At 37.3% G+C, this 461373-nt stretch carries 310 protein-coding genes, 16 tRNA genes, 1 other RNA gene, 1 CRISPR repeat array and 1 riboswitch (2 of these 329 running past the window's edge); of the genes, 133 read left to right on the top strand and 194 right to left on the bottom strand.

Features of this window, described 5'->3' with window-relative positions:
- The 4 genes from K5X82_17090 to K5X82_17075 all read right to left on the bottom strand — a co-directional run.
- A protein-coding gene (locus tag K5X82_17090) for a DUF4276 family protein (protein ID QZT36929.1) crosses the window boundary here: on the bottom strand, positions 1-76 show its 5' portion. The gene continues 581 nt to the left of window position 1, outside the view; the window shows 76 of its 657 coding nt (coding positions 1-76); it begins with the start codon at positions 74-76; its stop codon lies beyond the left edge, outside the window.
- Positions 73-1176, bottom strand: coding sequence for an AAA family ATPase (locus K5X82_17085; GenBank protein ID QZT36928.1), 1104 nt, complete (start codon positions 1174-1176; stop codon positions 73-75). The genes K5X82_17090 and K5X82_17085 overlap by 4 nt, the downstream gene beginning before the upstream one ends.
- Positions 1177-1289: 113 nt before the next feature.
- On the bottom strand, positions 1290-1493 hold the full coding sequence (locus tag K5X82_17080) for a helix-turn-helix domain-containing protein (protein ID QZT39149.1): 204 nt from the start codon (positions 1491-1493) through the stop codon (positions 1290-1292).
- Positions 1494-1963: 470 nt separating this feature from the next.
- Positions 1964-2140, bottom strand: coding sequence for a hypothetical protein (locus K5X82_17075; GenBank protein QZT36927.1), 177 nt, complete (start codon positions 2138-2140; stop codon positions 1964-1966).
- A 612-nt stretch (positions 2141-2752) separates the two neighbouring features.
- Here K5X82_17075 and tnpA point away from each other — a divergent pair.
- Positions 2753-3199 (top strand): IS200/IS605 family transposase, encoded by a 447-nt coding sequence (gene tnpA / locus K5X82_17070; protein ID QZT36926.1) that lies wholly within the window; start codon positions 2753-2755, stop codon positions 3197-3199.
- A gap of 413 nt (positions 3200-3612) precedes the next feature.
- Here the strand turns inward: tnpA and K5X82_17065 are convergent, their stop codons facing one another.
- From K5X82_17065 to K5X82_17030, 8 genes are all read right to left on the bottom strand, one after another.
- Positions 3613-4278, bottom strand: a complete 666-nt coding sequence (locus K5X82_17065; protein QZT36925.1) for a DUF6266 family protein — start codon at positions 4276-4278, stop codon at positions 3613-3615.
- A 655-nt stretch (positions 4279-4933) separates the two neighbouring features.
- Positions 4934-5815: a phosphatidylserine decarboxylase gene (locus K5X82_17060; protein ID QZT36924.1), complete on the bottom strand. Its 882-nt coding sequence runs from the start codon at positions 5813-5815 to the stop codon at positions 4934-4936.
- 963 nt (positions 5816-6778) lie between these two features.
- Positions 6779-8548 (bottom strand): RagB/SusD family nutrient uptake outer membrane protein, encoded by a 1770-nt coding sequence (locus K5X82_17055; GenBank protein QZT36923.1) that lies wholly within the window; start codon positions 8546-8548, stop codon positions 6779-6781.
- Between the two features lie 31 nt (positions 8549-8579).
- Positions 8580-11795 (bottom strand): TonB-dependent receptor, encoded by a 3216-nt coding sequence (locus K5X82_17050; protein QZT36922.1) that lies wholly within the window; start codon positions 11793-11795, stop codon positions 8580-8582.
- A 783-nt stretch (positions 11796-12578) separates the two neighbouring features.
- Positions 12579-14348, bottom strand: coding sequence for a RagB/SusD family nutrient uptake outer membrane protein (locus K5X82_17045; GenBank protein QZT36921.1), 1770 nt, complete (start codon positions 14346-14348; stop codon positions 12579-12581).
- 37 nt (positions 14349-14385) lie between these two features.
- Complete coding sequence (locus tag K5X82_17040; GenBank protein ID QZT36920.1) at positions 14386-17631, bottom strand: TonB-dependent receptor; 3246 nt, start codon at positions 17629-17631, stop codon at positions 14386-14388.
- Between the two features lie 256 nt (positions 17632-17887).
- Positions 17888-18865, bottom strand: a complete 978-nt coding sequence (locus K5X82_17035; GenBank protein ID QZT36919.1) for a GTP-binding protein — start codon at positions 18863-18865, stop codon at positions 17888-17890.
- A gap of 211 nt (positions 18866-19076) precedes the next feature.
- Positions 19077-22325, bottom strand: a complete 3249-nt coding sequence (locus tag K5X82_17030; GenBank protein QZT36918.1) for a PDZ domain-containing protein — start codon at positions 22323-22325, stop codon at positions 19077-19079.
- 117 nt (positions 22326-22442) lie between these two features.
- Between K5X82_17030 and K5X82_17025 the strand changes: the two genes are divergently transcribed.
- The 3 genes from K5X82_17025 to K5X82_17015 all read left to right on the top strand — a co-directional run bounded on the left by K5X82_17025 (position 22443) and on the right by K5X82_17015 (position 36804).
- Positions 22443-24149 (top strand): glycoside hydrolase family 18 protein, encoded by a 1707-nt coding sequence (locus K5X82_17025; GenBank protein ID QZT36917.1) that lies wholly within the window; start codon positions 22443-22445, stop codon positions 24147-24149.
- 60 nt (positions 24150-24209) lie between these two features.
- Positions 24210-35765, top strand: a complete 11556-nt coding sequence (locus K5X82_17020; GenBank protein ID QZT36916.1) for a hypothetical protein — start codon at positions 24210-24212, stop codon at positions 35763-35765.
- Positions 35766-35994: 229 nt separating this feature from the next.
- The gene (locus tag K5X82_17015) at positions 35995-36804 is read left to right on the top strand and encodes a hypothetical protein (protein QZT36915.1); all 810 of its coding nucleotides are present in this window, start codon (positions 35995-35997) and stop codon (positions 36802-36804) included.
- 105 nt (positions 36805-36909) lie between these two features.
- On the opposite strand, the gene K5X82_17010 is transcribed toward K5X82_17015, so the two are convergent.
- Positions 36910-37536, bottom strand: coding sequence for a DEAD/DEAH box helicase (locus K5X82_17010; GenBank protein ID QZT36914.1), 627 nt, complete (start codon positions 37534-37536; stop codon positions 36910-36912).
- Positions 37537-37778: 242 nt separating this feature from the next.
- Here K5X82_17010 and K5X82_17005 point away from each other — a divergent pair, with 242 nt between their 5' ends.
- The 3 genes from K5X82_17005 (at position 37779) to K5X82_16995 (ending at position 42285) form a co-directional block, all read left to right on the top strand.
- A complete protein-coding gene (locus K5X82_17005) occupies positions 37779-38324 on the top strand; it encodes a hypothetical protein (GenBank protein QZT36913.1) in 546 nt (181 codons plus the stop codon).
- Positions 38325-38538: 214 nt separating this feature from the next.
- Complete coding sequence (locus K5X82_17000) at positions 38539-41208, top strand: hypothetical protein (GenBank protein ID QZT36912.1); 2670 nt, start codon at positions 38539-38541, stop codon at positions 41206-41208.
- 867 nt (positions 41209-42075) lie between these two features.
- Positions 42076-42285 carry a hypothetical protein gene (locus K5X82_16995; protein ID QZT36911.1) on the top strand — a complete coding sequence of 70 codons (210 nt, stop codon included), beginning with the start codon at positions 42076-42078 and terminating at the stop codon, positions 42283-42285.
- Between the two features lie 66 nt (positions 42286-42351).
- Here K5X82_16995 and K5X82_16990 read toward each other — a convergent pair whose 3' ends face one another.
- A complete protein-coding gene (locus K5X82_16990) occupies positions 42352-43356 on the bottom strand; it encodes a bacteriophage abortive infection AbiH family protein (protein ID QZT36910.1) in 1005 nt (334 codons plus the stop codon).
- A gap of 284 nt (positions 43357-43640) precedes the next feature.
- Here K5X82_16990 and K5X82_16985 point away from each other — a divergent pair, with 284 nt between their 5' ends.
- The 9 genes from K5X82_16985 (at position 43641) to K5X82_16945 (ending at position 60952) form a co-directional block, all read left to right on the top strand.
- On the top strand, positions 43641-45536 hold the full coding sequence (locus tag K5X82_16985; protein ID QZT36909.1) for a hypothetical protein: 1896 nt from the start codon (positions 43641-43643) through the stop codon (positions 45534-45536).
- A gap of 182 nt (positions 45537-45718) precedes the next feature.
- The gene (locus K5X82_16980; protein ID QZT36908.1) at positions 45719-46090 is read left to right on the top strand and encodes a hypothetical protein; all 372 of its coding nucleotides are present in this window, start codon (positions 45719-45721) and stop codon (positions 46088-46090) included.
- A gap of 1535 nt (positions 46091-47625) precedes the next feature.
- Positions 47626-50697: a TonB-dependent receptor gene (locus tag K5X82_16975; protein ID QZT36907.1), complete on the top strand. Its 3072-nt coding sequence runs from the start codon at positions 47626-47628 to the stop codon at positions 50695-50697.
- Positions 50698-50809: 112 nt separating this feature from the next.
- Positions 50810-52339, top strand: a complete 1530-nt coding sequence (locus K5X82_16970; protein QZT36906.1) for a RagB/SusD family nutrient uptake outer membrane protein — start codon at positions 50810-50812, stop codon at positions 52337-52339.
- A gap of 22 nt (positions 52340-52361) precedes the next feature.
- Entirely contained in the window at positions 52362-53345 is a 984-nt protein-coding gene (locus tag K5X82_16965; GenBank protein QZT36905.1) for a hypothetical protein, read from the top strand.
- Between the two features lie 28 nt (positions 53346-53373).
- Positions 53374-54549, top strand: a complete 1176-nt coding sequence (locus K5X82_16960) for a hypothetical protein (protein ID QZT36904.1) — start codon at positions 53374-53376, stop codon at positions 54547-54549.
- Positions 54550-54662: 113 nt separating this feature from the next.
- Positions 54663-57875, top strand: coding sequence for a cellulase family glycosylhydrolase (locus K5X82_16955; protein QZT36903.1), 3213 nt, complete (start codon positions 54663-54665; stop codon positions 57873-57875).
- An 18-nt stretch (positions 57876-57893) separates the two neighbouring features.
- Entirely contained in the window at positions 57894-58553 is a 660-nt protein-coding gene (locus tag K5X82_16950; protein ID QZT36902.1) for a hypothetical protein, read from the top strand.
- A 71-nt stretch (positions 58554-58624) separates the two neighbouring features.
- A complete protein-coding gene (locus tag K5X82_16945; GenBank protein QZT36901.1) occupies positions 58625-60952 on the top strand; it encodes a glycoside hydrolase family 3 C-terminal domain-containing protein in 2328 nt (775 codons plus the stop codon).
- 98 nt (positions 60953-61050) lie between these two features.
- Here the strand turns inward: K5X82_16945 and K5X82_16940 are convergent, their stop codons facing one another.
- The 14 genes from K5X82_16940 to K5X82_16875 all read right to left on the bottom strand — a co-directional run bounded on the left by K5X82_16940 (position 61051) and on the right by K5X82_16875 (position 73465).
- Positions 61051-61467, bottom strand: a complete 417-nt coding sequence (locus K5X82_16940) for a hypothetical protein (GenBank protein ID QZT36900.1) — start codon at positions 61465-61467, stop codon at positions 61051-61053.
- Between the two features lies 1 nt (position 61468).
- Positions 61469-61834, bottom strand: coding sequence for a PadR family transcriptional regulator (locus K5X82_16935; protein QZT36899.1), 366 nt, complete (start codon positions 61832-61834; stop codon positions 61469-61471).
- Positions 61835-61939: 105 nt separating this feature from the next.
- On the bottom strand, positions 61940-62374 hold the full coding sequence (locus tag K5X82_16930) for a DoxX family protein (GenBank protein QZT39148.1): 435 nt from the start codon (positions 62372-62374) through the stop codon (positions 61940-61942).
- 80 nt (positions 62375-62454) lie between these two features.
- The gene (locus K5X82_16925; GenBank protein QZT36898.1) at positions 62455-64926 is read right to left on the bottom strand and encodes a DUF5686 and carboxypeptidase regulatory-like domain-containing protein; all 2472 of its coding nucleotides are present in this window, start codon (positions 64924-64926) and stop codon (positions 62455-62457) included.
- Between the two features lie 135 nt (positions 64927-65061).
- Positions 65062-65649 carry a TMEM175 family protein gene (locus K5X82_16920; GenBank protein ID QZT36897.1) on the bottom strand — a complete coding sequence of 196 codons (588 nt, stop codon included), beginning with the start codon at positions 65647-65649 and terminating at the stop codon, positions 65062-65064.
- A gap of 64 nt (positions 65650-65713) precedes the next feature.
- Positions 65714-67027 (bottom strand): hypothetical protein, encoded by a 1314-nt coding sequence (locus K5X82_16915; protein QZT36896.1) that lies wholly within the window; start codon positions 67025-67027, stop codon positions 65714-65716.
- 19 nt (positions 67028-67046) lie between these two features.
- Positions 67047-67349 (bottom strand): hypothetical protein, encoded by a 303-nt coding sequence (locus K5X82_16910; GenBank protein QZT36895.1) that lies wholly within the window; start codon positions 67347-67349, stop codon positions 67047-67049.
- Between the two features lie 89 nt (positions 67350-67438).
- Positions 67439-68362, bottom strand: a complete 924-nt coding sequence (locus tag K5X82_16905) for an aldo/keto reductase (GenBank protein ID QZT36894.1) — start codon at positions 68360-68362, stop codon at positions 67439-67441.
- A gap of 268 nt (positions 68363-68630) precedes the next feature.
- Positions 68631-69773: an MBL fold metallo-hydrolase gene (locus tag K5X82_16900; GenBank protein QZT36893.1), complete on the bottom strand. Its 1143-nt coding sequence runs from the start codon at positions 69771-69773 to the stop codon at positions 68631-68633.
- Positions 69774-69783: 10 nt separating this feature from the next.
- Positions 69784-70710, bottom strand: a complete 927-nt coding sequence (locus K5X82_16895) for an SDR family NAD(P)-dependent oxidoreductase (protein QZT36892.1) — start codon at positions 70708-70710, stop codon at positions 69784-69786.
- A gap of 489 nt (positions 70711-71199) precedes the next feature.
- Positions 71200-71877, bottom strand: coding sequence for a DUF799 domain-containing protein (locus tag K5X82_16890; protein QZT36891.1), 678 nt, complete (start codon positions 71875-71877; stop codon positions 71200-71202).
- On the bottom strand, positions 71874-72212 hold the full coding sequence (locus tag K5X82_16885) for a DUF4810 domain-containing protein (GenBank protein QZT36890.1): 339 nt from the start codon (positions 72210-72212) through the stop codon (positions 71874-71876). Before K5X82_16885 ends, K5X82_16890 begins: the two co-directional genes overlap by 4 nt.
- Positions 72209-72550: a hypothetical protein gene (locus K5X82_16880; GenBank protein QZT36889.1), complete on the bottom strand. Its 342-nt coding sequence runs from the start codon at positions 72548-72550 to the stop codon at positions 72209-72211. Before K5X82_16880 ends, K5X82_16885 begins: the two co-directional genes overlap by 4 nt.
- Before the next feature lie 12 nt (positions 72551-72562).
- Complete coding sequence (locus K5X82_16875; GenBank protein QZT36888.1) at positions 72563-73465, bottom strand: CsgG/HfaB family protein; 903 nt, start codon at positions 73463-73465, stop codon at positions 72563-72565.
- A 204-nt stretch (positions 73466-73669) separates the two neighbouring features.
- On the opposite strand from K5X82_16875, the gene K5X82_16870 reads away from it, so the two are divergent.
- The 3 genes from K5X82_16870 to K5X82_16860 all read left to right on the top strand — a co-directional run bounded on the left by K5X82_16870 (position 73670) and on the right by K5X82_16860 (position 80464).
- Positions 73670-76384, top strand: coding sequence for an insulinase family protein (locus tag K5X82_16870; protein ID QZT36887.1), 2715 nt, complete (start codon positions 73670-73672; stop codon positions 76382-76384).
- 219 nt (positions 76385-76603) lie between these two features.
- A complete protein-coding gene (locus K5X82_16865; GenBank protein ID QZT36886.1) occupies positions 76604-79279 on the top strand; it encodes an insulinase family protein in 2676 nt (891 codons plus the stop codon).
- 318 nt (positions 79280-79597) lie between these two features.
- Positions 79598-80464, top strand: coding sequence for a T9SS type A sorting domain-containing protein (locus K5X82_16860; GenBank protein ID QZT36885.1), 867 nt, complete (start codon positions 79598-79600; stop codon positions 80462-80464).
- A gap of 184 nt (positions 80465-80648) precedes the next feature.
- On the opposite strand, the gene K5X82_16855 is transcribed toward K5X82_16860, so the two are convergent.
- The 5 genes from K5X82_16855 to K5X82_16835 all read right to left on the bottom strand — a co-directional run bounded on the left by K5X82_16855 (position 80649) and on the right by K5X82_16835 (position 87388).
- A complete protein-coding gene (locus K5X82_16855) occupies positions 80649-81791 on the bottom strand; it encodes a putative phage abortive infection protein (GenBank protein ID QZT36884.1) in 1143 nt (380 codons plus the stop codon).
- 42 nt (positions 81792-81833) lie between these two features.
- Positions 81834-82751 (bottom strand): hypothetical protein, encoded by a 918-nt coding sequence (locus K5X82_16850; GenBank protein QZT36883.1) that lies wholly within the window; start codon positions 82749-82751, stop codon positions 81834-81836.
- 2 nt (positions 82752-82753) lie between these two features.
- Complete coding sequence (locus K5X82_16845; GenBank protein QZT36882.1) at positions 82754-84127, bottom strand: AAA family ATPase; 1374 nt, start codon at positions 84125-84127, stop codon at positions 82754-82756.
- Positions 84128-84230: 103 nt separating this feature from the next.
- Positions 84231-85547 (bottom strand): MFS transporter, encoded by a 1317-nt coding sequence (locus K5X82_16840; protein QZT36881.1) that lies wholly within the window; start codon positions 85545-85547, stop codon positions 84231-84233.
- Between the two features lie 266 nt (positions 85548-85813).
- Entirely contained in the window at positions 85814-87388 is a 1575-nt protein-coding gene (locus K5X82_16835) for a peptide chain release factor 3 (protein QZT36880.1), read from the bottom strand.
- A gap of 429 nt (positions 87389-87817) precedes the next feature.
- On the opposite strand from K5X82_16835, the gene K5X82_16830 reads away from it, so the two are divergent.
- The 13 genes from K5X82_16830 to K5X82_16770 all read left to right on the top strand — a co-directional run bounded on the left by K5X82_16830 (position 87818) and on the right by K5X82_16770 (position 100988).
- On the top strand, positions 87818-89380 hold the full coding sequence (locus K5X82_16830; GenBank protein ID QZT36879.1) for an arylsulfatase: 1563 nt from the start codon (positions 87818-87820) through the stop codon (positions 89378-89380).
- 667 nt (positions 89381-90047) lie between these two features.
- The gene (locus K5X82_16825) at positions 90048-91025 is read left to right on the top strand and encodes an IS30 family transposase (GenBank protein QZT36878.1); all 978 of its coding nucleotides are present in this window, start codon (positions 90048-90050) and stop codon (positions 91023-91025) included.
- Positions 91026-91152: 127 nt separating this feature from the next.
- Entirely contained in the window at positions 91153-92166 is a 1014-nt protein-coding gene (locus K5X82_16820) for a hypothetical protein (GenBank protein ID QZT36877.1), read from the top strand.
- A 428-nt stretch (positions 92167-92594) separates the two neighbouring features.
- Positions 92595-92990 (top strand): hypothetical protein, encoded by a 396-nt coding sequence (locus tag K5X82_16815; GenBank protein ID QZT36876.1) that lies wholly within the window; start codon positions 92595-92597, stop codon positions 92988-92990.
- A 12-nt stretch (positions 92991-93002) separates the two neighbouring features.
- Positions 93003-93422: an ATP-binding protein gene (locus tag K5X82_16810; protein QZT36875.1), complete on the top strand. Its 420-nt coding sequence runs from the start codon at positions 93003-93005 to the stop codon at positions 93420-93422.
- A gap of 190 nt (positions 93423-93612) precedes the next feature.
- Complete coding sequence (locus K5X82_16805; protein ID QZT36874.1) at positions 93613-94938, top strand: 4Fe-4S dicluster domain-containing protein; 1326 nt, start codon at positions 93613-93615, stop codon at positions 94936-94938.
- The gene (locus tag K5X82_16800) at positions 94907-95248 is read left to right on the top strand and encodes a hypothetical protein (protein QZT36873.1); all 342 of its coding nucleotides are present in this window, start codon (positions 94907-94909) and stop codon (positions 95246-95248) included. The genes K5X82_16805 and K5X82_16800 overlap by 32 nt, the downstream gene beginning before the upstream one ends.
- Positions 95249-95250: 2 nt before the next feature.
- The gene (locus K5X82_16795; GenBank protein QZT36872.1) at positions 95251-95958 is read left to right on the top strand and encodes a PHP domain-containing protein; all 708 of its coding nucleotides are present in this window, start codon (positions 95251-95253) and stop codon (positions 95956-95958) included.
- Entirely contained in the window at positions 95955-96482 is a 528-nt protein-coding gene (locus tag K5X82_16790) for an ATP-binding protein (protein QZT36871.1), read from the top strand. The genes K5X82_16795 and K5X82_16790 overlap by 4 nt, the downstream gene beginning before the upstream one ends.
- A 22-nt stretch (positions 96483-96504) precedes the next feature.
- Positions 96505-96894 carry a (2Fe-2S) ferredoxin domain-containing protein gene (locus tag K5X82_16785; protein ID QZT36870.1) on the top strand — a complete coding sequence of 130 codons (390 nt, stop codon included), beginning with the start codon at positions 96505-96507 and terminating at the stop codon, positions 96892-96894.
- Positions 96895-96905: 11 nt separating this feature from the next.
- Positions 96906-98696 (top strand): NADH-quinone oxidoreductase subunit NuoF, encoded by a 1791-nt coding sequence (locus tag K5X82_16780; GenBank protein QZT36869.1) that lies wholly within the window; start codon positions 96906-96908, stop codon positions 98694-98696.
- Positions 98693-100474 (top strand): [FeFe] hydrogenase, group A, encoded by a 1782-nt coding sequence (locus tag K5X82_16775; protein ID QZT36868.1) that lies wholly within the window; start codon positions 98693-98695, stop codon positions 100472-100474. Before K5X82_16780 ends, K5X82_16775 begins: the two co-directional genes overlap by 4 nt.
- Before the next feature lie 25 nt (positions 100475-100499).
- The gene (locus tag K5X82_16770; GenBank protein ID QZT36867.1) at positions 100500-100988 is read left to right on the top strand and encodes an NAD(P)H-dependent oxidoreductase subunit E; all 489 of its coding nucleotides are present in this window, start codon (positions 100500-100502) and stop codon (positions 100986-100988) included.
- Positions 100989-101090: 102 nt separating this feature from the next.
- Here the strand turns inward: K5X82_16770 and rplS are convergent, their stop codons facing one another.
- The 3 genes from rplS to K5X82_16755 form a co-directional block, all read right to left on the bottom strand.
- The gene (gene rplS, locus K5X82_16765) at positions 101091-101444 is read right to left on the bottom strand and encodes a 50S ribosomal protein L19 (GenBank protein QZT36866.1); all 354 of its coding nucleotides are present in this window, start codon (positions 101442-101444) and stop codon (positions 101091-101093) included.
- A gap of 128 nt (positions 101445-101572) precedes the next feature.
- Positions 101573-103243 carry a C69 family dipeptidase gene (locus K5X82_16760; GenBank protein ID QZT36865.1) on the bottom strand — a complete coding sequence of 557 codons (1671 nt, stop codon included), beginning with the start codon at positions 103241-103243 and terminating at the stop codon, positions 101573-101575.
- Between the two features lie 84 nt (positions 103244-103327).
- Positions 103328-105181 carry a M23 family metallopeptidase gene (locus K5X82_16755; protein ID QZT36864.1) on the bottom strand — a complete coding sequence of 618 codons (1854 nt, stop codon included), beginning with the start codon at positions 105179-105181 and terminating at the stop codon, positions 103328-103330.
- Positions 105182-105309: 128 nt separating this feature from the next.
- On the opposite strand from K5X82_16755, the gene K5X82_16750 reads away from it, so the two are divergent.
- From K5X82_16750 to K5X82_16730, 5 genes are all read left to right on the top strand, one after another.
- Positions 105310-105603, top strand: coding sequence for a hypothetical protein (locus K5X82_16750; protein QZT36863.1), 294 nt, complete (start codon positions 105310-105312; stop codon positions 105601-105603).
- A gap of 23 nt (positions 105604-105626) precedes the next feature.
- The gene (locus K5X82_16745) at positions 105627-105926 is read left to right on the top strand and encodes a cell division protein ZapA (GenBank protein ID QZT36862.1); all 300 of its coding nucleotides are present in this window, start codon (positions 105627-105629) and stop codon (positions 105924-105926) included.
- 174 nt (positions 105927-106100) lie between these two features.
- Positions 106101-107657 carry a ribonuclease Y gene (rny, locus tag K5X82_16740; protein ID QZT36861.1) on the top strand — a complete coding sequence of 519 codons (1557 nt, stop codon included), beginning with the start codon at positions 106101-106103 and terminating at the stop codon, positions 107655-107657.
- Between the two features lie 207 nt (positions 107658-107864).
- The gene (locus tag K5X82_16735) at positions 107865-108929 is read left to right on the top strand and encodes a mannose-1-phosphate guanylyltransferase (protein QZT36860.1); all 1065 of its coding nucleotides are present in this window, start codon (positions 107865-107867) and stop codon (positions 108927-108929) included.
- A gap of 179 nt (positions 108930-109108) precedes the next feature.
- Positions 109109-109966, top strand: a complete 858-nt coding sequence (locus tag K5X82_16730) for a glycosyltransferase family 2 protein (protein ID QZT36859.1) — start codon at positions 109109-109111, stop codon at positions 109964-109966.
- Between the two features lie 108 nt (positions 109967-110074).
- Here the strand turns inward: K5X82_16730 and K5X82_16725 are convergent, their stop codons facing one another.
- The 20 genes from K5X82_16725 to K5X82_16630 all read right to left on the bottom strand — a co-directional run bounded on the left by K5X82_16725 (position 110075) and on the right by K5X82_16630 (position 142784).
- A complete protein-coding gene (locus K5X82_16725; protein QZT36858.1) occupies positions 110075-112519 on the bottom strand; it encodes an SLBB domain-containing protein in 2445 nt (814 codons plus the stop codon).
- Between the two features lie 122 nt (positions 112520-112641).
- Complete coding sequence (gene cbiD / locus K5X82_16720; protein QZT36857.1) at positions 112642-113724, bottom strand: cobalt-precorrin-5B (C(1))-methyltransferase CbiD; 1083 nt, start codon at positions 113722-113724, stop codon at positions 112642-112644.
- 13 nt (positions 113725-113737) lie between these two features.
- On the bottom strand, positions 113738-114481 hold the full coding sequence (locus K5X82_16715; GenBank protein ID QZT36856.1) for a precorrin-6A/cobalt-precorrin-6A reductase: 744 nt from the start codon (positions 114479-114481) through the stop codon (positions 113738-113740).
- Between the two features lies 1 nt (position 114482).
- Positions 114483-116291 carry a precorrin-4 C(11)-methyltransferase gene (cobM, locus tag K5X82_16710; protein ID QZT36855.1) on the bottom strand — a complete coding sequence of 603 codons (1809 nt, stop codon included), beginning with the start codon at positions 116289-116291 and terminating at the stop codon, positions 114483-114485.
- Positions 116292-116302: 11 nt separating this feature from the next.
- Positions 116303-117490: a precorrin-6y C5,15-methyltransferase (decarboxylating) subunit CbiE gene (gene cbiE / locus K5X82_16705; GenBank protein ID QZT36854.1), complete on the bottom strand. Its 1188-nt coding sequence runs from the start codon at positions 117488-117490 to the stop codon at positions 116303-116305.
- 11 nt (positions 117491-117501) lie between these two features.
- Positions 117502-118911: a precorrin-3B C(17)-methyltransferase gene (gene cobJ, locus K5X82_16700; GenBank protein QZT36853.1), complete on the bottom strand. Its 1410-nt coding sequence runs from the start codon at positions 118909-118911 to the stop codon at positions 117502-117504.
- Positions 118912-119619, bottom strand: coding sequence for a precorrin-2 C(20)-methyltransferase (gene cobI / locus K5X82_16695; protein ID QZT36852.1), 708 nt, complete (start codon positions 119617-119619; stop codon positions 118912-118914). It abuts the gene before it with no gap.
- Between the two features lie 67 nt (positions 119620-119686).
- Positions 119687-119892, bottom strand: a riboswitch (cobalamin riboswitch).
- A gap of 197 nt (positions 119893-120089) precedes the next feature.
- On the bottom strand, positions 120090-122078 hold the full coding sequence (locus K5X82_16690; protein ID QZT36851.1) for a SusD/RagB family nutrient-binding outer membrane lipoprotein: 1989 nt from the start codon (positions 122076-122078) through the stop codon (positions 120090-120092).
- A 7-nt stretch (positions 122079-122085) separates the two neighbouring features.
- On the bottom strand, positions 122086-125199 hold the full coding sequence (locus K5X82_16685) for a SusC/RagA family TonB-linked outer membrane protein (GenBank protein ID QZT36850.1): 3114 nt from the start codon (positions 125197-125199) through the stop codon (positions 122086-122088).
- Positions 125200-125724: 525 nt separating this feature from the next.
- Positions 125725-126894: a BamA/TamA family outer membrane protein gene (locus K5X82_16680; GenBank protein ID QZT36849.1), complete on the bottom strand. Its 1170-nt coding sequence runs from the start codon at positions 126892-126894 to the stop codon at positions 125725-125727.
- 230 nt (positions 126895-127124) lie between these two features.
- A complete protein-coding gene (locus K5X82_16675) occupies positions 127125-128222 on the bottom strand; it encodes an alkaline phosphatase (GenBank protein QZT36848.1) in 1098 nt (365 codons plus the stop codon).
- Between the two features lie 29 nt (positions 128223-128251).
- A complete protein-coding gene (locus K5X82_16670) occupies positions 128252-129721 on the bottom strand; it encodes a metallophosphoesterase (GenBank protein ID QZT36847.1) in 1470 nt (489 codons plus the stop codon).
- A gap of 66 nt (positions 129722-129787) precedes the next feature.
- Positions 129788-131362: a RagB/SusD family nutrient uptake outer membrane protein gene (locus K5X82_16665; GenBank protein ID QZT36846.1), complete on the bottom strand. Its 1575-nt coding sequence runs from the start codon at positions 131360-131362 to the stop codon at positions 129788-129790.
- 40 nt (positions 131363-131402) lie between these two features.
- Positions 131403-134564: a TonB-dependent receptor gene (locus tag K5X82_16660; GenBank protein ID QZT36845.1), complete on the bottom strand. Its 3162-nt coding sequence runs from the start codon at positions 134562-134564 to the stop codon at positions 131403-131405.
- A 686-nt stretch (positions 134565-135250) separates the two neighbouring features.
- Positions 135251-136909, bottom strand: coding sequence for a SusD/RagB family nutrient-binding outer membrane lipoprotein (locus tag K5X82_16655; protein ID QZT36844.1), 1659 nt, complete (start codon positions 136907-136909; stop codon positions 135251-135253).
- Between the two features lie 21 nt (positions 136910-136930).
- Positions 136931-140155 carry a SusC/RagA family TonB-linked outer membrane protein gene (locus tag K5X82_16650; protein ID QZT36843.1) on the bottom strand — a complete coding sequence of 1075 codons (3225 nt, stop codon included), beginning with the start codon at positions 140153-140155 and terminating at the stop codon, positions 136931-136933.
- 904 nt (positions 140156-141059) lie between these two features.
- Positions 141060-141133 (bottom strand) — tRNA-Arg (locus K5X82_16645).
- A 23-nt stretch (positions 141134-141156) separates the two neighbouring features.
- Positions 141157-141230, bottom strand: a tRNA-Arg gene (locus tag K5X82_16640).
- 24 nt (positions 141231-141254) lie between these two features.
- A tRNA-Arg gene (locus tag K5X82_16635) sits at positions 141255-141328 on the bottom strand.
- A 169-nt stretch (positions 141329-141497) separates the two neighbouring features.
- Entirely contained in the window at positions 141498-142784 is a 1287-nt protein-coding gene (locus K5X82_16630) for a cysteate synthase (protein QZT36842.1), read from the bottom strand.
- Between the two features lie 105 nt (positions 142785-142889).
- Between K5X82_16630 and K5X82_16625 the strand changes: the two genes are divergently transcribed.
- Positions 142890-143621 (top strand): potassium channel family protein, encoded by a 732-nt coding sequence (locus K5X82_16625; protein ID QZT36841.1) that lies wholly within the window; start codon positions 142890-142892, stop codon positions 143619-143621.
- A 107-nt stretch (positions 143622-143728) separates the two neighbouring features.
- Here K5X82_16625 and K5X82_16620 read toward each other — a convergent pair whose 3' ends face one another.
- The 7 genes from K5X82_16620 to K5X82_16590 form a co-directional block, all read right to left on the bottom strand.
- Positions 143729-144958 carry a hypothetical protein gene (locus tag K5X82_16620; GenBank protein ID QZT36840.1) on the bottom strand — a complete coding sequence of 410 codons (1230 nt, stop codon included), beginning with the start codon at positions 144956-144958 and terminating at the stop codon, positions 143729-143731.
- Entirely contained in the window at positions 144958-147624 is a 2667-nt protein-coding gene (locus K5X82_16615; GenBank protein ID QZT36839.1) for a transglutaminase domain-containing protein, read from the bottom strand. The genes K5X82_16620 and K5X82_16615 overlap by 1 nt, the downstream gene beginning before the upstream one ends.
- Before the next feature lie 12 nt (positions 147625-147636).
- The gene (locus K5X82_16610; protein ID QZT36838.1) at positions 147637-148764 is read right to left on the bottom strand and encodes a carbohydrate-binding family 9-like protein; all 1128 of its coding nucleotides are present in this window, start codon (positions 148762-148764) and stop codon (positions 147637-147639) included.
- Positions 148765-148910: 146 nt separating this feature from the next.
- Positions 148911-151136 (bottom strand): GH92 family glycosyl hydrolase, encoded by a 2226-nt coding sequence (locus tag K5X82_16605; GenBank protein QZT36837.1) that lies wholly within the window; start codon positions 151134-151136, stop codon positions 148911-148913.
- A 1319-nt stretch (positions 151137-152455) separates the two neighbouring features.
- On the bottom strand, positions 152456-153058 hold the full coding sequence (locus K5X82_16600) for a hypothetical protein (GenBank protein ID QZT36836.1): 603 nt from the start codon (positions 153056-153058) through the stop codon (positions 152456-152458).
- 30 nt (positions 153059-153088) lie between these two features.
- Positions 153089-155674, bottom strand: coding sequence for a DUF5686 and carboxypeptidase regulatory-like domain-containing protein (locus tag K5X82_16595; GenBank protein QZT36835.1), 2586 nt, complete (start codon positions 155672-155674; stop codon positions 153089-153091).
- A gap of 52 nt (positions 155675-155726) precedes the next feature.
- Entirely contained in the window at positions 155727-156461 is a 735-nt protein-coding gene (locus tag K5X82_16590) for an energy transducer TonB (protein QZT36834.1), read from the bottom strand.
- A gap of 178 nt (positions 156462-156639) precedes the next feature.
- Here K5X82_16590 and K5X82_16585 point away from each other — a divergent pair, with 178 nt between their 5' ends.
- From K5X82_16585 to tpiA, 4 genes are all read left to right on the top strand, one after another.
- Complete coding sequence (locus K5X82_16585) at positions 156640-157170, top strand: tyrosine-type recombinase/integrase (GenBank protein QZT36833.1); 531 nt, start codon at positions 156640-156642, stop codon at positions 157168-157170.
- 81 nt (positions 157171-157251) lie between these two features.
- Positions 157252-157803: a DUF1599 domain-containing protein gene (locus K5X82_16580; protein QZT36832.1), complete on the top strand. Its 552-nt coding sequence runs from the start codon at positions 157252-157254 to the stop codon at positions 157801-157803.
- 51 nt (positions 157804-157854) lie between these two features.
- Entirely contained in the window at positions 157855-159003 is a 1149-nt protein-coding gene (locus tag K5X82_16575) for a DoxX family protein (protein ID QZT36831.1), read from the top strand.
- Positions 159004-159116: 113 nt separating this feature from the next.
- A complete protein-coding gene (tpiA, locus tag K5X82_16570) occupies positions 159117-159875 on the top strand; it encodes a triose-phosphate isomerase (GenBank protein QZT36830.1) in 759 nt (252 codons plus the stop codon).
- Positions 159876-159955: 80 nt separating this feature from the next.
- Here tpiA and K5X82_16565 read toward each other — a convergent pair whose 3' ends face one another.
- Complete coding sequence (locus tag K5X82_16565; GenBank protein ID QZT36829.1) at positions 159956-161167, bottom strand: aminopeptidase; 1212 nt, start codon at positions 161165-161167, stop codon at positions 159956-159958.
- 261 nt (positions 161168-161428) lie between these two features.
- Between K5X82_16565 and K5X82_16560 the strand changes: the two genes are divergently transcribed.
- Positions 161429-162697 carry a DEAD/DEAH box helicase gene (locus K5X82_16560; protein ID QZT36828.1) on the top strand — a complete coding sequence of 423 codons (1269 nt, stop codon included), beginning with the start codon at positions 161429-161431 and terminating at the stop codon, positions 162695-162697.
- Positions 162698-163048: 351 nt separating this feature from the next.
- Here the strand turns inward: K5X82_16560 and K5X82_16555 are convergent, their stop codons facing one another.
- The 3 genes from K5X82_16555 to K5X82_16545 form a co-directional block, all read right to left on the bottom strand.
- Positions 163049-165052, bottom strand: a complete 2004-nt coding sequence (locus K5X82_16555) for a thioredoxin family protein (protein QZT36827.1) — start codon at positions 165050-165052, stop codon at positions 163049-163051.
- Positions 165053-165169: 117 nt separating this feature from the next.
- The gene (locus K5X82_16550) at positions 165170-166717 is read right to left on the bottom strand and encodes an Rne/Rng family ribonuclease (protein QZT36826.1); all 1548 of its coding nucleotides are present in this window, start codon (positions 166715-166717) and stop codon (positions 165170-165172) included.
- Positions 166718-166939: 222 nt separating this feature from the next.
- Positions 166940-167224: an integration host factor subunit beta gene (locus K5X82_16545; protein ID QZT36825.1), complete on the bottom strand. Its 285-nt coding sequence runs from the start codon at positions 167222-167224 to the stop codon at positions 166940-166942.
- Between the two features lie 135 nt (positions 167225-167359).
- Between K5X82_16545 and mutY the strand changes: the two genes are divergently transcribed.
- The 7 genes from mutY to pgl all read left to right on the top strand — a co-directional run bounded on the left by mutY (position 167360) and on the right by pgl (position 173630).
- A complete protein-coding gene (gene mutY, locus K5X82_16540) occupies positions 167360-168391 on the top strand; it encodes an A/G-specific adenine glycosylase (GenBank protein QZT36824.1) in 1032 nt (343 codons plus the stop codon).
- Positions 168392-168448: 57 nt separating this feature from the next.
- Entirely contained in the window at positions 168449-168787 is a 339-nt protein-coding gene (gene ssb / locus K5X82_16535; GenBank protein QZT36823.1) for a single-stranded DNA-binding protein, read from the top strand.
- A gap of 34 nt (positions 168788-168821) precedes the next feature.
- On the top strand, positions 168822-170150 hold the full coding sequence (gene gldE, locus K5X82_16530) for a gliding motility-associated protein GldE (GenBank protein ID QZT36822.1): 1329 nt from the start codon (positions 168822-168824) through the stop codon (positions 170148-170150).
- Between the two features lie 10 nt (positions 170151-170160).
- Entirely contained in the window at positions 170161-170724 is a 564-nt protein-coding gene (gene gldD / locus K5X82_16525) for a gliding motility lipoprotein GldD (GenBank protein QZT36821.1), read from the top strand.
- Positions 170717-171313, top strand: a complete 597-nt coding sequence (locus tag K5X82_16520; protein ID QZT36820.1) for a hypothetical protein — start codon at positions 170717-170719, stop codon at positions 171311-171313. The genes gldD and K5X82_16520 overlap by 8 nt, the downstream gene beginning before the upstream one ends.
- An 82-nt stretch (positions 171314-171395) precedes the next feature.
- On the top strand, positions 171396-172907 hold the full coding sequence (zwf, locus tag K5X82_16515; GenBank protein QZT36819.1) for a glucose-6-phosphate dehydrogenase: 1512 nt from the start codon (positions 171396-171398) through the stop codon (positions 172905-172907).
- Between the two features lie 12 nt (positions 172908-172919).
- Positions 172920-173630 carry a 6-phosphogluconolactonase gene (gene pgl / locus K5X82_16510; protein QZT36818.1) on the top strand — a complete coding sequence of 237 codons (711 nt, stop codon included), beginning with the start codon at positions 172920-172922 and terminating at the stop codon, positions 173628-173630.
- Positions 173631-173723: 93 nt separating this feature from the next.
- Here pgl and ltrA read toward each other — a convergent pair whose 3' ends face one another.
- The 3 genes from ltrA to K5X82_16495 form a co-directional block, all read right to left on the bottom strand.
- Positions 173724-175106 (bottom strand): group II intron reverse transcriptase/maturase, encoded by a 1383-nt coding sequence (gene ltrA, locus K5X82_16505; protein ID QZT36817.1) that lies wholly within the window; start codon positions 175104-175106, stop codon positions 173724-173726.
- A gap of 510 nt (positions 175107-175616) precedes the next feature.
- Complete coding sequence (gene corA / locus K5X82_16500; protein ID QZT36816.1) at positions 175617-176567, bottom strand: magnesium/cobalt transporter CorA; 951 nt, start codon at positions 176565-176567, stop codon at positions 175617-175619.
- 63 nt (positions 176568-176630) lie between these two features.
- Positions 176631-177008 (bottom strand): SRPBCC domain-containing protein, encoded by a 378-nt coding sequence (locus K5X82_16495; GenBank protein QZT36815.1) that lies wholly within the window; start codon positions 177006-177008, stop codon positions 176631-176633.
- A 1232-nt stretch (positions 177009-178240) separates the two neighbouring features.
- Between K5X82_16495 and K5X82_16490 the strand changes: the two genes are divergently transcribed.
- A complete protein-coding gene (locus K5X82_16490; protein QZT36814.1) occupies positions 178241-178624 on the top strand; it encodes a transposase in 384 nt (127 codons plus the stop codon).
- A 351-nt stretch (positions 178625-178975) separates the two neighbouring features.
- Entirely contained in the window at positions 178976-179836 is an 861-nt protein-coding gene (ubiA, locus tag K5X82_16485) for a putative 4-hydroxybenzoate polyprenyltransferase (GenBank protein ID QZT36813.1), read from the top strand.
- A gap of 160 nt (positions 179837-179996) precedes the next feature.
- Here ubiA and K5X82_16480 read toward each other — a convergent pair whose 3' ends face one another.
- Together K5X82_16480 and K5X82_16475 are read right to left on the bottom strand one after the other, a co-directional pair.
- Positions 179997-181976, bottom strand: coding sequence for a DUF3078 domain-containing protein (locus tag K5X82_16480; GenBank protein ID QZT36812.1), 1980 nt, complete (start codon positions 181974-181976; stop codon positions 179997-179999).
- Positions 181977-182033: 57 nt separating this feature from the next.
- On the bottom strand, positions 182034-182954 hold the full coding sequence (locus K5X82_16475; protein ID QZT36811.1) for a DMT family transporter: 921 nt from the start codon (positions 182952-182954) through the stop codon (positions 182034-182036).
- A gap of 1096 nt (positions 182955-184050) precedes the next feature.
- On the opposite strand from K5X82_16475, the gene K5X82_16470 reads away from it, so the two are divergent.
- From K5X82_16470 to K5X82_16445, 6 genes are all read left to right on the top strand, one after another.
- Positions 184051-186555, top strand: a complete 2505-nt coding sequence (locus K5X82_16470) for a DUF5686 and carboxypeptidase regulatory-like domain-containing protein (protein ID QZT36810.1) — start codon at positions 184051-184053, stop codon at positions 186553-186555.
- A gap of 13 nt (positions 186556-186568) precedes the next feature.
- Positions 186569-188428, top strand: a complete 1860-nt coding sequence (locus K5X82_16465; protein QZT36809.1) for a sulfatase-like hydrolase/transferase — start codon at positions 186569-186571, stop codon at positions 188426-188428.
- Positions 188429-188507: 79 nt separating this feature from the next.
- On the top strand, positions 188508-189686 hold the full coding sequence (locus K5X82_16460) for a pyridoxal phosphate-dependent aminotransferase family protein (protein ID QZT39147.1): 1179 nt from the start codon (positions 188508-188510) through the stop codon (positions 189684-189686).
- Positions 189677-190798, top strand: a complete 1122-nt coding sequence (locus K5X82_16455; protein QZT36808.1) for a GNAT family N-acetyltransferase — start codon at positions 189677-189679, stop codon at positions 190796-190798. Before K5X82_16460 ends, K5X82_16455 begins: the two co-directional genes overlap by 10 nt.
- Before the next feature lie 64 nt (positions 190799-190862).
- Positions 190863-191867, top strand: coding sequence for an NAD(P)-dependent oxidoreductase (locus K5X82_16450; GenBank protein QZT36807.1), 1005 nt, complete (start codon positions 190863-190865; stop codon positions 191865-191867).
- Positions 191864-192373 (top strand): DUF4833 domain-containing protein, encoded by a 510-nt coding sequence (locus tag K5X82_16445; GenBank protein QZT36806.1) that lies wholly within the window; start codon positions 191864-191866, stop codon positions 192371-192373. The genes K5X82_16450 and K5X82_16445 overlap by 4 nt, the downstream gene beginning before the upstream one ends.
- 93 nt (positions 192374-192466) lie before the next feature.
- Here K5X82_16445 and K5X82_16440 read toward each other — a convergent pair.
- The 12 genes from K5X82_16440 to K5X82_16385 all read right to left on the bottom strand — a co-directional run bounded on the left by K5X82_16440 (position 192467) and on the right by K5X82_16385 (position 193870).
- Positions 192467-192539, bottom strand: a tRNA-Lys gene (locus K5X82_16440).
- Between the two features lie 48 nt (positions 192540-192587).
- A tRNA-Lys gene (locus K5X82_16435) sits at positions 192588-192660 on the bottom strand.
- A gap of 48 nt (positions 192661-192708) precedes the next feature.
- Positions 192709-192781 (bottom strand) — tRNA-Lys (locus K5X82_16430).
- Positions 192782-192829: 48 nt separating this feature from the next.
- Positions 192830-192902: transfer RNA gene (locus tag K5X82_16425), tRNA-Lys, on the bottom strand.
- Between the two features lie 48 nt (positions 192903-192950).
- Positions 192951-193023 (bottom strand) — tRNA-Lys (locus tag K5X82_16420).
- 48 nt (positions 193024-193071) lie between these two features.
- A tRNA-Lys gene (locus tag K5X82_16415) sits at positions 193072-193144 on the bottom strand.
- Positions 193145-193192: 48 nt separating this feature from the next.
- Positions 193193-193265 (bottom strand) — tRNA-Lys (locus K5X82_16410).
- Positions 193266-193313: 48 nt separating this feature from the next.
- Positions 193314-193386 (bottom strand) — tRNA-Lys (locus K5X82_16405).
- 48 nt (positions 193387-193434) lie between these two features.
- Positions 193435-193507 (bottom strand) — tRNA-Lys (locus tag K5X82_16400).
- 48 nt (positions 193508-193555) lie between these two features.
- Positions 193556-193628: transfer RNA gene (locus tag K5X82_16395), tRNA-Lys, on the bottom strand.
- Between the two features lie 48 nt (positions 193629-193676).
- Positions 193677-193749: transfer RNA gene (locus tag K5X82_16390), tRNA-Lys, on the bottom strand.
- Between the two features lie 48 nt (positions 193750-193797).
- Positions 193798-193870, bottom strand: a tRNA-Lys gene (locus K5X82_16385).
- Positions 193871-194084: 214 nt separating this feature from the next.
- Between K5X82_16385 and K5X82_16380 the strand changes: the two genes are divergently transcribed.
- From K5X82_16380 to K5X82_16370, 3 genes are all read left to right on the top strand, one after another.
- Positions 194085-194417, top strand: a complete 333-nt coding sequence (locus tag K5X82_16380; GenBank protein ID QZT36805.1) for a rhodanese-like domain-containing protein — start codon at positions 194085-194087, stop codon at positions 194415-194417.
- Between the two features lie 70 nt (positions 194418-194487).
- Complete coding sequence (locus K5X82_16375; protein ID QZT36804.1) at positions 194488-195402, top strand: hypothetical protein; 915 nt, start codon at positions 194488-194490, stop codon at positions 195400-195402.
- 8 nt (positions 195403-195410) lie between these two features.
- A complete protein-coding gene (locus K5X82_16370) occupies positions 195411-196562 on the top strand; it encodes a sigma-54 dependent transcriptional regulator (protein ID QZT36803.1) in 1152 nt (383 codons plus the stop codon).
- 131 nt (positions 196563-196693) lie between these two features.
- On the opposite strand, the gene K5X82_16365 is transcribed toward K5X82_16370, so the two are convergent.
- The 3 genes from K5X82_16365 to K5X82_16355 all read right to left on the bottom strand — a co-directional run bounded on the left by K5X82_16365 (position 196694) and on the right by K5X82_16355 (position 198185).
- Positions 196694-196915, bottom strand: coding sequence for a DUF2795 domain-containing protein (locus K5X82_16365; protein ID QZT36802.1), 222 nt, complete (start codon positions 196913-196915; stop codon positions 196694-196696).
- Positions 196916-197003: 88 nt separating this feature from the next.
- Entirely contained in the window at positions 197004-197552 is a 549-nt protein-coding gene (locus tag K5X82_16360) for a cob(I)yrinic acid a,c-diamide adenosyltransferase (protein ID QZT36801.1), read from the bottom strand.
- A gap of 3 nt (positions 197553-197555) precedes the next feature.
- Positions 197556-198185, bottom strand: a complete 630-nt coding sequence (locus K5X82_16355; GenBank protein QZT36800.1) for a hypothetical protein — start codon at positions 198183-198185, stop codon at positions 197556-197558.
- Positions 198186-198502: 317 nt separating this feature from the next.
- On the opposite strand from K5X82_16355, the gene recG reads away from it, so the two are divergent.
- The 9 genes from recG to rsxA all read left to right on the top strand — a co-directional run bounded on the left by recG (position 198503) and on the right by rsxA (position 208777).
- A complete protein-coding gene (gene recG, locus K5X82_16350; GenBank protein ID QZT36799.1) occupies positions 198503-200590 on the top strand; it encodes an ATP-dependent DNA helicase RecG in 2088 nt (695 codons plus the stop codon).
- A gap of 21 nt (positions 200591-200611) precedes the next feature.
- Positions 200612-202438: a HAMP domain-containing histidine kinase gene (locus tag K5X82_16345; protein QZT36798.1), complete on the top strand. Its 1827-nt coding sequence runs from the start codon at positions 200612-200614 to the stop codon at positions 202436-202438.
- A gap of 841 nt (positions 202439-203279) precedes the next feature.
- Positions 203280-203699 carry a SoxR reducing system RseC family protein gene (locus K5X82_16340; protein QZT36797.1) on the top strand — a complete coding sequence of 140 codons (420 nt, stop codon included), beginning with the start codon at positions 203280-203282 and terminating at the stop codon, positions 203697-203699.
- 15 nt (positions 203700-203714) lie between these two features.
- A complete protein-coding gene (locus tag K5X82_16335; GenBank protein ID QZT36796.1) occupies positions 203715-204572 on the top strand; it encodes a Fe-S cluster domain-containing protein in 858 nt (285 codons plus the stop codon).
- Between the two features lie 43 nt (positions 204573-204615).
- Positions 204616-205947 (top strand): electron transport complex subunit RsxC, encoded by a 1332-nt coding sequence (gene rsxC / locus K5X82_16330; GenBank protein ID QZT39146.1) that lies wholly within the window; start codon positions 204616-204618, stop codon positions 205945-205947.
- Between the two features lie 51 nt (positions 205948-205998).
- A complete protein-coding gene (locus K5X82_16325) occupies positions 205999-206973 on the top strand; it encodes an RnfABCDGE type electron transport complex subunit D (GenBank protein ID QZT36795.1) in 975 nt (324 codons plus the stop codon).
- On the top strand, positions 206973-207620 hold the full coding sequence (locus K5X82_16320; GenBank protein QZT36794.1) for an RnfABCDGE type electron transport complex subunit G: 648 nt from the start codon (positions 206973-206975) through the stop codon (positions 207618-207620). The genes K5X82_16325 and K5X82_16320 overlap by 1 nt, the downstream gene beginning before the upstream one ends.
- On the top strand, positions 207617-208201 hold the full coding sequence (locus K5X82_16315; GenBank protein ID QZT36793.1) for an electron transport complex subunit E: 585 nt from the start codon (positions 207617-207619) through the stop codon (positions 208199-208201). The genes K5X82_16320 and K5X82_16315 overlap by 4 nt, the downstream gene beginning before the upstream one ends.
- A 3-nt stretch (positions 208202-208204) precedes the next feature.
- Complete coding sequence (gene rsxA / locus K5X82_16310; protein ID QZT36792.1) at positions 208205-208777, top strand: electron transport complex subunit RsxA; 573 nt, start codon at positions 208205-208207, stop codon at positions 208775-208777.
- Positions 208778-208843: 66 nt separating this feature from the next.
- Here rsxA and K5X82_16305 read toward each other — a convergent pair whose 3' ends face one another.
- Positions 208844-210454, bottom strand: coding sequence for a DUF6377 domain-containing protein (locus K5X82_16305; protein QZT36791.1), 1611 nt, complete (start codon positions 210452-210454; stop codon positions 208844-208846).
- Between the two features lie 408 nt (positions 210455-210862).
- Between K5X82_16305 and K5X82_16300 the strand changes: the two genes are divergently transcribed.
- From K5X82_16300 to K5X82_16285, 4 genes are all read left to right on the top strand, one after another.
- Complete coding sequence (locus tag K5X82_16300) at positions 210863-212887, top strand: glycoside hydrolase family 97 protein (protein ID QZT36790.1); 2025 nt, start codon at positions 210863-210865, stop codon at positions 212885-212887.
- 151 nt (positions 212888-213038) lie between these two features.
- Positions 213039-214280, top strand: a complete 1242-nt coding sequence (locus K5X82_16295) for an ISL3 family transposase (GenBank protein QZT36789.1) — start codon at positions 213039-213041, stop codon at positions 214278-214280.
- A gap of 115 nt (positions 214281-214395) precedes the next feature.
- Positions 214396-214923 carry a nitroreductase family protein gene (locus K5X82_16290; protein QZT36788.1) on the top strand — a complete coding sequence of 176 codons (528 nt, stop codon included), beginning with the start codon at positions 214396-214398 and terminating at the stop codon, positions 214921-214923.
- A 149-nt stretch (positions 214924-215072) separates the two neighbouring features.
- Entirely contained in the window at positions 215073-216680 is a 1608-nt protein-coding gene (locus tag K5X82_16285) for an arylsulfatase (GenBank protein ID QZT36787.1), read from the top strand.
- Positions 216681-216747: 67 nt separating this feature from the next.
- On the opposite strand, the gene K5X82_16280 is transcribed toward K5X82_16285, so the two are convergent.
- The 5 genes from K5X82_16280 to K5X82_16260 form a co-directional block, all read right to left on the bottom strand.
- A complete protein-coding gene (locus K5X82_16280; GenBank protein QZT36786.1) occupies positions 216748-217242 on the bottom strand; it encodes a hypothetical protein in 495 nt (164 codons plus the stop codon).
- A 741-nt stretch (positions 217243-217983) separates the two neighbouring features.
- Positions 217984-221520 carry a pyruvate:ferredoxin (flavodoxin) oxidoreductase gene (nifJ, locus tag K5X82_16275; protein QZT36785.1) on the bottom strand — a complete coding sequence of 1179 codons (3537 nt, stop codon included), beginning with the start codon at positions 221518-221520 and terminating at the stop codon, positions 217984-217986.
- A 98-nt stretch (positions 221521-221618) separates the two neighbouring features.
- Positions 221619-222794 carry an AAA family ATPase gene (locus tag K5X82_16270; GenBank protein QZT36784.1) on the bottom strand — a complete coding sequence of 392 codons (1176 nt, stop codon included), beginning with the start codon at positions 222792-222794 and terminating at the stop codon, positions 221619-221621.
- A 223-nt stretch (positions 222795-223017) separates the two neighbouring features.
- Positions 223018-223962, bottom strand: coding sequence for a ketoacyl-ACP synthase III (locus tag K5X82_16265; GenBank protein ID QZT36783.1), 945 nt, complete (start codon positions 223960-223962; stop codon positions 223018-223020).
- Positions 223963-223976: 14 nt separating this feature from the next.
- Complete coding sequence (locus tag K5X82_16260; protein QZT36782.1) at positions 223977-224561, bottom strand: TetR/AcrR family transcriptional regulator; 585 nt, start codon at positions 224559-224561, stop codon at positions 223977-223979.
- Between the two features lie 316 nt (positions 224562-224877).
- Here K5X82_16260 and K5X82_16255 point away from each other — a divergent pair, with 316 nt between their 5' ends.
- The gene (locus K5X82_16255; GenBank protein ID QZT36781.1) at positions 224878-225828 is read left to right on the top strand and encodes a DNA/RNA non-specific endonuclease; all 951 of its coding nucleotides are present in this window, start codon (positions 224878-224880) and stop codon (positions 225826-225828) included.
- Between the two features lie 92 nt (positions 225829-225920).
- Here K5X82_16255 and K5X82_16250 read toward each other — a convergent pair whose 3' ends face one another.
- The 4 genes from K5X82_16250 to K5X82_16235 form a co-directional block, all read right to left on the bottom strand.
- On the bottom strand, positions 225921-226805 hold the full coding sequence (locus tag K5X82_16250) for an NADPH-dependent 7-cyano-7-deazaguanine reductase QueF (protein ID QZT36780.1): 885 nt from the start codon (positions 226803-226805) through the stop codon (positions 225921-225923).
- 6 nt (positions 226806-226811) lie between these two features.
- Positions 226812-227489 carry a 7-cyano-7-deazaguanine synthase QueC gene (gene queC, locus K5X82_16245; GenBank protein QZT36779.1) on the bottom strand — a complete coding sequence of 226 codons (678 nt, stop codon included), beginning with the start codon at positions 227487-227489 and terminating at the stop codon, positions 226812-226814.
- 555 nt (positions 227490-228044) lie between these two features.
- The gene (locus K5X82_16240) at positions 228045-228857 is read right to left on the bottom strand and encodes a DUF4382 domain-containing protein (GenBank protein QZT36778.1); all 813 of its coding nucleotides are present in this window, start codon (positions 228855-228857) and stop codon (positions 228045-228047) included.
- A 704-nt stretch (positions 228858-229561) separates the two neighbouring features.
- Complete coding sequence (locus K5X82_16235; GenBank protein QZT36777.1) at positions 229562-230116, bottom strand: NUDIX hydrolase; 555 nt, start codon at positions 230114-230116, stop codon at positions 229562-229564.
- A gap of 111 nt (positions 230117-230227) precedes the next feature.
- Between K5X82_16235 and K5X82_16230 the strand changes: the two genes are divergently transcribed.
- On the top strand, positions 230228-230800 hold the full coding sequence (locus tag K5X82_16230) for a hypothetical protein (protein ID QZT36776.1): 573 nt from the start codon (positions 230228-230230) through the stop codon (positions 230798-230800).
- Between the two features lie 58 nt (positions 230801-230858).
- Here K5X82_16230 and K5X82_16225 read toward each other — a convergent pair whose 3' ends face one another.
- Positions 230859-231359 (bottom strand): DUF4251 domain-containing protein, encoded by a 501-nt coding sequence (locus tag K5X82_16225; GenBank protein QZT36775.1) that lies wholly within the window; start codon positions 231357-231359, stop codon positions 230859-230861.
- A 446-nt stretch (positions 231360-231805) separates the two neighbouring features.
- On the opposite strand from K5X82_16225, the gene K5X82_16220 reads away from it, so the two are divergent.
- The gene (locus K5X82_16220; GenBank protein ID QZT36774.1) at positions 231806-232207 is read left to right on the top strand and encodes a DUF134 domain-containing protein; all 402 of its coding nucleotides are present in this window, start codon (positions 231806-231808) and stop codon (positions 232205-232207) included.
- A 25-nt stretch (positions 232208-232232) separates the two neighbouring features.
- Positions 232233-232592, top strand: coding sequence for a NifB/NifX family molybdenum-iron cluster-binding protein (locus tag K5X82_16215; protein QZT36773.1), 360 nt, complete (start codon positions 232233-232235; stop codon positions 232590-232592).
- A gap of 115 nt (positions 232593-232707) precedes the next feature.
- Here K5X82_16215 and K5X82_16210 read toward each other — a convergent pair whose 3' ends face one another.
- The 6 genes from K5X82_16210 to K5X82_16185 all read right to left on the bottom strand — a co-directional run bounded on the left by K5X82_16210 (position 232708) and on the right by K5X82_16185 (position 244126).
- On the bottom strand, positions 232708-233415 hold the full coding sequence (locus K5X82_16210) for an FCD domain-containing protein (protein QZT36772.1): 708 nt from the start codon (positions 233413-233415) through the stop codon (positions 232708-232710).
- Between the two features lie 280 nt (positions 233416-233695).
- Positions 233696-235387: an exo-alpha-sialidase gene (locus tag K5X82_16205; GenBank protein ID QZT36771.1), complete on the bottom strand. Its 1692-nt coding sequence runs from the start codon at positions 235385-235387 to the stop codon at positions 233696-233698.
- Positions 235388-235531: 144 nt separating this feature from the next.
- A complete protein-coding gene (locus K5X82_16200; protein ID QZT36770.1) occupies positions 235532-237154 on the bottom strand; it encodes a RagB/SusD family nutrient uptake outer membrane protein in 1623 nt (540 codons plus the stop codon).
- A gap of 11 nt (positions 237155-237165) precedes the next feature.
- Positions 237166-240471: a SusC/RagA family TonB-linked outer membrane protein gene (locus K5X82_16195; protein QZT36769.1), complete on the bottom strand. Its 3306-nt coding sequence runs from the start codon at positions 240469-240471 to the stop codon at positions 237166-237168.
- Positions 240472-240564: 93 nt separating this feature from the next.
- The gene (locus K5X82_16190) at positions 240565-241482 is read right to left on the bottom strand and encodes a dihydrodipicolinate synthase family protein (protein QZT36768.1); all 918 of its coding nucleotides are present in this window, start codon (positions 241480-241482) and stop codon (positions 240565-240567) included.
- Between the two features lie 25 nt (positions 241483-241507).
- Positions 241508-244126: a sodium/solute symporter gene (locus K5X82_16185; protein ID QZT36767.1), complete on the bottom strand. Its 2619-nt coding sequence runs from the start codon at positions 244124-244126 to the stop codon at positions 241508-241510.
- A 262-nt stretch (positions 244127-244388) separates the two neighbouring features.
- On the opposite strand from K5X82_16185, the gene K5X82_16180 reads away from it, so the two are divergent.
- A complete protein-coding gene (locus tag K5X82_16180; GenBank protein QZT36766.1) occupies positions 244389-245804 on the top strand; it encodes a sulfatase-like hydrolase/transferase in 1416 nt (471 codons plus the stop codon).
- 52 nt (positions 245805-245856) lie between these two features.
- Complete coding sequence (locus K5X82_16175) at positions 245857-246294, top strand: hypothetical protein (protein QZT36765.1); 438 nt, start codon at positions 245857-245859, stop codon at positions 246292-246294.
- A gap of 8 nt (positions 246295-246302) precedes the next feature.
- Here K5X82_16175 and K5X82_16170 read toward each other — a convergent pair whose 3' ends face one another.
- The 14 genes from K5X82_16170 to kduI form a co-directional block, all read right to left on the bottom strand.
- Positions 246303-249188, bottom strand: a complete 2886-nt coding sequence (locus K5X82_16170; GenBank protein QZT36764.1) for a helix-turn-helix domain-containing protein — start codon at positions 249186-249188, stop codon at positions 246303-246305.
- A 662-nt stretch (positions 249189-249850) separates the two neighbouring features.
- Positions 249851-251797, bottom strand: a complete 1947-nt coding sequence (locus K5X82_16165; protein QZT36763.1) for a RagB/SusD family nutrient uptake outer membrane protein — start codon at positions 251795-251797, stop codon at positions 249851-249853.
- A gap of 22 nt (positions 251798-251819) precedes the next feature.
- Positions 251820-254948 (bottom strand): TonB-dependent receptor, encoded by a 3129-nt coding sequence (locus K5X82_16160; protein ID QZT36762.1) that lies wholly within the window; start codon positions 254946-254948, stop codon positions 251820-251822.
- Positions 254949-254975: 27 nt separating this feature from the next.
- A complete protein-coding gene (locus K5X82_16155; protein ID QZT36761.1) occupies positions 254976-255602 on the bottom strand; it encodes a DUF5017 domain-containing protein in 627 nt (208 codons plus the stop codon).
- Positions 255603-255612: 10 nt separating this feature from the next.
- Positions 255613-256974 carry a cadherin repeat domain-containing protein gene (locus tag K5X82_16150; GenBank protein QZT36760.1) on the bottom strand — a complete coding sequence of 454 codons (1362 nt, stop codon included), beginning with the start codon at positions 256972-256974 and terminating at the stop codon, positions 255613-255615.
- 321 nt (positions 256975-257295) lie between these two features.
- Positions 257296-259269: a RagB/SusD family nutrient uptake outer membrane protein gene (locus K5X82_16145; protein QZT36759.1), complete on the bottom strand. Its 1974-nt coding sequence runs from the start codon at positions 259267-259269 to the stop codon at positions 257296-257298.
- A 28-nt stretch (positions 259270-259297) separates the two neighbouring features.
- Positions 259298-262417, bottom strand: coding sequence for a TonB-dependent receptor (locus K5X82_16140; GenBank protein QZT36758.1), 3120 nt, complete (start codon positions 262415-262417; stop codon positions 259298-259300).
- A 41-nt stretch (positions 262418-262458) separates the two neighbouring features.
- Entirely contained in the window at positions 262459-263082 is a 624-nt protein-coding gene (locus K5X82_16135; GenBank protein QZT36757.1) for a DUF5017 domain-containing protein, read from the bottom strand.
- Positions 263083-263092: 10 nt separating this feature from the next.
- Positions 263093-264427 (bottom strand): DUF4958 family protein, encoded by a 1335-nt coding sequence (locus tag K5X82_16130; GenBank protein QZT36756.1) that lies wholly within the window; start codon positions 264425-264427, stop codon positions 263093-263095.
- Between the two features lie 552 nt (positions 264428-264979).
- A complete protein-coding gene (locus K5X82_16125) occupies positions 264980-268990 on the bottom strand; it encodes a response regulator (protein QZT36755.1) in 4011 nt (1336 codons plus the stop codon).
- Between the two features lie 317 nt (positions 268991-269307).
- Entirely contained in the window at positions 269308-270621 is a 1314-nt protein-coding gene (locus K5X82_16120; GenBank protein ID QZT36754.1) for an MFS transporter, read from the bottom strand.
- 30 nt (positions 270622-270651) lie between these two features.
- Entirely contained in the window at positions 270652-271929 is a 1278-nt protein-coding gene (locus tag K5X82_16115) for a DUF4861 domain-containing protein (GenBank protein QZT36753.1), read from the bottom strand.
- A gap of 85 nt (positions 271930-272014) precedes the next feature.
- Positions 272015-272806, bottom strand: a complete 792-nt coding sequence (locus K5X82_16110) for a gluconate 5-dehydrogenase (protein QZT36752.1) — start codon at positions 272804-272806, stop codon at positions 272015-272017.
- Positions 272807-272847: 41 nt separating this feature from the next.
- Positions 272848-273690: a 5-dehydro-4-deoxy-D-glucuronate isomerase gene (gene kduI / locus K5X82_16105; protein ID QZT36751.1), complete on the bottom strand. Its 843-nt coding sequence runs from the start codon at positions 273688-273690 to the stop codon at positions 272848-272850.
- A 335-nt stretch (positions 273691-274025) separates the two neighbouring features.
- Between kduI and K5X82_16100 the strand changes: the two genes are divergently transcribed.
- Positions 274026-275045: a LacI family transcriptional regulator gene (locus K5X82_16100; GenBank protein QZT36750.1), complete on the top strand. Its 1020-nt coding sequence runs from the start codon at positions 274026-274028 to the stop codon at positions 275043-275045.
- A 1165-nt stretch (positions 275046-276210) separates the two neighbouring features.
- Here K5X82_16100 and K5X82_16095 read toward each other — a convergent pair.
- The 4 genes from K5X82_16095 to K5X82_16080 all read right to left on the bottom strand — a co-directional run bounded on the left by K5X82_16095 (position 276211) and on the right by K5X82_16080 (position 283714).
- Positions 276211-277617 (bottom strand): sulfatase-like hydrolase/transferase, encoded by a 1407-nt coding sequence (locus tag K5X82_16095; GenBank protein QZT36749.1) that lies wholly within the window; start codon positions 277615-277617, stop codon positions 276211-276213.
- 30 nt (positions 277618-277647) lie between these two features.
- Positions 277648-279153, bottom strand: coding sequence for a sulfatase (locus K5X82_16090; GenBank protein ID QZT36748.1), 1506 nt, complete (start codon positions 279151-279153; stop codon positions 277648-277650).
- Between the two features lie 4 nt (positions 279154-279157).
- Positions 279158-282259, bottom strand: a complete 3102-nt coding sequence (locus tag K5X82_16085) for a hypothetical protein (protein QZT36747.1) — start codon at positions 282257-282259, stop codon at positions 279158-279160.
- A 243-nt stretch (positions 282260-282502) separates the two neighbouring features.
- On the bottom strand, positions 282503-283714 hold the full coding sequence (locus K5X82_16080) for a glycoside hydrolase family 88 protein (protein QZT36746.1): 1212 nt from the start codon (positions 283712-283714) through the stop codon (positions 282503-282505).
- Positions 283715-284226: 512 nt separating this feature from the next.
- Here K5X82_16080 and K5X82_16075 point away from each other — a divergent pair.
- A complete protein-coding gene (locus K5X82_16075; GenBank protein ID QZT36745.1) occupies positions 284227-287139 on the top strand; it encodes a hypothetical protein in 2913 nt (970 codons plus the stop codon).
- Between the two features lie 18 nt (positions 287140-287157).
- A complete protein-coding gene (locus K5X82_16070; GenBank protein QZT36744.1) occupies positions 287158-291291 on the top strand; it encodes a hypothetical protein in 4134 nt (1377 codons plus the stop codon).
- A 713-nt stretch (positions 291292-292004) separates the two neighbouring features.
- Here K5X82_16070 and K5X82_16065 read toward each other — a convergent pair.
- Together K5X82_16065 and K5X82_16060 are read right to left on the bottom strand one after the other, a co-directional pair.
- The gene (locus K5X82_16065; protein ID QZT36743.1) at positions 292005-292280 is read right to left on the bottom strand and encodes a hypothetical protein; all 276 of its coding nucleotides are present in this window, start codon (positions 292278-292280) and stop codon (positions 292005-292007) included.
- A gap of 145 nt (positions 292281-292425) precedes the next feature.
- A complete protein-coding gene (locus K5X82_16060; protein ID QZT36742.1) occupies positions 292426-292611 on the bottom strand; it encodes a hypothetical protein in 186 nt (61 codons plus the stop codon).
- Positions 292612-293680: 1069 nt separating this feature from the next.
- On the opposite strand from K5X82_16060, the gene K5X82_16055 reads away from it, so the two are divergent.
- On the top strand, positions 293681-296464 hold the full coding sequence (locus tag K5X82_16055; GenBank protein QZT36741.1) for a glycoside hydrolase family 78 protein: 2784 nt from the start codon (positions 293681-293683) through the stop codon (positions 296462-296464).
- A 467-nt stretch (positions 296465-296931) separates the two neighbouring features.
- Here the strand turns inward: K5X82_16055 and K5X82_16050 are convergent, their stop codons facing one another.
- Positions 296932-297411: a hypothetical protein gene (locus K5X82_16050; GenBank protein QZT36740.1), complete on the bottom strand. Its 480-nt coding sequence runs from the start codon at positions 297409-297411 to the stop codon at positions 296932-296934.
- 370 nt (positions 297412-297781) lie between these two features.
- Here K5X82_16050 and ruvX point away from each other — a divergent pair, with 370 nt between their 5' ends.
- Both ruvX and def read left to right on the top strand, forming a co-directional pair.
- Positions 297782-298195, top strand: a complete 414-nt coding sequence (gene ruvX, locus K5X82_16045; protein QZT36739.1) for a Holliday junction resolvase RuvX — start codon at positions 297782-297784, stop codon at positions 298193-298195.
- Between the two features lie 18 nt (positions 298196-298213).
- The gene (gene def, locus K5X82_16040; GenBank protein ID QZT36738.1) at positions 298214-298771 is read left to right on the top strand and encodes a peptide deformylase; all 558 of its coding nucleotides are present in this window, start codon (positions 298214-298216) and stop codon (positions 298769-298771) included.
- Between the two features lie 801 nt (positions 298772-299572).
- Here the strand turns inward: def and K5X82_16035 are convergent.
- From K5X82_16035 to K5X82_16020, 4 genes are all read right to left on the bottom strand, one after another.
- A complete protein-coding gene (locus K5X82_16035; GenBank protein ID QZT36737.1) occupies positions 299573-300784 on the bottom strand; it encodes an IS256 family transposase in 1212 nt (403 codons plus the stop codon).
- Positions 300785-301669: 885 nt separating this feature from the next.
- Positions 301670-302300: a CRISPR direct-repeat array (repeat unit 25 nt; unit sequence GTTGTGAATACCTTTCAAAAACAGG).
- Between the two features lie 120 nt (positions 302301-302420).
- Positions 302421-305789 carry a type VI-B CRISPR-associated RNA-guided ribonuclease Cas13b gene (cas13b, locus tag K5X82_16030; GenBank protein QZT36736.1) on the bottom strand — a complete coding sequence of 1123 codons (3369 nt, stop codon included), beginning with the start codon at positions 305787-305789 and terminating at the stop codon, positions 302421-302423.
- A gap of 15 nt (positions 305790-305804) precedes the next feature.
- Positions 305805-306125 (bottom strand): hypothetical protein, encoded by a 321-nt coding sequence (locus K5X82_16025; GenBank protein ID QZT36735.1) that lies wholly within the window; start codon positions 306123-306125, stop codon positions 305805-305807.
- A complete protein-coding gene (locus K5X82_16020) occupies positions 306098-306526 on the bottom strand; it encodes a hypothetical protein (GenBank protein QZT36734.1) in 429 nt (142 codons plus the stop codon). The genes K5X82_16025 and K5X82_16020 overlap by 28 nt, the downstream gene beginning before the upstream one ends.
- 449 nt (positions 306527-306975) lie before the next feature.
- Here K5X82_16020 and K5X82_16015 point away from each other — a divergent pair, with 449 nt between their 5' ends.
- Together K5X82_16015 and K5X82_16010 are read left to right on the top strand one after the other, a co-directional pair.
- Complete coding sequence (locus K5X82_16015) at positions 306976-307452, top strand: hypothetical protein (protein ID QZT36733.1); 477 nt, start codon at positions 306976-306978, stop codon at positions 307450-307452.
- Between the two features lie 150 nt (positions 307453-307602).
- Entirely contained in the window at positions 307603-310206 is a 2604-nt protein-coding gene (locus K5X82_16010; protein QZT36732.1) for an alpha-L-fucosidase, read from the top strand.
- Between the two features lie 48 nt (positions 310207-310254).
- Here the strand turns inward: K5X82_16010 and K5X82_16005 are convergent, their stop codons facing one another.
- The 4 genes from K5X82_16005 to K5X82_15990 form a co-directional block, all read right to left on the bottom strand.
- Entirely contained in the window at positions 310255-310977 is a 723-nt protein-coding gene (locus tag K5X82_16005) for a LytTR family DNA-binding domain-containing protein (protein QZT36731.1), read from the bottom strand.
- Positions 310964-312040: a histidine kinase gene (locus K5X82_16000; GenBank protein ID QZT36730.1), complete on the bottom strand. Its 1077-nt coding sequence runs from the start codon at positions 312038-312040 to the stop codon at positions 310964-310966. The genes K5X82_16005 and K5X82_16000 overlap by 14 nt, the downstream gene beginning before the upstream one ends.
- A 16-nt stretch (positions 312041-312056) precedes the next feature.
- On the bottom strand, positions 312057-313388 hold the full coding sequence (locus K5X82_15995; protein ID QZT36729.1) for an outer membrane protein transport protein: 1332 nt from the start codon (positions 313386-313388) through the stop codon (positions 312057-312059).
- A 125-nt stretch (positions 313389-313513) separates the two neighbouring features.
- Positions 313514-314875, bottom strand: coding sequence for a DUF4270 domain-containing protein (locus K5X82_15990; protein ID QZT36728.1), 1362 nt, complete (start codon positions 314873-314875; stop codon positions 313514-313516).
- Positions 314876-315212: 337 nt separating this feature from the next.
- Here K5X82_15990 and K5X82_15985 point away from each other — a divergent pair, with 337 nt between their 5' ends.
- Positions 315213-316268 (top strand): galactose oxidase, encoded by a 1056-nt coding sequence (locus tag K5X82_15985; protein QZT36727.1) that lies wholly within the window; start codon positions 315213-315215, stop codon positions 316266-316268.
- Between the two features lie 14 nt (positions 316269-316282).
- Positions 316283-316615: a DUF4907 domain-containing protein gene (locus K5X82_15980; GenBank protein QZT36726.1), complete on the top strand. Its 333-nt coding sequence runs from the start codon at positions 316283-316285 to the stop codon at positions 316613-316615.
- A gap of 57 nt (positions 316616-316672) precedes the next feature.
- Here the strand turns inward: K5X82_15980 and K5X82_15975 are convergent, their stop codons facing one another.
- The 8 genes from K5X82_15975 to K5X82_15940 all read right to left on the bottom strand — a co-directional run bounded on the left by K5X82_15975 (position 316673) and on the right by K5X82_15940 (position 324547).
- A complete protein-coding gene (locus K5X82_15975) occupies positions 316673-317533 on the bottom strand; it encodes a hypothetical protein (GenBank protein QZT36725.1) in 861 nt (286 codons plus the stop codon).
- A gap of 126 nt (positions 317534-317659) precedes the next feature.
- Positions 317660-318247 carry a hypothetical protein gene (locus K5X82_15970; GenBank protein QZT36724.1) on the bottom strand — a complete coding sequence of 196 codons (588 nt, stop codon included), beginning with the start codon at positions 318245-318247 and terminating at the stop codon, positions 317660-317662.
- A 170-nt stretch (positions 318248-318417) separates the two neighbouring features.
- Complete coding sequence (gene xseB, locus K5X82_15965) at positions 318418-318618, bottom strand: exodeoxyribonuclease VII small subunit (protein ID QZT36723.1); 201 nt, start codon at positions 318616-318618, stop codon at positions 318418-318420.
- Positions 318619-318625: 7 nt separating this feature from the next.
- On the bottom strand, positions 318626-320065 hold the full coding sequence (xseA, locus tag K5X82_15960; GenBank protein ID QZT36722.1) for an exodeoxyribonuclease VII large subunit: 1440 nt from the start codon (positions 320063-320065) through the stop codon (positions 318626-318628).
- A 9-nt stretch (positions 320066-320074) separates the two neighbouring features.
- Positions 320075-321286 carry a DEAD/DEAH box helicase gene (locus tag K5X82_15955; GenBank protein QZT36721.1) on the bottom strand — a complete coding sequence of 404 codons (1212 nt, stop codon included), beginning with the start codon at positions 321284-321286 and terminating at the stop codon, positions 320075-320077.
- A gap of 89 nt (positions 321287-321375) precedes the next feature.
- A complete protein-coding gene (locus K5X82_15950) occupies positions 321376-321978 on the bottom strand; it encodes a 3'-5' exonuclease domain-containing protein 2 (protein QZT36720.1) in 603 nt (200 codons plus the stop codon).
- 61 nt (positions 321979-322039) lie between these two features.
- The gene (locus K5X82_15945) at positions 322040-322582 is read right to left on the bottom strand and encodes a DUF5063 domain-containing protein (GenBank protein ID QZT36719.1); all 543 of its coding nucleotides are present in this window, start codon (positions 322580-322582) and stop codon (positions 322040-322042) included.
- 78 nt (positions 322583-322660) lie between these two features.
- Positions 322661-324547: a RecQ family ATP-dependent DNA helicase gene (locus K5X82_15940; protein ID QZT36718.1), complete on the bottom strand. Its 1887-nt coding sequence runs from the start codon at positions 324545-324547 to the stop codon at positions 322661-322663.
- Between the two features lie 781 nt (positions 324548-325328).
- On the opposite strand from K5X82_15940, the gene guaB reads away from it, so the two are divergent.
- The 5 genes from guaB (at position 325329) to K5X82_15915 (ending at position 335148) form a co-directional block, all read left to right on the top strand.
- Positions 325329-326801, top strand: a complete 1473-nt coding sequence (guaB, locus tag K5X82_15935; GenBank protein QZT36717.1) for an IMP dehydrogenase — start codon at positions 325329-325331, stop codon at positions 326799-326801.
- 1163 nt (positions 326802-327964) lie between these two features.
- Positions 327965-331414 (top strand): SusC/RagA family TonB-linked outer membrane protein, encoded by a 3450-nt coding sequence (locus K5X82_15930; GenBank protein ID QZT36716.1) that lies wholly within the window; start codon positions 327965-327967, stop codon positions 331412-331414.
- A 21-nt stretch (positions 331415-331435) separates the two neighbouring features.
- Complete coding sequence (locus K5X82_15925; protein ID QZT36715.1) at positions 331436-332881, top strand: RagB/SusD family nutrient uptake outer membrane protein; 1446 nt, start codon at positions 331436-331438, stop codon at positions 332879-332881.
- Positions 332882-332887: 6 nt separating this feature from the next.
- On the top strand, positions 332888-333859 hold the full coding sequence (locus tag K5X82_15920) for a hypothetical protein (GenBank protein QZT36714.1): 972 nt from the start codon (positions 332888-332890) through the stop codon (positions 333857-333859).
- Between the two features lie 29 nt (positions 333860-333888).
- On the top strand, positions 333889-335148 hold the full coding sequence (locus tag K5X82_15915; GenBank protein ID QZT36713.1) for a DUF4302 domain-containing protein: 1260 nt from the start codon (positions 333889-333891) through the stop codon (positions 335146-335148).
- A gap of 549 nt (positions 335149-335697) precedes the next feature.
- On the opposite strand, the gene K5X82_15910 is transcribed toward K5X82_15915, so the two are convergent.
- On the bottom strand, positions 335698-338343 hold the full coding sequence (locus K5X82_15910) for a right-handed parallel beta-helix repeat-containing protein (GenBank protein QZT36712.1): 2646 nt from the start codon (positions 338341-338343) through the stop codon (positions 335698-335700).
- 532 nt (positions 338344-338875) lie between these two features.
- On the opposite strand from K5X82_15910, the gene K5X82_15905 reads away from it, so the two are divergent.
- Positions 338876-339712: a toxin-antitoxin system YwqK family antitoxin gene (locus tag K5X82_15905; GenBank protein ID QZT36711.1), complete on the top strand. Its 837-nt coding sequence runs from the start codon at positions 338876-338878 to the stop codon at positions 339710-339712.
- Between the two features lie 3 nt (positions 339713-339715).
- Here the strand turns inward: K5X82_15905 and K5X82_15900 are convergent, their stop codons facing one another.
- Positions 339716-341008, bottom strand: a complete 1293-nt coding sequence (locus K5X82_15900) for an IgA Peptidase M64 (GenBank protein ID QZT36710.1) — start codon at positions 341006-341008, stop codon at positions 339716-339718.
- Between the two features lie 78 nt (positions 341009-341086).
- Between K5X82_15900 and K5X82_15895 the strand changes: the two genes are divergently transcribed.
- Together K5X82_15895 and K5X82_15890 are read left to right on the top strand one after the other, a co-directional pair.
- Positions 341087-342274: a mechanosensitive ion channel family protein gene (locus K5X82_15895; GenBank protein ID QZT36709.1), complete on the top strand. Its 1188-nt coding sequence runs from the start codon at positions 341087-341089 to the stop codon at positions 342272-342274.
- 238 nt (positions 342275-342512) lie between these two features.
- Positions 342513-342986, top strand: a complete 474-nt coding sequence (locus K5X82_15890) for an Lrp/AsnC ligand binding domain-containing protein (GenBank protein ID QZT39145.1) — start codon at positions 342513-342515, stop codon at positions 342984-342986.
- Positions 342987-343068: 82 nt separating this feature from the next.
- Here K5X82_15890 and K5X82_15885 read toward each other — a convergent pair whose 3' ends face one another.
- The 5 genes from K5X82_15885 to K5X82_15865 form a co-directional block, all read right to left on the bottom strand.
- Complete coding sequence (locus K5X82_15885) at positions 343069-343479, bottom strand: DUF3127 domain-containing protein (protein ID QZT36708.1); 411 nt, start codon at positions 343477-343479, stop codon at positions 343069-343071.
- 166 nt (positions 343480-343645) lie between these two features.
- Positions 343646-344359 (bottom strand): FKBP-type peptidyl-prolyl cis-trans isomerase, encoded by a 714-nt coding sequence (locus tag K5X82_15880; GenBank protein ID QZT36707.1) that lies wholly within the window; start codon positions 344357-344359, stop codon positions 343646-343648.
- Positions 344360-344408: 49 nt separating this feature from the next.
- Positions 344409-345017, bottom strand: a complete 609-nt coding sequence (locus K5X82_15875; protein QZT36706.1) for an FKBP-type peptidyl-prolyl cis-trans isomerase — start codon at positions 345015-345017, stop codon at positions 344409-344411.
- Positions 345018-345113: 96 nt separating this feature from the next.
- A complete protein-coding gene (gene mnmD / locus K5X82_15870) occupies positions 345114-345797 on the bottom strand; it encodes a tRNA (5-methylaminomethyl-2-thiouridine)(34)-methyltransferase MnmD (protein QZT36705.1) in 684 nt (227 codons plus the stop codon).
- A gap of 2 nt (positions 345798-345799) precedes the next feature.
- Positions 345800-347236, bottom strand: a complete 1437-nt coding sequence (locus K5X82_15865; protein ID QZT36704.1) for an MATE family efflux transporter — start codon at positions 347234-347236, stop codon at positions 345800-345802.
- A 68-nt stretch (positions 347237-347304) separates the two neighbouring features.
- On the opposite strand from K5X82_15865, the gene K5X82_15860 reads away from it, so the two are divergent.
- Positions 347305-347916, top strand: coding sequence for a threonylcarbamoyl-AMP synthase (locus K5X82_15860; GenBank protein ID QZT36703.1), 612 nt, complete (start codon positions 347305-347307; stop codon positions 347914-347916).
- Here the strand turns inward: K5X82_15860 and K5X82_15855 are convergent.
- From K5X82_15855 to K5X82_15840, 4 genes are all read right to left on the bottom strand, one after another.
- Entirely contained in the window at positions 347913-348848 is a 936-nt protein-coding gene (locus K5X82_15855) for a metallophosphoesterase (GenBank protein ID QZT36702.1), read from the bottom strand. The two genes, K5X82_15860 and K5X82_15855, sit on opposite strands and share 4 nt — an antisense overlap.
- Positions 348849-349209: 361 nt before the next feature.
- Positions 349210-350220 carry a UDP-glucose--hexose-1-phosphate uridylyltransferase gene (locus K5X82_15850; GenBank protein QZT39144.1) on the bottom strand — a complete coding sequence of 337 codons (1011 nt, stop codon included), beginning with the start codon at positions 350218-350220 and terminating at the stop codon, positions 349210-349212.
- 57 nt (positions 350221-350277) lie between these two features.
- Positions 350278-351438, bottom strand: a complete 1161-nt coding sequence (locus K5X82_15845) for a galactokinase (GenBank protein ID QZT36701.1) — start codon at positions 351436-351438, stop codon at positions 350278-350280.
- A gap of 129 nt (positions 351439-351567) precedes the next feature.
- Positions 351568-352572, bottom strand: coding sequence for a GntR family transcriptional regulator (locus K5X82_15840; protein QZT36700.1), 1005 nt, complete (start codon positions 352570-352572; stop codon positions 351568-351570).
- A gap of 113 nt (positions 352573-352685) precedes the next feature.
- Between K5X82_15840 and K5X82_15835 the strand changes: the two genes are divergently transcribed.
- Positions 352686-353732, top strand: a complete 1047-nt coding sequence (locus tag K5X82_15835) for a galactose mutarotase (GenBank protein QZT36699.1) — start codon at positions 352686-352688, stop codon at positions 353730-353732.
- A gap of 83 nt (positions 353733-353815) precedes the next feature.
- On the top strand, positions 353816-355681 hold the full coding sequence (locus K5X82_15830; protein QZT36698.1) for an ABC-F family ATP-binding cassette domain-containing protein: 1866 nt from the start codon (positions 353816-353818) through the stop codon (positions 355679-355681).
- A 307-nt stretch (positions 355682-355988) separates the two neighbouring features.
- Here K5X82_15830 and K5X82_15825 read toward each other — a convergent pair whose 3' ends face one another.
- On the bottom strand, positions 355989-356585 hold the full coding sequence (locus K5X82_15825; protein QZT36697.1) for a hypothetical protein: 597 nt from the start codon (positions 356583-356585) through the stop codon (positions 355989-355991).
- Between the two features lie 328 nt (positions 356586-356913).
- Here K5X82_15825 and K5X82_15820 point away from each other — a divergent pair, with 328 nt between their 5' ends.
- Entirely contained in the window at positions 356914-357285 is a 372-nt protein-coding gene (locus K5X82_15820; protein QZT36696.1) for a transposase, read from the top strand.
- Positions 357286-357427: 142 nt separating this feature from the next.
- On the opposite strand, the gene K5X82_15815 is transcribed toward K5X82_15820, so the two are convergent.
- A complete protein-coding gene (locus K5X82_15815) occupies positions 357428-357613 on the bottom strand; it encodes a hypothetical protein (protein ID QZT36695.1) in 186 nt (61 codons plus the stop codon).
- Positions 357614-357841: 228 nt separating this feature from the next.
- A complete protein-coding gene (locus K5X82_15810; GenBank protein ID QZT36694.1) occupies positions 357842-358678 on the bottom strand; it encodes a hypothetical protein in 837 nt (278 codons plus the stop codon).
- A gap of 234 nt (positions 358679-358912) precedes the next feature.
- Between K5X82_15810 and K5X82_15805 the strand changes: the two genes are divergently transcribed.
- Positions 358913-359017, top strand: a complete 105-nt coding sequence (locus K5X82_15805) for an arylamine N-acetyltransferase (protein ID QZT36693.1) — start codon at positions 358913-358915, stop codon at positions 359015-359017.
- A 119-nt stretch (positions 359018-359136) separates the two neighbouring features.
- Positions 359137-359355: an arylamine N-acetyltransferase gene (locus K5X82_15800; protein ID QZT36692.1), complete on the top strand. Its 219-nt coding sequence runs from the start codon at positions 359137-359139 to the stop codon at positions 359353-359355.
- Between the two features lie 622 nt (positions 359356-359977).
- On the opposite strand, the gene K5X82_15795 is transcribed toward K5X82_15800, so the two are convergent.
- Together K5X82_15795 and K5X82_15790 are read right to left on the bottom strand one after the other, a co-directional pair.
- On the bottom strand, positions 359978-361240 hold the full coding sequence (locus K5X82_15795; GenBank protein QZT36691.1) for a hypothetical protein: 1263 nt from the start codon (positions 361238-361240) through the stop codon (positions 359978-359980).
- Between the two features lie 871 nt (positions 361241-362111).
- Positions 362112-362258 (bottom strand): hypothetical protein, encoded by a 147-nt coding sequence (locus K5X82_15790; GenBank protein QZT36690.1) that lies wholly within the window; start codon positions 362256-362258, stop codon positions 362112-362114.
- 850 nt (positions 362259-363108) lie between these two features.
- Here K5X82_15790 and K5X82_15785 point away from each other — a divergent pair.
- Both K5X82_15785 and K5X82_15780 read left to right on the top strand, forming a co-directional pair.
- Positions 363109-363414: a transposase gene (locus tag K5X82_15785; protein ID QZT36689.1), complete on the top strand. Its 306-nt coding sequence runs from the start codon at positions 363109-363111 to the stop codon at positions 363412-363414.
- A complete protein-coding gene (locus K5X82_15780; protein QZT39143.1) occupies positions 363372-364286 on the top strand; it encodes an IS3 family transposase in 915 nt (304 codons plus the stop codon). Before K5X82_15785 ends, K5X82_15780 begins: the two co-directional genes overlap by 43 nt.
- 553 nt (positions 364287-364839) lie before the next feature.
- Here the strand turns inward: K5X82_15780 and K5X82_15775 are convergent.
- Positions 364840-365031, bottom strand: a complete 192-nt coding sequence (locus tag K5X82_15775; GenBank protein QZT36688.1) for a hypothetical protein — start codon at positions 365029-365031, stop codon at positions 364840-364842.
- A gap of 246 nt (positions 365032-365277) precedes the next feature.
- On the opposite strand from K5X82_15775, the gene K5X82_15770 reads away from it, so the two are divergent.
- The 5 genes from K5X82_15770 to K5X82_15750 all read left to right on the top strand — a co-directional run bounded on the left by K5X82_15770 (position 365278) and on the right by K5X82_15750 (position 372905).
- Positions 365278-367224: an endonuclease gene (locus K5X82_15770; GenBank protein QZT36687.1), complete on the top strand. Its 1947-nt coding sequence runs from the start codon at positions 365278-365280 to the stop codon at positions 367222-367224.
- A 1341-nt stretch (positions 367225-368565) separates the two neighbouring features.
- Positions 368566-369528 carry a DUF4062 domain-containing protein gene (locus K5X82_15765; protein QZT36686.1) on the top strand — a complete coding sequence of 321 codons (963 nt, stop codon included), beginning with the start codon at positions 368566-368568 and terminating at the stop codon, positions 369526-369528.
- A gap of 34 nt (positions 369529-369562) precedes the next feature.
- Positions 369563-370657, top strand: coding sequence for a hypothetical protein (locus tag K5X82_15760; GenBank protein QZT36685.1), 1095 nt, complete (start codon positions 369563-369565; stop codon positions 370655-370657).
- Positions 370575-371960 carry an IS1380 family transposase gene (locus K5X82_15755; GenBank protein ID QZT36684.1) on the top strand — a complete coding sequence of 462 codons (1386 nt, stop codon included), beginning with the start codon at positions 370575-370577 and terminating at the stop codon, positions 371958-371960. The genes K5X82_15760 and K5X82_15755 overlap by 83 nt, the downstream gene beginning before the upstream one ends.
- A gap of 219 nt (positions 371961-372179) precedes the next feature.
- A complete protein-coding gene (locus K5X82_15750; GenBank protein ID QZT36683.1) occupies positions 372180-372905 on the top strand; it encodes a hypothetical protein in 726 nt (241 codons plus the stop codon).
- Positions 372906-372956: 51 nt separating this feature from the next.
- On the opposite strand, the gene K5X82_15745 is transcribed toward K5X82_15750, so the two are convergent.
- The 4 genes from K5X82_15745 to K5X82_15730 form a co-directional block, all read right to left on the bottom strand.
- Positions 372957-373190 carry a hypothetical protein gene (locus K5X82_15745; GenBank protein QZT36682.1) on the bottom strand — a complete coding sequence of 78 codons (234 nt, stop codon included), beginning with the start codon at positions 373188-373190 and terminating at the stop codon, positions 372957-372959.
- Between the two features lie 410 nt (positions 373191-373600).
- Complete coding sequence (locus K5X82_15740; GenBank protein QZT36681.1) at positions 373601-373759, bottom strand: DNA adenine methylase; 159 nt, start codon at positions 373757-373759, stop codon at positions 373601-373603.
- A gap of 26 nt (positions 373760-373785) precedes the next feature.
- Positions 373786-375066 carry a HipA domain-containing protein gene (locus K5X82_15735; protein QZT36680.1) on the bottom strand — a complete coding sequence of 427 codons (1281 nt, stop codon included), beginning with the start codon at positions 375064-375066 and terminating at the stop codon, positions 373786-373788.
- Positions 375067-375072: 6 nt separating this feature from the next.
- The gene (locus K5X82_15730; protein ID QZT36679.1) at positions 375073-375369 is read right to left on the bottom strand and encodes a helix-turn-helix domain-containing protein; all 297 of its coding nucleotides are present in this window, start codon (positions 375367-375369) and stop codon (positions 375073-375075) included.
- A gap of 937 nt (positions 375370-376306) precedes the next feature.
- Between K5X82_15730 and K5X82_15725 the strand changes: the two genes are divergently transcribed.
- Together K5X82_15725 and K5X82_15720 are read left to right on the top strand one after the other, a co-directional pair.
- Entirely contained in the window at positions 376307-377209 is a 903-nt protein-coding gene (locus tag K5X82_15725) for a DUF4238 domain-containing protein (protein QZT36678.1), read from the top strand.
- A 63-nt stretch (positions 377210-377272) separates the two neighbouring features.
- Positions 377273-377515 carry a hypothetical protein gene (locus tag K5X82_15720; GenBank protein QZT36677.1) on the top strand — a complete coding sequence of 81 codons (243 nt, stop codon included), beginning with the start codon at positions 377273-377275 and terminating at the stop codon, positions 377513-377515.
- 166 nt (positions 377516-377681) lie between these two features.
- Here the strand turns inward: K5X82_15720 and K5X82_15715 are convergent, their stop codons facing one another.
- Positions 377682-377873, bottom strand: a complete 192-nt coding sequence (locus tag K5X82_15715) for a DUF2158 domain-containing protein (protein ID QZT36676.1) — start codon at positions 377871-377873, stop codon at positions 377682-377684.
- 275 nt (positions 377874-378148) lie between these two features.
- Positions 378149-378958, bottom strand: coding sequence for a DNA adenine methylase (locus K5X82_15710; protein ID QZT39142.1), 810 nt, complete (start codon positions 378956-378958; stop codon positions 378149-378151).
- A gap of 55 nt (positions 378959-379013) precedes the next feature.
- Here K5X82_15710 and K5X82_15705 point away from each other — a divergent pair, with 55 nt between their 5' ends.
- Entirely contained in the window at positions 379014-379394 is a 381-nt protein-coding gene (locus K5X82_15705; GenBank protein QZT36675.1) for a hypothetical protein, read from the top strand.
- 379 nt (positions 379395-379773) lie between these two features.
- Here K5X82_15705 and ssrA read toward each other — a convergent pair.
- The 12 genes from ssrA to K5X82_15645 all read right to left on the bottom strand — a co-directional run bounded on the left by ssrA (position 379774) and on the right by K5X82_15645 (position 399113).
- Positions 379774-380184: a transfer-messenger RNA gene (gene ssrA, locus K5X82_15700) on the bottom strand.
- Between the two features lie 459 nt (positions 380185-380643).
- Complete coding sequence (locus tag K5X82_15695) at positions 380644-383232, bottom strand: hypothetical protein (GenBank protein ID QZT36674.1); 2589 nt, start codon at positions 383230-383232, stop codon at positions 380644-380646.
- A 252-nt stretch (positions 383233-383484) separates the two neighbouring features.
- Positions 383485-385830, bottom strand: a complete 2346-nt coding sequence (locus K5X82_15690; protein ID QZT36673.1) for a right-handed parallel beta-helix repeat-containing protein — start codon at positions 385828-385830, stop codon at positions 383485-383487.
- A gap of 1289 nt (positions 385831-387119) precedes the next feature.
- Complete coding sequence (locus K5X82_15685) at positions 387120-389672, bottom strand: PDZ domain-containing protein (GenBank protein ID QZT36672.1); 2553 nt, start codon at positions 389670-389672, stop codon at positions 387120-387122.
- 237 nt (positions 389673-389909) lie between these two features.
- Positions 389910-390926 (bottom strand): zinc-binding alcohol dehydrogenase family protein, encoded by a 1017-nt coding sequence (locus tag K5X82_15680; protein ID QZT36671.1) that lies wholly within the window; start codon positions 390924-390926, stop codon positions 389910-389912.
- A 13-nt stretch (positions 390927-390939) separates the two neighbouring features.
- Positions 390940-391299 carry an L-rhamnose mutarotase gene (locus K5X82_15675; protein QZT36670.1) on the bottom strand — a complete coding sequence of 120 codons (360 nt, stop codon included), beginning with the start codon at positions 391297-391299 and terminating at the stop codon, positions 390940-390942.
- 13 nt (positions 391300-391312) lie between these two features.
- Complete coding sequence (gene fucP, locus K5X82_15670; GenBank protein ID QZT36669.1) at positions 391313-392722, bottom strand: L-fucose:H+ symporter permease; 1410 nt, start codon at positions 392720-392722, stop codon at positions 391313-391315.
- 32 nt (positions 392723-392754) lie between these two features.
- Positions 392755-393711, bottom strand: coding sequence for an aldo/keto reductase (locus K5X82_15665; GenBank protein QZT36668.1), 957 nt, complete (start codon positions 393709-393711; stop codon positions 392755-392757).
- 14 nt (positions 393712-393725) lie between these two features.
- Positions 393726-394562, bottom strand: a complete 837-nt coding sequence (locus tag K5X82_15660; GenBank protein ID QZT36667.1) for an amidohydrolase family protein — start codon at positions 394560-394562, stop codon at positions 393726-393728.
- 144 nt (positions 394563-394706) lie between these two features.
- Complete coding sequence (locus K5X82_15655) at positions 394707-396155, bottom strand: tagaturonate reductase (protein ID QZT36666.1); 1449 nt, start codon at positions 396153-396155, stop codon at positions 394707-394709.
- A 32-nt stretch (positions 396156-396187) separates the two neighbouring features.
- Positions 396188-397840 (bottom strand): altronate dehydratase family protein, encoded by a 1653-nt coding sequence (locus K5X82_15650; protein ID QZT36665.1) that lies wholly within the window; start codon positions 397838-397840, stop codon positions 396188-396190.
- Positions 397841-398072: 232 nt separating this feature from the next.
- Positions 398073-399113, bottom strand: coding sequence for a LacI family transcriptional regulator (locus K5X82_15645; GenBank protein QZT36664.1), 1041 nt, complete (start codon positions 399111-399113; stop codon positions 398073-398075).
- 250 nt (positions 399114-399363) lie between these two features.
- On the opposite strand from K5X82_15645, the gene K5X82_15640 reads away from it, so the two are divergent.
- Positions 399364-403560 carry a response regulator gene (locus tag K5X82_15640; GenBank protein ID QZT36663.1) on the top strand — a complete coding sequence of 1399 codons (4197 nt, stop codon included), beginning with the start codon at positions 399364-399366 and terminating at the stop codon, positions 403558-403560.
- A 136-nt stretch (positions 403561-403696) separates the two neighbouring features.
- On the opposite strand, the gene K5X82_15635 is transcribed toward K5X82_15640, so the two are convergent.
- Positions 403697-405097: a hypothetical protein gene (locus K5X82_15635; GenBank protein ID QZT36662.1), complete on the bottom strand. Its 1401-nt coding sequence runs from the start codon at positions 405095-405097 to the stop codon at positions 403697-403699.
- Positions 405098-406262: 1165 nt separating this feature from the next.
- On the opposite strand from K5X82_15635, the gene K5X82_15630 reads away from it, so the two are divergent.
- Both K5X82_15630 and K5X82_15625 read left to right on the top strand, forming a co-directional pair.
- Positions 406263-407747, top strand: coding sequence for a sulfatase-like hydrolase/transferase (locus K5X82_15630; GenBank protein ID QZT36661.1), 1485 nt, complete (start codon positions 406263-406265; stop codon positions 407745-407747).
- A gap of 129 nt (positions 407748-407876) precedes the next feature.
- The gene (locus K5X82_15625) at positions 407877-409391 is read left to right on the top strand and encodes a sulfatase-like hydrolase/transferase (protein ID QZT36660.1); all 1515 of its coding nucleotides are present in this window, start codon (positions 407877-407879) and stop codon (positions 409389-409391) included.
- 246 nt (positions 409392-409637) lie between these two features.
- Here K5X82_15625 and rpe read toward each other — a convergent pair whose 3' ends face one another.
- Entirely contained in the window at positions 409638-410288 is a 651-nt protein-coding gene (gene rpe / locus K5X82_15620) for a ribulose-phosphate 3-epimerase (GenBank protein ID QZT39141.1), read from the bottom strand.
- Positions 410289-410544: 256 nt separating this feature from the next.
- Between rpe and rho the strand changes: the two genes are divergently transcribed.
- Positions 410545-412293, top strand: coding sequence for a transcription termination factor Rho (gene rho, locus K5X82_15615; protein QZT36659.1), 1749 nt, complete (start codon positions 410545-410547; stop codon positions 412291-412293).
- Positions 412294-412372: 79 nt separating this feature from the next.
- Here rho and K5X82_15610 read toward each other — a convergent pair whose 3' ends face one another.
- The 4 genes from K5X82_15610 to K5X82_15595 all read right to left on the bottom strand — a co-directional run bounded on the left by K5X82_15610 (position 412373) and on the right by K5X82_15595 (position 419031).
- Positions 412373-414124 (bottom strand): hypothetical protein, encoded by a 1752-nt coding sequence (locus K5X82_15610; protein QZT36658.1) that lies wholly within the window; start codon positions 414122-414124, stop codon positions 412373-412375.
- 71 nt (positions 414125-414195) lie between these two features.
- Positions 414196-414882 carry a response regulator transcription factor gene (locus K5X82_15605; GenBank protein QZT36657.1) on the bottom strand — a complete coding sequence of 229 codons (687 nt, stop codon included), beginning with the start codon at positions 414880-414882 and terminating at the stop codon, positions 414196-414198.
- A 183-nt stretch (positions 414883-415065) separates the two neighbouring features.
- The gene (locus tag K5X82_15600; GenBank protein QZT36656.1) at positions 415066-416268 is read right to left on the bottom strand and encodes a hypothetical protein; all 1203 of its coding nucleotides are present in this window, start codon (positions 416266-416268) and stop codon (positions 415066-415068) included.
- A 36-nt stretch (positions 416269-416304) separates the two neighbouring features.
- Positions 416305-419031, bottom strand: coding sequence for a carboxypeptidase-like regulatory domain-containing protein (locus tag K5X82_15595; protein QZT36655.1), 2727 nt, complete (start codon positions 419029-419031; stop codon positions 416305-416307).
- Positions 419032-419326: 295 nt separating this feature from the next.
- On the opposite strand from K5X82_15595, the gene K5X82_15590 reads away from it, so the two are divergent.
- The 4 genes from K5X82_15590 (at position 419327) to K5X82_15575 (ending at position 425288) form a co-directional block, all read left to right on the top strand.
- The gene (locus tag K5X82_15590) at positions 419327-420547 is read left to right on the top strand and encodes a dicarboxylate/amino acid:cation symporter (protein ID QZT36654.1); all 1221 of its coding nucleotides are present in this window, start codon (positions 419327-419329) and stop codon (positions 420545-420547) included.
- A 161-nt stretch (positions 420548-420708) separates the two neighbouring features.
- Positions 420709-421230 (top strand): MarR family transcriptional regulator, encoded by a 522-nt coding sequence (locus K5X82_15585; GenBank protein ID QZT36653.1) that lies wholly within the window; start codon positions 420709-420711, stop codon positions 421228-421230.
- A gap of 1184 nt (positions 421231-422414) precedes the next feature.
- Positions 422415-423581: a hypothetical protein gene (locus K5X82_15580; protein QZT36652.1), complete on the top strand. Its 1167-nt coding sequence runs from the start codon at positions 422415-422417 to the stop codon at positions 423579-423581.
- Positions 423582-423590: 9 nt separating this feature from the next.
- Positions 423591-425288, top strand: coding sequence for a BCCT family transporter (locus tag K5X82_15575; GenBank protein ID QZT36651.1), 1698 nt, complete (start codon positions 423591-423593; stop codon positions 425286-425288).
- Positions 425289-425881: 593 nt separating this feature from the next.
- On the opposite strand, the gene K5X82_15570 is transcribed toward K5X82_15575, so the two are convergent.
- The 3 genes from K5X82_15570 to K5X82_15560 all read right to left on the bottom strand — a co-directional run bounded on the left by K5X82_15570 (position 425882) and on the right by K5X82_15560 (position 427153).
- A tRNA-Leu gene (locus tag K5X82_15570) sits at positions 425882-425964 on the bottom strand.
- 161 nt (positions 425965-426125) lie between these two features.
- A complete protein-coding gene (bamE, locus tag K5X82_15565) occupies positions 426126-426401 on the bottom strand; it encodes an outer membrane protein assembly factor BamE (protein QZT36650.1) in 276 nt (91 codons plus the stop codon).
- 110 nt (positions 426402-426511) lie between these two features.
- A complete protein-coding gene (locus K5X82_15560; protein QZT36649.1) occupies positions 426512-427153 on the bottom strand; it encodes a hypothetical protein in 642 nt (213 codons plus the stop codon).
- 213 nt (positions 427154-427366) lie between these two features.
- On the opposite strand from K5X82_15560, the gene K5X82_15555 reads away from it, so the two are divergent.
- Together K5X82_15555 and K5X82_15550 are read left to right on the top strand one after the other, a co-directional pair.
- Positions 427367-428332 carry an AraC family transcriptional regulator gene (locus K5X82_15555; protein ID QZT36648.1) on the top strand — a complete coding sequence of 322 codons (966 nt, stop codon included), beginning with the start codon at positions 427367-427369 and terminating at the stop codon, positions 428330-428332.
- 12 nt (positions 428333-428344) lie between these two features.
- Entirely contained in the window at positions 428345-430306 is a 1962-nt protein-coding gene (locus tag K5X82_15550) for a hypothetical protein (protein ID QZT36647.1), read from the top strand.
- Between the two features lie 23 nt (positions 430307-430329).
- Here the strand turns inward: K5X82_15550 and K5X82_15545 are convergent, their stop codons facing one another.
- Positions 430330-432468 carry a S9 family peptidase gene (locus K5X82_15545; GenBank protein QZT36646.1) on the bottom strand — a complete coding sequence of 713 codons (2139 nt, stop codon included), beginning with the start codon at positions 432466-432468 and terminating at the stop codon, positions 430330-430332.
- 535 nt (positions 432469-433003) lie between these two features.
- On the opposite strand from K5X82_15545, the gene ccsA reads away from it, so the two are divergent.
- From ccsA to K5X82_15525, 4 genes are all read left to right on the top strand, one after another.
- Positions 433004-436003, top strand: coding sequence for a cytochrome c biogenesis protein CcsA (gene ccsA, locus K5X82_15540; GenBank protein QZT36645.1), 3000 nt, complete (start codon positions 433004-433006; stop codon positions 436001-436003).
- A 124-nt stretch (positions 436004-436127) separates the two neighbouring features.
- On the top strand, positions 436128-437900 hold the full coding sequence (locus K5X82_15535) for a long-chain fatty acid--CoA ligase (protein QZT36644.1): 1773 nt from the start codon (positions 436128-436130) through the stop codon (positions 437898-437900).
- 35 nt (positions 437901-437935) lie between these two features.
- Entirely contained in the window at positions 437936-439696 is a 1761-nt protein-coding gene (locus K5X82_15530; protein QZT36643.1) for a long-chain fatty acid--CoA ligase, read from the top strand.
- A 221-nt stretch (positions 439697-439917) separates the two neighbouring features.
- Complete coding sequence (locus tag K5X82_15525; protein ID QZT36642.1) at positions 439918-440775, top strand: NmrA family NAD(P)-binding protein; 858 nt, start codon at positions 439918-439920, stop codon at positions 440773-440775.
- A 380-nt stretch (positions 440776-441155) separates the two neighbouring features.
- Here K5X82_15525 and K5X82_15520 read toward each other — a convergent pair whose 3' ends face one another.
- The 3 genes from K5X82_15520 to alaS form a co-directional block, all read right to left on the bottom strand.
- Positions 441156-441449 (bottom strand): hypothetical protein, encoded by a 294-nt coding sequence (locus tag K5X82_15520; GenBank protein QZT36641.1) that lies wholly within the window; start codon positions 441447-441449, stop codon positions 441156-441158.
- Positions 441450-441976: 527 nt separating this feature from the next.
- Entirely contained in the window at positions 441977-442813 is an 837-nt protein-coding gene (locus tag K5X82_15515; protein QZT36640.1) for an SEC-C domain-containing protein, read from the bottom strand.
- Between the two features lie 14 nt (positions 442814-442827).
- Positions 442828-445449: an alanine--tRNA ligase gene (gene alaS / locus K5X82_15510; GenBank protein QZT36639.1), complete on the bottom strand. Its 2622-nt coding sequence runs from the start codon at positions 445447-445449 to the stop codon at positions 442828-442830.
- Between the two features lie 195 nt (positions 445450-445644).
- Between alaS and K5X82_15505 the strand changes: the two genes are divergently transcribed.
- From K5X82_15505 to K5X82_15490, 4 genes are all read left to right on the top strand, one after another.
- On the top strand, positions 445645-446616 hold the full coding sequence (locus K5X82_15505; protein QZT36638.1) for a M23 family metallopeptidase: 972 nt from the start codon (positions 445645-445647) through the stop codon (positions 446614-446616).
- 272 nt (positions 446617-446888) lie between these two features.
- On the top strand, positions 446889-447248 hold the full coding sequence (locus K5X82_15500) for a MerR family transcriptional regulator (protein QZT36637.1): 360 nt from the start codon (positions 446889-446891) through the stop codon (positions 447246-447248).
- Entirely contained in the window at positions 447223-448332 is a 1110-nt protein-coding gene (locus K5X82_15495) for a Nif3-like dinuclear metal center hexameric protein (protein QZT36636.1), read from the top strand. Before K5X82_15500 ends, K5X82_15495 begins: the two co-directional genes overlap by 26 nt.
- Positions 448333-448448: 116 nt before the next feature.
- Positions 448449-449237, top strand: a complete 789-nt coding sequence (locus K5X82_15490) for a hypothetical protein (protein QZT36635.1) — start codon at positions 448449-448451, stop codon at positions 449235-449237.
- A 298-nt stretch (positions 449238-449535) separates the two neighbouring features.
- On the opposite strand, the gene K5X82_15485 is transcribed toward K5X82_15490, so the two are convergent.
- From K5X82_15485 to K5X82_15465, 5 genes are all read right to left on the bottom strand, one after another.
- Positions 449536-450354 (bottom strand): esterase family protein, encoded by an 819-nt coding sequence (locus tag K5X82_15485; GenBank protein ID QZT36634.1) that lies wholly within the window; start codon positions 450352-450354, stop codon positions 449536-449538.
- Between the two features lie 73 nt (positions 450355-450427).
- A complete protein-coding gene (locus tag K5X82_15480; GenBank protein QZT36633.1) occupies positions 450428-450745 on the bottom strand; it encodes a cation transporter in 318 nt (105 codons plus the stop codon).
- An 18-nt stretch (positions 450746-450763) separates the two neighbouring features.
- Complete coding sequence (locus tag K5X82_15475) at positions 450764-452977, bottom strand: TonB-dependent receptor (GenBank protein QZT36632.1); 2214 nt, start codon at positions 452975-452977, stop codon at positions 450764-450766.
- Between the two features lie 282 nt (positions 452978-453259).
- The gene (locus K5X82_15470; protein ID QZT36631.1) at positions 453260-453754 is read right to left on the bottom strand and encodes a hypothetical protein; all 495 of its coding nucleotides are present in this window, start codon (positions 453752-453754) and stop codon (positions 453260-453262) included.
- 163 nt (positions 453755-453917) lie between these two features.
- Entirely contained in the window at positions 453918-454802 is an 885-nt protein-coding gene (locus K5X82_15465; GenBank protein ID QZT36630.1) for an alpha/beta hydrolase, read from the bottom strand.
- 682 nt (positions 454803-455484) lie between these two features.
- Here K5X82_15465 and K5X82_15460 point away from each other — a divergent pair.
- Positions 455485-461373, top strand: partial view of a carboxypeptidase-like regulatory domain-containing protein gene (locus tag K5X82_15460; GenBank protein QZT36629.1) — the 5' portion only. Its footprint extends 42 nt past the window's final position; only the first 5889 of its 5931 coding nucleotides appear in the window; its start codon is at positions 455485-455487; the stop codon falls past the right edge of the window.

The following is a 461373-nucleotide window of genomic DNA, read 5'->3' as shown; positions in this document are numbered from 1 at the left end:
TAAATAATGGTTGCAACAGATCCTTGCAAAACTCTTGCTCTGTAGGGCCTTCTCCTATGATTACGACTCTTTTCATTTTAAGAAAGGTTGAGCAGAGTTAATAATATTTCGTTCCCATAACTCACCCAAAGTATGCTCTTCAAGCCACTCTGACAGTTGCAATTGATCTAAACGATGAAATACCGATTGATTCTCCACTTCATTTCGATCCACTGTCACCACATCGTCGACATCAAAACAGTCCACAAGGTTAACCGACTGGGTAGAGAGTATTAATTGGGTTCTATTGGATGTCATTTTGATCAGACCAGCTAATTTCTGAATTGCTTGAGGATGTAATCCCAACTCAGGCTCATCAATCACAATAACATTGGGAGGTTCTGGTTGCATCAGAACAGTCGTCAAAGCAATAAACCTCAATGTACCATCCGAAAACTGATAGGCTGAGAAGTTTGAATCTGGGTCTCCTTTTTCTACCCAACGCAACTCTATCTCATTCGGGTTTAAACGTCTAGGCTCTAAGATTAGATTATTAATATAGGGAGCGATAGATTGAATGGTTTTCTCAATACGCAAGAAAAGTTTTGGATGAACCTGTTGAAGATAATAGAGGAAAGCAGGTAAATTACGACCATCCGTCTTCAGATGCCTATTATCGTTCACATCACACTCTCTTCGCAACATAGAGGTAGCTGACGTATCATGAAAATGATAGATCTGGATCTCTGATAGATCTTTTCTCAAATAGCGATCTCTTACAAATGAACTATTTGTGATGGAAGTTTCAAGTCTATTTGTTTTAATAAAATAATTTGTATCATTGTCCTCTCTATCTACATTATAACCAGAACCTTCTTCTTCAATAAACAATCCCCCTTGGTTTGTCTGTCCCATTCTAAACCAGTACGCATTATTATGGTCACTGGATTCATCAAAGATTATCTTACCAAACAGATGCTTCGAATATTTCCTTCCAAAATGAAGTATATTATCACTCTTCTCCTCCATCACATAACGCTGTAGCTGTTGGTTAAAGATAGCATGTATCATCTTAAAGAAAGAGACAAAATTACTCTTACCAGCTCCATTACTTCCAATAAAAACATTGATAGGCTTTAACTCTAATCCTAATTTATTTATGGATTTAAACCCCTCTATTTCAACATACTCTATCATAGTCATTCAGATTTAAAAGCGTATATAATGATGGATATTTCTATGTTTACGATCATAATGATGACATAATACCCATTAAATCATCACATCATTCAATAGGTATTATTCTGCCTCTATTGTTTATTCTGTTTGGTAGACACAATTAATTCTCTTGCATCCACATCTAATATCTCGGCGATCTCTACCACTGTCTCAATACTTGGCTGTGTTTCATTGGTACACCATCTCGAAACTGTCGTTAAGCTTTTGCCCAACTGCTCTGCTAACCATTTGTTCGTCTTGGCTTTCTCCGCAAGAACAATTTTAACCCTATTTATATGTTTTCGCTTAACCATAATACGCAAATTACGTGTATTTTTTTAACCTAAAGGCTAATTTATGAAACTTTGACGAGATTTCATAAATTATTTGATTTGATGAAATTTAATATTACACATCACGTACATCCATCTTCAATAACGACAAAAACCATTACCAAGTATCCATCATAATTCGCAAGGCGTGACAATCGCTGGGAACGCTGAGCTGCCCATCGGCATCGTGCCTCCACACCTCCATGAAACAATAATAAGTTGACACTCTCCTGACATATGATGCCGAGGGGCAGCTCAGCGTTCCCAGCGGTTGTACCTCTCTTGGTCATCAACCAAGATCCGTGGTAATCCGTCCGATCCGTTAAATCCGTGGCGATAATATTTATCGGTCAGGCCTTCAGCCCTTCGTGTTGGAGAAGGTATTATTACCCAAGGCTCCATCCGATCACGAGCGCTTTAGCGCATCATACGGATTACACCATTGGGCTACGTTTGGTTTCCCTTTCAGGGAAGGTAGAAGCATTAAAGGATAAACCACAATAAAGATCTGTGGTAATCCGTCTGATCTGTTTCATCTGTGTACCCATCCCTTGCGCTCCAACCCTTCTTACCCAAGGCTCCAACCTGTATGCTGCGCTATAGCGCAACATATGGATTACACCGTTGGGCTAGGTTCGGTTTCCCTTTCAGGGAACGTGGAAGCATTAATGGATAAACCACAATAAAGATCTGTGGAAATCAGTCTGATCTGTTTCATCTGTGTGCTACCCTTGCGCTCCAACCCTTCTTACCCAAGGTTCCAACCTGTATGCTGCGCTATAGCGCAACATATGGTTTTCACCATTGGGCTAGGTTCGGTTTCCCTTTCAGGGAACGTGGAAGCAGTAATGGATAGACCACAATCAAGATCTGTGGAAATCTGTTTCATCTGTGTGCCATCCTTGCGCTTCATACGGATTTCACCATTGGGCTAGGTTCGGTTTCCCTTTCAGGGAAAGTAGCAATCATATCACGTTAACAAGAAAATTCATGTTGATTTGTATTATTCACATTACATTTCGAACACACCTTTCGATACAATCAAAAGCCCCGAAGGGGTGATCGTACTTAGCCCAATGGTGAAAACCATATGGTGCGCTTTAGCGAATCATACAGGTTGGAGCCTTGGGTAAACATATTACGACATAATCCAAGGGCTGAAAGCCTGGCCCAAATTGAACAAAATCATTGGGCGACTGTTTAGTCTCGAAATAAGTAGCAGTATGACACAATCTTTATCTCAAGTACATGTACATATCGTATTTTCGACAAAAAATATTCAGAAACTCATACCTGAAAATCTAAGGGATGCATTACAACGTTATATTATTGGGTGCTTACATTCCATCGAATCTCATGTAGAAGCGATATATATCAATCCTGATCATCTCCATATTTTGTGTACTCTACCTCGCACAATCCCGATCATGACCTTGGTTACAAAAATAAAATCTCCGTCTAGTATATGGATGAAAAAACATGGGAGTCCATCCTTTTCATGGCAAGGTGGCTACGCAATATTCTCGGTCAGTAAAAGCAACCTTTCAATGGTAAAAAGATATATCCTTAATCAACCCAATCACCACAAACAGGTGGGATATAAGGAAGAATTGATGTTCTTTTTAAATAAATTGGGGATTGAATATCAAGAACAATACCTGTGGGATTAAATCGGTCAGGCCTTCAGCCCTTCGTGCAGGGGATATATTTTTACCCAAGGCTCCAACCGATAGCTTGACCTTGCGGTCAAGATACGGTTTGCACCATTGGGCTAGGTTCGGTTTCCCTTTCAGGGAAAGTAGAAGCATTAATGGATAAACCACAATCAAGATCTGTGTAAATCAGTCTGATCTGTTTCATCTGTGTGCTATCCTTGTGCTCCAACCATTCTTACCCAAGGTTCCAACCTGTATGCTGCGCTATAGCGCAACATATGGTTTTCACCTTTGGGCTATGTTCGGTTTCCCTTTCAGGGAAGGTAGAAGCATTAATGGATAGACCACAATAAAAATCTGTGGAAATCCATATTCCACCCCTTGCACATCAACCCTTCGTCTCTTTGTGGTTCCCTTCTCCGTGCACTTCAATCTAAATCGTCGTTATAGCTAAAAGTTCTGGGGACGGTGTCGTGGATGGATAGTTCCAGATAGCAACTGCCATAAATATATGCATGAAGGGGATCGTACAGCATCACCCAAAAACTTTGATTTTCTCGATGGTATGAGCGATGACAAAGCGTTAGATGGTAGTGGTCATTTATGCATGGAGAGAAAGGGCCATGCTTATATGTACTTTGGTCTTCCTCATCCGCCTGTTGTACTATCAGAAGGGAGTATTTGTTCTCTTTCCAACGCGGCTTAAATTGCAGTTTGAGATCAAGGGTCTCTCCGTTGTAACTTGCCGTGATGGATTGAATAATTCGTTCTGAAGATCCACTAAGAACAATCTCGGGGTAGTTTAGGGAGAGGTTGGGATATGTTCCAATGAAGGAGGTCTTCAGGATGGCTGAACGAGCCATAATATGTCCATTGACATAGGGTTTGTTACTCTGAAAACTAATTTTCACAATATCTCGTATACCATAAAGAAAGCACATAGTGAGCTTCATTTTCATCTGCTGTGCCAACTGTTTGAGGGATCTAGGTTTGACACATTCGGGACGCGAACGTACAATATCCACACCATATGCATGGTAAAACACAACTGGACCTACCGTGCCACTCACGTGACCTTTTTTAATTATAGCCATAACTTTAGATTTTTTATCTCCAACTTATAATATTCTCTCCATACCATCTATATTTTTTTGCAAGCCTGTATGATTATGTGCGTTTATGTGCGATTATGTATGATTTTGCGCCCGCTTCACATGAATATCACTCTGTTATTGTTATGAGATAAAGGGTAGTTGAAAGCCCCTTTCATATGCCTTTCCCCTGCCTTTAGTATGCATAGACTTGGAAAATGTCCAATTATTGTCCGAAAATGGTCCATCATTTTGCGCCAAACGATGGACGATTGTCGAACAATTATCGAATTGTTCTCGAACATTTGCAGGGGAAAGGCATATGAAAGGCAGGGGAAGGTAGCTCTATGGTAGGGTTATGGAGTTATTTAAAACAGATGAAATAGACCAGAATATCTACTTGTAGTGATAAAGAAAGATATTTTAACGAGTGGGATCGAGAAGATCAAGAGATGAGGTGTGAAGCGGTGGCTTCTTTACATTCTTTTGGACCAACAGTTTTATTGGCCCAAAAGAACAGAGGAGTATAATATGGATCTGCAATATACCTTTCATTAAAGTTAATATGCAGATTGGTTTTGGTTATTGAAATGTGGAGAGGAGATGAAAATGAGTGAACTACATCTCCTATACCATTCGGATACAAACATAGATAATGTTAGCTTGCAATCTTGCGCCCCATTGGAACGTATGTTTCTAATCCATTGGCTGTATTTTCAAGAAGGTCTTCATCGATCTGAATCTTGCCTTTTTCAAATAGCAGTACAAGAGTGGAACCTCCATATGCGAAATATCCTTTCTCAGCCCCTTTCTTCACGTGGCTGTCTGGTGCATATGTTTGAATAATTGACCCTACAAAGGTTGCTCCTACCTCTGAATAGAGCACATCACCATATTTTTGGGTTTCCAGAATACTATAACTACGACAGTTGGCACAAAATATTCTCAAACTTTTCTGTAGCGCCAAGGGAGATACGGAGTAGTAGTGTCCTTTGATATCATTCGCTTTGCGGATAATACCATCGGCTGGAAAATGGTAACGGTGGTAGTCTTTAGGTGCTAGACGCACAATAATCATACTTCCATCCTTATATTTGTCAGCTAACTCTTCTGATCCCAAGAACTCTTCTAGGTTAAACGAGGCCCCTTTCACGAAGAACTCTTTGACGTTGCGTATGTTCTTAAATGCAAGTATTTTTCCATCTGCTGGAGAGACAAAATCGTCGTCAATAGGACGCGCACTCGGTTTGATTTTACGACAGAAGAAGTCGTTAAAGGTTTTGTAGTCTTCTAGCTTCTCTTTCTTGTATTCAAGTAGATCGATACCATGGTTCCTTATAAAGTCGCTGATATAACATGTTGACTTGCGTGTATCCATATACTTTCCGACATAGGAAGAGATGAATTTACGCTTAATCAAATAGTGCAAACTTAAACGACCAAATGGTTTGTTATACAACCATTTAAGCCATTTTTCACCGGGAATTTTCTCGATGCATAATTGACCACTTTCTCTATCGATATATTGAATTTGTTTCATTTTTCAAAAATAAAAATATAATTTAAGTTAAACATAAATCTGGAATAAATTCATCTCCTCATCGATATTATTTTATTTTTTTTCGATGAGCAATAGATGTTGCACTACACTAATGTAGATATAACTAATATAACCCAGATTTTGTTTTAATTCCCTCCAAAAGGGACCATTGACTGAAATCTATTGATATTCAACCATTCTAATTAAGATACCTATGGATCAATAAAACCGATCGATCTGATCATTCTGATTTTATCGACTCTATTATCCATCTGTTGGAGCATTGAATTTTGTTGGGGAAGACTACAGTTGGTCTTATATCAATCAAATCATTCAATGAGCTATATCCTTGCATTCTATATTGTTTATACTTCGTTTTAAAGATATCGCGATAAGGAAAACCCTGCTTCCCTCTTTGTACTTTATTTAAACAAAATATATTCACCAGCTCTTATTGATCATTTCATCATTCAGTTGGTATTCGTTTTTTAGTCGCCTTCTTCACATTCTCATTGTAAATTGAATTCGATCTCGTTTATAGGAATTGAGTTGTTCTCTATTCTTTTCTGTTCAGTCTACATATACTATAATGAATTGAATTTTATTTTCATCCAAATGCTCCTTTAAAGCATCCGGCTTAAAACATGCAAAGTTCGGGTTTTTTATTGTAAAAATGAAAAAGCTACACTATTTATAGCATGTTTCAGAGGAATTGCGCACTTCTTCTGCATATTTACAACACCAAACCTCTTTACATCCGTGTAATTATATTCCATGGATAACGATTGCAAGCATAACATCCATGTATTATATTTACAATTACCTTGCCTATCTAATTGATAGATATACATTGGACAAAAGAAAAAGAGGCATATAACAAACTTACCCAGTAAGCTAATCATTTAAGTATAGGACATAAAAAAGGTCATCCTTGAGAAAGATGACCTTTTGAACACTTATTATTTAATCCCACCCAGGATTCTGCTTCAGTTTTTCGTTTATAGTTAATTGATCGGAAGGAAAAGGTTTCAGGTAGTCTCTATTTTCATCAAAACCATATCCATTAGGTAGAGATTTTTGATAAGGATCGATAAAACCATTCTTATCAATATAGAGGTTCCTTCCGATGACAATGATATCTTTTCCTTTGTCATCGAGATATTTCCCTTCTAAATCAGCACCTTTATATAACATACCTTTGGGACGTTTTCCTTTGAATATACTGGCAGCTCTCCATCTCATTAGATCATCAAAACGATATCCTGTAGCCACCATCTCGATGCGTCGTTCTCGACGCACTTCATTAATTATAGGTGTGAGCGTTGGGAACTTCCAGTTAGGGTCTGCAACAATGGCGCCTAGTTCTAGATGAACCATTCCAACTCTATCTCTTAGTTTATTGATCGAAATATCCAAATCATCTTGAGTGATAGAACCAAGTTCTGCTTTAGCTTCTGCATAGTTTAATAGAGCCTCAGCATAACGAAAGATAATCGCTCCTGTAGTACCAAGCCAATGGGCATAACTTTGGTTATAATCGGTATCTAAGCCTTTTTTATTTGCTAAACCGGTAGTGCATTTTTCATCACTAGTCAATTGAATTGGAGGCAACTCATAAATTACATTTGGAGCACCATTGGGTCTATTGCTTATTTTAATATCGCCAGGAACAAAGAGAGATTGTTTAAAACGTGGATCACGATTTTCTACCATTTCATTTAAAGTATGATAAGAATTTGTCATCGTACTTAATGCTAATGGTTTTCCATTCATATCTAGATATGAGTCACAAAAGTCTTTACTCATACCTGTTCCTCCAGTACCTTTTTGAAGATAACGCTGTAGGTTGTGACGTTGGGTTAGACTCACGTCGTATTTTCGCCATAGTAGAACTTCTGAAACAGAGCTGTAGTCTTTCTTGTTGAATAGAGAGAAGTAGCTTGACTTTGGATTGCCATCGTTATATACTTGGCAAGATCCCATATCAATAAGTGCTTTAGATGCAGAAGCAGCCAACTCTAGATATTTGGTTGGATTAGCATCTTTAACCCCAAACACAGTTCCATTATGGTATTTCTCCCAAGTTCCTTCGTAAAGACATACTCTAGATTTAAAAAGCAAAGCGACCTCTTTGGTAATACGCAATTTAGTTTGCGTTTTACTTGCTTTAAGATTCTCAATAGCGTAATCTAAATCTAATATAATATTATCTACCACAATATTACGAGGATCTCTTGGTTTGTATAGTTCTTCCGAGTTGGTATTAAGTACATGGTCATACCAAGGGACATCACCAAACTGTTTAACCAAAGAGTAATAGTAGTATGCACGAAAAAAACGTACTTCTGCAATAAAACTCTTTCTATTTATGTCGTCTCCTGTTACCTTATCACAGTTTTCTAGGAAATAGTTCACCTTACGAATATTTCCCCAGCCCCATCCTCCATTTTTAGAAGGGATGTCCACGGTACCATTTAAACGATTATTAAAGTTTGTAGGAACAAAATTGTCGGAACCATTATCTTTTGCGAAGATACCTCTTCCATACCCCGTACCATGAGATGGGAAAGACTTATAAAACTGATTTGCATAAAGTTCAAGATCATTCGAACTAGACCAATAGTCTGCGGTAGATATCTGATCTAGAGGTTGTCTGTCTAAAAAATCCTTAGAACAAGATGTTGCCACGACACTAAGGATAAATAGATATAATATTAGGTATGATTTTCTCATCTGATTTAATATTTAAAGAAACTACTATGGATTAAAAACTGATATTCACACCTGCTGAGAATACCATCTGAAGAGGATAGATCTTAGCAGCTCCTCTTTTGCCTTTGAAGGCTTCTGGATCGAAAATATCACTCATATTAGAGAAAGTCATCAGGTTCTCTCCTGAGACATAGAATCTAAGCCTTTGAATAGATACTTTCTCTAAGACATGTTTTGGGAATGTATATCCTATTTGCATATTTTTCAATCTTATATATGAAGCATCCTGAAGATATCTTGAAGAAACTTGTTGATTCTTCCCCCCATTTCTGAAGTATGGGCGAGCATAGTATGCATCGGTATTTTCAGGTGTCCAATAGTCCATATGTTCTGCATATGCAACAGATTGCCACATACCACCAGATGCACCGAAGAAACCAGGACCATTAAGCCATATGTCTCTCTTTCCTATTCCTTGCCAGAACATTGAGAAGTCAATCCCCTTCCATTTTGCCTCAAAAGTAACACCATATTGGTATCGAGGAGTTGCATTTCCAATAATGTGTTTATCACCTGAATCATCCACGGTATTTTTTCCCCAGTTTATAACACCATCTCCATTCAGATCATCATATCTCACATCACCAGGAAACCAACCCTTTTTGGATATTTTAGATTGATCTGGTGCATCTTTGATCTCCTGTTCTGATTGAAAAAGACCATTGGATTCATATCCCCATATTTCACCCAACTTCTTTCCTTCATAGCTACTATTCAATAGCTTCTTATCGTTTTTATACTTTATGATTTCACCAGTATAATCTGCAAGGGTTCCCGTGATGCTATATTTAAAGTTTCCAATTTGGTCTTTCCAAGTAAGTGCTAATTCCCAACCTCTAGTTCTTAATTCAGCATTGTTCTCTTTAGGAACACCTGTACCCAAAGTAGAAGGGAGTGTGTTTGCCGGTCCAAACATATCAGAAGTTAATCGTTCATAGGCCTCAACAGAACCTGACAAACGGTTGTTTAATAGAGCGAAATCTAGACCTATGGTTTTCATGGTAACGGTCTCCCAAGTTAGATCCGAACTAATGATATTAGGTGCCTCTGTGTATATTGGTCGCTCTCCATTGATAATCCATGGCAATTCCGTCTTCACCTTCATCAATTCAATATATTGGTAATTTGGGACACTCTGATTTCCTAAAGATCCATAAGAGGCTCTTAGCTTTAATTGATTAAAGTTTAATGATGAAAGGAACGACTCTTTTGCCATATCCCACCCCATAGATATTGAAGGGAATGATCCCCACCGTTTCTCTTCTCTAAATTTCGATGAACCATCGGCTCGCCAATTGATCTCCATTAAATATTTCTCTTTATAATTATAGTTAAAACGAGAGAATACACTTTGTGTAGACCAGTGACCTTTAGAGTCATCTCCAGTTAAATCGCCGACAGCTGTACTAACAGAAGGCACAACGGAGGTTACTAAATCTTTCTTGTTCAACCACTTGCTTTCATAAGTACTTAAAACCTGTTCTGCTCCGGCCATAATTTTAAAGTTATGATCCTTAAGAGAGAATTTGTAGGTTGAGAAAATTTGAGGAGTACTAATCACAGAGGTTCTAGAATCAGTTCGATATCCACTTTGAGGTATTACAGGTCTTTTTTCACCCTGCACACTATAAGTATAGACCTTTTGGGACTCTTTAGAGCCATGATCTGAATTTATTTTGGTATTATACTTTACAGAAGTAACCCAATTTTTAATAGGCTCAAGATCCACGCCTACACTTACTGCCAAACGATTATATTCTCTTTCAGCTCTTCCACCGTTCGTAAGATTTTCGATCCTAGAAGGGTTTGTATAAAATCCATTCTCATCTCTTAATGGATTGTTTGGCCAAATTCGTGATAAATTATGAAGGAAAAGAAACATGTCATAACTAGGGAAATCAGTACTGTTTTTAGTATAATTAATATTTGACTTCACCTTTAGCCAGTCATTTACTTTCGAGTCTAATTTTGTATTTAAGGTATACCTCTTATAGCTCTCATCCCCATAATTCAATATTCCAGATTGATCGTAATAACCAAGAGAAAGATAGTAGCTTGTTTTTTCAGTAGAACCACTCAAGTTAACATTATGTTTCTGACTTGGAGTCCACTCTTTAAAGTGAACATCATACCAATTGGTGTTCGCATTGGCATTTTGAAACGTTCCCCATTGAGTTGGATCATTAGGCCACGGTTTCATATTCGTAATGCTCGTTGGATCTTTATAATATTGGTCAATTCGTCCCAACATTTCAGGAGTAAATACATCGCCACTACCATCATTTCGAGAAGCATCATTAAAGTATCGAGCAAACACTGGAGAGTCGACAACTGCTGGAAGATGTACCGCTTTTGCAAAGGAGAAGTTGTTGCTATATCTAACCCGCACTTTTCCTTTTCCTTTTTTGGTGGTAATCAGAATTACCCCATAAGCAGCTCTAGCTCCATAGATAGCAGAAGAAGCAGCATCCTTAAGGACCGTGATATCTTCGATATCATCTGGGTCTACGTCATTCATAGACATATCGACTCCATCTACTAAAACATAAGGATTACCACTCCCCTTAGTTAATGATGAAAATCCTCGAATACGAATTGATTTTGCTTTTCCTGGCTGTCCTCCAAAGTTAGTGGAAGAGATAGTTAATCCAGCTACTTTTCCTTGAAGTGCATCTGTTGTGTTAGCCACAGGACGATCTTCTAAGGCTTCAGAACCAACTGATGCGACAGATCCAGTTAGATTAGCTTTCTTCTGGGTTCCATAACCAATGGCCACGACTTCTTGTAGGCCAATAGCATCAGATTGTAGTATTATTTTAAAGTCTTTCTTATCACCCAGAGTTACTATTTGGGATTTCATTCCAACAAATGAGATCTTTATTTGGGATGTTTCTGTATTCACTTTTAACATAAATGCACCATTTACATCTGTGATAGTTCCTGTATTTCCTCCCATCACAGCTATGGTTGCACCTGGTAGGGATTCGCCATTATGATCAAGGACAACCCCCTTTATCGTTCGCTGTTTATTCTGTGCTATATTTGTTTCAGCAAGACTCTTTTCTGAGGATGTACTTTGATATTCATCAGCAAAAGAGAGGCTACTTCCAACGATAAATAGAGCTGTAGTAAGAGTTATTCGTTTCGCTAACAAATTACTCCAACGATGCATTCTATCATAGATAGAACTTGATTTGGTTATATTCATTGCTTAATTGTTTAATGTTAATTTTCAGTTTATATAGTACGATGCCTTACATTCAACAATAGAGACTAATGTACATTAGAAGATCCAATAGCATTGGCTCAAATAATAGTTTATAGAGGGTATTTCTTAATAATGATTTATACATTTATATTACCACAATAATTATCAATATATCCCTTTATCAGTGATCAATGTCCCAGATTATAGTTTTTGTGATAAATGGAACAAAGTCATACCCCTATTACTTCCATTAATCTCCTTAATTATGTTATTGACAAGATTAACTAATAGAAGCTAATTAGTTTTAACTCAAATATTACAAGCAACTATATATCAATGATTTTAGGAAATTATAATTCAATATTAGACCTATTATTGGCAGATATTGAACTTTAGAGAAGTTTTTAAGGCACGATTCAACCATTCAACACTTATTTATTAGTCGGATATTATTATTGAACTGATCGTATATATTAATAACAGGTTATATTAAATAGTATGCAGTGTAAATTATTTGGTTGTGCATAAAAATATAACTCCGACTGTTTTATGATTAAATCGGTTGAATAAAGTATCATAGTAGGTGAAAATCATTAGCCAAATTAAAGGGGGATCAAAGAGAGAAATTTAGTTTTAATGAGGAAAAAATAGGGAGGAGTATAGATGAGATCTCATAAGAGAATAAAAGCTTTGAAAGTACAAATGTGATAAAACTTAAGAAGGCCATCTTTAGAGTAAAGATGGCCTTCTTGTTTTTATCACCAATAAAATATTGTATTGGTATTACTTATCCCAACCAGGGTTTTGTTGTAGGTTTTTATTGATCGTCAATTCATTGGTAGGTATTGGTTTTAGATAGTCTCTATCTTCTTTAAATCCATAACCTGCTGGTAGGGCTTTCTTATAAGGATCGATGAAACCGTTCTCATCAACATTGATATTCTTTCCTAATGTAATCAAATCAGTCCCTTTGTCATCTAGGTATTTCCCTTCGAATTCACCACCTACGTACATCATTCCTCTAGGACGTTTACCAACAAATAGGTTGGCTGCCTTCCACCTCATTAGATCATCAAAACGGAATCCTGTTGTTACAAATTCGATTCGACGCTCTCGTCTCACTTCGTTGATGATTGGAGACAGGGTTGGGAATTTCCAGTTAGGGTCTGCAACAATGGCGCCTAGTTCTAGATGAACCATTCCAACTCGATCTCTTAGTTTATTGATCGATATATCCAAATCAGCTTGGGTGATGGTACCTAGTTCAGCTTTCGCCTCGGCATAGTTTAGTAGTGCTTCCGCATATCGGAATACAATGGCTCCTGTGGTACTTTGAAATGAGGAGTAGCTTTGTAGATAGTCTGGGTCCATTCCTTTACAAGATACGAGTCCTGTCATGTTTCCATCTTCCCCTGCAACATCAATTGGAGGTCTTTCGTATAGCTCGTCAGCTGCTCCATTAGGTTTATTGTTGATTTTCACTCTTCCTGGAATATAAAGTGTTTGCCTCATTCTTGGGTCACGATCTTTTGACATTCCAGATAGAGATACATAGCTATTTTCGAAAGTACTTACTGCCAAAGGACGACCTTCTTTGTCCAAATAACTATCACAGAAATCTTTACTCAATGCAGTTCCAGCACCTGGCTGAAGATAGCGTTGTAGGTTATGACGAAGGGTTAAATCTTGATCATATTGTCTCCATAACATCACTTCAGTTACTCCTTTATAATCAGTTTTATTGAACAGTGTATAGTAGCTTGTCTCGGTGTTTCCATCAGAATAGATCTGACAAGTTCCTAGGTCAATAAGTGCTTTTGCAGCAGTAGCAGCTAAATCAAGGTATTTAGTTGGGTTGGCATCCTTAACCCCAAAATCGGTTCCTTCGTGATACTTCTCCCATGTACCTTCGAAAAGTGCTACACGCGACTTGAACAGTAGTGCCACCTCTTTTGTTACCCTCATTGACGTTTGTGCTCCACTACCTTTTAAGTTCTCGATAGCATAATCTAAATCTTCGAGGATTTTATCAATTACAAAGTTACGAGAATCTCTGGCTTTATATAGCTCCTCAGCACCTGGCTGAAGAACATGGTCGTACCATGGTACATCACCAAATTGTTTTACCAAAGAGAAGTAGAAATAGGCACGAAAGAATCGGGCTTCGCCCACATAGCTCTTTTTGTCTTTACTGTCGCCTGGTACATTATCATAGTTATCTAAAAAGTAGTTCACATTACGGATGTCGGTCCATCCCCATCCGCCACCAGAGGTAGGTTTGTTCCATGAGCCATTCATTCGAGCATTGAATGATCGAGGGACAAGGTTATCACTATTGTTATCACGCCAGAACATACCGCCACCGTAGCCAGTACCATGAGATGGAAATTTAGTATAAAACTGGTTTACATAGAGCTTTAAATCATTGGTATTGGTCCAATAATCTGCAGATGATATTTTATCCAAAGGTTTTCTATCTAGAAAATCCTTGCTACAAGAGGCAAGTATTACTCCGATGAATAGTATATATAGTTTAAAAGATGATCTTTTCATTTTTTGAGATCTTTAAATATTAACACAACAATTAAAATTAGAAGTTGATATTTACTCCAGCAGATAACACCATCTGCAATGGGTAAATTTTAGCAGCACCCCAACCTCCACTTATTGCTTCAGGATCGAAGACATCGCTAAGGGATGTAAATGTCAATAGGTTTTCACCAGAAACATAGAAACGTACTTTTTTAATGGAGATCTTCTCTAGCAGATGCTTTGGAATGGTGTAACCTACCTGAAGACTCTTCAGTCGTAGATAAGAAGCATCTTGTAAATACCTTGTTGAAGTTTGTTGGTTCTTACCACCTTTTGAAAAGTATGGACGAGGATAGTAAGCATCTGTATTTTCGGGAGTCCAATAGTCCATATGCTCTACAAAAGCAGCTGATTGCCACTTACCACCTGATGCTCCGAAGAATCCAGGACCACCAATCCATACATCTCTCTTGGCCACACCTTGCCAAAACATAGACATATCAAAACCTTTCCACTTGGCAGTTAAAGTAATACCATATTGATATTTAGGGGTAGAATTTCCGATGACTCTTTTATCGCCAGCATTATCTGCAGTATTGTCCCCCCAATCGATCTTTCCATCTCCGTTTAGATCTTTGTAGCGAACATCTCCTGGTTGCCAAACATTACCTGATATTGGTGTTTGATCCGCGGCATTGTCAATCTCTTCTTGAGATTGAAATAGACCATCTGATTCATATCCCCAAATCTCACCTAACTCTTGTCCTACATAGTACGTTTTAACATTCCTACCATTTTCTTTTTTAGTCAACAGTTTATTTTTATTGTTATACTTGGTTACTTCTCCCCAATAGTTCGCTAGTGTTCCAGTGATACTATATTTGAAATCAGCAATTTGATCTTTCCATGTGAAAGCAAGTTCCCAACCACGAGTACGAAGCGCTGCATTGTTTTCCCAAGGAGCACTAGTACCTAATGTTGCAGGATATGTATCGGCAGGCCCTAACATGTCAGATGTCGTTCTTTCGTATCCTTCAATAGATCCTGAAAGACGGTTGTTTAGAAGTGCAAAATCAAGGCCTAACGTTTTCATGGCAACCGTCTCCCAAGTTAGACTTGGACTGATTAAGCTAGGTGCATTGGTATAAACAGGACGCTCACCATTAATAATCCAAGGCAAGTTGGTTTTTACATTAATCGTTTCAATATACTGATAGTTCGGTACATTCTGATTTCCTAAAGAGCCGTAGGAAGCACGAAGTTTTAACTGGTTTAAATTTAATGGTTTAAGAAATTCTTCTTTTGCAACATCCCATCCCATAGAAACTGAAGGGAATTGGCCCCACCTTTTGTCCTCTTTAAAACGAGAAGATCCATCGGCACGCCAGTTGACTTCAATGAGATATTTCTCTTTGTAATTATAGTTAAAACGAGAGAAGACACTCTGTGTAGACCAATGTCCCTTTCCATCATCAGCAGTTACTTCACCAACAGCTGTACTGATAGATGGAACTTTGTCGGTTACTAAATCCGTCTTATTCGCCCATAAATTATCATAGGTGTATAGTTCTGTCTGTGCACCCGCCATTATCTTGAAATTATGACCATTATCTAATTTCAGTTCATAAGTAGAGAATATCTGAGGTGTTCCTAAAGTACTGCTATTCGAAGATTTATAATAAGAACTATTATTACGAATTGGAACTAATGTATTATCTACGCCATGCTCATAGATTTTCAATGATTCACTATTGGATACACTGCTATACATACGAGCATTGTATCTTACGGTAGTCACCCAGTCTTTTACAGGCTCAAGATCTACGCCTAAACTTAATGCTAAACGTCTATAAGTTGACAAATTTCTACCTCCATTCTGTTGGTACTCAATTTTAGAAGGATCAAGATAGTAGCCATTTGGATCTTTCACAGGATTGGTAGGCCAAGCCCGTGCTACTTCGTGGAAAAGTAGTGGAAGATTATAGTTTGGAAAATCTCTTTCGTTGTTGTTAAAGTTCACATTTGACTTGATCTTTAACCACTTGTTTACTTTGCTATCTATTTTAGCATTTAATGTATAGCGTTTATAATTGTCATGCCCATGTGCTAACAGGCCTGATTGATCGTAATAACCTGTAGAGAGATAGTAGCTTGTTTTTTCGGATGCACCATTTAAAGTGATATTGTGTGTTTGGCGAGGAGCCCACGCTTTAAACTGCTCTTTATACCAATCAGTATTTGCATTGGCTGTATGGTATCGCCCCCACTGGTTTGGATTACGTGTATGTAACATCACGCTTTCGATACTCGTCGGATCTTTATAGTATTGATCGATTCTTCCTAACATTTCGTCTGAAAAGACCACACCGCTACCATCATTTTCAGATGCTAAATTGAAATAGCGTGCAAAAGTGGGAGATTCTACCACGTCAGGAATATTGGTTGCTTTTGAAAAAGAGAAGTTGTTTGAATATGATACTCTAATTCCTTTTTTTCCTTTTTTGGTTGTAACAAGTATCACCCCATATGCTGCTCTAGACCCATAGATAGCAGAAGAAGCAGCATCTTTCAAAACAGTAATATCTTCAATATCATCTGGATTCACATCGTCAAGAGACATCTCTATACCATCCACTAGAATATATGGATTACCACTATCTTTAGTTAAAGAAGTATAACCTCGTATTCGGATATTCCGACTTGAACCAGGAGTGCCTCCAGCATTGGTTGTTGTAATGCTCAGTCCAGCAACTTTACCTTGCAGAGCTTCGGTGGCATTAGATACAGGACGATCATCAATAGCTTCAGCTCCTACAGAAGCAACTGATCCTGTAAGGTTAGATTTCTTTTGGGTACCAAAACCGATAGCCACCACTTCATCTAGTCCTATAGAAGCTCTTTTTAATGTTACATCTATTTTAGATAGATTTTTAATATCGACTACTTGTGATTTCATTCCGACAAAAGAGAACTTCAGTTGGTTCATCGAGCCGGTTACTTTTAATGAGAAATTACCATCAACATCGGTTACGGTACCAGATGTACCACCAACCACGGCAACAGACACGCCAGGTAATGTTTCCCCAGTATGATCAGTTACGGTTCCCTTGATCACTCTCTGTTTTTGTTGGGAAGTTTGGACTTGGTTTTGTAATTCGAGAGGAGACGTTTTTGAAATTGGTTCCGCATTGGATGAATTAATCCCAATAGCAAACGCAAAAGAAGCGTAGGTTACTCTTTTTACAATAGGATGTACAGACGCTACAAACCTATTATAAAAATAACCAGTTTTAGTTACTTTCATGTTTAGTTTTTTTAGTTATGTGTTAAATTCACGCTTATTTCTGCTCATTAATAGAGCAGTTGTCAGTTATTATGTTGATAAAACTACACATCATAATATTCACAACTAGTGATAATAATCATAAAAAACAAAACATAAAGCATAAAACATGTTTAACAAGCGATTATGTATCAATACAATGGATTGCATAAAACAGAACAGAGCACAACAATCAACAGCTTATTAAAAAAAATAATAAAAGGAGAGAAGTAACTCGTTAAACAAGTAGTGTTAATAGCTCATTTCGTATTGGTGTCTCATCCATGTTAGAACCAATAATTACAATCTTACTCTCTCTTTTATCTGAGTTATCCCATGTTTCGCCAAGAGAGGTGTGAAAATCATTACCAACAGATTGAAGAATAAGCTTATGGTTCATATCATGAATACTTAGGATGGCTTTTATACGAAGGACGTTATCTCCATTCATTTTAAGGAATTGGTCGAACCATAGAGAGATCTTTTCTACATCAAACTCTCCATTGAGGGTGTAGCTTAAAGTCTGTATTTGATGGATATTATTGGCAGGTATTTGAGTGAAAGTGAGCTTGGTAAAATCAACGATCTCTTTCTCCAGATTCACTGGATCAAAACATCTACTGTTCAGTATCTCAGTGTCCATGAATTTACCATGAGTGACTTTCTCTATTCTAGCCAGTGGGTTTATAGTTTGAAGTTGATGCTCAACAAGTTCTAATTCGCCCTGTTGGATTAGGTCACATTTATTAATCAGGATAATATTGGATTTGGATATCTGCCCACGCACCTCTTCGAAATTGGGTAGTCGTTTCATAAAGGTGGTAGCATCGACCAGACCGATCACGCTATCTAAATGAAAAAAACGTTGAATACGAGCTCCTGAGAACATGTTTATCACCTGTCCAGCATCTGCCATACCTGTAGCCTCAATAAGCACATGATCGTATATAACACTCGAAAGAATGATACTGTTCAGCACCGTGCCTAGTTCTGTACTTAAAGAACAACATATACAACCTCCAGTCAATTCAAAGAGTGTATTCTTCGTGCTGTTTTTAACAAGTTCTCTATCAATATTGATATTACCCGCCTCATTCTCGATGATCAAGAAGTTTTTATCTCTATTTCGATGAAGAATTTCGTTTAGTAATGTTGTTTTTCCTGCGCCTAAGAAACCGGTAATGATCGTCACAGGCATGGTGGTGGTATCTTTCATAAAGATCAGCTTAAGATTTTAGACCAATTAAATGATGTCTACTATTTCTTCTGCAAGATAATATTTATCACAATAATGCATCCCTAGCTCCTCTATTATTCTACGCTATTGGGTAAAATTAAAAAAGGGCTTTCCGTTGGAATAGAAAGCCCTTTGTGAAATACTTCGTAAACGAAATAACACCAATGATATTGGCATTTAGGTATTGTGTCTATTTGGTTTTATTAGGAAATTTAGGGATAGCAGGATGTTTTGGTGGATTGTTTTTGACCTGCTTCAATACCACCTCAATTGCTTTATTAAGCTGTGCATCCTCTCCATTAAACTCTTTGTGTGGATCGTTCTCTACAATAATGTCAGGAGTAACACCACGACCTTCAATGATAAATTCTGAACCATCAGTAGCAAAAGGAGCATATGAAGGGGTAACGATATGGCCACCATCAACACAACGAATAGAACCAGAGTATCCTACTACTCCACCCCATGTGCGTGTACCAATAATCGTTCCTAACTTATTTTTTCTAAAACGATATGGGAATAGATCTCCATCGGATGCAGAGTAACCGTTACAAAGTAGAACTTTAGGACCTACATGAGTTCCTACAGGACTTACATCCCCCTCTTTTTCATTGGTATGCATGGTATAGAAAGTCGGAGTACGCTTCAACCTTTCTGTGATCATTGGAGAGACATTACCTCCTCCATTAAAGCGATCGTCCACAATCAATCCTTTCTTCTGCAACTGTGGATAGTAAAGTCGCGCAAACATATTTAGTCCATTGACCCCCATATCTGGAATATGAATATACCCCACTTTACCATTGGTCGCCTTATTCACTTTGTCGATATTGTTTTGTACCCAATTGTAGTAGTACAGTTCATCTTCACTAGCCAAAGGCTTGATATAAATAGTTCGAGCACCTACAGACGTTGGCTTATTATTGATAGTCAAAGCAACTGTTTTGTTGGCTTGTCCTACCAACCCTTGATAGATAGAACCTAAATTAGATACACTCTTTTGGTTTACGGCAATAATATAATCTCCTTCGTGTACATCTAAACCTGGTGTTGTCAATGGAGAACGTAGTTTTTGGTTCCATTTAGGTGCTTTCATGATCTCTTTGATCTGGAAGTAACCTTGTGCAGCTTTTTCAACTTTTGCGCCCAAATATCCTCCATAAATACGCTTCGGCTCAGGATGTTTTCCATTGGCAGAGTAAGCATGACCAACGTTAAGCTCTCCGATCATCTCTCCGATAACAAAAGTCAGGTCGGATCTGTGATTTACATATGGTACAAGCTGTTCGTATTTATCATGTATCTTTTGCCAATCTACCCCATGCATATTCTTGGCATAGAAGAAGTCACGCATCTGTCTCCAACATTCGTTATATATCTGCATCCACTCTTGGTGTAGATTTAGAGTTCCTTGCATTTGTGATAGATCGACAGTCTTATCCATTTTAACTGGAGCCTTCAGTGATTTAACCACTTTTATACGTCCTTGGTTGAATAACACAAACTGTTTCATATCACTGGTTGGTCCCCAAGAGAACTTACCTATCTTGGTCTCTTTCTTCTCTGCGATATTGTAAGCATAAACACTCCACTGCTCACCACTTCTGTAACGATTATAATAGATAAATTTACCATCAGAATAGATACTCCAATAGCTTCCTGCTTTGGTTGGAAGCATCACCATACGATCGCTTGGATTATCAAAATCGATCGTTACCAGCTTATCATCTTTTTTCTTATCCGACTTTTTATCAGTCCCTACCTTTGCGTCTTTGTCTTTCTTTGCAGTAGTGATAGGATCGTTTTTAATTTCGAATGGCGAAACGGCATCTTTGTTCAAGAGGAAGATACAGATATTGTTCATATTTGTATATGCATGATTCCATTCTGTTTGGCTATAAGTAGGGCTGAAATTCTGACGTGTAGAGAACAGTAGAGATTTGCCATCTAAGCTAAATGATGGATCTCCTACATCACTCCATCCATCCGTGATATACTTTGTTTTTTTGTTATCTAAACTATATACCGCGATACGATCCATTGGTTTATTAGGCTCTACATAAGTGATCCAACGGCTGTCAGGAGACCATGAACAGCCTCTGTAAATACGTATATCAGAGTGTGCTACTTTAACGATCTTGCCTTTATCGACATCGATATAATAAAGGTCATTATTTTTGTCACTAAGCGCTATCTTCTTGCTATCTGGAGACCACTCCAAGCCGTATAAATAGCTCTTGATCTTTGGTGTCAGACAACGCTCTTGGTCTTGTTTTACATCATGATACCATACACGAAACTCCCCATCTTTATCTGAAACGTATGCATAACCATGGCCATCAGGTGACCATGCAGGGGAACGATCGTTCGCTTTAGAATTGTTGGTTAGATTGTATGTTACCCCTTCTTTTACTGGCACAGAGAAAAGTTCGCCACGGGCTTCGACCAAAAGACGTTGTCCTTGGTTGGCAAGGCTTACATTCTGGATCTCTTTTCCATAATTGTACCAACTGCTACGTGCATATATCTGGTCGTTTTGTATGTCGACATTAATTTTATTGGTTTTACCAGAAGCTACATCATAGCGCATGAGGTATCCCCCTTTGGTAAAAACGATATTCTTTTTATCAAAGCCAGGGAAACGAATATCGTAGTCTGTGAAGTTCGTAAGTTTCTTGTCCTGCTTGGTTTGGGTATCATACGCGAAGAGGTTGGTCGCACGATCTCTATCAGACAGATAGAAGATCTTATCACCAATCCACATTGGAATAATATCTTGATTGTTGTTCTTCACAATACGATCTACTTCCCCTTTTTTGGTATCATAGATCCAGATATCATCAGCCATTCCCCCTTCATAGTATTTCCATGTACGGAATTCGCGGAACACTTTGTTCATTGCAAGCTTATCTCCTGCCGCATTATATGAACAAAAGCCACCAGCTTCTAGAGGAAGTTGTTTAATCTCTTTGGTTTGAATATTTACACGATAGAGCTGCCCTGTGAAACTTCCACCTGTTTGCCAACGAGAACGGAAGATGACCTCTTTACCATTAGGAGTCCACCCCATCACGATATTATTGGGTCCCATACGGTCACCGATATCATCTCTCTTTAATGTTGGGGTGAATGTTAACCTTTGAGGAACACCGCCGTCCGCATTCATCAGGTATACTTCAGTATTCCCATCATATTGTGCTGTAAAAGCAATCTGTTTACCTGTAGGAGAGAAGTGAGCAAACATTTCATACCCAATATCAGAAGTCAGTTGTCGCGCTGTTCCTCCACTACTGTCAACGGTATATAAGTTTCCAGCATAACTAAATACAACTTGGTTTTGATGGATATCAGGAAAACGCATTAATCGGGCTTCTTTGGCTTGCCCTTGCATGATTATGGCTCCCACCATCATTGACAGTAATAATAATCTACGTATCATAAGACGTATTGTTTTGGTTTGAGAAAAATAAGAACTCAAAAGACGAATAATTGATCGTTGTATAATGAATTCTCATAGATAAATTATATTTGTCGACCAATTACAAAAAAAGTTATTTTGATTAGATCGCTACCATGCATATTCATTGGGATATTTATCTTATTATTTCTATCCTGTAATAGAGACGTTAAAACCATAGCAAAAGTTACAGCTGTTGATATATTAAGAAAAGACAATTCTCATCTAAAAAAAGATTATCATGCAAAGGTTGAAGGGAACCGGATCGTATGGAGCGTTGATAAAGCTCTCTTAGAGAGAGACGTGAAAATATCTTTTCGTTTTGAAGGGGATACAATGATTCCCAATCCATCCACACGATTTAATCTTCAAAAAAGCATTGATATAACTGTCGTTTCAGATACGAACCATATTGATAAAGCTGTTTTTCAACACTATAAATTTCAATACACCTCTTTCCCGAAGATACGAAAAAGGAGAGAGAAAAGAAGAAAAGCAGTAAAGATCATTCCACCTCAACCTCTTATCATTGGCTACTTCCCTTCGTGGAAGGAGTATACCCCTACCCCAAACTCGGCATTACGAGAAGTGCCTGCATGGGTAAATCATCTTTTTATTGCTTTTGCCAAACCAGAGATGAGGTATCGTAAAGGAAGCTACTCTATCGGACGAACAGGACTTCAATTTCATTACCCTTCGAGGATGAATGGAAAGCTATTGAAGAATACCATTAAGATTCTTCATGCCAAAGGGATCAAAGTGTTGTTGTCCATTGGAGGAGGAACCTACTGTAACCGACTCAACTATCACAATATCCACTGGAGCGAAATCAAAGCATTGGTCGATGATATGGGCTTTGATGGTATTGATTGGGATATCGAGCCGAACGGAAGCTTCTACAGTGCGGGGAACAGCAAGAATGTGAAGTTCTATAAAGATGTAATACGAAAAAGCAGAAAAGTTTTTCCACGAAGAAAATATATCTTAGCCTGCGCGCCATCGGGAGTTGGAGCATTAGGGGGACGCCTTCATAACGATATAAATAGTCCTTTTTCATATGAAAACAGAAACCATTTGACTCAAGAGTCCGATTTCTTTCTAAGAAAAAACACTTCAAAGCATGAAGCAAACAATCGTATCTCACTGTATGGATTTCGTTCGACTGGGCATATGATCCCAGTATTTAAGAGTGTAGGTAAACTACTTGATATTGTGGCATATCAAGGGTACAATATTGGTACAGCCAACGACCGTACGATCCTATATAACTCTTATGCCTATTATGGGCATAGGTATGGCTTTAAAGTAGCGGCAGGGGTACATGTTCCATTAGAAGGATGGGGTCCATTTTATCATTATGGCAGAGAAAATGTAGCACATTTGGCTTCCCATATGATGCGTTATAGATCTAAACGTCCCATGGATGGAGTGATGGTTTGGCACCTACTTCGTGAAGAGTCTTTTCGAAGTAACCTAAAGATGTCACAAATATGGAGAGACTTAAAATGGAAAATAACAGGTGGAGCAGCGACTAGCGGTTATGAGTTTCTACATATTGCAGATTTGATCTTTAAAGGGCAAACAGAGAGAGAGGTCGTCCTCAACGCAAGGTATTACCATAAAGATCCTTTTTTATCTATAAAGAAGTTAAAACAGAAAAAAGCTGTTCCCCACTGGGACGCCAATCGCTACTACGAAAAGGGTGAGATAGTAAGATTTCATGGCTGTAAATGGGAAGCTTTAAATTACACCTTAGGGCAATACCCTCAAGCAAATAAAAAAAGTGGTTGGAAATTGAAAAAATAACAAACAAATCATAAAGCTCATCTGTTTTTACATTAAGGTACTGCTAGAAAACGATGACTTATGATGAAAAAAACTTTACTTTTAATCGCACTATTTACTGTTTCTCTATTCTCTTTCGGACAAACAGAAGAGACATTTACTTTTGAAGATTCATATGATGGAAGCTCCTCCTATTACGAAAATGGAAGACGGATAAGCTTACAAAATCGCTTTAAGATATATGGTCAACTTACAGATCAGATAGGAGTTTCAAGCACCCATGCCTGTGGTAATGAAGAAATATCTTCTGTTTTCGATGAGATCGGTGGATTCTATATGTTCTATACCAGTTTCTATCTGAAACGATTTTACATGAAGGTAACCAATCAAGATCGAACCTCTATAGATAATACCAAAGATATCTACCTCAATGGTTATCATTTCTCCGATTTGGTATTTCATTATAAGATACCAAAATCTGTTTATAACACAAACCCCAATGTAAACAATGGATACACACTCATCGATCTATCGACCATACCTGGTCTAGATCTGGACGTCACCATTATCGACAAGATCATGTTTGAGAATCCTCCGAAGGAAGCTTATGTCTATATCGATGATGTGGTCTACACCGCGCAGAGCTATAGCAATGAAATATTTCCATTGATGCAGATGCCTGAAATCTCGAATATCCAACCTAATAGTGTGGATGTATCCAGTGAGTTTATCTTATCAGAGCCTTATAATGAACGTGGCTTTGCATACTCAACTACTGATGAAACACCGACAGAAGCAGAAGGAGCAACACTGATCCCTGTTGCAGGAGGAAGCTCCTTTGATATTTTCACCGGAACCATCAGTAATATGACAGTAGATGCAGAATATTATATTAGGGCATATGCAAAGACAGATGACGGTATAAGATACTCTTTTCCGATATCTACCATGTCAGGAGCATCTTCTGTTCTTCGAATGAGTTCAAACGGAGAAGAGATTGAAAACAATTCGACGACAACTTCACTAACCAATAATACTGATATGGGGTCGGCCTTAGTCGGCGAGAGTATTACACACACTTATACCATCTCCAATATCGGAAATGAAACATATAGCATAACAACGAATCCACTAATGAACTTAGAAACATTGGATGGTATTTTTGATGCAACAGAACCTCTATTATTTAATTCAATCGCACCGTTGGCAACAGAAGATTTCACTGTTACTGCGACGCATAGTACTATTGGTATTTATACCAATAATGTCAAAGCGATAAATGGAGCTGAAACAGATTTTACCTTTCCTGTGAAGGCCACTTTCTATAATAAAGCAGAATTTTCAGGATATACCTTCTATAGTTACAAAGAGGACAGTGTGGAGATTACTGCTACAGTAAAACCAAACTTCTCTCCTACCTCTATTAGGATGGATTATGGGCTATCATTTGATGTTCCTGATCATACTGATTATAATGGCACCCTATTCTCTGAAAGCAACTCAAATACATTTAAGATTCGGTTCCCTATCTTAAGACCTGGTACAAAACATTATTTTAGGTTGACTGCCACAAATGCAGCAGGATCCACAGAGTCTAGCTATTATATTCTGACCACAACACCTGAACTGCCGATACTAAATACGAATGAAGTTATCCCATTGAATGAAGGAGAGACAAAGATTATTAGTAATAGTTATCTCGATGTTGAAGATCCCAACCAGCATGTCATTAAGATGACGATTCAATCCTTACCAACTCATGGTAATATAACTAATGATGGGACAATAGTAGAAGAAGGACAATATTTTACACAAGCAGATGTAGATGCAGAATTAATATCCTATATTCATGATGGCACAGACACTTCAGAAGACAGCTTAATTGTGGTAATTAGTAATGATAACCTTTCTCTTGACCCTACCACGATTCAATTTGCTATTACCACCATAAATGATGCCCCAACCGTCATTCCGCAGACAAGGATTGGAGAAAAAGGTATTCCAATTACATTTACAGTAGAACATTTCACAGATAATACTTTTGACGAGGAGTCTGATGCCTTACAGAAGATAAAGATTACAGCACTACCAACTTCTGGAACACTGAAACTAGGAGATGATGACATTGTCCTTAATCAAGAGATTCCTATTGACCAGACAGCAAATATTACCTACGTAAATAGTGAAGAGGGAAACTTTGTCTTTGAGTGGAATGGCTTTACGAATGCTTATGCTGATATTAATGCCCCTGTAGGAATAACAATTGGTGCTGATGTAACCACTCCAATTATTAGTTCATGGGAGATGAATATCACAGAAGATCAAGCTGCGCCTATTCCAACAACCAAATGGACGGACAACTACTCGGATGCACAACCATTAACAAAGATTGCGATACTTCAGATCGGTACGGGGATAACTGTTAAGCTAAGTGGTCAGACCTTAACCGCACCTGTTGAAGTCTTGGCTTCCGATTTAGAGAACCTACAAGTGGTACCAGATGCCAACTTTAATGGGACAGTGATCAATCGATGGGATGCAACAGATGGAACATTATATACCGATGGTGACCAGCAATGGAAAGTAATTATACAACCGGTCGATGACCTTCCTACCGCAGGAGTTATTAACCTCTCTGGAGAAGAGGACACAGATATCACTTTTGACAGTACTGTTTTTGGAGCCATCTATAACGATGTTGATTCTGATGGATTAACTCATATTCGATTTGATTTAACCAATACCAATGGATCATTGACATTGAATGACATAGATGTTTCGAATAGCAATATCTCAATTGCTGATATTGATCAAGTCATCTATACTCCAGCACCTAATGAGTATGGAAATAAGATGGATTCCATCCATTACATTGTCAAGAACGTAAATGGGGAGAGTTTAGATAGTTATGCTATATATATTAGTTTGACCTCTGTGGACGACCCTCCTACCAATCAAGGTTTCACTGTTACACTACGCGAAGATGAGATATACAACTTTACATTTGCACAGTTTAATCAGAATTATCAAGATGTAGAATTGGCAATACAGAGTAAGCTTAAGATTTCCCAATTACCTACAAATGGTAAGCTTCTACTAAACCAGGTGCCTGTCACCCTTAACCAAGAGATCGACAGAGAGGACATTGCACTACTATCATATTCTCCTAAACCAAATCAATCAGGAGATAATTTTGATCTGTTCCGTTTCCAATCTAGTGATGGAGCTCTTTATAGTCAAGATTATGATGTAGTGATCAATGTAACCCCAGTAGTGGATGCAGTAGAAGTTGGTTTTATCCATGCACTACACTTTACAGGTAGTGGCTACGTCGAAGTTCCTTATATCCAAAATATACCTACCGAATGTACTTTTGAACTGATGGTTAAACCTGTTCTTCAAAACAGCACCCAAGTGATAACCACCTCTTTAATCAACCATAAAGGTTTTGAGTTTGGTATCAATCAGAGCAACGAATGGTATATTAAAACTGGTAATGGTACAAGTACTACTGAGACCGTTATACAAACGATTTCTAATTTCAATCAATGGTATAAGATCATGATTGTGACTGGTAATAATGCCAAAATTGCCATTATAGAGAACTCTGAGAACCATAATATAGAGGATATCGGTACGATTATAAAGAGTGATAGTCCTACGATGATTATAGGTCGAGATTATGGTAGTTCTAGTAACTTCTTCAACGGAGCAATAGATGAGATGACCATATGGGACGGAGCAAGAACAGTAGATCAAGCCAAAGATATCTATTCATTGATTCAACTGACCACACCGAATATCCTTGGTTATTGGGATTTCAATGCTATCGAAGCTACAATTATAAAAGATCAGATTGGGACGCACAATGGTTATATCCATGGCAACCCATATTTTGAGAGTACAGGACAGGTTATCTTTAACCAAACACAAGAAGAAACAGCCAAAACGGTATCTGTAAAAGTTATCGATTGGGAAGGACAGTCTACACCTATTGAACAGGTTTCAACAATAGGAGGTACAACAACAGTAAGTCCTCCTTATCAATTAATCTTTACCCCTGCGACCAACTTTACAGGAGTAGCAGAAATCACCTACCAACTCTCAGGAGCATCAAACAGCACTGCAACACATTACATTAAAGTTATCAATGAAGATGACGCCCCTATTGCGATTCCGCAGACAATACACATGGGAGAGTCAGGCATCGTGAATATTGCTGCAGAACGCTTCACAGACAACTATTCTGATGCCGATGGTGATCTACTAGAAAAGATTATCATCACATCTATTCCGATCGAATCACAAGGAGTATTAACCCACAATGGTGTGGCTGTGGTTGCGGATCAAGAGATCACTCTTGCCGATTTAACAACCTATGGTCTTGTATTTACCAAAGAGACAAGCTTTGAAGGCACTGCCTCATTTAATTGGAATGTAGAGGCCAATGGTAAAGTATCACAGACAGCGGCCTATGTTAATTTAATAGTTAATCCTATTATATCTCCACTAGTCATTGTCAATAATACTTTAGACGTGCGAGAGGATGAACCTTATCCGATTACACAGAGTGTATTTAATGATGCGATTACAGATGGGGATAATATCACCAATATAGCACTCCTATCGTCTCCAACAAATGGTTATTTCACTAAAGATGGAGAGACACTAAATACTCCTGTAGAGTTAGACTTTTTGACTTTAGACACACAAAATATATTCATCCATTTTAATGATAACTGGAATGGTAGTGATAGTTTTAAATGGGACGTAAAAGATCACGCAGGTTATACCGATGGGGATGCAACCACCACCGTTACTGTGATTCCTGTAAACGACGCTCCTGTTGTTACGGATTTTACTCTAGAGACCAAAGAAGATGAAAGTCTCATCTTCCATACCCATATCTTTAGAATCGAATATAACGATGCAGAAAATGATGATGCTAAATTTGTTAATATAGAAACCTTGCCTCTAAATGGAACTCTTTACTATAATAACGTTGCAATACAAGAAATAAATTTACCACTAAAACTTGAAGTACTTCAATCAGAAGAGTTGGTTTATCAACCTACAATTAACGTCACAACCAATGATACAATCAAGTTTACGGTAGAGGATATCCATCTGTCAAAAAGTAACAGAGCCAACCTTGTCATCAATATTGAAGAAGTAAACGATCCTCCACAAGGAGCGGACCTATCCATTACATTTGATGAAGATCAATCATTTGATTTTAATGCAACACTATTTCAAGATAACTATTCAGATGTGGAAGGAGATGCACTAAAGTCGATATCCATTGTTACACTACCTCTTTTAGGAACACTTACATATGATGACCAGACCGTCACATCCATGATACTTCCTTTTGAGATCATGTCCAGTGATATAGCAAAACTTAGATTCATCCCGACTCCTAATGGTTTTGGTACTCCTTATGCATCTTTCCAATATAAGTTGAAAGATGTGAATGAAGGAATCAATGGTGCATATACGATAGTGGTTAATGTCAATGAGATACAAGATCTTCCATCAGTAGATAGTAACATACAAATCACACTAAATGAAGATCAGTCGTATATATTCAACAGCTCACTATTTGAACAGGTCTTTACAGATAATGATAATCATCTACTACAAAAAGTAAAGATTCAGACACTACCAACTCAAGGTACATTAGTATATGATGGGACAGACATTACATCTGAAACAATAATCAATATTACAGATATAAATAAACTAAGCTTCCATCCTGAAACCAATGACAATGGACAAGGAAAAACGCTCTTTACCTTTAGTTTAATCAACGACCAAAGTCTTGAAAGTGATAATACCGGGCAATGTTTGGCAGACATATATGCTGTGAACGATGCTCCTGTATTGAATGATGATGGTGCATGGAGTGCTACAGAAGGAAGTACCTTTACTCATACAATAGATGTAGACGATTATGATCAAGATCCTTTGACCTACACTTTAGTATCGGGACCAACTGGAATGACTGTCAATAGTCAAGGTGTAGTATCATGGGATGTCAACATGGAAAACAATGAAGTTACAGGCATTAAAATTACCATTTCGGATGGAAGAGAGAGTGTGACGCTCAATGCATCCATCCAAATCCAAAATGTAAATAATAAGAAACCTGTGATTAACACGACTTCGTTTACATTACCTATTAAAGGACTGGGTACAAGTTATACCATAACCCTTACTGCAACAGATGCAGACTATGGAAGTACTACGTTTAGTGATTGGACCATTACAGGACTAGAGGATAAAGATAGCGATGGAACACTCGCATTTAATATCAACCCATCCACAGGGGTACTCTCTATTAATGATTATGATGAGCTATTTAAATATGGTAATTTCCAATATGCTTTCTTCGCCACGGTAAGTGATGGACTTAATACAAGCGAATCAACAGCAATGACCATCGATATTCAAGACAATAGAGACGAACAGAACGTGAGTGGTTTGATCAACAATACACCGTTTACGACAGATAAAATAAATCAACCACAATTAACAACCGAAGGAAAATATCTGATCTATAGCAGTGAAACACCTGATGTAGCAAGCATAATAAATAGCTACCAAGTGAAGATCCATAAAGCAGGTAGTACCAATATAACTGTCACCCAGGCGGGTGATAACAGTTATAAACCGTACAATGAAACATTCCAATTTGTTGTATCCAAAGCACCTCTTACCATTACAGCCAAAGATGTAAGTAGAGTATATGGTGTGGAAAATCCAGAATTCACATATGAACTGACTGGTGTAAAGAGTGGTGATACGGAGGTATTTATGTCAGAACCTACCTTCACAACGACAGCCACTAGTGAGAGTAATGCTGGACTTTATAACATAGATGTGATGAATGCCACCACACCAAATTATAATCCAACATATGTTTCGGGTACTTTAACCATTAACAAAGCGCCATGGAATGACTCATGGGCGAACAAGAAGAGTGAACTTACTATTGGTGAACAGATCGAAGTCCTTCTAACAAAGAATACAAACTTTAGCATGACATCATCTATGCCAGGAATAGTTTATGTTTCAACACATCAACTCATTGCCAAAGCAAATGGTACATCGGTGATTTCGATACATATTCCATCAGATTTGAACCATACGGCTCAAACAATCATGGAAACGGTTACTGTTCGAACGCCTGTTAACAATGGACCAACGGTATCCACAAGTTCCGAAACGATGAACTTAAAGAATCTTACTATCACTCAAACGATCACTTTAAGTGCTGTGGACCCTGACACCGATCCTAGTAACCTTCAAGGTTGGGAGTTAAGATACCTCAATGACAAAGATAATGATGGCACTTTAGCCTTTGCTATCAATAGCAATACAGGTAAGTTAAGTATCTCTGATTACGATGAGCTATTCGAATTTGAATCACACGATTACAACATGCAAGTCAGAGTAAGTGATGGAGATAGTTATAGTGATTGGAAAGATCTTGTGATTCACATCGATGACAATCGAGATACCCAAACCGTTACAGGAACATATATCACTGAGGCGACTTATGCAACGGCTACAATACAAGAGATAACAAAAACAGATCAAGATGGTGCCTTAGCATATGAAAGTAGCAATCCATCGGTCTCTATCGTCAACGGCGATAAACTGAATGTAGTAGGTGTTGGGACCTCTACCATTACTATACACAACAATGGTAGCAATCAATACAAGCCTTATAACCACACCTTTACTCTCACGGTAACCAAAGCACCGATTGCGGTTACTGCGGAAGATAAGAGCCGCGTTTATGGGCAAGAAAATCCAACATTTACATATACGGTGACAGGGCAGAGAACAGGAGATAACAATATATTCTCTACCGCCCCAACGATGAGTAGTATAGCAAATCAGACAAGTGATGTGGGGGCTTACGCTATTGGAATAAGCGGAGTAGAGAACGAACACTATGATGCAACATATATTCCTGGCACTTTGACAATAGAGAGAGCGATCTCTAATGTGGAGTGGTCTAATAAAACGGATGAGATGTTGGTCGGGGAAAACATTTATGTCAATCTCTCTGAAATAAAAACATTTACGGTTAGCAGTAATAATGAAGAGGTAATAAAGGTGGATAACACCAAGATTACTGCCATTAAAAAAGGTAATGCTATCGTTACAATTAATGTTACTGAAGATCAAAATCATAACAATAAAGCGATCTTACAATACATTACCGTAACAAACAATAAACCATCTGTAACATCCTCTTCCGAAACCATCAATCTGAAAGCATTGGTGGAGAATGAAGAGATACAACTAGAGGCTGATTCGGATATTCCAATCACAACTTGGGAGATGAGATATTTGAGTGATAAAGACAACAATGGAACCCCTCCATTTACGCTTAATAGCACCAATGGAATATTATCTATCTCTGACTATAATGAGTTGTTTAAATTCGGAACTCATGCCTACACATGCCAAGTTAGAGTCTATAACGGAGATATGTATAGCGAATGGAAAGATATCACATTAACGATAGATGACAATCGAGATATTCAAACCGTTACAGAAGCATATATCACAGGAGCTACTTATGCAACGGCGACAATACAAGAGATAACAAAAACAGATCAAGATGGTACCTTAGTATACGAAAGTAGCAATCCATCGGTCTCTATTGTCAACGGCAACAAACTGAATATAGTAGGTGTTGGGACCTCTACCATTACTATACACAACAATGGTAGCAATCAATACAAGCCTTATAACCACACCTTTACTCTCACGGTAACCAAAGCACCGATTGCGGTTACTGCGGAAGATAAGAGCCGCGTTTATGGGCAAGAAAATCCAACATTTACATATACGGTGACAGGGCAGAGAACAGGAGATAACAATATATTCTCTACCGCCCCAACAATGAGTAGTATAGCAAATCAGACAAGTGATGTGGGGGCTTACGCTATTGAAATCACGGGAATAGAAAACGAAAACTATAGTGCTGTATATACTGATGGAAGTTTGTCTATTGAAAAAGCAGTATCTGACATGACATGGACCAATCAAACGGATGAGATGTCAGTGGGTGAATTTATTGATATAGAGCTCTCCATTACGAGTACCTCTATTGATGACGCTCTTTCAACCACAGCCACCTTTACGGTAAGCAGTGACAATGAAGAGGTGGTTCAGGTAAACAACACAAGGATTACAGCCATTAAAGCAGGACATGCTATCATAACGGTGAATATCATTGAGGATCAAAACCATATGAACAAGACGATATTACAGAATATCGTAGTGGTGAATAACAAACCATCCGTGACATCCTCTTCCGAAACAATCAATCTAAAAGATTTGGTAGAGAGTGATAATGTCCAACTAGAGGCTGATTCAGATATCCCAATCACAACTTGGGAGATGAGATATTTGAGTGATAAAGACAACAATGGAACACCTCCATTTACGCTTAATAGCACCAATGGAATATTATCTATCTCTGACTATGTTGAACTATTCGAATTTGAATCGCACGATTATAAGTTTCAAGTCAGAGTAAGTGATGGAGAGAGTTATAGTGAGTGGAAAGATATTGTAATCCATATCGTAGATAATCGAGATACCCAAACCGTTACGGGAACATATATCACAGAAGCTACTTATGCAACAGCTACAATACAAGAGATAACAAGAACAGATCAAGATGGTGCCTTAGTATACGAAAGTAGCAATCCATCGGTCTCTATCGTCAATGGAGACAAACTGAATGTAGTAGGTGTTGGGACCTCTACCATTACTATACACAACAATGGTAGCAATCAATACAAGCATTATAACCATACCTTTACTCTCACGGTAACCAAAGCACCGATTGCGGTTACTGCGGAAGATAAGAGTCGTGTGTATGGAGAAGAGAATCCAACATTTACATATATGGTGACAGGGCAGAGAACAGGAGATAACAATATATTCTCTACCGCCCCAACAATGAGTAGTATAGCAAATGAGACAACTGATGTGGGGGACTATGATATAGTCATCTCAGGAGGAGTATCAGAACACTACTCCCCTACTTATGCATCGGGATTGTTGTCGATAACCAAAGCAGTAAGAGATGTTTCGTGGACCAACGCCCCATCTACAATGAATCTAGGAGATATAGTAACCGTGATCCTATCGGAAGATATCGCATTTACTCTTTCAAGTGATAATAGCTCTATACTGAAAGTCGTGGGCAAAACTGTCGAAGCACTCTTGCCAGGATCGGCAGAGATTACAGTGCTTATACCTGAGGATGTCAACCATACACCACAGACAATCAAGAGAACTATTGTGGTAGACGGTAGCAAACCAATTGTGTTGAAAAGAGAACAAGACATCTATCTGAAAGGTCTCCTTTCCTCGTTCACATTCCAGATGACCGCAACAGTACCAAATGTGGATAACGCTATTGTCGACGCTTGGGAACTACGAAATGTAGTCGATTATGACCAAAATGGAGAAAAGGCATTCGCTATTGGAAACACGGGGATAGTATCCATTACAGATATCGATGAGCTAATGAAAGGAAATTCTAGAGTATACAACACCGAAGTAAGAGCAGCTTATGATGGACAATACTGTGAATGGACTCCTCTTCAAATACGTATTATTGAGAATCGTCACATCCAGAACGTAACCGAAGAATATATTAACAGTGTTACATTTACGGAAACGGAAGTGGTACAAGCATCTATAACAAATATGGGCAAAACGCTTAGCTATAGAAGTTCAAACGAAGAGGTCGTAACGGTGTCACAAAACACACTCACCATACATCAGGTTGGAACATCCACCATATATGTAGATCAAGAAGGAGACAATCAAGTTCAACCTCTTCACGAGCAGTTTATATTCACCGTAGAAAAAGCACCAATTATTGTAGAAGCCTCAAGTTATTCTAGAGTTTATATGGAAGAGAACCCAGTATGGGACTATAACGTGACAGGTGCTAGAGAGGAGGATGAACTCGTATTTGAAGTCGAACCAATGATCACAAGCGCCACCACAACAGAAAGCGACTGTGGTGCCTATCCGATAGAGATTAGCGGCGGTATTTGTGCAAACTATACCCCTACCTATAAAAATGGGGTGTTAACAATTACCAAAGCACAATGGGGTATAACATGGATTAATGAGAAGCTTCAATTCAAGGTGGGTGAAACACTCGACATCTTGTTATCCAGTGAGGAAAACTTCAGAACATCCACAAGTCATCCTCAAATACTACTTGCTGATGGAAAACATCTCGAAGCGAAAGCGGCAGGAATGTCTATGCTAAACATTGTTATTGCAGAGGATACAAACCACGAAGCACAGTATATTCAGAATGAGATCACGGTATCAGAAAGCACAGGTATATGGGATACGACAGATAAAATTACAATCTATCCGAACCCAGCAAGTGAATTTGTTTATATCACAGGACTAGAAATAAAGGATAAGATTGTAGTGATTGCACCGAATGGAACAAAGATCAAGACAATAGTTGTCAAAGAGAAGCGTACCACTCTACCGGTACACGACTTAGAAGATGGTCTATATCTTATTCAGATCAATGATCAACATGTGTACAAAGTCATTGTGAAAAAATAGATCTTATTGTAAAAGAAAAAGAGGGTTCGCTACGGTGAATCCTTTTTTTTGATACATTAGCAATATAAGTATATAGCCCATTTCATGATTTAAGGACACATCTCATCTCACGATTTAATTGGTATTATATAGGCTATCGGAATAAGTATTTAAGATGATATTGATTGAATATGATGCCCATCTATAGCTGAAACATTAACCACAGAATACAATCAAAGAATATAAACACATGTCATATCAAGAACAGAGAATATGCGTATGGTTTGAAAACGAACAGGCCCCACTAACACAGATCACTCATGCTACATTATTGGCAGAAGTAATGCAGAAAGAGCTCTGTTTTTATCATATCTCACCCAACAACACCAACCACCCATCTATTGAGAAAGAGATGGAGAAGCAAAAAGCACTCATCTTAGATAAAGATCCAATACAACGGGTCACCATTGATGTATCTTGTGGTGAATACGATAAGATGTTGATCGAAAAGATCGAGGCGCTAGATCTCCTTCTATTTATCTTTGACAAACAGAGAGATCATAAAAAATTACAGTCACTCGGAGAGAGTGCCATACCATATCTTTTCACAGACGAACAGGTAGATATCCACACCATCTTTAAAGATATTATCTTCCCTATAGGCTACATGAAAAGAGCAAAAGATTCGGCTCTATGGGCCTCATATATCGCAAGATATAACCAAACGAACGTCACCATACTTAGAGCCAACGACAGTGACGAAAAAGACAAGAAATTAATTGATGCACACCTCTACTCCATTGAGAATCTATTTGATAAATTCAAATTCCCATACGAGATAGAACCTTTTCCTCACGCTTCATGGAGCCTTACAAGCGCAACTTATAAGAGAGCACAAAAGAGCGACCACGGACTCATCATTATGGCACTATCGCTAGACAATGATTTTATCACCAAACTTATTCCTGGGTATTATAAAAAGCACATTAAAAAATCGAAGAATCGCGCGCTACTACTCATCAACTCCAAAAGAGATCTATATACGATGTGTGGAGGATAAATAGTGCAAGGATAAAACCTATGGAATAGGATACAAATTAAAATGCGGATAAATTGAATTTATCCGCATTTCATATCTAAAGCTCATAAAATAGCCCCTTATGAGTTAATCAATAGGCTCCTCCACTTCAATCATTCGTGGTCCTTTCATCACCCTCTCCTCGAAAATATCTAAAGACTCATGCCAATTCGTATAGGTAACGATATGCTGTACTTTCTCCAACATATTCTCTAGATGATACAACACAGGAACCTCTGTCGCCTTATCCATCTTGTCAAAATCATCCACAAATATGGTCTGGATCTTTGTCATTGGAATACCTGTACAACTAATAAGCTCCATCAAACGCTTTGGTGTTACAATAAGCAAATCAAGCCCCTCATAGATCATATCCTTCTGATATTGAAGAATACCCTGATCAAAGGCAGGAAAAACTCTTAGATTCGTTCTAAATGAAAGTTTCTTGAATAGCTCTTCCATTTCGAATGCTTTCTCTCTTGAAGAAACCACGATAATAGCTCTCGGAGCCTCCTCTACTGGGTTTTTCAATCGTTGTATTGCACCCATCACAAGAGCCGTCGATTTTCCTGTTCCCTCTCCTGATCGTATAAGAGCATCTGCACCAGACTTGATGACTGACATCGCTAGTCCCTCTACCTCTCTAGGTTCTTTGTCATAACCTAAATCAATAATATTGTTTACAAGTTCTGGTATTAATTTCTTAAGCTTCATATATCGTATGTAATTTCTATTTTCCCAAATTCATTCAACGTCACAAATCTACGCATTCTATTTATCCCTCTCAAATATCTTGGAATAATTCATTTCAATAAGAACCATTTGAATCCATTACGTGAACAAAACATCAATCCAACCCCAGTTTAGATCCTTGCACTATTATGTTTTATATTATTTTACTTTATTTGTACATTATTTACATTAAAACACACACATACCAAACCGAACAAAATACAATGAAGTTACTCTACACTTTAATACTTATTTTCACGATATCTCTTATCCCATCCATATCTTTTGCGAAAAAAAACATCTTTATCACCAACCATATCCATCTACTTAAAGTAACCCACAAAAAAGTGAAAGTGCACTACAATGGCATTGTTTTGAGAATACCCAAAAGGGAAGTGAGCCAAGAGGGTAAAATCGATACGATTAAAGTACGTCGCTATTGCGAAGTATACTATAAGGGCTATAAAGATGCATCTACCTTTACGGATATGGGAAAACCAGGATTCGCAGGTTTTATCCTTCCTGGAGTATCCACACTTTGGACCACCATATTCAAACACGCCGATCCTCGTGATAACATCAACCTACAACGCTTTGGTAAGAATAACGAACTTCTCGATGACCCACTATATCGTATGGCATATAACAAACGTACACGCGATAAGATCAGGGGAGCACAAATCGAAGGAACAGGCTTTCTGGTCGGAGGAGCAGCACTGATTGTCGGATATTTAGCCTATAAATCATGGGAGATGAATAATGAAGATTAGAGTGTATATCAAGAGAGATTTCGATCACGACAGATGACATACCTACGACGATTAAAACCATTTATCAAGAAAGTAGATATTAAATAAAGATGGGTTTATTTTACATCTATTTCGTTAATAGTGTCGATAAGAAGAGAATATATTTTTATTTTTGAGAAGATCAAATGATCTTGACCAACTAAACGACATCTCAATAATCCAACGCACTATATTTATGAATCTCAGAAAATACGTCTCTCTTGTATTACTTCTATTTGTTGTTCATACGGTATATTCGAATAGCTACAACTATATCCCAAAAGTTACGTCATACGATAAAAATGATTATCAAGCAGGCAGACAGAATTGGGATATTAAAGTAGATAAAAACAACGTCATCTATTTTGCCAATAATAGTGGGCTTCTCCGTAACATCTACGGGCATTGGATATTGAATCAACTCCCATCCCAAAAACCACTAAAGGCAATCTGTCTTTATCAAGATAAAATATGGTGTGGTGGCAACGAGATAGGTTATTTCGAATCGGATAAAGATGGAGAGTTACACTACCATCATCTAGCAGATGTCAACGGCAATGTATGGAGCATCGAGGCCTTGGATGACCATATCTATTTTCAGTCCAACAACACCATCACCATATATAACACCCAAACCAAAAGCATATTAAACTACACCTTCAACCGCTCGGTTTCTGTATTAACCAAGTGGAGAGGGAAGATATGGACAATAAACACAGAAAAAGGTCTCGGCTCCGTGAACAGCGACGGCTTTAGTTTGGTTGCCCCCTTCCCCCTTGCAAAAGACAAAGAGGTACGTGTGATCTTTGAACATCAACAGAAACTCTATATCGTCACCCTCGAAGGAGAGATATTCACCTACGATCAAAAGGAGTTTCAAAAACTAGCGCTCCCACAGATGATCGACTGCTTCTCCGCAATAAGTCTCGATAACAAACATATCTATTTAGGCTCCATATTAGAAGGGGTTGTACCTGTCATTGAACAGAACAACCACCTGAAAATCCAAAGAAAGATACAACAACAAGACGGGCTGTTAGACAATACCGTATTGGCCATGGCGATCGATCAAAACGGAAACCTATGGGCTGGATTAGATTACGGTATCGCCAAAATTGACCATGGAAGTTTACTGAAAACCATCATTAATAAAGGGGCAACATATGACATTCTTATCCACAAAGATGCCACCTACATCGCAACCAACAAAGGTCTCTTCACCAACACCCAGTCAAATAATTTTAAGCCCATCAACAACACCGAAGGACAAGTGTGGGCACTAAAAAACACCAGCTCTGGCATCTATGCATGTCATAATAAAGGACTCATGAAAATTCATGGGAACAAGTCCGAACTCATCTACGATGAAGCGGGAATAATGGATGTGGAACAGCTCGGAAACACACCACACTACATCCTTTCGGCATACACAGGAACGCTATGGGTTGAAAAGAGAGGTGATAAATTCCACTTCCGTCAAAACCTAGGTCTTTGGGGTAACCCTAAGCTAGACTACGACAGCATCAACCACTGCATATGGATACATGATGGAAGCTCCGACAAACAGGTCTACCGTGTAGAGATCAACAATAACGAATGCAAGGTGATAAAAACCCCAATGCGCAGTGTTTTCCCCACCCAACGCGGAATACTCTTTTATGATGGCAAATCACTCTTTGAATACCATCAATCCTCATTCATTCCAACAGACAAAAGAATCATAAAGAACATCACAGGAAGCAACATAACCACGATAGCCTCCTCTCCGAACAATGATATTGCAGTCTATGTACAGAACAGAGAGTTAAAGATGGTAGAAGAGCTAGCCGATGGTTCAACAGTCGTCCATGACAAGCTACTGAGTGAAGTAAACAACGATATCTTAACCCAATTTGAATGTCTAAAGATAGACCATAACAAACTCTTTATTGCAACCCAAAGAGGCGTGAAAATTTTCCCTCTAGACAAAAAAAACCGTCACCAGCTGATAAAAAATCCTGTCATAGCAAAAATTGAAATTGACCATACCGATAGCAAAAAGAACAGAGCCTACTACTACCCCTACACCAACAAAACGCTGCAACTAAACTCAGGTAGTTTTAGAAACATCACCCTCACCTTCTCCAGTTCTAAAGACCATCACGTAGAGTATCGTTTTCGACTACTTCCATATACAGAAAAGTGGTCAGAATGGTCTACCACACAGAAACATGTGGCATACGGTAATCTAAAACCAAACAACTACAACTTTGAGCTTCAATGTAGATACAATGGAACAATTGAAAAAGAGACGACCCTTCCAATTGTTATCGACGGCTTCGACTTCTACTACGTCCGTATTGTCATGATATTGGTTCTACTAATATTTATCACCCTCATCTCATTACAGTACATCAAACACAAAAGATTAACACGACAACACCAAGAGTATAAAAAGAGAACAACAGAGGCTCAGGTTGTCACACAAAAAGAGCAGCTATTAGAGTTCACCGAAGTGATCAAAAATAAAAACACCTTCATGGTCGACCTACGAAATGCACTAATCAAGATGAAGAGCAGTAGTGCAACACAGTGGGCCAATAAAATTGATACAGAGATAAACAGAGAAAAAAAGGAGTTTGCATTTCATAAAATATTCGCCGACGGCCACCACGACTTCATTCAACGCATCTCTTCCGAATTTACCAACCTCACCCCCTACGACATCCGTTTGATCCTTTTTATTCGAATCAACGCCAACACCAATGAAATCGCACAATTCTTAAACATATCACCCAATAGCGTTGACACCGCTCGCTATCGTCTACGCAAAAAATTAAACCTAGAACATGCGCAGAATCTCTATAAATTTATTCGTGAATATTAAGCCTCCAACAGCACATTCACACCCCCAAAGCACATCAACCTAAACAAAAAAAAACATCAATCTGAACAAAAAAAACCATCAATCTAAACAAAGAACCCCATGGATTCTCCATATTCAAATAAAACAGCCATAGTGAACCTCTCATCTTCTCAAAAGACATCTCCATGGTATAACAGAGAACAACCCCGTACTAACCCCCAACTTAATCTATCCTTAAACCATCCCTAACCCATCCTTAATCCGTCCTTAATCCGTCCTTCGTCCATGATTTGTCCGACATTCGTCCATGGTTCAGCCATCGAAAACCCCGAAATCGATGGACAAACCATGGACGAACCATGGCTGAACCATGGACAAAGGACGGATTAAGGATATATTAAGGACAGATTAGAGACGGATTAAATCAGGGGAAGGTAGGGGATAAATACGAGTTTATTAAAGAGAAAATAGGGAGTTGTAAATAGCAATTTGGCAGTCATCAATTTTTCGTAAAAATATATCCCCATTATTTCAACCAAGCCCCGAACGGGGTGACCGAATCTAGCCCAATGGTGACATTCTTATGTTGCGCAGTAGCGCTACATAAGAATGAACCTTGGGTCCAATCCACCTCCAATCTATAAGGGCTGAAGGCCTGTCCCATCTCATGCGATTCAACCAAATCCGTTTTCATCCTTTCTACATCCAATACGACATAGTTTGTGCCAATAAATTGGCACAAACTATGTCGTATTGGAAGAGGTGGTGGTTCACAGGGATATACACTTTCAATTTATATTAGATTTTTCTTCAGAGTGTGATTTATATCATTGATAATAAATGCAATAATGGTTAATTTGACTTTTATTAACTAAATCATTTATACATATGGCTAAGTACTATGTGAATAAAAATGCACAGACTAATGGTGATCATGAGGTGCATAAAGAAGGATGCTCTTATATGCCTTTTACAACGAATCGTGTGAGTTTAGGAGACCATGCTACTTGTTCTAGTGCTGTGAGTGCGGCGAAGGCAAAAGGTTACCGTACAGCCGATGGTTGTTATCACTGTTGTAATGCGTGCCACCATCGCTAATTTAGCATTATCAGCGAGTACCTTGTGTATTCGCTGATAATTTTTTTAATCCCTTTTATGATATGATTATTTTATTTTGAAGGGATCTTTGCTAAAGCTGACTAATATTCTATCATTGATTTCTTGGTTATTGATCTTATTCATAAATTCCTTTATAAGTTCTGTTTTCTTTTTTCGATAATATGCAGATCTTCGATTTATCTTTTCTCTTTCAGTATCCTCTATATATGCGCATATAATAACAATACACTCTTTGTTATTGTGTAGGTGTTGCCCGATTAATTCCCACCATCTTTTATCTGTTTCTCCCATAGAGGTTCCGTAGATACAGATCATATTGGATCGAAGGAAACTTTCTTCTACCGCTTGATCAATGAGACTCTCCGTGTTTTCATTTTGTGTTTTCTTTACAATATAGTCTGATATCTCCTGATCATATGCAAAATCATTATTTGCAATTTGATTGACATTGTCGACTCCTAGAACCATATTTGAATCGATTGTCCCATGGACATGTAGCGTTTGGTTGTAGATGTAGTTTATATCTCTCTGTTTTATAAAATTAGACTTTGGGGTAATGGGCAAGAGTTTTTCAAAACTCTTGGTGTAATTAAATGTTATTACATCGATAATGTGTGATTTGTCTTTAGACCTTTTTTTAAAATCGATAATGATGTTTTTTGATTTCTCTCGACCTTCAAATAAGAACTCCTGATTATATAAAAATTTTCTCAGAGTGCTTTCTGCAAGAGGAGTCTTTTTTAATGATTCCTCTTGCCCACTTAGGTATTCTGCCAGATGGTTAAGGATATCCACTATAACCTCTATGTACTGTTCCTTATTGTATGGCTTAATCTTTTTTGCATATTCTCCAAGAGCTAGTTCCATATCGGACCAGTTGGAATAGATCCCTTTATTAGATATGTGATCTTCGATACTCTTTCGAACTTGTTTGACAGGTTCGGAGGGATCGTCGTTAAGGTTGGTGTAGTATTGATAGAAATCGTAATAAGAGGTTTTAAGTCCTAACTGAAGGTCAAAGCCGTTTCCTAAGATATAAAGGATATTCATAAGCGTACTGTTTTTTGGATTTTTGGTCTTGTAGATAGGTATAAAGGTAGTGATTTTAGATAACTCTATTATATTTTGATTATTTTTAGCCTTAGGATTATATGACCCCGATAAGATGCCTGACGATCTAAGGGCCGTACATGCTAAAAATGATGAGATGATCGATATGCTCTATCGTAAAACAGCCTTTGATCACGACGAAGAGCGACTGGCTTTTCTTTTTCGTATGTACGAAAAGATGACTTCATAGGTATGCGGTGTTTTTGGAAAAGAAAAGAACTAACATGAGTGAAACTAACGATATGCCTGAATTACAAGAGAAGATTATTTCTTTAGATGGAAAAGATTATCAGACTTTAGAGTGGAACGAGGGAAGATCTAAAACCATAAGTCTGAGTAAAGAACATTATGACTTGACTATTGAATTAAAGGTTAATTCTACGTTTGTTAAAAAAGGCGATAGCCTTGAGTGGAGCCGTGTTTTTCGATATAAGTGGTTTAATAAATTGGTCGGTTTGGATTCGAGGGCTCCTTTTCAGACGTTGCCTTTTGATAGTCCTAAAGCAGGTCTGTTTTATGCGGAACTTAGTCGACCCAAACCTGAGATGGATTGCCTTTATATTGAGTTGATAGAGGATGATAGGATATCGACGGAGGTTTTGTCTGCATGTTCCATGAAGGTTTCGGGAGAAGCAATGTTGGGAATGGAGAAGCATGATAAACGATTTTCTAGACATTTGGATGATGGAGGGAACCAGCAGGTATTTTTTTCGGCTCCTTTTGGCACAGGGAAGAGTACATTCTTAAACTACTTTTTTGATAGAAATAGTGAACGCTATGATGTGTTTCATCTGTATCCAGTGAACTATGCTGTGTCGTCGAATGACGATATTATGGAGTATATCAAAGCGCGACTATTAGGGGAATTCTTATCTCGTGACGTAGTGTTGGAAGATAATGATTTTAGCGATTGGATTTATATGCACCAATGGCTATTGGCTAGATTAAATAATCCTGAGAATATTCTAGAGGGATTGGGGGCTATGATAGGTTTATTTCCATCTATTGACCCTAGTGGAGGAATGGTTACTAAGGTGCTTTCGCAGTTATCGAAACTAAATAAGAGTTTTGAGACTTATAAGAAAAAACATAAAGATAATTCGGAGAAGACACAAGCAGGTGTTTTTTTATCGGGAGTAAATAATCAAAAAGGATCACTATATGATCAAGGTTTTATTCGACAGTTGCTGATCTCTTTGGTTCGTCGTAATAGAGCAGATAGTGGCAAACAACAGGTGTTGGTGATTGACGATCTAGATAGAATGGACCCTGAACATATATTTCGTATTATGAATGTTTTGGCTGCTCATTTTGATCATGAAGATTATGTCAATGGAAATAAGTTTGGATTTGATAAGGTGATTCTAGTAGGAGACTACCATAATATCCGACATATCTACCAACATAAATATGGGGAGAAGACCGATTTTGCAGGATATATTAATAAGTTCTTTAGTCGAGGGATATATTCGTATGGGTTAGAGATGGCTGTGATCGACTTTAGTGAGAGAATATACAATAGATTTAAGTGTCGTATTTTAGACCGTATAATTGCAGATATGCTAAAGAGTGGTGCGATGAATATTCGCGAGTATCGTAGGTTGTGGCGACTAAAGGATCGTTATACACAAGACCGAAAAGGTTTTACCGTACTACGATGTGAAAAAGCCTATGAGTTATTTATGCAAATTATGGATCATGATACATTGATGGTAAAGTTGAAAAGATGTCAGGAGTTGATTAAAGGATTTCCCGACAACTATCCTGCAAGTGGCGATAGCTATTATACTTCTTTTGTTACAGATATGGAGTATGTGTTATTAAATCTATTTCTATATTCTGGAAAGAAGATTCAGGCTGGAAGTGCAAGAAGAACGGAGTCTAATAAATTCACAATAACTCCCAATATTGGTGTAAGAAACATATCACTCAAAGCTGAAGTCGATCGTAATAGTGACGGTTTGTATTTTATTTCAAATAAGGAAGCTATCCTAAGACAGGTAAGAAAATATAGCCCTGATTCCAGTACGGACAATCATACAGATGATACGAGTCTTCCTCGAACATATGTTTATGAACATTTGATAGAAATTTTCGGGTCATTCCAAACAGATATATAAACCAACAAACAACAATATACCTATGCCAAACTTAGTTGAAGTAAGCTATCAACAGACAGGAAAGAGTAAAAGCAATAATGCTCTTGGGATGCGAGAGATGCAAGCGAGAGCTTATGCAAAAAGAGCAGCACAGTACCTAGTTAATTAAATCGCCTCCTGCATCGGGGAAGTCTAGGGCTTTGATGTTTTTGGGGCTAGATAAGTTGCGTCGCCAAGGGGTGAAGAAGGTGGTGGTTGCGGTTCCTGAAAAGTCTATTGGTGGCTCTTTTGCGCCTACTGCGTTGATGAAGTATGGTTTTTTTGCGGATTGGTGTCCCGAAGATCGTCATAACTTATGTACTCCAGGGGCAGAGAGTAGTAAGACCAATGCGATGGTTCGTTTTATGAGAGAAGAGACTTCGGAGATTTTGATCTGCACCCATGCAACCCTACGTTTTGCGTATGATAAGTTGACGCCCCAAGATGTCATTGAACAGACGATTGAGTTGATATTAAGTGAACAGGTGCTGTATTATCGCTATGATAAGGAGCAAGAACGTTTGGTGATCATGTAGGATATAGAATGGTACCAGCAGATCCCAGCATTGGCATCGACGTTGGTATGTGGAAGTTTGTGCCAATTCATTGGCACGCCGTTCGCATTGATGTCTTGTGGCACGATGCCGAGCTGAAGCACTGCGTTCCTAGCGGATGTGGTTTCCCTCTGATCCATTAGATCCGTGGCTAATGATACTTTTCTTTAACTTAGGTGGGGCCAGGCCTTCAGCCCTTGTTTGTAGTTTTATTTTATTACCCAAGGCTCCAACCTGTATGATGCGCTACTGCGCAACATATGGTCTCCACCATTGGGCTACGTTCGGTTTCCCTTTCAGGGAAAGTCGCAGCATATAAAAGAAATCCGTTTCATCGGTCAATTCATTGGCACGCCGTGCGCATTGATGTCTTGTGGCACGATGCCGAGCTGGTGATCAGCGCTCCCAGCGGTTGTGGTTTCCCTCTGATCCATTAGATCCGTGGCTAATGATACTTTTCTTTAACTTAGGTGGGGCCAGGCCTTCAGCCCTTGTTTGTAGTTTTATTTTATTACCCAAGGCTCCAACCTGTATGATGCGCTACTGCGCAACATATGGTCTCCACCATTGGGCTACGTTCGGTTTCCATTTCAGGGAAAGTCGCAGCATATAAAAGAAATCCGTTTCATCGGTCAATTCATTGGCACGCCGTGCGCATTGATGTATTGTGGCACGATGTCGAGCTGGAGCGATGCGTTCCTAGCGGCGGTGGTATCCCTCTCGTGCCAATAAATTGGCACAAACTTGGTCGTACTGGATGTGGAAAGGATATGTGGGGCCAGGCATTCAGCCCTTGTTTGTAGATTCTATTTTATTACCCAAGGCTCCAACCTGTATGATGCGCTACTGCGCAACATATGGTCTCCACCATTGGGCTACGTTCCGGTCAACCCCGTTAGGGGCTTGTTTGAAATCAGTGTCTCAGTGATCCCATCGTTGTTAATCGATGATGGGGTCGGACTTACAGCCCTCCTCTATCTCTTTTACTTATACCCAGCGCTTCGCACTGGGCTATTAACTGTAGCACTTTCAGTGCATGTTGCGAACATGAGTTCGAAGAGATAATTTATCTGTTCAGATCAATAAATTGGGTTTTTAATAGTAATAGATACAGACTAAAACTAGAAGGTTGTTCTACCGTAAATTTAGAACCAATGGCACGAGGGAAATCGGTTGGTATGGTAGGGGAACTAATCCATCGCACAAGTTGTTTCTAAGGGGGAATGCATTAGATAGGTCTAGACAGATGATATTTCAAGCAATAATAGTACGTACAAACATCCATTATTGTACAGAATCACAGCATCACTCTTATTTTAAACACCTCTTTATTAAGCTTAATATAAGCGTATTAACCACTCCTGTCTAGATAAAATAAATATTTTTCATTTTCTGTCTACCTTGAATCGATAGTTGTTATCCACACTTAAATGGATTAATGCATAGTTTTACTCATACAAACTCGAAATAAGACTAAATGTTATGTATGACACTAAACCAGTAAAAAGTGAAACACTATGAGAATCTTCAATCTAATTTGCGTGGTATTACTGTTGTTCAGTTCTACGGAATTGTTAGCTCAAAACCTATCCATTTCTGGAAGAGTAACAGACAAACAGAACAGTAGTATACCTGGAACAAACATTATTATCAAAGGAACGACCCAAGGGGTTATTTCTGATATTGACGGAAACTACACCTTAAATAATATTCCACCGAATGCTGTATTGGTCTTCTCATTTATCGGGATGCAGAAAGAGGAGGTCTCGATAAAAGGGAGACAGACAGGAGCAGTTGTAAATGTTACCTTACAGTCGAGCAGCATTGGACTTGATGAAGTGGTGGCAGTTGGTTATGGCACAAGAAAGAAGAGCTCTATTGTAGCAGCCATTTCATCTGTTGGAGAAGAGGATATTGATAAGACACAGAACTTAAGAGTAGAACAAGCCCTACAAGGAAGAACAGCAGGGGTTACGGTAACCAGCAGTTCAGCACAGCCAGGGGCTGGAATGTCAGTTCGTATTCGTGGTGCAGGAACCAATGGAAATGCAGACCCACTCTATATTGTTGATGGGTTACCAGTAGGTGGCATAGACTATCTGAACCCTGGGGATATTGAGAGTATGGAGATACTTAAAGATGCTGCATCGTCTTCTATTTATGGTGCCAGAGGAGCAAATGGTGTGGTTCTGATCACGACAAAGAAAGGAAAAGCACAGAAGTTCACGGTAAACTATGATGGATATTATAGTGTTCAGAACCCTGAGAGAAAGCTCTCTTTAATGAATGCAGATCAATATGTTCTGTACTATAATGAGGCGCAACTAAACGATGGTGTTCGTCCAACCTCTTTTAATCGTAGAGCAGATACGGACTGGCAAGAAGAGATATACAGTAAGAATGCTCCTATGATGAATCATAGTGTGACCTTAAATGGAGGAACAGAGCATGCGAAGATCTCTACTGGACTATCATATTTTGGGCAAGATGGATTGATTGCTCCCAATAATTCAAACTATAGTCGTATCACAGCGAGAGTGAATGCGGAGACCAAGAGTCATAACGATAAGCTAAGAACAGGTACTTCACTATACTACTCAAACATTGAGAGTAGTGGAATCTCTGTCAATAATATCTATGGAGGCCCTTTGGCTTCGGCATACAATCTTGATCCTTTAACTCCCGTAAGAGATGAGGATGGAGCGTATGGGGTGTCAGAGAATGTTACCCAAGGGATTACGAATCCTGTGGGCAAGATGGCCTATCTTCATTCGAATACTAGAACTGATAAGTTCGTAGGTAATATGTTCTTAGAGTATAGTTTTCTTAAGAATTTGAAGTTCAAGAGTTCCTATGGTATGGATCTGGCTTATGTGACTTGGGAGAACTATAATCCAGAGTATAAGTTAAGTCCATCAGACTACAATTTAGTGGATGATGTACAGAAGAGCATGACCCGATATTTCAACTACAATTGGGAAAATGTGATCACGTATGACCTGGAGATCTCAAAGCATAAAGTCAACTTTGTATTAGGAAATACCATCTTAGAAGAGACTTCGCATAACCTATGGGGAAGTGGTGTTGATATTACCCAAACACCTAAAGGTCCTGATTATGCTTATATCGACAATACATTAAGTGATAAAGCCACACGGAATGCTTCAGGTGGAAAAGGTATTCCAAATAGGATGCTCTCCTTCTTCTCTAGAGTGAATTATGATTTCAACGATAAATACTTCCTTTCGGCTACTTTTAGAGCAGATGGATCATCGAGATTTGGTAAAGACAATAAGTTTGGATACTTCCCTTCAGTTTCGGGAGGATGGGTACTTTCGAATGAGGACTTTATGGCTTCGTTGAAAGATATTACGAACTTTCTAAAAGTAAGAGCGAGTTGGGGTCAGAACGGTAGTAACCATATTGGTAACTTCGTTTACATATCCAATATCTCTAATGCAGGAAGTTATGTATTAGGAAACCCACTAACTAGTGGCACATCAAACCAAGGTTTGGCACCCAATACGATACCCACCCCAGATATCCGTTGGGAGACTTCAGAACAGACAGATATTGGGTTGGATGTACACTTCTTCGATAGTAAGTTAACCTTTACGTTTGATTACTATAATAAGTTGACCAAAGATCTTCTTCTTGAGGTGAAGATACCAGGGCACTACGGAAGTAATTCGCCTATAGACAATGCAGCAGAGGTTAGAAACAGAGGTTATGAGTTCGATCTAGGTTACAATGATAAGATTGGTAGTTTCTCATGGGGAGCAAAAGCAAATATCTCGTTCAACGAGAATAACGTAACCTATATTGGAAACGATGAGAAGGTGCTTGGAGGTGCTGTTGTTCAGACTTACGGTATGGTTACCAGAGCAGAAGAGGGACTACCCTTGGGCTATTTCTGGGGATATGAAACTGATGGACTGTTCCAAAACCAAGTAGATGTTGATAACCAGCCTGTATCGGTGAACAACAACGGCGATATTGTACAGATGTCACCCAATGCACAACCTGGGGATGTACGCTACGTAGATCAAAATGGGGATGGTATTCTTGATGATCAGGATAAGATTAATTTGGGGAACTCCACTCCTACCTATTTCTATGGATTGAGCTTGTTTGCAGATTGGAAAGGGTTTGATATCTCTATCTTTTTACAAGGCGCAGGAGGTCATCAGATCGCGAACTTATCACGTAGACTGGATGCGGGGATGACGAATTTACCTACCACGATGCTTAATCGTTGGACAGGAGAGAATAGCTCGAACAGCGAACCTAGAGCGACCATTGAGGACCCAAATAAGAACTTCAGTAGATTCTCGGATAGATATGTTGAAGATGGAGACTACCTACGTATTAAAAACGTGCAGCTTGGATATTCATTCAATAAGAGCTTCCTCTCTAAGTTGAACATCAACTATTTGAAAGTGTATGTTGCCGCACAAAACCTATACACATTTACCGACTATTCAGGCGTAGATGTTGAATTTGGATCGGGAAGTATAAACTCAGGTGTTGACACTGGAACGTATCCACAAGCAAGGACATATACTGTGGGACTAAACCTTAAGTTTTAATCTAGTTAAACGGACTAGTCATCATGGAAGAGACGATGGATTACAATCTCATATGATCAAGAGACACCCATCATAAATACATTAAATGACTAGTACTAAAGCGTCTATTATTATGAATAAATATATTTTATACTTCACTATAACCGTTCTATCCATGCTGGCAACAGGATGTGAGGACTTTTTAGAAGTGGACAATCATACCGCGACGACAGAAGACAACTTCTATCAGACGGAAGAAGATGCACATGCCGCATTGTATGCAGCATATAATGCGATTACCGAAGACAAGGGAGGAACCAATGAGTTTGAGTTTTTTCTAAATATGTGTTCCGACGATATGTTTACCGGAGGAGGTAACTCTTCGGATGGTGTGGATGTCAGAAGATTTGAGAAACATAAGATGTTGGCAACCGATTGGCAACACGATCAATTCTGGTGGAAAGGATATGTAGGAATCTATCGTACCAACATCGCACTACAGAAAGTTCCTGCTATTGCATTTAAAGACGAAGTGGAGAAGAGACGTGTGATTGCGGAGCTTAAATTCATTCGTGCCTACATCTATTCGAATTTGGTAAGAATGTATGAGAACATCCCATTGATTACCACTCCGATTACTCTCGCAGACAATCCTGTGGGACAAGCATCGCCAGACGATGTGTATCAACAAATTGCTCGTGACTATATGGATGCGATAGAGGATCTACCTGCTACGGTTGTTGAGAATGAACAAGGGAGGGTAACAAAATATGCAGCAGAAGCGATGTTGGCACGTATGTATCTGTTTTATACTGGATTCTATTCGAAAACAGAGATGCCAGGTGGTGTTACTTTGAACTCTATTAGTGCTGTGGTTGATGATATTATTGTGAATGGTGGTTATCATTTGGTGGATAACTTTGCAGATCTGTGGTTGGTGTCGGGTTCGGATAAAACCTATTATAGCTCAGAGCATGTGTTCCAAATTCCTTACTCTTTTAACGGAAAGGGTGCGAGTCGTAGCGATGTACAATTCTATGGTGTAAGAGACCTTTCGAACACAACGACCTATGCTTCAGGATGGGGTTTTGGTACGATTCGCCCAGAGGTATATAATATTTTTGATCCTGCGGATACACGTCGTGATGCTACCATCTTGAATGCAGACGATGAAATTGGGGCAGATAACTATAGCCACGGCTATCAGTATACGGGATACTATTTTAAGAAATTCACCCCTCTAAGTAGATATGTGGATGATCCTACATTTACAGGACACCCTGATGGCCGCCCTGTGGTTAGGTATTCCGATGTTTTATTGATGGCAGCAGAGTTGTCGTTAAAAGGAGGCAACTTCTCTCGTACGGCACAGAGCTATTATGAAGAGGTAAGAGCAAGAGCCGGTTTGACCACCCACCCTTCGGTGAGTCTAGATAAAGTGTTTGAAGAGAGAAGGAAAGAGTTCTTAGGTGAAGGATTAAGATATTGGGACTTATTACGTAGAGGTTTAGATGTGGCAGATGCAGCGATCACTAACCACTATGAAGCACCATTTGATGTGCAGTTCAACAAGGCCACAAGAGGTGTTTGGCCTATTGCTGATGTGCAGATTCAATTATCCAGTTCTAGTTCAGTACCACTAAAGCAAAACCAAGGCTATTAAACCACCACAAAACTAGCATATTATGAAATTAACATTCAAACTACTATTGATATTCATATGCTTTGGTGTATGGAGTTGTGAACCAACTGAAGTTGGAGTTGTAGAGGATTATAAAAAACCTGATCCAGCAGGACTAGAAGCGCTAAAGAATGACATTCAGGTCAATGTAAGAGAGCTAGCCAAACAGATTTATGAAGTGGAATATGTTCGTGGAGCAGGTGGTGAGGATAGCAAGGCGATACAGTTCATTACTTGGGATTTTGGAAATGGAGAGACCAGTAAGCAGGAGAAAGATACGATCTACTATATAGAACCAGGGAAGTATAACATTACGTTTAATGGATACACGTATGATGGAGAACTTTCAAAGAAAGTTGCAGATGTAGACGCTACAGAGACATTGTGGTGTGCTATTGGAAAGAGGGTATCGATGGACAACTTCGATGATGAAGCAACATATGCTGGAAGATGGGTGAATAAAAATAAGAATGACACGCCTCTTTTTGATGAGTATCATGTGGATGAAGCTACAGCTTATCAGTTTCCTAAAGACAACAATGTGTTGCTTATTGGTAAATCAGGGGGCTGGTGGACAGAAACTGCTTATGACTTCACAAATAATACATTCGATTTCTCAAAGGATGGTATGTGGAGAAAGGTAGCACTACGTTTCTATATTCCCAACACTTTTGAGGTACCTGAAGGTAATTTTGATTTCAATATTCCTGAGTCCTACCTAAATCTTAAGATCGGATTGAATGATGGTTCTGGGAGACAAGAGATAGAACGTAAGATTAAGGTAAGTGAATTAGGACAGTGGGTGGATGTGGAGTTTGATTTCTCAGATACGACTTTCGATCAAGTAGATCCTACAAAGATAGAGAGCATCTGGTTTATGTTCACTCATAATTGGGATAATGATAGGGGTGCTGGTAGAGATGGTACTGGTGTGATCATGATTGATGACATTGAGTTGATTCAGAAAGTTCCTGGATGTGGAATCTAATTGCTAAGGATACTAAAACAATAATACGATGAACAAAATTCTATATATAGCAGCAATATTACTCTTATCCATCACCTTTGGTTGTGAAGAGGATAGAGATCCAAAGAGTTGGGATGAAAATGTTGTGAATCTAGATGCATCATTTAAAGATGTTTCTAGTGTTACTGGCATCCCTAATAGTTATGAATTTTCGAATAATACAAAAGGACTAAGCTATATTGAGTGGAACTTAGGAGATGGCAAGACGGTACGTGAAGAGTCAGGTATCATCATCTATACGGTGGACGGAGAATATCAGCCAATTCTTACAGCTGTTAATGGAAATAGAGTGAGTAAGAAAACATTCGATAAGATCACGGTAAAGGCAGAACAGCTGATCTCGGTTAAGGATATTTCAGAATCAGGTGTAGCAGGAAAAGAGAATCTCAGACAGTTAATGATCAATAGCGATCCATCCACGGTATTTGAGAATAGCAAATGGGACTTTGGTAATGGAGAGTGGGTTGAAACTAGTACGACCGATACCATCATCAGATATCTAGAAGCAGGAGACTATAATGTGAAGTTTGAAGCGACAGTGCAAGGTGCGATGTTGAGTGCAGAAACGACAGTGTCCATTGAAAATGGAGAGATTAAAAAGCAGGATGTGAGCTTCCTTGACTTTGAGAACACCACTCCTTTCGCAGGAAGTTGGGGAGAGGCCAATGGAGACACAAAACTTCTTAATGAGTATAATCCTAATACCAATCCTTATGCTTTCGGCGGAAGTAATGTTCTTGTGATGGGTAAATCAGGAGGCTGGTGGACTGAGGCTCGCTATAGTCTTAATGGTGTTTCTATGGATTTTGCGGATGAGTACAGTGAGGTTGCTTTTCGTATCTACTTAGAAGATAAAACCATAAATATTGGCGGGGTTGACTATCCCTTTAATATGTCTGAGGAGGAGAGGCTGATTAAAATTGGACTCTCGACCAGTGATAGTTGGGATGGTAGAGTAGAGGTAGAAAAAACAGTTGATGCTACAGGTCAATGGGTAGATATCTCTTTTGACTTTTCAGATAAAGATTTCTCTGGCGATAAAATTACCGCTTCAGACATTAAACATCTATGGGTTATGTTTAGCCATGGAAAAGGAACTAGTGGTGTAATCTATATCGATGACATGGTTTTGAAGAGGTCCTATCCAGGGATTACGATCCATTAAATCATAAGAAAAGGTTTAATAGACGATAGTTTATAGCACGATACATATAGTATGTAGAGAGGGTAATTACACCTCTCTACTTACTCCCAAACGTATAAAATTACAGAAGCAACATGAAACACATTCTTCCGCTCATTATAATGTTCTTAAGCGTATACAATAGTACCGCCCAGACGCTTAGGACAGAAGGAAAGCTTATAAAAAATGACCAAGGAGAGAAGGTTATTTTACGAGGAATAGGTACTGGTAACTGGGTGTTGATGGAGGGGTATATGATGAAAACGGCGGGTGTTACAGGAACACAACATGAATTTCGTCAGAAACTTATAGACACTATTGGAGAGAGTGCTACGGATGACTTCTTCGAAAAGTGGTGGCATAACCATATGACCAAGGCAGATGTAGATTCGATGGCGCAATGGGGATTTAATAGTCTTCGATTGGCGATGCATTATAACCAGTTTACTCCTCCTATCGAGAGAGAGAGTGCTTCGAACTTATCCAAACATGAATATACTTGGTATGAGAGTGGTTTTGAACGAGTAGATCAAGTATTAAGTTGGTGTAAGGCTAATAATATGTATCTTATTTTAGATCTACATGCGGCACCAGGTGGTCAAGGACGTAATGCAGATATCAGTGATTATGATCCGAATAAACTATCTCTGTGGGAAGATGTCAACAATCGACATAAGATGGTGGCACTATGGAAGAAGTTGGCCGATCGTTATAAGAACGAAGCATGGATTGGTGGATATGACTTGTTAAACGAGACCAATTGGAGCGAACTGAAGAATGACAACAACCAAATGTTGTGGAGCCTTTTGGAGGAGTGTACGGATGCCATTAGGTCTACTGGAGATAATCATATTGTTTTCTTAGAAGGAAATGATTGGGCTAACAACTATGATGGTTTACCAGAAACTCTATGGGACGATAATATCGCGATCAGTTTCCATAAGTATTGGAACAATGTGGATGCAAACTCATTGGATTGGATCATTGAAAAGAGTGATAAATATGATGTTCCTCTTTGGTTAGGAGAGAGTGGAGAGAACTCGAATGTGTGGTATACCCATTTGATTAAACTCTGTGAGAGTAAAGATATTGGATGGTCATGGTGGCCTGTAAAGAAGAATGGAATCAATAACGTGATGTATGTGGAAGAGCCAGAGGCATACAAGCGACTCGTTGATGGATGGAGAACGGAGAGTACGACAGATGACCTGACAGGGTCAGAAGCAGTAGATGCCTTAAATCAATGGGCAGAGAACCATAAGATCGAAAATGTCCGCATCATGTATGATGTGATCGATGCGATGATCCGTCAACCACATACCGACGATGGTAAAGCCTATAAAAAGCACGCTGTGGGAGATAAGACATGGTTTGCTGATTTTGATATGGGTAAAAATGGGTATACCTATTGGGATAAAGATACAGCCAACTTAAGCCAAGTTACCGACTATACGGATTGGAATACAGGATGGACATACCGAAATGATGCGGTAGACATTCAACCATGTGCCGATAAGAACGACGATGGTTCATTGGTTGGCGCAGCGTATAATGTAGGATGGACTGCCGACAAAGAGTGGATACAATATACGGTGAATAATCCGTCGATAGAGGCATTTAATCTTCATATTCGTCATGCTGGGAATGCGTCATTGATCAAAATTATGGCCAATGGTGTAGATATTACCTCTACACTGACTTTACCATCTACAGCGAATTATGATACATGGACTACGACGACATTTAAAGATATTGTATTGCCAAAGGGAGAGGTAAAGGTGGTCTTCTACTTTATTCAAGGGGGAGCAAATCTTAACTACTTTGAATTTACCGATGGTAAACCTATTAATACAGTAGATTTCCATGTGTTGTCTGCCAAGACCAATAGTGTAGGCGGAAAGATTTTTGTGACAGTAAATAAGTCGATTAATAGTACAAGTGTTCTGAATCCAATAGACTTCACCTTATCTGATGATACTGGTAAGTTTATTGGTATTCAAGATGTTGAAATAAGTAAAGATAATGACCGTCTGCTTGAGATAAGTTGTTCTGATTTCACCTATTTCAATCAACTGACATTGAGCTATCGTGGAGATAATATTACTTCGCAAGCACAGCCATTGGCCTCTTTCACTAGTCTGGATATCGAGAATCTATTGCCACGACAGTTTCGTGTCCCAGGGAAGATTGAAGCAGAAGATTTTGTTTTTAATAATGGTTTTGCCTTTGAAAACACCTCCGATGTAGATGGATCAAAGAACTCATCATATGCTAAAGAGGGGTACTACTTAGACTATCTTATTGCGGTAGAAAATACGAGCTATTATGATCTAGATATGCGAATAGCATCGACACAAAGTGCACCTAAAATATCTATGTGGCTAAGCAAAGATAATGGGGTCACTTTTGACTTAATAAAGACATTCACTCTAAGATCAACAGGGAGTTGGACGACATGGCAGACACAGAAAGCGATCAAGTCAATACTTCTACATAAAGGGGATTACCGACTCCGCTTAAAGGTAGAGCAACAGGAGCATAACCTGAATTGGTTTGAACTAAAACAAGTTGGTGAAACGATCTCAGACAGTCCTGATGAGATCTTTTCATCAGCCAATTTTAACCTATCCTACCAATCCCCTACCTGTTATCAATTGAATAACGGCAGTATTACAATATTAAGTAAAGCCTCGCCTATGGAGGTAACGTTGAATAGTAGAGATACCTACCATGTAAGTCAGAATATCCCATATCAGATTGAGGGGCTGTCTGCAGGAGAGTATGATATTCTAACCTCTACGATACATCCATATAGTAGTCAGCATAAAGTCATTCTAGAGGAGCCTGCTTCTCTATACGCCACCGCAAGAGTGGATGGCAAGAGTGTCTCATTTAATATTGAAGGTGGAGAAGCACCTTATACTGTTATTTTAAACGGTCAAGAGCAGATAACGCAGAAGGGCACTCTAACAGTAAATAACTTGGTGTCGGGAAGCTACACAGCAAAGGTTTCTGACAGTAACCTCTGCTCTGAAGATAGTGATATCACCTTCTCTATTGCGTCTGTAAATATATATCCGAACCCAGTGACCAGTGGGACACTTTATATTAATATCCCTTATGAGAGTGACGCGAAGAGCTATCAAACAGAGGTCTATTCGACAGATGGGAAGTTGATAGATCAGCGTATTCATAACACATATAATAACCTGATTTCACTTGATCTTCAACCTCTAGCTAAGGGCCCATATATACTTAAGGTTAGTCATCAAGAAGAGGTGGAGACCTTTAATATTATCGTCCAATAGTACCTAATAACAACAAAGATGAAGAAGCAATTGATATTATGGAGTCTGTTCTCACTATTGGTTAGTTGTGAAAAGTCAGAAACTCCCAATTTGGCCCCCAATAAGCCTGATAATATTGTACCACTAAATAGTGCTACTTGTAATTCGTTAACGCCATCGATGTCCTGGGAAGCGAGTGACCCAGAGCGTGATAAAATGACATTCACTATTTGGTTTGGGACAGATAAAGAGAAGTTAAGCGTCATCAAAAGTAATATAGATGAGCCATATTATACCACTGAAGAGCCACTAGCACCTTCGACAAAGTACTATTGGCAGATTGAGGTGCATGATGCGACGTCGAGTACCAAAGGAGATATCATGTCGTTCGGAACAGAAGGGCTCGGAGTCATTGGAGATCTTCCATCTATACCTAAGGCGTTAACACCACTACAAGGGTTGTCGGCAGGAGATATCCATTTTACATGGGAGCCTTCGACCAAAGGAGAGGGAGAGATCGAATATAATCTTTATACAAAAAAGAGCAACGCATCAGATTTCACCCTACTAAAAGGAGATATTACGACTACAAGTTTCCATAGCGAAATGGAGGCAGGAGATTGGAGCTGGTATGTCGAAGCAAAAGATAGTAGAGGGCAAATATCAAGAGGGCAAATCAACCATATTACACTCTATTAATCCATTCACTGGGATTGATTTTATACCGATTAGTTTCTATTGAAATCAAAATATTTAAATTATATACTGAAATGAAAAACAGATTCATCATCTTAACATGTATAGCAGTTTTTGCTTCCATGTTTTCTTGTACGAAAGAGAATAAAACTTCGCCTTTTGAAGATCAAATCGAAGCGATCCTTAAAAGGATGACCATTGAAGAGAAGGTAGGTCAAACCGCTCAATTCACTCTTGACGTCATTGGTAAGGGGGAGAATGTATACACGAGTCATTTCCCATTCCAGTTGGATGAAGTGATGCTTAAAGATGTTTTAGTTAATCGAAAAACGGGGTCTATTCTTAACACGGCATCCAATACACCACTAACACTAAAGGAGTGGCATGATGTGGTAAGTAAGATACAAAAGGTGGCTATCGAAACGACAGGTATTCCTGTTATTTATGGTATTGATGCTATTCACGGGACGACCTACACACAAGATGCTACATTTCTTCCTCAACAGATTGGACAAGCAGCAACGTTTAATCGATCGTTGGTGTTCAAAGGAGCCGAAAATACGGCATACGAAACAAGAGCATCAAACCTTCCATGGGACTTCTCCCCTGTTCTTGACTTGGGAAGAAATGCAGCTTGGCCACGTATGTGGGAAACTTTTGGAGAAGATGCATATCTTGTCTCTGAGATGGGTAAAGAGGTGATCAAAGGGTATCAAGGAGGTGATAAGAATAGTATAGACAGACACCACGTAGCGGCCTGTTTAAAGCATTATATGGGATATGGTGCACCTTTTAATGGAAAAGATAGAACCCCTGCCAATATACCTGTTCAAGATCTTATTGAGAAGCACTATGAGCCATTTGTAAAAGCTGTAGAGGCTGGTGCATTAACAGTAATGGTCAATTCTGGTATTGTAAATGGAGAGAGTGTGCATGCAAGCCACCACCTTATCACTGAGATGCTAAAGCAAGACCTAAATTTTGATGGTGTGGTGGTTACGGATTGGCAAGATATTAATAACCTATATGTGCGTGATCGTATTGCAAAAGATGATAAGGAGGCGATTAAGATAGCTTTCAACGCAGGAATTGATATGGCCATGGTTCCTTATGATGTGAAGTATACAGAGGATTTTGTAGCATTGGTGAAAGAGGGGGAAGTTTCAATGGAACGTCTAGACGATGCGGTAAGACGTATCTTACGTTTGAAGTTCCGTTTGGGACTGTTTGAAAACCCAGTGTTCGACTATAATGAATATAAGAACTTCGCTAGTAAAGCCCATCAAGAGGACGCTAAAAGAGCTGCTGAGGAGTCGATTACATTACTAAAAAATGAGAAAGAGTTATTGCCACTCTCTTCTTCGACTAAAGTTCTTGTAACAGGTCCTAATGCAAATTCAATGCGTACCCTTCAAGGTGGATGGACCCTTTCGTGGCAAGGTGAAAAGGTGGAGAAGTATATCGATAATCACAATACGTTTCTTAAATCGATACAAGATATCGCATCTCATGTCACGTATGTTCCTGGTCTTAACTATAAGATGAATGGAGCCTATTGGGAAGAGGAGAACATTGATATACAAGCAGCTGTTAGAGCTGCAAAAAAGGTAGATGTGATTATTGCTTGCATTGGTGAAAACACCTATACAGAGAAGCCTGGAGATTTAAATAATCTATCTTTATCGGAGAACCAGCAGGAACTTGTAAAGGCGTTAGCTAAAACAGGAAAGCCAATTGTTTTGGTATTAAATGAGGGGCGTCCAAGAACGATCTCAGCCATCGAACCTTTAGCACAGGCAGTGGTACACACGTATCTTCCAGGTACTTATGGAGGAGAGGTGACAGCAGATATTCTTTTTGGTAAGACAAATCCTTCAGGACGTCTACCTTACACCTACCCTAAGCACCCTAATTCACTAATAAACTACGACTATAAGCCTGCGGAGAATAGAACGGAAATGCAAGGAGCATATAACTATAAGGCGGTACAAGATCTACAGTATGGGTTTGGTCACGGTTTAAGTTATACGACATTTAAATATAGTAACCTGAAGAGTGATAAGAAAGCTTTTGGACCTCATGATACGATTACATTCTCTGTGGATGTTACCAATATTGGATCTAGAGCTGGCAAAGAGGCTGTACTTCTATTCAGTTCGGATCTATATGCATCCATTACTCCAGACAATAGACGTCTGCGTGCGTTCGATAAGATTTCGTTGAATCCGAATGAGACAAAAACAGTAGAGTTTAAGGTAGCGGCATCGGAACTTGCCTTTGTGAATTTGAATAAGGAGTGGGTTATCGAAGAAGGTCAATATAAGATACAAGTAGGTAGCGAAGTGTTGATGATTGAAGCGAATAAGAGTGCAAAATGGCATAATGCTTTCAGAACAAGATAGGGAAGCCTTACAGACAATATTTTAGTTTAAGAAAGTGTCAGGTATATCGTTTTATACCTGACACTTTTTGTTTTTGATTTAAAAACTTCTGTTAGCTTCTAATCAAATATTTGGTCTTTCTTTAACCCTTTAATGGACCCTCGACGACAGCGCATAAAGTAATAGAAGTGAATTATTATAAAGAATGACCATATCAGCATTCCATTATGCAGTCCTCTAAGTAAGCTTCCTGAAGCGTCAAGAACATAACGATACCAGACCTCATGGATACTATTACAGACTAGAAAGGTTGTGAGGTTAAAACGGAATCCGATATCCCAAAGATTTAGTTCCATTCGATCGCGTCTTCCGAAGAACCATCCTGCACAAAAACAGATCATTCCATATGCTATTGGAAGAATATATGTTCCAGCACCGACTCCAAGGTTCATATTGAAGAATAGAAAGTCAAATGCGATGGATGTTATTGCAATGACTGTTGCGAAGTAAATTAGATTTTTTGTAAGGAATTTCATTTTAAGCCTCCTGTTCAATTAGATTACGTACATTCTCATTAAAAAATAGTGCTATATTTCTCGATAGAAACTGTGACAATAGCTTCTTGCCAAGTTCTGTTAAGAAATAGTATTTTCGGTCAGGACCTTTGAACCCTTTACGGGTTTCAAAATCGACCACATCGATGTGACGATATTTCCTTAGTGTGCGATATAAACTCTGCTCTTCACATCGCATGGTTCCATTAGAGGTGGTCTCTACAAATAGTTTTATCTCCTCCACATATTTTGGTTCTTCTTTTAGTGCCAAGAATATCCAAAGTGTCAACTGCCCCTTCTTATAAGTCTCTTCCCACGCCTCTAATAATGGATCTACTTCATTGTTCATACGGTTGGTTTCTATTAGTATTATACATCTTGAATAATACAAACGTACACATATATATTTAAACAGACAAATATGATTTGCTTATGAAGTAAATACGAACCTTTTTTACTTTGCTATATTCTGTTGAATTAACCGATCAAGAGAGATCGATCCACCTCCATTTATTATTAAGAATAGACTACCTAGAAGCATGGCCCAATCTGTTCTTGCCTGGTGGAGCATGTACCATATATCGTGGGATGCCAACATCGGTATTTTAGTGGTTATGATGGCGACACACATGATGGTGAAGGTCACCAAACTGGATAATCGTGTTAATAGTCCAATGAGTATCATTAAGCCAAAAATGATCTCACATGTGCCCACAAAGTTTCCTAAGAGATCAGGGTTGGGCAAGCCTATTTTAGCAAAACGTCCCGCACCTCTAATGGCTGGGAATAGAAATTTCTGAATACCTTCAGAAAGAAATACAGTGCCAACCATTAGGCGAATTATAGAGATAGAACGACTGGAACTAGTGTAAAATAGAAGTGATTTAATATCCATAATAATGCTCTTTATTTCAATTACTTCACATCATAACAAATAGCACTGTAGGTTGTTTTAGGAAGTAGGGTAATTTAGAATGACATCTCGGCTCTAAAGCGTACTCCAAAGTTGTTTTCCATCTTTTCATATTGATGGGTCGCTCTGTAGATCCCCTCGACTCTCAAGAACTGAAAAATATTACCGACACCTACTCCTAGCTCAACAAATGGCTCATTATTGAGTGATTTAAGCTCCATAGGCATCATAAGTCCAGCCAATTGAGTGTAGTCTAAGTTTCCGTGTAATATCTTCGCAGAGACGGTCTCTCGCCAATCTAGCTTTCCAATTAAGGGTAGATGTTTAAGCAGGATGCCATTGATATGATAATCGATAAACAGGTTGGCAAACTGTGTGCTTGCAAACTCCATACTATTCATGGAGTTGTAGTTATAATATGCATATAGGAAGGATGGATTTCCACGATGAACCTCTAAGAGTGTAAATGGAACATCTCCCCATAAATAACCTGCTTCAGCAGCATATTTCAAAGTAGTTAATCCAATATTAAACTGATGTTTATATGTAGCTCTTAGTTTCAAATAATTACCGCTTTGATTATCTGATAATTCATAGTTGCCAATGGTGCATTTAAAGTTAATTACAGGAAATACTGAGTTAAAGTAATAGCGTTGGAAATATAGTTGATCGACATCTTGATCCCAACTAAAACGTGTCGTTAAAGACATCTCGTTATTATAGTAATATGGGATAAATTGATTATTCCTCGAATAGAAGGGAACATATAGCCCAGAATACGTTTTGTGTCTAGCGATATCTAAGGTCGACGTAATCCCCTGTTTCCATTCATGTATAACCCCTAGTTTGACCTCTTGATCACGAACCAATTTATCGATCTCTTCACGAGCAACAAGAGAGTAGTCAATCTGATCTCTAGTATTCTCATTTAATAAACTGACGTCTCCATTGTCCCCAATATTCACAAAATCATCCTTTACATTTAATGATATGAATCGCCATTTATCGGGATTTGTCTTAAATGTTACTCCTGTTGCATATTTGATCTTGTTGTCGGTAAATCCATAACCTATTTGACCTGTGACCATTGTATTCTTGATGAAGCCCTCGCTTGTACGGAAGTTTGCATTCAATCGTAGCCCTTCAATTTTATTTTGACTTATCCACTTGTTGTAAGGGCCAAAGTCGATATACTTTCCTTCAATATAACCGGTTAAGTTCATCTTTGCAAAGAAGTTACCCGTCTTTACCAACCAATGGTTATTCAAAGAGTCTAGAGAGTTAGCCACTTGCCTATCTCTTATCTCATTGCTTTCAATATAGATAGAGTCTATCGCCACCAATGGTTGGTTTAAATGCTCATTTTTCAGATCGTCTATCGTTACCTTCCGATCGGTGATATGCACATTACCATAGGAATCTATTTGAGTAAAATGGATCTTCTCTTTGGGTGCCAAGAAACTCTTCTTTTTATCGAAGAGTTCAAAATTTATATCTAAACGTTTGGTTCGACAGAACATCGTCGAATCATTAATAGATGCGTATGATTGGTGAAATTTAAGGTTGTTAATTAAATTTATCTGTTTGGTTCCTAAGAGGATTAATTCAATATCTAAAAGGGCCCACGAATCTTCGATCACTCGTACTTGCCCCGAAAACAGAGAAGAGTTCTGCTGTTTTGGTACAAACGAAATGGTATATACCCAACCATTGTCGGTATATAAACTATCGGTAATGTGATAATGATAGTAGTTGAGACTGCCCTGATGAACAGGATTTAGTAGCTGTTTACTGAATAATGTGATCTGACGACGATACAGATCTATGCCAGAAGTTATCTGACTGGCAATAAGATTAATATCCATCTCATTCATAAAATCTAATGCGCGCTTCTCTTCTTTAATCTTCTTATGGTAGTCTATCTCCGGGTTCTCTTGACGAAAGAAGTAGTCGTCTCTTTCAATCAATAGAACTGGAAGTTCTCGACTCTGTAGACTATCATCATTTTTAATAAATATGCCTTGATGGTTACGAAACAATATATTATTTCTTATAAACTTTGAGAGGTTGGTAATGGTAGCCATCATTTTAGTGTGACTATTATAAGAGATGTTAGAAATCCTGTTTGGATCATTCTGTTTCCTATGTTTGCTTATATTTCTAATTATCTGAAGTGCAGGATTCTCTTTGGGAGTCACTTTTACCTCCGAAAGTCCGATAATATCTGAGGTAAGTTGAATTGTGATAGAGTTCAAAACTGCTACTTTATGATGAGCGGTATATGTTACAGTTTTATAGCCTATCGCTGAAACAATAATGGTGTCAACACTAGATGGAAGAGACAATTTAAACTCTCCTTCATTATTAGTAGTCGTTCCGAAATTACTCCCCTTTATCTGAAGGTTCACTAAAGGAAGTGGGTCCTTTGTATCTTTATCAATAACGATACCTGATATTCGGGTATACTGTTGCCCATTGATTTTTAAAATATAAAGAAACGTAGTCAAAAGAATTATATACTTCAACATAAGATAACATTACTTGGTTATACCGACACAATTAACTTGGAGCTTTTTACATTTTCAGTTAGTCTCTTATCTGTATGATTACCATCGGATGAGTTTCTAACAGAATTAAATAACTTGTACTATACACTCTCTTGATTAAACTCTTTTAGACGGAGATATCGAACGTAATGTCATGATGAATATTATTCCTAATGAGATCATGTAATTATACTGTATGAAGATCAAGGCAATCACCTCAATCAGGGGATCAATAACAGCATTGATGAATATATTTCGTCTAGAATTGCAGGAGTCACTATCTCTCCTATATAAATTACTCTTTAAAACAACATAGTACTTAACAAGCCTATATACAAAGCCCTTAAACAGGAAAGCTAGAATAAGTAAAGTTGTCGATGCTTCTTTATTTTGATGATACCCAAATAGCGCTGTTGGGAAGACAATCAGTGATAAGGAAAACAGGAATAATAAGTTTAACCATACAAAAGTATTGTCGACCTCATGCATTTTTCCAAGTAGTACATGATGATTGATCAGTTGTACTGAAATAACCAAAAAGCTTACTGCGTAAGGAATCAGCTGAGGGATATATAACCTCAACAGCTCTACAAATGAGTAATCGTTCGTATCATAATCGATGGGAGCCTTTAATGACATGACTAATACTGTCATTAAAATGGCTATCACTCCATCACTAAAATTTTCTAATCGTTTCTTATTCAAAACTCAACATAATAGCTTTATTATTTTATTACATACACCTTAACCTTCGACTAGATTAAGAGAACTACAAATCATTACCTCCCAAGTTGTGAATGTAAATCACCAAAGCAAGGACATTAATTCCACTGACAAGAAATAGAAGTATATCCACCACATCAAATATTAAATCGAAACCAAACACAGCCAATGTACCCGCTAGTGATATCATTATTAAATACAATACAATCAACAGATTGGTATTTAAACCACCAAACAGATGGGAAAAGAAAAAATATGAACCTAACAGTGTTGTAGCACCACTTAGCAATGCAAATATTGTCATTACAATAAGTCCTACATATCCAGTTATATGTTCAACGGTTCTAAAGAAACCATATAGTCGTTCCATTCCTTCACTTGGCAAAAACATCATCTTATTGGAAATTCCATAAGAGGTTATATATGATGTTACAACCAAGGACAACAACACTGTTATTGCAGTTGGTATCGCCTGTGCGACAGAACTCTCATGTGGTCCTAAAGCTTTTCCTTCTTCTGATGCTAGAGCAGATGTGCCCAGTCCAGCCTCTGATGTTTGAATCACTCTTTGTAAACTAAAAACCATGCCTGCGGGGACTCCAATTCCCATACTTACGGGCTGAAAGAAACCGTCTATAACACGATCTAAGTAAAGAGGAACGTACGTCAATGTGTTTATCACAAAAAATACAAAGAGCCCCAGGTAGGCGAATATTGCAAACCCTATTAGAGATGTAATTGTATCGATAAATAGATTCTGACTCTTACTAATAACCAACAGGCCAACCATTATTATTAATGGGATTACAATAAATATATAACGTTGAAGTTCATTCATGTTATAATTTGCGAGATGACCTGTCGAGATAGTTATTACCGCATCAATTCCATTAAACTGAAACCCTCCGAATCCAAATACATAGAGCACGACTAAGCTAACGCCATAACAGTATTGCATCTGTGATGACATCGTTGATTTAATATAGCCTACGGGCGAGATGTTCTTCAACCGAGCTATAAACGTCTCAGAATAAGTTAGAGGGATTAAAATTAAAGCACCAATAATTCCCCATAATACCATTCCTTCAACAACACCTTGACCTTTTACTGATAATTTATTTAACGAACCTAGAACACCTATTAAAGATCCTGTTCCTACTTTTGCACCTAAAGAGAGCGAAGCTGGTCCCACGATATCTTTGAATGAGACTCTAGTATCTTTCTTTGATTTTATATTAAACTTGGAGAACGTACAAAAACTAATATATAGACTTATTACAACAAAAAATGGTAAGAATATTGGCCATACTGAATCTGAAATATTTGTTGTAACTTGTCTCAGAAACTCTACATTATTCATCTAATTTAGGAACCACGAATTATTGGTTATCACTCTTCTCATTTAAAAACTTTAGTATCTCACTGGTCTTGCTTGCACAGAACTCAATAATCTCATAGTCTGCAAGTTTGTGATAACATAATGGATCTTTCTTGATTGTCTCCATCAGATCACTTTTATTCGTTTGAACCGAAATGATAATCCCTCCAACTCTTGGTATTTTCCTTCCAGAGAGGATAAAGTTGCCATTTTGAAACTGATTGTCTAGAAACTCTATGTGTCCATCCATGTACTGTTTAATTACATCAATTGACACCTTGTAAGTTAAATTCAATATAAACATTATATGTATTGGTTATTAGAGGGGTTAGCACTATAATGAGAACCAATATGGACAATAAGTCCATATCAGTATCCTTTAGTTAACAATGTCTATCTAACTAGTTTCCCATTTTTAATTATAAAGTTTGGCATGCCTGGTCCCGTTATGCTACTACCTTGAAACGCTCTATTAATACGATCATTTTCATCCTTAGAGAATGTGATGTTTTTACACTGAAATGTATCATCAAATTGATCTCTAGTTCTTGATCCAATTAACGGAATAATATCCTCTCCCCTATTATATAACCAGGCATGAACCAACTGTGAGAATGTGATATCTTTCTCTTTTGAAATATCGTTTATCGTTTTTATTAGAATATCCGATTCACTACCGTTTTGCGACAGTTTACCAAATCCCATTGCACCAAATGCAACAACACCAATGCCCAGCTCTCTTGCTGTTGGAAGAAGATCTGACTCAATACTCTTATTTACAATTGAATATTCTAATTCTACTAATTTGATAGGATGTATTGCATTTGCTTTTCTCAACGTCTCACTATCAACTTGAGAGAGTCCGATATGTCGAATATATCCAGCATCAACCAATTCGACCAAGGCTCCTATTGTATCTTCAATGGGTATCCCTATATCTACACGTGCAGGCTGATACAAGTCGATAGAATCAACCCCTAAGTTCTTTAATGATGATGTAACATACTTCTTTACATTTGTCGGTCCAACGTCGACAGAATCCAACCCTTTCATTAGGTTATTAAATGTTCCGTATTTCACCGATAAGAAAACATCATCACGTGGAATATCCTTCAATGCTTCTCCAATAAGTTTCTCATTATGTCCACCTTCACCATAGAAATCTCCGGTATCAATTAGGTTAACTCCTAAGTCAACAGCTTCTCTTATAGTTGCAAGGCTCTCTTTTCTACTCGAATCGAGGTTTGTAGACATTCTCATACAACCTAAACCAAGTCTAGATAGCTTCAAATCATCTTTTTGATAAAATTCACTCATGATTAGATACTTTTTTAGTTTATATTTTCAAATGAGACATTTTATTCGACATAACACTTTAACACATCATGAGGTTTGCTAGAACTGAAACCAACAGTTTTGATGATAAAAGAGATCTATTTAAATCGAATAAGAAAGATGAGTATGCACTGTCTCAAATATGGAGATATGAAGTTTTACTATTTAAACAAACAAAGATCATATCCACGATACTCTGACAGACTAGAACATAAATATTGAGACAAATGCATACTCGATTGTGTAGAGACTAGAGTTTTTTCCACCACTCAATGTTCTGTTTCGTCTCATTGGGTGGTTGTATATCAACAGATTCCCCTATAAATGGAATCACATAATTTGCTTTTAAACGATTCGCCTCTTCTACAAAACGCTTTACAGGTTCATTCCAATCATGTTGTGATAAACTGAAAGCGCCCCAGTGAATTGGCAATATCACTTTTGCTTGTACATCTATTCCTGCTTGTACACTCTGTTCTGGAAACATGTGTATGTAAGGCCACTTCTCATTGTACTGACCACACTCGACTAATGCGATATCAAACGGACCATACTTCTCCCCAATCTGCTTAAAATGGGTACTATATCCACCATCACCACTAAAATAGACATTCGCCTCTTCAGATTGAATAATCCACGAACACCATAAAGTACTATTATTGGTATTCACCTTACGTCCAGAGAAATGTTGAGAAGGCATACATCGGAAAGCAACTCCATCTTCGACAACGCTATCCCACCAATCAAGCTCAACAATTCGCTCTTTATTAACACCCCATCTCTCCAAATGAACACCTACCCCTAATGGCACATAGAACATCTTCACCTTATCCTTCAACTTCAATATCGAACCATAATCTAAGTGGTCATAGTGATCATGAGAAATTACTACGGCATCGATCTTCGGAAGTTTCTCAATCTCGATAGGCAATTCCGTATTAAAACGAGATGTTCCAACCCAACTAACAGGAGAAGGAACCTCTCCAAACATCGGGTCCATTAAGATATTCTTTGTTCCCGTTTGCAACAACAATGTAGAGTGTCCAAACCAAAACAGTCTCGAACCTTTACGATGGTTTGCTAATGACATTGAATCCATTGCATTTATTTGCAAATTAGACTTTGGCTTTGTCACATTACTCGGAGATATTAATTCACCAATACCCTCTCTAAAATCTTTGAAACTAAACTTTATATGTGACTCAATCTTCTTTGTGTTAACAAATTGATCACCCTTATAATGTGGTGTATTACGATATCTCTCTTTATACTTCTCTGTGATAGCTCCGCCAAACTGAGGAGCATAAGATAGCCAAAGGAATACTCCACCAAAAAAAACGAACACTACTATTATTATAATCATCACGATCTTCCCTCTCTTTATTCTTGCCATCCCACTCATATTAATAAGCTATAATATAGGAATCAAATATTTGTTCTAACTCGTTCCACATCTTTAACGCTCTTTTTTGATCTAATGCCACATCATCTTTGGGTAGAATCATCTTTCCCAATGTATTATGATAGTATGCTCCATTCTCAATATCTTCTTGCGTGGCACAGATTAAACTCATTTGTGCTCCTAATTTGGAAGTGACAAATAGCTTTCCCATTATTTTCACTAGCAATGAATTTTCATCATTTCCTAAACCAGATGGAACAATACCTGGATGCACTAGATTCACTTGATAGTTAGGGTGATGATCTAAACACTGATAAGCCCACCACATTAACCCAATTTTACTTCTACTATACGCAGCCATGCCACTAGTACCACGATATTTATAATCAACAGTACAATCATCTGCTTGAATATATATATCCCCTGTTACCGATATAATCTTAGCCGAATCAGCCAAAAGTCCTCTCTGATGACATAATCTAAATAGGATATGATGTCCTAATACATTAACTGCAAATGTCTTCTCAAACCCCTGTGGAGAAACTTGACAAGGACCTTTCACTGCTATGCCAGCATTATTGATAAGAATATCAATATAACGACCATTCAATATCTTATTAATCTCTCTTACAGCTGATGGAATCTGTAAGATATCTTCAAGATCTAGTTTCACAGAATGAACCGTTGATGGGAGCTCTCTTACTGTAGCCTCTGTCTTTTTTAGGTTTCTCGAAAGAACGATAACCTCTGCCCCTCTTTCGGACAAGCCTTTTACTGTCTCATACCCGATTCCTCTGTTACCTCCTGTTATTGCAACAATCTTTCCATCTAACCTAGGAGTATCAGGGCAAATTGGTGTATTGGCCCCTTGTCTCCAACCTCCTAGAAGCATTCGCTTAAATTTATTGGTAATTCGAGTTGTCTTCATATCTAGTATTACATTATTTATAACCGAATATTTATTCGATAAGAGATTAAAAAAAATGCACTTTGATCTCTACGAGATCTCATCGCATTCTCATGTATCAACAATTATCATTAACAACATTACGATACGCTGTCAGATCAACACAATTAACAAACTTTAGAATTAACAACAAACATCCATATTAATTCTCTAACAACGTGATGACACATACAATCTTTTACCGAATAAATATTCGACAATATTACAACAATTTTCTTTATTACAAAACACAGGATAGAATAAAAAGAAAAACAAAACACATAAACGCCTAAATAACAATACAATAAGACCATACATATTTTATCAACTATTTCATTCTACTTCATTAATCTCCCTCATATTTTGTATTAAAACAATCATATGGAGTCAAAATAAAACTATTTCGAAATGAAAAAGGATACCCTACATTAGGATATCCTTTTTCATAAATTCATAATAAGATCAATATCTCTATTGTGAAACGACTACAGAAAAATTCTTTTCACCAATAGATTTTGTCTTATCTTGCATATACAACTTATTGTGCGAACCGTACGGCATATCTTCTAGGCCGACTTTATTACAAGACTTAGCAACATTAATCTCTCTCGCAAATGCAGTTTTTAGTGCGATAGCAGCCAAATCTACAAAATAGTTACCCGAATTACTGGTCATATTGACCGTCACATCCCCTCGTTTATCATAGAGAATCTTATCTGATTCAGTAGATCTTAACTCATAGCCTATATCGACCACGACTTGACCTGTACCCACTTTTTTCCACTCATATATTGTGGTAAAAAGGACAGCATCAATACCCCATGTCTGCTTCACAACTTTCATTGACTTGTCATATAATAGTTCTGAATCATAAGCACTCTCATTCTTTAGAATATCTAAGCCCATATAGAATGGTACAATATAATATCCCTTTTCTACAATGGGTTGAACCAATGTATTGTAGAAAAACAATTTTGCCTCCACCTTCATGGATTTATTGATTGGCGGCATAATCATTATACTTGTAGGGTGTTCTGAATAAAAATCCTCATATGATTCTCGAGTTAAGCCTAACTGATTTGTTGGAGCACAACTATAGAACATGATTGTGGCGAGAACAACCAATATAAAACATCTTGTTTGCATCATTTTATTCTATCTAGCAGGTAAGTAACAATCTTTTTTGATTCTGGATACAACTCCATCTCTTTCTCCATATAACTTTTCCCTAAATCGACTTGACCATCTTGTATTAAAAGATATCCATAATCAGCGTAGATTCCAGGGGGCACCTCTTTAGATGTACTTTGCTTGCAATAATTAATCACAGATTGATAATTTTCCATCACATTAGCACGTGCTTCAGGAGTCATATTCTTATTGTACTTATAGGTCACTTTCTCATACGACCCCCAATAGTAAGGTGATACAGAACAACTTGCAAACAAAGATAAAAGAAGAATAGTGGTTAGGATCTTTTTCATCGTAGTATTATTTTTCTAGTCTCATTACGACCTATAAATACTTCTTTGTCATACACTTTATTTCCATTAAAGGATACAACCACATGGTGCTTTCCCTGTGTTATAGCAAACAATCTTGCCTTCATTGCATACTTTACCTCTGGAATCTTATCCACGGTATATATCTTATCGTCAATATGTAATAACACTTCGCCCTTCTTATACTTCTGTTTATTTGCTCTCTCTGTGATAAGAATAATAGAAGCTTTCTCATCTATTCCAGAGCTGGCTGCCATATAAGTATTTTTACAACCTACACACATCCATAATATTGCGACTATATAAATTAATTGTTTCATACGATTTGCTCATTATTTCTTTTCAATCACTACATATTTACTCAATTGGTCTTTTTGTATATCTCCTGAAACTAAAGTCGCCATAGAGACTTCTGTTGAAGGAGTATCCCCGAAAGTCATATCAATCTGGAGCTCACCAATAACTTTCCCTGGTAACTGAATCATCATTCCAGTTTGTGGATTCTTCACACTCTTTCCTGGTTTCAAGATATCATATTTATCTCCAACTTGGATTCCTTGTGATGCACCTCCCGAAAGTATATATGAACCATCCTCTTCAGAAAGAATATAGGCTTTCCATGGCATATCCATACACTTATTTATTATCTCTTCCACCAATTGATTTATCGCTGCTGAAATAGCCTTATCTGTAAGTGTTGCGTCAAAATCAGCTCTCTCTCCAAAACCCATTACTTTTTTATCTTGCACCGTAGAGTTACCTTTTCCTTCTCCACTAAACACAATCAAACCAGTTGATACATCCACAAGTCTAAGACTTACGCCAGCCTCCACTTCTTGCTTGATACTACTTGAAAACAACTTCTGATTACCTACAGTCTTACGACCTAAATGGGTTACGGAACCAATAATTAAGAAGTCAGCTCCTATTTGAGTAGAAGTAGTGTCTGATAGTCGATTTGTTTGGATCAATTCATTTGCGATCTTATCATAGTCCTGACGTTCAATCAGCAAAAACTTATCACTCGAAACCAATTTCATTGCAAGGATATCCGAAGCTTGTTTACCTAACTGATCACTTTCCTGATCATAAAAAATGCTTTGAGATTGTTTCGTTACATTTGAAAAGCGACCAATAGCCACTTTTCTCTTCAGTGCTTTGGTCTGTTCCACATCTTGAGCATAACTACTAAATGTAAACAAACACAATGCAATAAGGAATAATCTTTTTCTCATATCACTCAATATTTATTAAGAATACCTGCAATTTAGTAATTCAGACAACAAAAACTACATATTTTAACACTTAAAGTTATGTGAACACAACAGAATAATACATCGATATGCAAATAAGACAAGGAAAGCAATATATGTTTATGAAAGTTAATTTAGAATATTATTTTTACCATTCTATTTAATGAATTTATAATACCACCATCTATGACACATATTAGACGTTTTAAATATCTTATTCTATTTTCAATTACCCTACTATACTGTTCCGCTCATCATGTTTCGGCTGCAAAACAAAACTATTTAAAAGCAGACAACAAAGAGATTAGCTACGATGTAATCACAAACAAATCGGAGGACAACAAAGCCTCCCTAGCCATCTTCTTTGACAAAGGAGCCAATACAGAAATGGCAGATGAAAAAGGATTTACCCACTGCCTTGAGCATATGATGTTCCAAGGAACGACCAACTTCCCTAAAGATTCCATCATCCGATATAACGAATCGATGGGAGGAAAAGTCGGACTTACCTTCAATGCCTACACAGGAGCCAGTGGTGTCACATTAAAGATCGAAAACATCACCTTAAAGGACAACAAGATTCCAGATGCATATTTTATCTTCTTGAGTGATATTATCAATAACCTCACTCTTGACGAAACCACCCTCGAAGAACAAAAAAAGATCATTACCGAGGAGTTGCTCTTAAAAGACAACAAGGAAAACAAAACAATACAAGCCATTCAATTTTGGAAAACTCCGGATGCAAAAGAAATAAAAGAAAGCTTTGTCTTAGGAACACAGGAACAAATCAAAAATATCACAAAAGATAAACTTGAAACATTTTATACCAAATGGATCAAGAACTGCAACATCAACATTGTTGCCATTGGCGACATCGATGACGAAGAAACTTCCGACAAAATAGAGACCTATTTTGCCAATGTAAATTATGGCACCATCTTTACCCCAATCCCGGTTAGTAAATACAAAAGATACGACGACTACCCTATTCAGGTCAAAGAGTTTCCATATCATACTGAGTTGTATAAAATCACCTCGGATATACCTATCTTTATCGACAGAACGGGAACTGATATCGATATTGTGATTAAAGAAAGATTACTCAATGCTCTTTTAACGAGACGTTTTTTGACTTGGAGAAAAGATCTATCCAAGTATTATTACGCCTTCGAAATGCAACCCGAAACTTCACAAAATGGAATAGAAGTAAACATCAAATATATTCCTACGCTAGGCAAAGAAATAGAGATGCATAAACATCTATTGGCAAGGCTAAATGAATTATATCAAAAAGGATTTACTGCGAGCGAAATGCGAACTGCCAAACAATTTATCGACTATAGTCTTTCTCATAACTACATCGAAATAAGCAATAGTTCAATCTTATCTTACTACGAATACTACCTTCGCAATAGACTAGTCTATTATTCAGACAAGGAACTTCACACGTACTTCACCGTAAAAAGAGCCAGATATAATGTAAAGGATATAAACCCATTTTTCATATCTAAAGCAAACACCACGCCAACATATCTATATCATATTGGGAAAACACAAAACAAAGTGAATCTTGAAGAGGTTAAATACTTCTATTCTAGTCCCAAAGACAAATCTATTGAGAGTAAAAATCAACCAAAAGCATCTTTTGATCGTATAAAATTTGAAAAAGCCCAGATCATCCACACAGACACCATTGATGACCAAAATATCACAATATGGTCATTGAGTAACAACATGAAAGTGGTATATAAATACATAAAAAGTTATACCAACACACTATATCTCAACGCATATAAAAAACAGACAGAAACGGTTTTAGACAATCTTATATGCTATGCAATGAATCAGAACTATGGATTACAGAATAAAGATTTCTACGATGAACTTAAGGGCTATACCCTACAATTTATCTCATCACCAGAATATGCTTTCATATATGCAAGAATACATAAAACCAGCATCAACAAAGTCTTTCAGATGTTGACAGAAAGACAAAATCCTAAGAATTTCACAGTAGCTGATTTCGAAAAGATGAAGAAAGAATACATCCAACATATTGAAAACTTCACTTCCATAGAAACTCAAATAATAGAAACTGCAGATCAACTTACAAATACAAAACACATCGCCATAAATCACGAATTGAAAGAAATTCCAAAGGTAAGCTACCACGATTTCATGGACAGATACCAAAAACACTTCACCGACTTTAACAATTATGAGTTTCAGATGATTGGGGACATAAAGCCTAAGGCGATGCGTAGATTGATCAAACAGTATCTTGCCATGATCCCAAAGTCAGAAAAACAAGAAATATCAGCAAACCATATCAGTGAGAATATAACCCAACCACTATTACAAGATAGCATCAGTATCAAAAGTGACTTAACCAAACAATCACACATAAAGTACCGTATTGTTTCTCCTTTAAAATACTCTTTAACAAACAAAATGTGTGCCTACATATACTGCGAAATCATGGAACAACGTTTTTCTAAAAAATTAAGAGCAGAACATCAACTAGTTTACACTGCAAACACCGGTGAAACATTCTTAAACCCATTTAACCAAACCTGTGAAATCGACTTTGATATCACATTACAAAACAAAAACAAGTATAAAGCCAGTCAACTGATGGACTTAGAGCAAAAACGTTCTATCACCAAAGAAGAGTTTGATATAGTCATGAAACAGCTTGAAGAACCACTCAATGATTACCATAAGGATATATCCAATTTCTACAAAATATTCTTCAATCGATATTTTACCGACCATACAAGCTATAAAACACCTATAGACATTCAAAAAGAGATTGAACAAATAGACTATGATACCCTCCTCGGATGGATGGCCCTGTGGAAAGGCAAAGAGAGAATCATTAAAGTATATGTAAACTAGAATACCCATGCATAGAGAAGTCCCAAACAAACACTTCTCTATGCATTAAAGTTCCTTAACATAGTCTATTTTTATCACAAAAAAACACCTTCAATAGCAATAAGCATTACGTCTCTATAAACCAATAAAGATCAACCAAAAACAAAGCTCCTATCCTGACGAACCATTTAAAAATTGTATCTTACAATAAATTAACTCACACTAACTATCTTATATCCGATGAAAAAGAAGATTCTGTTTTTTTCCCTATTAATACTTATCTTAATCGCAGTTGTCGCTTACTTAAACGATCCTGCCAAACAGACATCCATTCGAACCGACAAAAAGATATCATACGAAATAATCCAACGAGGATATAGTTTTCATAACAACACCATCGCAGTAATATTTGATAAAGGTGCGAACTTCGAATCCAAAGATCAGATCGGACTGACACACTGCATGGAACACTTGATGTTTAAAGGGACAAAACATTTTCCCAACGACTCCATCTTGAAATACATCCGATCCCAAGGTGGTAAATTAGGAATAACATGCAATGCTTACACTTCTCGTGATTATGTGGTCGTATATTTTGAAAAAATAAAGAACAAGAATAAGGACATCCCAGATGCTTACTTCGAATACATAAAAGATATTCTAGATCATCAATTAACACTAAATTCAGAAGATCTAAAAACCGAAAAAAATGTAATTACCGAAGAATTTAATCGATACAATAACGAAGAAAGTAAAACAGCATCCATTATCAACAACTGGATATTTGGTAACAGCAAACATCACAACACCAGAGTCCTAGGAGATTACAATCAGATACAACAATTCAACACCTACAACATAACCAACTACTACCACCATTGGCTTGACCACTCCAATATTAAAATTGTAGCACTCGGAGATCTTAACATCGAAAAAACGCTTCAAAAGATGAAGAAATACTTCGGTAAAGACACCACTTCACTTATCAAAAATCACAAAGAGGAGATAAAGACAAACCGTTACACCTCACATCCTGTTCAAACAAACGAGATATATACAATACTGGATGATTATCAGATACAACTGATCCTTCCATCCTTAAACAATGAAACGGCTCCATCCTTCGAAAATATCTCACAGAACAAGATGATACAGATTCTCTTATCCAACAGATTCATTAAAATCAAAGAGATTCTATCAGACTACTGTTCCCATTTTGATATTCAGTCATATTCCACATTATTACAGTCCCAACAACTCATCATAACCTATCTTCCTCTAAAGAACCAGCCTATAAATATCCACAAGGAGATATTATTACATATCCGAAATCTATACCAAGATGGATTCACCAAAGACGAAATATCCAAAGCCAAAGAGGAGTTGACATCCCAATACAATACAAAAAGATATAAACAAGATATTGAATGGATCTTTGAGATCACAAGTTATTTCAAAACACAAATAGCTTATGATACATCGCCTTATATTCCATGGTGGTCAAACAAATACACCGATAAAAAAATTAATGAATTATTTAAGGCCCAGACCAAACAATCTCCAATATACCTTATACATCAAGGGTCAAAAGCGAGCAACCCGAACTTAAATTTTATTAGTAATTTCTACTTATCTAAAGACCAACCATCATCACAAATTAGCACCACTGTAAAGACATATAAGAATGTGGTCGACACATTAGCTAAGGGGGAAATTATCTCCAAACAAGAGAATAAAGAGGCGCATATGACAACTTGGCAACTAAGTAATCAAATGGAAATATCATATCAGAAAATCGATATGCCATTTGATGAGTTCCATTTTAATGCATACAAAAAATCATATAACACCTCGCTGGATCTATTTATTGCATATATGATAAACCACTACGTGGGGATGCCTAATGAAGAATATTATACCAACACATTAAATTCAATTCGTCCCAAAGTAATGTATAGTATCACCCCAAATTACATCACAATAGATGGAGAGAAGAAAGGCTCCTGCGACCTAATATTCAAACATCTTCTTGAAAGAAGCAGTTTGAGCACCATAGATAAAGAGACATTCCAACGTGAAAAACAGAAGTATATATATAAGAAAACAGACGCTTTAAAACGCTTCAACGCGTACACAAATTATCTAGTAGATAGCCTCACAGATACTCATCTTGTATTTAATGAACAAATATTACATGATTTTTCATATGAGGAGTTCCTTCACAGATACAAGAGTTATTATTCTAACCTTGCCTCTTTTAAACTAATGATATGTGGAACCCTAGATCCTGATCAGGTAGAAGAGAGCATCGAAGAAAACCTCTGTGCGATTCCTAAAGCATTAACGACAAATGATAATATAGTACATAGAACATTCGATATTTTCTCCCCAAGGAACAAAGTGGTAAGGCGAGTAAATGCACAAAACAAAGAGTTTAAATTACAATACTGTATTCGCATACCCTTCAAATATTCACGCCAAAATATTAAACTACTCAACTTCTATTATCGAACCATCCTTCACGACAGACTTAGTAATGAACTTAGAACCAAACGTCAAATAACTTATGCCGTGAACGTTTCCACACAAAGTTCCTACATCGAACAATCAGGAGATATCGATATTACGGTACGATCTCAATCAAAAAATAGAGACCAAATCATTCGAGTTGTAGAAGAGTGCATCAATAAACCTTTGACTAAAACCGAATTCAAGAAGGCCAAGAAGCTAGAAAATAATTACTCCTCTGACATTATCAGCAACTATTATTTTGATTTCTTCTCACAATACTTCTACAAAACGACACCTATTATAGTTGAGACCAACAGACATACGAATTGTAACTTTAAACAGTTGAACCGTTTTGTAACTTCATGGAAAGACAAAAAGAGAGTTATGAAAGTATTAACAAACTAAATTATTACAATATAAGAGGGGAGAAAGTCTCTCCTCTTATATTGTAATCACTTCTCTAAAACACTAGACAACAACCTTATCGATCTTATATATTATATTCTCCAAACACTTATTAAACATAAAGCATCACAACTACTAAAAACATTTAAAACTAATGCATATGAGTTACATGTATTATGTAAAACATAAAATTCCAACTATATTGCGCCTAGCAATTACAGCAATAAAACTATAACTACAAAGTAATAATTTGCGCCCTTTACATTGGTAATGCTCAATATGCTTAACGAGTATCTAATAACATATAATACTAATGCTATGACAAAATCTTTTACCATTATCTTAATTCTATTTGTCTCATTCATTGTGCATGGACAAGACACGACACCTACAGTCCATTCATTTGTATATAATGGAAGAACTTATGAAGTTATCGAAACAGCTATTCCTTGGGCAGAAGCAGCCGAACTTGCAGTATCTAGAGGAGGGAAGCTTGCGGAAATAAACTCACAAGAAGAACAAGAAGCGATCTATAATGCCATTTCTAATATGCCCCTTGACTTTAGTCAAGTAGAATGGGAATCAAGCTTATGGTTAGGTGCGAATGACATCAATGAAGAAGGTGTTTGGATATGGGACGGAGACAACGATGGAACAGGCACACAATTTTTCCAACAAGGAGAAATAATATCAACAACAAATCCACCTGCTCCGGGTAATGCTGTAGATGGTCTATATAATAACTGGGGGGCTTCATTAGATTTTCCCAGCTCCATAGAACCCGACAATTATGGCGATCAGGATGCACTTGCAATTACACTTATTCAATGGGGTAGCGGAGAACCAGGACAATGGAATGACATCTGGACATTTTTAAAACAATTTCCTATTATCGAATACCCAGCTTTAAAAGTACCAACAGATATAGAAAACAATTTAAAAGTTGAAAGTACTGTAACTGTTTACCCAAACCCAACAGAGGATTATATCCACATTGAAAATCATTATACTGAAATTCAAACATTAACAATATATTCCAATCTTGGTGAAATTGTAAGACAGGTACAGCCAAAACAATCAAAATCGATCCAAGTAGATATTTCGAACCTTATTACGGGGAATTATATATTGAAAATAACAACAATCGATCAAAAGAGTACCATTAAAAAAATCATCAAGAAATAACGACCTACACTTGTATTTCAACCGCTAGTATAACCTGTAAATACATCTGTTCTTATTATTTCATAACACAAGCGCAAATATCTGAAGCTAACTTAACTATGCTTACTTCCTAAAATCCATGTATAATACACAGTCACCCTTCGGGGTATCTGTGGATTATACATACTTCAAATGACCTGCCTTTTCATATCATATTTCCAAACATATCAAATTCAGGATCTTTTCCACGAAGGATTTTACTCAAAATATCATCTTCACCAATAACATTTTCACCTAGATCACTCTCAAGCTTATCATCTGAATGTCTACGACTATAATGCTTTACCATCTGCCACTTGGTAAGAAATTGATTCTCATTATTTTCCCAATCTAAGCCATATCCTTTTCTTTCTACATATCCCGTATACCAGTTGTAGAAGATTAGCAACTGCTCTTTAGGACTTAACTGTGCTCTTAAAATATGAAGATACTTCCACTTCTCTTTATCAGTTAAGTGTTTATCTTTATCAATCATAACAACTATTTGATATAGATGAACAAAATATTTTCGTAATTCATTATGAATGTCTACAAATAATTCTTCTTTAATCCGAAAAACCAAATTCTCGACATCTGATAAAGTATATGGATACTCGAGCTCTCGATCTATGTCAACATCGTATTCTTTAGCCCATAAATTAAATTGTTTATACACGAATAATTTATAAACAGTAACAATAGCATAATTTTCATCTTTAGTACTCACATTAGATTTAAGCTCATATATGTGTTTTATCGCATCTAATATTAGGTTTAAACATTTTGAAATAAATTCTTCGCCACTGTAGATTCCTTTTTCTTGTAAATTTAATTTCATATTTTGCACATTATCACGATGCAATTCTAGCATGCGAAAGAAAGTGCTTTCAATCTGATCTATAGTATATTGTCTTTGTTGAATCTTTAATCCTTGTTGCTGTATCTTATTGGCTTCCATCTGTGCCCAGAAAGCCCAAAAAGTCACGTAACCAACACATGCAGTTAAATGAGGGGTAATATAGGTCCACAGGCCTTTATTTACCATCAATGCATAAAATCGCACTTCATTACTTTCTGAATCAGGGATAACCTCTCCTAAACTACAATACCCCCAAATTCCCATTACAAGAGTAAATAATACGGGGAACATACATATCCAGATCTTTACTTCTTTTTCCTTTAAACCTTGACCTGATCCTTCTTTCTTATTTTTATTCTTCCTTTGTGTATAAAAGTAATAGATAGAATATCCTATAAGGAAAAGCACATTTCCTATAATACAAACCAAGCCTATTTTAAATTCAGTCATTGAAAAGCAGTTATAATCGTTATTTAGGTATCGTTAAATTCATTATTTCATAGAAGCAAAACATTCTCTAAACACCTTTCGGAAAGACATAGGTAATTCAGTCAAAAAGAACTCTTGATAATGTGAATTGAAGTAATGAGCATATAAAGAATAAGGTTTTTCTGCTATCATTGCATTATGGATTTCTTTACAAGTACCTGATAGCATATCTTTAAGAGTAGCAAGTGGGTATATGTTTGGTCTTTCGATATGTGATATCACAATCATTTTAACTTTCTCTTTTAATTCATCATATATTTTCTTCCTCGCGACAACCAAAGGCTTTCGATTCAAATTGCAAATCTTAATAGTCTCCTTCGCTCGATCATCATGACCATATATTTGTCCATCTTTACCAAATGAGAATCGACCAATAATACTATCTATCTCTGGATTCAATAGCAAAGGCTGCTCTGCAGATAACATCTGACTATTAATTAAACAATCCGATCTATCGTATTCAAATTTGCCAGATGATGTTGTACGGATAGGATCGTGATCCATCACTCTTGCTCCCAATATAGGAAACTTATTTCCTTTTGCAGAACGGTCATTACACTTCGAACAAGCCAACAATAAATTACTCCACTCGTTTCCGAGCCAATAATATCCATCCTCAGAGGGGCTATTATCATCAATCACCTTAGCTTTCGGTCTATAATGCTCCACTTGTAACGCAGCCCCCTGTTCACCAGTACTTTCACAATAGTAACACTTTGGTTGGTCTTTATTCGGATCAAAACTCCTCTTACAAATTGAATAGGCTCGTAAAGCATCCAACACCCCATCACATCGATAATAGGAATTTGTATATTTCCCTCCATCTTTTTGTTTTACTGCCTTTTCTATTTGCTTATAACACCCTTGCGTATCTAATTTCTTTGGGGGCTGCCTAAAATCTTTCCGCTTCCAATGAATCATAACTACGACTGCTGGTTATCGATATACTCTTGCATCTTACGCTCTAATACTTCATGATAAATCGCCTCCTTGAAGTCATCTTGTGTCATCACTTCATCAGAATTCACTGAAGAAGACAAAATATCGTCTAAGTCAAACATCGGAGAATTCAGAATCGCATTCGGAAGCATCTTCTGTATGTCAAATTTATCATCCCAACGATGAACAGTAATGCCCTCCTCTTCCGTTCTTTTAACACTCAAAAAAACACTATGTTCTGGAGCTCCTAACAATGCCACAGGGCTGTGGGTAGATGCTATAAACTGAATATTGGGAAATTGATCTGATAGTATTTGTGGTAACCTCTTTTGCCATTTAGGATGTAAATGCAAGTCAAACTCATCAATAACAACCACGCCATAAATATTCTCCATTTTATCCACAGAAAAGAAATCCAACCGAATCAACATATCCCCTATCCATGTGAGAATCATTCGATTACCCGATGCAAGCTGTTCAATAACTTTAGGATTATGAGGATCTTCTGTTTCTATATATTGAACTTTATTATCCTGAATAACAATATCTTCAATATTATCCATCACATTCAACAAAAAGGACTTTAATTCAGGGTACTTAGATCTGCCTATTTTTGCAATAGACTCCTGAACAACCTTTTCTAACGCCTTAAAACCCCGCTTATATTTTTCTAATAAAATAACATCCATATCAGATGAATCAAGAATTGCGTCAACCTTAGAGGTGATCGAGAGAAACTGTTCAAAAAAAGCGTCCCCTTCTAATTCATCCTTTATACCTTTGCAGGCATCTTTAATCTCTGGGTATTCATCAAGTCCGAATAATATTACCGTACTAAAAGTATTAAGGACTGTGGACTTACTCTTCTCATAACTCACCTCTTCATCACGAAATAGATTAACCAATTCACTCTCAACATTATGAAATAGATCTCCATCGCTAGAAAAAAGACTCTTTACATTAGAACCCGATACATTGGAAGATTTTCCTGAAGGAATTCTCACAGGACCATAAGCAACCACAGGTACTTCAAAAGAGATTCCATCCCCATCTTTCTCAGTAACAGTCCTTATTAATATCTCCTCTCCTTTTTGGTTGTTTAAGTTTACCTTCAGTTCGACTTTCATACTCTCTGGCCCCAATTCTCGAGAACCCTCCATCGGATCCAAGCGTCCATATAAAGCTATAGTAATAGCTCTTAATATAGAAGTCTTACCATACCCATTCTCTCCAGTTAACAAAATCCATCGAGCATCAGCAGGAAGATCACTTAACTCAGCATCTTTGATTCCCTGAAAGTTAGACACAGAAAACGAATGCACACTTGTCGGAAGATATTGTTCTACTTTTGATTCCATTATCAAGCTTCAATTAGATCAATGATTATTAAATAAAAATAGTGATTTTAGGACCTATTATCAAGTTAATAATCATCTATTTATTAGTACATATAACACTTCCCTACTGTGGATCTTTTACGGTCATGCCATAGAGAAATATACCCAAAGAGAGTGTTGCCAAAAGTAGAGCGATAGGTTGATAAGAGCCGAGGTAACTCTTTGAAAGGCTAAAAAGCAAGGGAGAGATGGCACTAAGAAAGATAATCAATGACATATTACGTCCTGTGATAGCCCCAAGATGACGTTTACCAAAATAACGAGGGTAAGCAACCACCAGCAAGACGCCAAACAGACCACCAATAGTTCCATAACCTATATTGAGTACAATAAAAGCCCAATGATATTTAAGGAAAGCAAAGCCAATACCAAACAGAATGCCTCCCAATGCTGCCAATAAGACTAGATACTTAATCTTTATATGATCACTAATGATACTTCCTCCGAGCGACAGGAAAGTGGATATGATAGCACAATAGATAAAAATATCTTGTCCTCTCTCCCATGGAATACCTGCATCTCGAAGTATCGAGAAGATATGAAAAGTAAACCCTGTCACAAAACAGGCAAAGAAAGAGGTGATCAAAGTAACCGACCAAAAGGCACGTGTCTTCACCGCTTCATCATAAGTAAAATCTCTAATCTCCAACACCTTTTTGTCTCCCTTCATCTCTTTCTCTTTAGAGATATCCCCATCAGGAGAAAGACCAAAATCTTCAGGCTTCTCTTCATAAGTTCCCAGAAACAGCAATGCACATAAGAGCAATATCACAGACAGAAGCCTATACGTATGGTCCCATCCTATTCGAGACACAAAGTAAGCGAGGCCGATAGTAGCCAAAGCAAAACTGGCATTGGCAACCATACTACTGATCCCGTTCGCCACTCCCCTTTTTCTCAAAAACCACTTCATCAACATCGTTCGAGCCACCATACTCATGATCCCTTGACCATTCAATCGCGCCAAGAAAAATAGAAATACAAGAAGTATCAAGCTCCACCCCTTGGCCGAGATAAGATGAAAAGAGAGGTCGTCAGCAAAATTCGACAGCGGGATAAGATAGGACATCCCTAACATCGTAAAAGACATCAGCAAAGTAGCACCGAACATCATCACTTTCGCACCATGTCGATCATACCACACCCCTGCCTTCTTCAGAAATATTGACGAAATCAAAGTTCCAATCATATAGACCACACTCAGCTCATTACGTGACAAATCGAGTGCCTCCATCAATGAATCCGTAAAAGCAGCCACAGCCATCGTCTGCCCTGGAATACTCACAAATAATCCAATGGTGGTCATCACCATAATAAACCAGCCGTAAAAGAAAGGCCAACGGCTTGGGTTGCTAAAATGTATATTCTTTATCGAAATCATACTATTGGGTGGGTTATGTATAGACAATATACAACACTACCCATAAGATTCAATCATCCTATGGGTAGTTTTATATTTTATTATGCCAATTGCATTTTGAAACGAACTATTAAAACTTGCCAAGATATTTTGTTTATACAGAGCAAGAAATAGTAGCAGAACCTTTCCCTACGGTGATATTTTTCAACTAAGTATAAAAAATATAGCACAAGAGGGTAAAGCCCATCTAAATATGTAATTGGAAAAAATCCTATGAGAGGATAAAACTAAAATTCCGATGTAAAGTGGAAACGAATATCTTTAAAGTCCGTTTGTGCCATCTGAAGAAGGAAACTAGAGTCCGCCATAAAGACATCACGCCCTTGCTTATCTACCGCCATCTTCTGATACTTACGTTTCTTAAAATCCACGATTACCGCAGGATCATCTGCTTCAATCCAACACGCTTTATACATTGGCAGTGACTCGAATCGACACTTTGCACCATACTCATGTTCCAAACGATACTCGATCACCTCAAACTGAAGTTGTCCTACACAACCGATAATCTTACGACCATTAAATTGATTCGTAAACAACTGTGCAACCCCCTCTTCCATCAATTGATCCACACCCTTAGCCAACTGCTTAGCCTTCATTGGATCGGCATTCTCAATATAACGGAACATCTCTGGAGAGAACGAGGGCATCCCTTTATAATGAAGGTTTTCGCCTTCCGTCAGCGTATCTCCAATAATAAAGTTACCAGTATCAGGTATACCAATAATATCCCCTGGATAAGCCTCTTCGATGGTCTCTTTCTTCGATGCCATAAATGCTGTTGGAGAAGAGAACTTAAAGTTCTTAGCCAATCGCATGTGGCGATAGTTCTTATTACGCTCAAACTTACCACTACAGATCTTCACAAAAGCAATACGGCTACGGTGATTTGGATCGATATTGGCATGGATCTTAAAGATAAAACCAGTAAACTTAGGTTCATTGGCCATCACCACACGCTCTTCTGCATCTTTCTCCTTAGGGAATGGTGCAATACGAACAAATGAATCCAACAGCTCCTGAACACCAAAATTATACAGTGCACTACCAAAGAACACAGGAGCTACATTACCAGCAAGATATGCATCGTGATCGAACTCAGGATAAACCCCTTCGATCAACTCAACCTCTTCACGTAAAGTATCCGCGTCATCACCGATCAATTCATCCAGCTTCTCAGTAGACAAATCATCAATCTCCACTGCACTCTCGATCTCTGTAATACTTGGATCAAAAAGGCGTAAGCTCGAATCAAAAATATTATATACCCCTTTAAAGTCTGCACCCGAATTAATCGGCCAACTTAAAGGACGTGTCTTAATCTTAAGTTGCTCTTCAATTTCGTCAAGAAGATCAAACATATCCCCCGTAGGACGGTCCATCTTATTGATATAAACCATCACAGGAGTCTTTCTCATACGACAAACTTTCATCAGTCTCTCCGTCTGAGGCTCCACCCCTTTGGCTGCATCAATAACAATAATAACACTATCCACAGCAGTCAAAGTACGGAACGTATCCTCTTGGAAATCCTGGTGACCAGGCGTATCCAAAATGTTCACCTTATAGCCTTCATACTCAAATCCCATCACAGATGTCGCCACAGAGATACCCCTCTGACGCTCAATCTCCATGAAATCGGAAGCTGCACCTTGCTTGATCTTATTATTTTTTACGGCACCTGCCACTCTAATAGCACCACCAAAAAGCAGTAACTTCTCCGTCAAAGTTGTCTTACCGGCATCCGGGTGACTGACAATGGCAAAAGTCCGTCTTCTATTTATCTCTTCTTGTAAACCCATTTAGTACGATACTTAATTTGACCACAAAAATACAAAATAGATCTAGCTATTAAAACATTATTCATGCTTGCTGACCAAAACCGAACGTTTTTTTATCCATTCCATTAGATTACCTCCATAACCAAACCATAAAAAGCCACGATCAATAAGCCTTTCAACCAATATTCAACCAGCCTTCAAGCCTCCACCAAACCCGTAGATAAGTTACCCTAAACTTACCCTTTGTTTACCTCCACACGACTAAAAGGTAAACAAAGGGTAAGGAAAGGGTAACTGAAAGGTAAGTTAAAGGGCAGTGAAACCCTTGTTTGATACATTAAAATATAGAAATTATATTATATTTATGTTTTGTAAATATTCTGTTGGGCTTTTTGATTAAAAAATTCAATCGATATAATCAACTATACATAACTAATTAAACAACCATTTATGAATACGAAAGATATGAGGGTAAAATCATCTCATGCCCTGAAACTCTTCAGTGCAACACTTCTAATACCTTTTCTACAAAGCTTCTCTTCAACAAGTAACAAACCACAAGATAGACCAAACATTGTTATCATCTACGCCGATGATATGGGGTATGGCGATCTGAACTGTCAAAATCCCAATTCTAAAATTCCTACCAAGAACCTAGATAGACTTGCATCAGAAGGAATTAGATTCACCGATGCCCATAGCTCCTCAGGAATCTGCTCTCCAAGCCGTTATGCACTGTTAACAGGTCAATACCATTGGAGACGTACGCATAGAATCTCAAACTCATTCGACAAACCGATGTTCCGAGATAGCGACATCACCTTACCACAAGTTCTAAAAGATGGAGGCTATGCCACAGCCTGTATTGGGAAATGGCACATGGGGTGGAACTGGAACTTAAATAACGAGCCTTCAGGAAGAGTAAAACACGGGCGTAAAGTACGAAAAGCATATATGCCCAAAGATGTAGATTGGAGCAAACCCGTTTCAGGAGGACCAACAAGTCGAGGTTTTGACTACTACTTCGGAGATGGCACCATCAATTTCCCTCCATACACATGGTTTGAAAACGACAAACCAGTAGAAGTTCCAACGGAGATGATGAATATTAAAGACACAGAATTTAAAACAAAAGAGGGAGGATGGGAATTTCGTCCTGGACCAAAAACAAAAGATTGGGATCCTTACAAAGTATTGCCAACCCTATGCACCAAGTCAACCGAGTGGATTGCTAAGCAGAGTAAAAAGAAACCATTCTTCCTCTATCTTGCACTTCCTTCACCTCATGCACCAATCATTCCAAACGACGAATTCGATGGCACATCTCAAGCTGGAGCCTATGGTGACTTTATGGTACAAACTGACTGGGTTGCAGGTCAAGTAATGAAAGCACTAAAAGACAATGGATTTGACCAAAACACCATCGTGATATTCAGTGCGGATAACGGCCCTGAGAGATATGCATTTAAGCGCGCTGAAAAATACGACCACTATAGTATGGGCGATTTCAGAGGTCTAAAAAGAGATGTTTGGGAAGGTGGACACCATATTCCATTTATCGTGAAATGGCCTAATAATGTGAAAGCAGGAGCAGTTTCAAATGAACTTATATCTCAAATAGATATTATGTCAACGGTAACTGCTGCGGCAAATATAGACATGCCAAAGAGTGCCGCTCCTGACAGTAAAAACATTCTACCGATCTTAAAAGGAGAACAGACAGATCAACCAGTTCATGAAGTCCTTGTCCACAACACTAAAAAAGGACATTGGGGACTTCGCAAAGGAAACTGGTTATACATCAACAGTTCTACAGGAAGTGTATCTAAAATGCCGAAATCGTATATGAAATTAAAAAACTATACGACTTTCGAAACTGAAGGTCTTCTTTTCGATATCGAAAAAGATCCAGAACAACGTACAAATCTATATGCAGAAAACCCTGAAGTAGTGAAAGAGATGTCCACTCTACTTCAAAAAGAGTTAGACGAAAAGTATGCAGTAGACTATTAAAAAACAACAAAGCAACAACAATCCTAGACAACTTTAACTAGGAAGCCAAGTAGGAAGGAGCATCAACGGTGTTGTTTAATCAAACAACATCGGCCTCCTTTCTGCTTTTTTTCTTTTCGTCACTCCCACCCTCCATCCAGAATCTCTCCACCAAGAGCCACGACAAAGCCCCTTTCTCCTGCCTTTAGTATGCTTTTCCCCTGCATTCACATGGAAAATGTCCATATATTATCCGAAAATTGTCCATCATTTTACCCAAATCGATGGACCATTCTCGAAGCATTCCCGAAGAGTTCTCGAATCATTGCAGGGGAAAGGCAGGGGAAAGGGGCTTCATATCCCCTCTCAAGTCTATCTTAGATAATTCTATTTCTAAATTTTATCGTTGAAATCAACAATAATCACACAAAACCACTGTGCCATACAATTCACTGTATCCCAAAACAATACAGGCAGACGCCAGTTAAACAAATTCAGTATTACAACACCTTCATAAACATCCCACAATTATATTTCTTGCATTCAAATCATAAATGCAACACAATATTATAACTATGAGTGTTATTTGTGTGTAAATATTGAAGAAACAAAAAGGAGGATTTCTCCTCCTTTATACTAAGTTTGTCCATCAAATATTTACAGATAAATCCTCCAAGAAATAATGCAAATGGGACAACTCGTAATAAAACAAAGATACTTAATTGAATTGATGCTTGCAACAGGAGCTAGTTTCGAATCGATAGGCTCTGCAATCAACAAAAACAAGTCAGTAATAAGTAGGGAAGTAAAAAGGAATAGTAATCCAGAAACTGGATGTTATTGTGCGATCTATGCAGAAGCTTTATGTAGAGAAAGACATCGTAACAAGCGAAAGCAGATTGTATTAGATGGAGCGATGAAAGACTATATTAAACATTACTTGGAGAAAGGCTTGAGTCCAGAACAGATTAATGGCAGAAGTAAATTAAAAGGGATTTCTTGTGTGTCACATGAAACGATATACACCTATATCTGGGAGGATAAGATTGCAGGTGGAGAGATTTATAAGTCATTGAGACGCAAACATAAGAAATACTCCAGAAGAGGTGCAAAGAACGAATTTCGGGGCAAAATGGAAGGTCGCGTAAGTATAGACCAGCGTCCTAAAATTGTGGAAGAGAAACAACGCTTTGGAGACTTAGAAATAGACACAATTATTGGAAAGAACCGGAAAGGGGCAATTCTCACTATTAACGACAGGTCTACAGGGCTGTGCTGGATAAGGTTATTAAATGGAAAGAATGCCAAAGCTCTTGCAAAGCAAACTATTGATGTATTAACCCCCTTTAAAGATCTAATACACACCATTACATCTGATAATGGAAGAGAGTTCTATGAGCATAAGCATATTGCAGAATCACTAAAGGTGGACTTCTACTTTGCTCATCCATATCATTCTTGGGAAAGAGGTGCAAATGAGAATCTAAATGGATTGATTAGACAGTATATACCTAAAGGAAGCTCTTTTGAGAACTTAACACAAAAGGAAATAGACTGGATACAAGCTAAGCTTAATAATAGACCTCGTAAGAGATATGGATATCATAAGCCTATTGAAATGTATAATAAGCTAAAACTTGATAGAAAAGTTGCATTTGTCGCTTGAATTCACGTTTTCTCACAATTGTTGTTTATATATAAAATTATTGCATTATTTTAACATAAAAATATCTAATCTAATAATTCGAGATGATGCTGGGAATATCATTTCATGAAAAGATAAAGTAAAGATCATGGCAAGAAAAGTAAGGACTCTACCTATAATGGAGTTAAAAGATCATTGGAATAGACCCATTACACATCATAAATATAGAAAAGAATATGAGTCTTCGAGCTTATCTAGGGAGATCTATACTGACCCTAAATTTCTGAGTATTGGTCATGTAAGTCCAAAATCAAAATCAGTTCTTTATGCCGATGATAAATACCTTTGCAGGCATATCTCAAAAGATCAGTCGTTACTTTATTTTAAGTCACCATTTAATGCAGCTTTATTCGTATTCATATTTGTATCCCTTATTTTAGCCCCGATTCTCACGAGGAAGGAGTTGATGGGAGTAGGTGTTTATATTTACTACTTCTACATTTTCGTAATTTGCTTGGGTTCTCTTGGTTACTACTTGAGAAAGAAAGAGTTTATTCTTAATCGTATAGATGGTACAATTACTTTTCCAGGGTGGTTATGGATGAAGAATCATACCATGCCATTTAGTGAAGTTACGTTCATCAGGGACGAAAAGTTTGCGCTACTTATTATTAGGCCTTTACATCCATTAATAATGGCCAATATAAATTTCTCTTTTGATTGTTTTAAAGACATCTCATCGATCGTATGGTATATGGATAAGAATAGGCCTCTACCTCCAGGATCAGCTTTCGATCCCTATCGACAAGAAGACTTCGATCGTAGAAGAATAGACGGATTCCCTCCTCCTTTATACGAAAGTTATGTCCCAACACCAGAACCATCAAGAGAGCACGAAAAAGAAAAGATGCATTACTTAAAGATGGATATTGGAAGGAAAAATGATGAGATTATTTCACGATGGTATGATTCTAATCTTGACACCGATTGGGTGTTGATCAGTATTGAGGATTTCTTCAAGGAAAATAAAGATTGGGGAGAATACGTTAATACACTTAAATTTATATTCGAAGATGGAACCAGAGTCTATTACAAAAACGATAGAGGGTCAATAATGATTCCTCCGGACACAATGAAATATGACTTCATTGGATACTTTTAGAGATCATATTATTACAATAAGAGCTTCGTTATAGTCTAATTTAATCCATATATCGATCATACCTCTACACCTCTCACACTATCGTTAAATAGGTTTAGCGCAGGGAAAAATCGCACTATCCTCAATTACGGGATTAATAAACCAACGGCGTATACATTAAAAAGACCAATACCTATATTAATTTCTTTTCGTCATCACCTTCCACATTTGACATCTTATTAAACAATGTCAAGATGTTTACCTCCTCATATTTATTCTAAATAAAAATTAAATAAGAGTCGTCCAAAGTGTGATTAATATCAGAACAAAAGCAATATTAAAACCTTATATTTAATACATTAGAGCATAGCACAACATTTTAATAAATCATATGTTTTGCAGCTACTATTTAGAATTAGTTGTTTTCTGAATGTTTAAATGGCTACGATATGCAGGAACATGAGACACAAAATATGAGTTTCGACATGACATCATCAATTCGATCATTTGATGTGGATTCTCTTGCAGTGGAGGTTGGTGAGATTCTCTATCACAGTCAGATCACAAACCGATTTTGTTACGGTTTTTGCAGTGATCTAATGAGCGATCTATTGACTATTGATGCTACTGAAACGGTACTGATCACTGGACTTATAACGAAGCAGACGATCAGGACAGCACATATTGCAGAGATACATTGTATCATTTTCGTTCGGAATAAGACGATTCCAAAAGAGTTAATTCAGATTGCACAGGAGTTAGATATTTCGATTATCCGCTCCCCTCATACCATGTTTCGCGTTTGTGGCATATTATATGGCAGAGGAGTGAAAGCAATCTATTAAAATGTAGTAGTGATGAAATATCAATTTGAGGTAGCAGGTGGAGACTTTTCTCATGCAGGATTTGTTTCGATCGAGATAAAGAAGATCATGAAGCGTTTGCACCTACCCCCAGCTTTTATTCGTAAGTTATCTATTGCGAACTATGAAGCGGAGGTCAATATCATTGCACATGCTTATGATGGAGTTGTCGATCTAGAGATTACCCAAGAGAAGATCACAACAACATTTACAGATCGAGGTCCAGGTATTGCTTCCATTCAGGATGCGATGCAAGAGGGTTTCTCCACAGCATCAGACAAAGTGAGAGAGATGGGGTTTGGAGCAGGGATGGGACTTCCCAATATGAAGCGAAACAGCGATAGTATGGAGATCCATACGAAGCAGAACGAAGGAACTATAGTTATACTATCTCATATGGTTCCGATAGCGTAATACCAATTAAATCATGATATGGGCTTTATCCTTACGTTCTATGACTGTTTATATTTCGTTAAGAGGTATCACTTTAGAGAAAGTATTGCTTCCATTTTTTTGCCTTGTCTAGACAAAATATACTCGTAGGCCTTATAGCTCATTTCATTATTCAATTGGTATCATTACTACTATAACTAGATATAATCCATTGAAAAGAGAGACGCTTCTGAAATATGTCACCGTTTCTATTCCCAAATGCCATGGGTGTACTCACTGTATGCGTCATTGCCCTGTCGAGGCCATACGTATCAGAAGAGGTGTGGCCAACATTGATCATCAAAAGTGTATTCTTTGTGGTCGATGCTTGGATGACTGTGCATACCATGCCATCTCCTTAGTATCTCCGAAATCCAATGATGAGAACAGAGGTAAAGTACGTCTCTTGGTGATTCAAGAAGGTTTCTTTGGCCATTTTCCTAATGACAAGCATGAAGAGGTTAGACAAGCTCTTCGCAAGTTAGACTATCACCATATTATTGATTGCCGTGATTATCAAAGACTTCAAACGTTATGGAGTAGGCTAAACGATATCGATGACGATCAGAAAGATATTTCGACACACTGTAATGTGATCAAAACGATGGTTCAAAATGGAGAGATGGAGACTGAACATGATATCCGTTTTGTACCAACGGTTTCGGAGCTCGTTATTGGTGCCATCCATCTTCTTTATGAAGACCATTTGAGAAGTCGTACATCGATCACCATGACGACACACTGTATGTCGGAGAACTACCATCATGGGAGTCATAATCTCGATATCTTTCTTGCTGATGAGACTGTCTCTACGGTATCTCTTGTTAATGAGATACAGAAAAAGGTGTGGAAACGAGAGGTGGGTATAGATAATCCCGATACATCCTCTTCGATGACTCCTTCATGTAGAGAGAAGGCTTCGGTATCTATTTCGGGGATTAAAGAGGTGTTAGAGTGGGTTCATAAGAATGATTTGAAGCCAGACGATTATAGACGCGACTATCATTTAGAGGGCTGTAAGTATGGCTGTTTTAATGGCTCTTATATGTCAGAATATCCATCTATTATTCGTCGAAGAGAGGCCAACCACTCCCCTAGACTGAAAGAGAGACATGACCATAAGGTTCAAAGGGTAATCACATCACTATCGGAGTTTTGGGAGTTTACCTCAACCCCAATAGTGCCCCCACAAGAGGGATTCCAAGAGGCATTAATTCGATCGGAAAGGGTTCGAAAGCTAATGTGTCTTCTTCCAGGCATTGATTGTGGAGTATGTGGTGCACCGAACTGTTTGGCACTTGCAAAAGATATTTCGAGAGGATCAGCAAGATTGGCTCATTGTGTGCTTTTGGATTTAAAATGGATGAAGAACCGCCATGTTGGTATTGACACCACTATGCTTCAGTTAGAGAAGATATGGGGAGATAAAGTTTTACAAATGGATTGTACTAAGAAAGGAGCAAAGAATGAAGTTATCCCAAATCGTAGAAAGAAATAATCTGATTCTGAAGAACGACCACGAACGTTTTCATGAAGATCCTGATGTGAATTCGTTGATGGTTACTGATCTGATGAGTCATGCAATGGCCAAAGGAGATTGTGGAATGTTGTTTGTTACAATTCAAGCACACCGCAATGTTTTGGCAGTGGCATTACTAAAGGAGTTTGCGGCCATCGTCATTCCTTATGATGTAGTGATTCCTGAGAATCTATTGTTAGAAGCCAATAAACGAGAGATGCCGATCTATTCGAGTTCTTTAAGTACATACGAGCTCGTTGGACAGATATATGAACAACTCAATTCGTAGAGATGATTTATCGTGGAGACCTACATATCCATACAACGCTTTCTCCTTGTGGTGACTTGGAGATGACTCCTGTGCAAATACTAGAAAGAGCCAAAGCATTGTCATGGGATTTTATTGGAATCACCGATCATAACGACACTAGGCAAGCCCCCATCATCGCGACACTAGGTAACCAGATGGGAATTACGGTATTTATTGGTGCAGAGATATGCAGTAGTGAAGAGGTACACCTCTTGGCTTATGTTCCCACAGAGATGGCTAGAGCGGCCTTACAAGAATATTTAAAGACCTATCGGTTAAAGGTGGCCAATCGGGCATGTTATTTTGGTGATCAGGTAGTCGTATCGACAGATGAGATGATTTTGATTAATGAAGAAGACCTCCTGTTAACGGCACTATCTCAAGATGTCTATCAAGTGACAGACTTTGTACATTCATTGGGAGGTGTGGTTGTGGCTGCCCATGTTGATCGTCCAAGTTATAGTTTGATTTCGACGCTCGGTTTTATTCCAGATGATTTGCCTTTGGATGGGGTTGAATATTATCGCAGTTCAGAAGAAATAGATTCTACCAAATGGTGTTGTATTCAAAATAGTGATGCCCATTACTTGAAAGATATGCAGCCTAATAGGTGTGAATATCATATGAGTCATTTAAGCTTTGATGGGCTTAAAACATGTTTTAGAAACCACCAAATTCACATCATATGAAAGAGATCGCAGACCATATTATCGACCTGATAGAGAATAGTATTAGAGCAGATGCAAAACATATCTCTGTGGTCTACAAAGATGATGGAGACAAAAAGTCTTTTTGTATAGAGGATAATGGTAAAGGGATGAGTTCAGAAGAGGTGTCGCGAGCCTTAGATCCATTCTATACGACCAAGACCTCTAAACGTATCGGTTTAGGACTATCATTAACACGACAAAGTGTGCTTCAAAGCCACGGTGTGTTTCACCTCTATTCGACACCTAAAAAAGGGACAAAGGTGATCTTCACATATCCAAAGAAGGATATTGATTGTCCACCAAATGGAGATATCATAAAGAGTATGGTTCAAAGTATCATGGCTCACCCTGATATCGATTTTAGTTTGTCTTACCAAGAGAAAGAGAATGTACTGGTCGACACGTCCTTCTTGAATTATGAGGAACGGTTGTCCATAAAATATAGCGATCTATATGCCTATGTGGAAGAGGCGTATGTGGAGATCGACTGGAATGGATTCTAATCACTAAATAAAATGTACGACTATGACCAAAGTGAAGAACTTAGAAGAACTCGTAAAGCTTCGCAACAAGTTAAAAGATAAGATTCAAGTGCGAACTATCACCGAAGGGAATGATCTTGTTGCAAGGATACGTGTGGCCATGGGAACATGTGGTATTGCCTCGGGAGCCAAAGAGACTTTCGAAGCTTTGATTTCTGAAGTAGAACGTTTAGACCTGAAGGTGTTAATAACCACAACAGGTTGTATGGGAGCTTGCTATGCTGAACCAACAGTAGAAGTAACGCTACCTAACCAAGAGCCTATTATTTTTGGTGAAGTAGATAGCAAAAGAGCAGTGGATATTATTAACGAGTATATCATTAAAGGTAAGCTTATTGACGGAGTAGTTCCTCAGAATTACCAATCTATTTAATCTACAAGTTTATGATTCATACACACATATTGGTTTGTGGAGGTACTGGATGTAGGGCTTCACAAGCAAAAGAGGTGCAGGAAGAGTTGGTAAGTCTAATAAAAGATAAATTTCTTACTGAATCAGTACAGGTGACCACAACGGGATGTTTTGGATTCTGTGAGAAAGGGCCTATCGTGAAGATCATTCCTGATCAAACTTTCTATACACAGGTTACTCCAGAAGATGCTCGTGATATTATTGAAGAGCATATCATCAAAGGACGCAAGGTAGAAAGACTTCTATATGAAGATCCGAAGACAAAAAAGAGGATCTCAGATAGTATTCATATGAACTTCTATAAGAAACAGTTGCGTATTGCTTTGCGTAATTGTGGTATTGTTGATCCGGAGAATATTGATGAATATATTGCAAGAGATGGATATCAGGCATTGGGCCGTGTTCTTTCGATCTATACCCCTGCGGAGGTAACTGACATCATCAAACAATCAGGATTGAGAGGACGCGGAGGCGCAGGTTTCCCGACAGGAATGAAATGGGAGATCACCAGTAAAGTGGAGGCGACACAGAAATATGTTGTCTGTAATGCTGATGAAGGAGACCCTGGTGCTTTTATGGATCGATCGATACTAGAAGGTGACCCACATTCAGTGATTGAAGCGATGGCTATTTGTGGTTACTGTATCGGGGCAAACAAAGGATTGATCTATATCCGTGCCGAATATCCTCTCGCCATTGGTAGGTTGTTGGTAGCGATAGAACAGGCAAGGAAATATGGTCTTTTAGGAAGAGGAATCTTAGGTAACGATTTCGAGTTTGACATCGAACTGAAATATGGTGCTGGAGCTTTTGTCTGTGGAGAGGAAACGGCTCTGATCCAATCGATGGAAGGACGAAGAGGAGAACCTGTAATCAAACCTCCCTTCCCTGCAGAGAAGGGTTATTTTGACTGTCCTACGAATGTGAATAATGTAGAGACTTTTGCAAACATCTGCCCTATTATTCTTAAGGGAGCTGAGTGGTTTAATAGTATTGGAACAGAGAAATCGAAAGGGACCAAGGTTTTTGCTCTGGCAGGTAAGATCAACAATGTAGGACTGATAGAGGTTCCTATGGGGACCACTTTGAGAGAGGTTATTTTTGATATTGGGGGTGGTATCAAAGGAGGTAAGAAGTTTAAGTCGGTACAGACTGGTGGTCCTTCGGGAGGTTGTTTAACAGAGAGCTCGTTGGATATGCCTATCGATTATGAGACCCTGCTAGATGAAGGTTCGATGATGGGATCGGGAGGTATGATTGTGATGGATGAGGATGACTGTATGGTGGCTATATCGAAGTTCTATTTAGAGTTCACCCTAGATGAATCGTGTGGTAAGTGTGCCCCTTGTCGTATAGGAAATAAACGTCTTTGGGAGATACTTAATAAGATGACCAAAGGAGAGGCTACAGAGAAAGATCTAGAGAAGTTAATTGATTTGTCACACACTATTAAAGACACTTCGTTGTGTGGTTTGGGACAGACATCTCCGAACCCTATCTTGTCTACTTTCAAGAACTTTAAACATGAATATTTAGGCCATGTAAGAGACAAACAGTGTGAAGCAGGACAGTGTAAGGATCTTTTACATTATACCATCGATGCTAAAATGTGTGTTGGGTGTACGGCATGTCTAAGAAATTGTCCTGTAGGAGCTATCTCGGGCGAGAAGAAGAAGCCTCACCTTATTCATCAGGATATATGTATTAAGTGTGGTATCTGTTACGAGAAATGTAAGTTTAACGCAATCCTTCATCAGTCATGAAAAATATACAGTTAATCATAGATAATAAAGCCGTAGAGGTGGCTGAAGGCACAACCATCTTGGAGGCAGCCCAGAAGGTGGGTATCCATATCCCTGCATTGTGCCACATGAAGATGGACGATATCAATATTGAGAACCGACCAGGGGGATGTCGTATATGCTCGGTAGAAGTAAAAGGTAAGCGTAATTTGTCGCCTGCCTGTGCCACCAAGTGTTTGGATGGTATGGAGGTAAAGACCAATACCATTCGTGTGATTCATGCGCGTAGAAATATTTTGGAGCTTATTATCTCGGATCACCCATATGAGTGTCTCACCTGTGCGAAATCGGGACAGTGTGAATTGCAGACGATGGCACAAGATCTTGGTATTCGTGAGATTCACTTTGAGGGAGAGAAATCGACCTATAGAGAAGATTTCTCGAAAGCGATTATCCGTGATATGGATAAATGTATTCTGTGTAGACGTTGTATTACCATGTGTAGTGATTTTCAGACGGTACATGCCCTATCGGCAGTAGAGAGAGGTTTTGAGGCGGTAGTAAGTCCTGCATTTCATATGGATTTGAATGAATCGTCATGTACTTTCTGTGGTCAATGTGTGGCTGTTTGTCCTACGGGAGCATTATCGGAAGCGGACTATTCTAAAGATGTTATACAGGCCTTGGCCAACCCGGAATATACTGTGATTGCACAGACAGCTCCAGCAGTTAGAGCAGCACTAGGAGAGTCTTTTGGTTATCCTGTGGGTACAAGTGTGACTGGACAGATGGTTACAGCGTTGAAGAACCTAGGATTTGATTATGTGTTTGATACTGATTTTGCTGCTGATATGACCATTATGGAGGAGTCGGCAGAGTTATTGGAACGATTAACACGACATCTTGAAGGTGATAAAACAGTTAAGCTTCCTATCTTGACATCATGTTGTCCTGCCTGGGTTCGATTTATTGAGCAGAATTTCCCTGATATGAAGGAGATTCCATCGACCACCCGTTCCCCTCAACAGATCTTCGGTGCGATTGCAAAGAGTTACTTTGCTGAGAAGATTGGTGTTCCAAGAGAAAAGTTGATTGTGGTCTCTATTATGCCTTGTGTGGCAAAGAAATATGAGTGTGAAAGAGATGAGTTTAAGGTGGATGGAGATCCAGATGTTAACTTCTCCATTACGACACGTGAGTTGGCTCGATTGATTAAGATCTCAAATATTGATTTTAAACAGTTAGAACCATCAGAGTTTGATCAACCTCTAGGAGAATCTACTGGTGCGGGATTGATATTTGGAACTACCGGTGGAGTGATTGAAGCTGCAACACGTACAGCCTATGAGTTGCAGACAGGTAAAAAGTTGGAGAATATTGACTTTGAATCATTACGAGGAATGGATGCGATACGTAGTGCAACAGTAGATTTTGATGGGTTGCCTATTAAGATTGGTATTGCCCACGGTTTAGGTCACGCTAGAAAGCTATTAGAAGAGATTCAAGAGGGTCGTTGTCATTATCACGCTATTGAGATTATGTCTTGTCCAGGAGGATGTATTGGAGGTGGAGGACAACCGTTCCATCATAATAAAACATCGATCTTGCTGGAGAGACAAAAGGCCATCTATAGTGAAGATAAGCAGATGAAGATTAGGAAGTCTCATGAGAATGCATCGGTGATGAAGGTGTATGAAGAGTTCTTGGGACATCCTCTGAGTGAAAAAGCGGAGCATTTACTTCATACGAGTTATTTTGATAGATCATCACAGATAACTATTGATGATAGCGAAATGTAATAGTAACGACCTAAAACAAGAGAATATGAAAACAATAAAATTATCCTCTTTTGCGATAGAGACGGTAGAAGAAGCTTGTTCAGATTTTCAATATAGAGAAGATGAGTTGATCAATATACTTCATCGCTGTCAACATAAATTGGGATATCTACCAGCAGAGGTTCAAGAGATAATTGCGCAGAAACTTCAAATGTCGGTGGCAAAGGTGTATGGTGTGGTGAGCTTCTACTCTTTCTTTTCGATGATCCCTCAAGGAAAACATCCGATCTCTATATGTATGGGAACGGCATGTTATGTGAGGGGCGCAGAGAAGTTGGTAGATGAGTTTAAACGACAATTACGTATTGATGTAGGTGAGACCACACAAGATGGCAATTTTTCTTTAAGTTGTCTACGCTGCGTGGGTGCATGCGGCTTAGCTCCGATAGTGATGGTTGGAGATAAAGTGTATGGAAGGGTTTCGGTCAAACAGGTTAAAGATATTATATGTGAATATCAGAAGAGCTTGATTTGATATTATCTTTAGATAATGTGCAGATGCTCTATCAGGGCAAAACATTACAAAAAAGGGGCAAACACAGTGTGTTGCCCCTTTTTATTTTGTATAGAGATAAAATTAAAATTTTCTCTCTTTGATTTTCGCTTTCTTACCAGTAAGATTACGGAAATAGTAGATACGAGCACGACGTACTTTACCACGACGGTTAACTTCGATCTCGTCAATGAAAGGTGAATTGATTGGGAAGATACGCTCAACACCAACATTACCAGACATTTTACGAACAGTAAACATCTCTTGTCCAGATTGTCCTTTAACTTGGATAACAACCCCACGGAACTTCTGGATACGCTCTTTACTACCCTCTACAATACGGTAGTTGATAGTTACAGTATCACCAGCACCAAAAGACAACTCTTGCTCTTTACCTTCAGCTTTAATCGCGTCTAACGCAACCTTCATTAAATCCATTACAGTATTTTTTAATGTGTTATAGTGCAATATTCACAAATTATCTTGTCAGAGATTACACCATTTGGGCGCAAATTTACAATGTTTTTGTAAATAGAGCAACCATTAAACGCTTTTTTTCGCTGGTACTACTTAATCACTTTAAAATGATCGCCTGTCTCTTTCACTACACGACGATAGTAAGAAGCAGGATAACCTGGATGGTTTGGCGAAGCTGGCATATTATCCTTGGTTCTCAAGAATTTACCATCTTTCTCTTTTTTCACATTACCATCAAGATATTTGATCATAAGGTAGTGTCCAAGTTCTCTCCATTCGTTTGTCATTTTCTCGGCTCTCATGATAGAGTAGTCAGAAAGATATTTCTTTGCAAGCTCTTTGTTTCCTGCATTCCATAGTGCTGTAGCAGCAGTTTCAACAGCAGGAGCTAAAGCAGTAGACTCAAGCTCAATGCGATCTTGTACTTTCTTAAGATCAACAATCATATCACTGTAGCGAGAGTAACAGAAATTTGTAACGCTATTAAATACCCAAAAAGCAGAAGTAGATGACCATGTAAGAAGGTCGCCGTTACCGATTTTGAAACATTCAGGAACTTCTTCGATGTTACAGTAGATAGGCGTGTAACAAGTAGAGTATGTGTCATCCATTCCAAACCATAGTACCCCACCAATTGCAGCTGGCATATCTGCACGAGATTGACCTACGAAAGAGAAGGCTGTTTGTTGTGTAGAAGTGGCACGTTCATTACAGTACTTCACTGAATCCACTTCCCATGTAAGACCTCTCCAACGATAAGGTAATTTATATGGGCCAGCTCCTACATCTTGTGTCATATCTAATGCTGTTCCTTCGTAGTGGTCTCTCATTAGATCCATTACGTCTTTAGCAGACAGTTTGTTGGTTGGTTTAACCCAAAGAGGAAAACGGTTGGTTGCATAACCTTTCTTGTCGTACTTCACTTTGCCAAGAGCATATTGCTCATATTGTTTCATATCAGGAGCGATACGATTGAATGCAGCCCACACACGTGCATCACAGAAACGAGCAGCACCAAAGTCTACTGGTGCATATACATCAGAAAAACTAAAGTCTTTGTTTTTCCCTTTAAAGAATCCTTTTTCTCTAGCAAAAGAGATTACATCGTCCGAATATAAACAGTTGTCAGGATCGTTAAGAGGGAAAGTAGTGATACGTGCTTGGTTTGCATGTCCCGAAACATATCCATCAGGAACACGACGAGCAACCCATACAGCTCCTTTTTCGCCTTCACCTTTACCGATAACTTCCATGATCCATACTTCATTACCATCAGAGATAGAGAATGACTCTCCAGAACTGTAATAACCGTATTTATTCATTAAATCAGACATCGTCTTGATCGCCTCACGAGCTGTTTTAGCTCTCTGAAGAGTAATGTAGATTAAACTACCATAGTCAATTACAGCACCTGCTTGACCATGTAATTCTGATCGTCCTCCGAAAGTTGTTTCCCCGATGACTAGTTGGTGCTCATTCATATTACCAACAACTTGGTAGGTATGCGATAACTCTGGAATTTGTCCAAGATATTTTCCTGAATCCCAATCGTAAACATCACGCATCGCACCTTGTGCATGATCGGCAGCAGGCCAAAAGTAAAGTTCTCCATATAGAGAGTGAGAGTCCGCAGCATATGTAACCATTGTGGACCCATCCTTTGAAGCCCCTTTGGTGATTAGGAAGTTGGTACATGCATCACTACTGTAAGTAGCTAACATGAAAAGCCCTAAGAATAAACTAGATAGTCTTTTCAACATTGTTTTTTATTTTTACGTGATTAATATTGTTTTATCCCGATGGTTATAAGTCAAAATAAAAGAAAAATAATGAACTTTTTACTGTCAAAAGACAAATGAGCCATTAAATTCTGTGATATTTCCACAATTATCCTTTACGGTGAATTGTAATTGATGTACAGCGGTTTTCGATAATCGCGTCGCATCAACTTTGTATTCAAACAGGCGATTCTTCGAATCATAGGTGAACAAGGCATATTTCCCATCAATCTCACCACGATAGTGTGAAATTCCGGTCTCTTTTTCTTTCACCACAAATCGAATCCCTTGTTTGTTCTTTAATCGCTGTTTCTTATGCACTAAAGTTAGTGAACGTAATTTTGGAGCTATAGTGTCCACTTCGATTGTAAATTTACCTAGATTTCGAGTCTTAAATTTGGCTAAGTCACCTTCTATTTTTCCTCCAGCATAATAACGATGTTTTCCATCTTTAGAGAGCTTAGCAACATATGATTTACTCAATAGGGAGTCTGGAATATTTCCTATTTTAAATGATATCGATGCACTTCGATGTAATGCAATATCATCTGGATAAAAAGCATATATAGGTGACCATTTTGCTATCGGGGAGTTGATTATTTCACCTTTAAATTTTGTGTCTTGGTACAGCGTTCGATTGTCTATTTTGAAAGAGAACCAACGGTCATGAAAATAGTGCGCAGAATTATATTTAAGCTCTTCAGTGAGTTGAACGTTATCACGATGACCTAAATGCTCATTGATCATGTCTTCAGATGAACCTTTATACTCGTTACCCGTTTTCATATCTCCCCAAGATAGAGGTTGTATCGGTTTTAAGAAAAGATCTTTTGACTGAAACTCTTTTATCTCTTTAGAGTAGTCACGGTAGGTTAACGAAAAAAGAAGATATGAACTGTTCTTCCAACTATCAGCAACACCTAATCTAAAACTATCTCTTTGGTGGTTCTTGTCTATTAAAATAGATGCATTAGAATACTTCTTTCGATATATTGATAAATAGTTGCCAGGTAGGCGATACATACGATGAACCTTATGTCCAGTATGCCATTTTCGAGAATAGTCGATGTGTGCATTAATATATCGTGATTCATAGAAATGGAATCGGTCGATATCAAAAGCAAACAACGTGTCTTCTTTCGTGGTATTCTCTCTTCTTAAAAAGGCATGGTTAATTCCACATTTAGACCAACTCCCTGAGACATAATCTACCACCTCTATTCCAACTCCTACATGTCCATCCACATAGATCTTGTTATGGTCCTTTATGCCATATCCTTTTGAAGATGGTACTAGAGGGAAACTAACGGGATGGTTCTGCCCGTTGACACAACTATTGGCATCTAATGGGTAAACATAAAGACGATGTAGCAAAGGTTTGCGGGTGTCTTTAATTTTCAACCCACGTGTGGCAGGGTTTAAAGGAACTTGTTTTGCCGTTTCTCGTATCTCATAATGAAGATGAGGCCCTCCAGAACTTCCACTGTTTCCAGAATAAGCAATCACTTCATCTCTTTTTAATTTAAAAAGCGTTTTCGGTGGTACAAGATCGACAGCAAATGCCTCTTTTTTGTACTGCTGCTTTTTAACCCATTGATCAATCTTAGGTGCAAAACGACTTAAATGTCCGTAAACTGTAGTATATCCGTTTGGGTGCTTAATATATAATGCATAACCAAATCCAGATGGAGAAACTTTTATTCGGGAAATGTAACCATTTTCAACAACATGAATTGGCAAACCAACTCGACCATTGGTTTTGATGTCAATGCCCGAATGAAAATGATTTGATCTCAGTTCACCAAATGAACCAGCCACCCTAATGGGGATCTTCACCGGTTGAACAAAATTATTAAACTGTGCTTTCAGACTAGTTATTGTAAAAAGAATGAAAATAAATATGGAGGTAAGTCGTTTCATTTAAAATTTTATTGTTTTGAATCATCGAAATTAATAACTTTAAAAAACGATTTGAAATCAAAATGAAGGATTTTTTAATTTTTTCTATTTAATGAAAATGTTAATTTTGTGAAACAAATTGAATAACAATGACAGAAAAGGAGTCTAAGCTTTTACAAGGTTTTGAACAAAAGGTAAATAGGTTAACCTCAATGTATAATCAATTGGAGGATAAATACAGAAAATTGGATGAGGTAAATCGTATGCTCCAAAATCAGATTGTTGATCTTAAAGATCAAAATGAGTCACTTGCTCAAGATTATCAAAATGCGACTATGGCTGTTGCATTTACAGGATCGGAAGAGAATAGTAAGATGACCAAGAAGAAGATCAACCAGTTGATCAAGGAGATTGATCAATGTATAGCAATGCTTAGTAAATAAACTCTGGAGTAACTATTCAAATTATGGAAGATAAATTATCGATAAGTGTAAATATAGCAGAGAGAAGATTCCCATTGAGAATCGAACGTTCTGAAGAAGAAAAGATTCGTATGGCAACGAAACTTATCAATGAAAAAGTACTTCAATATAAGCAGCGCTTTGGTAAAGACGACTTTGATTCACTTGCCATGACATCACTACAATATGTGGTTGAGATGCTCCTTCTGAAAGACCAACAAGATTTATCTCCATTTGTGGAAAAGATTGAAGATCTTAATGACCAATTAGAGTCTTTTTTTGACGAAAAAGAGAACAAAGAGTAGCTCTTTTTTGTCAATATTATTATATTTAATGTGTGTTCTAGTCGTTTTTATCGCAAGATATCATCTATAGAGCTGGAAAAGAGTAGTATCTTACACAACCAGTCTCATTCATTCAGATAAAAGCGTGATGCTAGAGACACAAGGTAAAACAAGTAAAACAGTAGAAAAGTAAATATGATTATTGAAATTATTATAGGTTTTGGAGGTGCTATCGTAGGTGCTGGAATTTCCTACTATTTATGGGACTCCGCACTTAAGAAGAAGCGGGACTCCATGATTAACGATGCGGAGAATCAATCAAAAGTTCTTAAGGACAAAAAGATTCTTCAAGCAAAAGAGCGTTTTATTCAACTGAAGTCGGAGCATGACAAGGTGGTCAACGAAAAGAACCAAAAGATTGCTGCTTCAGAAAACAGATTAAAACAGAAAGAGTCGACGTTGAATCAACGTAAAGATGAACTGAATCGCAAGGTACGTGACTTTGATACTGATAAGAAGAAGAACGATGCGATAAGAGAAAACCTTTCTCGTCAACTTGAGGTTGTTGAACAACAACAAGAAGAGTTGGAAAAGACACATCGTAAGCAGGTTGAGAAGTTAGAGATTATTTCGGCACTATCTGCAGAAGAGGCGAAAGCTCAATTGGTAGAATCAATGAAGAATGAAGCAAAGACTGAAGCGATGTCTTATATTCAGGAGATCATGGACGATGCTAAAATGAATGCAAATAAAGAAGCGAAAAAAGTTGTTATTAAGGCGATTCAACGTGTTGCAACAGAAACAGCTATTGAGAATTCTGTAACAATCTTCCATATCGAAAATGATGAGATCAAAGGACGTATCATTGGTCGAGAAGGGCGTAACATTAGAGCGCTGGAAGCATCAACAGGTGTTGAGATCATTGTAGATGATACTCCTGAAGCAATCGTACTTTCGGCATTCGATCCTGTGCGAAGAGAAGTGGCTCGTTTGGCTTTACACCAACTGGTTACCGATGGTCGTATCCACCCTGCTAGAATTGAAGAGGTGGTAAATAAAGTGAAGCAACAGATAGAGGAAGAGATTATAGAAACTGGTAAGAGAACTACAATTGATCTAGGAATTCATGGAATGCATCCAGAATTAATTCGATTGATTGGTAAGATGAAATATCGCTCTTCTTATGGTCAGAATCTTCTTCAACACTCTAGAGAGACGGCTAATTTATGTGCTATTATGGCTGCAGAACTAGGCCTGAATCCGAAGAAAGCTAAACGTGCAGGACTGTTGCATGATATTGGTAAAGTGCCTGATGAAGAACCAGAATTGCCACATGCAATCCTTGGTATGAAATTAGCAGAGAAGTTTAAAGAGAAGCCTGATGTGTGTAATGCAATTGGTGCTCACCATGATGAAGTAGAGATGCAAACTCTTATTGCACCAATAGTTCAAGCATGTGATGCAATCTCTGGAGCGAGACCTGGTGCACGTAGAGAAGCAGTAGAAGCATATATTAAGCGACTAAAGGATTTGGAGCAGATGGCTCTATCTTATCCAGGCGTTCTTAAGACATATGCTATTCAAGCTGGTCGCGAACTGAGGGTTATCGTAGGTAGTGAGAAGATTACTGATGAAGATTCAGAGAAACTATCATACGATATCGCGAAAAAGATTCAGGATGAAATGACTTATCCTGGACAAGTTAAGATTACTGTTATTAGAGAAACAAGAGCAATTAATTACGCAAAATAGTTCTTTAATAAATAACATATCTAAAGGAGAGTGGACATAGTCTATTCTCCTTTTTTTGTTATAAATATGAGATTAATCTATCCTAATTAAAGCAAAAAGATACAATCCTCATGCTATCTAACATCTAGAACAAAAGAACTTTATTTGCAACATTATTAAGTTACATTTTTCCTATATATTTGAACAAATAAATTAAGTAAGATTTATATGGAAAATAACTATCTCGTAATCATGGCTGGTGGCATTGGTAGCCGATTTTGGCCAATGAGCACTTCTGAAACACCTAAACAGTTTTTAGATATATTGGGAACTGGGAAGACTATGATACAACAAACCGTAGATCGAATTAAAGATATCATACCTCCTCAAAATATATTTATTGTAACTAGTAGCAGCTACAAAGAGATAATCAAACAGCAATTACCATTCTTAGATGACAATCAGGTTCTGCTAGAGCCATGTATGCGAAATACAGCTCCATGTATTGCATATGCTAGTTATAAAATTTATAGTCAAAATCCTGATGCTAATATTGTTGTTGCCCCTTCTGATCATTTAATAACTGATGAAACAGGTTTTAGAACAATCATTAAACAGGCACTTGAATATACAAGTAAACAAGATGTTCTTCTAACCCTTGGGATACATCCTCATCGCCCCGAAACTGGTTATGGGTATATTCAATCAGAACAAAAAGATATACAAATTGGTGAAATTAATAAAGTAGCTTCCTTTAAAGAGAAACCAAATATTGATACAGCAAAAGAGTATCTTCATTCAGGATCATATCTGTGGAATTCGGGAATTTTTATATGGAGTGCAAAGAGCATAATTAAAGCGTTTGAAGATGCTCTACCCAATATTGCAGAGACATTTGCAAAAGGTGATCATATCTATAATACAATTGATGAACAAGATTACATCAATAATGTATATCCTTCATGTCAGAATATTTCTATTGACTATGGTATTCTTGAAAAAGCAAATAACATATATGTATTAGCTTCGGAATTTGGATGGAGTGATTTAGGTACTTGGGGAAGTTTGTGGGAGAAAAGGCACAGAGATAATGACGGAAATAGTGTTGTTGGTAGTGGTGTTCATCTATTCGATTGCAACAATACGATTGTCACAGTACCAGAAAAAAGACAAGTAGTACTACAAGGGCTTGACAACTATATAGTTGTGGAGGCAAATGGCATCATTATGGTATGCCAAAAAGAAGAGGAACAGAGAATCAAAGAGTTTCGAGAAAAAGTTCTAAATAAATAATGTAGTGAATATGATTAACCTTCTTCTCATAGGTTAATCATATTTTGCACAAATCATTCTCAATGTACTTTTAATTAAATTACACTAATATTAAAAAATAACATAACTACAGACTATTTTCATAATCTTCTCGTTTTAATTAAGGAAAATATAGAACCAACGACAACATTAGAACTTGAATGAAAGACATTACGGCATCTATTGTCTTATATAATACTCCTATATCAGAAATAACTCTGACTTTAACAACACTTAAAGGAGCAAAAAGACTCAAACATATATATATAATCGACAACTCGACTAGTCCTATTTTAGACAAATCAGACTATGAAGATGATTTTACAACTTATATATTCAACAGTAAAAATATTGGATATGGAAGAGCACATAATATTGCAATACGTAAGGCATTAAAGGAAAAAAATAGTTATCATGTAGTACTAAATACAGATATTGAATTCTCTAGTCAAGTTATCAATGAACTTGGAGAATATATGGATCAAAATATTGAAGTCGGACAGATTATGCCCAAAATTGTGAATATAGACGGTAGCAATCAATACCTTTGTAAACTAATCCCAAGTCCTCTAGACTTATTTGCTAGACGATTCTTACCTAAATCTATTTTTAAACAAAAACGAAAACTATTTACCCTAGAGAATGCCAATTATAATTCAGTAATGAATATACCAAATCTCTCAGGATGTTTTATGTTCTTGAGGGCAAGCACACTCAATGATATTGGCATTTTCGACGAAAGATTTCTCTTGTACGCAGAAGATGTTGATCTGACTAGAAGAATCCATTCTAAATATAAAACGATCTATTATCCCAAAGCGACTGTAACTCATTATGCAAAACATGAGTCATATACAAACTACAAAGTCATGATTATTCATATAAGTAGCTTAGTTAAATACTTCAATAAATGGGGATGGTTTAACGACGAACAAAAGGATGATATTAATACTGTTACTTTAAATAATTATACCTCTATTAACAATAATAGTATTGTACCTACACCAACTGAACAATAGTTAATTCATCTAATAGTAAAGTATTTAATAATAACACTTTGGTTAAAAAAAGAAAGACTGCATTATATGATACAGTCTTTCTTTAATTACAATATCCTGAACTCCTCTCTATTTATTGGTCAAATTAACCACTGTTGCAATTGCAACAGCAAGGGATGCAACTGAACTACCTATAGAAATCCATTTTGTTGTTTGATCTTGTTTAATCGGCTTTCTAGGAACAATAATCTCAGCTCCAGGCTCTACCCTTGGATAGTTTTTGAACAATAGAAAGTTTTTTGTTACAGCTGTGGTTCCATTAGCATATATTACGTAAACTTTTGATCTTCGAGAACGTTCGCCAAATCCACCAGATTTATTAATATATTTCTTAACTGTTAAACCCTTCTTATAAACAGACGCAATAGGGTTCATCACATTACCCGAGATACGTACCGTTTCCATATTCTTTGGAATTTTGATCTCATCACCAGGTTGCACCAAAATATCTAATGGCCCGTGCGGAGTAGAAAGGATTTTATCAAGATTTATTCCAACAATCTCAGTTCTTTCTCTCTCGACTTTAACATCAATCTCTTCATCTTTTGCAAGATCCTGTAGCCTTTCTAATTCAATATCTGACAATTGGGTCTTTCTTATAAGCATTGCACCATTAACAAAAGCATCAGGTGTTACTCCTCCTGCTCTTTTAATAATATCAGAAATATGATCTTTCTTCGAGATAATACTATAATCTCCAGCATACATCACTTCACCTCTTAACTTAATAGAGCCAAACTTACGACGTCCTGGAGCTCTCCTAATATAAACAACATCAAATGGTTCTAATACGAATCCTTTCCCTTCACTTGACAATCTTAGATCTCGATCGACACTAAAACTATAATAGTGAGATATTGTATCTGAAAGAACTGCAGCCTCCTTATTTGTTAAGCTACGAGCAACTTCAATAAAAGAGACATCAGCATCCCTTGTAAAGCCTCCTGCTCTTACAATAAGGTCTTGTAAAGTCATATTGTCTACATAAGGATATTCTCCAGGATTGTTTAACTCTCCAAAAACACTAACATTCTTAATCTCTTGCATTTCAAAACGAGAACGAATAGTAATAACATCATCAGATCTTAAGGTAACATCAGAATCTCCATTTAAGACACTGAACAGACCAAATGAAATATTTTCCATTTCCATATTGTCACGTTTACGAGTTAAGAAACCTCTATCTAAATAAGCATCATCTCGTAAACCAGAGGCTTCTTTGATTAATGAAGATAACTGCATTTCATCTTTCAACTGATAAGCACCAGGTCTAAAAACAGCTCCCTTTATAACAACCTTATTCTTATACTTGTTTAAAACTTTACCAGAATTAATTACATCACCATTAGTTAATGCAAAGCTATTATATGCGATAGAATCAATAACTTGAATTTCTTTTTCACCATCAACAATTCGCTCCACCTTAACTTTACTAGTAAAAGCATTTTCAGCAAAACCACCAGAATACTTTAACAGGTGATTAAAGTGCTCTCCCTCTAGCAGTTCATATTTCATTGGTTTTCTAAAAGCCCCAGTTAGTTCAACCCTACTAATATAGCCTGGGATATATATCACATCATTATCTCTCAGTTGTACATCCTCATTAATAGTACCATTTACTAAGAAATCATATAGATCTAAGTGTGCTATAATTTTATTATTTCTGACAACTCTTACATCACGAAATGATCCACTCATATTGGGTCCACCTGATGCATATAAAGCATTGAATGCAGTTGAATTTGCAGGTAAAGTGAAAGTTCCTGGAGTTACAGCATCACCCATAACAATAATTTTTATATCATGTTGCCAAGATAAAGCAACATCGGAGAAAATTGTTGGATTAGGTCCTTTCATTCCAGAATAGATACCAATAAGCATCTGCTTTATTGTTCTGACTGCATTTTTGAATGTTTTACCTTTAACATACACTGGTCCTAAATCAGGGATTAATATAGCACCCGATGTATTAACTCTAAGTTGATATGTAGCTTGTGCATCACCCCAAATTTGAATTGTAACCTCATCCTCAATTGATAGAATATAATCATCTGATGCATTCACAATTCCAGAGGGTGTAAATGTTACGTCTTTTGCAAGAAAAAGAGATGCTCCAAAAATCTTTCTCAACTCTTCATCTTCAGCATTATCTCTTTTTTCCTTCCTTAATGCATTCGCATTTTCCTCTTGATTATAAGACTCTGTTTTATTATCAGAAGAATTGTTTGAGGATATTGTAGAACTAGAAGAAGACGCATTCGTACTCGTCCCTCCCATCCCTGATAATCTCATCCTTAATTCAGAAACTTGGGTTTCTGATGCTCCTCTTTGTTTAGCCAAAACCAAAGCCTGATCAATAGTCAAACCTCTCTTTGCAATCTCCTCTTTCATTTTGGTTATCTGCGTTTCACTTAATTCTGAAACATTCACAGATGCAGGATCAATATTTTGAGTAAAGCCAATGCTTGCTGTCATAAGAAAAACAGCGAATAGAAGTAATATTCTCTTTCCCATATAATTTTTTAGTGATTTCTTAGCACATAGTCCTAAAGTACGAAACAAGGCTTTGATTTATAACATAAATTTCAACAAAAATAAACACCTCATTTTATAACGCAAACTTTTTTGCTATATTGTTAATAATCATAAGGAATTTCACACTCAATCAACATACCCTCTTTCGAAACTAGAATTACATCTAACTCCTGTCCATTTAATAATGGTTTACATACACCATAACACTCTCTGATAATCTGTTGATAAAATACACTTGATGCATTCATTGGAATTATTGACGGGAGTTGTCCTGCAAGTGAAATACTTTGTATCTCAGACTGAACTCTCTTGTCATAACCACAAGCTTCAGCCAAACTAGACAACCATTCGGGTGAAAACTGTACTTTATGACTATGTGTATCAAGGTGACCCTGTGCTAGCTTCACCGCTTTCCCAAGCATTATACAAATAGTTACTTTTTCTATTCTACTATGAGCTATTATTTTTAATGATTCTCCAATAAAATTACCATATTGAACATAGCTTAAAGATGAGTAATCTGGAAATCTTTTTTGAACATACTTCTCACTTCTCCCACCTGAATTAAGAATCGCATGAATACCTCCATTTTCTTGTAATACACGAATCCCTTGCTCTATTGAAGCAACAAAAGCATCTGAAGAATATGGTTTCACGACACCAGTAGTACCAATAATAGAGATACCTCCAACAATACCGACTCTAGGATTAAATGTCTTTTTTGCAACCTCCTCACCCTCTGGAACAAATGGCTCAACAATAAAACCTCCTTCATATCTATTTTTAAAAGCCTCCTTATACAGAAGCTTTGTAATCATCTCTCTCGGGGTAGGATTTATTGCAGGCTCTCCAACATCTAACGAAAGACCTGGAAGAGTAACCAGCCCTATTCCAACACCTCTTTTAAAAACGATTTCTTTTTTTTCGATTAATGTCACACTACACCCAATCTCCAAACCATGGGTATCATCAGGATCGTCACCACCATCTTTAGTAACACTTGCTTTGGCTAGGTTTTCATCTTTATAAAGATTGTATACTTCATACTCCACAAACTCTCCCGTAGGAATAAAAACCCCAACTGAAGAAGGTTCTTTATTATCAAAAAGTTGAATTAAACAAGCTTTTACAGCCAACGTAACACATGTTCCAGTACTATAACCACTTCTAAGTTTATTTTTCATCTTATGACTATTTTTAGATTAGTTGTTCTAATAGTTTTTCATTAGTCGTCACAAGATGATCATAACTTGGAAGATTTGGTCGTTTCCATACCCACAAATTAATACCCAATTTAGATGCAACCTGAAGCTTCTCTTCAAAGAAACCACTCGAACCACTCTCCTTCGTAATCATTATGTCAATATCTAATTGTTCCATCAGCAACTCTTGTTCTCCTACATCTATTTTAGAAGGAAAGAGGTGCAAACATGATGGGGCGACACCTAACTGCTCCGCAATTAACTTTGATCGCTGACAATCAATAATTCGATAATAGAGTTTCGACTTAATTTTAGCTTCTATATATTTTGAAATATTCTGAACGCCAGTCATCACAAAGACATTTTTAGCATCTATCGTCGTAAGTGCGGAAACAATTTCAGCAATAGAATCAAAATAAGTAACAGAAGTATGTTCAATGGACACATACTCTCGTTCATATCGAATTAATCTGACATCTAATATATTAGCTACATTAAAAATATTACGATGCAATTCTAATGCAAAAGGATGAGCAGCATCAATTACCTTAGTTACACCAATCTCATTAAAGGCTCGAATCATATCGTTTGGAGTCATAGCTCCGAAACGATATGTTCCTCTCTTTCCAAGTTCAATCTTTACTTTTGTTTTAGTAGAGTATACATATGGTAATCTCAAGTGTTCCAAAACTTCGACACACTTTTTACCTTCCGTGGTTCCTCCAAAAATCCAAATCATTCTATGTTCGATAAAGATGTTTAAACTCGTGTGCATAAAGTCGAGAAAGACCTTTTCTATTTCCAATAGCTTCTCCAACTACTATAAGTGTAGTCAAAGTCAAGTTATTGTCCTTTACTAAGGATACAAGTTGTGATAGAGATCCTCTAAAAATCTTCTCATCTTTCCATGTCAACTTATGACAGACAGCTACAGGTGTCTCGGGACCATAATGTTCCAACAGTTGCGCTTGAACAGAATCAACCAATGTAGCACTTAAATAGATACACATGGTACTTTGAGAACGTGCCAACTGGTGTAATTTCTCACCTTCAGGCATCTTAGTACGCCCCTCTCCTCTTGTTAAGATAATCGTTTGCGTTTTCTCTGGAATGGTAAATTGAGACTTTAATTGTGATGCTGCTGCCTGAAATGACGATATACCAGGAGTAATATGACAAGACATCTCATGCTTTTCCATGATAGCCATCTGCTCTTGTATGGCTCCATAGATACATGGATCACCAGTATGAAGACGAACAACCAACATCCCTTTATCATAAAACTCTTTCATCAAAGCAACCTGTTCTTCTAAATTCATCGAAGCTGAACTTCTAACCACAGCACCCTCTTTTGCATAATAAGTGAGTTCCTTAGGCACCAAGGATCCAGCATACAAGATTAAGTCGGCCTCTTGAAGAAATCGCTTGCCTCTTACAGAAACTAATTCTGGATCTCCAGGACCTGCTCCAACAATCTCAACATGACCAGACCTTAACATTGTGACATCAATAGAGATCGCATATGTAAAATCCATCTCATCAACCTTCCCTTTTGACTTAGAGACAAGTAATGTTCTCTGATTATCATCATATAGCGATGAAGATTCACTCACACCATAAAATCCAGTGTGCTTAAATACGACATCTGATGGATTAAGAATCTCTACCCCATTTAACTTTTCTGAATCATATGTATTAAAAGGAACCTTTAGTTCTTCAGCAATAAATTTAAGTGCAGGCTCACCAGATCTTATATCTGCACTATTTAATGATGCAATAGCAAATGGATTAATTTTCAATGCTTTTAACTCTTCAATAAGATGCTCCATTAACCCTGCAGGTGAAATACCTCTATGACATCCCATTCCTAAATGCAAGACGCTCGGAATCCATTTGATAGTTGGAATATTCCATTCATAATCAAATGGTGAGACTTGTAAAACATATTCAAACAATGAAGGATCGATTTCCTCTTTCTTATAAAAAACTTGAATATGATCTGGAGCTGTTCGATCCAAATAGCTAGCACCTTTATCTTTTACATCTAATAATAAAGCACCCTTTCGTTGATTGACAAACAGAGAGATTATTTCATTTAACGAAGCATCTACAACCTCTGAATGATAACCGAATTGACGATCTATCGTATCTAAAGCCCAAAGGTCTAAAGTATCACTTGCAGTAGAAATAGCAGCCCATCCCCCTAATACACGAGCAATGTCTTTGGCTAGATTATTTGCACCTCCAATATGTCCTGAAACCACAGGGGTTACAATATTACCTAGCACATCCACGTTCACTATTGCAGGGTCCGTTTTTTTATCTTGTAGACATGGGGCTATCGTGCGAACACAAATTCCTAAAGCTCCAACAAAAATAAATCCATCATAATTTGAATATTCAGTCGCAAACCATTGTGATAAACTATCTATCTTTTTGCCTTCACCAAATTTAGAGCTACTAAACAACTCAAAGTTGGTATATTCTTTTGCTAGAATCGCTCCTGTTTCAGAGCCTCTCTTAGATGAAGAGATAACTGCAATCTTCATATCTTAATTATTTATTTTTGTTTCATCATAACGATTACACTCACGGGATTGAATGTATCAAGCTGAATGTGAGACTTCTCTTCTATTTGATAATCTTTATCGAGTAAAGTTTGAATAAATATACTCGCACTCTCCTCCTTCACCGCATTGGTGGCAATAATTCCACCAACTGGTAGTATGGAATCAATACGATCAAGTATTTCTGCTAACTTCCCACCATGACCACCAATAAACACGGCATCGGGTCTAGCATAGTCATCTATATCTTGATTCAAAAAATCTCCAATAACGTATTCAATACCAGGGGCACCGAATCTCTTCATATTATCTTTGATGATCTCTTCCGATACCAATCTCTTCTCGAAAGCGACCACTTTTAACTTTGGGTATAATCTTTTCGCCTCAATAGATACTGATCCAGTACAAAATCCAACATCCCAAAACACCTTTTTTGCATGCATCTGCATCAAAGAAATAGTATGCAGACGATAGATTGGTTTGGTCATCATATTTGGACGACCATCCAAATATCTATATTGGTCATTGGACACACCGATAGGAAAACTACGATCTGCTTTACGATGTAATATAATATTATTAAGTGGTGCAAATTCTTGATGAATACAATCATTCAAAGTCAATGTTATCAACCGCTCAGAATCACCACCTAAATTTTCCCCAACCGAAATATCATAATTATCATAACCCGAATCAAGTAGATATTGAGCGATAACTTCAGGACGTTTCTTTCGATCTGTTAATACTCCTATAATACCCTCATTACGAATCAATGCCTCATTTAATCTATCCCATGGTCTTCCAGTACAACTGACACACATCATCTCTTCATACGGCAAGTTCAAACGATGTGCATGCATCTGAAGACTATTAAAATAGGGATAGTTCTCAAACGAAGCATAAGGAAATTCTCTTTTTAATGTGGTTCCGAATCCATAAAAGAAAGGATCACCAGAGACAAAAACCACAACCGAACCATCTAACGATTGATATGAAGACAATACCTCTGCTAGAGGTATTGTTATATTCAACCATTCATGAGACAGTGGCAGTAGATGCTTCACTCGTTCGTAATGACGTTTTCCGCCAGAGAAATAATAGTTCCCAGAGATCAAATCCCCTACTTCATTAGTGGGAACATAATTAGATGTATCTGAGATTCCTACAAGTATAAATTTCATAAAATCAAATTTTACAAATCTCGACCCGGCATCATCTGAACAGAATCTTCAAAACTCAATGCTGCATTTAAAATTGTTGCAGCCAATGAAGAACCACCTTTTCGACCTTCAACAATACACTTATTTAAATCATCAAAACTCTTAATACGATGCTTTGACTCTACTACATTAACAAAACCAACCGGAGCAGCAACAACACCTGTTGGAGTCGCTTTCCCTTTTCTGATTGCATCCGTTAATTCAATTAATGCAGTTGGAGCATTACCAAAAGCATATATTGCATTTGGATGCTCTTCTACAGCCAAACGAATACCAGCTTGTGTTCTTGTTATATTCTTCTCTTTTGCCATCTGTGCAACTCTTTCATCGCTCAAATAGCACTTCACCTCAATCCCTAATCTCTCTATTGCTGCTTTTCTAATCCCAGACTTCACCATCGTTACATCAGTAATAATCACAGCATTTCCAGATTTCAAATAACTATTCCATTCCGCCATTGCCTCTGGATCGCAGTAAAAGATATTCTCCATATCGAAATCTGCAGAAGTATGCACCAAATGCAATAATGGCCACAAACGCTCTAATCCCACTTCAGGGTTACGTAACTCCGACTGAATCTGCTTAAAACTTTTAATCATAATAGATTGACCAATCCCTACAGATGTTGTTTCCTCCTGATTATAGTAACCTCTTGGTGTTATAATTTTCTCTCCAACACTATAACTTTGAGAATTACCAATCACCAAGATGGTGAACATATCAATTGCTTCGTAATCTATGCTATCCAATGTACACACAGTAACATTTTGCTCCTCTCGAGCAACTTGTCGAACCACACCAACGGGTGTATCTCCAGATCTATGCTTCTTATAAATCTCAACAAAGCGCCTCAACTGCCAATAACGACCTTTCGATTTTGGATTATATATTGACGTAACAAAATCACCAATAGCTGCGGCTTCAATACGTTTCTCTATAAGAGGCCAAGGAGTCAATAAATCTGATAAAGATATCGTACACAGGTCATGTCCAATAGGAGCTCCTAATACTGCTGCAGCTGCTTGAAATGCTGAAATACCAGGAACAACAGTGACCTCAATTTGGTTATTATGATCTTTGACCCCCATCTCTTCGATCAGAGGAGCCATACCATAAATACCAGAATCACCAGAAGAGATCACAACAACATTCTTATCATTATGTGCATATTCAAAAGCAATTTTAGCCCTCTCACGCTCTTTCTTCATTCCTGTATCTACACATATCACCTCTTCTCCAGCCAATTCAGTAACGAACTTAAAGTAGTATTTATATCCTACAATCACTTCTGCACCTTTTATCGCTTCGATAGCCTGAGCTGTCATTAACGAAGTATCTCCAGGTCCAAGTCCAACAACGGTTATCTTTCCTCTTTGAGCCATCTATTTTTGTATTATCAGTATTGAGAAATATGTTTTCTTACGCTTATTAATTTCTTCTATATCGCTTGTAATAAACTCCTCTTCAGTTCCTAGTTTTTCCACGTAACGAACAGTTATATTACTATATTTTTCTTGCAGATAAGGTATTAAACGATCTTTTATAGTCGAAAATTTCATAATCACCACAGTGCCTGAAGTTGTAATTGCATCATCGACCTCATCGAACTCTTTTACTGCTGCTAACACCTTTAAACTATTGCTTTGAGAAGTCAATGGAATACCTAGTGTAGAACCTGCTTGAATAAAAGCAGGCACTCCGGGGATCATCTTATAATGAATACTATCATTATTTAAACGAGGAATCAAATACCCAAAAGTACTATAAAACGAAACATCACCTTCTGAAACAAAAGCAACCTTTTTACCATTACGAATATCGATCTTAATGGACTCATAAACTTGCTGATACAAAGCCTCTGTTTCAGTCCTATCAAAACGCATAGAAATATGAAAAACTTCCACCTTAGAAAGATCAATATCCAATTGTCCGATAATACCCCTAGCATGTGATTTTAACTCACCATCTCTACTTACACTACCTGGAGCATAAATTTTATCTACCAACTGAAGCGTTTTTAATGCTTTCAAAGTGATCAGCTCTGGATCCCCCGGTCCTAAAGCCACTCCATAAACGAAAATATCTTGCATGTTCCACTTTTTTTGGGCACGAAATGCCACGAAATACGAAAAACGATACTACCACTGTAACCCGAGAAGTAATATAACAAAGAGTGGCAGGTTTCCTGACTTACTTCAATATGATCTACCTTCCCACTCTTTACATAAAGAGCAGTGGCCATGGATTGATTCATACCTTTATCGAAGCTTACAGTAGCGGGTACTGTTCTAGTTTCACACTAGATTCCCTTTAATCATCATGAGTAGAATACACACATGAACACCACGTGACAAATGTAATATTTTGTTTCTTAAAGTCAGCTTCTAATGATTAAAAATAATACCCTCCAATCCGAATTTATGAAACATAAATAAATGATCTATTATCTACCACAACATAATTTAAAAACAGGCAATTGCAAAAAAAGAGGTGATCCAAATAAATGAATCACCTCTAAGAACAACAAAGTTGTATATAATATTATCAATAAATTACTTATTTACTTATCCCCTTTACTTATCCACATTTTAGCCTTAATAAACTGTGAATCATCAGATTGTCCATATTGACGTTGAATCGCTTGATTTACATTATCAGCATTAACAGTTCTCTCATTATTAGGATAATCCAAACGACGTGGACGTACACCTTCTGTTGCACCACCATCATGAGAAAGAACATTCTCATAAGTAGTCGAAGGGAATATATTCGGGTCATACGTAGCCTCTGTTGAAATAGCTTTTAGTGCAGCAGTAGTTATCGTACCTAGAGCATAAACTGGAAGGTCTATATGCCCTTTAGTATCCCCCACTGAATTATAAGGAATATTAGTTGTTGCAACATCACCATTGGTAGTATAATTCAACTCTGTACGATTCCACAAAGCGAAAGCTTCATAACCATTAATAGCTAAAGACTTCCATCTCTCTATCTGGATATTTTCCACAGATGCATCTACAACCTGTACCAAATAATCCTCTTTCATTTGAGCATAAGAACGCAAATCTCCTGTCGACTCTCCATAAAGTGTCATATATTTCTCTGGTGAACCATCTGTTGGATATACCAAAGGATACTTCTCTAATGCCAAGCGGTCTGCATTTTTAAGCAATGTTAGTGCATCCCCTGCAGGAACACTCCAACCACGTGCAGCAGCCTCTGCTAAAATAAAGTAAGACTCATCTCCACCAAAAACAATAGTTGGTGCCACACGAGAACCAATAGTTCCAGGATTTATTCCACATACAATATTAAACTGAATAGAATCTGCGGTGTACTCTGCTTTTCCTGTATCTTCATTTACATCAAACCCACTTTCATTAATATAATATGAAGCACTAACAGTATTTCGATCATCTTCAGTCGACATATCACCATCCTTATCGATAACATATTGTCCATACCATCCTTCATCTTGATTAGCTCCTCTTGCTGAAATAAATGATACAGGTTTCCATGGCTGTCCAGGTCTTGCAACCTCTTCGAATGGATTAAAATACGTCTGACCTGTCCAAGCTACATAATCTCCAGATTTGTTTCTCATGATATGAGCTCCCAAGTAAAATAGACGTGGATCTTGCATCTGCTGTGCTCTATGCAAATATTCATCTCCTAAATAAGAATAAGCGAATCCTCCTGACTTACCATTTATCGCAGATCCCGAGCCATTCTCATGACTTCCCCATGGACCTCCATTGGTACTATGCGTAATCATCGCAGCATCTGTATTATCATAAGAAGTAACAAACCCAGCAGCATTAGCAGCAGCTTCTTCTACAACACCCTGTGACCATGCCAAATCTGCAGCAGAGGCTCTCATTCCAATTCTCAATAACATTGAATTAGCCAAACGTGCCCAAGCTTTTGCACGAGCTTCTTTATCAAGATGACCATATATGATATCTTCTGTTTGACCAAATGTTGTAGCATTGGTACTCAATAAAATATCACGAGACTCTATCAACTCTTTCACAAAATCTTTGTAAATATCCTCTTGCTCGTCATATTTAGGATAAAAAACACGATCATCATATCCATGACCTCCCTCGAAATAAGGAATATCACCATACATATCTGTCAATCGCTGAAAACAAATCACCTGAAAGATACGACCTTCTGCAATCTTTGCATCATTAGATCCATCTCCATTAGCCTCTGTCATTTTAGCAATCATATCGCGACTATTCTTGATCGCACCTGTATACATGGATCCCCACTTTGCTGAAGAAAAGCTATTCGAAGCATAATATCCTTCACCTGACTGATAAGCATCTTGCATTACCCCTGAAAGCGGCCCTGACATAATCAAGTTTCCACGCCACTCTTCAGCTCCACCACCAGCATAACTCAACTGAATTCCAACAAATTGGTAGCCAGGATTCATCTCATTAACTGTGTTAGGGTTCGTATTTATCGATTCAAAATCGTTCGTACACGATGAAAGCAACCCTACAATCATCGCTATTATGTAAATATTTAACCTTTTCATCTCTTACTTAGAATTTTACATTTAGATTAAAACCAAAGCTTGCAGGTAGAGCCATATTACCCGACTCAATTCCAAGACCACCATTACTAATAGAGTAAGCTGCTTGCGGATCTATATTATCTGTTGCCTTATAGATATAACCTAAGTTCTTACCAAAAAGACCTACATTAATCCCACGTATATAATCGATATTCGAGAACCATTTAGATGGTAGACTATACATCACACTCAACTCTTTTACCGAAATATAAGATGCATCATAGACAAACTCTTCGTCAATCCCTGCTACTGATCCATAAAAGTCCTGTGGTGCTGATGTTGTTCCTTTTCCTTCTAGCTCACTTGGGTACCATACTGCACCATCCGTATATTCACCACGTTCTAAAGTCCCTTTGTGCTTTCCTGTAGAGTAAGCAGAAGCCTCAGTCGCAGAATATACATCACCTCCGAATTTAGCATCTAACACAAAGTTCAAAGTAAAGCCTTTATAAGTAACGGCATTCACCCACCCAAACATGATATCATGAACTCCTGAACCAATAGCTGAATAACTAGAAGTTGCAATAGGACGTCCATTATCATCTAGACTTATTGTTCCATCCTCTTCTCTTTGATAAGTAGTACCAATGATTGTTCCATACTCTAATCCTGGAGATGCAATAGTAGATACTCCACCACCACTCATTAGAATCAATTGATCAACATCTGGAGCAAGCTCTTCAACTTTATTCTTATTCACAGCAAAATTGAATGTTGTATTCCATGTCACATCCGCTGTTTTCACTGGTGTAGCATACAATTGGATCTCTACACCTTGATTTCGTATTGAACCAGAATTCACAATAGCTGAATTATAACCAGAGGCATCTGATACTTGTACTGGTACAATCTGATCCACTGACAAAGAGTTGTAATACGTGAAATCGAAACCTAATCTATTAGAGAAGAACTTCAATTCTGTACCTATTTCATATGAAGTCATCGTAGATGGCTTCAAAGTCGCATTAGGAATTGTGCTACCATTAATACCACCTGATGGCATATTTGCACCACCCCAACCTGGGTGTTGATTATCATCTAAGTTATATTGCAATAGTAACTGGTAAGGGTCTGTATCTGAACCTACTTGAGCCCATGATCCACGTACTTTTGCAAAAGAGATAAACTCAGGCAATTCAAATGCATCAGAAACAACAAAAGAAGCTGCAACCGAAGGATAGAAATAGGAATTATTATTTGAAGGAAGCGTCGAAGAGTAATCATTACGAGCACTTACATCCACAAATAAGAAGTTATTATATCGTAACTGAGCCGTTCCGTATAGAGAGTTAATTCGTCTATGCGAATACCCAGTATATGCTGTATTATTCTGTCCTTTATTAGGAACCTGTAAATTAGGATCAGCAAAAGTATCCGAATTAATTCCAATACTTTCGAACTCTTTATCCCATCTCGAAGCTCCAGCATTAACGGTCAAACCAAATTTCTCATTGAAATCCTTATCATAAGTAATCAACGCATCCATATTGGTTTCAATATTTTGATTCTTCTCCATATTAGCCCTACCATTCTCATAGTATGGTGTTCCAATTGGATACAAGGCATTGCTATTATAATAAGTTAAATCACTACCATAACGTACCTGTGCACTCAAATCTTCAGTAAAATTAAACTTAGCTGAAACCATCGAGATCAAACGATCCTTATCGTAGTTATTCTCCACTTCATTCAATGTCCAATATGGATTACTATTATTTAGACCAATACCAATAGGCAAGCCTGTAACAGGATCTTTATAATTCTGCAACTGTCCTAAGGAAACATTATTTGGGACTCCTAGAAGTTGAGCTGTTGGATTAAATGCAGAATTTCCCGACAACGAAGCGTCCGCTTTCTCATTGGTATATGAGATCTTTGCATTCAACTCCAATTTTCCTTCAAAAGCTTTCGCGCCACCATTTAATGACAAAGCATTTCTCTCATATGTTGTCTCTGGAACCAATCCATCATTCGATGTATTACTATATGAGAATCTCACGTTTGAATCGTCTCCTCTATTGGTTACAGAAACAGAATTTGTCCACGTTGTTCCATTCTCATAAAAGTTATTTTCATTATCATAAAAACGATAATCTGAATCATTTCCTTGATAATCCACATAACTCGATTGATTAGCATAACTATTACCCCACATAGAGGTATTGTTATTTGCATCAGCTTGAGATGTTGGCGCTACTCCATAACGACCTTGACCATAAACATCTTGCCAATCAGAATAAACACGAGCTTTATCTAGTGTAAAGTTAGAGTTGAATTCCACCTGAGTACCCTTTGCTCCTGTACCTGATTTGGTTGTTATAAGAACCACACCATTCATCGCTCTTGTTCCATAAAGTGCAGTTGCTGATGCACCTTTCAATACAGATATATTTTCAATATCATCTGAAGAAATTCCTGATAATCCATTACCTGAATCGATACCACCGTTGTCTCCATCATCCGCGTTAGAGAATTGGTTATTCGCAATAGGCACACCATCCACAACATATAATGGTTGGTTACTTCCACTTAAGTTTGCGTTACCTCTGATTATAACCGAAGAAGAACTACCAGCTCCTTGCCCCGTTTGGTTCACCTGCACCCCAGCCAAACGACCAGAAAGTGAACTCATTACGTTAGCATCCTTAGCTGTTGCATAAGCCTCATCTCCGACTTCTGAAGCAGCATAACCTAATGACTTCTTCTCTCTCTTGATACCAAGAGCAGTTACAACTACATCATCTAGTTGTTCTAAGTCTGCTTCTAAGGTAACATTCTGAACATCCTGTCCTGAATAAGCAACCTCAAGTGTTTTCATCCCTACAAATTGATATACAATTGTTGAGCTAGATTGATAATCAGGAGTAACTTTCAAACGGTAGTTACCATCAAAATCAGTAACCGTACCGATATTTGTTCCTTTAATCAAAACCGTCGCTCCTGGCACAGGCATTTGATCTTGACCTGACTTAACATTACCAGTTAGAAATTTATCTTGTGCAAATAGTGCCGAAACACTGAATAGCATCACAAACACAAGAGAAAATTTTCGTAACCACTGCAATTGGTGAATCTTCTTCATCTTTTTGTTGTTAGTAATATGATAATAAAACTTTGTTCTTTCTCACTCTTAAGAAGCAGAGTCTAATTACTTCTCAAGAGCTCTTAGCAAACCTATCTGAAATGCTATCATTTTCTTATTTTCTTATCCCAACGATGGCACTACTATAGATTTAAACATATCTACATGACCTAACAATAGCACATAAAACACTCTTATACAGTCAAATAAACACAACATGTTCTAAAACATTAAACTAACAGGTTACAACACCAATTGTTCAATTTAAAATACTAATTATTACTAACTTAGATCTTCATTATACTCCATATAAAGTCCTTTTACTACAATCTAAACACTCATTAACAATACCCCTATTTTGTAGATATGATATATAGTAATTCGTAAAAATTAATTTAATGACATAAAAAAATCGCGTATGTTTATACAACTAAACACACACGATATTTACACTATATCGAACTTATCTTAACTTGATATTAGGAAATAGTTCACAAATAGATTTCATTATACATTAAACATCAACTAGAATGCTTCTGTCATGTTAAAATACAGAAGCGTATTTCCAACAATTGGATCTCGACCAATATCCATCCTAAAATTCATTCTTGGCTGTACTTCAATTCTTAAGCCAACACCATAGTTGGGTAGTACCCCATCAATATCCCATGGTGATGGTCCCATAAACCCAACGCCTCCCCATGCAGCAAACCCAAGCTTACTCAACATTTTAGTAGCAAAGTTATGAGGTTCAATATTGAGCATATGTCTATATTCACATATTATTGCAGAGGCCGACTTATCTCGAAACTGACCTTTATAGTAACCTCGTAAATCAAAAGGAGAACCAACCGATGGATACTGCGTAAATGGAATATCCCCCGAAGCATAACTAGACTTTGCCATCCAAGCCAACACAGAACGCTCTCCCAATCTAGGCAATCTTAAATATTGGCTATAGGTAAAATCTGTCACATTAAAAGTATAATCACTACCGAATATCGTTGCATACTGTAAAAATTGCAGATCGAAATAGATACCACGATAGGCATTTGCGGGGACATCTCGTGTATCATAACTAACTTTGAACCCCAATCCAGAGGTCAACATATCTATCCCTTCGGACTCCCCTCCATCTGCTACATAATAAGGATCCTCTTGCACCCCCTTTGAAGGATCTGTTATTTTATTTATACGTAAATCATACACTGGTCCAACGAAAAAATCACTCGAAGGAATTCGAAACAACACTATCGGATTAATCTGAAACATACTATTACTGTATGAAGTCGTACTATCTGATCTTGTAATACTCTTATTCTCAGAATAACCTATACCATAATAATTATCAGTGGTATTCACATAAGTATATTTACCCATTAACCTTATCTTATCCTCCTTAAAAAAAAGCTGTGGCCTAACCAATAAGTTTACTCCACCCTCAAATAAGAAAGCAAAAGCAACAGGAACCACAGATCTTTTACTAATAGTATCTTGCATATTCATCTGAAAAGTAAACAATGCACTTCCTCCAATTAAAATACCAAAATCAGGAGTATAACCAGGACCTCCAAGAATGCTAAAACGCAGATTCTTTGTAGAGTCCCTTTCTGCTTTCGCTTTATTTTTTTCACTTGCAAACGAAGTGCCAACGACACACAAAAGAACGAGTATTAATATTCGTCGTAAAACCATTGAGTCTTTTCTTTAGATGTTATAACTTATTAAACACTAGGAGAATCAAAATAGTTTAGCCCGAATAAAAAAAGATACTAATTACAAGCCCCCAAACATTGATCTCCCATCCTCCATTCGCTGACAAAAGATATACCATGTTATCGTAATAGATCAAAAAAAAAGTTACACTTAAAAGAAAAACACCTACTATACGAAGTAAGTGTCTCTCATTTAATTTTACATAGAATCTACAATTTCAAAATCCGTACAATATTTACAAAGATATCAGTATTCTCCATCACGCCTGAGAAAGAATCACTCATAGGACCATAAGTATAAATAGGAACCATTACACCTGAATGACCTCCATTCTGAAAATCAACATCGACTTCGCCTTTAGATAAATCTCCTCCATTCAATGTTAACCCACCTGTTTCATGATCTGCAACAATTATAACGAGAGTCTCTCCATCTAATTCAGCCCATTTCAAGACCTGTCCTACTGCCTGATCAAAATCAAATATCTCTTCTATTAGGTCTCCCACATTATTAGCATGTCCACAATCATCAATTCTAGACGACTCAAACATCGCAAAGAAACCTCTCTTATTCCTATCCAAATGAGTTATTGCCATATTAACAGCATCTTGAAACTCATCTTTTCTCTCCATTGCTAATGGAATCTGCCCCTCTTCAACAACTGCAAACAACCTCTCTCCTTGATATATCTTTGCCTCTTCCAACGAAGATACAACATGGTATCCTTTTTGGTCTAACTCCTTAAGGAGATCTCTCTTATCTGATCGACGGTTAAATTGACGACGGCCTCCTCCAAATACAACATCTAGATTACTATCAAGATATCCCAGTGCAATTTCTTCCTCATTTTCACGCTCCTTGTTATTCGAAACAAAACATGCAGGAGTAGCATCAGTTAAACCACAAGTCACTACAATACCTGTCGATAACCCTTTTGCTTTTGCAAGATCCGTAAGCGAATCCATAGGCTTATTACCCACATCCACACCAACTGAATGATACTTTGCTTTGACACCAGTAGCAATAGCCGTACCAGCCGCACCTGAATCTGTAATCAATTGATCTTCACAATACGTTTTAGTCAATCCAACATGCATTGTTCTGTCCACCATATTTAGCTTCCCTCGGTTTGCAACCCATGCAGAAGAACTATGAGTTAAACCCATCCCATCACCTATCATCAAGATCACATTCTTAACTTTATTCTTCTTCGATGGAAGAACATCAACCAGCTCATATCCATTATCACTAGTGTACACATGGCTCCTCCTTGTTTGAGAAAAAACATCCATCGATAAAAGCTGCATGAATAATAATATTAAAATAGTTATTCTCATTACTCCGATCTCTTTACATACAACATATTATCAGGGATAACCATTTCCGAAGAATAGACACTTGACATTCCAACATCTAATTTCTGTCCCATATACGATTCAAAATATTCCAACCTAATCTTATGATATCCTGCATCCAATGCAACCAGACCATCTCTTCTTACAACTCCATGAGCCCCATCATTATTAACAACCACACAATCATCTATGGTTAAAACGGAACCATCATCAGTATAGGTATAGAAACGATAAAATGCTCTGTGTGGAATTTTTATCCAGCCTTCAAATACAAACCCATAATAATCCTTGACTAAAGCCTTATCAATGCCAAAATTCGGCAAAACACCCTTACCTTTTAATTGTCCTGAATCAATAGAAGAAACATTTTCGAATTGACCTTCATAATATCTATAGTAAATTCCATTCACAACATCTCCAGGATTCATTGAAGATAAAACCTCTGTAGTATCAGTGATAGAAGGCATTCCAGAAGGATAATGAAACATAAAATCCCTTCCTTTATGAGTACGGATCCAACTATCATAGGAAAAGGAACCTTCATTTAAACGAATAATTCGACCTCCGATAGGTATCTTTCCATAACTATCTGCACCTGATCTCTGTCCATAACCAAGACCGACACCTTTATAAACACCGATAAAGTTATTATTATGATCATGACCAACGAACACCCCCATTACATCTTGTTTTTCTATCATCGAAGTAAATAAACCTGAATTTAGATCCGAACTTGCAACTCCCTCGTATTGTAATCCAACTTTTAAAGAGTCAGATAACAACTCTTTATATTCAGGTAATGGAATATGAAAAAAAGCCAACGAAGGAATAGCTCTATCTCCATTTGTTTGTCGGTATGAGTCACTCAGGTTTCTATACCATTCAATCTGATCATAATGTATCCAATCGTAATCTGTAATCTTAGGGTTAATTCCATACTCATTTGAATCCATACAATATACAACAGCTTCCACCTTATCGCTAGAAGAACCAATAATAGGTAGATCAAAATTACCTACCCCTGTTACGTTACCAACCTCTCCAATAAAAAACGGTTTCGTCTTCAAATAATTAAATATCTCGGCTCTCTTGATATCTGGTTCACTATCATGATTTCCTAGCACTACTGTCCATTTAACCTGATTCTTTTCAAACACTTTTGCGATTCTTGCCCATCCCTTCTTAGAGGGATCATCCGTAACAATATCACCTGTCAATATAACTAAATCAGGTTTTTCTTCTGTCAAAACTGAATGGATAGACATCAACGTCTCGTGACATTTTGGCGATGAATTACTCCAGTGAATATCTGTAAACTGAGCTATTATAAAGGTCTTATCTTCTCTAAATCGTAATCCATAACTCTTTGAGGAATCAATCGATTGATCACAACCAGTGATAAATATTCCACTCCATATAAAGAGTGAATAAAATAGAATATTCTTCATCATAATATTTTAATATTAACACCTAATAATTACTTTGTAAGGATAAGATCTTATCCTTACAAAGTTCATTTACCAACCAATGTTCTGTTTAATTCCAGATATCGCCACATCATCATTAGGAATTACCCATACATGATGTATTAAAGGGTTATATTCAGGTCTAGCCGGACGCACCTCAACGATTGTAAATGATGAATTAGGATCTGTACGATCGTTATAACTCCTTCCATGCAAGGGTTGATTATATACACGATCAGCATCTTTCCATCTTACAAGATCAAAATGTCTATTTGCAAACTCTCCTGCTAATTCAACTCTTCTCTCATGCTTTAATTCATCCAAACCTGCATTAACGACAGGAGTAAGCCCAGCTCTAACTCGAACTTTATTAATATCACTGTCTGCATTTTCCCCCTTCATTAATAGTGCTTCAGCTCTCATCAGAACAACCTCTGAATACCTTAATATTGGAACATTCAGTTTTGTTGTAGGACTGTTACCATTAGGGTTCACTGTTGTTCCTACAGCACCTTCAAAACCAAAAGGACTCATATATTTATTAAACTGAAAACCTGTTCGAGAATTTTGTGAAGCGTATCGCTTTGTGGTACCCAACCACTGAAACTCTCTTCCATATTCTAAGATAGTCACTTCCTTACGATGATCTCCTATTTCAAACGAATTGTAGAGTTCTAATGATGGCTGATAATACCCCCAACCATTATAATCCCCCCAACCTTTATTCTCAAGCATTACTCCAGGCAACTTACTCCCTGCATCTACACCAGATACCACAGACCAAATATATTCACTTCCATAATTCTCAGAAGCTTTAAACACCGCTTGATAATCTTGATCGGGGTGACCTGTATTAAGCACAGCCCTCTCTGATCCAGAATTTGTCACCTTGTCACAATACTTAACCACCTCACTCCACTTACTATTATCATACTGAGCCCAATACAAGTATGTCTTAGCAATATAAGCCAATGCCGCATCTTTATGGGCACGACCAAGGTCTCTACTCTCATAGGAGGTAAAAAGAGGTAAAAATTCAACCGCTTTCTCCAGATCACTAACAATCTGCTTATAATTATCTATAACACTCTGAGGACGAGAAAAGTTTGTCGAATACATATTTTCTTCAGTTACGATTGGCACTCCTCCATTATCACCATTATCACCATAAGTATGAGATAACCAGAAATAGTGGAATCCTCTCATGAAATAGGCCTCTCCTAAGATTCGATTCTTTAGCTTTTGCTCTATTTGAATTTTGGGAACATGAACCAAAACATCATTAGCACGTCGAATAACCTTATAACATTGTGGATACATCCAACTATAATAGCTTTCATCTCCACTCAAATTAAAATGAACGGCAGCATCTGCTTTTGCATTTGTTCGACCTGTAACCATGTCATCCGAGGCATTAATATACCAAAAAAAACCTCTCGAAAACATATCTTCATCTTTCATATAATAGTACATAGCATTTGCTGCAGCAATAGCATCTGCTTCTGTTTGCCAATAATTCCCAGAGGTTGCACTCCCTAGTGGAGTCTTTTCTGTGAACTCTTTTGTACAACCAGATGCCACAAGAAGACACAAGAGCATTGTATAAATTCTATTTAAGCTTTTCATATTAACAAATTATAATATCATTAAATAAAGAATGTCGTTCTTAGAAGTTAAACGAAATACCTGCTGCATAAGTTCTTGGAACAGGATAAGCTCCTACATCCAATCCCCGATTCCCAACCTCTGGATCCATTCCTGTATAGTCCGTTATCGTAAAGACATTCTCAACAGTAGCGTAGACACGTAACGAAGATCCTGGGAGGACCGTATGCATCAATGAGCGAGGTAAGGTATAGCCAACTGTCAGATTCTTCAATCTTAAATAAGAAGAATCCTCAAGATACCATGTCGAATTCGTTCCAAAATTTCTATTATCATCTGTTACTTTTATCATTGGAACACCACTATTCGTATTTGCAGGGGACCAAGCCTCAAGAACTCTTCGATCTCTATTATAGGTCTGCTCGGATAAATTATACGTCGAATACTTATATCCATTAAATACCTGAGCTCCCGACACTCCTTGAAAAAGACATGAGACATCAAAGTTTTTATACTCCATATTCAATGTCAAACCAAAAGTTAATGTCGGAAAGGCGTTACCGTGGAAAGTCCGATCTCCATCTGAAATCTTGCCATCTCCATTTGCATCTCGAAACTTCAAATCCCCAGGCTTTGCATTAGGTTGTATTAACACTCCATCTTTCTGATGTGCTTCAATTTGTGATTGATTCTGGAAAATCCCTTCCGCCTCTATCAAATGATATGAGTATAATGACTGCCCAGGTTGTGACCTAAAAGGATATAATGTCGATCTAACATTATCGGAGTGGTAAATATATTTACTAGTATAACCATCTAGATCTTTTAGTTTATTTTTTATAGAAGATATATTTCCTTGAATACCATATTTGAATACCCCATCATGATTTCTATATGCCAAAGATATCTCATATCCTTTATTGATTACATTACCCACATTAGATGTTGGTCCATTGGTCACACCTGTATGTGGATCGGCTGCATTTGTTAAGATCATATCTTTTGTGTTTTTTACAAAATAATCTGCGATTATCTCAACCTTACCGTTAAATAAAGAAGCATCCATTCCGATTCCATATGTCTCCGCCCTTTCCCATTTCAAATCAGGGTTAGACTGTTGATTCACATAGTAACCAGGGATATATTCAGGCACTTTTCCCAAATATGGTTTTTGACTACTCATTGGAACATTATATGCATAATAACTCACAGACTGGATATTACCTATTTCCCCCCATGATGCTCTAAATTTCAAAGAAGAGATCCAATCGATAGACTCCATAAAAGACTCCTCAGAAACCCGCCATGCCCCTGATATCGAACTAAAAACATCACTATTATTCTTTGGAGCCAAACGAGAGGTTCGATCTCCTCTAATACTCAATGAGATAAAATACCTATTATCGAAATCATATCTCACTCTACCGATCAAAGAAATCAATGCATCTTCATATGCTTTAGAGGACCAACTGGTTATCTCTCCTGCATTACTTAAATACTGATACCAACTCTCTTCTCTAGCAAAATTTTGTGCATAAATAGTATTTCTTTCATAAGTTGTCATCTGAGCTGTATAAACCCCAGTTAGATCAATATGATGCCTATTTACATCTAAGTCATAATTTATCTGGTTATCCCAAATCCACTTACTCCTTTTCGACCAAGATTGATTCAAATAATTCATATCTGTTCGTCTTCCCGATTCTGGGATTTTTGGAGTGAATTTCTTATATTCGGTACCCATCAAATCAACAGCATACGAACTCTTAAATTTTAGCCCTTTCAATGGTTTATAAGTGATATAACCATTAACATTAAAGGTTGTTTTAGGATTCGTAACTGTCGGCCTATTTAATAGTGATACAGGATTATATACATCCCCATAAGAACCTGCAAATGCAGACCCTGCTGGTGCCACACCATGGTAATTACCACTCTCATCATAGACTGGTGCTGACGAAGGCATATATATTGCATTAATAATTGCACCTCCATAGCTACTTGAAGTATTGGCACCAACGGAGTAGCCTTTTGTAGCATATATATTCTCACCAATAGATATCTTATCAGACAAATCATATTCACTCTTCATTCTGAATGCAAATCGATTCATTTTAGTACCAAGAAGTAATCCCTCTTTGTCCAAATAGTTGAAAGAAGACATATAGCGTCCTTTATTACCACCACCTGAAACTCTGATATTAATGCTCTTCACATAAGCATCTCTAAAAATCTCATCCACCCAATTTGTACGAGTTACCGCCCCCCAGGGATTTTGAGCCACATCATGTACAGCCAATCGAGCAACACCACTATTATCAGCTGCATTATTGTAAGCCGAATTCTGTTGTTCTGCCGTCAAAGGAGTGGGGGTATTAGTTGCCTGTTGTACACCTGCATACATATCGACACTAACCTTGGGCTTGCCACTCTTCCCGCTTTTTGTTGTAACCACAATCACACCAGAAGAGGCTTGAGCACCATAGATAGATGATGAAGCCGCATCCTTTAGAATCGTAATACTCTCAATATCATTGGGATTAATCGCACCTCCATAATAAGGCATCCCATCAACAACCCACAAAGGCGATTCGCTATTCACAGAACCGACACCACGTATAACTACATTTGCCTGTTTTGACGGATCTCCTCCTTGTTGAACCACCGTAACTCCAGCAGTATTTCCTTGAAGAAAATCTGAAGTATTTGTTACAGGACGGCTACTAATTTGTTTAACATTATTTATTGTTGCGATAGATGAAGACAGGTCAGATTTCTTAGCCGATCCATACCCAATAGCAACAACCTCTTCTAATCCAACATAACGACTCTTTAGAACAACATTCAAAATACTCTTAGCATCGAGGGGAGTTTCTAACTGCTCCATTCCAATATAGGAAAAAACCAATATCTCATCTTTCGAAACCCGATCTAACAGATATCGACCATTAAGATCTGTTACTGTTCCTCTTGAAGTACCCTTTATTGCAACGGTAACCCCTGGTATCGGAGCTCCATCGACTCCAGTAACAACTCCTGTTACTTCCCCATTCTTATCATCGATAACCTGCGGAGTGGATGATGATAGTATAGACCTACTTATTAACAATTTTGCATGTGTTACCTCAGATAAACACATTGCGACCAAACAAAGAGCAATTGCTCTCAATTTTATCCAGTACAGATGTTTCCCAAATAAATGAGAAACTACATTTTTTTTCATAACTTTGTATTACTTATTCAAAATGATAGACCTGCTGATAACAGGTTTGTTTATCAAAGGAAGGTGTTGGCGCACCTTCCTTTTTTAACTACAATAAAAACGATACTACGACACGAATAATGCATAGCATACTACTTAATACTACATTTACTTAATCCATATTTATCTTCTTTATAGAGTTCATATCCATAAGAAAATTAGGTGTTTTTCATCTATTTCAATTGAAAAATATGGATAAAAAACAATGGATTCTAATGCTTTGTTCTAAAAATTTAAGGAATAATTCATAATTAATATTTGTCTCATATTGAAACTATTTTGAAATCTCTAATTGATCTACACTTAATCTTACTCACGATTATTTTAGATTATGAAACATTTTTTAATCTACCAAATCACCATTTACATCAACCAATAGCAAAAAAGTCACGAACAGATCTTTTTGACCAAACCCAAAAAAAGGAGGACTATCTAGAATAAGACAGCCCCCCTGATCATTATTAACCACTATATAATACCTATTGAACTATCAAATTAACTATCGAATCTTGCGAATATATCTTGTTTAGACAAGGCATAAAAATCGAAGCATCGCTCTCCCAACGGTGAGTTTTTTTAACGAAGTATAAACGATATAGAACACAATCATATAGATCACTTCATGACTTAATTGGTATGACTAGACACTAATCAATATCCCACCATATGTCGGTACTCATTAAATCAGGACCGTTTAAAAGTGCAAGCCCTTTTTTATATCCCGAAGGGTTTAATAAACTCTCTTTATTTGAATAACGTAACCTACGAGGAAGATCATCTTGTACATCAGGTGCCAAGGATGTGAATATATAGGACTTGCCTTTCACTGTCTCACCCTCTTCATTCAACACACCTTTCTCATCCACAAACGAAACCTCCCCTGGTTTTACCAATATTTTAGGATATCCTGTTCTTCGATATTCAGCCCATGCGTTAAATGGCTGCATATACAATGAAATATATTTTTGGGTAAGAACACGCTCTTCGTTTGCAGGGGATAAAAGAGCAACATAATCATTGATATTAGAAGCTGTCACACCCCATCGATCCAAAGAAGCCGCTACACCTCTCTTGTAATAAGCATCATCCCATCCATTCCACTCTGATAGAATAAGGCACACTTCACTGTAACCCATAATCGTATTCTTAAAGGTCGCTTGGATCGGCATGTTGGGTAATGAAGTGGCTCCAATACCAATACGAGATGTAAACACACTCTCCAAACCATAAGGCATCCCCTCATAATTATCCACTTGATACGTACCACTACCCAACAAATCACTTGCTGATGGGATATAACTCTTATGAATAATCTGAGGACCTGAACTTGCAAAGGCAACTGCTTCAATCGGAGCCGCAAAATAATATAACCTTGGGTCGACTTGTGCAAATGGTCCAGACACCCCTTTTAGTAGATCTACAAAAGGTTTTGCTACAGCAAAATCTGATCTATTATCGATCGCAAAAGCTCTATAAAAAGGGGATGCATTTGCAGCAACCGCATCACTAGTAAAAAATGCACTATCATCATTACTTTGCATCACACCACTATCCAAAGCTTTCTGTATGGCCTCCGTAGCCACCTCAGGCAACACCTTAGAAATACGCAATGCTCCTCTTAAGATCAAAGAGTTAGCCAACCGCTTCCACTTCCTGGCATCTCCTTGATAGATATTATCTCCCGAAGAGAAAGCAATTTTATCCTCATGAATCATATCCGCAGCCTCTCTCAACTCATTCAATATATCTAAATATACCGACTGAGGATCCGCATATATTGGATTCACCACTTTGTTGCGAGCTCCTAGAGCCTGAAAATCATCACTCTTATTTCCATAAGAGTAGTATGGTATCGGACCATAACTCTCGGTAAGAACCATAAACACCCATGACTTTAATATCCTTGCCACCGCCACTTGGTTATCACTATCACCATAAAGTGCAGCTTCCAATCGTTGTTGTGGGTCCGCATTGATCTCTTCTATCTCTTTAAGATCCATCAAATCAAGATATATCTGTGACCATCTTGAAGCGTTGGTATTCTCATCAAAAACATATCGATCTTCATTTGTATAGTTCGTTTGTGCCCAATATTGCATCCAAACTAAAGCCGAACGCCCTGCATACGATTTATCTCGAAGATGATGAATCAAACTGTTCTGCGACTTGATCAACAAAGTAGTCACAGGCACCCTATTAGGTGCGTTGGGGTTAACATTGGTCTCTGTCAATTGATCTCCACATCCAATTAGAAATAAAAAGATTGGGAACAACACGATATATCTATTAAATCTTAGTTTCAACATAACTTTATCTTTTTATTTCTATTACAAACTGAACTGAACATTCACACCATAATTGGCTGTCGAAGGAAGGGCCCCTCCCTCAATACCTTGCACGTTACCTGATGAGGTAACAGCCATTTCAGGATCTATATTCGTATTATCGAGCCCCCAAGTATATAGGTTTCTACCATAGATTGAGAAACGTAAATTCTGAATAGGACCCGTCAAACGACTTGGGAACTGATAACTTAAAGTAACCTCCCTCAACTTGATATAAGAAGCATCAAATATATTTTGAACATCGGGACCATAACGAAAATCTTTCCCATACTGACGAGCAGTAATCTCTGTGTCATTGGCAACGGCACCACTTGAAGTCACATTATCTTTGGTCACATGTACAACATTCCCATCAGCATCAAACTTGCCATAAACACCATCTAGAATCAAACCATGCTCTCGAATATCAACCCCATTGCGATATACTGTCTCTTCGAGCAACCCCGAAGACATACCGAATAGATTCGAGATAGAGTAATAGTTTCCACCTTTCTGAATATCAATCAAAGCAGATAGAGAGACATTCTTATAACGGAACTGCTGCTGTATTCCCATATTATAATCAGGAAGTACACTACCAATAACCTCTGGTGCTAATGTCTCAAGATATCTTCCATCAATCCCAACAACACGTTGACCTTGGTCATCATACACATAGTTAGTTCCCAAAATTGCACCATACGATGATCCGACAAAGGCATTCACCGTAACATTCTGTGGAGCAACCCCCATCTGGTAGTTATTTATACCCTCTTTCAACGACACCAACTTGTTATTATTCTTCGCATAGTTGACCGTAATATCCCAAGAGAAATTATTGGTCTTCACAGGCGTCGCATTCAATACCAACTCAAAACCATTATTGGTCATCACCCCTGCATTATCAAACATATGAGAATAACCTGAAGTACCAGAAAGTGCCACCTTGGTGATCAAATCCTCTGTGCGATTCCAGTAGAGTGTCGCATCAAAACCCAATCGATTATTAAAGAACATTGCCTCTAAACCAACCTCCTTGGCATAAGTCACCTCAGCTTTCAGATCGCCATTAGCCAAAACATCAGGCACACTATATTGAGCTACCCCTGAAAAGTTGGGCGAAGTGATAGCGTAAGTCTCCGACAAAGCGTAAGGATCCGTATCATTTCCTGTCTTGGCCCATCCTGCTCTCACCTTACCAAAGGAAAGCACCTCCGAAGATTCGAACCACGGCAATGAACTGAACACAAAACTTCCGTTCACCGATGGGTAGAAATAAGACCTATTCTCCACAGGCAGAGTAGAAGACCAATCATTTCGAGCAGTAACATCTACATACAAAACTCTTTTATACCCAGCACTCAGACGCCCAAACACACTATAGCCCAAACGATGTCTCTCATAGTCATCTACAATAGGAGGATCAACAGAATTCTTTGTATTATACAATCCCGAAATAAACAATCCACTCTGGGTTTCACCTGAAGTACGATAGAATTTATTCTTTCGTATATTTCCACCAACCAAAGCATCTAAAGACCAATCGTCTCCAACTTGCTTTTGCCACTGTGTGATCCACTCCACATTATTCTCTTGAAACTGTCTAACGGTCTCCGAATAACTTGGTGTATGACGTGACCCAACAGCCATACGGTCTGAATTCTGAAAGACATAAGAGTCATGATACACCTTCAAAGTTGAGCTCAATGATTTGGTAGGCCTCAAAGTCACACCAGCATTACCAATAAATCTATTTCGACTCTCCTCTGTGTAATTCTCATTCCGAATCCAGTATGGATTATTGATATACTTTGCTCTAGGATTTAAGGCAGAAGTACGGTTCCATGGATTATGTGTCCCATCCTCATTCTTATAGTTCTTCAATCTCTCATAGTCCAGTTGGCGTTGTCCCCACTGCGTCAACTGAAGCATCACATTGTTCGAACTATAACCAGTCACAGGACGACCTGTCACTTGATTATTGATAAAAGATCCACCAGCCGTAATCTCAATCATCTCACTAATCTTAGAGCGACCATTGAAAGTAACCGTATATTTATCCGAAGAGGCATTAGGTAGAAAACCGGTAGCATTCAAACTATGAAAAGACAGACGAAAATCACTATCCTCTTTCGAGCCAGATAAAGAGATCGTATTATTAAAAATCACCCCTGTATCAAAGAACTTATCAATATCATTCTCTGGAGCCACCCAAGGCCTTGTCTTCAAATAATTATCTGGATCTTGCGGATTCAATCCATCCCAATGCAACACCTGTTGATTCGGATCGAACTTAGGGCCCCAACTCTCATCCACATGATATGCCACCGTTGCATATGGCGTTCCGTCGATGGTCACCTTATCAAAGCTACTTAAACCACCGCCACCATATTGACTCTGTAGTTTTGGTAATCGATTCACTTTCTCCACAGAGACACCACTACGAATAGTGACCCCCAATCCAGGACGCTTACCCCCTCTCTTGGTCGTAATCATAATCACCCCATTGGCAGCTCTAGAGCCATAAAGGGCTGCAGCAGATGGACCTTTCAATACCGATATCGTTTCAATATCCTCGGGATTAATATCCTGAGACATATTTCCATAATCAATACCACTACCACCTGGTCGATCTTTACTCTCACTATAGTTGGCATTATCCAATGGGACACCATCAATTACAAATAGAGGTTGGTTCTCCCCTGTTATCGAATTAGCACCACGAATTAACACCCGAGTAGATCCACCAATAGCACTTGAAGAGCCTGAAATCTGTACCCCTGCTACCTTACCAGACAACTGAGCTACCGCATTCCCTTGATCTCCAGGTCCCACATTACTACCAGAAATATTCTGAACCGAATACCCTAGTGCTTTCTTCTCCCTTGAAACACCTAAAGCGGTCACAACCACCTCATCCACAGAAACATTATGTGATTCAAGAACAATTTTATAAAACTCTTTTTGGGTAATTTGGACCTCAACAGGCTTCATGCCAATATAACTTACAGTCAAGGTCTTTGCCTCAGAAGGAGGCGAAATTTGAAAGGAACCATCGAAGCTTGTGACAGTACCTATAGATGTAGAGGAAACAACAACGGTTGCTCCAGGAATTGGTTGGTTATCACGTTTTGAGATAACGAGGCCAGTTATTGCAGGTCTCTGACCGAGCGCAATATTTAAACTGACCAAGACGATAGCCGTCATGGCGAATAAACTCTTTTTCATAAAATATTAACCTTTCTAATTTGATACAGTCACACTCCATAATACTGGATGAATAATGAATTAATAATCTTAATAATCTCTCTTAAACAAAGCCACCTTGCTTATCAGAATAATCAACTGATAAGACAGGTAGCAGTTCAGAGAATGTTGTATAACAGGTCTCAAAGATAGGCAGTAATTATTTAAAAAGACAAATAGGTATTTTACTCTCTTTATCTAAATCATCCCCAAAAAGTCACATTTTCACAATCCATAACATCTATTGAACTTCAAAAGACAAATACCATAACCATTACTATATATAGGAAAGTTATTTTATCCACTCATAAAACATACCTCCAACTCCTTATTTACTCCAAAAAAATCAAACAATAAATATCAGAAGAGGCAATCTTTTCTCATTAATACAGTTAAACTCCGATTGAAAACCTCCTCGACACATCAAAGTGCCATGTTATACCAGAGAAGCAATGTTAGTCTTATACATCACCTCCATACTACTTTCCCCTGCACTTCCCCTGCCTTTAGTATGCAATGACTTGAAAAATATCCGAATATTGTCCGAGAATTCTCCGATATTCTGCCCAAATCGATGGACCATTCTCGAAGTATTCACGAACTATTCTCGCACAATTGCAGGGGAAGGGCAGGGGAAAGTCAGGGGAAGGTAGCTCTGAAGTCATATAAAAAAGTGGGGAATTAATAACGAAAATGGATCTGGGGTGAATAGATTCTTATACGTGAGTAATGGTGTTGATAGACAAAGACGAGTAGAACTCTTTTCAGATAAAATCGAGATCTAAAGAAAGTAGGATTACTAGAGAATAGAGTTGAGATATTACCAATAGAAGAGAGAGAGGGCAATAAAAAAGCCTAAATCAAGAAATGATTTAGGCTTAACAGGTGATCCAGGCGGGACTCGAACCCACAACCCTCAGCTTAGAAGGCTGATGCTCTATCCAGTTGAGCTACTAGACCGATCCTTAAAAAATATGTTAGTGTGATCCAGGCGGGACTCGAACCCACAACCCTCAGCTTAGAAGGCTGATGCTCTATCCAGTTGAGCTACTAGACCATACTTGGTATTACAAAAAAAGAGTGATCCAGGCGGGACTCGAACCCACAACCCTCAGCTTAGAAGGCTGATGCTCTATCCAGTTGAGCTACTAGACCATTTCTTAATTGCGATGCAAATCTATGTATTTTGATTGAAGTTCCAAAAAAAACAGCCACTAAAAATGGCTAATAAATAAGGATAAATGGCTATAATTTTAGTCCTCAACAACATAAACATCAAAAAAAATTACGGGAGAACAGCCTTATTCTCCCGTAACCGATAGAATTATTTGATCAAACCATTTAAATGGGCAATAATCTCTTCATCCGAAACACCAATAGGGATAACCATATCAGGCTTCTTCATAAATATTTTGTGATCCTTGTGGAATCTATTTTTTCCACCACCAGTAATGTTCAACATGATCAAAGCATCTTTATCTAATTGTGGCACCTCTTTAATCAAAGTGGCCAAAGCAATTGCAGATGCAGGTTCAATATCGATACCTTCAAGTTTCTCGAATAATTCACCAGCAGCAGCACCTTCTTCGTTTGATGCAGTCAATACATCTCCGTCAGTTGCTTTTAATGCATCGTATAGCCCTCCAGTCAAACCATAAGGAGGCTTTCTATTAGACAACACTTTTGCATCGATCTCTTCCACTTGACGACGTGCTTGGTCATCATCTTGAGGCAACATTGAACGAGAGTCTGCTCTCCATGCTAACTGGATAGGCACAAATGGTTCATTCTGCGAAACCAATAGTTTCATGTTGTTCGAACCAAAGCGACCATCTTCTTTAAAACGTTCTACCGCTTCCCATGCAGCAATGGCACCTGTTCCACTACCGACAGCTTGGAAGTAGTATGAAGGAATCTCTCCAATAGTAGTGATTGCAGAGTATACCGTTGTAGCCATTCCATCACGACGTGCCACATTCTTTGCCCCCCCTTCAGCATAGTATTCAGGTAATGAACAAGCTACATTAGAGATATGAATCGCGTCGTAGTAATCTCCACCAGAAGCAGCAGCTACGACTTTCACACAAGGATCTAATTCATGATCAAAATACAAGGCATTAATGTTATCCTCAGGAATGCATAAAAGCAATGGAATCTTATTCTCAGAGCATACACGAGCAAATGCTCTTGCCGTATTTCCAGCAGACGCTACCACTAAGATCTTATCTTTTGGCTCTGTACCTCTAGCAGTAACACAATAAGCTTCACACTCTTTAAATGAACCACTCTTCATATCCCCACCTCTTTCTGGCCAATAGCCACTGAAAGTGACATAAAGGTTAGAAAGACCCAAATGTTGGGCTAATGCCTCACTTTTGTAGGTAAAAGGAGAACCAGCACCAGGCAATGTTTTTTGAATTGGTAACCAATCAGAGAACTTATATAGCCCTGGATGGTTATTATGAATAGAAATTTGTTTCTCTTTGTAGACCGCTTGGATAAGAGATGGACCACAGTCACAATCGTGATCTAAAACCCAGTTCTTATCTTCAAAACAAGCATCACAACAAAGAGATTTTAAGTGGTATTCTGTTTTCTTAAAATCAACCATTACGGATCTGTTTTCAAATTTACGCACAAAAATAAGGCTTTTTGAATGAAGCAGTGTATAATTCTGAAATAAATCGAATAGAAGTAATTATCAAACCATACGAATATGATACAGTGGCAATCATTTAATAAAAAAATCTATCGATCAAGATATCGACTATTGCTATATGCTCTATTACTAACAGTATTTGGAGATCTTTTCTTTCCCATAGAGGATTGGATATACTACACCTATTTCAGGCCGTTGTGGCTCCTCCTGACAGTCCTTGCAGGATGGAATCTAGTACATAGAAATAGACAAAAGAACCTCATCTACAAGAGTCTCTTAATCATCTTAACTATCGGGGAACTCATCAATATTATTATTCCATTAGAACAACTAAATATATTGAAGCAGTTGGCCTACTTGGTGTTCTTTATCACCTTCTCTTTAGAACTATTCCATCAGGTTAGGTCTACCACCAAAGTAAGTTCATCTATTATCACAGCTGTTTTGTGTGGGCTAATTATTCTAGGTATTGCAGGCGGTATTGGAGCAATGATTATAGAGTCAGTCACTCCAGATTCTTTTGAGGGTAACCTTACTGGAGATAAGATTGCTGATTTTCAATATTTTAGTTTCATCACCCTAACCACTGTTGGTTTTGGAGATATAATACCTGTCACTGTATATGCTAAAAAATACACGATACTAATGACCCTTATAGGTAACTTCTACTCTATCGTTATTGTTGGTATTATTATTGGTAAGTTTACGTCATCCACCATCAAAGATGAAGAGCATACATTAAACAAGTTGCCTACGAAGATAGACCAAGAGTTAGAAGATAAAGATTAAGTCAGAAAAACAAAAGGTTGGGTAACACGAATGACCCAACCTTTTTTAATTTACTGATTTTGTCTATATAAAATCAATAGTACATGAAACGAACTCTCTTATCCAATTCATTTAACCTCAATACGCCCCATATAGATCAATTCTGCATCATGGGTGTTGTTGGCTGTATTGATCAAATGACGTAATGTAAAGGTAGGCTCATAACTCTTTTTCTTTCCATTATATATCACTTCAATTGGCTTGTTAGGATCAATAGAGGTAGGGCTATATTGGATATAAAGGGTTTTAAAACTACTGTCCTTCACCGTAAATGTATTTCCCTCTTTTACCACATCAGCCATATCACCAGCTTTACTACTTTTCACATCAGTAGCCAACCAATAAGATGAAGCATATTTTACATCATCTTGAATCCAAACTACTCGATTCGGATTGATTGCTCGACGATATTTCACCATCCAGTCAAGAGCCAAACTGTCTTTATGATCCATCCAGTGACCTTTGCCAGGAACAACATCCACATAGTGAGTATAACCATTAGGATCTAGATCTTGTAAGCTATCTAATGATACTCTCCACTTACGAGCAATATCATTTCTATGATACGCAGCATCCTCGGCTCCCATAAAAAGAGCAAAAGGCAAATTACGTAATCCTAAAGGAGTCACCTCATTAGGATGACCAGCATTCATATCAGCACCAGCCAAACGATCAGACATACGAGGTGCCAATTGATATACGCCATCCCCACCAGCAGAGTATCCTGTGATATAAACACGATTCGGATCGACCTGATCGAACAGAACATAACTACGAATAATTTTTGTCAACAACTCATCTACATGAGATTGGTGCCACATATTCCATGCATCTACCGCAGCTCTTGGCGCCACATATACGGCATTACTCATGTTGTTATATAGTGCAATTTGATTACGCCACTGTTGGTCATTTGCCTCTTTGGTTGTCGAACCACCTCCATGAAGAGAGATGATTAAACTCTTAGCCCCTTCAGTTGGTTTGAAATATCGAACCTTAACAGGCATCACATATTTATCAAAGGTATAGGTTGTATCCGCCCACTCTTTCTTCAACAATTCGCTATCCTGTTGATCTAAATACCCCATATATAGATCTGCAGCTTTTTCAGCATCCACCGGTTTTAAGGAGACATCTAAAGTCTCTGCAGGTAGATCTATGTCGTTATTCTCTATCTGCTTCTCGAAGGTTTTAACCGCACTCGCCGAAGGATTAATAGAGGTACAAGCTGTCCATATAGTGGACAGCAGTAGTACAAAACTTGCTATAGGTAGTAATTTTATTTTATGGTTTCTCATCACTTGGTCTCTTCTAATTTTTGGATTGTCTTAATCACTTGTTCTCCTACTCCGATTTGATAACCATGAGACTGATAAACGATCTCTCCTTTGGTATTCACAACAAATACGGCAGGCAGCCTCCCGTTAGACTTGGTCTTCAATGCAGCTTCAAATTGTGCTAAAGTTGTCTGATCTACACCATACTGAGCCTGACTAGGAATTACAAAAGGATCTCTTTCGAACGACGAAGTCAACTTATCTTTAGGAACAAGGAAAGTCATCGCCACACCTTTCGATTCAAATTTCTTTTTCAAACTCTTAACATCTCCCATGAAATGCTTTGTAGGCTCTCTATCAGGATCCAACCAAGCAATTACAGATACTTTACCTTTCATAGTTTTTGCCATAGAAATTGACTTCGACTGGTCTGGATATCCGTTAAAAGATGTCGTATAGTTCACCTTACCTAGTACAGGAAGAGGCTTCATATCTTTTCGTATAGAGACTTTCACTTTGGTCTTCTTACCCTCTTTGACTTCGAAGAAAGCCAGACGAGTAAGCACTGAACCATCTTTAAGTCGGTTTCCTGAAGTCACCATATAGGCACCAACAGGGACATCAACAGTAATTGCTTTCTTCTCTAATTTCACCCCTTCTGGGAAATCCTTCACCGCTTTGCCTTGATCAAAAGCAAGGGTACGGTATAGTCCATTGTCGAAACGAGCAATCGTAAACTGCCCATAATACTGAAGTGGCTTGGTTGGATCAGCACTCACCAGTTGAAGAGTTCCCTTCTTCGGCAATTTTGCTTTTGGTTCAAAACGAACATCAACCCACTGTCCCCCTTCGAAATATTGAGGCTGCTTTGTTGCAGGCTCCAAGCGAGCAGGGATACCTAATGAACGAGAGGTAGCTACAAAGAATATCGAACGACTTCTTTTATCCACACGCTTCAGTTCGAATGCTCCTTGTGGTGAAAGAGGAACTCTAAACACATTGTTAACAGTATCTAATTTCATGTTCTTATGCATCCACTGAATTAAAGCCTTGGCAGATGTTATATCTCCAAGTACTCTCTGTAAATATGCTTTATATGAAGATAACAGCTCTTTCTCGACCCTTGGATCTAATATATATTTTGCCCAAAACTCTTTGGTGTCATATTTTGATTTACTGTATGCAGGTGTATCTTTTAGATGTGATTCAAATATCTCTTTAGGCGTATCCTGTAGGTCTTTATATGAGACCACATGATACATCTGCATCAACACATCACGTTCAGATGGAGTCACCTCTTCAAGTAAGCCAAGAACCACTTGACCATTTCCTCGAGCAGCTTTCAAAGAGACTTTTAATGCTTCCGCATCTACCCCTAACTCCTTGGCTTTGGCAGGAATGTCAATGGCATTACTAACAAATGTCTTCTCGTAAGCACCACGAATTTTATCTTCTTGGGCCAAACGACGACTATTCTCCTTACGCTGTGCTTCTGTCACTTCTGTAACCCTGCGCACATTTTCGATTGGTGGCACCAAATCAAAGTCAATATTTCCATCTGTATGTAGGCGTGGCTCATAAACAATCTCATGAACACCCCCTGAAGCTGTGATCTTCTTCATCGAGTATCCTTTATCGCCATAAACCCACACCAATACATCCCCTAGTCCTGTTTTGATATGACATACCCCATCTTTATCGGTGGTACGTTTCATGATAGGATAGATCTCAGCATAGTTATAAAGAGAAATTGCCACACTTGCATTCGCAATAGGGTTGCCATTGATATCGACAACTTTGATGGTATTGTCTGCAACAGGAGCATAGTTCTCTGTCACATTCAATAGAGAGGTTAAACCATCCTTAGAGACATAAGCAGGGGCACCTTGCATCAAACCATACGTACGAGCATTCATTAGAATACCTCGACTTGCAGGACCTTCAAACCAACCCATATTGAACTCAGGTGCTGGCTCACATGCTCCTGTAAAGTACCATTTACCATCGATACAGACCTCAACCCATGCGTGGTTGTCATCGCTATGTGCCCAACGTGGAGTATACACTTGGCGTGCAGGGATTCCAACAGAACGATATGCTTCAACAGCAAAAACTGACTCCTCACCACAACGACCGTAAGCATTCTTTACAGTAGCCATCGGAGATAGTGTACGCGCATCAGTTACATGATAAGTAACCTTCTCGTGACACCAATGATTCACCTCCAAAGCAGCATCATGCATGTTCATCCCTTTTACACGATCCTTCAGTTCATGGAAGAACACTTCTCGATGGTTATCTAAGTTCTCGTTGTTATTTCGAAATGGAACAACATAATGTCTAAAGTTCTCTTCAGAAACATTCTTTCCCCAAGGGAAGAAGTCACGAATCATAAAGGCAAGATGCACATTCTTATATAAGAAATCTCCATTATAATCAGCCATATCGTTTAATGGCATATAAGCATAGATAAATTTCAATGCCTCTTTTTCATCCACAGTGATAGTATCACTATCAAAAACAGATAAGAGTTCATCATGACGTTTTTCTAAAATCGGCATTCTTGATTTGAACTGCTTCTCCACCTTTGCTCTATATGCCTTATCTGTTATAAAGCTTGACTCTGGTACATTGGAACAGCTCCACAATACAACAAAGCCCAATAGGTATAATAATCTATATTTCATAACAATGATGTTTTACTTTTGCTCTTTCCATACTTCTCCATCCCACTGAATCACCATCACCTCTTTCTCCGAAAATGGCATAGTAGCTTCCCAACGGTTCTTTCCATTGCTCACAATTTTCACTGAAGATAGCTGCTCAGGAGCCATCACTTTAGATAGACCTAAAGAATTGGCTTGATTTGCAGGCTTTCCATATTTCTTAATATAAGCAGATTGTGCGTAGTATATCTGACGCATCAACCACTTGGCTTGATCTTCACCATTGTCATGAAATGCAACCTCTCCTTGTGTCTCGTTAGAGAATTGTACCAATCCCCATGTTTCGGGCTGATGCATTGCAATGACACCTTGTGGTGACCATACCCAATTGTGTTCAGGAAGTGTTTTACCACTATTGGCATCCTTTGTTTTTTGATACGTACCATCCTTTTGACGGTCCACATCCCAATTCACTCTTGAGAAATTAACTTTCCATATTTCATTCATATTAGGAGTACCATTATGGCTATTGGCCTCCTCTAAATCACTCCAAGGAAGTGCGACCTCTACAGTCCACTTCTTGTCTATATCCTTCGAATTGTTTAATGTGCCGTAAATTTTCACAGCACTCTTCATTCCTCTAAGTGTCCAAGCGTCTAAAACATGCATCTTTGCATCGCGATATGGTTTGGTCAAGATCAGATCCCATTGGGTGTTGAATGCATTCATCTCATACTCATAATAGTGATGGGTATCCCCATCAGGATCGATAAAGATCTCGATATCATTATCTCTGAAAATGACTGCATCTCTCTCCGTAAGGGTTGCCCATATCTGAGGCTCTTCCAGCTCAAAAGCGAAATAGAAATAGTTATCATCCCATAACATTTTTGCTTTGGTTGGATAAGTTGGTAAAGGCTTCTGATCACCTTCGATATCAACGAATGTATTGGTCCATGGTGCCTTACTCCAAGCTGCATCATTTATGTTTCCATCAATACGAATAGCACCATTGGTATGAAGTGCTACATATTTTTCAGGAGCATAAGCGACTGCATCCCTACTCTCTAGTACTGGCTCAACCTCCGTTTTAGGTTGGCTTGTACAAGAGAATAGAAGGGCCAAAGATCCGATTCCTAATGCATGTTTTAACAATTGCATAATTCTTCTGTTTAAAGTTGTGTTTATTCCACCACTATCATAAAATGAACTTGATGTCTCTATACATGTTTGAATTCTAATTCTTCATCTATGTGCCGAACATCCTAAGGTGCATCTCATGATAGGTTTGGTATTATTATTCAGGTTTAATTCCAATGTTTATTTGGAGCATCTCCCATTTCAAAATGTAGAACTCCACCCTTCATAATCTCTTTGTGATAGATAAATGGTTTCTCTAGAGGAACGTCATTCCACGTTACTTCCTGTATATAGATAGACTTATCATCGACACCTGGAGCTTCAATTCTCAGTCTCTTTCCTTTCGGCAGTTTCACTTCAAACAGAGGCATCCATGGGGAAGTAATAGCATATTGACCATCCGCAGGATTGACTGGATAAAGTCCCATAGCACTCATCATAAGCCATGCAGACATCTGTCCACAGTCTTCGTTTCCACAATAACCATTAGGACGATCGAAATATTGAGACTCGATAATACGTCGTGTCAACTCTTGGGTCTTCCATGGCAAACCAACATAGTTGTAGAGATAAGCAACATGATGGCTAGGTTCGTTTCCGTGTGCATACTGTCCAATCATCCCCGTAGAGAAAATAGGGAGCTTATCCTCTGTCTCTGGGTAGTAGGAGAACATAGAATCAAGTTTTGCAATAAATGGTTCTTTCCCACCCATGGCATTCACCAATCCATCAACATCCTGAGGAACAAACCAAACATATTGCCATGCATTACTCTCACAAAAATCGTTGGTATACTCTTTAGGTATAAATGGTTTGACAAAATCACCATCTGCATTACGTGCTCTCATAAACGTAGAACGCTTATCATAAACATTTCTCCAGTAATTTGCTCTCTTGGTGAAATATTTATAATCATCGGTTTTATTTAACGCCTTTGCAAATTGTGCAATACACCAATCATCATAAGCATATTCCATGGTCTTTGAAACAGACCAGTTCTCATGTCCTTCGTTATATGGGATATATCCTAAAGACTTATACTTATCAATATCTCTTTCATCGACCATTGCACTAGCTTTACATGCCTCAAAAGCTTCTTCTGGATCAAAGCCTTTGAACCCTTTAAAATAAGCATCGACAATCACAGGAACGGCATGATATCCAATCATCATATTGGTCTCTTCTCCAGCCAAACTCCATACAGGAAGACGTCCACTCTGCTTGTAGTGATCCATTAATGATAAAACAAAATCATCGACTCTCTCTGGCTCTATAAGTGTAAACAGAGGGTGTGCAGTTCTAAAAGTATCCCACAAAGAGAACGTGTCATAATGTATTTTGCCAGAGGATTGAACAATCTCTCCCCCGACCCCTTTGTATCGTCCATCTACATCACTATACATGGTTGGAGCCAATAGGAGGTGGTAGTAGTTTGAATAGAAAATACGTTTCTGATTCAATGTACCTTCCGCTTTTACTTTAGACAAAGATGCCTCCCATTTCTCTTGGGCTGCCACCTTTACGGCATCAAAATTCTTGCCTGCAACTTCAGCATTCATATTCTTTCTAGCCCCTTCAATAGAGACACTCGATAAACCGACTTTTAACTCTATCACCTCATTGTTAGATGTGGCATAGTGAAGAAGAACTTTCGAAGCAGTTCCTTCTGTTTGTGATCCATTGACAGTTTTGTCCTCTTCTGTCAACTCAACTCTATCGGCGGGTTTTGAGAATTCGGCAATAAAATAGATCTTTTGATCTCTTGCCCACCCTTTAGAAAAACGATAGCCCTCAATAGTCTTATTATCTATAACATGTAGATGAGTACCTGTGGCAGCATCCCAATTCATCGCAAAACCTAGGTCTATAGCAATGCGACTATCATCATCCTTTGGGAAAGTGTAACGATGTACCCCAACACGATCAGAAGTCGTTAACTCGGCTCGAATGCCAGAACTTTTCATCAATACACTGTAGTAACCAGGGGCAGCCACTTCGTCTTTATGGTCGAACTTCGAATAAGGACGATAAGCACCATCGGTAAGAGATGAAGTAAAACGGCTATTGTAAGGCATAACCAGAATATCGTATAGATCGCCTGCACCTGTTCCGGTTAGATGGGTGTGTGAAAAACCTGCGATAGTTGAATCTGGATAAAAATAACCAGCAATCCGATCCCATCCAGGTATTCCATTATCAGGACTAAGTTGAACCATCCCAAAGGGTGTGGTTGCTCCAGGATACGTGTTTCCTGGACCGTCGGTCCCTACAAACACATTCACATAATCAATAAGTTTGTCTCCATTATTATCGGCACTATTTTTCTCTTTGGTTACACAAGAAAATAGTCCGAATAAACACGAAACCAGTAAAAGCAATTTAGTATTGTTCATCGCAATAGTATTTTTTAATATATCACATCTTAATATAATAAAGATCACATAGATATGATAAGGTACTCATGCCAAATATACCATTAATTTATTAGCTAATTATTACACTCAAAACCCTAACAATAAGACAAATACAGCCTTTTGTAGTAATAATATTTAGATCCTTCGGTTATCTCAATGACTGAAAAATTGCTATTAATTATACACAGACATGAATTTTTATCCCACATAACCACTTATATGGGTAACAATCAAAATGTTATTTTGATGAATTTGATGGAAGAAAATAACAAATTACCTATGGTTATCAAAACCAATAAAAGGGTATTATAAAGATGAATCTCACCATATAATAAAGAGATAAAACAGGACAAAGTGAATATAGACGTCGGCATAAATTATAGCATATTGAAAGGATATCTTCTATTTGAAGTAGATAATTGAGATTGGAAAGGGTAATGAAGAAGATTGATAAGGCAAAAGATAGAGATCGATTGTGACGTAAAAAAAAGGCAGAACTGTATTAAAGAAGGATCAAAGAAGGAGCTCACAGGTATTAAACTTACCCTTAAGTTACCTTTAAGTTACCCTTCCCTTACCAAAAGGTCGTAAATAGGTAAATAAACCGTATCTCAATAGTAGAGGAAGTACGAAGGAAGTATAGGGGAAACATAGAGAAGAGTTTGATGGATATCATCGAATATTTCAGAAAAAACAACCTTCATTATTGAAAGGTATAAATACGAGAGGTAGTAGAAGAAGGATTAGTTATCAGGAGAGGGAAATTCAATTCAAAAGGAAGAGAAATACGAGAGGTTGTAAAGGAAGGATTAGTTATCAGGAGAGGGAAATTCAATTCAAAAAGAAGAGAAATACGAGAGGTTGTAAAGAGAGCATGAATTATTAGGAGAGGGTAATTTAATTCAAAAGGAAGAGAAATTCGAGAGGGAGTAAGAGGAGGATTAATATGAAAAAGGGGCGAGGTATTAGTTATTGGGAAGGGTGACTTTAATTATTGGGCAGGATCGTTTTAATCGTTTTTGGTGATTAATTACATAATTGTGATTAAGGTGTATTTTGGGTATTAAAACGGGATTGTGGTGGTGGTCTGGGGTATTTAACTTAAGAAGAAGTCGAATGGGGTAAAAAACAAAAAGGTCAGCTCTTTGGACGTGAAGCTGACCTCTTTAACTTGTGGACTGAATTATTTCATTTGGACGTGATAAGACAAAGGTAATAAAAAAGTATAAAGCACCAAATGTAATAGTAAGAAAATGTAATACTTTCTATTCTCCATGTCCACATAGGGGGTATGACAATCAATCCTCCCTCACGCCAAATGACAACTTAAAGTCCTTGAATAGCAGATCATTAATAGTCTTGTCACTAGAGCCACTTTGATAGAATATAGTGATTGTTTTTATTGCCGAATTAAAGACAATTATTTTACCGTTTACGGCTCCTTCTTTTGATATGACATTATAGTGACACTCTCTACATTTACGCCCTAAAAAGGTGGTATATGCTGTTTCAGAGAACTTCACTTCTGCCCACTTATACTTCTCACTTTCAATCATATGTTTCTTATGAGATTCTAATGTCACATCTAAATCCATATAATAATCGAGCCAGACGAGGGTAATAAGCCCAGAGCTTAACTCATCTTTGGTTCCCATAGAGAAATAATATGCATTTTTCGCGACTTGTTGGTTGAAAAGCACCTCCCATTCTGGAGTAATGGTGAAGGATATATCGTCTCTAAGATAATATATCTTACCATCCTTATCGGGAGTTAAGTTGTGGTTTGACATCTCCACACTGTCTTGGGCAGACTGAGCATAAGATTTTATTTCAGCTTTTACGCTGTTAGGTGCTAATACAGATAGTAGCCACAGCAGCGATAGAACAAATCGATAGTTCATATAATAATTCTTTGAGTAATTAATCCAACATTATAGATCTAACACCAGAGAGAGGCCAATATTATCAAACCCATCTTGGTTAAACGAGCTCGACACATATACATCAAACATGAACAGTAGTTCAGTAAATGCATAGGACACTTCATAATATTGCGCTTTCGGAGTGTAGATAAGGCCACAAGATATCTCTTCTCGAGATAAAGAACTAGATAAGAATGGTAAAAATTTCAATAGCAGATAGGGGCTACGGAAAATAACCTTCGATTTTAAATAGCCATCATTGGTAGCCATGGAGTAAGCATCGGTATTATAGAAAGAGAAATACTCGTTACTTATTCGAATTGGAATAGATTGGATACGATAGTTGAAGAATTCAGATATGTGTAGGTTTTTATTATCTCCAATTGTCTTACCAGCTCTCACATCCCAGCGTACCCATGCCGAAGGAGAAGTCTTAATCTTTTGACTAATCCCTGCTTCAAAACGATGTGCATCTCCCAGTGATTTTGAGAAGATATAATCATATGACGCATGTACATAAGGTGCATAGACCCTTAGGTTGGTATATTTTGACGTTTTCTGATTATCAAATAAGAATAGAGAGGTTCCGAAGTTCGCCCCAACGATATTGTAATTTTGTGATTTTAGATTGACATCGGTGATATATTCTCCAGTAGGTTTATTATCACTAAAATCATTACCAAAGAGATTCTCCTTTAGACTATTGTCCATTTGATAAACCTTTTTATGAGAGTAGTACAACTGTTGATGCCAGCGGTTCTTTTTGCTGAAAGTGTGGGTTACGGTGTAGTATTTCTTTCGATAATACTTTTTATAGTTGTCCCCAAAGAAGAAAGAGCTAAGCGAGTTTACAAGAGGGTCAACAGCATATCGATTCATATCCTGGGTATTCTCTCCTGATTGGAATTTTATCGATGAAATAGCACTATACTTATACCATAAATTAATATCCCAGTTCACTTTATCTGGACCAAATGAGTACCCAAGCATTGGAACAAACTCAAATTTCTTCTTCTGATTCTTGTAAATAGATAACTTGGTATCGATACCATAGGCAAATCCGTCGACAGGATTATAGACCAAAGCATTGAGTTTAATAAAATTTGGGGATGTAAAACGTAAGGTAGAGTCGTTGTTGAAGTAGGTCTCTCCCGTCATAAAATTGTAACTATTCTTCAAGAAACTATTGTTTGATTTAGAGACCATCTCTCCTACTCTATCTTGTGACATTTGATTCTTCATAGTAGCATTCTTCAGGCTACTCTTTTCATTGTGTGAAAGAGGAACTGTTCTGAAACTATCCAACGGTACGGTTTGATATGATGCGATATCAAACTGCATCTCTTTAATAGAAGGCATCTTGACAGTATTGTTTTTCTCTTTCTCCACAGGAACTTCAGTAATTTCAGCTGTTTTATCGGTGGTTACAGTCTCTTTTTTAGTCTCTTCATGAACGACTTCTTTAGCAGGCATCACCTTCTGAACAGCTTGTGTTTTCTGTTTCGGTTTACTGTTAATCGTCACATCCGAAGTTGTACTGTTTTCGGCGAGAACCGTATTTACTTCAGGATGGAAGGTTGGATTTAAAGCGACATTGATATATTTGAAATTTGCCACATACTGCACATTTCCTTTTACACCTAAAGCCCCACCACTAAATTCATATCGATGGTCTACTGGCAACCAGACTTTGTGTTTCACTTCATGAAAGTTCTGATGCATCTTTACTGGGCCTACGGGCGTATCAAAAGAGAGATCTACACTATGAATACACCATAGTCCATCCACAATATAGATCTTTCCGCTATAGAGCTGTTTGCTCTTCATACGAGGAATTACCTGTATGATATTCACCGAGTAGTTTCCATCATAGAAGAAACCTTCGTAACGAAACTTATAGTGTCGAAAAGCAGATGGTGCAAAAGGGGATATCATGATCTCAATAGATGGCTGGTAAAGACTGGCACTTAAGAAGTCAATTATTGGGAGATCTAGATCAATCGGCATTGAACTCTTATGTTGTATCACTTTCTGCTTGTATTGATCTGGATAGGCAAATATAACTTGTCGGTATGATTCGTCAACAAACACGTCCCCTTTCTTTATATCGACTCCTTCACGCCTCTTGATTTGGTATGACATGAGTCGTGAAACCTTCGTAAACGCAATTGTTCCTCTAAGATATATATTAGCGATGTAAGACGATATCTCATTTAAATGCTGATGACGCAAGCCAATGGTTTTACGCATGATATCATATGCAGGGTCTTTGCCACTATTGACCTTGATATCGGGAAGCTGAAGATTAATGTCTTCTAATACAACTTCTAGAGGCGAAGAGGTATCTTTAGATAAGTGAAGAGTTTTGGATTTATAGCCGACACAACGAACCAACACTTCATAGGAGTGGTCGTCAGGAATAGCAAGAGTAAAACACCCTTCAATATTTGAGGTGGTACCAGTTGTTAGCTCTGACACATATAAGGTGGCATAAGGAATGGGTTCTCCTTTGACATTTTTCAAAATACCATCTATGTTAATAGCATAAGTAACAGCACTTATCATAACAAGATATATCGATAGGAATAGTTTCATTGTCAATCTCTTTTATAAAAAGAAACAAAAGAGTCACATTTATGTTTGGTCATTATTGGGGGACAAAAGTATATACGATGTATCCGTTCTGCCTAGTAGGAGCAGTTGTAGAGGTTTCAAAAACAGTTTTCTTCGCTGCATCCATGGCATACTTAGAAAGGGATGGATCACTAAAAGAAGACGCCTGTTGGTTTAAACTGGCATTAACGACACGCCCATCTCTGTTAACCACAATATCAATATGAACTTTCCCTCCAAACTCAGCAAGATAGATAGGGATAGGAAGATCCACATGAAAGCGACCTTTTAAAGCGTAGTGAATATTACTCTTTCCAACATAAATAGTCTTTTTCTTGTTTCTTTTTAGGTTAGTATCTTTTTTATTAGGTTTTATTGGGGGATCTGCCATCGCGTTATTCGATGATCTATTTTTTTCTAGCTGCTTGTCTACTTTATTCATTAAAGCTTCCGCCTTTGCCAATTCATCTTGATAAGATTGATCAAAGAACGGATCATTGGTCGTAGCTTCAGAGGTGTGCGAATCATTAACGGCTGCAGACGATCGTACTTCTCTATTTTGGACTACTTTTTCTTGTTTAGGTTTTGGTGGCTCAGGCTTCTTTACGGGCTCTATTTCAGCCTGTATTAGGACAATATCATCACTTTGAGGCTGATATTTCACCACCATCTTCTTGTTCATTGCAAAAGCAAGAATAAGGATATGAAAACATAGCGTAAAAATGATTCCATTAATATTATCTCGATAAATCTGTAGAAACTTGTGCATAAATTTGATATCGCAATTCAATGATAACCCAAAAATAGTATACAAAACGGAAAAAGAGAGGTTCATTTGAAGTTTTTTAAAAGAAATAGCCGAACTATTGCTTTATTGCAGCAACATTTTAACACCTATAATTGTATTATTTATATGAAGTTTTTTTTACCCTTATATATTCCAAAAGATGTCTAACTACATATCACCTAAAGAAATTAAACAAGTAATCAATCGTACAAGTGATGATCAAACAAAGATTATCATCTTTTTTATTTATAATTACGGTATGACACCAGAAGATGTTGTTCAACTCACAAGACGTAATTTTATTATTCAAAATCAAGTGGTACGTATACAGTTTGATCGAATAAAGACACAGACCAAGCATGTGTTTCGAATTCCTGATTATTTTACACAGACGCTATACAAAGTTCTTAGCAGGAGGAAAGAAAAGCAACCTTTCTTCGTAGGAACGAATAGAAAGGCAATGTCTGCAGCAACCCTTGAAAATAGGCTATTCGATGAGACACTTCACCAGAATAAGAAATTAGATCCCCGATCGTTGTGGGAAAGTCACCTATTTTGGATTTTTAGAAAAGGGTACAATTTTTCGGAAGCAACCAAAGAGTATGGTATCAAACATGAAGATAAAGAGTGGAGTATATGGGAAGAAGCGACCCAAGAGAAGCGAGTGTTTCCTAGGCTTCTAGACATATAAACTAATCATAATCTATTTTTTAAGATATAAGTTGGTCGCTTAATCGCGTTTTTATACTTTTATGCGAAATAATTGATTGAAATGGCAAGAAATACAGAGCAACAGTTTAATAAAGCAATTGCAGAATGTGTAGATATCTTCACAAAGAAGATGTCAGATTATGGTACAGCGTGGCGAATACTACGTCCTAGCTCTTTAACGGATCAGATCTACATCAAAGCACAGAGGATCAGAAGCATTGAAGAGAAAGGCTCACAAAAGATTGAAGATAGTATTCGTGGCGAATATATCGGTATTATAAACTATTGTGCCATGGCCCTTATACAGTGCTCCATTGGGTATGACTCTAAGCCTATTCCAAACGAGGAGATTCAACGTATGTTTGAACAACAACTCACCGACTCTCGTGATCTTATGCTAAATAAGAATCATGATTACGGTGAAGCATGGAGACAGATGCGAATCTCATCGTATACAGATCTGATTTTGATGAAAATACACCGAACCAAACAGATCGAAGACAACGAAGGAAACACTATTATTTCTGAGGGAGTGGAAGCAAATTATATGGATATGATTAATTACTCTATTTTTGCACTTATTCGACTTGAAGAAGAGGCTACCGCAGATTAATATGCTACAATAAAACCATTTTTACACTACACTTATTTACACTAAATCGTTATGCATAAAATAATTGTGAAAGCATCACGAATCCTTTTTGGTATGGTCTTCATATTCTCTGGATTCGTAAAAGGGATTGACGTATTAGGGTTTAACTACAAAATGGTCGATTATCTTGAATCGTTCCATTTAGATTTTTTACAGTTTACGACCCTTCCTGCATCTTTCATTCTCCCTTTCCTGGAGTTTGCTATTGGAGCAGCCTTATTGACCGGCATTTGTGTAAGACTAGCAAGTGTATTAGGTTTTATCTTCATGGCATTCTTTACGATTCTAACCGCATATATCTGGAAGTATAATCCAGTGCAGGATTGTGGATGTTTTGGTGATGCATTAATTATCTCAAACAAAGCCACGTTCTTGAAGAATGTATTCTTAATGACTCTCGCGATCATAATATTTAAGAATAGGAATATCACTTATACAAACTCTCTTCCTGCAAGAAAAGGATTATTCTGGGGATTGAATTTTGTAATGGTTCTTGTGATGTATTTTAGTTATAGCTATTTACCTATTCTAGATTTTAGACCATTCAAAGAGGGAGCTAATATTCCTGAAGCGATGAAGATACCAGAAGGTGCACCACAAGATGTGTATGAAAATGTTTACTATTACAAGAACATCAAATCAGGAGAACTAGAAGAGTTTAATGACAACAATTACCCATGGCAAGACACGATTAATTATGTCTTTGATCATATGGATGAGCCTAGATTATTGAAAAAAGGGTTCACACCATCTATTGACGATTTCAGGGTAGAGAATAGAGACAATCAAGATGTTTCGTCTTTCTTTTTGACGAATCCGGAGTATAGTTTTCTTTGGGTCTCATACAATATGAACAAAGCGGATCAGGATGCCTTCGAAGCATCTGAAAGAGTTGCAAAGTGGGCTAAGGAGAATAATATTAGTTTCACAGGGTTAACTTCTACAGATATCGCAACTGTAGATCAGATGAAAGAAGCACATCAAATGACATTCGACATATTAAATGCGGATGAGACAATGCTTAAAACAGTTGTAAGAGCAAATCCAGGATTGCTGTTAATGAAGAATGGTACGGTGATTAAGAAATGGAATGCCAATCATCTTCCTGAAACATTCAGTTTAGAGCTATTAAAACAATTAGAAGATGATCTAAACAAGTAGGAATTAGATAAATCTTTTTAGATAAAAAGATGGAGGTTCAATGAGCCTCCATTTTTATTTTTGTATCTTTGTTTTGCTAATTAAAGAACATTAATTTATTAATTCATTTAAGGATGAGAAAAAAAATTGTTGCAGGAAACTGGAAGTGTAACACATCATTACAAGAGGGTGTTGAGTTGGCTCAGGCGGTAAATAAAGCCGTGACTGAAAATGGTGCAGAAGACGTTACTGTAGTATTAGGAGTTCCTTTTACACACATCACTAAAGTGGTGGATAATGTAAACGCTGACCGTATCAATGTAGCTTCTCAAAACTGTGCTGCTGAAGCTAAAGGAGCTTACACTGGTGAAGTTTCTGCTTCTATGGTAAAATCCACTGCTGCATCTCATGTTATCTTAGGTCACTCTGAGCGTAGAGAATACTATAACGAAACAAGCGAGATTCTTAACAAGAAAGTTGCTTTGGCATTAGAAAATGGACTAACTCCTATCTACTGTTGTGGTGAAGCTCTTGATGTAAGAGAAGCAAATAACCAAAATGCATTCGTTAAGCAACAACTAGATGAAACAGTTTTCTCTCTTTCTGCTGAAGACTTTTCAAAAATAGTTATAGCATACGAACCAATTTGGGCTATCGGAACAGGTGTTACAGCATCTACTGAACAAGCACAAGATATGTTAGCTTATATTCGTTCTATTATTGCTGAGAAATTCGGTAATGATATCGCTGAAGCAACATCTATCCTTTATGGTGGATCATGTAGTCCTAAGAATGCTAATGAGTTGTTTGCACAAAAAGATATTGACGGTGGTCTTATCGGAGGCGCATCTCTTAAATCTGACGATTTCCTTGCAATTATCAATGCATACTAATCGTAAGTATCAGATACAAAAAAAGGCGTTTTTTCAAACGCCTTTTTTTGTATCTATCGGTTTTTATACCAACTGAATTACTATAAACCTAACTTCTTACGAATATCTGCTGGAATCGCATCTTTGTGTACCATTATACACATCGTCTTGTAATCAAAGAAAGCTTTAGAGCAATAGAAGTATCCTTTGTAATCATTATATGATCCCCAAGAGTTCTTCACCTTGTAGTACATCTTACCTGTTTGGTCTTTTGCAGTACCAACAATATGCATACCGTGATCATCTGTTGTTTCGTAGTTATCGAAAGCCACTTGTCTCATCTCTTGTGTAATTTTCTTCTCAAGACCTGGCTTATTCACAGCATTAATTTTCTGACTCTTCTCCTTTGAAGATAATGCTTCCCACTTAGAGATCTCTGCATCACTCATCTCTTTGATGTTGATATCAGGAACCACAGCAACACCTTTTGATTTGGTTGCAAATCCTTTTTCAGAAACATCTGCAGCCCAACCAACAGTAAAACCATTGTCTATTGCATTGTTCATAATACGATCAAGGTCTTGCAATGGTACGTTGTAAACATCGTTCCACATCCAGTTGTCTGGCACTTCAAGGATAAATTTAGAGTAGAATGGGTGGTGTGTGTAAGAAGAGATCTCTACATAATCATCACCGTTCAAGCCACAATAATCTTTAGCAAAAGATTGAGGCGTATACTCTTTACCTTCATACTTGAATTTCTTTGGAGCTTCGCCTAAGTATGCATCCAAAGTAGATACCACCGCTTTATCCCAAGCAGTAGATAACTTACGGTTCTTATTCTTCACAACCGCATCCACTTGTGCTTTCAACATGGTATCCATTTCGCCTTGCACAGGTTTCTCTTCACCATAGTTCATTCCACTGTACACAGACTCAGGCACAACACCATATTTGCTTAACACATATGACACATCATGGAAAGCACCACCAGGTCCGAAATTCAAGTAACCATGCATTCTCACATACTTACGTGCTTTATCAGCATAAGTGTGATATACAACAAACATTTCTGATAAGTCCACAGGCTGTTTTCCCATACGCATCATCTCTGATTCAAGGAAAGATTCACCTGAATATGCCCAACAAGTACCAGAACGGTTCTGATCTTTTACAGATGTTGCTTGAATTTCTTTTACAGGTGTGAATACATACCCCTCTACTTTGTCTTTTTTCTTCTTTTGACCAGCAATGGCTGCATCCACTGACAATAAACTAACTGCCAATAACGCAACAGATAAGATATTTTTCATGAATTCTATTTATTTAAATTAACGTCCAAAATTAGTGTTTGACACTGTGTTTTTATTTATAATGCACTAAAATAAGTAAAATTCAGAGGCTATTCAATGATATATGCACATTCTATTATCGTTATATATTTTTCACATAAAAGGAAGAGGTTACCAATAATAGTAATTGGTTAAAGGTTTAAATAAAGAATGATTACCTTTGTGGAAATTTAAAGGGGTAACTCCCATTATCCAAAGAAGACATTATATAATCATACATATATGAGATTTGATCAATACAGTTTGATTCCTCAAATCAAAGAGAATCTTTCGAAGAAGGGACTTAAGAAACCAACTGATATTCAGTTTAAGTCTATCCCACACATCTTAAAAGGAGAAGATGTGCTTGCGATAGCACAAACTGGAACAGGTAAGACTGCTGCTTTTGCCATACCTGTTATTCACAAAATACACCTTCTTAAAGTAAAGAAGAGAGCAAGTGGAATACGCTGTTTGGTTATGGTTCCAACGAGAGAGCTTTGTATGCAGATCGCTGAAGTATTCAATGATCTTGGGAAGAAGACCAAAGTGGTCACAAAGTCAATATTTGGAGGAGTAGAGCAAGATGCACAGATCGACACACTTAACAAAGGAGTAGATATCGTTGTAGCAACTCCTGGACGTATGTTTGACCTTATAAGCCAAGGACATTTAAAACTAGATCACATAGAAGTTTTGGTTTTAGATGAAGCAGACCAGATGCTTGACAAAGGATTCTATCATGATATTAAATCACTTCAAAGACATATCCCAAAACGAAGACAAACACTCTTTTTCTCTGCAACCATAGATGAAAAGATCAAAAAGCTGGCATATTCTTTAGTTATCAATCCGATAAGGATACAGATATCACCAAAGAATCCAGTAGCTAGGAATGTGGATCACTCCATCGTTAAGGTAAAGATGGATGACAAGCGATTTTTTCTTGAGAGATTCGTCAAAGAGAATGAAGATAAGAAGATACTTGTATTTGTTCGTACCAAGGTTCGTGCAGAACGTGTAATGAAAGCGATGTCTCGAGTAAACATAGAGTGTCTAACACTTCATGGCGATAAAGATCAGAGTGAAAGAATTCAAACATTAGACAAATTTAAAAAGGGAGAGATAAATATACTTGTTGCTACTGATGTTAGTGCTCGAGGTATTGATATCCCGAATGTAGAATTTGTGATCAACTACGACATACCAGAAGAGGCTGACAACTACGTACACAGAGTAGGTCGTACGGGTAGAGGTAGAAGCAAAGGTAAAGCGATATCTTTTGTTAGCAAAGAAGAGAACGAGTTGATTTTTGCTATCGAGGAGTACACGGGAGACAAGATTAAAGAGATCAAGATAAATCTTGATGATTACCAAGATACCATAGATTATTCTGATGATGTATCACAATCATGGCAGTCACTTATCAAGGAACATGATCGTGTCGAGGGAAACCTAAAAAAGATCCATAACAAAAGAAGAAAGCAGAAAGAGAATAAGAAGAAGAAATAAGAGCAATAGCTCAATAGCTCAATAGTTACAAAAGGATTACCAATATAGGAGTTTACTTCTAATGGTAGTCCTTTTTTTGTATCTATACTTATCATCAACCTTGTCTCTATATACATTATAGCACAATGATCAAAAGGGAAATACATACACCACCTGCACTATACAAACGATATTTTAAACGACAACTTCAACATGTCTTAATACCGCATATTCACAATAGCTCATCCCCTATCTATTCATCAAATCGTTGTAGTGTAAATTAAATGGTGAAGATCTTTTTTCTACGTGTTTTTGTAATACAAAAAAAGGCGCCAAAGTTTGGCGCCTTATATATTATTGAATGTATTTCGGTTACAATTTTCTATCGTAATTCTCGTTGAACATCTCGATACCTTTATCAAGGAATTCAATAAAGATCTCAGGATTAGGATTATATCCCATACCTTCACCCAACTGAATATTATCAATTCCAAGCATCACATAGAATGGCTGCGTATTACGACGGAATCTAGATATTTGGAAATCTGTCCATTTATTTCCAACTGTCTTCACTCGTCTATCCGTATCCTTAGATGTGTATTGCTCCCATTTAGGTAGCTCTTTTCTTAGATCGACATAAAGAGATGCAATCACAACTTCTTCAGAAAGTCTTTTCTTAACACCTGGATCAACCCAAACATTATCCTCCATCTTACGACAGTTAGTACACCCCTTACCAGTAAAGTCAACCAAAAGAGGCTTATGTACTTCTTTTGAATACTCTAATGCCTTCTCAAAGTCATAGAATACTGGAATACCGTGAGGTCCTAAATGTTGATCTCGGTTCAATCCAACAGATCCACCTTCACCAGAGCCAACATATACAGATGAAGCACCAAATCCCTGTGGAGCTTCGGCATAGTTAACCGGTGGCGGGAAACCGCTAATAATCTTAACTGGAGCACCCCAAAGGCCAGGAACCATATAGATCACAAAACTCAACACCATTGTACCTAACACAAATCGTGAAACAGGCAGGTGTGTTTTTGGTGAATCATGTGGTAAAACGATCTTACCCCACAAATACATCGCAAGACCAAAGAAGATCGCTATCCATATAGATAAATATATTTCTCTTTCTAACAGGTGTAAGTCTAACACCATATCAGAAATAGACAAGAATTTAAATGCAAATGCAAACTCCAAGAAACCTAATACGACCTTCACCGAGTTCAACCATCCACCTGAACGAGGTAAAGTGTTCAACCAAGATGGGAATGCTGCAAACAGTCCAAAAGGTAATGCTAGAGCTAAAGAGAAACCAAACATTCCAATAATCGGTGCTAGTCCACCATTACGTGCAGCTTCTACAATCAAACTACCAACAATAGGTCCGGTACAAGAGAATGACACCAAAGCCAATGCAAAGGCCATAAAAAAGATACCGATCAGACCACCTTTATCGGCTTTTCTATCTATCGCATTCACCCACGAGTGAGGTAATACAATTTCGAAAGCACCCATAAAAGAGAATGAGAATGCAAACAACAGCAGTGCAAATATCAAGTTAAACCACGGGTTTGTAGAGAGGTTATTTAAACTTTCCGCTCCAAAGACCGCTGTTACCACTGTTCCTAGAAGTACATAAATCACAATAATTGATATACCGTACATCACTGCATTGCGAATACCTTTTGCTCTAGACTCAGATGGTTTAGTAAAGAAACTTACAGTCATCGGAATCATCGGGAATACACAAGGAGTCAATAACGCTGCAAAACCACTTAAGAAGGCTAAAATAAAGATACTAAAATAGTTTCTATCTTCACCAGTATTAGATGAGGTTACAGCAGGTCCTACCTCTTCGTCAGCAGCTTCAGGCAAACTCAAGATATCGTCCACTTCATCTTGCTTTTGCCCCTCGTTAATCACGAAGTTATATTCTATTTCTGTTGGAGGTAAACATGTTTCATCGTTACAAACCATGAATTCAACATGTCCTTTGACTTCCAACATCTTACCTGAAGGAATTTCAATTCTTTGTACAAAAGTAGCTTCGTCACTAAACCAAGAAAGATCCATTTGAAATGTTGGATCGAAATGTTTCTCAGGCTCAGGAACCTGCTGAATACTACCAAGAATTTTAAAATCACTCTTATTATCAAAGCTAAAGGATGTCCTTACGGGTCCACCGTCCGGAATATCCGTAGAGTATAGATGCCACCCGCTCTCTATTGTCGCGGAGAAGACTAACTCATACTCGGTCTCACTAATTTTACTCTTAGAAAACTCCCATTTCACAGGCTCCAAAATCTGAGCAAATGACGGAAGAATAGAGAGCAATAGTAACGAGACAATCAGTCCAAATTTCTTCATGTCCATTCAATAATTTTATGTTTTGTCCAAATACATCTACAAATTTAAAAAAAAATAGATATAAAAAAAGGCCCAAGTAGAAACTTGAACCTTTTTTATGTAAACTATTGTATGATATCAGAGAATAATCTCTCCATCATTGTCATAAAACTTACAATCAAGAAAGCCCATAGAGCTTTTTGATACGACTTTGAAACATCTTTTCAGTTTCCACATCCACTTATATTTTCTAGATATTAATCCACAATTTAAATAAGCAGCAACATATGGATGAAGATGAATCTGAACATTTTTACGGAAAAGTTCTTGATAAATATATCTCAAGTTGTTATATATCTCATCAACGAACAATAAAGTCGATGCAACCTCGCCAGTACCACGACATGTTGGACATTTTTCAGCGGTCTCAATATGCATTTCAGGACGAACTCGTTGTCGAGTTATCTGCATCAAACAGAACTTACTCAAAGGTAAAATATTGTGTTTTGTTCGATCCTTACTCATCTCTTCACGCATTTTTTCCAGAACCTTCATTCGGTTCTCATTACTATGCATGTCGATGAAATCGACCACAATTATTCCCCCCATATCACGAAGACGTAATTGGCGAGCTATTTCTACAGCAGCAGCAAGATTGACCTCCAATGCGTTGGTCTCTTGATCACTTCCTGCTTTAGATCGATTTCCACTGTTAACATCGATAACATGGAATGCCTCTGTATGCTCAATAATAAGATAAGCTCCACTTTTAAACGATACGGTTTTCCCAAAAAGTGCCTTAATCTGTTTTTCAATTCCAAAATGCTCAAAAATGGGAGCATCACCATTGTAATGTTTTACAATCTTTTGCTTCTCTGGGGCGATACTAGCCACGTAGTCCTTCACCTCAGAAGCAGACTGTTTATCATTTACATAGATATTTGTAAATTCAGGATTATATACATCACGGATCATGGCTATCGTACGATCTAACTCACCAGCCACTAAAGAAGGAACTTTAGACTGTTTAAGTTTTGAAGGAACTGCTTCCCACTTTGCAACCAAAGAACGAAGCTCTTTATCTAATTCAGCTACTTTAGTACCTTCAGCAGCTGTACGTACAATAACACCATATTTTTTAGGACGAATGCTTTGAATTAGCTTTCTCAGACGACTTTTCTCATCATTTGACTTAAGCTTTTGCGAAATAGAGACCTTATCACTAAAAGGCATCAACACTAGGTTTCTACCAGCAATAGATATCTCTGAAGTCAAACGTGGTCCTTTGGTTGATATTGGCTCTTTGGATATTTGAACCAAGATCAACTGTCCAGAACTAAGTACATCAGTTATCTTTCCTTCTTTAAAAATATCAGGCTCCGACTGTATCTTATTCATCGACACAGGCTTCTTACCTTTTGATGTCGACTGTAAAAGAAATTTATTTAATGTTTGGAATTGTGGTCCAAGATCAAGGTAATGTAGGAAAGCATCTTTTTCGTAACCGACATCAACAAACGCAGCGTTCAATCCTGGCATAATCTTCTTGACTTTGCCAAGATAAATGTCACCGACAGCAAATTTCGCGTCACTGGTTTCTCTATTCAGTTCGACTAGGCGCTTATCTTCCAAATAAGCAATCTCCACTTCAGATGGATTTACTTCAATTACCAGTTCATTACTCACAATCTCTCATTTGTTTAATATAAAATCGAACTTATAATACAGCAAAAACCTAGAAGCAATTATTTGCTCTAGGTTTTATACTCTTTCAAAACAGAGTCGAAGAATTATTTCTTCTTCTTATGTCTGTTTTTTCTTAGTCTTTTCTTACGCTTGTGCGTAGACATCTTATGTCTTTTTCTTTTTTTTCCGCTTGGCATGATTATACTTTTTTAATATGAATTATTACTTAACGTTATCTTTAACCTTGCTCACAAATGACTTTGCTGGCTTAAAGGCTGGGATAAAGTGCTCTGGAATGATAATAGTTGTATTCTTTGAAATGTTACGAGCGGTTTTCTCAGCGCGTTTTTTTACGATAAAACTCCCGAATCCACGAAGATACACATTTTTTCCCTCTACTAAAGAATCTGAAACAGTATCCATGAAAGCCTCAACTGCCTTCTGAACTGTAACTCTCTCGATACCAGTATTCTTCGAAACTTCGTTTACAATATCTGCCTTTGTCATTGCTATAAATTTAATTTAAACGATATCCTTGACTCAAATTTAGGAGTACAAAGATAAACGTTTCGTATTATTAATGAAATAGAAATCAATTATTTTTGCGGCAAACATAAGAGAATTTTATTAAAAACACAATAGATGGAGAAAATTGCTAACTTATTGATTTTATGGTTTAAAGAAGAAAAAAGAGTACTTCCATGGCGAAAAAACAGGTCTCCTTATCGAGTTTGGGTATCAGAAATCATACTTCAACAGACAAAAGTAGCTCAAGGAAAAGCCTATTTTGAACGATTTATGGAACTATTTCCTAACATAAAATCACTTGCTTCGGCAGAACAGAAAGAGGTTCTTAAAGCTTGGGAAGGCCTCGGATATTACTCGAGAGCCAGAAATCTTCATGAAGCAGCCAATCAGGTCATGGTACGTCACGATTGTATTTTTCCAAAAACACACAAAGAGATCCTTGCACTAAAAGGTATTGGAAGTTACACAGCTGGAGCCATACTATCATTCTCATGGGATATGCCATACCCTGCCATTGATGGGAATACGATTAGAGTTATCTCAAGATTGTTTGGCATCAACTCCTATTCTCACCTAACATCAACACACAAACAGATAGCAGAATTAATTATTGAACTATATATATATGGTAGACCTAAGATAATAAATGAAGCAATCATTGAACTAGGAGCACTCGTATGCTCGCCCAAAAATCCAAACTGTAGTGCTTGTCCAATTAATAGTTACTGTATCGCAAAAAAAGAAAACACCATTAATGCTCTTCCACGAGTAAAAAAGAAATCACAGCCGAGTGAAAGAGTTCTACATTTTATTCTACTACATGGCCCCAAAGACACCATATATATAGAGGAGCGAAAAAAAGATGATATATGGAAAGGGCTTTACACTCCACTATTAATTGAAGGGGCTGAGAAATTTGCTTCATCGAAAGAGATCCTAAGATTCACCGAAAAGAAAAATATAAATATTGAGTCATTAGAACAGTTCGACACCATCATTCACAAACTAACCCACCAAACATTACATATTATTATTTGGAATGCATACACATTAGATCAGTCATCACATTTCATTGCAAAAAGTGATTTATTAAATTTTCCAACACCAAAACCTTTCATGTCATTTTTCAAAAAATATAGCGAGTAATGAACATTATATTTAAAAATCTTGTATTTTATTATATTACTCTTAATATTTGCATATATGTCAGTGAATAAAGTTATATTAGTTGGACGTGTTGGAAAGGACCCGGAAGTACACTATTTCGATAAAGATAATTGTGTCGCAAGGTTCCCTGTTGCTACCAACGAATCACACACAACTCCTGCTGGAGAGAAAGTGGTTCAAACCGAGTGGCATCGTATTTCTTGCTGGGGCGCACAAGCTCTATTAGCAGACAAACACATAAAAAAAGGGATGCAATTATATATAGAGGGCAAATTACGAAGCCGAAATATTGAAAAACAGGGAGAAAATCCGGTACGAATAACTGAAATAATAGTACAACAGATACAGTTCCTTGAGAAAAAGAGAGAGGAATAGTCAAAACGAAAAGTTTTACCTTAAATAACAAACATTGGAAGCAGACGCAATTCCCTCCCAAATATGGGAGGACATAAATAAGATACAGTTCTATGGAGCAAACATAGAAGATTTCATTGGTATCTTTTTTCTACTAATATTACTTATTCTATCTGGTCTAATTTCTGGATCTGAAGCATCATTTTTTGCATTATCTCCAAATGATATTAAACGTCTCAACCAAAAAGGCAACAAAAAAGGAGCTGCAACCATTAATCTATTAAAAAAACCAGAGCAGTTACTAGGCTCCATACTGATTGCAAACAATTTTATTAACATCGGTATAGTTCTTCTATCTGCAAAAATCACCACTAGTTTAATAGACTTTACCAATGCACAAACGATTGGGTTTATTTTTCAGACCATCATCATCACTTTCATTATTTTATTATTTGGTGAGATCATTCCCAAGGTATATGCAAGTAAACAGTCTTACAGTTTTTCGTTAAGGATGACCCCAACATTTTCCATTCTTAACAAACTTTTTAGGCCCATCAACATACTACTCATAAAATCATCAAGTCTTGTCAATAAGAAAGTCTCACATCACAAAAACAACATGTCGATATCCGATCTTTCTCATGCACTCTCACTTACAGAGGAGCATGAAATAAAACAGGACAAAGACATATTAGAAGGGATTGTTAAATTTGGGAAGAAGTCAGTAGTTGAGATTATGTGCTCTAGACTTGACACGGTAGCATTAGATTGGAATGAGTCATTTAATACCGTTATTGAGACTATTAACGATTCAGGGTTTTCTCGCATTCCGATATATGAAGACACATTCGATAATATTAAAGGAGTGCTTTATATTAAGGATCTTCTTTCACATCTTCATAAAGGAAATACATTTAGATGGCAAACATTAATTAGACCTCCGTTTTACATTCCTGAGAATAAGAAGATCGATGATCTTCTAGAGGAGTTTCAGAAATCAAAGATTCACATGGCTTTTGTTATTGATGAATATGGTGGTGTATCAGGAATTGTAACATTAGAAGATGTTCTTGAAGAGATCGTAGGGGAAATATCTGATGAGTTCGATGAAGACGAAAAGAATTTCACTAAGATCGACAATCAAACATACCTCTTTGATGCTAAAACACTATTAGTAGACTTTTTACGAGATCTTCATATTGAAGAGGATTTTCTTGATGATGTAAAAGGAGATGCAGATACCATTGCTGGATTACTACTAGAAATAAAAGGGGACTTTCCACTAATAAAGGAAAAAATTGTCATCGGGAATATCGACTTTATTGTAGAGAAGATGGATGCCCGACGCATCATTGAAATACGAGTGATCAACAAACAGAATTAAATAAAAAACAATGAAATATATATTGGCTCTCTTTATTGCAATAACCATTATTAGTTGCAAGGATAATGTAACCCCAAAACCTAAAGGTTATTTCAGAATAACATTTCCAATAAAAAACTATACAGAGATTAACTCCATAGAACCGTTTCATTTCGAATTACCACAATATGCCACCATTGTAAAAGAGAATGCAAAAAAAGAGGATCAATTCTACAACGTACATTTTAAAGACAATGAAGCAAACATCTATCTCAGCTATTTCAAAGTAAAAAACAACCTCCCCTCACTTATAGAGGAGGCACATAAATGGGCATTCAAACACTCTATTCGTGCGGATGCCATCGAGCAGAGGCAATACGCAAATGACCAGAATAACACTTATGGCTTGGTATATACAATTGAAGGGAATGCAGCCTCTCCTGTTCAATTTTACCTTACAGACTCCACACACAATTTCTTAAGAGGTGCACTGTATTTTAACAATGTACCGAACCAAGATAGCCTACAGCCAGTAATTAATTTCATTAGTGAAGATATTATCAAATTGATCGAAACAACCCACTGGAATGAGTAAGCTTAATTTTCAATTTATCAAAATCGAGGATGCAACTATTGGTATTGTGGAGACAAGTCATGTTTCATTAAATGAGATAGACATTGATCAATTATCACACTCGGATAAGGAATCATTCATCAAGATTAGAAATGACAGAAGAAAGAAAGAGTGGCTCATCTCACGAATGCTACTAAGTAAAATTCTTAACCATTATCCACAGATAAACTATTTAGACTCTGGGAAACCCATACTTGATAATAATTCGCACCACATATCAATCACTCATTCAAAAAACCATATTGCAATAATGGTTTCAAAAGAAAAAGAAGTGGCACTTGATATGGAAGATACGAACCGTAAGATCAGTCATCTAGAAAGCAGATTTATCAATAATGAAGAACAGGTAAACAACAATCTAGATTACTTCAAAATATGGTGTGCTAAGGAGGCTATATTTAAACTCCTTGACCACCCCAATATTGAGTTAAAAACAGAAACGACCACTGACCTTAAGAACGAAACTATAACCTTTAAACGAACTAGCGAGACATTCAAACTGAATTTCATTACTAAGAACAACGATCTTCTCTGTTATATTATAAGATAAAAGAATCCGTTATTCTTGGACTCATTTACGATTATATATATCTTTAGTCTCGAAAGAGAATATTGATTAAAAAAATATAGGAATGAGTAATCCAGTTTCACAAGCACTAGTCATCTTTGGCGCTTCAGGAGATCTTACAAAAAGAAAACTTCTACCCTCGATATATCAACTTTTCATACAAAACAGCTTACCCAAAAAGTTTCTTCTTTTAGGTGCGAGTAGAACTGCCTTCTCAGACCTTGAATTTAGAGAGAAGATGATGGAATTTCTTCCTCAAGACAATCCCAAAAAACTTGAGGAGTTTCTTGAATTCCTTCATTACGAACCAATTCAAACAGACAATGAGAAGGACTACTACAAGCTTAAAGAACGATTAGAGTCCTTGTGTAAAGAGAAAGAAGTTGAAAACAACTATATATTCTATCTATCAACACCTCCATCTCTATATTCTATCATTCCCAAACATCTTGCCACTGTAGGACTAAATAGGGAAGAGAGTCATTTCCGTAGACTTATTGTAGAGAAACCTTTTGGAACAGATCTTGAGAGTGCAATCTACCTCAACAAAGAGCTAATAAAATATTTCGAAGAACAACAGATCTATAGAATAGACCACTATCTTGGGAAAGAAACTGTGCAGAACCTTCTAGTACTTAGGTTTGCCAATGCCATTTTTGAACCGATATGGAATAGAAATTTCATTGACCGAGTAGAGATCACCTCTGCTGAAAGTCTAGGGGTAGAGAACAGAGGTGGATATTACGAGAAATCAGGTGCGCTTAGAGATATGATTCAAAATCATCTTCTTCAGTTAGTTGGTTTAGTCGCTATGGAACCGCCTGTTGAAGTAGAAGCAGATACTATTAGAAATGAAGTTTTAAAAGTATTCAAAGCATTTAAACCTTTTAGCTCTGATGAAGATATTGCTAAAAATGTAATCCGAGGACAGTATACAGCTTCTAACATCAAAGGGAAACCGACCAAAGGTTACCGAGATGAAGTAGGTGTTGCCCCAGACTCTCGAACAGAAACTTTTGCAGCACTGAAATTCTACATCAATAACTGGAGATGGAGCAATGTACCCTTTTATATCCGTACAGGAAAGAGGCTACCAACCAGAGTAACGGAAGTGGTTATCCACTTTAAAAACTCTCCTCATCATCTATTTTCAGGAGGAAAAGAGTTACCACAAATTCACAACCAACTTATCATCCGAATACAACCCGATGAAGGTATTCTAATGAAATTTGGAATGAAAGAGCCAGGTGCTGGATTTGTTACCCAACCAGTAAACATGGACTTTCACTACAACACATTAACAGATAAACAGCTTCCTTCAGCATATCAGCGTCTACTTCTAGACTGTATGATTGGAGATGCAACACTCTATTCAAGAGGAGACACAGTTTTAGAAGCATGGAAATTTGTAAAACCGATCCAAGACTATTGGATGAAAGAAGAAGCTCCGATATATGGATATCCTGCAGGAACATGGGGTCCATATGAAGCGGACGAACTGATTGAAGGAGAGGAACAAACATGGCGCTATCCTTGTAAGAATCTAAGTAATGATGGTTTATATTGTGAACTTTAATGACAAGTCAAAATGAAAGAGCCAAAGTATATCACCTATAAAACGAGCCAAGACATTGCAGAAGCATTGATTCATTGGTTAGATAATTGGTTAAAAGAACGTGACAACCAAGAGACACACATTGCAATATCTGGAGGAAGTACACCGAAACTTCTCTTTTCATTGCTACCACACATGGAAGATATCAAACTACTTGAGAATGTTCATTTTTGGTGGGTAGATGAGAGATGTGTGGCATCTACTGACAACGACAGCAACTACAAGTATTTTAAGGAGCTGTTTTTGGATAAGGTAGATCTAAACCGAGATCACATCCATCATGTAATAGGCGAAGCGAATCCTGATGACGAGGCACAAAGGTATGGTAACCTCATTGAAGAGACATTACCTACAGTAGAGACCTGGCCAATCTTTGATCTTGTGCTTTTAGGCATGGGAGATGATGGACATACCGCAAGTATTTTCCCTTATCAGATGGAATTTATGACCTCACATGAAATCTGCGAGGTCGCAACCCACCCTGTAAGTGGACAAAAAAGGATCACATTGACAGGCTCAGTAATAAATAGATCTAAACAGGTTATCTTTCTTGTGACTGGAAAAAACAAGAAAAAGATATTCAATCAGATAAAAAATAAAGATTCTGCATCACAGAATTACCCTGCCTCACATATCACAAGTCAAAATGAGGTATTATGGTTTATTGATAAAGAGGTTGAATAATAAAATCGGGTAGATGGCTGGAAGATATTTTATCTTCCAGTACACCTCCCACACCACCGTACGTACGGGTCTCGTATACGGCGACTCCCTAAATCACGACTTTACTCTCTGATAATAATCACTTAGCGTAATATAGCCTGCCTTCTCCAAATTCTTATTCGTTATAGTCGTTTGTAGAATTGGACTCTTTGAAATGCGCCAATACTTTTTCCTCGTATTAGCATATTCATACGCTTTGTTCTTCGAAACTCCGAGTTTCATTAAATTCTTCATCTTCGTTCTTACTCTTTTCCAACATTTCCATATTACCATACGGATACGTCGTCTTAGCCATTCATCTACTTGTTTCAGAAATGATTTCATATCTGCCAATCGATAATAGGTTACCCATCCTTGAATATAGCTTTTAAGCTTGGATTTGATTTCATCGTAACCAATACTATTCTTCCGTGCTACAATTCCTTCCAAAGAGCGCTTCACTTTCCGTTGTGTCTTTTTCGACAATCGAAAACGAACGACACCTTTTGTTTTGTAAAAACTGTAACCAAGAAACTTAATCTGATTGTAGCGCACCACTTCTGTTTTATCTCGATTCACTTTTAAGAATAGAGTATCTTCTATAAAACGAATTGTAGAATTCATCGTGCGTGTAGCTCCTCGCTTGCTTTGACATAAGATGACAATATCATCTGCATAACGAACAAACTCATGACCTCGTCTTGTGAGTTCATGGTCTAATTCATTCAGCATAATGTTGCTTAGCAATGGACTTAATGGTCCTCCTTGAGGAACTCCTGTTTCTGTTTCTTGAAACTGCTCTTCAACAACAACTCCGGCTCTTAGATATTTATGGATTAAGGAAACTAATCGTCCATCTTTTATCGTTCGTGATAAGATCTCTATCAATTTGCTATGATTGACGGTATCGAAAAATTTCTCCATATCCATATCGATAGCATAATGATAACCTGATGTGATCATTTCTCTACAGGCTATAATGGCTGTATGTGCTCCTTTATTCGGACGGAATCCAAAGCTATAATTGGAAAACTGTTCCTCATAAATAGGACTAAGAACTTGTGAAATGGCTTGTTGAATGACACGATCAACGACAGTAGGAATACCTAAAGGGCGTGTTTTACCTGGTTCTTTGGGTATTTCGACTCGTCGTACAGGATTGGGAAGGTATTTCCCTTCTCGTAGTTCTGCTATTAAAACTTCTCGATGAAGTCTGAGATAATCTTTTAAGGATTCCACTTGCATCTCATCAACTCCATGACTCCCTTTATTACGATAAACCTGTAAATAAGCCTTATTTAGGTTACCTGATTCTAGGACTCGTTCTAATAAATTATCTGTTGTAATGGTCGTTTCCATAATGCCTTCAGTTATCCCTTTGAAAGTGTGCGCTCTTGAGTTATTCTCGAGTTCCGCTCTACCTTCACTTAAGTAGCTATCTTCCGATATTTTCTGCATTGATCCTTTCATTAGGTAACAGTCTGTATTATGAACAATTTAAGATTCAGTCCTTCCTGTAAAGTGGCTACAGTACTATGACCTCGGCTGACTTCTCACAGTTAACTTTTTATGAATGGACAGGGAAATACATTGTATCCATCTGCGAGACCTCCCATGGTAAGGAAATTAACTTTCACTCCATCTATCCGCCACATCTACGGTATAAACTCCGTGTAGAATTCGGACTTTACTTTGTGTTGCAAGCTTATCCAGTTATATACCGCCTAATGCGATTCGTGTACCTCGGATCAGAGTTTTGCATATGGCTTCCTTCAGGTTATACCTCACGATAAGCACCCTTGCCTTCAGGTTATACCTCACGATAAGCACCCTTGCCTTCTGCTAGGTGGTTGGCTCTACAAACCTCCACTACGGACTTACACCGATTAGTTAATTTCCATGCATGGCACACAACAAAAGCGGTCCTTCATAACAAAGACCGCTTTTATTTATATGATTACACTGGTATCATAACCATTTCTTTCGTCTAAAATAGACCAGTGTCAATAGTGAACTGGAGATCATCAGAAAGATACAAAATGGATAACCAAACTCCCAAGTTAATTCTGGCATAAACCTAAAATTCATTCCATACATACTTGCAATAAGTGTTGGAGGAGAAAAGATAACGGTTACGACAGTAAAAATCTTAATAATCTTGTTCTGATCTAGATCAATTAGCCCCATTAATGTACTTTGCAAAAAATCTAGGCGTTCGAAACTAAAAGCAGTGTGATCAATCAATGACCCAGCATCTTTTAGTAACATTCGCAACTGTGCTTTATCATCTTCTGGAAAACGACGACTCTTAAGAATTGAAGAGATTACTCGTTGCTTATCCACAATATTCTCTCTCAATAACATGGTGGCTTCTTGCAATTTAGCAATCTCAAGAATAAGACGTTCCTCTAGCTCTTGCTTAAAACGAATTCGTTGGCTAATCGCATTAATTTCGCGCCCTACAAACTCAATTAGATCGGCATCAAAATCGATACGAACATCTAATAAAGTTAAAAAGACATACCAACCTGTGGCATCCATTGAAGGTTGACCAACCAAACGCTCATATACCTGATAAAAACCATTGGTTTTCTCCGAATGATAAGCAAATAGTATCTTATCTTTGAGGATAAATGAGACGGGGGTATAACCGAACTTACCATCGATCACACGCATAAAGTTAGAGTTTGCTCTAACCACTTCTCCACTTTCAGAATATCGAGAACTACTCTCAATCTCTTCTGCTTTATGCCAACTTAAAAATGTGATATCAAAATATTCCTCTACAATACTTTTTTCTTCAAAAGATGGTGATTCGAGGTCTACACATAAAACCTCTTTTCCATCTAAATCTTGTAGTGAATTAGAAGAAGAAGAAAAGTGATATCCATTTTCATCGCTGTAGATATAATTAATCATAACTACTCTCTTTGGAAACTCATTATTCATGAAAGGATTTCCCAAAGAAACAATTCAAAACAACTATATTTCAAAAAGTTCTTCTAGAGCGCCAAAGTAATCTTCATCCCACCCTTCTGCAATATTATCATATGCATCTTCAGGTATACTCTGCTGTTTAACCTCTACGCTCGTTCCTTTCTTATGAGGGTGTAACTTGATTGTAACAAGAGAAGTTTCGTCCTCTCCAAAATACCATAACTGTTCAATCTGCTTATTGGGTTCATAACTGATTATCTTACCACAGATTGCTCCATCCCACATAGAAAACTCACCTCCAGGCTCCTTTGGCATTACTGCAGGCTCTCCTGTCCATATCTCTATCATGACGGGATTCGTCAGACAGTTATAGATATCTTCAGGTGATCCTCCTAGAGTAAAATACTTCTTGTATTCTTTCATACAATATCCTCTTTGATCAAAGAGCAATCATAAAAACAATGCCCTTCAATATGATTTAACAAAAGAAGTCAACTTTTGATCAAAATAATCGACTTTTTTTCATCTTGCTAAAGTATAGGTTTTTAGTTTAACACGAAAATTATCATCATATTTATCACTCGCTTTCTTTCATTTTCATATCAAAGCCCTCAAAAGAAATTGCTACCCCAACAAATAATCACACATCCACTTATCGTAGAGGTTGATCTCTTCTAAACGAAGAAGATTAGACATAAACATCACGACTCTATGAAACACCCCATATTTCTCGCACAGACGCTATATGCGCTTCTTTTTTCAATTCTAATATCTATCCTTAGCAAATGGACTTAAACCGCTCCAAACACAACACAATGCGAAAAACTTGTATATATTAAATGACGCAACATATCGCTATTAGCTATTTTATGATCGATTGACTTTTAACACCTTACTAAGGAAACAATGTCATTACACTTCCGTCGGATTAATAGCAAATTGCTAGTCATCAATTTTTCCTAAAAGTAAATCACCATTATTTCAACCAAGCCCCATACGGGGTGACAAAATCTAGCCCAATGGTGAAATGAATATGTTGCGCTGTAGCGCTACATAATAATGAGCCTTGGGTACAACACACCTCTAATCTATAAGGGCTGAAGGCTTGCCCCATCTCGTGCGATTCAACCAAATCCGTATTCATCCATTCTACATCCAATACGACATAAATTTGTGCCGATTTATTAGCAAGTGAGGGATACCACCACCACTGGAAACGCTGAGCTCCACTCGGTATCGTGCCACAAGAGAGCGACAATCTTAGTATTCATCTGCGTAGGTTGCATCACGGGTAAGTTAGTCGATGGTAAGGTTGACACACGATGCCGAGCGAAGCTCAGCATTGGTCCCATTCTTGCACCTCAATCATATCCGTGAATTACGTGGCTAATGATACTTTTCTTTAACATATGTGACGCCAGACCTTCAGCCCTTGGTTGTAGGTTTTATTTTATTACCCAAGGCTTCAACCTGTATGATGCGCTACTGCTCAACATATGGTCTCCACCCTTGGGCTAAGTTCGATTTCCCCTTCAGGAAACTATTGAAGTATTAACCCAATGATAACAAGTCACAATTAATTATTTTATGATAGTTAATATCATCAACTACTATCAACCCGACGGCATTATATCGATAATAGATTAATTGAATTTATGACACAACTTATAAAGACTTCTAAAAAGAAAATATTTTTGATATTAGACAATCTTAAAGTACACCATAGTAAGATCGTAAAAGAATGGGGATCTGACAATAAGAATAAAATAGAACTCTTTTTCTTGCCATCATACTCTCCTGATAGAAATCCAGATGAATTTCTGAATTGCGATTTGAAACAAGGTTTATCTATAAAGCCCTCACCTAGAACACAAGAGAAGTTAACCCAAAATGTCAAAGATCATATGACTATGCTTAAAGAATCACCTTATAGAGTGAAAAACACTTTAAAGCTGATAGCATTAAATACGCAGCTTAAAATAACGTTAAATTACCGTCGGGTTAATAATTATGCTGTTTTGCCACAAAACACACATTGACAACAATAATTCTAAATGATTTGTCGTATTGCTTTCTTGTTTGAAACCATATCGACTACTTTAGAAACACACCATTTATCTAAATATCATGTTTTAGATAAACAAAAAGATGGAGGCACATCATTATTTTTTAACACAATACAAATAAATTTTGTACATCAACCTATTTAGTTTATGTTATTAACTCTGATTATTTAAATATTTGTAAATAAGTGTTTTATCTTGAATTAATCATATAGAAATAGCATAAAACACATCATTGCGAATACTTAGTAGGTAAGAATATCTATCATTTCAATATATCTATAGAGATAATATCCTATTTTTGTTCCAAATGTTTTAATAAATATCATGATAAACAAGATAAATAACTATCTGAATTTAGTAAAATTCTCCCACACCATCTTCGCGATGCCATTTGCGATTATTGGCTTTACATTGGGATATGCCGAAGAGCATCTATTTCATTTAAATACATTTCTATTGGTCATCCTCTGCATGTTTTTTGCAAGAAATGCAGCGATGGGGTTTAACCGACTTGTAGACAGAAAATACGATGCAGAAAATCCACGTACCAGTAGCAGAGAGATACCTAAAGGAATAATTAGTCCTATACATGCAAGAAATTTTGTCATCTTCAACGTGATTGCATTTATCGCGACAACATATTTCATTAATCCATTATGTTTTTACCTATCACCTATTGCGATTTTCACTGTACTTTTTTACAGCTACGTAAAGCGCTTTTCAAGTCTATGCCATTACGTTCTAAGCTTAGGTCTTGCTCTTGCTCCAATAGGTGCTTATTTAGCCGTTAGAGGTCATTTTAGTCTTATTCCAGTACTATTCAGTTTTGTTGTATTCTTCTGGGTTGGGGGATTTGACATCATCTACTCTTGTCAAGACGAAGGTTTTGACTCTAAATTTAGTCTCTACTCTATTCCTTCTCTTGTAGGAGTAAGAAAAGCTTTGAATATATCCAAACTATCACATCTACTATCTATCTGTCTCCTAATCGTTATAGGAGTTATATGGCCATACAACGTAGCTATATACATTATTTCAGCAACAATTTTCACCTCTTTAATTCTATATCAACATTCGCTTGTTAAAGCAGATGACCTATCTAAAGTAAATATTGCTTTTGGAACCACCAATGGTATTGCAAGTGTACTTTTTGCCATAGGAATTATAACTTCAGTCCTTTGGTAAAAAACAATTGACCCAAAGAGTCCGTATAGAATATCACGACGATAAAAAGTTGACTTTACTAGAGGCTATATACGAAGAAAGGAGATACCTATAAAAGTATCTCCTTTCTTATGTAACACCGACTACATATTCAAAGATTTCAATATTCTGTACTCTGAGATTAATAGAATCTATAGCTAAATCCTAAAGTGATCATCTCTTTAAACTCAAAGCGATTCTCCTCTCCCACTTTCACCTCTTTACCTGCGGAATCGGTCTCATATATCGGGAACATCGTATCGCTATTATACCTAGCATCACACAGAACCGTAGCTCTAATATATTGATTCAACTGTATATTCAATTTCCCTTCCCACTTGAAGTTAATAGACTTAAACACCCCTTTATACTTAGAGAATATCGATCCATTGGTTTCAAACGACATATCTTCACTAAAGATATGCTTATAATTTGCAGTAGCTGAGAAACCAGGATCCCACTGTTGAGACTTCCCCTTTTCTAAACCATATGCCGTCTCATCGATTTCATCTGTATCTAAAACAAAAGTAGCTTGTACAGCCAATGGAGAGAGCATCACAGACAAATTACTAGTGGGTTTATAATCCATACCGACAGAGAAACGTAGTCGACCGGGTGCCATAAATTTACTAGTTGGATCCGTTTCACTTTGATCATAATTATAACCAGGAGCCATCTGTGTTTGGAAATTTAACTCTCCCGAGTAGTACCATTTTTTAAATGCAGAGAAACCATATTTTGAATTCATCTCCAAATTATCGGTATTCTTACGCATTCCACTATCTTTATTTTTATTGATACCATACTTAATATCAATTTTATTCTCCCAAGTTTGTGTTGGCATCTTATAGTTAAAATGATAATTACCCATAAAAAGACCAGACAACGACGATTCTCCTCCAGCAGACCAATTAGATAGTGATGTCTGTGTAAATCCTAAGCTTACTTGCCCTCCTAAATCCCATGGTTGAACAGGAGCTTTCATTGCTACAGGCACAATAAACTCATCCGTGATACTATATTTCTTCTCTTTTAACTTGGTCGCCTGCTTATGCTCAGTCTGCTCAATACGAGTCAACTCAACAGAAGGATCATCAATAAATATATTTGCATTTCCTTTTCCTTGATTAAATACCAAAATACCCAAGGAGTCATTCTGCATATTCTTAAGATAGAAACGAATAAAATTATTCTTCCCCTCCTCATTACTTGTCCATATCGAGACCTCATTACCATCTAGATTTGTAAAGGTAACCTTAATAGAGTCTCGCTTAGCAAAACGTTGCAGATTATTGATTGCGGCAAATGCATCTCTATTGGTTGCACTAACCACAGAATCATTATAGAAATATAGCAAATCTTCATTACGTTGTTCTATCTCAAAGCGACGGTCGCTAACCACTGCCCCTGCAATAGTCTCTGCATAGTCTTTTCTATAAGCCTTAAAAAGTGAGTCTTTATACAATTCTCGCTGCTGTTCATTATATGCCATTCTCAAAGAATCTGAGAAATTAAGTCGAATACTATCGTATATATCCAACGACAAATCGGGGCTTAACTCCAAAGCAATAAATTTCTCATTCAGCGTATCAGCAAAAGCTTTGGGAACAACCTTTGATGTATTATTAAACAATTCGCTTGCAGGCAACATCGGAATGGTGCTCGCACTATCAGCAACCTGTAACAATAGAGAATCAGGGACTTCAATACCCGTTAAATAGAGACTATCTATGGTTTGCGATCTTAACGTATCTAACACAGCATTCATCGTACTGTCATTAACATAACCAGAAACAATATCCTTATCTTTTATATCTTCAACATCACGTTGAAAAATATTATCATAGCCAGGACTATTTAAATAATACTCCATATTAACAATTGTTGTGTCAATAGGATTATCCGTAGCATGATGAATTAGACCACTAATACTCTTTCTAAACTCTTGATCCATGATCTTCCACTCATCGGGAGAATACATCAATCTATTCAGTAGTCGAACACTATTCTTAACAGAATCTTGTTGCGTTGGAACATCTGGCACATCTTGTGCTTTAGACACATTGATTGCAAGCAATAAATTCAGTAGTGTAATTAAGGGAAGAATTTTTAAACGTAACATGAGCTATACTTATATTTTTTTTCAGTTACCTACAAATTTACATAATACTATATAAAATCAAACCTCTTTCTTAGATCTTTTCGAAGCAAAGTTCATCCAAATCAATGCAGCAGCCGTAAAGCCCATTCCAATCAAAGACAAAATAGATGGTGACTCATCTGGAAGAATGGTCCAACTCAATAATGCTCCCGACACTGGAATAAGGAATTTCCATATATTAATTTCAGAAACCTTAACTTCTGGACGCTGTAAAACAGTAAACCATAATGAGAATGCAGCAGCCGACAAAAAAGACAACCAAGCCAAAGAGTAATAGTATGGTTTTGGAAAAACAAAACCTGCAAAACCTTCGGTTAATAGTCCCATAATAAACAGACATACTCCACCAACAAACATCGTATACATCGTCAAAATCAGAGGGGGCATACTCTTTGTTTTTGACTTCACTAGTACATTTACAAAGCCTGAATTAAGATTGGTCAATAATAATAAAACAACTCCCACTACGGTCATTAAATAAGTTGTATTAGCCATTTTACCTCCTTTTCCTAGCACCACACATATGACCCCTATAATCCCCAAAGCGACACTAATCAGTTTATCTTTGGTCATCTTATCGGAATCAGAAGTAAAATGTGCAACCATCATCACAAACATTGGCCCCATTCCAATGATGATCGCACTCACAGAGCTAGGCATCAATCGAACCCCTTGATAAAACAGAGCATAATGAATAACTGTTTGCATCAATGCCAACAAACTCATATACTTCCAATGTTTCTTAATAGAAGGTATAATTCTCTTCTTATGAGGAATAAATGGAAAAATAATCAATCCAGACAACATAAATCTTATTCCAGCAAATTGAAGTGGAGGAGTATATTGTATCCCAATCTTAATCCCAACGAATGCTGTAGACCACAACAAACAAGCCACAATGGCCATAAAATTGGAATTTAATAAATAATTACTTTTCATTAACCTCTTTTTAAATCATCGACACTTTATTCTCAACATAAACTCTGCACTGGCATTATCACAAATAAATCCACTACAGGGTTTTAATCCGCGACAAATATCGCTTTTATTTTCACAACCGAAGAATCACATTTTTGTTTTAAGGATTAACTTCACAAATCCTTATTTTTCACAAAAAACATTCAATATAGAGCTTGAATTCAAACCTCCACCACCAAACCATCATCATTATACCAACTTCAACATGAAGTAAGCTATAACCTTGAGAAAAATTACATTTAAGACCTAAAATACGGTTCTTCCATGAATTGTGCTTATACAAATTATGAGTGAACCTAAAATATTTTTTAGATATATACTTAGATCTCTTCCTTTCTAAAGACTAGGCTATATACCAACAGAAACTTCACACAGCAAATACATGACAAGAAAGGAGTATAAATATATAAACATGCTCTAATCATACGATTCTAAATTATATAATATCCACAATCAATAGATCATTCAAACTCTTCAACACATGCTTCGAGAGGACTTCGTTTAATACCCTGATCAACAAAAAAACAGTAAGAACACGCACATAAGCTGAAATAGGCAACCTATTTTCATTAGTCGAAATCAGTCCATCATAACGTCAAACAGGCTATCAAACATTAACTTCTTATTAACTAACAAAATATATCATTAATTAAGATCTATTATAAAGACTACCCTCTTTGAATATTCCTGTAATATAATCATGGTTCGAAAGACATGATTTGAAAAACATCATCATTATACATTAATTATACCGATTAACAAGTATTTAATGGTAAAATACGAAATACTATACATTTCAACTTCTAACAACAGAACATAATCAACAACCCTACCATCACAGTTATATGTTAAAATATACACTTATTGTGTTTACACTATTTCACATCAAACACACCATATTAAAGATTCGTTAACAAGTGCATTTTTTACAATCGTTATCATTTTTTACAACTAACATTGCTCATGACAAAAGCAATCTGTTAAACATGCAACTATTTTGATGACACAAAAGATGAAGTGCATTTTTAATAAATAACCACTGAATAATCTTTTATTAATGTTGAATAAATTATTATCACTATTATTAGGTTTTATACTTTTATCTTCTCTTGAAGCGGAAGCGGAAAAGGTCACAGGAATAGTATATGATTATAAAACGAAAGAACCTATACCATATGTACAGGTAAAGGTCGCGGAGACGTATATAGGTACTGTAACCAGCGATGAAGGTTATTTTGAAATAGAAGTACCTAAGCTACCTGTTACAATAGAGATTAAATATATTGGTTACAAAAGTTTGACTTTAGATATAAAAGAGACAAAAAACAGTGTTTCAGTATATCTTCAAGAAGAGAGTCTAAAACTAGATGAGATAACAGTAACACCAAATACGTCATATGACCAATTCCTTCTAAAACAAATTGTAAAAAATCGCAAGCATAACAATCCTGATCTTCTGAATAATATCCATTATAGGGACTATACGCGTATGTCTGTATTTGTAGGTAATATCGACAAAAGAAAGATATCATCTTCGCGAATATTCAAGAATCAAACAGAAGCAATGATTCCGACCTCTGACACCACTGTAATGATGCCATTCTTTATTGAAGAAAGCATTACAGATCATTTTAGGTCACAACACAACGACAGTGTTAATCATGTCCTTAATCGCTCAGATGGAGTAATGAATGAAATTAAAGATCAAGTAAGAGGAGTGCTTAACAAACGATTGACTGCAGATATCAATCTGTATAACAATCAGATTGAGGTTTTTCAGAGAGGATTTCCAAGTCCAATCTCTAGAATGTCTTCTATATACTATAATGTTTATGTAACCGACAGCATCGCCAACGGGAACACAAAATTATACAAATTCGGTTTCTACCCTAAAAGCAAGAAGAATACAACCTTCTCTGGATACTTTTGGGTAGATAGTAAAAGTTGGGCTCTAACAGAAGTGAGAGCCAAGCTCCCAAACAGTGCCAACATCAATTTTGTCAGCAACTTCTCAATTGCCATAGATTACAAGCAAAACAAAAATGGAAAATGGTTTTACGATCAACAGAAGATGAAACTTCATTTTTCGTTATCCAAACAGGGAAAAGATTTAACTGGAAAGCCATTTCTAATACAACGAATAAATACATTTCAAGAGATACAACAGGTTAAAACACATATCCAATCCAAGGAGATACAACAGGTTAAAACACATATCCAATCCAAGGAGATACAACAGCTAGAGCAAGACTCTATCTTACACTTAGTTAGAAAACAAACACCCATGGACCAATTTGAGATGTCTGCAGACAAAGGTATTAAGATTCTTAAAAACAATTGGTTTATAAAAAATGTAGACCGCTTCAGTGCAATGACACTTAATGGATACTACAATCTAAATAAAATTGATCTAGGTCCATATTTCTCATTCTACAATAAGAATGAAATTGAAGGCTCTCGTGTAACGCTTCCATTTCGCACAAGCAGAAAAATGTTTGACAACTTTACAGTGGGTGGTTACCTTGGATATGGCTTTAAAAATAAAGAGTTCGCTTATGGAGGGAATATTGGGTACCAGTTCAAGACACCACATCGTTCCATAATATCAAGCAAATACCATTATGATTATTTCAACCTTACACGTAACAAGTTTATTGAATTTATTCAAGAAAACCCATATCAAAAAGGTGGTGGAAACATTATCTCATCATACACCTCATTTGAACCAAATCCATATATGCTTCGCAATCAACACGGTGACTTAACCTACGAATACGAGTTAAACAAGAGTATTGGCTTTCTATGGAGAGGGTCTTTAGATAGATACTATAGCAATCGTAATGTACCTTTTATTACTGACGGCAAGTCTATTTCAAACTTTAACACACAAAGTATACTATTTGACACCAGACTCTCATTCGACCAAGATTATGACGATGTATTTTTTTCTAGAATATATTATGGAAATAACAAACCTATTATACATCTTGGATTATTGTTTGGACACTACAATATAAACTCAATAACTAATCCTAAATCAGGGTACTATGCTAACTGGAATGTATCCGTAAAAAACAGAGTTAATATTGGTCCTACCTTTCTAAAATCATTCGTTGAGTTTGGTGGTATTATTGGCGACGTGCCTTATCCATTATTAAATATGGCCAAAGGATCAAGGGATCTCGGGTCTGCTAGATACCATTATAACTTATTGCATCACACATCTTACATCAGTGACCTTTACTTCAATCTACACTTAGCTTATAACACTGGTGGTATATTGTTTAATAAAATTCCATTAATAAAAGACTTTAACCTTAGAGAGATTTTCACTTTTAAAACCTATTACGGCACCCTAAGAGATGGACATAATAAGGTCATGAATATCCCCAACTTTTTTAACACCAACGCACCACAACCCTATATGGAAGCGAGTGCCGGAATTACGAACATCTTTAAATGTCTTAGAATCGAGTATGTATACCGCTTAAACAATGCAGAATCATTTAATAGTTTCTCTGATAAAAGTGGAATCCGATTCCGTATAGAAGTAACCTTTTAGAAAGTATAAGTTTATGACTAAGAAAATAAAAAGTATTGCATTCTTGATGGGATCGATGAGTCTTATACTATTCGTGTGTAGGCTCCTATTTACCATATTCAATAGATCACTTTTAGTGAATATCCCATTCAATCAACATATAAACATCTTTGCCATTGGGATTAGATACGATATTTCTATTCTTTTCTTGGTAAACATCCCATTTGTAATCTCTCTTCTATTACCCTTAGAAAAATTACATAAAAAGGGTAGTTATATGTTACGACTCCTACTCTTTGTTCTAACAAATGGGTTTGTAGTTATCGCTAATTTGGTAGACATCTTCTACTTTCCATTTACACTTAAGCGCATTACTATATCGATATTCCCGTATTTGAAGACACAAGCCAACATGAGTTCACTTGGTATTGAGTTCCTTATTACATATTGGTATGCATTTGTTTTACTTACACTATTAATATTTTCCCTAATTAAATTATTGGGCCATGCACTTTCAAAGATGGAAGATGAAATAGAACGACCAAAAGGAAACTGGGGAATTCCATTAATAATCCTAACTCTAGTATGGGTCATTGGCATTAAAAGCACACTAAATATTTTCGGGAAAGGAATAGAGATTGTATCATCAGTAGAAAAAATTAAAAATCCAATTGCATCTTCCGTAGCTCTCAATTCAGCTTTCACACTAATTAAATCAGCATCAACACCGTACATTCATATCAATAACATCCCAATAGACAAGACAACCACACCAGCCCCCTCACTCTCAAAATCTTTAAAAAAAGAGAATCAGAAAAATGTCGTAATCATTATTCTTGAGAGTTTTACTGCTGAAGCATCAAAGCTACTTAATCCTGAAATATGTGGGAATGGCTACACCCCATTCTTAGACTCTTTGATGCAAAATAGCTTTTACTATACCAAAGCTTCTGCAAATGGAAGAAAAAGCATGGATGCAGTACCTTCTATCTTTCTTTCTATTCCAGGAACACAAACGCCATACATACTATCTAAAGAGAATAAGACTAAACTTTCCTTACCCTCATGTTTAGCTCAACTAGGATACAACACATCCTTTTTTCATGGATCACATAATACCACAATGGGATTTAAAACATTTTGTCAAAAAAATGGAATTAAACACTACTACGGGTTGGATGAATATCCATATCAAGGTGACTTTGATGGTACTTGGGGGATTTGGGATGAACCATATCTACAATATGTCACAGATAAATTAGACGTAAGTCCTAAGCCGTTTTTTTCTTCAGTCTTTACACTTTCTTCACACAACCCTTTTGTTGTGCCCACAAAGTATAAAGGTAGATTTCCCAAAGGAGACCATGGAATAGAAGAAACCATAGGATATGCCGATCATGCTCTACGCCATTTTTTCACCCATATCAAAGACAAAGAGTGGTACAACAACACCTTATTTATCATTACTGCCGATCATGCTATCATGCCTTGGAGTAATAAATATGCAACAAACGAAAAAGCATTTCACATCCCTCTAATATTCTTTGATCCGGGAGCATCACTTAAAGGGAAAAGTGATGACAGAGCACAACAAATTGATATTTTCCCCACGACAATGAGCTACTTAAATCACCCATTGAAAGTACAATTACCGGGACAAGACCTATTTAGAGACAACAAAAAGAAATTCACGGTCTCCATCATCAACGAATCTTTCCAGTTTATCATGGGAGATATACTATACCACTATCTAGACAATGAATGTATTGGAATCTATAATATTAAGGAAGACCCATTAGAACAGATAAATCTTAAAAAAAACCAACATCAATATCTATCAGACATGATCCTCATTCAAACGTGGATCCATGATTATTGTCAAAAAAAGATTTAGATAGATACTATTAAAACAATCAAGAACTAAACAAAGAGTAGATACTATGAGTAAGTATGATTTTTTTAAGAATAACGCCATGATTACCCAAGCAAGACTGTTAAAAGAAGCAGATATGTACCCCTACTTTAAAGCAATCTCCTCGACACAGTCAGCTACCAGTATTATTCAAGGGAAAGAAGTATTAATGTTTGGATCGAATAACTATTTAGGACTTAATAACCACCCCCAAATCAAAGAAGCAAGCCAAAAGGCAATTGACAAATATGGTACATCATGTACTGGCAGTCGATTTATGAATGGAACTATTGACCTTCATCTTGAACTAGAAAAAGAGTTAGCTGAATGGCTTGGCAAAGAAGCAGTGATAATTTTCCCTACAGGATTCCAAGTGAACACAGGGGTTATCCCTGCCATGACAGGTAAAAATGATTATATTATTATCGATGAACTAAACCATGCCTCTATTATCGATGGATGTCGAATGAGTATGGCTCAACGCGTTAAATACCGACACAATAATCCTCATGACCTAGAACAAAAACTGAACAAAATAAGACATAAGAATGGCCGTAAACTCATTGTAACCGATGGAATCTTCTCTATGGATGGAGATATTGCCAAGCTAGATAAAATTGTAGAAGAAGCTGAGAAACATGATGCTTTCACCTTTGTCGACTGTGCTCATGCCATTGGTGTGATTGGAAAGCATGGAGCAGGAACTGCGTCCCATTATGGTATTACAGAAAGAGTTGACCTCATTGGTGGGACATTTAGTAAATCGCTAGCTTCGGTAGGAGGTTTTATTGCTGGGAATAAAGAAATTATAGATTACTTAAACCATGCCTCAAGAACATACATGTTTAGTGCCAGCTTGCCGCCATCATCTGCAGCAAGTGTTTTGGCAGCACTAAGAATAATGAAGACAGACGATTCATATAGACTGCGTTTATGGGATAACACACACTATGCGATCAACTTAATGAAAGAACATGGTTTAGACATTGGAATGGCTGAGACACCGATCATTCCTATCTACATTAGAGATAGCGTCTTAACCTTTCAAATTGCTAGAGAGCTATTTGAACGAGGAATATATGTCAACCCGGTAGTAGCTCCTGGAGTTAAAGAGAGCGATGCTTTGTTACGATTCTCATTAACGTCTGCACACTCTCACGAACAAATTGAATTTGCGGTAGGAAATATAGTTCAAGTATTAGAAAATTATAATGTATTAAAAACAGAACAATGTCTATAACAATCAAGGAGGTTGAATCGAAAAAAGAGATGAAGCAGTTTGTCAAGTTTTTCACGAAACTATATTATGACAATAAATTCGTTGCATTTCCTTTACATTTCGATGAAATGAAAACATTAGGAGAAGACAACCCTGCTCTAAGGTTCTGCCAGCTTAAATGCTGGCTGGCCTTCAAAGAAGGGGAAATTGTAGGGCGAATTGCAGCTATTATAAATAGCAAAGAACAAAAAGCGACACAGATAAATATTGGTCGCTTCGGACTCTTTGACTTCATTGATGACAAGAGTGTTTCATCAGCACTGATGAAAAAAGCAACCGAGTGGTTAAAAGAAAATGGAGTGGCTACTGTTCATGGGCCAATGGGTTTTACTGACATGGACAGACAAGGACTTCTTATTGAGGGGTATGAATGTCCTGGAACAATGGCAACCAATTACAACTTTAACTACTATCAAACACACATCGAAGCTCTAGCATTCAAAAAAAGCACCGATTGGATTGAATTTTTTCTACACACTGATGACAAATCATTGCAACGAATCAAGAAGCTTTCGGAGAGGTGTAAAAAAATAAACAACATAAAAAGTATTGAATTCAAATCAAGAAAAGAGGTTAAAAAAAGAGCTTACGAGATATTTCAGTTGGTCAACAGATCTTATTCCGAATTGTATGGATTTATTGAATTAGATGATGCACAAATTGAATATTACACAGAAGCCTATCTTAGTTTTGTTAACCTTAAGATGATTAGCGTAGTAGTGGATCAAGATGATCGTATCATTGGTATGGGTGTTAGTATGCCATCCTTTACCAAAGCGCTTCAAAAAGCAAAAGGTAAACTGTTTCCTTATGGAGCTATTGCAATGCTCCAAGCCTTACGTAAAAATGATCTTTGTGATTTATATCTGATCGCTATTGATAAAGAATATCAGGGAAAAGGTGTCAATGCCATAATAATGAATGACATATCAAATGGAGCTAAAGAACTTGGAATTAATAAAGCAGAAACAAATATTGAATTAGAAGATAACACAAAAGTTCATCAAATGTGGAAGTTCTTCAAAGGAGAACAACACAAACGTAGAAGGTGCTATATCAAAAACTTATCTTAACGTAATGCTATTCTAAACACACGATTATTAGTATTCAATATTTATGGAGAAATAACAAAAAAGCATGGCAAATATTTTTATTACAGGAGCATCAGGATTTATTGGAAGCACAATGGTTAACGTCGCATTATCCTTAGGTCATAAGGTCTATGCAGGCATTAGGAGTTCGAGTAGAATCGACTCCTTACCTATTGACAAAATAAAAATCATCTCACTGGATCTATTTGATCCGAAACAGCTACGATCAGAATGGCTTAAACTGAATAAAAACAACGAACAGATCGATTATTTTATTCATAATGCAGGTGTAACCAAAAGTGCAGATCCTAATATGTACGACAAAGTGAATTGCGAAGGCACTATCAATCTATACAAAAGTCTTTTCGCTCTACGTACACCTCCTAAAAAGTTTGTATTTGTCAGCAGCCTCGCAGCGATGGGACCGGGAAGCATAGTATCCCATAAACCTATCCATATATCGGATCAGGAGTGTCCCATCACTGCATATGGTAAAAGTAAATTGAAAGCTGAAGAGTTTCTTACAAATCAAACAGCCATCCCTTTCCTTATTGTTCGTCCAACAGCAGTTTACGGCCCTAAAGACAAAGACTTTTTAGAGATATTCAATGTATTAAAGTTTCGTATCGAGCCATACTTAGCTGACCCAAAACAACAATTATCATTTATTCATGCTCATGACTTAGCATCAATCATATGTAGATTGACAACATCATCACATCAAAACAGAGTCTACCATATTTCTGATGGAAAAAACTACAGTGTCACAGAATTCATGGGAGAAGCTAAAAAAATCTTAGATGTTAAAACAGTTCGCATTGTTATTCCACGCCCGATTCTAAAAACTATTGTGGCATTTTCTGAACTTAACTCCTGGCTATTTGGTACAGCTTCAAACCTAAATAGAGAAAAATACAAAGAATTAACTGCCCTTAATTGGGCCTGTGACACAGACAGCCTCTATTCGGATATCGATTACATTCCTAAATATGATATCACCAATGGACTAGAAGACGTTTTAAATTGGTACAAAAAAGAACGGCTACTATGAAATATCTATTATGCCTATTAATTTCACTCACATTGATGAGTATAGACTATCCGAGACCCCAACATGAAAAAGATATATTATTTTACATACAACGCACTAAAAATCGCAACACGGTAGTATATAAAGCCAATTATGACAGTCATGGAATACTTAATCAAAAATCACCCATCCTTGCTTATTGGATCATGTTCGAAAAAGAGGGAAACAGAGAGGATTTAACATATATGGAAAGAAAATATGGATACGGTTTCGAAACAAAAACAGATAGTACCAATAGCTATTTATTAACTTTTATAGCCAACAAAAACATCAAACTACTTCTGGTCCAAGAAGAGCCATATAATTCTAAAGTAGTAATGATAGAAAGTACAGAACAGAGTCCACAAATCTTAAAACATATCTTTATACACTCTGATGATTCTGGCATATGGCCTACCGTATCTGCTATTGATTTGTATATAACGAATCAAAAGCAAATAACAAAAAAGACAATTCATATTGACTAGACCTTTCGGGTCAGTTATTATACCAATTGGAAAATAGTGAAAAGTTTGAACGAAAAAAAAGACTACCTCATATGAGATAGTCTTTACTTTTTGTGATTCAGCTGGGGTTCGAACCCAGGACCCCATCCTTAAAAGGGATGTGCTCTACCAGCTGAGCTACTGAATCAACTCTAAATTAAACAGTCAGTAAACCATCGGTTGGTCTACTTCTTTGTGATTCAGCTGGGGTTCGAACCCAGGACCCCATCCTTAAAAGGGATGTGCTCTACCAGCTGAGCTACTGAATCAACTCTAAATTAAACAGTCCGCAAACCATCGATTGGTCTACTTCTTTGTGATTCAGCTGGGGTTCGAACCCAGGACCCCATCCTTAAAAGGGATGTGCTCTACCAGCTGAGCTACTGAATCAACTCTAAATTAAACAGTCAGCAGACCATCGGTTGGTCTACTTCTTTGTGATTCAGCTGGGGTTCGAACCCAGGACCCCATCCTTAAAAGGGATGTGCTCTACCAGCTGAGCTACTGAATCAACTCTAAATTAAACAGTCAGCAAACCATCGATTGGTCTACTTCTTTGTGATTCAGCTGGGGTTCGAACCCAGGACCCCATCCTTAAAAGGGATGTGCTCTACCAGCTGAGCTACTGAATCAACTCTAAATTAAACAGTCAGTAAACCATCGGTTGGTCTACTTCTTTGTGATTCAGCTGGGGTTCGAACCCAGGACCCCATCCTTAAAAGGGATGTGCTCTACCAGCTGAGCTACTGAATCAACTCTAAATTAAACAGTCAGTAAACCATTGGTTGGTCTACTTATTTGTGATTCAGCTGGGGTTCGAACCCAGGACCCCATCCTTAAAAGGGATGTGCTCTACCAGCTGAGCTACTGAATCAACTCTAAATTAAACAGTCAGTAAACCATCGATTGGTCTACTTATTCGTGATTCAGCTGGGGTTCGAACCCAGGACCCCATCCTTAAAAGGGATGTGCTCTACCAGCTGAGCTACTGAATCAACTCTAAATTAAACAGTCAGCAAACCATCGATTGGTCTACTTATTCGTGATTCAGCTGGGGTTCGAACCCAGGACCCCATCCTTAAAAGGGATGTGCTCTACCAGCTGAGCTACTGAATCAACTCTAAATTAAACAGTCAGCAAACCATCGATTGGTCTACTTATTTGTGATTCAGCTGGGGTTCGAACCCAGGACCCCATCCTTAAAAGGGATGTGCTCTACCAGCTGAGCTACTGAATCAACTCTAAATTAAACAGTCAGTAAACCATTGGTTGGTCTACTTATTTGTGATTCAGCTGGGGTTCGAACCCAGGACCCCATCCTTAAAAGGGATGTGCTCTACCAGCTGAGCTACTGAATCAACTCTAAATTAAACAGTCAGTAAACCATCGATTGGTCTACTTATTCGTGATTCAGCTGGGGTTCGAACCCAGGACCCCATCCTTAAAAGGGATGTGCTCTACCAGCTGAGCTACTGAATCAACATCTAATTGTGCCTATTATTTCTTAAAGGCGGTGCAAATATAAGGCACTTTTTTAATTCTACAAACACGATTATCAATTTAGATCGTATTTTATCGCCCTTAAATGGATGACAGAACACATTAACTTTTGACAATCAATCTTTTGAAAAAACACTATTTTTTAAACAAAAACCTATACAAAATAGTTTTAATCAGAAAAACCATCTGTAACATGAAATACATAAGCCCTATTCAACTAAATGAAATCATCGAATCTGACACCCCAACGATGATCGTAAACGTCCTTCCTCATCATGCCTATATGAGACATCATATTCCCAATTCGACTAATTATGACGTAAACGATCCGAAGTTTATCTCGAACATCGAAGCGTCATGTCCAGCCAAAGAGACTGCAATTATTCTATATGGTATAGACAACACCCTGATGCGCCCCAAAATGGCTGTCCATCGTCTCGAAAAGCTAGGATATAAAAATTGTCTCGTATTAAAAGGCGGATTAGAAGAGTGGGAAAGTGAAGGATATGTCACCATCACCAATTAGAAACAAGCCGTTGTGAACATATCATTGTTTTCGCGTACCTTTAAGCCATTACAAAAAGCGAATAAACCATATGAAAACGGCAGTTGTAGACCTTGGCACCAATACTTGCACTCTATTAATTGGAGAGATCGTTCAGAACAAACTTATTTCTCATTACAAAGAGTCGATTCCTGTAAGACTTGGAGCAGATGAGAATTACAGAGACAATTGTATCACCAATAGAGGCATAGAGAACATCCTGTCAGCATTATCTGAACACTATCAGGTAGCACTGATGCATGGCATTAAAACTGTAAACATCTATGCTACTGCAGCTATCAGAGAGGCAAATAATTGCCCAGACATTGTCAAAGCAATCAACCAAAACAAACAATTTAAGCTCACCATTCTTACTGGTGCAGAAGAGGCAAACATCACGTCTCTAGCCATACTAAAAACAATAGACAAAACTATTCACCCCATACTTTCAATGGACATTGGAGGAGGAAGTAATGAATTTGTTCTCATCCAAAATGGCGAGATCATTTGGAGTAAAAGCTTTAAAACGGGAATGGCACGAATATTGCAACGTTTTCCTTTTGAAGACAAAATTGGTCCAAGCACCATCAAGGAGATATCTGACTACTTTCAAGAGCAACACGATGAGCTATGGAAAATGATTGCAAAACATCAACCCAAAACACTTATTGGAAGTTCTGGAGCTTTTGACACCTATGTAGATCTAATAACATACAAAAAACCTATTTCTCATCTACATAAGCTAAATCAGATTGAACTAAATGATTTTTCAGATCTATATTCCAAACTCATCAGTTCAACCAGAGAAGAGAGAAAAAATATTCCAGGAATGGTTCCTATTAGAGAGACGATGATTGTGTACGCATCTCTTTTAACCAATTTAGTTCTATCAAACAGTAATATATCGAAAATACACCAAACAGGATATGCACTTGCAGAAGGAGCATTATTTAGTATAACTCAGTAACAAAAGATATGGATAAAATTTTGGTCATTGATGACGAAAGAAGCATTCGGAACTCTCTAAAAGACATTCTTTCCTTCGAAGATTATGATGTAGACACGGCAGAAGATGGACTACAAGCAATCGAAAAGATTAAAAACAACAACTACAAAATCGTATTCTGTGATATTAAGATGCCACAAATGGATGGTATTGAAGTATTAGAAAGGTCTATCCCTATCGCTCCTGACACATCTTTCATTATGATCTCGGGGCATGGTAATATCGACACTGCCGTCGAGTGTATAAAAAAAGGAGCTTTTGATTTCATAGAGAAACCAATTGACCTAAACCGTCTTCTGATCACTGTTAAGAATGCAAGAGAACGAGGAACACTGATTCAAGAGAAGAAGGTGTTAAAAAAGAAGATCTCAAATAAAGATACCATTATTGGCTCTTCAGATAAAATTACACAGATATTGAACATTTGCGATAAGGTTGCTGAAACAGATGCTCGTGTCCTGATTACAGGTGAAAATGGTACAGGAAAAGAGCTTATTGCCAAAAGGCTTCACGACAACAGCACGCGCAAAGATCAACCATTCATTGAGGTAAATTGTGCTGCTATTCCATCTGAGCTGATAGAGAGTGAACTGTTCGGCCATGAGAAAGGGGCTTTCACCTCTGCAAACAAACAGCGCAAAGGGAAGTTCGAACAGGCCAACAATGGTACTATATTCTTAGATGAGATTGGAGACATGAGTGCCTCGGCACAAGCAAAGGTACTTAGGGCACTTCAAGAAAATTGCATCACCCGTGTTGGTGGAGACAAACATATTAAGATCAATGTAAGAGTCATTGCAGCAACCAATAAAAACCTTCAAGAGGAGATTAATCAAAACACCTTCAGAGAGGATTTATATCATCGACTCAGTGTTATACTAATTCATGTACCTGCACTAAAGGATCGATTAGACGACATTCCTGCATTGAGTAAGTACTTTATCACAGAAATCAGTAAATCGTACGGGAAAGCGCCTAAAAAGATATCTAACGAAGCCATTAAACTACTTCAAGAGAAGAGGTGGACAGGTAACATCAGAGAACTTCGAAATATCATTGAGCGACTACTCATTCTTTCAGATGATGAAATCACAAAAGAGGACATTGCAAACTTCACTTAAAAATTAGGCACAAAAAAAGACCGTCTTGGCATATCCAAGATGGTCTTTTTTTATAATCATTAGCCATAATTAACAATGATCTTTCTCTTGTATCTCATCAAAAATTCAGAAATACAATAGAAATACAATCATTAATACTCCTCTTCATTGAAGAAGAAATCGTCTTTACTAGGATAATCTGGCCAAATATCTTCAATCGTTTCAAACACCTCTGCTTCTTCCTCGATCTCTTGAAGATTCTCTATTACCTCCATTGGAGCTCCAGAGCGTGTTGCAAAGTCGATAAGCTCCTCTTTTGTTGCTGGCCATGGTGCGTCTTCTAGCCTTGAAGCCAATTCAAGCGTCCAATACATATTTCTAGTTATTTATTAATGATAGATTACCTTATTTTTTGCGAAATTAAAATTTTTTTCTTTATGCAAAAGAAAATAGACAAAAAAATCACGGAATCCATGGTGTTTCTTTCACATTTTTTTGGTGAGCGATATAACGAGATAAAACAAACATATAGTCAGACAACCGATTTAAGTACTTCAAGACATTCTCCTGAACATCAATCTCTTTAGACAATTTCAGCACCAATCTTTCAGATCTTCTACACACAGTTCTAGCCAAGTGACAGAATGAACTTCCTTGTTCTCCACCAGGAAGAATAAAAAATTCCAAAGGAATCAACGATTCGTCCATTCTATCAATTTCATTCTCTAGAAGTTTAATATCATCATCTTCACAAATTAGACGCTTAGATGGCTCTATTTTCTCTTCATCAGTCGCCAACACTCCTCCAATTACAAACAATTTTTTTTGTATCTCAATCAAAGTCTCCTCTTCCATTGAACTTTTCTCAACAAAGGATCGAACCATACCGACATAACTATTCAACTCATCAATGGTTCCATAAGCTTCTAATCGAGGATCAAATTTATCCACCCTAGTTCCTCCAAAAAGACTTGTCTTGCCTTTGTCACCAGTTTTAGTATAAACCTTCATAGACTAATATTTTATGTAAAAGTTTTGTTTCCTAAAATTTGGATCAGTAAAACCGATCCCCATCTCTTTAGATTCCATTGAAGCGGTAACCATAGAATCCTTTACAAGAGAAGGCCAATCTATCTTACCACATCTTTTCCAATGTAATCCATGAGTGATAACAACATCTCCTATATGAATGTTTTCAAATACCTCCATCAATTTATCATGAGACACACCATTACAAAAAATAAGTCCCTTTGAATCTCCCCCCAAATCCTCTTTGAGATATTCGTCATAGGACACCATAACAGCAGTTGTATCCACCGAAGCTAAGACATTTTGATATATCTCCACATCAGCTCCCAACACACAAATCTTACGTGGTTGCAACTCATTTACAAGTCGATAGATACAATACAACACTTTTCGATCGGGAAGGTGCACCAAATCGTTCTCCCCCAAACGGCTCTCATCTTGACTAAATTTTTCAACCATACGATCAATCTCATCATAATAGTAGTAACGATGATCATTGTCGATAACTCCAGTCAACAAACCATATATATATGGAAAACTCTGCCCATACTTCATCTTAAATATTCGTCTTCGAATCGATCGTACAAACTGTTCTATTTGATTTTTTTTTCTCAATTTATCTGATTTTAGATGGTGAAAAAAAATACAACTACAATTAAACTCTAAAATTAATAAATTAAAACAGCAATTACACACACAACATACAACACTGATAACATGATACTTAACAAACACAGAGTGATATAATTAGTATCAAAAAGCATTAACATATTATTAAGAAATGAAAAATGTACAATTTAGACACACAAGACGACAACCAATTATATGTCATACAGTTACAAATACCAATAGACTATTTGTTACCTAATAATATTTTAATTGGTGCAAACAAACGTGCTTAATGATTAACGATTATATATATTTGTATAATCATGAATATGGAAAGCAGTATAAAATATGTAAAAGGTGTTGGCCCTAAAAAGCAGATGCTTCTTAAAAGTGAGTTAAACATTAACACTTTTGAAGAGTTGCTTTCGTATTATCCATACAAATATATTGACCGAACAAAGTTTTTATCTGTAAAAGAAGCGAAGAGCTCCACCGAAACAGTACAGTGTAGAGGCTATATCACTCAGATAAAGAGCGAAGGTGCTGGACCTAAAGAGCGATTGACAGCATATTTTACAGATGGGGAAGCATTTATTGACCTAGTATTTTTCACAGGTGTCAAATACCTTAAACAGTCTCTAAAACTCAAAGAGCCCTATATTCTTTTTGGAAAGCCGAAACAATTTGGGAACAATGTGAGCGTTGTACACCCAGAGCTAACCGTAGATAAAGGTGGAGAACCAAACGGACAACTGTATCCGCAATATCACACGACAGAAAAGATGAAGAAGGAAGGTCTTCAGTCAAAGCAACTTTTCCAAATCATCTGTAACGCATTAGATATAATAGATTCTGAAGAGACGGAGACATTTCCTGATTGGCTTCTAAAGTACAGAAATCTATACCCCAAAAGGTATGCATTAAATGGAGTTCATAGACCTAGAAACTTTGAAGAACTAAATGCCGCTACCTATAGAATAAAATTTGAAGAACTCTTCTTTAATCAGTTGAAGGTAATCTACCTTAAAATTGATCGAGAGCAAAAATATAAAGGAAACAAATTTCCAATTGTAGGGGATCTTTTCAACCAGTTCTACAGCCAACACATCCCATTTGAACTTACCGGTGCACAAAAACGTGTCATCAAAGAGGTACGACACAATATGAATACCGGAGTACAGATGAACCGATTGGTTCAAGGAGATGTAGGAAGTGGAAAAACAATGGTCGCATTCATGACAGCACTGATTGCCATCGACAATGGTTATCAAGCATGCTTAATGGCACCTACGGAGATATTGGCATCACAACACCTTGCATCTATTTTGGAGATGAAACATGATCTTAACATCCATGTTCGTCTACTCACAGGATCAACCAAAATAGCAGCAAGACGAGAGATTCATGAATCCTTAGAAGATGGTACACTCGATCTTTTGATCGGTACTCATGCACTCATAGAAGATAAAGTCAAATTCCAGAAATTGGGATTCGTAATTATCGACGAGCAACATCGATTTGGAGTGGCACAACGTGCTAAACTATGGCGTAAAAGCATCATTCCACCTCACATTCTTGTGATGACCGCAACACCTATTCCTCGCACATTGGCCATGACACTGTATGGAGATCTAGATGTCTCAGTGATTGACGAACTTCCACCAGGAAGGAAGCCTATCATTACCAAGCACTATTTTGATTCGAAAAGGGATAAGATTAATGAGTTTATCCACACCGAAATATCAAAAGGCAGACAAGTATATATTGTGTATCCATTGATCGAAGAGTCCGAAAAGATGGACTTTAAAAATCTAGAGAAAGGATACGAACAGATTGCAGACGATTTTCCTGATCGAAAGATAAGCATCGTCCACGGCAAGCTAAAACCAAAAGAGAAAGAGGAAGAGATGATGAAATTCAAGAATCATCATACCGACATCATGGTTGCGACCACCGTTATTGAAGTAGGAGTAAACGTTCCGAACGCTTCTGTAATGATCATCGAAAGTGCTGAAAGGTTTGGACTATCACAACTACATCAGCTTCGTGGGCGTGTTGGGCGTGGTGCCGATCAAGCTTACTGTATTCTTGTCACAGGAGATAAAATTAGCAAAGTATCTAAAACACGAATGCAAACAATGGTAGACCATAGCGATGGTTTTAAGATCTCTGAAGTCGATTTAGATCTTAGAGGACCAGGCGATATTGAGGGCATTCAACAGAGTGGAGATCTATTAGACTTGAAACTATCGGATATCACAAAAGACGGAGACATATTAGCAGATGTTCGCAATATAATATTCAAGATTGCTGAAAAAGATCATAAACTTGCCCAGCCAGTGAACAAAAAGATTTTAGATATGTTAATAAAAATAAATAAAGGTTTATTTAACTGGAGCGACATCAGTTAATTCAATAAACACAAGAGAGAGATGAAATATAAAATCAACACAGACCAGAAAGCACTATTCAACAAATTCTTCCCAGTATTTGTGTTACTTGCTACCATAATATTGGGGGCAATATTTTGGTCTTATTTTATGTTTGAGGTGGACAATGATATCAAAGATGGAGAGATGAGACATCAATCTATCCTTCAGATACAATCCAAAGAGATCACGAGCTCTATTGAGGACCTTTTTATTGACCTTCAAGAGATATCTGCAAGAGATAAAATAAAGGATTATGTCGCAGAGCAGAACAGAGAGAATAGAGACGAAGTGATCGCATCTCTATCACGCTATATGAAACGCAAGCGCTACTATAACCGCATTGTACTTCTTACACCCTACACAAAAAAATCTCTAGTCATAGAGAGCATAAACGATAGCATACAGAACACCTTTCATCAAGAGCTTGATTTGAACATTAACGACCGAATCAATAAGATTAACAAGATCGTTAAGTATAAATACAAAATAAGTAAGATTCGTCTACTAAAAACACCAGATAAATTAGACGACATAGATCACTATGCCATATCGATATCTTCGACCATAGAGACACCCAATGGAGACATTGCTATTCTATCGTTGAGTTGCAGCCTGAAAGAGATTGTTGCCAAAATGAAAAATGACAAACAGATCCTCTTAAACAACAGACGTGTAAGTGGCAAAACATTCCTAGTAGACACACAAGGAAAACTAAGTTTTAATGTAGACAGCACTGCCATTCCAACAACACCTAATAATAAATACTGCTGCTCTTTCCTTAGCAACTACAACAAACAGGCAGATCGATTTGCAGGACAACAATCGGGATCATTTGTTTCCGAAATAGGATTCTTTAATTATAACACCATCAATTTCGGACATATACTCGAAGAGCTTCTAATCGAAAACAAAGTGGAATATAATAAAGAGAATATCCCACAAAACATCGAATATAAACTTATATCATATATTCCAGAGGCAAACTATAGTGATTACAATACCCACAAACTAAGCAGACTCATTGTAACATATTTAATCATTCTATTTTTACTCATTATCATATCCTACCTAAGCGCAACAGCCCTTTCCAATAAGATATTTAATCAAATACTATTAAAGAGATCCGCGAAGAAACTTCATGATGCAAATACAACCAAAGGAAAATTCATTAACATCCTTGCACATGATCTAAAGAATCCAATCATGACCATCCAAGGATTCTCCACGATACTACAGAATGATGATCCTTGTTTTACAAAAGAGCAGAAAAGCAACTACGCAAGACTCATCCTTCAATCTTCGAAAGGAATGCTCCAGTTAATCGAAGACGTATTGGCATGGTCTAAATCACAAAGTGGTGAGTTGACCATACACAAGTCGCGAATTGATGTAGCAAAACAGATCAACTCATCATTAGAGCTAATCGAGTTACAAGCGATAAAGAAGGAAATTACCATTATCAAAGAGTTCGACAACGATATAATGATCGATGTCGACAATAATATGTTTCTTGCGATTATTCGCAACCTAGTCTCCAATGCCATCAAATTCTCACATAGAGGCAAATTTATTAAGATCAAAACAGACATCCACGACAACCATTGTCGAATAATGATCAAAGACAATGGCGTTGGTATATCTCAGAAGAATCTAAACAAACTCTTTGATGTTGGGGAGAAACACTACACCAAAGGAACCGAAAATGAAAAAGGTACTGGATTAGGATTGGTCTTGTGTAAAGAATTTATCAATAAAAATAGTGGTACGATCAATATAAAATCTCAGGTCGAAAGAGGAACAACCATCACAATTCTCTTCCCTCTATAGATTCACCACCGCATAAAACCCATACCAGCCCCATCTTAAAAACAGAGTATTGCTCCCTCCAAACAACCATATATCGGATAGGAATAACACAAAAAAGAGTTAATCCTATCCCCTATTATCCCAACACCCCTATCTATTGACTAACAGGTAACATAACCGTACTTACACCCAACTTAATCCATCCTTAACCCGTCACTAATCCAACCTTAGCCCGTCTCTAATCCGTCCTTTGTCCATGAATCGTCCATCATAGCTCCATGATTCAGCCATCGAAAACCCCGAAATCGATGGACAAACCATGGACGAACCATGGCTAAACCATGGACAAAGGACGGATTAAGGATATATTAGAGACGTATTAAGGACGGATAAGAGATGGGGAAAGTCAGGGGAAAGTAATATGGAACTACGGAGTAATTGGCAATTAATGGTATTGTAGTGGGATATTACTTTCGAAGAGAGGGGGGGGTGATATTCACGAAGGATATTTTTTTGGATGCCTTAATGGGGTTAAATGTATAATATCGTTAGAGAGTAAGGGTGCGGTTCTTTTCTATGTTTTGAGGAAGATGTGGTGTCAGTCAAAATGTTCGAATTATAATTTTGCACTAAAATGATGCGGCACAACAGTCACACATGACAAATGTCACATAAATAACTACAACTTTTTCACAAGGAGTATTCCAATCTATAATTGGTCTATTTATTCAAAAAATATCAACAATAGCCCGTCGTATTTAAAACAGAAATAAATAACGGTATAATTCGATTTTTAGACAGAGAATCTCATTGAAAAGTAATAATCATATTTAGATTTGTAACGAATATTTTCAAAGATGTCATGAATAAGAATAAAGAATTAACCCACGATGGAGTTGTCTCACGTATTGAAGATCAAGACGCTTGGGTAAAAATTATAGCAAAATCAGCATGTGCAGGATGTCATGCCAAAGGAGCTTGTTCTGTAGCAGATGTCGAAGAGAAACTTGTTCATATAAAGAGAGCTCCGAGGGGATTAGAGATTGGTCAGAAGGTTGTTTTGGTTGCAAATAAGAAGCAAGAAAAACTTGCCTTACTACTTGGTTATCTTCTTCCTTTAGTGGTACTTATTCTCTCGCTAATACTATTTAAGCAACTCGATTTTAGCGACTCAATTTCTGCAATTCTAACTATTACTATACTTGTTCCCTATTACGCACTACTATATATATTTAGGGGACGTATTTCCAATAAACTCGAATTTTCAATCCGTAAAATCTAGTAAATCCAAATAATAATGATTCTAACACTTGTTTTTAATACGATTCTTGTATTAAGTATCATTGGAGTTTTAGCCGCAGTAATACTTGCCGTTGCAGCTAAAAAGTTCAAAGTTGAAGAGGACCCTCGCATTGATGATGTTGAAGGGTCATTGCCAGGCGCGAATTGTGGGGGATGTGGATTTGCAGGTTGTAGAGCCTTTGCAGAAGCATGTGTTAAGGAGATGGAATTATCTGATCTTTTTTGCCCTGTGGGTGGAAACGATTGCATGGGTTCTGTTGCTGACATTCTAGGGCTTGAAGCTGTAAAAAAAGCTCCTCAAACAGCAGTTGTAAGATGTAACGGTACATGTGAACATCGTCCAAAAACAAACCTTTATGATGGTACAGTTTCTTGTGCTATCGCCTCTTCTCTATATGCAGGAGATACAGGTTGTTCATATGGATGTTTAGGCTGTGGTGACTGTGTTACTGCTTGTGAGTTTGACGCGATTCACATGAATCCTGAGACGGGACTTCCAGAAGTTGATGATGACAAATGTGTTGCATGTGGAGCCTGTGTTACTGCATGTCCAAAGACACTTATCGAGTTACGCAAGAAGATGCCTAAAGGTCGTAAAGTTTATGTATCATGTCGTAATATGGACAAGGGAGCAGCAGCGAAGAAAGCCTGTAGCACAGCTTGTATCGGTTGTACAAAATGTTTCAAGGAGTGTCCATTTGAGGCGATCACCATGGAGAAGAATCTTGCATTCATCGATGGCGACAAATGTAAGTTATGTCGTAAGTGTGTTTCGGTTTGCCCAACAGGTGCAATAGTTGAAGAGAACTTTCCACCACGCAAGGTGAAGAAAGAGGAAGCACCAGCTTCATAAGTCAGATTACGTAATTAACAAGAAAAACGATTAAACTATTATGGTGCTTAAGACATTTAAAATTGGGGGTATTCATCCTGCCGAAAACAAACTGTCGGCCAATGCAAGCATTCAAGCATTAGCGATCCCTAAGACCGTATATATCCCGATGGCTCAGCATATCGGGGCGCCAGCCACTCCTCTGGTTAAAAAGGGAGATATGGTTAAAGTAGGTCAAATGATTGGTAAAGCTTCGGGCTTTGTTTCAGCCAACATTCACTCTTCGGTATCTGGTAAAGTAAAGAAGATCGATCAGATCTTGGATAGCTCTGGGTATAAGAAAGATGTTGTTGTTGTTGATGTGGACGGAGACGAGTGGGAAGAGACTATTGACAGATCATCGGATTTGGTCAAAGAGATCACCATGACACAAGATGAGATCAAGGCACGTATTGCTGAAGCTGGGATTGTTGGATTAGGAGGGGCAACGTTCCCTACTCATATCAAACTATCACCACCTCCAGGAAACACGGCAGAGGTTTTGGTCATTAATGCAGTGGAGTGTGAGCCATATCTTACAGCCGATCACCAGATCATGTTGGAGAAAGGCGAAGAGATCATGGTTGGGGTTTCTATCCTGATGAAAGGTATTGGGGTTTCGAAAGCCATTATTGGTATTGAGAATAACAAGAAGGATGCGATTGATCACTTCAAGAAGCTGGCGAAAGCTTATGAGGGTATCGAAATCACTCCTTTGAAAGTACAATATCCACAAGGTGGTGAGAAACAACTTATCGCTGCAACTATTGGCAAAGAGGTTCCATCGGGAGCTCTTCCTATTGCTGTAGGGGCTGTGGTCAACAATGTAGCTACAGCATATGCTGTCTATGAAGCAGTGCAGAAGAACAAGCCTCTATTTGAGAGGGTCGTAACTGTTACTGGTAAATCAGTATCAAAACCATGTAACCTATTGGTTCGTGGCGGTACACCTATCCAAGATTTGATCGATGAAGCAGGCGGATTACCTGAAGATACAGGTAAAGTGATCAGTGGAGGTCCGATGATGGGTAAGGCAGTAGTAAATCTTGAGATTCCATCAGCCAAAGGAACTTCGGGCATACTGATTATGCAAGATACGGAGTCTGCGAGAGAGAAGATGGATGCATGTATTCGTTGTTCTAAGTGTGTCAAAGCATGCCCAATGGGTATTGAACCTTATCTATTGATGTCTCTAGCGGAGAAATCGATGTGGGAACAGTCGGAGAACCGTAATGTGATGGATTGTATCGAGTGTGGATCATGTTCATTCACCTGTCCATCCAATCGTCCTCTTCTAGATTATATCCGTCTAGGAAAAGGGACTGTAGGACAAATTATCCGCAGCAGGAGAAGCTAACTTTAGTATCAATCGAAGTGTAACTATAAAGACACAAAAAACTATAGAGTAATGAAATTACTTACCGTTTCACCATCACCGCATATCAAAGGTGATGAGTCTGTTAAAAAGATTATGTACGGCGTGGTGTTATCACTTATTCCGGCACTTATCGCTAGTACGTTCTTCTTTGGATGGCAAGCATTGATGATTACTGCTGTTTCAGTAGCATCATGTGTTATTTTTGAACACCTATTTCAAAGATACCTTCTTAAGGGAGAGAGTACAATTCAAGATGGTTCTGCAGTAATCACAGGACTACTTCTTGCGTTCAATGTTCCAAGTTCTCTTCCAATATGGTTGGTTATCTTGGGTGCTTTAATCGCTATTGGAGTAGGAAAGATGACCTTTGGTGGTCTTGGACAGAACTTATTCAATCCAGTATTGGTTGGAAGGGTTTTCTTGTTGATCTCTTTTCCAGTACAGATGACCTCATGGAGCGCAAACAGCGCTGTTGATGCATTCTCTGGAGCTACGCCACTAGGAGTACTAAAAGAGGGTTTAAAATCAGGACAGTCTGTATCACAACTACTACCTAATCTTCCTACTAACTTTGATCTTTTTTATGGATCGATGACAGGTTCATTGGGAGAGATCTCAGCAGTAGCACTACTTATTGGTGGTCTATTTATGCTATACAAGAAGATCATCACATGGCACATTCCAGTGGCGGTTCTAGGAAGTATGTTTATTCTTCAGGGAATTCTTTACTTAGTAGACCCTGAGCTATATATCAATCCGCTATTCCACATCTTGAGTGGTGGTGCGATGTTAGGAGCAATATATATGGCTACCGATATGGTCACCTCTCCAATGTCAGTCAAAGGACAACTAATCTATGGAGCAGCGATCGGTATTATTACCATCTGTATTCGTAACTTTGGAGCATATCCAGAAGGTATTTCGTTCGCTATTCTTATTATGAATGCAGTAGTACCTCTTATCAACAACTATGTGAAACCAACTAGATTTGGAGGACAAGCATAATGGCAAAGATAGCATCGAACTTTAAAAACATGGTTATCACACTTTTTGTGGTAACAATGGGGTCTGGAGCAATATTGGGTCTAATGAACCAATTGACTGCAGATGCCATCACAAAGAGTCAGGTAAAGGCTCAAGAAGAAGCGATCGCTTCTGTTCTTCCAAAATTTGATAAACTGGGCGACAGTTACAAGACTATTGTTAAGGGAGATAAGGATAGCTTAGAGGTGTTTCCAGCCTTAGATGCTCAAGGAGCACTTGTAGGTCATGCCATAAAAACGTTTACTAATAATGGATTCTCTGGTCATATCGATATCATGGTTGGTTTTGATAAGGAGAACAAGATTTCTGGATTTCAAGTCTTGTTACACCAAGAGACTCCTGGTTTGGGGTCAAAGATGCAAGAGTGGTTCAGTACACCTAAAGAGGGAAAGAAAAACTCTATTATAGGATTAGATCCAACTAAAACGAAGATGACTGTATCCAAAGATGGTGGAGATATTGATGCCATTACCGCAGCAACAATCTCATCAAGAGCCTTTCTTGATGCAGTAAGCAGAGCAACCAAAGCGATCGCCAATGACAAGAGTGCAGATGGTGTATCTGGTGCTTCAAAACAACATAAAGAGAAAGAAGGAGGGAAATCATGAGTAAACTAAAGATTGTAACCAAAGGATTTTTACAAGAGAATCCTGTGTTCGTACTACTTCTTGGTATGTGTCCAACTCTTGGAGTAACATCTTCAGCCATCAATGGATTAGGTATGGGATTGGCAACAACATTCGTGTTGATGCTTTCAAATATCGCGATCTCTTTAATCGCTAGATTTATACCAGACAAAGTACGTATCCCTAGTTTTATCGTGGTAATTGCAACGTTTGTGACAGTACTTCAAATGGTGATGCAAGCTTACCTTCCAGCGCTTTATAAGAGTTTGGGTCTTTTTATCCCACTGATTGTAGTAAACTGTATTGTATTGGGTCGTGCGGAGGCATTTGCTTCAAAGAACGGACCATTCGAATCGATGCTTGATGGTGTTGGTATGGGACTAGGGTTTAGTTTTGCATTAACACTTCTAGGTGGTATTCGTGAACTGTTGGGTAGTGGAAAACTATTCGGCTTCCCTATCTTTAACGAGAATTACGGTAGCTTGGTATTTATCCTTGCACCTGGAGCATTCCTTGTATTAGGATACCTTATCGCAATCATTAATAAAATCAAAAAGGCTTAAGAAATGGAATATATAATCATTATTATATCTGCAGTCTTTGTAAACAATATTGTTCTTTCTCAGTTCTTAGGGATCTGTCCATTCTTAGGGGTATCGAAGAAAGTATCGACTGCTTTAGGTATGACAGGTGCGGTAGCATTTGTTATGGCGTTGGCAACTATTGTAACTTTTATCGTTCAACATGAGATTCTTAATCCATTAGGATTGGGATATCTTCAAACGATATCATTTATTCTTATTATTGCATCCTTAGTACAGTTGGTGGAGATCGTTCTTAAAAAGGTGAGCCCATCGTTGTATCAAGCATTAGGGGTTTTCCTTCCACTGATTACAACAAACTGTGCGATCTTAGGGGTTGCGATTCTTACAATCCAGAAAGACTTTAACTTATTAGAAGGAGTAACATTTGCTGTTGCTAATGCTGTAGGTTTTGGTGTAGCTCTAGTTATATTTGCTGGTCTTCGTGAGCAGTTGGAGCTGATGGAAGTTCCTAAAGGATTAAAAGGAACACCTATCGCATTGATTACAGCTGGTATCTTGGCGATGGCCTTTATGGGGTTCTCAGGAATCGTATAAGACAATACCATATAATATACTTAAAAAGAGCTATTCACTATTGAATGGCTCTTTTTTTGCTTCAGACTACATAATACCAATTTCTTTCACGGCTTGCTCAAACTGATCGTTGTTGACTTTGGAACGATTCTTCACCTTGGTCTTATAGCTATTTATTGTGTTTATTGAGTAGTCTAGTATTTGACTAATTTTCTTGTTGTCAGTAATTCCGAGACGAATTAGGGCAAAGATTCGAACCTCAGTATTTAGGTTCTTGCTTGAACTGCTTATAATTGTTTTATCCTCATCAAATAGAGAGTTGAACTCAACGATAAAGGTTGGGAAGAGAGATAGAAATGTTCGATCAAAAGAGTCTAAGAAATGTTCTCTTTCCTCTTTTATCCCACCACTACTCAAGACGCGTCTCAATTCATTAAAATCATGATGTATTATACTCCTATCTACTTTCGTATAGATGTACTCTAGCTTCGTCAATAGCTCTGAACTAACCCTAAAAGAGAAACCAATGTATTCATCTTTAATCGTATTGGCTTCTTTCAGTTTTGCATTGTTCCTATTGATCAGAAGGTTCTTCTTTTCAACAATAGTCTTGGTACGGCGTACCTCAATTAATTGTCGATATAGAAGTATCAAGATTACCATGATGACAAGAAGAAGCAACAAGATTACAAGGATAAACATAAGAATGTGATCTTTCTGTCTCGATATATTACGAGCCTTAGCACCAATGACATCTGAAATAATAAGAGATAACTGCTCCTGTCTCAGCTGTGCCCCATACATACGTGCATCCTTAAAAGCAATATCGAGGTAGCGTTCGGCTTGTGCTATTTGTCCACGATTGTAGAGGTAATTGCCCAACTCAAGCAGAGCAAAATTCTCTCTATTGACGATCTTTATATCCTCGATTGCAGCCATTTCTAAAAGCCTGAGATAGGAATCAACATCGCCTAAATTCTTTTGAACAGAAGCGAAAGTGCTTGCATCTACTGCCAACTGTCTTCCTGTAACCTGATAGTCATTAAACAGGGTATGAAAAGAGGATGCTGCGAGATGGTACTCTCCTTTCTTCAAATGGTAGAGCCCTTTTAATGAATAGTGTCTAGGGGTTTTATCTTCACTAAACCTTAGCGCGCGCGATAGCATCTTTATTCCCAACTGTAAATATTTGTCTTGATATATCGTATTGGCATACTTCCAATCTAGCTCAAAATAGAGGGTTGACATCGTATAGTAGAAATCAACAAGTCGTGATGTCGATAATCTCGACAGATTAACCCCTGCTAGTCCCTCTCGTGCCTCAAGAAATAGTCCTGCTCTAATCAAAGACGCTCCTTTCTTTATTATGGCATTATAGTAGAGGTCACCACCTGTTTCCTTAGTGATGTCTAACATCTGAGAAGCATAGAATAGAGAGGAGTCGTTCTCATATGAGAAGTACTCACTATAGAGCTCTTCTGAGATTTTGTATTTAATGGTATCATTATGACGGCATAGATTCAGTTTTTCATAAAGATGCGTTATACTTTGACTCTTTTTAGTTTGAAATATATTACGTTGGTCTAAAGCAACGTTTAGCTCTTTAAACTCCCTCACTTTTGGTTGTCTAGAACAGGCACTAAGAACCAAGATGAACAACGACACGTACCCGAAAAACTTAATACAGTAAACTTTCATAGGACCAAAGATAAGGCATTATTATGAATGCTCATCTTGCATTCATGAAACGATATATACAGATTGGAGTTCTCACTGGGTATATATATAATTATACCCTTATGATGCCAGGAAGAAGAAGAATTTCATCGACTTAGGGGTAAAACATATGAAAAAGATAGAAAACAATATGTTCTAGAGGTTATAAGACTAGACCAATAACGTTATATAAATGTCAGCACACCCATCCACTTAAGACACTACGAACGTGAATATTAAACGATTATGGGACTCTATATTTCATTATATTTTCATTTTGTAAATATGATTCTCATTCTGAATAGCGGAACTTTGATCATCGATGGGAGTTCTATAGATCAACATAGGAGTTTCTCACTAATCGAATGTCTAACAAAGATATATCTAAACATGAGTCAGATTAAGCAGTACCGTTCAATTCTAATCTTAGTTCTTTTTGTACTATATAGTTGTACCTCAAGAGATCATACAAGTTCGATCATTACATCTCCCAATGGAGGTATTAGCCTCACCTTTAGTTCGAATGAAAAGGGATTGTTCTACAGTATAAAAAAAGATACAACGACAGTATTTAAGGCATCAAGACTTGGATTTAAGTTAAAGGACAAACCAGATCTTAACAGTGGGTTTGAAATTATCTCTGTCAATAAAAAAGAGTATGACAAAGAATGGAGACAAGTGTGGGGACAAAACCAGCTTGTTAGAGATCAACACCATGAGCTGATGGTTCATCTTCAAGAAAAACAAGAGCCCAAAAGAAAGATTGATATTGTATTTCGACTATTTAATGATGGCATAGGGTTTAGATATATATTCCCAGAGCAAGATAATCTAAACGAATTCATCATTATGGATGAGTTAACAGAGTTTAATCTAAACGATGATTACGATACGTGGTCCATTAAAGCATACCAAAAAGACAGATATGAATACCTCTATCGCAAACAGAAGTTGACCTGTATTGATGATACGGTGCATACACCATTAACGATGGTTAACCCCAAGGGATTGGCTGTCTCAATACATGAAGCAAATCTTACGGATTATGCTTCGATGACACTATACCGAACGAATAAGACAACGCTTCATTGTGACTTAGTGCCATGGGCAGATGGAACAAAGGTGTATGCCAAAGCAGGATTTAAAACACCTTGGAGAACAATTCAAATTGGAGCGAAACCTACAGACCTACTTCAATCTAACCTTATACTTAATCTTAATGACCCTTGTCAATTCAAAGATGTGTCATGGATTAAACCAGCAAAATATGTTGGTGTTTGGTGGGAGATGCACCTGGGAATAAGTAGCTGGGGGCAAGGGAAACATCATGGTGCAAATACAGAGAATGTAAAGAGGTACATTGATTTTGCAGCAGAGAATAACCTTCAAGGAGTACTGGTTGAAGGATGGAATGTTGGCTGGGATGAGCAATGGTGGCTTGATGGTAGTGTTTTTAAATTCACTACTCCCTATCCCGATTTTGACATCAAAGCAGTTACAGATTATGCCAATGCCAGAGGGGTTAATATCATTGGTCACCATGAAACTGGAGGAGCCATTACCAACTATGAAAACCAACTGGAAGATGCATTAGATTATTATCAAAAATATGGAATCAAATATATTAAGAGCGGATATGTCAATCCTAATGGACTCAATAACAAAGAGTGGCATCATGGTCAGTTTGGAGTGCGACACTATCGTAAAGTAGTAGAGGAGGCCGCTAAAAGGCATATAATGGTCTGCATGCATGAACCTATTAAATCGACAGGTCTCAGACGCACCTTTCCAAACCTGATGAGTTCAGAGGGAGCAAGAGGACAAGAGTTTAATGCATGGGGACCCAATGGAGGTAATCCACCAAGTCATGAGCCTACTCTTATTTTCACACGACTACTTGCAGGGCCAATGGATTACACTCCGGGCATATTTGATATCTCATTACCTCAGAAAAAGAGCAACCAAGTGAATACCACTATTGCCAAACAATTGGCCTTATATGTTACACTATATAGTCCTCTTCAAATGGCAGCCGACTTACCTGAGCATTACATCAATCAGCCAGCGTTTGAATTTATTAAGAGTGTACCTGTAGATTGGGAAAGAACCATCGCACTTAACGGACAAATTGGGGAGTATGTCACGATAGTAAGAAAAGATAAGGCATCGGACAGTTGGTATTTGGGGAGTATAACTAATGAAGAGCCAAGACAATTTGATATCGACCTCTCTTTTCTAGATCCTAATGCCACCTATAAAGCAACGGTTTATGCTGATGGGAAAGATGCAGACTATCAGAGTAATCCAACAGATATAATGATTTATGAGAAAGAGTATAGACAAAATGATTCTCTACAAATCAGTTTAAAAAGAGGTGGAGGAACTTCTGTTGTATTCAAGAAGATACACGAATAAGAACCATACACTTTTGAATGATATCGTTTCACTATAAAGCCGAATTTATGAGTATTATCTTATTAAATATCGGTAAAGTTGGCTCTTTCCGAAACTTAGTGGGTATGCTACATGTTTAATTTCTATATAATAACTTCTAAAATAAGACATCATGTACGATTTATTAGCCTCAGCCTTACATATTGAATCTCCCTATTTTATTGATGGTATTAACTTAGACAAGGAATCCCAACGTTTAGATGTTTATATCGATTTTAAGAGAGGTTCTCGTTTTAGTCACAATGGAGAGGATAACCTACAGGTGCATGATACACGAAAGAAAACATGGCAGCATTTAAGCTTCTTTGAGTATAAGTGTTATTTAACTGCACGTGTTCCCCGTGTTATAAAGGGAGATGGTAATGTTGCTATTCTTGATATGCCTTGGGAAGGTGAACTACCTGGTTTTACACTGTTGTTTGAAGCATTATTAATGTCCTTAATTTCTTATATGCCAGTTCATCAGGTTGCACAAATGACAGGTGTTTATGATGATAAGCTATGGAAGTTGGCAACTTTGTATGTCGATACAGCAAAGGCCGAAGAAGACCATTCTGATATTGAGATGATAGGGGTTGATGAGACTTCTTGTAAAAAAGGGCATAATTATGTTACTTTGTTTGTAGACCTAAAAGAACGCAAGACAGTACATGTTACTGAAGGAAAAGGGGCAGAAACTATTGCTTCTTTTTGTAAGGTTATTCCACATTATCACGACCAAAATAAAGTGATCAAATCAAGTAAAATAAGTCATGTCAGTTGTGATATGTCTCCTTCATTCATTAGTGGCATAGCAACACACCTTCCAGATGCTTCCATTACATTTGACAAGTTTCATATTATGAAGATAATCAATGAAGCAGTAGATAAGGTTAGACGATCTGAAGCAAAAGATGAAGAGTGTCTAAAGGGGAACAGGTATTTATTCTTAAAGAACAAGACAAACTTCACCTTAAAGCAACAGCAAGCCTTTAAGGATCTTTCTATATCAAACAGTAAATTAAAGAGTTTCAGAGCACTCCGAATACGTGAAAGCTTTCAGGATATTTACACATACGCTAACACGGCAGAAGAGTTTGTGTGCTTATTAAAACAATGGTATTATTGGGCAACTCACTCTAGGATGGAGCCTATCATCAAGGCTGCCAATACAATTAAAAGACATTGGGATGGCGTTGTGCAATGGATGGAAACAAAGATAAATAATGGAATATTAGAAGGTCTTAATTCTGTGGTTCAAACAGTAAAAAGAAGAGCTAAAGGATTTAGGGACACTAAAAATTTCATCACAATGATATATCTTGTTACGGGTAAATTAGATTTTAGAAAGGTGAATAAGCATTGTTCTTTTTAATATGATTACCCATCAAATCTTGGAAAGAGCCGTAAAGTTTAAACAATGGTTGTTAAGATGATTCAAGAATCAATATCTATTTCATATATTGGGTAGTAAAATACAAATTATCATTATGTCAGCTATTTTAGATATTACAAAAAGAAGAAGAAGTATCCGTAAATTTACAGATGTGGCCATCTCAAATGAAGAGATTAAAGAGTTGCTTAAACCAGCTCTTCTATCGCCATCTTCGAAGAACAAAAGACCTTGGAAATTCATTGTGACATCGTCCAAAGAGAAACTTCAGGCTATTGCCACATGTAAACCATTTGGAGTTAAGTTTATTGCAGATGCAAATGCAGCTATTCTTATTACAGGGAATCATGAAGAGAGTGACACGTGGGTTGAAGACTGTTCTATTGCAGCAACGCTAATTCAATGGGCTGCCGAAGAGAGAAACATTGGTTCTACTTGGATACAAATCAGAGGCCGTAAAGCAGAAAATGGAGACGATGCAGAACATTCTCTTAAAGAGTTGTTCCAAATTCCGAGTTCAGAGAGCGTGCTTGCAGTGATTGCTTTAGGGCACAAAGAGAAAGATCGTAAGCCATACACCGAGGAAGATATGGATTGGTCAAAAGTTACTTTTGATAACGAATAGTCCCGATTCCATCGAAAAACTAAATAGTATTTAAGACATATCCTTTACATCATAATGGATATACAACAAATATATTTATATTTATTGATGAAAATAGTGCACAATGGATTATGATCTAATCCATTGTGCATACACACAAACCAATAAATATGGATACAAAAATATCACGAAGGTCATTTCTACAGACCTCTGGAGTTGTTGCTGCAGGCTGCTCTATAGCACCATCAGGCTTACAAGCTGCCACGAAGAAATCCACACCAAAGAAGCAACCTCATATTATCTTTATCATGACGGACCAGCATCGTGGAGATGCATTAGGTCTGATAAACCCGATTTTAAAGACTCCTAACATTGATCAGATAGGTAAAAATGGACTCATATTCCGAAATGGATATACTTCGACTCCTAGTTGTACACCTGCTCGTAGTGGACTCCTTACAGGACAAGCTCCATGGAATCATGGTATGCTAGGTTATTCGAAAGTAGCAAGACATTATCCGATAGAACTCCCACGACTGCTAAGAGAGAGTGGCTACTATACGTTTGGTATTGGTAAGATGCATTGGTACCCACAAAAATGTCTACATGGTTTTCATGGAACACTTGTAGACGAGAGTGGCCGTGTCGAAGATGATGGTTATGTCAGTGATTACAGAGACTGGTTTAAACTAAATGCACCAGGTAAAGACCCTGACAAAACAGGTATTAGTTGGAATGAGAATAGAGCCGATACTTATCAGTTGCCAAAGCAACTTCACCCTACACAATGGACAGGAGACACAGCCATCCAATTCATTGAGAAATATGATTTAGACAATCCTATGTTTCTAAAAGTATCTTTTGCACGACCACATAGCCCATATGATCCACCGAAAGAGTATCTTGAGCAATATGATATCCATGATATTGAAGGTCCTGCAAGAAGTGAATGGAGTGAAAAGTATGCTCCAGTAAAGAAACCAATCAACTACAACACTGCATTTGGAGACTTTGGGGATGACTATGCTAAAAAATCAAAACAACACTACTACGCAAACATAACCTTCATTGATGATCAGGTAGGCAAGATAATTCAATCTCTCAAAGACAAAGGGATTTACGAAGACTGTATTATCTGTTTCACAGCCGATCATGGTGATATGATGGGAGACCATAACCATTGGAGAAAGACATATGCATATGAGGGTTCTACTAAAATACCTTTCTTAATGCAATACCCTAAATGGTATGATTCGAAAAGAGAGATAGGAACAGAAGTTTATGCACCCGTTGAGTTAAGAGATTTCCTTCCCACCTTCTTAGATGCCGCAGGTGCATCTATTCCAGAAAAGGTTGATGGTTCATCACTTCTATCTTTCGTTAAAGAAGAAGATCCCAAATGGAGAGAATATATCGATCTAGAACATGCCACATGTTATAAACCTCATAACTATTGGGCTGCGCTTACTGACGGCAAGATGAAATACATCTGGTTTATACGTACAGGAGAAGAACAACTATTCAATCTCGAAAAAGACCCACAAGAGACTACGGATCTTTCAGACAAAAGAAAGTACCGTAAAACACTTGAAAAGTGGAGAGAACGAATGGTAGCTCATCTAGAAGAGCGCGGAGAGACATTTGTTAAAGATGGAAAACTTGTAACCAGAGAGAAGACACTACTTATTGGCCCTAATTTCCCAGACAAGAAGTGGGATAATAAGAGTGCAATAGCTTATTGGAAGAGAGAGACAAATAAAGCATTTAAGATGTTATAATAGACCAAAGAGGGAGTCATGAAGACTCCCTCTTTTACAATAAACATGAACACTTAACATCGACACTTTAGAGTGATGTTTGAATACTATCCACAGCTCTCTCTACCTTCCTAACCAAACGATCACCATTACCTAAATCATTCAAATTAACCCTTTTCTTACGCCATCCTTTTATCATGATTAGAGATTGGCCTTTCACTTGCATTTGTGATACAAAATCACGGCTTGCTCTATCTTGCATATCTACTTTTGTAAACTGAATATTGACATCCTCTCTAGAGGCATTTAGATTAGCAGCAGCACTACCAATTGCTTCGCATTTATTACATCCATCGCTTTCACACACACAGAACATCTTTAGCTTTTGAATATTTTTCTTCTTCAAATGAGAGCCTTCCTTCTCGTTGTTGGTCTTATTGGTCTCAGATGCCAATAAGGACTCCACACTCACACCCTTCGGCTCCACTCTATCATAAGATGAATAAACCATTCTCAATGCGATAACTGTAACCAATAACACACCTGCAATTAGTAGTATAAATTCGTGCTGCTTCTTTTTCATCTCAGTCAATATTTAATCTTTACTCTTATTTAAATCTTAGTCTATTGCTATCTGTTATTCGTCTATTAAGTTTGAATAACTTTCTGTGACAAAACTATAGGTTCTAGATAGATCATCCTATAGTTTTTCTTTTCACTCCAATAACTGTCACAGTAATACATCACATATAACACTATATACCAACAAGATACAGATATATTATTATAACATGACGAGCGACACCCTTCAAAAATGTACCGTGTGTTGTCATATAGTGACCTCTCATAAAACAGCATTATAGTCTATATAATCAAATCCACACCGACATAAAACCATACAGGGATATTCACAAAAACACAAAACAACTATATATCAATGTATTACAAAACACAAACCCTAACATATCACACGATTGTCATAGTACCATAGCTACAATATAAGAGCATTTAAACACCTATGGCCATGTCTATTCGAGTCAATATGAAGATAAATTTCATTCGATAGACTTTTATAATAAGGTTACATGGATAGATCCCAGAGGTGTTCTAAAGATATTGTTTTGAGACAAAACATCAGATAGAAGTATGCCGACTCTTGCTCTGTTACCTACTTACACCACATAAGCAATGTCACACATCAGACATATCAATTAAAGAGACGTAGGCAGACTGGTGCCAAAGGACGGATAGAGGAGATGTATATATACAAAAAGAGCCACCCCTCAGGGCAGCTCTTTTGTCTTATATCAAATTAGATAATCAATTACTCTGCAGCAAATGAAATCTCTGATAATTTCTGATAGTAGTTACGACGCCATTTAGCGTTCACCTCAGCAGCTGCAAATAACTCTTTTGCTTCAGCTGGGAATGCTTTTAACAACGAAGTATAACGTACCTCACCTAGTAGGAAGTTTTGGAAGTTATCCCAATTTGGTGCTTTCGAATCCAATTGGAATGGGTTCTTACCTTCTTCTTCTAGACGTGGATCGAAACGGTATAGTGACCAGTATCCACATTCAACAGCTTTTGCTTCTTCTTCTTGTGATTTACCCATTGTCGCACGAAGACCGTGAGAAATACATGGAGAGTAAGCAATAACCAATGATGGTCCTGGATAAGCTTCCGCTTCTCTAATTGCTTTCAAGAACTGTGCTTGGTTTGCACCCATTGCTACTTGAGCAACATAGATATAACCATAACTCATTGTGATAGCACCAAGATCTTTCTTACGAATCTTCTTACCTGAAGCAGCAAATTTAGCTACTGCACCAATAGGAGTAGATTTCGAAGCTTGACCACCAGTGTTTGAGTAGATCTCCGTATCCATTACAAGGATATTAACATCTTCACCTGAAGCCAATACGTGATCCACACCACCGTATCCAATATCGTAAGCCCATCCGTCACCACCGAATACCCATACTGATTTCTTCACTAGGTATTGTGATAGAGAAAGGATCTCTTTAGCATACTCTGCATTGTTACCTTTGATAGCCTCCAATACATTAGCTGAAGCCTCTTCTGATGCCTTAGCATTATCTTTAGCTTCTAACCATGCTTTGAACAACTCTGCCTCAGGAGCACCTGCTTCAACAGCATTAGTCATGATATCTGCAAGACGATCACGCTGCGCATTGATACCCTCAGACATACCGAAACCAAATTCTGCATTGTCTTCGAATAGTGAGTTAGCCCATGCAGGTCCGTGTCCACTATTCTTCTCAGTAGTATATGGAGTTGCTGGAGCAGATCCACCATAGATAGAAGAACATCCAGTAGCATTAGCAATCATCATACGCTCACCAAACAATTGAGTGATAAGCTTAATATATGGAGTTTCACCACAACCAGCACAAGCTCCAGAGAACTCGAATAAAGGTTGAGCGAACTGAGAGTTCTTAACCGTCTTAGACTTGTCAACTAAATTATCTTTGTAAGAAACATTCTTCTCGAAGTAATCCCAACGAGCGATCTCCGCTTCTTGAGTCTCCAATGGCTTCATTACAAGAGATTTCTCTTTTGAAGGACAAACGTCAGCACAGTTACCACAACCAGTACAGTCAAGAGGAGAAACTTGCATACGGAACTCAAGTCCTGCAAATTGCTTACCAACTGCTTTCTTCATGTCTGTTCCTTCAGGAGCATTTGCTGCCTCTTTCTCATCAACAAGGAAAGGACGGATAGCTGCGTGAGGACAAACATAAGCACACTGGTTACACTGGATACAGTTATCTTCGATCCATTCTGGAACATCAATACCTACACCACGCTTTTCAAACTCAGTAGTACCGTTAGGGAATGTACCATCTTCAACCCCTTTGAAAGTAGATACAGGAAGTGCATCACCCTCTTGTGCATTGATCACGTCAACTACATTCTCGATGAACTCAGGACGATCAGATGCTGCTTTCTCACCAGAAGTTGCAATATCTTTCCATTCTGCAGGAACTTCAACTTTGTGGAAGTTCGCTCCACCTGCATCAACTGCAGCGTAGTTCATGTTAACGATATTCTCACCTTTTTTACCATACGACTTAACAATCGCACTCTTCATCTCTTGAACAGCTGATTCGAAAGGAATCACTTCTGTAATTTTGAAGAAAGCAGACTGCATGATAGTATTGGTACGGTTACCAAGACCTAGCTCTTTACCTAGTTTAGTACCGTTAATGATATAGAAGTTAATCTCGTTATCCGCAAGATACTTCTTCATATTATCTGGAAGACGACGAAGAACTTCTTTCTCGTCCCAAATAGTATTCAATAGGAATGAACCACCCTTTTTAAGACCTTTCAATACATCGTATTGGTTAACGTAAGCTTGTACGTGACATGCTACGAAGTCAGGAGTAGTTACCAAATATGTTGAGCGGATTGGGTCATCACCAAAACGAAGGTGAGAAGCCGTAAATCCACCTGATTTCTTTGAATCGTATGCGAAATAAGCTTGACAATACTTATCCGTAGAACCACCAATAATCTTAATAGAGTTCTTGTTAGCACCTACAGTACCATCTGATCCTAAACCATAAAATTTAGCCTCAAATGTTTTGTCAGAAGTAACTTTAATTTCAGGAAGAAGAGGAAGAGACTTGAAAGTCACATCATCAATAATACCTACAGTAAAGTCATTCTTAGGCTCTGTCATCTCTAGGTTGTTATACACAGAGATAATTTGAGCAGGAGTAGTATCTTTAGATCCTAGACCAAAACGTCCACCAACGATTAATGGCTTATCTGCTTTGTCATAGAAAAGAGAACGTACATCTAGATACAATGGCTCCCCTTGAGCACCTGGCTCTTTTGTTCTATCAAGAACAGCAATACGCTTAACTGTTTTAGGGAATACATTGAAGAAATACTTCTCAGAGAAAGGACGATATAGGTGACATGAGATCAAACCTACTTTTTTTCCTTCTGCAAGTTGTGCATCGATTACCTCTTTGATCGTCTCTGTTACAGATCCCATCGCCATGATAATATTCTCTGCATCTTCTGCACCATAATAAGTGAATGGGTGATACTCACGACCAGTCAACTTAGTAATTTCTTGCATATAATCTTCTACGATATCTGGAACAGCATCATAGAATGAGTTAGAAGCCTCTTTTGCTTGGAAGAAGATATCTGGGTTTTGAGCAGTACCACGTGTTACTGGGTGCTCTGGATTCAATGCTCTATCACGGAACTCTTGAACAGCGTCCATATCCACAAGAGGCATCAAATCTTCTTTATCTAAAACTTCAATCTTTTGAATCTCGTGAGAAGTACGGAAACCATCAAAAATATTCATGAATGGTACACGTGACTTAAGTGTCGACAAGTGTGAAACACCTGATAGATCCATAGTCTCCTGAACCGATCCTGCAAATAACATTGCGAATCCAGTCTGACGAGCAGAATAAACATCACTGTGATCACCAAAAATAGATAGTGCATGAGTTGCTAAAGCACGAGCACTTACGTGGAATACAGTTGGCAACAACTCTCCAGCAATCTTATACATATTAGGGATCATCAATAACAATCCTTGAGAAGCAGTATAAGTAGAAGTGAATGCTCCTGACTGCAAAGATCCGTGAACAGCACCTGCTGCACCAGCTTCACTTTGTAGCTCAGCCAAACGTACAGGCTGACTAAACATATTCTTCTTACCTACTGCTGCCCACTCGTCAACATTCTCCGCCATTGGAGAAGATGGAGTGATCGGATAGATACATGCAACCTCACTAAAAATGTAGCTAATGTGAGCTGCTGCATAGTTACCATCACACGTGATAAACTTTTTTTCTTTAGCCATTGTTTTTTTTAAATTTTGAACAAAGGTTCGTATTTCAACAAGTCAAATAATTAATTCTAATCTTTTACAGTTCGTGTTATACACTGTCTTGTATTAGTTTAATACAAGAAGCCAAATAACCACAAAGGGATAATATTCTCACTACCTATTTCAATCATATCGGCAGCGGCAAAACCATTTGTAGCAGGTTTTGTATATTTCCCTCCAACCATAAACTTCTTATCATGATCCAATAGAAAATCTGCACCATTACATGCCTTTACATTGAATCGTACTCCTGTTTGATTTAGAAAGAAGGTCTTCCTCAAACTGTTATTACTTATATTCTCTGGAGATATCGCATACATCAAATTCGTGTTATGCAGATAGACTTGAGCAGGCTTCTTCGAAGCACCCTCCTCTCCTTGGTATATTAGGTTTAATAACTTCGCATTCTTAAGATATCGCAAATAGTTCATCACCGTTGCTCTCGAAGTGTCAATCTCGCCACTGATTTTACTGACATTGGGAGAAAATGGAACATGGTCGGCAATGATTTGCATCAACTTTCTGAGTCGAGGCAGATACTGTAATTCAATCTGATTGGTGTAAGTAACATCGATCTCTAAAGCCAAATTAATGTGCTTCAGCAATGTTTCATTATAAATTGCCGCATCGTCTTGAAAATATGGATAACACCCATGTTTCAGATAATCGGTAAAATAGGCCAACGGACGAACTTTACTTAGTATCGTTGGAACAATCTGTTGGTGATCATGTAAAATCTCATCCAAACTCAAACATTCAAATTTATTCCCTGTACGAAAATTCAAATACTCTCTGAATGATAAAGGATGAAGATGATACATATGAGCAATATCTTTCAATTCATCATTTCCTTCAATAATCCTCAACACCGGAGAACCACTGAAAACAACTTTCAAGCCAGGGATATTATCATATATCAACCTTAACTCGTTAGACCAGTTAGGATACTTATGCATCTGGTCTAGAATTAACAACTTCCCTCCCCTTTTAAAGAACTCATCTGCAAAAGAGTAGATTCTTCTTTTTGTGAAATAGAAGCTATTTAAGTTTACATAAAGACATGAACGACCATACTTAGCATCCATTCTTTTGGCATAATCCAAAAGAAACATGGTTTTACCAACACCTCGGGAACCTTTGATCCCAATTAATGGGTGATCCCAATCGATTTCATTGGTAAGTTGACGGTCAATAACTCCTTTTAACGAGTCTATTAAATTCTGATGTGTACTATAGAATAAATCCACTATTGATCTTTATGTTACTAAAACAAAACTAGAAAAAAATATCTATTTTTTGTAATCTGTAGATTGCAAATAGACTTTCTTTTTGAAATCCACAGCTAATAACACAGAAAGAACAAAACACAACAACCTAACTGTCAGTAGAATATAAACCTTAATAAGAAAGAGTAAAAATACCATTTATATGACAAAACTTGGTATTTTTACTCTTTCTTATTACTATACTTTAGTATTGAAGTAGCATCGCTCCTACCGAATATCCACCTCCAAAAACAGTGAATACCACTAGGTCATCTTGCTTTACTTTATCGTAGTTCTGAGAGAAACAGATGGCGGTACTCGCACAGCCAGTGTTACCGAACTCTTCGATATGGCTAAAAATCATTCCATCATCCAATTTCATCTGTCTTTGTAGATTGGACATGATACGTCCATTGGCTTGATGAGGCACAACATATGACAAATCACTCACCTCTTTACCACTCGCGTCCAACACTTTATCAATCGCATTACGCATCTGTGTAACTGCATTGATAAATACATCTCTACCATCAGGCATACCTAATCCTTCTTCAGAAGGTCTTAGAAACACAGAAGCATCTGCTTTTCCTAAGTGTCCCAATCCTTGGGTGTAGACATGAGCAACTTTTGCTGATTTGTTGCCTTTAGGAGTGTCGCTAATAAACATTGCAGCAGCACCATCACCCCACAAATGTCCACTCTTAGCACACGACTCATTGCTATACTCCCAGTTATGCTCTGCTGCAACTACAATCACGTTCTTGGCTTTCCCCATAGCTATGTAACCTTCAGCAATCTCTACTGCATTCAACAGAGAAGAACATGCGGATGAAACATATACCACCTTTGCATTCACAGCCCCGAACTCTCTCTGAACAGCATGGCCCATTGTATAAACCGTATCATACGGAGAGTAAGATGCACCAACAATCAGATCGACTTCTTCTGGTTTAAAGCCACTTCCTTCGAACCCATTCTTAACAGCTTCAATAGCCATTGTATTAGTATTCTCTTGCTTAGTTGCCTTGGATCGAGAACGGATCCCAGTTCTTTCAAAAATCCACTGATCTTCTAAGCCATTGACCTTCTCAAAATATGAGTTAGGCACTCTATCGCTTGGAACATAGTGTGACACATGATTAATATACATGACAAATAAATTAACTATTTTATTTTAATAGATTTCGTAATCATCTCTATACATTGGTCTAACAACCCCCTCGTTTCATTACTAAAATTTTGTATTATTATGGGAACCTCTAGACCAACCAACATAATGTGTATGAGTTGAGACATACTCTCCACCCTTACGGAACAGAAACAAGAAGCCTTACCCAGTTCTCTTGTGATCAGAGATTTGAGCAAAGACAATTCATTCTCATTAAACTCTCTTCGTATATGATTTACTCGGGGCAAGTCGTTAATAAAATCATGACGGATAGAAGGATTCTTTTGGATCAACTCTTTGAACGCATCAAATCGTGCATGCACATAAGAGCGTATCACCTCAACGGTAGGCAACAGATCAGAAGTATCAAAAACACCCTTAATCGCATCATATATAATCCCGACTTCATAGCCAACCACACTATCATATAGATGTTCTTTCGATGAAAAATACATATACAGAGTTCGTCGTCCAACGCCTGCTTCTTTTGCTATTGAGGACATGGTTACGTTTGCCACTCCTTGCAATGCAAACAGCTCTCTCGCTTTATGAATAATCTTGTAACAAGTACTCTCTTCCATTTATTATTTATCTTAAAAAAGACGTATGTATTTACGAAATCTCTCTCTTCAAGTTGCACAAATGTATACGTTTTGTGCAAAAAACATATATAATAAACATATTATTTTCATTCCAAACGAGAAGAAATGACAAAGAATTAACACCAAGATTATCAATACAACAACAAGGATGAGGTCGATTTAAAAGGGGTATTTCAATAACGCCGACAGGTTAATGATATTTGGTTATAGCGTTCATATGCAGTAATTTTGGATGAAATCACACATTCATACCCGTCCCAAAGAGGTCGGTTACAAACACATTTAAACACAAGAAATGAAAAGATTTTTTCCTATTCTATTGCTACTCCTTGGTTCCTTTGCAAATGTCATTGCACAAGACAGCAAACACCTTCCCAAAGACAGTCAGGGACGTATCGTAAAACACACAAATTACACTCTAAATTATATTGAAAAATATGAACAGCCATCATGGGTAGCGTATGAACTAACGAAAACCGAACTATCCAAACACCTTAAGAGAACAGATAACTTCCGTCCAGATCCTAAAGTAAGTACACACTCTGCTGGTCTTTCTGATTATAGAGGTAGTGGATATGACAGAGGACATTTAGCTCCTGCAGCAGACATGGCCTTTACAAGTCAAGCCATGAGCGAATCATTTTTCCTTTCCAATATGAGTCCTCAACACCCCAAACTAAACCGTGGACAATGGAGGTTGCTCGAAGAACAGGTAAGAAGATGGGCAAAAAAAGAGGGGAAAGTATATATCGTTACAGGTCCTGTTCTAAAACCAGGTCTTAAAACCATCGGCAAAAACAGAGTTGCAATACCGCAATACTACTACAAGATCATCTATGATTTAACCCCACCAAAGAAGGCCATTGCATTTCTGATGCCTAATAGCGAATGCTCCAAAGGATTCATGGCCTACCAAACATCTATTGATAAAATTGAGAAGCTAACCCATATCGACTTCTTTGCCGAACTAAAAGATAGCGAAGAGAACCAAATGGAAGCTTCCGTCAGTAAGCAGTGGAAGACAAACACCACCAACCACAACTACAAACCTAAGGCAAGTCAAAGTAACAAAGTGAATATCAACACGGCCTCACAAAAGAGACTAATGACCCTACCAGGCATTGGTGAAAAGTTTGCCAAAGAGATAATCCGACATCGACCATATTCATCGATCTATGAACTAAAGAAGATCAAAGGGATAGGCGACAAAACAGTGGCCAAGATAAAACCACACATCACCAAATAGTTATTTCCATTAAGTGATATCATTATTCAATGGAAATTAAAGGAGCGCGTCTATACATATCTGCGTAGACGCGCTCCTTTTGAATCATATCATTATTGACGCATCGTCTTTTGAACCAATCGTGCTGCCTCCTCATAGTTCGAAGGAAGCAATGATTTATCGTTCGCGCGAAAAGGACAAATATCAATCCCTCCCCTACGAGTATAAACACATCCGACCATTAACTTTTGTGGATTCAGTAATCGTTTCAATCGAATATAGATCAACTCACAAATCTCTTCATGAAAATGATTCTCATTTCTCATCGAAACAATATAAGATAGCAAAGAAGCTTTAGAAACTAACTTCTCCCCCTCTATATGTATATAAACACTCCCCCAATCAGGTTGAAATGTCACCTTACAGTTACTACGAAGTAGATCCGTACCCCAAAAGGCCTCCGTCAATCGATCATGATCGACCACCTCTAATAGAGAGGCATCCTCGGTATAAGAGGCAATCTCCATACGATCCACATCCACCACCTGCTCCAACATCTCATGTTCCTTAAAAGGAGATGCAACAAATCGCTCTTTCGTATGAAAACAGACAGAAACAGTCGCTTCCAATAAAGAAGAGAGATCTCTTTCAATCATCTTCTCCACCATAGCAACACCCTCTTTCACACTCTTCCCATAACGAGACATATTGAAAGAGTTAAGGTATAGCTTCAATGATTTACTCTCCACCAAAGAGGGAGTATCCGATGGCACAACCATCTTTAACACGCCAACAACAGGCATTCCCTTCTCTGTCAAGAAACTAAGTTCATATCCATGCCATGCATCAAAACCCACAAAAGGAAGATCCCCCTGTTCAATATCATATATCGTACGATTCAATGATCTTGGAATAGCCACCAAAACAGTACGATCATACTCTTTGGGGTGAGACACTTTCTGTCCCAACACCTTAGCTTCTAAAAAATTAATCTCCATAACTATTTAGCTCTTTAATGCAGGATCCTCATGACCAGCTTTATGGAAAGCCTCTGCCCTTAACTTACACGAATCACATGTTCCACAAGGTGTACCCTCTCCTTTATAACAAGACCATGTATTGGCAAAATCAACACCAAGCTCCATACCTAATGTAATCTCTTCGACCTTCGTCTTATCAATAAATGGAGCATGAACGGTAAACTTATTTCCCTGTTCTACCGCAGCCACAGTCCCCATATTGATTGCATTCTGCATGGCATCTAAGAAAGATTGACGACAATCCACATAACCAGAATAATCAACTTCGCTTACACCAATAAAAAGATCGTAAGCTTCCAAAGCCTCTCCCATAGAAGCTGCCACACTAAGAAACACCATATTGCGAGCAGGAACATAAGTCTGTGGGATCTCTTTTTTATGAATATCTCCCTCTTCCACATCCATCGACATATCCGTAAGAGAAGAGCCACCCCACTGTCCCATATTAATATCAACAATACGATGACCAGCAACACCAGCACTCTCCACCAATAACTTCGCTTTATCTAGCTCAATAGAGTGACGCTGTCCATAAGAGAACGACAACGCATACACTTCATACCCTTGTGATTTAGCCAACCACAAAGCAACCGCAGAGTCCAAGCCTCCAGACAATAATACAATGGCTTTTTTTCTTTCCATTTTCTCTCTTTTAATCTTATAAAATCAGACAAAACATGGAAGAATGAAAACAGGGGTCACCACAAACCACAACAGTTTGCGCCCTTTTAATACCAAGCAAATCATGAAGTTGGTATAATACGAGGTGTTGTCATTATCCCTAGTTTTGTTTATAGACAGGATGGTTACGAACTGTCTTCTTAAATTAACGCCACAAATTTATACTTTCTTCTCAACAAACCAATATAACAAACATGACAAATATCACACCAGTCAATTAATTTACATATAAAGAAATAAAGAGGCACAAGAGTAAAGAACAGACTTATTTTGTTCACGAATAAAGAAATAACACGTATAAATAGAGATGATAATAAACAACGAACACGACATATTCATGATTAAAAAAAAGAGTAAATATTTCAGGTATTATTTAAAAACAAAAAAGTGTGATACAAATGAGTTAATTAAAGTCTGATGACATTAATTCTCATTTGAACCACACTAATAAGTATATATGTGTAAAAGAGTAAAGATATAGTTAATAAGGGAACTATAGTTCCAACTAAATATACTTTATTGTGCTGGGACTGGTGCCAGTTTAACATCTAACTCATTTGCCTCAACATCTGCTGTTTTTCCTAAAACAACCTCAATATTATCCATCAAAGTTGTCTTCGCATAAATTGATTCAGCATCTGGTTCAACCACAACTGAATATTGTCCCGGCACTACACCACGAAGAAGGAATTTTCCTTCATTCAAATATGTAGAAATCGAATCCTGACCTTGAATCGCATAAACAACTCCTTCAGCATCAGCTTGCACTTGTCCTTGAATAGCACCAGACTGAGCCTCAAATACCATACGAATTGTTGGCTTTAAACTATAAGTTCCATTACCTTTTGCAACGACTGATCGTGCTGCATCAAAATCTAATAATGCATTATATGTCACACCATTCTCTAGTGTTTGATTCACTAACAACTTCAAGCCTGATTGTTGACCACTTGGCACTTTCATATCATGCTCAGTTCCATCCACTGTAACAGAGTTGTTATCACCAAGGATCAAACGAATTTGATTATACGTTCCTGCAGGAAGAGAGCCTGAAGTAAGCAGAGTATCATTACCTGCTGTAAATTCTAATAAGTTATAGACCCCTTCATTCACATCTCCGACAGAGCCCCATCCTTTATCTTCATCTCCAAGATTGATCTGTACATCTTTGATATCAACCTTCACTGCATCATAATCACCAGGAGCATCAGTCAATCGAACATTAAGTGTAGCTTGAGAATCCTTGTTATTATCATCATCGTTATTACACGAGAATAATCCTAAAGAAAGCACTACTACTGCTAACAAATTTAATAATCCCTTTTTCATCAATCTCTTTTATTTATTCTTGTTAATACTAATTCACACAACAAATTGTTGTCATTAACAAACATACAAATTACAATTTCAATAACGAAATATGAAGGTATAGTGTAAACAACTTCCCAAACCAAATAGTTCTTAAAATCACTATTAAAAGAGAATAAAACCAATAGTACTTAGCTGATAGACATTCAAACTACCAATAAGATTGTGTTTTGCTGTTTTAATGACATTTAGCACTCGTTATATTTATCATAATCAGATGGTTTGTTATCGACAACTTTGAGATTTGATTAACACTATCAATTCATTTAAAGTACACTATAAACAAATCAGAACAGATTAAAACATAATGTTATCAATAAAATCAGGTTCCAGTATTCCTATTTTAAAACAGATATCATTAACAATAATTAACTACAAACAATAATTACAACACATGAATAATAGAGCTGAATATGGGCTTTTAAGACTTAGATACAAACCACCTTCCATTACATTGGGTTACATCTGACACACCTCTTCCTTACCCTTAAGTTACCTCCAAGTGCTATTTTGGTAAGGGAAGGGTAACTTAAAGGTAAGTTAAGGGTAACTTTACCCCCTGTGAAGTCCTTGTGAGGTCCTTGTGAAACGCCTAATTTAGATACTGGTATTTGGCTCTAAAATATATGCACTATGGTGGCTGACAAACAGAACTGTCTATCGCACTATAGGTTATTGAGGATCTTTATTTTTTGAAGTAATAGAATGGTAGGCGCATGTGTGATCACTCCCTCTTCGATGAGCTTATAAGCCTCATCAAATGGATAGCTTACAGCTTCAATGTCTTCGGTCTCTTCTCTATTGGTTTCACCAAATTGTAGCTCTTCGGCAACAAATAGATGCACCCGCGAATCGATCACGGAAGTGAAAGGGTCGATGGCACCATGGTAGCTCCATTTAGATGCTATAATACCAAGCTCCTCTTTTAGTTCTCTTTGGGCCGCGAATTCAGGAGAAGGATCAGAAGTATCCATTCCACCACACACCACTTCGATACTACGCCTTTGGATTGCATATTTAAATTCATGAACCAAATGTACATCTCTATTATGGTCGATGGCAAGTACTGCAATTCCATCGATCACTCTGGTAACACCAAATATACACTCCCCTCCATCTTCTCTGACACATTGGTCTTCTCGTAAAGAGATCCAAGGATTCCTATAGATTTCGGTCTGACTAATTATTTGAAAAGGAGACTTTTTATTATCGCTCATCATGGTGGATCTATATTCATATTTTATTGCTGAAAAACCAAAACAAATATACGATTCTAATTGTATTTGATATATATTGCAATTACGTCCTGTTGATTTAATCCTCAATGAAAAATGAAGAAGAAGGTACTACATGAAGATCACCACCATATAGAGATCCCACATGACGAAAGGATTCATCTGGATCTTATGTTTCTAAAAAAGCCGATCTACACCATTAGTTTGGTGTTAGGTATAGTATTGCTTATTCTGGAGATATTGTTGGCTCACGTCACGTTTATGCCCACTTCAATCCGAATTCTTCTCTTTATTCTACCCGCTCTTTTTGTTGTATTGCTGTTAAGAGATAAGATACACCCAGAGGCTGAAAAGAGAAGAGAAAAATGGTTGCATATGGCAGTACTATATATTGGAATTGGCTCGCTAGGAATGTTTCTGTTTACAGGCGTTAATTATGTGGCAGCAGACAAAGAGCCACAAACGATTAAAGTTCCTATTGTCTCTCAACGAACAGAGAAGTTCGAGAACCACAATATTGAACTTTTATCTATCTCTTACATGGGCGTAGAGAAAGAGGTTTTACTGAATAGCAAAAGCAGAAACAAGATGCCTAAAGATTCATTGTATATTACCATTAAAAATGGTCTGTTTGGGTTCGCAATACTTAAGTCCCACCAGATGAAATAGCATAGGCATGCTATTTCATCTGTCATGTAGTTGGACCTCACCATCTGCAGAAAACCCTCTATTTTTCACTCTTCTTCTTTGGAAACACCAGGTCGGCTTCGTAATTGATTGAAGATCTCCTGTTTGAGCTTACATTTATCGTACCTGACCCTGGGAAAAGCGTAAGTTGCACATCATATACATCTTTGGTGGTAACCACACGAAGTGTCATCTGAACCTTTCTCTTCTTCTCATCTTTGCGGATGTCTATCTTATTTATTGGTTCATCAAACTCAATAGCACCACCACCATTATAATCCACACTATATGCCCGTCCAAAGAATGGCAAATAGGCTTCTACACTATCTCCTTTTAGTTTAAGGGAGTATCCTTCGCCTTGTATTTGTCGTGTACCACTATTAAAATTCACACGAGTAGCTTCAAGATTAAACTCTCCTGATGCTATATCCTTCACCATCTCTTGGTAAGCTTGGGCTTTTTTCTCTTTTCTTGATTGGGCTTGAATTGTATAAACAAATAGTATACAGATCAATATCACAGTGAACAGTCTCTTAATCATAATTAATAAGGGTTAGTTTTGTATATATATCTAATTAACAATATTCAGGCCAAAAGGATTATCCCAACGGATAAAATAGATGTTTTGCATCTTTACATCTACTATCCATGACGATCTATTAGGAGCCAGATAGCACCCTCATAGGTGTCTCATAGGACTCTCCTTCGTCTATTGGTCACATATTGCATATCCACGGCTCATATATTGGTCACCCTCTCTTTGCATTTATGTGAAGGAAGCGTGAGTGGTATGTGACCAATATGTGAGTAATATATGAACAGTAGACGAAGGAGAGTCCTATGAGACACCTATGAGGGTGGGATCGAATGTGAATTTATCTATCGTCAGATTGTAGTGTTAAAAAAGGTAGTACGACCCATTATTCTTTCAGAAACAGGCTTAATAATGAACATATGTTCATTATATTTGCAACAAATTAAAAATAGATGGGACGTAAGAAGAGTGTTCGAGTTGTAGAGACTCCCCCAATGATGAAAGGATATAGTCCCTTTGGCATCTCATGCCCGAAGAGAGAAAAGGTTGTTCTTAACATCGAAGAGTATGAGGCAGTACGCTTGATCGATTATATGCATTTAAAACAGGCAGAGGCAGCGGAACAGATGAATGTTTCTCGCCCCACACTGACCCGCATCTACGATAAAGCTAGAAGTAAGATTGCAACAGCTTTTGTAGAGGGCAAAGAGATATTTATGGAGGGTGGAGCATTCGAGTATACATCAGTATGGTATCGATGTAAACGGTGTCATCGCATCTTTAAAGAGACCCAAGAGCACAAGCCATGTAATGGTTGTAAGTTTTACGGATCAGATGAGTTAGAAACATTATAACGTTTAAATATAAAGGAGCTTGATTATGAAAATTGTAGTACCAGCATCAAAGAGCAATACGATTGACCACCATTTTGGACATTGTCACTCTTTCAAAGTATTTGTAGTAGATGCAAACAATCAGATTGAAGAAATCATCGATGTGGAATCCCCAGAGGGGTGTGGATGTAAATCGAATATTGCAACCACACTAAAAGAGATGGGGGTTGAGTTGATGTTAGCAGGCAATATGGGCAATGGCGCCATCAATAAACTTTCGAATGCTGGGATCAAAGTGATTAAGGGCTGTGAAGGAGATATTCAGAAATGTGTAGAAGATTATCTAGCAGGAGCATTACGTGTGGTAGATATCCAGTGTGATCACCACGACTGTAGCCACCACTAGCAGCATCGACCTAAGAATCAAAGAGGTTAGAAGTACAGCACCGTTTATTTTTTATTCAAATTACTGTTTGACATAGATGAATAAACGGTTCTGTTCTCAATATTTTATCACAAGGTTACTTTAGTAATTGGAAATATAAGTCTAGATGTTTTCTCAACAGTTTCTTGTACTGTTCTAGATCTCTATTTTTTAGAGATTCGATAATATCGGCATGTGTTACGGCCTCATCTCCAACATTGAGATTTGCCTCTTTTCCTTCGAATATCTCATCATAATTCTCTTTGATGAATTCAAATAGCGGGAATACAATACGTTGGAAGTCTGCCACCGAACTGTTCCCACAGATCTGAAGAAGTCGCATGTGAAACTGTGCATCGCTCTCTGGATCAAAACGATTGTTTTTATACTTAATCTCGCGTGCTTGAATCACCTCAAGATCTTTAATATCTTCCTCAGTAAGGTTGATGAAAATAAACTCAGCGGCACCCATCTCTAATACCAAACGAAAACCAAGCAAGTCTAAGAGCGTCTCTTTACTAAGAAGACGTGGGTTTACGACCCTCTCAAAGCCATTAAACAAAGAGGGTTCTTTCAAGATCATCCCTTTCCCTGGTTTTGAATCAATGAGTCCAACCATACGAAAACGACTTAATGCTTCACGAATCACACTTCGCCCGACTCCAAGTAGATCTGTCAACTCTATTTCACCAGGCAAACTATCTCCTGGTTTTAGATTGGCTTTTCTAAAATAAGCTAGTAGATTCTTTTCCACCATGTCTACCAAAGAGGTCTTTTGAACGGCTTGAATTTTATTTCTTTGCATATAAGCTATTATTAATAATATAGAAAAGGACTTTACAAAATTAACGAATTAAAAGAGAGTATTAAAATATATCGTGAATCAACTAAAGTTAATAATCCCTTTTCTATTTTAGATTGAGAGCTATGGAGTTACAGCTATATCTTGTTTATACAAAATAGTATCATAGTAATTATAGATGTACAAATGTCCCCTTCTTTCTATCTTTCCAATCCACTTTTGGGAGTCTATCGATAAGAAAGAGGGAGACAAGGTGTCAATAGATCGTGTATACTTTTATCGTTTAAAAGTGGTCGGCGATAATGAGTTCTCTTTTCTGTTTTGGCGTCAATAGCTCTTTTAATGGGATCGATTGGAATGTCATCCACGACACACTTCCTTCATATAAAATACCAATATTTTCATTATCGATAGAAGTCAGGCATGAATATCCAGCACCCCTCCCCGCGTCTAACTCCATCCAGAATTGCTTAGGCCAAGTTTTGCCATCATCAAAGCTTACTTTAATGGTTTGGTGAGAACGACTGCGTTTAGAGTTAGGGTTAGAGAACAATAAAACATGTTTCTTCTCGCCTTCTTCGATATAATCATGACGAATAATCGAAGCCATACATACAGGCTCTATTAATGCATTGTGAGAAGTAGAAGATGGGGTCCAACTATCCCCTAAATCTTGGGTAATAGCAATGTTACGCCCGTTGTTATCGCCTTTATTCTTTCTATTCCTATTGTCTCTCATATTAAGCATGATACTACCATCACCGAGTTCTACAGCCATACACTCTGTCGTGTTGTGGGCTGCTGGTGCAGAAGTTGTCCATGTTTTACCACCATCCTTACTGTAGGTAATGTTTGAGAAAGGAAGTCCTTTCTTGTCACGTCCTTGAGTTGGAAAAACCAAAGTACCATCTTTCAACGTAATACCAGCACCTGGAGCAGGGGCATACAACCACCACTCTTTCTTCTTACACATTTGTGTAATGTTGACTGGATCACTCCATGTTTTGCCATCATCACTACTTTTGGTGATCAAGAATTGAGAGGTCTGCTTGACATCTAATCCCGCTTGTGAACCTCTGTTTCTCCACTGGTGATTCCAAGCACTGCTCTCTTCATTCAACCCCTCAAGCCATTTGCCTTCGGGACTTATCACCCCATACATCCATAATCCTGCGATAAAGATGTCTCCTGTGTTCTTATCAACCAATATATTCGCATCACTAACTCCATTGAACTTTTCAGGTAAGTTGCCCCATGCACCCATATCTAGAGCAATACGCATTGGTTCCCAACTCTTCCCTTTATCGGTACTTCGACTTACCCCAATATCAATATTTCCTTGAAGATCTCGACCTTTGTCTCGCCTCACATCATAGATCGCCAATAGTGTTCCATCATTGGTGGTGGTTAATCCAGGGATACGATAAGTGTGTACTCCATCCACTCCTTTATCACGCACCGAAACTCCTAGTCGTTGTTTGGAAACAAACGTGTCATTAGAAGGTATTAACCTTTTACCATCCACTGTTAACTCCGATAACTTTGTAGAGATATGTCCTTGTGCAGACGCATTTTTAGAGACATGACAACTGACCCACAGGTGGTTCACTCCACGCTTCATAAACTGCTTTCCCTTAAAAGTAATTTTGCCTGACGTCACAGAAGATGGAGATCCGAAAAGAACTGCATTATTAAAGAGTTCATGACTTCCTGTAAAATAGAGTTTTACGTTATCAATGTTATGCTTATCCGTGTTTAGTATATCCACCACCACTTCACTTAACTCTGCCAGATCATTGGGATTGTTAAATGTGATCTTCATCACCTGATTATCTAACTCATTCTTCAATACAGGGTAGACACTCGCTGTCTGCTTAAGGTTATCACTCTTCTGTGGTAGATTCCCTGTACAGCTTACCATTAGACCTCCTGTTATCATTAAAGAAGTCATCATCATCTTAATGCAATTCACCATATCATTTTTTTATTTTAGATTGCTTATTTTAGGCTCTAATTTCGTTATTAATAAAACGATATTAACACAATTCATATCTCTTTTTTGAAATGAGGACTTGCAGCGAATCGTATAGCCACAAGTCCTATAATCATCTATCTAAATCTAGGACGGAGTGATTCCACTATATCCATTATTTTGCTTCAATAAATCGTTATCTCTTAAATCATCATCAGAAAGAGGCCACAGCAAAGGTGTTGTTTTGCCTCTAAGGTTAGGGACCATGTCATATATATTGATCGTACCCCATGCATTTGCTCTGACTAGATCTGGCCACCTCTTTAGCTCCAAGAACATCTCTCTAAACCTTTCGTTAAGAATTTCTTTCTCAACAGTATCCTTATCAGCAGCACCTGCATAATCACCAGTATTTGCTCGTCGACGTACTTGATTAAGGTCTGATATAGCACCCGACACATCACCAGATCCTGCTTTGGCTTCTGCTCTCAATAAAAGAAGTCCTCCCCAACGGTAAAGAATCACATCATCGTCAAATACACGATCCTGAAGATCGTCGTAGTAAGTTCCTCTAAATTTATTGGTTACAGGAGTAAGGCTATCCCACGCCGTACAGATAATCACTGTATTATTATCTTCACCTTCATATCCGATAATATCTCTTTGATCACCAAACATCTTAAAGCCACCATCTGGAGTCGTTAACGTATAGGTTCCACTCTCATAATCGCTCGTACTTATTCTCTCAGAAACCTCTACCATCAATGGATACAGGATAGATACCCCACGACGTGTATCATTGATATTGGCATCATAAGCATGCTCTAACTCTAAAGATGGAGCATATACAGCTCTTGCTCTTCCACCTTCTGTTCGAGCGATATCGGCTTGATTATGAGCATTAGCCAAGTTTCCATATCCTGGTTTTGATCTACTTCCATATTGAGATGCTTGTTCATAACGATCGAAATGTGTTGCATAAACAATTTCGCTATTCGTTTTATTGCTTGAGTCGAAGATTCTTGCATAGTCGTCACCCAAAGAGACACTCGTATTAGATTCGATCCAATTGATCGATGTAATAGCCGCTCTAAGATCCTCTACACCTCCACCTAATACTTTACCTTTGTACATAAGCACATCAGCTTTCAGTGCATGTGTTGCAGCTTTTGACCAGTAGTTTTTGTTAGATAGATTGTCTGAAGGATAAAGAGTTATAGCCTCCTCAATATCTCTGATTATCTGAACCATTACATCTACAACAGGAGTTCTTGCAATAATTTTACTACCACTTCCTGTATAAACAGAAGTGACTAAAGGAACATCACCCCATGTTTTAATCATCTTAAAATAGGTGTGGGCTCTCATAGATAATGCCGAAGCCAAGATTTGATTCTTAGTATTACCACGAGCTCCAAAGTTCACTGTACTCCCCTCGTTATACAACTGGTTAAAATGGAATATAGCATTATAGTATTTAGTCATATCCGCCGTATTCTCTTTATCTAAATATTGACTCCATGCATTAGATGCAGGACCAATATCACCAGGGATAAAAGAGTCTCCTCTATCTTCCTCAAGGTATGTTTCGTTATTTATATCCCGAAACTTATCGTTACAGCCATTATAGTAGGCAATCACATCATCAGGAGATGACCAAAAAGCAGAAGGATCAATGGTAGATACTTGATCTACATTTAAGAAATCAGAACAACTAGAAAGTGATCCGATAACGATGAGTAGTGCTATTATATAGTTTTTAAATTTCATATGATTGGTCTTTAGAAGGTGAATCGTGCTGAGAAATTAAACTGTAGAGGGTTAGGATATGTTCCGACCTCTTTACCATCATAATGTTCTGGGGTTAATCCATCAAAAGCAGTAATGTATCCCAAGTTATATACCCCTGCAGCGAGGTTTAGTCCTTTCAACCTCAATGTCTTCATAAAACGACTATTGGCATTAAAATCATAAGCCAAGGAGACTTCACTAAACGAGAGATAATCCCCTTTAGATACATACATATCATTATCATATGCACCATTACCAATTGGTGAGCTTCTCATATGATTTCGATATCCATTGTCCCAGTCCGATCCAGAGTTATATCTAGGGTATTTAGCATTGGTACGGTCATATCCTTCATAGGGTTCAAGTCCTTCAGCCCAGAAGATATTACCATTGGTAACGTCGTCTGTAGTCCCCATTCTGTTACGGGCATTACCATTCATTCGGGCTCTCCATCCATTGGCCACAATATGTCCTAAGCCATATCTCATCACAGTTCTCAGGGTAAATCCCTTGTAATTAACGGTACTGATAATAGAACCAATCTTGTCGGGACTTGCATATCCTTCAAAAGCCAGATCTCGTGTATCGATAGTGTCGTTACGATCACGATCTAACCACTTCACATCACCAGCATGTTTATCTTGACCTAACTTGCTTCCTGAAACTTGTGTATCATAAGGAGCATTCGCAGCCTCATCATCTGTCATATATATTCCTTCAGCTTGCCACATCCAACGCTGACCAATTCGCTCGCCTTCAGCAGTTCCTCCAACTGTTTTATAACTTTGTGATCCTTCGTCCCATACTTCTCGTCCACCGATACGATTATTCTCTTTACCATTATTAGGTAACTTAAGAACATACCCTTTATTCAAACTAAATGAAACAGACATGTCCCATTTAAAATCATTGGTTTGTATTAGTGTTGTATTGACTCCAATCTCGATCCCTTTGTTTTGGAAGATCCCAATATTGTCTTTCAACGAATTGAAACCGGTTTGGGCAGGTAAGTTATATCCATACAAACGATCTTTTGTCCTTTTGTCATAATAATCAAAATATATGGTGTGCTTATTGTTTAGAATCCCCATATCAAAACCAATATCTAATGTTGATGTTGATTCCCACACTAAATTTTGATTTCCAATTTTCGACTGAAGCACTCCTGTTGTTCCGAGATAGTTCATCCCTGTTCCGAAACTACCATAAGTGTCAGCAAGACTTACATTGTCATTACCCGCAGTACCATAGGATGCTCTAAGTTTCAATGATGACAGGACATTCGACACTTTCGATTGCTTATAGAAGTTCTCTTTATGCATATTCCATCCTCCTGATACGGAAGGGAAGAGTGCAAACTTATTCTGTTCCGTAAATCGAGATGAACCATCTCGTCTTAGACTAGCAGATAGGAGATATTTTTCATCGAAGTTATAGTTCAATCGGCCAAAATATGAGAGGGTTTTTGTGTTCCCTATTGTTGAAGAAACTCTCTCATCATCAGTAGCAGAAGCATTCAATGTCGGAACATAATCAGTAGCAGCATTCGCTCCCGACCCCTTCATATCAAAGTTATTTTCACTACGTAAACTTTGTCCAAGAAGAAGATCAATATTGTGTTTACCTATAGATTTTGTATAAGTTAAAATGTTATCCAACGTCCATTGCTCATAAGAATTATGTGTTGCATTCATTGGGCGGTTTGTAACATATGGATTGTATTTCTCAAAGAAATCATAGATGTATTCATACTTATAATAAGATGCTCTGGGCTTGAAATTTAATCCTGGTAGAATCTCCCAATCAAGACTAAAGTTCAATGTTGTACGATAGCGTGATTCATTTCTCTTTTGATAATAATCCGCATGAAGAATATTACGAGGAGACCCACCACCTTCTCCAATAGATGGAAGTCCTTCATCGGTATAAAGACGAATGGTGTGAGGCATTCTTGCAGAACGATCGGTGGCACTATTACCTGGTCCTAATTTTGATGACTTTTGGAAATCAACACCACCATTAACTTTTAGATTCTCTTTAATATTATAGGAACCATTAAATTTTGCAGAGTATCTTTTATAATTAGATCCAACAACAATACCTTTATTATCTAATGCCCCAAAACTTGCATAAAAAGTACCTTTATCATTTCCTCCATCAAAAGATACATTCATGTCGTTTATCACTCCTGTTCTAAACATTTGATTTTGATAATCAGCATCTTTAAAGATCAATTTCTGACCCGTTACGGGATCTACCATTGTTTGAAAACCTTGGTTTGTTAATAGGTCATTTACATAGTCTTGACCGTTCACCGATACCAACTCATCATAAAACTCTGTTGTACTTACAGAGTTGCCATACCCACTTCCTTGTTTGCCTGAATAGTTTGCGTTTCCAGTACCATAACCGTATGATGGATCAGTAAGACGTGATTTGGAATTTGTATCTAACTCCTGGTTTGCAGCAACACGTGATGCCCATAAATAGTCTTGAGCATTAGAGAATGGGTATTTACGAGCTTGTTGGTTTATGGTCATCCCATACTTCACATTTACATTACCAAAACCATTTGAATTCTTACCTTTCTTGGTACTAATTACAATAACTCCAGCAGCCCCTCTTGCTCCATAAATAGATGCAGAGGCACCATCTTTCAATACCTGCATCGATTCAATGTCTTCGGCATTTAAGTCGTTCATATTCTCACGAATAACCCCATCAATTACATATAGAGGTGTTCCATTCCCTGGAGATGTTCCTCCTCGAATTAATACTTTTGGGGTACTTCCAGGTTGGCCTGTTGTAACACGAATATCAACGCCAGGCACTTTACCTTGAACAGATAGCAATGCATTGCCAGAAGGAGTGGTAGCAAGCTCTTTATCATCCACTTTAGTCACAGCTGATGTTATTGTAGCTCTTGATTGTTTACCATATCCAATGGCAACCACCTCATCCAAACCAATGGCACTTGGTTGTAGTGTAATTTCGAAATTTGATTTTTTTTCTGTAGATATTGTCTGGGACTCAAGACCAACGAAAGATATCGTTATTTGAGCTTGAATTGGAACCTTAAGGTTAAAAGCTCCATCAACATTTGTGACCGTACCATTTGTAGTACCTTTTTGAACAACAGTTGCACCAGGAAGGGGGATTCCTTTTTCATCTTTGACAACTCCGTTAACAGATCTATTCTGTGCAATTAGGCTATTAACACTAAATATCAGTATAAATAGTAGCCACGCAAACGATTTATTAAACCGACTGTTTACAATGAGCTTAGATTTTTGCATATTCGCATGATTTTAGTTAGTTATTATTAATTAGCTATTTATAGTGGGAGAGGATAAGAGGTGAGAATTTTACCTCTCCCGTCTATTTATTATCTATGATATTTCATAAAATCCTATCTCTTTTAAATCCTTATTAATATTATCTAATACATCTTGTCCATAGTAAGGAAGATGGGCTCTACATGGTCCACACTCTATGCCAATAAGGTTCATTATTGCTTTTCCAGCAATCACTCCACCACCATATTTGATTAAGACTTCCACTACTTTTATCGAAATGTCTTGCAGTCTTTGTGCTTCGGCAATATCTCCTTTCTCAAAGGCATCTCTTAGTGAGAGGTATACAGACGCGATATAGTTGTATGTACTTCCTACTCCACCTTTTGCTCCCATGGCTAAGCCTGAAAGTAGAATTTCATCATATCCGTGAAGAATATCGAATTTACCCTCTTTATATTGGATACATTGACGCATCTCCATTAAGTTATTGTGAGTAAATTTAATACCTGCAAGATTCGAGATACGCTCCTCTGCTAGTTCTAAAAAGGATAGCATTGAAACTGTTACATTGGAAGTTGCTGGCATATGATAGTAATAGAAAGGAGTATTAGGACAAGCACCTGCAACCTCTTCACAAAACCGTACTAGATCTGATGCAGTTGAAGGAGGTAGAAAACAAGGCCCCATACATCCGACAGCAAAAGCACCATTAACTTCGGCGTGAGCAGCAAGCTCGGCAGACTGTTTGACACTTGTAGATCCGACATGAACAATCACATGAAAATTATCACTTTGGTGCTTTAACCAAGCTTCTGCCACCTGTTTTCTTTCACATAATGACATTAACATCCCTTCTCCAGTGGTTCCATTAATGAAAACGCCTGATAAACCATCCTCTTTAAGTTTGGTTGCATATTTTGCAATCACTTCCACATTAACTGAACCATCCTCAAACATAGGAGTAAACGGAGCAGCTATAAAACCTGTAATTTTCTTCTTGTTAAAATTCATCTATATATATTTAGTAGATACTAACCTATTTTGATTTAGGCAGTATTATATGAAACATCACTCCTAATAGACAACATATTACGACACCTGTTGCTGTATATAGCAGTAGGTGAAGATTTGTGAAATTCGAAATAATCACTTGTAGTATAATGGTAAGAATAAATGCTACTGAGGCAGAACGACCATCCACTTTAGGAAATAGAACCCCCAAAAGGAATAGACCTCCAAGGCCACCAATAATAAGACCTAACACTTTATTAAATGTATCCCATAACGACTTGATCTCCATTCCAGCCATTAATAGTGCAAATGAGGTGCCTAAAAGACCAATGACCAGTGTCGCGCGTTTTGCTATGACCATTGATTTATTTGAAGAGTTGAACACTCTAAAATGAAAATCGATACAGTAGGATGTTGCTGCTGAGTTAATACTACTTGAAACACTTGACATTGCTGCAGCAAAGATCCCACTGATAAGTATGCCAACAATGCCATTTGGCAATTCATTTGTTATATACCATGGGAATATACTATCACCATTTACTAATGCGTAGTTCATGTCTGCAGGGTGTTGTTTATAGAAAACATACAGTGCCGTTCCAACGAAAAAGAATATGAAGGTTGCAGGAATCGTCAAGATTGCATTTGTCCACACACTCTTTTGCGCACTACGTGTATCAGGGGTAGTTAAATATCTTTGTACCATCGTTTGATCAGAAGCATACGTAGAGAATTGATTAAATAACCCGCCTATAAGAACAACCCATAACGTAGGCTGCCTCCAATCGAACGCAGTATTGAAAGCTTCAATTTTTTGATCGGATATAGCCACTTTCATTATTCCAGTAAAGCCTCCGTCTACTTGATTTGCGATAAGAAATAGAGATAGAATGGCACCACCAAGTAAGACTACAACTTGCATTGCATCAGTCCATATTACAGCTTCGATTCCCCCCATAAGAGTATACAGAAGGCTTAAAACTCCCATCATTGATATGCATACATAAATATCAATACCTGTAACCACATTTAAAGCAATCGCGGGAAGAAATAATACCACTCCCATTCTACCTATCTGGTATAAAATAAAAGATGCGCTTCCAGCAGCCCTTAAAAAGTAGTTAAATCGTATCTCAAGGTATTCATAAGCTGTAGTTATGTTTTGCTTTCTGAAGTATGGGATAAATATATAGACAATAAGAGGAGCAACTGCGATAACACCTAGATTGAGCCATACATAAGACCAATTAGTTGCATAAGATTTAGCTGGAATTGCCATAAAGGTTATCGCACTCAAAGCAGTTCCGAAAATACTTAACCCTGCTGCCCACCATGGTACTCGGCCACCTCCTTTAAAGTAATCATCTGTGTTTTTTTGTCGTTTAGAAAAGTAGTATCCGATCCATATCAATAAACTAAAATACACAATTAACACCAATATATTCAACCAACCTAACGACTGTTTATGTGACACAAATTGCCCTTCAACGATCCACGGCGTACGTACTCCTGGTCGTACCTCTCCACTTACCACATAAAACTTATTCTTGTGTTTTGCGAAAGAAGCTGTAGCAACGCCCCCATTCGGCAATTTACCATCTACAACAAGCTCATTGGTAATAGTATTATAAACATACACATGATTAGGAAAGCCTGGATGGTTTTCATAATATGATACTAGTGCTTCATTGATATCTGTATCATTTGTGTCAGATTGCTGGGCACCTTTAAGTCGCATCTCTTCTACTAACAAACGACCATCCGTTCCTGTCGGAAATACAATGAATGATTGACCAGAACCAAATGCATTACCAGCCATTATAGGGAAGCTCCCTGACAGTTTTGACCACTTGCTTAATATAGGATCGTATTTGAGTCCCGAATCTAATACTTCTATCTTTTTCCCTTTCTCTATTGATCTTCCACCAATTAGATAGATTGCTTTCTTTTCACCATCACTTTGAACTACCATGGTACTGTAGGCCCTTGATGGACCAGGGAAAGAAGGTAGTTGTTCCCATTGAACATGCCTACGGTTTAAGTCTGAGACATCTAGTTGAAAGAATAAGTTCGTTGATACTTTCGTCCCTTTATCAGTGACTCCTCCTGCAACATAAACCTTGTCGTTTAATATTACACAACTAAGATTCGACAATGGAAGAGGTAGAGACGGAAGTTTTTTGTATGATACGTCTAAAGTACTTAACTCTAAATCCAGTAGAGTGACATCCGAAGATATACGATGACCATTTTCTCCTCCAATAAACATCAGTCCCTCTTCGGTACTCACTGTTCCACCATATGCAATACTATTTAAATAGTGCTCTTTTTTACTATTCCAATGAAGTCCATTCCTATCAACTTTCCCTATAAAAATATCATTATGATATTGTTTCTTACCACCTTCCCATGGCATACCTGCGGGGAAATTTGCTCCTCCAACAACAACTAAATAATCTCCAATGAAACCACTAAAAGTTCCTGCACGACCAACACCGTGATCTACTGACTCAGGCAACTTTGAAATATTCCTCCATTCAAATCCTTTTCCAATGCAGTTATTAGAAATCACAGATGTAATCATAAACATTATGACACATAGAGTTTTAATCAAATTCATTCTATGAAATAAAGTCTTTATCATTTTATGACTATTTTAGTTATTGCTTAGATAGTTAATCAGTTTGTATGACAAACCTACAACATTAGCAATACAAATCAAATATTGTACGAACTGTTATGAAACATATTTAGTACTTCCTCATAAACAACGAGTTGCATAACCAATAAAAATGGAACCTTAAAATCGGATACCGTACCTTTATAAATCAACAATTCCTTATGTTATTGATAAGATTATTAGCATCTTTGATGGTGAAGTTAACCATAAAACAAAGTATAACCAGATGAAAAGAAGAGATTTCATTAAACTAACAGGAGCAGCAACAGGTGCGATTGTTACCACTCAATTACAAGCAAAGAATGGAGACAAACAACAGGAGTTACCTAACGTTGTTGTTGTTCACACCGATCAACAGAGTACATGGACTTTAGGGAGCTACGGTGGAACTATTGTTAAAACACCATTCATTGACTCTCTTGCAGACGAAGGAGCGAAACTGAACAATTTCTACTGTAATGTAGGAGTATGTACCCCTTCACGAGGTTGTTTCTTCTCGGGTCAGTATCCAGACCAAAATGGAGCAGTACATAATGATAAACCTCTTAACCGAGATGTGGAGACATTCGGTGAGATGGCACGACGTAATGGCTATAATACAGCTTACTTTGGAAAATGGCACTTAGATGGAGATGCTAAACCTGGTTTTATGAAACCAGATCGTTCTATGGGATTTACCGATTGTGAGCACATGTGGAATCGTGGTCATTGGAAAACAATCAATGACAATGCACCAAGGGTTTCTGATAAAATTGGAGATAAAGAGCATTATACCACAGATTATATCTCTGATAAAACGATTGATTTCATCAAGAGTCAAGAAAAGAATCAACCTTTTATGGCAGTTTTATCTATTCCAGATCCCCACACTCCATTCAAAGTAAGAGCACCATATAATCAATTAGTGAACCCTGATTTGATGTCAATCCCAGAAAGTTTTGATCAAAAAGATACGCCTGTATGGATCAAACAGCACCATTGGCATAACCCGAAACATACACTAGAAGATTTCAAAGAAGCAAAGGCACAATACTATGCTATGGTAAAGTGTATTGATGACAACGTGGGTAAAATCATTAATACACTGAAAGACAAAGGTGTATATGATAACACCATCATCGTTTTTACTACGGATCATGGCGAGTATATGGGAGAACACGGAGGATTGCTAGGAAAGAATAATTTCTACCAAAACGCTTATCGTATTCCATTTCTTATCCGTTTTCCTAAGAAGATTAAACCAGGAACGGTAGTAAAACAGCACGTTACAACAGTAGATTTCAAATCTACTTTAGCATCACTAATGGGAGTTACTCCAGAGAAATCAAGTGATGGTAGAGATATGACCCCATTACTAGAGTCTAAGGTAGACACAATGGTCGACGATTATGCAATTGTTTGTCGTCATGGTAGAAATATTAAATCGGCTTTTATTGGGCTGTATAACGATGATTATTCTATTTGCTATAGCAATACAGGCAAAGACCATATGCTTTTTGATATGAAGAAAGATCCTCTACAGATGGATAATCTTTTTGATGATCGTAAATATCGCAAAGTTAAAAAAGAGCTAACAAAGGTGCTTGTATCTCATGTTGATACATATCAGAACAAGTTCCAATGGCTTAAAGACCATATTTAAATAATAAAAAGGGGGGATTACTTAGTAGTCTCTCCTTCATAAACTATTCATAATGAAGAAAAGTCACAAGACACAACTATTTATCATCTTGATTGGTGGGGTATGTCTCTTATTTTTTAAGATCTCTATCTTTAAAACGACTGAGATAGAGGCACAATATCAATTAAAGACGATCGTTAAAGAGATCAATCGTAAATGTCCAACAACTATTGATGAAGGACTAAAATTAGATAGTGCAAGCACATCATACGATACGCTTCATTACTATCTAACATTTCCATTTCTAAAGCTTGACCCGGTGTTTAATGACGAACGTAAGTCTCGAATTGAACTAAATGCTGTTCGTTTTCTAAAACAAAGAGCAAATATGAAGTATTTCCGTGAAGAAGAGACTCCTTTAGTATACCACTACTTCGACATGTACAAAGAAGAGATGTTTAAGATTGGTATTCAATATCAAGAAGATGGAAGGGTTAAAAAGTTATTCTAGGTAACTTTTTAACTCTCTCTAATATCATTATTTTGAATATACTCTGTTGGAGTGACTCCTGTATATTTCTTGAAGATACGATAGAATGAGGTTTTTGAATTAAACCCACAATCTTCAGCTATACCTAAAAGGGTATAATCTTTGTATGTGGGATCTTTCAATCGCTTCTTTACCTCTTCAATTCGATATCCATTGATTAGATCATTAAAATTAGTTTTCAATCCATCACGAAGCACTACGGATAGATGGGACATCGAGATATGAAGATGTTTTGCAAATAGATGTTTGTTTAAGTTTCGATCCAGATACCACACATTATCTTTTAATGCCTGTCGTATTCGTTGACCTTCTAATACAATTTCATTATCAGAGACCAATTCATTTAAGCCAGCAGCTTCAGACAATGTCTCCTCTACTTCTTCATCCATTTCAGTGAAATCCATAACCTTTTTATCCTTTTTCCGTATCATATAGATGAGTACCACAAAAAAGGTGACACCAAGAATAGAGAAAATTAGATACCATGATGCTCTTGTAAATGAGCTCTGGGCAAAATGGAGTGTTATATGCTTTGTACTAGGAAGGCCTTCATTATTCGTACTCTTAATTTTAACTGAGAACTCTTTCTTATTGGATATAGGAAAGGTAACATAAGTTTGAGATTCTGGAAGCCAAATCCATTTAGACTCTCCATCTAACTGATATGCAAAGCGACATTTCGACTGATCTAATGTATTTAATACTGCTAAGTTCACTGTTACATCAGTGATATCCGATGGTAAGTCAATTATTTGAAGTCCTCCTCTTTCCTTATATAGATCAGTCCTCGAAACCAATAGTTCTTTTTCATCCTTCTGCTGTAACTTTACAGAAACGACCCCAACCTTAGTGACACTCCTTTTAGGGTTAAAATCCACAGGTTTAAATCGATTCAAACCATTATTACCCCCCATATATATATAACGCGTATTCTTCGCGTCTACATTATACTCAAACACGTTAGATTGAAGTCCATCAGCTACAGTAAACTGAGAATAGACATCACGCTCAACATCTATACAACGAATACCACTATTGGTTCCGATCCACAATCTACCACGAACATCTTCTTGAATACTCAAAACCATCACGTCAACTTCAACCATCGACGATTTAAACTTGCGAAAGTGATTGTTTACTTGATCATAGACAGCAAGACCTTTCCCTGTTCCGACCCATAAAACACCTCTTGAGTCCTCATAGAAACAGAATATTTTATCTGAAACAGTATTCTTGTCATCAAATTTGGTCGAATACAATTCAAATGTATCAGAATCTTCTAAATAGCGACAAATACCACGATTATGAGTACCGACCCATAAAGTTCCATTGCTGGTTTGATAGAGTGATTTAATATTTCTTGATGGCAGGTAGCCATTCTCCTTCTTTACTGGATATTTCTTTATAAACCTTGTTTGTGGATTATAACGAAGTAAACCGGTATTCATTCCAACCACCCAATATTCACCTGATGTTGAATGTAACATAGAAAGAATAGGCTCATTAGAGATCGGAAGACCATAAAAATTAGAACGACTCAACTTGCGACTTCCCCTATCAAGTCTTAAGATTCCTCTATCTGTACCAAAAAAGATTTTCTTATGGTGATCGACCATTCCACAACGAATTGAATATGCTTTCTTGTCCACTCCCGCAGGAAACTTCACAGGATAGATCTTATTCTCTTCTGAATTTAAGAGATCAACCCCTTCATTTAATGTTGCAATCCATAAATATCTATTTGTCGATGGGTCTTGAAGGATTACCCGCAACAAATTTCCCGACAACGACTTCTCATTATCTTCTTGGAACCGGAAAAGGTCAAATCCAAATCGACTCTTCAACATACTAAAGATCCCAAGTCTAGATCCTATGATAAACTGTTCATGATTCCACTTTCCTATGTATAGAACACCATCATTTTCAATCTGTAGATCTTGGTCTCCAGTATTCTTAACCAAAGATAACTTACGAATATGTGTTTCATACTTGTATATCCCATTATCTGTACCAACAAAAACATCATTAACATCATCAGAAGAGATACAATTAATCTTCAAATCGTCGAATAGTGATTGGACAGAAGGTAAGGGTTGGTAAAGGTCATCTAAACAAACTAAACCTGTGGATTTAACCAACCATATACGGTGGTCAAAATCTTCATACATAGAGAAGATTCTGCTGGTTCCGAGTTGCTTATTTCCAAATACAATAAAAGGATGCTCATTTTTATCAAATAGATGAACACCATTCCCGTCTGTTGAAACCCATAGTCGTTCTCTCGAATCGATCATCAGATCCGTAATCACACGTTTATCTTTGTTTACCTTACGATTCTTATCACTGATATATGGAAAACGTTTATCAAAAACTAACTCCTGTTGCTTCTTATCAAATCGTAATAAACCGTTTCTTGTAGCCACCAAAACAACTCCTTTGGGAGTTATCAATAGATCACTAATACTTGAAACTAGATTATAAACTGGTGATTTTGGTAGTGGTACCACCTCTCCCTTAAGAGAAACGGTATTAAATCTAAAAATACCAGCAATCGATCCAACCCATAAATACCCCTTTGCATCAACGTCTAAAGCCGTAATCTTAACATCATTGATTAGATTGTTATTTTTTATTGGGAGTTCGATTTTCTGCAACTCTTTTCCATTCCAACGGAAAAGACCATTGTTGGTCCCAATCCAATGAAAACCATTTCGATCTACGGTACTTGATGTACATAAATCAGAACCAAAGGCACCTGCAGAAGGGAATGCTTCGAATCGGTAATTATAAGCAAAAGTAGGTGTCAATAAGGACACAAATAAAATAAGTATATATATAAGTTTTCTTAGTCGCAAAGCTGAGGTATATTAATCAATAAAACACGAACGATATGCAATAGAGTCAATCCATAAGCGAAGATATTATTTTAATAAAAAGGAACCAAAATAAGGAACATTTTGAATAGAATAACAAATCACAATAAAGGTCACTAAGTTTGTAGTATATACCACATAATCTATCACCATTAAGAAACTTGATTATCAAAGAAAGACCTTCCCAATACTACATATTTATGGACACACTGCATCCTCCCTTAAAATAAGGAAAAAAGATTATATTAGGACATCACATAGCTATTAAATTAACATATATTAGTATTTACACTTTCAATTTGACTACTAAAGATAGAAAGAACTAAAACTCGTTATTAAACATGCAATACAAAAATTAGATTACAATCACTTAACTCATTGAACACTCTTTTGATTCACAAGAATAGCAAATCTCACGTCTCCTGAATATTTCATATCATTAGCAACTCCAACCTTACATACTTTCTGCACGACTCAAAGGGAGGAAAGAGTAATAATAAAAAACTTGCATCAATAGGTAATCGAATACAGATGAGGCTATAAAGGGTCAATAGTTCAATAATAACAGAGAGACACGACCAATATATAATGAAAAAGCGACTCTTCTGTGAAGAAAAGTCGCTCTAACTTATGATTATTGAATTCTACTCTGTTTTTTTGATACCTATATTAAGATTTAACTCTTTTAATGGTATTGGAAGATAAGTATGCTTCTTTGGATCGAAATTTTCACTTGAACGAAGCATCCAAGTCTGACTCTTACTGATTGGCTCTTCTTTAAGGTCTTGCATCAACTCATCTAGTTTATCTTTCATATTTCCCCAACGGGTTAGATCATGCCTCCTCTGGCCCTCAAAACACAACTCACGACTACGTTCAGAAACAAGTTCATTAAAAATCTTATCACGGTCATTAAACTGAGATGGATCAAGATTTGGAAGACCTGCTCTATTTTTCACTTGGTCGATAAACAAACGTGCTTGATCATAGTTGTTTAATTCATTATAAGCTTCTGCCTGCATTAACAATACATCTGAATAACGAATTAAAGGGAAATTAATACCAGTAAAGTTCTTATCAATACTCCCATTCTCCATGATTTTAAGCTTCAAGCCTCCATTATCTAACAACTTCCAAACACGACCTTCTTTTGTGATATAATAATCCTTTGAAAGACGTTTCTCAACTCCATTAACAAGCATATAAGGATAATCTCCATCTACATCATTACCTATTTTATAAGTATCAATTGGCAATTGCTTATAACCAGAATATAATGTAATCTTTTTCTTTCCATCAGATTTTAATGCCTGACGTCTTTCCATTCTGAAAACACCACTTTCAATCTCATCAAAACTTACACGTCGGAATTTACCAGGATTACGAGTATATCTATTACCAACATACTTAAATCCTTCAACAAAATTATCTGACTCTTTAACAACCCGAACTGATTCTCCAGTTTTAGGATCATCAACATATGTCGTATCTAAGACATTAACACGTCCTACATTATATGGTGCAACATTCCAAACATATCGCTTATCATCATTTGCATCACCTGTTGAAGTTTCGTAATCCTTAACCAATGTCAATCCAGCATAAGCATAGGCATAAGCATATGGATCTTTAATTCCAGTCATAGAACACTGTACTCCATTTAGGTTTCCAATACGACCGTGCTCATTCTTACCACTACTTCTAAGGTTGTTGAACATCACTTCAAACATCACCTCTTGATCATTCGGAGTACCTTTTATCTCGTTTCTAAAGATATCAGTATAATCAGCCATCAAAGAGTAGTTTCCTAATTTAAAAACTTCATTCCCTTGATCTACTACTTTTTGATAACATGTAGCTGTTGCAAAATCAGGAAATTTTGCTCTTTCATCGTTGTGAGTCACCCCAGCAATAGCTAGGTAGACTCTTTGTAAAAGTGCGTGAGATGCAGATTGTGTAACGCGACCTATTTCATATCCGCTACCTCCTTTTGTAGTACAATTTGCTGCAGCATATTCCAAATCAGGAATGATCACCGTTTTATAAATATCTAATGCATCAGATAATTCTTGTGCTGTATTAGCAGAGCTTCCATCTTTAATTGGAGCCAATCTCATAGGAACATTCTTAAACCAACGAACCAAATCGAAGTAGAAATAAGCACGTAAAAAACGAGCTTCCCCTATCATTCGTTTTTTCTTAATGTCATTGATTCCTTTCACAGGTTCAATATTAGTAATCAACAAATTACAAAGATTGATTCCTTCATATAGTTTACGAAAAGTTCTTTCAATATCGACATTGGTCTCATTTACTGTGTGCAGTGCAACTTCCCATGCATTATAAGTTCTTGAATAGACTGCAGCATCAGTGCCAACAGGAAAGTAGCATGATAAATTAGAACCATAAAGGCGTTCACTTCCAATGGTACTATATATCCCATTTAGCGCCAAATCAACTTGTTGCTCTGTTTGATAAAAATCACCAGCAGCGATTTGTGAATATGGCTTTACATTTAGATAGTCTTGGCATGATTGTGTCATAAAAGCCAAAGCCATAGCAGACATACCAATTATATTCTTTAATCTCATCTTCATTCTTTTTTAAGGTGACTTAGAAAGCAAGTTGCAATCCTAAAGTATACGTTTGACTCATTGGATAAGCTGAATAGTCTAATCCTGGAGTTAATGCTCCATAACGACCTACAGATACTTCTGGATCATATCCTGAATACTCTGTCCATGTAAACAAGTTCTGTGCAGAAACAGTCATTCTAAACTTGCTTAACTTCAACTTTTTCAAGGTACGTTTCCCCAAACTATATCCTAAAGACAATGTTTTTAGTCGAAGAAAAGATCCATCTTCTACAATACGATCTGAAACGAAGTTTCCTTTAGGTGGAGCACCATAAACACCTTCATTTCTAATCACATTTACCGGAGCCTCTGTATTATGATCCGAATAACGATCTGAAACAATTGGGAAATAGTTAAAGTTAGTCTTTGTCGTTGGAGTCTCTAATTCAACTCGGTTCGCATTCAACACCTCTCCACCATATGAGAACTGGAAAAAGATAGATAAATCCAAGTTCTTGTATGAGAAATTATTTGTAATACCACCAAAGAAGTCAGGATGAGGATTACCTATAATCACTCTATCATTGAAATTTATCGTTCCATCACCATTCTGGTCAATAAATTTTGCAGCTCCAGGAGCAAGTGTTCTATTTCCATTGTTTGGCACACCTTTCTTCAATACATATTTCCCATTAAGATAGTTGAAATCATCTGCGGAATAAACACCATCACTTTGAAGGCCAAACATCATACCAACAGGTTGACCAACCCTAGTAACATACTGATATTCTGAATATGCATAACTCCAGTCAGGGTTCGTATATAACTCATTCTGGTTGTCATTTAGTGCAATTGTTTTGTTTTTATTGGTTGAGATATTGAAATTAGTCGACCATTGAAACTTTCTTGTCTTGACAATTTGAGAGAAGATTGACAACTCAAAACCTTCATTCGAAATCTCTCCAATATTCTTGTGGGTTCTCTCAAAACCTGTACTTGGAGCCATATTAGCATACAACAAAAGATCTGTTGTATTTTTCTGATACCAATCAAATGTAACTCTAAGCTTCTGATCAAAGAAACCAAGATCAACCCCAATATCTTTTTGAGTGGTTGTTTCCCATTTGATATCCTCACCACCTAAGTTACTCACGATGAAACCAGGTCGATACTCCTTATTACTTCCAAAACTATAACCTGAATCAGAAAGAGGTCCCATCAACTGCATTGTAGAGAAGTCTCCAATACGATTATTACCATTCTGTCCCCAAGTCGCTCTAATCTTTAAGTTTGAAAATAAATTCAAGTCCTTCATAAAAGGCTCTTCACTCATACGATATCCAAAAGATCCAGAAGGAAAATAACCCCATTTATTGTTACCTTGAAACTTAGATGAACCATCAGCACGTAAAGTACCAGCTAATAACCATCTGTCTTTGAAACTATAGTTCAAACGACCGAAGAAAGATAACATTGTATTACCTGTTTTACTTGATGATGGTTCTTTAAATGATGTACCCAAACCAAGGTTGTTTACCCCTAAATCATCAATTGGCATTTGACCAGCATTAGCTCTTAAATTGTCACTAACACGATACTGCATCTCTTGTCCCAACAACACATTGAAAGAGTTATTTCTAATCTTCTTTTTATAGTTCAATGTATTGGTATTACTCATTGTGTAATAACGATACGTTTGAATGTAACCATTAATTCCATCAATACCACGACGACCTTGATAGGTATCATATTTGAAAAATTGCGACAGTCTACGAGAATCTTGACTAAAATTACCAACAGTCTTAAATACAAGATCTTTAGTTATCTTATAATTAAATGACGCCGTTGCTCTAAAAGCATCCAATTCGTAATTACGCTCAGTATTAGATAATGTCTTAACTGGGTTAAAACGAAGATTTTCACGATCATCTAACTGAATACCATCTTCTAAACCATCGTTATTAATTGGACTTACAGGACGGAAAGTTATCGCATCACGAATAATACTAGATCTATTGTTTCCTGAAACACGAGGTCCAATCTGGTTTGTATGTGTATAAGTGAAGTTAAGAACAATTTGACTCTTTTGGTTGAATTTATGATCCAACTTCAACTGTGCATTCCATTTCTGAAAACCGGTACCAATCATAGTACCTTTTTGATCAGTAGCACTCACTGAAGCATAATGTCGTGTTGATTGATTACCTCCAGACAAGTTCACGTTTGCTTGATTTAGAACACCTGTTCTGAAAATCTCATCTTGCCAATTTGTCGCTTTAGCATCACGGTATAATTCTGGATCAACCCAATACTTCTGGAAATTTGACAAGTAAGTTCCTCCTGTAGCCTCAGCTACTTCTTTTTGCAACAATACAAAGTGATAAGGGTCTAACACGTCTAAAGTACGTGGAATGCGCTGAATACCTGAATTAAGCGTAATATTGATACGAGTAGGTCCTACTTTACCACCTTTTGTTGTAATCAACACAACACCATTCGCAGCTCTAGAACCATAGATTGCTGATGCAGCAGCATCTTTCAATACATCCATAGACTCAATATCGTTGGTAGAAAGAGAACCGGGATCAAATGAAGGCATTGCAACACCATCCACGACATATAGAGGAGAGTTATCTCCAGTAACCGAATTTCCTCCACGAATAACGATCTTCATACCACTACCAGGTGTACCATCAGCAGCACTAACTTGAACACCAGACATTCGACCAGCAAGAGCTTCATCAAAGTTTGCGACAGGAGCCTTTGCTAAATCATCTGCTCTCACAGAAGCAATACTACTTGTTACATCTTTTACACTTTGTGAACCATAACCAACTGCAACAACCTCACCAAGAGCCTGTATATCGCTTTCTAATGTAAGATCAATCTTCGATCTACCTTTTACAGGCATGGATACACTCTTATAACCAATGAATGAGAAGACTAGTATCTTTTTAGAGGTCGTTTTAAGTGTATAATGACCATCCATGTTTGTAATAGTACCATTGGTAGTTCCTTTTACTACAACAGTGACTCCTGGGAGTGGAGCTCCAGTATCATCCTTAACAATACCGGTCACTTTTAGCGATTGTGCCATACTCATAAATCCAACGCAGAAGGTTAGAACCATTGTGAGCACAAAATTCATTTTTATATTTAGTTTCATAAACTGCATAAAATTGGTAATGAACAATTATTTTTTTGCTGCAACCTTTACTCTTGAAATAAAGTAGTTCCTAGTCATATGCATAATATTAGAGTCTTTTCCATCTGTCTTAGCTCTAAATGCAATGTGTACACTTTTTCCAACGTACTTCTTTAAAGAGATGTACTGTGACTTAGTCTCAGAAAGCTTATGAAAAGAAGTATAGGGCAACTCTTTCCATGTAGCACTTTTTACATCTCCCTTAAAATCAGTAGAGATTAACACATAAAATTCATTCACAGAATCAACACCCCAATTAGAGCAATAATCCAACTCCATATATGCTTTCTTTACTCCCGATAGAACAATCTCAGATGAGACAACCCAATCATCATTGCGCTGTTTGTTGGGCACAAACAATAAACAATTCGTTCTTTCCCCATCAGAACCCGTACAAGACCAAATACCCCATGATTGAAGCCATTTCATATTTGGCTGCTGCTTCTCATTTTGATCTAAATCATACTGCTTAAAGTTTCCTATATTATGTTGATCGACACGTCGTTTTGCAGTATCAAAACCGTCAGTAAATAATATCGTCTCCTTCTTTGCAAAAGAAGGTGTAACGATAAGGATTAATAACAGTGTTATAATGCTGTTGTATATATTTTTCATAATTGGAATATTATTGTTTTGCTCTTACTTGAACAGATTCGACTAATATGTTCTTTGTTAAAACGGTAACGTCTTTTCCTGCAGGAACGGTGAACACAGAACGTACTCCTATTCTAACTTTGGCTTTTCCTTCAAATTCAGGAATCATCACTTCTGAAGTAGTCATTTTTAGACGAACAGGATCAAAGACAAGTGGATAAGCATTCCACACTGTTGTCGAAGGGTCCCCTGTATAATTATCTGTTACAACCAATTCAAAACGCAATCCTTCGAATACACCCCAGTTATGAGTATACTTCAAAATAACCCTAGAGTTTTCTGAATCAACCAACTTCACATTATAGTCAAATAGCAAATAATCTTCCTGCACACTACGATTAGGAATCATGATGGCGAAACTCTCTTTTTTTGAACCTACTTTTTGGTTCCAAATTCCCCAACCATGCGTCCATCTATGATTTGAAGACTGAAATGGCATAACTGTACTCGTCGGTTCATCAACACTGAAAGAGATCATATTTCCTAGATCATTTTTTTCTTTACCGTAAGAAACCTCATTATATGGAGTAAAATTCGAATTTATAAGTTCTAAATCAACTGCAGGAGCAACAGTAACAGTAACCACATTTTCAAATGTAACAGCACCTGCTTCATTTGTTGCAATAACAGATAGAAGATAATTATTTTGAGCAAGTTTATTCCCATCTGCTAATGAGATAACACCAGTATTTTTATCAATAGCAAACTCAGAAGGTGTCCCTGCAGCAAGTGAATAAGTAATAGGATTAGAACCTTCTATCTTTGGAGTTGTTGAAGAGAATGCCTTACCCGGTTTCGCTTTCTGGACTTTCTGAATATAGTCAAGATTCGAAACACCATTTGTAAGAATTTGGAAAGTAAATCCATCCTTAAAAACAGTTTGAGCTAACTCTACAGGATTTGGTGTTACAATAGTTTTTCCATCATCTTGAAGTTCCATGGTTAAGTCATTTCTAAAATTCTTCACCATAATTCCGATAGAATAATCACCCGGAAGCAGATCATTTGTTCCTTTTAATATAATAGATCCATTGATAGAATCTACTACAATATAATCAGGAGCACCTAGATCAGTCTCTCCTGAAGTAAAGGAGCTAAAATAATACTTAACAGACTGTCCTACTTCTGTATTAAGATAGGCTTTAGATGTTTCAAACCCATTTCCTTCGAAGACATCACCGACACCAGAATAGGTTAATCCATAGGGATCTTTATTAGTTTTGTCATTATATTGATAAGTATCAGGTGTACATGAATACACAAATAAGCTCAATAAAAACGACATGAAAACAAAGGTCCTGAGAGTCTGTAGTCTCATTAAATTTAGACACATAAATTTGTTTTTTTAGTTAGTTACGATCAAATACATCCGGAAGTATTATCCGCCGGCTTTATTGATGGCTAAGTTAACAATAAGAACACAACAGAACAATACAAGTAATACAACAGAACAACACAGACCAGATTAATCAATTGATTATGAGTAAACTAAAAAACAACAACAAATAACAAATGGACAATCACATCACTTTTTTTGTATTTTTAATGTACATTAATTCAAATTGGTAAATAATATTTGCAAACAAAAAAAGGGGCTATACATCAAAATGCATAGCCCCCCTGTATGGAAGATAAGAATAATCAGCACTCGTAATTATGATGCCGGTTTAATTCCAATATTAATATTTGTCTCTTTTTGAGGAGTTGGAAGTATCTCTAGTTCTTCTTGGTAATTCTCACCTGATCTTAACAACCACTGTTGGTTCTTATTGATAGGCTCATTAACCATAAGTTCATTCAACTCATCAAGTTTAGTCTTATAAAGTCCCCAACGAATTAAGTCATGACGTCGTACACCCTCAAAACATAGCTCGCGATTACGCTCATCAACAATCTCATTAAAGAAACTAGTTTGATCTCCTGTAACAGCTGGGTCTAAGTTTGGAACACCAGCACGTTGACGTATTTGATTAACAAAAGGAATTGCTTCAGCAAGTTGATTCTTTTGAATGTGAGCCTCAGCTATCATTAATAATACATCAGCATAACGAAGAACAGGGAAATTAATTCCAGTGAAGTTTTTATCAATTGCTCCAGACTCAAGTTTCTTCATCGGCAGTGAACCATTAGGAATTTGTTTCCAAACAGAACCTTCAATACTCATATAGTTATGTGTAGATAATCTTACTTTGTTACCCATAGCATCTAACATATACATGTATCCAGTACCATCATCACCAGTATTATATGTATCATTAGGCATCATCTTATAACAAACATATAGTGTTTTGCTTTTTCCTGAAGGCTCTTCAACTTTCTTACGTTCCATACGCAATACTCCATCTTCCATTTCATCAAAGCTCACTCGACGAAATTTACCTGGGTTACGAGTATAATTATTTCCAATGAATGAAAACCCTTCAGTACGCTCAGTTGTATAGATAACTTTTTCGATTTGCTTCTCTCCATTTACATCAAGTACAGGCTCATTGGTATCCGGATTGGTCACAAAGATAGTATCTAGAACATTATTTAACCCAACTCTAAAAGGAGCAACATTCCAAATAAAACGCTTATCTTCATTAGCATCACCAGTTGATTTTGCATAATCATAAGTCAATGATAAACCTGCATAGTTATAAGCATATGCATAAGGATCAGTAAGACCTGAAAGAGATACTTGTACCCCGTTCATGTTACCAATTCTACCATGCTCATTAACACCACCAGCACGTAAATTTTCAAACTGCACTTCAAAGATCACCTCTTCATCACTAAGATCGCCCTTGATTTCATTCAAGAAAACCTGCTTATAATCACTTAAAAGTGAATACTTTTTGTTGTTAACAACTTGCATACCATAATCGATAGCCTTTTGGTAACATGCATCTTTTGTAAAATCAGCATATTCACCTCTCTTAGCATCATTTTTCACGCCTGCAATTGTAAGGTAGACACGTTGTAATGTTCCTAAAGCAGCCGACTTAGTAATACGACCAACTTCATAGTTTGTATCATTCTTAGTTAATCCATTTGCAACGGTATACTCAAGATCAGGAATAATAACATCTTTATAGATATCCAACACCTTAGCTTTTGCCATGGTAGTCTCTTGCGTAGAACCACTAAGTACAGGCTTTGTTCTCATAGGAACTTCACCAAACCAACGAACCAAATCAAAATAAAAGAAACCTCTTAAAAAGCGAGCCTCTGAAAGAAAACGTGCTTTTGATGATTCTGAAATAGTAGTTGAAGTAGATATCTTCTCAATAAAAACATTTGCAAGGTTGATTCCCTCATACAAAGTACGATAAGTATCTTCAACCTCTTTTGTTGAATTATTCACTGTAAACAACGGAACATTCCAAGAGTTATAATTTCTTGAAAAAACCATTGCATCCGTTCCACTTGTAAAACGACATGACAAGTAATAACCATAAGTATAATCACTACCTAGAACACTATAAATACCAGCTAATGCTAGATTAGCTTGGTTATCGTTTTGATAGAAGTTGTCCAGCTTAATAGTAGAATAAGGATCTTTATTAAGAAAGTCTGAACAAGACTGAAATATTGTGGCTGTCATTAAGACAAAACCTACAACTATATATTTTGATAATCTTCGCATGATCACAATAATTACAAATTAGTTAAGATTAAAATCCTAGTTCTAAACCAACAGTAAATGTAGCACTTGTTGGATAAGCTGAATAATCTAATCCTGGAGTCAATGCACCATATTTTCCGACAGAAACTTCTGGATCATAACCAGAATAGTTAGTCCATGTATAAAGGTTCTGACCCGAAGCATAGATACGAGCTTTTGAAAGCTTCATCTTCTTCAACATCTTTTTGCTAAAACGATACCCTACTGAGATAGTTTTTAATCTCAAGAAAGACCCATCTTCTACAAAACGATCCGAAATATAGTTACCTGTAGGAGGAGCTCCATATACGTTACCATCTCTAATGATATTTACGTCTGCATTAGGATTAGGATTAGATGCAGAATAACGTCCTGCTACCGATGACAAATAGTTATAGTTTGTCTTTGTTCCTGGTACTTCAAGGTCAACACGGTTTGCATTTAGAATTTCATTACCAGCAGACCATTGGAAGAAAATTGAAAAATCAAAGTTCTTATATGAGAAGTTATTCGTAACACCGCCAAAATGTTTTGCTTGAGCATTACCAATTACAACACGGTCTTCGTTATCAATTGTGCCATCTTCATTAACATCAACAAACTTAGTTGACCCAGGAGCAACAGCAGCACCGTTATCAGCAATACCATCCTTCAATGCATATTTACCATTCACCATATTGAAATCATCTACAGTGTAAACACCATCAGATTTCAATCCATAGAATTGACCTACAGCTTCCCCAACACGAGTTATATACTGGTATTCGGCAACCTTAAAACTCCAATCAGGATTTGTCAACAACTCTGTTTGTCCATCATTAAGTGCCACACACTTATTTCTGTTAAAAGAGATATTTAAATCTGTTGTCCATCTGAAGTTTCTAGTTTGAACATTGATTGTATTAATAGAGAACTCCATACCTTGATTCTCAATCTCACCAACATTCTTATAAGTCTTCTTAAAACCAGTACTCGGAGCCATGTCTGCATTTAACAGAAGATCCGTTGTATTTTTCTTATACCAATCTACTGTAAGCTTAACTTTCTCATCAAAGAAACCTAAATCTAAACCAACTGTTGTTTGTGTAGTTGTTTCCCAACGAATATCTTCACTACCAAGATTCGTAAATACAAGACCTTTATCATAAGTACCATCGAATACATAACCAGACTCAGCAGTAGCGTTCATCAGATTGTATGCAGCAAAGTCTCCAATCTTATTATTACCGTTTTGTCCCCAGTTAGCACGAACCTTTAAGTTCGAAACTACATTCTGATCTTGCATAAAAGGCTCCTGAATTAAACGGTAACCGACAGATGCAGATGGGAAATATCCCCATTTATTATTACCAGTAAAACGAGAAGAGCCATCAGCACGAACAGTACCTGAGATCAACCACTTATCCTTAAAGCTATAATCAATACGTGTAAAATAAGATAACATGGTACTACCTGTCTTACTAGAAATAGGAGCAGGGAATGTTGTACCCATACCTAAATTATTTGCACCTAAGTCATCAATAGGCATATTTGCACCTGATGCTTTCAAGTAATCAGAAACGACATACTGTGCTTCCTCACCAAGAAGAACATTGAATTTAGAGTTTCCTACATTTTTATTGTAGTTCAATGTGTTGGTATTACTCAAAACATATTTATGTCTTGACTCGATGTAACTGTTAATTCCATTTACACCTCTACGTCCTTGATATGTATCATAACCAAATGATTTACTTAACTTACGCGTATCAACAACATAACCACCAACTGTCTTAAAAGTCAATCCTCTAGCCAAAGTCAACTGATAGTCTACGTTTGCACGGAAAGCATCAATTTGATAACTACGATCTGTATTATTTAAGTTCTTTACTGGATTAAATCTCAAATTGTTTCTATCATCCAAGTCAATTCCCTCTTCTAAACCATCATCAATTACTGGTTTCACAGGACGGAAACTTAAAGCATCACGAATAATACTCACACGATTATTTCCCGAAACCGTCTCTCCAGTTTGATTGGAATGCGTATAGTTAAAGTTAAGACCAATCTTAGACTTATTGTTGAACTTATGGTTCAATCTCAACTGTGAGTTAATCTTCTGGTAACCAGTATTGATCATCGTTCCATCTTGATCGACAAAACTAACTGATGCATAGTGACGTGTATTTTTATTACCACCCGAAAGGTTCACATTTGCATTCTTGATATAGGCCGTTCTGAAAATCTCATCTTGCCAGTTTGTACCTTCAACATCTTTATACAACTCAGGGTCAACCCAATGCTCTTTAAAGTTATCAACATAAGTTCCACCTAATGCATAAGCAACCTCTTCTTGCAACAATACAAAATGATATGGATCCATCACATCCAAACGACGTGGAATCCACTGAAGCCCTGCACTTAGGTTTACATTGATACGAGTTGGACCTACTTTTCCACCTTTTGTAGTGATTAAAACAACACCATTCGCAGCACGTGAACCATAGATCGCAGATGCAGCAGCATCCTTAAGGATACTCATACTCTCAATATCATTTGTAGAAAGAGATCCTGGATCAAATGATTCCATCGCGATACCATCCACAACATACAAAGGTGTATTATCACCTGTTACAGAGTTACCTCCACGAATCACAATCTGCATACCTTTACCTGGAGTACCATCTGAAGCAGTTACCTGAACTCCTGACATACGACCTGCAAGAGCCTGGTCAAAGTTTGCAACAGGAGCCTTAACAAGCTCTTCTGCCTTCACAGTAGCAATACTACTTGTTACATCCTTTACACTCTTTGTTCCATAACCTACAGCAATCACTTCTTCAATTTGCTGCACATCATTCTCTAAGGTAACATCAATCTTTGATTTGCCTTGTAAAGGTACTGTCACTGGTTTATATCCAATGAATGAAAATACTAAAGAAGCCTTTCCTTTAGCTTTAATGGTATAGATACCATCAAAATTGGTAATAGTACCAGTTGTCGTTCCTTCAACAACTACAGTTACACCAGGAAGAGGTTCCCCCTGGTCATCTTTTACAACTCCTTTTACAACTCCCTTTTGGGCAAAACCAACGAAAGAGAGCATCATAAAACAAAGAAGTCCGATATATGATAATCTATTTATTTTCATAATTCTATAAATAACAAACGTTTAAGTCTTAAAAGAATAAATTACTTCTTACCTTCTACTTGTACTTTCGTAATGAAATAATTACGCGTCATGTTTTTCAACTCATTCTTGTTATCTGTCGCAGATACATGGAAAGCAATAAAAACTTTCTTTCCAGCATATTTCTTCAACGAAATCTTCTGGCTCTCTGCTTTTTGCATTTGATGAAAAACAGTAAAAGGAAGTGATTTCCAGGTTGCAGACTCTACATCTCCATTAAAATCAGTAGAAATCATCACTTTAAAATCATTTGCTTTATCACTACCATAACGTGAGTAGTAATCCAAAACCAATGACGGTTTTTGAACTCCATTAAGGTCAATAGCGTTTGTTACCAACCAATCATCATTTTGAACTCGGTTACAAACGAAATTCAAACATTTTGCTCTCTGGTCTGTAGCATCTTTACACTTCCAAACACCCCAAGCTTTTACCCACTTCTTGTTATTCTCCTGAACCCCATCGCCCTTAAGACTATAAGCGGTAAAATTACCCAACGTCGAAGCTCCTTGAACAAGTTTTTGTGCAGCAATGTTATCTTCAAACACCACTACGTTTTTCTTTGCCACTGCAACATTCAATGTAAATAGGAATATTGCAATATATGAAATGATATTTTTAGTCATAACCTATAGTTTACATCGTTGCTTTAACTACAAAACTCTTAATCCAAACATTCTTAGTCAAATCGGTAAGTTTCTTTCCTGGAGGTAATACATATTTCACTTTAACTCCAACAGTAACTTCTTGTCCATCAAAAGCGGATAGATCAACATTATACTCAGCATATGTAGATTGTGGATCAACCAATGGAACATTGATAGAAGTCCAAGTAGCTGTAGATGCATCTCCTGCAAAATCAGTACTCACAACAACATCAAATGTAAAACCATCAAGGATACCATACTTATGTCCAATTTCTAAAATCGCTTTTGCTTTCTCTGCATCTACAAAACTAACTTTGTCTGTAAATAACATGTAATCTTCTTGTAACGATTTAAATGGTCTAAATTCAGCAAAATGGAAGGTCTTGCCATCAGCGTCTTTCTGATGCCATAGACACCATGCAGATTTCCAACGTTTGTTTGACTCTTGCGAAGGGATAGTTGCATCAACACTAATAGAGGTCATATTTGGTAAATTGAATTCATCCACCGCATAGTTCTTACTATTATACTTCGGTATCATCAACTCTCTAACCACCATTTCAGTTGCAGGCGCCACCTTAACAGTAATAACTTCAGGAAATTCTACAGAACCAGCATCATTTGTAACTTTAACACTTAGCTTATAATCTGCTTCAGCCAAAGTGTGACCATCAGCCAATGAAATAACCCCTGTATTTGCATCAATCACAAAATCCGATGCATGAGTACCATACAATTCAAATGTTGCTGGAGCAGTACCTACGATAACAGGTGTAGGGGAAGTAAAAAGTTTTCCAGGCTTGGCACCAACTAAATTTGGAGAATAAGTTAGTGACTCAATAAGTTTAGAAAGAACAACAAAAGTAAGTCCTTCCTTAAACACTACACTATCGACTAGTTGTTTTTCAAGACCATATGTACCATCCTCTGCTTGGATCGCAATATTATCATATGTTCGTACTTTAACAGCAACAGCATATTTACCTGGTTTCAAATCATTCTTTTCACTTAAAGTGATCTCACCATCAAGTGTGTCAATTTTGAAATGAGTTAATTCACCCATATCAACACCATCCTTAATCCAGCCATCTAGAAAGAATTCTGGTAGAACATTAGAAGGAAGAGTTACAAAAGCCTTTGACGAAACAAAAGCATCTCCCTCTGGAAAATCAGGAATAGCAACATACGATAGATCCACTGGTTTTGAACCATACCTATCATCATATGTGTATTCATCTGGAGTACACGAAGACAAAATACCTACTAACAATATTAACATTGCGAAGTATTTACGTATGATCGCCTTGAATTTAAACGAAAACATAAATTATCGATTTTTAGTTAGCCTTACTTAAAAAATTCACACAAAAACAAAAACAAGTCAGACCTTTTGGTTTGACACGATAAATATAAATAGTGTACACCTAATAGAAAATGTACTAAATGTACGCGAACAATCAACACATTAAATAAACACATTGATAATCAACAAACTACACGGTCAACAAAACATAAACAATGAATAATTTGACACTTTTACCGAATGATTATAGGAAAAAAACAAATGCAGATAAATACATTGTTAACAGAAGAATATAGATAGTAGGTACAATCAAGAATTATCAATAGTGGCTATGATTCAATCATTTGTAAGGAAGAAGGATTCTAAGGAAATAAAGAAAGAAAAGGTGATTATGAAAACAAATCGGTCAAGCAATACGTAATATTAACCGAAAAGTGGTTAATATTAAACATATCCAAAAGAGCATACAAACATAATTTTATATTTGACATGCTTTAATTTTATTAAATATTCAAAGGTAATACAGATATACTCAGACGACACTTTTATCGACATCACACACAATATAAAGCATTACTCAGAGTCACTATTTACGACAAATTGCTTTGCATATTTCTTTGGAGGAACACCGAAATGCTTACTGAAACATTTACTAAAATAGCGAGGAGTGGAAAAACCTACAGTATATGCAACCTCAGAAACATTCATTCCTCTATTGGTACGCAACAAGTGTGCTGCAGTCTTCAACCTTGTCGACATAATAAAATCATTGGGAGTTTGTCCTGTCACACCTTTAATCTTATCATATAAACTCGTTCGACCTAGACACATCTCACGCGCAAAATCGTTTACACTAAATTCATGATTATTAATATTAGCCTCCACTACTTCTCTAGCACGCTTAAGTAGATCCTTATCTACATCATTCTTTGCCAATATCTTGGTATCAAATTCTGGATCAGACGAATATTGTCTTTGCAATGCACTTCGCGTCAATAATATATTATTGATTTTTTTAGAGAGCATCCCAACCTCAAAAGGTTTCACGATATAATCGTCAGCTCCGGCAGATATCCCCTCTTCATAATGCTCTCTTGAGTCTTTGGCTGTCAACAATACAATTGGAATATGACACAAAGATTCATCTTGCTTAATCAATCGTGTAAATTCAAAACCATTCATAACGGGCATCATCACATCACTAATAATAATATCAGGTCTGTTTTCCATCACCCACTCATAAGCTTCTTTTCCATTACCCTTAACGAAGACATTAAAATAAGATGACAATGTCTCTTGAAGCAGGTCTCTTAACTCTTTATTATCGTCGACAACTAATACCGAAGGTTTTTCAGAATCCTCTATAGGTTCTTCAACATCCTCTTCTGTTTCTTGCTCCGAAAGCAAAATAGGCTGCTGAACAATATCATCTTTCCACTCTTTAAGAAACTCACCGTCACCATTACAAGCATCCAACTTCTTTGGAAAAACAACTTGAAAACATGATCCTTCACCAGGATTACTCTCCACAGAGATCTGACCACCATGCGCCTCGATTAAACCTTTAACCAAAGAAAGTCCGATTCCTGTTCCTCCTGTATCCTCACCTTCTACGTGGAAATATCTATCAAATATCTTATCTATATGATCTTTTTCAATACCAAGACCATTATCAATAATTTTCAACACAACATTATCTGCTTCAGAAAAGACAATAACTCGAATTATTGCGTTATTAGATCTATACTTAAACGCATTAGACAATAAGTTATGAACAATCTTCTTAAACTGCTTAGGGTCGATACAACATGCAATATCAGCATCATTAGCGACAAACTCATAACGTATATCGTTAATGATAGCATACTGCTCATAGGCATCAAATACATGCTTAACAAAAGAGACAAAATCAACAGACCTTCTATGTACAGTCAACACCCCAAGCTCTTGTTTTCTGAAATCAAGAATTTCATCTACCAGATATGTCATTCTCTGACAGTTTCTAAATGCAGAGTTCAAGGAGCGCTTATCCCCATCGATCAATCTATCATTGGATAGTACCTTCTCTATTAAGCCAGAAATAATGGTCAATGGCGTTCTAAACTCATGAGAGATATTGGTAAAAAACTGTAGTTTATTAGCATTATCATTCATCAATTTCTCTGCATCTAACTTCTGCTGCTCTAAAGAGACCTCCAAGATAGACTTTCTAACCAAAACCAAGTGAACACCATAAAGAGCCAAAACCAAAAATAAGAAGTATAATAAATATGCCCACCATGTAGCATAAAATGGAACACCGACAACCACGACAACCGAATCCATATACTTCAAATCAGAATCATTGGCTACACGCACTTTAAAGATGTAGTGACCAGATGACAAGCGATTATAAGTCACTTTATCGAGATATGTTGCTTGAACCCAATGATCATCATAACCTTCGAGCATATACTCAAACTCTGGCCTAAACGATTTTATATATTCAAAAGAGGTAAATGAAAAAGTAACTCCTGAATTTTGATGAGCAATCTTAATTTTATCTTTAAAAAGTAAAGTTTCATGAATACCTAAAACACCGTCTGATTCATCCACTGTACGAATCATAGCCTCTGTAATAAGCACTTTTCTTTTACTCTTAGTACGAATAAGGTCTTTCTCCTTAAATGACACCAAACCCTGTATTCCCCCAACATAAACTTCACCATTGCGAGTAACACACAAACTCTTTTCGTTAATCTCTCCTAGAGGAAAACCTTTTCCATGATCAAAATTAGTAAAACGACGTCCTTTCACATCCAATCGACTAATTCCATTACTTGTCGCAACCCACAGAAAGCCATAACGTGATTGTGCCACGGTAAAGATAAAGTCACTTGAAATTCCATCTTTCTCCTTATTGAAAATATCAAAACCAGAACCATCCTCTAGATAACGACATAATCCTCCTCCTGACGTTGCAATCCAAACCCTACTATTATTGTCCTCATATACAAACGGGATATGGTTACTTGGTAGACCATAAGGATTTGATTCATCCACCGTAAAATGATAAACCTTAGCCTTAGACTCATCATACATAAAGAGTCCATTGCTCTCAGTAGCTGCCCAAAGTCGATCTTTTGAATCAACCATCACATGAAGTATCGTCCCCAAAACGGCAGGAGAGCCGGGAGTGCCACGATCAAGAAAAGATGTAAACTCATCTCTATTCTCATCCGAGATAAACAAACCTATTGCATTACCAACAAGAATTCTTCCCTGCCACTCAGCAATAGCAGACACGGAATTATGTTTTAAACCACTGTTCGACGAATTATATACTTTAAAAGTTTTCGTCTTCATATTCATTCTGTTCACCCCTCCATTATGGGTTCCAACCCAAAGTTCTCGGTTATGATCAAAAAACAGCGCTTTAATATTATTGTGTGAAATCGAATTTGAACTACTATTATGAATAAAGTATTCAAACTTCCGAGTTCGTGTATTGTATAAGTTTAAGCCACCACCTTCTGTGGCGATCCATAGATTCGGGCCACTTCCTTGCAGTATATCGCCAACTACCCTATAATTTATTGAAGTATTCTTTTGTTGATTTGGCTTAAAATACTTAAAAACAGTCAACCGTGGATTATAGATATTTACGCCACCAAAATATGAACCAATCCATACACTTCCTTGCTTATCAACTAAAATTGAATAAATCGAATTATGACTTAATCCATTTGGATCTAAATCAGACTGGTAATATACATCAATCTTATTATTGGACGGATTCCAAACATTCAATCCATAAAAAGTACCAATCCATACGTTTCCTAGCGGATCTCTACAGACAGAACGTATTGTATTGTTTGACAACGGATACTTCTTAGACTTTTCATGAAAATGCTTTAGCACACCATGCTCAGAAAGCAAGTAGACCCCATCAGAAGCTGTACCGACCATGTAACTTCCTTGATAAGCCATAATCGAAGTAACCTCTTTATTCAACATGACTTTGACCACCTTACTATTGGGATCATAACATAACAAACCATACTGACGAGTCGCCAACCACAACCGCCCTTGTTGGTCCATATATATCTTATTCAAGACAAAATCTGGATAGCCAGGAATAGAAACCCTATTCACATTACCTGTATTCAAATCCAACACTCCCAACCCAAGATGATCACCAATAAACAATGTATTACTATCAAGGTAAATAGTCTCACAATGAGGCACTACATAATTATAGAATCGTTCCTCTTTGTAACGAAATACAGAAACACCTTGCTTCACTAACACATAAAGATCACTACTCTCCTTCGATGCAATGATCTGCTTCACATTCTCTCCCAAGACAGAAGTAGAATCGCCTCTTAAGTGATGATACTGCTTAATCTCAGTCCCATCGTATCTATTAAGTCCATTTCTAGTACCTAACCATATATACCCCACACTATCCTGTTCCATTGAGATAACAGAAGACTGTGTTAATCCATCAGACACATTCAAATGCTCGAAAATATGATTCTGAGCATAAGCAGTCTGAAAGATCAGATATACAATACTTAATATGAATAGTAGTTGGATGCGCATACAGAAATTATTACAATTCTTTGTCTAGGCTACTAAAATAGTGCTTTCCGTACGAATTCACCTTGAATTGACGGAATGGTTCTTTTTTTTTAAACATTTTAAACATATGAAAATTACATAATCATTATTCTCAAAGTAAAAACATCATAAAAAGAGTCGATTAGTTAGGTCCATATAGAGATATTAAGTCAAAAAATCACTCACTCTCAGAACAAGAGACAGTTGTAAAAAACATATAAAATTACAATATATGGATAAAAAAGAGGGCTATGTATTTAAACACAGCCCTCTTTATTCTTAACCAATGGTATATTGAATTACTCTTTAACCAACTCTAGATTCTCATCTAGTGGAGTCAATTTTGGCAACAATAAGTGAATTACCAATAGAATAATTAGATATAACGAAGCTGCAACAGCAAACATTACAAAAAAGAATGATTTACCAGCACCATCTAACCCTTGTCCTAAAGCAAAATCGACGATCATACCAGATACAGCACCTACCATACCTCCAATACCTACAACTGAAGCAATCGCTTTCTTAGGCATTACATCAGAAACCAAAGTAAATAGGTTGGCTGACCATGCTTGATGTCCACCTGAAGCCAGAGCAATCAAACAAACCGCAATCCATACATTACTAGTTAATGGAGCAAAAGCTACTGGCAGAATACACAACGCACAGATCAAAAGTGACAGTTTACGTGCTGCATTTAAACCAAATCCTCTATTTATAAACATCTTTGAAAGATAACCACCACCGATACTTCCGATATCAGCAACGACATAAATCACCACCAAAGCACCACCTAGCTCATGCATATCCTTAAGGCCAAAAACCTCTTTAAAGAAGATAGCACTCCAGAACATAAAGAAGAACCATACAGCATCTGTAATTTTACCTATAGCAAAAGCCCATGTCTGTCTCAATGGTAGAACACTAGACCAAGGTAACTTCTCTACTGGCTTATCATCAGTCTTCACCTGGCAATCATGGTTAATATATGCCAACTCCTCAGCAGACACTTTCGGATGATCTTCTGGCTTTCTGTACATCCTTAACCAAACAATTACCCATGCAATACTAAAGAATCCTGTAATAAGGAAGGCATACTGCCAATTCTCTCCTGTTGCTCCTGCAACCAATGGCACTGCAATAGGAGCCAATACTGCACCTACGTTTGAACCTGCATTAAAGATACCTGTAGCAAAAGCACGATCTTTCTTTGGAAACCATTCTGCTACAGTCTTAACTGCAGCTGGAAAGTTACCTGCTTCTCCAATTCCAAGACCAAAACGAGCACCGATAAAACCTACCAATGCAAAAGCTGGCTGAATTGCAGCATGCAACATACCGAAACAACTCCAGATAGCAATTGAGATTGCATATCCAATACGTGTTCCAAATCTATCGATGATACCTCCCATCGTTAACATACCAATGGCATAAGCCATCTTAAAAGCAATGTTAATGTTAGCGAAGTCGGTATTTGTCCATTGAAATTTATCCATCAAGGTTGGTCCTAAAACCCCCATGATGCTACGGTCCATATAGTTAATTGTCGTTGCAATAAAAAGCATCGCCAATATTCGATATCTATACGTACCTTGTGGTTTAGTAGTACTCATAACTAAAAGTTAACTGTTTCTCTGATTATGTTATTTGTTATACGTAATTGCAATTGGATGTGCGATTCTTTCACTCTCCGCTTTCATCATCTCCTTGAAAGTATCGTGTGAAGCCCACTTCTTATTCTCCTCTTCCCATACAGCAAAGAAGTAATGTGTAGAAGGTTGGCTAGATAATTTCTGTGTCAAATAGAAAGTCTCCGTTACCGCTTTTCTATATCTATTTTTTGCAAACTCAGGAGAACCCAAAGGATAAACAGTTGCTTCAGGAGCATTTGCAGACTTTACAAACTCCTTAGTAGGAATCAAAATCCCCATACCCAAGTTATCTTTATTTTCAGATTGCTTGTCTAGAGTAGATCCCATCACAAAATGACCCATCTTCTCCAAAGAAGTAGGCGTTTTCAAATATGAAGTAACAATACCTACTGCCAATGTACTTTCTGGGTTCGCACCTTTTACAGTCACATCACTTTTAAACCAATAATGACCACCCCAAATGGTAACACGCTCTTTAGCCTCTAAATCCTTATTCTCAACATGCCATCCTTTATAATCAAGATCAAAGATAGAACGTACTGGCCCTTTACTTACCAAAGTAAATTCAAAAACATCGGTACTTCCTAAACGATACAAAGAGTCATTCTGACACAAAGCTAGTCCACCTGATCCAAGAGACGCACCAACATGAAGAACATCCATTCCCCAATCATTCAATTGGTGATAGTTTCCTTTTGCCCCAACATTATCCAAAATCATATCTTCGGTTAACTTACCAAATAGATCTTTTGCATTTCTAATATCGAAGTAGTTACGAAAAGCCATCTTATCATTCTCCCATGCAACACTCTCCGACTGGTAACGCAATGGTTTACCTTGGAAGCCTTTAGGAGAGAAAGCGTGATCCACTCCTTTAAAACCCTCTTTTTTATTACCCACTCCCAAACGAACATTTGTTCTTTGTTTGAATACAGGCATCTCCGAGCTCTTCACATATTTAATCGTCAAAGTTACTTGCTCTTTTGGCTTGAAGCTATACAAAAATGCAAACTCATCCCATTTACCGTCATGGTCTAAATCATCAACCTGTGAAGGCAATGCTTTACCATTTAACAAAACTGAAGGTACCATATCGTCTGAAGCAGCAACTCCAGCAATTTTCTCCACCTCTGCACGACCAATAACCACGGGCTCGTCTGCACGTTCTACATCTAAATTGTTTTCTAGTTTGATATTCGTTTTACTTGAAGAACATCCAAACAAAACCAACACAAACATCCATACTGCATATTTATATAGCCTTACCATAATAACTTTTACTTAAATATTATTTTTTGCAAAACAAGAAGAGACCAAGGGAATAAATCCTTGGTCTCTAAAATATAATTGTCTCTTACGCTTCGTTAGAAGGTTTTCCGATTGTAGCAAGAATACCACCATCTACATAAACAACGTGACCGTTAACGAAATCACTTGCTTTAGATGCTAGGAATACAGCTGTACCACCTAGATCTTCAGGGTTACCCCATCTTGCAGCTGGCGTACGGTTAATAATAAAATCGTTAAATGGATGACCATCAACACGGATAGGCTCAGTTTGCGCAGTTGCAAAATAACCAGGTCCGATTCCATTCGTTTGAATACCATACTTAGCCCACTCAGTAGCCATGTTTCTAGTCAACATTTTCAAACCACCTTTAGCTGATGCATAAGCACAAACATCATTACGTCCAAGTTCACTCATCATTGAACACATGTTAATGATTTTTCCCTCACGACGCTCGATCATCTTACGACCAACATATTTACCCATGATGAAAGGTCCAACAAGGTCAATATCGATAACTTGACGGTAATCTTTAACTTCCATATCTTGCATAGGAACACGCTTGATAATACCAGCATTGTTTACTAGAATACCAATTGGTCCAACTTCTGCTTCGATCTGTTCAACAGCTGCGATCACTGCCTCTTCATTTGTTACATCAAACAAATAACCTTTTGCATCGATACCTTTCGCTTTATACTCCTCGATTGCAACATCAAGTTTTTCTTGATTCAAATCATTTACGATGATCTGTGCACCAGCCTCACCAAGTGCAGAAGCAATAGCCATTCCTAGTCCGTGAGTAGCTCCTGTTACAAGAGCATTCTTCCCTTTTAAGCTAAATAAATCTAAAATCATTGGTCTTATATTTAATGATGTTCTTATATCCTGTTAATTAATTATCGTAGATCTGGTGTTGCAATAACATCCATATCTCCGTAAGCTAGATTCTCTCCGCCCATACCCCAGATAAAAGTATAATTACTTGTTCCTGCTGCTGAGTGAATTGACCATGTTGGTGAGAAAATTGCTTGCTCATTCTGCATCCATACGTGACGTGTCTCTGTTGGCTCACCCATCATATGACAAATAGAATGATTCTTAGGCACTTCAAAATAGAAATAAGCCTCCATACGACGACTATGTGTATGTGCTGGCATGGTATTCCATACACTTCCTGGGTGTAACTCAGTCATACCCATCTGCAATTGGTTTGTTTTGATGGTATCATTAACAATTAGCTTGTTTAATGTACGACGGTTTGAAGACTCTGCCTCACCTAACTCAATAACAATTGCATCCTCGCGACCTACTTTTACTGTTGGGAAAGCTTGGTGTGCAGGAGCTGAATTCATATAGAAACGAGCAGGGTTAGCTGCATCACAACTTTTCAATACAATCTCTTTACATCCCATTCCTACATAGATTGCCTCTTTATAGTCAATCTCGTATTCTGTTCCGTCAACAACAACAATACCTTTTGATCCAACGTTAACAATTCCTAGTTCACGACGATCCAAGAAGTTCTCACTCTTTAATGGTTCGATAGTCTCTAGTACGATCTCTTGGTTTACTGGAATAACTCCACCTACCATTAAACGATCATAGTGTGAGTAGTTCCAAACGATTTTATCCTCGTTTAATACTGTCTCAACAAGGAACTCTTCTCTTAATCTCTGCGTATCGTAAGTCTTAGCATCACGTGGATGTGTTGCAAAAACTTCTCTGTAGTTTTCAGCCATCTTTATATAAATATTTAATCTATTATTTTATCTCAAATATGATAAGCACAAATATAAAGGATTAGTTGAAATATGCGCAATCGTTTTCGCATATTTTTTCACCTATTCTAAAACATATTTGATTAACAAAATGCAACAACACACCACATACACCTAATAAACAACACATTACGTAATTCAACACAAAATATTACTGTGCAAACTTTTACTTTTTCTTATTTCGATTTGCACAATGCAACAGTTTGGACCTATATTTGTGCAACAATTGCACAAATATAGAATTTAACACTTATCGTCAAATTCTACACAAATCAAACAACACCTGATACCGAGATATGGAACAAAATATAACGATTCATGACATAGCTAAAAAGCTTGGAATTTCAAGTTCTACGGTCTCTAGAGCACTAAATAACAACTCAAGAATTAGTGATAAGACCAAAGCAAAAGTTCTAGAGCTAGCCAATGAGCTTGGATACAAACCCAATGCTGCAGCTACTGCTTTGCGCATGAAACGCACAAAAACCATCGGACTAATTATTCCTAAGATTAACCGACATTTCTTCTCCGATGCAATTAATGGAGTAGAGAAATATGCAAAAAGCAAGGGTTATAATGTCATTATTACCCAAAGCAATGAAAGTGAAGCGCAAGAAAAAGAGTGTATTCAAACTCTACTTCACGCAGGGGTAGATGGGATTATCGCATCTATTGCACTAGTAAAAAATGACTACCAACACTACTATAAGATTATCGACAGAGAAGTTCCATTGGTCTTCTTTGATCGAATATGTGATGAAATAGAGTCAAATAAGGTAGTAGTGGATGATTTTAAAGGAGGATTCCTTGCTGCTGAACATCTTATTTCGCAAGGCTGCAAACAAATTGCTCATATTGCAGGACCACAACATCTAAATTTGTATATTAATAGAACACAGGGATTCTTCAAAGCATTGCGCAAACACAACATGGAGCCTTTCGCAAGTGAAATCCTTGAAAACTATCTTACCAGAGAAGAGGGGGAAGAAGCTGCAAAGATTCTATTAGGTGGCAAAAAAAGACCAGATGCTATATTTGCATCCAACGATACAGTATGTTTAAGCCTCATCGAATATGCAAAACAACACAATATTGCAATTCCAGACGAACTTGCCATTATCGGATTCAGTAATGAACCCTACGCAAAATTAATTTCCCCATCACTTTCAACTATTGAACAGAGGGGATATGATGTAGGGTACAAAGCCACAGAACTCCTGATTACAAACATTGATAATCAAACAAATACACACGAAACTATCGTTCTTCCAATTAAACTTATAGAGAGAGAATCTTCCGCTAAGAAAAAAAAATAAAAAATAATTACTTTTTAGGGTAGGGTACAAAGGGGGTATATCGGTATAAAAGTGTAAAGGGGATAATAGATGTAGTATTTACGTTTTAAGAGGTTTAAACCTCTTTAGTAGTCACTACTATTTGAATGGCCTTGTTAGAGTAGAATTAATACGTTAATGTGTTGTGTTGTTGCTTAAAATTTTACTACTCTATACAAGGCCATTCGTTTGTTTAATCGTCACGTAATTCAACAAACAACCCTATCCAAAATGCTATTTCAAAAACGATAAACTCTACAACGAGATAGCTTCTCTATAACCAAAAATCATACGCTCTAGAGAAAAAACATTCATATCGATGGCTCTTTCCAAGTTTTGATGGGTAACCATATAGCATTGCAACCAAATCATCAATACAACACTATATTCTCCAATCAAATTACGATAAACAGACCATCGTTTAGTGTAGGTTTAAGCTTTTTGAACCCATTACGATAATAATTTCATCAAAAACATCACGAACACATATCGCTATGGATTGTTAACTCTTTTGCATCACCAAACCGATAGCATGACAATAGAATATTGATCTATTAAACATTTTTGATGAATGAACTATCAATGAAGTATCCTTGAAGTATCAATAAACTACGAAGGAAACCCTATCTAAATAGTATCCTAAAGGATACAACCTGCGAGATTAAGACGTTTTAGATAAATCGAGATTCATAAAGAACTTTTAAAGCCCCCATCAGCTGACTAACATGCTACTATCCCCTGATTTCTCTTGGATATCATTCCAAGTATATTCGAAATTCCCTCACCCAAAATGGGAAATCGATGAATGAACTTCGAGTGAACTTTGAATGAACTTCGAGCCATCTCAGGGGAAAAGCAGGAGCAAGTAGCTTGTGGGGCAGAGTAAGGTGATATTGCTGTGGTCGGATGTGATAATGGTGTTCTATTTATTATGGTCACCCACCAAGTTCCAGAAAGAGCAAAAAAAATACCAACTCTAATCTTAGATGAAGTGAATCCATCATCTAAAATAGAATTGGTATTTATTTTGACAGGCATACCCATCTATATAGATTCGAATTAACGATTGAATAATCTAATAGAGGTCACAATTGGCAAGGCTCTTGATGTTTTCAACATTAAATTCTATCCATTATTTAATAGCGAATTACAATTCAAATGAATCACTTGTATCCTTCATCCATACCTTCAAGGCATCAATATGTTTACGCTTGACACCATCATAGTTACTGTCATAAGCCAAGTTTTTCATCTCACCTGGATCTGCATCCATATCAAAGAGCTGCTCTTTACGGTAACCTTGTTCATATACTACGTACTTATATTTTCCAGAACGAACCATACGTCCTTTTACACCAAAGGTTACTTTCGACAAACAGAATTCAGTTTCCGAGATAGTATACTCACGATCAAATGAAGATCGATCACCTAATGCCAACTTGAACAATGGTTTCCCTTTCATATACAAAGGGGCCTCTACTCCTGCTATCTCAAGCATCGTTGGAATAAGGTCAATACCAGTAGAAACAGGAAGATCAGTATAATCACACACCTCCGTATGTCCTTTCCAGCTAATCATAAAAGGTACCCTAGCAGCTTCATCATAAAGAATCTGCTTCTGATTCCATTTATGGTGCGCATTTCCATCACCATGATCACTCGTAAAGATAATCACCGTATTATCTAATAGATCTTCCTCCTCAAGTGCATCTAAAATAGGCTTCAAATGAGCATCTACTTTTTCAATCAAACGATAGTAAGCCCAACGATACTGTCTCCACTTTTCGTCACTCCACTTATCCGTTGGATATGTACGTTTCGACAACGAATGCACATAACGAATCACATCTGGTTCTAACTCAGGAATCTCAAAGTTATCTGGCAATGCAGGACACTGATCCCCAGCTGGAGGAACACCAATCTCATCATTCTTCATCGCCTCTCCTCTAGCCCACTGACAGATATCATGTGGATTAACAAATGAGGAAACCAACAAAAATGGTTTATCCCTCTTCTGCTTCAAGAACTCGATAGATGAACCAGCCACATCTGGATCCAAATTATTGGCTCTAGCATGCTTTATATAATCAAACCCATGAACATTTATATCTTTCGGATCAGCTGTCAAGTGCCACTTTCCAACATAACCCGTATCGTATCCTGCAGATTTCATCACATTACCCATATAAGGGAATTTCGTAGTATCCCATTCCGCCTTAAGGTTATTAATAGGTACATTAATCTCATGAGGATACATCGCGGTCATCATACTACAACGACATGGGACACATAGTGGTGTTGTAGCATATGCTTTCTTAAAATTCATCGCATGCTTGGCAATACGATCCATTGCAGGGGTCTTCAAATCCTTATTTCCATATGCACTTAACGCTTCAGCACACTGCTGATCAGTCATTACAAAAAGAATATTTGGACGTGTCTGACTATTTTTTTTCTTCCTTCTAAATGGCGTAGCAGCACTACCCATAGTAGAAGCCACACCAACAGCAGAAGCTGTTAGTGCACCTTTCTTTAAAAAATCTCTTCTCTTCATCGCTTACGTAATCTTTTAATTCCTTCCCAATTAAATATAGCTGATAAAATAATCCTTCGTCTCATGCAACAACTTCTCAAGCATGGAGTGAAGCTCCTTTTCCACCTCTGGTTTCTGACCAGCGATATTGGTCATTTGGTACGGATCATTAATATCATCATACATAAAGATGTGCTTCTCATTCTTCTTATCGTATGCAATAACATAACTATATTGATGAGTCTTTACCCCTCTACGTTTCTCATTCTCCTCTTCTGGCTTATCAAAGAAATATAGTGCAGCTTCTGGCCTATCAAAACTCTCTCCTCTAAATACTGCAGAATAATCATTTCCTTCAACTCCTGCAGGGATTTTATCTTTAAGTCCTAAGTAAGATAAAAGGGTAGGCATAATATCTGGAACACTCAACAACAGATTATCATTACCTGGCTGTATATTCTTTGGCCAACGTACAATAAATGGAATTTGGAATGCTTCCTTATACCAAACATTCTTATGCATCAACCCGTGACTACCCAACATCTCCCCATGGTCAGAACAGAAAATCACAATCGTATCATCCTTTAAACCCTGCTTCTCAAGAACATCTAAGGCACGACCAATTTGATCATCCACACCTTCAACACAAGCGAAATAATCTTTTGCTTGCGATAGTTTCTTCTCAACACCCGCATCTCCAAATCCAGTCTCTCTGTTGAAATCAGGAAAATCAGTCTGCACATTTGGTCTATTCAATAGATCCTCGTTGGTCATCCCTTCAAAACGTTTCTTATATTTTGCAGGAACCTCCGTAAATGGAGTATGAGGAGGATTAATCCCCCAACACATAAAGAATGGCTTCTCTTCATCTCTAAACTTACCATCTTTATTCTCTAAATAGTCAATCAAAACATTCGCTTCATGTTCTGGAGACCACTCATTGACATCTGTGCGCTCACTCTCTTTCGCATCGTTCACCCAATAATATGGATGGTTATGACGGTTGTGCGTTCCATAAGAGTACCAAAATTCAAATCCATGACGATGTGCCCCCGGTGGACAATACGAATCCCAAATATTAGGTTCACCTGGTTTTGTTGGTGTAGGTCCATCTAAGTGCCATTTACCAAGATATCCTGTTGCATAACCTTCATTCTTCAAAACATCAGACAAACACACTTCATCTGGCTTCAAAAAGTTGCCATATTTAGTACGCCCAGAGTGACAATTAGACTGAACACCATTGCTTAATGGATATTTCCCTGAAAATAACATACCACGGAAAGGGCTACATAAAGGATGGTTACTCACAGCATCCGTAAAGTGAACTCCTTCACTCGCCAACTTATCTATATTCGGCGTCAACACAGGATCGTTCTTTAAGAATCCCAACGATTGCTTTCTGTACTGATCAGGGAAAATAAATAAGATATTAGGTCTCTTCTTCTCCTCATTCTTCGCACAGCTACTTAGTAGATTACTCGATACTAATCCTACCCCAGCCGTTGCTGCCGTAGTTCGCTTTACAAAGCTCCTTCGTGATATGTTTTTACTCATCGGTTTAATTCTTTTTTAGCTTCACATCATTGGTCATTCCATGTTGACACAAGAAGATCAGCTCAGTTTTACCATTACTAAGATGATTAACCACACAATTAGCTCCATCATCTAACGACCAATCGCCATTGAGGGTAATCTTTATCTTTGATTCTTTACCTTCGTTTTTATACCAATCTCTAGAATACACACTACGCTCTACGTAGTTATCATTATCATCAAATTGAACATCTGCAGGACCATTATAAAGATGGAGATCTGGATCACAAACACTCAAATGAAGTATTTTCTTTTCCATCTTACTCATCATCAAACATGGCATATCAACGACACTCACCAACTCATCATCTACATTACGATTTCTCGCAAAAAAAGCATATCCTTTCACATTAGATGTATGATCCTCAACAATATGCGCTTCACGATCATTCTGTTGTACAAAATATGGGTGCGAATCATCATAACGCATCGCCTTCATAAAATGCTTAACTTCAGAATCAGAAGGCTGAACCAACATCACATACTCATAGGAAGCATCCGATGGAGCATTACCGTGATTAATTACGGCTGTAGCAAAATCATTCTCTGTTCTGTACTTACTTGACTGATCTCTAGAAATTTGATGTTTTCTCTCTACGACCACATTATATCGGTATGGTACATAGAAGAAATTTCCAACATTATCTTTTAAATATGTATCCCTACGTTCTGTAACATCATTCTGCCACTCATAAGGGAACTTATTAATCTCTTTTTTATTCAATTCAATAGGTTCGTCTTTCCCCTTCAAATTGGTTTGGAACAGCGTCGTTTCTGTCGAAAACAGACTATTCTCATTCTGTATATCCGAACCCAAACAGACAATCTTATCATCGAAAAAGAAAACAGACTTTCTTGCTTTGAACGAAGCATCATATTTCACATTTTGATGTAGTCGCATAGCCCAAACACCATACTTTTTCTCAAAATTCAATCCTCCACAAAAAGCTTCATCCGATAACAACATCTCCTCTTTTCCACTCACATTGTCCACTTTCTTCATATCTGCCTGTAGACTATCAATAGGTAGATGAATCGTCGTCGTACCTGGAATACGTGCCCAATCCCATCCCCACTGCCTGAAACCAGACGTGAAATTACTTGGTGTACTTCCTGTTCTAGAAGCCAACACTTCCAATGCTCCATAAGTCAAATAACGACCATAATTATTTGCATCAGGATAATGTTCTGACGACCATAAATATCTAGAGTGACCATGTGCAGTAACCAACCAATTATCTCTTCGGTGAATAGACAATGCAGAATAATTCATCGTCCAATTACCAGAAGGAAAGGCCTCTGCTACACCACCTTTTTTTACAATATACTGTGCTTGCGGATCTGAATCGGCATCATCCACCAAGCGTAAGAACACTCCTGCCATATCAGGATCAATCTCATTACCCCCATCAGGTGTACCTGCCAACGACATATACTTATAATATTCTGTCAATAGACGCCCTGTTCCTTTTGGATGACGTCCAGATAAAGACAGTGGCCATACATACTTATTACAATACAGACGTGTCATCAATAAAGAACGCTTTAAGTTCCTATGTCCATCAGGACTGACAGCAAAACCAGTTTGCGAAAGGACATACACCATTCTACAAGCATTCTTATATCCTCCAGTTGCATAAGCTGGATAGTTATTCGCATGATGAAAAACAGATCCATCAGGCTTAAAAGAATCCTCTAAACCAGGAGCCAATGCCAACCCGTTATTTAAATATCGAACAAAACAGTTCAAATACTGCACTCGAACAGATGGATCATCTATCAATAAAATACTTGACAGACGTCCCATGATGGTTGTATTAAAAGCATCGATACTGATACCTTTCTCTTTAGGAGAAACTAATATCTCTCCTAACCCGCTGAACCAAGCCAAATCTCTTTGAGCCTGACCAACAGAGTGTCCAGCCTTCAACACATCTCTCATTAAGAAATATGCATCATATAAACTACGTAAATTATATCCTAAATGGTGAAGAGTTCCCATTCCACTTCCTTCACACCACCCTTGATCCATCAGATGCGTACGCAAATTAAGAAACATGGTAGCCAACTCTTTCTTTATAGAATCTGCATTATCCACTCCGTCTGCACTCACATAAGCACAAGCAATACGATACATCAATGAAGCGTACGACTTCATATCCATCTTATTTTGTCTAAAATAACTCTTCGTATCCTTCGTATGAGAAGTGTACATATCCGCAAAACGAGAGAAAATAATAGGTCGTCCTATAAGAGATTTATCTGGATTCAAACGGATTCCATAAAAATCATAATCCTTTCTTAAGCGTGCCAAAGAGGAAGGTGTAACTAAAGTTGGCGAATAGACCATATTCTTAAACCTTGCCTCGATAGCCTTAAGATCAGCCAACTCCTGCTCTGTCACTGCATGAACAGGGATATTGGGCTTATTTAGTGCCGATTTTAATAACGTCTGCCAATGATTCGTCGAATAGAAATTAACATATGGAACTTGATAATCACCGGTAGGATACCTAGAATCTATTGTCTCTGATAACACCATATGATCAAAGTATAATGTCCCTTTATGACCCGCGGGAGCAACAATTTTCATTTGATCCATTCCATCCACAGGAGAACCTTTCATGTCCTTCTCATAGTTGATCCAAACTGCTCTCCATCCTTTAAAATTCATGCCCATGTCAAACCAACATGACTTCTCTCCTGACTTATAAAACTGAAAAGTCATCTTTCCCTCTCTCGTTGGGTGCTCGTTGTATACCCAACAAACAAATGTTGGCTCCAAATACTTCTGCTTCTTCAATGATACATTTAGATTCGTAACATCAATGAATGAACCTGGCACATACGACCATTTTAAACTTGAAGCACCATGCTTGTAGTGATACTTCGAAATGCTCAAAGAAGATCCTGTAGAGGCAACCCATGAATCATCTACTTTTGTTTCGAATGACAAAAGCCCTTTATAGGTAATCTCATTAGCACAAATACCTTTAGTACTGCTTAAGAGAAAACAAATAAACAACAAGAGACCTTGTCTTTTCCATTTGTGATGATCGTTTCTCATATACGTTTTCCTATTTAAACTGTTGCAATAAAATTAAATTCTTATAAACGAAAGTACTACATTATATCACAGGTAGTCCCATTTTCGTTTTGGACATCTCCTAAAATACAATATATCTAAATAAATATATGACAAACTAAATAAAATCATCTCATAATCTCTAATCTTGTACAAAAAGAGCATAAAAAAAGAGGTATTTCATTCAGAAACACCCCTTTAAGCATTGTAATAATATGAGACCTATTACTTTTTCTCTAGATTTCTTTTACGAACTAAAGCCTCTAGGAAATAGTAATCTGCATAGTTCAATGGTACATCGATCTCAGCGCCGTGAGGAATACTACCAACAGAGTGCATCAATAAGAAGTTGTTGTTCTCTCCCAACTTAGCTCTATAACTAGGAGATCCAAGACTCTCAACCATCTTATCTGCAGCAGCTTTAAACTTATCACCTTGTGCACCTTCGTTGTACGTTGACAACTCATACAAACCAGAAGCGATTACAGCAGCAGCTGAAGCATCTCTTAAGGTTTTATATTTATCCGTACAATCAAAATCCCATAAAGGAATCATATCCTTTGGCAAACGTGGGTGTGAAAGAACAAAGTTTGCAACGTGATTTGCAAGATCTAAATATCTTTTATCTTTTGTTTCTCTGTAACATACAGCATAACCATATAATGCCCATGCTTGACCTCTAGACCATGCTGACTCATCAGCAAAACCTTGAGCAGTTACACGATTACGTACTTGACCAGTAATACTATCATAGTCTACCACGTGGTATGAACTATAGTCAGGACGGAAATGGTGATCCAAAGTTGTGTTAGCATGTTTGATAGCGATATCTCTAAATGAGTTATCACCAGATAACTTAGAAGCCTCGAACATCAACTCAAGGTTCATCATGTTATCAATAATAACTGGACATTGCCATCCACGCTTAGCTTGCCATCCATGGTTTACGTCCCATGATTGAATACATCCTACTTTAGGACGAAAACGTGTACTCAATGACTTCGCTGCATTAATAATAATTTGCTTATACTCTGGGTTCTTAGTCAAACGGTAACCATTACCAAAACTACAGTAAATCATAAAACCAACATCGTGGTGCTTTGTATTATACTGTACTTCTTCAATAGTCTTATTCACTTTCATGGCACGATCTTTCCAAACATCTTGTCCTGTAAGATCATATAGGTACCACAAAGAACCTGGGAAAAATCCACTAGTCCAAAGCATTGGAGTGTTATAACGTGTCTCTCCGTCAGGAAGAATAGTTCTAGGATTAAGAATAACATTCAAACTATCCATTTTCTTAAACTCTAAGCCAATCTGCTTTTCAGCAAAGATTACATTATCAGCAATAAAGTCCTTCTTTTGCTTCTGCTGACCACCACAGCTAACCAAAGCAAGAAGAGCTATTGCAGCAATACACCAATTCTTCATCATTCTGTTAATTATTTATTGATTTGTATACTTTAATACACATTGAAATCTTCTAGTGCATGAGGATAACCAAACCCTCTCATCAAATATAGCTTCATGCACAATACATCATGAGATCAAATATTAAAATGGTACTAAGAACCACACTCTTTTCCAACAAACAACTAACTAGCAGAACAATAGATACCCTTTTTAAACCAATACCAACAGATCTAATAGCCCTTTTATATCATAAAAATAAAATGTCGAACAATCGTTACACATCGGAACACACCACGACATCTGTTATTAACATATTCCATACCCAACCAGTTGCATATACTCCAAATATCCGTAGTATAAAATCGTTCAAGTACAATTTTACACTACAGCTATTACAACTAATCTACAATGAGTTATCATTCCTATTTATAATGGGACATACCAAGACATAACGGTTTAGATTCTATTCCATATATTTAAATCCGAATTAAAAATCAAGGTTTTTATAATACATATCACACATAATTATTCCAATGAACAGACTTCTAATCATCACACTGCTAACATTAATCACATCGGTCACTTATGGTGCAACCTATCGAATGAACATTAAGTACATCGGACTTGACGGCAAGAAAGTTCCGACACAATGGGTCGCATCTAGCGGAAGTAAGATGAAGATGGACAAATCAAGATACAAGCTAGGGAGAAGATCTCTTCGCTGGGATTATGCATCCAACAAAGATCAGATTGTTTACACAAACCCTGAACTGATCACACAAGCTCTCGAAGAGTACAAAGGTGGGTTTATGACTTGGGTGTATAATAGTAAACCACAGAACGACTCGATAAAAATTGAGTTTCTAGATCAAAACAAAACAAAATTTCACTTCTACTACCACCTAAACTTCAAAGGATGGCGTGCTTGTTGGATTCGCTTTAAAGAGGATATGACTGGGGACAAGTCAACAACAAAATTGGAGAAGATGATCATCCACGCCCCATCAAAAAACAGTACTGGAACACTTTGGTTCGACCGTATGGCATTCCCTAAACGTAGAATACACGACAGGGTTACACCAGATCAACAACTGCCATGGATCAACCCAACCATGAATGAGAATCACTGGGCTGCACTATACCATTGGGAGTCTACATATGAGTGTGATATCAAAGTTGACGGGGAGTTATCCGAAAGACAGAAGAACGAACTTACTGAGATCTACCAAAGAACTCTTAAATATAGCAAAGGATCGAAGCCTAGTGCGAAACAACTAGAGAATGCACTTGACAAGATGGACCTTTGGGGAATTAAAAGATCAAAAGATTCATACATTGGGACACCATTTGTCTCTTTTGACGAGTCATCTCCTGAAGAGATTATTATTCAAGATGCAGGTAAAATACTTAACACATTTGCTAATGACTACTATCACAACAAAAATTTAGCAAGTGCTCAAAATTTCGAACTATTACTAAGTTATTTAATTGACCAAGGTCTTGCCTTTGGTAGTGGAATCGGAACAAATCACCACTATGGTTATCAATTTACACTATATCCTAGAGCCATATTCTTAATGACCAACTATCTAACACGAAAAGGCAAGATAGATCAAATTGGCAAGATGCTTTGTTATTGGACAGGACTACAAGAGATGAGAACCATTCCTGAAATCGGATCTCTTCAAGGGGTAGTGGATAGCTGGCACACAACAGTGCTTCCACGTATCATTGCAGCGGGAACCATCAAAAATGCAAAAGAGAGATATATCGCATATAAGATGATTGAGAGATGGATGGATCAATCTCTTTGCATTGTCCCTGGAACCATGGGAGGAATCAAAGAAGATGGAACCATGTTCCACCACGGAGCAAACTACCCTGCATATAGTGTAGGAGGTCTATTTGGAATTGGCGAATATGTACACATGATGCATAACACGGAGTTCCAACTAAATAAAAACTCTCGTATCAATGTAGCACGCTGTCTTGAAAACCTATTCCACTCTACAAACAAAACTTATTGGGGACTTGGCATCGCTGGTCGCCATCCACTAGGAGGACGTCTAAACAAAGGAACCATCAAACTTTACGGACAAATAGCGATGCTAGGTAACCCATACAACCCAGAAGAGAAAATATGGAAAGAGATCGCATCGATGTATTTGGATGTAGAACCTAACGATACTCCTGTTAAAAAGAAAATGGTAAAAGATGGCATAAAACCTTACGAATATAAAGGTGGAAACTTCTACACCTACAACTATAACTGTCTTGCTACCGTAGATCATAAAAATTGGTTGGCTACAATTAAAGGATACAACCAAGATGTATGGTGTTCAGAAATATATGTTAAAGACAACCGTTTTGGACGGTACCAAAGTTATGGTACGGTCCAAATTCTTTCAAACGGATTAAAAGGTAGTGGGTTCGAAGAGAAAGGATGGGACTGGAACAGAGCACCAGGAGCTACATCGATTCACCTACCACTAGAAGAGCTTGAGAGTTTCCGAAAAGGGGTATTGATGCAACGTTCGAACGAAACTTTTGCTGGGTCTGCAAACCTTAACCATCAAATTGGAGTCTTCGGTACAATCCTTCAAGAAAATAATATGCCTAGATTCACTCCTTCATTCCGTGCTATGAAGAGTGTATTCTATTTCGATAACATGTTGGTGTGTCTTGGAAACAACATCCAAAACGACAACAAAAAGTACCCAACAGAAACAACCATATTTCAAGTAAAGGGAAAAGAGAAAATTAAAACCAAATCAAATATTGCACTACAAAACGGTGCTCTATCAGGCGTAAAATGGGTAAAAGATCCATTCAACAACGGATATATCTTTCCAAATAACACCAACTTATTGTTTGAAAACAAAGAACAGACATCGATGCACAACAAGAGCATGAAGACAACTAAAGGTCGTTTTAGCTCTCTTGTAATCAACCATGGTAAAGCACCTAAAGGAGCTTCATATCAATATGTGATTGTTCCACAAACAAATGACAATAAACTTAAAAGTATCAGCAGTCAGTTTGCAAACAATAGAGCACCATACACCGTGCTTCGCAACGATAGCACTGTCTCGGCAATCAAAACAGCAAAACATGAAGCATACATGTATGCCTTCTACCATGCTGCTACATTAAAACAAGGACCTGTACTCTCCTCTTCTGATGAGAGCTTGGTAATATTCAAAGCAAATAACGAACATGCGACCTTAGTAGTAACAGATCCTTCGATTCATCTACCTAACAGAAAAATGATTCATGACACAGAATCAGAAAAACAAACTGTAACAGTGATCATCGATGGAAAGTGGAAACTATCAGGGAAAAAGAGTGAAGCCGTAAAACAAATTACCAACGATGATAATAAAACTTCCTTTGAAGTGATCTGCTGGAAAGGCAGAAACAACACGATTAAGCTTCATAAGTTCTAAAAATTTAACTAAACTAGAATGAAAAAGATTCTATTTATTCTTGCCCTATGGCTCACTTCTACAGTGAGCTTTGGGCAATACATTGGTTTAGAAGGAGCGGTTCCAGCAAACTGGACCCCTTCTGCTGGAACCAACCTGACAATGAGCTCTACACACTTTAAGCTAGGATCAGAATCAGTACAATGGTCATGGACTGCCGGCTCTAAAATAGAGATTGCCAACCCTGCAAACATGAACAAAGCCCTAAACACTTACAAAGGGGGATTAATGCTATGGATCTATAATGAGACACCAATAGACGACGAGATCGTTGTTGAATTTGGTAATGGAACCAAAGTATCCTATTGGTTTAACTATAAGATTAACTTCAAAGGGTGGAGAGCTTGCTGGATAAGATTCAAGCAAGATATGAAAGGAGCAAAAGATGTCAATTCTCTTGCTTACATGCGTATCAAGGCACCAACAGCACATGCCTCAGGGAAGCTATATTTCGATAGAATGATGTTCCCAAACACACGCATCAACGATCGTGTCACTCCAGATGCACAGCTTCCATATATCAATCCTGAGATGAACACAAACCACTGGGGGGCGGTATACTATTGGGAGAACCTTACAAACTCTACCATTCCTCTAAAGGGAAGCTTAACTGCGGCAGAACAGAAAGAGCTAGAGACATTCACGGACAACATCTATGCCTCTTTAAGCAAGTCGATAAGTAGTGGTGATGTTACCAAAGCAAAGAACTTCTACAACAACATCAATATACAGAGAGTAGATGGACAAATCACGGGGAAACCATATGTCTCAAACGACGAGGCAGACCTAGACAAAGCAGATGATGATATCAAGATGAAAGATATCAACAAGTATCTGTACCTTCTTGCCAAAGCAGCAAAAACCAATAAAGATGCCGAAGCACTAGAGATGTACATCAACATGATGGACTGGGCTATAGATCAAGGATTCGCATACAATAGTGGGATGGGAACCAACCACCACTATGGATATAACTTTACAGGGTTCTGCGAATCAATACTTCTACTACAAGAGGAATTAACAGCGAGAGGCGTTATCGAGAAATACGCTCAAGTAGGAACCTATTGGTCGGGAATACAAGAGTACAAAGCCACCCCACATAATGATGAATTCCAAGGAGTCATTGATAGCTGGAATACAATTACGACTCCTCGTCTATCGAGTATCGCCATCAAATCAAATACCCCTGAGAAATATCGCAACCTACAAGAGATGAAACGATGGATGGACGAATCTCTTAAATACTCAAACGGGACCATTGGTGGTATTAAACCTGACGGATCTTCATACCACCACGGTGCACTATATCCTGCCTATGCAGTAGGTGGTTTTAGTGGTCTTGGTAAATACATCAATTTAACTCGCAACACCCCTTTTGGACTATCAAATGATTCTAGAATCCATATGTGGGATGGTATGAAAGCGATGATACGTTACAGCCAAAAGAGACATTGGGGACTAGGTATTTCAGGACGTCACCCTTTAGAAAATAATGGGCAGATATCCAATGGAACAGTTTACGCAATGGGATACTTGGCAGTAGCTGGAAATCCATATAATGGAAATGATGTATGGGATGAAGTAGGAGCACAATACATGCGCTTCGAATCACGAAATACATCATCACGCAAAGCAATTGTTGCTGCGGGGGTATCTGAAGGAACACCTTACCAAGGAGCATACACATTTAACTACTCTGCTTTTGGTGTATATCGTCGTGACAATTGGATGGTTTCCATCAAAGGATACAACAAATACACATGGGGATCTGAAATATACGAAACAGATAACCGCTATGGACGCTACCAAAGTTATGGTACGGTACAAGTACTAAATGGTGCCAATGCGACTAATGCCAACAATGGATTTAATGAAAATGGATGGGATTGGAACAGAGCACCAGGAGCAACCTATGTTCACCTTCCTTTTGACGAACTAGAATCATATAAAGATGGCGACCATATGGCTGTTGGATCCCACTCTCAACGTGGAGAGATGGCCTTTACTGGATATGCCAACCTAGAGAACCAATATGGTCTTTTTGGTATGCTACTTAGAGAGGAGAACAACCCTAAATTTACACCATCACATCAAGCAGATAAATCAGTATTTGCTTTCGATCGTTATGTAGTATGTTCAGGAACTAATATCTCTAACGACAATGCCACCTATCGAACAGAAACCGCAATATTCCAAAACCAACTATCCAACAAAGCACTTGCCATTGTAGTCGATGGAACTGAGATCACCTCTTTTCCATATGCTCAAGACTTCTCGGATGGCAATGCACACTGGATTATAGACTCAAACGGTAATGGTTATTGGATCAAAGGAGGACAATCTATTGAGATTCGTAAACAGACACAAAACTCAAAATCAAACAATCTAGAACTAGACACAACAGGTGATTTTGCAGTAGCAGTGATCAACCATGGTACCGCCCCCAAAGCAACCTCTTATGAGTATGTCATTCTTCCAAATACGACCACTGCTGAAATGCAAGCATTTGCAACAAAGATGGCATCAACAGAGAAGAGCTATACGATAGAGCATAGCACAACCAACTACCATGTCTATAGTGCCCCAACACAGAATGTAAAAGGGTATTGCTTCTTTAAAGCAGCACCGCTTAGCGACGAGCTAATTAGCCAAGCCAGCCGTGCATGTTTAATATTGACAAAGAAAATCAATGCAGGTCAATATAGGATTAGCTATACCGATCCTGATCTACGTATCGTAGAAGATGGGCCTTTAACAACCAATCCAAGTCAATATGGAGATGGAGTCATTACCCTAAAAGGTAGTTTCGCTTTTGTCGGCACACACCCCAACTGCGAATTGGTATCGAGAGATAGCAAAACAACCGTAATCAAATTCTCGGCCATTCATGGTATGAAGAATGAAGTGGTGGTCGAGAGAGTGGAGAGCCCAATCTTAATTAGTGAAAGTTTTGAGAATGTACCATCAGTAGATAGCTACCAGTTAAGCTATACTTATGACCTATCGAATAAAGACTACTTCAATCGTTATGAGCTGGCAAGTATGAATAAATACTATGCCAATGCCACAAAGATTAATGGAACACATGAAGCATATCTTCTGGCTGGGGCCAATATGCAAGACGCTTCAGGAAATCCTATCGAAGTAACCTTTGCACCTGTATCGCGTCCAACACAGATCAAATCTCTTCACTGTTCATTCCTACTAGGAACACTATTTTCGCCTTCAAATAAATTTGAAGATCTTGACTTCGTTAAGCTTGAATATAAAGACAAAGACGGCAATTACCAGCCTATTGGTCAACTTGTAGGATCAAAATACATACAGAATGGTGCAGCAATAGATCCCAATTATGGGAAACTAGGTACCGATCTCGACCTTAATGGTGTGATAGATGCAGATGCCAACACCCAGTATTCAGACAACACTATGGCAAAGAAGTTTAACTTCGAAATCCATAATATCGACATCAATACCCTAGATTTTCGTATTCAACTAATGTCTGACCAGAATTACGAAGGAGTACATCTAGACCAAGTATTGGTATACGAAATGAAGGACTTGATCCATATAGCAAATATTACAAGAACAGAGACACTACTTTCTGCCCAAGCAGAAGCACAGAAAAGCGGAAAACTGTACTATATTTTTACGGAAAATAAGGTGGAAAATATCACCACCACTTATATCCAAAACACGACAGAGGCGGTAGCAAAAGAGGTGGTTGATGTCAACGGTGGGGTCGGTACATTAATATCACTAGCCAAAACAAGTGATAAAGAACTATATCTATATATGTTCCTAGAAGATGCCGATGGCATACGTTCAGAGATCAAAACCATTGCTTCAACAAACACAGCAAGCAACGATCTACTTCAACACGCTTCTATCAATGCATTCAAATCGATGGGACAACTTCAAGTCGTTGGATTAGACTTTGCCAAAAGCTATACCATCTCCATTTTTAACCTTCATGGAGCGGAGCTACACAAAGAAAGAATCAACAATAGCGAGCAAGTTTTCATCAATCAACTAGAAACACTTCCAAACTTCTTCATCGTAAAAGTGATGGAAGGCAACAGCTATGGAACATTTAAAATTCAGAATAAATAGCAGTAATAACTTCTGAAAAGAGGGGCATCTATCTTCCCATTATAGGTGGATAGAATGAAAAGTCAAAGGTCATATCTTATTTAAAGATATGGCCTCTCTTTTGTCCCATAAACTTGGTAGCATTTTCAAGAGCAAATAGAATGGGATAGCACATACTGATATGATATGATACACTATCCTTCAACCAAACGTTAGAAACGCAGAGTTACATCTCAGTATACTTTACATTCAATATGTCGTAGTTTGTGCCAATTTATCGGCACGAGAGGAATGTTCCAACTCCAGAATACCACAACACACAAATGCGTAAGGCGTGCTAAAGCATTGGCATAAAGCCCCACACTCCAACGTCGATGGAATGAGATAATGATATCGGACCTACAACGCTCTGATTGCGTTTATTCATCCATACGCAGCGCTTCGCACTGGGCTATTAACTGTAGCACTCAGTGCAAGTGCAAGGAAAACAAAAACCCGTGGCCTATCTCTTGCGCTTCAACCTTCGTGTCTTTCTGTCTTCGCGGTTCCAGGCTTACTTGCGACTCAACAAATCCGTGTTAATCCGTCTAATCCGTGGCCATATTTTCCTTGCACCACAACCACAATAAAATCTGTGGTTATCAGTCCAATCTGTTTCATCTGTGTGCCATCCCCTGAGCTTGACACCTTCGTGCCTTAGTGATGCTTTTCCTCCTTGCGCTTCAGGTAATGAATTAAAGAGGGTATTTACCCGGAGCAACCCAATTCTTTGGCATATACTTCTCTATATCTTTTGAACTAGGCATAGATAGACCTAGGCTATCTAATACGGATTCAACATCAACGGGGGTTAGTGAATTTACTACAAATCGAATACCTGCTCCTGCTCCTGTTCTATAGTTGGCTCGAGAACCTCTGCTATAAACATTGGGATGAAAACCTCGAATGGTAACAATACTGTATTGAAAATCATTTAAAGGATTAACTTCTGGAATCTTATAATATTCCATATACCCATTGGATATGCAACTTTTTTCCGGATAAAATATTAAGCCACAGATTTAATGTACTCCTCCATAAACTCAGCAGGTGCTCTGTAACCTAGAACTGAGTGTAGTCTTTTCTTGTTATACCACACTTAGATGAACTCAAATATTAACTGTCTGTCGTGGAGAATATGCCCACCGCTTTTTTTAATATGTCGTACTCCATCTTAACTCTCTTAATTTCTTGTTCTAAAATTCGGATGTGTTTCTCATCCTCTGTTTCCGCAATATTACCATTTCCTTGAAAACTATTATCCTCATACTTTTTAAACTGACGAACCCAACGACGAATCATAGAGCGATCTAATCCATGCTATTCTCCAACTTGAGTAGAACTACGTCCACTCAATACTTGATTGACAACCATCAGATTAAACTCTTTGTCATACCCTTGTCGTTGTTTATCTTTTGTCACAATTCAAATACATAAAACACATACTACCAATAATTTAACCTTACATTCAGTCAAACATAGCAATTCCACCTCTGATAGAAATCCAGATGAATTTCTGAACTGCAATTTGAAACAAGGTTTATCTATAAAGCCCTCTTCTAGAACACAAAAGAATTGAACCAAAAATGTCAAAAATAATCAACCAAAGTTACTTATTGCTTTAAATCTGCACGAATCATCAACAAAAGAATATCTGAGCTTAACTACTGAAGACAAAGGATATGGAAGATTTGAAAAAAGAACTTATTCCTTTTTTTAATATATCTACTCTACAACTAGATAAACGGTGGTCTGTATGTGGAATACAATCAATGATTAAGGTTGATCGAATACAGTCCATTTTAAAAACAAAAAAGTCTTAGTTGAGAGTTCATATTATATAACGAATCGACCTCAGGTTGGAATTTGTAAATGCTATAAGAGGGCCCTGGTCAATCAAAATAAGCAACTAGATCCGAGATATTATATTTGGAGAAGATAAAATAAAGTGTTCTAATTATGACCAAGCAAAAGGCATGGCTATACTATTATCTACAGTAAATAATTTAGAAAGAGGGTCGAATCTCGAAACATAAAGGCCCAGAGAGAACTGTTCTCGTCTAATATTAAAAAGATGACAACTTTATTTAAGCATTAACATTTTTATGGAAAAGCCCTGAACTCATTACGAGATTCTTATTAGTAATAGAATATGCATTAAACTAATCTACTATAGAAATAGTGCTCTATTTCTGCAGTAGATTATAATTTTGGGATCATCTGTTATATCTATATTATTATCTATATGAAACGTATTAATGCTCCATTATAAGATTAAATAATTTTACAATCACACAAAAACTGGTACTTATTGGAGCCAAACACAGACACGACACATCACAATAAATAGAAAAACTTTAAACGACTACAGATGATAAAACCAATTATTCTATTTGCATTATTTCTTATGTTCTACTGTAAGACCTATGCACAACCACAAAAAGCTATATCACATCTCGAATGCGAATATCTAACAAAACCTCATGGACTTGACACAACAAACCCACACTTTAGTTGGCAACTAAATCCACAAAGTATAACTCAACAAAAATCATATCGTATTATGGTTGCAAGCAACCATGACCTCCTTAATGATAACACCCCTGACCTATGGGATTCTGGGATAATCAATGATGATGCTTCAACAAATATTACCTACACTGGCAAACAACTCAAATCATTTCAATCATGTTTTTGGAAAGTCCTTGTATGGGATAATAAAAGAAAAAAACCTTTTGAAAGCGATGTATCTACATTTGACTTAGGACCACTTTCATCTCAAAAATGGAAAGCAAAATGGATTGGTGCCAATAAATCTATACCCAAAAATAACTTCCCTATCTTCAGTAAAATAGTTGAAATACATGAAGACTTTGATCGTGCAATTATAGATGTTAACTGCCTAGGATATTTTGAACTATATATTAACGGAAAAAAAACATCTAAAGACATACTAACTCCATCAGTTTCTGACTACTCTAAACATTCCCTATATCTCACCTATAATATTAAGCCATATCTACAATTAGGAAAAAATACAATCACACTATGGTGTGCACATGGCTGGTATCGTAACAAATCAAAATCTTACGGAGTAGATCATCTAATTCCATTAATTAGGGCCCAAATAAGATTATCTTATAAAAATAGACATCAAACTATAGGAACAGATACATCTTGGTACTGCAAAGCCTCAAATCGAAGTTATATTGGAGGATGGAAATGGAATAATTATGGAGGAGAGAAAGTAAACCTAAATAAAATGACCGATTTAAACTCACATAAACTAACTAAGAATAAAGGCTGGATAAAAGCGAGCTACTATAACGTCTCATCCAAACCTGCAATAAACCAACGCAACAATCCAACATATCTACAAGATACTATCACACCACAAAACATAAAAATAATTAACGACAATGAACTTCTTGTCGATTTTGGAAGACATCTAACCGGATGGATTAAATTAAATCTTCCAAAAGAACAATGTGATTCAATCATCCACATTGAATATATTGATAGAATTCTAGATATTAAATCTATTACAAGTGTTAGAAACAGCAGAATGATCAAGGCCTTCAATAATACTGAGTGGAAGAAAGGTTATCAATCATTCTCACAAATAGATCAAGTCATTTCTTCTCCTCAAAAAAATGGCACATTCCAAAATAAATTCAATTATAGAGGATTCAGATGGGTAAAGATTTCTGGTTTGCATAAACTAGATAAAAAAAAGATTCAAGCCTTCTCTCTTTATGAGAACAACAAGAAAATGTCTGAATTCACTTGTTCTAATCCACTGTTAAACAAGATATGGGATGCAGTTGTAAATACTTATCGTGCATTAAATTATTCTGGATATGTTGTAGACTGTCCTCACAGAGAACGATTTGGTTATGGGGGTGACAGCCATTCTAGCTTAGAAACAGGAATGTCAATATTCGATCTTGCTGCATTATCAAACAAATGGGCAATCGATTGGAATCAAGGCATAAATGACAATGGTATGTGGCCCCATACTATCCCCGAAAGCAATATTCACAAAAATAAATTTAGCCCAGGATGGGGTGGATTTGGTCTATTCTTACCATGGAATGCTTATCGATACTACGGAAACTTTACCACTCTCAAAGCATCTTACCCACAAATGAAAAGATGGATGTCATACATGAAGTCAAAATGCATCAACAACATTCTTTGTCAAGATTCAACACTATCAAAGAAAGAACGATTATGGAGTTTCCATGGCGACTGGGTTGCTCCACACTATGGTATGTCACCAAAACATAGAGTAGACTCACTTTCAACCGCATTTTTCAATAACTGTTTTTATTTATATGACTTAAAATTGATCTCAAAAATCGCATCAACTCTCGGGTATGAACAAGATGCGAAAAAATATAATGAGATGTATCAGATTTCAAGAAAAGCCGTCCACAAAAAATTCTATTCATCAGAAAGAGGATGCTATGTAAACGGAGAACAACCATATCAAGCATTTCCTCTACTCGTCGGTGTCGTACCAGCTAATCTTACCGATAAAATAGACAACTATTTAGAGAATCTTATCTTAGTAAAGAACAAAGGCCATCTAAATAGTGGAATGCTCGGTACATATTTTCTTCTTGAATACCTTATGCAATCTGATCGAAATGACCTAATCTACACCATGGTCAATCAAAAGACATTTCCTGGCTGGGGCTATATGATAGAAAATGGTGCCACAACAATATGGGAACAATGGAATGGAAATAATTCACAAATGCACAACTGTTATCTATCAATCGGAAAGTGGTTTATTCAAGGCATAGGAGGAATTCAACTAAAGGATAATACTTATGGTTTTAGTCATTTTGTTATTAAACCTTGTATTATCACTGGATTAGATCATGCGAAAGTAACCTATGACACTAGATACGGGACAATTTCCAGTCAGTGGAATAAAAGTCAAAACCTATTTACTCACAAGATCACTATTCCTACAAACACAAAAGCCGATTACACATTACCGAAAAATTTTCATGGAACAGTGAAGGTAAATGGTAAGAATTACAAAACCTTAACAGATAAAGATAAGAATTCATTTATAACACTTCCAACAGGAACATATGAAATAGAATTAGGCTTAAAAACAAAGTTTCCTATAGCGAAATAACAGACTACAAATAAATGAGTATATTCTAAAACTCATAAAATAAACTCTCACCATTTGGTATTATTATGAAAAAACATACGTTTTTTCGTAATAATACCACGAATAAAGCATCCTACATGACACAAATTTCTCTAAAAAATATTGCATCTATACTATCACATTTAATCTACACCTCTTAGACAAAATTATGAATTGATACACAGAAGTTCTCACCAACCCACAAATCAAATACCGAGCAATAATTCTGAACCGCTTGACAGGACATTGTATTTACATATTAGATACATATTTTATTTAATATGTATTAAAGACTAATAGGGACAAAAAAATAGAAAAACAGTACAAGAAACGAGTTTCTTAATATATAGAAGTATCAATATGATAACAAGCAAAGACCCTCCTACTAGGTAGAAGAGTCTTCATGAAATATCTTAATTGTAGGGCCATATAGCCCCTATCACTAATTGCTATTTAGCACACTCTGTACACGTACCCCATTCGGTAGTACAGATGTCTTTAATGACGATTCCCTTATAGAAGCCAGACTCCTGCTTGGTCCACGTCTGCCCATTGTCACGTTCCATTCGACTTGGCTCGTCACTCGGAAGAAGGCGCTCCCATTTCACATGAACAATAATCGGCTTACTACCACCATTACCATCCACATTTTCATTTACAAAGAAAGATACCCCTTCACACCCCATTTCGCCTTTAAAGACGAAATCAGCGAAATATGAGTTCAATGGAACATTGATATCCTTCAAAAAATATTTAAACTTCTTACCGACATAAGCTTCCTTTCGATTGTCGAAATTCGTCTTTATATACTGTAAGGTATCTCCTGCAAAAGCCTCTATCGGAGTGTAGCCCTTGTTGTTTCGCAACAAACTACATGATGAAATCATCACGATAGAAGCAAAAAAACAGATAAATGTAAAAATCCTCATAATGGTTCGACTATTTTGATAATGAAAGACCATTTATTCTTCTCTATCTAGGGCTCAAATTGCATTCATTCGATTCGTAGGTATTCCTTATTATGTTACCTAAACCCTTGTAAATACGAAAGAATAAAAAAAAAAGAACCCATCCAAAAAATATGACGACTAAATCTCCATTGACCATAATTTTTTAGTATAAAATAACAAATATCATTTATTGTCATACTACGAAAACAGGTAAAAAAAGTAAGACATTCATCATACAAGAAGCCTTATGTTAACCAAAACCCCTGTAGCACAACAGTAAAAGAGTAAAAAATCTTATTTAATTACTTCCGACACTCTCACAATTCCGCTATATTTGCAAAAAAAAGTTTTGGGAAGAATATTAGCAATAGACTACGGTCGTAAAAGAGTGGGTATCGCAGTGACCGATCCAATGCAGATTATCGCCAACAAACTCACTACTGTTCCTGCACATGAAGTAATCAAATTCCTAGAAGATTACTTTAAACAAGAGGAGGTCGAAAGAGTAGTGATTGGATATCCGCTACAAAACAACGGACAGCCCTCTCAATCGGTGGAGTATATCAATCCATTCATTAAGAACTTCATTAAGAAGTTTCCCGATATGCCTATCGAGCAACACGACGAGCGTTTCACTTCCAACCTAGCTTTCCGCGCCATGATTGACGCTGGGCTAAAGAAAAAGCAACGCCAAAACAAAGCCACTGTAGATGCAGTAAGTGCTACCATTATTCTCCAATCCTATATGGAATCGAAAAAATAGTTTAGACGTAAATAAGATATGATACTACCAATCACATTATACGGAGATCCTGTTCTAAGAAAGGTGACTCCAGAAATAGATAAGGACTATCCAGAATTGCAAAGCCTTATCGGCAACATGTTCGAAACCATGTATAATGCCGAAGGAGTAGGTCTTGCTGCACCACAAGTTGGACTAAACATCCGCCTGTTTGTAGTCGACGCAACCATCTTAGCCGATGAAGACCCTCAGCTGAAAGATTTCAAAAAAGCGCTGATCAATCCACAGATTGTTGAGCGTACTGGAGAATTAGAATCAATGGAAGAGGGATGCCTTAGTGTTCCAGGTATTCGCGAAGACGTAACTCGCCCTGGCCATATCCGAATCCAATACTACGATGAAGAGTGGAATTTCCATGATGAAACATACGATGGCTTTGCTGCACGCGTCATTCAACACGAATATGATCACCTTGACGGAGTGATGTTCGTAGACCATTGTTCTCCTTTGCGTAAACGCTTTCTTAAGGCAAAACTTGCAAACATTACCAAGGGAAAAGTGAAAGCATCATACCAAGTTCGTCCTCCTAGACGATAACCGTTGGTGTGAAAACCCTTTACACCTCTATCATCACATCACACAACCATAAATGTAATATGTGGAAGTGTCTAGGCGACGAATGTACAAACAGCCATAAGCATACCGTTAAAAGTATCTTATGGCTGTTTTTTTATCCCCCCCTCCACCTCTATTAAATTGTCAACACACAAAACAGTCCACCTCAAAATACAAAGACAAAACCAACAACACACTCCTCAACACCATTGCCACATGTAATACAAGGAAGAAATTTCACTATTGCCACTACGAAAGATTATATCTTCCCCTTTTGTAGTGGTGTCATAAACAACTTTAAAGCTCTCATGATATTAAAAATAAAGATATGACGGGATCGGTATCAGAGAGCAAGTTTAGGTAGTGTAGATTAAACTCGTCTGAACTATACCAACCCCCACTCCTTTATATCTCCTAGCACCCTGATAGGGGGATGGTAGGTGTCTCCTCCTACCTTTGTCCATGTTTCGTCCATGGTTCCTCCATGGTTTGTCCATCGATTTCGGGGGTATTGGTGGCTGAACCATGGACGAAACATGGCTGAATCATGGACAAAGGTAGGGGGAGGTACTACTTAGGTACGAAGGAAACACGGAGGGGTAGTGTAAATTAAACTCTGTCTGGGTTATTTTTCGTAGTGATTTTAAATATACTGTTTTTAAATCCCTGTAAGTGCCTTTTTGAAAGTTTTCTTCAATAAAACAAGGGCAGTGAGGTACGAGCTGTTTATTACACCCTTTTTTTATTGAATGAAACTATTCAACCTTTGCATCTTATGGGGCTTTAAATGTCAACAGGCATTCTTTCCCCATATTTGATCCTGAGCTGCTGTATAATCGTAGTCCAGTTCTCGATTGATCGATTCCACTTCTTCTGGATATCCATTGTTGCTAGATATATTAACTTCTTCAATGCCATATCATTGGGAAAGACTCCTTTTGTTTTGGTAATCTTCCTAACTTGCCTATGAAAGCCCTCTACTGGGTTGGTTGTATATATCATTGTTCTTATTGATTGTTCAAACTCAAAGAAGGCACTTAATTTATGCCAATTGCGATTCCACGATTCAATAACTATTGGATACTTCTCACCCCATTTTTGCTCTAACTCTTCTAAACGACTCTCTGCTTGTTCTTTGTTTACAGCCTTGTAGACAGGTTTTAAATCTGCCATAAACTCTTTCTTGTATTTATGGGGTATATACTTCATGGAGTTTCTTATTTGATGTACAATACAGGATTGCACGGTAACAGATGGGAAAATTGACTCAATAGCTTCGGCAAACCCTTTTAGGTTATCAATACATGCAATCAATATATCATTTACTCCCCTGTTTTTAAGGTCAGTCAGTACATTTAACCAAAACTTAGCCCCTTCACTCTCTGAGACATACATGCCAATAAGATTCTTGTGGCCATTCTTATCAATGGCTAGAACATTGTACACAGCTCGGCTTACAACACGTCCTTCGTCTTTGACTTTATAATGCATGGCATCAAGCCACACGATGGGATATACTTCATCTAATGGCCTGTTTTGCCACTCTTTAACCATAGGTATAACACGCTCTGTTATCTCACTTAGTGTTGTGTGTGAGATATTCATATCATAGATCTCTTCTATATGACTCGATATATCTCGAAAGCTCATTCCTTTACCATATAGGCTTAGAATCTGACTCTCCAGAGTATCACTCATTATACGTTCACGCTTCTTAATGACTACTGGTTCAAAATTATTATGGCGGTCTTGTGGCGTGTCAATCTGAACTTCCCCTGATAGTGATTTAAGGGTCTTTTTCCCTTTACCGTTACGCTTATTGCCTCGACTACGCTCTTGTGAATCTAAATAGGATTCAATCTCTGCTTCTAACGCGGCTTCAATAAACTCTTTAATCAATGGTGCAAACGCTCCTCCCTTACCTGTTAAATTGCCTCCATTACGGATCTGATCTAACGCTTTAATTCTTACTTCTTCTAAATCAACTCTTTCCATGTCTACTAATTTAAGAAAATTTAGACAGAGTTAATTTTACACCGTCCACGGAGGAGGTCCTTTGAAGCTACATATCACTAAAGTGTGATTTGGTGAAGTGGGGTTTGTGGATATGTAACGGAGTTGTCCCATTGTGCTGATCAATATACATTCTCTAGCTTTTGGATGCTACGTGTATTGAATTCGTGTCATAGATGTATTTAAATATATAAAAATATGGTGGGGATACAAAGACTCAACACCTATATATTTGAAATATAATGCATTGAACTTACTTTCGGCTAAAAAGTAGTAGAAAGCAGCCGTAAATATCCACCTCTTTTTCTCGGCAAATAACCTTTTGGCTTGTCACTTCTTTTCTCATGTATTCTATTCCTTTAATGATGAGATGAGCTATAGGTGTGGAATCTCTAGAGGATATTTAGAAGCGGTAAGCAATAAGATAAAACCATTGTAAAGAGAGGCCGATAGTGGTCGTGACATAGAATATACGATGTTAAAAACAGAGAAGTGGATGAAAGTATATCTGCAAAATGTGGATGAAACAGAATGAACGAATCCGACAAACCCTCCTTGTTTCAGCCCCATGTGATTACAACAATGCACTGAGAGTGCTAAACTTAAGAGCTTATTGTGTTTGGTAAATAGATCTATAACGATCGTACTTACATCCCTCCTCTGTTTTTTCACCTATATGCTAGCGCTTCACACTAGGCTATTAACTGCGGCGCCTTTATCGCAATATTGTTGTAATCCGAATACCATGAGGACTTTAACTTTAGCACCCCCCTATCGATATAAACTTCAAGGTCTTCAATGGTGTAAATAGATCATTTTTCTTTACGCTATAGTAATCACTACAACATAAAATCAGTTCCAACAAGTGTTGTAAATACCTTTCAAAAACAGGTATATCCCAACAGATTCATATGATAAAATGTGTGACTATAAGTTGTGAATACCTTTCAAAAACAGGTATGTCCCAACTCGTTAACAGTAACAGATGAAGCGAATATTGTTGTGAATACCTTTCAAAAACAGGTATGTCCCAACTGTAAGGTCTTGTGAGTTTATTAGGTATGTGTTGTGAATACCTTTCAAAAACAGGTATGTCCCAACAGAAGTTCAGTTCTTCAACCTTGACTGTGTTGTTGTGAATACCTTTCAAAAACAGGTATGTCCCAACCAACGAATTGGTAAGATCAAGCGAAATAGTGTTGTGAATACCTTTCAAAAACAGGCATGTCCCAACTACATATGAAAAAATTCATCATCTTAGTGTGTTGTGAATACCTTTCAAAAACAGGCATGTCCCAACAAATTATCAATTGACGGTAAAGTGTTGCATGTTGTGAATACCTTTCAAAAACAGGCATGTCCCAACGAAGGTGCTGCCGCATATGATTGTTATGCGGTTGTGAATACCTTTCAAAAACAGGCATGTCCCAACTATTCAACCCCTGTCGTAAAAACATTTGGGGTTGTGAATACCTTTCAAAAACAGGTATGTCCCAACCTACTTTTAAATGGTATCCATTCAATGGGTTTTGATGCCCATTTCAACGAAATAAAAATAGGGTTTTTGTTTGATATTTTCATGGTCATAGGTCATTTTTTCTATCCTATCGAATTATGTTTAATTTCTTTCTAATTGCTTCAGGGCTCCTATCAATGTATTTGCTAAGCTACGACTATAAGTTGTTTTGGCATGGAGCTGTAATATTCCGATCTCCTTAAGTTTCTGCAAAAAAGATACGTTTGGTAGTTGGGAGTGGGCAAATTTATTCCGCAATAGTACTGCGGTCAAAATATATTTCTCTAGTTTGTTGAAGGTTCGGTTTTTGTTGTATGGTTTCTCATCGATAAAAGCATTGAGTGTCTGTTTGAACTCATCGGTTATTTGGTTGTGATAATAGGCGAACAGCATGGTTTTAAAATTGGGATAGCCATTGTGCTTGAATGCTTCGGGATAGACGGATTCCGGATAACCTTTTTTGTTTCGATAGCGTGTTAATAGGCCTTTCTCGAAAGTGAATAGTTTTTCCCAGATCTCGTCTCTTTGAATGGTCAGATATGCGTCTTTCCCACTGAATAGCTCGTGATCGATGGTTTGGTTGTCCCAATGTTTGTTGGGATCATAGCTTTGTAGGGTTTCTACCAGAGGGTCACGTCGTTTGGCACGATAATCTAGTAGGTCGCCAAGTTGTATTTTTGCATCGGTATGGTGAGACACAGGGATCTCTAATCGATAGAGGCTGGTGTGTTTCGTCAGGTTGTCATCCATATTTCCTTTTTCTCTTTTCGACTGTTTCAGGGCACTCTCTTGTTCCGCTTTTTTTTGTGATCCAGAGATGTAGACCTCACGCAGGGATAGCTCCTCCACGCGTTGTTCCATTTGGTTATCGGCACAGGCAGTTTGGTTCAACATATATTTGACCATCCACCATATCGCCTGGTCTTTGGTTTGCTCCTTACGTATTTTGGACATCTCCTGATAGTGGTACTTCTTCTGCAGTTCTTGGTCACTCTTGTTTTGATGTACATCCTGTTTACGTAGCGTCTCCAGTTCATCAGAAGGGATCTCGATAGATTCGGGGAGCTTATTGTAGAAACTTTGGTAGTCCGCTTTAGGATAGCGATAGGTTTCGACAAACCAGTCGGCATACTCATCGGGATGGGTATCGATACGAATTCCAGAGACTTTGGGATGGTAGGTTGGTTTGTCGTCGAACAGCCCACGAGGAAGCGCAGGAACTTGTTGCTGCAACTGTTCTAGGTAGTTCAGGTAGCTGGTGGTCTTGAATCGTTTTGGATTCATGTATTCGAACAACGGATGTTTAAGGGGAATATCGGTGGTTGGATCTTTGGTAAATTGTTCCAGTTGGTTGATTTCGAAATCGAGAAAAGATCGGTAGAAGGTGATAAAATCAGCTCCTTTGAAGGCCATTAACAAAGCTTGCCTCCAAGGTCGCGATGTTTTCTCTTTTGTCCATACTCCCCAATAGAGTTTATTTAGTGATGCCAAATCAAAGTATTTTGCACCCAGCAGGGCTTGCAGTTCGCGATGGTGGTAGCCTTTCCATTCGCTGCGTACGTTTTTTGGCATCCAACGCACCAGCTGGTCGGCAGTCCACGAAGCCAGTGTTCCTCTAATGCGATCCGATAGAAAACGTTTGTCTCCGAGATCCTTTAACCTCTGCTGGCGATCTGCCACACGCTTATGTATTTGCTTGATACAGGCTTCTTTATCGACTTCCTCTTCGGTGTCCGACGTTTTATGTTGTTTCTTCCATCTTTTGAAAGAGAGTAGTTCGATATAGGAATGACAACGCTTCACATCATTTTCGAGTCCCTCGGTAGGCTTAGGTAATATTTTGTCCTTGCTCTCTTCGTTTTTGATCAGATGACCTAAAGCCATATGACGACCATTGATCCAAGAGGCAAAACACGCTTGAGACACATCTTTGTCAGTCTGCTTCTCTTGTTTTAGAAGCATATGTAGCCATGCCACAAGATCGTGTGTAGAGATTACGCAGTGGGTCCAATGCTCCTTTTGTGTATCGGAATCACTCAGCTTATTGCGGATATCGTTTTTTAGTTCGCTACCATAGTAGGTGTTGTTCGTTTTTGTTGAAGTGGTCTTTTTCTTATCCTTGCCCTTTATGGCAAGACATATCTTACGGTCTTCGATGTGATAGGATGGGTTGGGAAACAGTTCTAATGACTTACTGTTTGCATCGGAGGTTTGCAAAGCTTCTTTGTTTCGACATACGGTGGAGAGTCGTTCGAAGAGGTAGATGGGGGTTTTTATCTCACGAGATAGCACTTTGCCATCCATATCTTTCTCTCTGCGATCTTTTAGATGGTTGCCAGCATAGACTTGAAAGCGTATGCCTTTGGGTTGGATCACCTCGTCGATAAAGCGTATGGCAAAATATGGAAATTTGTCTTCGTAGCGTTTGCGCACTACAAGGTGGGAAACCAGCTTATTCTCTATATGATTCCCACTGTATGGTGAGAAATAGTCGTTCAAATCCATGACAAACTCCTCTTTTTGGGCCTCGGTGAGGTGGCGATAGAGGGCATCAGGCACACAGCTCAGATAGTCGACCATCTGCATCATCAAGGGAATACGGATGTTCTCGTGATGGGAGGCCACTTTGTTGCGTAGCCCACGGAAACAGAAAGAGGTGAAAGCCCAACGGGTAAATTGATAATAGATCTTGGATGTGTCCTTAAAGCCTGTCTCTTGACTCAATAGCTCTTCGGCTTTCTTTTTATCAAGGAATTGCATCAAAAGAAAGAGATCGTTAAGCCCAAGAGAATCTTTAGGCGCTCTCTTTCCATTACAACATTTATGAATATCAAACTCGTTTTGTTCGAAGTGTTCTATCTGTTGATCGAGAAACTCTTCGCGAACCTCTTGGTCTGTCATATGGGTATATTGTTCGCGAATGTGATGCACCTCCTTTTTGAAATCGTCGCTTTGTGCTTTAGAGAAAGGGTAAGGACAGGCAAGTGGGTTCGCACGTTTGTTCTTCTCTCGATAGATGGCACGCTTGAAGAGATCAGGAAGAAGGCTTTCGATTACGTCCTTATTGTAAGGAATAGGTTGGTTGTAACCCCCATGACTACAGTTGTTTCGAAGAGCGTTTAGACGCTCTAATATTAGATCTAAGGCCTTAAAAACCTTCTCATGGATATTTATACCATCAGAGCGCTTATCCTTCTCGTAATAAGCTCTTACGGGCACCACAAGAGGAAAATAGTTTTCGATGGCACGAAACAGTTTTTCTTTATCGCTTAATGCCATATTGGAATTATAAAGCGTTTTGAATCTTTTGCCCTCCTTTACTCCTAGCGATGTTCTTTGGTGTATTTCTTTGATTCCATTTTCGATATGGTGGATGGCAAGGTTGAAATAGATGGTATATTTCGCTTTTGCCTTTGGCTCTGTCAGATTGAATTTCTCGCTGTCTTTATTGTAGTGTGTTTTGTTGTTCATATATCAGAAGCTGGTTTATGGGTTAAGGGTTTGATGTTGTTTTTCGAGATGGATAAAATAGCTCCAATAGAGATTGTGAACCATTCGTTTGCGGTAGTGTTGCCCAAGACGACTGAATAGGATAAGTAGGATTACCGCAGCAGGAAGTATCATCCATATAGAGTAGTTTGCGCTCCATGTGTTGCATAGAGATATAGATGATATGACGCCAGAGGTGATGGTTAGTATGGCTACCGCAATAAAAGACTGTCGAAAGAAGAAGTAGAGAGAGTGGTTGGATAGCACTGCTCCATTTTTGCCTTCATAGTCTAGGAGGTAGTAGGCATAGTCGTACAATTCTTCTTGTGCAGTATGGCATTTTGCTTTAGGGTATAATCGGCTTCCAGGTATTCTTGTTTGGAATAGAAATGTGCTTTGGTGTGTTGTTTTTCTTGTATGCTATTGAGAAAAGTGGCATCCCATAAAACAGAGACCGCATCGTTGTAGTATATTTTCCCGACAGGTTTATAGAGTTGGCTAAGCATTTTAAAAGCTTTCGATTTGACCAATAGGAAACTTATAGCGAATAGCAGAGCACCCAAAAGAATGGAAGCCAATGCAACAGGGATAAGGGATTCTTTCCATTCGATATCGATGGTAAAGAAATTCCAGTTCTTATTGATTGCTTGTACCCCATACAGAAGCATTGCACCAGGTAGAAACATTCCGAGGGTGTCGTAAAGAGAGAGTTTATTCATATAATCTAGATATTAGAACCTAAATTTACTAAAAAAATTATAGCTGCAGTTTCGCATGATCTTTAGGTTCGTTAACAGACAAATCATTACCAACTTTTTGAGACATTTTGTTTATTCCATAAAACAATGGCATGAAACAAACAACTCCTTTTAAATCAATAAATAACAATCTTTACTCACTACTTAAGATTTGTGTAATGATGGTTCGAGGATGTTAACAATATTTCAATCTATATTACTACGCAGAAAGCTTATAAAGTAATTTCGACATCATTAAAAGAGTGTTTATCTATCTGTGATCACGATTATATAGAATAAAAAGAACATTCGAGAAGATGCTTTAAGCAGAGAGTTATTGGGTTGGCAAGGATAGATCGAATTCCTAGAACTAACACATCTATGAATAAAGCATTTACAACATTTAATTTTACCTTACAGAACATACTATTATGAAAAATTATTACCCAATTTACTTCAAAGTATTGGTTTTGGCAATACTTATGGGGGTACAGATGCTTTCAAATCCCAATATGGCATCTGCAAAGAATGTGTTTGTTTCAACATCGGGAGATGATGTTAAAGGAGACGGAACGATGTTGAATCCATATGGAACAATAAAAAAGAGTTTAGAAAGTATCGTTGCAGGTGATACGATCTTTCTTCGTAAAGGACACTATATAGAAGAGACATTTGTGAAAAACGTGTCGGGGACGGAAAAGAAGCCTATTGTTATTACAAACTACCGTAACGAAGAGGTGGTGATGGATGCGAGTCAACCAGTGGATAAACTAAGTAGTGGAAAATGGGAACACCATCAAGGAGAGATCTACAAAAGAAAACTGAATGGGATCATATCTCAAGTTTTTGTGGACAATGAGTGGCAGATGCTCGCAAGGTGGCCTAATGCTAATTTTAAAGATGTGTAGATGCTATTCTGTTTAATAGAATGAATAATGAGAACGGTCTTAATACCATCAGGTGTAAATATATCTAAAAGGAGAAGAGGTTATAGTTACAGCATAGTATCGTCACATAAATAAAGATGAAATAAATAAATAAAGATGAAATAAATAAAGATGAAATATATAACATTATTGCTTTGCATTTTGTGTCTGAATTCATCGACGCAAGCTTCAGATACAGAACGATATAATGCAGACTGGAATTCTCTGCAAAAACATACAGTACCACAATGGGCTAAAGATGTAAAATTTGGCATTTATGCTCACTGGGGCGTCTACTCCGTTTCAGGGGGTTGGGATCATACTAGTCCCAATTGGGCTAATGACTATATTACAGGATATCTTAAATATTACCATACGAATCCCAAAGGAGAGATGTATCAATTATTCAATCAACATGTTGGAAACATCAACGAGGGAGTTGGTTATAAAGATATGGCTAACCTATTTAAAGCGAAGAAATTTGATCCAGTATATTGGGCCGATTTGATAGAGAAATCAGGAGCGAAATATGCAGGAATTGCAGCGGTTCATCATGATGGTTTTTGTATGTGGGACAGTGATATAACTGATTTATGTATTGGGAAGTTGGGAGCGAAACGAGATGTAATGCAGGAGCTATATGACGAACTAAATAAAAGAGAAATAAAGACTATTGCGACATTCCATCATGGAAGAACCTACGCTCATTACCAAGCAATAAGAAACAGGTTTAAGAACAAAAAGATTTATGATAAAATAGATCTATTTGATCCTCAACTTCGTAATTATTACTGGTTTATGGGAACAGAAGATGAGTTCTCACAAAATAGATATGATCTTACTGTTGAGTTTATTAACAAATACAAGCCAGACATATTATGGTTTGATGCAGGAGGAGGAAAGTTCTCTACAGAGAAGATTCTTTCCCACTTCTTTAATATGGGAATAGATGAAAAGAAGGAGGTCTCTGTTCACAATAAGGGAAACTTTGGAAAAGAATTCGGAGTATACAGTTATGAGAATGGCTCTCATAGGGCTTCTTTTATAGACTGGCCATGGGAAGATGACACCCCGAGTGCTGTGGGATGGTGTGATTGGCAATGGGCAAATAATATTGTGTATAAAAAACCACGTCATATTATTGTTAGACTATGCGATTTGGTATCAAGAAATGGAGGATTATTGTTGTCGATGAACCCGCGCCCTGATGGAACTTTTGATAGAGAGCAAGAAGAGCTTCTTTTGGAGACAGGCAAATGGCTAAAGCAGAATGGAGAAGCTATCTACAACACAACCCCATGGGCCATATATGGTGAAGGACATCTAGAGAATCTATCTTATGTTCAGATAAACCCAAAGAATGGGAATAGCTCTCGTGAGATTCAACCGAATACAGAGTTATTCAATAAAGAGGATTTTAGGTTTACAATGAATGGGGACTCGTTGTATGCTATGGCTTTAAGTACTGATTACACAAAAAGTTGTTTAATCAAGACATTGAGTTCTGATCTTAAAATCAGTAGCAATAACCAAATCACCAAGGTTACTCTTCTCGGTCATGGTGAAGTCACATTTAATAGAACAAAAGATGGTCTTCTTATTCATCTACCATCCTCTCTACCTAACAAATATGCTCTGGTCTTTAAAATTGAAGTGGATGAGGATTTAATTAAAAGAGAGAATGGTTATCCTAATTCCATCGTTGAGCATCCCCCTTTGACAATAAAAGCAACTAAAGTATCTCGATATGATGTTAAATTCGAGTGGGAAGAAAGTCATGATAATTTTACAGGATATTTTGTAAAATGGGCTCACAAGGGACCAGATGTGGTAAATCCAGTGAACGGCTTTAGATATACAGATAACTGTTCATATATAAATAAGAATAATAGATCTTTTGATCACAATAAGCTAAGCCCATCCACAACATATAAATATAAGGTCTTTCGATATATTGAAAAAGATGGAAAGATCTATTATGAACACAAGGGATCAAATAAGATTGATGCAACAACACTAGAAGCAGATATATATAAAGCGGTAAAAGTTGTTAGGTCTTCGAAAGTATTAGATATGATCTCACTTTCAAACATACACAATGATGAAGACAGAGGGACTGGAGGCTACCTAGATTATAAAGCCAAAGTTATTGATCTGATTCCTGGTAAAAGTTATGAAATGAAGATTGAGTATACTATTCCTGATAAGTTCAAACAACCAAAGATATCAATCTGGATAGACTTAGACTTAGATGGTTTTATTGATTTTGAGGATGAATGCATTAAGAGTGCAGTACTTGACAAGAACCTAAGTTCTGTAACACTTAAACTTACTACTCCTAAACACATCAAAGACAATGCACTATTACGTATTGCATGTTACTCTTCCGACAGACTTAATTTCATGGAAAGACTTCGATTTGTTCATATTGAAGATTACCTGACAAAAACAGATTTGAAGATCAGTACTAATGTAAATAGTTTGATCAACTACAACAGTTATAATATGTCAGAGCGACACTTTACAGTTAGTCCAAATCCTGTAATTAATGGGTTCTATATTCATCAAGATGACATCCAACAACATTCGTATGAGATAATTAATATAGAGGGAGAGGTGGTTTCCTCCTTCACTACCAATGGAATTGATACGATGATTAATCCGCCTCTTAAAAAAGGGATCTATATCATAAGGGATCGTGATACCCAAAAGAGTATAAAAGTAATTTTTCAATAACGAAATAATACAATTGGATTAATAGATAACGTTGGTTACAATGAAGTGTTAGAATAGATTTTCCAACACTTCATTCTTGTACATCTTACCTATGGGGATTCGTGCATTATCTATTTCGAGCTGGTTGCCATAGAGTGATTTCACTTTATCACGATTAACAACAAAAGATTTATGGACACGGATAAACTGCTTCTCGGGTAGTGACTCTAAGAGGTTCTTGAAAGACATGAGGGTGCTGATATTCTCTTGGGCGGTGTGGATAATGAGGTACTCGCGTGACCCCTCGATATAGAGAATATCCTCAAAGGCAATACGATAGAGACGATGTTCACTCTTGACCAATAGATGTTTGGCAGAGGCACTACTGGATGAGATGGTTGATGTCTCGGGGGATGCTGCTTTTCTTACCAAAAGAATTTGCTCTTGTGCTTTGACGGCGGCCTTAAGAAATCGTTCAAATGAGACGGGCTTCAAGAGGTAGTCAACGATATTTAGTTCATAGCCTTCGATAGCATACTGAGGGTAGGCGGTGATAAATACCACCTGTGGTCTATAGTTAAGTGATTTGATGAACTCGATACCGGTCAGTGTAGGCATCTGAATGTCAAGGAAGATAAGATCTACCTTATCTTCTTGTAGGTACAACAGGGCTTCTTGGGCATCTTTAAAGGTTCCTTTTAGATCGATAGAAGGGATCTTCTCCAGATAACCTTCGATAAGCAATCGGGATAGTTGTTCGTCGTCAACAATAATACAGCTAATGTTCTCCATATAACATCAATACAATTTTTATATCTATAATATAAACATTCGTTTGATGCTCAATGTTTACAATACTTCGGTCGCCATATAAAGATTCTAAACGTTCGAGAACATTTTTTACACCAATACCCCCTACTCCATCTTTCTTCTTCTGTACTTTACCTATCGAATTGATACAACGAAAATGTATCCTTTCGGTAGAGGCAAACAACTCAATATCTACATACCCTTTCTCGGCATCTTCAAAGTTACCGTGTTTAAAGCTGTTCTCGATAAAAGGAATCAATAACATCGGGGCAATTCCCACATCGTCTTTGATATCGTAGTGGAAACGGACATTATCGATGGTATCGTCTTTTAACTTCACCAGCTTAATATAGTGGGTAATATAGTCGACCTCTTGCGAAATACTCACATAATTTGAGTTGCAGTCGTAGATCACATAACGTAACAGTGACGAAAGGTCAAGGATGCTCTGCGAAGTCTTATCAGACTTTACTACCGAGAGGGTAAATATGTTGTTTAAAGCATTGAATAGAAAATGAGGGTTAATTTGTGTCTTTAATAGTTGAAATTGCGATCTTCTAAGTTGATGACTCAACTCTAACTCCTTCTTCTCCTCTTTAAGTCGAACTTCATAGAGGTAGAACATGGAGCTAAAAAACAGTATTGTTAAACATGATAGAAAGTTGGAGAAGATATAATTTACATTCTTCGCCAACACATCTTGAATGTTTATGTCTAGATGTTCAAAAAGTGTACCAAAAGAGATAAAGACAGAACGATGGTATATAACCGAAATGGTTAACACGAAGGTTATCAGCAATATATTAATAGATAGGTATTGCCAAACACTTCGTTTATTAAAGTAATTTGGCAAAAGATAGGAATAGTTTACATAGAAGAGAGGGATCTGTAAAAACAGTGGGATCATACTAAACCATGGAAGTTGTATGCGATCACGAAAACCTATAATGAATAAGTACATCAATAGAAGGTATAATCCCCAAAAAAGTATATGCCAAAGCCACTTACGTTGTTTTACAAATCCCTCAATAGATCTCTTCTTCATCTTATCTCTTCTTTGTTTAGTCTATCACTCGTTTACGGAACCATCGGTCAGAAAGACTGAAGGTAATCATACATTGTGCATAGTTTTCAAGAATCATACCATACTGGTTCGATCCTCGCTGTCCATAAACAAAGGCGACATCGATATAGCTTAAGCTACGACGAATGGGAAATCCTAAACCCATAGATACCGACCAATCTTTCAGTTGGTTATGTCGTACATTCAGATAACCATCGTCATACTTAAAACCTAAACGATAAGCGATATGATCTTTGTATTTTAGACTCTCTCTATTGTTTACGTATTCAAAACCGACATTAAAGATGTTCTGATTGGTGTAGTTGTAGTCGGAATTATTAGATTGGATGTCCCCCCAATTGACTCGTTGGTAGTCTAATGCGACCACCAGATTATCCGATAACATATAACTTGCTCCTACAGAGTAAGAGCTTGGAAGGTCGATAACAGCTGCACTCGAAGATTCATTCTTAATGGTATCGTTAATACCGGATGCACTTGAGTTATGTACTATTTGTTGGTGGGAGTCTCCTGAAAGACTTGAGCTAGGAGCAAACTTAGCCCCAAGAATAAGCTTACTGTTGTCGTTGATTGGAAGAGTGTATTGTGCTGAAATATCACCCGTAATTCCAGAGTAGTGCTCAGACAGTTCATCGGTGGTGATCTCTACCGATGAATTGGCATTAAATACTTGCTGTTTGGTAGAGGTCATCGGACCTACATATACAGAAAAGTTCACCCCGACAGAGAAATTATCCGTGATACTAAAGGCGTTATTGAAATAGAATTGAGATAGACCTCCTGAACCAGACCAATAAGTAGGATACTCTTCAAGTGTTCCCTCCACGGTATTGTAGGTGGTGATGTTATAACCGATAGATGAACGAGGGAAGACACCGAAACCACCATACCAATGTTTCATGATACGAGTGGCAACATTCAGAGAGGTGATGTTCCCATCAAAAGTCGTCTCGCTTTCTCCTTGTTCTGTCGCATAGGTAAATATCCCAGTGGCCCCGAGATCATAGAAGATTCGCACACTATCCAGAGCAGTGTACGAAGCTGCCATCTTAGGGTTAATTCGTTCGTTTGTTCGTATTCCGACACTTACATCCCCCATGGCTACACTACGTGCATTTATTCCGTATCCCGTTTGACCAATACCATACATAGAGTAAGGTGAGGAGGTGTTGTTTTGGGTATAAGCTAGAGGTGTAATGGTTAAGCCTAACACGACCACAAAGAGAGTTTTAATGATTGATTTATACATATACGATAAGATGTTTAAACTTATACCAATTACATCAATAGATGAGCTATATCCTTTCATTCTATTTTATTTATCCTTCGTTACAAAATATCACCGTAGGGAAAGACTATGCTTCTATTTTTTAGCCTTGTCTAAACAAAATATATCCACAAGCCTTTATAGATCATTTATTAATCCAATTGGCATTACTCTGATACTATATAATACAGTATTAGTTCAATATTGTTCTGATTTCCATTATCTATCACCAAGCGATCGACAGCCCTATTCTCTTCAAAAGAGGTGAGTTGTAGTATCAAACTACGATCCCACTCTTGATCCTCTCTAAACTCATTTTTAATGAAAGAGGTGATATCGATTCGATATTCGGTATTGTCTTCGTAAGCGGCATCTTCAAATAGATAACCCATAACAGGGGATTCGCCATCTTCGGAAAGAAGCTGACCTAAGACCTTGTTTTTCTTGTCTACGATATATGGGGAAAGCGTGGTCGGTAATCGAAAGTCGAAACGATTGAAACTACCCTTTAGCGGTTTGAACGTTAATATGGCACTGGCAATCATTCCAGGACCGATATATTGAAGGTCCTTCATATCCCTAAAGTTGAGACGTGTCACCAAACCATTACCACCTTGTACATAGGATACATCATCACTTTGGTTCGTAGGAATCGTCACTTCGTTATCGTGCTTTAAACCTTCGAGAGATGTTCCACTATAATCGGTAGTGAAAGTGTTGTACATATAATCGGAACGTGTATATTGTAGCGAGAAGCTTAGTGCTTCGTCACTCATCTTATCGTGGTAGTAGATCTTAATTTGAGGAGGAGAAGCTCCAGAACTGATAGAGTCTGTAGGTGCTTCAAATCCAGTAACAATTTGGGACTCGGCTCCAGGCACAATAACAATACCAGGTAGAATCTCTTTAAACTCATCTACATTGATTAGGGAATCATTCTGATCGTATGCCAAATTAAAGAGTCGTTTCCCTAACTCTTTATCAAGAGGTATAGAGAGGGTCGAATCTTTGCGGAAAGAGGGACGAAATACTTTCTTTCCTAATAACTTTTGTGGATCGTAATAGATCGTATTGGTATTATAGAAGGTAGAGGCATCATTACTGTAGTCGTCAGGATCTAGATACTCATCCAATGGATATACTTCAACATCTTGCATCGATAGCGTGTCTCCATAAAAGTAGCCATCAGAATGTAAAATCATAGTGATAGAGTCAAATTCAGCAGTAGACTCCATGGCAGGATAGAAGTTACAGATAAACTGCACTCGTGTTTGAGTCGTTGTGGTTCCAACCATTGGATCGATCAAATTACCGACAGTAACTCTCTCGGTATTTGTTGTTACCAATGAATCGAGCATGAAAGTAGAGACATCAATGGCAACCGTATCGATCATTACCACCCTTGAATCATCATCTACCAAATCATCCCCAAGCTCATACCCCATTCCGTCATCCATACATGAAGATAGAGATAACGAAAAAATAAGAAATATAAATAGAGCTTTGAATATTGAATTCTTTCTTTGCATTTCCAATATGATTAAATTCTAATGAATATTTACCACCTACTAATCTTAACCTTCTTATACTAAGTGCCACTGAAGTAGAATAGTTCATTCCGACCAAAAATATTAAGGATAACCCCACCCTCGAAACATTTTAAACAAGCCTATTTTGAGTATCTAACAAAGACCATATTTTATCTACGAAAGCATATTTATCGTCGACATATGTAATTTTGAATAGAAATACGCTTTGGTAGATAAAATGATATTCTTGATTGATAATACCCCGTTTTATATCCGTTTTGTTCTCAGCAAATGAACACCACAAGTATCTTAGCGTCAAAATAATACACCTCATAATATGAAAAGAATGAAGATTGCAAACCTTAAATGGATACTTGGTTTAATCATTGTAGTTGGCTTCGCATCGTGTAATAATGACGATGATGATTTGTATGGAAACTGGGTGAGAATGTCTGACTTTGACGGTCTTGCTCGTGGTAATTCTGTCTCATTTACTATAGACAATAAAGCATATGTTGGTCTCGGATTTGGAGACGACGATAGAAACAATGATGGTTATGCTGATGGTTATCTGAAAGACTTTTGGGTGTACAATCCGGATAAAAATAATTGGACACAGATAGAAGACTTTCCAGGCGTACCACGTACAGGTGCTGTAGCATTCGCTGCTAATGGTAGTGGTTATGTAGGTACTGGATGGGATGGAGACTATAGGTTGAACGATTTCTATAAATATGATACAAACAGTGGACAGTGGACACAGATAGGTGATTTCATTGGTTCCGCTCGTAATAGTGCTGTTGCATTTACTATTGGAAGTAATGGTTTTGTAGGAACTGGATATGATGGAAAAGATCAAAAAGATTTCTACAAATTCGACACACAAGCACAACAGTGGTCACAAGTAGCTAGTTTGGGATCTGATCCAAATGGAGGTTCAGGTGGTAGTAAACGTCAAGGAGCCACAGCATTTGTTCTTAATGGTCTTGGCTATGTATTAACTGGTTATAGCAATGGACAAGCTGCAAAAGATGTCTATGCGTATGATGCAACCAACGACGCTTGGATAAAGAAAAGAGACTTGGATTGGGACGATAACGAATTAGAGAATATCGCTGTGATGAGAAAGAATGCTATCTCATTTGTCATGGACGGCATTGCTTATGTAGGCCTTGGTTATAATAGCGGTATTCAGAATGACATCTGGATGTATAATGCAGCAGAAGATGACTGGGACGAGAAAGAAGACTTTGAAGGGACACCTCGTGAAAACGCAGTGGCCTTTACCCTGAATAACCAGGGGTATATAGCTCTAGGATCGAATGGTAGTTATGATTTCGATGATATCTGGAAATTCCAACCTTGGGCTGAGATCGAATCAGAAGATAACTAAAAAAGAGAATTGATATGAAGCAGAGAAGAAAACTTATTATTGTCCTACTGCTTGCAACCATCATCTCTATTGTAGTAGGGAAAAAAATTATCAATAAGCAAGACGATACACTTCACAACATTTCGGTAAAAGTGGAAAAGGTGGAGGGTGGATATGGTTACAAAATCATGATCGACGACCACTGCTATATTGAACAACCCTACATCCCGGCGATTCCGGGGCGCCAACCTTTTGAAAGCTATGATGATGCCCTAAATGCAGGAACACTCGTGGCAAAGAAGATTAGCGAGAACAAATCACCATCACTGAACATCAATGAGTTAAAACAACTCAATATCATCAAATAGTACACAACAATAGGCTGCCTTCTTTTGAAAGCAGCCTTTTTTATATTCATGGTTATTTTAGTTGTAGTAACGTACAGCCTTTCCTAAAGCAGGACTAGGCAACAAGAATAGTAAGTTTACTTGGAATTGCCATTTTTGGTCATCCATTGAATCAGGACGAATAGCATTATAATTTACCCCAAAACTTACGTTCATTGGAATCTTCTCTTTGATAGCAAACTGATGTCCTACACCTAAACCAAATGGAACAATCCAATTATCTCCATCAGGAAGTGCATCATTATAAAGAATAATAGGAGACGATACGATAGACATACCATTTCTGAAGTAATATCCCAACGAGTATTGGATCATCATAGTGGTTGCTTTATCACCTGAAATACCCCAATTTGGAGTTGCACTGATTAGACCCAAGAAAGATTTAGTCCTATAAACACCCAAAAGAGAAGCTCCAAGCGCCCAATTGTCATCTCCAGCTATCTCGGTATCATCAAACGTATTGCTGTTAAATACGACGCTAGGACCAACACCCACAGTAAAATTACCATTTCCGATATCCCAACCATCTTTGTAGGTGAACAGACCCATATATTGAATATTACCCAATGATGTCTCTGTACCCGTATTTGAAAAATTCCTTGTTTCCAATGGAATCATAACACGATTAATGAAATTTACATGCTCATTGATATAGATCGGAGCAACAAAATTGGTATAGAGTGTATTCTGATCATGATCCCCAAATGTCAATACATTCTGGAAATATAGTTTATAGGCAAAAGCAACAGGATTATTGGCTATCTGTGCCATCTTTTGGTCTTCTTCGAAAATTATAAAGAATGATTCTTCCTCTATCTCCTGAGCTACAAGTGGCAGAGAGGATATAACTAAAAGAGTAAATACGAGTAACTTTTTCATATCGTTTATTTTAATAAGACAACATTTTGCTACTCTAACAGACTATCATTCAGTTTTGTTCAGTTATAAGCATAAAAAAGCAGCTCCTCTTCTAAGAAACTGCTCATTTATCATTATAATTCGTTACTATCCTTCTTGAATAGATCTTACGCCTTCTTGGGTAATGACAAACATTTTGCCCTGTTTTAAACAGTACCCTTTCTTTTCATTCTTATTTAAACAATCACTGGCATTAGATAGTTTAGGCAGCCCTGATTCTTCAAGTAGGGTAGCAACCATCGTAGTAGTAAGCATCTCTACGCCACCACTCATTAAGAATGTAGCCGTGGCCAAAAATCGTCTTACTTGATTATCTAAAGCATCATGACGTTCTAGATATCCAACCAAAGGGTGGTTTGAAGTAATCTCTATAGCAGCTTGTTTAGATGGCCTTCCTCTCTTGCGAGATCTATTTCCTCCAACTACAGCAGTTGTTGTTTGTTCCGTTGAAGATGCGACACTATTCGTCATCTTAACAGTGGGTGTTTCAACACCTTTAGACAATTGAACGCTATGACTTTTGACTGGAGGTGGAGCGATTGAACTAGACTGCTTACTCAAAAGATCAGGTGCCTTTTCTAGCACCTTATCTAATTGAGAATTCACCCAATCATTTTCCCCCTCACACTGAAAGTGCAAGTCGCCAATTTTAAAATCAATTTTTGAGACAGACATGATATTAAAATTACTTATATAAATTACATTAACTATTCATCTATATATATTCAACTAATATATAGTCGCATATAAAAGTAACACATAAATAGTGGAATAGTTCTAGTAATCTATGAAAATTTTTACCTCTATAAAAAAAATATCATATCTCTAAATATCAAAATATAAATCTACTCCATTTCAATTGAGGATAAAATATTATCAATTTCTGTTTCAGACTGTTTCAACTTAGACTTGCAATGCTTTATTAAATTAGATACATACTTCACCTTTTCTACCAAAACATCGACATCATATTCGTCGTTTTCTATCTTTTCCAGTATAGATTTTATCTCCTCTATAGATTCTTTATAACTTTTATTATCAACCATATCGTTATTATTTCTTTTCAACAACCTTACTATATAAAACAAAATCATGGAAAACAGTCTCGATCCTATCCTCGGGACACAACTCAGTAGTAGAAGATACCAATACCCCATCTTTTTTCACAAAGGCGTAACCTCTTTTGAGTATTTTATGAGGATCATAAGATCTAACAATCTGCTCCCAATAGCCTAATTTTGTTTTATTACTATTTATGCTATTATCAACCAGTGAATTTAAAGTCTTATAAAACGTTTTCCACTCCTCCTCTTTTTTCAACAAATCTATTTTACAAAATGTAGATAATTGATGACGAAACCGAGAAATCGCATGATCTTTATTGATTATATTATGCTTTGCGGCACTCCTTATTCCAATATTTAGATGATCTAATTGGCGGTCATTACGTCTTAGAATATCGGTCGTTTTAAGCTGAAATGATTGAAATAATTTATACTGTTTATCTCTTCGACGCCCTCTCTCTTCTAAAAGTGTATGGCGCAAATTATAAGATAATCGCTGTTGAAGCTGATGCTCTTTCTCTAACACTTTCTTGATACGAACAGAGAATCTATGGGCAGCAAGATTTAGCTTTTCATACACAATAAGCATCCGTTCGATAATGTAATCGGCAACAGCAGTAGGAGTCTTCATCGGTATTGCGACCACTTGATCTACCACAGAGATATCCCTAGTATGCCCTATCCCAGTAATCACAGGAACGGGCCATAATGCAATAATCTTAGAAATAGAATATGAATCAAAGACCGACAGATCAATCTGCGATCCTCCACCTCGAATGATCACTAATCCATCAAATTCTTCTGTATGATTAGATATATTATCCAATGCCTCAAGAATGCTTGCCTCCGCATTCTCGCCTTGAAGTAAAGCCTGAAAAAGAGTTATCTTACATGAGAAACCATAACGATTTCGAACCACCTGATCCACGAAATCCTGATATCCAGCAGCATGCTCTGATGAGATCACAGCAATATTCTGAAAACACCAAGGTTTCTCCATCGTACTATTCCGCTCTAATAGTCCCTCTTTTTTTAATCTAGCGATGGTCTCTCTTCTTCTTCGCTCAATCTCTCCAAGAGTATAACTTGGATCGATATCTTGAATCTGGAAATTCAAGCCATGCAGCGCTTTAAAATCAACTTGAACACGTAGTAATACTTTGACACCAGGACCAATAGATTGACCTGTTGCTTCGCTAAATTTACGTTCTAGTGATGTGTAGGAAGTGGCCCAAATGATACCAGAAGATTTCGCCACAATCTTATCTGAGTCGTTATCTTTCTCTACCAATTGGACAAAACAATGGCCTCGTGAGTTGACCTTTACTTCAGACAACTCACAATTGAGCCAAAACGGAGATTTAAAAGAAGTGGAGATCACATTCTCTACAAATCCAAGAACTTGAGATAATCGAACACCCTCTTTCATTGAAATCAATTATTTCTTTTTCTTATAAAAACGTCTTTTCTTATTAAAGCCATGATGACGCTTACTATTTGGCGCATAGACTGGTGAATCACCTATCTCAGGCGGTGTATTCAACTTAAGAATTTCTCTCTCAATAAGCACTTCAATATCTTTAAATTCACTCTGATCCTTATCCGAGATTAACGTGATCGCAATACCAGAGGCATCGGCACGTGCAGTACGACCAACTCTATGTACATAATCCGCTGCATCGTTGGGCACATTATAATTAATCACAAGGTCCAGATCTTTAATATCTATACCTCGAGCCAATATGTCGGTAGCCACCAAAAGCTGAATCTTATGACTTCTAAAATCTAATAGAGCATTCTCTCGCTCCTTTTGATCCAAATCAGAATGAATAGCAGCAGAATGTAGATTTAGCTTATTTAAGGCACGACTCAGCTCGTTTACATCCGACTTACGCGAACAGAAGATAATCGCGCCATTCAAATAATCTTTCCCCTCCAATAGAGATTGGATTAACGCAACCTTATTCTTGTCATAAACCATATAAGCCACCTGTAATATCTTCTCCGCAGGCTTAGAGATCGCAATATTAACCTCTTCAGGATCATTAAGAATCGTATTCGCCAACTTACGTATCTTTGAAGGCATCGTAGCAGAGAACAACAGTGTCTGACGACTATCAGGCGTCTCAGACATGATTTTTACGATATCCTCATAAAAACCCATATCAAGCATCCTATCCGCCTCATCAAGTATCACCACATCAATCTCTTTCAAATCGACATAATTAAACCCCAGATGCTGTAGCAAACGTCCTGGTGTTGCCACCACAATATCTGCTCCACTCGACAATGCCTGCTTCTGTCTTGACCACATATCACTCTCGCTTCCACCATACACAGGTATCGATGAAACATTCGAATAATATGACATTCCTTCAATCTGCTGGTCAATCTGCAACGCAAGTTCTCTGGTAGGCACAATGATCAATGCTCGTATCTTAGAATCATCAGGACATTGTGAGATTCGATCTAATATGGGCAATAGAAAAGCCGCAGTTTTACCTGTTCCTGTCTGAGCACATGCAATAAGATCTTTACGCTCTTGAATCACTGGTATCGCCTTTTCCTGAATAGGAGTACACTCTTTATACCCCATTGCTTCGATCCCCTCATGAAGGGGTTCTGTAAAATCTATATCTATAAACTTCAATTGCATTTTTATTTTGAAGATCTCACACCCGAAAAATTCTCTTTATACACACACGATGAAAACTCACTTACATGGTATGGATCTATGATTTAATCTTTTTCTAATTCATCATAAGAGATCAACTTCTTATATATCTCCGATGACACCCAAGCATCCGTTGCAGCATAAACTTGTTGCGCTGGAGTTAGAATTTCATTCTCCCAATTGGTTAATCGTTGACCTTTCGATATTCTGAAACCAAGAACCAATCCAGCCAACTTCTTCAGACCAAAATTCTCGATATCATACTCTTTAACGAAATCTTGTAGCTCAACAAAACCATCCGCATGAAACTTTCGGATTCTATTTAATCCTTTGATATCATCACGGATAGCAGCACCAACTTTCAAGATGTTTTTATTCTCTAACACTTTCTTTAAACAAGTTGGGATACCTATTTTGTTTAATCTAAATAAAAAAACATGGTCATCTGTAGAAAGTTGTAACAAAGAGACCTCATGAACCACCCCTTTTTTAAATGCCGGTCTTGTCTCAGTATCAAAACCTAAAATCGAATACTGTTGCAAACCAACACAGATCTGTTCTATCTCTTCTTCAGAATCAACTAAAACGATCTCCCCATTATACGCATCTAAAGGTAAAGCAGCCAGCTCCTCTTTAGAAATGCTTTTTTTTCCTTCAAAAAATAACATATAAATGAATCTACTGAATATAACGCTCTATTAAACTATTGTCAAAGCAGTTTATTGGTTGCTATGCTTCCTCGCTATCTATATCTTGATCTCCATACAACAGAATATGCAACACTCTCAATCCATTCAACATCAGCTTTCCCCAATGCATCTGAAAATGCTCTTCACACTCAAACAGTGCGGCTTCCATTGCATCCTCTACCCCTAGTTGATAAGACATTACAAAATCTTTCAAGTCTTGGTAGACATCCATTATATTCTCCGAAAGCGTACTCTGCGACGCCTCATCTAATAGATAATGGTCCGAATCTGAATACCCCGTATAACTATCATGCTCACCTAAAAAATTAGATATCTTGCTCTGAAGAAACCAGTAGTCATGCTCCTCAACAAATTTTTCTGCAAACATATCTCCACCATCTACAGATGGCAACATCGTTGCTTTCAGGTACAACAAAGACCAAAACTTTTGAATATTCGCTAGATATTCGGAACGCTTCTCAAAAGAGTTTTGCTCCACAAATAGACAGTACTCATTTGCAACAGCAACGAATTCAACCACATTCTTGTCATACACAATGTGATTTAAACTTTCCTCTCCCATTATGATTCTATGATTTAAACCTTATTCTTATTCTTCAAAAATACATCAACCAAATGAGCTTTCCCACTTTTATGATTGTTATTTCCCTTTTAATACGAGGAAGCCATTCTTGTCAAACACCACTTCTTCAGATTTCAACAACTGGTCCAACACCATAGGAAAGCTCTTCTCATCTGCAAATAGCGAGTGTAATCGTATCAAAGAGACAGGTGCCACTATCGACGATTTCACCCTATCGATCAACGTGGAGGTCTCCGAAGGACCAGATTGACAAATATCACAAACTCCACACTCCGAAACATCATACTCTCCAAAATAGTTGGAGATAAAGACCGAACGACAAGTCTCTCCGACTTCACAATAATCAATCATACGCGTCATTCGCTCCAAGGCAAAATTCTTTCGCTCCTGATACTTCTGTCGATTAAACAAGAAGTGATCCTTAGAGACCCGATTACGAAGCATCGAGACATAAGCCGTCTTTTTAGCAGCACTATAATGCACCACCCCGCTCTTATCTAGAATCCCCAACACCTTCTCTACCTTCTCCTTCGACCACCTCAAATGATCAGCCATCTCCTGTTCATTAACCTGAATGTAATCAACAAAAACACCCTCATACATTCTCAACAAAACACGTATAAATTTATCATACGCAGGATTATCAACCTGAAAAACATACAGATCGTCTCGGCCAATCGCAATATTCACCTTCGACTCACTCTGCATCTCATCCATATATTGGATATAACCCTCCTTCTCCATCAATTTCATCGCATGAAACACATGAATCATCGTATAGCCAAACTTCTTACAAAACTCCATCACATCGACAGGAAAAGACCTCCCTTCCCCCGAATTGATCGGAATCTCAAGACGATTACACAAAGACTCATAGATATTCCTAACTTGATCAATGTCCGGAAAGGCAGCCTCCAAATCACGTTCTAACCCCCTCTTATCCTCCTCATTATAGAGCAACACCACCACCGAACGCATCTCATCACGCCCAGCCCTACCAGCCTCTTGATAATAAGCCTCCATCGAGCTCGGCACATCATAATGCACCACAAAACGAACATTGTGCTTATCAATACCCATCCCGAAAGCATTCGTTCCAATGATGATCCTTATCTTACCATCAATCCAATCTTGCTGCTTCTGGGCTCGCAACTCGGGAGTCAACCCCCCATGATAAAAGTCGGCATGAATACCGTGATTCCTAAGCATCTCTGATATAATACGAGCCTTACGCCTGGTCCGCACATAGACCAAACCTGCCCCTTTTGCTTTCTTTAAAACAGAGATCAGATATTGGTCCTTATTCTTTAACTTACGTACCCTATAATTCAGGTTGGGACGAACAAAACTCTTCTTAAATATATTCTCCTTCTTAAAGTGCAACTCTTTCTGAATATCTCGTGCAACCCATGGAGTCGCAGTAGCAGTAAGAGCCAACACAGGAACATCCGAAAAAGCATCCCTAAAAACACAAATCTCACGATAAGATGGACGAAAATCAAAACCCCACTGCGAAATACAGTGCGCCTCATCCACCACAATCAAATTGATAGGAAGGTGCCCTATTCGCCTCTGAATAATATCACTTTGAAGTCTCTCTGGAGAGAGATATAAGAAAGGAGTATTACCATACTCCACAGCATCCAAGGCAATATGCACCTCATGCTTGCTCATTCCAGAAACCAATGCCACCGCCTTGATCCCAATAGAATTCAGCTTACTTACTTGATCTTGCATCAACGAAATCAGAGGTGTAACCACCACACACAATCCGCCACGTGCCAACGCAGCAACTTGGAAAACAATAGATTTTCCTCCACCTGTTGGCATAATTCCAAGCGCATCCTCCCCCTTCACCACCGAGTCTATAATATCCTCTTGCAATGGGCGAAAAACCTCAAAACCATAATATTGCTTTAATATGGACCTATATTCGTTCAACATGATCAATTTTAATTCCAAACTTTAAGATAAGCAAAATTAAATCATTGTCCTCTCACATCAAAGAAAACATCCACAAACTATCCTCTTTCCCCACAATAAACACTCAAAATAGCAGTACAACATTGATTCCCCAAACCAAAGCATAACAGCATTACAGTGATCGTAAAACAGCAAAAATCAAGCTGTCGTAAAATGATTATTTGTGACATGCTACCATCGAATTAATAGTACAACTCTATTTGTCAACCACAGAGTGAATCATTCACAGCAAAAAACTACGATTCTACCCTATACCTTCTAGCCACCTTCCCTATACTTAAGTTACCCTAAACTTACCCTTAAGTTACCCTTCCCTTACCTCCACACGACTATTTGGTAAACCAAACGTAAAGAACCTCTCTCTTAAATGTGAAGCAAAAGGCTTGATCATACCCTATTGATATATCGATATTACCCAATAATGACAGACAAACCACGTTTTATCATTTTCAAGATCACAAACCATACAACGGCTACAAATAAGTGAGACCTTTGAATGAGGCTTACCGAACTCCAAATAACGTTGATATAAGAGGTTTCACAAACTATCAGAGGGATATTTTCTCTAACCAAAGGCATCATGCCAATTTATTTTTTACTACCATTATCTCAGAGAGCTGACCTTCAAGAGCCCCTATTTTTTTCATCTTATTTCACAATAAATATTTTTATTATATCCCTCAAATAAACTACCTTTGCCGATTAAATAAAAAAACGTTTCTAATCCAAAAATTTATTACCCATGTCGTTTTTTTCAGATAAAGTTGTATTTGAAGGTCTTACCTTCGATGACGTGCTTCTTGTACCCGCATATTCCGAAGTACTGCCACGCAACGTGAGCCTTAAAACAAAATTCTCTCGTAACATTGAATTGAATACCCCAATCGTGTCTGCTGCAATGGACACCGTAACCGAAGCAAGCATGGCTATCGCTATGGCTCGTGAAGGTGGAATTGGAGTTATTCACAAGAATATGTCTATCGAGGCACAAGCAAAGCAAGTAAAGATTGTGAAACGTGCAGAAAATGGAATGATCTACGACCCAATTACGATCTCTCCAAACAAAACTGTACGTGATGCACTTCGTATCATGGAGACCAATAAAATTGGTGGAATTCCTGTTACAGAAGATGACAAACAGTTGATTGGAATTGTTACCAATCGTGATCTTAGATTCGAAAGTAATCTTACAAGAAAGATTAGCGAAGTGATGACTTCTGAAAACCTTGTAACTACAGATGTTGCTACCGATCTTGAGAAAGCTGCACAGATTCTTCAAAATCATAAGATAGAGAAACTTCCTGTTGTGGATGGTAACAACAAGCTTCTTGGACTGGTAACCTATAAGGATATCACCAAAGCAAAAGATAAGCCTCTTGCTTGTAAAGACAGCAAAGGTCGTTTACGTGTTGCTGCTGGTGTTGGTGTCACTGGCGATACGATGCAAAGAGTTGATGCACTGGTAAATGCTGAAGTAGATGCTATCGTTATCGACACGGCTCATGGTCACTCTAAAGGGGTAATCGAAGTGCTTAAGAAAGCGAAGGCTGCATATCCTCAGGTTGATTTTATTGTTGGTAATATCGCTACTGCAGAAGCTGCTTCTGAACTAGTATTTGCTGGTGCAGATGCTGTGAAAGTAGGTATTGGACCTGGTTCAATCTGTACAACTCGTGTTGTTGCAGGGGTAGGTGTACCACAACTTTCGGCAATCTATAATGTAGCAAAAGCAATCAAAAACAGCGGTGTTCCTGTTATTGCAGATGGTGGACTTCGTTACTCAGGAGATATTGTAAAAGCCATTGCTGCTGGAGGAAACACAGTGATGTGTGGATCTCTTTTTGCAGGAGTAGATGAAGCGCCAGGCGAAACAATCATCTTCCAAGGTCGTAAATTTAAATCATACCGCGGTATGGGATCTATCGATGCAATGGAGAATGGATCAAAAGATCGTTACTTCCAAGATGTAGAAGATGACGTGAAGAAGCTTGTTCCAGAAGGAATCGTTTCTCGTGTAGCATATAAAGGTCGTTTAGACGAAGTATTGTATCAGATGGTAGGTGGGCTTAGAGCCGGTATGGGATATTGTGGTTCAAACAATATCACAGAACTACACAATGCTAAATTCACGCGTATTACATCAGCAGGTATGACAGAAAGTCATCCTCATGATGTTACCATTACTCGTGAAGCACCAAACTATAGTCGCGACTAATAAGCTTCTCAACGATTTGAGGGGTTAGATAACAGCAGTATTCATTACCTACAAGTTATCTTATATATAGAGCAGTAAATCGAAAATACACTTCGATTTACTGCTTTTTTTATTCCTCATAATTCGAAATATCTGACTCCAACATATCCAAGACTATTACATCTATATCTCATCAGATAATTTTAGGCTTGATGAGATATAAACCCAAGTGACATATTATTCAAGAGGATCACGATCTTACAAATAATCGTTCCGAATCTATTTATTGAGAGCATGTTTAAGAAGTAAAAAGCAAATAACTGTACCAATATCATTTAATGGTCGATTAATCTATAGATATGAATATTTGGATGAAAATAGAACATCAGATATACTTATGTGGATCAAAGGGTAATATTGTAGACACATAATTGCAGCAGCATTAAATGAGACAAGATGATTGAATCGAACCTAGTTGGACCTTAACATCCCTTCTCTTTATCGAGAGTAAAACATGAAATACCTAAATTCGTTTCATCTCGATTTACAAAAAAAGATGACATGTTTTCCCAGACACTAGAATGTCTCAATGAACAGTAGTAACATATAATCAAAAATCCATTTGAGTATATGTTACTATATTACATAATAGCAGATTACAGTTACCACAATCACATTTTCACATTTCTTTTGCAGTCACTTATTAGATGAATCTTCAGTTATTGTATAAAATAGTTTCTGTGCTTCCCTGATTAATTATCCATTTAATAACACATCTCATCACCCATAGAATCAAATATAAAAAGGGCATTTATGTAAACATAAAATATGTGCTAACATATCTAATCTAGGGTCTATTTTATTCAACACACAACATAAAGCAATTCATTTTAACACTACAAATTATTATTTAACAACACTAGATTTACACAAAAAAACAAATAGACACTAAACAATCCGTATCTCTTATCAGTTTAACATATATGCAGATATATTAATTTACATATGATATAAGTCAAGGCACATAGGTTAACTATTGTTTATTTGTATAATTATTCATTAATTTGCATTAACACTAATGAACATCATATAAATTAGGGGTTCTTTGATTCCCATCCTTGAATCTTTTTTTTAGACTTAAAACCAAATGATAGGCATTTATTGTAACATTTATATCAACATTTATGAAATCTATTTTTAGAAACCTAAGAGGGATAACCATTCCTCGGAAGACAATTGTATATTGTCTTTTTGCTTTTATTTTACTGGGCAGTTTCAGCACTTATGCTGCACCTATAAAAGCAGCAACCAAAGCCAACCAAGAGAAAAAGACGATCTCAGGTACTGTTATTGACACTAAAGGAGCTCCAATACCAGGAGTAACAGTGATCATTAAAGGGACAACCAACGGTGCCGCAACAGATTTTGATGGAAAATTTAATATCAGATATAGCAACCCTCAAGCTATACTAGTGGTTTCATACATCGGTATGGAGACGCAAGAGTTAAAAATACAAGGTAAGTCTACTATTAAAGTCACACTTAAGAGCGATGCAGAGCAACTTGATGAAGTGATTGTGACTGGGTATCAGAAAGTAGACCGTAAACTATTTGCAGGAGCTGCTGCCAAAGTAAAGATGGATGATGTTCAACTTGCAAGTGAGGCGGATATCTCAAAATCTTTAGAAGGTCGAGTAGCAGGTGTATCTGTTCAGAACGTCTCATCTACTTTCGGTGCTGCACCAAAAATTAGAGTACGTGGTGCATCATCAATCTATGGAAATCAAAAACCACTATGGGTTGTAGATGGTGTAGTACTAGAGGATGCTGTAGATGTATCTATGGATGACTTAAACTCTGGTGACATGAAAACCATCATCAGTTCAGGGGTTGCAGGAATTAATTCTGATGATATTGAAAGTTTTCAGATTCTAAAGGATGCATCAGCAACGGCTCTTTATGGAGCACGTGCGATGAATGGTGTAATTGTAATCAGCACGAAAAAAGGTAAAGATGGTACCTTAAATGTAAATTACAGCATGGGATTGACAGTAAGACCAATTCCTTCGTATAATGACTACAACATTCTGAATTCAAAAGATCAGATGCAAGTCAACAAAGAGATCTACGAAAAAGGGTGGATCAATATTGCGAATACACAATTTGCAAAGAATCATGGAGCATATGCAAAACTATTCAATGAGATTAGTAAGAATAATGTGGATTGGAGTAGTGCGGAAGATACAGAGATAAATAATTTCCTTAGAAAATATGAGAATGCCAATACAGATTGGTTTGATCAGTTATTCCAAACAGGCATACAACAAAATCACACGGTGAGTGTCTCTGGAGGAAGTGAAAAGAGTAATTTCTATGTTTCACTAGGTTATCTTAATGATGCAGGTTGGACTGTTGCGGATAATGTAGATCGATATACTGCTCTATTAAAGGGAACATTTAGATTATCCGAGAAATTCTCTGTTACAGCATCTACCAACCTATCTTACAGAAATCAAAGACTTCCTGGTTCAAGTCAATCAGCAAGTAGTGATAATGATAAAACGGCAGGTGGTGTAAATAGATATACTGGTCGTGTAGAGAGAGATTTTGATTTAAACCCTTATATTTATGCCTTAACTACAAGTAGAAATATCCGCACACAAGACGACAACGGTAATCCTGAGTATTTCAGAAGAAACTATGTTGATTTCAACATGCTACAGGAGCTTGAAAGAGATAAAACGTTAGTGGATGTTAGAGATATGAGCTTCAACACCACATTCAACTACAATTTCAACAAACGTCTCACTTGGAATACAAGACTATCGGCACGCTACTATACAGCAAGAACACAAATGGAAACCCATGAGAGTTCAGCACATGCAGCGGCACTTAGAGCAGGTACAGGTCCTAACGATAGTGAAATCATAAGAGATGATAACAGATTCTTGTATGAGAAGCCAGGATCTACAACAGGGATTAAATACAGTTCTCTTCCAAGTGGAGGTCTATTAAATTTGTATGAGAACTTGATGACCAATTACTATGTAAACAGTTCTGTGAATTGGAACCCAGTGATTGGAGATGATCATATGTTTACCTTCTTGGCTGGTGGGGAATTCCGATATATTGATCGTGTATCAAACAACACTCAAGGATATGGGTTTAACTATGACATGGGGAATTTAGCAAGCCCAACAGTGAACTTTATGGAGAAACTATCGTTGAAAGGGAAGAGTTATTATGGTTTGAGTAAGAGTTATGACAGATTCGAAGCATTCTTCCTTAACTATGGTTATAACTACAAAGGAAAATACACTTTCAATGGTACTTTCCGTTATGATGGTTCTAACAGACTAGGTGTAACCAAGACTGCGAGATGGATGCCAACATGGAATGTGAGTACAAAATGGAATATGAAGAATGAGAACTTCTTAACGGATGTTTCATGGCTAAATAATTTGGCTGTTCGTGCAGGTTATGGATTGAACGGTAGCTTGGGTGACGCAAAGAATGCCTCGCTATATCTCAGATCTTACAACATTGCAAGACCATTAGACCCAACACAATCACAAACAGGAATTTCGATTGAAGGTTTAGAGAACTCTGACCTGAGTTGGGAGAAGCAGTATGAATTGAACATTGGTGCAGAGTTTGCTATATGGAACAACCGTGTATCAGGTGATTTCAACTACTATAATCGTGAAGGGTATGACCTAATTGGTCGTTACCAATCGTCAGGTATTGGTGGAAAACTGTTTAAAAAAGGAAATATTGCAGATATGGATTCTTATGGTTATGAGATGTCTTTAGATGTAATTCCGGTAAAAACGAAAAATTTTGCATGGAGAGCCTCTTTCAGTTACTCTTATCACCATAGTGAAATCAAGAATCTTGTCACGAAAGACTGGGTTGCTAGAGCAACAAGTGTATATGGAGTACCATCTAATGGAGGAGCTGTAAGAGGAATATATTCTGCTAGATTTGCAGGTTTGGATACCAAAGGAGTACCTACATTCTATAATAGAGATAACGAAACAGTAAGATATCTTAAGCTCCAGACAGCCGACTTCTCTGATTTTGAATACTCTGGAAGCTTAGAACCCACAACAAACTTGGGTATCAGCAACAGCATTAAGTTTAAGAATTTAACCGTTTCTGCATTAATCACAGGACAATTTGGTCACGTAAAAAGAGTGATGCAAGACTTTAATTACGAATATGATGATTCTAGTTCACTATCCGAACACCTAAAGAACCGTTGGAGAGTTGCAGGAGATGAGACCAAAACAAATATTCCAGCGATTCAAGACTATGCTTTTATGAAAAAAGCAGATGATGCCAATGATATCCAAAGAGCATACCGACTATATGGCATGTCAGACTATTGGATTGCTGATGCCTCTTTCATTCGACTTAAGAATGTATCTATAAGCTACAACTTACCGAAGAAATGGATCTCAGGACTAGGCATTAAAACATGTAATTTTAGTGTTCAAGGTACCAATCTTGCTCTATTGTGGGCTAAAGATAGCGATAAATTGAATGGTGAAGATCCTGAGTTTGTATGGTCTGGTGGTACTACGATGCCGATTACAAAACAGTACTCTTTTACTTTCAAGATTGGTTTATAATCATTATTAAACGAAAAGAAAATGAAGAAATTAATATATAATTTGGTGGCAGTTGCACTTCTTGCCACTAGCTTCTCCTCTTGCGAAAGCTTCCTCGAAAAAGCGCCAGACGATAGGATGTCCGTACAAACTCTGGATGATGTGAGTGCGGTAATGGCAGAAACATATGACAAAATGAGTACGCATTCTGGCTTATTCTTTGCTACAGACAATGTCACATTAGCTGATGGAGTGACGCAAAGTTACCCAATTCTTACAGATCTCTATAGTTGGAAAAAGATTATTACAAATGAGAAACACCAAGATAATCCTGCATCATTCTGGGAAAACAGTTACTCATCTATTGCAAACTGCAACTTGGTCTTGGAGTCATTAAGAAACATGAATGGTGAAACTAGAAATAGTGACTTTGCAAAAGCACTGCAGGCAGAAGCGTTAATTGGACGCGCATATTACCACTTTATGATTTTGAATACTTTCTCTAAAAGATATGAAACAGCTACAGCTGCTACTGACTTAGGTATACCATATACTAAAAAATTAGAGAACAAGCTTATAGAGAAGTATGATCGTTCCACAGTAGAGGCATGTTATAATGAGATCATTACGGACTACGAGCAAGGAATAAAATTACTTGAAGCCAATAGCAATTCATTTAACACAAATAAATATCGCATCACCATCCCAACAGCTTATGCCATTGGAGGACGTATCTATCTTTGGAGAAACAAAGATCAAAGTGATAATGAGAAAAGTAAAGCATATTCAACCAAAGCAATTGCTGCATATGGAGGTGTCGTTTCAATGAAGAAATGGAGTGATTATGCATTAGATAAAAGAGCTATCATTGAAGTTAAATCTCCAGAGGTAGGTTGGGTTCAAACATATTACACTTGGCAATTAGGCTCGTACATCTACCAATCAACAAATTCTTCTTATAAAAACATAACACAACCTTCTGTCTTGGGAAAAGACCTTAGAGATAATGGAAGCGGTTATAAGCTACAAGGAGATATATTTCTTCCTCTAAATTATTTCATACAAGTTGGATATAGTGGTAAATTAAGCAATGATCTTTTCCCTCTATCAGAATCAGTAATCAATCTAGTAGAGGCAAAAGTAAGACTAAATGATCTTAAAGGAGCATATGATGACATGCAAAACTTCTTGGTGACCAACCATGAAGCACCAATTGCATTTACAGATAAAGATCTGATTGACACCTTTAGCGATGTAGATGGAAAGCCACTAACAGCACAGGAGGCATGGATACAGTTCATTCTTAATCAACGTAAGAGACAATACTACTATAAAGGATTAAGATGGTATGATATCCATAGGTATCAAATCAACATTGAACATAGACTTAAAGATGGACGTCTATTGAAATTAAACGAAGAGCTTCCTCTATTTGCTTTTGAGATTCCTCAATTCGCAATAATTAATGGATTAAAACAAAACTACTAAGAAAACATGAAACATTTAGCATATATACTATTAGCAGTTCTTATTGGGTTTACGAGCTGTTCTAAAGATGAGGATGCATTGATCCCATCCGATAAGCCTCTGTTTCCACCAAGAGAAATAACCGAATTAGACAAGCAAATCATTGAGCTTTTCAAAGGATATAATTTACGTGTTGAGTATAAATATATTGAGAACCTACTTCCAAAGGATTGGTACTATATCACACCACCAAAAGAAGATATTGTTCTCCCAATATGTAAAATGCTTCATGAAGCGTGGTTAACACCTATGGTGAATGGATCAAATAAAGAATTTGTTAGAAAAACATTTCCTAAACAGATCGTATTAGTTGGTTCCACTGCAAAGCAAAAAGACGGAACAGTTGTATTGGGACAAGCAGAAGGAGGAACATTAATTCGATTTACAGAGGCAAATAGTTTTACCGAAACAAATGTCGAATGGATGAGAAAGCAACTTCATACTGCTTATCATGAATATTGCCATATTCTTCATCAAACGTTTATTCTTCCAGATGAATATCGAGAGATAACACCTGATAATTATACTCGTACCGGATGGAGAATAGTGAAACTTAAAGATGCAATAGCAAAAGGCATGGTTACTCCTTATGCAACCTCTAATACTTCGGAAGATTTTGTAGAGATGTTCTCTTGTTATATCACTTACCCTCAAAGCAATTGGGATTATCGAATTAAAGATGAGAAACTTCCTAAAGATTTGGTTGAACTTATCCCTGAAAAAGATAGAAAAGCAGACGAAGATGAACTACAGGCACAGATTGAAGAAGCTATTCTTGCTCTAAGCAAACGTAATGAAGGCAGATCATTTATTCGTAAGAAATTCCAAACATTGGAAAAGTTTATGGTAAAACAAGGTGTAGATATGCATAAAATTAGGGAAGAAGTACAAAAGTATTTAGCAGCAGCGGCAGCTAAGAAACCAGTACCAGCACCCTAATCAAACTATCATATTAAATGAATAATATCATGTTAAGAAAATATATAACCATCATATTTTTGGCATCACTTACATTGGTAGGTTGTCAAGACAATAAAATTGAAGAGGTATTCCAAAAGAATGCTTCAGAAATTCAGTCTGAAAGATTGCAAGACTTTAATACTGAACTGAAGAAGAACGATCAATGGCTTGCTTCGATGTATACAGAAACAGGTAAAAAGACATATTTCTTAAAAATCCAGTTCAAAGATAAAGGACGTACGGTAATGTGTTCTGCTTCAAAGGATATCTCCACTGGAGAAGAGTCATCATACACCTTAAGGTATACCCAGCAAGAGGATCTAATTTTTGACAGTCATAGTTATATGGCTCTACATGTAGATGTAGGACTAAAAGCAGACTTTAGATGGAGTGTACAAGAACAGACAGATAACTATATTCTGTTTAAAAGCCGTGCAGACGGTAGTGAAGGAAAATCATTCTTAAGAATAGAGAAGTATAGTGATGAACTTTATTCTTCCAAAAAGAAGTTAAAGAATGACGAATCTATTTCTCTATTTAGAAACATTGAGATGGAAGGTAGCGAGGTACGTTATGGTTTCGCTTATAATAACGCTCTAAACAAGGCTAGTATTACCAAGTGGGAGGAAGAGAATCAAAGAGAAATTACTACGGTTGTGGATGCCGATGTGACAGATAAAGAGATTATCTTCACAGAACCTGTTGTTATCGAAGGAAATAAATTCTCTAAATTCACATTGGGTGCAGACGGAAACTATGTATCAGATGAAGGAGGTAAAAAAGCTTATATCCGCTATTCAGGATATAGTCCAGTAATGCAAACTGGAGCGGAATTCATTTTCGCAAAACAATTCACATATGCGTACTGTTCTATCGAGACTTCTGACTATACAAAAACTTCGCCTAGTTATATAGACGAATTATTAAAACTTCAGAATAAAAAAATAAATGTTTCATATTTAAGATTTTACAATTCCCAGAAATATGGAATATATATTAAAATAAAATCATCACTTGGCAACTCTTTTGTCGATTTTAAGATCGAAGACAAAGAGCTAGGTAGAAAGGTATTGACACCAACAACTCCAATACCGGATGATTTTAAAGATATTCTTGCTCCTTTCTTTGATGCAAAAGGAGTTTACTTTATTGACAAAGGTTCTTATATAACAGCTGCAGGTAAAGTATACGGCGGAAACAATTCAGTACAAATTGTTTCTGTTACTGATCCTTCTTATCAAGGTTATGCCTATACTTACAGTAAATAGAATTAATATTGTATAGTATTAGATAATTCTTTATGAGCCAACAATGATAAATTGTTGGCTCATTTTTATATTGTATAGTATTAGATGAAAACATTAACCTAATACTGATGAAAAACTGATTAATTATTTGTTGTTAACTCAAATACTATCAAACAAAAATCTAACATTCAAGTCTATAGCTGAGGTATTATAAACAACATGTTGATTTCATCGTGCAGGGGGTACAAAAAGGAAACCACTGATGAAGAATCACCAGTGGCTACCGACAAATGTCTGTCTCTAAAATGAGTAAATAATCTTTGGTGTAGAAAAGCATCTAAAATAGAAACATTACATTAAATAAGGGTTGTTTGATTTACTAATCATAAATCTTGCGGTCTGATACAAAGTAATAGACAACCTATGCATTGTATGTGCATTCGACAAAGTAATTTATCTTTGTGTTTTCTTATAGTCTGTGAAATGAGAGTATAAGTCGTTATATAAACAGTAAAAAAGCCCTTCTTTTTCAAGAAGAGCTCTATAAGTTTTACTTAATATAGTTAGCGATTAGATATCCTGATATACCTGAATTTGTTTCATCGTAAGTTTACCATTACCATTTAATCCCACTTTTACATATTTTGCTTTTACAGTATGATCTAAAATAATATCCCATGAACGTCCTACTTTAATCTCCTCGATATCATTTTTCCATAGCTGTGTCCATTTCTGTCCATCAACACTTGTCCATAGAGCCAATTTTCTATTACTATTGTCTCCATTTTTGTAAGAACTAATCAGGTGGAATGCATCCATCTTCATCTCATCCCCTAAATCAAGAACAATAAATGGATTCTTCTCCTTATTGGTAGAGATAACGGACTCTACATCAACTTCTCCCCCTTTAGCTAACAACATTTGCTTGTAGTTCTTAACTGATCGACCAACAGAAGAGCTCTGGATGTTTGCATTTTCGGAGATAAGTCTTCTCTCTACACGAGCATATACATCTTTAGCAAGATCTTTTGGATAACCATCGGCAAGACCTATTCCCATTACGTCGATCTTTTTACACCCTAATGCATAAGCTGGAGAACTCTTCATCAGAGCCACATCTTCTTTTAACAGTCTTCTGTATTTAGGAAGAGCGTGTACAAATTTAGGATCAGCAACAATGGTTCCTTTCTCAAAACCAGGATGTGCTTGCATCTTTTTCAGAAAGTCTACCTCAATATTCTTATCCAAACTATTATAGAAAACATTCTTACTGTTTTCACAAATATCATATGGTGTATTAAATTGAGATGTTTTTCGTCCAGAATATGGCACCTGTCCTTTACCATTGAAATAGAATATATTATGTGACACTTTGGCACCAGAAAACTTGACCTGTCCAGGATAAGATGTAAAACGCACTGTTGAGTTAATAAAAAGATTGTTCAACAAATTATTACAGCCTTTATGCACGACTCCACCACTAGCGATAATGTTGTTCTCAAAGGTCGTTCCACGCTGCCAATCATCCGTACGCATCCCGTTACCGACCACTTCAACTAGCATATTGTTGCGCATCACATTTCCTGTACCAGCACCTGAGACATTCAATGATGCTCCATCACCAATTTTTACGCGAGTACGGTACACATCGTTAAACTCTACAATATTGTTACGAGCATGTAGGTATGGAAGTAGCGCTTCTTGAGTAATATTCTTTCTATTTCTAAGTTTAGGGTCTAACTCTTTCCAACGTAGTGTTTTTGAGGCTTCATCCCAATCTACGGACTCCCCTTCAATAAAAATGGGTGCTCTAACACCACAAATCCCAACTGCCTTACGCGGGCAATTTTGAATAACATTGTGTCCAACATAGTTTTCACCACTCTGCCAGATAAATATCGCATGTCCATGGAAGACAACCTCACCACAATGATCAATAATATTGCTCTCTATATGGTTATTCTTGTTCACATCCTTCTCTCCTGGACCATAGCCTGCAAGAAGAATCCCCATATGACCGACCCTTTGAATCAAATTATTCTTGATCTCAATCCTTTGCGCATGAAGATCAAGGCGGATTGCAGAGTTTCCAGAGTCTATAAAACGACAGTGGTTCACTTTACAGCCTTCAGCTCCTCTAAAACGAAGCAGCGCATTAGGACAATCAAACTTATCCCAATCATGTTGGATACCCCATCCTTTATGGCCTTTCCACCAGTCATAACGGTTTCCATATCTGAACGTGATGCCTTCGAAAGCAATATTCTTCACAGGTTCATCATTCGCCTTTTTATAATGAATATCTCCTTCAACACGAACCAACTCAGTAAGAGTAGGAACGACTTCACCACCAGACGGTTTTTTATTTTCTGGCCAGTAATAGATCTTACGTGCTTTATGGTCAGCCACCCACTCACCTGGTGTATCTAAAAAACGTATTGAATTTTCAGCAAAAGCTGGATGGTGATCTTTGGGAGTCGTAAATGGTGCCGAATTTGCTTCATACTTTAACCATGCTACGCTCTTTTCAAAGTCAACAGAGTCAATTCCAATAATATTATATGCCCAAGGCACTGGACAGAACTCAAACTCTATATCTTCCCAACGATCCCCCTTTTGGATCAACCCTTTTGGGAAAGGCATTCTTTTCAATAGATAACGATCTTTTTGTTGGGCAACGTTTCTACTAGCAAAACGTTTGGCTTTCTGCGCGGCATGATTGAAACCCTTGCTTCGAGCACGTAACAAACGCTGATTTCCATCATAAAGTACCCTTACAGAATCCACCCCCCTAGGGAAATCGGTAACCCACAACTTACCTTTTGCTTTTACAGGAAGCCCTTTAAGAGTAGTATTTACGGAACTCCACTTACCAACGGTTTGTCCTGATGATAATATTGGATTCTCTCCATTTGCAGCTTTGTAGGTTACAAAATTATTACCTACCCCTCCATCTTTTATACCTAAAATAAGTGTTTGGTCTAATAAGTAAACACCGTCATGTAGTACCACATCAATATTTGCAGCTCTTTTACCTCCTTTTAATGTTCTAATATAATCTCTAGCAGCAGTAACTCCAATGAAAGAGTGTGCTCCTTTTTTGACTTTCCCAACTGATGATGGATAGACATCAAGTGTGATCTTATCTTTACATTGAGCCATTGCTGATATTCCCAGCAATAATGTCAACATAGAGATTGCTTTTAGCAGTTTCATATCTTTTTTGTTTAAGTTATAGACCTAAAAATAGAGATTACGATTCTTTATAACGGAGACAGATATCCCAATAAATAATATGAATTAATCAATCACATTTATGACAAATAAAATGATACGTATATGCAACTATTCACGATATTAATGGCATTAGAACGTTTTTACACTCCATAAAAGTGAAAGCCTATTAGACAAAAGCGAAAGAGACTAATTCTCAATCAATCACACCTTAGATTAAGAACTAATACAGAAAGGAATTAACCTCAATTTTATATTTTAATAAGGGATCAGCTAATCAATAGGTGATGAACACCTAATTACCAATCACATATAATAAGAGTCTAAGCTGAATCCTGAAATCTTAAAAACAATTCCTGACCATTGCCGTTTCTGAAGCCATAGAATCATAATTTCAAGAACAACAAAGTTAAATATCACATTTTCACTATACAGAACATAAAATTAAGACCGAGTGTACTGTAAATTAAAATGGTTAATTATATTTAGAGCATAATTGAATAAGATGAATACAATGGGGAAAACAATATTACGAAGTTGGCTTATTTCTTTTTTCATCGGAGGAATGATCTTTACTTCTTTAGCACAACACGAAGATATCAACCAATTAGACGATAATGGTAAGAAGAATGGAGTGTGGGTTGTTAAGCGTAAAAATGGAACATTAAAATATCGTGGACTATTTAAGAATGGACACCCTTCCGATAAACTTTATCGATATAATGAGGATGGAAAGCTCAAATGCATCATGAACTACTCGCTTGGAGGTGACACTGTAGATGCCATATACTACTATCCCAAAGGGACCAAATCGGCCACAGGACGCTATATTAATAGAAAGAAGACTGGAGCTTGGAAGATGTTCCTAAAAGATGGGAATGTATCTTCTGTTCTTAATTTCAAGAGGAATCAACTTCATGGAATATCAAAAACATACTACGATAATGGAAATATGAAATCATTATCAAAGTGGCAAGATGGAAAGCTTTCAGGAACTAAATTCGAGTACTATAAAGAGGGAGCACTCTTAAGTAAGTCTCAGTATAAAGATGGAATTGAGTTCGGGATACATCGTGAACTTTATCGTGACGGAAAGGTCCGATTTGAAGGTAGTATTGAGAATGGTATGAAGCAAGGTGCTTGGAGATATTATGATGTTAAGGGAGAGCTTGGTTGTGAACTCCAATATAACGATGACAAACTTCTCAACCCGGAAGAGTTAGATAAGCTGTCTGAATTAGTAATCCCAACCAAAGAGGATACAAAGAACAAATACACCGATCCTAAAGATTTTATATACAACCCCATGGAATATATCCACAGGGTTAATAAGATGCAAAAGAGCTACTAATACTTAGCGATGGTGTTCAATAATACGAGCAATGGATTTTTGACAAACATCACAAAATCCTTTGCTCGTATTGGTTTTCATACGACAATCTTGTTTGGGAGAATAGACTCCTTTCTTCATATATCCACCGCCTTCAAAGACCCCCAATGTTTTCTTATATTTCTTTGTTCGAGGTGTAGGAATAGGTGTTTTTTCGGACACCATCATTTTCCATTTCTTATCAAACTGAACCAATGTTGTGATATTGGGTTCCCATGGCTCTACTTTTAGATTATAGTAGGACTCATCGAAAGCAGTAGAGGAGTTATAATACTCATCAGCAAGTCCTGCAAAACCATGACCAAATTCATGGATAAATACCTCTTCAGATAGCGGGTGGTCCACAGAAGTCAGGTTAATCGAATTATAGAATCCACCACCTCCATATTTCTTAGTATTTACCAACACATATATCTGATCGTAAGGGACAGTGCCTGCATCTTTATACACTTGACGCATATCGCGAGCCGTAAGATATCTTGAGATATCAAATGTATAAAATGATGAGCCATAAGTTGTATTCTTATATTGATACTCGCCTGGGATATCACAACCACTCTCTAAAGAAGGGTGAAAAACAGCAATAAAGTTGAAGTCGTTCTTATATTTATCATATGGTTTCATTTCAAACAATGCAGTCACCATACGTCGTGCATCTTTGATAAATTTATCATACTCCTGTTCGGTATACCCATCGGCCAACATCACCACATCAACCTTATGCGATACATTTTTTCCATCACCATAAATTATCTCTTTTCGATATTTTATTGGCTGTTCTTTAATAATGAAATAATCTTTAGGCGAGAAAGTAAACTCTGACAACAGCTTCTCTTCTCCATTAAACTGACGCTCTTTGACACGTATTAGACATTCGCCTTTCGGTTTTGGAAAACGAAAGACATGATCATAACCCCTCATCGTTTGATTTGCTTCAGCAGTGCTCTTCCACTCTTGAAAAAGAGGACTGAACCCCGACGAGTAAATCACCTCATTATTAGATCTATTGACAAGCTCTAAGTGATAGTTTCCATAATCCATATCATTTAACAAATGGAATTGAGAGCCACTCCAAAATCCTTCTTCATAATAGTCCCCTTCGATTACAAAAGTAGTATCAGCATTTCCACACAATTGAAACTCAAACCGGATCGTTTCATTCATGAAGCGCTCATCAAACGAAGAAGCATACGCATCAGTAGAGACTAAAGTGGTAAATAATAAAACACTTATAAGATAATATATCTTTCGGATCATAACATGTAACTTTTTGTATTAAAATTAAATATCTTTGCCTATAAATATTTTTTACTGGATCTAATGAATAACTAAATTATGATGAAATCATTATATCACTTGTTAAAGCAATGGTTTGTCGATCTTGGAACAAGCTCCTCTTGGGGAGAATATCTAGGATTAATGATCTCTTTAATATGCATTGCAATCATTGCAATGATTCTATACTATATATCAAGAAAGATCATTTGGTCAACACTACCACGATTGGTTAGCAGAACAAAATCAAGATGGGATGACTTCATGTTTAAGAACAAATTCTTTAGGGGATTTGCCCATCTATTTCCAGCTGCTTTTTTTTATAGTGTTTCGGGTTTTGCTGACAGCGACTTCCATCTAGTTACTACCATTCTTACCGAAGGTACAAAAATTTATATAACTCTAATTTTTGTTTATTTGGTAGATCGATTCCTTGATACTGTTTTAGATATATACAACACCTACCCTTTTGCAAAAGAGAGACCCATCAAGGGATATATACAGATGGTTAAGATCTTTCTTTATGTTATGGGAGGTATTATTCTTATCTCAATATTATTAGTCAAAAACCCATCAACCATCGTAGGTGGATTAGGTGCTATGGCAGCAGTTCTTATGTTGGTATTCAAAGATACTATCTTAGGTCTCGTTGCTAGTGTACAACTTGCAGCAAATAAAATGCTGCAGATTGGCGACTGGATAGAGATGCCATCAAGAATGGCTGATGGTACCGTTGAAGACATATCTCTGAATACAGTAAAAGTACAGAATTGGGATAAAACAATTACCACCATTCCAACCTATGCGATGATCTCTGAAAGTGTAAAAAACTGGAGAGGGATGGAAGAGTCTGGTGGTAGACGTATCAAAAAATCGATATTAATCGATATTAAGAGCTTACAAGTCGTCGATGAAGCCACATTTAATAAGATGCAACAAGATGGTCTTGTAAATCTTGAAATGGCCTATCATATGGGAATAACCAATGTCACACTCTATAGAGAATACACGAAAACTTATCTTGCGAAGCACCCTCAAATAAATAACGATATGACACAAATTGTCAGACAGCTTCAGCAAACACCAGCGGGTCTTCCTTTAGAGATCTATGCATTCTCAATGATCAAAGATTGGCAACCATATGAAGAACTGCAATCAAGTATCGTGGAGACCCTATTGGCGACAATGGCAGCTTTCAATTTAAAAGTATATCAATATCCATCTCACTTAATCGAAAGAACAAAGTAATTGACAACTATCGGAAGCCAATATATGATAAAAATCAATTAAATATTATAAGTAAAAAACAACTATTATTTACATATTATTAATAGATTTGCGCAATAGTAGAAAACATTGTATTAAACATGTTTGATAATTGCGTTTATCGGCTATTTTTGCCTATATTTGCAACAAATTAAAAAAGTTTTCATTGTTTTTGTAACAAATTATAAGTACTGTGAAAAAATATACTGAAAGTCCAGAGATGGAGTACACAGAAGAAGTCGTTCATATTGATGAACTAGACAAAAAAATTCTGCAGCTCATTACAAAGAATGCAAGAATTCCATTTCTTGAAGTAGCACGTGAATGTGGTGTTTCGGGAGCTGCAATTCACCAACGTGTTCAACGACTATTAAATATTGGCATTGTCTCAGGATCTGAGTTCATCGTAAATCCAAACAAACTAGGATTTAATACATGTGCCTACCTAGGAATATTTCTTGAGAAAGTAAACTACGATAAAAAAGTAGTAGAACAACTTAAAGGTATTCCAGAAGTAGTAGAGTGTCACTTTACAACTGGTGCATGGGCTATTTTTATTAAAGTTCAAGCCAAGTCAAACAGACACCTAAAGAAGATCATAGACACCGATCTTCAGGCCATTGATGGGATTGCTAGAACAGAAACCTTTATCTCACTAGATCAAGTTTTCAAAAGACAGATCCCTATAGCATAATTTAGGTATGTGCAATAAAAAAGGCAATTCAGATATGAATTGCCTTTTTTTATTTATACTCCATTTAAGGAGTAGATATGCATTAGAATGGTAGATCATCATCAGAATCACCTCCTGCAGCTGGTGCACTGTTTCCACCTGCATTAGATACTGGAGCAGCATATGCATTTGGATCAAACTGAGGAACTGTTCCTTGTGGTGCACCAGGAGCATCTGCCATAGCAGGCTGTACTCTCCATGCATTCACATTATGGAAATATCTTCCTTGATACTCTCTTGACTCCACCGAAAAAGAAACTTCAAGATCTTGCCCAGATTGGAATCCTTCGATAAGAGAAACCTTATCATTAAATAGAGTAAAACAGATCGTTCTTGGATATTGCTCATCTTGTGTTGTTAGAACAAACTCACGCTTCTTCCATTCACCTCTTGCACTTGTTCCAGAAACCTCGTCTAGAATTTTCTCTAATTTACCTTTAACTGTAAAACTCATAACGGCTTTATAAAATATAATGTTTGACTACAAAGATACAATTAATTAGACAATTATGAAGTTAAAGAAATTATGAATAAATCCCTAAACTATTGACAATAAAAAAGGAGATCCTATAAATAAGGATCTCCCTTTTTCCCATTAAATGGGATATAATTACAAGTAATTATTTTGTAACGATATCAAGAAGTTGAATATCAAATACCAAAGTTGAGTTAGGTGCAATGTCTCCACCAGCTCCTCTTTCACCATAAGCAAGTTCAGAAGGAATATATACCTTAAATTCTGATCCTACAGGCATCAACTGAAGTGCTTCTGTCCATCCTGGAATCACTCCTGTTACATCAAATTCTATTGGCTCACCACGCTCAATTGAGCTATCAAATACTTTTCCTTCAGGATTATTTGCATCAGGAAGAAGACGTCCAGTATAGTGAACTTTTACTTTATCTGTTGATGCTGGAATTGCTCCATCACCTTTTTTAACCACCTTATATTGAAGACCTGACTCAGTAGTGATCACACCTTCTTTTGTTTTATTCTCCTCTAAGTACTTCTTACCTTTCTCAATATTTTCAGTTTTCACAAGCTCTTGTTGTGCTGTAAAAAAAGCACGGATTACAGCTTGGCTCTCTTCTTCAGTAAGTTTACTCTCCCCTTTGTTTAAAGATGATTTAAATGCTGCAGCAATGATATCAGCATTTAATTTACCTACACCTGGAGCATTTTCAAGGTTTTTACCCATACCTACACCAATAGCATATGAAGTTGAATCCGCTTGAGTTGTTAAAGGATACTCTTTTACTGCACCTGTTTGACATGATGCAAAAGCAAATGCACCACCGATAGTTAATGCGTAAGCAAAGTTTTTTAGTTTCATATTATTCAAGTTTATTTTATTTTCTGTGTATTTTATTATCCGAATGAAATTATAGGATCTCCAACAATTCTACTTCAAAAATAAGTGTTTGGTTTGGTCCAATAGCACCACCAGCACCTTGTTCTCCGTAAGCTAGGCTTGATGGGATGAAAAGACGTCTCTTCTCGCCAACTTGCATCTCTTGAAGTGCAATTTGCCATCCTTGAATAACTCCATTAAGTGGGAAAGTAGCAGGATCATTACGCTCTACCGAACTATCAAATACAGAACCATCAATAAGTGTTCCGTGGTAATGACACTTCACTTGTGATTCTAGTGTTGGTTTTGCACCTTCACCTTTGTTAAGAACGATATACTGGATACCACTATCCATAATTTCTACGCCTTCTTTAGTAGCATTTTCTTTCAAAAATGCCTCACCTTCTACCAATGCAGTTTGAGCTGCTTCAGCGTGCTTTTCATTAAGGAAAGCTTGTATTGTTGCATTTGCCTCTTCAGCACCTAACTTAAGCTCTGCTCCGTTTAAAGCATCATTCAATGCTTCTAAAACTTTATTAGAATCAACCTCTTTAATACCTGCTCCAATAATGTTGGAAGCCATACTTAAACCTAGCGCATAGCTTAGTTTCTCTAATGAAGATGTAAATGTATCTGCCATCTTTTTATTTTGTTATTAAAATATAAAACTCGAAGATAATGTTTTTCGTAGAATAATAATACTGAACATTAATAAATTCAACATATTAACTCGACATTAACGCTTTACCCCTCTAAGCATCTCTCTTTTTCCAGGAGGGCCAGGCAAACGCTCCATAGTCAACCCTGCTGATTGTAACGATCGTCGAACCACTCCTTTCGCACAGTAGGTCGTTAAAATTCCGTTTGATGACATGGTGTTCACCACAGATTCGAAGAGTGTATCACTCCACAAACTAGGTTGTATATCAGGAGCAAAAGCATCATAATAAACAAGGTCAACAGGAGGGATATCGTCCCACTTAACATGCTTCATATCAACATGCAACTTAGTTATGGAGAAAAAATCCGACATAACAACTTTTTCTCCCCATGGTGCATTATGAAGTGCCATTAAAACATCTGCTCCATCTTGCTCATCAACCAAATGTCCATAATTAAGAACACAATACTCTTCAGACACTAAAGGGTACTTTTCCATGGTCACAAAATGCACTTTACGACCCGTACACTTCGCCTCAAAATAAGTCAATAAAGCATTCAACCCCGTACCAAAACCTGCTTCTAGAATCGTTAAACACTCAAGATTAGAGTGTCGCAAACCTGCTTCAATAAAGACATGTCTTGACTCTTGAACAGCACCATGAACGGAATGATAATGTTCATCCAACTCTGGAATAAATAACGTGACACTCCCATCTTCTGTTTGAGTCACTTCTCTTTTCAAATGATGCTTGTCCATATTTATGAATCTATTTGGTTCTCCATAATTTGTTGTCTTACTCTAGTTGGAAGAAAACGAATCCAACGTTTCTTTTGTAATTTACTCTTATCTCTCTCTGGATGGAAAAGAATAAAGATCATAAACCATGCAAATAGCACAATACCTTTTACCACAGAAGAGATCGAAATACTCCACCATACTCCAGTCATCCCCAAAGCAGGAATAGAAGTTAACCATAATGCCAATGGAATACGTAAGCCAGTGAAAGTAATCCCAACAAAAGATGGAGGGTTAGTTTTTCCCAAACCGTAAAAAGCACCTGAAGTTCCTATCTCTAGACACATAAACACCTGGCTTAGTCCTAATATTGAGAAATAGATAGCACCAAGACGAATTGCTTCGGCTTCGTTAATGAACAGACCAAATATTTGCCCACCAAAGAAGATAAATATAGCACCTACAACCAATCCAAGGAAGACACTAAATGCCACAGCAACAAGGAATCCCTTATAAACACGATCCCATTTCTTTGCACCATAGTTTTGTCCAGTAAAGGCTGCCAAAGCCGTAGCCAAACCTTCCATGGTCATCCATGAGACAGATTCAATCTGGGCTCCAACACTCTGAACAGCAATTGGAAGATCACCCCACTGAGATATAATACGGGCCATAATCATCGCAAAACAAGCAAACAAACCACTATGTAAACCAACAGGAGTTCCCACACGGAATATCTCTTTGGTCATCTCCCACTTCATTGTAAAATCTTCTTTAGAAATCGGGAGATTGATAATATTCTTTTTCAATGTCACCACCAAAATAAGCGTCACAATCATCTTAGATAAAACAGTAGCTATAGCAGCACCTTCTGCGCCCATCCCTGGTATTGGACCATAACCAAAGATCAGTAATGGATCCAACAAAAAGTTCACCACCAAACCAACAGTAGTCGCCTTAAAAGGAAACGTACTGTTACCAGCACCTGTAAATATACCTGTTAAAGGTTGATTCATATAATAGAAAGGAGCACCTAAAGCAATAATCTGCAAATAACGAATTGCCATATGTACAATTTCGGCACTGTCTAATTTAAAGAAGCCAATCAACCAAGGAGCACAAAAATAAGAGAATACCCCATAGACAATCGATAAGATGACCATCCAAGAGATAGCATTCCCTGTAAATAGGCTTGCCTCCTTATAATTCTTTGCTCCCATTCGCTGGGAAACGCCTACTTCTGTTGCCACTTTTGCGATCAACATAACAGAAACACCCAACCAAGTAAAGAAAGTCGCAGTACCAACAGCAGCGACAGCATCAGATCCAACATGGCCAAGCCACATCATATCTAACATATTATAGGCCATCTGTAAAAAAGACATTCCAATAATAGGGGTTGCCAGTTTAATCAGCGCCTTGCTTATCGAACCCTGCGTAAGATCATTTGTTGTTTTCAATGTAATATAAATTTTAAAATAGTAACTTTACAATTATACAGTCAACAATAATAATAAACGATCAAGCTATGTACATCTCTATTCATCCAGAGTCTCCACAACAACGCAATATGGATCAAGCCATTGCTGTACTTGAAACGGGTGGTGTGATAATTTACCCTACGGATACCATCTATGGTATTGGTTGTAATATCAATGAATCCAAAGCCATTGATCGCGTCGCCAAAATTAAGGGAATTAAAGCAGAAAAAGCATCTTTTTCGTTTATTTGTCACGACTTCACACAGCTTTCACAATACTGTAAGCCGATATCCAATGATGTTTTTAAACTAATGAAAAGACTACTCCCTGGTCCATACACTTTTATACTAGAAGCAAATCATAAAGTACCAAAGATGCTCAAGAATAAAAAGAAGACCATTGGTATTCGTATTCCTGACAACCAAATTATTCGAGATCTAGTCGAACAGTTGGGATCTCCAATACTTTCCACTTCAGTATATGACAAAGATGAACTCATCGAGTATACCACCGACCCTGAATTAATTTATGAGAGATACGAAAACCAAGTAGACCTTATGATCGACGGGGGTAGCGGAGGCAACATTCCATCTACTGTTATTGATTGCACCAAAGGCAATTTCGAAGTAATACGACAAGGGTTAGGTATTTTGGATTAATGCTCCTCACCAGCACCTGATACCGTAACAAAATTATCTCGTGTTATAGATGCTCGGATACTGTGCTTATAGGCAGACAACATATTAGAGTGACTAATACAAGAGTCCACACAGACAATATTATGAGATAACAATTGTGCCCCATCTGCTCTACAATAATGACCACAGAAAACTGCTGGAGCAGATGGAGAATAGACCTCTACTGATGGCATTATTTCCTTAGGAATAGTATATTCAGGAAGGGTATATCTCCCCTCAAAACATATCTCACGGAACGTATCTGGCAAAGGTGTACACCACCATTTCAGACGAAAGACTTTACGATTCAATCCCCTACTACAATATACTTTAATATCCTTCGGCATAGTCATTATTGGACCATGAACCAACAGCGACACTGCGTTCATCATAGCACCATTATCCAACACCATCTCTCTAATCTCTGACTTTCGCCAACTTTGATCCCCTCGTAAACTCGAGATAATCCCAACTGCTTTCTCACTCCAAGAGGCATGCACTACCCTAAACCCATCAAACTCTAAAAATAGAGGTAAACTGCGTAACCACTTAACATACTCTTTCAATGATAACTCCTGCTCCTTGAATGCCAACCGTGTCGATTTACAAAGACGTCCAGCTTTCTTTACCAGATTAGGCTTCATCAGATCTTTTCCTTTAAACGAATGCCATATCATCAAACTAAACTCATGGTTACCTAGAACTGCATACGCATGCCCACCTTCACACATACGCTTAACAATCTCGAATGTTTCAACAATCTCAGGTCCACGATTAATAAAATCACCACAATAGATAGCTTTTCGTTCACGATGAAACCATACACCATCATTCTCCTGATATCCTAACTCCTTTAACAACATCTTTAGAAGAGATGCATGTCCATGAACATCTCCTATTATATCATATTTCATATATCCGAATAAATTCAAACTTTTAAAGATTAACGTCTATACCTTCGTTTTGTTTTGTAATAGAACCAAAACAGACATCTATAATTATGAAAAATCAAATATCTAATTTGTAAAACCCCACTTTCTTTTCCTAACAATAGAAGATCCTGAAATGACAACAAATTACCAACAAGAGAAAGACATTCAACGAATCAGTGATGATATAAATCCGAATACACCTGAATTCTATCACAATGGTGAGGAAATAACATTTAATCTATACAAAGATCTATAAAACAAAAAACAAAACAAGGGAAGACATTGCGAGCAATGCTTCCCTTGTTTTGTTTTTTGTTTTATAGATCACCTAATAGTTTTTGCTTTAGGATCTTTGTTTATAGTGAACGGTCGATAGACTACGTAAACGTTTGGCAGCCCCTTCCGCAGTAATATCGCGTTGTGGCATACCTAACATTTCGTATCCAACCATAAACTTCTTAACTGTTGCCGAACGTAATAACGGCGGATAGAACATCATATGGAAATGCCATTCCGGATGATCCAGACCGTCTGTCGGCGCTTGATGTATTCCAGCAGAATAAGCAAAAGAGACTTCAAATAAGTTATCATACATCACCGTTAGCTTCTTATACATATCAGCTAAACCTAGTTTCTCCTCTTCTGTAAATAGATCTAGAGAAGAGACCTGACGCTTACTCACAATCATTGTCTCAAATGGCCAAACGGCCCAATAAGGTATCAAAGCAATAAAATGTTCATTTTCTGCCAAAATACGCTCATCTTTATCTTGCTCTTTCTCTACATAAGCAGATAACAATGTACGTCCATTCTTCTGAAAATATTCCAATTGACGTTCACTCTTCTTTTGAGGCTCATTTGGTACCATACTAGAAGCCCATATCTGCCCATGAGGGTGTGGATTAGAGCAACCCATAATACTTCCTTTATTCTCAAATATCTGAACGTAATTGATCTCCTCCTTTGCTCCTAGCTCACGATACTCTGTTTGCCACAGATCAACCACTTTTTTGATCTCTCCCACTTCCATCTCTGGAACGGTTAAATCATGACGTGGGGAGAAACAGATAACCTTACAGATACCTTTTACACTATCTGAGATAAACAGATCATCTTCTGCAACACCGCCTTCAGGAGTATCCTTCAATAACGCACTAAAATCATTCACAAATGAATATGGTGCATCATACTGAGGATTCTTCTCTCCACCGATACGCTCATTCCCTGGACACAAATAACACGTCTCATCATATGCCGGACGTTGCTCTTCAACCACCTTTTCTACTTGACCTTGCCACGGTCTCTTAGAACGATGTGGAGAAACCAATACCCACTCCCCTGTTAAGGGGTTCATTCTTCGATGAGGATGTTCTTCTATATTAAAGCTCACTGCTACTATATTTTTAAATAATTAGCTCAATTTACAACCACCTTCTCCTATCTCAGCAACATAGAACTCTGGCTTAATACCAGTACGTGCTTCATAGTTCTTTCCTACTTCTTCGATAAATGTATCTACAGCATCATCTTTAACGATAGAAACCGTACATCCACCAAATCCACCACCAGTCATACGTGATCCAATTACACCTTCGATCTTACGGGCTTCTTCAACCATAGTATCCAACTGCAATCCTGTCACCTCATAATCATCTCTCAAAGAATCATGAGATGCATTCATCAACGCTCCAAACACATCAATGTTTCCACTCTTAAGCTCTGCTACCGCATCACTTGTTCTTTGAATCTCTGAAACAACGTGGCGTGCTCTATTAAGAATAACCTGATCTTCAATGGCATCAGCAACACTATTAAACTCCTCTAAACTAAGTTCACCTAAGTTCTTAATAGGCTTCACTTTTGAGATAGCTTCAACGGCAGCAGTACATTCAGCCACACGCTCATTATACTTACCTGAATCTAATTTATGAGGACTGTTAGTATTACTAATTACGATCTTCGCACCTTCTAATTTCACAGGTACTAAATCATACTCCAATGTATCACAGTTCAAGAAAATAGCATGGCCTTTCGATCCCATTCCTGAAGCAAACTGGTCCATAATACCACAATGTACTCCAGCAAATTCATGCTCTGCCTTCTGGCTCATCTTAACCAACTCTACGCGATCAAGACCAGTCTGGAAAACATCATTAATAGCAACGGCTGTTACAACCTCTAATGCTGCAGATGACGAAAGTCCAGCACCGTTTGGCACATTACCATAAAACATAAGATCAGCACCACCGTCAAATTGGATCTCTTTTTTCACAAACTGTGCAAGAACACCCAGTGGATAGTTTACCCATTTGTCATCTAGTGGTGTAGTAAGTTGATCCATGTTCAACTCCGTCTCGAATGGAAGATTTAGTGATGCAAAACGGAAAGAAGGTCTCTCCACTCTACGTACCAAACAATATGTTCCAAAAGTTAACGCACATGGGAAAACAAAACCACCATTATAGTCGGTATGCTCACCAATAAGATTGACACGACCTGGAGAGAAAAATACTTCTACTTCACCTTCTCCATACTTCTCAATAAACTTACTTTTTAAATCTTGTATATTCATGGCTTATTAAAAATTCTATCCGTTAGTACTATTCACACACCAACACAACTGGTTGGTACTGGTTGGTAAAAGTATACTCTTTTATGATATTTACAAAAACCCAATACATGTTTTATAGCAGACAAATGCCTACAATGAATCTCTTAAGATCATACCACTTGGATTTCGCTCCCACACGACCTCTTGATTACTAACCACTTCAGCCAAACGAACCCCCATCTGTTTAAAGTCAGTTGAGATAGTTGTGATTCCTCCTGCAACAACTTCTTTTAACACTGTATCATTAAAAGAGATGATCCCGAGGTCTGATCCTAACTTCAACTTCAACTCTTCCGCAGCTTTCACCATCGCTACCAGATTACGATCAGATGGAATCAAATAGGCCTCCCCTTTTTGAATCGTCCTATCCTCAAGCGATCGAATGATCTCATGATCATACCCATAAGTATCACAAAAATCCCTAAACCCTTTTAGACGCCCCTCAGGCTCTTTTCCTCCAGGAAACAACATCACCAACTTCGAATACTTCTCTATCGCCTCTCTATGAGACACTAAACTATCATAAACATCACGTTCAAAATCTTGATATATCACAGAATAGAGAGATAAATTTAGATGATATCGGTCTAATAAATAGACTTTATTCGAAGGGATCAACTCCAATATATCTTCAATATCATTAAACATGGCAGACATAATAATATACGAAGTATACTTCCCTACCGAACTCTTTACCAACTGCTCAAACACCTCTCTATTAAAGTGGTGAAAGTAGATATCCACTTTTGTCTCTGCTCCCAAGGCATGTACAAAAGATGTGTACAGATCTTCTTTAAATGAGTTTAACTCATCAAAAAGAACAAATATACGATGTGCGACATGCACATTATCATCCGCAACATAAACACCTTTCCCCGGTTGAGACACCAATATCCCTCTAGATTTCAAATCATTGAACGACAGCATCACAGTGTCTCTTGAAAAACCAAAAGTGCGACAGAAATCATTTATGGATCCCAATTTGTCCCCTTTCTTTAATCGTTTCTCTTGAATCGCATCTACAATACCCTCAATCAACTGCTTGTATTTTGGCGTCCCTTTCGTCTCTTTTATCTGAATGATCTCTTTTACCATACTAAGAATAAATATTTTAACACTACAAAAATAAATAAAAACAGACTTGTAGCAACTAGTATGTTTTTTTTTATAATATTTGCATCAAGCTAAATCATAAACAAAGTAATATCATGAAAATATCAACTCAAACATTTGGGGCCACAAAAAACGGAAAAGAAGTCTCTATTTTTACGCTAGAAAATGAGAACCAAACCATCGTTAAGATCACGAACTATGGTGCGATCATTACAGATATCCAAACACCAGATAAAAAAGGAGATCTAGATCATATTGTTCTTGGCTTTGACAAATTTGAAGACTATGTATCTCAGGAATATATAGATGGTTGCCCATACTTTGGAGCAGTCTGCGGAAGGGTAGCAAATCGTATCAAAGAGGGTACTTTTTCTATTGACAACACTGAATATAAGCTAGCAATAAATAATGGACCAAATGCCCTTCACGGAGGAATTATTGGGTTTGATAAAGTCGTTTGGGATGCCACGACAGAAGAGATGGAAGAGGCTGTTTCGGTTAAACTAAACTACCTTTCTGTAGATGGAGAAGAGGGCTATCCTGGAAACATGAAAGTGGAAGTGACCTATACTCTGACAAAAAATAACGACCTGTTGGTAAAATACAATGCCACTACAGATCAAAAAACAATTGTCAATTTAACAAACCACACTTACTTTAACCTTAATGGGGCCAACGACACCATTAAAGATCATGATGTGGTCATGAATGCACAAGCCATTACACCCGTAACGGAAAATTTAATTCCTACAGGAGATTATTTAGACGTAACAGAAACGCCTTTTGATTTCACTGAGAAGAAGAGTCTAGGACTACAAATAGATGAACTTCCTGATGGTTATGATGTAAACTTTGTACTAAACAAAGAGAAAGATGCAGAATTTGCTGGAACACTATCTCATCAAGCAACTGGGCGTTCGGTATCTGTATTCACAACACAACCAGGAATGCAAATCTACACAGGCTACTATATTCCTGAATTCACAGGACATGACAACAAGAAGTATGGCCGCTACATGGGCGTTGCATTAGAAACACAACACTTCCCTGATAGTGTAAACCAACCAAACTTCCCATCGGTTGTTCTAGAACCAGGACAAACATTCGAAGAGCTTACACGTTTCCATTTCGAAACAAAGTAACCCCCTATAAAAGAAATTATCACAAAAGCCATCATGTTTCACGATGGCTTTTCTATTTTTGTACCAAACAAAAATAGATCACGATGATTCCATATATACAAATCGAGAATGCAACCAAAAGATGGGGGGAACAAATTCTCTTCGAAGATATTAGTTTCAACATCGCAAAAGGACAAAAAGTAGCCATCATTGCAAAAAATGGTGCGGGTAAATCCACCCTACTTAACGCCATCGCAAATAAGACAGAACTCGATGATGGAGTCATCAAAATAGATAAAGATGTGAGGGTAGGATACCTAAGTCAGATTCCCGAACTTAACGAGAACTTAACAGTGATCGAACAAGCCACGGCATCTGATAATCCAATAGCCCAACTTATTCGAAACTATGAGATGGCCATCGCTTCCAACGACACCGAAAAAATGGAGTCTTTGATGGAAGAGATGAATCTTAAAAATGCTTGGGACTTCGAACTTCGATTCAAGCAGATACTAAGTGAGCTAAAGATTGAACATTTCGACAAAAAGATATCCCAGCTCTCTGGTGGACAACAAAAAAGGGTGGCCATGGCACAGATACTTATCAACGAACCAGACATGCTGATTCTTGACGAGCCGACCAACCACCTTGACCTTAAAATGATCGAATGGCTTGAAGCATACCTTACCAAGACCAACTGTACTCTTCTAATGGTAACCCACGATCGTTACTTTCTTGATCGTGTCTGCAATGAGATTGTCGAAATTGAAGACAATACCATCTATCGATATAAAGGAAACTACTCGTACTACCTTCAGAAACGCGATGAACGTATTGCCATTCAAACAGCTGAGATAGAGAAAGCAAAAAATCTATATCGTACCGAACTTGACTGGCTTCGTCGTATGCCTAAAGCACGTGGTCATAAAGCAAAATATCGTGTGGATGCGGCCCATGAACTAAAGAAAAAAGCAACACAAACGATCAGAGAAGACAAACTAGAGTTGCAATTTGAAAGTGCACGGCTAGGAAACAAGATCATCGAAGTCTCTCATCTATCCAAATCTTTCCCAGAAATCACCATACTTAACGACTTTAGTTACAAATTCTCTAAATTCGAAAAGATTGGTATCGTTGGAAAAAATGGAACAGGAAAATCAACATTCCTAAATATGATTACAGGCAAGATTCCTGCCGATAGTGGAACCATTGATGTTGGTCAAACCATCAAATTTGGATACTACACCCAATCAGGAATGAGCTTCAAAGAAGAAGATCGCGTCATCGACATCATCAAAGATATCGCCGAAGTCATTGATCTAGGAAATGGACGCAAATGGACTGCCTCTCAATTTCTAACTTACTTCCTCTTTCCACCCGAAACACAATACACATACGTTCGAAAACTGAGTGGTGGAGAGAAAAGGCGACTATATCTGTGTACCATCTTAATGCAAAATCCGAACTTCCTTATTCTCGATGAGCCAACCAATGATTTGGACATCATGACACTGAATGTTCTGGAAGATTATCTTACCGAATTCCAAGGATGTGTAATTGTCGTTTCCCACGACCGCTATTTCATGGATAAAATTGTAGACCATCTATTTGTATTCGAAGGAGAAGGTAGAATAAAAGATTTCCCTGGCAACTACACCCACTTCCGTGAATGGGAAAAAGAGCAAGAGAAAGAGATTAAAGCCATCGAAAAAAAGAAAACAGTAGTCGAAGAACCGATCAAAGAGAAACCAAAGAAAATAAAAAGAAGTTACCACGAGCAGAAAGAGTTTGATAAGCTTCCTCAAGAGATCGAAGAACTAGAAATAGAGAAGAAAGAGATCGAAGAGAAACTAAACGACAGCACTCTCTCTACCGAAAAAATTATGGATCTATCTAGTCGTCATGCCGAAGTAGGCGACATACTCGACGAAAAAGAATTACGCTGGTTAGAACTAAGTGAAAAACAATAAGAGACCTAGTCTATAAATAACCCAAAGAGCAATTTGTTGGAATTAACAAATTGCTCTTTCTTATTATGATGGCAAGCATAGCATGAACACAAACTAATCCATGTCCTTTACCACTATAATACGCTGAAAGTAAAAAACTTCTTAGCTCAACATAAGAATTCAGTGAAATGCTGTAAGTCCAACACAATCATTTTCTTTAATACAAAAGTTGGAAACGCCGAGCTCCTGCTCAGTATCATACTACAACACATTCGGATCATTATGGTATTCACAACCTCCTTTACACCGAAAACTGCCCTCTTTGGAGTTACAACACATTCTTAGGCCATGGATTCTTTACACCTGAAAGGTCAGTTATAAATCCTCTGAATTTGATCTCATAATCACCAAAATAGAACTCCATCTCATAGATTCTTTTATTTCCATTTTCTGTTTGACTCTTTTCCACTGAAGTTTTAGAATTCGGATCAAAAGTCAACTTTAAATAATCATCCATATTAGTAGTTTCATCATATCCAGGTATCTCTTTTACAAATTTCCCTTTGTACTCTGCCGTTACTGCAACAAAAGATTGTGCACTCTTCTCCTCCTCGAATGTAATGAATAGAGATACCAGCTCCTCTTGCACCTCTCTGGCTTTTAAATCATCATATTCATAATTGGTTAAAACTAAATAGTAGTGTCCTTTCTCTTCAACCCAGTATGCCTGATCTAGATCTTTTACTACACTTTTATCTTTTGTAGCCCCTTTGATCGTTACCGAACCTTTTTTATTATTTTGAAGAGTTATCATATCCTCTTTTGTTAACGAAGGCATATCAGGGAAATCAGGTGAGGTTTTATCACTATTAGAACAGGCTACAAAAAGTACGCTCATTACTAACAAGGCAACAATCTTTTTCATAAACAATTGATTAGGAGTTAATTTATTCAAAACAGTAAATTAAATAAATACATTTAAAAGTATTTATTATGTATTAGAAACACTTTAAATATAATGAACAAATCATAAAATCAAACTATATTTTAAGACTTTAACTCGCCGGAGTATGCAGATCCTGCTCATAAAAAGAATAAAAGTCTACCACATCTCATTCACAAGATCTTAGTACTCCCTTAACTCTTTACATTAAACGAGAAGGGGACATACCATTACCTAAAGGATTAATACATAGAGAAATGAACTATTTTATAAACAAGCACTCTCGGATTATGAAATAATTTCCATTGCTGTGGCTGACACGAGCTACTTTAGCGAAGACAATATTACAGAATGTCAAGACAAAGAAATAACCCCACTGATTTCTACCGCACGTCTAAAGCATAATAGTTATTTAGACAAAAAGATCAATGAGAATAGTTCATCTAGTGATAATCAAGAACAAACGCCTGACGACAAGATAAATCAACTCTTAAATTCTCCCAAATACAATGAAATATACCGTAAAAGGAAACAGACTGTAGAACCCGTTTTCGGCATAATAAAAAAGGTTCTTGGTTTTACACAATTTTCATTACGAGGAGAAACAGAAATAGACTGCGAATGGTCATTGGTGTGTCTTGGATATAACTTAAAGAGGTTATTTAAGATGAAAATAGCCTAATATGACTACATATGGTATTTAATATACTTCATTAGAACTAAATTTAGGAGCATTATAAGCTTCTTAGACCGAATAACTACCAAATATCAGAATTTAAATCAGGTTATGGATCAGAACAGAAAATCACTCGATATGCCATTATTTAAGTCCGACAGACTCCTAGACATAGTTGATAATGTTTGGCTGGGGTCTTTAGTTGAGAAGCATAACAGTCACTTACCAAGGTAGCATTAGTAAACCCATCTTTAAAGTTGTTCCCTACTACTATATACCCCATAGACCCATTGGCTGCAATAAAAATTAGTTCATTATTTTGCCATACCCACATTCAGCCTTTTTCTCCATTTATTTTGCAACCCGTTTCATCTGACCCCACCACATTAGAATGAGATAGGGTCTCTCGTATTGCTTCATATAGTGTAAATAAGACTTTTTCTGCATCTTCTAAAATGTTGTTAATCCTGCCGCCTCCTATTTTGAGTGAAGTCATCTCTTCAATCAGCAATACAATTTAAAGGGACATAATGCTCTATAAACAAACTTATTTTGCATCATATTATAGTGATAAAAGTATCTGAGTAGTTAATTCCTGTGGTATATATGCTCTATCGATAAGGATGTTCTCGTAATTATTGGAATATACAGCAATACTGTCTGCATCTACATTGATTTCAAATAGTTCTTTTTTGCGAATATCATAGTAGTTTAGGTTTAGAGTAATTCCATTGTGCAAAAGTGTTTTAAATGGAGCTATCGAACCATTAACAGGATCTCCAGCCTTGAACTCTTTATATAGCCTCTTCTTCTCCATCAGTCCAACTTTTTTACCTATCTTGATGTAGAACTTTAATGTATCTTTAGTGTATGATGCGCTATCTACATAGGATATCTCATTCATGATACTAGGACTCAAATTGTTGATCATACTACTAGAATGAACAAGTAATGTTGTACGAATTCTCTCATTTAGTCTCTCTTCAGGGGTCTGTTTCTGTTGATAGAATTCTTTATTAATAATAATCGGAGCATAAAGGCTCCCATCTCTATTATATAAGTTCAAATACACATCCATTCCCTCATATACTAATTTTCGCAAATATTTTTGTTCATAGCTTTCTATCTCAACATGGAGGATAAAAACTTCTTTGGGAACTTTTGGAGTATGAAGGACCGTATAACTTAAAACAAAACAATCATTACGTAGTGCCATACTGTCAATGGTCAATGTTTCTCCTACTTTTTCAGGAAACTTATTAATATTACTTCGAATCAGCTTACGAACGTTTGATTGTAGGATCTCTTTTTTTGTTTTATTAGGATTACAAGATAGTAGTGATCCAAGAAAAACGATAGCAATAAGGCATTTTAAGTTGTGAAAGGTATATACTCTCATAGATATATGTTCTAATGATTATTTAATAAGTACTTCCAATGACGTAATTTATGATATTTTACGACACGTGACACCACATATATCACTCATTTTTAATCACTTAAACATAAGTAACAAGCAAATATAATAACATAAACTAAATAGAATGATGTACTTATATGTAAATATACAGATCTATTTTTCATAAAAAAATTAAAAAATAGAGGAGAAGGGATATGTTATGAATTAAATAGATTGTTTCATCAACTTCTTCAAGATATTGGATTCGACTCTAAAATGATATCTGCTCGTGTGTACAATCCAGAAAAAAAGATTTTAGTCCTGAATTTGACCACTTAGCTTTAATTATAACGATTAATGAGACGAAATATCTTGTTGATATTGGGCATGGTGAAGTTATATTTCATCCTCTAAGAATTGAGCTTAACTCAATACAATCGGACGAAGGTGGTTTCTTTGTGATAGAAAAACAATCTAATGGTTATTTAAGGGTATCTAAGGTAGTGGAGGGAGTTTTTCAACCAAAATACATTTTCGCATTGAAAGAACGAAACTTAGATGACTTTATTGATAGGTCTGAATTTAACCAAACGAATCCTACGTCTCATTTCACAAAAGGTTCAATACTCAGTAAACCTACAGATGAAGGGCGTTTGACAATTACTGAAGTAAGCTAAAGATCACATATAAAAAGGATAAAAAGATTATTACCGAAAATATTAGTCCTAATAAACTTGAAAAATACATCAAAAGATTATTTCATATAAATATCTCCGATTATCTATCAACATATTGAAATAAGATCACCTAACTATAGGACAAAAAGAAACCCTGCCATGCATCCCGCAAGACAGGGTTCTTCCACCACAACGCCCATCGCAAAACAAACATGAGAATACATCTCTCGACATAAACCCAAACCTTCGATGAACAATCCTCTTCAAGCATCACCAAGAAGAGGAACTACTTCACAACATTCAAAATAGTGAAGGAAAGGAACAAAGTTGTTAAAAAACAATCCTTATCCTCAGTCTTAATAGATATACAGAGAAAAAAAATGATGCCATGAGAAAAACCCACCATTAATTTCAACACTACAAAGACCTTAATTCAGCTGTAATTCAATCCTAACACTATTCATCCTCCATGAAAAATAATTTAAAATCAATGAAGCAATAATAAAACCTCTACATTTTAACTTCATAAGGAAAACAGTTCTTACTTTAGAAAGTTCAGACTAGCAACATGATTATTATCATGTCATATAAAAACAACTCTTCATATCGATCTTCGAGATTATTATTTTAATAAGATTCGATATATATGATTCATCTCATCCAGAAGCAATAATTCATTACTACTGTAACTACAGATACTTTGAACAACAAACGATCTATTTTTTTTAACTGACATGCCAACAAGATGATAGGCCCGAACAAACTGCAGACGATCATCTAATCCAGCCAAATACACTTGATCATTCTCATAAAGAATAGTCCACAGCAATCCAACATTACGAGCCAAACACCGAGACGAAAAATTATCATATTGTCTTCTCAAAACCTCTCCTTCCATATCAGATTTCAAAACCATGCCACTCCTCAAAATAAAATAGCTCTCTTTTTCTGTAATAATCCTTGAAGAGGCAACAGGAAACCGCTTCAGACCCACAGCACTATAACTCTTAAAATCAATACGATGCAAAATCTCGGACTCGATAGTAGAATGCACATACAGATGCCCATTTAAAACATCTAAGCTAACGTCTGAATCAACCCCTTTCATCTTACTTAATCGTTCCATCACACCATCACCATGCACCAATGTAAGATAGAGATCCTCCCCTGAAGTCACTAAACCAAGAAGCCTATTTTTATAGAAATAGATATCAGACAATCGTCCTACCGATTCGGTCGACTTATGATGTGGAGTCATCATGGGTTGCTGAAGTGTCAGTTGGGCGACCCCCAAACGAAAACGAGAAGTATAACGAAGATCTTTCACCTCTCCACGATAACGTACCGATAACTTCATTTGATCATAAAAATCCTTCATCATCATATCAAATTGCACCTCTAACACCCCTTTTGAGTCAACAGAACATGATTTTATTTTAGGGACCACAGAGCTATCAATATAGATATCCTTATCATATCCATACCCTCTTTTCCCATAAAGACTATATCGAAACACATTCAATCCACCACGTATCACTCCCACTCGCGCATGATCAAAATGACAAGACACCCTATTTACATTAAAACCAGTGAACAGACATTGGAATAGATTATGATCAGAAAAACGTGACACCACATCTTGATAATCATAATTGGTAAACAAAATACAATCTTCCCCATTTTGTCTAACAAAATAGGCATTTGATATCTCTATTTTAGAGATAGACTGATCCTTTGTATTTCGAATCAATACATGACCATACTTCGGCAAGGACGGCTGATTATCATCATCCGTATTCGTTCGTGGATCTACAACAAAAGAAGGTTCTTCGCTACACCCTCCCAATAAGAGCATAACAAGAGATAAAACAATTACTCTTTTCATAATGAATTAGGCACTTTTAGCACCTATACTGAATCGACCCCTCTTCTAACTCCAACAGCACACTAATAATCAATGGAGTAATAACATCGTGTCACAAATTCAAATAGGTTGCTAGTTTGATTTTTCAGTAAAACAAACAACCCAAACAAAAAGTTGTGCTCCACACGATATTTTGCTTTATAACCACACTTAAAATCATATCTCATTCCATGTCATCTATCGACAAAAAATTACTGTACAACGAAATTTCTTTTTATTCCATATACCTGTTCGTTACTTTGTACAAACACCACAAATAAAAATCTGTGCTCATCTGTTCGATCTGTTCCATCTGTGTCCCATTCTTGACCGACAACTAAGATCCGTGTAAATCCGTCTAATCCGTGGCTAAAACTCCTTCGTGTCTTTGTGCCTTAGTGGTACTTTTCCCTTCCAATCGGGTAGATGGCTGGAAGATATTTTATCTTCCAGTACACCTCCCACACCACCGTACGTACGGGTCTCGTATACGGCGACTCCCTAAATCACGACTTTACTCTCTGATAATAATCACTTAGCGTAATATAGCCTGCCTTCTCCAAATTCTTATTCGTTATAGTCGTTTGTTGAATTGGACTCTTTGAAATGCGCCAATACTTTTTCCTCGTATTAGCATATTCATACGCTTTGCTCTTCAAAACTCCGATCAAATATGCCGCATCAAATAATGATAATTCGCCATCGGGCTAATACTTACCTTCTCGTAGTTCTGTTATTAAAACTTTTCGATGAAATCTGAGATAATCTTTTAATGATTCCACTTTCATCTTATCAACTCCATGACTCCTTTATTACGATAAACCTGTAAATAAGCCTTATTTAGGTTATCTGATTATAGGACATGTTCTAATAAATTATCTGTTGTAATGTTCGTTTCCATAATGGCTTCAGTTATCCCTTTGAAAGTGTGCGCTCTTGAGTTATTCTCGAGTTCCGCTCTACCTTCACTTAAGTAGCTATCTTCCGATATTTTCTGCATTGATCCCTTCATTAGGTAACAGTCTGTATTATGAATGATTTAAGATTCAGTCCTTCCTGTAAAGTGGGTACAGTACTATGACCTCGGCTGACTTCTCACAGTTAACTTTTTTTGAATGGACAGGAAAAATACACTGTATCCATCTGCGAGATCTCCCATGGTAAGGAAATTAACTTTCACTCCATCTATCCGCCACATCTACGGTATTAACTCTGTGTAGAATTCGGACTTTACTTTGTTTGGCAAGCTTATCCAGTTATATACCGCCTAATGAGATTCGTATACCTCGGATCAGAGTTTTGCATACGGCTTCCTTCAGGTTATACCTCACGATAAGCACCCTTGCCTTCTGCTAGGTGGTTGGCTCTACAAACCTCCACTACGGACTTGCACCGATTAGTTAATTTACATGCATGGCACACCAACAACCAGATCCGTGTAAATCCGTATCATCCGTCTAATCCATGGCTAAAACTCCTTCGTGTCTTTGTGCCTTCGTGGTACTTTTCCCTTCCACAACAACCAGATCCGTGTAAATCCGTCTAATCCGTGGCTAAATTCCTTCGTGAGACTTTTCCCCTGCCACAACAACCAGATCCGTGTAAAATACGTATCATCCGTCTAATCCATGGCTAAAACTCCTTCGTGTCTTTGTGCCTTAGTGGTACTTTTCCCTTCCACCACATCCAGATCCGTGTAAATCCGTATCATCCGTCCAATCCGTGGCTAAAACTCCTTCGTGTCTTTGTGCCTTCGTGGTGCTTTTCCCTTCCACCACAACCTGGAATTGCTACATTTGACCGGAGATAAGGTTAAGTCCTTAGTAATCTATATTTTATATATTTGCATTATGACACAAGGTAAACAAAGACAAGGGTATGATAAGGAGTTTAAGCTGATGGTTGTCAATCAAGTATTGAATGGCCGTAGTTCAACTCAAGTTGGAGAAGAGCATGGATTAGATAGCTCTATGATTCGTCGTTGGGTTCGTCAGTTTAAAAAGTATGAGGATAATAGTTTTCAGGGCAATGGCAATATTGTTGAAACCGAAGAGGAGAAGCGCATACGGATTTTAGAACAAGAACTAAATAGGGTTAAGATGGAGCGAGACATATTAAAAAAAGCGGTGGGCATATTCTCCAAGACAGACAGTTAATATATGAGTTCATTGTTAGTCATTCAATGATATTTCCTGTTGAGATTATGTGTAAAGTATTAGGTGTTAGCAGCTCATCTTATTATGAATGGAAAAGTGGTCGTATATCTAAGAGAAAAGAAGCCTTACAACGAGATACAGGATTAATACTTGATATATATAATAAATCAAAACGGCGATATGGTAGCCATAAAATTAAGGCCCAGTTAGGCCGAATTGGTGTGAGTACATCAAGAAATAGAGTAGCAAGAATAATGCAAAGTCAAGGGATTAAGAGTTGTATTTGTAAATCCTATAAACCACAAACAACCACTTCCAATCATGGTAAAAGAGTAGCGTTGAATCATCTTAATAGAGAGTTTACGACTGGTGCACCGACAAAAGTTTGGGTCTCAGATCTAACCTACATCCCGACAGACCAAGGTTGGCTTTATTTAACGACCATCATGGACCTATTTGACCACTCTATTGTTGGATGGTCCATGTCAAAGGATATGACTGCGGAAAATACAATTATGAGGGCTTGGAATATGGCTAAGACAAATCGTCCTCCCCAAAAAGGAATGTTATTTCACTCTGATCAAGGAGTCCAATTTGTAGCAGATGTATTTCAAACAGATTTAAAGAAATATAAGGTGATTCAAAGTATGAGTAGAAAAGGGAACTGTTGGGATAATGCTGTGGCAGAAAACTTTTTTAAGATCATCAAATCAGAACTAATTGACCATAAGCACTATCACTCTTTCTCTCATGCTAAATCCGATATCTTTGATTTTATTGAGGTATGGTATAATAAGAAAAGATTGCACTCAGTTTTAGGTTACAGAACACCAGCTGAGTTTATGGAAGAGTATATTAAAAATGTGGCTTAATATTTTATCCGGTAAAAAGTTGCATATCCAACCAGATCCGTGTAAATCCGTATCATCCGTCTAATCCGTGGCTAAAACTCCTTCGTGTCTTTGTGCCTTAGTGGTGCTTTTCCCCTTCCACAACAACCAGATCCGTGTAAATCCGTATCATCCGTATCATCCGTCTAATCCATGGCTAAAACTCCTTCGTGTCTTTGTGCCTTCGTGGTGCTTTTCCCTTCCACCACATCCAGATCCGTGTAAATCTGTATCATCCGTCTAATCCATGGCTAAAACTCCTTCGTGTCTTTGTGCCTTCGTGGTGCTTTTCCCCTTCCACCACAACCAGATCCGTGTAAATCCGTATCATCCGTCTAATCCGTGGCTAAAATTCCTTCGTGTCTTTGTGCCTTAGTGGTACTTTTCCCTTCCACCACATCCAGATCCGTGTAAATCCGTATCATCCGTCTAATCCATGGCTAAAACTCCTTCGTGTCTTTGTGCCTTCGTGGTGCTTTTCCCCTTCCACCACATCCAGATCCGTGTAAATCCGTATCATCCGTCCAATCCATGGCTAAAACTCCTTCGTGTCTTTGTGCCTTCGTGGTGCTTTTCCCCTTCCACCACATCCAGATCCGTGTAAATCCGTATCATCCGTCCAATCCATGGCTAAAATTCCTTCGTGTCTTTGTGCCTTCGTGGTGCTTTTCCCCTTCCACCACATCCACAAATAAAAATCTGTGTTCATCTGTTCAATCTGTATCATCTGTGTACCATTCTTGCGCTTCAACCCTTTCTGACTAAATACTCTTCCTACATCCCAATAAAACTCTGTTCAATGGATATATGCGACTTGTTGCCCCAACAATTTCATGAAAAAAAACCGAGTAATTTAACAGAGTCCACCCATTTTTACAATGATTTAAAACATGTGATAAATAACAATAAGTTTACTTATAATAAGACCTTTTTGGTTATTTTTAGATCTAATTAAACCATAATATCTTACATAATGAATAAACTTCTACTTTTAACTCTTTTTCTCTTCTCTACATTAGTTAATGCACAAATAGTCATTAATGAAGTGGATGCGGACAACCCAAGCACTGACACGAAAGAATTTATTGAATTAAAAACTACGAACCCTAACACACCATTAGATGGATATGTGGTAGTATTGTTCAATGGCTCTGATGACAGTAGCTATGATGCTTTTGACCTTGATGGCTATACATCAGATGTCAATGGCCTATTCGTATTGGGAACAAGTGGGGTATCACCATCTCCTGATCTTATTTTTTCTAAAGCAGATAATGTCATTCAAAATGGTGCAGATGCCGTAGCTATCTATCGAGGTGATGCCACAGACTTTCCAAATGACACACCAATCACTCAGACCGACTTGATTGATGCCATCGTTTATGATACCAATGATGGGGATGACCCTGGACTACTAAATGGTTTAGGCGTTTCGGTTCAATATAATGAAAATGAGAATTCGGATAAAGACCACCACTCCAACCAACGTAAAGCGGACAATACATTTGAAGCGAAAATTGCTACACCTGGTGCGCTAAATAATGGTACTGGAGTTCAAAAGCCAACGATAGCTATCTCCACAACAAAAAACGTCTACGCAGAGGGAGAACAGTTTGATATCACTTTTACATGTTCAGAAGATGTAAAAAGCGACCTAACCATCAATTACACCTTAACAAAAGACAACTTTACAACTAGCGACTATACAGGTGATCTATCCGTTACAATAGGTAATGGAACAACGACTGCTACCTCTACTATCGCTCTAACAGATGACACTGAAGATGAAGGGGATGAGACTCTTGTTGTAACTTTAGATAATTTGAATGCCGACTATCAAGCGACAAATAACTTCTACGCGATTACCATTAAAGATAATGACTATGCTGTAAGTAATTATGGAACACCGCTTAACCCTACTTATGGTAAGGTCTCTACCACAGCTTCAGATGACTATTATAGTAGCCTATATGGATTGTCTGGTCAAGACCTAAAAAATGCCATCACTACATTAATATCAGATGCAAGCGTAGTTAGAGCACAAACCTATGGCGATGTTTGGGATATGTTAAAAGAAGCAGACGTTAATCCTAGTAATAATAGTGAGATATGGCTCTTATACTCTGAACAGGGTCGAGGAAAATCGGAACAGCAAGGTTCTGGTTCAAGTGTAGGAAAATGGAACAGAGAACATGTATACCCACAATCAAGAGGAGGCTTCAAAGATGGAACTTCAAGAAGTGCAGATGGTAAAGAGGTATATATGAATACTGATGCAAATCATACTGAACATGGACATGCAGATGCCCATTCATTACGTCCTGCGGATTCAGGTGAAAATACTCGACGAAGCAATAACGACTTCGGCGAGGAGTATAGTGGACCAGCAGGTAATGCTGGAAGTTGGAAAGGCGACGTGGCACGAAGTGTAATGTATATGGCTTTAAGATATAATGCACTTGATGTGGTAACAGGAAACCCAGACAACGGTACAGTTGGACAACTTGGTGACCTTACCCATCTATTAGCATGGCACAAGGCAGACCGACCTGATGATTATGAGATGCACAGAAACAATGTTATTTATGACTGGCAGAAGAACCGTAATCCATTTATCGACTTTCCAGATCTAGTCGATTATGTCTTTGGAGACAAACAAGGATCGGTTTTTAATAAATCTACAGCTATTGATGAAAAATCTAATGTATTATACTTTGTTCCAAATCCTGTAGTTAATAAGATAAGATTCAAAAAAACCATCTCTGGTTACATTGAGATATATGATCTCAACGGTAAAAAAGTTCTCTCTGATAAGGTTAATGCAAGAGAATATGACCTATCTACATTAAAGAGTGGACTATATTTCTACCAAATCCAAACTAAGACAGAGAGCTTTAAAGGAAAAATAATCAAGAAATAAATTTGTACAAAACGATAAAAGCGACGATCACCCATTGAACCTTTTATCGTTTATCCGAAATTATTCATAAACCCAAGTAACAAAGAACTTGTTTATCTTCTTAGGAATATAGACAAGTTCTTTTCATATACGAATCAAACCACACTTCAACAACTACTCCAAAGGAAAACCAAAGATCTCTCATAAACGAGATAAAGCAGAAAAATATAGCTAACGAACCAACGGATCAACTCAGGTTATTAAAAAAGTAAAACCAAAGACACTAAAATTATTTGGCAACCCATCCACACTCCATATACCCTAGGATCCCCCCTAACAAACAGCTACTAACACCCGACATAAAACGGACATATTACGGACTTAATACGGTGATGACACCAATATAACTCAGATCTCATTCGAAGATCCCTCGAAGAAAAGGCCAAATCGATGAGCGAACTTCGAATGAACATTGAATGAACTTCGAACCATCACCGATCTCATCCCGACTTTAAACCGTTTCAAATCAGGTGAAACTAACTGTTTACTTATAGTCAAACAGCTGCAAAGTTCATTCATTTACACCTCCTCTAGACTACAATGAATAATATTAACCCTCCCCTAGCTGTTCAACCAAACTCTTTCGTCGTATGCATACCAACTTATTACTCTCCTAAAACGCGACGATAATACGCTAAAACCTTCGGCAATTACACCATAGCATTCCATCCATAATGTAAAATAGTTTTTACAAAAACAGTCATATTTGTAAAAACTATTTTACAATGACTCAAATTTCAACACTTCTTCGATAATAGATAATTTGACTAGAATTTAAGAATAATACGGATTATTGGAGACCAATCAGAATCGAGAAATACCTCACAGTCATAGCAGACCACACAGCAATCTAAAATAAAAAAAGGCAGATAGTCTTAGAACTATCTGCCCTTTTGATGTGGAGTTGGAGGGGATTACTTAACACCTCTCCCACAACACCTTACAAACAACGGTATCATATGGGTATCACGGCCTTTCTCACCGTTTCACATTCATTAACTTAATTATTACCAAACTGAACTCTTAATCAATTTGAGGTATCAAAGATACTATTTTTTAGGTAAACAGATACTACGGATAATTGAGAAACTATATGACAATAAATATTTGAAGAAGATCCATTAGGGTATCATTAGACAATTTCAGATCATTATTTCACTACAAAATAAACAACAATTATTCTAAAAGATTAAATAATAAAAATCAAATAATTTGCAAAAACACAAAATGCTTTTTTTTGAATACTTTTATAATGATATTTAACATCAATAATATTAAAAACCAGATTATAAGCAACAATTTATGGCTAAACCAATCATTTTTATAAGCTCAACCTTCTATGATCAAAAACAAGTTAGAGCTGACCTTGATAACTTCCTTAAACAACTTGGATATGAAACAGTAAGAAATGAAGAAGGTGATATACCTTATGGGAATCAAAAAAGATTAGAAGAATATTGCTACAAAGAGATTGATAACATTGATATCCTCATTTGTATTATAGGCGGAAGATATGGGAGTCAATCAAATGTAGATGAAAAATCCTCAGTTACACAGATGGAGTTAGAAACAGCAATTAAGAATAATAAACAAGTGTATATCTTTATTGAGAAGAATGTGCTTACTGAGTATGAAACTTATTCACTTAATAAGAGTAATGATATCAAATATCGCTTTGTTGACAATATTAAGATCTACGAATTTATTGCTAAAATAAAATCGTATAATAAAAATAATACAATACACGGCTTCGATGCTGTTGCTGATATTGTTTCATTCTTAAGAAATCAGTTGGCTGGACTTTTTAAAAGGCTTTTATCCGAACAGTCTAGAATTGGCGAAATATCTCTTATTAATAAATTAGAGGACACATCCAAAACCCTTCAGAAACTTGTTTCATTCTTAAGTGAGCAAAATAAGGAACAAGGCAACAATATAGATCGAATCCTAATGCTCAATCATCCCTTGACTGAGGAATTAAAAAACCATCTTAAAATTAAATACAACCTTTACATTGACACTTTTAATGATCTTAAGAATTTTATGGAGTCTCAAGGCTTTACATTAATGAATGATGCTGAACTAGCTTTTGACGATCGCTTTGGAGGAAGTTATGTATTTCAAGATACTAACAGGGGGGAACCAATAATTGAGATAAGCACTGAAATATTTCGATCAGATAAATTACTTTTCTTCAATTCAAGTAATTGGAATAAAAAATTTGTAACATATCATAATGAAGAGGTGCTAGACCTTGGGATGTAATTTATCAGTTTATATAAGCTCAACAATTAATTTTATGCTCGAATCAATTTCCATATTTCTCAAGTCTAAAATAGTTTTAGTAATCAGCACGAATGCTTTAACTCTTGGCTTAAAGGTTGCTTTTGACAGATTTTCACTGAATCATAAATTAAAGAAAGAATTCTATTTTGAACAAAAGAAACAAATCAAACAAGAAATAGCAAAAACAAAAACGCCTCTTCTTAATAGTTGTGAGGAGTTAAACTATAGACTTTGGAATTTCAATATTAATATAGGTAAAAATTGGCATAAGACTCCAATGTCTGATTGGGCATCTTCTGATGTTTATTATTTAAGAAGTTATGTATATCGTTTACTTGTATTTTTCTATTGGATTCTTAAAACAGAAAAAGACTTAACTCATTATGATGCAACTATCGCAGATAAAAAAGACTTAAATTATCTAATGTACATTAAGACTTTCAAAAATATTTTTTGTGATACAATTTTATTAAAAAGTCTAAATTACGATGCGAATTCAGATGAGAATCATTTTTACAAAAATAATTTACAACTATATGCAGACTATGTAAAAGGGGACAATGATGATGTAATAGACTTTGATACATTCTCAGATAAAATTAAAAATGACCTTTCTTCTATTGAAAAAGTATTCAAATACATTAATGATATTTCCAATAATGATGACAATAAAAATCTCAATGTTATTAGATGTTTTCACTTGATTCTCATAAAGTTCTTATCGTCTTATGGACATGATTATCACAAAACTGAATACAAGAAATTAAATCGATTGCTTATAGACTATTACAAAAAGATAAAAATTAAAGACGAGTTTATAGAATTTTTAAAGCGTAATAAAATGAAAGGTGAACTGAAGTATATAATACTGAAAATTAATTCTAAGATCATAAACTATATAACACCTAGATTTGGCGACTTAACAAAAAAAAACGAAGAAATATTTATTTATGTTGTTGATTGTCATTATCTTAAACTATTGAAAACAAAATTATTTGATTCACTTTTAAGAAATACTCTTGATCATGTCAACGATAACAAAAATAGGTATTTCACGCTCCAAATTATCAGATCGAGCTGGACTATCACTGATTATGAATTTTATTAAAAACATTGGATTCTATTCCCTAGTATCAAACAAGTTTCTATCAAAGATCGCCTACAGTGGGTATGGTTTAACATTGGAATCATTTTTTTGTCAAATGGTCGCACATTTTATTGATGGAACTCACAGTTCAATCTGTTCCTTTGATAGAAAAAAACTCAGTGCATCATACGCACCCGTTATTGGTATTGAGAAGAATGAATTAGCCTCTAGTTTTCAAATAAAACGATTCATAGTAAAACTGTCACAACTATCAAACAGTGAACTGTCTGAGATTCTAAATGAACTCTTTATTTGGCGATTACTACATGAAAAGCCTAAGGTTATTGTTCTTGGGGTAGACACAATGGTAATGGACAACAATTATTCAGAGAAGAAAGAAGACAATAAACCGACGTATAAAAAAGTAAAAGGTTTTCAACCTCTTCATATATCATGGGAGAACTCCCTTATAGATGTCCTATTTCGTCCTGGTAATCACCACTCTAATCATGGCAATGACTATACCGAGAGAGTAAAACATATTGTAGATTTGATTAGATCTCGTTATAGCGAATCTGTCCCTATAATCGTTTGTTCAGATAGTGGTTTTCTAGATGAAAAAGCATTCAACTTTTTTGATCAGTTGAATATCTCTTTCATTACAACAGGAAAAATGTATAAAGACATAACCTCTGAACTAGAACACATTAAACGAGGTGATTGTGAGAAATATACTAATGGAACGTTACAATGGGATCTCTATGATTTTGGCAATAAATTAAAGAGCTGGAGTAAGTTTTGGCGCTGCATCGCAACTTCATTGTCTCGAGAAGAAGATGGTCAGAGGGTATTAGATCTGTCAGGTCCTGACAATCTGATTTACACCAATATTGGAAAAAATAAAATCTCAGACGAACGATTAAAAAAAGCAGATATGAGTGATATTTTAACTGCGAAAGGTATAGTTCAGTTATCTCACCATAGAGGTGCAGACGAATTGATTCATCGTAGCCTAAAAGAGTTGGCTACTACTGAATCATTGCCATTTAAGAAATTTAATCAGAATAAGGTCTATTACTATATTCTGGCAATGAGTCATTCACTTTTTGAGGCTTATAAGAATGACATTTCCTACGATAAAATATCGGCCAAAGCATATCCAAATACATTTAGAAGAAAATTAATCGATTTTGCTGGTGAAATTGTTGAAGGAGGAAGAAATACAACTTTAAGAATCGCAAAAGAGGTACAAGAAGAATTTGAAATTAAAGAATTATGGGAAAGATGTTTAAAACCTCCAATTGTATTATTTACAGCAGCTTAGTATTTGAATCTTGTATTGAAAGAAAAATTAAACCGAACGGTAATGGGAAAGGTATACCCTAAAATAAAAAGGTAGAGTTAGTATCGTAATAGAAATCTAAAATATGACTAGAATAAGACCAAAAACTTACCAGAAAACACTCTTGCTTCAAAAAAAAATGAGATGGCGACTTTGATTTATGCTGATAATCTATAATCGCCAAATTTAGGTAACAAAGAAATGCCTAATTTAATAAGCTTAGAGCATATTGATAATGATTATCAAGAGCAGTTCTCAATAAATGATGTAGACTCAAAAATTTATAAGCTCCAAAAAATGAAAGCAAGAAGATATGAACATGTAATCATTGCTGAAGATTATAGTTATATTTATTTGCAAGACAAAATTCAAGAAGACATAACCTCTCAAATATTGTTAAGTCCAAAAATAATAGCTGATAAACAATACTATGAAATCTATTGGACATCATCGAAATCTAAAAAAAAAGGAGACCTATCGTATCTTTTTGAAATATTAATAAAGGAGTTAAATCTACAAATAATCTCAGATAAAGAACAGACTTTTCCAGGTGCTAAGAATTTTTGGACTTCACTGTCAAAAAAGCAATTTGTTGCTATATACAGGTTGGTCATGCCGACTAACCATCGAAGGAGATATGAAAATTGTAAAGAATACCATATATGGGGAATTAAAGGATTTGAAGATATTGGCAATGAATTTAATTCTAGCTATGAATCAAGATTAACACTTGATGGTTCTTATATAGAGCCAGAAGAATATGTAATATCAGGATTGGAAGACATCGATACAGTTATACAAAAAAATAAAAACTCACCTATTGATTATAAAGGTGATATGGATCAATCTATAGAAGAGTATTGTAAAAAATATGGTAAAAGAATACGTGATTGTGAGTCGATAAGATTATTAGCAAGGGCAAAATAAGTGAGAGTAAAATAAGTAAGAGTTAGCCAATTAATATTAGAGATATTTGTTTTATTCAATAGAGATTTCATGTTTCTTGGGTTGATATAGTAAGGTTAGAACGTCTTGGTTATAGATGTTTCGGACACAGTCGGTGTTGTTGATGTGGTAGACACATACGACATAGACTGGAGATGTGGGAGTGGGTTGAATGTTTTGTTCTATGGTCATTTCGACGCTGCCACTGTTAAGTTCGGCAACGTCTCCAGGATTAAACTTTTGCTTAATGATTTTTGATTCTTCCATGATATCAAATTTAAAGGTCTGTGAATAGATCGGTTGGTTTATGTAGGGCTTCGAAGTCGTAGTTTGCGGTGAGCACTTCGATCTTGGATTTGTTGGGTTTGGCCGTGCTATTGTTGTTGGCTACGCTGACGGTCTGTTTGATCTGTTTTTGGTGCCACCCATGCTTTTTAACGAACTCGGTGAGTATATCGGAAGGATAGCTGCTTAATAGAAATTTTCCTTTAATAGAGGATAGGAGAGTAAGGAGGGCTTCAAAGTCCTCTTTACTGCATACCAATTATGATCTAAATTGGAGAATCAAACATTTTAGAAATATATCTCCTTTGGCAAGGCAAAAAATTGAGACATAGTAGACCCTACGTCGATATTTTTTAACGTAGAATAAGAAGATATAGATACAATGGAATGATTCAATTTGGTTCATTATTGGTATTGTCATCATAGTGTCCACAATCGCTGTTAAAGTATGGAGGATCACAATAGAAGAAAGCCTCTTCTTGATCTCTGCTATTGATGATGCGTAGTGCATCGGTGCATTCGATTTGTACGTTCTGGAGTCGTATGGACAATCCCTCGAATAAGCACCTCTCAACACCTAACCTTCTGCATTAATAAAGGCGGTCTTCATCACCTCTTGTTCACTCTTTGAAATATTATATTTATTGGCAATCTCACGCCATGTAGAGACTGAAGATTTAATCTCATCAATAATTTTATCACATTGACTTTGACTAATACGGAAGAATGGAGCAACCTCTTTGACTAGTTCCAAATCAAGAGCATTATCATCCTCCGAAATATTCAATGATAATCCATACGAATTAGGCACAGGATTAATGTCATAAGCAGGAGATAATTGCCATCCTTTGGAGGTCAAAATAAAACCATGATTTCGTAAATGATCATCAGTGTTTGAAATACAAATATTAAAAACTATCCTCCTCCATAATTCTTCTAAGTCCTCCTTTATACGAACGCCATAATTAGAAATAAACTCTACTAACTCTAAATAACTGACACCATCCTCATGATTATTACCATCAGTATAACCCAATAAAGTCATTGCAGAAGCAAAATGGATACGACGACCAGTCAATGAACGATCGAAGCGTTTAGACAAATAGGTATGGTGACGTGTAGAAAACTTTTGAGCCATACCTTCCGCCATATTAATCCCAGCTTTATGCGCAAGAATATTTACCACCATCTCCCATGCCCCAATATCATAACTGTCATTTTTACTCGGGAATTTTGCTATCCATGGATGATTATTCTCATCGATAATACTAGCTTTTGGGCGTGCACCACCTAATGATGAACCAGGAGCAACTAACATTCTTAACCAATCTAAATAATTTGGATCATCAACAATTTTATCCTCCTCGATCTTTATACTTATCTCTTCAAGCTCTCGTATCGAAGACCACGGAGGAGCAGCAAACTTTATGTTGTCATTTAAAAACGGCCCATCATTAGATTCTTTAAAACGAATTGCACCCATTCTATGCTTATCATAAACACCTAAAAGATAATCCGTTTCAAACAATCGTTTAGGAGACCTATTTTCGACTTTAGCCAAAGCAGCTTCTCTTCGAGTCATTAAAATGCGCCCCCATCTATCAGGAGAAGAATCAAGAAATATTCCGAAATTAGATTTCTTATTATCTTGTAAATATTGAGGCCCTACATATAGCTGTAAATCAGGATCAATCATTTGAACAAAAGAAGACTCTAACCACTCTTTGTCATATTCAAATTGAAATACTTCTTTCCCTCTTATTCTATGTGATGAGAGAATGCCCATTAGTTTTGGTATGCTAAACTGCTCCCAATCAGCATAAACAAAAATCTGTTTCATTTGATCCTGCTTGTCCATAACACTTTACTTTCTATTTATCACAGCAATATCTTGTAGTTTACGACCTAAAATATCGTCCTTAGCCACCTCTAATAGATCTTGATCTAAGCCTAATACAATAAGCACTTGAAAGTATAACCCAATACTTGTATTGGGATTTCCTTTTTCAATTTCTAATAGTGTAGGTCTACTTATATTCGCTCTCTCCGACACTTGCTCTGTACTCAACTTTCGTCGCAAACGTGCTAACTTAATATTCTCTCCTAACTCTATTAAAATTCGCTTATGTTTTGGCAATAATACAATAGCTTTCCGTCCCATATTGTAAAATAGTTTTTACAAATATAGTTATTTTTGTAAAAACTATTTTACAAATTACATCTTTTAGTTCTTCTTAGAACATCCATTATCATTAATATAATTCGCTGACTACAACCCTTCTTGATTAGATTATCAGGACAAAAGATTAAAATCCCTATATCGCAAGTTAAGCAATGCCATTATTCATAAAAGAAAACGTAGTAAAACGGTGCGGACTTGCAGCCCATTATACAACTGAAGGATCTAAATATAGTCGATAATATTTAGCATTTTCAGGTTGGGCAGATATCAATGAATAGATCTTTCAGCTTTACAAACAGCCCAAATAAAATGAGTTCAGAAGGATATAATTTTATCGATAAAGCTTATTGCTAATAAAGTGGGTATCATATGGGTATCAAAACATGCTGTTTTTGACGTAAAAAGAGAGTTTATTGAAGAACAACAAAACATACAAAAACAAGAAAGTCAGACAGTTAATACTATCTGACTTTCATCCTGGTGGAGTTGGAGGGAATTACTTACCCCCTCTTTCACAACACCTTACAAACTACGGTATCATATGGGTATCACGGCCTTTCGGACCGTTTTAGATTCATTAACTTAACTTTAATCAAACTGATATCCTAATCAATTTGATATTTCAAAGGTAATATTTTTTTGATATAAATCAGATTTAACACGACTCTCCTAAGCTTGCATAAAAAGTCAATTTCTTACAACAAATGACTTCTTTATTAGATGAGATTGGATCATTTAACAATTTTACTGTATTTAATCTAATAATGATATGTAATTCCAAGGGGACTTTGTAAATTATTTAATTTTAATGTTTTATAGTCTTGTGTAACATTGCTGTAACCACCAAATGAAATAAATGCTAGCTTTGTAGAAATAAAGTGTTATTTAGGTTTTACAAACATAGATTAGATATAAGATGAGTACAGATACTAAAAGACAACATTATGTATGGAGAGCATATCTTCGTTCATGGAGTCATAACGATAAAATATTCTTTAAGAGAGGTGATATAATAGCTAAAACATCTTTAATGAATGTCGGTCATAGAAAGGTTTTTTATAGACTTTCTGAGCTTTCAAATATTGAGAAAGAATTTATATTTGATTCTATTCATAAAATTGCTCCTAGTGATATAAGTTCACTTTTTGATGATATTCAATTCGATTTAGAACTGCTTGAATTTACTAATTCTCATCCAGAATCATTTAATCAAGATTACATCGAAAAAGACTATAATAATTATGATCAGTATATTGAACGTTATCATGGAATAATTGAGAATTATGGCAAAAATCTTATAAAATGTAGATCTTTATTCTCGCTAAATAAATGTGTGCATGAAGAGGGTATTTTAAATATTATGATTTTTTTATTTGTTCAGTATTACAGGACAAATGCTATTAAAGAGGCCTTTGTTAACGATAAAGTATTTGAGGCTGATAAAAAAATATTATCTAAAACTTGGAATATTTTAAGTTTCTGTATTGCAATAGTAGAGGCCTACAATTCTAGTAATAAAAAATTACGTTTTAAATTTTTAGTAAACAAAACTAAGCAAAGTTTTATAACAGGAGATCAGCCTATTTTCAATCATTTAAATACTCATTTTAAAAAATGTTCTCATGATGTTGAACTATACTATCCCTTATCTCCTCAATATGCATTACTAGTTAAGTTTAATGAAACTAATGGGGATCAAATTAGTGAAATGGTACTTGATGAAGCTGCTGTTCATTATTTTAACAAAAAAATAATAGATTTTTCTAGTGAGTTTATTTTTTCAAATAACGATGAATCTCTTTGTGTTTATAAAGAATAATAGTTGTATTTGTTAATTAAAGTGAATATATTGTTGTAATATCAATGTTAAATAAAATCAAGAATGATTAAACATCCATTACGATACACTAGTAACGATCTTAAAGAGATTCTATTTAAGCCTATCGAAATTTGTATAGGTCCTGTCCAAAGTGATGATGTTAATAGAGTGATTAAGTGTGAGATAATTAAATATAATCATGCAGCAAATTCACCTCATCAACCCGTTGACATTGTGGTAAAAGTAGATAATCAGGCTGAGGAATTACTGAATATTTCTGAAGTAAAGTCATTTAAACTATTATAAAAAAAACTTGTTTTTATACCTGAGCATCTATTAAATAGTAAATTTCAATAGTTTTTTTATTACATGTTTAGATTTACTCTTCATACATTCAGATCACGAATATTAACTTTATATAATACTCTCTTTTTTAAAGAATAAAATAGAGAGTATTATGCGTGAGATCAAATTAAAGAATGCCTTTTGACTTCATTTGACTCGATTTTGTTAAAGAAGTTGGAATGAATGATGATGTATGATAAACATCTTGTTTATCAAAGTAACCACACATAATGAAAATATTCTCAATATCTAGAATAGTCATTTTAGGACCACCACTTTTCAACTTCACAACATCTCCTTCTTGAAATTCTTCTTTCATGGTATTAGATTTTAAATTAAGTATCTACAATATACAAAAAATATTTGTAGTAATATTTTACAACAAATCTACTGTTTAATTTCTAACATCTCCTGTCGATATCTAGTGTAATCAGTCCCATTGATATGGTAGACGCACCAGACATCTACGGGCATTGTAGGTCTTGATTGATAATTTACTTCAACGGTCATGGGGACGCTGCCACTTTTTAAAGTGACAACATGTCCTGGTTTGAATAACTTCTTAATTTCTTTTGATTGTTCCATGATACATATTTAAAGGTCGGTGAATAGATCGGTTGGTTTATGTAGGGCTTCGAAGTCATAGTTTGCTGTGAGCACCTCGATCTTGGATTTGTTGGGTTTGGCTGTGCTATTGTTATTGGCTACACTGACGGTCTGTCTGATCTGTTTCTGGTGCCACCCATGCTTTTTAACGAACTCTGTGAGTATATCGGAAGGGTAGCTGCTTAATAGAAATTTCCCTTTGATGGAGGATAAGAGAGTAAGGAGGGCTTCAAAGTCCTCTTTACTATATCCGTCATAGTGACCACAATCGCTGTTAAAGTATGGAGGATCACAATAGAAGAAAGCCTCTTCTTGATCTCTGCTAGTGATGATGCGTAGTGCATCGGTGCATTCGATTTGTACGTTCTGGAGTCGTATGGCCAACTCTTCGGAGAACTCATTTCGTTTGTTGTTGATCTTCTTGGAGGTGCAGTTCTTTGAAATGTCATATCCCCATGTGCCATCCAGCATGGATGAGAAACTTTCGTTTGCCATTACCCATATGGCCCATGCTCTTTTCTCTCTGGAGAACATATGAGGGTTGGCATATATTACCTTTGCATCGTTGAATTGAGAGCGTGAGTGAAGCGAAATACGTATCATGGTAGATAGTGTCGCAAAATCATTTTTAATTGCCTCATAGAAGTTTATAAGCTCTCTATTGGTATCGTTTATTACTTCGATATTGGATGGTCGTTTCGACCAGAAGATAGCACCACCACCGATAAATGGTTCTGCATATAATGTGTGTTTTGGAAATAGTGGTAATATGGTTTTGATTAGGTTCTGTTTAAAAATGAGAACCTTTAAGCTTACACATTTGTTGTTCTTTTACTTATATAAAACAAGAACTATGAATTTTTCCCTTAAAAAAACTACAGTACGTCTATCTATCTCATATAAAGGGGGTTCAGGGACAGATAACCTATTTTGTAATAATGTAAAAGCAATTCTAGATAGTAAAAAGACTATTGAAATAGATTTTCACAATATCATGAATAGTGCTCACTTAGAAAGTTCCTTTGAGGATTTAAAAGAATTAATAAAATTCAGAAATGAAATAGATTTTATCCGCTTTAATGATGCCTATCTAACTAAAAAGGTATGTCAACGAGTTATCAAAAAACAAGGAGAAGAAATTATTTTAAGAATCAAAGCGAAAAAGTTTTATGAACTCGACATGAAATGTTTTTTAGACGATAGAGAATCATTTTTCTTAAAGTTAATATCATAAAACATTGAAATATTTTTAGGTCATCTACTTTTGGAAAAAGTAGGTCTATACTCTAGACATAACATTGTGTTGATGATCTTATATGGTAGTTCAATGTAGTAAGATAAACTCCCTTAATACTGTTTAATCCATAAATTTAAAGTGTGGACTTTCAGCTATTAAGTTTATTACAATTACACGAACAGTACTTTTTTCTGCTCTAGAATATGATGTACCTTCAGTTCATGATGAAGAATATTTTAAGAAATGGCATAGGGTGAATCTAATTTTAATATATAGGCTTATGTCGTTCTGATAACACTGGTATCATAAGGGTATCACAACATCATATAAAATAAAACAATAGCGGTCAAATAGTTACAACTATCTGACCGCTATTTTGTGGAGCTGGAGGGAGTCGAACCCTCGTCCAAACAAGGAAGCAATATGCTTTCTACACGCTTAGCCATGACTTAATTTTCGAATGCATGCTGGATCAAGGCCACCGACATACACCTTAGTCTCTTAAATTCGTAAGCTGGGCAAGACAACCAACTGACTAGTCTCGATATTTCAGCACTTCAGATCCTAGCCGCCTCAAGACGTAGGCACTAGAGAAGCGTCTTGTTTCAGTATCTAATACCGAACTCCCTTAAAGGGTGCTTTAATCTACTATGATTCAATTAAGCTGCAAGAGCAAAGTTATTTTCGCCAATTACAAAGTTTGTACACTTAGGTTTAACGAGCCAAATATACAAAGCTCGACATGCTTACACACCTCTTCTACCTGCTGTCAAAACCAGTCAACCCCATAAAAGAGAGTACAAATATAGTAAAATGGTTTTAATGTTCTATAGGATTATGGAATAATATGCCATTAAATGGACATTAATGACTCTAAAAGATAATTCCATACGAGCAATAATGAAAAGGCTGGACTTCATTATATGGTTCTATCTGAGATGAATACTAGCGATTTTATCTTGTTTAAAACAGAGCTAAACGCTCATGTATAATCTTTTCTACAATACTCTTTTTAGACGAAGAGTAGTCCAAATTGAACAGAGGTGAACCCACATAGCCTGGGATAGCCTAAGAGAGTGAAAGCGTTAATTAAATGGGATCGAAGAGATATTTTCCCATTTAGAAGAGATATGCCGAGTAGGGATAAAAAAAAACGATGCAGGTGATTTAAACCACCTACATCGCAACTGAAAGAGAATTAATCTTACAAATAAGATTCTAAAGTCAAAATTTACCACACAGCTAACTAACGATCATTACGATGTAATGATCTGTTAAGCATATCTAATTCTCTTGAGCTAAGGATTGTTGTTGAATTATCTAGTAAGAAGTCAGAAGCCTCAGCAAATACTTCTGTCTTAAATCTGTTTAACTTTTTCACTTTATACGAAGACAAACCTTTCTGCTTCAACATATTCTGTGTCTCTTTTAACCACTTGTCATTTTCATATTGACACCAGAATGTGTTATAGACTTTCGTTAGTTTGGTGATCTTTTCTGCAGAGAAACCAAGTTTGGTTACCTCCTTAGGCAGATCTAGATGCTTCCTATATTTAAATGAAGGCTTTCCATAGGACTTATATTCAGGATGCTTCACACTCTTCACACCACCAAATTCCCACACTTTACCTTCTTGAACTGCTCCTTTTTGATCTATCACATCTACTCGCCAGTAATAGGTTTTTGATGGAGTAATAGCTTTAGGATGTGCATAACATAAAGCAGACTCTTGCAATAAAACAGAACGCTTACCTAGCTTATTTTTGTTCTCACTTAGATAGACACGATAAGTTTTAGCATGGCGTGCTGGACTCCAAAAAAGATCTAAGTTAGAATCCACATTCTTTGCATGGTTCTTTGGTACTGGAGTCATAGATAGTTTGCCTCTATAACCAGGAATCCAAAACTTCGCAGGATCACTATCATATGCCCCTGTCGGCTCTTTCCATCTCTTTGCCCAAGTACTATTTGGTCTAAAGTCATGGTTGTCTGCATTTCTTAAATACTGGTAGACATCCCCCTGCCAGTTGTTGGCTGTATCGCCTGGACAAGGATATTTCTTCTTTATATTAAAATGGCCTCCAATATAGGGTGCAACATTATTCTTAATGATCGATTTGTTATTGTTTGAGCCCATCATAAGCACACGAGGTACTCCAATATCATTTAATCCACTTAGCGTGTTATAAACCGTGTTATTTAGAACGATATGTTTATCTCCTTTACATTTTATACTTCCGGTACTCCATACCACATTATTGATCACACTACCATTCTCCCCCCAATTCACTAGAGGTGTTTGATAGCCACTTGAGTCAAATCGGATTCCTGACTTCTTCATATCGTGTACCCAATTGAATCGGATAATAGAGCCGTTGATTGCAGCCACACCGACATTTATCCCTGAGCCATCATGTTGCATCAAGCTAAGGTTATAGATATGGTTGTATTCGATCAAACTTCTTCGACCTACACGTACGCCCTCAGAGTTACCCCCTGTGTGTACAGTATTGTAACGAAATGTAAACTCTTCGGCACTACTAAAGTTTAGTGATCCAGAACCTCCACTACCTAAACAAGTCCAGTCTAAATCATGGAAATTACAGTTCTCTACCCTATCACCACGCCCCATCACATACATTCCAGGGCCATCAGCATAAGCAAATACACAGTTGGTCACGGCATTATTGGTTTTCATCTGTTGATCTAATGACAGCTCCTTTTTAGGATAGTCAAATTTAGAAACCTTAGGCTCGTCTAAGATTCCCAACACCAACTTATGATACGAGGGATAGTCGAATCGACAATCATCGATAGTTATATTTTTTGAACGATTAAAACTAAATGTCCCACCAAAGAAATCGATAGACTTCACTGTTACATTATCGACCTCCACACCTTCGATTAGATAGTCGTTTACCTTGCCTTTGTAGTTGAAATCCTTAGGATGTTTCCCTTCTGGAACTACCACATAGACCGCTCTCTCTTTCTTGTCATAAAACCACTCATTATCTTGATCTAGAGCCATCTTACCAATCATATAGTAGTGCCCCTGTTTCTTCTTCGCATTAAAGAATTTCTGATTGCGCAAGAACTTCGGTCCATCAGGTAGAGATTTCTTGCCACGGCTAAAATCCTTTGAGTATTGAAACACATTGCTACCTGCCTGGTGTTTCACCACAGGTTGTGCCCATGATAACCAAGAACCGATATTCAGAACTGCAATGGCTCCAGTAAAATCAATATGTGTATCAGCTAATGACTCCATATTAACCCCTTTTCTAATTCCAAAGGCTGATGCCCCTTCATCGGTACTTTTTTTATAATCTGCTGCCACAGGACGCTGATCGTGTAATGTCCCAAAAGTACTAGCAGGACCTTGATGTCTCCATGTTGCTTTCATGTCCCAAAAAGAGCCATCTTCAAAAGAGGCATTTGGCCACCGTGCCACCAACAACATTTTGTCGTCACGGAACAACTGAGAGACAGGCTTTTTCACTTTCAAACGATAGGTATTTCCTTTTACCTTTTGCCATTTACCTTCTACAGGCATCGTTCCATCGAACACCACTTTCTGTCCAGGCATACTAGAAATAACCAGTGGTTTTTGTCCATGAAATGATAGGTGGTTCAAATTTATAGGACGATGATAAACCCCTTCCGCTATAAAGCAGGTATCCCCTCCTTTTAAACGCTTGATGGCTTTAGCCACCGTAAGCATTGGCTTCTGAATAGAACCCGGATTGTTATCCTTCCCCTCTTTAGAAACATACACATTCTTCGCAGAGAGTGTATTGGAGAGAAGCAGTACACCTATCCCCAAACAATATTTCAAAAAAATTCCTTTTCTTAATGACAACATATCTGACTTATTATATTAAAATAATAAACAATATTTCTCTCAAAAAACTTTATTAATCCCATTGAATTATGAAATAAGCGATAAGTCTTGCGAACATAATTTGTTTAGACAAGGCACATAAATAGCAGCATAGCTCTCTATACAGTGATATTTTAAACTAATTATAAACAAAATAGAACGAATGGATATAGCTCATTTCATAAATTAATGGGGTTAACCACCCTACTACCAGAAGTCGTACAGTTGACCTCCATTGGCAATCTGACGATGGAAGATTGGTTTACGATCCTTATCGCCAGTACCCAACTTCATATACTTTGCAGGGTAGTCAGCCAACAGACCGATTGTAGACATATCGATAGGCTCAAACCCTAACTTAAATGCAGGAGAGTTCTTCTTCAGATTAAAGTTACCATGCTTATAATCGACAAACAACGGGTCCGCATCAATACTGTGTGTCTCGACTTCAAAAGGACGGTATTTTGAAAAGTGTTTCTCCACAGGCGTCTCTTTCTTAGCACACCAAAACAGATTGTAATCTACCTTAGTATTTCTCGGTAGGGAGATGCCTTCTGAAGCACGATAAGAGACACGATAGAAATTTATATCTTCGCTCGAATCAAAGAATATATTACGTTGTACTAGCGAACCATAATCAGCTGCCTCATCAGGATAAGAAGCCCAACGAATTGACTCTTTAGTACTACAATCCAATATCATATTGTTCACCACATGATTAAATCCTTTGTGGACAATCGCTGCCACATTGGCCATGTAGATCACATTCTTTTTAAATGTTGTTCCTCTTTGCCAGTCATCCGTACGAAGCACACCAGAAGCGTGACTCGCAATGTGATGGACATAGTTGTTTTCCACCACATTTCCTTCGCCAGCACCAGACACATTCAATACAGAACCATCACCAAGTGCTTCTAAGGCACGATAGACTTCGTTAAAAGAGACCACATTGTTACGTGCATGGAGGTATGGAGTGAATTGATGCCATTGATCACTTAATTTCGTAGCTAAAGTGACGTTACGTCTTTTAAAGTCGGCATCAATTTCATCCCATCGAATCGTTTTAGAACCCTCATCAAATTTACACTCTCTTTTGGTTAAAATAGGCATTCTAACCCCACACAAACCAACACCTTTACGAGGAACATGGTGAATCAAGTTATGGGTAATCTTGTTGCCTCCACTCTGCCATACGAATATCCCAGCACCTTGTCTCCAAACCGTTCCTACATGATGTATTAAATTACTGACAATCTGATTGTTTTTATTCACATCTTTTGTGCCTGGGCCGTAACCACAAAGCAATATCCCCATATGTCCGACGTGATCAATCAGGTTACTCTTAATAATATTTTTTTGACAATACAGATCCAATCGTATTGCTGAATTTCCACTATTTGTAAAACGACACTTCTCTACCACACAGCTCTCTGCACCACGTAAACGAAGCATTGCATTGGCATTATCAAACTTATCCCAATCGTGCTGAATACCCCATCCTTTGTGGTCATCGGTCCAACTAAAACGATCGCCATGTTGAAATGTAATACCTTCGAAAGATAGGTTCTTCACTGGCACATCTTTCGGCCCTTTATAATCGACATCTCCCTCAACCAATATATACTCTAAAAGAGATGGAACCACTACATCCACCTCAGGTTCGCCACCTTCAGGCCAGTAGTATATTTTACGTGAATTTGATTTTGTTACAAATGTTCCTTGTGAGATATAGTCGATAGCATTCTCTATCCAAGGCTTAGTATGCGATTTTTTAGCACCAGCAGGCGAGTTGGCCTCCATGGTGATATATCCCACCTTATGATCGAAATCAATACGATCTAAAGGAATCAAATTCATAGTCCAAGGTACAGGAGCAAATCCTAACTCTATATCATTCATATTGTCCCAAGGACGTAGAATATGATCAGGATCATCAAAATGAAACCGTTTTAGTTGGTCTCTATCTTTATCGAAATACACATTCATACTACGAGACGAGATATATTCACGATCTTTATCGATATCTGTTTTACCTTGCTCGAAACCGATAGGCTCCATAGCTCTGATCACAAAGCCCTCTTTCTTTGATCGATCAATACGACGATCTCCAGCAAACATCACTTTGAAATCTTTAATATTATCAGGATAGTTTGCTACCCACACTTTTCCTTTTGCCTCCTCAGGAAAGTTTTCTGGGTAGTCCTGAAGTAATTTCCATGAACTCACCTTTACACCAGAAGACAAAACTGGAACCTCCTTTTCGTATGCTTTATACGTATATCGGCACCCATCAGGAGCACTATCTTCGACACCAAAACGGATGGTCTTAGTAATAGGATACACGCCACCTCTAAGGTAAATTGTAATATCTTGATCTCTCTTGTTCGATGCACGAACAGCTAACTTTGCTTTTTCGATAGTTTGGAAAGGCGCCTCCAATGATCCGACATTGTTATCATCACCATCTGGTGAAACATAAAATGAAGAAGGTCCCTCGGGACGACATCCAACTAGAAGTATTAAAAAGGCTATAAGCCCTACAATATTTTTCATCTCTTTTTATATAGTTTAGTTACACAGGCAAATCATGGGAAGAACATTTTTATTAAAATTTATCTACCTCTAAATTCTTCGCGACAATAGAAATAGAGGTAGATAACTCAAACCATATTCAATTATGTTCTCTGCAACAATCATCAAGGACATCTCCAATTGATGATGATACAAACATATTCCAATATCTGTCGAAGTGTAACACGAAATATCCCAAAGAATAATGTAATTTCGTCATCTCTTTTTGGAACCCAACAGAACACTTATACACAAACAGTTACCTTTAAAATTGTATTTAAATATTCCCAAAAAAATTGACCAAATCAAGATTTTTAATGCGCAACACTGCTCTTTTATTGATTTATGGAGTAAATCATGACATAATTGGAGGTGTAAATTGACAAGTGATTCATGTAATTAACATACATGAATCACTTGTTACAACAGCACAAAACACCTCCAAACAAACTAATACACAAGACAATAACAATAAATTAAAAACAGAAATATAACTATCGTAACATTAGGGATAAAGTTGGATTTAACCATAAATGAAATTGTCTAAAACACAAATCCCATTACCAAATATGCTTTTGGTTCCTTTCTGTCCGCCAACCTCACTTTTTGTCCAGACACAAAAACTTGAATAAAGAATCTTCCATATAGGAGATTCTACTCCATACCCATATTTTCAGATAATCGATAGATAGAATTAGTATAAAAGGATAGATACCATCCCTATGACAGCAATATAAAAAGGGGCATCCCTATATTATCGTCACATATTACTTACCCTTAAGTTACCCTTTACTTACCTTTTTGTCATGTGGAGGTAACTTAAGGGTAAGTAAAGGGTAACTTTAGGGTAACTTAACCCCCTGTTAAACCCCTTGTTGGTTCCTTTTTGACACCTTATATTTAGGTGGTATAATACCCATTATACCACCTAAATAAGATGTCGAGATACAATATTGATGTCACTCTTTCTATATCAATCCCATGGTATCGTATTTCATTAAAGGGAATGTCTCACAACCCATTGAAATGATCTATAGTTTGGACCTAAAAAAAGGGAAGCACCTAGCCTCCCTTTAGTACACTAATTTACTAAACTGTCCATTAATATGGATTCATCGTGGCTCGGACCATCTCTATTTTATGGGCTCACCATGAATCGAGAATCTCAATGGGATAACCCCCTCTTGATCCCTATACAAAAGGATATAGATCACTTGTTCCAATGCTTTAGATCTTATGATAACATCAGCATAAAGCGAGGAGGTTATCTATTATAGTTTAAATTTGATCGTTCTCTCCTCTTGTCCTCTTAAAATTACTGCAGTGTTTTCACTTCCTGCTTCTAATTTTGACATAAGACGTTGAAGGTCTTTTGCTGTAACAATCTTTTTCTTATTCACCTTAAGCACCACATCGTCTAATTGAAGGCCAATTCTTTTTATCGCACTATGTCCAGTCATTTTTACAACAATAGCACCTGCAATTGACTTTGAGCCATAAGCTGTTTGTTCGGACTCTGTATCTAATGAATTAAATTCAGCTCCTTTGATACTTACGTTCTTATCACTATTTCTTGTGTTATTAAAATACTTCGAAGGCATCACAATATCTACCTCAGGAACGAGTTTCTTTAATCGTTCTGATGTGACTCCAAACCCTTCCATAGGGAAATTCTTAAAACCAAGCTTTACTGCCGGTGAATTGTGTTTTACATGGAAATTTCCTTCTAAAGGAGCAATAAATTGTGCATTGGCAACAATGCTATGTTTATCTTGGTGGGTCCAATCAGAAATAGCAGTCGCAGGTACACTTTCTTTGTAATTAGGGTTATGAAATAGGGTATTATCGATTACTCCTCCCCATTTTGTTGGGAACTTTGAGACATAAGTGTCGCCGATGATGATGTTGGTTCTAAATTGATCGTATGTAGGTGCTGGATATGGCACATTACATGTGAAATAGTTAAAGATAATGTTGTTATACACATTTCTGTGATAACCTTCACGTGTTTTCAACCCTCCTCTTAGACAGAGGTTATTATAGATTTCATAGTTTGTTGATCCGTCATCAAGATCGACATCCCAACCGTTATCACACATCCAGAAGTTATGACGCATGATGTTTGTTTGATATGCATCCCAAAGTGCTACATCTTCCCACTTTTCCACCATTTTCTCTATACGAATAGATCCGTCTGCCATCTTTTCTTTTGCCCCATTTGGACTCGCTGAATGCCAGAATCGATCACGTCCCCATGAGTTAAACGCACCATGATCCCCAGTTTCGAGTACCGTCTCAAAACATTTATTCCACTCGATGATATGTCCACCCCAACATCCATCACATATGTTAATGGCAGCACGTGGAACACGATATATGGTATTGTGTCGAACTGTGATCCTAGAACTGATGGCAATATTTACCCCTGCAGTCTGTTTTTCTACACGACCACACTCGGTCATTAAACAATCTTCCACCAAACAGTCGGCAGGGTAATCGGGTGTTTTAGGACCAATAGCTGTATCGATTTTATCAAATGGCACTTTCGTCTCGCCATACTGAAATAGCGGATTTCTCACTGCTTGTGTAGACCCAACGAAGTTCACATCGGTAGCACCATTATGATGGAAGTATGAACTTTTCACGGTTACTCTTCTGTTATAACCATCTACAAAAAGTGCGTTTCCTCCCAATTGGTAGAAAGTACAGTTTTTCACCATTACATCTTCTGCACCAGAAATATAGAAAGCCCCGCTTCTATATATTGTCCAATCCGATCGAACCAATGGTTCATTATTGTCCATGAATGTACGAGCAGTACCTGTGAATTTTATTCCATCAAAAACGATATGATGCACAGGCTTTTTTATTCGAGGCATTTCGGCATGGAAAACAATCCCGTTTCCTCCTCGAATATCCATTTTTGTTTTGGTATGCTCAAAGTCTCCTACAATACGAACAAGTTCTTTTGTCTCCATCACAGCTTCGATCTTCGCTTTAGATAGATTGGTATTTTCGTCAGGATAGCAATATAGTGTAGCCTCTTTTTTATCGTAGAACCACTCTCCAGGAGCATCGAGTTCTTCGAATATGTTTTCAATCATTCGATGGCTTTTATGCACAGCCTTGATGGTATTGACACGGTTGTTCTGCCATCCTCCGATATACTCTAACTCTCCTTTGCTGTTTTTTCCTGTCACTTCAAAGTGGATATCTCCCCATAGTGCACGATGCATTGCATGCATATATGCTCCTGTAGGATCTTTCCACTCTTTACTTTTAGAAACACTCCAAGCATCGGCAGCTCCTCCATTAAATGGAACGGTATGCTTTTTACCCTTTTTCTTTCCGACCATCGACTCCATAAAGTTAGGATATCTAGCCATATGATTGAGCTGATCATTTATAATCAGTTGGTCGATATCGCTATCCAATTTCAACTGGGCTTTATATACTTGGCCTTTGTGCTTTTTCCATTTCAGATTCAGAAGCATTGCAGAAGTGATGATCACCTCATCTCCTTCGACAGCTTTGACTACGAGTTCAGCATCTTCTAAACCACTATCTTCTGTTGATATTTCGATAGGCTTAGCTATCCTATATGTTCCTCCATGAACCCAGATGTATGAGCGGTGATTTTTTGACAACTCTTTGGAGGAACGAAGCATCTCGACTGCTCGTTGGATTGTATGAACAGGATTTTTAATTGTTCCATCGGCACGGTTATCTCCAGATGTAGAGACGTGAATGTCTTTCGCCTGAATGGAGAATGTGTAGAAGCAGAATATAAGCAACAGCTTATATCTTATGTTTAACTTTTTCATGTTGTTGGGTATTAGTATTGGTAGTTAGTATTCCTATATATTAATGACAGTTTAAATCAGTGTGTTTATTTGTGTTAGTACTTAATCTAATTGGTATAAGGTTACGCACAAAGGAGAGATTAAAATTAACCTCTCCTTCTTTGTGTTCTAATTATCCATACTCATCACATAATACGACTTCTCTTTTTAGTAATAAAAAGAGGTATTACAACAAGAATAGATCAATCAAGCCTTTAGTTAATCTAAATTAACTACGGCTTTTACTACGCCCGTTTTCGGGTCTAACCATGAATCAAAATTCTCAACCAAATTATCGAACGCAGAACGATGTGTAATCAATGATTTCACATCTACTTTACCAGTCTTCATTGAATCGATAACATGGTCAAAGTCCTCACGAGTTGCATTACGGCTACTGCGTAATGTAGTCTCTCTTTTGTGGAACTCAGGATGAGCAAAACTAAATTTCTCTAGCTGTAGGCCTACCATAGTGATTTTACCTCCGTGTGCTAGGTAGTCTAGACTTCCTTCGATAGCTCTAAGGTTACCTGTAGCATCGATAATGGTAGTTACCATATCGCCACCAGTAATCTCTCTTACCGCCTCAACAGGATTGTTCAGTGCGTTCACAGCATAGTCTGCTCCGAAATGCTCTTTTGCAAATTCTAAACGGCTATCTTGAACATCTAATGCGATTACTTTTGCACCTTTAATCTTAGCAAAAGCCATAGCACCTAGACCAATAGGTCCAGCACCTGTCACAATCACGAACTCATCTTTTTTGATTTCAGAAACACGAACAGCATGTGCTCCAATAGCCATTGGCTCTACCATAGCCAACTCATCGTAGCTCATTCCTTGACCGTGAATCAAGGCATATTGTGGTACGTTAAGGTACTCTACCATTCCACCATCAATGTGTACACCAGCACCTTGGATGTTTGTACAACAGTTTGGTTTACCATTACGACATGCCACACAGTCGTGACATGGGTAATATGGAATAAAAGTCACTTGTTCACCTACTTCAAATCCACCTTCTTCGCTATCCAACTCCATGATCTCTCCAGACAATTCGTGTCCAAGAACACGAGGATAAGAGAAGAAAGGTTGCGTTCCTTCAAAGGCATGAAGATCGGTTCCACAAATACCTATTCTTTTTATTTTTAGTAGGGCATGGCCCTCTTTTCTAGCTGGTTTTACTACATCCTGCATTTCGAAGCTCCCTGGCTTCAAGCATACTAACTGCTTCATAATATTTTCTTTTTTACAATCCTAACTTATATATACGATCCATTAATCTCCATTTCTCGTCGGCCGTTGCTTCGTCCGAACTATTTTGAAATTTCGATACATAGGCTTCCCATTCAGACTGGCGTGGCTTGGTAGCCAACTCTGCCATTGCTTTGTCGTGGTCGAAATCGGCCACGGTATCCATGATCATGAACAACTGCGTTCCTACGAGGTAGATCTCCATGTCGATGATACCAACATCTAACATTCCTTGTGTTATCTCTGGCCAAGCAGCACCAGGTCCATGAACTTCTTTATATGCTTTGATTAAGGCTGGGTCATCTTTCAATGTCAATGCCTTACAGTATCTTTTATACTCTTTTCTATTTTCCATGCGTTGCTGTGTTTTAAGCCATGTGTCTTTTTACCGTTCTATATCCGTAGATCGTGATGATCACGAAACAGATCAATGGTAGTATGAACGATAGGTTTACTGCAGACATCGATCCAACAGTCTTCATATCGATAATTGCAGCTTGTATTTTTGGAAGGAAAGTACCTCCAACAATAGCCATAATAAGACCTGCTGCTCCAAATTTCGCGTCGTCACCCATTCCTTCCAATGCGATACCATAGATGGTAGGGAACATTAAAGACATACATGCTGATACACCTACCAAGCAGTATAATCCGTTCATTCCATCGATAAGAATGGTTCCTGATGTAAGTGCAATACCACCGATAGCTAGATATTGAAGTAAGCGACCTGGTTGTACATACTTAAGCATGAAAGTACAAACGAAACGAGCTACCAAGAAGAAGAACATTGCAAGGATATTATAAAGCTGTGCAATGTGTGCTCCAGCACCTTCTGTAAGACCATTAACTCCTTGTCCTGATGAGATGATATCAGCAACATCTTTTGATAAGAACCCAAGGCTGTTTACAATGCTTAACCATCCGCTTTGCAGTGCATCTGGAGTCAATCCATCTCTAACAAAGATTCTCTGTCCATATTGTACGATAAATGTCCAACACATGATCTGTGCACCTACATAGAACATCTGTGTGATTACTCCTTCACGATATTTGGAGATCTTGAATAGTTTCTTCAATGTACCTAATAGATTCAAACGGTGATCGTTCTCCTCTTTCTTAGGCATCTTCACTAAAGCAATCGTGATAAACATTGCGATAATCACTAGTCCAATAGCAATATATGGCTGGCTTAGAATATTTAAATCGTGTGCTTTTACAGCGTCGAAAGCTTCTGGGGACAATGCTTCACGTGCTGCAGCACCTCTAGGGTCTAATTTCGCTTGGATCACAGTAGTCGCAATAAACATACCGGTCAACGATCCGATAGGGTTAAATGCTTGCGCTAAGTTCAATCGACGAGTTGCAGTCGAGTCTGGACCCATTGATAAGATATATGGGTTGGCACTCGTTTCTAGGAAAGATAGACCACATGTCATGATAAAGTAAGCTATCAAGAATGGAGCATACATTCCTAGTGAACTCGCAGGTAAGAAGAGTAAACATCCAAGTGCGTAAAGCCCTAGACCTACAAGAATACCGGCTTTGTATGTGTATTTTCTAATGAATAGTGCCGCTGGGAATGCCATCGCACCATATCCACCATAGAATACCACTTGCACCCAGGTACCACCACTGGCTCCCATGTTGAAGATACGAGAGAACGCTTCAACCATTGGGTTAGTAATATCGTTTGCAAAACCCCATAGAGCAAAACAGCATGTAATTAAGATAAAGGGGAGGAGCATCGACCTGGGGACTACTTGATCTTTTGAATTCATAATCGTTTGATTTAATGTGTTGTTATTGGTTTTTATGCTAGTACTGGTTTTCTCATTTCAATAATAGTATTGGTGATCTCATTGAAAAGATCTTCTGTCAATACACCTTCGTTCCATGCGATCAATAGGTCACGCATTTGAGCTACGGTGTGTGGTCCTACAACGACACGATCTGCCTCTTCCATTGAGAATAGGTAGCGAAGTGCCATACGAGAAAGAGGAATGTCATTTTGCTTGGCAATTTCATTCATTCTCATTGCAACATCTACATCTAAGTTTGTGATCCATTCGTTGTTTGGACGTGATTCGTTGTACATGTCTAAACGACGACCAAGAAGTCCCATATGTAGAGCCGAAGCCGCATAGTATCCAATCCCCTCTTTGCGGAGTGTAGGAATATCTTTTTCGAAACCTGTAAGGTTACACGCATCCATTTTCAAGAATCCAGACAATGCATCAAAATAGTCATTTCTTAGAAAAGGGTAAAATGATTCTGGAGGGTTTCCACCAACACCTAAACGTTTTACAAGCCCCTCTTTCTTTAGATCCATAAGACAAGACATGATCTCATCCATACGCTCAACAGGTACTAGATGCGGTTCGTGAAGAAAAAGAAGATCTAACGAATCCACGCCAATAAGCTCAAGACTTTCATATACACTCTTACGCATTGTTTCGCTAGAGTAGTCCACTACACAGTCGTCAGCCTTTTCAGACTTAAGACGACCTACTTTAGAGCTGATAAATGGACGTTCACCCTCCCACTCTTTCAGTGCTTTACCTAAATAAGCTTGAGACATATTATAAGAAGGAGCAGTGTCAACCACACGAACACCATTCTCTAGTGCATAAAGAATCGTCTCTACGGCATCTCTTTCAGGAACGTGTCCCCATACCCCACCAATACCTGATAGTCCACACACCAAACGGCTTTCGTTGTTGAAAAATTTACTCTCTTTGTAGTCTCCTGTTATATATGTAGGTTTCATTCTATTTATGGTTATTAAAGGTTATAAAATTTAATTGCGTTTCCTCCCAAGATAGCTTCTTGGTCGGTTTCTGAAAGAAGGTTAATTCGATCCATCACTACCCCCATCACTCTCTGATAACTTCCTCCTAAGGTACATACTGGCCAATCCGATCCGATCATTACTCTGTCGGCACCAAATGTTTCGATGGTAGCATCGATATACGGAATAAGATCGTCGTCGTTCCAATTGCTCCAATCTGCTTCAGTTACCATGCCTGATAACTTGCAGTAGACATTCTTATGTTTTGCGATCGCTTGCATATCTGCCTTCCAAGTATCTATTGATTTCTCTTTGATATTTGGTTTGGCAATGTGATCAATGACAAAAGGTTGGTTAGGAAAAGCGGTAATAAATTTCTCAGCCACTTTAAGGTGCTTTTCTAAAATCAAGATGTCATAAGTGTACCCATACTTCTCTAACAAAGCAATACCGCGCATGAAATCATCACCTAGTAGGAAAGCATCATCGGGTTCATCTTGGACTACATGACGAAATCCTTTTACCACAGGATAGTTCTTGTAGTATGCCAAGCGCTCTTCGATATCTTCTGCTCTGAAGTCAACCCATCCTACAACGCCTCTAACGAAACGGTCGGTCTCTGATAGGGCAATGAGAAATTTGGTTTCGTCTTCAGATTGGTCCGCTTGAACAGCGACACATCCATCAAATTCAATCGCTTCTAAACATGGTTTAAGGTCTGCGGGAAAATAGTCCTTCTTTAGGATAGACATCTCGTCTGATATCCAAGCATGCTTTTGGGTGTCATACTTCCAAAAGTGTTGATGCGAATCTATTCTAGGTGTTTTCATACGGTTTAATTTCGCTTAGTTTGTTTGCTTGTATGTTATGTTTTTAAAGAAATGATAGACTACTGCGTGCATTGTAAAATTACGAGTGATAGTAGACAAATATAAATTCAGCATCTACAGTAGTCTAAACATTTTCTTGTTCGTTTATAGCATATTCTCAATGGCTTTATTCATCCCTTGATCATGGATCAACTGTAGTGACTTAGTGACTGCGTCAGCCAATCCATCTACTTCGTTAAGGTCCATTTTCCAGATTGCTTTTTCAGCCAATACATTTTTCACTAATCCTTCAAACTCAAGAGAAGAAGATACATTAGCCCACTCTCTGTTCATCAAATCCATCACCTCTTTAGCATCGTTTACAGGGATGTCCTCTAGGTTACGTTTTCCTCTGTAGAAGTATAGCATGGCTGCCATAGCAAAAGTTAACCTTGCGGGCACTTTACCTTCTTGCTCCACATATGCTAAGATTGTTGGCAATACACGAGTCTCAAATTTAGAGAACGAATTTAATGATATCGACAATAGAAGGTGGTGGATATAAGGGTTACTGAAACGTTCTAACACGTCCTTAGAATAGGCAGTCAACTCCTCTTTATCCATATCTAACGAAGGGATAATCTCTTCGTCGATCGCTTTTTGAATGAAACGACCACACACCTCATTCTCTACAGATTGTCTTACGGCATCCAATCCATACAGATAGGCAACAGGAACCAATACAGTGTGTACGCCATTTAGGATTCTTACTTTACGTTTTTTGTAAGGACGGATATCGTCAGTATAGATTACATTTAGTCCAGCCTCAGGTGCAGGAAACTCTTTTTGTACTTGTTCTGGAGCTTGAATAACCCATAGGTGGAAGAATTCGCCTTCTACCACTAGGTTGTCTTCATATCCTAGCTCTTCAGTAATTTCTGGCATACGATCTCTTGGGTATCCAGGAACGATACGATCCACTAAAGTACTACAGAAGTAGTTCGACTCTTCGATCCATCTCAAGAAATCAGCTCCTAGGTTCCATAGATTCGCATACTTAAGAACGATCTCTTTAAGACGAACAGCATTTTCATCGATTAACTCACATGGGATGATGATCAACCCTTTGTCTTTGTTACCCTCGAAATGACAGAATCTCTCATATAGAAGGGCTGTTAATTTACCAGGGTATGAGTTCTGAGGCTTGTCTTCTAACTTATCGTTTGGATCGAAAGCGATACCTGCTTCGGTGGTGTTAGAGATCACAAATCTCAGCTCCTCTTCTTCTGCCAAGGCAAGAAAAGCTTCATGTTCGGTATATGGATTAAGTCCACCTTGGATCGCATCGATTAGCGTATGCTCACTTTTAGCTTCCCCATTTTGAAGACCACGCAGATACAACGTATAAAGACCATCTTGGTCGTTCAACATATCCACCATTCCTCGGTCGATAGGTTGTATCACTTTGATTCCTGCATTGAAATCTAATGTCTTATTCATTCTATCGATCATCCAATCCACAAATGCTCTTAGGAAGTTACCTTCACCGAACTGTACAATCTTAATAGGCCTTTTAGGTAAGGCTGGAGTTATATTTGCTCTATTTAATTTCATCTTCTGTTACTGTTTGAATGGTTTTATTTTGATTAAAGAGAAACACCTCTTTTCCATGGGATAAAGTCATACTGTCTTAGCTTTTCCGCTTTTACCAACTGTTCTCCGGATGACACTTCTATAATGTATTCCATTAGTTCAAAGGCACGCTCACGAATAGACTGTGCTCCTGTTACAATATCACCTGCATTAAAATCAATGATATCGCTCATTCTCTCTGAAAGATCAGTGTTGCTCGACACTTTGATTACAGGCACAGTTGGATTACCTGTTGGTGTCCCCAAGCCTGTACTGAAAAGAATGATATTAGCACCTGTCGATGCCAACCCTGTGGTAGACTCTACATCGTTACCAGGCGTACATAGTAGGTTCAACCCTTTCTTTGTTACGACTTCGGTATAGTCAAGTACATCAAGAATTGGTGATGTACCTCCTTTTAACGCGGCACCAGCAGATTTCATGGCATCCGTGATCAAACCATCCTTGATGTTACCAGGAGAGGGGTTTGCCTCGAATCCAGATCCAGCCTCTTTCGCTCTCTGTGCGTAGGTGCGAATGAGTTCTGTAAATTTATCGGCATACTCTGGTTTAACACAACGGTCAACAATATTTTGCTCTACGCCATTAAGTTCAGGGAACTCAGCAAGAATCGCACTTCCACCTAATGCTACAATCATATCACTGATGTAACCAAGTAGAGGATTTGACGAGATACCTGAAAAACCATCTGATCCGCCACACTCAAGACCAATCACTAATTCACTTAGAGGTTGGGGTGTTCTCTTGAATTTATTGGCTTCCATCAATCCAGCAAAGGTCATCTTTACTGCCTCTGCAATAAAGTCTCTTTCTGAAACACTCTGTTGTTGCTCAAGGATATAAACAGGCTTCTGATTCAACACACCAAACTCTTCTAGAAATTGGTTGATATATTTCACCTCTGCATTTTGACAACCTAGGCCAAGGATCGTCGCTCCTGCAACATTGGCATTGGCAATGTAGCCAGCAAGAAGTTTGCTCAACACGATAGCATCTTCTCTAGTTCCACCACAACCACCATCGTGGGTAATAAAACGTATGCCATCCACATTTGGAAAGAAAGGTGATCGGTTGCTCTGCTGTCCAAGTCCTACCACATCAAGATCTAATACGTCTTCAATGGATGCTCCATTTTGTATTGCTGCAGTAATTTGGGCTATATCGATCGCCTTACTTTGAGAACGCTTATATCCTAATTGATCTTCCAACTCTTCTTGAAGAATTCGGATGTTTCGATTCTGACAAAAAACCAATGGTACGACCAACCAGTTATTGGCTGTACCAACCTTTCCATCCTCACGCTTATATCCATTAAATGTACGGTTCTCAAATGCTTTCACATCAGGAGCACTCCATTGGTATCCTCCACTACTCTTTGAAAATGCTCCTGTGTGATGTACAATATTTTCGGTTGTAATCACTTCTCCTTTACCAATTGGCTCTAAAGTCTTACCTACTGGTAAGCCATACATAACCACAATATCTCCTGTATTAAAATCATGCTCAGCAATCTTATGCTTCACCTTTACACCATGTGTTACAGTATATGGTACACCATCATAATCAACGATTTCTCCCGGTGCAATATCTTCTAATGCAACCAATAGATTGTCCTTAGGACTGATTTTAATTAACCTGTTTTTCATATCTTGTTATAATAGATTCAATCGATTGAAATTGTAGCATAAAAAAATATCACCGGTAAAAATATTCTATGCTTATGGTAATTAATAAAGTTATTTCAATCGATTGAAATTTGTTCATAAAAAAAATGCAACCTTTTATTCAAAGAATATAGTGTTGAAGAGCGAGTCATTTATACATGCTCTTCAACATATATTTCAATCGGTTGAACTAAAACTAGATAAAAAAATATTATTACAAAAATATTTTAGAAGATTTTCTTATCATAAGAGTAGGTTTAAGTACCACATTTTGCTCTTTAATCTCTGATGATGAACTCATTACATTAGATAAAATTAATTCACCTGATTTATGTCCCATAATGACACTAGACTGGTCAACAGAGGAAATATCGGGATCAAGGAAGGAGGTGAAAGGTTCGTTACTAAACCCAACAATTTTGATATCATTAGGAACATCTTTACCATTTTCACGTGCTACTTGAAGTGCTCCTACTGCAGCATAATCACTTGAACAAAATATTCCATCAGGAGCATTATCTAGCTCTAACATTCGTTGCGTTGCAATACGTCCATCTTCATGGTGAAGATCGCTAAGCTGAACCAATTCGGAATGATATTCAATCCCATGATCTTTCAGTGCGGCTTTGTATCCCTCAAGACGGTTACGGTATAACACCAAATGTTGCAGTCCACCAAGATGAGCAATACGTTTACATCCATTCTCTATTAAGTGGGCTACCGCATCATATGCACCTTTGAAGTCATCAATTTGAACGGTGCTTACTCCAAAATTCTTAATGATACGATCAAAGAACACCAAAGGTATCCGCTCCTCTTTCAGTTTTGCAAAATGACTATAATCCTTTGTGTTTAGACCTAATGCAGCCACAACCCCATCAACTCTGGTCTCAATTAAGGTATCGATGATCTCTTTCTCTTTCTCCTCGGAGTCATGAGATTGTGTAAGGATAACACTATACCCCGCATTGTTTACGGACTCTTCAAGTCCTCTGATCACAGAGGAGAAGAAGGTAATATTAGCAGCAGGAACAATAACCCCAATAAGTTTACTCTTCCCTTTACGAAGGGCTGCAGCCAATTGGTTGGGCTTATAGCTTAACTCTTTTGCCATATTATTGACAGCCTCTTTGGTCTTTTTACTCATCTTAGGATGATCATTCAATGCCTTAGAAACGGCAGATCGAGTGATGTTCAATGCATCCGCTATATCTTGTAGTGTTACTTTCTTTTTTTCCATTCTTTTGTCGTCCATGTCGCACAAAAATACATTTTTATTCTATTTAATTGCGTTTTAAGGTGTTCCATAGAGAAATATGAAGCCAATTTTTCGCGTTACTACAGATCCAAAGCCACTCATATAAACTCTCTATTTATAATTTAAAATAGAATTATTTTTCAATAAATTAATAAGTTTATCCATTTCAAACTTTATTAATACAGTTTTTTTAACTTATATTGCAAAAAACTAACTCAATCACCCAATATAAAAAACCCCAATAAGCATGACAATTCTAAAGGTATGTAGAATATATTTCTTCATCTTGATTTATCTTGCCTGTACCGCTCCCCAATTATTTGCGATACGTATTAATCGATTCAATGCAAGCCAAGGTTTTACAAGAAATTCCGTCTCGACCATAAGTCAAGACAAGAGAGGAATTATATGGATAGGAACACCGAATGGTCTGTTTCAATACGACGGATATCAATTCGATAAGTATCACCATAAGTTCAATGATAAAAATTCATTACTCCATAATGGTATTATACTGAGCTATGCAGATAGCAGTGGAGAGATGTGGTTTGTCACCTCAAAAGGATTAAGCATATACAACCCTGAACTGAAGAAATTCAGAAATATGGAGGGGTGGCCTTACCTTGATATCACCTCCATCAAAGAAGTTAGTGAAAATCACTTCATCATAGGAACCAACGACGGTCTATTCTCTGCAAAAAAAGATAGCAACAAGGATAACCTTGAATTAATTGAGATCCCTTTAATGAACACTTCATTGAAAAGTCCGCTTCATGTTGCATGTATGGAGATAACCTCTGATAATAAACTTATTGTTGGGATAAATAGATCACTTATTTATTGGGATATTGAAACCCTAAAAAAAGATGGTGTACCTATCCCAGACCCTGTTTTGGTACCCAATAATACACAATCTAAAATCACAAGTGTAGAAGAGATTCCTAGTTATGGTTATGTTATTGGCACCAAAAGTGCTCTTTATTATAGTAAGAGCCTTATGGCTTTTAAAAAGATGAATCCTTTATTACAATCAAAAAAGACCAACTTGGTTGTTAAAGATATGGTGCTAGACCATAAAGGGGAATTATGGATTGGGACAGAGAGAAATGGATTACTGCAATTCAATCCAAGGAATGAGACTTTTACTCAACATATGCATAAAAGCAATGACCCTAATTCAATAGGTAGTAATCATGTCCGCACCATGTTTGAGGATCACTCAGGAGTATTATGGATTGGAACAGTTCGTGGAGGGTTAAACAACACCAACATTGAACGCCAACCTTTTATGCATTTCTACCATCGCAATAACGATCCAAGTAGCTTAAGTAGTAATCTTATTGATGGCCTATGTGAAGACCACAATGGAAATCTATGGGTTGGAACTTTTGATAAAGGAATTAATGTTATTGATTTTAAAGAGAATGATTATACCATTTATCACCCAACACTACCACAGGGAGTAACAAGAATATTATCAGTCACTCAAGACAGACATGGAAGGATATACTGTGGGAGTAACAAACCAGGTTTATTATCTTTCAAATGGGATAATATTCAAAAGAAGATATCTGATCTTCAGCACATCGAAATTACCGATTCATTAAAAAGAACTTATAGTAATATTTCAAAGATCTATATCGACTCATCAGGAATATTTTGGATGGGAGTACACAATACTAAATTAGGGTTGGTACGCTATAATCCTAATAGTGAAAGAGGTAAAGTACTATATTTTGATGGTCAAACACAGACCAACCACACCTCTATTGGCCATATTGTTGACATATGTGAAGATGATAATAACGACCTATGGGTAGCCACATATAACGAGGGGCTATTTCGTGTAAGAATCAATAAAAAGACACGCCTACCGTACCGATTTATTCCTTATGCTCACCATGAGAAGAAACAGAATAGCATCTCAAACAACCAAGCATTCTCTGTAATGCAGGCCAGTGATAAGAAGATATGGGTAGGACTATTTGGTGGAGGAATCAACTCCATTCTTCCCCCGAAGAAGAACCAACAACTAGAAATCAACCACTACTCTCTTAATGAGGGGATGCCTGATGATGTAATCTACGGTATTGTTGAATCTCCCAAAGGAAGCTTGTGGATTAGTAGTAATTATGGTATTTCGAAACTCAATCTGAAGACCAAGCAGTTTACAAACTATGACATAGAGGATGGGCTTCAAGCCAATAACTTCCGTAAATATGCTTACTTTAAAGGAAGAAGTGGACGAGTTTACTTTGGTGGAATTAATGGCGTTACAGCTTTCCATCCTGAACAGATTAATAAAAACAAACTAAAGCCTAAGATTCTAATTACTGGAATGGAGGTGTTCCACCATAAACTTGAGATCGGAAAAGATCAAGAACATCTACCTACAATTAACAGTGATATCTCTAGTATAAAAGACATTACATTAAAGCATAACCAGAATACATTTACTCTGAACTTTGTTGGTCTTCACTACTCCTCTCCAGATAAGAACAAGTTCAAGTATAAGTTAGAAGGCTTTGATAACCAATGGATATACAGTAATAGTAATAGGCGTTTTGCCTCTTACGCCAATATGAATCCAGGAACCTACACTTTTATTGTAACGACCGCAAATTCGGATGGTGTATGGGCAGACGAAACAGCAACCATCACCATTACAATACGTCCACCTTGGTGGCAAACATGGTGGGCATATATTATATATGCAACTCTAATTATAGCGAGTCTTATGCTATTTAGACGAGTTATCTTGATGAAACAACGTTACGTCAATAAGCTTAACCTAGAGCGAGTAGAAAAAGATAAGATTCAAGAGGTCAATAGAGAGAAATTAGAGTTCTTCACCAATGTTTCACATGAGTTTAAGACACCTCTTACTCTAATCACAGGACCAGTAAGTGATATTCTTGAATCGAATGAACATCTAAGCAATAGAACGAAAAACGACCTTAGTTTAATTAAGACCAATGCAGACAGACTGTTAAGACTGATTAATCAACTGATTGATTTTAGAAGAGTGGAAGCAGGGCACTTAAGTTTAAATAAGGAAAATGATGACTATGTGATGTTTGTATCTCATATCATCAATTCATTCCAAAAGATTGCAGAGAAGAAAGGTACATCTCTGGAGTTCTCACACAATATTATTAAGCAATACGGTAATTTTGATAAAGATAAACTGGAGAAAGTTCTTTATAATATTATTTCCAATGCAATCAAAAACACACCACAAGGTGGGAAGGTCAATGTCTTGGTACAAACCATGGACGAACACAAACAGACAACCTCTAATGAAATATACTGGGGTGTTGATAATCAACTAGAGAGGTGCGTTGAGATAAGAATTGTAAACACAGGTAGTACCATCGAAAAAGATCGTATTCCAATGTTGTTTGAACGATTCTACACCAACAACGAGACAGATGAGACTCAAAACATCTTCTCTAGCTCTGGGATTGGACTAACACTAACTAAAGGACTTGTTGAACTACATAAAGGAAAGCTTGGGGTAATGAGCAGAAATGGAGAGACAAGTTTTATTATTCGAATTCCGCTTGAAGAGCATATTGTCATTGAAGATAATCGAGAGTTTACCACAGAGACGATTTCAATCTCTAGAGAGAAAGGCGATACTATAAAGAGTCTATTAAACGAACAAGGACAAGAGAACAAGAAACCACTTCTTTTGGTCGTTGATGATCATCAAGAGATTCGAGATTTCATCTCTCAAATTCTCTCTAGTAAATATGAGATTATTGAAGCGGTAAATGGTAAAGATGCTTATGATAAAGTCATGAAAGTCATCCCAGATCTTATTATATCGGATGTGATGATGCCTGAAATGGATGGATTAGAACTATGTAAGAAGATCAAGACAAATGAGATCACGAACCATATACCAGTAATTCTACTTACGGCTAAAACGGCAATAGAACATCGTATTCAAGGTATCGAAATGGGAGCCGACTCATATATTCCTAAGCCATTTAATGTAAGACACCTTGAGACGCGTATTGAGAAGCTAATGGAACTTAGAGATGCCCTACAAGAGAAGTTTAAAAACAACTTCTTACTAATTGATAAGGCACCTACAGGGATGAAAGAATCCGACCTTAAGTTTATCAAGCTTGCAGAGAATGTGATCAAAGAAAATATCATGGAGGAGAACTTCTCTGTCGAAAGCTTAGGAAAAGAGCTCGCTTATAGTCGTATGCAACTCTATCGTAAGATGAAAAATATTACGGGATTATCACCCAATGAGTTTATCCGTAATTATCGACTTAAACAAGCGGCTAAGATGCTTCAAGAAGGAGAATTAAGCGTAACAGAAGTTCTCTACCAAGTAGGATTTTCAAATAAATCGTACTTCACCAAATGTTTCAAGGAGCTATATAATGAAACGCCTAAAGAGTATTCAAAGAAATACATATCATAAACCAATATATTAATGATATGAATGACAAGAAATAGAGAGATGCTTTTCTGAATAATTAACGGAAAAGGTTCATAAAATAGAAACAACAAGGGGGACCCATTCAAGTCCCCCTTATTTTATTGATAACTTCTTTCTATTAAATATTGTTCTCTAGTTCGATAACCGCGACAGAGTGTGCAGGAATCACAGCCTTCGTCACCTTATTTCCCTTAACAAAACAATCATAGTTCTTCACCTTATTGCTTTTATTCTGCACCAAAATATAAATTGCTTTATCACTCTTTATTGTTATCATCTCATCCTCCTTCGAAAAAGAGACAAAACGTTTGGTACCAGGCTGAAGATATTTACTTATCAAGTAAATAACACTATAATCTGGGTTATAAGTAATTTTCTTAGTCTCTTGGTCAATATTAATCATTGAGTTCTGCTTCCATCCCCAACCACTCTTACCTGTCTGGTCTAGAATCATATTCCAATAACAGTAGTTCTCAATATCTCTATTGATATAAAGTGCAATCTCTCCCAATCGAGTAAATGCTTGATCTACGGAGTTCTTTCCATTAAAACAGACGCCTTCCGTATGCATTGCAGGTTTTCCTGCTTTTAATAAGTTCATATCACTAATATACTGCGATCTAGTATATTGAATTCCCAAACCATCTACTGCATCTCTATACCTTTTATTATAAGCAAATTCAACAGCATCTAAAGCACCATGAGTCCTGAAAGTCCCTGCCCATATCTCAGTGTTCACATCACGATCCTTAAAAACCTTACGCATATTCTGTGCCACCTCATACATCTGGTCTGGTTTCATTACACATGAAGGATATTTGGTATTTGCGTCTGTCTCATTCTGTATCAAGATGCGATCCACTCGAATACCTTTCTTTGCATAAGCCTCTACATACTTTGCGAAATAGAGAGCATATGCACGATAGATGGCCTGATCCTCTTTTAGTTTGTTCTTTGCTTTAAACTGATTTCCTTGATCCATCACATTGGAGTATTTCATCCACGCAGGAGGACTCCAAGGAGAAGCAAATAGTCTCATCTCTGGATTATATTTGAAAGCAGCCTGTATATAAGGAATAACACTCCCTTTTTCTCTCTTTATAGAGAAATGTTTCATCTCATAATCATCTGCTCTTTCGGAGTAACTATAAGCATTAACTCCAAAATCACTTGCTCCAATAGCAGTTCGACAAAAAGAGAGATGGGCACCTTTCTCACTAAAAAGATTCTCCATCAAAATCTCCCTGTTCTTTTTATGTAGAGACATCAACGAAACCCCACCTATTTCATTGAATGATGCACCAACACCTTTTAGCGTTTGCATCTCCATATCGGGATAGAGATTAATCTTAACGGGCTTAGTTTTACTCGGATTCTGTGGAAATTCCTTCACTGGGTGTGCTAAAACCTCTTGACCATCTACCAGATCCACATAATAGACCTTTGCCTTATCCTGCGCGTGAAGTACCGTAGAGGTAAAAAACAGAGTAAAAGCGATTAATGTTAAGTAATTATTCATAATGTGTTTAGTATAATTAGTTTGTGAATAAAAATTACAATCCCTTAGTTCTGATCACTAAGTAACTATTTATCTTATACAAAAATAATAAGAACCATCATCCATTCTGAACCGTTCTGTACTTTTTAATAATACAAATTCTACAGTTACACCTCATTTCATATATTTTCATACAAAATAAGACTCATATTTAGACTAAGAACAATCTCTCTTACAAGAGAAGCACATTATTCTATTATGACATGAAAAAATATCTATAAGAGAAGGACATTCCCAAGACATACTAAATCGAATGAATTCATTTGCCTCCCCAATAAGCGTAAAAAAATACTCCCTAATAATTAACATCAATACAACGTTATAGACAAATGAGTTCAATTGAAGTCTACATCATTAAAAGTATCCTGATAAAGACTCCTTAGTTCCCACTGAAAGAAAGTTCTATAATCCATTAAAATAACACTCATTTTGCATTCAATCGTGTAATATTTGTATTAACAATAAATAAACCACAACATAAAACACTACTGAACAGTGATTTACAAATATCAAAATATCACTATCAATATTTGATGTATCTCAACCCCTTTTCTCATCAACGGTTCATCATATTTGTACCCAGACAAAGCATACATTGAATTGGGCAATGCTTAATATGCTATCATGTCTGTTGGGTAGTACCAATCGTGAGTCAAAACGATTCTTGGATACCACGAGAACATTTTGCCTTAAATGAGATAATAGATATAGTAGAATTACAACAACTATCACCTCATGAAACCGAAGCCAAAATATATTTCTATGAATCTATTTGATTCATGATTGGTTGAAATAATTAAAATGATTCATTTATACAGTTATACCAAAGCTATTTAAATATAAGAGCAATAGTATAGGTACAAACTTTAAGTGGCAGAGAAAATAACAATCTAGAGGTGGTGTTTGAGTATACATATTTAAGTCCTTTATCTATTACTTGATATTTATTTGAACACTCCCTCATCACATTAACAATACTTATTCCTAATTATTAAGCGAGAAAGGAGTAAGCAATGGTGGTTAAGCCGAAGTTTTACTACCATATTAATTCGTCATTGATTATTTAATAATTAGATTGAGCCTTCCAGATTTATCTGGAGGCTTTCTCTGTATACAAACTTTTGTAATGAAAAACACGTTTAAAACATTACTCACAGGGATGGCGATAACTTCGACACTTGTCCCAGTGTACGGTGCTCAAGCAAATAAAAAGCATTCGAAGAAACCTAATGTACTTATTATCTATACCGATGATCAAGCCACTTTAGATGCTGGATGTTATGGAACCAAAGATATCTCGACTCCCAACATCGACAAATTAGCCTCTAAAGGAGTTCGATTTACTCAAGCCTACGCTCATACCGTATGTTGTCCTTCTCGTGCTGCTCTGCTTACAGGAAGACAACCACAAAGAGGTGGAGTAAATACATGGACAAGCTGTCATCCTAAAGATCAAGATGGACGTAAACTAAACCTAAACGAAGTAACTATTGCGGAGCAACTTAAAGATAATGGTTATACTACGGGGCTAGTTGGGAAATGGCACCTTGGGGCTCAACCAGGATATGGTCCACTACAACAAGGTTTCGACTACTTCTTTGGATTCCGTGGCGGTTTTATTGACTACTACACCCACACTTTCCTTCATGCAGGATGGGAACGACCAACATTTCATGATCTCTTTCGCAACGACACCGAGATATTTGAAAATGGAAAATATTTCCCTGATCTTCAAGTCAAAGAGGCAAACAAATTCATGGAGCAGAACAAGGACAACCCGTTCTTTCTATATGTAGCAATGAACTTGCCACACTACCCAGAGCAACCTGATTCAACATTTATTGATCAATATAAAGATATGCCGTGGCCTCGAAAGTCATATGCACCAATGATCACAACAGTCGATGACCGTATAGGTAAAATACTTAAAAAGCTCAAAAAGTTAGGACTGGAAGACAACACCATTGTTATTTATATGAGTGACAACGGACACTCTACAGAAGACTATTATAACTGGGGGGACTCATATGGTGCCAACGGTGGTGGTGGATACACTGGCAAATGGAGAGGTGCTAAAGGAAGCTTCTTCGAAGGAGGTCTTCGTGTCCCTTGTATCATTAAGTATCCAAAGAAAATTGCTCAGGGACAAGTTAGAAAACAGGCCATCTCAAATCTTGACTTCTTCCCTACAATCTGTGAATTGACAAACACATCATTACCCAATAAGAAGCTAGATGGTAATTCAATAGTCCCAATTCTTAATAGCGACAAAGCCAAATCAAAGCACGACACCATGTACTGGATGTGGCAAAATATGTGGGCTGTTAAAAAAGGGGACTGGAAACTAATATATAAAGGACATGACACAACTGGTAAATATAGCAACCATCCAGCATTAGAGTTTGATATGCCTGAATATTGGTTAGCTAACCTTACGGACAAGAACCCAGAAGAAACTAATTATGCCTCAGCTCATCCCGAAATAGTAAAAGAGCTTACTGCACTACATGAGACATGGGCTACAGATGTATTTGATGGAAGTGGATATACTGACCCAAACAAAGTAACAGAGGAAGACAAAAAGAAGACTAAAGGTTCAACAAAGTTATAGTAGTGTATCATTCCATCCGATAATGGTCCCAATTATTGGGACCGTTACAACCATGTTACTTTTTGAGACGAATATACACGACACAGGATATGTATAATCTAGTTTTGTAACACTTAATTCAATCTAGTGATGAGACAGACAAATATAGTGAAACTAAGTCTATGCCTTGCTGGAATAGCAAATATTGCTACCGGTTGTGGGGTTAAAAAGACTGAGAAAAAGAGTGAGAAGAGTGAAAAACCAAACATTCTTCTAATACTCACTGATGATCAACGTTTTAGTTCGATCCATGCACTGCAGGAGAAACAGGTAATTACACCAAATATGGACAAGCTTGTTGAGAGTGGAACTGTATTTACCAATGCCCATATTATGGGATCAATGAGTGGTGCAGTATGCTTACCAAGTAGAGCACAATTAATGACCGGTAAATATCTTTTTCACTTAACTGATGGTGGAAAGAATTTCCCAAAAGAGGATGTAACCCTTCCTGAAACATTAAAGAACAATGGTTATCGTACTTTTGGTACAGGAAAATGGCACAACTCTAAAGATGGATATGCTCGCTCCTTTACTGATGGAGGAAAAATATTCTTCGGAGGAATGTCCAACCACATGCAAGTACCACTACACGATTTCAATCCTGAAGGAAAATATAAGAAAGCGGACCGCTACGTAGAGAAAAAATTCTCTAGTGAGATCTTTGCTGACGCTGCCATTGACTATATCAGTGACTACAAAGCCGACAATCCGTTCTTTATGTTCGTATCGTTTACCGCACCTCATGATCCTCGTATGGCACCAAAGCGTTATGTGGACATGTATGACCCGAATGAAATTACTCTACCTCCAAACTATATGGAAGAGCATCCATTCGACAATGGAGAGTTAATCATTCGTGATGAACTTCTTGCTCCATTCCCAAGAACCAAAGACGTCACTAAAAAAGAGATCATTGCATACTACGCCATGCTAACTGAAGTAGATGAGCAAATTGGACGAATCATCGCAACACTTAAAAAGAGTGGTAAATACGAAAATACCATTATCGTATTTGGTGGAGACAATGGACTTGCTGTAGGACAACATGGTTTGATGGGAAAACAGAATGTATATGATCACTCTATAAGAGTGCCACTTGTATTTGCTGGACCTGGCATTGAAAAGGGAGTAAAAAGTGATGTACTATGTATGTTGAGTGATGTATTCCCAACTGTATGCGATCTTACTGACATTAAAACGCCTAAGAGCATTGATACCCACAGTTTGATCAATAACATCAAGAATCCAAACCAAAAAGTAGGACCTTATAAAGACCTATATTTTGCATACAAAAGTTACCAACGTGGTTACGTGGACCAAGAGGGATGGAAAATGATTCGTTATAATGTGAAAGGAAAAGAGACAGTACAGCTGTTCAACCTTAAGGCAGATCCTTATGAGATCAACAACTTAGCAAACAACCCTAAATATAGCGATCGAGTGATTGCCATGAAAAAAGCGATGCAGACATCAGCAAAGAACACTGGAGACAAAGTCGATTTCTCTGTAAAAGGATGGAATATTCCTGAAATGGAGAACTGGAAAGAGAACAGACTACGTCGAGGGCTTCCTATTGATCACTCTGCCGCTAAAATGCATTAACCATTTCTGTTTTTTATTTAGCAAAAAAGGACGTTGACTCCTACTCAAAGTGGACAATCTGAATTTCTTTAAAATAATCACTTAAGCTCAACACCAAACTTCTTCCCACCAATACCTAAAATTATAAAGGTGGGAAGGAGTCTTTTTTAATTATATCCACCACAAACTTTGAAATACCTCCTTAGATGGATCTACAAAATATAGATCAACACACTATGTAAGAAGCAAACAAAGGAAGAGGTGATACTATAATGCTTTCAAAGAGGCGATAGTCTCTGAAGGGTTCTCTGAGTTGAACACAAAACTTCCAGCAACAACAACATCTACACCACAAGCTTTTAACTTAGCTCCTGTTTCAAGATTAACACCACCATCGATCTCGATCATTGCTTTCGATCCACGCGCAGTAATCATCTCTTTTAGCTGTTTTACTTTATCGTAAGTACGCTCAATAAACTTCTGTCCTCCAAATCCTGGATTCACAGACATTAAAAGCACTACATCTATATCTTCAATAACCTCTTCTAACACACTCACAGGTGTATGAGGATTCAAAGAAACACCCGCTTTCATTCCACTTTGATGAATTCGTTGGATCGTACGATGAAGATGTCTACAGGCTTCATGATGAACCGTTAAAATCTCAGCTCCGGCTTGTTGAAAAGCATCGATATAGCGATCGGGATCTTCAATCATTAGATGCACATCCAACACCTTTTTAGCCACCTTATTTACATGCTGCAATACAGGCAAACCAAAAGAGATATTCGGCACAAACATTCCATCCATCACATCAAAGTGAATCCATTCGGCCTGACTCTCATTCAGCATCTCTACATCTCTACCCAAATTTAAGAAGTCGGCAGATAATATGGAAGGAGAAACTATCATTACTATCTTTTTTAGATTACTATAATTATTTATTACTCAATTATTCTCACCACAAAAGTATTAAATTTCCTCCATCATCTATATTTTTTCAATGAAAACCAATGACACTAACATGAATAATCGCACACTCAAATTAGGTTTTCTTATTGAAAATCGTAACTTTGTGAACGTTGTACGGAAGATGTCGCTTCCATCACAACATACTTCTATATTTATCTTCATATTAATAACCCTCATTAACAATCGGTAATTTTACTATACAATGTACGATATTATTGAACTAAGCAAAAAGCTTCTTCCAGATCTTAAAGAGATCGCAAAAGAACTTAACGTAAAAAGAGTTGATTCATACAAAAAACAAGATCTTATCTATAAGATTTTAGATGAACAAGCTGTACTTGCAGTAGAAAACAAGAACGAAAAAAAGGAGATCAAGAGCAAAAAACAAGCTCCTAGAAAAGAAGCTCCTCAGAAAAAAGAACAAGCTCCAGTCAACAAAAAGGAGAATAAAAGTACCGAGAAAAAAGAGGCTCCTGTTGCCAAGAAAGAGAACAAACAAGAGCAGCCTAAAAAAGAGAATAAGCAAGAGCCTAGAGAGAAAAGAGCTCAAGCTCCTGAGAAAAAGGAAACAGTAAAAGAGACGCCAAGGCCTGTAGAGAGAAAACAAGCTCCTAAAGAGGTGAAGAGTCACGAGGCGAAAGGCAATCAACCTAAAAAAGCGGAGGCTCCTGTAAAAGAAGCTCCAGCAAAACAAGAGGATGCACCTTCTAATAACGAAGGAGAAAAGCCTCAAGAAAGAAAACTAAACAACCACAATAAAGATCGTAACAATAACAACCGCGATCCGAAAAAACAAAATAAATACGGAAAGAACAGCGACAAAGGATACGAGTTTGAAGGTATCGTAGAGAGCTCTGGTGTTCTTGAAATCATGCAAGATGGATATGGTTTCCTAAGATCATCTGACTATAACTACCTTAACTCACCTGATGATATCTATGTATCACAGAGCCAAATTAAGCTGTTTGGACTTCGTACAGGTGACAACGTAACAGGAACTATTCGTCCTCCAAAAGAGGGTGAAAAATACTTCCCACTGATCAAAGTAAAAGAGATCAATGGACGTACTCCTGACTACATTCGTGACCGTGTACAATTCGATCACTTGACACCGCTATTCCCAGATCAAAAATTCAACATTACAGGTAAAGGACACAACTCTGTTGCTTGTCGTGTAGTAGATATGTTCTCTCCTATTGGTAAAGGACAAAGAGGATTGATCGTTGCTCAACCAAAGACAGGTAAGACTGTTTTGTTGAAAGAGATCGCCAATGCCATCGCTGATAACAACCCTGAAGTATACATGATTGTACTACTTATCGATGAACGTCCTGAGGAAGTTACCGATATGGCACGTAGTGTAAAAGCTGAGGTCGTTTCATCTACTTTTGATGAGCCTGCAGATCGTCACGTACGCGTAGCCAATATGGTACTTGAGAAAGCCAAACGTATGGTAGAGTGTGGACACGATGTAGTGATCCTTCTTGACTCTATTACACGTCTTGCTCGTGCCTACAATACCGTAGCACCAGCTTCAGGTAAAGTACTTTCTGGTGGTGTGGATGCCAACGCTCTTCACAAACCAAAACGTTTCTTTGGTGCAGCTCGTAACATTGAAGAAGGTGGATCTCTTACCATCCTTGCAACAGCACTTACTGATACCGGTTCTAAGATGGACGAAGTAATCTTTGAAGAGTTCAAGGGTACAGGTAACATGGAACTTCAGTTAGATAGAAAACTTGCCAACCGTCGTGTATTCCCAGCTGTGGACATCACTCAGTCAAGTACGCGTAGAGAAGATCTATTAATGCCAAAAGCTGCAATGGATAAAGTTTGGATTCTTCGTAACTATCTTACAGATATGAACTCAGTAGAAGCCATGCAGTTCACGAAAGATCGTATCACAAAAACACGAAGTAATGATGAGTTTTTGTTGTCAATGAACGACTAATAAAAGACTATCAAATACATATAAAAAAAAGACTATCCTATGGGTAGTCTTTTTTTTATATGTATCAAAATCAAATGATCTATGATTTCTTAAACGAAAAGAGAAACTCTAGACCTCCATTATTACGATTCTTCACCGCAATAGTTCCTTTGTGCATCAACACCGCATTCTTCACAATAGCAAGCCCGAGTCCTGTGCCTCCTATACGACGATTACGCCCTTCATCCACACGATAGAAACGTTCAAACAAACGTGCCAAATGACTCTCCTCAACCCCCGAACCATTATCATACAACCGGAATAGGATATCATCATCGGTCTCTTTTATCAGCTGAATAGATATCTTTTCGCCACCATACTTTATGGCATTCTCCACAAGATTCCTAAAAATAGCATATACCAACCCTTGGTTCCCTTTAAATTTCACCTCAGAGTCGATCCTCAACGACACCTCTTTCTCCTTCTCTTTGATATTATAATCCAAATCATGCAACACACGATGGACTATCTCATAAGGATACAGCTCCTCTTTTTGGTATAGATGTTCCGCCTCTTCAATCTTAGATAACAAAGAGATATCCGAGATCAACTCTCCAAGACGTTGTGTCTGTTTAAAAGCCCTATCCAAGAAGAAAAACAACTGTTTGGTATCCATATCTTGATTCTCTAGAATCGTCTCCAGATAGCCTTGAACAGTTGTTACAGGAGTCTTTAATTCATGTGCTAGATTACCAGTAATCTCTCGCTTAAGCTTCCTTGCCTGCTCCTGCTCAGAGACATCTTGAATCGTTATCTCAAAGGAGTTATCAGAGAAGACGATCGCTTGAATATTAAATATCTTTCCAAACTTAGACACCTGTAGTTTCTCTTTCGAGAATTCAGATATCGAAGCCCCATTCTGTTTCCCTTCAATGAAATCAATAATAGGACGGACCTCCTCAATCTTAAAAAAGTCTTCACTCTTTCTAATCGAACGAGACGACATGGTACTGGCAAACATAAGAAATAGTGAGTTCGAGAGAATCTCACTTTTATCTGAAGAGAAGACAGCCAACCCTGACTGCAAAACATGTAGATGATCATACAACTTCTTCTTCTCTGTCTCCAACTTCTCATTATGATGCTGGATAGTGCTATACATCTCCACTATTTTCTTCGAAATATCTCCCAATTCGCTCGAAGGAAAATCCATGTCTAGACCAGCAATAGAACGATTGGAAGAGGCTACAACAGCAAAATTACGTAATCGAGAAACGGATGCACCCATCTGTCCCGTTAGAAAATATAAAAGGAATAGGACCACCACAAAAAGTGACGACATCGAATAGAAAAATAGATTGTCTACTTTCAGTATATTGATCGTAGTCGTATCATACGGTAAGGCAGCACGAACAATATAGTTAGGGAAAGAACGGGCATAATAGTAGAACTCCTTATTTAAAGAGTTCGAGAATCGAATAGAAGAGCCCTTACCTCTCTTTAATGCCGCAAGAACCTCCGGACGATCCTTATGGTTGTCCATTTCAAAGAAGTCATTATATCGATTATCAAACCTCACATGACCATGATCATCGATAACAGTCACACGTAGCTCTTTATCTGGAATCAAATCGAGAAACTGTTTCAAGGGATCAATACGATCTTTCTTCTCATCCCATCGCTTCTGTATTACATTATCAATAATAGAAGCATAATTATCCAATGTATTCTCAAGGGATTCACGCTTCGACTGCACCTCTCTCTGATACTGAAAAATAATTACACTCAGAATAAAGAGGAAAAAGAGAATAAAGAAGTTATAAAAGAGTTGTTTCCTATAGCTATTTTTCATGCTACTATCTAAAAATTAATTACTCACAAACACCGCCAATAAGCAGTGGTATATAATTGTCTACAAGATAACTAAATTACTTCAAAGCAGTACCCATATCCTTGCCTTGTAACGATCTGTTTACCATAAGGCTCTATTTTTTTACGCAAACGAGTCACATTCACATCCACAGTACGATCCAAGACATTATCTTCATCTCTCCACACACGATGAATTATATCTGCTCTAGAGTAGACCTTCCCTGGTTTACGAATCAAAAGAACCAATATCTCAAGCTCTTTACGCGATAAAGAGACCTTTTGACCATCAATGGTCACACTCTTACTCTCCATATCGACTTCAATACCTTGGTAACCCCATTTCTCCCCTTTTGTAACCGTTCCTGTATTGGAGCGAGCGATAACAGCTCTCACACGTGCAATGACCTCTTTAATAGAGAAAGGTTTCTGTATATAGTCGTCAGCACCTAAACTAAAGCCAGTAAGCGTATCATTCTCCGTTCCTTTAGCCGTAATAAAGATCAAAGGAATTTTATGATAACGACTGCTATTCTTTAAAGTGTTCGCCAACTTAAAACCTGAGATCTCCCCCATCATCACATCTAATAGCAACAACTGGAAAGAGTTCAAATCAAGCTGCAATGCCTCTTCTGCCGAATAAGCAACCGTAACATCATAACCTTCATTCTCCAAGTTAAATTTTATGATCTCACAAATATCTTCTTCGTCATCGACAACTAATATTCTCTCTTTATCCATAGCTTCATAAATTTTCTTTTCATTAAAGGTACAACAAACCAATTAAGTTTAAAACGAGAACCCAATTACTTAATATTTATATTACCATTAGATAAAATAAACATAAAAAAGGCAGCCTTCGAAAAAGCCGCCCCACGAAAACATCTCACAAAAAGTTGAGAAATAACATAGAGAGTGTTTTGTTTATTTTGTCCATCCTGCAGTCCAGTCGTCACCAGCATCAACCGCACCAGCGCCATTTACTTTTCCTACATATGTACTATTCAACGCAATAGCACCTACTGTCACACCCGTTCCAAATTGATCAGATGCAACCGCTGTTCTTTGGGTACCTTCCGTTGTCTTCACGTAAGAGAAATACTGTTTTGAAGCATCCGTAATGATGTTTGTCAATACCGAATTATCAATAGTTAGATCACTACCAATCAAATTTGCCGTAGAGTTCTGTTCTACCCCCACTCCAATCATATAGTTTGTCATCAATAGATTTGACAAGATCGCACCAGTACCACGACGTAAGTTCATCGATTGAGACTTATCCGTTCCATTTCCAACCAAAGTGATATTTGCAATAGTAGGCTTAGAACGTGGTGTCGCATCATTGTTTCCTTCCAAATTATCCGACTCGAATCCTGTCCCTTTAGAATCTTCATTCTGTACAGCAACCCAGTTCATACAGTTACCTCTCCAACCTTCAGTCCAATCAAATGAATCATCTTGACTATAGGTCGACACAAGATAGTTTGCACTTACAGTTCCTCCAAAGAACTCAAATCCATCATCCGATCCCTTATACACCTGTATATGGTCTACTGTAGTTCCTGAACCAACACCATAGAAAGCGACACCGTTAGATTCATGATCTTCATCAAAAGCATAACCTGTATACTCCAAACGAATATATTTTAATGTACCAGAGTTATCTGTATCACTACTACCTCCATACGAAGCATTACCTACTTCAGAGATACCACTGCCTCCATCAACATTGATCGTTGCATTACCACATATCATCAAACCACCCCATGCTCCAGGGATCTCTTTACTTGCAGTCATCACAATAGGTGCATTAGCTGTACCAACAGCTTGGATCGTTGCCCCTTTTTCAATCATTAAATAGGACAATACATCTGCATCTGCAACCAATGTAACTCCCTCTTCTATAGTCAAAACATGACCACTTTTAATATGAACACCTTTAGTAACTGTATACGTCTGTCCTGATTGAAGCGTAATATCTTCATTGATGTCTCCACCATAAAAGATGTTACCTATTAGTCCTACCTTCTCTGTTTCAACGCCGTTAGTAGATTCTGAATCACTACTACATGATGCAAATGCGATCATTGCTAGGGCAATAACAAATAAATTCTTAATTGTTTTCATCTTAATTTAAATCGTTAAATTGTAAATAGAGTAAAATTAGAAATGGTATTTTATGCCAAAAGAGAAGTTCACCCCTAGTGGGTAGCTGTTGGTGGTTTTCACTCCAACCTTCTCACTGTTTTCATTTAATAAATCTTGTTGAAACTCTACATTTGGATTCAATAGATTCTTTGCTGAGAACTCCATCGAAAACTTCTTATTTAGCTTCAACTGTGCCAAGAAATCCAAAGTATTAAGCGGCATCTGGTATATATCGCCTGCGCCATTGACTCCAACAGAATAGATACGCTTACCATAAACGTTATAGATTCCATTAAGCCTTAACTCTTTCTCATCACCAAACTTTATTGGATAAGAGATATCGGCATTGATTAGATAAGGCGATGCTCCTTGAAGTGCTCTCTTATCTTGTGTATAAGTTCCATTCTTAGGCAGATAAACCTGTGTATAGATATAAGAAGCATTCAACCCAAAAGTGAAATCCTTTACACGCTTCTTGATCTCAAACTCTGCACCTGCCGCAACCCCTTTATCTGCATTCTGGAAAGTCTCTCCCACTCCTGCCGAATAGAACTGCGTACGCTCAATAGGGTTATCCAAATACTTACCATAGACTCCGAAAGAGACCAGCTCACCACGGTTAGGGAAAAGCTCCCATTTCAAATCAAAATTATAGTTATAACCGTTTTGTATATCTGCATTACCACGAACTGTAGTTCCACCATAAGACTCACGGTATTGGAATGGTGCCATCTCAATAAAATCAGGACGAGTAATGGTTCGACTTAATCCTAACCTCCAGTTGCTCTTCTCATTTGGAGAGAACTTCAAGTTCAACGTAGGAAAAAGGTCCAAACCATCTATCACACTCTTCTTTGGAATACCTGCATCTGTATAGTAGTTCACATACTGGTTACTCTTTTCCGCTCTCACTCCAATATCAAATAAGAACTTTTCGTTCACATGATACATGAAGTTGATATACCCTGCTACAACATACATCCCTGCATCATATGCATCACGAGGAAGCGTTCCATTCTGAAGAGAGATATCCCCATCAGCAAAAGCTTGATCATTAATAATACTACTTGAATGGTTCGGATCAACTGGGATGTCATCCACTTGTTTTACATTATAGTAATACTTATAAGATGAAAAATCACGATCTTTATTCACCGCATCCACACCCGCTTTGATCTCTCCCACTTTCTCCTCTTCTTGATCTTTCAACATATAACTGAGTTCCACCGCACCACTGTAGTCCGTCTCATTCATATCTCCAAAGTAGCGCATGGTCTCTTGCTGGTTTAATGAGAACAAAGTATAAGTACCATCGTCTTGAACTTGATACACGTTATTCTTTCTATCTGGTTCACTACTTTTTGCGATCGAATAGCTTCCTTTCCAATTCAATGCCAATTGATCATTCAATTGATGATCTCCCATCAACTGATGGTTCATTAATTGGTGGGCTCTAAACAGTGAAGTATTCGAAAGGACATCGTTATTCTCTGAATCGTATCCCACATCTTGACGAAACTGATCTTGGGTACGGTGGATCATCAACATGTTATAATATATCTTGTTCTGGTTGTTAAAAGCAAAGTTTATACTCCCCAGTCCAGAGAACATCGTCTCGTAGGCATACTGGTCGTAGTTAAAATCACTAAATGGATTCCCTGAATTATCTAAATTCACCGAACGCCCATTCTGATAAGAAAAATCATTACCATATTTTACTGAAAACAACACACCTAATTTCTTCTGATGATGCAAGTCCCATGTCTTTCCTCCCGAAACACCTAATGAAAGAGAAGGTATGGCCTTATATTTATCCACATCGAAAGATGTGTTAAAGGGATCTTGGGTATAGGTTGGATACCTGCTACTGTTATCTTTAACATCTTCAGGTAGCTCTCTCTTTTCAACGCCAAAACCACTCCATCGATTCCCCTCCGTATCTCCCAAATAGATATCTTTAAAAGTCACATTACTATTTCCGCCAACAGATAGACTCAAATCTAAGAATGGTTTCGATACAAAATCTTTGGTCTTGATATCAATATTACCTCCCGAAAAATCCGCATATTCACTCGACATAAACACCTTCTGTACCCCAATATTCTTCACAATGGTCGTAGGAAAAAGATCTAATGGGACCATTTTTGTATCTGGATTAGGTGATGCAATAGGCAACCCATTCAATGTCGTTGCATTATATCTATCCCCCAATCCTCTAACGGTTATATTGCCTGCGTTAGCTTTCGATATTCCTGTCACCTTAGCCACACCATCCATCACATTAGATACAGCTTTACGCGATAGCTCTTTTGCGCCAACACTCTGTTGCGCTACAGAGGACTTCTTTTGATCGACGAGTAGCATCTGCTCCGTCTCTCTATTGGCTACTCCAACAACTAGAACCGCATCAAGCTCTTCTCCTGCTATTTCGAGTGTAGCTTCGACATCTACAACACCTTGGTCACTCACATCGATAGGTTGTTTCACAACTCGATAACCAATGGAGCTGAAGACCAAATCATATGTTCCTGGTGCCAATGGCAATTGGAAGTTTCCATTCATATCCGATACTGCACCAAATGAAGTACCTTCAATATAGACGTTTACAAATGCCAAACCAACCTTCTGCTGGTTTACGATCTCATAAACAGCTCCCTTTACTACTCCTTTTTCTGTATTTGCAACAGCACCTACATATTGCACTAACAATAGTAGCGCCACTAAAACAAAATTCCTTTTCATTACTCTTGTCTTATGTTTTCACTACAAGAATAGCCCGAGACTATTACAGAAAAACTAAAAGAATATTACAAAACCATTTCACAGGAAACACCACCACATAAACAACTAATTATCAACAATATAACCCAAATAAAATAATTCTGATAAATATGCGATTTAACATGTTTATAACAAAAGCAGATAAATGTTATTTGAATATTAAGAGAAATTGCGTAATGTTACATAGAAGTAAACAAGAGGGAAATAAATTTCAATTTGTAAAAGGGGAAACCTTTTTAATTAATGAATGTGAATTATGAATGTAAAGCTAAAAAAACTACTAACGAACCTTGGATTTCAGATCTTAGTGGCTATGCTAATTGGTATTGGTGTAGGTGCAGCTATGGGGAAAGACGCAAGCATCTTTGCTCCACTTGGATCAATCTTTATTCAACTTATTAAAATGCTAGTAATCCCACTAGTGACGGTCTCTATCATTGCAGGAGCATCGTCTTTGGGAGCTACAAAAAAAGCAGGTAAAGTAGGTATTTCAACCGTACTGTATTTTCTTTTAACCACAGCAGTAGCTGTGAGCTTAGGAATATTCCTAGGAGAAGTGTTCCAACCAGGAGTAGGACTCGATGCAGAAGCGGTAAAGAATGCCTTCCCACCTGAAGACTATACTGGAGCAGCTGCAACACCAGGTTTTTGGGATATCATGATCGGAATGATCCCAGCAAACCCTATTGAATCATTAGTATCAGGAAATATTCTTCAGATCATCTTCTTTGGTCTTTTCTTAGGAATAGCAATATCAACGCTACCTGAACAGAAGAAGACGCCAATCGTAAACGGACTAAACTACATTACAGAAGCATTCATATGGATGATCAAAATTGTGATGTACACAGCTCCTATTGGTGTATTTGGTTTGATTGCCAATGCCACAGGAACTTTCGGATTCGACCTTCTAAAAATGGTGTTCAACCTAGTATGGGTAAATCTTATTGGTGTAGCGCTACTACTACTGGTACTGTATCCTTTAACACTGAAACTATTCTCTAATCTATCGGTTAGAAAGTTCTTCTCTAAAATGACAAAACCACAGATCGTGGCTTTCTCTACTGCCTCTTCCATGGCAACACTACCTGTAAATATGGAAGTATGTGAAGATGAGTTAGGCGTTTCGAAACAGACATCTAGTTTTGTACTACCATTAGGTGCAACCATCAATATGACGGGAAATGCACTATACTATGCATTGGTAGCAATCTTCTTTGCTCAGATGTTTGAAATCCCTTTAGGTGCACCACAATATATCGCCATAATCCTTACTGCAACAGTTGGATCTATTGGACAAGCTGGGGTTCCTGGACCAACACTATTGGTAGTTGCGGTACTGGTAGCAGCAAAGATACCATTGGAAGGGCTTCCACTACTATATGCACTAGATAGAATCTTTGATATGGTACGTACTTCTGTGAATATTACAGGAGATGCTGCATGTGCAGTAATTGTGGATCGTTTCAACAAATAAAAGAGCCATATAACTAATATATAGTGAAAGAGTTGGGAGTAGTATAAACTATCTTTCAACTCTTTTTTTATCCACATTAAACAAGAAGTCCATTTCATTCACATTTTATCAATATATTTGCATCAACAATGATGAGTTAATAACATATCATCTTCAAGCGTATGAATTATAAAAGCGTAATTATTCTGATTCGAAGAATTGTACGTTCAATCAATCTCGAATCAAAGAAAATAGAAAAAGATTACGGGGTCAGCATCCCTCAAGTTCTTTGTCTTGAGTTTCTTAAAGATAGCCCAAGCTATCAAGCATCTCAAAAAAGCATCAGAGACCACCTGAAATTAAACTCTAGTACCGTAACTGGAATTATCTCTAGACTAGAGAAACGAGGAATGCTTGCTAAGCTTCCAAAAACAGGAGACAAGAGGGTAACAATGCTTACACTTACCTCCATAGGTTACGATCTTTTAGAGAAAACACCCGATCTACTTCAACACCGACTGTCAAGTAAGTTGAAGAATGTATCAGAATCAGATCTTACAAAAATCAATGAAGCACTAACAACCCTTGTCGAGATGCTTGAGATTGAAGATGTTGGATCATCTGCGCTACTTACAGGATTGGAAATCATTAACGATCCCAATATGACATTGGAAGATCCTAATGCAAATCCCACTCCACAATAGTCAAAAATCACTTTTATGCATTGAAACCCCAAAATTCAATGCATAAAAGGAGATTACCTCTTAACATCATCCCTCCTCACTCTTTAACCCATCTACATCCCCCTCCAATCAAAAATCCCCACACAAAAAAAACCATTGCTGTAAGTGGCAACTTTGCTTCATCAAATTTTCGTAAAAGCTATTCGCCAGTTGCTCACAACCTGCCACTCTCCATCAACAACTCTAATCAAAAATCCACACACACAAAACAAAAACCTACACACATCATCAATCAACACCAAAGCTTAAATCCCCTCTCCTCCTCAACGTTCCTTATCTACATCGACAAAATAAGATGTAAAAATGATTAGACAAATCACACTATATTATCAGTATATCTCATAGGGGTTTCCTCCGTACTTCCCCTACCCTTCCTCTACCCATAAATAACCTTTTCCTTACCTTTTTGTCGTGTGGAGGTAACTTAAGGGTAACTTAAAGGTAAGTTTAGGGTAACTTTAATATAGGGATGCCTCCTTTTAAACTACTCTTTATTGGTTGTAAAACAGAGGGAAATATTAGTTAATTGTGTGACAGGGTAATTAAATACTATAAGGAAAACCTGAGGTCTTCCTTGTAACTACACCATATATTTTCTTTGGTACTTGAGCCGATATGGCACGTAGATTATAGAATGAAAGCTGTAGAGGATTTGAAACTGTTTCGACAAAACAGTTTAATGCTATACCGAGATAGCAAAATAGTACTAGAGTCGTTATGCCTAAAAAAAAGGACTGCAATCACAACACGCTTAAGGATAATATAACAGTCTAATTGACAACAACCAACAAAGATACACGGAAGCCCAAAGATGCCTTTTCAGGAACGAATTAACACACTTAAATTATACTTTAACGATGAAACTAATGGATATAAAAAGAGATAAAGCAGGTCATATTGTAAGGGGACAGTGAATATATCGCACAGAAACTATTTTAAAACAAAGAAATTTCATTTTTCTTCATAGCCCCACCACTATATTAAGCCTCAAACAGTTAAGGTAGCAATAAAAACGCTAAATACCACACAAATTGAGGTACTCATTTTGATTTGACCCTTTTCCTTGTTAATTTTGTCGTACAGAACACAATTTAATGAGAGCAATCTCACCAATAAGTTCGCCAAAACCAAAACTATCATTATATATGTTTTTTAATTTAAAAAAGTTATTTACATTATTCATTATTTTATTATTCACCTGCCTAATACCTAACCATTCAAAAGCTGCACTAAAAGACTCTGTTAAGATCGGAGGAGCAGTTCGTTTTAACTACCGATACAAAGCGTGGGACCCAAGCATCGCTGACAAAGGTGGAGATTTCGTTTTCGATATGTTTGCTATCAAAGCAAGTGCACAATACGCAAATTTCTTTATGAAGGCTGAATATCGCCTCTACCCTTCCGACTTCGGACGTTTCCTTAAAGAGGGATATATTGGATATAAGTTCACTCCAGAACTACAAATGGTCGTAGGAACAAACCAAGTTCCATTTGGTATCACACCATACACATCACACAGTTATTTCTTCAACATGCAATATTACCTTGGTTTCGAGGATGATTATGATAATGGAGCAAAACTGACATATAATAACGACAAATGGATTATCGATTTGGCTTATTATAAAAACGCTGAAGGTGGTAGTGGTGCAAGCAATGAGAGATATTCGTACGACCCTGTTGATAATGTAGAAGAGATCGGTCAACTAAATCTTAAGATTGAAAAACCATTAGATAATATCTCTATTGGTACTTCAGTACAGTATGGTAAGATCTGGGAACGTATGCAAACAATTGACGACCCTAACGATCCAGATGGGGATAAGAAGATTGAAAATCCTAATTATCATAAAAAACATGACACATGGGCTGCAGAAGTACATATGAATGGTAATTTTCTTTCTAACAAACGTTTAAATGTTCGTTTGGAAGCGATGTATTACAACTATGCAGACATGGATAATAACCTCATCTCTATGGGGGCATACAAATCATCTTACGACGTAGCAAGCGAAGCTTCTATTTTCTCGGCAGCGATTGCTTACACACTACCTATTGAGAAGAAATTTCTCGACTATATTCAGTTCTACAACGACTATAGCTATATGAAGAAAGGATACAGTGGATTTGCCGATTCCCAGATGAATGTAACTGGAATGATGCTTGCTGCTGGACCTATATATACATATGTGGACTACGCCACAGGTAAGAACCAAGATTGGTTTGGAGCTTGGGGTAATGGATTAGGCCAAGGAGACACCTCTGCTGATTGGGAGGCTTGGTTTAATATCAATATAGGATATTATTTTTAATAAAATATTATGGATAAGAAACAAAAAGAGACAACCAAAAAGAAAGACATTGGTATTATACTAGACTTTCCGGGAAAGAAAAAGACTACAGATAAAAAGTATGTTCGCTCAGATAAAAAGAGCTTTTTCGGAATCAAAGCGAATGGCAATGTATTCATTGGCTCACTAGTTATTATCCTTTCGCTGATAATTGCAACGGTGGTAGTTGGTAAACCTATCGAAGGATGGTTTGCAAATACACAGAAGTGGATGAGTAACAACTTCGGTTGGTTCTTTATCATGGCCATCAATTTCTTCCTTATCTTTGCACTGATTATTGGTGGTGGTAAGTTTGGGAAACTAAGGATTGGAGGAGAGAATGCTGAATCTGACTTTAGTACCACAGCGTGGTTTGCAATGCTATTTAGTGCAGGGATGGGAATCGGACTACTATTCTATAGTGTGGCGGAGCCGATCATGCACTTTGGAGGCACACCATTTAATGATGGGGCAGATAAGATTGCGGCAGCCAAAACGGCTATGGGTGTAACATTCCTTCATTGGGGATTACATGCATGGGCAGTGTATGCTATCGTTGGACTTGCATTGGCATATTTTACTTTTAATAAAAAACTGCCCTTGACAATACGTTCTATTTTCTATCCTGTTTTGGGTGAGAAGATCTACGGTCGTTGGGGTGATCTGATTGATATTATCTCAGTATCAGCAACCATGTTTGGATTGGCAACTTCTTTAGGAGTTGGAGTGCAACAGGCTAATGCTGGACTAGCTTATGTGTTTGGAGTTGATTTCTCTAACGAATGGCAAATAGGGTTAATTGTATTTATTACGTTCTTAGCAACCATGTCATTGGTACTTGGACTAGATAAAGGAATTCGCCGATTGAGTGAGTGGAATGTTCGTTTGGCAATGGCCTTATTGATTTTTGTACTTTTGGCTGGACCCACCCTATTTATTCTGAAATCTTTTGGACAGAACATTGGGTTCTACCTTTCGAATCTACTTAGCATGAGTACTTTTACGGAGAGCTACAAAGGGATTAGTGAGGCATCACACTGGCAAAGTGGATGGACTATTACTTACTGGGCATGGTGGATTTCATGGTCTCCATTTGTTGGTATTTTTATTGCGCGTATTTCAAAAGGACGTACCATTAGAGAGTTCGTATTGGGGGTACTATTGGTACCTACAGTGGTAACTTTCCTTTGGATGACTGTTTTTGGAGGAAGTGCATTACACCAAGAGTTGATGGGTAATCATGATATATCAGAGGCAGTAAATGAGAATGTAGCGACGGCTATTTATCACCTATTGGAGAACTTCCCATTTACAAAAGCTGCTTGTATTCTAACCATCTTGCTTGTGGGTAGTTTCTTTGTAACGTCATCGGATAGTGGTTCTATGGTTGTGGATATGCTTACCTCGGGAGGTAAACTAGACTCACCTGTAGGGCAGAAAGTATTTTGGGCATCCACAGAGGGAGCTGTAACGATCGTTCTTCTTGTAGGAGGAGGATTGACAGCACTTCAAACGGCAACCCTTCTTACAGCGCTTCCTTTTGCGGTAGTAATACTGATTATGTGTTACAACCTATACAAGGTACTTAACCATGATTACAATAAGATTGAGTATCTAAAGAAGAGAGAACGTCAAAAGAAACTTACTGCGAAGATAGTTAGTGATGTTGAAGATCGTCTAGAAGACTAATTCATATATCTTTTAAAAGGTGATTCATCAACTTTTAAAAGCAGTGAACACAAAACCCTATATTAAGACTTATGTTCTTTATATAGGGTTTTCTTTTATCTATAAGAATACCTCCTTTCACAACAATACACCTGAGGTATATGAAATATAATGACTCTTTTTTAACCTTAAAAAATGAGGTGGATAATGAAAATATCAAACAAATTGACTCTTTATTTTACATTATATAAACATAAAACATCAATTTAACAGAATTTAACAGCTGCAATAAATTGCCATATGCAATAATAAACAGCAGGCAAGTAATAGCCCAAAAGAGGATAATACACATCACCACGAAGATTATGGCCTACACAATTACACTTTTTCGAAAATATCAATTCAGCTACTCTATCTTTTTTATACAACGCGAAAGAGTATTCTCAGATACAAAGGCAGTGGATCTATTTTGGCAATATAGATATAGACAAATTCGATCAATAACCATTGGTAGAATGTTTTAATGTAGAAGTGATGATAGATCAATTACACTAAGAGGAGCAGGTTTCAATATGGCATAAAAAAAACACATCCTTAGAAAGATGTGTTTTTAGTGCCCAAGGCGGGACTTGAACCCGCACGTCCGTAGGACACACGGCCCTCAACCGTGCCTGTCTACCAATTTCAGCACTTGGGCATATTTCCACTGAAGGATAGTGCTTTTTATCGTAAGTTGAGTAGGTCAGTATTCTAAAACCATTCCTCATCATCCCCCAACAAAGCTAGCAGTATCACTATTTGAACAGTGCTAGAGTGCAAACATAGTAAAAAAATACTTTTTTTCACTATGTTGAATTACTAATTGTAATCCGATTTAATGCGAACATTCTTAACCCTCTGGTTTTCATCAAACTCTACATAATAATGATCTGTACGCGTTGTTGAAGATATTTTCATTTGTGTAGCATGAAAATTTCCACCAGAGATAGGTTGGCTTTTAAGTCTTTTCGATTTATCAAATACATATACCCAACAAGAGTCACGATCTAAGTACTTCATCGCAGGTTTACCATAGTGGGCCATTACCTGTTTAACGGTCAGACCATCCAGCTCTTTAGAGACCTTACGTGACATAGAACAAGAAACTGTTATCAAAAACAGAACAAGGCATAAAGAACAAATTTTGCTATAAATATAATTCATTGGTACTTATTTTTATTTCCTACTAATTTACAATATTACTCTTAGCCACCAAATATTACACCAAAACCAATTCCAGCAAAAAGAAAGTTATACTTTATCTCATTTCGATTGTTTACCACAATTTTCTTCGAAGAGTATAAAAAGTTTCCTTCAATATATAGACCCAAGTATTTTTTGGGGAAATATGCCAATTTAATATTGGCATTGACTGTTGGAGAGGCCTTTTTTTTAAATTCAAATAGATTCTCAGAGAGAGAGGCATCAAGTTTCTTCTCATTAAAGTTAAATAACAAACCTGCCCCCATTGACATAGAACCAGCAAATGCTTTCTTCTTAAATAGTCGATATTGAAATAGTAGAGCAAGGGTAAAAGTATCATAACCAACTTGTTTTAATTGTTCTACGATCTCTTGTTCGCCCTCTCCAGTAGCATTCTCTCCACTATATCTCCACTCTACATCATTTGATTGAAATATTATGTCTAATTCCAACCCAAGTCGCTCACTAAAATAGTATGATGTCGTTCCTTTTATGAATCCTCCACTACCGATATAACTTGCCTCATACTCCCTGTTACTAGTAACACTGAGAGGATAACTAAGCCCAGCAGATATAGACATTCGCTGTCCATAACTAAAAGGCACAAGGAATACAAGCGACACAATAACACCAAATAATCGCATATGTTAAAGTTTTATATTACAATATAACACATAAACAACACCATTGGTTCGAAAGGTATATACACTGTGATACAACTATTTAACAAATGTTAATCGCGGAAATCAACTTCCAAATACTTTTTTATGTTATATTCGTAACTAATTAATGCAAAACACAATAAAGAAAGTCTTTTTGAGTTTATAAAAACAGTTAGATTAGAGCAAAGATTTAATATGGGGAAGATAATTTTTTATAACGAATTAGACATAAGTCAGGAAATCGCGACTTTAGAAACAAAACCGATCAATTTAAGAAACGGTAAATCTGTACAAGAATCTTCGTATGGTTCCATTGAGACGCATAGGATCAATGTTACGGAAGGACTTACGATTTATTCTTATAAGGTTCAGGTAAACAGTCCATGTTTTTACAGGACTGAAATTTCTGAAATGCGAAACGTTCATATTGTTCTTTCGGACAATAATAATGATGGAAAGATTTTTACACCAAACGACATTTTGATTGACAATTCAGGTTTTGTCCTTTTTTACAATCAACACAGTCTTTTGGAGTATAAACTTCCAGAAGATGTTGAATTAAAATGGGTAGAGATTGTTATTGACGACCCACTTCAACTACGACGTAGTTTACAGAAAAGCTCATACCTAGATGGCTTCTTTTATTCAAAGAATCCAATGGAGATGTGTACGAGCATTGACGAAAGACTACATGACGAATACAATCAAATTAAAGAGCTTATCGCAGATGCGGAGAACCAACAAATTCTTCTAAAATCGAAAGGATTTGCTTTACTTAATGAGGTTCTATTGTCATTGGAAAGACAGAAGTCCGATATGGGTAAGTATAGCCAATACGACATTCAGAAGATCTTTACCGTTAAGGCACTTCTTCTAGAGGATTTAGCAAATCCACCTAGCTTAGAGTATCTTGCGGAAAATTCAGGAATGAGTATCAGCAAGCTGAACCGTCTCTTTAAAGTAGTGTTCGGAAAACCACCTTATTCGTTCTATTCAGATTACAGAATGGAAGAGGCTTATAGACTCCTAAGAATGGGGCGTAACACAGTTTCAGAAGTAGGATATAAACTTGGATATTCAAATTTATCTAAATTTTCTGCTGCTTTTAAGAAACATCATGACCTACTTCCGCGTAATATTAAAGGAATGACGTCGGATTAAAGTACTTTAATAATGCTTAAGAGAAGAAACGAACACTTCATTTTTATACTCATATTGCTGTTTTTAATATATGCTCTAGGATCCCCCTCCGTTAGAGCGGAGGATCTTCATGTAACAAAGAAACGTCCTAAAAAGAGGTATCAAGAACTCCTTAATGACATAAAAAACAAGAAAGATGATATACTTCGTAGTGATTCAATTAAGCAGGCAAGACTTGATTCGGTGTGGTCAGAGAGAGATAAAAAAGCACTATGCTTTTACGATTCTCTAAAAACAAAGACAGACAAGAATTTTTTCACGAGGCAATTGCATGATCTTATCATCGTAAAGAAAGATACGATTGCCGATAAAAAGAAATTAAATGAAAACAGTGCAAAATATTTTGCACCGTACCAAAACAAGAAGATTAGAAACATACGTATTGTCTATCGAGATATTTTCCCAATTGAATCAAAAGAGGGAAGTACAGGGCATAGTATAGTTAAATTAATCAATGACTCACACGTTGACACCAAAGAGAGTACAGTAAAACGAAATGTATTCTTTAAGAAGGGAGATGCACTATCCCCTATTCTTATGGCCAATAGTGAAGAGCATTTAAGAGAGTTGCCATACATCAACAGCGTTAATATTATCTGTATCGAAGATAAGGATAATCCTAACGCTGTGGATGTTATGATCTATGTACAAGATAATTTCTCTTATGGAGCAGGGATGGATATTTCATCAACCACAGAAGGGGATGTTAGTGTATACAATCAAAACCTGTTGGGCTGGGGACATAAAATAAGCTTAAAGTATCTATACAACTCGTCAAAGAAACAGAAGAGAGGTATTGAAGCGGAATATACAGCAAGAAATCTCTTCTCTACTTTTGCGGACTTTAAACTTCTATATGCCAACTCATATGAGATGCATCAATATGATGCACAATTACTGAAGGATTTTGTCTCTTCAAAACCACAGTTAGCTATGGAGTTGAGATATCAACAAATCCTCAACAGCAATGAGATCACCCAGATACAAAGTGATTCCATTGAGATTCACCAGAAGAATCGATACGTTGATTCATGGCTGGCCAAATCATTCAACCTTCAGAATGACATTATCAAAAGCCATCAATTGATTTTGGGTGCTAGATTCTCTTATTTTGAACAACAGAGAGATCCAAGTAGCAACCAATTTTATAATGCACTATATCCAACAAAACATCAAATTCTAACGAGTTTTGCAATATCTAAAAGGACGAGTTATAGAGCTAATTTGATCTATGGTTATGGTATCACAGAGGATATCCCTATTGGTCGATATTGTGAGATTGTTACAGGTTATGACGATGCCTACAACAAGGATCGACTATATTTACATATGATGTATTCGCAGAGTTTCCAATTAAAGAGCAAATCATATCTATATTTCGATGTATATGCTGGAGGATATTGGAGCAGCAGCCAGGTTGAACAAGCTATTGCAGGGATAAACATGAACTATTTCACCAAGCTTTATAAGATTGGTAGATATCAATTCAGACAGTTTATCAATTTTAGTTATGCTCAAGGATTTGATCGTCTCCAATACGAGTATCTCAATCTAAATAAAGAGAATGGCATACGCGACATGAATTCACTTTATGTGTATGGAAAACAGAAGGTCGCGATACAACTAGAGAATGTTCACTATCACAAAAGAGCCATATTTGGATTTAAGTTTGCAAGCTATGCATTCTGTGATATTGGCGCGATAGATAATGATGACCCTAACACCAATAATGCCTATGATAAGTATGCAGAAATAGGATTAGGTGTACGTATAAGAAATGAGTCTTTGGTATTCAATACTTTTGAATTACGATTAGGTTACTTCCCGATTGTTCCTAAGGACATGAGTCAATTTATCTATAAAGCAACCTCTACTACAAAATCACAATTCAAAGACTTTAGGGGTAGAAAACCCACGGTTCTTCCTCTCCAATAAGAAAGAACCTTGGGCCTATTGGGTTATAAATTATCAATAAAATAATCAGACACTTTACGCATCAAATGAATACGATCTTTACCTCGAACATTATGAGGTGCGGTTGGATAGACAAAATAATCTAACTGCTTCCCTTCCTTAATCGCTTTACGAAGCATCTTATAACTGTGTTGCATCACAACAGTAGAGTCCATAGCACCATGAATCAAAAGAAGCTTCCCTTTTAAATCTTTTAAGTGGTTGGTCATATTACACTCTTTATACCCTTCTGGATTCTGCTGTGGTGTGTCCATATAACGCTCTCCATACATCACTTCATATAGATTCCAATCTACAACACCACCACCAGATACACCAACTTTAAATACATCAGGATGTCTAAACATTAGGTTCATTGTCATAAATCCACCAAAACTCCATCCGTGAACTCCAATACGAGTTGGATCAACATAAGAGAGACTCTTTAGATAGTCAACCCCTTTCATTTGATCCGCCGTTTCGTTAATTCCTAGATTACGATGAATAACTTGTTCAAAATCTTTTCCTCTATTTGCAGAACCACGATTATCAAGTGTAAATGCAATATAGCCTTGTTGTGCCATATAAAACTGCCACCATCTAGTACTATAGTGCCATCTATCTTGGACCAATTGAGCATGAGGGCCACCATAAACATAGACAACTACAGGATATTTCTTATTCGGATCAAAATCTAATGGTTTGATCATCCTACAGTATAGATCCGTGGTGTTGTCCGCCGCTTTAATGGTAAATACAGACTCTTCACCAATGTTTTTCTTTGCCAATGTATCTTCTGCCTTAAGCATTACTTTAGGCTTCTTATTGCCCCCTATTGTCGTAAGAACCACTTTACGAGGAATATCATGCCTCTCATACACATCGATCATCTGTGTAAAGTTAGCGTTGAATTTAGGAGCGTGCCATCCCATTGTGTCGCTATCCAACTTATCGATCTTCAACGTCTTTAGATTGACACGATATACATTACGAGCCATAGGACTCTCTTTGGTTGCTTGGAAATAAGCATAACGATCTTTGCTATCCACACCATAAAATGATGTAACTTCCCATTCACCTTTAGTTAATTGTTTTAGAAGTTGCCCCTCTTTGTTATACAGATATAGATGGAAGAAACCATCTTTACGTGTCCAACGTATGAAGTTATCTTGGTTCTTCTTTAAAAAGAATAGAGGGTGTAATGGTTCAATATACTTATCGTCTTTTTCTGAAATCAGGGTAGACAGCTTTTCTCCTGTAGCAACATTATACTTATTCCAATGAAGTTCACTTTGGTCTCTATTTACTTCTGCCAAATAGATATACTTACCATCAGGACTCCAAGTTACATTTGTCAAGTAATGCTCAGGATCACCATCAGTCATCAGATATGTCGTCGTCTTAGAGTTTAAGTTATAAACACCTACTTGTACATGATGGCTCTTATGCCCTGCCATAGGATATTTAGTGATTACGGTCTTCTGAGGCTCTTGCATCATATCCACAAGGGTGTAGTCCGCAACCATTGACTCATCTTTCTTATAAAAAGCCAATTTATCAGAAGAGGGAGACCAAAACAGTCCTCTGTCAATACCGAACTCATTACGGTGTACTGTTTTACCACAAACAATACCATTTTGTTTAAAATCAGTTACTGCAACCTTCTCTTTATCGGTTAAGATCCAGACATTATTTTTATAGCTACAAGCTAGCTTACTATTATCTTTGGATAAAAAACTATCTTCCATCCCTTTCGGTAGGTCAATAATAAAATCTATTTCATCATTTAGAATATGAAACTCTTTTCCTTTGTACTTAAATTTTAATGCCGTCGGAGACAACCACTCGATATATGGAAGGCGCTTCATCTCAGCCAACTCTTCGCTTAGTTGATTAAAATAGTTAAGGTCATAACTCTTATGAACTTTCATTGTACGACTATCCTTCACTACCTGCGCTCCTTTTTCCTTCACAGAGTAGTATCGATCAGAACCTTTCACCCACTGTAAATTAGACATATAAGAGGGATAATAATCCGTGTATCGACCAACGATACACTCATCTAGAGATAGGGTGTCCTTTTGTGCCATTACAGGCATAGCATAGATAATCATAGACACAAATAATAGTCTTAATAATTTCATACTTCAAATAGAATTAAAATTTATTTTGCAATACAAACAAATATAACCCATTATTTCATTAAGTATACATACAAAAAGCAGGGATAGATTTTATTTATAAATTACAATACAATACCTTTATACATATATCATACTGAATATTAAGATACAACTTATTTATTTAACATTTTTTTATAACAATATTAAGAACTGATTCATTTTAATTTACTTATTTTGCATAAATAATTCTAAAAATACTTTTAGTTATGAGCAGATTTTTTTATTTTATAGGTTTAATTGTTTCCTATATTGCGACATTTATCTACGCGTTAGTGTCCTAATAAAGAAACAAAGAGAGTCTTAAATAATTCACATTTGTACCATAATTTACAGATTAGATATTTGTCATATGGTCGCTTATTAAACTCCTTAGAGAATTAGCAACTACAACCTTGCTAATTTTTTTCTTTCTTACTCTTATTTATAATTATAGTCTACTACATTTTTTACATGCTTTTGTATCTTTGGAGAACTAAATCTATAGGAACAGAACATAATGAAGGCAGTAATAAAAGCAATAGGCTCAACCACCTTAACCGGTTTTCTCTTTATTCTCATAGCCATGGCATTGGGAATGGCAACCATTGTAGAGACGCTATACGACACAGCGACTGCTCAGATATGGATATATAATGCCACTTGGCTTGAAGTTGTATATCTCATATTCTCGATAAACCTCCTCATCAACATCTTTAGATTTAAATTACTCAAGAATAAGAAAATAGCACTATGGATGTTTCACATATCATTTCTATTGATTATTTTAGGAGGAGCAGCCACACGTTACTTCAGTCACGAAGGCATGCTACATTTAAGGGAGGGAGAAACCACTCATCGCTATTTATCTTCGGATAACACGCTCTCATTAACGGTTGACAATAACACAGAAGAGAGAACCATCAAACTCTCTCCTTATGCCTTTAACCACCACTCCATCTCTTGTGAGGACATAAAAGTTTCCATCTCCAACTACCAAACAGGAGTGGAGAAAACTCTTGAGGCTACACCTAATGGTCAAGGATACTTAAAGTTGATGATTATCCAGAATTTCCATTCCGAGACATCAATCATAGGCCAAGGTGAAGTGATTCATGTAGGCAAACAAACTGTAGGCTTTAGTGCAACAACTCAAAATCCTACTGTCTCCATTCAGAACACTGATAATAAGTTGTCGATAAAAAGTGATGCCTCTATTAGGGTACGAACAATGTCTAAAGACCATCTTTCAGATAATACGATCAAGCACGAACTTCCGCTATTTCCCAAACGAGTTTATCAAATAGATGACCTTCAGATAGTACTAATGGATTATGTACCTAGTGGACGCATCAAAGCAAAGAGATCACAAAATGGAATGTATACGGCTGTTGATGCCACAATATCAACAAAACAGATGAGTAAAGAAGTTACACTCTTCAATATCACAGGATTGCCATTATCTCAACAAAACTTTCTTATTGGTTCCCACAATATCCAAATTGGCTTGGGACAAAAAGAGCGTACGCTTCCTTTTGATTTGAAACTAAAAGATTTCATTTTAGAGCGATACAATGGATCGAATAGTCCTGCCGCTTATAGAAGTATCATGGAACTAAATGACACAAAAAACAACCTGCATAAAGAGGTAGAGATAAGTATGAATAACACGCTCCATCATCAACGTTATCGCTTCTATCAAACATCATATGATCAAGACGAGAAAGGAACGATCCTCACAGTCAACACAGATTATTGGGGAACTCTTATCACCTACCTTGGTTATTTCCTAATGATTTTAGGAATGTTATTGGCGCTATTTACTCCAAACTCTAGGTTCCAGAAATTACTAAAAAGATCTGTTGCACCAGTGCTACTACTGATCACTTTATTGTCCTCTCCCCTCTCTTCGAAAGCAAGCAATTCGAAAGAAGATGTTATTGAAGATTTTAGTAAAATATGGGTACAGAGTCATGATGGCCGAATTAAACCTATAAGTACGCTGTCCAATGACTTTCTAAGAAAAGTGATGTGGAAAACATCTTATAAAGGAAAGCAACCAGAAGAGGTGCTGTTTGGGATTATGGCCAACCCACAAGCATGGAGTCAAGAGAATATTATTAAAGTAACACCATATATTGCAGGATTAATAAATGTAGATAAGAAATATGCGAACTATCAAGATTTCTTCGATACACAAACCCATCGATATAAGCTTATAGAGCTTGTCAATCAAGCATATCAGAAAGCACCCAACCAGAGACACCAGAAAGACAAGGATGTCATCAAGATTGATGAAAGAGTAAACATCTTTAATCTGGCTAGAACACAATCGCTATTAAAAACGTTCCCTTCTAAAGAGAATGTACACTCTCTATGGAAAGCGCCTACGGACTTCACAGATAAAGCAGCGAAGCCAGAACAACTGTTCTTAAGAGGCATATGGGATCTGATCATTAAAGAGTACCAAAACAATAATTACGATAAGGCAATCTACTATCTCAATTCGATAACCACATATCAGAAAAAGAACTATAATGATCTTCCATCAGAGATGATGAATAAGCTAGAACGAAGGTATACTAAATCCAATATCTTCTTAAAGATATTTCCACTATATCTTATACTCGGTTTTGTCTTTCTTTTCATCTGTTTTATCAAGATCCTTGGTAATAGTCCCTACACAAAGCGATTTGAAATAGTACTATTCTCACTTCTTCTGATCCCCTTTCTTCTACATACCGTAGGAATGGTTATGAGAGGGATCATCTCAGGACATATGCCATGGAGTAACGGCTATGAATCGATGCTCTATGTTGCTTGGACCATGATGCTTGCTGGACTTATATTTGCAAGAAAGAATCCTATTATCATTTCAGGTGCAGCATTCCTTACGGGGATTACACTTTTTGTTGCACACTTGAGTTGGATGAATCCTGAAATCACATTTCTAGTCCCTGTATTAAAATCACATTGGTTAACTTTCCATGTAGCGATTATCACTGCCTCTTATGGTTTTATTGGGATATCAATGTTTATCGGAATTGTCAATATGATCCTCTCTTTGATGACCAATTCCAGGAATCAAGATAGAATTAGACAAACGATCCAACAGCTGACCGATATTAACGAAGCAAGCATGATTCTAGGACTATACTTATTGACTATAGGAACCTTCCTTGGTGGGATATGGGCCAATGAAGCTTGGGGACGTTATTGGGGATGGGACCCTAAAGAGACTTGGTCATTAGTCACCATTATCGTATACTCTTTTGTAACTCACATGAGAATGATTCCTGCCTTTAAAGGAGTATTTGCATTCAATGTGGCATCAATATTTAGTTTTAGCTCAATATTAATGACTTACCTTGGTGTCAATTATTACCTTACAGGCCTCCACTCATACGGTTCAGGTGAAGCTGGAAACATCAGCTACTACTCTCTATTAGCAGTTCTTTTTCTTGTTGTTATTTGTGTTATGGCACACAAAAAATATCGCAAATTTCATACTAACCCCTAAGAAATTCGATACTTTCCAAATAACTGTTTGTATATTTGCATAACATTTCGGACACATAACACACATAATCCACTGGTTTTCTGTCTATAATACTTATAGACAGAGGACTGTTATTTTTTATATTATGCAAAAAGTAACACGTACATTCGACATTCTCGATAGGCTAAAAAATGACTTCCCTGAGAAGAAGATGCTTACTGGGAAAAAAGGAAAAGAATGGGTTAGCTACACCACTAGCGAATATATCCAAAAAGTAGATGCACTTAGTGCATCACTTATCGACTTAGGAGTAAATAAAGGTGACAAAGTTGTTACAATAGTAAACAATAGACCTGAATGGAACATCCTAGACATGGCTCTTGCACAAGTTGGTGCAGTTCATGTTCCACTCTACCCAAACCTTAATGAAGATGAATACCTCTTCTTATTAAATCACTCTGAATGTAGCATGCTTATTGTTGGCAATAAAATGCTCTACAGTCGCATTAAAAAGATTTTACCTAATACAAATCAAGAGATTCCAAATCTATTCTCTCTCGATGAGATGGAAGGAATAGAGAGTATAAATACTCTTTTCGAAAAAGGAGAGACACTTCTTCCTCAGATGAGAGAGAAAATCCAATCCATAAAAGACAGCATTCATCCTGACGATATGTTCACCATTATCTATACATCAGGAACAACGGGTGCAGCTAAAGGGGTAATGGTTCCACACCGTGCGATGGTAACAAATGCAATTAATAGTTCTAATTGTCAGCCATTAACAGACCAGCATAAGACCATGTCTTTCTTGCCTCTAAACCACGTGTATGAACGTATGCTCAACTACCATATGCAGTACAAAGGGATAGAAATTTGTTATGCTCAAAATATTGGTACTGTCATTAAAGACTTACAAGAGGTAAAGGCAGATATTTTCACCACGGTTCCACGTTTCTTAGAGAAAGTATACGATGGTATCATGACCAAAAGAAAGCACCTTACAGGCATCAAAGCAAAGATATTTGACTGGGCCATCACTGTAGGTGAAGTATATGACTACGACAAACTAAAGAGTCCTATTTATAAGCTCAAGTTAGGTATTGCACAGAAACTAGTTTTCTCTAAATGGCAAGAAGCACTCGGTGGCAATGTAAAAGTCATTATTTCTGGAGGAGCAGCACTACAACCAAGACTAGCTCGAATATTCTCGGCAGTAGGTATCAGCATCCAAGAGGGTTATGGTCTATCAGAGACAGGACCCGTAATCGCTGTAAATAAATATGAATTGGAAGACCGAATGATTGGGACAGTAGGTCCTGTTCTTGAGGGGGTATCCTGCAAAATAGCGGAAGATGGTGAGATTCTTTGTAAAGGTCCCAATCTAATGCTAGGTTACTACAAAGACCCAGAATATACAGCGGAGGTAGTTGATAAAGATGGATGGTTCCACACAGGAGATATTGGTATTCTTGTTGATGATAAATTTCTTAAGATTACCGATCGAAAGAAATCAATATTCAAACTATCATCAGGAAAATACATTGCGCCTCAAATGTTAGAGAACAAACTTAAAGAGTCTATCTTCATCGAACAGTTAATGATTGTTGGAGAGAAACAGAAGTATGTAGGAGCTGTAGTCTCACCTAATTTCGAAGAACTAACGAGTTGGGCAAAAGAGAACAACCTTACTTTTGATGGGAAAGATGAACTAATTCGCCTACCTGAGGTTATTAAATTTATAACCAAAGAGATTCGTAAGTTCAATAAGACACTTAGCCCGCATGAGCATATCAAGAAAACAGTGCTTGTTGCTGACGAGTGGAACACAACCACCAACGAACTATCTGCAACCTTAAAGTTAAAGAGAGATATCGTTGCGAAGAAATACGAAAAGGAGATAGAGAGTATGTTTTAATATACATTCATCTATTTATATTAATACACGGAGTAATGAGGAAAGTATCAAGAGTATTCGATCTTGTCGATCGATACAAAAATGAATATAGCACGAAAATCAATGCGCTGTGCATCAAAGATCATGGGGAGTGGATCTGTAGGTCATCAGAAGACTATTACAACCTGACCCACCTTCTTGCTTATCAACTCTATCAGAGAGGGGTAAGAAAAGGGGATCGTATCGGTATCATATCAACAAACAGACCTGAATGGTGTCTGATTGATATGGCTATCGGAATGATTGGTGCCATTAATGTTTCAGTCTATACAACTCTTGCAGAAGATGAATATGCATATATATTCAATCATGCGGAGATCAAGATGCTTTTTATCTCTGATAATAAAATACACAAAAGAGTAAAAGATATCGTCCCAGAATCAGCTAAGGACCATATCTTTTGCTTTACTGAAGTAGAAGGAGTTCCATCATGGAAGACTCTCTTTGATCAACAAAAAGAGCCTACACAAGATCAGTTAGATGTGGTTAACAAACAGAAGAAGTTAATTACAGAAGATGACCTTGCAACCATAATCTACACTTCAGGAACAACAGGAAAACCCAAAGGAGTGATGCTAAGTCATAAGAACTTAGTATCTAACTTTGTACAACATAGTCATAACCACAGCTTAGGGTCATCGGCAAAGATCATATCATTCCTCCCTCTATGTCATATCTATGAGAGAAGTATTCTTTACCACTTCCAATACAAAGGGATGGCAATATATTTCGTAGATAATATTGGAAAGATAAGTGCCATGATCAAGGAGGTGAAGCCGCATATGTTCAGCACAGTACCTCGTCTGCTCGAAAGAATTTACGATGGCATTGTCAAGAAAGGAAATGATCTTAAGGGGATACAGAAACGTATTTTTAACTGGGCGTTAAATCTAGGGTTAAAATACGACTTCAATGACAAAGGCTCTCGCTTTTATCGTCTTTCATTGTACATTGCTAATAAGATAGTATTTAATAAATGGAGAGCTGCACTTGGAGGAAACCTAGAGATAATTATTTCGGGAGGCGCTGCACTACAGCCAAGAATCACACGTGTATTTGGAGCAGCCAAAATCTATGCACTAGAGGGGTATGGTCTATCTGAAACATCTCCAGTAATTGCAGTCAACAACATTGTCACCAACGAGTTGATGGTTGGAACCAATGGCCCTATTCTTCCTGGTGTTGAAGTTTCGTTTGCAGAAGATGGCGAGATCCTATGCAAAGGGCCATCATTGATGCAAGGTTACTATAAAGAACCAGAACTAACCAAACAGGTTATTGACAAAGATGGGTGGTTTCATACTGGTGATATAGGGACACTGATCAATGGAATATATCTGAAGATAACCGATAGAAAGAAAGAGATATTTAAACTCTCAGGAGGTAAATATGTAGCCCCTCAAGCCATCGAGAATCTTCTCAAAGAGAGTACACTGATTCAAGAGCTGATGGTGGTAGGTGACAGACAAAAATTCGCAAGTGCACTGATCGTTCCGAACATGGAAGAGGTGCATCTTCTTCTTGGAACAACAGATGAAGACGAAATTGCTGAGAAAAAAGTACAACAAATCATACAAAAAGAGGTTAATCAATATAATAAACGTTTAGGGCAACATGAACAACTTAAACGTATCAAAGTGGTATTTGATCAGTGGAGTTCAACAACAGGAGAACTCTCATCAACACTAAAGTTGAAAAGAAACGTTATATTAGATAAATATAAAGACAAAATAGAAGATATCTTTAGTGGACAATAATACCAATTGCATTTTGAGATGAGTGATAAAAACTCGCGAAGATGTTTTGGTTATACAAAGCAAGAAATGGCAGTATAGGCTTTCCTACGGTGTTTTTTCTTAACAATGTATAAGCAACATAGAGCGTAAAGTCTTAGATCATTTAAAGGTGTAATTGATACAATGTTAGCTAGAGACATTTTGAAGCAGTGTTATAAGAATATTTAAAGAGGGTAGTTCTTGTGAGAGAAAATATATTAATCACCGGCAGTACTGGATTTTTCGGAAGACATCTTCTTTCGCAATGTCAGGAAGCATCTTGTGATAAAAAGAACATTATTGCGGGAGTTCGTAGAGAAAACGAAGCCAAAGTCGATACTCAAATAAGTCAATTTGAGGTCAGACCCTTTGACTTTTTTAATACACACACATTTGAAAAGGCACTTGATGGCATTCAAAAGCTTATACTGATTAGGCCACCAGCACTAAAAAACACAAAGAGATATATTCTACCTCTTATTGAAGTGGCCAAACAAAAGAACATTCAACACATTACGTTCCTTTCTGTAACCAACACAGAAAAGAGCAAAATGATACCACATCTTAGTGTTGAAAAATACATTATTGAATCAGGGATTCCTTATACAATCATTCGTTCTGGGTTTTTCATGCAAAACATCCAACGTCTGAATGGCAATGAGATATCTCTTCATCAGACCATCACAATGACGGCTGGTAATGGCAAAGTTAATTTCACAGATATTCGTGATGTTGTGGATGTTGCATACCGATCATTAGACGATGAGAGTCTACGCAATAAAGAGCTAGAGATTACTGGATCAAAGTGCTACAACTTCTATGAAGTGGCCGAAATGATCTCGAAGAAAATAGGTAAGACCATTAGCTACACCAAGCCATCTGCGATTAAATTCATCAGAGAAAAGGTCAAGGAGAAGTTCTCTATTCAACTGATCATTCAGATGAGCGCAGTGTGTAATCGGATCAAACAAGGAAGAGCTGAATTTACATCTGAAGACTTTATAAAATATATGCATCGCGAACCTAAAACACTCGAAGCATACATCCAAGAGACCTTCTAAACAGGAGGTATATAATTCCATTAAAAGAGAGGTTTGTTATATTGATAGCAAACCTCTTTTATTGTCGATCACCTCCACATAGAGAATCGGGTAGATGGCTGGAAGATATTTAATCTTCCAGTACACCTCCCACACCACCGTACGTACGGGTCTCGTATACGGCGACTCCCTAAATCACGACTTTACTCTCTGATAATAATCACTTAGCGTAATATAGCCTGCCTTCTCCAAATTCTTATTCGTTATAGTCGTTTGTAGAATTGGACTCTTTGAAATGAAATGCGCCAATACTTTTTCCTCGTATTAGCATATTCATACGCTTTGCTCTTCAAAACTCCGATCAAATATGCCGCATGAAATAATGATAATTCGCCATCGGGTTAACACTTACCTTTTCGTAGTTCTGTTATTAAAACTTTTCGATGAAATCTGAGATAATCTTTTAAGGATTCCACCTGCATCTCATCAACTCCATGACTCCCTTTATTTCGATAAACCTGTAAATAAGCCTTATTTAGGTTATCTGATTCTAGGACTCGTTCTAATAAATTATCTGTTGTAATGGTCGTTTTCATAATGGCTTCAGTTATCCCATTGAAAGTGTGCGCTCTTGAGTTATTATCGAGTTCCGCTCTACCTTCACTCAAGTAGCTATCTTCCGATATTTTCTGCATTGATCCCTTCATTAGGTAACAGTCTGTATTATGAACAATTTAAGATTCAGTCCTTCCTGTAAAGTGGATACAGTACTATGACCTCGGCTGACTTCTCACAGTTAACTTTTTGTGAATGGACAGGAAAAAAAATACACTGTATCCATCTGTGAGACCTCCCATGGTAAGGAAATTAACTTTCACTCCATCTATCCGCCACATCTACGGTATAAACTCCGTGTAGAATTCGGACTTCACTTTGTTTGGCAAGCTTATCCAGTTATATACCGCCTAATGAGATTCGTATACCTCGGATCAGAGTTTTGCATACGGCTTCCTTCAGGTTATACCTCACGATAAGCACCCTTGCCTTCTGCTAGGTGGTTGGCTCTACAAACCTCCACTACGGACTTGCACCGATTAGTTAATTTACATGCATGGCACACCAAAAAAGAGAGGCAAATAACATCTGCCTCTCTTCGTTGTATTTTATGTATTAGAGTTATTCGAAACAATTGAAGAATCACCTCAAAATAGAATGGGGATTATTAACTATTCAAACAACACTTCTTATATTTCTTTCCCGAGCCGCATGGACAAAGATCATTGCGACCTACTTTAGATAAGTCCATCAAAGAAGGAGCTTCTTGCTCAATAAACATAGGCTCCAATCCCTTATAATGAGTCTCCCAATCTGGTCGCATCTCATAGAAACATTGAGGCTGAGCCTCTTTACCAAAGAGCGATAAAGCATATTTATACTCTTCAGCAGTATGAAAGTCATCACTCCCCTTCTTATGGTTAGAGCCATGCTTATCACTCCACTCTTGGATCTTATCTTTAGCCCAACCGTAGCCCTTTTCTGCCAACAACACAGAGAACAAAGACTTTCTATCGATCGATGTATCTAACAGCGCCAAAACCTTCTTCTGTTGCTCCTCTGTTGTAATATAAAAAGCAGCCTCATATAGATACATATAAGGAGGCTTAGGATCTTCAATAGTCAATGCCTTCTTTATCGCATCCAAATAACGATCTACCGCCTCTTGGAAATGAGATGACGTGGCTCCAACAAGATACAGCAACTGCTCATTTAGCATATCCCAATCAGGGATCGCCTCTGTAGAGTATAACTTTGCAATCCACTCAGTCAACTCCAAAGAGAGGTGCTTCTCCGCTACCACAGCATACCATAATGCTGCATGATAAGTTTGCGTCGAACTATTACCAAGGATCACATCTTCATTATAAGCTCTCTTTATTCGCTCAATAATCTGAAGTGACACCTCTGTATCATTTTCCAAATTCTGCAGATACCTAATGGCATCATAAGGAATACCATAACGTTGGCTATCCAATATCTCGAAAGCACTTTTCTTATCCATCTTTACAGTGAGTTTTACTTACAAACAATGGCTACTGCATCTGCAATAGCTTCTGGTAATCCAGCTACATTCTTACCACCTGCGGTTGCAAAGAAAGGCTGACCGCCTCCACCACCTTGGATTTTCTTAGCTACTTCACGGATAATCTGACCTGCATTAAGACCTTTATCTTTCACCAAATTATCAGAAATCATCACTGTCAAGTTTGGTTTTCCACCAAGATCTGCTCCCACAATAAAACAAAGATTATCAAGCTCCCCTTTTAATTGGAAAGCAATATCTTTCAATGATCCTGCAGAATCCACAGCAACAATACCTTCAATCAGGTTCATTCCGTTCACCTCTTTCACAGAAGCCAATAGCTCTCTCTTCACCTTCTGGGCCGCTTCTTTCTGAAACGACTCAATCATCTTAGCCGTAGCCACTTGTTCATCCAACAAGTTCTGAAGCGCAGTGGCCACATCCTTTGGATTATTAAGTAGTGCTTTCACCTCTTTCAGAATCGCTGATTGCTCTTCGTGGTAAGCCTCTGCCCTCTTAGCCGTAATAGCTTCAATACGACGAACACCTGCCGAAATTGACGATTCAGATACCACAACCAAAGAACCAATCTGTCCTGTAGAAGCAGTATGTGTACCACCACAAAGCTCAATACTCTCACCGAACTTAATCACACGGACATCATCTCCATACTTCTCGCCAAATAGCGCTATCGCACCCATCTTTTCAGCTTCACTCATAGGAATAGAACGAAACTCTTCTTGAGAGAAGTTGGCACGAATCATCTCATTTGCCACCTGCTGAATCTGAATCAACTCTTCATCTGTCACTTTCTGGAAATGAGAAAAGTCGAAACGCAAATTCTCTGCTGTAACCAACGATCCTTTTTGCTCCACATGTGTACCTAACACTCTACGTAAAGCATGATCTAGAATATGAGTCGCCGTATGGTTATTTGCAATAGCCAAACGAGCATCCATGTCCACCACGCCTACAAATTGTGCTTCCACATTCTCAGGAAGTGTCTCCATGATATGTACCGTTAGGTTATTCTCCTTTTTGGTATCTACCACACTATACTTGGTGTTATCCACCTCAATATATCCTGTATCACCTACCTGTCCTCCGGACTCACCATAAAAAGGAGTCACATCAAATACCACTTGATAGAATGATTTCTTTTTCTGTTTTACTTGTCTGTAACGCAAGATATGCAATGCTGTTGTAGTTGCATCATATCCGACAAACTGAGAATCCATCTCATCGCTTACAAAAGTCCAATCCGAAAGCTCCTGAGAAGCTGCATTACGTGATCTACTCTTTTGTACTTCCATTGCCTCATTAAAACCGGCAATATCCACCCCCATGTCATTTTCACGAGCGATTAACTCGGTCAAGTCCAATGGGAAACCATAAGTGTCATAAAGTTCGAATGCAACAGTTCCTTTTACCACCTTATCACCAGTAGTTTCAGACTCTTTCACAATACGATCTAACAGACGAATACCAGTCTCTAGTGTTCTCAAGAAAGCATCTTCCTCCTCTTTGGTAACCTTCATGATAAGATCCTTCTGTTGAACGATCTCAGGGAAAGCTTCTCCCATCTCTTCAGATAGGTTGTCCACCAACTCAAACATGAAAGCTTTTCTAAATCCAAGGAACGTATAACCGTAACGTACCGCACGACGCAAGATACGACGAATAACATACCCCGCTTTATTATTTGAAGGTAACTGTGCATCTGCAATAGCAAAAGCAACCGTACGTATGTGGTCACTAATAACACGCATCGCGATATCCACCTTCTCATCTTCTCCATATTTCTTACCCGACAGAGCCTCTAGCTTGCCAATAAGTGGAGTAAACAAATCTGTATCATAATTTGATTGCTTTCCTTGCAACACCATACAAAGACGCTCAAATCCCATTCCAGTATCCACATGGGTTTTAGGAAGAGGCTCTAACGATCCATCTGCTTTGCGGTTATATTGCATGAAAACCAAGTTCCAAATCTCAATCACTTGAGGATGATCTTGGTTCACCAAATCCAAACCATCGACTTTCGCTCTATCCTCATCCGAACGAATATCAATATGAATCTCCGAACATGGACCACAAGGACCTGTCTCTCCCATTTCCCAGAAATTATCTTTCTTATTTCCATTGATAATGCGAGATGCAGGAAGATGATTCTCCCATAGATCATATGCGCCTTGGTCAAAAGAGACACCATCCTCTTTCGATCCTTCATAAACCGTTACATAAAGACGATCGGCAGGAACACCAAATTTTTCAACCAACAGTTCCCATGCCCAGTTAATGGCATCTTCTTTGAAGTAATCTCCAAAAGACCAATTCCCTAGCATTTCAAACATGGTATGGTGGTAGGTGTCATGGCCTACCTCTTCCAAATCGTTATGTTTTCCAGAAACGCGCAAACATTTTTGGGTATCGGCGACTCTAGAAGATTTGGCGGCGGAGTTACCTAGAAAGATATCCTTAAATTGGTTCATCCCAGCATTGGTAAACATCAACGTCGGATCGTTTTTTACCACCATCGGTGCCGATGGCACAATCTCATGTCCTTTTGAAGCAAAAAAGTCTAAAAAGGTCTGCCTAATCTCTTTTGAATTCACGATACTATATTTTTGATTAAAATTATCTTTTCTATCCTTTTAATATTCCATTAATTGGGGATGTCAACATAATGAAGAATTATTTTTATTACATTTGCCGACAGACGATAAAAAACGGAATATTACTCTAAGTTTGCAAATTTAGATTATTTCGGTAACAATATTCAATAGAATACGATAAAAATCATTCGTTACATGGCCAATGATAATTATAGGTTTAATCCAGAAACGCTAAGCTACGATAAGGTAGAAATCAATTTTAAGGAACGTGCAAAGAAAATTGCTTCATTCCTTGGAACTAGTTTCCTCTTTGCCCTAGTTATATCCTTTCTGACCACAAAACTCTTACAGTCAAGCAAAGAGATAGACCTTATCAAGGAAAATGACAATCTAAAACATCAGTTTGTTTTAATGAATAAGGATATGAAACAGATGTCCGGCATTCTTAAAGACATTCAATATAGAGACAACAACATCTACCGTGTTGTTTTCGAAGCAGAACCTATACCATCAAAACTTCAGCAAGTCAATTTTGACGACATCAATAAATTTGCTGAACTCTCTAGTGTGGATGATCAAAAACTTGTGGACGAAACAACAGCAAAGATAAATACACTCTACAAACAGCTATACATTCAATCTAAAAGCTATGACGAAGTACTCGACATGGCGCTCAACAAAGAGAAGATGTTAACCTGTATTCCATCAATACAGCCTGTAGCCAATAAAGATCTTAAAAGAGTTGCATCTGGTTGGGGTATACGATTTGACCCAATTTATAAAATTCCGAAATTCCATTATGGAATGGACTTTGCGGCACCTATTGGCACTGAAATTTTCTCCACAGGAAATGGAAAAGTAACCAAAGTGATTAAGAGTAAAGTAGGATATGGGCTTCACGTCTTAGTTGATCATGGATTTGGTTATGAAACGCTGTATGCTCATATGAGTAAATTCAATGTCAAGAAAGGTCAAAAAGTACATAGAGGAGATGTAATTGGATATGTTGGAAGTACAGGAAAATCGACAGGTCCACACCTTCACTACGAAGTACATAAGAACAAAAGAGCTGTAAACCCTCAAAACTTCTACTTCCAGGATTTAACCCCAGAGGAGTACGAAAAGATGATCGAATACTCTTCGAACATGGGACAGTCATTTGACTAATACTTACCTATTGAATTATGAAATAAGATATAAGGCTCACGAATATCTTTCTCTTCAATAAAGCAAAAGAGTAAATTCTAGCCTTACCTATGGCGACAATTATCTATGTCGTAGAAACATAATAGAGTCATAGGAGACCCCTCATTTACATATAGTATTGACACAACACTCATTTGACATCCTATAGTCTTGAGTATCTCATCTTTGTATTGTACCTTTACAAGGCATGATACCATGCTCGATACTGAAACATTCACAAAGGATGAAACCTTATGAAAGATTTAAAGACGTATTATTCTATTGGTGAGGTAGCAGAGATGTTCAATGTAAATGTCTCTCTTATACGTTATTGGTCCAATACGTTTAAACAGATACAACCACACACCAATAAAAAAGGGAATCGACTTTTCACTCCTAAAGATCTCGAAACTTTAAAGCTCGTCTACCACTTCGTTAAAGAGAAAGGAATGACTCTAAAAGGGGCACAACAAAAGCTAAAAGAGCAATACCAAGGAGAAGATCCCAACCTTGAAGTCATCAGTCGACTTCTTAAAATCAAAGAACAACTCGTAAACCTACGAGATCAACTAGACAAAAAAGAGAGTAATGATCAAGATACAGCAGATAATTGATACCATAGAAGCCGTAGCTCCACTACATCTACAGGAGTCATACGACAATGCCGGGTTAATCATTGGCGACCCCAACCAAGAGGTAAAACAAGCTATTATCACCCTAGATGTAACCGAAGATATTCTCGACGAAGCCATCGCTACAGGGTCTGACATAGTTATTGCCCACCATCCGATAGTATTCTCTGGTCTGAAGAAGATCAATGGAAAAAACATGGTAGAGAGGTGCGTCCAAAAGGCCATCAAAAATGATATCGCAATCTATGCCTCCCACACCAATCTAGACTCTGTTTGGGGAGGAGTAAACAGTAAGATAGCAGATAAGATAGGCTTAATCAACCAACAAATTCTTCGACCTAACTATAACCCAATATTCAAATTCACCACCTTCATCCCGAAGACACATATCGATCAAGTTATCGAGAAACTATCAGAAAAAGGCTTTGGTAGAATTGGGAACTACGACAGTTGTAGTTTCACCACGGAAGGTACAGGTCAATTTCGACCTCTTGATGGAGCAAAACCATACATTGGACAAACAGACCAATTGGAAAAAGTGCAAGAGATTCGTTTTGAATGCACCCTTAAATCAACTGAGCTAACCGCTTTCATCCAAACACTCAAAGATGCACATCCATACGAAGAGGTCGCTTACGACATCATCGAAACCACCCAGAAAGAAGCGACATCTGGATTAGGAATGGTGGGAGATCTACCTGAAGCAATCAACACCCAAACATTTCTCCAACAGCTTAGTGACACATTTGAAATTCCAGTGATTAAACACTCCAATATATGTCATGAAAAGATCCAAAAGGTAGCACTTTGTGGAGGTGCTGGAAGTAGTTTCCTCAAGGACGCAATAAAACATAAAGCAGATATCTATATTACTGGAGATGTCAAATACCACGATTTCTTCAATGCCGAAGAGAAGATAATCTTCGCAGACATCGGACATTTTGAGAGTGAACAGTTTACTAAAGAGGTTTTTTATGAAATACTTACAAAAAAAATCCCTAACTTTGCAGTTCGAATGTCGGCAATTTCATCTAATGCAGTGAACTACTACATCGGAAAGTCGTAACATTCTGAAATACAACTGAATTAAAGTAGAAAACGTTTTATTAAGACACCACTCGCTTGAACGGTTAAGATCAACCCTGAGAGTCAAGTGCGGTCGGAAATATAAATAATTTAGAGATGAATCCAAATACAAGACCTGGAGAAATAGACATGACGGTTGAAGAAAAACTAAAAGCTCTTTATGAGCTACAATCTGTAGTTTCTGAAATTGACAAAATCAAAACTCTTCGTGGGGAACTTCCTCTAGAAGTCGAGGATCTAGAAGACGAACTAGCTGGTCTTGAGACTCGTATCACTAAATATAAGGATGAGGTAAAGAACCTAGATACAGCAGTTGCAAACAAGAAGAATGCCATCAAGGATTCTCAAGAGCTAATCAAGAAGTATACTGAGCAGCAAAACAACGTTCGTAACAATCGTGAGTTTGACTCTTTGTCTAAAGAGATGGAATTCCAAACACTAGAGATTGAACTTGCAGAGAAAAGAATCAAAGAGTTCAGTGCAGATAACAAAATCAAATCACAACAGATCAAAGAAGCGAAACTACGTTTCGATGATCGTAGTATCGATTTGAAGAACAAACGTAAAGAGCTTGAAGATATCTCTTCTGAAACAGCAGTAGAAGAAGAACTTCTTGCGAAAAAAGTGAGCAAGATCGAAAAGACAGTAGAAGAACGTCTTCTAACTGCATTCAAACGTATTCGTTCTAATGCTCGTAACGGATTAGCTGTTGTTTCTGTACAACGTGACGCATGTGGTGGATGTTTCAACAAAATACCACCTCAAAGACACTTAGATATCTCTTCTCGTAAGAAGATTATCGTTTGTGAGTACTGTGGACGTATCTTAGTTGACAAAGACATTCTAACTTCATTAGAAGATCTTGTAACTTTAGATCAAGAGTAGAACTCTAAATACAACAATATAAAGAAGAGCCTGTTACATTATTGTAATAGGCTCTTTTTTTATACCCAACGATCCCATTACATATGAAAGGGGTAACAATGATTAAAAAAGTCCACTTTTTCATCTCACAATTCACTCCAAACAAACCATAACTAATACATCACCCTCTAACATTATTAATGGTATAATAGCTAAAGAATGTGTTCACAATAGGTCCAATGGTACTAAGAACAGCAAAATAATATCAATTGAATGATAAAATACAATTGGTATTATTGATCAAAAATACGAAATGCCATTACTTCTTGGATTCGAAATAATCATTCATAAATAGCATCTGATACTTGATGGCATTTCTCCAATAGTTCCAATTATGCTTTCCTGGACGAACAATAAAATCATGAGGTATATTACAGTGGTCTAGTCGCTCATGAAGGGCTTTATTTACAGGAAAAAAGAAGTCATCTTTTCCACAATCGATCATAATACTTAAAGAGTTCTTCGTCAAAAGATACACTTGATCCATCACTGTATTACGTTCCCACACCTCTCTATTCGAAGCATAATCACCCAAACGTTTTGAGATATTCCAATTCAAAGGAAACGGCGTAAAATCAACACCCCCGCTCATACTTCCTGCCGCTCCCCAAATATCTTGGTGACGAAAAGCAAGATAGAGAGCACCATGTCCTCCCATACTCAACCCAGTGATCGCCCTTCCTTTTCGATCTGCAATCGTAGCGTAATGGCTATCTATATAACCGACAAAATCCTTCGACACATACGACTCATATTGCATTGTTTCATCCACAGGGCTATCAAAATACCAGCTGGTATGACCACCATCAGGACAGACAACAATCATATCGTAATGATCTACATATGATTTTAATTTAGGACATTTGTTTACCCATGCCTTATAATTATCCGAAGCACCATGTAGAAGATACATGACTGGATATCTCTTTGAAGTAGTGTAACTATCCGGGAGTATCACTACACCTGAAATCACTTTTTTCATCTTTCGGGCTTTCACTTGAATGGTATCTACCCGAGCAGCATGTAGGGAGAATAGTTGTGTCATCAACACAACCAGCATTAAAAATTTAGTCTTCATGGTCTATTCAGTTAAAAAAAATGTTCCTACAAAATAGTAGAAACATTTCTGAATACAGCGATATATTGGAATTTTATTTCTTCTTATCACCACAGCAGCTTTTCTTCAACTCCGCATCATAACCAAGCTTCTCGATGGCACTCTCCAACTTCTTACAGTCGGTTTTATCTTTACGGAAAGTGACTTTCACCTCTTTGGTTTTAATATCCACCTCCACATTCTTAACCCCTTTTTCGTAAGGGATATTCTTCATGATCGTCTTCTTGCAGTGATCACAATCAATAGAACAGACGTAAGTCACCGTTTCAACTTTCTTCTCACTCTTTGCCATAGCAGGAGTAAAAATTGCAAATAAAAGGAACAGCGGTAATAATAATTTCAAAGTTTTCATCGTAAATCGTATTATTGGTTAATAATCAAATGCATACTTAATACCGAAATAGAACATACGTCCATATATCGGTCCCCAAACCTGAGATGAATCAAAATCTTTAGTGAAAGGAGCATCTGCAGCAATAATTGGGTTATCTTGGGTATAGTTCGCAAGATTCTCCCCTCCTACGTAAAAACTCCAAGCTTTATAATTCTTCGTTACCTGTGCCATCAACATAGTATATGGCTTCGACTCACTCGGTTGTTGATAAACAGGATCACGTCCTTCAGAGGTAGGCAACGACTGTACTCCGTTAAATTGAGCCGTTAAATCAAATTGCCACTTCTTCATATTCGTACTATACGAAGCGGAAACCAAACCTTTATATTTAGCCATCAAAGGCATATCTGACAGACCACTCTTCTCGAAAGTCATCTCCACATCATTAATTCTAAATGCAGCAGTCAACTCAAAGCGATCAAATGGCTCATAACGTGCTTCAACCTGAAAACTATTAGAGAAGCTACGTCCATCCAATGCATACACATATATGTCATATGCCGATTGGGTAGGATCAATCACCATCTGGTTCTTAAACTCTGTACGATAGTAGTCCAAAGACAGCGTCAATGGCTTGTCCCATAGATGCCAGTTATTTATCAAGCTCGCACCAAAATTCCAAGCCTCCTCTTGTAGAGGCTCTTTCTGCGCAAAATGCCAAGCACGAGAAGATGCCAAATAGCGTGTATTTTCAGCAATCACCTGTGGCGTTCTATACCCTTTACCCGCCGACAATCTCAAAGTAGATGCTTCGGTGAAAGCCCAACGAAGATGAAGACGAGGCGTCCAATAACTCCCATGAAGAGAGCTATGATCATATCGTAATCCAGCAAGCACCGTAATGTCCTCCGTAGGAGTATAAGTATACTCAAAGAAAGCCCCCATCACCTCCTCATTGAAACCCACTTTCTGTAGGTTATCTTCTCCAAGAAACTGAACTTGATTGTTGTTGCGATCATTCACATAGTTAACCCCTGTAGTATAGTTATGGTTGGTATTAAAAAGATAAGACTGGTAGATTGCAGAACCATAGATATTCTGTTGATCCACATCATAAAGCTGTCGACCATAAAATGAGTCACGAGTATATCGATCCCACTTCGCCACAATACCAAGGCTCGTAGATGGACGATCAAAGATAAAACCGAGTTTAGAATAGGCATTCATCTTCTTCGAGTCAATACCAATACCGTAAGCACTCTGATCAAAAGGAGAGACATCACTATTAAAAGTGGTTTGTCCCCCATCTCTACTCTCATCGAGATAGCTCCATCCAAATTTCCAATTAATAAAATCAGACTTATATTTCCACTTATTATAGAAGTTATACTGTCGTGTTACAGGACGATCAAGAAAGCCATCACTGTTGTTATCCATCTCTCGGAAAGTATCTTCATAATGACCAAAGAATCCAGTACTCCAATGGTCATTCAATTTCATCGCGTAGTTGAAATTCCACTCCATCTTTCCATCTTGATTTCCGTACATATAGAACGACCCTTTCTCTTCGCCATCAGGCTCCTTCAGCTCCACATTAATCTGTCCCGTCATCGACTCCGCACCACTCTTCACCGCCGCAGTACCTTTAGATATCTGAATAGATTGCATCCATGTACCCGGAATATATTCTAACCCATAGCTATTTTGGGCACCACGGAGTGCTGGAATATTCTCCACCATCATCTGCGAATATTTACCCGAAAGCCCCAACATCTTTATCGTTTTAGCTCCTGAAACGGCATCCGCAAAAGAGACATCCACCGATGCATTGGTTTCGAAACTCTCCGAAAGATTACAGCAAGCACATTTGGTTAGTTCTGCACCCGTAAGCTTCTGTGCTTGAATCGGTGCAACACGAGAAAAAGAGGTCGATGCCCTTCGCTTTGCCACTGTAACCTCCCCTAAGCTCTCGCCAGAGACCATCTCAACAACAATACCATCGATGCTCTTAGGTACGACACTAATGCTTTTATACCCGACATAACTAAACAACAAAGGGGTTGATGTGTCGGTGGCACTTAACTCAAAATTACCATCAAAATCGGTTACCGTACCGTGGGTTGTTCCTTTCAAAACAACATTCACACCAGGAAGTGGGCTCGCTTTCCCGTTGCGATCTAATTCCACCACTTTTCCTTTATAATTTACTGCATAAACAACAGTAGAGAGTGCAAAAAACAAAACACTCATAATTATACGATTCATCATCATATATAGATCAATAAAAGTTTAAAACTTCTGAATCCATATTAGACACCATGTATCCTATTCTTATAGAATAGGTCTCTTAATGTTTCTACTGAAACATACGTACTTATTCCCATTCCCTATTTCACTATGAAAATAGAGACGAATATGAAACATAGAATCATTAGAATCTAATATGGAGTAGATTTTAATAACACGCAGACCATTTCAAACTTATGTAATGCACAGCATACACAAACAACAATGGCTTATAAACGGTAAGAATTAAACTTTTAAGCAATCTAGCTTTAGCTTACACAAGGACATGCACAAAGAGAGGTTGCCCTGAAGTATTTGTAGATTAACAGGGTCAAAGAGAGCTTCATCAACCACACCAACACCTGTCCATCTATCTACATCTAATCGTGTGGTTTGATCTGCTGCATGCTTCAATAACAGATGAAGTACAGGCACTCGTAGTTCTGTGCGATCTTGAATAGTTAAAAGCAAATCATGCTTTACAAACATATGGTCCACCACACAACAAGAAGAGAGATCTTCGCTGTGAAAGTCACAACAATTCGCACTATGAGAATGCGAATCAGTAGCATGGTGATGATCACACGACTCATCCTCGTGCCAATTATCGGGATACAGCAGTGCGTAGTCCGATTGATTATGTTCGAAACAGTGATGAAAGAACATATTGATTCCTGTTGATCCGAATAAACAGATCACCATCATCGATACGCTCAATATTTGTAACAATACTCTTCTCATCAAACATAAAATTTGTTTACGAACAGAACAAAAATAGAAAAAAATCAGAAACAAACACAAATAAACCGTCAAGTATCGCAATAAAAATGGTTCCTAGAATCAAGAAATAGAGTCTATTGAACATCTAATTATATAGATAGTAGATATAACACCTCCTCTCATGCTACCTATCCGAAACATGATCATCCAACCAGCGAACCAACAAATCCATCCAATGATCTACACTTAAGCCTCTCTGCTTCGTACCAAAACCATGCCCTCCCTTAGGAAATATATGCATCTCAGAGGAGATACCAACCACCTTGAGACGGCGATAATAGGCGATACTATTTAAAGACGAAACCACCCTATCGTCATCAGCATGAAGAATAAAAGTGGGTGGGGTATCCTCTCCTATCGACAAATCATTAGAGAATGCTTTAATCTGCACATCGGTAGGATGCAATCCCAAAAGATTCTTGCGCGAACCTCGATGTGTAATAGACTCCTCCATCGAAATGACAGGATAAATCAATATTGAGAATGCAGGTCGACAACTCACCTGTGCCGTTTGAGGGTCTCCATCAAATACAGGATCATCAAAATGAGTAGAAGCAGTGGATGCCAAGTGTCCTCCAGCGGAGAATCCCATCACACCAATCTTATCCGCATCAATACCCAATACAGAAGCCTTCACTCTCATCAAACGCAATGCCTGCTGCACATCACTCAATGGGACATGAGAACGTCCATAAGGAAGCCTGTACTTAAGGACCCAAACAGTATACCCCTGTTTGGTAAGTAACTCTGCCACCTTTGTCCCTTCTAAATCGATAGCAACCTTAGCATAACCACCACCAGGGCATATAACAACACCGACGCCATTGGCTTTAAAAGGTCTATATTCAACGTAATAAGATTCATCATTTGAAATAAGACCTGAAAGCTTCACCTTATTATACAAGACAGACGATTCATTGTACTTATCTGCACTCCATAAACTATTCTTTTGTGCCAAACCAACCTTAACAACAAACAGGATTGAAATGACTAATAATAATTCTTTCATAATGATGTTTTATTGTATAAGTTTATCATTCAAAATAGATACTATCTAACAGAACAATAATACAAAAAATCATAACATAACTTGACAAAATATTCATCCATTGTACGATACTACTCTAGTTGGAATTGCTACATTTGACTGGATATAATATTAAGCCCTTATTCTTTGGGAGGGGAACTGTAGCACATCATTGCAGCAAAGTACATGGATTATATTGAATAACTCGACCTGTTATTAACCCGACGACAGTATTTCGATAAATTAATTTTAGCAAATATCACATAATCAATGACATATATTTTGTGTGGTATCGTTCTATTGACGTCGGGTTAATAATATCGGTCGTGGAGACCTCTTCTAATGATGTCAATGAATCTTATATGGTAACGCTTCATTAATTACTATAACATAAAAGCTGTTCCTCTACGCTATTGACTGTCCTAAAAGCTTTAATGATCGGCTATAATCGGAGTGCTTTACCTATTTGACTCTAAATCCAATAAATCGACAATAAAGGAGACCCCAACATGTAAAGCTACGTAAATGTTATAAAGATTTTATAATAAGATATTCATTTATCCACTAGATTTCGTAAAGAGTCCATACAAACAACTATATTTATGATAAGACCTGTATTTGTGGCTTCGCATTCTACAAGTTAAATAAATTCAAACACTATTTTATGAGAGCGATAATACCTATTATAACTATATTATTGATATCTGTATTTAATCAAGGGAATGCTAACAATCTATCAGATAGCCGAAGAAGCAGCTATTATAAATACATATATCAGTTAAGCCGTAAACAAGCAAGAGCTATTTATAAGAAAGGGCTGAGCGAAGTAGATGAAGGTTATTTTTCGGTACTTAAAGATTCGATTCCTACAGATTCAATATTTAACCGCAAACTTTCACAGGGTAATTACTTGTTAGTATGGGCTCAAGATAATGACCTTAAGTTAGAAATGAGATCATACTCTGATATTGAAGTCATTGTGTATAATAATTACGCAGACCTATTGTTAACTATTGTGGATTCCACTGGAGAAGTTCTAGAAGATGCCAAAGTCAAAATAAATGGACAATCAGTACGTTATAATCCACAGCTCGAAGCATATCAAAAAAGAAAAACAAACACAAGAGGCTGGCTAGAAGTGACATACAATGGATTCACAAGTTATCATTACTTGGATAATGAAGTAAAAAAGGGAGTTAAGTTTCAGAGGGTTGCTTTTTCTGTACCCATAAAATATGTATACGTACCATTAAAGTTGCTAGTTTACTTGCCATACGATTTGTTTATGACGGCATACAATGGTAGACCTCAAGGTTTGCCCTACTACATTTACAAACCTTTTAAGGACACATACCGTTCAATATTTAGGTATGGAACCTATGGTTGGATAAACAGATTAGTACGCTGTTGCGGAAAATCTTCTAAAAAAAACTATCAAGGATATATGGTATTCAGTAAACCCAAATATAAACCCAATGATACAGTGCACTTTAAAGCATGTCTATTAAAGCCAAATGGTCACTTTATTAGTAATCAAAAGCTAATGGCATCTATAAGGGTGGATAATAAGGTAATTAAGCTCAAAGAGATAGAACCTGACCGGAAAGGTATCTATACGCATGAATTTGTATTGCACGACTCCTTGAATATGAAGCTAGATAAAAACTACAGGGTATCCCTAAAGAATGGAGAATGGAGTACAGTGATATCTCAATCATTTAAATTTGAAGAGTACGAACTTAATAGCATTAAATATAACTTACGGGCAGATAAACATGACCAGTTGCGAGGTATACCATTTTATATTTATCTAAAAGGAGAGGATATGAATGGTTTAGCTATACCTGACGGAAGGGTAATTGTTACTCTAAAGTCCCAAAGAACATACAGTAAGTTGTATAAAGATCATGAGTTCTTAAAAGATACTCTGTATCGTTATACACAAAAGTTAGATCCTGTTGGAGAAACGATAATTGAAATTCCAGATACGATCTTTCCAGCAATGGATTTCTCATATGATTTAGAAGCAGTGTTTTTAAATAGTGAAAACGAAAGAATTCAAAAAAATAAAACTATACATTATCATCACCAGAAAAAAGAACTTTCACTTAAGGTTAAGAACGATTCTATTCACTTTACTTATGAAAATCTCGGCAATGAGCTTCCTTTAGAAGTTCTTCTAACCGCATTTGATAAAAACGGAAATTTACTAAAGGAACAAAGCGTCACATTACCATATGCCGAAGTCGTAAATAAGCTGATTGAATCTTATAACCTTAAATCAGAAGTTATAGAAAAATATTTTAGTCTTAATCATTATAAGCCCACACTATCCCTTAACTCTCAACGAAGCAACAACACCGTTAATTTCTCTGTATTTAACCCTCAGGGAGTATGGTTTAAATACTTTGTTTACAAGAAGGATAAAGAAATAGCTAGTGGTCACACTCAGAAATTAGATACCCTAATTAACTTTAAAAGTAATAAAGGGTGTTTCGTCTCTCTTAACTATCAATGGGCAGGAAATAGCTATAAACAATCATACGATATTCCTCTTTACAGAAAACAACTAAGTGTGAAGATGAAGCAGCCACAAGTAGTTTATCCAGGTCAGACAGTAGATATGACACTTGAGGTAAGGGACTATAAAGATCGTCCTGTAAAAGGAGTGGATTTAACAGCATACGGATTAACTAAAAAATTTAACTATAGCGCTCCATCACTCAGGTATTATGGCAAATTAGCAAAACCTCGCACCATGTATAATAAATATAACATGATGGGAGATACTTATTTTGGTTCAACATCATTCGATCCATTAGACTATAATACATGGAATCCAAGAATGAGCTTAGATACCATAACCTATTACAAATTTGTTCGTCCACAAAAGGGCGTTCATGTTGAATATACTAAGCTAGATAAAGGACAAACTCAATTTGCTCCATTTGTGTATAAAGAAGGGGTACCAGTACAAGTTCATTTTATCTTCCTTGATTATGATTTGGTTTATTCATCCATTGCCGCGAATAAACCATATAGTTTTAAATGTAGTCCGGGGTACCATAAATTAAGATTGAGAACTAGTGATTATGACCTAACCGTTAATTCTGTATACTTTAAACAAGACTATAAAACCTTGGTATCTATTGACCCATTAAAAGCGAATAAGCATGTAATTATTAAAGAAAGGAAGCCTGAATTAACGAAGGAAGAGAAGACGCTAATTAGAACACGGTTTGCCAAATTCTATTCGTCTAATCAGAAAGGACTAATTTATTTAGAGCAGAATAATAATTATCAGATACTTAAAAACACAAAATCACCATATAAGTATCTCACCTACTACAACTACAACAAAGCACTTATTGTAGGCCCTTTTCAAAATGGGAAAGCAAATTTTACTCATCATGATAAGTTTACAACTAGTTTTAAATTTGAACCATCATATGAATACACTATTGATGAAGGCCTCGTAAAAATGAAGACCAATGATCACTTTTGGAATTTTAATTATTTAGATAATAATTTTACAACTCCTTCTTTTCATGATGAAGTGATAAATAAGCAAATGATTGAATGGCTGGGTAAAGAAGAGAAGATCCAGTATGCTAATTCAGATATTCACTACGATAATCCATATTACACCATGAAAGGTAATGGAGTATTGGCGATAGAATATAATACAAATGATAGTTTGGCAATACAATTGCGTAATGTTTTAGTTTTTAGAGATTCCGATCCTCAATTTATGCGCATTTATCCATCCAATGTAGAACATATTCATGATTTAAAGCCAGGTATTTATCATTTGTTTTTCTTAATGGAAGATGGGTCATATTTTGAAAAGAAACATATCATACTAAAGGCATATTGCCTTTCAGTTATTCAAACAAATGAACCAGATACACTATTAAAGGATGAATATTCTGAGAATATAGCACAGTTGATACAAGAGAACTGGTTCAAGAAAAGTAAATCAGGCTCACTCTACAATAAGAGGTTAGCAAAAACGGAAATTAAGTCGAACTTCATTCGTAGGCAGCTTAAATACAGAAGCTTACAGACAATAAGAGGAAGAGTTGTTGACGAAGCAGACAATATAGGACTTCCTGGTGTTTCAATATGTATTAAAGGCACAAACATTGGTGGAATTTCTGATTTCGATGGGAACTATTCCATTAAGTTACCACAAGGCAATTTTGAGTTGGAATTTAGCTCTATTGGTTATAAATCAGTAACCGTTCCTGTACACGGTGCAGGAGAGATTAATGCAAGTTTAGCTGCTTCAGTATCAGAATTGAGTGAAGTGGTTGTTGTTACGGACCATACTCAGACAAAAAGTATGAACACTGGCAGCATATCATCTGTTGTGTCAAATTCTATACAAGGACGTGTTGCAGGAGCCCTAGGAGCATCCCCAAATATTAAAATTCGTGGTATAGGGGATACTTCATCCGATAAACCTCTGGTTATTGTAGATGGGATTCCTGTAGAGTATGATATGAATGAATTAGATGATTCCTTAGTGGCTGATATTAATGTTTTGAAAGGTGAAGCTGCAGCAGCAATTTATGGTATTAAAGGAGCTTCAGGCGTAATTATTATTACCACAAAAAGTGGGAAAGGATTACCTTTTGCCAAGCAATTGAATGCTACTGACATTCCTGTTCAGGCTGGCAGTAGTTATAGTTTACGTAATAATTTCTCCGATGGAGCATTTTGGCAACCAAATTTGGTTACAAATAGCAAAGGAGAAGCCACTTTTACAACCACCTTCCCTGATGACATAACATCATGGAACACATTTGCACTTGCTGTGGGAAAGAATAGACAAACAGGGCAAGTGCAAGGAGAAATTAAATCGTTTAAACCATTATCTGCACAATTATTGATTCCTAGGTTTTTAACACAGGGAGATTCCATCAAGGCAATAGGGAAGTCAATTAGTTATTTGAGTGATTCTATTAAAGTAAGTTCAACTTACAGTGTTGATTCAACAGAACTATTCAAAAAGGAAAGAAATTTAGGTCGCATACTTGTTGATACTTTACATGTTAACGCAAGCAGCACAGACACCTTATCTATGACCTATTCGGTTGAACGTGACAACGGTTATTTTGATGGAGAGAATAAGAAATTAACTGTAGTGCCTTTAGGAGTAGAAGAAACAAAAGGAGCTTTTTTCAGTATGCATAGAGATACGACACTTGGTTTTCGCATCCCTATGCATTCTACACAGGGATTACTTTATGTAGAATCCAATCCTTTAAATATTTTACTTCAAGAAACTGCTAAATTACGCAATTACTCACATTTGTGTAACGAACAAGCTTCATCCAAGCTAATTGCCTTACTGAATGAAGAAAAGGTATGTACATACAAAGAAGAAAAATTCAATTATAAAAATGATGTAAATAAGCTAATTGCTCGTCTGCTAAAAAGTACCAATAAAGATAAAGTATGGGGTTGGTGGTCAGAAACAGATACCAAATGGTGGATAACAGCACATGTAATTGAAGGCTTAGAGTTAGCTAAACAGGCGGGTTACAAAGTAGAGTATAATCGAGAAGATATAAAATATAAGTTATTGAATAATTATACACTACTAGATTCACGAGGGAAGTTAAGCATATTAAATACATTGCAAACTTTAAAGACACAAGCCGACTACCCTAATTTAATCAAACAATTGAACGACTCAACCTTTAGCAGAGTGGATTCAATGCGATTAACAGTGGTAAAACAAAGAAGTAATATTGAGATAGATATTTCGTCCTATATTAAGGATAAACAAGAAACTCTGTATGGTAATTATTATTGGGGTAAGAGATTGTGGTCACTATACTATGGTAGAGTTCAGCAAACGCTACTAATGTATGAAATCCTTAAAAACGATGGTAACTATAATGATTGGCTACCAAAAATAAGAAACTACTTCTACGAAAGTAGGGATAGGCAGGGTTGGAGAAACACCTATGAATCAGCATTAATTATAAAACATATTCTGCCGGACCTACTTAAGGAAAAAGCAAGTATTAAGTCTAACTCTTTAAGTGTAAGGATTAACGGAGATCTAGAGGATATTACTAAATTTCCTTTTTCTAGAGAAATTAACGAGGGAGATACAGTAAGCATAATCAAAAAAGGGCATCAATTAGTATTTGCGGGATGGCATAGTAAATATTCCAATAAAACTTCTGTACGAAAAGATGAGTATTTTGAAATTCATAGCTCATTTGAAAAAAATGAAGATACCATATCTCATTTAACGGCAGGTGAGAAAGTGACTTTGGTAGTAGATCTACACATAAAGAAAGAATCAGAGTATCTTTTACTAGAGATACCGATACCATCAGTTTGCTCATACCATAACAAAACACAAAGACAATACCGTGAATCTCATCGTGAATACCATAAAGAAAAGGTATCCATTTACTATAGCATGCTTCATAAAGGTAATTATAAGGTGAAAATAGAGTTAGTTCCTCGCTATTCAGGAAAGGTTAATATTAATCCTGCACGTATGGAACACATGTATTTTCCTGTTTTT

The sequence above is a fragment of the Prolixibacteraceae bacterium genome, from assembly GCA_019856515.1.
Lineage (GTDB): Bacteria > Bacteroidota > Bacteroidia > Bacteroidales > Prolixibacteraceae > Halosquirtibacter > Halosquirtibacter xylanolyticus.
Note: the sequence above shows the minus strand (reverse complement) of the source record. Positions and strands in the feature narration are given on the sequence as shown.

Bases quoted from the DNA above. Each gene is read 5' to 3' on its own strand.
- K5X82_15980 (QZT36726.1), top strand. From the start codon at position 316,283: ATGAAGCAGAGAAGAAAACTTATTATTGTCCTACTGCTTGCAACCATC.
- K5X82_16380 (QZT36805.1), top strand. From the start codon at position 194,085: ATGAAATACATAAGCCCTATTCAACTAAATGAAATCATCGAATCTGAC.
- K5X82_16665 (QZT36846.1), bottom strand. From the start codon at position 131,362: ATGAAAAGCTTAAATAGAATTTATACAATGCTCTTGTGTCTTCTTGTG.
- K5X82_16005 (QZT36731.1), bottom strand. From the start codon at position 310,977: ATGGAGAACATTAGCTGTATTATTGTTGACGACGAACAACTATCCCGA.
- K5X82_17045 (QZT36921.1), bottom strand. From the start codon at position 14,348: ATGAAAAGATCATCTTTTAAACTATATATACTATTCATCGGAGTAATA.
- ltrA (QZT36817.1), bottom strand. From the start codon at position 175,106: ATGCAGAAAATATCGGAAGATAGCTACTTAAGTGAAGGTAGAGCGGAA.
- bamE (QZT36650.1), bottom strand. From the start codon at position 426,401: ATGTCACGTAAGGTCTCTAAAGAGCTGGATGGTCTGACCGTTAAACAG.
- K5X82_16445 (QZT36806.1), top strand. From the start codon at position 191,864: ATGAAATATCTATTATGCCTATTAATTTCACTCACATTGATGAGTATA.
- K5X82_16085 (QZT36747.1), bottom strand. From the start codon at position 282,259: ATGAGAAACGATCATCACAAATGGAAAAGACAAGGTCTCTTGTTGTTT.
- K5X82_15775 (QZT36688.1), bottom strand. From the start codon at position 365,031: ATGATACAGATTGAACAGATGAACACAGATTTTTATTTGTGGATGTGG.
- K5X82_16325 (QZT36795.1), top strand. From the start codon at position 205,999: ATGAAATTACTTACCGTTTCACCATCACCGCATATCAAAGGTGATGAG.
- K5X82_16555 (QZT36827.1), bottom strand. From the start codon at position 165,052: ATGAAGAAATTTGGACTGATTGTCTCGTTACTATTGCTCTCTATTCTT.
- K5X82_16100 (QZT36750.1), top strand. From the start codon at position 274,026: ATGGAACAAAATATAACGATTCATGACATAGCTAAAAAGCTTGGAATT.
- K5X82_16955 (QZT36903.1), top strand. From the start codon at position 54,663: ATGAAACACATTCTTCCGCTCATTATAATGTTCTTAAGCGTATACAAT.
- K5X82_15580 (QZT36652.1), top strand. From the start codon at position 422,415: ATGTTTTTTAATTTAAAAAAGTTATTTACATTATTCATTATTTTATTA.
- zwf (QZT36819.1), top strand. From the start codon at position 171,396: ATGAGTAATCCAGTTTCACAAGCACTAGTCATCTTTGGCGCTTCAGGA.
- K5X82_16290 (QZT36788.1), top strand. From the start codon at position 214,396: ATGTCAGCTATTTTAGATATTACAAAAAGAAGAAGAAGTATCCGTAAA.
- K5X82_16910 (QZT36895.1), bottom strand. From the start codon at position 67,349: ATGTTTATATTGAATTTAACTTACAAGGTGTCAATTGATGTAATTAAA.
- K5X82_16230 (QZT36776.1), top strand. From the start codon at position 230,228: ATGAAGAAGAAGGTACTACATGAAGATCACCACCATATAGAGATCCCA.
- K5X82_16615 (QZT36839.1), bottom strand. From the start codon at position 147,624: ATGAAATATAGATTATTATACCTATTGGGCTTTGTTGTATTGTGGAGC.
- K5X82_15535 (QZT36644.1), top strand. From the start codon at position 436,128: ATGCAAAAAGTAACACGTACATTCGACATTCTCGATAGGCTAAAAAAT.
- K5X82_16885 (QZT36890.1), bottom strand. From the start codon at position 72,212: ATGAAAAAGATCCTAACCACTATTCTTCTTTTATCTTTGTTTGCAAGT.
- K5X82_15970 (QZT36724.1), bottom strand. From the start codon at position 318,247: ATGTCTGTCTCAAAAATTGATTTTAAAATTGGCGACTTGCACTTTCAG.
- K5X82_16340 (QZT36797.1), top strand. From the start codon at position 203,280: ATGAATAAGAATAAAGAATTAACCCACGATGGAGTTGTCTCACGTATT.
- K5X82_16795 (QZT36872.1), top strand. From the start codon at position 95,251: ATGATTTATCGTGGAGACCTACATATCCATACAACGCTTTCTCCTTGT.
- K5X82_15500 (QZT36637.1), top strand. From the start codon at position 446,889: ATGAAAGATTTAAAGACGTATTATTCTATTGGTGAGGTAGCAGAGATG.
- xseB (QZT36723.1), bottom strand. From the start codon at position 318,618: ATGGTTGATAATAAAAGTTATAAAGAATCTATAGAGGAGATAAAATCT.
- guaB (QZT36717.1), top strand. From the start codon at position 325,329: ATGTCGTTTTTTTCAGATAAAGTTGTATTTGAAGGTCTTACCTTCGAT.
- xseA (QZT36722.1), bottom strand. From the start codon at position 320,065: ATGAAAGAGGGTGTTCGATTATCTCAAGTTCTTGGATTTGTAGAGAAT.
- K5X82_15530 (QZT36643.1), top strand. From the start codon at position 437,936: ATGAGGAAAGTATCAAGAGTATTCGATCTTGTCGATCGATACAAAAAT.
- K5X82_16150 (QZT36760.1), bottom strand. From the start codon at position 256,974: ATGTGTCTAAATTTAATGAGACTACAGACTCTCAGGACCTTTGTTTTC.
- K5X82_15890 (QZT39145.1), top strand. From the start codon at position 342,513: ATGGAGTACACAGAAGAAGTCGTTCATATTGATGAACTAGACAAAAAA.
- K5X82_16840 (QZT36881.1), bottom strand. From the start codon at position 85,547: ATGATTTCGATAAAGAATATACATTTTAGCAACCCAAGCCGTTGGCCT.
- K5X82_16960 (QZT36904.1), top strand. From the start codon at position 53,374: ATGAACAAAATTCTATATATAGCAGCAATATTACTCTTATCCATCACC.
- K5X82_16735 (QZT36860.1), top strand. From the start codon at position 107,865: ATGGAAAATAACTATCTCGTAATCATGGCTGGTGGCATTGGTAGCCGA.
- K5X82_16620 (QZT36840.1), bottom strand. From the start codon at position 144,958: ATGAGAAACCATAAAATAAAATTACTACCTATAGCAAGTTTTGTACTA.
- K5X82_17030 (QZT36918.1), bottom strand. From the start codon at position 22,325: ATGATACGTAGATTATTATTACTGTCAATGATGGTGGGAGCCATAATC.
- K5X82_16120 (QZT36754.1), bottom strand. From the start codon at position 270,621: ATGAGTACTACTAAACCACAAGGTACGTATAGATATCGAATATTGGCG.
- K5X82_16870 (QZT36887.1), top strand. From the start codon at position 73,670: ATGACACATATTAGACGTTTTAAATATCTTATTCTATTTTCAATTACC.
- K5X82_16970 (QZT36906.1), top strand. From the start codon at position 50,810: ATGAATAAATATATTTTATACTTCACTATAACCGTTCTATCCATGCTG.
- K5X82_16690 (QZT36851.1), bottom strand. From the start codon at position 122,078: ATGAAAAGGTTAAATATTTACATAATAGCGATGATTGTAGGGTTGCTT.
- K5X82_16115 (QZT36753.1), bottom strand. From the start codon at position 271,929: ATGGTAAGGCTATATAAATATGCAGTATGGATGTTTGTGTTGGTTTTG.
- K5X82_16880 (QZT36889.1), bottom strand. From the start codon at position 72,550: ATGAAACAATTAATTTATATAGTCGCAATATTATGGATGTGTGTAGGT.
- K5X82_15505 (QZT36638.1), top strand. From the start codon at position 445,645: ATGGCCAATGATAATTATAGGTTTAATCCAGAAACGCTAAGCTACGAT.
- K5X82_16815 (QZT36876.1), top strand. From the start codon at position 92,595: ATGCAGGAACATGAGACACAAAATATGAGTTTCGACATGACATCATCA.
- K5X82_16975 (QZT36907.1), top strand. From the start codon at position 47,626: ATGAGAATCTTCAATCTAATTTGCGTGGTATTACTGTTGTTCAGTTCT.
- K5X82_16465 (QZT36809.1), top strand. From the start codon at position 186,569: ATGACTAAGAAAATAAAAAGTATTGCATTCTTGATGGGATCGATGAGT.
- K5X82_17010 (QZT36914.1), bottom strand. From the start codon at position 37,536: ATGAAGCTTAAGAAATTAATACCAGAACTTGTAAACAATATTATTGAT.
- K5X82_16610 (QZT36838.1), bottom strand. From the start codon at position 148,764: ATGCAATTGTTAAAACATGCATTAGGAATCGGATCTTTGGCCCTTCTA.
- K5X82_16260 (QZT36782.1), bottom strand. From the start codon at position 224,561: ATGGAAGAGAGTACTTGTTACAAGATTATTCATAAAGCGAGAGAGCTG.
- K5X82_17065 (QZT36925.1), bottom strand. From the start codon at position 4,278: ATGGCTATAATTAAAAAAGGTCACGTGAGTGGCACGGTAGGTCCAGTT.
- K5X82_15840 (QZT36700.1), bottom strand. From the start codon at position 352,572: ATGGTAAAAGAGATCATTCAGATAAAAGAGACGAAAGGGACGCCAAAA.
- K5X82_16575 (QZT36831.1), top strand. From the start codon at position 157,855: ATGCATAAAATAATTGTGAAAGCATCACGAATCCTTTTTGGTATGGTC.
- K5X82_15880 (QZT36707.1), bottom strand. From the start codon at position 344,359: ATGAAACTAAAAAACTTTGCTTACGCATTAACTATCGGTGGTGCATTT.
- K5X82_15860 (QZT36703.1), top strand. From the start codon at position 347,305: ATGTACATCTCTATTCATCCAGAGTCTCCACAACAACGCAATATGGAT.
- K5X82_15770 (QZT36687.1), top strand. From the start codon at position 365,278: ATGAATAAACTTCTACTTTTAACTCTTTTTCTCTTCTCTACATTAGTT.
- K5X82_16660 (QZT36845.1), bottom strand. From the start codon at position 134,564: ATGAAAAAAAATGTAGTTTCTCATTTATTTGGGAAACATCTGTACTGG.
- K5X82_16590 (QZT36834.1), bottom strand. From the start codon at position 156,461: ATGCACAAGTTTCTACAGATTTATCGAGATAATATTAATGGAATCATT.
- K5X82_15925 (QZT36715.1), top strand. From the start codon at position 331,436: ATGAAGAAATTAATATATAATTTGGTGGCAGTTGCACTTCTTGCCACT.
- K5X82_15480 (QZT36633.1), bottom strand. From the start codon at position 450,745: ATGAAAACTTTGAAATTATTATTACCGCTGTTCCTTTTATTTGCAATT.
- mnmD (QZT36705.1), bottom strand. From the start codon at position 345,797: ATGGACAAGCATCATTTGAAAAGAGAAGTGACTCAAACAGAAGATGGG.
- K5X82_16335 (QZT36796.1), top strand. From the start codon at position 203,715: ATGATTCTAACACTTGTTTTTAATACGATTCTTGTATTAAGTATCATT.
- K5X82_16155 (QZT36761.1), bottom strand. From the start codon at position 255,602: ATGAAAAATATATACAACAGCATTATAACACTGTTATTAATCCTTATC.
- K5X82_16345 (QZT36798.1), top strand. From the start codon at position 200,612: ATGAAATATAAAATCAACACAGACCAGAAAGCACTATTCAACAAATTC.
- K5X82_16460 (QZT39147.1), top strand. From the start codon at position 188,508: ATGATTACCCAAGCAAGACTGTTAAAAGAAGCAGATATGTACCCCTAC.
- nifJ (QZT36785.1), bottom strand. From the start codon at position 221,520: ATGGCTAAAGAAAAAAAGTTTATCACGTGTGATGGTAACTATGCAGCA.
- K5X82_16940 (QZT36900.1), bottom strand. From the start codon at position 61,467: ATGAAATTCCTTACAAAAAATCTAATTTACTTCGCAACAGTCATTGCA.
- K5X82_16745 (QZT36862.1), top strand. From the start codon at position 105,627: ATGGAAGATAAATTATCGATAAGTGTAAATATAGCAGAGAGAAGATTC.
- K5X82_16935 (QZT36899.1), bottom strand. From the start codon at position 61,834: ATGAACAATGAAGTAGATCCATTATTAGAGGCGTGGGAAGAGACTTAT.
- K5X82_16280 (QZT36786.1), bottom strand. From the start codon at position 217,242: ATGAAAAAGAAGCAGCACGAATTTATACTACTAATTGCAGGTGTGTTA.
- K5X82_16000 (QZT36730.1), bottom strand. From the start codon at position 312,040: ATGAAGAAGAGATCTATTGAGGGATTTGTAAAACAACGTAAGTGGCTT.
- K5X82_15610 (QZT36658.1), bottom strand. From the start codon at position 414,124: ATGAAAAATAGCTATAGGAAACAACTCTTTTATAACTTCTTTATTCTC.
- tnpA (QZT36926.1), top strand. From the start codon at position 2,753: ATGACACAATCTTTATCTCAAGTACATGTACATATCGTATTTTCGACA.
- K5X82_16070 (QZT36744.1), top strand. From the start codon at position 287,158: ATGAAAAAGATTCTATTTATTCTTGCCCTATGGCTCACTTCTACAGTG.
- K5X82_16315 (QZT36793.1), top strand. From the start codon at position 207,617: ATGAGTAAACTAAAGATTGTAACCAAAGGATTTTTACAAGAGAATCCT.
- K5X82_15990 (QZT36728.1), bottom strand. From the start codon at position 314,875: ATGCAAAGAAAGAATTCAATATTCAAAGCTCTATTTATATTTCTTATT.
- K5X82_16190 (QZT36768.1), bottom strand. From the start codon at position 241,482: ATGAATTTTAACAAGAAGAAAATTACAGGTTTTATAGCTGCTCCGTTT.
- K5X82_15575 (QZT36651.1), top strand. From the start codon at position 423,591: ATGGATAAGAAACAAAAAGAGACAACCAAAAAGAAAGACATTGGTATT.
- ccsA (QZT36645.1), top strand. From the start codon at position 433,004: ATGAAGGCAGTAATAAAAGCAATAGGCTCAACCACCTTAACCGGTTTT.
- K5X82_15795 (QZT36691.1), bottom strand. From the start codon at position 361,240: ATGAAAAGAGTAATTGTTTTATCTCTTGTTATGCTCTTATTGGGAGGG.
- K5X82_15665 (QZT36668.1), bottom strand. From the start codon at position 393,711: ATGAAACCTACATATATAACAGGAGACTACAAAGAGAGTAAATTTTTC.
- K5X82_16200 (QZT36770.1), bottom strand. From the start codon at position 237,154: ATGAAATTTAAAAACTATATAATAGCACTACTCATCGTTATCGGATCA.
- K5X82_15515 (QZT36640.1), bottom strand. From the start codon at position 442,813: ATGGATAAGAAAAGTGCTTTCGAGATATTGGATAGCCAACGTTATGGT.
- tpiA (QZT36830.1), top strand. From the start codon at position 159,117: ATGAGAAAAAAAATTGTTGCAGGAAACTGGAAGTGTAACACATCATTA.
- K5X82_17015 (QZT36915.1), top strand. From the start codon at position 35,995: ATGTCATATCAAGAACAGAGAATATGCGTATGGTTTGAAAACGAACAG.
- K5X82_16675 (QZT36848.1), bottom strand. From the start codon at position 128,222: ATGCAGCTTTTATCGATGGATGTTTTTTCTCAAACAAGGAGGAGCCAT.
- K5X82_15975 (QZT36725.1), bottom strand. From the start codon at position 317,533: ATGAAAAAGTTACTCGTATTTACTCTTTTAGTTATATCCTCTCTGCCA.
- K5X82_16685 (QZT36850.1), bottom strand. From the start codon at position 125,199: ATGAAGAAGATTCACCAATTGCAGTGGTTACGAAAATTTTCTCTTGTG.
- K5X82_16900 (QZT36893.1), bottom strand. From the start codon at position 69,773: ATGGCAAGAATAAAGAGAGGGAAGATCGTGATGATTATAATAATAGTA.
- K5X82_16480 (QZT36812.1), bottom strand. From the start codon at position 181,976: ATGTTACGTTTAAAAATTCTTCCCTTAATTACACTACTGAATTTATTG.
- K5X82_15750 (QZT36683.1), top strand. From the start codon at position 372,180: ATGCCTAATTTAATAAGCTTAGAGCATATTGATAATGATTATCAAGAG.
- K5X82_16780 (QZT36869.1), top strand. From the start codon at position 96,906: ATGATTCATACACACATATTGGTTTGTGGAGGTACTGGATGTAGGGCT.
- K5X82_16295 (QZT36789.1), top strand. From the start codon at position 213,039: ATGTACGATTTATTAGCCTCAGCCTTACATATTGAATCTCCCTATTTT.
- K5X82_16990 (QZT36910.1), bottom strand. From the start codon at position 43,356: ATGAATATCCTTTATATCTTAGGAAACGGCTTTGACCTTCAGTTAGGA.
- ssb (QZT36823.1), top strand. From the start codon at position 168,449: ATGTCAGTGAATAAAGTTATATTAGTTGGACGTGTTGGAAAGGACCCG.
- K5X82_15915 (QZT36713.1), top strand. From the start codon at position 333,889: ATGTTAAGAAAATATATAACCATCATATTTTTGGCATCACTTACATTG.
- K5X82_16320 (QZT36794.1), top strand. From the start codon at position 206,973: ATGGCAAAGATAGCATCGAACTTTAAAAACATGGTTATCACACTTTTT.
- K5X82_15945 (QZT36719.1), bottom strand. From the start codon at position 322,582: ATGGGAGAGGAAAGTTTAAATCACATTGTGTATGACAAGAATGTGGTT.
- K5X82_16825 (QZT36878.1), top strand. From the start codon at position 90,048: ATGGGACAACTCGTAATAAAACAAAGATACTTAATTGAATTGATGCTT.
- K5X82_16060 (QZT36742.1), bottom strand. From the start codon at position 292,611: ATGATTCGTCGTTGGGTTCGTCAGTTTAAAAAGTATGAGGATAATAGT.
- kduI (QZT36751.1), bottom strand. From the start codon at position 273,690: ATGGCTGAAAACTACAGAGAAGTTTTTGCAACACATCCACGTGATGCT.
- K5X82_16725 (QZT36858.1), bottom strand. From the start codon at position 112,519: ATGGGAAAGAGAATATTACTTCTATTCGCTGTTTTTCTTATGACAGCA.
- K5X82_16220 (QZT36774.1), top strand. From the start codon at position 231,806: ATGGGACGTAAGAAGAGTGTTCGAGTTGTAGAGACTCCCCCAATGATG.
- recG (QZT36799.1), top strand. From the start codon at position 198,503: ATGAATATGGAAAGCAGTATAAAATATGTAAAAGGTGTTGGCCCTAAA.
- K5X82_15605 (QZT36657.1), bottom strand. From the start codon at position 414,882: ATGGATAAAGAGAGAATATTAGTTGTCGATGACGAAGAAGATATTTGT.
- cas13b (QZT36736.1), bottom strand. From the start codon at position 305,789: ATGAACAACAAAACACACTACAATAAAGACAGCGAGAAATTCAATCTG.
- K5X82_16305 (QZT36791.1), bottom strand. From the start codon at position 210,454: ATGAAAGTTTACTGTATTAAGTTTTTCGGGTACGTGTCGTTGTTCATC.
- K5X82_16800 (QZT36873.1), top strand. From the start codon at position 94,907: ATGAAGTTATCCCAAATCGTAGAAAGAAATAATCTGATTCTGAAGAAC.
- K5X82_16950 (QZT36902.1), top strand. From the start codon at position 57,894: ATGAAGAAGCAATTGATATTATGGAGTCTGTTCTCACTATTGGTTAGT.
- K5X82_16080 (QZT36746.1), bottom strand. From the start codon at position 283,714: ATGATGAAGAATTGGTGTATTGCTGCAATAGCTCTTCTTGCTTTGGTT.
- K5X82_16790 (QZT36871.1), top strand. From the start codon at position 95,955: ATGAAAGAGATCGCAGACCATATTATCGACCTGATAGAGAATAGTATT.
- K5X82_16370 (QZT36803.1), top strand. From the start codon at position 195,411: ATGGATAAAATTTTGGTCATTGATGACGAAAGAAGCATTCGGAACTCT.
- K5X82_16180 (QZT36766.1), top strand. From the start codon at position 244,389: ATGAAAAGAAGAGATTTCATTAAACTAACAGGAGCAGCAACAGGTGCG.
- K5X82_16135 (QZT36757.1), bottom strand. From the start codon at position 263,082: ATGACTAAAAATATCATTTCATATATTGCAATATTCCTATTTACATTG.
- K5X82_16205 (QZT36771.1), bottom strand. From the start codon at position 235,387: ATGGTGAATTGCATTAAGATGATGATGACTTCTTTAATGATAACAGGA.
- fucP (QZT36669.1), bottom strand. From the start codon at position 392,722: ATGAATTCAAAAGATCAAGTAGTCCCCAGGTCGATGCTCCTCCCCTTT.
- K5X82_15625 (QZT36660.1), top strand. From the start codon at position 407,877: ATGAGACAGACAAATATAGTGAAACTAAGTCTATGCCTTGCTGGAATA.
- K5X82_16865 (QZT36886.1), top strand. From the start codon at position 76,604: ATGAAAAAGAAGATTCTGTTTTTTTCCCTATTAATACTTATCTTAATC.
- K5X82_16360 (QZT36801.1), bottom strand. From the start codon at position 197,552: ATGAAGGTTTATACTAAAACTGGTGACAAAGGCAAGACAAGTCTTTTT.
- rplS (QZT36866.1), bottom strand. From the start codon at position 101,444: ATGGATTTAATGAAGGTTGCGTTAGACGCGATTAAAGCTGAAGGTAAA.
- K5X82_16125 (QZT36755.1), bottom strand. From the start codon at position 268,990: ATGCGCATCCAACTACTATTCATATTAAGTATTGTATATCTGATCTTT.
- K5X82_15900 (QZT36710.1), bottom strand. From the start codon at position 341,008: ATGATCCGAAAGATATATTATCTTATAAGTGTTTTATTATTTACCACT.
- cobJ (QZT36853.1), bottom strand. From the start codon at position 118,911: ATGGCTCAAAGAGGAAAGATAACCGTTGTTGGACTTGGACCTGGAGAT.
- K5X82_16240 (QZT36778.1), bottom strand. From the start codon at position 228,857: ATGAAAAAGGGATTATTAAATTTGTTAGCAGTAGTAGTGCTTTCTTTA.
- K5X82_16925 (QZT36898.1), bottom strand. From the start codon at position 64,926: ATGTTGAAGTATATAATTCTTTTGACTACGTTTCTTTATATTTTAAAA.
- K5X82_16010 (QZT36732.1), top strand. From the start codon at position 307,603: ATGAAATATATAACATTATTGCTTTGCATTTTGTGTCTGAATTCATCG.
- K5X82_15545 (QZT36646.1), bottom strand. From the start codon at position 432,468: ATGAAATTATTAAGACTATTATTTGTGTCTATGATTATCTATGCTATG.
- K5X82_15685 (QZT36672.1), bottom strand. From the start codon at position 389,672: ATGAAAAAGTTAAACATAAGATATAAGCTGTTGCTTATATTCTGCTTC.
- K5X82_17085 (QZT36928.1), bottom strand. From the start codon at position 1,176: ATGATAGAGTATGTTGAAATAGAGGGGTTTAAATCCATAAATAAATTA.
- mutY (QZT36824.1), top strand. From the start codon at position 167,360: ATGGAGAAAATTGCTAACTTATTGATTTTATGGTTTAAAGAAGAAAAA.
- pgl (QZT36818.1), top strand. From the start codon at position 172,920: ATGAAAGAGCCAAAGTATATCACCTATAAAACGAGCCAAGACATTGCA.
- K5X82_16565 (QZT36829.1), bottom strand. From the start codon at position 161,167: ATGAAAAATATCTTATCTGTTGCGTTATTGGCAGTTAGTTTATTGTCA.
- K5X82_16015 (QZT36733.1), top strand. From the start codon at position 306,976: ATGAAAAATTATTACCCAATTTACTTCAAAGTATTGGTTTTGGCAATA.
- K5X82_15920 (QZT36714.1), top strand. From the start codon at position 332,888: ATGAAACATTTAGCATATATACTATTAGCAGTTCTTATTGGGTTTACG.
- K5X82_16095 (QZT36749.1), bottom strand. From the start codon at position 277,617: ATGAAGAGAAGAGATTTTTTAAAGAAAGGTGCACTAACAGCTTCTGCT.
- rho (QZT36659.1), top strand. From the start codon at position 410,545: ATGTACGATATTATTGAACTAAGCAAAAAGCTTCTTCCAGATCTTAAA.
- K5X82_16755 (QZT36864.1), bottom strand. From the start codon at position 105,181: ATGAAACGACTTACCTCCATATTTATTTTCATTCTTTTTACAATAACT.
- K5X82_16020 (QZT36734.1), bottom strand. From the start codon at position 306,526: ATGAATAAACTCTCTCTTTACGACACCCTCGGAATGTTTCTACCTGGT.
- K5X82_16455 (QZT36808.1), top strand. From the start codon at position 189,677: ATGTCTATAACAATCAAGGAGGTTGAATCGAAAAAAGAGATGAAGCAG.
- K5X82_16730 (QZT36859.1), top strand. From the start codon at position 109,109: ATGAAAGACATTACGGCATCTATTGTCTTATATAATACTCCTATATCA.
- K5X82_16945 (QZT36901.1), top strand. From the start codon at position 58,625: ATGAAAAACAGATTCATCATCTTAACATGTATAGCAGTTTTTGCTTCC.
- K5X82_15590 (QZT36654.1), top strand. From the start codon at position 419,327: ATGAATGTAAAGCTAAAAAAACTACTAACGAACCTTGGATTTCAGATC.
- K5X82_16235 (QZT36777.1), bottom strand. From the start codon at position 230,116: ATGATGAGCGATAATAAAAAGTCTCCTTTTCAAATAATTAGTCAGACC.
- K5X82_16890 (QZT36891.1), bottom strand. From the start codon at position 71,877: ATGATGCAAACAAGATGTTTTATATTGGTTGTTCTCGCCACAATCATG.
- K5X82_15950 (QZT36720.1), bottom strand. From the start codon at position 321,978: ATGTTATTTTTTGAAGGAAAAAAAAGCATTTCTAAAGAGGAGCTGGCT.
- K5X82_15875 (QZT36706.1), bottom strand. From the start codon at position 345,017: ATGGCAGATACATTTACATCTTCATTAGAGAAACTAAGCTATGCGCTA.
- K5X82_15660 (QZT36667.1), bottom strand. From the start codon at position 394,562: ATGAAAACACCTAGAATAGATTCGCATCAACACTTTTGGAAGTATGAC.
- K5X82_15490 (QZT36635.1), top strand. From the start codon at position 448,449: ATGAATCCAAATACAAGACCTGGAGAAATAGACATGACGGTTGAAGAA.
- K5X82_16065 (QZT36743.1), bottom strand. From the start codon at position 292,280: ATGGAATATTATAAGATTCCAGAAGTTAATCCTTTAAATGATTTTCAA.
- K5X82_15495 (QZT36636.1), top strand. From the start codon at position 447,223: ATGATCAAGATACAGCAGATAATTGATACCATAGAAGCCGTAGCTCCA.
- K5X82_15845 (QZT36701.1), bottom strand. From the start codon at position 351,438: ATGAATATACAAGATTTAAAAAGTAAGTTTATTGAGAAGTATGGAGAA.
- K5X82_15655 (QZT36666.1), bottom strand. From the start codon at position 396,155: ATGAAATTAAATAGAGCAAATATAACTCCAGCCTTACCTAAAAGGCCT.
- K5X82_16600 (QZT36836.1), bottom strand. From the start codon at position 153,058: ATGAACTATCGATTTGTTCTATCGCTGCTGTGGCTACTATCTGTATTA.
- K5X82_16375 (QZT36804.1), top strand. From the start codon at position 194,488: ATGAAAACGGCAGTTGTAGACCTTGGCACCAATACTTGCACTCTATTA.
- K5X82_16140 (QZT36758.1), bottom strand. From the start codon at position 262,417: ATGAAAATAAATAGATTATCATATATCGGACTTCTTTGTTTTATGATG.
- K5X82_15930 (QZT36716.1), top strand. From the start codon at position 327,965: ATGAAATCTATTTTTAGAAACCTAAGAGGGATAACCATTCCTCGGAAG.
- K5X82_15680 (QZT36671.1), bottom strand. From the start codon at position 390,926: ATGAAGCAGTTAGTATGCTTGAAGCCAGGGAGCTTCGAAATGCAGGAT.
- K5X82_16265 (QZT36783.1), bottom strand. From the start codon at position 223,962: ATGTATATTAATCATGTGTCACACTATGTTCCAAGCGATAGAGTGCCT.
- K5X82_15835 (QZT36699.1), top strand. From the start codon at position 352,686: ATGAAAATATCAACTCAAACATTTGGGGCCACAAAAAACGGAAAAGAA.
- K5X82_16965 (QZT36905.1), top strand. From the start codon at position 52,362: ATGAAATTAACATTCAAACTACTATTGATATTCATATGCTTTGGTGTA.
- K5X82_16820 (QZT36877.1), top strand. From the start codon at position 91,153: ATGGCAAGAAAAGTAAGGACTCTACCTATAATGGAGTTAAAAGATCAT.
- K5X82_15885 (QZT36708.1), bottom strand. From the start codon at position 343,479: ATGAGTTTTACAGTTAAAGGTAAATTAGAGAAAATTCTAGACGAGGTT.
- K5X82_15475 (QZT36632.1), bottom strand. From the start codon at position 452,977: ATGAGTGTTTTGTTTTTTGCACTCTCTACTGTTGTTTATGCAGTAAAT.
- K5X82_17035 (QZT36919.1), bottom strand. From the start codon at position 18,865: ATGAAAGATACCACCACCATGCCTGTGACGATCATTACCGGTTTCTTA.
- K5X82_16035 (QZT36737.1), bottom strand. From the start codon at position 300,784: ATGGAAAGAGTTGATTTAGAAGAAGTAAGAATTAAAGCGTTAGATCAG.
- K5X82_15790 (QZT36690.1), bottom strand. From the start codon at position 362,258: ATGCAGAAAATATCGGAAGATAGCTACTTAAGTGAAGGTAGAGCGGAA.
- K5X82_15735 (QZT36680.1), bottom strand. From the start codon at position 375,066: ATGGACAAGCAGGATCAAATGAAACAGATTTTTGTTTATGCTGATTGG.
- K5X82_16055 (QZT36741.1), top strand. From the start codon at position 293,681: ATGATAAAACCAATTATTCTATTTGCATTATTTCTTATGTTCTACTGT.
- K5X82_15810 (QZT36694.1), bottom strand. From the start codon at position 358,678: ATGAGAGTATATACCTTTCACAACTTAAAATGCCTTATTGCTATCGTT.
- K5X82_15645 (QZT36664.1), bottom strand. From the start codon at position 399,113: ATGGACGACAAAAGAATGGAAAAAAAGAAAGTAACACTACAAGATATA.
- K5X82_16165 (QZT36763.1), bottom strand. From the start codon at position 251,797: ATGAGATTAAAGAATATAATTGGTATGTCTGCTATGGCTTTGGCTTTT.
- K5X82_16110 (QZT36752.1), bottom strand. From the start codon at position 272,806: ATGATTTTAGATTTATTTAGCTTAAAAGGGAAGAATGCTCTTGTAACA.
- K5X82_16255 (QZT36781.1), top strand. From the start codon at position 224,878: ATGAAAAGATTTTTTCCTATTCTATTGCTACTCCTTGGTTCCTTTGCA.
- K5X82_15730 (QZT36679.1), bottom strand. From the start codon at position 375,369: ATGGGACGGAAAGCTATTGTATTATTGCCAAAACATAAGCGAATTTTA.
- K5X82_16585 (QZT36833.1), top strand. From the start codon at position 156,640: ATGTCTAACTACATATCACCTAAAGAAATTAAACAAGTAATCAATCGT.
- K5X82_16225 (QZT36775.1), bottom strand. From the start codon at position 231,359: ATGATTAAGAGACTGTTCACTGTGATATTGATCTGTATACTATTTGTT.
- K5X82_16130 (QZT36756.1), bottom strand. From the start codon at position 264,427: ATGTTTTCGTTTAAATTCAAGGCGATCATACGTAAATACTTCGCAATG.
- K5X82_16895 (QZT36892.1), bottom strand. From the start codon at position 70,710: ATGAAGACAACTCGAATTACCAATAAATTTAAGCGAATGCTTCTAGGA.
- K5X82_16875 (QZT36888.1), bottom strand. From the start codon at position 73,465: ATGAGAAAAAGATTATTCCTTATTGCATTGTGTTTGTTTACATTTAGT.
- K5X82_15745 (QZT36682.1), bottom strand. From the start codon at position 373,190: ATGGAAGAATCAAAAATCATTAAGCAAAAGTTTAATCCTGGAGACGTT.
- K5X82_15725 (QZT36678.1), top strand. From the start codon at position 376,307: ATGAGTACAGATACTAAAAGACAACATTATGTATGGAGAGCATATCTT.
- K5X82_16450 (QZT36807.1), top strand. From the start codon at position 190,863: ATGGCAAATATTTTTATTACAGGAGCATCAGGATTTATTGGAAGCACA.
- K5X82_15635 (QZT36662.1), bottom strand. From the start codon at position 405,097: ATGAATAATTACTTAACATTAATCGCTTTTACTCTGTTTTTTACCTCT.
- K5X82_15550 (QZT36647.1), top strand. From the start codon at position 428,345: ATGCTTAAGAGAAGAAACGAACACTTCATTTTTATACTCATATTGCTG.
- K5X82_15600 (QZT36656.1), bottom strand. From the start codon at position 416,268: ATGAAAACAATTAAGAATTTATTTGTTATTGCCCTAGCAATGATCGCA.
- K5X82_15715 (QZT36676.1), bottom strand. From the start codon at position 377,873: ATGAAAGAAGAATTTCAAGAAGGAGATGTTGTGAAGTTGAAAAGTGGT.
- K5X82_15485 (QZT36634.1), bottom strand. From the start codon at position 450,354: ATGAAGACTAAATTTTTAATGCTGGTTGTGTTGATGACACAACTATTC.
- K5X82_16860 (QZT36885.1), top strand. From the start codon at position 79,598: ATGACAAAATCTTTTACCATTATCTTAATTCTATTTGTCTCATTCATT.
- K5X82_16605 (QZT36837.1), bottom strand. From the start codon at position 151,136: ATGAACAATACTAAATTGCTTTTACTGGTTTCGTGTTTATTCGGACTA.
- K5X82_16470 (QZT36810.1), top strand. From the start codon at position 184,051: ATGTTGAATAAATTATTATCACTATTATTAGGTTTTATACTTTTATCT.
- K5X82_15815 (QZT36695.1), bottom strand. From the start codon at position 357,613: ATGTGGGTATGGCAAAATAATGAACTAATTTTTATTGCAGCCAATGGG.
- K5X82_16845 (QZT36882.1), bottom strand. From the start codon at position 84,127: ATGGAATCAAAAGTAGAACAATATCTTCCGACAAGTGTGCATTCGTTT.
- K5X82_16185 (QZT36767.1), bottom strand. From the start codon at position 244,126: ATGATAAAGACTTTATTTCATAGAATGAATTTGATTAAAACTCTATGT.
- K5X82_15830 (QZT36698.1), top strand. From the start codon at position 353,816: ATGATTCCATATATACAAATCGAGAATGCAACCAAAAGATGGGGGGAA.
- K5X82_15560 (QZT36649.1), bottom strand. From the start codon at position 427,153: ATGCGATTATTTGGTGTTATTGTGTCGCTTGTATTCCTTGTGCCTTTT.
- corA (QZT36816.1), bottom strand. From the start codon at position 176,567: ATGATTAATTATATCTACAGCGATGAAAATGGATATCACTTTTCTTCT.
- K5X82_16475 (QZT36811.1), bottom strand. From the start codon at position 182,954: ATGAAAAGTAATTATTTATTAAATTCCAATTTTATGGCCATTGTGGCT.
- K5X82_16595 (QZT36835.1), bottom strand. From the start codon at position 155,674: ATGAAACTATTCCTATCGATATATCTTGTTATGATAAGTGCTGTTACT.
- K5X82_16630 (QZT36842.1), bottom strand. From the start codon at position 142,784: ATGGTTGATTTTAAGAAAACAGAATACCACTTAAAATCTCTTTGTTGT.
- K5X82_16580 (QZT36832.1), top strand. From the start codon at position 157,252: ATGGCAAGAAATACAGAGCAACAGTTTAATAAAGCAATTGCAGAATGT.
- K5X82_16215 (QZT36773.1), top strand. From the start codon at position 232,233: ATGAAAATTGTAGTACCAGCATCAAAGAGCAATACGATTGACCACCAT.
- K5X82_17000 (QZT36912.1), top strand. From the start codon at position 38,539: ATGAATCTCAGAAAATACGTCTCTCTTGTATTACTTCTATTTGTTGTT.
- K5X82_15650 (QZT36665.1), bottom strand. From the start codon at position 397,840: ATGAAAAACAGGTTAATTAAAATCAGTCCTAAGGACAATCTATTGGTT.
- K5X82_15470 (QZT36631.1), bottom strand. From the start codon at position 453,754: ATGAGAAGAGTATTGTTACAAATATTGAGCGTATCGATGATGGTGATC.
- K5X82_16905 (QZT36894.1), bottom strand. From the start codon at position 68,362: ATGAGTGAATTTTATCAAAAAGATGATTTGAAGCTATCTAGACTTGGT.
- K5X82_16855 (QZT36884.1), bottom strand. From the start codon at position 81,791: ATGACTGAATTTAAAATAGGCTTGGTTTGTATTATAGGAAATGTGCTT.
- rny (QZT36861.1), top strand. From the start codon at position 106,101: ATGATTATTGAAATTATTATAGGTTTTGGAGGTGCTATCGTAGGTGCT.
- K5X82_15675 (QZT36670.1), bottom strand. From the start codon at position 391,299: ATGGAAAATAGAAAAGAGTATAAAAGATACTGTAAGGCATTGACATTG.
- K5X82_15895 (QZT36709.1), top strand. From the start codon at position 341,087: ATGATGAAATCATTATATCACTTGTTAAAGCAATGGTTTGTCGATCTT.
- K5X82_16625 (QZT36841.1), top strand. From the start codon at position 142,890: ATGATACAGTGGCAATCATTTAATAAAAAAATCTATCGATCAAGATAT.
- def (QZT36738.1), top strand. From the start codon at position 298,214: ATGATACTACCAATCACATTATACGGAGATCCTGTTCTAAGAAAGGTG.
- K5X82_16810 (QZT36875.1), top strand. From the start codon at position 93,003: ATGAAATATCAATTTGAGGTAGCAGGTGGAGACTTTTCTCATGCAGGA.
- K5X82_15905 (QZT36711.1), top strand. From the start codon at position 338,876: ATGGGGAAAACAATATTACGAAGTTGGCTTATTTCTTTTTTCATCGGA.
- K5X82_15640 (QZT36663.1), top strand. From the start codon at position 399,364: ATGACAATTCTAAAGGTATGTAGAATATATTTCTTCATCTTGATTTAT.
- K5X82_15595 (QZT36655.1), bottom strand. From the start codon at position 419,031: ATGAAAAGGAATTTTGTTTTAGTGGCGCTACTATTGTTAGTGCAATAT.
- K5X82_16545 (QZT36825.1), bottom strand. From the start codon at position 167,224: ATGACAAAGGCAGATATTGTAAACGAAGTTTCGAAGAATACTGGTATC.
- K5X82_15855 (QZT36702.1), bottom strand. From the start codon at position 348,848: ATGAAATATGATATAATAGGAGATGTTCATGGACATGCATCTCTTCTA.
- K5X82_16050 (QZT36740.1), bottom strand. From the start codon at position 297,411: ATGAGGATTTTTACATTTATCTGTTTTTTTGCTTCTATCGTGATGATT.
- K5X82_15690 (QZT36673.1), bottom strand. From the start codon at position 385,830: ATGAAAAATATTGTAGGGCTTATAGCCTTTTTAATACTTCTAGTTGGA.
- K5X82_16195 (QZT36769.1), bottom strand. From the start codon at position 240,471: ATGCAAAAATCTAAGCTCATTGTAAACAGTCGGTTTAATAAATCGTTT.
- K5X82_16770 (QZT36867.1), top strand. From the start codon at position 100,500: ATGAAAACAATAAAATTATCCTCTTTTGCGATAGAGACGGTAGAAGAA.
- K5X82_15985 (QZT36727.1), top strand. From the start codon at position 315,213: ATGAAAAGAATGAAGATTGCAAACCTTAAATGGATACTTGGTTTAATC.
- gldD (QZT36821.1), top strand. From the start codon at position 170,161: ATGAAATATATATTGGCTCTCTTTATTGCAATAACCATTATTAGTTGC.
- K5X82_15765 (QZT36686.1), top strand. From the start codon at position 368,566: ATGGCTAAACCAATCATTTTTATAAGCTCAACCTTCTATGATCAAAAA.
- K5X82_16365 (QZT36802.1), bottom strand. From the start codon at position 196,915: ATGTATTGGACGCTTGAATTGGCTTCAAGGCTAGAAGACGCACCATGG.
- K5X82_17060 (QZT36924.1), bottom strand. From the start codon at position 5,815: ATGAAACAAATTCAATATATCGATAGAGAAAGTGGTCAATTATGCATC.
- K5X82_16250 (QZT36780.1), bottom strand. From the start codon at position 226,805: ATGGAGATTAATTTTTTAGAAGCTAAGGTGTTGGGACAGAAAGTGTCT.
- K5X82_15825 (QZT36697.1), bottom strand. From the start codon at position 356,585: ATGAAAAAGATTGTTGCCTTGTTAGTAATGAGCGTACTTTTTGTAGCC.
- queC (QZT36779.1), bottom strand. From the start codon at position 227,489: ATGGAAAGAAAAAAAGCCATTGTATTATTGTCTGGAGGCTTGGACTCT.
- K5X82_15910 (QZT36712.1), bottom strand. From the start codon at position 338,343: ATGAAACTGCTAAAAGCAATCTCTATGTTGACATTATTGCTGGGAATA.
- K5X82_16210 (QZT36772.1), bottom strand. From the start codon at position 233,415: ATGCAAAGAAATAAAATTCAAGCCGTTCAAAAGACCTCTTTGGTAGAC.
- K5X82_15555 (QZT36648.1), top strand. From the start codon at position 427,367: ATGGGGAAGATAATTTTTTATAACGAATTAGACATAAGTCAGGAAATC.
- K5X82_16775 (QZT36868.1), top strand. From the start codon at position 98,693: ATGAAAAATATACAGTTAATCATAGATAATAAAGCCGTAGAGGTGGCT.
- K5X82_16680 (QZT36849.1), bottom strand. From the start codon at position 126,894: ATGGTTTTACGACGAATATTAATACTCGTTCTTTTGTGTGTCGTTGGC.
- K5X82_15630 (QZT36661.1), top strand. From the start codon at position 406,263: ATGAAAAACACGTTTAAAACATTACTCACAGGGATGGCGATAACTTCG.
- K5X82_16835 (QZT36880.1), bottom strand. From the start codon at position 87,388: ATGGGTTTACAAGAAGAGATAAATAGAAGACGGACTTTTGCCATTGTC.
- K5X82_16650 (QZT36843.1), bottom strand. From the start codon at position 140,155: ATGAAAAAGAGTTTATTCGCCATGACGGCTATCGTCTTGGTCAGTTTA.
- K5X82_15720 (QZT36677.1), top strand. From the start codon at position 377,273: ATGATTAAACATCCATTACGATACACTAGTAACGATCTTAAAGAGATT.
- K5X82_15705 (QZT36675.1), top strand. From the start codon at position 379,014: ATGAATTTTTCCCTTAAAAAAACTACAGTACGTCTATCTATCTCATAT.
- K5X82_16300 (QZT36790.1), top strand. From the start codon at position 210,863: ATGAGTCAGATTAAGCAGTACCGTTCAATTCTAATCTTAGTTCTTTTT.
- K5X82_17075 (QZT36927.1), bottom strand. From the start codon at position 2,140: ATGTTGCGCTATAGCGCAGCATACAGGTTGGAGCCTTGGGTAAGAAGG.
- K5X82_15520 (QZT36641.1), bottom strand. From the start codon at position 441,449: ATGCAGAAAATATCGGAAGATAGCTACTTGAGTGAAGGTAGAGCGGAA.
- K5X82_16490 (QZT36814.1), top strand. From the start codon at position 178,241: ATGACACAACTTATAAAGACTTCTAAAAAGAAAATATTTTTGATATTA.
- K5X82_17040 (QZT36920.1), bottom strand. From the start codon at position 17,631: ATGAAAGTAACTAAAACTGGTTATTTTTATAATAGGTTTGTAGCGTCT.
- K5X82_15940 (QZT36718.1), bottom strand. From the start codon at position 324,547: ATGTTGAACGAATATAGGTCCATATTAAAGCAATATTATGGTTTTGAG.
- K5X82_17005 (QZT36913.1), top strand. From the start codon at position 37,779: ATGAAGTTACTCTACACTTTAATACTTATTTTCACGATATCTCTTATC.
- ubiA (QZT36813.1), top strand. From the start codon at position 178,976: ATGATAAACAAGATAAATAACTATCTGAATTTAGTAAAATTCTCCCAC.
- K5X82_17020 (QZT36916.1), top strand. From the start codon at position 24,210: ATGATGAAAAAAACTTTACTTTTAATCGCACTATTTACTGTTTCTCTA.
- K5X82_16715 (QZT36856.1), bottom strand. From the start codon at position 114,481: ATGATTTGGATTTTTGGAGGAACCACGGAAGGTAAAAAGTGTGTCGAA.
- K5X82_17055 (QZT36923.1), bottom strand. From the start codon at position 8,548: ATGAGAAAATCATACCTAATATTATATCTATTTATCCTTAGTGTCGTG.
- cbiD (QZT36857.1), bottom strand. From the start codon at position 113,724: ATGAAAAATAAACTTAGAAGTGGTTATAGTACTGGAACATGTGTTACG.
- cbiE (QZT36854.1), bottom strand. From the start codon at position 117,490: ATGAAATTTATACTTGTAGGAATCTCAGATACATCTAATTATGTTCCC.
- K5X82_16285 (QZT36787.1), top strand. From the start codon at position 215,073: ATGGATACAAAAATATCACGAAGGTCATTTCTACAGACCTCTGGAGTT.
- K5X82_16750 (QZT36863.1), top strand. From the start codon at position 105,310: ATGACAGAAAAGGAGTCTAAGCTTTTACAAGGTTTTGAACAAAAGGTA.
- K5X82_16075 (QZT36745.1), top strand. From the start codon at position 284,227: ATGAACAGACTTCTAATCATCACACTGCTAACATTAATCACATCGGTC.
- K5X82_16850 (QZT36883.1), bottom strand. From the start codon at position 82,751: ATGATTCATTGGAAGCGGAAAGATTTTAGGCAGCCCCCAAAGAAATTA.
- K5X82_16995 (QZT36911.1), top strand. From the start codon at position 42,076: ATGGCTAAGTACTATGTGAATAAAAATGCACAGACTAATGGTGATCAT.
- cobM (QZT36855.1), bottom strand. From the start codon at position 116,291: ATGAAGATTGCAGTTATCTCTTCATCTAAGAGAGGCTCTGAAACAGGA.
- K5X82_15465 (QZT36630.1), bottom strand. From the start codon at position 454,802: ATGAAAGAATTATTATTAGTCATTTCAATCCTGTTTGTTGTTAAGGTT.
- rsxA (QZT36792.1), top strand. From the start codon at position 208,205: ATGGAATATATAATCATTATTATATCTGCAGTCTTTGTAAACAATATT.
- K5X82_15995 (QZT36729.1), bottom strand. From the start codon at position 313,388: ATGAAAGGATATAGCTCATCTATTGATGTAATTGGTATAAGTTTAAAC.
- K5X82_15585 (QZT36653.1), top strand. From the start codon at position 420,709: ATGAATTATAAAAGCGTAATTATTCTGATTCGAAGAATTGTACGTTCA.
- K5X82_16655 (QZT36844.1), bottom strand. From the start codon at position 136,909: ATGTTGAAACTAAGATTTAATAGATATATCGTGTTGTTCCCAATCTTT.
- K5X82_16495 (QZT36815.1), bottom strand. From the start codon at position 177,008: ATGAAAGAATACAAGAAGTATTTTACTCTAGGAGGATCACCTGAAGAT.
- K5X82_16980 (QZT36908.1), top strand. From the start codon at position 45,719: ATGTTTTTGGGGCTAGATAAGTTGCGTCGCCAAGGGGTGAAGAAGGTG.
- K5X82_16915 (QZT36896.1), bottom strand. From the start codon at position 67,027: ATGAATAATGTAGAGTTTCTGAGACAAGTTACAACAAATATTTCAGAT.
- K5X82_16175 (QZT36765.1), top strand. From the start codon at position 245,857: ATGAAGAAAAGTCACAAGACACAACTATTTATCATCTTGATTGGTGGG.
- K5X82_16560 (QZT36828.1), top strand. From the start codon at position 161,429: ATGAGATTTGATCAATACAGTTTGATTCCTCAAATCAAAGAGAATCTT.
- K5X82_15785 (QZT36689.1), top strand. From the start codon at position 363,109: ATGACACAAGGTAAACAAAGACAAGGGTATGATAAGGAGTTTAAGCTG.
- cobI (QZT36852.1), bottom strand. From the start codon at position 119,619: ATGCAAGATATTTTCGTTTATGGAGTGGCTTTAGGACCGGGGGATCCA.
- K5X82_15755 (QZT36684.1), top strand. From the start codon at position 370,575: ATGTCAACGATAACAAAAATAGGTATTTCACGCTCCAAATTATCAGAT.
- K5X82_15760 (QZT36685.1), top strand. From the start codon at position 369,563: ATGCTCGAATCAATTTCCATATTTCTCAAGTCTAAAATAGTTTTAGTA.
- K5X82_17050 (QZT36922.1), bottom strand. From the start codon at position 11,795: ATGAATATAACCAAATCAAGTTCTATCTATGATAGAATGCATCGTTGG.
- K5X82_16520 (QZT36820.1), top strand. From the start codon at position 170,717: ATGAGTAAGCTTAATTTTCAATTTATCAAAATCGAGGATGCAACTATT.
- K5X82_16145 (QZT36759.1), bottom strand. From the start codon at position 259,269: ATGCGAAGATTATCAAAATATATAGTTGTAGGTTTTGTCTTAATGACA.
- K5X82_16160 (QZT36762.1), bottom strand. From the start codon at position 254,948: ATGAAACTAAATATAAAAATGAATTTTGTGCTCACAATGGTTCTAACC.
- K5X82_16670 (QZT36847.1), bottom strand. From the start codon at position 129,721: ATGATGAAGAATATTCTATTTTATTCACTCTTTATATGGAGTGGAATA.
- K5X82_16090 (QZT36748.1), bottom strand. From the start codon at position 279,153: ATGAGTAAAAACATATCACGAAGGAGCTTTGTAAAGCGAACTACGGCA.
- K5X82_16760 (QZT36865.1), bottom strand. From the start codon at position 103,243: ATGTTGAAAAGACTATCTAGTTTATTCTTAGGGCTTTTCATGTTAGCT.
- K5X82_16830 (QZT36879.1), top strand. From the start codon at position 87,818: ATGAATACGAAAGATATGAGGGTAAAATCATCTCATGCCCTGAAACTC.
- K5X82_16985 (QZT36909.1), top strand. From the start codon at position 43,641: ATGAGTGAAACTAACGATATGCCTGAATTACAAGAGAAGATTATTTCT.
- K5X82_16785 (QZT36870.1), top strand. From the start codon at position 96,505: ATGACCAAAGTGAAGAACTTAGAAGAACTCGTAAAGCTTCGCAACAAG.
- K5X82_15850 (QZT39144.1), bottom strand. From the start codon at position 350,220: ATGAACCCCTTAACAGGGGAGTGGGTATTGGTTTCTCCACATCGTTCT.